The sequence below is a fragment of the Nostoc sp. DSM 114167 genome (assembly GCF_052692655.1).
In genome coordinates this window covers 2,459,043-2,920,415 of the sequence record NZ_CP195116.1, presented here as the reverse complement: position 1 = coordinate 2,920,415, position 461,373 = coordinate 2,459,043, and the positions used below count along the sequence as shown (strand labels likewise).

383 protein-coding genes and 6 pseudogenes (2 of these 389 running past the window's edge) are annotated in these 461,373 nt (G+C 41.4%); 170 read left to right on the top strand and 219 right to left on the bottom strand.

The window, feature by feature from the left end; translation table 11 throughout:
- Positions 1-567, top strand: the 3' portion of a protein-coding gene (gene ureG, locus NSTC731_RS12485) for an urease accessory protein UreG (RefSeq protein WP_322713846.1). It extends 30 nt beyond the left edge of the window; the window shows 567 of its 597 coding nt (coding positions 31-597); its start codon lies beyond the left edge, outside the window; it ends in the stop codon at positions 565-567.
- A gap of 59 nt (positions 568-626) precedes the next feature.
- On the opposite strand, the gene NSTC731_RS12480 is transcribed toward ureG, so the two are convergent.
- The 3 genes from NSTC731_RS12480 to NSTC731_RS12470 all read right to left on the bottom strand — a co-directional run bounded on the left by NSTC731_RS12480 (position 627) and on the right by NSTC731_RS12470 (position 3,276).
- Entirely contained in the window at positions 627-2,513 is a 1,887-nt protein-coding gene (locus tag NSTC731_RS12480; protein ID WP_445631078.1) for an ABC transporter ATP-binding protein, read from the bottom strand.
- A 178-nt stretch (positions 2,514-2,691) separates the two neighbouring features.
- Positions 2,692-2,898, bottom strand: coding sequence for a hypothetical protein (locus NSTC731_RS12475; RefSeq protein WP_445631077.1), 207 nt, complete (start codon positions 2,896-2,898; stop codon positions 2,692-2,694).
- A 150-nt stretch (positions 2,899-3,048) separates the two neighbouring features.
- Positions 3,049-3,276 carry a hypothetical protein gene (locus NSTC731_RS12470; RefSeq protein WP_445631076.1) on the bottom strand — a complete coding sequence of 76 codons (228 nt, stop codon included), beginning with the start codon at positions 3,274-3,276 and terminating at the stop codon, positions 3,049-3,051.
- A 190-nt stretch (positions 3,277-3,466) separates the two neighbouring features.
- Between NSTC731_RS12470 and NSTC731_RS12465 the strand changes: the two genes are divergently transcribed.
- The 3 genes from NSTC731_RS12465 to NSTC731_RS12455 all read left to right on the top strand — a co-directional run bounded on the left by NSTC731_RS12465 (position 3,467) and on the right by NSTC731_RS12455 (position 7,200).
- Complete coding sequence (locus NSTC731_RS12465; protein WP_445631075.1) at positions 3,467-6,364, top strand: NACHT C-terminal helical domain 2-containing protein; 2,898 nt, start codon at positions 3,467-3,469, stop codon at positions 6,362-6,364.
- Between the two features lie 391 nt (positions 6,365-6,755).
- Positions 6,756-6,986, top strand: a complete 231-nt coding sequence (locus tag NSTC731_RS12460) for a hypothetical protein (RefSeq protein WP_445631074.1) — start codon at positions 6,756-6,758, stop codon at positions 6,984-6,986.
- Complete coding sequence (locus NSTC731_RS12455) at positions 6,961-7,200, top strand: type II toxin-antitoxin system RelE/ParE family toxin (protein ID WP_445631073.1); 240 nt, start codon at positions 6,961-6,963, stop codon at positions 7,198-7,200. The genes NSTC731_RS12460 and NSTC731_RS12455 overlap by 26 nt, the downstream gene beginning before the upstream one ends.
- 442 nt (positions 7,201-7,642) lie before the next feature.
- Here the strand turns inward: NSTC731_RS12455 and NSTC731_RS12450 are convergent, their stop codons facing one another.
- Positions 7,643-8,215 carry a single-stranded DNA-binding protein gene (locus NSTC731_RS12450; protein ID WP_445631072.1) on the bottom strand — a complete coding sequence of 191 codons (573 nt, stop codon included), beginning with the start codon at positions 8,213-8,215 and terminating at the stop codon, positions 7,643-7,645.
- 297 nt (positions 8,216-8,512) lie between these two features.
- Entirely contained in the window at positions 8,513-9,769 is a 1,257-nt protein-coding gene (locus NSTC731_RS12445; RefSeq protein ID WP_445631071.1) for an FAD-dependent oxidoreductase, read from the bottom strand.
- Between the two features lie 225 nt (positions 9,770-9,994).
- On the opposite strand from NSTC731_RS12445, the gene NSTC731_RS12440 reads away from it, so the two are divergent.
- Positions 9,995-11,332 carry an ABC transporter ATP-binding protein gene (locus NSTC731_RS12440; protein WP_445631070.1) on the top strand — a complete coding sequence of 446 codons (1,338 nt, stop codon included), beginning with the start codon at positions 9,995-9,997 and terminating at the stop codon, positions 11,330-11,332.
- Positions 11,333-11,334: 2 nt separating this feature from the next.
- Here the strand turns inward: NSTC731_RS12440 and NSTC731_RS12435 are convergent, their stop codons facing one another.
- From NSTC731_RS12435 to NSTC731_RS12425, 3 genes are all read right to left on the bottom strand, one after another.
- A complete protein-coding gene (locus NSTC731_RS12435; protein ID WP_445632075.1) occupies positions 11,335-11,559 on the bottom strand; it encodes a DUF5615 family PIN-like protein in 225 nt (74 codons plus the stop codon).
- 133 nt (positions 11,560-11,692) lie between these two features.
- Positions 11,693-11,827, bottom strand: coding sequence for a DUF5615 family PIN-like protein (locus tag NSTC731_RS12430; protein ID WP_445631069.1), 135 nt, complete (start codon positions 11,825-11,827; stop codon positions 11,693-11,695).
- Positions 11,828-11,841: 14 nt separating this feature from the next.
- The gene (locus tag NSTC731_RS12425; protein ID WP_292741094.1) at positions 11,842-12,072 is read right to left on the bottom strand and encodes a DUF433 domain-containing protein; all 231 of its coding nucleotides are present in this window, start codon (positions 12,070-12,072) and stop codon (positions 11,842-11,844) included.
- A gap of 139 nt (positions 12,073-12,211) precedes the next feature.
- Between NSTC731_RS12425 and NSTC731_RS12420 the strand changes: the two genes are divergently transcribed.
- Positions 12,212-12,490 (top strand): DUF2442 domain-containing protein, encoded by a 279-nt coding sequence (locus NSTC731_RS12420; RefSeq protein ID WP_445631068.1) that lies wholly within the window; start codon positions 12,212-12,214, stop codon positions 12,488-12,490.
- 101 nt (positions 12,491-12,591) lie between these two features.
- On the opposite strand, the gene NSTC731_RS12415 is transcribed toward NSTC731_RS12420, so the two are convergent.
- The 5 genes from NSTC731_RS12415 to NSTC731_RS12395 form a co-directional block, all read right to left on the bottom strand.
- Entirely contained in the window at positions 12,592-13,341 is a 750-nt protein-coding gene (locus NSTC731_RS12415) for an alpha/beta fold hydrolase (protein WP_445631067.1), read from the bottom strand.
- A 72-nt stretch (positions 13,342-13,413) separates the two neighbouring features.
- A complete protein-coding gene (gene fldA, locus NSTC731_RS12410) occupies positions 13,414-13,926 on the bottom strand; it encodes a flavodoxin FldA (protein WP_445631066.1) in 513 nt (170 codons plus the stop codon).
- 728 nt (positions 13,927-14,654) lie between these two features.
- Positions 14,655-17,183, bottom strand: a complete 2,529-nt coding sequence (locus NSTC731_RS12405) for a sugar phosphate nucleotidyltransferase (protein WP_445631065.1) — start codon at positions 17,181-17,183, stop codon at positions 14,655-14,657.
- A gap of 424 nt (positions 17,184-17,607) precedes the next feature.
- A complete protein-coding gene (locus tag NSTC731_RS12400) occupies positions 17,608-19,593 on the bottom strand; it encodes a glycosyltransferase family 39 protein (protein ID WP_445631064.1) in 1,986 nt (661 codons plus the stop codon).
- Between the two features lie 106 nt (positions 19,594-19,699).
- Positions 19,700-20,938, bottom strand: coding sequence for a glycosyltransferase (locus tag NSTC731_RS12395; protein ID WP_445631063.1), 1,239 nt, complete (start codon positions 20,936-20,938; stop codon positions 19,700-19,702).
- Positions 20,939-21,867: 929 nt separating this feature from the next.
- Here NSTC731_RS12395 and NSTC731_RS12390 point away from each other — a divergent pair.
- The 9 genes from NSTC731_RS12390 (at position 21,868) to NSTC731_RS12350 (ending at position 32,075) form a co-directional block, all read left to right on the top strand.
- Positions 21,868-22,791 carry an energy-coupling factor ABC transporter permease gene (locus tag NSTC731_RS12390; RefSeq protein ID WP_445631062.1) on the top strand — a complete coding sequence of 308 codons (924 nt, stop codon included), beginning with the start codon at positions 21,868-21,870 and terminating at the stop codon, positions 22,789-22,791.
- Positions 22,784-23,437 (top strand): energy-coupling factor transporter transmembrane component T family protein, encoded by a 654-nt coding sequence (locus NSTC731_RS12385; RefSeq protein ID WP_445631061.1) that lies wholly within the window; start codon positions 22,784-22,786, stop codon positions 23,435-23,437. Before NSTC731_RS12390 ends, NSTC731_RS12385 begins: the two co-directional genes overlap by 8 nt.
- A 92-nt stretch (positions 23,438-23,529) precedes the next feature.
- Complete coding sequence (locus tag NSTC731_RS12380; RefSeq protein ID WP_445631060.1) at positions 23,530-24,294, top strand: energy-coupling factor ABC transporter ATP-binding protein; 765 nt, start codon at positions 23,530-23,532, stop codon at positions 24,292-24,294.
- Positions 24,295-24,577: 283 nt separating this feature from the next.
- Positions 24,578-25,054, top strand: coding sequence for a hypothetical protein (locus NSTC731_RS12375; RefSeq protein WP_445631059.1), 477 nt, complete (start codon positions 24,578-24,580; stop codon positions 25,052-25,054).
- 324 nt (positions 25,055-25,378) lie between these two features.
- Positions 25,379-27,310, top strand: a complete 1,932-nt coding sequence (locus NSTC731_RS12370; protein ID WP_445631058.1) for an iron uptake porin — start codon at positions 25,379-25,381, stop codon at positions 27,308-27,310.
- Positions 27,311-27,459: 149 nt separating this feature from the next.
- Positions 27,460-28,659: a hypothetical protein gene (locus tag NSTC731_RS12365; RefSeq protein ID WP_445631057.1), complete on the top strand. Its 1,200-nt coding sequence runs from the start codon at positions 27,460-27,462 to the stop codon at positions 28,657-28,659.
- A 487-nt stretch (positions 28,660-29,146) separates the two neighbouring features.
- Positions 29,147-29,803, top strand: coding sequence for a DUF1361 domain-containing protein (locus NSTC731_RS12360; protein ID WP_322670693.1), 657 nt, complete (start codon positions 29,147-29,149; stop codon positions 29,801-29,803).
- Between the two features lie 224 nt (positions 29,804-30,027).
- Positions 30,028-31,200: a baeRF3 domain-containing protein gene (locus NSTC731_RS12355; protein WP_445631056.1), complete on the top strand. Its 1,173-nt coding sequence runs from the start codon at positions 30,028-30,030 to the stop codon at positions 31,198-31,200.
- 50 nt (positions 31,201-31,250) lie between these two features.
- Positions 31,251-32,075, top strand: a complete 825-nt coding sequence (locus tag NSTC731_RS12350) for a hypothetical protein (protein WP_445631055.1) — start codon at positions 31,251-31,253, stop codon at positions 32,073-32,075.
- Positions 32,076-32,121: 46 nt separating this feature from the next.
- Here NSTC731_RS12350 and NSTC731_RS12345 read toward each other — a convergent pair whose 3' ends face one another.
- Entirely contained in the window at positions 32,122-34,470 is a 2,349-nt protein-coding gene (locus tag NSTC731_RS12345; protein WP_445631054.1) for a putative PEP-binding protein, read from the bottom strand.
- Positions 34,471-35,159: 689 nt separating this feature from the next.
- Here NSTC731_RS12345 and NSTC731_RS12340 point away from each other — a divergent pair.
- Positions 35,160-35,621 carry an MgtC/SapB family protein gene (locus NSTC731_RS12340; protein WP_445631053.1) on the top strand — a complete coding sequence of 154 codons (462 nt, stop codon included), beginning with the start codon at positions 35,160-35,162 and terminating at the stop codon, positions 35,619-35,621.
- Between the two features lie 271 nt (positions 35,622-35,892).
- Here the strand turns inward: NSTC731_RS12340 and recF are convergent, their stop codons facing one another.
- Positions 35,893-37,017: a DNA replication/repair protein RecF gene (gene recF, locus NSTC731_RS12335; protein WP_445631052.1), complete on the bottom strand. Its 1,125-nt coding sequence runs from the start codon at positions 37,015-37,017 to the stop codon at positions 35,893-35,895.
- 83 nt (positions 37,018-37,100) lie between these two features.
- Complete coding sequence (locus tag NSTC731_RS12330) at positions 37,101-39,959, bottom strand: cation-translocating P-type ATPase (RefSeq protein ID WP_445631051.1); 2,859 nt, start codon at positions 39,957-39,959, stop codon at positions 37,101-37,103.
- A gap of 633 nt (positions 39,960-40,592) precedes the next feature.
- Between NSTC731_RS12330 and NSTC731_RS12325 the strand changes: the two genes are divergently transcribed.
- Entirely contained in the window at positions 40,593-42,263 is a 1,671-nt protein-coding gene (locus NSTC731_RS12325; RefSeq protein WP_445631050.1) for a transglutaminase domain-containing protein, read from the top strand.
- Between the two features lie 111 nt (positions 42,264-42,374).
- On the opposite strand, the gene NSTC731_RS12320 is transcribed toward NSTC731_RS12325, so the two are convergent.
- The 3 genes from NSTC731_RS12320 to NSTC731_RS12310 form a co-directional block, all read right to left on the bottom strand.
- Positions 42,375-43,046: a hypothetical protein gene (locus tag NSTC731_RS12320; protein WP_445631049.1), complete on the bottom strand. Its 672-nt coding sequence runs from the start codon at positions 43,044-43,046 to the stop codon at positions 42,375-42,377.
- Between the two features lie 64 nt (positions 43,047-43,110).
- Positions 43,111-43,830 (bottom strand): hypothetical protein, encoded by a 720-nt coding sequence (locus NSTC731_RS12315; protein WP_445631048.1) that lies wholly within the window; start codon positions 43,828-43,830, stop codon positions 43,111-43,113.
- Positions 43,831-43,918: 88 nt separating this feature from the next.
- Positions 43,919-44,782, bottom strand: coding sequence for a PD-(D/E)XK nuclease family protein (locus NSTC731_RS12310; RefSeq protein WP_445631047.1), 864 nt, complete (start codon positions 44,780-44,782; stop codon positions 43,919-43,921).
- Between the two features lie 146 nt (positions 44,783-44,928).
- Between NSTC731_RS12310 and NSTC731_RS12305 the strand changes: the two genes are divergently transcribed.
- The 3 genes from NSTC731_RS12305 (at position 44,929) to NSTC731_RS12295 (ending at position 47,319) form a co-directional block, all read left to right on the top strand.
- Complete coding sequence (locus NSTC731_RS12305; RefSeq protein WP_445631046.1) at positions 44,929-46,353, top strand: phosphoglucomutase/phosphomannomutase family protein; 1,425 nt, start codon at positions 44,929-44,931, stop codon at positions 46,351-46,353.
- 159 nt (positions 46,354-46,512) lie between these two features.
- Positions 46,513-46,791: a LapA family protein gene (locus NSTC731_RS12300; RefSeq protein WP_445631045.1), complete on the top strand. Its 279-nt coding sequence runs from the start codon at positions 46,513-46,515 to the stop codon at positions 46,789-46,791.
- An 84-nt stretch (positions 46,792-46,875) separates the two neighbouring features.
- Positions 46,876-47,319, top strand: coding sequence for a DUF29 domain-containing protein (locus tag NSTC731_RS12295; protein ID WP_445631044.1), 444 nt, complete (start codon positions 46,876-46,878; stop codon positions 47,317-47,319).
- 53 nt (positions 47,320-47,372) lie between these two features.
- On the opposite strand, the gene NSTC731_RS12290 is transcribed toward NSTC731_RS12295, so the two are convergent.
- Together NSTC731_RS12290 and NSTC731_RS12285 are read right to left on the bottom strand one after the other, a co-directional pair.
- Positions 47,373-48,986 carry a WD40 repeat domain-containing protein gene (locus NSTC731_RS12290; protein WP_445631043.1) on the bottom strand — a complete coding sequence of 538 codons (1,614 nt, stop codon included), beginning with the start codon at positions 48,984-48,986 and terminating at the stop codon, positions 47,373-47,375.
- A gap of 195 nt (positions 48,987-49,181) precedes the next feature.
- Entirely contained in the window at positions 49,182-49,904 is a 723-nt protein-coding gene (locus NSTC731_RS12285) for a Uma2 family endonuclease (RefSeq protein ID WP_445631042.1), read from the bottom strand.
- A gap of 401 nt (positions 49,905-50,305) precedes the next feature.
- Between NSTC731_RS12285 and NSTC731_RS12280 the strand changes: the two genes are divergently transcribed.
- Positions 50,306-52,912 carry an ATP-binding protein gene (locus NSTC731_RS12280; RefSeq protein WP_445631041.1) on the top strand — a complete coding sequence of 869 codons (2,607 nt, stop codon included), beginning with the start codon at positions 50,306-50,308 and terminating at the stop codon, positions 52,910-52,912.
- A gap of 284 nt (positions 52,913-53,196) precedes the next feature.
- Here NSTC731_RS12280 and NSTC731_RS12275 read toward each other — a convergent pair whose 3' ends face one another.
- A complete protein-coding gene (locus NSTC731_RS12275) occupies positions 53,197-54,774 on the bottom strand; it encodes an NAD(P)H-quinone oxidoreductase subunit 4 (RefSeq protein ID WP_445631040.1) in 1,578 nt (525 codons plus the stop codon).
- A gap of 528 nt (positions 54,775-55,302) precedes the next feature.
- Positions 55,303-56,358 (bottom strand): PstS family phosphate ABC transporter substrate-binding protein, encoded by a 1,056-nt coding sequence (locus tag NSTC731_RS12270; protein ID WP_445631039.1) that lies wholly within the window; start codon positions 56,356-56,358, stop codon positions 55,303-55,305.
- Between the two features lie 96 nt (positions 56,359-56,454).
- Between NSTC731_RS12270 and NSTC731_RS12265 the strand changes: the two genes are divergently transcribed.
- A complete protein-coding gene (locus tag NSTC731_RS12265) occupies positions 56,455-58,599 on the top strand; it encodes a PDC sensor domain-containing protein (protein WP_445631038.1) in 2,145 nt (714 codons plus the stop codon).
- A 104-nt stretch (positions 58,600-58,703) separates the two neighbouring features.
- Here NSTC731_RS12265 and NSTC731_RS12260 read toward each other — a convergent pair whose 3' ends face one another.
- The 3 genes from NSTC731_RS12260 to NSTC731_RS12250 all read right to left on the bottom strand — a co-directional run bounded on the left by NSTC731_RS12260 (position 58,704) and on the right by NSTC731_RS12250 (position 62,778).
- Positions 58,704-60,806, bottom strand: coding sequence for an NAD(P)H-quinone oxidoreductase subunit 5 (locus NSTC731_RS12260; RefSeq protein WP_445632074.1), 2,103 nt, complete (start codon positions 60,804-60,806; stop codon positions 58,704-58,706).
- A gap of 257 nt (positions 60,807-61,063) precedes the next feature.
- On the bottom strand, positions 61,064-61,450 hold the full coding sequence (locus tag NSTC731_RS12255) for a thioredoxin family protein (RefSeq protein WP_322679819.1): 387 nt from the start codon (positions 61,448-61,450) through the stop codon (positions 61,064-61,066).
- Positions 61,451-62,061: 611 nt separating this feature from the next.
- Positions 62,062-62,778 (bottom strand): NnrU family protein, encoded by a 717-nt coding sequence (locus NSTC731_RS12250; protein WP_445631037.1) that lies wholly within the window; start codon positions 62,776-62,778, stop codon positions 62,062-62,064.
- A 212-nt stretch (positions 62,779-62,990) separates the two neighbouring features.
- Between NSTC731_RS12250 and NSTC731_RS12245 the strand changes: the two genes are divergently transcribed.
- A complete protein-coding gene (locus tag NSTC731_RS12245) occupies positions 62,991-64,004 on the top strand; it encodes a LysR family transcriptional regulator (protein WP_335007605.1) in 1,014 nt (337 codons plus the stop codon).
- A 305-nt stretch (positions 64,005-64,309) separates the two neighbouring features.
- Positions 64,310-65,713: a protein kinase domain-containing protein gene (locus NSTC731_RS12240; RefSeq protein WP_445631036.1), complete on the top strand. Its 1,404-nt coding sequence runs from the start codon at positions 64,310-64,312 to the stop codon at positions 65,711-65,713.
- A 110-nt stretch (positions 65,714-65,823) separates the two neighbouring features.
- Here NSTC731_RS12240 and NSTC731_RS12235 read toward each other — a convergent pair whose 3' ends face one another.
- Positions 65,824-65,976, bottom strand: coding sequence for a hypothetical protein (locus NSTC731_RS12235; RefSeq protein WP_445631035.1), 153 nt, complete (start codon positions 65,974-65,976; stop codon positions 65,824-65,826).
- A 64-nt stretch (positions 65,977-66,040) separates the two neighbouring features.
- Between NSTC731_RS12235 and NSTC731_RS12230 the strand changes: the two genes are divergently transcribed.
- A complete protein-coding gene (locus tag NSTC731_RS12230) occupies positions 66,041-67,438 on the top strand; it encodes an ABC transporter substrate-binding protein (RefSeq protein ID WP_445631034.1) in 1,398 nt (465 codons plus the stop codon).
- A 282-nt stretch (positions 67,439-67,720) separates the two neighbouring features.
- Positions 67,721-68,767 (top strand): PstS family phosphate ABC transporter substrate-binding protein, encoded by a 1,047-nt coding sequence (locus tag NSTC731_RS12225; RefSeq protein WP_445631033.1) that lies wholly within the window; start codon positions 67,721-67,723, stop codon positions 68,765-68,767.
- Positions 68,768-68,846: 79 nt separating this feature from the next.
- On the opposite strand, the gene NSTC731_RS12220 is transcribed toward NSTC731_RS12225, so the two are convergent.
- Complete coding sequence (locus NSTC731_RS12220; protein ID WP_012412419.1) at positions 68,847-69,566, bottom strand: Crp/Fnr family transcriptional regulator; 720 nt, start codon at positions 69,564-69,566, stop codon at positions 68,847-68,849.
- Between the two features lie 525 nt (positions 69,567-70,091).
- On the opposite strand from NSTC731_RS12220, the gene NSTC731_RS12215 reads away from it, so the two are divergent.
- A complete protein-coding gene (locus NSTC731_RS12215; RefSeq protein WP_445631032.1) occupies positions 70,092-70,826 on the top strand; it encodes a DALR anticodon-binding domain-containing protein in 735 nt (244 codons plus the stop codon).
- A 180-nt stretch (positions 70,827-71,006) separates the two neighbouring features.
- Here NSTC731_RS12215 and NSTC731_RS12210 read toward each other — a convergent pair whose 3' ends face one another.
- The 4 genes and pseudogenes from NSTC731_RS12210 to NSTC731_RS12195 form a co-directional block, all read right to left on the bottom strand.
- Positions 71,007-71,858 (bottom strand): Cof-type HAD-IIB family hydrolase, encoded by an 852-nt coding sequence (locus tag NSTC731_RS12210; protein WP_445631031.1) that lies wholly within the window; start codon positions 71,856-71,858, stop codon positions 71,007-71,009.
- A gap of 276 nt (positions 71,859-72,134) precedes the next feature.
- Positions 72,135-72,839 (bottom strand): choice-of-anchor E domain-containing protein, encoded by a 705-nt coding sequence (locus NSTC731_RS12205; protein WP_445631030.1) that lies wholly within the window; start codon positions 72,837-72,839, stop codon positions 72,135-72,137.
- A gap of 697 nt (positions 72,840-73,536) precedes the next feature.
- Complete coding sequence (locus NSTC731_RS12200; RefSeq protein WP_445631029.1) at positions 73,537-74,913, bottom strand: dihydrolipoyl dehydrogenase family protein; 1,377 nt, start codon at positions 74,911-74,913, stop codon at positions 73,537-73,539.
- A 54-nt stretch (positions 74,914-74,967) separates the two neighbouring features.
- Positions 74,968-75,165: pseudogene (locus NSTC731_RS12195) on the bottom strand (SDR family NAD(P)-dependent oxidoreductase); the annotation flags it as partial.
- 299 nt (positions 75,166-75,464) lie between these two features.
- On the opposite strand from NSTC731_RS12195, the gene polA reads away from it, so the two are divergent.
- The 3 genes from polA (at position 75,465) to NSTC731_RS12180 (ending at position 80,189) form a co-directional block, all read left to right on the top strand.
- The gene (gene polA, locus NSTC731_RS12190) at positions 75,465-78,407 is read left to right on the top strand and encodes a DNA polymerase I (protein WP_445631028.1); all 2,943 of its coding nucleotides are present in this window, start codon (positions 75,465-75,467) and stop codon (positions 78,405-78,407) included.
- Positions 78,408-78,524: 117 nt separating this feature from the next.
- A complete protein-coding gene (locus NSTC731_RS12185; RefSeq protein ID WP_445631027.1) occupies positions 78,525-79,460 on the top strand; it encodes an ABC transporter substrate-binding protein in 936 nt (311 codons plus the stop codon).
- A gap of 156 nt (positions 79,461-79,616) precedes the next feature.
- Positions 79,617-80,189: a hypothetical protein gene (locus NSTC731_RS12180; protein WP_445631026.1), complete on the top strand. Its 573-nt coding sequence runs from the start codon at positions 79,617-79,619 to the stop codon at positions 80,187-80,189.
- Positions 80,190-80,409: 220 nt separating this feature from the next.
- Here NSTC731_RS12180 and NSTC731_RS12175 read toward each other — a convergent pair whose 3' ends face one another.
- The 5 genes from NSTC731_RS12175 to NSTC731_RS12155 form a co-directional block, all read right to left on the bottom strand.
- Positions 80,410-80,847, bottom strand: a complete 438-nt coding sequence (locus NSTC731_RS12175) for a hypothetical protein (RefSeq protein WP_445631025.1) — start codon at positions 80,845-80,847, stop codon at positions 80,410-80,412.
- Between the two features lie 297 nt (positions 80,848-81,144).
- Positions 81,145-82,113: an FTR1 family iron permease gene (locus NSTC731_RS12170; RefSeq protein WP_445631024.1), complete on the bottom strand. Its 969-nt coding sequence runs from the start codon at positions 82,111-82,113 to the stop codon at positions 81,145-81,147.
- A gap of 127 nt (positions 82,114-82,240) precedes the next feature.
- Positions 82,241-82,675, bottom strand: a complete 435-nt coding sequence (locus NSTC731_RS12165) for a ferritin-like domain-containing protein (protein ID WP_445631023.1) — start codon at positions 82,673-82,675, stop codon at positions 82,241-82,243.
- A 273-nt stretch (positions 82,676-82,948) separates the two neighbouring features.
- Entirely contained in the window at positions 82,949-83,986 is a 1,038-nt protein-coding gene (locus NSTC731_RS12160) for a helix-hairpin-helix domain-containing protein (RefSeq protein ID WP_445631022.1), read from the bottom strand.
- Between the two features lie 183 nt (positions 83,987-84,169).
- The gene (locus NSTC731_RS12155) at positions 84,170-85,195 is read right to left on the bottom strand and encodes a multicopper oxidase domain-containing protein (protein ID WP_445631021.1); all 1,026 of its coding nucleotides are present in this window, start codon (positions 85,193-85,195) and stop codon (positions 84,170-84,172) included.
- A 694-nt stretch (positions 85,196-85,889) separates the two neighbouring features.
- Between NSTC731_RS12155 and NSTC731_RS12150 the strand changes: the two genes are divergently transcribed.
- The 4 genes from NSTC731_RS12150 to psb27 all read left to right on the top strand — a co-directional run bounded on the left by NSTC731_RS12150 (position 85,890) and on the right by psb27 (position 89,665).
- The gene (locus NSTC731_RS12150; RefSeq protein ID WP_322670735.1) at positions 85,890-86,081 is read left to right on the top strand and encodes a CbtB domain-containing protein; all 192 of its coding nucleotides are present in this window, start codon (positions 85,890-85,892) and stop codon (positions 86,079-86,081) included.
- Between the two features lie 303 nt (positions 86,082-86,384).
- Entirely contained in the window at positions 86,385-87,554 is a 1,170-nt protein-coding gene (locus NSTC731_RS12145; RefSeq protein WP_445631020.1) for a hypothetical protein, read from the top strand.
- Positions 87,555-87,825: 271 nt separating this feature from the next.
- Complete coding sequence (cofH, locus tag NSTC731_RS12140; RefSeq protein ID WP_445631019.1) at positions 87,826-88,971, top strand: 7,8-didemethyl-8-hydroxy-5-deazariboflavin synthase subunit CofH; 1,146 nt, start codon at positions 87,826-87,828, stop codon at positions 88,969-88,971.
- Between the two features lie 289 nt (positions 88,972-89,260).
- Positions 89,261-89,665, top strand: coding sequence for a photosystem II protein Psb27 (gene psb27 / locus NSTC731_RS12135; RefSeq protein ID WP_335007745.1), 405 nt, complete (start codon positions 89,261-89,263; stop codon positions 89,663-89,665).
- 176 nt (positions 89,666-89,841) lie between these two features.
- Here the strand turns inward: psb27 and NSTC731_RS12130 are convergent, their stop codons facing one another.
- Together NSTC731_RS12130 and NSTC731_RS12125 are read right to left on the bottom strand one after the other, a co-directional pair.
- On the bottom strand, positions 89,842-90,456 hold the full coding sequence (locus NSTC731_RS12130) for a hypothetical protein (RefSeq protein ID WP_445631018.1): 615 nt from the start codon (positions 90,454-90,456) through the stop codon (positions 89,842-89,844).
- 218 nt (positions 90,457-90,674) lie between these two features.
- A complete protein-coding gene (locus NSTC731_RS12125) occupies positions 90,675-92,390 on the bottom strand; it encodes a tyrosinase family protein (protein ID WP_445631017.1) in 1,716 nt (571 codons plus the stop codon).
- A gap of 891 nt (positions 92,391-93,281) precedes the next feature.
- Between NSTC731_RS12125 and NSTC731_RS12120 the strand changes: the two genes are divergently transcribed.
- A complete protein-coding gene (locus tag NSTC731_RS12120; RefSeq protein WP_445631016.1) occupies positions 93,282-94,778 on the top strand; it encodes a family 10 glycosylhydrolase in 1,497 nt (498 codons plus the stop codon).
- 114 nt (positions 94,779-94,892) lie between these two features.
- Here the strand turns inward: NSTC731_RS12120 and NSTC731_RS12115 are convergent, their stop codons facing one another.
- Positions 94,893-95,519 (bottom strand): chloramphenicol phosphotransferase CPT family protein, encoded by a 627-nt coding sequence (locus tag NSTC731_RS12115; RefSeq protein WP_445631015.1) that lies wholly within the window; start codon positions 95,517-95,519, stop codon positions 94,893-94,895.
- Between the two features lie 175 nt (positions 95,520-95,694).
- On the bottom strand, positions 95,695-96,297 hold the full coding sequence (locus NSTC731_RS12110) for a molybdenum cofactor guanylyltransferase (protein WP_445631014.1): 603 nt from the start codon (positions 96,295-96,297) through the stop codon (positions 95,695-95,697).
- A gap of 93 nt (positions 96,298-96,390) precedes the next feature.
- Here NSTC731_RS12110 and NSTC731_RS12105 point away from each other — a divergent pair, with 93 nt between their 5' ends.
- Positions 96,391-96,615, top strand: coding sequence for a hypothetical protein (locus NSTC731_RS12105; protein ID WP_445631013.1), 225 nt, complete (start codon positions 96,391-96,393; stop codon positions 96,613-96,615).
- Complete coding sequence (locus tag NSTC731_RS12100) at positions 96,612-96,881, top strand: hypothetical protein (protein WP_445631012.1); 270 nt, start codon at positions 96,612-96,614, stop codon at positions 96,879-96,881. The genes NSTC731_RS12105 and NSTC731_RS12100 overlap by 4 nt, the downstream gene beginning before the upstream one ends.
- A gap of 230 nt (positions 96,882-97,111) precedes the next feature.
- Here the strand turns inward: NSTC731_RS12100 and NSTC731_RS12095 are convergent, their stop codons facing one another.
- Entirely contained in the window at positions 97,112-99,193 is a 2,082-nt protein-coding gene (locus NSTC731_RS12095; RefSeq protein WP_445631011.1) for a thioredoxin domain-containing protein, read from the bottom strand.
- A gap of 345 nt (positions 99,194-99,538) precedes the next feature.
- Positions 99,539-99,721 (bottom strand): hypothetical protein, encoded by a 183-nt coding sequence (locus tag NSTC731_RS12090; protein WP_322692787.1) that lies wholly within the window; start codon positions 99,719-99,721, stop codon positions 99,539-99,541.
- Positions 99,722-100,171: 450 nt separating this feature from the next.
- On the opposite strand from NSTC731_RS12090, the gene clpP reads away from it, so the two are divergent.
- Positions 100,172-100,780 (top strand): ATP-dependent Clp endopeptidase proteolytic subunit ClpP, encoded by a 609-nt coding sequence (gene clpP, locus NSTC731_RS12085; protein ID WP_445631010.1) that lies wholly within the window; start codon positions 100,172-100,174, stop codon positions 100,778-100,780.
- A 53-nt stretch (positions 100,781-100,833) separates the two neighbouring features.
- Here clpP and NSTC731_RS12080 read toward each other — a convergent pair whose 3' ends face one another.
- Positions 100,834-101,697, bottom strand: a complete 864-nt coding sequence (locus NSTC731_RS12080; protein WP_445631009.1) for a hypothetical protein — start codon at positions 101,695-101,697, stop codon at positions 100,834-100,836.
- Between the two features lie 80 nt (positions 101,698-101,777).
- Positions 101,778-102,662: a hypothetical protein gene (locus NSTC731_RS12075; protein ID WP_445631008.1), complete on the bottom strand. Its 885-nt coding sequence runs from the start codon at positions 102,660-102,662 to the stop codon at positions 101,778-101,780.
- A 1,254-nt stretch (positions 102,663-103,916) separates the two neighbouring features.
- Here NSTC731_RS12075 and NSTC731_RS12070 point away from each other — a divergent pair.
- The 3 genes from NSTC731_RS12070 to NSTC731_RS12060 all read left to right on the top strand — a co-directional run bounded on the left by NSTC731_RS12070 (position 103,917) and on the right by NSTC731_RS12060 (position 108,189).
- The gene (locus NSTC731_RS12070; RefSeq protein WP_445631007.1) at positions 103,917-106,271 is read left to right on the top strand and encodes a ribonuclease R family protein; all 2,355 of its coding nucleotides are present in this window, start codon (positions 103,917-103,919) and stop codon (positions 106,269-106,271) included.
- Between the two features lie 178 nt (positions 106,272-106,449).
- Positions 106,450-107,070: a flavin prenyltransferase UbiX gene (locus NSTC731_RS12065; RefSeq protein WP_179065018.1), complete on the top strand. Its 621-nt coding sequence runs from the start codon at positions 106,450-106,452 to the stop codon at positions 107,068-107,070.
- A gap of 417 nt (positions 107,071-107,487) precedes the next feature.
- Complete coding sequence (locus tag NSTC731_RS12060) at positions 107,488-108,189, top strand: LapA family protein (protein WP_445632073.1); 702 nt, start codon at positions 107,488-107,490, stop codon at positions 108,187-108,189.
- A 19-nt stretch (positions 108,190-108,208) separates the two neighbouring features.
- Here the strand turns inward: NSTC731_RS12060 and NSTC731_RS12055 are convergent, their stop codons facing one another.
- On the bottom strand, positions 108,209-108,403 hold the full coding sequence (locus NSTC731_RS12055; RefSeq protein ID WP_289797223.1) for a hypothetical protein: 195 nt from the start codon (positions 108,401-108,403) through the stop codon (positions 108,209-108,211).
- 935 nt (positions 108,404-109,338) lie between these two features.
- Between NSTC731_RS12055 and NSTC731_RS12050 the strand changes: the two genes are divergently transcribed.
- Positions 109,339-109,884 carry a shikimate kinase gene (locus tag NSTC731_RS12050; RefSeq protein WP_445631006.1) on the top strand — a complete coding sequence of 182 codons (546 nt, stop codon included), beginning with the start codon at positions 109,339-109,341 and terminating at the stop codon, positions 109,882-109,884.
- Positions 109,885-109,895: 11 nt separating this feature from the next.
- Here NSTC731_RS12050 and NSTC731_RS12045 read toward each other — a convergent pair whose 3' ends face one another.
- The 6 genes from NSTC731_RS12045 to NSTC731_RS12020 all read right to left on the bottom strand — a co-directional run bounded on the left by NSTC731_RS12045 (position 109,896) and on the right by NSTC731_RS12020 (position 113,634).
- The gene (locus NSTC731_RS12045) at positions 109,896-110,471 is read right to left on the bottom strand and encodes a Uma2 family endonuclease (RefSeq protein WP_445632072.1); all 576 of its coding nucleotides are present in this window, start codon (positions 110,469-110,471) and stop codon (positions 109,896-109,898) included.
- Between the two features lie 3 nt (positions 110,472-110,474).
- Complete coding sequence (locus NSTC731_RS12040) at positions 110,475-110,912, bottom strand: pentapeptide repeat-containing protein (RefSeq protein WP_445631005.1); 438 nt, start codon at positions 110,910-110,912, stop codon at positions 110,475-110,477.
- Between the two features lie 129 nt (positions 110,913-111,041).
- Positions 111,042-111,530, bottom strand: coding sequence for an IS4 family transposase (locus tag NSTC731_RS12035; protein WP_445631004.1), 489 nt, complete (start codon positions 111,528-111,530; stop codon positions 111,042-111,044).
- Positions 111,484-112,440, bottom strand: coding sequence for an IS4/Tn5 family transposase DNA-binding protein (locus NSTC731_RS12030; RefSeq protein ID WP_445631003.1), 957 nt, complete (start codon positions 112,438-112,440; stop codon positions 111,484-111,486). The genes NSTC731_RS12035 and NSTC731_RS12030 overlap by 47 nt, the downstream gene beginning before the upstream one ends.
- 587 nt (positions 112,441-113,027) lie before the next feature.
- Positions 113,028-113,417, bottom strand: coding sequence for a type II toxin-antitoxin system VapC family toxin (locus tag NSTC731_RS12025; protein ID WP_445631002.1), 390 nt, complete (start codon positions 113,415-113,417; stop codon positions 113,028-113,030).
- Positions 113,407-113,634: a hypothetical protein gene (locus NSTC731_RS12020; protein ID WP_292736938.1), complete on the bottom strand. Its 228-nt coding sequence runs from the start codon at positions 113,632-113,634 to the stop codon at positions 113,407-113,409. Before NSTC731_RS12020 ends, NSTC731_RS12025 begins: the two co-directional genes overlap by 11 nt.
- 185 nt (positions 113,635-113,819) lie before the next feature.
- On the opposite strand from NSTC731_RS12020, the gene argB reads away from it, so the two are divergent.
- The gene (argB, locus tag NSTC731_RS12015; protein ID WP_322692735.1) at positions 113,820-114,716 is read left to right on the top strand and encodes an acetylglutamate kinase; all 897 of its coding nucleotides are present in this window, start codon (positions 113,820-113,822) and stop codon (positions 114,714-114,716) included.
- A 71-nt stretch (positions 114,717-114,787) separates the two neighbouring features.
- Here argB and NSTC731_RS12010 read toward each other — a convergent pair whose 3' ends face one another.
- Complete coding sequence (locus NSTC731_RS12010; protein ID WP_445631001.1) at positions 114,788-115,264, bottom strand: hypothetical protein; 477 nt, start codon at positions 115,262-115,264, stop codon at positions 114,788-114,790.
- Positions 115,265-115,434: 170 nt separating this feature from the next.
- Here NSTC731_RS12010 and NSTC731_RS12005 point away from each other — a divergent pair, with 170 nt between their 5' ends.
- The 4 genes from NSTC731_RS12005 to NSTC731_RS11990 all read left to right on the top strand — a co-directional run bounded on the left by NSTC731_RS12005 (position 115,435) and on the right by NSTC731_RS11990 (position 118,473).
- Complete coding sequence (locus NSTC731_RS12005) at positions 115,435-115,977, top strand: tetratricopeptide repeat protein (protein ID WP_445631000.1); 543 nt, start codon at positions 115,435-115,437, stop codon at positions 115,975-115,977.
- Between the two features lie 211 nt (positions 115,978-116,188).
- Complete coding sequence (locus NSTC731_RS12000; RefSeq protein ID WP_445630999.1) at positions 116,189-117,091, top strand: DUF3153 domain-containing protein; 903 nt, start codon at positions 116,189-116,191, stop codon at positions 117,089-117,091.
- 34 nt (positions 117,092-117,125) lie between these two features.
- Positions 117,126-117,707, top strand: coding sequence for an orotate phosphoribosyltransferase (gene pyrE, locus NSTC731_RS11995; RefSeq protein ID WP_445630998.1), 582 nt, complete (start codon positions 117,126-117,128; stop codon positions 117,705-117,707).
- A gap of 148 nt (positions 117,708-117,855) precedes the next feature.
- Positions 117,856-118,473 (top strand): FMN-dependent NADH-azoreductase, encoded by a 618-nt coding sequence (locus NSTC731_RS11990; protein ID WP_445630997.1) that lies wholly within the window; start codon positions 117,856-117,858, stop codon positions 118,471-118,473.
- Between the two features lie 481 nt (positions 118,474-118,954).
- On the opposite strand, the gene pdxH is transcribed toward NSTC731_RS11990, so the two are convergent.
- Positions 118,955-119,599: a pyridoxamine 5'-phosphate oxidase gene (pdxH, locus tag NSTC731_RS11985; protein WP_322692728.1), complete on the bottom strand. Its 645-nt coding sequence runs from the start codon at positions 119,597-119,599 to the stop codon at positions 118,955-118,957.
- Between the two features lie 129 nt (positions 119,600-119,728).
- Here pdxH and NSTC731_RS11980 point away from each other — a divergent pair, with 129 nt between their 5' ends.
- The 3 genes from NSTC731_RS11980 (at position 119,729) to NSTC731_RS11970 (ending at position 123,573) form a co-directional block, all read left to right on the top strand.
- Positions 119,729-120,814: an AI-2E family transporter gene (locus NSTC731_RS11980; RefSeq protein ID WP_445630996.1), complete on the top strand. Its 1,086-nt coding sequence runs from the start codon at positions 119,729-119,731 to the stop codon at positions 120,812-120,814.
- A 351-nt stretch (positions 120,815-121,165) separates the two neighbouring features.
- The gene (locus NSTC731_RS11975; protein ID WP_445630995.1) at positions 121,166-122,008 is read left to right on the top strand and encodes a segregation/condensation protein A; all 843 of its coding nucleotides are present in this window, start codon (positions 121,166-121,168) and stop codon (positions 122,006-122,008) included.
- A gap of 395 nt (positions 122,009-122,403) precedes the next feature.
- Positions 122,404-123,573: a sugar phosphate nucleotidyltransferase gene (locus tag NSTC731_RS11970; RefSeq protein ID WP_445630994.1), complete on the top strand. Its 1,170-nt coding sequence runs from the start codon at positions 122,404-122,406 to the stop codon at positions 123,571-123,573.
- A gap of 138 nt (positions 123,574-123,711) precedes the next feature.
- Here NSTC731_RS11970 and speA read toward each other — a convergent pair whose 3' ends face one another.
- The gene (gene speA / locus NSTC731_RS11965) at positions 123,712-125,727 is read right to left on the bottom strand and encodes a biosynthetic arginine decarboxylase (protein ID WP_445630993.1); all 2,016 of its coding nucleotides are present in this window, start codon (positions 125,725-125,727) and stop codon (positions 123,712-123,714) included.
- 286 nt (positions 125,728-126,013) lie between these two features.
- Between speA and ndk the strand changes: the two genes are divergently transcribed.
- Positions 126,014-126,463, top strand: coding sequence for a nucleoside-diphosphate kinase (ndk, locus tag NSTC731_RS11960; protein WP_322670768.1), 450 nt, complete (start codon positions 126,014-126,016; stop codon positions 126,461-126,463).
- Between the two features lie 252 nt (positions 126,464-126,715).
- Here ndk and NSTC731_RS11955 read toward each other — a convergent pair whose 3' ends face one another.
- Positions 126,716-127,438: a TerC family protein gene (locus NSTC731_RS11955; RefSeq protein ID WP_445630992.1), complete on the bottom strand. Its 723-nt coding sequence runs from the start codon at positions 127,436-127,438 to the stop codon at positions 126,716-126,718.
- Between the two features lie 272 nt (positions 127,439-127,710).
- Between NSTC731_RS11955 and NSTC731_RS11950 the strand changes: the two genes are divergently transcribed.
- Positions 127,711-127,947 (top strand): DUF433 domain-containing protein, encoded by a 237-nt coding sequence (locus tag NSTC731_RS11950; protein WP_445630991.1) that lies wholly within the window; start codon positions 127,711-127,713, stop codon positions 127,945-127,947.
- Positions 127,948-128,387: 440 nt separating this feature from the next.
- Here NSTC731_RS11950 and NSTC731_RS11945 read toward each other — a convergent pair whose 3' ends face one another.
- The 3 genes from NSTC731_RS11945 to NSTC731_RS11935 all read right to left on the bottom strand — a co-directional run bounded on the left by NSTC731_RS11945 (position 128,388) and on the right by NSTC731_RS11935 (position 129,814).
- Positions 128,388-128,828, bottom strand: coding sequence for a hypothetical protein (locus NSTC731_RS11945; RefSeq protein ID WP_445630990.1), 441 nt, complete (start codon positions 128,826-128,828; stop codon positions 128,388-128,390).
- Positions 128,829-128,898: 70 nt separating this feature from the next.
- On the bottom strand, positions 128,899-129,585 hold the full coding sequence (locus NSTC731_RS11940) for a hypothetical protein (RefSeq protein ID WP_445630989.1): 687 nt from the start codon (positions 129,583-129,585) through the stop codon (positions 128,899-128,901).
- A 91-nt stretch (positions 129,586-129,676) separates the two neighbouring features.
- The gene (locus tag NSTC731_RS11935; protein WP_445630988.1) at positions 129,677-129,814 is read right to left on the bottom strand and encodes a hypothetical protein; all 138 of its coding nucleotides are present in this window, start codon (positions 129,812-129,814) and stop codon (positions 129,677-129,679) included.
- A 221-nt stretch (positions 129,815-130,035) separates the two neighbouring features.
- On the opposite strand from NSTC731_RS11935, the gene NSTC731_RS11930 reads away from it, so the two are divergent.
- Positions 130,036-130,734: a DUF305 domain-containing protein gene (locus tag NSTC731_RS11930; RefSeq protein WP_445630987.1), complete on the top strand. Its 699-nt coding sequence runs from the start codon at positions 130,036-130,038 to the stop codon at positions 130,732-130,734.
- 30 nt (positions 130,735-130,764) lie between these two features.
- On the opposite strand, the gene NSTC731_RS11925 is transcribed toward NSTC731_RS11930, so the two are convergent.
- The gene (locus NSTC731_RS11925; protein ID WP_445630986.1) at positions 130,765-131,349 is read right to left on the bottom strand and encodes a Uma2 family endonuclease; all 585 of its coding nucleotides are present in this window, start codon (positions 131,347-131,349) and stop codon (positions 130,765-130,767) included.
- 115 nt (positions 131,350-131,464) lie between these two features.
- Positions 131,465-132,103, bottom strand: coding sequence for a peroxiredoxin (locus NSTC731_RS11920; RefSeq protein WP_094348143.1), 639 nt, complete (start codon positions 132,101-132,103; stop codon positions 131,465-131,467).
- A gap of 1,108 nt (positions 132,104-133,211) precedes the next feature.
- Here NSTC731_RS11920 and NSTC731_RS11915 point away from each other — a divergent pair.
- Positions 133,212-133,925 carry a hypothetical protein gene (locus NSTC731_RS11915; protein ID WP_445630985.1) on the top strand — a complete coding sequence of 238 codons (714 nt, stop codon included), beginning with the start codon at positions 133,212-133,214 and terminating at the stop codon, positions 133,923-133,925.
- 150 nt (positions 133,926-134,075) lie between these two features.
- Here NSTC731_RS11915 and hpsP read toward each other — a convergent pair whose 3' ends face one another.
- The 6 genes from hpsP to NSTC731_RS11885 form a co-directional block, all read right to left on the bottom strand.
- Positions 134,076-135,248 (bottom strand): hormogonium polysaccharide biosynthesis glycosyltransferase HpsP, encoded by a 1,173-nt coding sequence (hpsP, locus tag NSTC731_RS11910; RefSeq protein WP_445632071.1) that lies wholly within the window; start codon positions 135,246-135,248, stop codon positions 134,076-134,078.
- 106 nt (positions 135,249-135,354) lie between these two features.
- Entirely contained in the window at positions 135,355-136,530 is a 1,176-nt protein-coding gene (gene hpsO, locus NSTC731_RS11905) for a hormogonium polysaccharide biosynthesis glycosyltransferase HpsO (RefSeq protein WP_445630984.1), read from the bottom strand.
- 86 nt (positions 136,531-136,616) lie between these two features.
- On the bottom strand, positions 136,617-137,597 hold the full coding sequence (hpsN, locus tag NSTC731_RS11900) for a hormogonium polysaccharide biosynthesis glycosyltransferase HpsN (protein WP_445630983.1): 981 nt from the start codon (positions 137,595-137,597) through the stop codon (positions 136,617-136,619).
- Between the two features lie 271 nt (positions 137,598-137,868).
- On the bottom strand, positions 137,869-139,527 hold the full coding sequence (gene hpsL / locus NSTC731_RS11895; RefSeq protein WP_445630982.1) for a hormogonium polysaccharide biosynthesis protein HpsL: 1,659 nt from the start codon (positions 139,525-139,527) through the stop codon (positions 137,869-137,871).
- Positions 139,528-140,130: 603 nt separating this feature from the next.
- Positions 140,131-140,907 carry a glycosyltransferase family 2 protein gene (locus tag NSTC731_RS11890; protein ID WP_445630981.1) on the bottom strand — a complete coding sequence of 259 codons (777 nt, stop codon included), beginning with the start codon at positions 140,905-140,907 and terminating at the stop codon, positions 140,131-140,133.
- 422 nt (positions 140,908-141,329) lie between these two features.
- A complete protein-coding gene (locus tag NSTC731_RS11885; protein ID WP_445630980.1) occupies positions 141,330-142,121 on the bottom strand; it encodes an SAM hydrolase/SAM-dependent halogenase family protein in 792 nt (263 codons plus the stop codon).
- Between the two features lie 153 nt (positions 142,122-142,274).
- Between NSTC731_RS11885 and NSTC731_RS11880 the strand changes: the two genes are divergently transcribed.
- The 3 genes from NSTC731_RS11880 to NSTC731_RS11870 all read left to right on the top strand — a co-directional run bounded on the left by NSTC731_RS11880 (position 142,275) and on the right by NSTC731_RS11870 (position 146,203).
- Positions 142,275-143,174, top strand: a complete 900-nt coding sequence (locus tag NSTC731_RS11880; protein ID WP_445630979.1) for a hypothetical protein — start codon at positions 142,275-142,277, stop codon at positions 143,172-143,174.
- Between the two features lie 14 nt (positions 143,175-143,188).
- Positions 143,189-145,111, top strand: a complete 1,923-nt coding sequence (locus NSTC731_RS11875) for an Hsp70 family protein (RefSeq protein ID WP_445630978.1) — start codon at positions 143,189-143,191, stop codon at positions 145,109-145,111.
- 267 nt (positions 145,112-145,378) lie between these two features.
- On the top strand, positions 145,379-146,203 hold the full coding sequence (locus NSTC731_RS11870) for a M90 family metallopeptidase (protein WP_445630977.1): 825 nt from the start codon (positions 145,379-145,381) through the stop codon (positions 146,201-146,203).
- A gap of 577 nt (positions 146,204-146,780) precedes the next feature.
- Here NSTC731_RS11870 and NSTC731_RS11865 read toward each other — a convergent pair.
- The 3 genes from NSTC731_RS11865 to NSTC731_RS11855 all read right to left on the bottom strand — a co-directional run bounded on the left by NSTC731_RS11865 (position 146,781) and on the right by NSTC731_RS11855 (position 149,088).
- A complete protein-coding gene (locus NSTC731_RS11865) occupies positions 146,781-147,203 on the bottom strand; it encodes a mannose-binding lectin (RefSeq protein WP_445630976.1) in 423 nt (140 codons plus the stop codon).
- A gap of 650 nt (positions 147,204-147,853) precedes the next feature.
- Positions 147,854-148,309 carry an EVE domain-containing protein gene (locus NSTC731_RS11860; protein WP_445630975.1) on the bottom strand — a complete coding sequence of 152 codons (456 nt, stop codon included), beginning with the start codon at positions 148,307-148,309 and terminating at the stop codon, positions 147,854-147,856.
- Positions 148,310-148,443: 134 nt separating this feature from the next.
- Positions 148,444-149,088 (bottom strand): class I SAM-dependent methyltransferase, encoded by a 645-nt coding sequence (locus NSTC731_RS11855; protein ID WP_445630974.1) that lies wholly within the window; start codon positions 149,086-149,088, stop codon positions 148,444-148,446.
- A 128-nt stretch (positions 149,089-149,216) separates the two neighbouring features.
- Between NSTC731_RS11855 and NSTC731_RS11850 the strand changes: the two genes are divergently transcribed.
- Positions 149,217-150,875, top strand: coding sequence for an ArnT family glycosyltransferase (locus tag NSTC731_RS11850; protein ID WP_445630973.1), 1,659 nt, complete (start codon positions 149,217-149,219; stop codon positions 150,873-150,875).
- Positions 150,876-150,885: 10 nt separating this feature from the next.
- Here NSTC731_RS11850 and NSTC731_RS11845 read toward each other — a convergent pair whose 3' ends face one another.
- Entirely contained in the window at positions 150,886-152,544 is a 1,659-nt protein-coding gene (locus NSTC731_RS11845; protein ID WP_445630972.1) for a hypothetical protein, read from the bottom strand.
- Positions 152,545-153,051: 507 nt separating this feature from the next.
- Between NSTC731_RS11845 and NSTC731_RS11840 the strand changes: the two genes are divergently transcribed.
- The 5 genes from NSTC731_RS11840 to NSTC731_RS11820 all read left to right on the top strand — a co-directional run bounded on the left by NSTC731_RS11840 (position 153,052) and on the right by NSTC731_RS11820 (position 159,086).
- Positions 153,052-153,519, top strand: coding sequence for a MarR family winged helix-turn-helix transcriptional regulator (locus NSTC731_RS11840; protein WP_445630971.1), 468 nt, complete (start codon positions 153,052-153,054; stop codon positions 153,517-153,519).
- 159 nt (positions 153,520-153,678) lie between these two features.
- Positions 153,679-155,145, top strand: coding sequence for an HlyD family efflux transporter periplasmic adaptor subunit (locus NSTC731_RS11835; protein WP_445630970.1), 1,467 nt, complete (start codon positions 153,679-153,681; stop codon positions 155,143-155,145).
- A gap of 270 nt (positions 155,146-155,415) precedes the next feature.
- A complete protein-coding gene (locus NSTC731_RS11830) occupies positions 155,416-156,675 on the top strand; it encodes an MFS transporter (RefSeq protein WP_445630969.1) in 1,260 nt (419 codons plus the stop codon).
- A gap of 185 nt (positions 156,676-156,860) precedes the next feature.
- A complete protein-coding gene (locus NSTC731_RS11825; protein ID WP_445630968.1) occupies positions 156,861-158,456 on the top strand; it encodes a DHA2 family efflux MFS transporter permease subunit in 1,596 nt (531 codons plus the stop codon).
- Between the two features lie 48 nt (positions 158,457-158,504).
- Entirely contained in the window at positions 158,505-159,086 is a 582-nt protein-coding gene (locus NSTC731_RS11820; protein WP_445630967.1) for a Uma2 family endonuclease, read from the top strand.
- Here the strand turns inward: NSTC731_RS11820 and NSTC731_RS11815 are convergent.
- The gene (locus tag NSTC731_RS11815; RefSeq protein WP_445630966.1) at positions 159,083-159,862 is read right to left on the bottom strand and encodes a Uma2 family endonuclease; all 780 of its coding nucleotides are present in this window, start codon (positions 159,860-159,862) and stop codon (positions 159,083-159,085) included. The genes NSTC731_RS11820 and NSTC731_RS11815 overlap by 4 nt on opposite strands.
- Before the next feature lie 390 nt (positions 159,863-160,252).
- Here NSTC731_RS11815 and NSTC731_RS11810 point away from each other — a divergent pair, with 390 nt between their 5' ends.
- Positions 160,253-162,049: a GmrSD restriction endonuclease domain-containing protein gene (locus NSTC731_RS11810; RefSeq protein WP_445630965.1), complete on the top strand. Its 1,797-nt coding sequence runs from the start codon at positions 160,253-160,255 to the stop codon at positions 162,047-162,049.
- 296 nt (positions 162,050-162,345) lie between these two features.
- Here the strand turns inward: NSTC731_RS11810 and NSTC731_RS11805 are convergent, their stop codons facing one another.
- Together NSTC731_RS11805 and acs are read right to left on the bottom strand one after the other, a co-directional pair.
- A complete protein-coding gene (locus NSTC731_RS11805) occupies positions 162,346-163,026 on the bottom strand; it encodes a tetratricopeptide repeat protein (protein WP_445630964.1) in 681 nt (226 codons plus the stop codon).
- Between the two features lie 265 nt (positions 163,027-163,291).
- Entirely contained in the window at positions 163,292-165,265 is a 1,974-nt protein-coding gene (acs, locus tag NSTC731_RS11800) for an acetate--CoA ligase (protein WP_445630963.1), read from the bottom strand.
- A gap of 581 nt (positions 165,266-165,846) precedes the next feature.
- Between acs and NSTC731_RS11795 the strand changes: the two genes are divergently transcribed.
- The 3 genes from NSTC731_RS11795 to NSTC731_RS11785 all read left to right on the top strand — a co-directional run bounded on the left by NSTC731_RS11795 (position 165,847) and on the right by NSTC731_RS11785 (position 168,571).
- Positions 165,847-167,379 carry an adenosine deaminase gene (locus NSTC731_RS11795; RefSeq protein ID WP_445630962.1) on the top strand — a complete coding sequence of 511 codons (1,533 nt, stop codon included), beginning with the start codon at positions 165,847-165,849 and terminating at the stop codon, positions 167,377-167,379.
- A gap of 40 nt (positions 167,380-167,419) precedes the next feature.
- Positions 167,420-167,620: a GNAT family N-acetyltransferase gene (locus NSTC731_RS11790; protein WP_445630961.1), complete on the top strand. Its 201-nt coding sequence runs from the start codon at positions 167,420-167,422 to the stop codon at positions 167,618-167,620.
- 93 nt (positions 167,621-167,713) lie between these two features.
- Positions 167,714-168,571 carry a sulfurtransferase gene (locus NSTC731_RS11785; protein ID WP_445630960.1) on the top strand — a complete coding sequence of 286 codons (858 nt, stop codon included), beginning with the start codon at positions 167,714-167,716 and terminating at the stop codon, positions 168,569-168,571.
- A gap of 39 nt (positions 168,572-168,610) precedes the next feature.
- On the opposite strand, the gene NSTC731_RS11780 is transcribed toward NSTC731_RS11785, so the two are convergent.
- Positions 168,611-168,802, bottom strand: a complete 192-nt coding sequence (locus NSTC731_RS11780; RefSeq protein WP_292860261.1) for a hypothetical protein — start codon at positions 168,800-168,802, stop codon at positions 168,611-168,613.
- A 645-nt stretch (positions 168,803-169,447) separates the two neighbouring features.
- The gene (gene hpf, locus NSTC731_RS11775; RefSeq protein ID WP_445630959.1) at positions 169,448-170,095 is read right to left on the bottom strand and encodes a ribosome hibernation-promoting factor, HPF/YfiA family; all 648 of its coding nucleotides are present in this window, start codon (positions 170,093-170,095) and stop codon (positions 169,448-169,450) included.
- 620 nt (positions 170,096-170,715) lie between these two features.
- Here hpf and lipB point away from each other — a divergent pair.
- Both lipB and NSTC731_RS11765 read left to right on the top strand, forming a co-directional pair.
- Positions 170,716-171,399 carry a lipoyl(octanoyl) transferase LipB gene (gene lipB, locus NSTC731_RS11770; RefSeq protein WP_445630958.1) on the top strand — a complete coding sequence of 228 codons (684 nt, stop codon included), beginning with the start codon at positions 170,716-170,718 and terminating at the stop codon, positions 171,397-171,399.
- Between the two features lie 274 nt (positions 171,400-171,673).
- Positions 171,674-171,874 (top strand): hypothetical protein, encoded by a 201-nt coding sequence (locus NSTC731_RS11765; RefSeq protein WP_445630957.1) that lies wholly within the window; start codon positions 171,674-171,676, stop codon positions 171,872-171,874.
- A 155-nt stretch (positions 171,875-172,029) separates the two neighbouring features.
- On the opposite strand, the gene NSTC731_RS11760 is transcribed toward NSTC731_RS11765, so the two are convergent.
- Complete coding sequence (locus NSTC731_RS11760) at positions 172,030-172,785, bottom strand: amino acid ABC transporter ATP-binding protein (protein ID WP_445630956.1); 756 nt, start codon at positions 172,783-172,785, stop codon at positions 172,030-172,032.
- A gap of 76 nt (positions 172,786-172,861) precedes the next feature.
- Here NSTC731_RS11760 and NSTC731_RS11755 point away from each other — a divergent pair, with 76 nt between their 5' ends.
- The 4 genes from NSTC731_RS11755 to NSTC731_RS11740 all read left to right on the top strand — a co-directional run bounded on the left by NSTC731_RS11755 (position 172,862) and on the right by NSTC731_RS11740 (position 178,146).
- Positions 172,862-174,361 carry an ABC transporter permease subunit gene (locus NSTC731_RS11755; RefSeq protein WP_445630955.1) on the top strand — a complete coding sequence of 500 codons (1,500 nt, stop codon included), beginning with the start codon at positions 172,862-172,864 and terminating at the stop codon, positions 174,359-174,361.
- Positions 174,362-174,835: 474 nt separating this feature from the next.
- Positions 174,836-176,359 (top strand): SulP family inorganic anion transporter, encoded by a 1,524-nt coding sequence (locus tag NSTC731_RS11750; protein ID WP_445630954.1) that lies wholly within the window; start codon positions 174,836-174,838, stop codon positions 176,357-176,359.
- Positions 176,360-176,508: 149 nt separating this feature from the next.
- Complete coding sequence (locus NSTC731_RS11745; RefSeq protein WP_445630953.1) at positions 176,509-177,144, top strand: restriction endonuclease subunit R; 636 nt, start codon at positions 176,509-176,511, stop codon at positions 177,142-177,144.
- A 396-nt stretch (positions 177,145-177,540) separates the two neighbouring features.
- Positions 177,541-178,146 (top strand): SMI1/KNR4 family protein, encoded by a 606-nt coding sequence (locus NSTC731_RS11740; RefSeq protein WP_445630952.1) that lies wholly within the window; start codon positions 177,541-177,543, stop codon positions 178,144-178,146.
- 109 nt (positions 178,147-178,255) lie between these two features.
- Here the strand turns inward: NSTC731_RS11740 and NSTC731_RS11735 are convergent, their stop codons facing one another.
- Together NSTC731_RS11735 and NSTC731_RS11730 are read right to left on the bottom strand one after the other, a co-directional pair.
- Entirely contained in the window at positions 178,256-179,299 is a 1,044-nt protein-coding gene (locus tag NSTC731_RS11735) for a glycerate kinase (RefSeq protein WP_445630951.1), read from the bottom strand.
- A gap of 15 nt (positions 179,300-179,314) precedes the next feature.
- On the bottom strand, positions 179,315-179,647 hold the full coding sequence (locus tag NSTC731_RS11730; protein ID WP_445630950.1) for a DUF565 domain-containing protein: 333 nt from the start codon (positions 179,645-179,647) through the stop codon (positions 179,315-179,317).
- Between the two features lie 725 nt (positions 179,648-180,372).
- Between NSTC731_RS11730 and NSTC731_RS11725 the strand changes: the two genes are divergently transcribed.
- Positions 180,373-181,011: a hypothetical protein gene (locus NSTC731_RS11725; RefSeq protein WP_445630949.1), complete on the top strand. Its 639-nt coding sequence runs from the start codon at positions 180,373-180,375 to the stop codon at positions 181,009-181,011.
- Positions 181,012-181,292: 281 nt separating this feature from the next.
- Positions 181,293-183,239, top strand: coding sequence for an ArnT family glycosyltransferase (locus tag NSTC731_RS11720; RefSeq protein WP_445630948.1), 1,947 nt, complete (start codon positions 181,293-181,295; stop codon positions 183,237-183,239).
- Between the two features lie 86 nt (positions 183,240-183,325).
- Here the strand turns inward: NSTC731_RS11720 and NSTC731_RS11715 are convergent, their stop codons facing one another.
- Complete coding sequence (locus tag NSTC731_RS11715; protein ID WP_445632070.1) at positions 183,326-186,556, bottom strand: ATP-binding response regulator; 3,231 nt, start codon at positions 186,554-186,556, stop codon at positions 183,326-183,328.
- A 663-nt stretch (positions 186,557-187,219) separates the two neighbouring features.
- Here NSTC731_RS11715 and NSTC731_RS11710 point away from each other — a divergent pair.
- The 4 genes from NSTC731_RS11710 to NSTC731_RS11695 all read left to right on the top strand — a co-directional run bounded on the left by NSTC731_RS11710 (position 187,220) and on the right by NSTC731_RS11695 (position 192,243).
- Positions 187,220-187,810: a KaiA family protein gene (locus tag NSTC731_RS11710; RefSeq protein WP_445630947.1), complete on the top strand. Its 591-nt coding sequence runs from the start codon at positions 187,220-187,222 to the stop codon at positions 187,808-187,810.
- Positions 187,811-187,919: 109 nt separating this feature from the next.
- Positions 187,920-188,234 carry a circadian clock protein KaiB gene (kaiB, locus tag NSTC731_RS11705; protein WP_099099291.1) on the top strand — a complete coding sequence of 105 codons (315 nt, stop codon included), beginning with the start codon at positions 187,920-187,922 and terminating at the stop codon, positions 188,232-188,234.
- 75 nt (positions 188,235-188,309) lie between these two features.
- Positions 188,310-189,872, top strand: coding sequence for a circadian clock protein KaiC (gene kaiC / locus NSTC731_RS11700; protein ID WP_445630946.1), 1,563 nt, complete (start codon positions 188,310-188,312; stop codon positions 189,870-189,872).
- Between the two features lie 103 nt (positions 189,873-189,975).
- On the top strand, positions 189,976-192,243 hold the full coding sequence (locus tag NSTC731_RS11695; protein ID WP_445630945.1) for a TolC family protein: 2,268 nt from the start codon (positions 189,976-189,978) through the stop codon (positions 192,241-192,243).
- 246 nt (positions 192,244-192,489) lie between these two features.
- Here NSTC731_RS11695 and NSTC731_RS11690 read toward each other — a convergent pair whose 3' ends face one another.
- Complete coding sequence (locus tag NSTC731_RS11690) at positions 192,490-193,269, bottom strand: FkbM family methyltransferase (RefSeq protein WP_445630944.1); 780 nt, start codon at positions 193,267-193,269, stop codon at positions 192,490-192,492.
- Between the two features lie 646 nt (positions 193,270-193,915).
- Here NSTC731_RS11690 and NSTC731_RS11685 point away from each other — a divergent pair.
- The 3 genes from NSTC731_RS11685 (at position 193,916) to NSTC731_RS11675 (ending at position 196,224) form a co-directional block, all read left to right on the top strand.
- Entirely contained in the window at positions 193,916-194,293 is a 378-nt protein-coding gene (locus tag NSTC731_RS11685; RefSeq protein ID WP_445630943.1) for a hypothetical protein, read from the top strand.
- Positions 194,294-194,728: 435 nt separating this feature from the next.
- A complete protein-coding gene (locus NSTC731_RS11680) occupies positions 194,729-195,238 on the top strand; it encodes a hypothetical protein (protein ID WP_445630942.1) in 510 nt (169 codons plus the stop codon).
- 206 nt (positions 195,239-195,444) lie between these two features.
- The gene (locus NSTC731_RS11675) at positions 195,445-196,224 is read left to right on the top strand and encodes a photosystem II S4 domain protein (protein WP_445630941.1); all 780 of its coding nucleotides are present in this window, start codon (positions 195,445-195,447) and stop codon (positions 196,222-196,224) included.
- 158 nt (positions 196,225-196,382) lie between these two features.
- Here the strand turns inward: NSTC731_RS11675 and NSTC731_RS11670 are convergent, their stop codons facing one another.
- From NSTC731_RS11670 to NSTC731_RS11630, 9 genes are all read right to left on the bottom strand, one after another.
- Positions 196,383-197,159, bottom strand: a complete 777-nt coding sequence (locus NSTC731_RS11670; protein ID WP_445630940.1) for an SDR family NAD(P)-dependent oxidoreductase — start codon at positions 197,157-197,159, stop codon at positions 196,383-196,385.
- Positions 197,160-197,278: 119 nt separating this feature from the next.
- Positions 197,279-197,491 carry a hypothetical protein gene (locus tag NSTC731_RS11665; RefSeq protein ID WP_445630939.1) on the bottom strand — a complete coding sequence of 71 codons (213 nt, stop codon included), beginning with the start codon at positions 197,489-197,491 and terminating at the stop codon, positions 197,279-197,281.
- 23 nt (positions 197,492-197,514) lie between these two features.
- On the bottom strand, positions 197,515-198,072 hold the full coding sequence (locus tag NSTC731_RS11660; RefSeq protein ID WP_445630938.1) for a hypothetical protein: 558 nt from the start codon (positions 198,070-198,072) through the stop codon (positions 197,515-197,517).
- A 630-nt stretch (positions 198,073-198,702) separates the two neighbouring features.
- Complete coding sequence (locus NSTC731_RS11655; protein WP_445630937.1) at positions 198,703-199,308, bottom strand: exopolysaccharide biosynthesis protein; 606 nt, start codon at positions 199,306-199,308, stop codon at positions 198,703-198,705.
- Between the two features lie 124 nt (positions 199,309-199,432).
- Positions 199,433-200,317 carry a lipid kinase gene (locus NSTC731_RS11650; RefSeq protein WP_445630936.1) on the bottom strand — a complete coding sequence of 295 codons (885 nt, stop codon included), beginning with the start codon at positions 200,315-200,317 and terminating at the stop codon, positions 199,433-199,435.
- Between the two features lie 619 nt (positions 200,318-200,936).
- Positions 200,937-201,113, bottom strand: a complete 177-nt coding sequence (locus tag NSTC731_RS11645; RefSeq protein ID WP_335007267.1) for a hypothetical protein — start codon at positions 201,111-201,113, stop codon at positions 200,937-200,939.
- Between the two features lie 178 nt (positions 201,114-201,291).
- Positions 201,292-201,708 carry an alternative ribosome rescue aminoacyl-tRNA hydrolase ArfB gene (gene arfB, locus NSTC731_RS11640; RefSeq protein WP_445630935.1) on the bottom strand — a complete coding sequence of 139 codons (417 nt, stop codon included), beginning with the start codon at positions 201,706-201,708 and terminating at the stop codon, positions 201,292-201,294.
- 47 nt (positions 201,709-201,755) lie between these two features.
- Positions 201,756-202,010, bottom strand: a complete 255-nt coding sequence (locus NSTC731_RS11635; protein WP_322638696.1) for an RNA-binding S4 domain-containing protein — start codon at positions 202,008-202,010, stop codon at positions 201,756-201,758.
- Positions 202,011-202,089: 79 nt separating this feature from the next.
- Positions 202,090-202,329 (bottom strand): hypothetical protein, encoded by a 240-nt coding sequence (locus NSTC731_RS11630; RefSeq protein WP_445630934.1) that lies wholly within the window; start codon positions 202,327-202,329, stop codon positions 202,090-202,092.
- A gap of 300 nt (positions 202,330-202,629) precedes the next feature.
- On the opposite strand from NSTC731_RS11630, the gene dpdE reads away from it, so the two are divergent.
- The gene (gene dpdE / locus NSTC731_RS11625) at positions 202,630-205,938 is read left to right on the top strand and encodes a protein DpdE (RefSeq protein WP_445630933.1); all 3,309 of its coding nucleotides are present in this window, start codon (positions 202,630-202,632) and stop codon (positions 205,936-205,938) included.
- Positions 205,939-206,269: 331 nt separating this feature from the next.
- On the opposite strand, the gene NSTC731_RS11620 is transcribed toward dpdE, so the two are convergent.
- The 3 genes from NSTC731_RS11620 to NSTC731_RS11610 form a co-directional block, all read right to left on the bottom strand.
- The gene (locus tag NSTC731_RS11620; protein WP_445630932.1) at positions 206,270-207,289 is read right to left on the bottom strand and encodes a tRNA-dihydrouridine synthase family protein; all 1,020 of its coding nucleotides are present in this window, start codon (positions 207,287-207,289) and stop codon (positions 206,270-206,272) included.
- Positions 207,290-207,455: 166 nt separating this feature from the next.
- Complete coding sequence (locus NSTC731_RS11615; RefSeq protein WP_445630931.1) at positions 207,456-208,817, bottom strand: protein kinase domain-containing protein; 1,362 nt, start codon at positions 208,815-208,817, stop codon at positions 207,456-207,458.
- A gap of 227 nt (positions 208,818-209,044) precedes the next feature.
- The gene (locus tag NSTC731_RS11610; protein ID WP_445630930.1) at positions 209,045-209,635 is read right to left on the bottom strand and encodes a flavodoxin family protein; all 591 of its coding nucleotides are present in this window, start codon (positions 209,633-209,635) and stop codon (positions 209,045-209,047) included.
- Between the two features lie 158 nt (positions 209,636-209,793).
- On the opposite strand from NSTC731_RS11610, the gene NSTC731_RS11605 reads away from it, so the two are divergent.
- Positions 209,794-210,291 (top strand): GNAT family N-acetyltransferase, encoded by a 498-nt coding sequence (locus NSTC731_RS11605; RefSeq protein WP_445630929.1) that lies wholly within the window; start codon positions 209,794-209,796, stop codon positions 210,289-210,291.
- 251 nt (positions 210,292-210,542) lie between these two features.
- Here the strand turns inward: NSTC731_RS11605 and NSTC731_RS11600 are convergent, their stop codons facing one another.
- The 3 genes from NSTC731_RS11600 to NSTC731_RS11590 form a co-directional block, all read right to left on the bottom strand.
- Complete coding sequence (locus NSTC731_RS11600) at positions 210,543-211,103, bottom strand: hypothetical protein (protein WP_445630928.1); 561 nt, start codon at positions 211,101-211,103, stop codon at positions 210,543-210,545.
- Positions 211,104-211,328: 225 nt separating this feature from the next.
- The gene (locus NSTC731_RS11595; RefSeq protein WP_445630927.1) at positions 211,329-212,678 is read right to left on the bottom strand and encodes a cytochrome P450; all 1,350 of its coding nucleotides are present in this window, start codon (positions 212,676-212,678) and stop codon (positions 211,329-211,331) included.
- Positions 212,679-212,722: 44 nt separating this feature from the next.
- Positions 212,723-214,615, bottom strand: a complete 1,893-nt coding sequence (locus tag NSTC731_RS11590; protein ID WP_445630926.1) for a lipoxygenase family protein — start codon at positions 214,613-214,615, stop codon at positions 212,723-212,725.
- A 730-nt stretch (positions 214,616-215,345) separates the two neighbouring features.
- On the opposite strand from NSTC731_RS11590, the gene NSTC731_RS11585 reads away from it, so the two are divergent.
- Both NSTC731_RS11585 and recR read left to right on the top strand, forming a co-directional pair.
- Complete coding sequence (locus tag NSTC731_RS11585; RefSeq protein ID WP_445630925.1) at positions 215,346-216,383, top strand: aldo/keto reductase; 1,038 nt, start codon at positions 215,346-215,348, stop codon at positions 216,381-216,383.
- A 226-nt stretch (positions 216,384-216,609) separates the two neighbouring features.
- The gene (gene recR / locus NSTC731_RS11580) at positions 216,610-217,167 is read left to right on the top strand and encodes a recombination mediator RecR (protein ID WP_322638705.1); all 558 of its coding nucleotides are present in this window, start codon (positions 216,610-216,612) and stop codon (positions 217,165-217,167) included.
- Between the two features lie 35 nt (positions 217,168-217,202).
- Here recR and NSTC731_RS11575 read toward each other — a convergent pair whose 3' ends face one another.
- The 3 genes from NSTC731_RS11575 to NSTC731_RS11565 all read right to left on the bottom strand — a co-directional run bounded on the left by NSTC731_RS11575 (position 217,203) and on the right by NSTC731_RS11565 (position 223,312).
- On the bottom strand, positions 217,203-217,775 hold the full coding sequence (locus tag NSTC731_RS11575) for a prolyl hydroxylase family protein (RefSeq protein ID WP_445630924.1): 573 nt from the start codon (positions 217,773-217,775) through the stop codon (positions 217,203-217,205).
- Positions 217,776-217,872: 97 nt separating this feature from the next.
- A complete protein-coding gene (locus NSTC731_RS11570) occupies positions 217,873-221,115 on the bottom strand; it encodes a PAS domain-containing protein (RefSeq protein WP_445630923.1) in 3,243 nt (1,080 codons plus the stop codon).
- Between the two features lie 250 nt (positions 221,116-221,365).
- Positions 221,366-223,312 (bottom strand): amino acid transporter, encoded by a 1,947-nt coding sequence (locus tag NSTC731_RS11565; RefSeq protein WP_445630922.1) that lies wholly within the window; start codon positions 223,310-223,312, stop codon positions 221,366-221,368.
- 772 nt (positions 223,313-224,084) lie between these two features.
- Between NSTC731_RS11565 and NSTC731_RS11560 the strand changes: the two genes are divergently transcribed.
- Positions 224,085-224,903: an Rpn family recombination-promoting nuclease/putative transposase gene (locus tag NSTC731_RS11560; RefSeq protein WP_445630921.1), complete on the top strand. Its 819-nt coding sequence runs from the start codon at positions 224,085-224,087 to the stop codon at positions 224,901-224,903.
- A gap of 60 nt (positions 224,904-224,963) precedes the next feature.
- On the opposite strand, the gene NSTC731_RS11555 is transcribed toward NSTC731_RS11560, so the two are convergent.
- A complete protein-coding gene (locus tag NSTC731_RS11555) occupies positions 224,964-226,040 on the bottom strand; it encodes a PIN/TRAM domain-containing protein (protein ID WP_322714619.1) in 1,077 nt (358 codons plus the stop codon).
- Positions 226,041-226,514: 474 nt separating this feature from the next.
- Here NSTC731_RS11555 and hemW point away from each other — a divergent pair, with 474 nt between their 5' ends.
- Complete coding sequence (gene hemW / locus NSTC731_RS11550) at positions 226,515-227,696, top strand: radical SAM family heme chaperone HemW (RefSeq protein WP_445630920.1); 1,182 nt, start codon at positions 226,515-226,517, stop codon at positions 227,694-227,696.
- A 10-nt stretch (positions 227,697-227,706) separates the two neighbouring features.
- Positions 227,707-228,594, top strand: coding sequence for a sugar phosphate nucleotidyltransferase (locus NSTC731_RS11545; RefSeq protein WP_445630919.1), 888 nt, complete (start codon positions 227,707-227,709; stop codon positions 228,592-228,594).
- 201 nt (positions 228,595-228,795) lie between these two features.
- Here NSTC731_RS11545 and NSTC731_RS11540 read toward each other — a convergent pair whose 3' ends face one another.
- Positions 228,796-230,190, bottom strand: a complete 1,395-nt coding sequence (locus NSTC731_RS11540) for a hypothetical protein (RefSeq protein ID WP_445630918.1) — start codon at positions 230,188-230,190, stop codon at positions 228,796-228,798.
- Positions 230,191-230,692: 502 nt separating this feature from the next.
- On the opposite strand from NSTC731_RS11540, the gene NSTC731_RS11535 reads away from it, so the two are divergent.
- Positions 230,693-231,817: a THUMP domain-containing class I SAM-dependent RNA methyltransferase gene (locus NSTC731_RS11535; RefSeq protein WP_445630917.1), complete on the top strand. Its 1,125-nt coding sequence runs from the start codon at positions 230,693-230,695 to the stop codon at positions 231,815-231,817.
- Here NSTC731_RS11535 and NSTC731_RS11530 read toward each other — a convergent pair.
- Positions 231,794-232,036, bottom strand: a complete 243-nt coding sequence (locus tag NSTC731_RS11530; protein ID WP_445630916.1) for a hypothetical protein — start codon at positions 232,034-232,036, stop codon at positions 231,794-231,796. The two genes, NSTC731_RS11535 and NSTC731_RS11530, sit on opposite strands and share 24 nt — an antisense overlap.
- 389 nt (positions 232,037-232,425) lie before the next feature.
- Here NSTC731_RS11530 and NSTC731_RS11525 point away from each other — a divergent pair, with 389 nt between their 5' ends.
- The gene (locus tag NSTC731_RS11525) at positions 232,426-232,692 is read left to right on the top strand and encodes a hypothetical protein (protein ID WP_445630915.1); all 267 of its coding nucleotides are present in this window, start codon (positions 232,426-232,428) and stop codon (positions 232,690-232,692) included.
- 403 nt (positions 232,693-233,095) lie between these two features.
- Positions 233,096-233,362, top strand: coding sequence for a hypothetical protein (locus NSTC731_RS11520; protein WP_179067371.1), 267 nt, complete (start codon positions 233,096-233,098; stop codon positions 233,360-233,362).
- A 214-nt stretch (positions 233,363-233,576) separates the two neighbouring features.
- On the opposite strand, the gene NSTC731_RS11515 is transcribed toward NSTC731_RS11520, so the two are convergent.
- From NSTC731_RS11515 to NSTC731_RS11480, 8 genes and pseudogenes are all read right to left on the bottom strand, one after another.
- Positions 233,577-234,458, bottom strand: coding sequence for a hypothetical protein (locus NSTC731_RS11515; protein ID WP_445630914.1), 882 nt, complete (start codon positions 234,456-234,458; stop codon positions 233,577-233,579).
- Between the two features lie 559 nt (positions 234,459-235,017).
- Positions 235,018-236,628 (bottom strand): NAD(P)/FAD-dependent oxidoreductase, encoded by a 1,611-nt coding sequence (locus NSTC731_RS11510; RefSeq protein ID WP_445630913.1) that lies wholly within the window; start codon positions 236,626-236,628, stop codon positions 235,018-235,020.
- Between the two features lie 637 nt (positions 236,629-237,265).
- On the bottom strand, positions 237,266-238,291 hold the full coding sequence (locus NSTC731_RS11505) for a S66 peptidase family protein (protein ID WP_445630912.1): 1,026 nt from the start codon (positions 238,289-238,291) through the stop codon (positions 237,266-237,268).
- A 116-nt stretch (positions 238,292-238,407) separates the two neighbouring features.
- Complete coding sequence (locus tag NSTC731_RS11500) at positions 238,408-240,849, bottom strand: dynamin family protein (RefSeq protein WP_445630911.1); 2,442 nt, start codon at positions 240,847-240,849, stop codon at positions 238,408-238,410.
- Between the two features lie 443 nt (positions 240,850-241,292).
- Entirely contained in the window at positions 241,293-242,276 is a 984-nt protein-coding gene (locus NSTC731_RS11495; RefSeq protein WP_445630910.1) for a polysaccharide deacetylase family protein, read from the bottom strand.
- Positions 242,277-242,741: 465 nt separating this feature from the next.
- On the bottom strand, positions 242,742-243,626 hold the full coding sequence (locus NSTC731_RS11490; RefSeq protein WP_445630909.1) for an aspartoacylase: 885 nt from the start codon (positions 243,624-243,626) through the stop codon (positions 242,742-242,744).
- A complete protein-coding gene (locus NSTC731_RS11485) occupies positions 243,623-244,678 on the bottom strand; it encodes a glutathione S-transferase family protein (RefSeq protein ID WP_445630908.1) in 1,056 nt (351 codons plus the stop codon). Before NSTC731_RS11485 ends, NSTC731_RS11490 begins: the two co-directional genes overlap by 4 nt.
- A 155-nt stretch (positions 244,679-244,833) precedes the next feature.
- Positions 244,834-245,041 (bottom strand): annotated as a pseudogene (locus NSTC731_RS11480) (IS66 family transposase); the annotation flags it as partial.
- Positions 245,042-245,399: 358 nt separating this feature from the next.
- Between NSTC731_RS11480 and katG the strand changes: the two are divergent.
- Positions 245,400-247,682, top strand: a complete 2,283-nt coding sequence (gene katG, locus NSTC731_RS11475) for a catalase/peroxidase HPI (RefSeq protein ID WP_445630907.1) — start codon at positions 245,400-245,402, stop codon at positions 247,680-247,682.
- A gap of 401 nt (positions 247,683-248,083) precedes the next feature.
- Here the strand turns inward: katG and NSTC731_RS11470 are convergent, their stop codons facing one another.
- Positions 248,084-248,671, bottom strand: a complete 588-nt coding sequence (locus NSTC731_RS11470) for a BsuBI/PstI family type II restriction endonuclease (protein WP_445630906.1) — start codon at positions 248,669-248,671, stop codon at positions 248,084-248,086.
- Positions 248,626-250,539, bottom strand: a complete 1,914-nt coding sequence (locus NSTC731_RS11465; RefSeq protein ID WP_445630905.1) for an Eco57I restriction-modification methylase domain-containing protein — start codon at positions 250,537-250,539, stop codon at positions 248,626-248,628. Before NSTC731_RS11465 ends, NSTC731_RS11470 begins: the two co-directional genes overlap by 46 nt.
- Before the next feature lie 244 nt (positions 250,540-250,783).
- Here NSTC731_RS11465 and NSTC731_RS11460 point away from each other — a divergent pair, with 244 nt between their 5' ends.
- A complete protein-coding gene (locus tag NSTC731_RS11460) occupies positions 250,784-251,761 on the top strand; it encodes a 2-hydroxyacid dehydrogenase (protein ID WP_445630904.1) in 978 nt (325 codons plus the stop codon).
- A 102-nt stretch (positions 251,762-251,863) separates the two neighbouring features.
- On the opposite strand, the gene NSTC731_RS11455 is transcribed toward NSTC731_RS11460, so the two are convergent.
- From NSTC731_RS11455 to kdpB, 8 genes are all read right to left on the bottom strand, one after another.
- Positions 251,864-253,648 (bottom strand): iron uptake porin, encoded by a 1,785-nt coding sequence (locus tag NSTC731_RS11455; RefSeq protein WP_445630903.1) that lies wholly within the window; start codon positions 253,646-253,648, stop codon positions 251,864-251,866.
- Between the two features lie 523 nt (positions 253,649-254,171).
- Positions 254,172-256,370 carry an aminodeoxychorismate synthase component I gene (gene pabB / locus NSTC731_RS11450; RefSeq protein ID WP_445630902.1) on the bottom strand — a complete coding sequence of 733 codons (2,199 nt, stop codon included), beginning with the start codon at positions 256,368-256,370 and terminating at the stop codon, positions 254,172-254,174.
- 175 nt (positions 256,371-256,545) lie between these two features.
- Entirely contained in the window at positions 256,546-258,006 is a 1,461-nt protein-coding gene (locus NSTC731_RS11445) for a hypothetical protein (protein WP_445630901.1), read from the bottom strand.
- A gap of 135 nt (positions 258,007-258,141) precedes the next feature.
- On the bottom strand, positions 258,142-258,540 hold the full coding sequence (locus NSTC731_RS11440; protein ID WP_445630900.1) for a hypothetical protein: 399 nt from the start codon (positions 258,538-258,540) through the stop codon (positions 258,142-258,144).
- Positions 258,541-258,669: 129 nt separating this feature from the next.
- Positions 258,670-259,035 carry a TrkA C-terminal domain-containing protein gene (locus NSTC731_RS11435; protein WP_445630899.1) on the bottom strand — a complete coding sequence of 122 codons (366 nt, stop codon included), beginning with the start codon at positions 259,033-259,035 and terminating at the stop codon, positions 258,670-258,672.
- A 303-nt stretch (positions 259,036-259,338) separates the two neighbouring features.
- The gene (gene kdpC, locus NSTC731_RS11430) at positions 259,339-259,977 is read right to left on the bottom strand and encodes a K(+)-transporting ATPase subunit C (RefSeq protein ID WP_445630898.1); all 639 of its coding nucleotides are present in this window, start codon (positions 259,975-259,977) and stop codon (positions 259,339-259,341) included.
- Positions 259,977-260,246, bottom strand: a complete 270-nt coding sequence (locus NSTC731_RS11425; RefSeq protein ID WP_445630897.1) for a potassium-transporting ATPase subunit F — start codon at positions 260,244-260,246, stop codon at positions 259,977-259,979. The genes kdpC and NSTC731_RS11425 overlap by 1 nt, the downstream gene beginning before the upstream one ends.
- A gap of 6 nt (positions 260,247-260,252) precedes the next feature.
- Complete coding sequence (gene kdpB, locus NSTC731_RS11420) at positions 260,253-262,394, bottom strand: potassium-transporting ATPase subunit KdpB (protein ID WP_445630896.1); 2,142 nt, start codon at positions 262,392-262,394, stop codon at positions 260,253-260,255.
- A 29-nt stretch (positions 262,395-262,423) separates the two neighbouring features.
- Between kdpB and NSTC731_RS11415 the strand changes: the two genes are divergently transcribed.
- Positions 262,424-262,810, top strand: coding sequence for a hypothetical protein (locus tag NSTC731_RS11415; RefSeq protein WP_445630895.1), 387 nt, complete (start codon positions 262,424-262,426; stop codon positions 262,808-262,810).
- 180 nt (positions 262,811-262,990) lie between these two features.
- Here NSTC731_RS11415 and kdpA read toward each other — a convergent pair whose 3' ends face one another.
- The 5 genes from kdpA to folK form a co-directional block, all read right to left on the bottom strand.
- Positions 262,991-264,736 (bottom strand): potassium-transporting ATPase subunit KdpA, encoded by a 1,746-nt coding sequence (gene kdpA, locus NSTC731_RS11410; RefSeq protein WP_445630894.1) that lies wholly within the window; start codon positions 264,734-264,736, stop codon positions 262,991-262,993.
- 533 nt (positions 264,737-265,269) lie between these two features.
- Positions 265,270-265,821: a hypothetical protein gene (locus NSTC731_RS11405; protein WP_445630893.1), complete on the bottom strand. Its 552-nt coding sequence runs from the start codon at positions 265,819-265,821 to the stop codon at positions 265,270-265,272.
- Positions 265,822-265,966: 145 nt separating this feature from the next.
- The gene (locus NSTC731_RS11400; protein WP_445630892.1) at positions 265,967-266,812 is read right to left on the bottom strand and encodes an ADP-ribosylglycohydrolase family protein; all 846 of its coding nucleotides are present in this window, start codon (positions 266,810-266,812) and stop codon (positions 265,967-265,969) included.
- Positions 266,813-266,824: 12 nt separating this feature from the next.
- Positions 266,825-267,373, bottom strand: coding sequence for an NUDIX hydrolase (locus tag NSTC731_RS11395; RefSeq protein WP_445630891.1), 549 nt, complete (start codon positions 267,371-267,373; stop codon positions 266,825-266,827).
- 68 nt (positions 267,374-267,441) lie between these two features.
- Complete coding sequence (folK, locus tag NSTC731_RS11390) at positions 267,442-267,957, bottom strand: 2-amino-4-hydroxy-6-hydroxymethyldihydropteridine diphosphokinase (protein ID WP_445630890.1); 516 nt, start codon at positions 267,955-267,957, stop codon at positions 267,442-267,444.
- Positions 267,958-268,207: 250 nt separating this feature from the next.
- Between folK and NSTC731_RS11385 the strand changes: the two genes are divergently transcribed.
- Positions 268,208-270,598 (top strand): transglycosylase domain-containing protein, encoded by a 2,391-nt coding sequence (locus NSTC731_RS11385; protein WP_445632069.1) that lies wholly within the window; start codon positions 268,208-268,210, stop codon positions 270,596-270,598.
- Between the two features lie 272 nt (positions 270,599-270,870).
- Here the strand turns inward: NSTC731_RS11385 and NSTC731_RS11380 are convergent, their stop codons facing one another.
- The 5 genes from NSTC731_RS11380 to NSTC731_RS11360 form a co-directional block, all read right to left on the bottom strand.
- Entirely contained in the window at positions 270,871-272,247 is a 1,377-nt protein-coding gene (locus NSTC731_RS11380; protein ID WP_445630889.1) for an MATE family efflux transporter, read from the bottom strand.
- Between the two features lie 495 nt (positions 272,248-272,742).
- Entirely contained in the window at positions 272,743-274,935 is a 2,193-nt protein-coding gene (locus NSTC731_RS11375; RefSeq protein ID WP_445630888.1) for a transglycosylase SLT domain-containing protein, read from the bottom strand.
- A gap of 586 nt (positions 274,936-275,521) precedes the next feature.
- Positions 275,522-276,580 (bottom strand): 3-deoxy-7-phosphoheptulonate synthase, encoded by a 1,059-nt coding sequence (locus NSTC731_RS11370; protein ID WP_445630887.1) that lies wholly within the window; start codon positions 276,578-276,580, stop codon positions 275,522-275,524.
- Between the two features lie 199 nt (positions 276,581-276,779).
- A complete protein-coding gene (locus tag NSTC731_RS11365) occupies positions 276,780-278,438 on the bottom strand; it encodes an alpha-amylase family glycosyl hydrolase (protein ID WP_445630886.1) in 1,659 nt (552 codons plus the stop codon).
- A 486-nt stretch (positions 278,439-278,924) separates the two neighbouring features.
- Complete coding sequence (locus NSTC731_RS11360; RefSeq protein ID WP_445630885.1) at positions 278,925-279,299, bottom strand: DUF1823 family protein; 375 nt, start codon at positions 279,297-279,299, stop codon at positions 278,925-278,927.
- 240 nt (positions 279,300-279,539) lie between these two features.
- Here NSTC731_RS11360 and NSTC731_RS11355 point away from each other — a divergent pair, with 240 nt between their 5' ends.
- The 3 genes from NSTC731_RS11355 (at position 279,540) to NSTC731_RS11345 (ending at position 281,437) form a co-directional block, all read left to right on the top strand.
- Positions 279,540-279,842 (top strand): acylphosphatase, encoded by a 303-nt coding sequence (locus NSTC731_RS11355; protein ID WP_445630884.1) that lies wholly within the window; start codon positions 279,540-279,542, stop codon positions 279,840-279,842.
- Between the two features lie 362 nt (positions 279,843-280,204).
- Entirely contained in the window at positions 280,205-281,248 is a 1,044-nt protein-coding gene (gene speB / locus NSTC731_RS11350) for an agmatinase SpeB (RefSeq protein WP_445630883.1), read from the top strand.
- Between the two features lie 45 nt (positions 281,249-281,293).
- The gene (locus NSTC731_RS11345; RefSeq protein WP_445630882.1) at positions 281,294-281,437 is read left to right on the top strand and encodes a hypothetical protein; all 144 of its coding nucleotides are present in this window, start codon (positions 281,294-281,296) and stop codon (positions 281,435-281,437) included.
- Between the two features lie 176 nt (positions 281,438-281,613).
- Here NSTC731_RS11345 and NSTC731_RS11340 read toward each other — a convergent pair whose 3' ends face one another.
- Complete coding sequence (locus NSTC731_RS11340; protein WP_445630881.1) at positions 281,614-281,802, bottom strand: hypothetical protein; 189 nt, start codon at positions 281,800-281,802, stop codon at positions 281,614-281,616.
- A gap of 145 nt (positions 281,803-281,947) precedes the next feature.
- Here NSTC731_RS11340 and NSTC731_RS11335 point away from each other — a divergent pair, with 145 nt between their 5' ends.
- On the top strand, positions 281,948-282,691 hold the full coding sequence (locus NSTC731_RS11335; RefSeq protein WP_445630880.1) for a toll/interleukin-1 receptor domain-containing protein: 744 nt from the start codon (positions 281,948-281,950) through the stop codon (positions 282,689-282,691).
- Between the two features lie 29 nt (positions 282,692-282,720).
- Positions 282,721-284,124, top strand: coding sequence for a tetratricopeptide repeat protein (locus NSTC731_RS11330; protein ID WP_445630879.1), 1,404 nt, complete (start codon positions 282,721-282,723; stop codon positions 284,122-284,124).
- 151 nt (positions 284,125-284,275) lie between these two features.
- Here NSTC731_RS11330 and NSTC731_RS11325 read toward each other — a convergent pair whose 3' ends face one another.
- On the bottom strand, positions 284,276-284,503 hold the full coding sequence (locus tag NSTC731_RS11325) for a hypothetical protein (protein WP_445630878.1): 228 nt from the start codon (positions 284,501-284,503) through the stop codon (positions 284,276-284,278).
- 435 nt (positions 284,504-284,938) lie between these two features.
- Between NSTC731_RS11325 and NSTC731_RS11320 the strand changes: the two genes are divergently transcribed.
- Positions 284,939-286,084: a hypothetical protein gene (locus NSTC731_RS11320; protein WP_445630877.1), complete on the top strand. Its 1,146-nt coding sequence runs from the start codon at positions 284,939-284,941 to the stop codon at positions 286,082-286,084.
- A gap of 399 nt (positions 286,085-286,483) precedes the next feature.
- The gene (locus tag NSTC731_RS11315; protein WP_445630876.1) at positions 286,484-288,388 is read left to right on the top strand and encodes an adenylate/guanylate cyclase domain-containing protein; all 1,905 of its coding nucleotides are present in this window, start codon (positions 286,484-286,486) and stop codon (positions 288,386-288,388) included.
- Between the two features lie 114 nt (positions 288,389-288,502).
- Here the strand turns inward: NSTC731_RS11315 and NSTC731_RS11310 are convergent, their stop codons facing one another.
- Both NSTC731_RS11310 and NSTC731_RS11305 read right to left on the bottom strand, forming a co-directional pair.
- Positions 288,503-289,678, bottom strand: a complete 1,176-nt coding sequence (locus NSTC731_RS11310; protein ID WP_322682330.1) for a homospermidine biosynthesis protein — start codon at positions 289,676-289,678, stop codon at positions 288,503-288,505.
- A gap of 560 nt (positions 289,679-290,238) precedes the next feature.
- Positions 290,239-290,406 (bottom strand): hypothetical protein, encoded by a 168-nt coding sequence (locus tag NSTC731_RS11305; RefSeq protein WP_445630875.1) that lies wholly within the window; start codon positions 290,404-290,406, stop codon positions 290,239-290,241.
- A 106-nt stretch (positions 290,407-290,512) separates the two neighbouring features.
- On the opposite strand from NSTC731_RS11305, the gene NSTC731_RS11300 reads away from it, so the two are divergent.
- The 5 genes from NSTC731_RS11300 to NSTC731_RS11280 all read left to right on the top strand — a co-directional run bounded on the left by NSTC731_RS11300 (position 290,513) and on the right by NSTC731_RS11280 (position 298,401).
- Positions 290,513-292,837, top strand: coding sequence for a family 2 encapsulin nanocompartment cargo protein terpene cyclase (locus NSTC731_RS11300; protein ID WP_445630874.1), 2,325 nt, complete (start codon positions 290,513-290,515; stop codon positions 292,835-292,837).
- A 215-nt stretch (positions 292,838-293,052) separates the two neighbouring features.
- Positions 293,053-294,462 carry a family 2B encapsulin nanocompartment shell protein gene (locus tag NSTC731_RS11295; RefSeq protein WP_445630873.1) on the top strand — a complete coding sequence of 470 codons (1,410 nt, stop codon included), beginning with the start codon at positions 293,053-293,055 and terminating at the stop codon, positions 294,460-294,462.
- Between the two features lie 290 nt (positions 294,463-294,752).
- Complete coding sequence (locus NSTC731_RS11290; protein ID WP_445630872.1) at positions 294,753-296,159, top strand: family 2B encapsulin nanocompartment shell protein; 1,407 nt, start codon at positions 294,753-294,755, stop codon at positions 296,157-296,159.
- An 83-nt stretch (positions 296,160-296,242) separates the two neighbouring features.
- Positions 296,243-297,796, top strand: coding sequence for an NAD(P)H-hydrate dehydratase (locus tag NSTC731_RS11285; RefSeq protein ID WP_445630871.1), 1,554 nt, complete (start codon positions 296,243-296,245; stop codon positions 297,794-297,796).
- 101 nt (positions 297,797-297,897) lie between these two features.
- Positions 297,898-298,401, top strand: a complete 504-nt coding sequence (locus NSTC731_RS11280) for a DUF1877 family protein (RefSeq protein WP_445630870.1) — start codon at positions 297,898-297,900, stop codon at positions 298,399-298,401.
- 257 nt (positions 298,402-298,658) lie between these two features.
- On the opposite strand, the gene larC is transcribed toward NSTC731_RS11280, so the two are convergent.
- Positions 298,659-299,945 (bottom strand): nickel pincer cofactor biosynthesis protein LarC, encoded by a 1,287-nt coding sequence (gene larC / locus NSTC731_RS11275; RefSeq protein WP_445632068.1) that lies wholly within the window; start codon positions 299,943-299,945, stop codon positions 298,659-298,661.
- 186 nt (positions 299,946-300,131) lie between these two features.
- Between larC and NSTC731_RS11270 the strand changes: the two genes are divergently transcribed.
- The 3 genes from NSTC731_RS11270 to NSTC731_RS11260 all read left to right on the top strand — a co-directional run bounded on the left by NSTC731_RS11270 (position 300,132) and on the right by NSTC731_RS11260 (position 303,301).
- Entirely contained in the window at positions 300,132-300,791 is a 660-nt protein-coding gene (locus tag NSTC731_RS11270) for an L-threonylcarbamoyladenylate synthase (RefSeq protein WP_322694998.1), read from the top strand.
- Positions 300,792-301,196: 405 nt separating this feature from the next.
- Complete coding sequence (locus NSTC731_RS11265; RefSeq protein WP_445630869.1) at positions 301,197-302,414, top strand: HetZ-related protein; 1,218 nt, start codon at positions 301,197-301,199, stop codon at positions 302,412-302,414.
- A gap of 410 nt (positions 302,415-302,824) precedes the next feature.
- On the top strand, positions 302,825-303,301 hold the full coding sequence (locus tag NSTC731_RS11260; RefSeq protein WP_445630868.1) for a PD-(D/E)XK nuclease superfamily protein: 477 nt from the start codon (positions 302,825-302,827) through the stop codon (positions 303,299-303,301).
- Here NSTC731_RS11260 and NSTC731_RS11255 read toward each other — a convergent pair.
- The gene (locus NSTC731_RS11255; RefSeq protein ID WP_445630867.1) at positions 303,273-304,130 is read right to left on the bottom strand and encodes a DNA adenine methylase; all 858 of its coding nucleotides are present in this window, start codon (positions 304,128-304,130) and stop codon (positions 303,273-303,275) included. The two genes, NSTC731_RS11260 and NSTC731_RS11255, sit on opposite strands and share 29 nt — an antisense overlap.
- A 165-nt stretch (positions 304,131-304,295) precedes the next feature.
- Between NSTC731_RS11255 and NSTC731_RS11250 the strand changes: the two genes are divergently transcribed.
- The 3 genes from NSTC731_RS11250 to NSTC731_RS11240 all read left to right on the top strand — a co-directional run bounded on the left by NSTC731_RS11250 (position 304,296) and on the right by NSTC731_RS11240 (position 306,200).
- Complete coding sequence (locus tag NSTC731_RS11250) at positions 304,296-304,502, top strand: DUF751 family protein (protein ID WP_335001152.1); 207 nt, start codon at positions 304,296-304,298, stop codon at positions 304,500-304,502.
- Between the two features lie 112 nt (positions 304,503-304,614).
- Positions 304,615-305,034: a 30S ribosome-binding factor RbfA gene (gene rbfA / locus NSTC731_RS11245; RefSeq protein WP_445630866.1), complete on the top strand. Its 420-nt coding sequence runs from the start codon at positions 304,615-304,617 to the stop codon at positions 305,032-305,034.
- Positions 305,035-305,963: 929 nt separating this feature from the next.
- Entirely contained in the window at positions 305,964-306,200 is a 237-nt protein-coding gene (locus tag NSTC731_RS11240; RefSeq protein ID WP_094347157.1) for a DUF4327 family protein, read from the top strand.
- Between the two features lie 672 nt (positions 306,201-306,872).
- Here NSTC731_RS11240 and NSTC731_RS11235 read toward each other — a convergent pair.
- Both NSTC731_RS11235 and NSTC731_RS11230 read right to left on the bottom strand, forming a co-directional pair.
- Positions 306,873-307,226 (bottom strand): hypothetical protein, encoded by a 354-nt coding sequence (locus tag NSTC731_RS11235; RefSeq protein ID WP_322682320.1) that lies wholly within the window; start codon positions 307,224-307,226, stop codon positions 306,873-306,875.
- 268 nt (positions 307,227-307,494) lie between these two features.
- Entirely contained in the window at positions 307,495-308,262 is a 768-nt protein-coding gene (locus NSTC731_RS11230; protein ID WP_445630865.1) for a 3-oxoacyl-ACP reductase family protein, read from the bottom strand.
- 84 nt (positions 308,263-308,346) lie between these two features.
- On the opposite strand from NSTC731_RS11230, the pseudogene NSTC731_RS11225 reads away from it, so the two are divergent.
- The 3 genes and pseudogenes from NSTC731_RS11225 to NSTC731_RS11215 form a co-directional block, all read left to right on the top strand.
- Positions 308,347-308,538: pseudogene (locus tag NSTC731_RS11225) on the top strand (TetR/AcrR family transcriptional regulator); the annotation flags it as partial.
- Between the two features lie 99 nt (positions 308,539-308,637).
- Positions 308,638-308,961, top strand: coding sequence for a TetR family transcriptional regulator C-terminal domain-containing protein (locus NSTC731_RS11220; RefSeq protein WP_445632067.1), 324 nt, complete (start codon positions 308,638-308,640; stop codon positions 308,959-308,961).
- Between the two features lie 481 nt (positions 308,962-309,442).
- A complete protein-coding gene (locus NSTC731_RS11215; RefSeq protein ID WP_445630864.1) occupies positions 309,443-310,348 on the top strand; it encodes a cation diffusion facilitator family transporter in 906 nt (301 codons plus the stop codon).
- Positions 310,349-310,729: 381 nt separating this feature from the next.
- On the opposite strand, the gene NSTC731_RS11210 is transcribed toward NSTC731_RS11215, so the two are convergent.
- From NSTC731_RS11210 to NSTC731_RS11160, 11 genes are all read right to left on the bottom strand, one after another.
- Positions 310,730-311,134 (bottom strand): response regulator, encoded by a 405-nt coding sequence (locus tag NSTC731_RS11210; protein WP_445630863.1) that lies wholly within the window; start codon positions 311,132-311,134, stop codon positions 310,730-310,732.
- A 782-nt stretch (positions 311,135-311,916) separates the two neighbouring features.
- Entirely contained in the window at positions 311,917-313,536 is a 1,620-nt protein-coding gene (gene guaA / locus NSTC731_RS11205; RefSeq protein ID WP_445630862.1) for a glutamine-hydrolyzing GMP synthase, read from the bottom strand.
- 223 nt (positions 313,537-313,759) lie between these two features.
- Positions 313,760-314,875, bottom strand: coding sequence for a cobalt-precorrin-5B (C(1))-methyltransferase CbiD (gene cbiD / locus NSTC731_RS11200; protein WP_445630861.1), 1,116 nt, complete (start codon positions 314,873-314,875; stop codon positions 313,760-313,762).
- Between the two features lie 351 nt (positions 314,876-315,226).
- The gene (locus tag NSTC731_RS11195; RefSeq protein ID WP_445630860.1) at positions 315,227-315,535 is read right to left on the bottom strand and encodes a DUF5615 family PIN-like protein; all 309 of its coding nucleotides are present in this window, start codon (positions 315,533-315,535) and stop codon (positions 315,227-315,229) included.
- Positions 315,529-315,867, bottom strand: a complete 339-nt coding sequence (locus NSTC731_RS11190) for a DUF433 domain-containing protein (protein ID WP_445630859.1) — start codon at positions 315,865-315,867, stop codon at positions 315,529-315,531. The genes NSTC731_RS11195 and NSTC731_RS11190 overlap by 7 nt, the downstream gene beginning before the upstream one ends.
- A 22-nt stretch (positions 315,868-315,889) precedes the next feature.
- Positions 315,890-316,348 (bottom strand): hypothetical protein, encoded by a 459-nt coding sequence (locus NSTC731_RS11185; RefSeq protein ID WP_445630858.1) that lies wholly within the window; start codon positions 316,346-316,348, stop codon positions 315,890-315,892.
- 19 nt (positions 316,349-316,367) lie between these two features.
- Positions 316,368-316,565, bottom strand: a complete 198-nt coding sequence (locus tag NSTC731_RS11180; protein ID WP_445630857.1) for a DUF433 domain-containing protein — start codon at positions 316,563-316,565, stop codon at positions 316,368-316,370.
- An 88-nt stretch (positions 316,566-316,653) separates the two neighbouring features.
- Positions 316,654-317,598, bottom strand: coding sequence for a hypothetical protein (locus NSTC731_RS11175; RefSeq protein ID WP_445630856.1), 945 nt, complete (start codon positions 317,596-317,598; stop codon positions 316,654-316,656).
- A gap of 182 nt (positions 317,599-317,780) precedes the next feature.
- Positions 317,781-318,077, bottom strand: coding sequence for a DUF7734 family protein (locus NSTC731_RS11170; RefSeq protein WP_445630855.1), 297 nt, complete (start codon positions 318,075-318,077; stop codon positions 317,781-317,783).
- A gap of 36 nt (positions 318,078-318,113) precedes the next feature.
- Positions 318,114-318,710: a DUF3177 family protein gene (locus tag NSTC731_RS11165; RefSeq protein ID WP_322673383.1), complete on the bottom strand. Its 597-nt coding sequence runs from the start codon at positions 318,708-318,710 to the stop codon at positions 318,114-318,116.
- Positions 318,711-319,187: 477 nt separating this feature from the next.
- On the bottom strand, positions 319,188-319,433 hold the full coding sequence (locus NSTC731_RS11160) for a Calvin cycle protein CP12 (protein WP_445630854.1): 246 nt from the start codon (positions 319,431-319,433) through the stop codon (positions 319,188-319,190).
- A gap of 363 nt (positions 319,434-319,796) precedes the next feature.
- Here NSTC731_RS11160 and NSTC731_RS11155 point away from each other — a divergent pair, with 363 nt between their 5' ends.
- Positions 319,797-321,029, top strand: a complete 1,233-nt coding sequence (locus NSTC731_RS11155; protein WP_445630853.1) for an FIST signal transduction protein — start codon at positions 319,797-319,799, stop codon at positions 321,027-321,029.
- A gap of 194 nt (positions 321,030-321,223) precedes the next feature.
- Here the strand turns inward: NSTC731_RS11155 and NSTC731_RS11150 are convergent, their stop codons facing one another.
- Entirely contained in the window at positions 321,224-322,351 is a 1,128-nt protein-coding gene (locus tag NSTC731_RS11150) for a metallophosphoesterase family protein (protein WP_445630852.1), read from the bottom strand.
- A gap of 423 nt (positions 322,352-322,774) precedes the next feature.
- On the opposite strand from NSTC731_RS11150, the gene NSTC731_RS11145 reads away from it, so the two are divergent.
- Positions 322,775-323,647, top strand: coding sequence for an S-methyl-5'-thioadenosine phosphorylase (locus NSTC731_RS11145; RefSeq protein WP_445630851.1), 873 nt, complete (start codon positions 322,775-322,777; stop codon positions 323,645-323,647).
- A gap of 385 nt (positions 323,648-324,032) precedes the next feature.
- Here the strand turns inward: NSTC731_RS11145 and NSTC731_RS11140 are convergent, their stop codons facing one another.
- Positions 324,033-324,623, bottom strand: coding sequence for a hypothetical protein (locus NSTC731_RS11140; protein WP_445630850.1), 591 nt, complete (start codon positions 324,621-324,623; stop codon positions 324,033-324,035).
- Positions 324,624-324,722: 99 nt separating this feature from the next.
- On the bottom strand, positions 324,723-325,289 hold the full coding sequence (locus tag NSTC731_RS11135; protein WP_445630849.1) for a DUF6658 family protein: 567 nt from the start codon (positions 325,287-325,289) through the stop codon (positions 324,723-324,725).
- Positions 325,290-325,631: 342 nt separating this feature from the next.
- Between NSTC731_RS11135 and NSTC731_RS11130 the strand changes: the two genes are divergently transcribed.
- A complete protein-coding gene (locus tag NSTC731_RS11130; RefSeq protein WP_445630848.1) occupies positions 325,632-326,552 on the top strand; it encodes a lysylphosphatidylglycerol synthase domain-containing protein in 921 nt (306 codons plus the stop codon).
- Between the two features lie 18 nt (positions 326,553-326,570).
- Here NSTC731_RS11130 and NSTC731_RS11125 read toward each other — a convergent pair whose 3' ends face one another.
- Positions 326,571-327,884 carry a hypothetical protein gene (locus tag NSTC731_RS11125; RefSeq protein ID WP_445630847.1) on the bottom strand — a complete coding sequence of 438 codons (1,314 nt, stop codon included), beginning with the start codon at positions 327,882-327,884 and terminating at the stop codon, positions 326,571-326,573.
- 1,057 nt (positions 327,885-328,941) lie between these two features.
- Between NSTC731_RS11125 and ndhL the strand changes: the two genes are divergently transcribed.
- From ndhL to NSTC731_RS11100, 5 genes are all read left to right on the top strand, one after another.
- Positions 328,942-329,154 (top strand): NAD(P)H-quinone oxidoreductase subunit L, encoded by a 213-nt coding sequence (gene ndhL / locus NSTC731_RS11120; protein ID WP_445630846.1) that lies wholly within the window; start codon positions 328,942-328,944, stop codon positions 329,152-329,154.
- A 24-nt stretch (positions 329,155-329,178) separates the two neighbouring features.
- Positions 329,179-329,490, top strand: a complete 312-nt coding sequence (locus NSTC731_RS11115) for a DUF3007 family protein (protein WP_322695024.1) — start codon at positions 329,179-329,181, stop codon at positions 329,488-329,490.
- A gap of 287 nt (positions 329,491-329,777) precedes the next feature.
- Positions 329,778-330,605: a tryptophan synthase subunit alpha gene (gene trpA / locus NSTC731_RS11110; RefSeq protein WP_445630845.1), complete on the top strand. Its 828-nt coding sequence runs from the start codon at positions 329,778-329,780 to the stop codon at positions 330,603-330,605.
- Between the two features lie 236 nt (positions 330,606-330,841).
- On the top strand, positions 330,842-331,507 hold the full coding sequence (locus NSTC731_RS11105; RefSeq protein ID WP_445630844.1) for a heterocyst differentiation related protein: 666 nt from the start codon (positions 330,842-330,844) through the stop codon (positions 331,505-331,507).
- A 114-nt stretch (positions 331,508-331,621) separates the two neighbouring features.
- Positions 331,622-333,163 carry a tetratricopeptide repeat protein gene (locus NSTC731_RS11100; RefSeq protein ID WP_445630843.1) on the top strand — a complete coding sequence of 514 codons (1,542 nt, stop codon included), beginning with the start codon at positions 331,622-331,624 and terminating at the stop codon, positions 333,161-333,163.
- A 98-nt stretch (positions 333,164-333,261) separates the two neighbouring features.
- Here the strand turns inward: NSTC731_RS11100 and NSTC731_RS11095 are convergent, their stop codons facing one another.
- On the bottom strand, positions 333,262-335,190 hold the full coding sequence (locus NSTC731_RS11095) for a protein kinase domain-containing protein (RefSeq protein ID WP_445630842.1): 1,929 nt from the start codon (positions 335,188-335,190) through the stop codon (positions 333,262-333,264).
- A gap of 163 nt (positions 335,191-335,353) precedes the next feature.
- Here NSTC731_RS11095 and NSTC731_RS11090 point away from each other — a divergent pair, with 163 nt between their 5' ends.
- The gene (locus tag NSTC731_RS11090) at positions 335,354-335,842 is read left to right on the top strand and encodes a hypothetical protein (RefSeq protein ID WP_445630841.1); all 489 of its coding nucleotides are present in this window, start codon (positions 335,354-335,356) and stop codon (positions 335,840-335,842) included.
- Between the two features lie 102 nt (positions 335,843-335,944).
- Here NSTC731_RS11090 and NSTC731_RS11085 read toward each other — a convergent pair whose 3' ends face one another.
- Both NSTC731_RS11085 and NSTC731_RS11080 read right to left on the bottom strand, forming a co-directional pair.
- Positions 335,945-336,262 carry a hypothetical protein gene (locus tag NSTC731_RS11085; RefSeq protein WP_445630840.1) on the bottom strand — a complete coding sequence of 106 codons (318 nt, stop codon included), beginning with the start codon at positions 336,260-336,262 and terminating at the stop codon, positions 335,945-335,947.
- A 421-nt stretch (positions 336,263-336,683) separates the two neighbouring features.
- Positions 336,684-337,172: a pentapeptide repeat-containing protein gene (locus tag NSTC731_RS11080; protein ID WP_104907206.1), complete on the bottom strand. Its 489-nt coding sequence runs from the start codon at positions 337,170-337,172 to the stop codon at positions 336,684-336,686.
- Positions 337,173-337,652: 480 nt separating this feature from the next.
- Here NSTC731_RS11080 and NSTC731_RS11075 point away from each other — a divergent pair, with 480 nt between their 5' ends.
- A complete protein-coding gene (locus NSTC731_RS11075) occupies positions 337,653-337,940 on the top strand; it encodes a type II toxin-antitoxin system Phd/YefM family antitoxin (RefSeq protein ID WP_445630839.1) in 288 nt (95 codons plus the stop codon).
- A gap of 9 nt (positions 337,941-337,949) precedes the next feature.
- The gene (locus NSTC731_RS11070; RefSeq protein WP_445630838.1) at positions 337,950-338,279 is read left to right on the top strand and encodes a Txe/YoeB family addiction module toxin; all 330 of its coding nucleotides are present in this window, start codon (positions 337,950-337,952) and stop codon (positions 338,277-338,279) included.
- A 67-nt stretch (positions 338,280-338,346) separates the two neighbouring features.
- Here the strand turns inward: NSTC731_RS11070 and NSTC731_RS11065 are convergent, their stop codons facing one another.
- Positions 338,347-338,568 (bottom strand): type II toxin-antitoxin system HicA family toxin, encoded by a 222-nt coding sequence (locus tag NSTC731_RS11065; protein ID WP_445630837.1) that lies wholly within the window; start codon positions 338,566-338,568, stop codon positions 338,347-338,349.
- On the bottom strand, positions 338,558-338,764 hold the full coding sequence (locus NSTC731_RS11060) for a type II toxin-antitoxin system HicB family antitoxin (RefSeq protein ID WP_445630836.1): 207 nt from the start codon (positions 338,762-338,764) through the stop codon (positions 338,558-338,560). Before NSTC731_RS11060 ends, NSTC731_RS11065 begins: the two co-directional genes overlap by 11 nt.
- Positions 338,765-338,900: 136 nt before the next feature.
- On the opposite strand from NSTC731_RS11060, the gene ygfZ reads away from it, so the two are divergent.
- Positions 338,901-339,896 (top strand): CAF17-like 4Fe-4S cluster assembly/insertion protein YgfZ, encoded by a 996-nt coding sequence (gene ygfZ / locus NSTC731_RS11055; RefSeq protein WP_445630835.1) that lies wholly within the window; start codon positions 338,901-338,903, stop codon positions 339,894-339,896.
- A 5-nt stretch (positions 339,897-339,901) separates the two neighbouring features.
- On the opposite strand, the gene NSTC731_RS11050 is transcribed toward ygfZ, so the two are convergent.
- The 4 genes from NSTC731_RS11050 to NSTC731_RS11035 form a co-directional block, all read right to left on the bottom strand.
- Positions 339,902-340,825 (bottom strand): DUF5331 domain-containing protein, encoded by a 924-nt coding sequence (locus NSTC731_RS11050; protein ID WP_445630834.1) that lies wholly within the window; start codon positions 340,823-340,825, stop codon positions 339,902-339,904.
- 152 nt (positions 340,826-340,977) lie between these two features.
- Entirely contained in the window at positions 340,978-341,301 is a 324-nt protein-coding gene (locus NSTC731_RS11045; protein ID WP_445632066.1) for a (2Fe-2S) ferredoxin domain-containing protein, read from the bottom strand.
- A gap of 163 nt (positions 341,302-341,464) precedes the next feature.
- The gene (locus tag NSTC731_RS11040) at positions 341,465-342,439 is read right to left on the bottom strand and encodes a cysteine synthase A (RefSeq protein ID WP_445632065.1); all 975 of its coding nucleotides are present in this window, start codon (positions 342,437-342,439) and stop codon (positions 341,465-341,467) included.
- A 145-nt stretch (positions 342,440-342,584) separates the two neighbouring features.
- Entirely contained in the window at positions 342,585-343,535 is a 951-nt protein-coding gene (locus NSTC731_RS11035) for a hypothetical protein (protein WP_445630833.1), read from the bottom strand.
- A gap of 297 nt (positions 343,536-343,832) precedes the next feature.
- On the opposite strand from NSTC731_RS11035, the gene mnmA reads away from it, so the two are divergent.
- Both mnmA and NSTC731_RS11025 read left to right on the top strand, forming a co-directional pair.
- The gene (mnmA, locus tag NSTC731_RS11030) at positions 343,833-344,888 is read left to right on the top strand and encodes a tRNA 2-thiouridine(34) synthase MnmA (RefSeq protein WP_445630832.1); all 1,056 of its coding nucleotides are present in this window, start codon (positions 343,833-343,835) and stop codon (positions 344,886-344,888) included.
- 352 nt (positions 344,889-345,240) lie between these two features.
- A complete protein-coding gene (locus NSTC731_RS11025; RefSeq protein WP_445630831.1) occupies positions 345,241-345,981 on the top strand; it encodes a dienelactone hydrolase family protein in 741 nt (246 codons plus the stop codon).
- A gap of 26 nt (positions 345,982-346,007) precedes the next feature.
- Here NSTC731_RS11025 and NSTC731_RS11020 read toward each other — a convergent pair whose 3' ends face one another.
- The 4 genes from NSTC731_RS11020 to NSTC731_RS11005 are packed head-to-tail and all read right to left on the bottom strand — an operon-like array spanning position 346,008 to position 349,861.
- Positions 346,008-346,964, bottom strand: a complete 957-nt coding sequence (locus NSTC731_RS11020) for an N-acetylglucosamine kinase (RefSeq protein WP_445630830.1) — start codon at positions 346,962-346,964, stop codon at positions 346,008-346,010.
- Between the two features lie 14 nt (positions 346,965-346,978).
- Entirely contained in the window at positions 346,979-348,250 is a 1,272-nt protein-coding gene (locus tag NSTC731_RS11015) for an AmpG family muropeptide MFS transporter (RefSeq protein WP_445630829.1), read from the bottom strand.
- Positions 348,251-348,279: 29 nt separating this feature from the next.
- Positions 348,280-349,542 (bottom strand): glutathionylspermidine synthase family protein, encoded by a 1,263-nt coding sequence (locus NSTC731_RS11010; protein ID WP_445630828.1) that lies wholly within the window; start codon positions 349,540-349,542, stop codon positions 348,280-348,282.
- A gap of 7 nt (positions 349,543-349,549) precedes the next feature.
- Positions 349,550-349,861, bottom strand: coding sequence for a hypothetical protein (locus tag NSTC731_RS11005; RefSeq protein WP_445630827.1), 312 nt, complete (start codon positions 349,859-349,861; stop codon positions 349,550-349,552).
- A 193-nt stretch (positions 349,862-350,054) separates the two neighbouring features.
- On the opposite strand from NSTC731_RS11005, the gene NSTC731_RS11000 reads away from it, so the two are divergent.
- Both NSTC731_RS11000 and NSTC731_RS10995 read left to right on the top strand, forming a co-directional pair.
- Positions 350,055-353,039 carry a valine--tRNA ligase gene (locus NSTC731_RS11000; RefSeq protein ID WP_445630826.1) on the top strand — a complete coding sequence of 995 codons (2,985 nt, stop codon included), beginning with the start codon at positions 350,055-350,057 and terminating at the stop codon, positions 353,037-353,039.
- A gap of 185 nt (positions 353,040-353,224) precedes the next feature.
- Positions 353,225-353,659: a hypothetical protein gene (locus tag NSTC731_RS10995; RefSeq protein ID WP_094348415.1), complete on the top strand. Its 435-nt coding sequence runs from the start codon at positions 353,225-353,227 to the stop codon at positions 353,657-353,659.
- Between the two features lie 106 nt (positions 353,660-353,765).
- Here the strand turns inward: NSTC731_RS10995 and NSTC731_RS10990 are convergent, their stop codons facing one another.
- Together NSTC731_RS10990 and NSTC731_RS10985 are read right to left on the bottom strand one after the other, a co-directional pair.
- Positions 353,766-358,496, bottom strand: a complete 4,731-nt coding sequence (locus NSTC731_RS10990) for a beta strand repeat-containing protein (RefSeq protein ID WP_445630825.1) — start codon at positions 358,494-358,496, stop codon at positions 353,766-353,768.
- Positions 358,497-358,560: 64 nt separating this feature from the next.
- The gene (locus NSTC731_RS10985) at positions 358,561-359,664 is read right to left on the bottom strand and encodes a TIGR03032 family protein (protein WP_445630824.1); all 1,104 of its coding nucleotides are present in this window, start codon (positions 359,662-359,664) and stop codon (positions 358,561-358,563) included.
- Between the two features lie 989 nt (positions 359,665-360,653).
- On the opposite strand from NSTC731_RS10985, the gene cysC reads away from it, so the two are divergent.
- Positions 360,654-361,226: an adenylyl-sulfate kinase gene (gene cysC / locus NSTC731_RS10980; protein ID WP_445632064.1), complete on the top strand. Its 573-nt coding sequence runs from the start codon at positions 360,654-360,656 to the stop codon at positions 361,224-361,226.
- A gap of 31 nt (positions 361,227-361,257) precedes the next feature.
- Here cysC and NSTC731_RS10975 read toward each other — a convergent pair whose 3' ends face one another.
- Entirely contained in the window at positions 361,258-363,249 is a 1,992-nt protein-coding gene (locus tag NSTC731_RS10975; protein WP_445630823.1) for an ABC1 kinase family protein, read from the bottom strand.
- A 302-nt stretch (positions 363,250-363,551) separates the two neighbouring features.
- Here NSTC731_RS10975 and recN point away from each other — a divergent pair, with 302 nt between their 5' ends.
- The gene (gene recN / locus NSTC731_RS10970) at positions 363,552-365,300 is read left to right on the top strand and encodes a DNA repair protein RecN (RefSeq protein ID WP_445630822.1); all 1,749 of its coding nucleotides are present in this window, start codon (positions 363,552-363,554) and stop codon (positions 365,298-365,300) included.
- A 75-nt stretch (positions 365,301-365,375) separates the two neighbouring features.
- Here recN and NSTC731_RS10965 read toward each other — a convergent pair whose 3' ends face one another.
- A complete protein-coding gene (locus NSTC731_RS10965; RefSeq protein WP_445630821.1) occupies positions 365,376-366,050 on the bottom strand; it encodes a VOC family protein in 675 nt (224 codons plus the stop codon).
- Between the two features lie 692 nt (positions 366,051-366,742).
- Here NSTC731_RS10965 and NSTC731_RS10960 point away from each other — a divergent pair.
- Positions 366,743-367,204 carry a hypothetical protein gene (locus tag NSTC731_RS10960; RefSeq protein ID WP_445630820.1) on the top strand — a complete coding sequence of 154 codons (462 nt, stop codon included), beginning with the start codon at positions 366,743-366,745 and terminating at the stop codon, positions 367,202-367,204.
- 216 nt (positions 367,205-367,420) lie between these two features.
- Here NSTC731_RS10960 and NSTC731_RS10955 read toward each other — a convergent pair whose 3' ends face one another.
- The 5 genes from NSTC731_RS10955 to NSTC731_RS10935 all read right to left on the bottom strand — a co-directional run bounded on the left by NSTC731_RS10955 (position 367,421) and on the right by NSTC731_RS10935 (position 371,138).
- Positions 367,421-368,689, bottom strand: a complete 1,269-nt coding sequence (locus tag NSTC731_RS10955) for an MFS transporter (RefSeq protein ID WP_445630819.1) — start codon at positions 368,687-368,689, stop codon at positions 367,421-367,423.
- Positions 368,655-369,128, bottom strand: a complete 474-nt coding sequence (locus NSTC731_RS10950) for a MarR family winged helix-turn-helix transcriptional regulator (RefSeq protein WP_012410989.1) — start codon at positions 369,126-369,128, stop codon at positions 368,655-368,657. Before NSTC731_RS10950 ends, NSTC731_RS10955 begins: the two co-directional genes overlap by 35 nt.
- A gap of 19 nt (positions 369,129-369,147) precedes the next feature.
- Positions 369,148-370,002 carry an ABC transporter permease gene (locus NSTC731_RS10945; RefSeq protein WP_445630818.1) on the bottom strand — a complete coding sequence of 285 codons (855 nt, stop codon included), beginning with the start codon at positions 370,000-370,002 and terminating at the stop codon, positions 369,148-369,150.
- On the bottom strand, positions 369,959-370,810 hold the full coding sequence (locus NSTC731_RS10940) for an ABC transporter ATP-binding protein (protein WP_445630817.1): 852 nt from the start codon (positions 370,808-370,810) through the stop codon (positions 369,959-369,961). The genes NSTC731_RS10945 and NSTC731_RS10940 overlap by 44 nt, the downstream gene beginning before the upstream one ends.
- A gap of 178 nt (positions 370,811-370,988) precedes the next feature.
- A complete protein-coding gene (locus NSTC731_RS10935) occupies positions 370,989-371,138 on the bottom strand; it encodes a UPF0175 family protein (RefSeq protein ID WP_445632063.1) in 150 nt (49 codons plus the stop codon).
- Between the two features lie 197 nt (positions 371,139-371,335).
- Here NSTC731_RS10935 and NSTC731_RS10930 point away from each other — a divergent pair, with 197 nt between their 5' ends.
- Positions 371,336-371,977, top strand: coding sequence for a ribonuclease H1 domain-containing protein (locus NSTC731_RS10930; protein ID WP_445630816.1), 642 nt, complete (start codon positions 371,336-371,338; stop codon positions 371,975-371,977).
- Between the two features lie 396 nt (positions 371,978-372,373).
- Here the strand turns inward: NSTC731_RS10930 and NSTC731_RS10925 are convergent, their stop codons facing one another.
- A complete protein-coding gene (locus NSTC731_RS10925) occupies positions 372,374-373,063 on the bottom strand; it encodes an SAM-dependent methyltransferase (RefSeq protein ID WP_445630815.1) in 690 nt (229 codons plus the stop codon).
- Between the two features lie 45 nt (positions 373,064-373,108).
- Positions 373,109-373,654 carry a protein-tyrosine phosphatase family protein gene (locus tag NSTC731_RS10920; protein ID WP_445630814.1) on the bottom strand — a complete coding sequence of 182 codons (546 nt, stop codon included), beginning with the start codon at positions 373,652-373,654 and terminating at the stop codon, positions 373,109-373,111.
- 556 nt (positions 373,655-374,210) lie between these two features.
- Between NSTC731_RS10920 and NSTC731_RS10915 the strand changes: the two genes are divergently transcribed.
- The 3 genes from NSTC731_RS10915 to NSTC731_RS10905 are packed head-to-tail and all read left to right on the top strand — an operon-like array spanning position 374,211 to position 375,307.
- A complete protein-coding gene (locus tag NSTC731_RS10915) occupies positions 374,211-374,420 on the top strand; it encodes a DUF2997 domain-containing protein (protein ID WP_322673334.1) in 210 nt (69 codons plus the stop codon).
- 39 nt (positions 374,421-374,459) lie between these two features.
- The gene (locus tag NSTC731_RS10910) at positions 374,460-374,846 is read left to right on the top strand and encodes a DUF1257 domain-containing protein (RefSeq protein ID WP_445630813.1); all 387 of its coding nucleotides are present in this window, start codon (positions 374,460-374,462) and stop codon (positions 374,844-374,846) included.
- On the top strand, positions 374,846-375,307 hold the full coding sequence (locus NSTC731_RS10905) for a ferredoxin (protein WP_322695179.1): 462 nt from the start codon (positions 374,846-374,848) through the stop codon (positions 375,305-375,307). Before NSTC731_RS10910 ends, NSTC731_RS10905 begins: the two co-directional genes overlap by 1 nt.
- Before the next feature lie 226 nt (positions 375,308-375,533).
- On the opposite strand, the pseudogene NSTC731_RS10900 reads toward NSTC731_RS10905, so the two are convergent.
- From NSTC731_RS10900 to NSTC731_RS10890, 3 genes and pseudogenes are all read right to left on the bottom strand, one after another.
- Positions 375,534-375,837, bottom strand: a pseudogene (locus NSTC731_RS10900) (IS1634 family transposase); the annotation flags it as partial.
- A 69-nt stretch (positions 375,838-375,906) separates the two neighbouring features.
- Positions 375,907-377,519 (bottom strand): annotated as a pseudogene (locus tag NSTC731_RS10895) (DUF4335 domain-containing protein).
- 249 nt (positions 377,520-377,768) lie between these two features.
- Positions 377,769-378,374, bottom strand: coding sequence for a DUF3038 domain-containing protein (locus NSTC731_RS10890; protein WP_445630812.1), 606 nt, complete (start codon positions 378,372-378,374; stop codon positions 377,769-377,771).
- A 727-nt stretch (positions 378,375-379,101) separates the two neighbouring features.
- On the opposite strand from NSTC731_RS10890, the gene NSTC731_RS10885 reads away from it, so the two are divergent.
- Positions 379,102-379,413 (top strand): hypothetical protein, encoded by a 312-nt coding sequence (locus NSTC731_RS10885; protein WP_445630811.1) that lies wholly within the window; start codon positions 379,102-379,104, stop codon positions 379,411-379,413.
- Between the two features lie 38 nt (positions 379,414-379,451).
- On the top strand, positions 379,452-380,516 hold the full coding sequence (locus NSTC731_RS10880) for a calcium-binding protein (protein WP_445630810.1): 1,065 nt from the start codon (positions 379,452-379,454) through the stop codon (positions 380,514-380,516).
- Between the two features lie 156 nt (positions 380,517-380,672).
- Here the strand turns inward: NSTC731_RS10880 and NSTC731_RS10875 are convergent, their stop codons facing one another.
- The 4 genes from NSTC731_RS10875 to NSTC731_RS10860 form a co-directional block, all read right to left on the bottom strand.
- Positions 380,673-383,174, bottom strand: a complete 2,502-nt coding sequence (locus tag NSTC731_RS10875; RefSeq protein ID WP_445630809.1) for an endonuclease MutS2 — start codon at positions 383,172-383,174, stop codon at positions 380,673-380,675.
- 196 nt (positions 383,175-383,370) lie between these two features.
- On the bottom strand, positions 383,371-383,667 hold the full coding sequence (locus tag NSTC731_RS10870) for a DUF2288 domain-containing protein (protein WP_445630808.1): 297 nt from the start codon (positions 383,665-383,667) through the stop codon (positions 383,371-383,373).
- 91 nt (positions 383,668-383,758) lie between these two features.
- Entirely contained in the window at positions 383,759-384,796 is a 1,038-nt protein-coding gene (locus NSTC731_RS10865; RefSeq protein ID WP_445630807.1) for an AI-2E family transporter, read from the bottom strand.
- 201 nt (positions 384,797-384,997) lie between these two features.
- A complete protein-coding gene (locus NSTC731_RS10860) occupies positions 384,998-385,636 on the bottom strand; it encodes a lysophospholipid acyltransferase family protein (RefSeq protein ID WP_445630806.1) in 639 nt (212 codons plus the stop codon).
- A gap of 472 nt (positions 385,637-386,108) precedes the next feature.
- Here NSTC731_RS10860 and NSTC731_RS10855 point away from each other — a divergent pair, with 472 nt between their 5' ends.
- The 3 genes from NSTC731_RS10855 to NSTC731_RS10845 are packed head-to-tail and all read left to right on the top strand — an operon-like array spanning position 386,109 to position 387,168.
- The gene (locus NSTC731_RS10855) at positions 386,109-386,603 is read left to right on the top strand and encodes a helix-turn-helix domain-containing protein (RefSeq protein WP_445627955.1); all 495 of its coding nucleotides are present in this window, start codon (positions 386,109-386,111) and stop codon (positions 386,601-386,603) included.
- An 11-nt stretch (positions 386,604-386,614) separates the two neighbouring features.
- On the top strand, positions 386,615-386,854 hold the full coding sequence (locus NSTC731_RS10850) for a hypothetical protein (protein WP_445627956.1): 240 nt from the start codon (positions 386,615-386,617) through the stop codon (positions 386,852-386,854).
- A gap of 5 nt (positions 386,855-386,859) precedes the next feature.
- On the top strand, positions 386,860-387,168 hold the full coding sequence (locus tag NSTC731_RS10845; RefSeq protein WP_445627957.1) for a transposase: 309 nt from the start codon (positions 386,860-386,862) through the stop codon (positions 387,166-387,168).
- A 92-nt stretch (positions 387,169-387,260) separates the two neighbouring features.
- Here NSTC731_RS10845 and fabD read toward each other — a convergent pair whose 3' ends face one another.
- The 8 genes from fabD to NSTC731_RS10805 form a co-directional block, all read right to left on the bottom strand.
- Entirely contained in the window at positions 387,261-388,142 is an 882-nt protein-coding gene (gene fabD / locus NSTC731_RS10840; protein ID WP_445630805.1) for an ACP S-malonyltransferase, read from the bottom strand.
- 113 nt (positions 388,143-388,255) lie between these two features.
- A complete protein-coding gene (locus tag NSTC731_RS10835; RefSeq protein ID WP_445630804.1) occupies positions 388,256-389,248 on the bottom strand; it encodes a beta-ketoacyl-ACP synthase 3 in 993 nt (330 codons plus the stop codon).
- A 179-nt stretch (positions 389,249-389,427) separates the two neighbouring features.
- Entirely contained in the window at positions 389,428-390,450 is a 1,023-nt protein-coding gene (gene plsX, locus NSTC731_RS10830) for a phosphate acyltransferase PlsX (protein ID WP_445630803.1), read from the bottom strand.
- 281 nt (positions 390,451-390,731) lie between these two features.
- Positions 390,732-392,213: a leucyl aminopeptidase gene (locus NSTC731_RS10825; protein ID WP_445630802.1), complete on the bottom strand. Its 1,482-nt coding sequence runs from the start codon at positions 392,211-392,213 to the stop codon at positions 390,732-390,734.
- A 485-nt stretch (positions 392,214-392,698) separates the two neighbouring features.
- Positions 392,699-393,865: an EcsC family protein gene (locus NSTC731_RS10820; RefSeq protein ID WP_445632062.1), complete on the bottom strand. Its 1,167-nt coding sequence runs from the start codon at positions 393,863-393,865 to the stop codon at positions 392,699-392,701.
- Between the two features lie 152 nt (positions 393,866-394,017).
- Positions 394,018-394,197 carry a type II toxin-antitoxin system PemK/MazF family toxin gene (locus NSTC731_RS10815; protein WP_445630801.1) on the bottom strand — a complete coding sequence of 60 codons (180 nt, stop codon included), beginning with the start codon at positions 394,195-394,197 and terminating at the stop codon, positions 394,018-394,020.
- Positions 394,198-394,375: 178 nt separating this feature from the next.
- Positions 394,376-395,194, bottom strand: coding sequence for an alpha/beta fold hydrolase (locus NSTC731_RS10810; RefSeq protein ID WP_445630800.1), 819 nt, complete (start codon positions 395,192-395,194; stop codon positions 394,376-394,378).
- A gap of 338 nt (positions 395,195-395,532) precedes the next feature.
- Positions 395,533-396,258: a lysophospholipid acyltransferase family protein gene (locus tag NSTC731_RS10805; RefSeq protein WP_445630799.1), complete on the bottom strand. Its 726-nt coding sequence runs from the start codon at positions 396,256-396,258 to the stop codon at positions 395,533-395,535.
- A gap of 375 nt (positions 396,259-396,633) precedes the next feature.
- Between NSTC731_RS10805 and metG the strand changes: the two genes are divergently transcribed.
- The 6 genes from metG (at position 396,634) to menH (ending at position 403,353) form a co-directional block, all read left to right on the top strand.
- Positions 396,634-398,253, top strand: coding sequence for a methionine--tRNA ligase (gene metG, locus NSTC731_RS10800; protein WP_445630798.1), 1,620 nt, complete (start codon positions 396,634-396,636; stop codon positions 398,251-398,253).
- A 167-nt stretch (positions 398,254-398,420) separates the two neighbouring features.
- Entirely contained in the window at positions 398,421-399,050 is a 630-nt protein-coding gene (locus NSTC731_RS10795; protein WP_094348455.1) for a LabA-like NYN domain-containing protein, read from the top strand.
- Positions 399,050-400,261, top strand: coding sequence for an LPS export ABC transporter periplasmic protein LptC (gene lptC / locus NSTC731_RS10790; RefSeq protein ID WP_445630797.1), 1,212 nt, complete (start codon positions 399,050-399,052; stop codon positions 400,259-400,261). Before NSTC731_RS10795 ends, lptC begins: the two co-directional genes overlap by 1 nt.
- Positions 400,262-400,353: 92 nt before the next feature.
- Positions 400,354-400,755: a metal-sensing transcriptional repressor gene (locus tag NSTC731_RS10785; RefSeq protein ID WP_445630796.1), complete on the top strand. Its 402-nt coding sequence runs from the start codon at positions 400,354-400,356 to the stop codon at positions 400,753-400,755.
- 477 nt (positions 400,756-401,232) lie between these two features.
- A complete protein-coding gene (locus NSTC731_RS10780) occupies positions 401,233-402,453 on the top strand; it encodes a lysostaphin resistance A-like protein (protein ID WP_445630795.1) in 1,221 nt (406 codons plus the stop codon).
- Positions 402,454-402,534: 81 nt separating this feature from the next.
- Entirely contained in the window at positions 402,535-403,353 is an 819-nt protein-coding gene (gene menH, locus NSTC731_RS10775; protein WP_445630794.1) for a 2-succinyl-6-hydroxy-2,4-cyclohexadiene-1-carboxylate synthase, read from the top strand.
- Between the two features lie 17 nt (positions 403,354-403,370).
- On the opposite strand, the gene NSTC731_RS10770 is transcribed toward menH, so the two are convergent.
- Positions 403,371-404,018, bottom strand: coding sequence for a glycoside hydrolase family 24 protein (locus NSTC731_RS10770; RefSeq protein WP_445630793.1), 648 nt, complete (start codon positions 404,016-404,018; stop codon positions 403,371-403,373).
- Positions 404,019-404,805: 787 nt separating this feature from the next.
- Here NSTC731_RS10770 and hpsJ-B point away from each other — a divergent pair.
- The 6 genes from hpsJ-B (at position 404,806) to NSTC731_RS10740 (ending at position 413,666) form a co-directional block, all read left to right on the top strand.
- Positions 404,806-405,648: a hormogonium polysaccharide biosynthesis protein HpsJ gene (gene hpsJ-B, locus NSTC731_RS10765; RefSeq protein WP_445630792.1), complete on the top strand. Its 843-nt coding sequence runs from the start codon at positions 404,806-404,808 to the stop codon at positions 405,646-405,648.
- Positions 405,649-405,775: 127 nt separating this feature from the next.
- Positions 405,776-406,684 (top strand): glycosyltransferase family 2 protein, encoded by a 909-nt coding sequence (locus NSTC731_RS10760; protein ID WP_445630791.1) that lies wholly within the window; start codon positions 405,776-405,778, stop codon positions 406,682-406,684.
- 639 nt (positions 406,685-407,323) lie between these two features.
- Positions 407,324-408,088, top strand: coding sequence for a DUF502 domain-containing protein (locus NSTC731_RS10755; protein ID WP_335004592.1), 765 nt, complete (start codon positions 407,324-407,326; stop codon positions 408,086-408,088).
- Between the two features lie 271 nt (positions 408,089-408,359).
- Positions 408,360-409,001, top strand: a complete 642-nt coding sequence (gene nusB, locus NSTC731_RS10750) for a transcription antitermination factor NusB (RefSeq protein WP_445630790.1) — start codon at positions 408,360-408,362, stop codon at positions 408,999-409,001.
- Positions 409,002-409,255: 254 nt separating this feature from the next.
- A complete protein-coding gene (ftsY, locus tag NSTC731_RS10745; protein ID WP_445630789.1) occupies positions 409,256-410,917 on the top strand; it encodes a signal recognition particle-docking protein FtsY in 1,662 nt (553 codons plus the stop codon).
- Positions 410,918-412,274: 1,357 nt separating this feature from the next.
- Complete coding sequence (locus tag NSTC731_RS10740) at positions 412,275-413,666, top strand: PP2C family protein-serine/threonine phosphatase (RefSeq protein WP_445630788.1); 1,392 nt, start codon at positions 412,275-412,277, stop codon at positions 413,664-413,666.
- A gap of 550 nt (positions 413,667-414,216) precedes the next feature.
- Here NSTC731_RS10740 and NSTC731_RS10735 read toward each other — a convergent pair.
- Entirely contained in the window at positions 414,217-415,500 is a 1,284-nt protein-coding gene (locus NSTC731_RS10735; protein WP_445630787.1) for an ankyrin repeat domain-containing protein, read from the bottom strand.
- Positions 415,501-415,687: 187 nt separating this feature from the next.
- Here NSTC731_RS10735 and NSTC731_RS10730 point away from each other — a divergent pair, with 187 nt between their 5' ends.
- Positions 415,688-416,158, top strand: a complete 471-nt coding sequence (locus NSTC731_RS10730) for a DUF4079 domain-containing protein (RefSeq protein ID WP_099099590.1) — start codon at positions 415,688-415,690, stop codon at positions 416,156-416,158.
- A gap of 81 nt (positions 416,159-416,239) precedes the next feature.
- Here the strand turns inward: NSTC731_RS10730 and NSTC731_RS10725 are convergent, their stop codons facing one another.
- Positions 416,240-416,911 carry a DUF1997 domain-containing protein gene (locus tag NSTC731_RS10725; RefSeq protein WP_445630786.1) on the bottom strand — a complete coding sequence of 224 codons (672 nt, stop codon included), beginning with the start codon at positions 416,909-416,911 and terminating at the stop codon, positions 416,240-416,242.
- A gap of 178 nt (positions 416,912-417,089) precedes the next feature.
- On the opposite strand from NSTC731_RS10725, the gene NSTC731_RS10720 reads away from it, so the two are divergent.
- The gene (locus tag NSTC731_RS10720; protein WP_445630785.1) at positions 417,090-417,746 is read left to right on the top strand and encodes an NAD(P)H-binding protein; all 657 of its coding nucleotides are present in this window, start codon (positions 417,090-417,092) and stop codon (positions 417,744-417,746) included.
- Positions 417,747-418,033: 287 nt separating this feature from the next.
- Here NSTC731_RS10720 and NSTC731_RS10715 read toward each other — a convergent pair whose 3' ends face one another.
- The 10 genes from NSTC731_RS10715 to clpB form a co-directional block, all read right to left on the bottom strand.
- Positions 418,034-418,687 (bottom strand): TIGR04282 family arsenosugar biosynthesis glycosyltransferase, encoded by a 654-nt coding sequence (locus NSTC731_RS10715; RefSeq protein ID WP_445630784.1) that lies wholly within the window; start codon positions 418,685-418,687, stop codon positions 418,034-418,036.
- Between the two features lie 30 nt (positions 418,688-418,717).
- Positions 418,718-419,368: a pilus assembly FimT family protein gene (locus tag NSTC731_RS10710; RefSeq protein ID WP_445630783.1), complete on the bottom strand. Its 651-nt coding sequence runs from the start codon at positions 419,366-419,368 to the stop codon at positions 418,718-418,720.
- A 44-nt stretch (positions 419,369-419,412) separates the two neighbouring features.
- A complete protein-coding gene (locus NSTC731_RS10705) occupies positions 419,413-420,387 on the bottom strand; it encodes a glycosyltransferase (protein ID WP_445630782.1) in 975 nt (324 codons plus the stop codon).
- Entirely contained in the window at positions 420,380-421,381 is a 1,002-nt protein-coding gene (hpsE, locus tag NSTC731_RS10700) for a hormogonium polysaccharide biosynthesis glycosyltransferase HpsE (protein ID WP_445630781.1), read from the bottom strand. The genes NSTC731_RS10705 and hpsE (NSTC731_RS10700) overlap by 8 nt, the downstream gene beginning before the upstream one ends.
- 21 nt (positions 421,382-421,402) lie before the next feature.
- Positions 421,403-422,362, bottom strand: coding sequence for a hormogonium polysaccharide biosynthesis glycosyltransferase HpsE (hpsE, locus tag NSTC731_RS10695; RefSeq protein ID WP_445630780.1), 960 nt, complete (start codon positions 422,360-422,362; stop codon positions 421,403-421,405).
- A gap of 173 nt (positions 422,363-422,535) precedes the next feature.
- Entirely contained in the window at positions 422,536-423,213 is a 678-nt protein-coding gene (locus NSTC731_RS10690) for a prepilin-type N-terminal cleavage/methylation domain-containing protein (RefSeq protein WP_445630779.1), read from the bottom strand.
- 38 nt (positions 423,214-423,251) lie between these two features.
- Entirely contained in the window at positions 423,252-424,268 is a 1,017-nt protein-coding gene (gene hpsC, locus NSTC731_RS10685; protein ID WP_445630778.1) for a hormogonium polysaccharide secretion pseudopilin HpsC, read from the bottom strand.
- Positions 424,269-424,335: 67 nt separating this feature from the next.
- Positions 424,336-425,058, bottom strand: a complete 723-nt coding sequence (hpsB, locus tag NSTC731_RS10680) for a hormogonium polysaccharide secretion pseudopilin HpsB (RefSeq protein WP_445630777.1) — start codon at positions 425,056-425,058, stop codon at positions 424,336-424,338.
- A 205-nt stretch (positions 425,059-425,263) separates the two neighbouring features.
- Positions 425,264-430,213: a hormogonium polysaccharide biosynthesis protein HpsA gene (gene hpsA, locus NSTC731_RS10675; RefSeq protein WP_445630776.1), complete on the bottom strand. Its 4,950-nt coding sequence runs from the start codon at positions 430,211-430,213 to the stop codon at positions 425,264-425,266.
- An 899-nt stretch (positions 430,214-431,112) separates the two neighbouring features.
- Entirely contained in the window at positions 431,113-433,755 is a 2,643-nt protein-coding gene (gene clpB, locus NSTC731_RS10670) for an ATP-dependent chaperone ClpB (RefSeq protein WP_445630775.1), read from the bottom strand.
- Between the two features lie 158 nt (positions 433,756-433,913).
- Here clpB and NSTC731_RS10665 point away from each other — a divergent pair, with 158 nt between their 5' ends.
- Positions 433,914-434,213, top strand: coding sequence for a hypothetical protein (locus NSTC731_RS10665; protein ID WP_445630774.1), 300 nt, complete (start codon positions 433,914-433,916; stop codon positions 434,211-434,213).
- Between the two features lie 246 nt (positions 434,214-434,459).
- Here NSTC731_RS10665 and gloA read toward each other — a convergent pair whose 3' ends face one another.
- Positions 434,460-434,894, bottom strand: coding sequence for a lactoylglutathione lyase (gene gloA, locus NSTC731_RS10660; RefSeq protein WP_445630773.1), 435 nt, complete (start codon positions 434,892-434,894; stop codon positions 434,460-434,462).
- Between the two features lie 269 nt (positions 434,895-435,163).
- On the opposite strand from gloA, the gene eno reads away from it, so the two are divergent.
- The gene (gene eno, locus NSTC731_RS10655) at positions 435,164-436,453 is read left to right on the top strand and encodes a phosphopyruvate hydratase (protein ID WP_445630772.1); all 1,290 of its coding nucleotides are present in this window, start codon (positions 435,164-435,166) and stop codon (positions 436,451-436,453) included.
- An 87-nt stretch (positions 436,454-436,540) separates the two neighbouring features.
- On the opposite strand, the gene argC is transcribed toward eno, so the two are convergent.
- The gene (gene argC, locus NSTC731_RS10650; RefSeq protein ID WP_445630771.1) at positions 436,541-437,599 is read right to left on the bottom strand and encodes an N-acetyl-gamma-glutamyl-phosphate reductase; all 1,059 of its coding nucleotides are present in this window, start codon (positions 437,597-437,599) and stop codon (positions 436,541-436,543) included.
- A 317-nt stretch (positions 437,600-437,916) separates the two neighbouring features.
- Between argC and ribBA the strand changes: the two genes are divergently transcribed.
- The 3 genes from ribBA (at position 437,917) to NSTC731_RS10635 (ending at position 440,147) form a co-directional block, all read left to right on the top strand.
- Positions 437,917-439,590, top strand: a complete 1,674-nt coding sequence (gene ribBA, locus NSTC731_RS10645; RefSeq protein WP_445630770.1) for a bifunctional 3,4-dihydroxy-2-butanone-4-phosphate synthase/GTP cyclohydrolase II — start codon at positions 437,917-437,919, stop codon at positions 439,588-439,590.
- Between the two features lie 87 nt (positions 439,591-439,677).
- Entirely contained in the window at positions 439,678-439,908 is a 231-nt protein-coding gene (locus NSTC731_RS10640) for a type II toxin-antitoxin system HicB family antitoxin (protein ID WP_445630769.1), read from the top strand.
- Positions 439,908-440,147: a type II toxin-antitoxin system HicA family toxin gene (locus NSTC731_RS10635; RefSeq protein WP_445630768.1), complete on the top strand. Its 240-nt coding sequence runs from the start codon at positions 439,908-439,910 to the stop codon at positions 440,145-440,147. Before NSTC731_RS10640 ends, NSTC731_RS10635 begins: the two co-directional genes overlap by 1 nt.
- Before the next feature lie 91 nt (positions 440,148-440,238).
- Here the strand turns inward: NSTC731_RS10635 and NSTC731_RS10630 are convergent, their stop codons facing one another.
- Both NSTC731_RS10630 and NSTC731_RS10625 read right to left on the bottom strand, forming a co-directional pair.
- Positions 440,239-440,466, bottom strand: coding sequence for a hypothetical protein (locus tag NSTC731_RS10630; protein WP_445630767.1), 228 nt, complete (start codon positions 440,464-440,466; stop codon positions 440,239-440,241).
- Between the two features lie 384 nt (positions 440,467-440,850).
- The gene (locus NSTC731_RS10625; protein ID WP_445630766.1) at positions 440,851-441,180 is read right to left on the bottom strand and encodes a TRADD-N-associated membrane domain-containing protein; all 330 of its coding nucleotides are present in this window, start codon (positions 441,178-441,180) and stop codon (positions 440,851-440,853) included.
- Positions 441,181-441,488: 308 nt separating this feature from the next.
- Between NSTC731_RS10625 and NSTC731_RS10620 the strand changes: the two genes are divergently transcribed.
- The 3 genes from NSTC731_RS10620 (at position 441,489) to NSTC731_RS10610 (ending at position 445,844) form a co-directional block, all read left to right on the top strand.
- On the top strand, positions 441,489-443,063 hold the full coding sequence (locus NSTC731_RS10620) for an NB-ARC domain-containing protein (protein WP_445630765.1): 1,575 nt from the start codon (positions 441,489-441,491) through the stop codon (positions 443,061-443,063).
- Between the two features lie 123 nt (positions 443,064-443,186).
- Positions 443,187-444,086, top strand: coding sequence for a serine/threonine protein kinase (locus NSTC731_RS10615; protein WP_445630764.1), 900 nt, complete (start codon positions 443,187-443,189; stop codon positions 444,084-444,086).
- Positions 444,087-444,110: 24 nt separating this feature from the next.
- The gene (locus NSTC731_RS10610; RefSeq protein WP_445630763.1) at positions 444,111-445,844 is read left to right on the top strand and encodes a serine/threonine-protein kinase; all 1,734 of its coding nucleotides are present in this window, start codon (positions 444,111-444,113) and stop codon (positions 445,842-445,844) included.
- A gap of 219 nt (positions 445,845-446,063) precedes the next feature.
- On the opposite strand, the gene NSTC731_RS10605 is transcribed toward NSTC731_RS10610, so the two are convergent.
- Both NSTC731_RS10605 and NSTC731_RS10600 read right to left on the bottom strand, forming a co-directional pair.
- Positions 446,064-447,776: a diflavin flavoprotein gene (locus NSTC731_RS10605; protein WP_445630762.1), complete on the bottom strand. Its 1,713-nt coding sequence runs from the start codon at positions 447,774-447,776 to the stop codon at positions 446,064-446,066.
- Positions 447,777-447,936: 160 nt separating this feature from the next.
- The gene (locus NSTC731_RS10600; RefSeq protein WP_445630761.1) at positions 447,937-449,661 is read right to left on the bottom strand and encodes a diflavin flavoprotein; all 1,725 of its coding nucleotides are present in this window, start codon (positions 449,659-449,661) and stop codon (positions 447,937-447,939) included.
- Between the two features lie 109 nt (positions 449,662-449,770).
- Between NSTC731_RS10600 and NSTC731_RS10595 the strand changes: the two genes are divergently transcribed.
- Entirely contained in the window at positions 449,771-450,622 is an 852-nt protein-coding gene (locus NSTC731_RS10595) for a pantothenate kinase (protein WP_445630760.1), read from the top strand.
- 1 nt (position 450,623) lies between these two features.
- On the opposite strand, the gene NSTC731_RS10590 is transcribed toward NSTC731_RS10595, so the two are convergent.
- The 8 genes and pseudogenes from NSTC731_RS10590 to trmD all read right to left on the bottom strand — a co-directional run bounded on the left by NSTC731_RS10590 (position 450,624) and on the right by trmD (position 459,606).
- The gene (locus tag NSTC731_RS10590) at positions 450,624-451,466 is read right to left on the bottom strand and encodes an alpha/beta fold hydrolase (protein WP_445630759.1); all 843 of its coding nucleotides are present in this window, start codon (positions 451,464-451,466) and stop codon (positions 450,624-450,626) included.
- 231 nt (positions 451,467-451,697) lie between these two features.
- Complete coding sequence (locus NSTC731_RS10585) at positions 451,698-452,192, bottom strand: NUDIX hydrolase (RefSeq protein ID WP_335004540.1); 495 nt, start codon at positions 452,190-452,192, stop codon at positions 451,698-451,700.
- Between the two features lie 1,251 nt (positions 452,193-453,443).
- On the bottom strand, positions 453,444-454,829 hold the full coding sequence (gene argH / locus NSTC731_RS10580; protein ID WP_445632061.1) for an argininosuccinate lyase: 1,386 nt from the start codon (positions 454,827-454,829) through the stop codon (positions 453,444-453,446).
- Between the two features lie 82 nt (positions 454,830-454,911).
- Positions 454,912-455,118 carry a hypothetical protein gene (locus NSTC731_RS10575; RefSeq protein WP_094348493.1) on the bottom strand — a complete coding sequence of 69 codons (207 nt, stop codon included), beginning with the start codon at positions 455,116-455,118 and terminating at the stop codon, positions 454,912-454,914.
- Between the two features lie 344 nt (positions 455,119-455,462).
- Entirely contained in the window at positions 455,463-456,251 is a 789-nt protein-coding gene (gene larB / locus NSTC731_RS10570; protein ID WP_445630758.1) for a nickel pincer cofactor biosynthesis protein LarB, read from the bottom strand.
- Between the two features lie 108 nt (positions 456,252-456,359).
- A complete protein-coding gene (locus tag NSTC731_RS10565) occupies positions 456,360-458,141 on the bottom strand; it encodes an ABC transporter substrate-binding protein (RefSeq protein WP_445630757.1) in 1,782 nt (593 codons plus the stop codon).
- A 62-nt stretch (positions 458,142-458,203) separates the two neighbouring features.
- The gene (gene ispF, locus NSTC731_RS10560) at positions 458,204-458,689 is read right to left on the bottom strand and encodes a 2-C-methyl-D-erythritol 2,4-cyclodiphosphate synthase (RefSeq protein WP_445632060.1); all 486 of its coding nucleotides are present in this window, start codon (positions 458,687-458,689) and stop codon (positions 458,204-458,206) included.
- A gap of 201 nt (positions 458,690-458,890) precedes the next feature.
- A pseudogene (gene trmD, locus NSTC731_RS10555) lies at positions 458,891-459,606 on the bottom strand (tRNA (guanosine(37)-N1)-methyltransferase TrmD).
- A 654-nt stretch (positions 459,607-460,260) separates the two neighbouring features.
- Between trmD and NSTC731_RS10550 the strand changes: the two are divergent.
- Both NSTC731_RS10550 and cphA read left to right on the top strand, forming a co-directional pair.
- Complete coding sequence (locus NSTC731_RS10550; RefSeq protein ID WP_322739152.1) at positions 460,261-461,124, top strand: cyanophycinase; 864 nt, start codon at positions 460,261-460,263, stop codon at positions 461,122-461,124.
- 174 nt (positions 461,125-461,298) lie between these two features.
- Positions 461,299-461,373: the start of a cyanophycin synthetase gene (cphA, locus tag NSTC731_RS10545; RefSeq protein WP_445632059.1), read on the top strand. Its footprint extends 2,631 nt past the window's final position; the window shows 75 of its 2,706 coding nt (coding positions 1-75); it begins with the start codon at positions 461,299-461,301; the stop codon falls past the right edge of the window.

Sequence of the window (461,373 nt, the reverse complement as noted above, 5' to 3'; positions counted from 1 at the left end):
CCAGTGGGTTCGGGGAAGACGGCTTTAGTTGATGCTTTATGTAAGGGATTGCGCGAGCAGTATCAAGTTGCGGTGGTGACGAATGATATTTATACTCAAGAGGATGCTCAGTTTTTAGTGCGTTCTCAGGCGTTGGCTAGCGATCGCATTTTGGGTGTAGAGACTGGTGGTTGTCCTCACACTGCTATTCGCGAAGATGCTTCGATGAATTTGGCGGCAATTGAACAATTAGAAGAACGTTTTCTCGATTTGGATTTGGTATTTTTGGAAAGTGGCGGCGATAATTTGGCTGCTACTTTTAGTCCAGAATTGGTGGATTTAACAATTTACGTCATCGATGTTGCAGCTGGTGATAAAATTCCCCGCAAGGGTGGCCCTGGTATTACCAAGTCTGATTTATTGGTGATTAACAAAACCGATCTAGCACCTTATGTTGGTGCAGATTTAAGTGTGATGGAACGAGATGCTAAAAAAATGCGCGGCGATAAACCTTTTATTTTTACTAATTTAAAAACTCACTCTGGACTTGCAGATGTAATTAACTTTGTTTGCACCAATATCTGTTGAAAATGAATTCAGATTCAGGAGTCAAGCCCATTTTGACTCCTGACTTTTGAATTCTGTTTCTATAAAGCCTTCTGATGACGACTTCGCACCCGTTCAGCACTACCGGTAGGAATCGCAGCAATTAATTTTTGCGTGTATTCCTCTTTAGGTTCTTGGTAAATGCTTTCGGCTGTCCCTTCTTCAACAATTTTTCCGCGATTCATGACTAAAATGCGATCGCTCATAAATTTCACTACACTTAAATCGTGAGAAATAAAGATATAAGTAAGCTGAAAGTCTGACTGTAATTCTTTGAGAAGATTTAATACCTGCGCCTGTACTGAAACATCTAGCGCTGAAACTGACTCATCGCAGATGATAAACTTAGGATTTAACGCCAAAGAACGAGCTATGCAAATCCGTTGGCGTTGACCGCCAGAAAACTGATGAGGATAGCGGTTAATCGCATCTGCACTCAACCCCACCCGTTCTAAAAGTTCGACTACTCGCACTCGTCGTTGTTGTTTTGTCTTCCCAACAGCGTGAATTAACAAAGGTTCCATTATCGCGTCCCCAACCTTCATCCGGGGATCGAGGGAACTAAAAGGATTTTGGAAGACTATTTGCATTTCCCGTCGCAGTTTTTGCAACCGTTCTCCTTTGAGGCTAGTAATATCTTGTTTCTCAAAGATAATCTGACCACTCATCGGTTCAATTAAGCGCAGCAAGGTTCTGCCAAGGGTCGTTTTACCGCAACCAGATTCTCCCACCAAACCTAGTGTTTCTCCTGGTTTAACATCAAAAGAAACGCCATTAACTGCCATATTATAACTTTTTATACTACCGAACACCCCACGCACTGGAAAACTAACTTTCAGGTTGCGGATTTGCAGCAGGGGTTCTTTCTCATTAAAGTTTGCCAATCTTGCAGCAATCTCTTCTTTGGTAACTTCTGTGGGTTGTGCGGGTTCTTTCGGCTGAATTACTACTTGTCCCGTTGGCGTCTCTTCTGCACTCATGTAGTCGGAAACAGTGAGTAATTTTTGGGGACGGCGGTTGAGTGTGGGGCGACAAGCTATCAAACCTTTAGTATATGGATGCTTGGGACTACTGAAAATTTGCCCAGAAGTACCAGATTCGACAACTTTACCTCTATACATCACCGCTACTTGGTCAGCAATTTCTGAAATTAGCCCCAAATCGTGGGTAATGAAAATCATTGCCATGTCACGGCTTTGCTGCAATTCTCGCATTAACTCCAAAATAGTCGCTTGCACCGTCACATCCAAAGCTGTGGTTGGTTCATCGGCGATTAAGATTAATGGGTTGCAAGAAATTGCCATTGCAATCATCACCCGTTGCAACTGACCTCCAGAAAGTTCATGAGGATAGCGTTCCAGCATGGCTTCTTTGTGTTCTTTAACCAACTGTGCCAACTTTGGCCCATCTGGTTTAGATAATTTGGCGTTGGTTTGATGCCAAGTTTCGATATACTGCTGTTGGATCTCCTCATCGCTAGGTAGAAGTTTAACCTCTTGCAGACCTGCGATCGCAATTTGTCGTGCTTGGGCTGCTGACACATTTTGATGCCGCATAATCGCTTCTGTTAGCTGAAACCCGATGTTATAAACCGGATTAAGCGAACTCATCGGTTCTTGAAAAATCATGGCGATGTCGCCACCTCGGTGTAACTGCATTTGCTCAGGAGGCAATGTTACCAAATCGATGGGGTTGCCATTTTCCTGCGGACGAAACCAGATTTCACCGCCACTCACTATGCCAGGAGTTTGCAACAAACCCATCACAGCTAAGGCTGTCACTGATTTACCACTTCCCGATTCTCCTACTATTCCTAGAGTCTCACCTCGATGCAGCGCAAAGGAAATACCATCCAAAGCTTTGACAGTGTTGCCATCACCGGGAAATTCAACTTGGAGATTGTGAACCTCTAGGACAGTTTCTCTCATAGGAGTTGGGTATGAATCTTAACTTAAAATTATTTGGATTTTAACAAGAGTTTTGATGTATGTGTCGATAAATTTGGTTTTTACACTCTTTGGCAGTTTTTCTGAGATTGCGTACTTCCACAATATACATGCATTTGCGATATAGAACTGCTTGTGATTTCTGCAAATTGCGATCGGCTTATGGCTTATGGTATCCTCTCTTTTCAGAGTTCCAGTCTTTACATAACACCATTAACCACAGAAAGTTGCCACCACGAACAAAACAGCCAAAAGAGCAAATCCGTAAATTGGTTAAGGAGCGATCGCCAGTTTGCAATACTGAGTTATGCTTTTGCAGTGCTTGTTCTCGTTTTTCGGATTTGACATCTCCAGTGAGCATTGCCATAGAACAGCAGTATTATATAAATAGTCATTACTTTTATCTTGCACCACCATCTTAGTGCCAAAATCAAAGTCTAAAAACATGATTATTGTATAGGGTGGGCAATGCCCACTCTACCTGATCAAGAATAGTGCAAGATGTCAGTTATTCTAACTAATTCTCGGAGTCGGACTTGTTGGGCTTAGTGGAGTCGGAACGCCCACCTAACAAACCGAAAATAGCTCCAGTTCCCATCAGCCAAGTGTTTTGTGTGGTTTCGAGCATTCCTTTTTGGGGTTTAGTAGGCGTGGGTTGGCTGGCAAGCCAGAGAGATGTACCACCTGACAGGAGAGTAATACCAACAACTGTTAGAAAGATAAGCTTGAAGCTAGTAGGTTTCATAATTACAATTACTTCGTTAAACTTTGACTATCTTCAGTTTCCTACTCAGATGTCCGTTACTCTGACTGAGGTTGTCTGCGTATCTGTCCGACTTTGCAACTGAGTTTGTATTTCGTGTCTGACTTGTGAAAGATATTTTAGAATGAGCAATGATGACAACAAGAAGCATATAAATATACGGATAAGTCTAATGAATCGAGGAACACTCAGGGCTTCTGAAGTAGGAATCGACAGGGCAAAAGCAGCATTGATCCGGGAGTGTTTAACCCAGAAGGCACTGGCTGAAGATATTGGTATTGCTAGATCAACTGTTAGCAAATTCTTTAAGGGAGAAACTATTGATCGCTCCAAATTTATTGATGATATTTGCCGCAGACTAGACTTGGACTGGAATGAGATCGTTCAGCGACCAGAAAATATCGATCCCGATCAGACTAAACTACAGCCTTCTTACAACAATCGTGATAAAAATTCTGACATTGATGATTTAGTTACAAAAGTCAGAAGGAAGAGACGAAGTAGCGTCCAAAAGTTGTACGGCACTATGCGCGTGCTGGACATGGATCAACCCATTGGGTTAGAAGAGGTATATACAAATGTTAATATTCTTGAAAGAATTATTAGCCGTCGCCGTCTAGGTCTTTCGGACTTGCAACAGAATTGTAATCAAGTTAATTTTGATCGATTTGGTCTTGGAAGGATATCTGAAAAACGGGTAATTGGCACTAAAGCTGTAGAAAAATATTCAAAATTAGTAGTTTTAGGTAAGCCAGGAGCAGGTAAAACAACTTTTTTGAAATATTTAATAATTCGATGCAATTTAGGTGATTTTCAAGCTGATAAAGTTCCTATTTTTATTACTTTAAAAGATTTTGCTGAAACGGATCAACTATCAGTAAAAATTGGTGCTAAAAATTCTAAAGAATACCCAAGTTTATTGGATTATATTTTTTTACAATTTGCTAAACATAATGTTACCCCCGTTCAAGTAGAAAACATATTAACCCAAGGTAGAGGATTGATATTACTTGATGGATTAGATGAAGTTAGAGAGGAAGATTCTAGTAGAATTATCAAACAGATTAAAGATTTTTCTGAGCAATTCAATACTAATTGGTTTGTTATAACTTGTCGTATTGGAGCAAAAGAGTATGTATTTGAACATTTTACAGAAGTAGAAGTTGCAGATTTTGACATCAATCAAATATGTACTTTTGCAAAAAAATGGTTCCAAATTAAAGATGTAATTAAAGTTGATAAGTTTATTCAAAAAGTGAAAGGAAATGAACCAATACAGGAATTAGCAACTAGTCCTCTATTGCTGACATTACTATGTTTAGTTTTTGGGGAAAAAGCAGATTTCCCTTCTAATCGTTCAGAACTTTATAAAGAGGGTTTAGATATTCTTTTGAAAAAATGGGATGCAAAACGTAATATTGAACGGGATAAAATATATGAGCAATTATCCTTGCAGCGTAAAGAAGACCTACTCAGCCAAATTGCAAGGCTCACTTTTGAGAGAGGTGACTATTTCTTTAAACAAAAAGAACTAGAACAATATATTGCTGATTATATTCAGAATTTGCCCGAAGCAAAACTTGATCCAGAAGCTCTTAGACTAGATAGCGAAGCAATACTAAAATCCATTGAAGCTCAACATGGATTGTTAACTGAACGCGCACGCGGAATTTACTCGTTTTCCCATTTAACATTTCATGAGTATTTCACCGCACGAGAGATAGTTTTTGGGTTAGAACCTTTAGAAAAAGCTTTAAAGGATTTAAGTAGCCATTTCATCGAACCTCGTTGGCGTGAAGTTTTTTTGTTAACTGTAGGGATGCTTCGTAATGCAGATTATTTGTTGAGTTTAATGAAACGAAATATTGATAGTCTTATAGAGAATGATAAAGATTTACAAAACTTTTTAAACTGGATAAGCCAAAAGTCTCATAAAGTAGGTTCTTTCTATAAACCATCCGCTGTTCGAGCCTTTTATCTCGCATTTGATCTTGCGCGTGCATTGTCTCTTGAACGAGTAACTAATCAAATTATAAATTTTGCTAAACAGCTTGCTACAGACTTAATTTTTGAAGAAACAATAACAATTAGCCTTGAGAATCTTCGAGAACTTATTGTAGAACTAGATTTTGATTTTGGTTCTACTATTAATCCAGATCGAACACTTGCCTTTGCAATCGATAATGATCTCACTATTAACAGAAATGGGGAACTTGTCCTTCAAGAATCTAATGAAATTAATGATTTGGATACTTTGACTTCTATTGAGGCAGTTGAAGATGAATTGAGTTTACTTCAAGAGATTAATTTAAGTATTTCAGAAATCGAGGCTGAAACTACTGAATATATGGCTGATATAGAAGAACTTGAAGCAAAACGTGCAATTATAAAAAAACAAGTTAAAGATATTGAAAAAGAACAATTAAAAGCCGAAGAAAATGAAATTGATGAAATTAAAGATGCATTAGAAGAAATTAATGATGAACTTGAAGCAATAAATGAGGAGATAGATTCTTACAAAGAAGGGATTGAGGAATTAATGGGGCAGTTACAATTTTCACTAGATGAAGCCAATATTGATATAGAACAAATTGAAGATGAAATAATTTTTGAAAAGATACACTCAGAACTTGGATTGAAGATCCAAACTCTTGATCAGCGGCTTAGTGAACTCAGAAAACAAGAATCTCAACAGGAGTTCGGTTCTAACTTATCTCTTAATAGTTTACTGTCTAACTTATTATTAGAGGTTAAAGTACAATTGCCCGATCCAGGTATTTTTGGAATATCGTTTGAAAGCTGGTGGTTGGAGAACGGAGCAGATTGGGCTGAAAAATTAAGAAATCGGATATGTAAATTAATAATTGATTTCCGTAACTTGGGGTATGATTGGCAATTTAATAATCAACAAATGAAACTATTAAATCAATATTATGATGGTAATAAGTTATTAGTCGATTGTCTTAATAGCGATTGTTATATGAGTCGCCAAATTCGTGAGGAAATAGAGGGAACCTTATTACTGCCTATTGCTGAAATTGAGCAAAGTCGCTCTTATAAAAAAGTTTAGTTTATAAATGATAAATGTAAACATAGGAAATTTTAAATGATTTATAATATACTTATGTCTGATTTTAGACTTAAATAAAATATACAATCCAAAATCAAAAATTCTCAGTTTAAGTTAACTTAAATAACCTGTTAATACTAAGAATTCTTGGCAGTAAATCCTTAACCCCAGCCCCTCTCTTGATAGACATCTCCAAATCCAGCATCATAGTCAATGCCTTATCTAATAGCGATCGCTAATCGCTGTTTCTGGCCTCTAAAAATATTTGCCGCCGCTCGCTGTGCCACATTATATTTTTGCCAAAATTGACCAAATGTAAGAAGCTGAGGTTTTGGATTTAGAGATTAAAATAGAGTTAGCAAAGGTCGAATTTACTTGATTAGAAAGTTTTATGATGAATTTACAAGAAATTATTAATTCTATTGAAAGTTTGCCCACAGAAGATCGAGAGTATTTATTTGAGTTTCTTCGCCAGCAACGAATTGAGAATCGGCGGGTTGAAATTTTGGCTAATGCTCAGGAAGTAATGCAGGCTTTTAAGGATGGGACAGCTCATAGGGGAAGCGTTGATGATTTGATCGCTGATTTACTCGGAGATGATGATGGAAGTTGTCTGGAGTAGTGGGTTTAAGCGCTCTTTTAGGAAGATTACAAAGAAAAACCCGCAATTAAAGAATCAAATTGTTAATGTATTAAGACTTTTGGCAGATGATCCATTTACACCGTCTTTAAAGTCTCATAAGTTAACAGGAAATTTAGCGGGGTTGTGGTCTTGTTCTGTTGCTTATGATTGTAGAATTATCTTTAATTTCTCTGAGGATGAAAAGTTGTTATAAATGGTTATTCTATTGATTGATATTGGCAGCCATGATGAAGTTTATTAAATTGTAAAATAAAGGCTGAAGCTTGGGATTTAGAAATTAAAATTCTCTATTCCTAACTGCTCGATAGCTAAACTAAATCGCGGATTAAACAGTGCCAAAAATCTTAAACTGTGTAGGTTGGGTTGAGGAACGTAGCTTGCTTCTTGCAGGGTAACCCAACATTTCCGGCGCTTTGTTGGGTTGCGCTTTGCTTCACCCAACCTACAATTTTTCTTAACTGAACTGTATTGGCTTATATGGGAAGATACAGGGTTGGTAAAACCAGAGTAAGTAAGCGATGTCTGACGCAAAGCTTCATCGCAAACAAAAAATAGCACATCCTCAAGGATGGCTATTTGTGAAGATTGTCTAATCGTAATGTTAGTTAATTGAATACACGTTCAACTACCAACTTTTAGAACGGAATATCATCTGGATCTGGTTCTTCCTCTTTCACTGCTGGATAAGTGGTTCGCTCATAATTTGTGGGTTGGGGTACGGGTTCGTAAGTTTTCGCTTGGGGAGCAACGCCAACAGGATTTGTCGCTGGAGTAGGTGCTGGACGTGGTGAATCGTAAGTGGGAACCTCTTTCTGTGGAGGACGAGATGCTGATGGTTGTCGGGGAGCAGTTTCAGTAAATGATGGAGTTGGGGTTGCTGAGGGTAATGGATCGGTATTAAAACTACCTCCAACAGATTGAATTTGTTGTACTGTCAATTCAGCGCGTTTTTCTTTAAACCCTTCTTGACGATCGACAGTATTCATAGTTAAACGTCCTACCAAGATGACGCGATCGCCTTGGTGGTAGTTTTGCTGAATTTCTGTCGCTAAATTCCCCCAGCCGACAACTTTCAGCGTGGCTGGCGGATCTTCTGGTTTCTGGGAATTGGGAAACTGCACCAACATTTCCGTGACTCCCAAATTATCCGCTGTATAGCGGAGTTGCGGTTCGTTAATAATTTCCGCCATCAAAACGCAGCTGTTCATTAAAATTACTCCTGACTGCAAAAAGTACTGATTCAAAAAGAGAAGGTTTTTCTATGTAGTGCCAATTAATATCTAGATAGGTTTAATCTTTTGCATTTTTTAATAATGTTTGAACAAATTTTCTACATCCATTTTGAGTTTTTAGTCCTTTCTAGCATAAAAGCCAAGCGATCGCTTTGAACAGCATTGAGTATACCGTTCGCCACCCTCGCTTGACTAAATTGAGCATTCAATTCTGCATAGAGTAGTATAATTGTACCACTAAGTTAATTAAATAGAAAAAATTTTTGGCAAAAATTAAGCCTTGACGTGAACTGGAAAAACACCCAAGGCGATCAACCTGGCTGGAAGGTCGCGCAAGATGGGTAAGCGCAAAAATGCAGGTGGTACAAAGGTGCGATTTGAGGTGATAACCGGGGCCAATACCCGCTTTTGGATAAAAGTTTGAAACGCTTGAATAATGCGTGTAGGCAACTCGCGTTGACGTTGTACTTTTGCTAGGTCACTCAGTTGTACTTCTCGGTTTTTGAGCGGTTTGCTAAGTACATTCGCCGCGACTACAGCATCCTGAATCGCGTAGTTAATGCCAACTCCACCAACGGGGGACATTATATGAGCTGCATCACCAATGACTAACAGTCCCGGACGATACCAACGTTTGACAAGGCTGGACTCGACCGAGAGAAAAGCTACTTGTGACCAATCATGTAAATTTTGAATACGTTGCTGGAATTCTGGCACTACTTCGACAACAGATTTTTTTAATTCCTCCAAACCCGCAGCCCTTAGTTGTTGATAGCCTCCTTTAGGAATAACATAGGCAACTTGCCACTCATCGCCACGGTCAAGCATGGCGATTAGCTTACCTTGACCAAAGCGCCCCATTCCTCCTTCAGGGTCTTCTGGCTGACGCGGTAGGCGAAACCAGAGGACATCCATTGGCGGCGAAGTTTCGATGGATTCAAACTCACCCAAGTGTCGCAAACGTGAGTGGCGACCGTCTGCACCAACTGTCAGTATTGCCCGAATTTCGTGCCAACCACCGCCTCCCCGATAGCGGACACCTTGAATCACGTCATTTTCACTAATTAATTCCTGCACATTCGCACCCATTACTAGATGGAAACTAGGATATTTTTGTGCTTCTTGGGTGATGAACTCCAAGAATTTTACCTGGGGAAGCATTGTAATGTAGGGATAATGGGTTTTCAGATGGCTAAAATCTGCGAATGTGACATTATCTTGAGGAGTTTGAATACTAATTTGGCGCATTTTAGTATGGGGAAGTTCTAACAAGCGATCGCTTAATCCCAATTCCTCCATAATTTCCATCACCGATGGATGAATTGTATCGCCGCGAAAATCGCGATCGAAGTCTTTGTGTGCTTCCAGCAGCATCACAGAAATGCCTTGACGCGCTAACAACAGCCCTAATATTGCTCCTGCTGGTCCCCCACCCACAATGCAACAATCTGTAGTTTGTACGTCTACAATGTCATGGACAGGATTAATATTTGGGTCTTGAGAAAGATTTTTAGGTACATCGGTAGTCATCACAACACCTCTTGATAGCCCTAAAATTTAGAATAGTTTGCTTTTGATAGTGCAAGCTGTTTTTTTAACTTTTCGTATTTACCCTGAAGGTGTATTATGATGGGCGCTAAACTGTCATTGGTCATTAGTCATTAGTCATTAGTCCAATGCCCAATGTCCCATGCCCAATGCCCCATGCCCAATCCCCAATCCCCAATCCCCAATCCCCAATCACAATAATTAGTTGTGTCCCAAGTTATTTTAGAAAACGTTTATAAAAGTTTTTCCCCGCGTAAAGGGGAAAGTGTTACCTCACAAACCCAATCTCCCCTCACGCCTGGGGAAAAAATCGATGTAGCCCAAGAGCGGGCGGAAAGTGTCAATGTCTTGCGGCGGATTAATCTAACGATCGCAGACGGTGAATTTATGGTGCTGGTAGGCCCTTCTGGTTGTGGTAAAAGTACCTTGCTGCGGTTAATCGCCGGGTTAGAAACGATGACTGGCGGTAATATCTGGATAGGCGATCGCTTGATCAATGACTTACCACCCAAGGAACGCGACATCGCAATGGTGTTTCAAAATTACGCCCTCTATCCGCACATGACGGTGTATGACAACATCGCTTTTGGGTTGCGCCGCAGGGAATTAGGGAATAGGGAATGGGGAATAGGGAATAGGGAAAATCAGCATTCCCCACTCCCCACTGCCCACTCTCAACTTTCCACCTGGGCGGAAAATCTTTTTGTCGGAGCGACCAGAAAGTTACCTAAAGGATTGCGCTACACTTCTAACAAAGAACGGGCGGTGGATGAACAGGTGCGTAGTGTTGCTCAACTGTTGCAAATCGAAACATTGCTGAATCGCTTACCCAAACAACTATCTGGAGGACAAAGACAACGGGTTGCATTGGGAAGAGCGATCGCCCGTGACCCGCAAGTATTCTTAATGGATGAACCGCTTTCTAACTTAGATGCCAAACTACGGGCGGAAACCCGCGCCCAAATTGTCAAATTGCAGCGCCAACTGGGGACAACGACGATTTACGTTACCCATGACCAAACAGAAGCGATGACAATGGGCGATCGCATTGCGATTATGTCTGAGGGTAAAATTCAGCAAGTTGCTTCTCCCCTAGAACTTTACAACCGCCCTGCAAATCTTTTTGTAGCAGAATTCATTGGTTCACCACCGATGAATTTTATTTCTGTAGAATTTCATGCCCCGCAGTTGATTACTCGTTCCCAGTTTCGTTTCACCCTCCCAGAAGTCTGGGGAAAAGCTTTACAAAAATATGATGGAAAAACTCTAATTTTAGGCATTCGCCCAGAACACTTGAACTTGAGTATGCCTGCCACCAAAAATCTACCCGTGCAAGTAGATTTGGTAGAGAATCTCGGCAACGATTCCTTTCTTGCTGTTAAGATTGCCGAACCAGGATCTCAAAGAGCCACTACAGCCAATTCCTTGCAAGTGCGAATCCCACCAGACCGATTTGTAAAAGCTGGTGAACAACTATGGTTATCGCTAACTCCAGAGAAAATTCACTTTTTTGACCCGGAAACTGAGTTAGCTATATTTCCCTAAAACTATCCGCGTCTAATTGGTAGAATACGCACCCTAGATTGAGCTTGGTCAACAGTGACCAATGCGCCTGTCTCTAGTAAAGACTCAAACTGATTCAGGGCTGAAATAACTAGATTTTCAATACTGTTTGGCAAAACATCCTGGGTACGAACTTGAATGACACTGGGAGTATCGGCACCTGTAGCAGCTAGTAGGGAGCCGAAGTCTAAATCGTGAGTAAAGACAATAAGTAGAGAGGTGTAAATAATTCAAGGTTTGTAGGTAAGGATTCAGACCTCATAAGAGGACTTTAGTCCTCACTACGAAATAATCCCAATATTTTTTACGTTACTTAATCTAGTTTGATTTATTCTCACCGACTTACTTATATCCATTAGTTCTTGCCCACTCCATAATTATTGAATCTTTCTCGCGGGGATCGCCAACCGTAGACCAGTGGACAGCAGAGATATTGTACCTCTCAAAAACCGCAACCCAGTCAGGAGAAAGGTTCATATCAATCAAAATTTTCATGCACTTCTGAGAGGAACTTCAATCTCTTCAGCCCGCCATGCAGCGTAGGCAAGTGCTTCATATATGTCAGCTTCTTCAAGATAAGGATATGCCTTGAGGATGTCGCTATTACTATGTCCAGATGCCATTAAGCCAACGACAGTACCAACGGTGACACGCATTCCGCGAATACAGGGTTTGCCACCCATAACTTCAGGATTGCGAGTAATTCTGGTGAGATTTTGCATAGCTGTTGCAAAGTGGGAGTGGGGTTACGAGATTGAGAAGCCAACAATGGCTGTGTCAATCTTTTTTATTATCAAACTTTTACCACCTTACAGGCTAACTGATTTCCTCAATAGCGTCTTACCATTGGAGTAGTAAAATATGTTAAAAGACATTATTGCAGTAGAGCCAAGGGAAAATTATCAACTATATATCCGTTTTGAAAACGAAGTGGAAGGAATAATTGATGTTAGTAAACTGATTAAATTTACAGGTGTTTTTGCACCTTTACAAGATAAACAATACTTTGCTCAGGTTGAATTAAAGCACGAATTAGGCACAATCCAATGGCGATCGGGAGCCGACCTCGATCCAGATGTTCTCTATGCAGTGATTAGCGATCGCCCTATTCCTAACTATGAGTTAAGTCGTAGTGTGTGACAGGAAAAAAGATTTAATTAGCGATGCCTACGGCGGCAAGCTACGCACCCAGTACACCCCAAATTTCACAAGTGCGTAGCCGTAAGGCTTGTCACCAGACATCAATTTGTAGAAGTGCTAAAAGATAGTGCAGATGCTTCCAGTAGATGCGGATGGTGGCATTGCCAAAAACCCAAAATCTCTTCGCCAACCTGTTGAGGATAAAAATAGTGAAAAAAATGATACCCTTGAGGACATTCCCAGAGTTTATCTTCTGGCTTGAACCAATTTAACCAATCATGCAATGCAGGAGGGTTGACTACCGGATCGCTTTTGCTACCACATACCATCATTGGCATAGAAACTCCACCCTTGGGTAAATAAACCAACTTAAATAAAGAGTGTGACGTGGGAGATTGTTCTAAATCTTTATCTAAAGCAGCTACTAACTTTTTAGTGGTATGAGGTGGTTGATTGCCAAACAGACTGCGAACGCTACTTGCTAAAACTAACTCACGGCTGATGCTAAAAAGTTGTCGTTGAAAGTAATAGTGAGCTTGCCAATTATTTGCAGGTTGAGCTGCTACAGCTAGCAGAGTGAGCGATCGCACTTTTTGCGGAAATCGCCGTGCAAAGGTTAAGGCGATCGCACCACCCATAGCATGACCTGCTAAATGCACGGGGCCGCGCCATTCTAAAAATTCATACAGTAAATCTACAGCTTGATCTATGGAACTAGCTTCATCTTTAGTTTGCTGATATTCCCACTGGGCGACATTTATATACCTAGATAAATGTTCAAGTAATGGTTTATCAAAACGCTGCAAAGCAGGACTGGCACTTAACCATAAAACATCAAATGAATCAGACATAAATACCTATAACTTCTAAATTAAATTATCAGTTTCAACAAAGGCGTACAGTTAGCTGTACGCCCTAAATCTCTACAAACCAAATTCTTTCTTTAACTGAGCAACCCAAGTTTTAATTCGCTCATCTGTTAAATCAGATTGACTACCTTCATCAAGTGCCAATCCGACAAACTTACCATTTCTCAAAGCTTTAGAATTCTCAAAGTCATATCCATCAGTTGGCCAGTAACCAACAGTTTTACCGCCTCGTTGGGAAATTTTTTCTTCTAGAATTCCTATTGCATCTTGGAAGTTATCGGCATAGCCATATTGGTCTCCATCACCAAAATAGGCAACTAGCTTTCCACTAAAATCTATTTCATCTAGATCGGAGAAAAAGCCTTCCCAATCGCTCTGAAGTTGACCAATATCCCAAGTAGGAGAACCAATAATCAGCAAGTCATATTCATCAAAAGTGCTACTATCCGCCTCGTAAATGGGATGTAATGTCACAACATCATCACCAAACTCATCCCGAATTTTTTCAGCATCAGATTCAGTGTTGCCAGTTTGAGTACCGTAAAACAAACCAATTTTTTTTGACATATTGACACCTGATAAATAAATAGTTGTGTGCCCTGCTGGAAAGTCGCCCTGAGAGGTTGGTTAATCTGCCCATCAAGGCATCGACTCCAGTGTTTGAACAGCCACGCAAGTCAAAAGCGTTATCTTTTCAGAAAGTTTGCAAATAGCTGAAATACATGACTCACTTAATGAGTATTAGTCTCAATTAGTCTGAAGATATCCTATCAGACTAATTGAGAGTCTTTTTCATTTAACTAAGTAAAGTTTTGTTAAGTATTTCAGGAAACAAACCGAAAACTAGACGAGGCAGCAAGAATTCTCATACCTTAATTGGTCAAAAACTTCGCACTGACTCGAATAGGAGTATTGAGATGAACGCCTGAACAAAAGAGTTTAGACTAAAAGCGATACAAGACTTGATCTTGCAGGAGTTATGTGATATATTCCTTTGGCTGCTCTAAATACGGTAACTTAATCGAGTTACCGTATTTTTATATTAAGAGTGAATAACGCACTCTGCAAGAAGATTGATTGATAAATAGGGCGATCGCTGCTAAAAATATCGATAACGCTTGTAGAAACGCGATTTATCGCGTCTATTGAATTTTTATAAATAGATGTCAAGTTTTAATACTTTGAGTAAACTACAAGAGCAAAAGCGAAAGCCTACTTTCCTTTCGATAATTGGGTGGTCAATATAATTCGTAGTTCGTAATTAAAGAATTCAATTACGAATTACGAATTACAAATTACACTTCAGCAGGTTGATATTCTTGTTGTCTTTCCACAAAAGTCTGAACACGGGTGCGGTAGTTTCTCACAGTCTCATCTACCCATTCGCGATCGTTGCTATTTGCATACAAATGCACCAGTGGTTCGCTGGCATCTGGTAAAACTAACAGCCAACTGTCATCGTAGGGTTGACAAATTTTTACTCCATCGATGAGTTCTAGGTTTTGCGCTGGGTGAGTTTCCACTAAGTAACGCATCAAAGCACCCTTGGCTGTCCACGGGCAACGGACTGTATAACTTTTGTGAATTACACGGGGCAATTCTGACCGCGCAGCAGCAAGCGATCGCTCCTGTATAGTCAACATCTCAATTATCTTGGCAATACAAAACATGGAATCAAATCCCGGATGCAGTTGCGGGAAAATAAAACCAGTCTCTCCACTACCTCCTATTACCACATTCGGGTTTTTCTGGCAAGCCTCCATTAAAGCTGTAGGGTTGGCTTTAGTGCGAATCACTCTACCATCATGGCGACGGGCGACTTGTTCAATAGCACTAGAAGCATGAACTGGTACAACTACTGTTCCTCTGGGGTTAGCAGTTAATATCATGTCTACCATCAGTGCTGTTAACATTTCCCCACGAATTGGGTAGCCGGATTCATCAACTAAAATTAGCTGTTCTCCATTAGCGGATACTTGCACCCCAAAGTTAGCTTTTAATGCCTCCACTACATGACCTAACTGAGTCAGCAATCCTTCGCGATCGGTGATTGACATTGCCGTTTTATTGACACTGGCATTCAATACCACTGCATCAGCGCCAAATTTATCCAACATTTGGGGTAAAACTGCCCCTGATACGGCATAAACATAGTCAATCACCACTTTTGCCCGACTGTTGCGGAGTGTATGAACATGCAATAATTTCTCAAAAGCAGTGCAGTAGCGCTCCATGACTTGGCTAGGATAAGATACATCGCCAATTTCATGAATTAGCGCCCGCCGCATATCTTCCTTAAAGTAAGCACCTTCAATTTTCTTTTCCAGGGCTTTGGTGATATTAATGCCCTTGGCATCCATGAATTCAATCAGAATGTAGTCAGGGCGGTCTGGGTGTACCCGGACGTGGATACCACCAGCTACCGACATTGTGGGTATAACTGTACGGGCGATGGGGATAGCTGTAGCATCAAGGTTTTGAATGTCAACACCTACTGACATTAAACCAGCAATCAGCGATCGCGTCACCATCCGAGAAATATTACGCTGGTCGCGGGAAACCGTTACTTTAGAACCAGGTTTCAAAGTAGAACCGTAAGCAGCTCCCAATTTCACGGCAAATTCTGGAGTAATGTCGATATTAGCTAATCCTTGAACGCCACGTTGACCGAATAAATTTCGTTGGGCAGTGTTCCCCCAAATTAAGTTAATGTTTAAAACTGCCCCTGACTCAATCTTTTTACTGGGCCAAACACGTACACCAGGGCTAATTTGGGCTTCTTCTCCCACCGTAGAAAGCGAACCTACAACAGCAGCTTCTAATACATGGGCGCGGCGGTCTACACGAGTGCCACGGGAAATTACACAGGCAGAAAGATGTGCTTCTTCGCCAATAAATGCCCCATTCCACACGATGGGACGTTTGAGATTAGCATCAGCGCCAATAGTGACATTATCCCCAATTACGGTTCCTGCCTCAATCTGTACTCTTGCCCCAATACGGCAATTGTCACCAATCACTGCCGGGGTTTCAATCACAGCCGTGCGATCGATGTAAGTATTTTGGCCTACCCATAATTCATGAGAAACTTCTTTATAGGCAAAATCCAACTGGACTTTCCGATCTAACGCGTCATACTGAGCCTCACGATAAGCATCTAAGTGACCGACATCACACCAGTAACCTTGAGCAATGTAACCATACATTGGCTCATCTTTTGTTAGCAGTAAGGGGAATAAGTCTTTAGAAAAGTCACATTCAACGTTTGCTGGCAGATATTCCAAAACTTCTGGTTCGAGAATGTAAGTACCAGTGTTGACGGTATCAGAAAAAATTTCACTACTAGAGGGTTTTTCTAAAAATCGCCGAATCCGTGTTTCCTCATCAGTAATCACCACTCCAAATTCAATCGGATTAGGAACCCTGGTTAAAATCAAAGTAGCTTTTGACTTCTTTTGTTTGTGAAATGCGATCGCTGCCGTCAGGTCAAAATCTGTTATGCTATCCCCGCTAATAACTAAAAAGGTTTCATCAAGAAGTTCGGCAATATTTTTTACACAGCCTGCTGTACCCAAAGGCTGATCTTCTTCGACAGCATAAGTCATCTGGACGCCAAAATCGCTGCCATCTTGAAAATAGTCTCGCAAGACATCAGGTAAATAATGCAATGTTGCAATAACTTCTGTAATTTGATGTCGTTTGAGGAGATTGATAATATGTTCGGCAATTGGTCGATTTAGAATCGGCACCATCGGTTTCGGCAGATCGCAAGTTAACGGGCGAAGCCGCGTTCCCGAACCCCCTGCCATCAGTACTGCACGCATAAATCCTCCTTAACTAGTTACAGCTTTCGCTATTTGAAAAACGTGTCACATATATTTTGTTTTTCTTTCTCTAGTCTCCTATGGATATTCATATTTGAGGAACTTCCACAAGATGCATATAGATTGGGCATTGGGGATTGGGCGTTAGGAGTGCTGAGTTAGGAGTTAAGAGTAGAGACGCGATTAATCGCGTCTGTACAAGAGTTAGGAGTTTTGTTTATCTCCTTGTCCCCCTGCCCCCTGCCTTTCTGGGGCAGGTTTTTTTGATTAGACAAATTTTTGGGATTTTAAAACCAAAACCATTGTCTGAGAACTTAAAACTACGTTCAATAATTGAGAACATTCTCAACTATTTATCGAAAGCCTAAAAACCTGCCCTTGAAAGCTGCTCCCTGCCCCCTGCTCCCTGCCCCCTGCCCCCTATTCATTGGCAATGATAAAGTTCATATTCGTAGCCGTCTACGGGTGGCAAAGATTGAGTATCAGATGTCACACATGTTTTGACGGTTTCTGCTACGGGTGCGTGAAAGTTTACTAGCCACAAGTCAAAAGGTCGTGGTAATTTTTTTAAAGTATTTTCCAGAGCAATGGTGGAAGCATTCGGATCTCGATCTTGATGAGCAAGGAGAAACAGGGGATTTTGGAGTGAATTTGCAAGTTTAATCTCCCTGGCAACTCCCATCATTTCCCCAGTGTGTACATAAGTTTTGTGGGTGGTGGCAATCAGTACTGGTGTTGAGGATGTTTGTTGAATTAGTTGCACAAACAGGTCAGGGCGATAATATTTTTGATAGCCGAGATTGCAAATTACTGTAACTGCGCTGAAAAATCCCATTAACCAAATTACCATTACGGCTTTTTTCCCGTTTATTCCCCATTTACCTATGCTTGTTATCTCATTTTTCCCTGGCTCTGTTTCCATCTGGGGAGGATGCCAACAAACTGCGAGACTTGCGCCTAGTAAAACCACGATCGCGGGAAAGTAAACAAAGTTATATCTAGCACCTCTAGTAAGGTCAATACCCAAAAAGTACGTAAAGATAAAGAAGATGGCGATCGCACTGATAACTACTCCAGCAAGTACCTGAATCATCATCCGGTTTTCTGGGTGCTGTAGTTGAATTTTTATCCCACGCAGCAAAATGGGTACTGCCCAAATAAAGAAAGTCAGCATCACTATTCCAGAAGGAATCACAACCAAAGCTTGTGAAGATTCAACTGGTAATAAGGAAATCATTGCAATCAATGTTCCTAAAGCTTGAAAAATTGGGCTTAACCACTCTAGTCCAACGCGCGAACCTCGAATCCACTCGGTCAAAGCACCACGATTTTCATTCTCTAACAAGGTTGGTATCCAAATTAAACCCGCTACACAAGTACCTATAGCAACGGCATAGATACGCCGCCAGGGAGGAGAGAAGAAAAGAGATTTGCTGCTAGTAGTCTGGCAAGTCAACAATGCTTGGTGAGGGCTGGGGAAAGGGGAAAGGGCACTGGGTTTGGGATTTAAACCCTTTCCCCCTTCCCCCTTCCCCTTTACCCCGTCAAGTTCACTTGCCGGACTGCTAGTTTGCAATTGAAGCCAAGCCAGAAAAATCAAAACTACGACTTCTGTGCAAAGGGTGAGGCTGAAAAAATAATGAGTAGCAATACCTAAAGCATTAATTACTATCCAGAAAAGTGCTACCCATATAGGTAAAGGTGTGCGGTTTTGAATATGACGTGCGGCAATTACTAAGCAGGTGAGAGAACCAATTACCCATAAGATTGCCAAAGTATAATGACGCGCTTCTTGTGCTAAAAATACGCCATAAGGTGATACTGCCATCATGGCAGCAGTCAAGTGTCCCACTAATGACGAACGAAATGCTACTCTACCTAATACGTAAACACACGGAATAGAGGCAGCACCGAATATAGCTGGTAGCAATCGCGCACCAAACAGCGATATTAATCCTCCATCGCTCTTAAATAACTTCATCCACTGGTAAGCCAGCACAAAATACAGTGGTGGATGATTATCTTGTGTCGCTAAGTTATGAATGACATCACCAATAGTTGCAGCTGGGTTTAGTTGCAGTGGTTGTAATAGGATATCAGGTGCGATCGCTCGATCGAGGGGAACTGATATAAAAGTATTCCCCAAGCTAAACACCAAGGTGGCAAACTCATCAGTCCAAGGTGGCTTTGCAGTCAAGTTGATTAAGCGCAAGCTAATGCCGACAATCAACCAGATTAAAATCAGCAAGGGATTAACCCAGGAAGGAGGAAGGCGATACCAATTATGCCAATGCTTGCGTTGTGAGCCAGAGTTTTTATCTGCCAGAGGCAAGAAATGTATAGCAGATGCAGATAGCAACGAGATAATTTGTTTGTAAAAATAAAATGCACCTTGGAAAAGAACTCTCATTGCTGGGCCTCACAGTCATGGATTTGTAGATTTGACGTTTGAGATTTAAGTTCGTTCGTTCTAAAATCTAAAAACAAAAATCTAAAGCTCAAATCCCTCGTTGTGATTATTTCACGTCTGTGACGCGCCAGCTAAGTTTCAAATTAACCCAGAAATTCCAGATGGTAGCAACTGCGATCGCTATCAACTTAGCTAAATACTGATTTATTTCCAAGATATTATAGAGAAAGTTAATTATTAGAGCTTGTAATATAACCCCTGCCAAACAGACCGCACTGAACTTCAAGAATCGCTTGAAACGTTGATGCGAAGCACGTTGCCTCTGAGAAATATCACTAAAAGTCCATATATCATTCCATAGGAAATTATTGACGATTGCCACTCCGGCCGAAAGAATCGTACTGCGAGTTAAACCTAAATGAATTACAGTACGCAGCAAGTGAAACACCGTTAAATCCACAAACACACCACTAAAGCCAACAAACCCAAAACGGACAAATCGACCAACTGGAAAATTGACTTTTCTTTGCAATCGTCCTACTTTCCCCGTGGAAAGCCGCAATCTTACTAAGTGGTGGATGTAATCTATATATTGCTTCCATGTCACCTTACTCTCGCCCTCTTTGCGTTCGCAAAATACATACCCAACTTCGGCAACTTGGTCTACTTTTCCCCGGCCAATTACTTCTAGGAGAATTTTATATCCAACTGGATTGAGTGTTACACCTGCGATCGCACTCCGACGCACCATAAAATAACCACTCATCGGGTCAGAAACTCTGCCCAATACCCCCGGTAAGATTACCAAGCCTAACAACTGAGCGCCACGAGACAAGAAACGCCTAACAACACTCCAGCTACTAACACCGCCTCCTTCTACATGACGGCTAGCTACTGCCAAATCTGCTCCCTGCTCAATATTACCCAACAGTTGTATTAATACCTCTGGTGGATGCTGCAAATCTCCATCAATCACCCCCAACACACTGCCTGTCGCTGCTTGCCATCCACGAATCACTGCTGAAGATAGCCCCCGTTCCTGTTGGCGTCGCATCACTCGCAACTGGGGGTATTCTGTCGTCAAAGATTGCGCTATCTCCCAGGTTCGGTCTGGGCTATCATCATCTACCACTATTAGTTCATACTTTCCTGCAATAGATTCATCCAGTAATTTACTCAATATGCTGACTACATTCTTGATATTGTCACGCTCTTTATAAGTAGGAATTACTAGAGAAAGATGAATAGAATTATCATCTGTATCCACGGGGTTGGGGGGCAACTCTGAAATCTTTAGCGGGCCAGTTGATACTGTTAACAACGAGTTCGATGAGTTTGTTTTCATATTCCAAATTGCAAAACGAGGGTGTGTAAAGTCCGTGGAAAATAGAATCAAACATCTGGTGCCTTTATTGACTGAACCTAGTTACTCAAAAGTTGAGGAATCCTTTTGTTACAGTTAGTTGCCCTGAAAGTTTAGTAATTTCCGCACTTCGATTCCCAATATTTTCCTAAATTAATCTAAATTTTACATCTTACCCCTTGTTTTTATGATACTATACGAAAAATTACGTATTTTCTAGCAAAACATCCTGTATTTTTAAGTAAACTAAGTCAGCAAATATACAGTTTATTCAGCATATCTTTATAATTTTTTAATGATACTACAAAGAATATTAATTTAATATGGAGTATCGGAAATTTTATTAATGTGCTTATACATTATTGTTTTTACAGCAAAGTTAAGAATAAAGTGCAAATGCTGATTACATAAGCTTGTTACACGCGTAAAAACTTATTTATTGATGCAACAAATATTGAATTAATTAAACACTACAAAACAAATAAAAATCAAAATAACATTTTGATAAATACTTGTAGCTATTTCTTAACTGTAGGAGCAGCTAGAAATTCCTATTTGATTTTTGAAAAAACGAACTACTCCATAAGAGTAAGAGGCAGTGAATGTTTCTTTATTACCTGTTTTAGGAGTAATTTGATGAACCAAATGAGACTAGATATGTACAGTCTCGTTTTGGAATATTTGTCAAGGTTTAGCAATATAAAAAATCCAGCCTAACAAAAACTAATATATTACTAAATAAGTATACTATTTAGTAAACAGTAGATTGTAAATATGTCAAAAGTAGCACTAGAAAATCCCCCGGTAGGGCATTGCAAAAAAGAGAAAAATTTTGTTTGTTATTAAATTAGATGGCGTAGTTTTATTGCTTGTTTTGAGTTAAATGAACCTCTAAAAATACAGGGTAGATCATGCATATTCCTGATGGATTTGTTTCTATTCCGGTGGCCGGGGCTACTGGTTTAGCGAGTGTGGCAGCGTTGTTTGTTGCCTTCGGGCGATCGCAAGAGGCTTTTGGTATTCGTCGTGCCCCGATATTGGGATTAACCACCGCCTTCATTTTTGCTGCCCAGATGATCAATTTTCCAGTAGCAGGAGGTACTAGTGGTCACTTGTTAGGGGGAACCTTAGCTGCGATCGTTTTGGGCAGTCCTTGGGCAGGAACGTTGTGTCTCGCCACAGTTTTAATTATTCAAGCCGTGTTATTTGCTGATGGTGGCATTACAGCCTTGGGAGCAAATATTTTTAACATGGCAGTAGTTGGGGTTTGGGTTGGCTGGGTTTTAACCGAAACCCTACAACGTTTGTTTGGTGGCTCTAAAGGGCGTTTACCCTTGGCTGCTGGAATCGCAGCTGGTGTAAGTGTAGTGGTAGCTGCGATCGCTTGTGCCATTGAATTAGCCCTCTCTGGAACTGCACCGATAGCGATAGTTTTACCAGCCATGACTGGCGTGCATATTTTGATTGGCATTGGCGAAGGGCTGATTACCGGGGGTGTGCTGACTTATCTGGCTACCGCTCGACCAGATTTGTTACCAGGCGAACAGCACGAGTTTCGTGGCTGGTCAGTGCCTATTGTCACCATTTTTTTGATTGCGGGAGTGCTGTCACTCTTTGCCTCAGCATGGCCCGATGGGTTGGAGAAAGTTGCCGAGAATACAGGTTTTCTTAAATTAGCCGAGAAAGTACGGATAATTGTGCCGACTCCCTTAGCTAACTATGGAATTGAGGGTTTAGGGCCAATTGGCACTAGTATCGCTGGGCTGGTGGGAGCTGCGGTTTGCTTTGCTGTTGCCTTTGGAATTGCCAAGGTAGTGAAACCGAATAATGCTTAAACTTTCCTTACCGCTACGCTTACAACTGTCTCTAGCGATCGTGGTGGGAGCAGCTTTATTAAAGCATCATGCCTGGTATGGACTAAGTGTATATGGCGCGATCGCACTTTTATGGGCTTGCTTCTTGCGCGTACCAATTCGCCAATTGGGAGGATTACTCGGCACAGAATTGATTTTTTTGTCATTGCTAGCATTGCCTTTGGGATGGGAACGAGCCAGTTTTTTGCTAGTTCGTTCGCTGGTTTGTCTGGTGACGATGAATAGTTTTTTGTTAACCTTACCGCCCCACAGTTTCGGCATTGCCCTCAAAAGCTTACCAGTACCAGCACCTTTAAAGGAAAACTTATTGTTAGCTGGGCAATATATGGAAATTTTGCTCTCAGAAGTAACGCGGATGCGGCGCAGCGCCCAACTACGCGGTTTGAATGGAACTACGGGATGGTTGCGCTATGCCAGTGCAGCCATGATTGGAGCTTTGTATCTCCGTAGTTTAGATCGAGCAGAGCGAGTCTATGCGGCAATGGTAGCTCGTGGTTACAACGGACAATTACCCATAGATTCTACCCTTAGACCAAAAGAACGTTTTGCCTTATTAATAGCTTGGGCGATCGCTGCTAGCGTAACCCTAACTTCTTACAAAATTTAACCCACTCCCCAATAGAGACGCGACTAATCGCGTCTCTCACTAAAACGCGATTAATCGCGTCTCTACTCCCTTACATATTGAGTTTGTAAATTTTGAAATCATTAACTTCTAATCCCCAATTATCAACCCATAACCCCCATGCAGCTGTAGTCGAGGTTAAGAACCTGGTGTATGCATATTCTCACCAGGAGCCAGTATTACAGGAAATATCTTTTACCTTGAACAAAGGCGATCGCGTTGCATTGATGGGAGCAACAGGTTCTGGAAAAAGTACCTTGTTGGAGAACTTAATCGGCTTAAAACAACCGCAAACAGGAAAAATTACCATTAATGGTATTCCCGTAGAACCGCAAACTTTACCCCAAGTGCGTCGTCAAATTGGCTTTAGCTTCCAAGATGCCAACGACCAACTATTTATGCCGACTATCTTGGAAGATGTTACCTTTGGGCCGCGTAACTATGGAATATCACCAGCAGAGGCTAGCGATCGCGCTAGGCAGTTATTAGCTGATTTTGGTCTAGAAGCCTACGCTAATCGTTCCGCCCACGAACTTTCTGGTGGACAAAGACGCCTAGCCGCCCTAGCCTCAATTTTAGCCCTAGAACCAGCAATTCTAATTTTGGATGAGCCAACTAACGGTCTCGATCCAGCATGGCGTCGTCATTTGGGGCAAGTATTATTAAAGTTACCTGTACAAGCGATTTTAATTGCTTCCCACGATCTAAATTGGTTAAGCAGAGTCACTCAACGCGCTTTGGTACTTTCTGGTGGTCGTATTCAAATAGACAGCGATATTCAACCACTGTTACAAGATGGTACTACTTTAGACCAGTTGGGTTTGCCGATAGATTGGTGATTTGGGCATTGGGCATTGGGCATTGGGCATTGGGCATTGGGCATTGGGCATTGGGTATTGGGTATTGGGTATTGGGCATTGGGCATTGGGTATGGAGAAGAGACAAGGTAGACAAGGAAGATGGGGGAGATTTGGGAGAGATTTGTTCAATAATTTCCCCTTGTCCCCCTGCTCCCTGCCCCCTGCTCCCTGCCCCCTGCCCCCCTGCCTCTTGTGCCCAATCCTCTCATTTCCCCGTAATATTGGATACTATATTGTGGGTTGCATTGCTGTTGGGGTGTTAATGTCTGTTTTACATAAATATACTGTTCTTGTTCCTGTGAGCCTAAGTATTGCTTTGTTAGTTGCTAGTTGCAGTGACAATAAAGTTTCCCAGTGCCAGCGACTGATTCGAGTTGTGAATGCTGGAACTTCTCTAATTGATAAAAATAAAGGAACACAAGTGATAACTAGCATACAGTTATCTAAAGATTTAGACTTTGTGACTAAATCCATTGCAGAACTGAAGTTAAAAGATCCGAAGCTGAAAGAATTTCAAAGCGGTTTTGTGAAGATTTTTCAAAATCTTAGTCAAGCGATCGCCAAAGCAGGTAAAGCCCTTGGTGCAACCAAGACAGCACAAGCCTCAGAAGCTGGAAGAGAAAAAATCCAAAAGGCGAGAACCGAAATTGATTCAGCACTGACGACAGCTACAACTCTTGGTAAACAGTCAGATACATTAGTGAATCAGATGAATAAGTATTGTAGCGAGCCAGAATAATCTATCTGGGGTATGGGGATTAGGGAAAAGGTGACAGGCGATCGGGAATAATAGACTTCTTGGCATTTGTCGGGAAAAGGTTCTGTATTATCCCCTTCCCCTTTAACCAAAACCTTTTCCCCAAGAGTGCAAAAAGCACAAATGCCAAGAGGTTTAATCTGTACCCTATAACCTGTAACCTATTCCCTTCTTCACTGACACGGTGATGCCTCTCGGATAGTCAGTAACTTTTATCACTTTTTTTTCAAAATTTTTCCTGATATACACCAACTTTATCTGTCAAAAGAAGTATTGTTGCAAGTCAAATGAAATACCAGGAGTGATATGAGTCTACTGATGGCGAGTGTGCTGGCAACAGCGCCAATATCTGCGCTCAATTTACCAGAAAAGTCCGTAATTCTGCCAGAAAACCCGGTGCAGCAGTCAACACAGGATAATTTATCTCAAGTTGTCTCACCTGCTGAAATTACACCACCTGAATTTGTGCAACCAGATATAACTACCTCGTCAGCGATAAAAAATAAGTACGAGAATATACTTAGAAAAAGTAGAGACAAAATTCAATTTATCAGTTCATCTAACTTACCTGAATTAAAAAATACTCAACCTGTAACAGAAGTTGTACAGAACCAGGAAAGTACAGAAGAATTTTCCCAATCTCCTCATCCTCTAGACTCAGACAACCCAATGTCTCAAGTCACCTCAGTATCGCAACTCCAGGATGTGCAACCCTCCGACTGGGCTTTTGCTGCTTTGCAGTCTTTAGTAGAACGCTATGGCTGCATTGCGGGATACACTGATGGGACTTATCTGGGGAATCGCAGTATCAGCCGTTATGAATTTGCGGCTGGTTTAAATGCTTGTTTGGAGAAGATTAACGATGCGATCCCTGCGGTGGCCACTGAGCCTGTCCTGAGCGTAGCCGAAGGGCGCAGCCGAAGTGCGGGCTACGCCTACCCTAACAATAAAATTAATACTGTTAATCATGAAGATTTAATCCTGCTGCAAAGATTGCAAGGCGAATTCAAAGCAGAGTTGCAGCAATTACAGCAGCGTATCGAAGCTGTGGAAAAGCAGACTAGTGAATTACAAGGAAATCGGTTTTCCACAACTACCAGATTATTTGGTCAAGCCATTTTTAGCGTTCAGGGAACCAATAGTCCCGATGTCGATTTGTTTCCGAGAGATGGAGTACCTGAACGTCAGGGAAAAACCAATCTGACTTTCGCAAGTAGCGCCCAAATAACCTTAGCAACTTCATTTACAGGGCGAGATTTGCTGTTAACAGGGTTGTCTGCGGGTAATTTGGGTTCTAATGCATCGTTGTTATCTACCAATATGGGGCGGTTGGGATTCGAGTCAAATACAGACAACAATCTAGTTATTAGTGACTTATCTTATCGATTTCTGGCCTCGAATAACTTGGGAATTGTCGTAGGTACGGCGGGAGTCAACCCGATTAACACCTTTCGCGGTATTAGCCCTTTAGAAGGTTCTAGCGATGGTGCGATTTCTCTATTTGGTCAGCGCAACCCGATTTTAAGTATTGGTAACGGCAGTGGTGGTATAGGCTTTGACTGGCAAATTAGCGATCGCATCAGTTTGCAAGGCGTTTATAGTGCCGAAATACCCAATTTTTCTGGCGACACTAAGCAGGGCGGACTCTTTGGTGGTAGATATACTGCTGGCGCTCAGTTAAGTTTAGCACCCACAAATAATATCGATGTCGGCGTACATTATCTCTATTCCCACTCCCCAGATGGCTTACTGGGAGGTGGTATTGGCGATTCTCAACTGATTTCACCTTTTGCAAATCCTACAGCTTTCGATACCCAAGCCATTGGTGCTACCGTTGCTTGGCGAATTAACCCTAACTTGCAATTGGGTGGTTGGGGTGGCTTTACTTCCTCCAAGCCATTTAAACTTTCAGGAAGTGTAGAAACTACCAACTGGATGGTATTCGCGGCTTTTCCTAATTTGTTGCATCCTGGGAATTTAGGAGGCGTTCTCGTTGGACAACCGCCCAAAATTACTTCCAGTACTTTACCCGACGGCTTCAATTTTCCCAACTTTTCTGATGGGGGGACAGCAGGTGGACGTAGTGACACATCAATTCACGTAGAAGTTTTTTACCGCGCCCAACTCAGCGATAATATCGCCTTGACTCCAGGCTTATTCGTTATTTTCAATCCCGATCACAATGCTGCTAACGATGCATTAATCGTTGGGACATTAAGAGCAAGTTTCCGGTTTTAATTTTGTACTGATGTAAATGTAATAAAATACGCTATTTTATACTCCTTAATTCAGTATTGGATGCTTTCACGATCCATTAGGAGCAAGGAAAAGTCATGCGTAAACATACGCGTATTTTTTTTGTATGTGATTAAAGGAGCAAAGTTTTAATGAAATTAAATTCATCAGTTCAGTTGGGTTGTGTTCTTGTTAGCAGCAGTTTAGCCGCAGTCTTCATCGGTTTAAGTGGAACAAATGCTTCTGCTCAAATCACAATTCAAAGCACTGGTACATTATCGGGTACTATCCAACTCCCCAGAAACAATCCCAATTTCAATCAAAGTACTACTCGCGTTGATACGGACGACACGGGAACTTACTCGCGGAACTTAGGTACTAAAAACAATCCTAATTATGTTCCTATATACAAGTCAGACTATGTGCAGGTACAAACACGCTCTGATGGTAGTCTGCATTATTTTGTTGACTTTAAAGGCATTCCGATTGTCTCCTTTAATGGCGTTCTTACTTCGCCGATTCTCTCTGGCGGTGAGTTGACACCCTATAAATACCAGGGACAATTGGCAGGAACCACATTTCAAGGAGTAGTTCAGGATGAATTTAATCTCACCAAAGCCTTATACACTGGTATTGTCACCGATCCAAACACTGGAAACCAGTATCAGGGCACTTTTGAAGTGAGTGGATATGGAGTCCGATATAGCGATCGCAATGGTGGTGCAACCCCCACAGTTTTTGATTTCAAATCCGATCTCCCAGGTTCGCCAAAGGTAACTTCTTTGGAAATGACTAACGCACCTCTAACAAGAATACAAATCAAAGTACCTGCAACTGCAACTCTCATAACTCCGACACCAACTACTGGTAACGGTAGTACACCCACTTCCCCACCAGTAAGTAGCGGTGGTAGTACACCCACTCCCCCGCCAGTAATTAGTGGTGGTAGTACAGCCATTCCTCCATCAGTAATTGATGGTAGTGCGATCGCCCCCACACCTGTAGTTAGTGATGGTAGTGCGATCGCCCCTACACCTGTAGTTAGTGATGGAAACACATTCACTGTTACGCCAATGGTTGATGGCGGTAACACATTCACTGTTACACCAATAGTTGATAGTGGCGCTTCCTCGACACCTACAACGTACACATCTAGGTCTAATTCACCATCAATTTCTACTACACCTAATATGGAATTGAGCAATGGTAATTCCCTAGAGGTGAATCAAGTAGTTGTCAACCCTGCAACCCTTGCTCAAGCCGCTTGTTCGCAAGATTCTACCAAAAGTTGTACAATGCCCACTTTAGCAAAACAAGCGATCGGCCCTCGTAGTCGAGTGCTACTGCGTTAGTTAGGGACTTTTCAATAAAAAATATCCAACTACTTGTTGTGGGGTGGGCGTCTCGCCCGCCCCCAAGCAAAGGCTAACTTGACCAAAATTCTGAATGCTTTTGGAACTCTAGCAGGGCAAAATGAAATCAATATAATAGTTAGCACAGAGGCATACATTGCAATTAAAAAAGTCTACCATCACTTATTCGCAGCGTTTTTGTTGCTCAGACTACCTTTCGGTGGTATCTTTTACTCTGATGATTTTCTGGCTATACTAGTAAACTTAAGCGATTGATTGATAAATTTCATCCTCCAGCATAAAATACACAAAAACTCTAAATTTTGGACATATATCAGTATGCATTTACTTCTAACTGACATAAAAATATTGTCTGATGTTGGAGAAAATTAATTTTCTTAGAAGCGACAAAAACTTAATCGCTAAGGTTAACACTAACACTACAGAGTGAATCTACATCAATCAAACATCTTCCGAGTAAGCACCTATGAAAGAAGAATTGATAGCCAGAGTCGTGCAGGTCTTGCGAATTAATATGAGTTGGATGACTTGGAATTTGTTTCTGGCTTTTATACCTTTGGCTTTAAGTGTCTGGCTATTTCGTATGAGGCGAGGTGGCACTTGGCTTTGGTGGCTAGGATTCTTAGTTTTCTATGCTTTCTTACCAAATGCACCATATTTATTGACCGATGTAATTCACTTGATAGATGATATCCGCACGATTCAATCGGTGTGGATGATTACTTTAGTACTTATTCCTCTGTATTTACTAGTAATTTTAAGTGGATTTGAAGCTTATGTAATATCGTTAATTAATTGGGGTCACTATTTACATCGTATCGGTAAGAGCCAATGGATTTGGCGCGTTGAGACAATTACACATTTTCTCTGTGCTGTTGGTGTTTATTGGGGGCGATTTTTGCGTTTCAACAGTTGGGATTTTATTACTCAACCTGATGCCGTACTTACCAAAGGAGTAGAAGAAATTCTGGGAAAACAACCCCTGGTGATTATTGCTATCACCTTTGTGGTACTTGCAGGTTTGTACTGGATTATGAAACGAGTAACTTTAGGTCTTAGCCAATCAAATAGCAGAATAGGGATAAACTCAGGACGCACAAACTCTAATACGCCAAACATTTGATCGACGTGGTAATTTTGGTTTTTAATTTTGGGATTTTTATTAGTAATTTCCTTGATGGATATTGCCTATCAAAAGAAAGATGCAACTAAACCCTCCTTGAGGTGAAATAAACTCAGAAGCAAACGGTTGAACTTCAACCGCTATCACCTGAGAATAACGTCCTATCAGATCGTTAAATATTGATGGTCTGATGTATCTGGTCACGTTGATAGGAGGGATATAATATGCAAGTAATCTCGAAAGAGGAAATCAAGACATTAATAGAACAGCCAAAAGGAAATTGTGTTTCCATTTATATGCCAACGCACCCAGCCGGGCCAGAAGTGCGACAAGACCCAATTCGTTTTAAAAATTTGGTCAGAGAAGCAGAGACTCGTTTAATTGATGCGGGTTTGACACAGGAAGATGCGATCGCATTGTTGGAAAAATCCCAGGAAATTGATACCCAAGAGTTTTGGGAGCAAATGGGAGAGCAAGGGCTGGCAATTTTTATTTCTGAAGACATTTTTCGTTATTATCCCCTACCAATTGATTTTCAAGAGTTGGTCGTAGTTACAGACCGATTTCACATCAAGCCGTTGCTGCCAATTTTAAATGGCAATGGTTGCTTCTATATCCTGGCTTTGAGCCAACAAGATGTCAGGTTCTTTGAAGGAACACGCTACAGCGTCAAAGAGATAGAAGTAGAAAATCTCCCTAAAAGTCTAGATGAAGCTCTGCAAAGAGACGATACTGCTAAAGAAGGTCAGTTTCGCATCGCCACATCAAAAGGGGGAACTTCTAATCCTTTTTCGCAACCAGGTACGTTTCACGGACAAGGAAGCCCTGATAGGGATAGACGACAAGAAGACATCCTCCAATTCTTTCAAATTGTCGATCGCGCATTATACGAAAAACTGAAATTACAAAAAGCGCCTTTGGTGCTGGCTGGGGTAGAGTATCTCTTGCCTGTGTATAGACAGGCGAATACTTACCAGCATTTAATGGATGAAGCTATTATCGGTAATCCAGAAATTCTCAGCGCCCAAGAGTTACACGATCGAGCTTGGCCGATTGTCGAGGCTGATTTCCAAAAGTCACAGCAAGCAGTTTTGGATCAATTTCACGAACTGTTTGGTGGTGATACTGGTAAAGCATCTAACAACCTCCAAGAAGTTATCTCAGCAGCTTATTACCAACGCGTGGATTCATTACTAGTTGCAGTTGGTCAGCAACAGTGGGGTTTATTCGATCCAACCTCAGAAACGGTTTATTTGCACCCAGAAAAAGAAGCTGGTGATGAGGATTTGTTGGATTTCGTTGCTGCTCATACCTTATTAAACGGTGGCACGGTTTACGCTGTTCCCTTTGAAGAGATTCCGTATAGCACAGCCGTTGCAGCAATTTACCGATATTGACATTTTGATGGTGTTGTATAAAGTTGAATGTGCTATATACAACACCAAAGATGATTACTATTCGCTCCTCGATCGGTCAATCTCTAATCGGTTTAGCTCTTTTGAGTGCAACGGCTATATTTACTCAGACGGCAATAGCAGAAACAATAACTGGAGAATTGGGCAATGTGCGGGCAGAAATATCTTACGAAAAACCAGAGGAATATCAGTATAAAAATATCCGGTTGAAAATTATCCGGGCAGGTAAAACTGTTTTGGATCAGAAACTACCGCAAGAAGATGAATATGACAGACCTGTAGGGAATATATCTGGACAAGAAAAAGAAAATAACTTACCTGTGCAAGACTTGGACGGTAACAAAGAACCAGAAATAATTGCCGATTTCTTTACAGGTGGAGCGCACTGTTGTACTTATTCATTGATTTACCGCTATGACAGCAAATCTCAAAAGTATATTAAGATTCGTCATGAATGGGGCAATGGTGGCTATCAACTAAAAGATTTAGACAAAGATGGACTGCCAGAGTTTAATAGTCGAGACGATCGCTTTGCCTATGCTTTTACAGCTTATGCTGCTTCTGGCTACCCCCTGCAAATTTGGCGTTATCGCCAAGGTAAAATGGTCGATGTGACTCGTAGCTATCCCAAATTAATCTCCAATCATGCCTCAGAGCTATGGCAAACTTATACCCAGGCACGCCAACAAGGCGATGATGGCAAGGGCTTTTTAGCAGCTTATCTGGCAGATAAATATCTGTTGAATCAAGGACAGGATGGATGGGGGCGAGTGCAACAAGCTTATAAAAAAAGCGACCGCACCAAATTCTTTGCCGATTTACGAAAGTTTTTGCGCGAAACTGGCTACATTAAATAATTGGCAGCGAGCAATTAATTCCTAACTCCTAACTCCTAACTCCTAACTAATAAAGCTTTCGGCGTGCTGCTGCCAAAATTAAGCGTTGTTCAGCACGAGCGATCGCTTGATATGTTCGTTCGACTGCTTCCGGTTCAACAGAAATGGAAGTTATACCCCATTCCACTAACTTATCAATAATTTCTGGATACAGAGCTGGTGCTTGACCGCAGATTGAACAAGGTATATCGGCACTTTTAGCCATTTGGATCAGTTGAGCGATCGCACCCATAACTGCTGGATGACGTTCATTAAATACTTTTGCTAACTGTCCTTGTTCTCGATCCACTCCTAGCAATAATTGGGTCAGGTCATTTGTACCAATAGAAATTCCGGCCACACCTGCTTTCACATATTCTGGTAATAAAAACAGTACACTTGGCACTTCTGCCATCATCCACAATTGAAACTGCGCTACCTCGGTTAAAAAAGCTTGCTCAACTTTGCGACGGCAAAAAGTAAATTCTTCTACAGTCCGCACAAAAGGCAACAGCAGGTTTACATTGGTGTAACCACCTTGCTGTACACTTGCCAAAGCTTTCAGTTCTAGGTCAAAGACTGCGGGATTTTGTAAATAACTAAAGGTGCCACGTTCGCCTAACATTGACTGGGGCGAAGATTGTAAACTATCACTCAATGATGGTAAATCCTGCGATCGCCAATCTAAAGAACGATAAAAAACTGGTCTTGGGGCAAAGGCACGAGCAAATTGCATAATCTGCTCAGACCATAGCTCTAACAATTCTGCCTGACGCCCGCTTAAAATCCAACTATTGGGATGTTGCCCGTTCAATATATTTAGTACCATCAATTCGGAACGTAACAATCCCACTCCATCCACAGGCAGGTTTTGCACTTGTTCTATTAAAGTGGACTGACTCAAGTTAACCAGCAATTGGGTAGCAATCATAGGTAGATGAGACGTAACAGCAGAATGAGGCGCTTTCGAGTTGGGGCGATCGGAGGTAAGAAGATTTTCTTCTCTTCCTTTGTCCATCTCTTCCTTTGAGTCTCCTTTGATGCGATAAACTTCTCCTCTGTCGCCATCAAGCAGCAATCGTTCGCCAGTTTGGATTAAAGTTGTGGCAGATGTGGCGTTTACTACTGCTGTGATACCTAATTCTCTAGCTAGAATTGCCGCGTGACTGGTTAATCCTCCTTGTTCAGTGATAATACCACCAACTTGTTGCAATAATGGCAACCAATCAGGGGTAATCGTTGGTACTACTAAAATTACTCCTTTCGGTAGTTGTTCGGGTTTCTGTTGCGGATTAATAATTACATGGGCAGTGGCTACAACCCGTCCTCCGGCTGCTGCTAGTCCCCGAATCAAGTGTGAGTGGGGAATTATAGATTGCGAAGGATTAACTTGTGTGATGTAGAGCTTACCAGATGTAGTTTGCCCAGCGAGAGTCCATTTAATGGTAAAAGTTTTACCTAGTTCACTTACCAGTTGAGTTCCCAGAGTAATTATTTGCTGTAAGTATTCTTGTTGTAAAGAGTACTGTTTTTGTTGGGCTTCTGGAATTAAATAAGTAATCAGACAGGTGCGATCTGGTATTAACTCTGAGTTTGGCAAGAGTCGCAAAAAAATTTTAGATGCTGCATCATCGACACCATAAGCCAGCATTTTATTGCCCAATTGTTGCTCAAGTACAGCCCCAGTTTCTGGCTGAATGTAGTAAATATCTGGCTGTATTTCGCCAAGAGCGATCGCAATTCCTAATCCCAAAGTAGCTTCAATTTCCCATCCAGAGGCATTGGTTGTAAGCGAGCCAGAGGCGATCGCATTTTCAACAGGTTGCACCAAAACTGCGAGATTAATTTGTTGCAGATTAATTCCTGAGTGCTGCCAATATAATAGACTCCGGGCCCGAAATATTTGACTCCAGGTACGTTTTAGAGCCAAAGCGATCGCTTCTGGTTCGCACTGGCAAAATACCGACTCTAGTAAACCCGATATATTGTTTATTCCTGGAGTAGCAGTTGATACTCCCAAGGAAGGTCGAAGAATTAAACAGCTAGTTTTCCATTCTCTAGCTGCTTGAAAAATTGTACTCACCCACTCCTGGGTTATAGTCGCAGTCAGAATTTCTTGGCGCAAGCGACTAGCCACCTGCTGAAGTTGGCGCCAATTAGTAACATCCAGGTGTAGCGAAGAATGGGGTAAGTCAGCTATTAATGATTCTGAACTATTGAGATTTTCGAGAAATTGCCGCAAAATTTCTGCCGAAACTACAAAACCAGGCATCACCGGATAGCCACGCTGAATAATTTTGCTCAAGTAAAAGGCTTTGTCACCTACTTTGGCACGGTCTTGTAGTTTAATTTGATCTAGCCAGTAGAGTTTATTCACTCAATTTGTTAGTTGTTTATTTGTAGCCACAGCCATTTCTTTTTGGTATGTTATCAGGTTAATCTACTGACTTCTGAATAAAAAGTACTCAGGACTTACAGCAGTTTTCTTTTGGATGAATTACAAAGTTATGGTGGAAGCAGGATAGAGGAGAATTCAGAATGGGCTGCACCCCGCTGTGCTAACAGAATTCAGAAGTAAAACAGGCTTTATACCTGGCTTTGAGACGAATCGTTGTGTACTTCAGCAACTTTAAATACGCTGTATAGCTTATTTGCTCGACTTGTACATGTCATTATCATATTTAATTGTTCAGTGTATGGGTTAAATCTAACAATTTAAGGTATAATTCTCTGGCTAAGTCATTTGAAATAGCCAAAAAACTATTTCATAAATTTAAAATTCATGTAGTTTGCCCAAATCCGATCGCGATCGCAATTTAATAATGCAAATCTCCATTCATTGACCAAAATAATATCTTATTGAAAAATAATCCTATTAAGGGAAAATATTGATTCTCAGTTTCAAAATCATTCCTGAATTGATAGAATCCAAATACGAGATAGGCTATTGCACTACACCCATTGGATTAAACTCCATTAATAAAACATTAGAATAGTTTTGTACTATTTTTATAAAAATATTACGATTGAACCTAGTATATAGAATTCTCCATATCAGACTAAACATTGGCAAACACTTACTACCTTGCAACTAATGATTGGCTGAATATCAGCTTCCGGCTATGTATTGCATTGCTTATTGGAGCAATCATCGGCTTAGAACGTCAAATTAGGCGCAAACCAGCGGGTTTAAGAACTCATATGCTAGTGAGTTTAGGTTCAGCCTTATTTACCTTAATAATCATGCAAACAAAAGGACTGCAATCTAGTCCTGATGCACTTAGCCGTGTGATTCAAGGGATTGCAGCTGGTGTAGGATTTCTCGGTGCTGGAGAAATTGTGCGTCAATCTTCCCAAGAGTCACAGCAACTTGAAATTCACGGACTCACTTCAGCAGCGGCTATTTGGGTTTCTTCTGCATTGGGAATTGCTGCTGGCTGTGGTTTATGGCAGTTAGGATTAATCGGTGCAATGCTGACTTTTTTAGTTCTCAGCGTTTTTAAAAGGTTTGAAAAACGAAATCAATAATTAGCTAGCTATTATTTTTAATAAAAAATATGCCTAAGAAACATAGAGTTATTGAGCTTTCTAATTTACCTTTATCTGAAAATATGAATAAGGGAATACCAGATAATCAATTATCTGAATTAGAGAGCTATTAAAACATACATTTATCAAATTGCCAGCTTGAGGGAACCAAAGGAGTAGATTTTCAGTATACCTACTTTAATGTTTTTTAATTAGGAATTACGAATTGGTATAAACTATGCTTCAATTACTATAAATATGATTTTTAAAATTATTGATATTGCCTTATTTCTCCTGCCTTCACAAACAGAATTTGTGAAGATTTCAACCATTGAGAATCAAAAGAACCCAAATGAGTAGTAGTAATCAAGGTTTGAAAACGGTCTTGAATGGCATCAAGCAATTGATTTTGGCGGGATAAATCTAATTCGGCAAGAACATCATCTAGTAATAGTAATGGTGGCTCTTTGACGACTTCTTCAATTAATTGTAATTCGGCTAATTTTAAAGCTAAAACCAGCGTTCGTTGCTGACCTTGAGAACCGTATTGACGAGCGGGTGTCTGGTTAATCGTTAATTCTATTTCATCTCGATGGGGGCCGACAAGAGTCGTGCCTTGGTGCATTTCAGCTACGGCTCGCTGCTGAATTTTTGCTAAAAAAGCTTGCTGCACTTCTTCTGGCTGGTTATCTTCTAAAGGAATATTCGGCACGTACTTGATTTGTAGAACTTCTGTACTGCCGCTGATACTGCCGTGCCAGGTGGTAGCAATAGGGGCTAATCTTTGGATAGCGCGATCGCGTCGTCTAATTACCCTAGTTCCTGTAGTAGCTAACTGTGCATCCCACAGCGCTAGTTCTGATTGTAAAGATGTTGCATCCAAAGTCTCTACATGGCGTTTTAAAAAGGCATTGCGCTGGCGTAACACATGGTTATACTGCTGCAAAATGTGAGCATAAACTGGTTCGAGTTGAATTAATAGTGTATCTAACCAGTTGCGGCGACCTTCGGGGCCGCCGCGTACTAAATCTAAATCCAAGCTGGAAAATTGGACTGCATTGAGAACGCCAAGAAAATCCATTTGACGGCGGATAGATTCGCCATTGAGAGCAACGCTACGGCGACCATTGCGGCGCAAGGTCAAGGTCAAGTCGCTAACACCTGTTTGTCGCTCAAGGGTGGCATCAATTTGAGCTATAGCTTCCCCTTCTTGAACTAAATCGCGATCGCGGGTGATGCGGTGCGATCGCAATGTCGCCAGCAACTCCACCGCCTCCAACAAATTAGACTTTCCTTGAGCGTTATTACCTACCAAAATTGTTTTGGCGGCAGTAAACTCAACCTTTTGGTCTTGATAATTGCGAAATTGTCGGAGGTTTAGAGTTTTTAGGTACATAAGTTCAATTTTGGATTTTAAATTTTAGATTTTGGATTGAAGATAAATCTAAAATCTAAAATCTAAAATCTAAAATTTCTTTTTCAAACAGCCTTCTTGCCCATAATCCGCAAGAATATCTTCTCCGCTTCAATCCACACGAACATTAAGGCGCTGAAACCAATACAAACCCCCAACTCTTGCATATTCAGGTAATGAGTACCAAAGAAATCTCGCAGGGGTGGGACGTAAACTAGCATCAACTGCAAAATCGTGGTGACGACAACAGCCGCTAATACAAAGATATTCGAGAAGGGATTCATCTCAATGGTCAGTCGGTTGTTGGAGCGAATAGCGATCGCATGACCCATTTGAGCAATACACAAGCTGGTAAATACCATTGTTTTCCAACTATCGCGATCGCCTTGATAGCCTGGGGCATGACTATGTTGATAAGCCCACCACATTAAGGCAATGGTAATAATGGCAAAGATGATGCCAATGCGAATCATATAAGAACCCAATCCCCTAGCGAAAATACTTTCACGGGGGCTAAAAGGCGGACGTTGCATCACATCTGGTTCTGGAGGTTCCACAGCTAATGCTAAGGCTGGTAAACCGTCTGTCACCAAGTTCATCCACAAAATTTGTAAGGGAGTCAGGGGAACGCCTCCCAAGCCGATTAAAGGGGCGGCTGCAATTGTGAGAACTTCACCAATGTTACTGCCCAAGATGTATTTAATAAAGCGGCGGATGTTGGTATAAACAACTCTGCCTTCCTTGGTGGCGCTGACAATGGTAGCGAAGTTGTCATCAAGTAATACCATGTCACTCGCTTCTTTACTGACATCAGTGCCAGTAATGCCCATTGCAATACCGATGTCGGCTTGTTTGAGGGCTGGGGCATCGTTGACACCATCACCTGTCATCGCGACAAATCGACCCCGGCGTTGCAGTGCTTGGACAATTCGCAGTTTGTGTTCAGGGGAAACTCTGGCATAGATGCTTACCAAGTCAACGTTTTGCTCTAATTCCTGGTCAGTCATCCGTTGCAATTCTTGACCTGTAAGTAGCCTATCGCCTTCTTGGGCAATTCCCAAATCGGTGGCGATCGCTCGTGCTGTTAATTGGTGGTCGCCAGTAATCATTACTGGGCGAATACCTGCTTCTCGACACTCTTGCACGGCTGCTCTGACTTCTGGGCGTGGCGCATCTAGCATTCCCACCAATCCCAGCCAGACTAAATCTTGCTCGGATGTCTCGTCTGAACCTTCTGGTGGGATTTCCGTAAGGGGTTTGTAAGCAAAACCTAGCACCCGTAAACCTTTACTCGCCATCAGGTCATTTTCTGCCAAAATTTTCTGGCGTTGTTCTTCCCTCACGGGGGCTGTATCATTACCCAAATGAATCTGAGTGCAACGTGCCAAGATTAATTCTGGAGAACCTTTGGTAAACATTAAGTAAGGTTCCGATTGGAGAAAACCAGCGATCGCAGGATCGATACCCCTCGAAGATGCTTCACCTGTGGCTACTTGCTCCACCTGAGCGATCGCGCTCATCCGCTTCCGTTCTGAGGAAAAGGGAAACTCCGCAACGCGAGGTAACTTACTGTTCCACTGGTCTTTTTCAATTCCGGCTTTTCCCGCTAGGGTGAGTAATGCCCCCTCTGTCGGATCTCCCAAAATTGCCCATTCACCTTGTTCTTTTTGCAACACGGAGTCATTACAAATAGCACAGGCGACTGATAACGCGGAAATTTCTGGAGACTCCTCTAAAGAAATTTTTTGACCGTTTAACTGAAAGTCCCCTATGGGGGCATAACCTTCGCCAGTGACGCGAAAAGTTTTATTATTGGTGGAAATCGATTGCACCACCATTTTATTTTGAGTCAGGGTGCCGGTTTTATCAGAACAGATGGTCGTTACAGAACCCAATGTTTCCACTGCTGGCAATTTGCGAATCAAGGCATTTTGGCGCACCATTCGCTGGGTTCCCAGTGCCAAGGTGACAGTAATTACAGCTGGTAAACCTTCCGGTACTACAGCAACCGCCATACTCAAGGAAACTTCCAAGAGTTCTTGAATATTTTTAAAACCTCCGTCCTTGATGACACCGCCAACGACAACGATCGCCACCAGAATTAAAGAACCTGTAACTAGGACATTACCCAGTTGAGTCATCCGTTGCTGTAAAGGTGTGGGTTCACTTTCCACCGCCTGCAACATGGTGGCAATTTTGCCTAGTTCTGTAGTCATGCCGGTGTTAGTCACCAGAACCTTGGCACGTCCTTGGACTACTTCAGTTCCTTGAAAGACGACATTTAAGCGATCGCCTAATGATGTTTCCTCCGGCAATTTTAGTGATGCCTGTTTATTCACGGCCTCGGCTTCACCAGTTAATGCCGACTCACGCACTTGTAAATTAGACTGTTCGATCAAGCGTCCATCTGCGGCTATCTGCATCCCAGCTTCCAGCAGCATGACATCCCCTGGAACTAGTTCCTTGGCTGCTATCTCCACCAGTCTGGTGTCACGGATGACGCGCACTAAGGGAGAGGTCATTTTTTTCAAGGCTGCCAAGGCTTTTTCAGCGCGGCTTTCTTGGACGTAGCCAAGTATGCCATTGAGGATAACAATTGCTAAAATAGCGATCGTATCTTTAAATGGCACTTCACCAGGCTTCAAACTGCCCGCCCGTAAAGCCATCAGGTCTAAAAACCCAGAAATCAGAGCCACGCCAATCAGCATCAACAACATAATGTTCTTGAACTGATCCAGCAGAATTTCCCAAGCACTACGGCCAGCAGTTTCTTCAAGTTCGTTGGGGCCGTATTTTTGCAATCTCTGTTGAGTTTCTTGGGGTGTTAAGCCGCTGTCTGCATTACTATCAAGCAGGTCTAGCGCTTTATCAACTTCTAAACTATGCCAAACGGCGGCACCTTCAGGCAGAGAATTAGCAGACATCGTGTAGGTCACAGCAAATGGTTACAAAATTCGATCATAATTTAGTGATGGCAGGAATTCCATCTTTTAAAGTTACATTAAGCCGATCGCTCAGTTGTATGAGTGTATATGTAATTCTTAATATTTGTAAATTCCTCCTGTTTTGACATAGTATTATTTCTCACGAAAGAGTTTTTCGGAACACATTGTACCGATAATTATTAGTACTCCGCTGTAAACGTGGCGATCAAAAACCACTAATTGATGTACTTGGTAAGAGCAACGCCCATTATGGGCAGTCTTTTAACTCAGCACTCTTCATCTACCCCAATTGGGGGAGCCATTGCTCGACTAGGATTTCCTATATCAAGCAATTGGTGTGACGGCGGTAAAACCGCTTGAGTCAATGCCCTTTGGGCAGGGAAAAGGTTAAAGGGGAAAGGGGAAAGAGAACCCCATAACTAAAGTTAGGGGCTTGAAGTAAGGATGCCTCAATTCTCGCGCAATAGTCTGGAATTGAATCTTTTTCCCCTCGATAAATAAAGTTTAGGGGCTTGCACCCTTTCCCCCTTCCCCCTTCCCCCTTTCCCCTCTTCGGTCATGTTTCCTCTCCTACCTAAAGGTGAGGGTTTTTTACACTTACCACAAGGTTTTATGAGTTTTGCACTCCCCACTTTGACCGTTAGCCAGATGTTTGGGCAAAAAACAATTCGACCGCTTACCGCTGCTGCCCTGTGTGGCATTACTTTTATTAAAGATAGACTGATTGCTATTGACAGTATTAAAGGGCATCTACTGGAGATCGATCCTACCTCTGACAACAGCAGAATTCTCAATTTCCATCAAGTTGAAGAATTTACCGATGTCACTGGTCTAGCGGTGTGGGATGATACCCTGTGGGTAAGCCGAGAAAATAGTGTTTACTCGTGCAAGCTCAACACTTTGGATCTAGAACATTTTGTAACATTGCCTTATGCCGCTGATGGCGTTGCTGTTTGGGAAACAACAGTTTATGTAAGTTGCCAAAGGCTAGGCTACATTCTAGTTTTTGACCGCGAAACCCGAAAAGAAATTACCAGATTTTATGCCCCTGGAGTTGGGATAGAGAATTTGGCAGTTAACCAAGAAATGCTATGGATTTGCGATCGCACCGAACAATCAGTTTACGCGATGGACAGAGCCACAGGAGAACTGCAATTTAGCGTCCTGACACCCTTTGAATGTCCTACCGGCATAGCAATCCATAAAAATGCCGAAACAGGCAAAGAAAGTATTTACGTCGCCTACGCCTCAGAAGAGCCTTATATCCGGGATAACCCCAATGCCGATCCGAGTCATGAGCTAACATTCCGCGATCGCACTTTTATTCATCCTCTGTATTATCATTACCAGCCAGATAAGCGCTACGCCCTCTCTAATGGCTATCTGATTGAAATGTCTTATGCTGAAGAAATTGCACCCCTAGACGAGGTTTATTTACCCGATGTGGAATGGCGCATCGCCCTACCATCGGAAACTGAGCGTCAAAAGGTGAAACACGTTGAACCTATTGGTATACCCTTCACCGAAGAAGTGATAGAAGGACAACGCGTAGCAGTCTTTAAATTTGATTCTCTTGCCCCAGGCGAACGGCATATATTTGGCTGGAAAGCACTTTTGGAAGTTCGAGGGATTAAATATCGGATTACACCCAGAGATGTAGAAAATATACCTGAACTTTCCCCAGAATTACAAACACGCTACCTAGTGGACGACGACGATTTAGCAATGGATACTACAATTGTTCGCCGTGCCGCCAGAGAAGCGATTGGTTCTGAAACCAATGTGTTGCGGAAAATGCACAGCATCCGCAACTACGTTTATGATGAGTTATCCTACGGTATTAAACCTTACATTGATACACCAGATACGGTTTTAGAGCGGGGTGTTGGTTCTTGTGGTGAATATGTCGGCGTTTTACTTGCTTTATCCCGTTTAAATGGCATCCCCTGCCGTACCGTAGGCAGGTACAAATGTCCTCCCCATAGTGACTTCGTAGGAGTACCGTTACAACCCGACTTTAATCATGTTTGGCTAGAATTCTACGTCCCCAATTTTGGTTGGTTGCCAATGGAATCAAATCCTGACGATATAGGTGAAGGTGGCCCTTATCCAACGCGCTTTTTTATGGGCTTATGCTGGTATCACATTGAAATTGGCAAAGGCATCACCTTTGAAACGGTGACAAGCAAAGGTGAACGGCTAACTAAAGAAGATATTCCCATCGGTGATTTGGCGATAAATCATATTCGGTTCACAATTATTAAAGAATTACCAGACTTTTGAATTAGGGTATTGGGCATTCTGCAAAGGCGCTGAGAAAGCGAGTAGGGTGTGTTATGCCGTAGGCTAACGCACCTTAATACTCTCTAGCTAACTACAATTTTCATCAACTTCTCAACTCTTGTTCCTATTCAAGTATTCTTCAAACAATTCAAAAAACTTCTGTAGTGCCTCATGCTCGTCTACAGAATAGAAAAGAATTATTTTAGACCATGACTCACCTGAGCTAATTCCATATTTTTCTTCAATCCATGATTGAAAACCTTGAAATTCCCTTTCTGGCTCAGTTGGAGGTACGCCAACTTCTCTTCGAGCCAGACTATATCCTCGCAAAAGCATATCTAGTCTAGTAATTGAATTAGCTCCTAAATACATTCCTGGTCTTTTCTTTATATTAGTTAGAATCTCGCTGTAAATATCAAACTGAGGAAAACTCATATCCTCACTAAGCCTTGAAATATCTTCATTTTTTTGAATTTTTGAATTATTTTTCTGCTTTAAGAACTGCTCAAATTCTTCAAAAAACCTATTAAAAGCTGCTCGTTCGCTTCCAGAGTAAGAGAGAATTATCCCAGCCCAAGATTGACTCACATTAGTTTTTGCTCTTTCTTGTATCCACTCTTGAAACCCTTCCATTCCACAAGAGTCTATTGTAGTAAATCCTAGTGTGATTAGACCATCTATATACCCACCTAAAAATGAACGAAGAGAAGTAATTGATGGCTTATCTATGTACATAACTGGATTTTCTTTAATCTTTTGGAGAAGCGTAGAAAAATCATTCATGCCAGCAACCTCTAATTTGGTGAATATTTAGTAATTGAACAACTACATCGTGCTTTTATTAAGGTCAATCTTTCCTATGACGAGGGAATAAATTATCTGGCGGTATATCAGCACGAACTACATCGCTAATCCATTCTCCCTCAATATTATTGTTAGAATAATTTGCATAATCATCCCATGTCATGGTGTCGCCAGTTGAGTATTCATAAACAACTCCACGAGTTTGATTGTTACCATCTCCATCATTTAAACGAATCCAGGTTACATAATCACCAGATGGAGGATAACCACCACCAAATTCAATACCTGGAGGTTGAGCTAAACTTCTAATTGCCCCTGGCGCAGGTCGCCAACTTCGATAATGATGAGTTACAAATTTGTCAGGAGAACCAGACTTCCTGTAATGTACTGTTTGATGAAATTTGTAATTATAAAGAACTGAAGATTGACCTTGTGGGCCACAAACTAAATTAAGTGGATAAAAAGAACAATATCTCTCTTGAGCTTTATTTGGAACCTGCTCATTTTGAGCTTTAGTTGCACTGCTAATTGCAGTCTTCGCAGTAGGAGCTAATTCCGAGCCAGCAGCAGCACATCTAGCTTGAACAGCACAAGCATCTGGAGACAACAGCAATGCATAAACAGGTTGAGGTAAAATCCCTTTAAAAATGAGAAGTAAAAGAAATGTCGAAATTCCTACTAATCTAAATACGGATTTATTTGTGGTTAATCGCACTAGTCTTAACTCCTTACAACCAAAGATAAAAATCGATGTATCTGACATCTAGGTTGTCTGATAGGAGAAGAAAATCAGTCCAGTAAAAATACGAGTATTTATTATTTTGGAAAAATGAACCAAGTAAATAAACTAATTAGCTATTAACTCTTAAACTTCTTAAACTAGGCAATGGATATGATTGATGCTGCTTAAAATCGGCAAACTCACAGATGGAGTTAAATGGGCAAAAGCGGCAGTGAGAGCCAGGATTAGGAGGGAATATTTTACTGAAATTACTAGTTTCTTCCTGATATTTATGCAAATCGTGCTGGTGCTTATGAGCAATATTCGCTAACTCAAATTTTAAGGATTCTAATTCACTATTGTTAATACTAATTAAGTCTGATTTTTTACATATTTCTAAATTATAAAATGATGCTACAGCTTTTCGTCCAGGGTAAAGATAACGAGCAGCTAATAAGTAAACTAATGCCTGTCGTTTGTCAAAAGCCGACTTGCCAGTTTTGAAATCCAAAATATGTAAAGTGCTATCAGACTCAATAAAAACGCAGTCCATAGCCGCGTATAAGCGAAAGCAATAATCTTCTTGTTCAACTACTATCGGTTTAGGAAAGCCTTCATCACCTGGAGTTAATTGGATAATATCTTTATCCAAAAGCAACGGCGAATCGTGATATTTTTGCAAAATTTGCAGCACGCGTTGCTGAACTTGAACGCTTGAGTTGCCTAATTTAAGTAGCTGGGCAACTCTTTCTACGCCATCTGCTTGCTTCAACAGATGCCTGTGATGATGAAACTCATAAACGCCTTTCTGAGCTAGTATGCCAATACGCTGGGGCGCGGTGGCTTGCATTAAAAGCGCTTTGACTTGTGGTTCGTGTTGCCGTGCTTTGATAAACCCCCGTCTCATCTGGCAGTGCCAGCGTTCTTGCCCAGTCGCAGGGGCAACTAGAGACCAAAGGTGATAACTGGCAAAAGGTCGATCGGGGGTTGACATTGCTCAGAAACAGTGAGAGAAAATACGGTGGGGAGAAGTTTAAGCTAAGGCTTGCTTAGAAAAGAACTTCGGAGGATACTTGCTGCTACACACGCTTTGCGGGAAGCTTTTATAGTACTGATAATGTACCGGAGCAAGTGGCAAAAATGTCTAGCAAGATAAAATTTGGTACCGATGGATGGCGAGGGATTATTGCCGATGACTTTACTTTTCCTAATGTGAGAAAAGTAACAAGGGCAATCGCCACTTACTTAGAAACAGCCTACACAAAAGATAGACCAGTACTTATTGCCTACGATACTCGCTTTTTAGCTGACCAGTTTGCCCAAACAGCGGCCCAAGTATTAGCAGACTTGGGTTGGACTGTAAAAATTACCGATCGGGATTGTCCCACACCAGTAATTGCCTACAATGCCCGTCACCTAAATTCCGCTGGGGCGTTAATGTTTACTGCTAGCCATAATCCAGCACCTTACTGTGGAATTAAATATATACCCGATTATGCTGGGCCTGCCACTCCAGAGATTACTGATACTATTGTGGCAAATATAGAAGGTGCATCGGATGAGTTGCCTGGGAACAACCCATCAGGTTCAATTTCCATTTTCGATCCGAAACCAGATTACCTACAATTTATCTACACTCTACTTGATGTAGAAAAGATCAAAAGCGCTAATTTAAAGGTAAAGTACGATGCTTTGTATTCTACCTCTCGCGGCTATTTAGATGAAGTTTTGCAACATAGTGGCGTTCAACTAGAAAGTTTCCACGATTGGAGAGATGTTTTATTTGGGGGTGGAATGCCAGAACCCAAAGGAGAACAATTAGTTGAGTTAGTGGAAGCAGTAGTTCGCGATCGCGCTGATTTGGGCTTGGCAACGGATGGAGATAGCGATCGCTTTGGTATCGTTGATGAACAAGGAAACGTCCTCACTCCGAATACTGTGCTGCTACTCCTAGCACGTCATTTAATCAAAAATAAAGGTAAAACTGGCGCTATAGTCCGTACTGTCGCTACAACTCACCTGCTGGATAATTTCGCTGCTAAAAATGGGCTGCAAATTTACGAAACAGCAGTTGGTTTTAAATACATCGGCGAAAAAATGCGCGAAACTGCCGTGTTAATCGGTGGAGAGGAATCAGGTGGTTTGAGTATTATTGGGCATATTCCCGAAAAAGACGGGGTTTTAGCCGATATGCTGGTGGCAGAAGCGATCGCCTATGAAGGCAAACCGCTAAGTCAACTTGTCAAAGAAGCGATCGCTGAAGCCGATGGCCCACTTTACAACAACCGCCTAGACTTGCACCTCACAGAGGCACACAAAACCGCCGTCATCGACTCCTTTACTAAAAATCCACCTACAGAGGTAGCAGGAATTAAAGTCAAGGAAGTGGGGCGTAAAGACGGTATTAAGCTGTATTTAGAAGAAGGTAGCTGGGTTCTACTGCGTCCTTCCGGTACAGAACCACTGGTACGCGTCTACCTAGAAACCAACACTCCCGAAAAACTCACCCAAATCGCCCAAGAGTTAGAAAGTGCCATTGCTAAACTAGAGGCAGTAGCAGTTTAATTTGCCAGAGTTAGGAATTAAGAGTTAAGAGTTATGAATTAGGAGTTAAGAGTTGTAAAGTAACAATTCTTAACTCCTTATTTCTAATTTCGAGCAAAATATAACTCCTAACTTCTAACTCCTAACTCCTAACTCCTAACTCCTCATTTCGATCAAAGTATGAAAACTCTTGCTCCTTTTTTTACATCTTTAGTTGTAGCAGTTTGGGTAATAGCGATCGCAATTATTTCAGTCCAAAATGCTACACCCGTATCGTTAAAATTTTTAACATTCCAATCGATTCAGATACCAATGGGTTTAGTGCTAGCTTTTAGTGCCGGTGTCGGGTTAATTGGTATGGCACTGCTGCAACCTCTGTGGGGACTTGCTGGTATTGGGCAGAGTAATTCTAGATTGGAAGACGATGCCGAATTTTTTGTTGATGATGAAGATTTTTGAGGCTTGAAAAAAACTGATGAGATTGATTTCTGCCCGAAAAGCTACGTGCTATGGCTTAAACTATGCAACCGATCGAGAACGGCTATGAGCGCAACTTATAAAGCAGATTTTAACTTGTGGATTCAACAGACAGCCCAACTATTGCGATCGCATCACTGGCATGAAGTTGATGTAGAACATCTGATTGAAGAGGTTGAAAGCTTAGGGAAAAGTGAACGACGGGCTATTGCCAGTCAACTAACTCGCTTACTCTTGCATCTGCTCAAGTGGCAATATCAACCCCAGCGTCGCTCAGATAGTTGGTTGGATTCAATTACTGATTCTCGTACCCAAATTGAGTTAGCCATCCTCGATAGTCCTAGTCTCAAGAGCTATCCTACAGAGCAACTTGAGGAAAGTTATCAAAGGGCGCGTCGCAAAGCAGCCAAGCAAACGGGGATGCTTGTATCCGTGTTTCTAGAAGAGTACCCATATTCTGTAGAGTTAGTGTTGGATGAAGACTGGCTACCGGAAGTAAACGATATTTGATAACTGTAATTGTGGCTGTGTCATAGGAAGCACATTATAAAGAAATGTCTATATTAGTTAACCCGTTGCCAAACTCTGATGATATGCTTTGCTACTGCAACTAAAAGTTTTCCGTCTAGACTGAATGCTATTGCATGAGTTCTGCTATAACTATATGGAAGTTGTTCAGGATGCTTGCAAATCAGTTGTCCTGTTTCAATCTCATATAAATATACAGTTCCATTTCCATCTATACTCGCAAGTAGCTTGCAGTCAGGGCTAATTGTAATTGCATTAATATAGCTTTCGTGTAACCTTATAAATTTTAAATGTGGTTTTAATCCATTTATTAAATTTTTATGAGAGGTATTCCAAATTTTTATTGTTTTATCCTTACTACAACTTGCCAAAATAAATCCGTCGCTAGAAAAACAGATATCCATAATTTGTTCTTCGTGTGCTGATAATTTACATAGTAAATGCTGATTTGATACCCTCCAAAAACTAATATTTTTATCTTTCCCAGCAGTAGCTAAAATTTCACCATTAGGATGAATTTTAATTGAATTTAGATTATCTTTGACATCTATGGTGAACTCTATTTCAAAGTCAGGTACTTTCCAAGCCTTGACCGTTTGATCTAGACTCCCACTAAAAATTCGCTTACCATCAAAGCTATAAACTAGAGAATACACAGATTGTGAGTGCCCTTTTAAGGTCTTAAGTAGGCTTTTTGTATTACAATCCCAGATTTTAATAGTTTTATCATCACTTCCCGAAGCAAAAAAATTATTGTCAGGACTTAAAGCAAGAGCAGTAACATCTCCGCTATGCCCATCGCCAGTTTGTCTTCTAGTACTTGCAACAAAGTATTGCAAGGTTTGATTTTCCAAATCCCAAAAATTGATGTAATGGCAACTATCGCCTGTTACGAGTGTTTTGTTAGTTCGGCTAATTATAAGACTGCATATATCTCCACCTTCTGCCTGAATTTGATACTCTCTCCACTGCAAATTGTTTATAAATTCTAAATGTTTCAGGCAACTCTTTAAACCACTACCATGAAGTAAGTTCTCTATTTTTAGACTAATAGAATATCCGTATTTATCGGACTGTAAATAAATTTCATTGGCATTAATTTTATCTTTAATAATTTCTGTAGTAATAAATCCTGCCATCACAAGTCTATATTCTGATTCAAACTCATTAAAAATTTGACTTTCCCAATGTTTTTCATGAATCAATACACATGCCAAAACCTTGTTTTTTTCTATTTCATCTTTAGAAAACTTCCATTGAGTATTAATGTTGCCATATCGAGTTTTAACTTGCATTCCAATATTTTTATTTGAGTTAATCTTAAAATCAACTTTCCCATCGTCGCTAGGGAGAATTTCATAACTTACGGAAGTTATATAGTTTCCAAGAGAGTGTTTTACAGCAATTTCTCCCAACTTTCCTTTTAGATGATTAGAGAAATTCACACGAGCATTATTACTCTGATGTTTAAATTTATCAACCATTTTCCAAGCAAACTCTCTAGCATCTCTTAATTCATCCAATAAAATAATTTTTAATTCACTATAATTTCCTTCATATCTAGAACATAACAATTCTTCATCCTGATTTGTATTGAGTCTTTGAATGAACTCAATTTGTATTTCTCTCAGAAGATTAGTAGTATTCATAAAGTTTAAAGGATTCTTTATGTGTTACAAAATTATGCCAAAGATTTGACTTTAACAGAGTTAACTAAACTGCCAGAAATAAAATCTGCAATGAGTATATTAATCAACCAATACTCCCGACACTTTTTTCAGCACAAATAATTGCCAATTTTGGGCAAAAAAGGACTGATTTTTTAAAGTTTACTGGATAAAATTTCAACCCAAACTTTCTGGATCGACACCTAGCGCATTTAGCCTTTCAATTAACATTTTCACTTTTTGTTCTGCTTCTACCCGTCGCTGTTCTTCAAAAGCTGTGCGTTCTTCGGCTTCCCTAATGCGTTCTTCTGGTATCAGCAATCTTTGCCCTTCTTCGTCATACCAGTACAGCCATTCCCGCACTATACCTTGATAAATTCCTCGTTCTCGCCCAATTCCTAAACCAATTTCTGGTAGCCAAACGGGATTTCCTGACATTAAGATATATTCCCCATCAACTAAATGATACACTTCCAAAGGTGTCTTTTTCCGCCGCAGGGGACTATATACAACGTAGTACAAAATTCCTAATTCTTTGGCATAAAATTCTTTCTTGGTGTTATATTCTTCGCGATAAATTTGAGAAACAACTTCTAGTGCTAAAATTGGCAGTTGCTTTTCTTCCCATAGCACATAACTTAGGCGTAAGTCCTCATCAATGACACGTTTAACTCCTAAGCTGAGAAACCCATCAGGGACAATAGCTGGTTTATCTGGGTGATAATAAATACCCATGTCAACACCAAAGAACCAATTCCAGCGATCGCACCAAACCAAAGCCAGTATCGTTTTCAGCAAGCCGGGAATTAAATTTTGAAGTTCATTATCCACAGCAGTATCATCTGAGTCGGGTAGTTCTTCGGAAGATGGCAAACAATGCAGTGGATTGTAGTTTAACATGAGCGGTTTTGCCAAATCTGATTTTAGATAGATTGTACGTAATCTATTGATGTGCGATCGCATGGCAAGAATGAAAAGCCATGTTTAGCGATTGCTTTGTATCTTTCTTCTCAGTAATTAAATCTTTATAAGTGTAAAATCTTTACATTAAATTCGTGGATTTTCGGTACTGACTACCAGAGTGTGTAACTGACAATAGCAAAAAAGGGCGGAACATTGTTCAACTCGAACATTCCAGAAGTCGCAGAGTATTCAATTTCATGGTGAATTTGGTAGCTGGGCTGATTACCTATACCTACCAGGAGAAAAAGTCTTCTCTCAACCTTGACTCAGAAAACATGGCGTAGCTGGAAATTAGCTAATTTTCAGCCCGATTTTTGAGTTGTACCTAAGTATCAGAGATGTCACCACAGATCCATTCACGAGTTTTAATCAAAAACTTCCTAATAGTTTTTTTGCCATTGTCAGCTTTAGTTGGAGTTGTTATTGCCACTATCTACTACCAACAAGTACAAACCGAGCAAGTTCTGCTCAAAACAAATGAACTCCGTAAGGTAGATTTACAAACTAAAGTAATTAGCGGAGACTTTCACTCGGTTGTCTCAGATTTGATGGTTATCTCTAAACAAAACGAGCTACAAAGAATTTTAGAGGGAGTGGGTAGACAACAGGCACTTTCTCAAGAATTTTTATTATTTTCTGGATATAAAAAACTTTACGACCAAATTCGCTTTTTGGATCGATCGGGTAAGGAAATTGTCAGAGTCAACTTTAACAAGGGTGAACCAGGGATTGTCCCCGAAGAAAAACTGCAAGTTCAAGCCAAGCGTTACTGGTTTAATGACACTTTCCGCCTGAACCAAGGACAAGTATTTGTCTCTCCTCTTGACCTAAACATCGAACGTGGTCAGGTTGAACAACCCTTGAAGCCAATGATCCGCTTTGGCACTCCCGTTTTTGATAACCGTGGGCAGAAACGAGGCATTGTGGTGTTAAATTATTTCGGTGCAAAACTGCTAGACAATTTTAATCAAGCTTTTGCTAACGCCCCTAGCCAGGGAATGTTACTGAATGCCGATGGCTACTGGTTAAAAGGGGCGAAGCCTGAAGATGAATGGGGATTTATGTTTCCCGACCGCAAAAACCGCACTTTTGGCAAAACTTTTCCCCAAGCATGGCAGCGGATTTCTCAACAAGAATCGGGACAATTCCAAACTACTGAAGGAATGTTCACTTTTACCACAGTCTATCCACTTCTCGAAGGGCAAAAATCTAGTACGGGAGCAGGACAAGCTTTTGCACCAAGTCAAAATCAAATTGATACTAAATCCTATCACTGGAAGATTGTCTCGTGGGTGTCACCAGAGACGTTGACAACCAAATCAAACCGATTTTTGAGTCAATTGCTACCGCTATATGCTGGGTTAGTAGGACTAATTGGCATTGGTTCTTGGCTACTAGCAAGAGCTAGTGTTAATCGTAATATTGCCCAGATAGAGTTAAGGCAGTCTGAAGTCGAATTGCGAAAGCTAGTTGAACGGGAAAAAATTCTGAAAACTCGTCTATCTAGTCAAATTCGTAACTCGCTGGATCTAAATACGATTTTGAGTACAGTAGTGGGTGAAGTTCGGCAACTGCTACAGATCGATCGATGCCAGTTTTTTTGGTGTTATCAAGAAGATGAATCTACTAGCTTGGAACTGAGTCAGCAAGCTTGCGCTCCCGACTTAACAGAACCTTTAGGCTGTTCTCCGATCCAAAATGTGGAAGCTTTAAGTGAGGCTGTTATGCAAGGGAATTTGCTTTGCTTTGATGACATTGCGGCAGATTCCTGGCTTGATTTCAAGAGTCGGAATTTACTGGTGACATTGGGCTTTAAGTCTCTACTAATAGTTTCAGTTCAAACTCAGTCGGGTCGATCGGGTGTGATTGTCTGCGAACATAGTAGAGAGCTTCGCCCCTGGAGTGATGATGAGGTGGAAATCATTCGAGGCGTGGCTGACCAGTTAGCGATCGCCATTGACCAAGCCCAATTGTATAATCAAAGTCGCGCTGCTACTGCTGCTGCTACTGCCCAAGCAGAACAACTCAACAAAGTTCTGCACAATCTCAAACAGACTCAAGCTCAACTAATTCAGACCGAAAAAATGTCGAGTTTAGGTCAACTAGTGGCTGGTGTAGCTCATGAAATCAATAACCCAGTTAACTTTATCTACGGCAACCTGACCCATGTAAGTGAATATACGCTGGGCTTGTTGGAACTGATAGAACTTTATCAAAAATCTAATGCTCATTCAACACCTGAAGTACAAGCTCATATAGAAGCGATCGACTTTGAGTTTATGGCTGAGGATCTACCTAAAATATTAGTTTCCATGAAAATGGGAGCTAATCGCATTCGGGAAATAGTTCTCTCCTTACGAAATTTTTCTCGACTTGACGAAGCGGATATGAAACCTGTCAACATTCATGAAGGTATTGATAGCACACTACTGATTTTACAAAATCGCTTCAAACAAACGCCGGGAAATAACGGAATTGAAATAGTCAAGGAATATGGTGATATTCCCTTAGTAGAATGCTATGCCGGACAACTCAATCAAGTGTTTATGAATCTTATTAGTAATGCCATTGATGCCCTTGATAGTTATAACAGTAAGCGAACTCTTGAAGATATAGAAGCTAAACCCAGCCAGATTGTAATTCGTACTGAGTTACGCAACTCGGATTACATAACTGTACAAATTGCAGATAATGGCCCTGGCATGACCGAAGTAGTTAAGCAAAAATTATTTGACCCTTTCTTTACTACAAAAGCCGCAGGTAAAGGCACTGGATTAGGACTAGCAATTAGCGCTCAGATTGTCACAGAAAAACACAACGGAGCTATTTGGTGTATTTCTGAACCAGGACAAGGAGCAGAATTTTGGGTTGAGATTCCGATTTGCCAAAGTCGTGAACTAGCTACTACATCTGCTGCTAGTCTAGCAGTCGTAAATAATTCATAAAATGTGCTTGCTATTTGCCTTATTTTATGTAATAAAGCCACTTGTCTACGAGATGCTGTTAGATTTTAATGCTATGGAAGATTTACTGCACTGGTTGCAAACAAATCTATCAGCTTAATAATCTATTTTTAGAATAATTGTAAAAAATCTATTTACTCACTTACGCCATACAGGTTTATTACTTTACTCAATTAAAAGTTTCAAGTGAGTAACAAAAAGGGCAGGTACAAAACCCGCCCTCAAAGCAATAAATATTTAAACAAAACTAAAGTAGCGATCGCAACTTAATTACCAATTTCTGGCGCACTCAAAGAAACCTTTAGTGTTTCGTCTTTTTGCTGTGCTAATGTCGGTACAGAATCACGCAATCTTGCTGTCAATTGTACAGTTGTCGCGTCATACATTTGAGTCAGCAATTTTGGATAAAAACCAATACCAATAATTGGAATTAACAAACAGGCAATGATAAATACTTCACGGGGTTCGGCATCTATCAAAGCTTGGTGAGAAACTAATTCTTCGTTCTCTTTACCGTAGAAAATTTCTCGCAACATCGACAGCAGATAAATCGGAGTTAAAATCACTCCTACTGCCATCAAGAACACCACGATAACTTTAAAGGTAGAGCTATAAGCATCGCTAGTAGCAAAGCCAACAAATACCATCAATTCTGCCACGAAACCGCTCATCCCTGGCAATGCCAAAGAAGCCATTGAACAGGTGGTGAACATGGCGAAAATCTTCGGCATTCTCTTCGCAACACCGCCCATTTCATCCAACATTAGGGTGTGGGTGCGATCGTAAGTTGCGCCAACCAGGAAGAACAAACTCGCCCCAATTAACCCGTGGGAAACCATTTGCAATACTGCCCCACTCAACCCCAAATCGGTGAAGGAGGCAATACCAATCATCACAAAGCCCATGTGAGAAATTGAGGAATAGGCAATTTTTCGCTTCAGGTTGCGCTGGGCAAAGGATGTTAAGGCAGCGTAGATGATATTGACTACCCCCAAAACCACGAACACTGGTGCAAAATAAGCGTGGGCATCGGGGAGCATTTGGGCATTCATCCGAATTAAGGCGTAACCGCCCATTTTCAGGAGAATACCTGCTAATAACATGTGTACAGGGGCTGTAGCTTCACCGTGGGCATCAGGTAGCCAAGTGTGCAAGGGAATAATCGGTAACTTGACAGCGTAAGCAATCAGGAAGCCAGCATAGACGGCAAGTTGGAAATTGAGGGCGAAGTCTTTTAAGGCGAGCGATCGCATGTCAAATGTCACCGTATCGCCGTAAAATCCCATTGTCAGTGCAGACAGCAAAATAAACAGCGAACCGCCGGCGGTGTATAAAATAAATTTTGTCGCTGCATATTGCCGTCTTTTGCCTCCCCAAATCGACAGCAGAAAGTATATCGGTACTAGTTCCAGTTCCCACACCAGGAAAAATAACAGCATATCCTGGACAGCGAACACGGCAATCTGACCGCCATACATCGCCAACATCAAGAAGTAAAATAGCTTCGGCTTGAAGGTGACAGGCCAAGCTGCTAAAATCGCCAGCGTGGTAATGAATCCAGTCAAAATAATTAGGGGCATGGATAAGCCATCTGCCCCTACTGACCAATTCAAATCTAGTTGGGGTACCCAGGCGTAACTCTCGACCAACTGCAAATCTGGATTGGAAAAATCATATCCAGTATAAAAAGCATAAACAATTAGTGCAAAATCTATCAGCCCTACAACGAGGGAGTACCAGCGCACTGTTTTGCCTTCTTTATCCGGGATGATGGGAATCAGTAGTGAAGCGGCTATCGGCAACAGAATAATCGTCGTCAGCCACGGAAAATTAGCTGTATTCATCACAATTCGTCTGCTATCAAAATCATGTTTGGCAAAAAGTCACTAGTTATTAAGTAACAGCTTTTTGGGGATTTCGTCTTCCTCGTTAGGTTGATTTAATTAAATTGGCAGTCCCCTATTTTTCCTCTTGGGAGTCTTTTTTGACAGTTGCGGGTGCGGAATGTGCGTTGTGATACTCCCAGTCAAGTCAAAAATTTACCCTAAAAACTGTACGTTCGCTTATTTTGAGATGGCAAAAAAATTAATACCTTGAGAGGAAAGGAATAAAACAATTTTCCAACCCAATCGCATAATGCCTCTTATTTCTCAGTAGTGTGGAGAAAAACGATGGCGCAATTCTTGGGTAAAAGCGATCGGTTCACTCCCAAACTTTGAGTGACTTCGCTCTATGTAGAGGATTCACTCAGTTTTAATTTATCACTATGCTTCCTGGGTCGGTCCTTGCCAGTTTATCAACTCACTATGAGTCATTCGTCGGTTTAAATAAACCCAGTACCATATTAGACTTGTCACGCTAGTATCTGTTTTCTACCTCTGTTTGGAACTTGCTAATCGATCTGCAAATTTGACATTGGCTGGCGACCCTTCCTCAAAAACCGAGCCAGCGATCGCACGATCTAGACGCAATCGCACTTTTGTTAGCAAGTTATCTGGCAAAGGAACGTAGCCACTTTCTGAGATTAAGGAACGGTTAGCAGCATTTAGGTGGTAATCTGCAAAAACTTTGACGGCAGGATTTTCTTTAAGAGCTGTCTTGCTGACGTATATAAATAGAGGACGGGAAAGGGGATTATAGCTGCTGTTGGCGATCGTTTCTGGGCTTGGCTCTACACATTTACCTTCCTTGTTCTCAATAGCAAGAGCCTTGAGAATGTTCTGATTTTTTAGGTAGCGGGAAAAGGCTGTAAAGCCAAGACCTCCCGGCTCAGATGCGACTGTCTGAACAGTTACGCTTTCCTCTTCACTGGTTTTGTAGTCATTGCGGATTTTCCCACTTTTGCCAATTATCACCTCACTAAAATAGTCTACAGTACCAGTGCCTACAGCCGGGCCAGCCAGTATTAGGGGATATTGATCGGGGTAGTTATTACGAACTTGGTTCCAGTTAACGATTTTGCCTGATGCCGCAGACTCCCATATTTTGCTCAGTTCTTGAGGTTTGAGGCAAGTAGCCCAAGTGTTGGTGCGATTGACTACAAGGGAGATGCCATCAATGGCAAGCGGCAATTCAACGAATTCAATGTTGTTTTTTTGACAGGCTTCAATCTCTGACTTTTTTATCGGACGGGCTGCCATTGAGATATCAGTTACGCCAAGGCAAAACCTTGTAAAGCCGTCTCCAGTACCGTTCTTCCCAATAGCGATTCTTACATTGGGGTTTACTTTTCTAAATTGTTCTTTCATTGCTTCACTAATGACAGAAACCGTACCCGAACCGTCAATCAGTACAGTTTTACTTGCATCTAAGCCAGTATTGCCATTTACTCTGCTGTCTAGTGGAGTATAAACTTGCCTTTGCTCGCTAGTACAAGCACTCAAACTCACCAATAAGATAGTTGCTAAAAAACACTTAATATGTAACATCCTTTTAACTATAAATAGATACAGCCAATTTATATGTAGATTATATGGAAAAGTGTCAGAATACTTTACGAGAAAATTTATTTACGCTTTTGATAAATGGCATTCATAGAAAAGAATAAAAAGCAAAAAATACTATTCTTTGCATTACTAACCCTTTGTGGTATCACTCTTGCATTAGCTCTATTTGGGTTTTACATCTATTGGCACAGTGCACAGCAGAGACTTCAAAAAGCTAAAAACCAAGCCCAGCGAGAAGCTGTGCTAACGACTCTGGAGATCGAGAACGAACTGCGTACCACTCAAGATAATTCTCTTGCTCTTGCTAACTCCCTCACAACAGATGAAATCAACGATGAGCAACTATCAGCGCAACTCCAACAAAAAATTGAAAAAAACCCTTATCTTGCTACCTTCGGTGCAGCCTATGAACTTGGTGTTAGTAGAAGCAAATCCCAAAAGCTAGATGCACCTGTCTATTTCAGGGTAAACAACAGTGTGCAATTAGGGCAACAAGAGAAAAATGATGACAACACAAAATATCCCTGGTATCGCAAGACGTTGCAGGATGGAGCATCTTGGGGAGAACCCTACCGCAGGTCACAGCAGTCTCTCTTGACTGAACCCATAGTGGGATTTTATGCTCCGTTCTATCGTTTGCAGGGTAAACGAAAATTGCCGCAAGGAGTGCTTTTTAGTGAATATTCCTTAAGTCAAATACAACAGTTAATTGATTCCTTAAAACTGGAACTGGGAAAAACGGGCTACGCCTTTGTTCTTTCTAAAAATGGAACTTTTGTCTATCATACGATTACTGATAATGTAAAACAGCAAAACAACTTGGTTGAAATTGCTGCCAAGCAGAACAACAAACAACTCCTAGCATTAGTTAAACAGGCGCTTCAAGGTAAGGAAGGCGAAGCGGAGTTGTTCGATGAAACCACAGGTCAAAATTCTTGGTTTTTCCTGCAACCAACTAAGCTGAATAATTGGGTGGTGGGAGTAGTCTTTCTCAAACAAGAAGTTTTGCTAGATGACCAAACTAAGCGACAAACGCTAATTTTAAGCTGTTTAGCCTTGCTCTGGTTTTTCATTTGTTTGTCAGTTCTAATGTTGCGGGCTTATGAGTTTCGTGTTAGCCGAGTGTGGATAGTGTCGTCAATCTCTAGTATCTTGTTTGCCACAGAAATCGGAATGATTTGGAAATTAGCTTTGGGCGATCGCAACTATATAACCAATCACAACATCCTGCTTAATCAAGCACAAGTTGATAAATTATTGGCTCCGCAAGTCAAGTTAAATAAAAACTTAAACCGAAAGCCGCCGTTATATGTGCCTACTGGAATTTTCATTCAGTCCTTAGAATTTGAAAGTGCTAAAAAAGTTTTTATGACGGGTTATATCTGGCAGAAGTATACCAAAGGCATTCACGATGGGTTGACTCGCGGTTTTATTATGCCGGATGCTGTCAGTGTCAACGATGTACAAATGAAGGAAGCTTACCATTATACCCAAGGGAATGTTGAGGTTATTGGTTGGTATGTGGAAGCTACAGTGCTGCAAAATTTGGATTACTCTCACTATCCCTTTGACTACAAAGATATTCAAATTCGGCTATGGCACAGCGATTTTAATACTCAAAATAATTTAAACCGCCAAGTGTTTCTCACGCCCGATTTTGAGAGTTATAAAATTATTAACCCCAGCGCCCATCCTGGTTTAGATAAGAGACTAGTCTTGGATGGCTGGCAGATTGAAGATAGTTTTTTTGAATATCTTTATGCAACATACGATAGCAATTTTGGGATACCAAATACTATTTTCAAAACAAATGTTCCTGAACTTAATTTCAATATTACTACCAAACGCCAAGTTATCAGTATTTTTATCTCCAGAATCGGGCCGCTGTTTGTAGTCGTTGTCATGCTGTTTGCAATGTTAGTAATTGCCGATAGAGATAAAACTATGGAGGTTTTGGCAGCTTGTGCTGGTTTTATTTTTATTGTGATTCTTGACCAAATTTCGCTTAGGGAACAAGTCCTTGCCAAAGGACTTGTTTATTTCGAGTTTTTCTACTTAGTTATTTATTTATACATTTTTGTGATCACTATTAACGCTGTTTTAATGCTCGTAAAACCGGATTTAAAGCTGCTACAGTATAAAGATAACTTGATAGCTAAAATTTTGTACTGGCCTTCTCTTCTGAAGCTGTTGCTGTTAATTACTATTTTTATATTTTTCTAAAGCATAAGCTATCATTTACTGACGTGAAAATGCTTTAATCATAAAATTCAAAAAATAATGTAGAGGCAAAGGGGCAGACAGCCGCCCCTTTGCTCCTATGAAAATCAGGTAACACCAAAGACAATCACTAAACCCAAAACCGCCCCAAACACAATCAAGGCATAGAATTGAGCGCGACCGTTTTCTAGGTACTTCAGACCTTCACCGCTAACAAGGGTGAAAAAGCCTGTGAGGTTAACAGCACCATCTACAACGCGGAAGTCAACTTCCATAACTTGTCTAGCTACGCGACGCAAGCCGAGGACAAAAACCCGATGGTAAATGTCATCAAAGTACCACTTGTTGAGGGATAACTCGTAAAGTGGTTGGATTTTAGCAGCGATCGCAGCCGGATCAATTTTACGGCGCAAATACATCAGCGAAGCCAGGGTAATCGCAATCAAGGATATTCCGACTGAAGCACCCGCCATGATGTAGAATTCCGTCGGATTGAACTCGGAAGCCTTTTCTATAACTTCGGTCAGAGTTTCACTAGGAGGAAAGATAAACTCTTCAAAATAATTGGCGTAGGGAGTTCCCACCAAACCAATCAAAATCGAAGGCACAGCCAACAGTGCCAACGGCAGCGTCATTGTCCACGGCGATTCGTGGGGGGAGTCGCTGTGATGCCCGTGGGAGTCATGGGATTCATGATGCTGACTAGTTGCCGCCAATTCTCCTTTCTTCATCGCCCCAGGCCCAAAATTCGGGACTGGTTCTTCTGACTCTAATTCCAGGACAATTGTCGCCGCAGCTTTCTTAAGTTTTTCCTTGATTTTCTCGTCAGTACCCCGGAATTTGCCTTCAAATGTCGAGAAATACATTCTAAACATATAGAAAGCTGTAATCCCGGCAGTTAGCCAGCCGATAAACCAGAGGAGTGGGTTTGCCTCAAAAGCCTTCCCTAAAATTTCATCTTTTGACCAGAAACCAGCAAAGGGTGGAATACCAGAAATTGCCAAGCAACCAATCAAAAAGGTAGTTGCCGTGATCGGCATATACTTTCGCAGTCCACCCATCAAGCGCATATCTTGCGCTAAGGCGGGGTCGTGACCGACGACACCTTCCATACCATGAATAACTGAACCTGAACCCAAGAACAGCATCGCCTTAAAATAGGCATGGGTCATCAGGTGGAATAGTCCAGCACTATAGGAGCCTATTCCCATTGCCATCACCATGTAACCAAGTTGGGAAATGGTGGAGTAAGCCAAGCCCTTTTTGATGTCGTTTTGGGTAATGGCAATAGTTGCCCCCAAAAACGCCGTAAACGCCCCAGTAAAGGCAATGACATTCATTGCGGCTGGAACGTCTTCAAATACTGGGTACATCCGGGCAATCAGGAAAACACCCGCCGCCACCATTGTTGCCGCGTGAATCAAGGCAGAAATGGGGGTGGGGCCTTCCATTGCATCTGGTAGCCAGACGTGGAGGGGAAATTGGGCTGATTTTGCAACTGGGCCTAAGAAAACTAAAATCGCAAACAGGACAGCGAGAAAATTGCTGATCGAACCTGATTCGACGAGTTGGGCAAGGCGATCGCCCATGATATTAAAATCAAAGCTTCCTGTTGCCCAGAACAGCCCCAAAATGCCGAGTAACAAACCAAAGTCACCCACACGGTTGGTCACAAACGCTTTTTGAGCGGCATCGGCTGCTGACTTGCGATCGAACCAAAAACCGACCAGCAAGTAGGAACACATCCCGACCAGTTCCCAGAATATGTAAACTTGTACTAGGTTGGGGCTGACCACCAGACCTAACATTGAGGAGCCAAACAAACTGAGATAGGCGTAAAACCTCACGTAACTGGGATCGTGAGCCATGTAGCCATCGGTGTAAACCATAACTAAACAGGCTACCGTTGTGACAATCACCAGCATTAGGGCTGTCAGGTGGTCAATAGTGTAGCCCATGCTCAGGTGAAAATTACCTGCTGCTGCCCACTCCAAGGTGCGGGTATAAGACGGATGTCCTTGGATTTGACTCCAGAGCAAGGCAAACGACAGCACCATAGCTGCTGCCATCATGGAGATAATCACCACAGCATTAAGCTGGCGGAGGCGGTTTGTCACCTGATTCAACGAGATTAACCCTAGACCGACCAGCATTGCCCCAAGAAGAGGGAACACCGGAATCAGCCAGGCATACTGATAGATTACTTCCATCACTGACGCCTACTTTTAGAATTCTTGATTAGCGTGTCGAAACTGTTAATAATTGTGACTACACCCTTTAGGATAAAATAACCCACCCAAGACTGATTGGGTGGGGTATTAAGCATGGTTTTAGATTTGGTCATTAGTCATTAGTTATTGGTCATTGGTCATTAGTTATTTGTCCAATGACGGCAGTTGCTCCGCTTGGGGAGACCCCAAGACCGCACTGCCTCCCCAATGCCGCCATGCCCCACACCCAATATCCATCAGGCCGATCGGCATTCTAAGTCCACTGTTTTTGAACTTTTGTAGATTTTGGGGTAATTGCTGTAGCTGGCTTTAATCTCTTCTAAAGCTAGACGTAAATCTTCCCTGCCGCGAAAGCATTCCAAGCGATGGCGAATAGTGCCATTTTCAATCAATAGTAAAGTGGGTAGTGATTTTAGCCTATAGGTAGTAGACAATTTAAAATTTTGATCGGCGTTAACCCCGACTAATTTAATTTCATCGCCGCACTGGGCTTGAAATTGCAACAAAAGTGGATGGATAATCCGGCACAAGCCACACCAAGGTGCTTCAAAGTTAACTAAAACAGGAATAGGAGATTCTAAAACTTCTTGAGTAAATGTCCGCTCACTAACCGACAACACCATGACGCCTCTTGGATTATAAGGTTTTTATATCAAACTAGCTATTAGTACTGAATTAAGTAGTGCTGAGTTCCGAGTTCTGGTTGCTGAGTAGAAGTCCATAACAAAAAGTTAGGGGATTGAATGAGGAACTCGTTTCTTTTTCTTTTAGAGTAAAGCGGGGATTGGGACTACTTTCCAAGCAATGAATACTAAGTTGCTTGCTTTTACTCAGGACTCAGGACTCAGCACTGCTTCAGTGGAGGATTGGCAAGTCACTAACTGCCGATAGATGCTTTCAGGACAGAAATTTCAGGACACAGAATTATTGGCAAAAATTGAGCGCGTTAATGTGTCTCTGATAGAAAAGCGACCCTAGAAGTCGCGTTGGCTTTTTTGGATGTTAAACTCCTGATTGCCGTGACTGCCTGGGGATTTGATGAATCTGCCACTTTCTTTCAAAGAAAGGCAACTGACCAACGACTACCAATAATAAAATCTCAAGCTGACTGAACGCACCCCCACTGTTAGATGTTTGAATTTATCCTACATTGATTTGGAGCAATTGATAAGCTTGATAAGCTGAAATTTCCATCTGTTTCGGATTTTCTGCTGACACTGGGGATCGTCTAAAGTTACCATCCTATCCTACTAGTTGCTTCCAATAACAGAGGGTGTGACCACCAAAGTAAAGCTATAAAAATGGCAACTCCCAAATAGGCAGGGCGGAGAAATTCCTGCCATTTGAGAGATTGACGCCCGTCAATAATTGCTTTAAAGGGAATAATTGAAGTCCGCTGTTTGGCAATTTCAAAAGCTTCCCCATAGCGATCGCTCAGGCGGCGATCCCCGTGCCAAACCCCAAACAAATGATGCAACACCAATCCAATGGAAGTCACAAGAGTAAAGGTAGTACCCAGCCAGAGAGTATGGGCAACACACCAAATTATTTGTCCCACCATCTGGGGATGACGGGTAATCCGAATAATTCCTGTTTCGTAGAGATGAACTTGGGGCTTTTGAATAGCAGCAATTTCTAGTAGATTGAAGGTAGCAGGATATAAAAACAAAAACGAGATTGCTGACAGCAGCCAAACAAATTCTCGCACTCCTGGCACCCCTTGTACCTGCCAAATTTGCAAACCATCATAACGGTGCCCAAAAAAGTAAATAATTAATATCACAGCCAACGGTAGGCTGACTAATGCAAAGAGAATGCGATAAAACCTTGGGCCAATGTATTTTTCGGCCCTTGGGCGTAAAGCAGCGCCTCCACTGTGAGCGATCGCAAAAACTATTTGTAACCCCAGTATGACAAAATGACTGGGTGTCAACCAAGAAATCAGCAGCATATACACAGGTGAAGTAATTTAAAGAAAACTGAATTCAGTACAACCAATACCACAAAGTATTCAAAAGGGGACTTTAGTCAAGATGTTGTGCTACTGTCTTTTTCGAGTCAAGCCTTCAAGTTTAATATGCAACAAATCATGTCCGGCTGATTGCTGCCAAACCGGATTTGTTACGTGCATCTGCTCCTTTAAAAGTTTGTGGGTTGAGCCTTATGTCTGACCTTCCTTTCACTTTAGATCAGTTACGTATCCTGAAAGCGATCGCTCAAGAAGGAAGCTTCAAGCGTGCCGCTGATAGTCTTTACGTTTCCCAGCCCGCCGTCAGTTTGCAAGTCCAAAATCTCGAACGGCAACTCGATGTCCCCTTATTCGACCGTGGAGGACGACGTGCCCAGTTAACCGAAGCTGGGCATTTACTCTTAAACTACGGTGAAAAAATCCTTAGTCTGTGTCAGGAAACCTGCCGGGCGATCGAGGATTTACAAAATCTCCAAGGTGGTACTTTAATTGTCGGTGCTTCTCAAACCACCGGCACTTATCTTTTGCCCAGAATGATCGGTATGTTCCGACAAAAATATCCAGATGTGGCAGTGCAATTACACGTCCACTCTACCCGACGGACTGCTTGGAGTGTCGCTAACGGACAAGTCGATCTGGCAATTATCGGTGGTGAAATTCCCGGCGAACTGTCAGAATCTTTAGAAGTGATTCCTTACGCTGAGGACGAGCTAGCGCTGATTTTACCTGTCTTTCATCCTTTTACCAAACTTGAAAAAATTCAGAAAGAAGACCTATATAAATTACAATTTATTGCTTTAGATTCCCAATCTACTATCCGCAAAGTAATTGACCAAGTGCTAGCACGCTGTGAAATCGATACCAGACGTTTTAAAGTTGAAATGGAATTAAATTCCATTGAAGCGATTAAAAATGCTGTGCAATCTGGTCTAGGGGCTGCCTTTGTTTCAACTAGTGCGATCGCTAAAGAGTTACAAATGGGCGTTTTGCACCGTACTCCTATTGAAGGCGTTGTCGTCAAACGGACGCTGTGGCTGATTTGTAATCCCAATCGCTATAGATCCAAGGCCGCCGAAGCCTTTAGTCAAGAAATTTTGCCCCAGTTTGCTAACCCAGGATGGAATCAAGATGTGTTAAAATTAACACAAAAAAGTCTAGTGTTAACTACATTGGAGGTAGCAACACCCACCTTATCTGGTGAAGACTAAAATCAGGTTATTAGTCCTTTGTCATTTTTCCTTTGTTTTTTGTAAATGACCAAATAATTCGTAATGACGCTCCTCTGTCGCTAACTTAATTCGTAATTATGAACCCATTGTGTTCGTGCAGGGTGCTGTAGGCAAACCAAAGGTTTGACATCAGGAAAAAAGTTTCGTGTTCCCCATTAATAAATTTAGTTTCTCTATAACCTGAACTAATTACGAATTACGTAGCTTGCTTCTTGCCATTCACGTAGCATCTCGTAGAGAAGGCGAGTATTATCTATTACGAATTATTTTGACTAATCACGAAAATGGAAGTTTACTGCACTCGTCCGCGTTGTCCACGCCCACAAAACTATTTTGCCGATTTAGATGATGTTACGACACTGAAAACAACCCAGCAAAAGTATTGCACTACCTGTGGTATGCCATTGATGCTAGATGGTCGATACGTGCCAACTAAATTGCTGGGAAGGGGCGGGTTTGGAGCAGCATTTTTGGCACGCGATCGCCGAATACCAGGAATGCGTCAATGCGTGGTTAAGCAGTTTCAACCAGCGGGAAATTTAACTTTAAATCAACTGCAACAAGCACAGTTGATGTTTGAAAGAGAAGCAGAAGTTTTAGCACAACTTGGTAACGATCACGAGCAAATACCTGACTTATTTGCCTTCTTTCCAGTGATAGTTAATAGTTTGCAACCAGGACAGCAAGACCAATTTTTTTACTTAGTACAAGAATATATTGATGGACAAAACTTGGAAGAAGAATTAGTTCAACAAGGCAAATTTTCTGAACAGCAAGTGTTGGAGGTGCTGCAAGAAATTCTGAAGGTACTAAAGTTTGTCCATCACAGAGGCATTATCCATAGAGATATTAAACCCTCTAACATCATGCGCCGTCGTGATGGGAGACTTTTTTTACTAGATTTTGGCGCAGTTAAGCAAGTAACAAATGTTGCACTGGGTTCTGCTGCTTCTTCCACAGGAATTTATTCGATGGGATTTGCACCGCCTGAGCAAATGGCTGGGGGTCAAGTATTCCCATCTACAGATTTATACGCCTTAGCTGTAACTCTTATTACCTTGTTGACAAATCAGGAAGCAGTTAAACTATTTGATGCCTATAGCAACCAGTGGAAATGGCGAACCCAAGTAAGTGTCAACCCTCACCTTGCTGACATTTTAGACAAGATGCTGTTACCTGCTGCTAATCAACGCTTCCAGTCAGCCCAGGAGGTTATAGATGCACTTAACTCACAGGCGGTTCAATCTCCCACACAACCTAATTCGCCCTCTGTAACCCTCCCGCCACAACCACCCCAAGGTTCTAATCCCGTCGTTCCCCGTCGTCCACCAACTCAGCCAGCGTTTTCGACATTGGAATTATTGGGTGGGGCGGCATTTAGTGGATTTGAGGGTGCATTGATCGCGATCGCCCTCTTCAGTCTAGTAAAATCACCAATAGTTACTTTGACTACTTCTGCCCTGATTTTAGGTATACTAATTTTTGCCCAAACCAGGCGGTGGATTGAAAAGTTCGATTTATTAATTATTCCCACAATTACTTTTGCAATTATTTTTTTTATCCCCTTTTTACGGGGAGGTCTTGACCTTCCGTCAGTGGTGATTTTAGCAGTTGGAGCAGGCTTAGTAGCTATTTCATTGACAGCCGTATTTCGACTTATTTATAAATTATTATCTCTCTTTCTTTAAAAAACTTCTGGTGCTAACAGCTACAATAAATGTCTCATAAAAAGGAAACACTTAGTCTTTTTTAGCCGTTGTCATCACTATTGGTTTAATCTTTAATGGTCTATAGTTTCTTATGGAACGGTGGGCGCAATTAAACGGAATGTATATTTAATAATAGTTTTGCCCACTAAGGGCGAAAGCGTGTAGCGAGACATTCGCGGTAGCGTCTCGTAGAGAAGTACGGTTTGAAACCAATATTCACTACCCAGTTGTACAGAATTCATACTGACTCCTGAGTTCTAAATTCTTCATAATAAATAAATATTTTTATTTTATTGAAACTTATTTATGTCACAAAAGAATGAAACCACAATTTTAGCTTTGGCTCTGCTACTGACAGCTGGCATAGTTGGCGGTGGGTTTTGGTGGTTTAGTAACAATGGGGCCAAAATTGGTAATAACATCATTCCAAATCAACAACCAGGCAACAATCCATCCTTACAAGACCGTATTAGTTTTGGGGAAAAATCTTTTACTCCAGGTGATATTTCTCCAGTGAAAAAAGAAGGAGTACAGGCGATCGCAGCTAAAAGTTATGATAAAGCGATCGCCAATTTCACAGCTGCTTTAAAACTCAATCGAAACGATCCAGAAACGTTAATTTTTCTTAACAATGCCCGAATCGGTTCTTCCAGGAGCTATACCATCGTGGCCTCTGTACCATTCGGCACTGACCCCAATGCTGCTTTAGAAATTTTACGTGGCATAGCCCAAGCTCAAAATCAAGTCAATAGTTCAGGAGGAATCAAGGGAGTACCGTTGAGGGTAGGGATAGCTAATGACGACGACAATCCAGAAATAGCCAAGCAAATCGCTTCTACCCTAGTCAGCAATTCTGAAGTATTAGGTGTAGTTGGGCCGAATACTAGCGATTCCACCTTAGCCGCAGGTACTATTTATACTTCTGGACAACTTGTAGCTATATCTCCTACTAGTACATCTGTCAAAATTTCTAACTTTAGCCACTACGTTTTTCGCACAGTTCCCAGTGATTTTATGGCTGCGAGAACTTTAGCTAACTATATGGTGAGAACCTTGCAGAAAAAAAATGCAGTGGTTTTCTTTAATTCTCAGAGCAACTATAGCCAGTCTTTAAAGTCGGAGTTTGTTTCATCTGTTTCCCTAGAGGGTGGACAGGTAGCTAGCGAATTTGACTTATCCAGGGCGGATTTTAGTGCAGCTAAAAGTGTAGAGCAAGCAACTAAACAAGGTGCAGAAGTTTTGATGTTAGCTGCTAACACTGAAACTCTCGATAAAGCGCTGCAAGTAATTCAGATTAATCAGAAAAAGTTAACTTTGTTGGCGGGAGACGATGTTTACACCGCTAAAACTTTGGAAATTGGCAGAGAACAAGCTGTGGGGATGGTACTAGCAGTTCCCTGGCATATTGATGGCGATCCGAAGTCAGATTTTCCCCAGAAATCGCGGCAGTTATGGGGCGGTGATGTGAGTTGGCGAAGTGCCCTTAGTTATGATGCCACTGTAGCTCTAATTGCAGCATTAGAACGCAATCCTACGCGAGCAGGAGTCCAACAAGCATTAGCTTCCTCTGACTTTTCTGCCACTGGCGCTTCTGGTACAATTCGGTTTTTAGCATCAGGCGATCGCAATGCCTCAGTGCAACTTGTAAAAATTGTTCCTGGTTCTCGCTCTCGCACTGGTTATGACTTTGAACCAGTGCGTTAATCACCAATAAAAAATTAAAAATTAACCAATACTTAACCTGGAAAAACCCTCAAGATGGGAAATTGAGCTTTATGGGGAAAAATCTTACTGTCAATTTATTTTTACCACGACTCAAACCTTGAGATCGCAGACGAATAACTTAAATGTTATATATTATACTTTAAATTTTCAAGCAGTTAAAAGTCAGAATTTGCTAACAAAATCCCCGTCCTCCAAATACAATCTCAAGTAGCAAGCACCTATAAAGCACTTATATTGAATGGACGCGCGGGTAATTATACTATGTCTCAAAAAAATGAAACAACTATTCTTGTCTTATCCATCCTAATCACCGTCGGGCTAATAGCTGGCGGTTTTTGGTGGTTTACTAGAAAATCTGGTGTCGATCTAAATACAATTAATTCTGGTAGCACCAAAACGCCCCAAACCGGATCGGAACAACCTAGTGGCAATACTTTCACTTCAGTAAAGGATGTTCCTACAGGATTATTCAATTACGGAGGCAGTACATCTTGGGCACCGATTCGACTAGTAGTCGATCCGGTAATTCAAGCCGCGCGGCCAGAGTTACGGCTGCGCTATGTAGAACCCAGCAATGCATCGCCTGGTTCTGGCACTGGCATTCAGTCCTTGATAGACGGTCAACTAGCTTTTGCCCAGTCCTCCCGACCTGTTCTAGATCCGGAATTAAGCCGTGCCCAGCAGCGTGGGTTCAGTTTGAAACAAATTCCTGTGGCAATTGATGGTTTAGCGGTTGCAGTCAACCCAAACCTGAATATCCCAGGACTAACGGTAGAACAATTAAAGTCAATTTACACAGGCAAAATCAATAATTGGAGCCAGGTGGGCGGCCCCAATATCCCGATTAAGCCCTATTCCCGCCGTATTGCTGATGGCGGTACTGTCGAACTTTTTGTCCAAGACATCTTGGGTGGTCAAGCTTTCAGCTCCAATGTAGAATTTATCTCCACAACCACCCAAGCCTTGCAAAAATTGGCTGATAGTCCTGGTAGCATCTACTACGCTTCTGCCCCAGAGGTGATTCCTCAATGCTCAATCAAGGCCTTGCCGTTGGGGCGCACGCAAGGGCAATACATTGCACCATACCAAGAACCTTCTGTCCTCCCGTCTGAATGTCCTGGTAAACGGAACAAGTTGAATATTGAGGCATTTCAATCAGGAAAATACCCGATTACCCGCAATCTGTTTGTGGTGGTCAAACAGAATGGTCAGACTGAGCAGCAAGCAGGTGTCGCTTACGCCAACTTACTGCTGACTGAGCAGGGACAGCAACTGATTACCCAAGCGGGATTTGTCAAAATTCGCTGACATCTGCGATCGCCTGTGGCGGGGTTTAGCCCATCGCACTCAAGACAGAGTGGCGGAAATCGCCGCTCTGAACTTTACCTTAACCAGCTCTATTAATCGACTCTGCTGGCAAGCAAATGAGATTATCCCCTTGAGTCAAGATTAAACCACGTTGACGCAACTTACCCATCAAGCGGGTGACGGTGACACGAGTCGAACCAATCGCGCTACCAATTTGGGCATGAGTGAGGGGAAAGGGCAGACAATAACCGCGAATCACATCAGGATCGGTGTCGCTCATTGCTGGCTCTCCATATTCCTCAATTAACAATGTGAGAAATCCTAAGAGTCGGTCAATTGTGCGGCGTTGTCCCAAGGCACTCAGCCACAGCAGCTTACGCTGGTGCTGATACCTAAAGGCATCCATAACTTCGCGACGGAAGTGAGGCCAATTGTCTAAATCATGCCAGTACATCCACAGCACCGCAGTTTGATCGACATGGGCGTAAGCCTGCAGTGTGAATGGTGACTGAGCAACAATTTCAAATGGCTGTCCCGCTCCCACAAAACCCAAGAACGCTTCTTCTGGAGTTCTGTTGATTCGTCGAGACGTTAGCTGACTGGCAGTCGCACTAACTTGGGCGGTTCCTACCATGCGGATCGCACCCCTTTGCACCAAATACAGCAATCCAGGCCGGGCTGGAATGCGCTCATCTTTGCTAAAGGTGCGGCAACGATAGTGTTCTTGAGCCCAGTCAAGAATGCGTTGCCAAGTCAAAAAAGGCCGTGATGCCTCAGAAAAGGAGGATGGAGATTGCATAGGTAACAAAGAGCGTTCGGCTGAAGACAAAGACGTAAATAAAAGGGTGCAAGGAGTGTCTTTGTGTTGACGAGGCAGGCTTAACGCCTAACAGCGCCAGCCAATCCAAAGAATAGAAAGCAAATTACTCTCTACTCTTTTGTTATACTTCCTACTGTACAATGATGGTAGTAAAGTTTACTTACTATTCATCGATTATTCATCAAATTTTATCCTCTTCTCATTTTTCTTTATCTAAATTAAATTTATTCCGCAAGATAGATGACATAAATGTAACAAATATATCTTACATCACTATTTCCATAATATTACGTGCATTATAAATCACTAGTTAGCAAATATACGTCAATCAAACAGCTATTATATAGTTATCTAATAAAATCGATAAGCATTGATACTTACAGAATAGAAAATAAGTGCATAAAAAACGAAAAAATTCCTCTACATAAAGGTAGAAATGACAATAGAGTTATCTATACCTCAAGTGTGTCTTTGCGACTATCAAAATCTCAGAATCGAAAAGCGATGGAGCTTGCTAGGGCGATCGCTTCAGATTTATCAGGGATTTGTGAGGACGTTTTTAGCATCCAAATAGTTCCCCCTGGTTGGATAAATTTTGAATTAACTCACTCAGCCTTAGCGACTTGGTTACAAAGTCTCGTAGTCGGGAGTTTAGGGGAAGAGGGGGAGATGGGGGGCAGGGAGCAGGGAGCAGGGGGAGAAATCAATTCAAAATTCAAAATTCAAAATTCAAAATTAAAGAACTTCTGCCTCCTGCCCCCTCTTTCCCAATCCCCAATGCCCAATTCATTGTTTACTGTTGAATATGCTCATGCACGCTGCTATTCGCTAGTGCTGCTGGCTCATCGAGAGGGATTGATTAAACTTAGAGAACCAGTTCCAAATACTAGTCCAGCTTTTTGGGATGTTATTTTTCCTAACCCACTACCTTGGCTTAATTGCGACGGAACACTACAACTGAATCACCCAGATGAGCGTCGTCTCATTGGCGAATTAATACAAGTGGTAGACAACATAGAGTGCCCTGATGTTAGCGATTCTGTGAAATGGGAAAAAGTAGCACTGAATTTGAGTCAAGCTTTTGAAAAGTTTTGGTCTAATTGCCGGATTTGGGGTGAGGTGAAAATTACTTCACCAGAGCTAGCCCAAGCTAGACTGGGATTGCTCATGGCTACTCAGTCAGTATTAAAATTTGTCCTAGAGGAAAATCTGGGGGTTTTTGCGCCTTTGGAGCTATAAATCGGTAATGTTCCTTAGGTAAAAATAAAAACTTTTTATATAGCTATTGACTCAATGCACCACCTCGGATACATTAGCAGGTGTGTGAGGAGCGAACCAGCAGGGGCACCGAGACGAAACACGGCCAGTCGTCGGTGTCCTTTCTGATTTGTATGGGTTAGATTTGAAAAAATTCTTTCACTACAGCAAAAACTTTTCAATTGCTATTGCTGCCCCATCTTCCTCTACGCTAGGAGCTACCCAATTAGCGATCGCTTGCACTCCTGCTGGTGCGTTGCCCATAGCTACACCAAGTCCGGCATACTCCAGCATTTCCACATCATTGAAGTTATCGCCAATCGCCATAACGTTGGCTAATTGTAATCCCAGCAACTCTTCGGCTAGGTAACGTACAGCAGTCCCCTTATTTACAGAGGCGTTAGTTGCTTCAAAAAAGGTAGCAACAGATGTCGTCATATAAAGTTCAGCAGGTGTGTATTGACGGCGCAAATTTCCTAATAGTTTATCGATTAAGTCAGTGTCATCAGACAAAGCAAGAATTTTTGTCGGTTCATTCGTTAAGGCTTGACGCAAATCACCCACAGGAATCGCAATAATACCAGAACGTTCTGCATAAATTTTGGTTTCTCTGGTTAACTCACGAACGTATAGCTGATCGTTGATGTAAAAGTGAACGGATAGAAGCGATCGCAATTCCGGCTGTTCAAAATAGTCGAGTAACTGGTGGGCGATTTCTCTAGAAACAACCCAATGGCGATGAATTTTTTGGGTGTTCGGGTCTTGAATCCAGGCTCCTTGATAGGCCATTAATGGTAGGGTAGAGCCGATATCTTGGTGGAAGCGCAAGGCTGAACGATACATTCTACCTGTAGCGATCGCCACTTGAATTCCTCGTGCTTGCGCTGCAAAAATTGCTTGCTTTACAGGTTCGCTGATAGTGTTAGAGTGTCCGGCGATCGTGCCATCTATATCCAAAACTAGTAGTTTAATGTCTTTTGCAGCAGCCTGACGATCGGTAGATGCTTTCGGCATAATTTCCTAAATTTTAAGTTCCAGTAAGAGGTTAACAGGCTCTGGCGACCAGTAGAGAGTCATATAAAAAATTGGCTTCTCTAATCAACCACTTCATATCAATAATTATTTATAGCGATCGCCAATAATAGGATGGTTTAAATCTTATTAAAAGTTCAGCCTAATAAGCACAATAAAAAACCCGATTTTTTCAAGAATAATCGGGTTTTTTAATTTAAATTAGAGAGTCTGCTTGATAGATAGGATAAAAGAAATCTACCTATTCAAGAAAGTCTATTAATTAAACATCTTGATCCAGCTTTTTTTGCGTTGTGACAACAAACAAAGCCCAGCAATTAAACCAATTCCCAGTGTGGCAGAAGACTCAGGTACTGCTTTCACCTCATCGTAGTCATAAGTTACTTTGATACCTGCTTTGGCATAAGTATCAATATAGGATCTCATGTTGCCCGAACCCGTAACTACTGAGTTGGCTAAAGCTGAGAACAAAAAGTCTATGTCGCCATTACCAGTGAAAGACTGCAAAAATTGGGTATTGGTGAAAGACTGAGTTGCAGATTGTGTGGCAGTTAAATTAGAAATAGTCTTTCCAGAGGTGCCACTATAATCAGTGATGCCGTCATATTTAGCAGCTTGATAACTCGATATATCTTGTGGATTGAGCGCAAACAAAGATTGATTATTTAGTTTTAAGTTGAGTTGACTAGCAAGATTTACTGTCACTTGAGTCGGGGTTGGACTCCTGTTTTCAAAACCTGCATTTCCAAGTATGTCGCCAGTAAAACTTATTGTTACACCCTTGAGTGTGCCCAAAGATGAGTCAAATTTTTGGACGCTCAGAGGTGCATCAATAATGTTTGTGAAATCGTAATTAGTGGAACTACTGTAAGAGAGAGAAGCTGCATTAGCTGCTCCAGATGTTGCAACAATTCCTGCCAAGGTTGTAGCAGCAGCTAGAGTGTTGAATAGTTTTGTTGTCATGGATAAAAGATGCCTTTCTGAAACGAATCATTACGGGATTACTAACCTATTTCTAACTCTGAAACTTTGCTTGTAGTCTTGATAAATACACGTAACTTTCTGTAAAGTTATTATGTTTAAATTCCTTCGATAAATAGACTTTTTTAACGGTATATATAAAGTTTTGTTAAGGTAAAGTAGTTTTGATAGTGGTAATCTGATGTCGAAATATTAAGCTAGTTTTTGTTGGTTCCTGAGATGTAAGCTAAGTCAACCTAATTAAACATAAAAGGCTCAGAAGATAGATTCCTGACTTCTGGTGATAACTTAGGGATCTAGTTACTATCTAGTTACTATGCTTATACTCACGTACTTAATTGAGTTGGTTTATCTGCCAAGAGTTGGTTCTACTTGGCTTCCGTACTAAAGCTGCAAATACGTAGAAACTGGCTATATAAAAAGCACAAAAAAGCTCATTAGTACCAGGGGTAAATGAGCAATCGAAACAGAGAATAGTTTTGTAGCTGAGTCAGGAGGATGTATTCCTGGCTTAGGCATTTAGATTATTAATGCCAACTGACGTTGTACATCAATAAAACCTCTTCATATCATGTCCGCCTAATTAGTTATAATTCCCGCATCTGTGCAAAAACCAGGAAACCCTCTTTGCCCCTGCTCCCCTGCCGTCTTAATGATAAGTCTTGAACCGGACACGATATCACATATTCGGACACCCTGGCATATTATCTCCAAGCAGCAATCGTGCCAGACTGGGTAAAGCTTCACCATAGGTGGGATGGATGTGAACCGATCGCTCTAACAACTGCCAGGTTGCTCCTGCTTCTATCAGGGATAAAAAAACATGCACCAGTTCAGCAGTTTCGTAGCCCACCAGGGTTGCTCCCAGAATTTTGTCTGTGTCGCTGTCGATCGCCATACGATAAAATCCGAGGTCATGCCCCCACTCGATCGCACGCGCAATTTGGCTCATGGATAACGTGACAGCACGCGCGTTGATGCCTTGTTTCTGAGCCTGTTCTAAGGTCATACCCACTCGCCCAACCTGGGGTTCTGTGTAGACCGCATAGCCAAGAACGCGATCGCTCCGTGTCCGGTTTTCTCCACACAAAATTGCTTTTAAGCGGCGATAGTCTTCCCACGACACATGGGTAAAGGCAGGCTGTTTGGCAGCATCCCCGATCGCATAGACTCCAGAACAGGTGGTATGGAACTGGTCGTCAATTTTAATAAATCCTCGATCGTCTAGCTCAATTCCACTGGCGGCTGTATTTAATGCACTTGTATTGGGTTTCCGTCCAATCGCAACCAGCAACGCTTCTCCTTGAAGTTGTTCGCCACTGCTTAGAGTCAGCCTAAACAGATTATTTTCATGAGCAACGTGATTGACATTAACTCCAAAATGAAGCCCAATCCCATCCTGCTTTAATGCTTCTGCTAAGACCTCGCTGACATCAGCCTCTTCTTGCCCAAGCACGCGATCGCCTTGGACAATTAAGTGGGTCTGACTGCCCAAACGCGCTAGTCCTTGTCCCAATTCCAAGCCAATATAGCCGCCTCCAATCACCAATAAACGGGCTGGTAAGGTTTTCAAGTCAAAGAAGTTGCGGTTGGTCAGGTAAGGAGTTCCTGCAAGTCCGGGAATGTCAGGAATCAGCGATGACGTACCCGTGTTAATAATTACCAGAGGAGCCTGAAAGGTAACATCTCCACCTTTGACCGTCCGTTCACCCACAAAAGCAGCTTCGCCACAAATGACTTTCACACCCGCAGTCTCCAATCGCTGGCGAATCCCCTGATTAAAGCTGCTGCGGATTCCCCGAACTCGCTCCATGACAGCAGGAAAATCCACCTCTACTTCCGTGTGGATGCCTAACTTCTGAGCCTGGCGCGATCGCCCTGCTGCATGAGCCGCTGCTAAGAACGCTTTAGACGGAGTGCAGCCATAGTTGATGCAACTGCCACCTAAAGCATCCCGCTCAAACAAGACAACCTTACGTCCCTCATTGGCAAAATCAGCCGCCAGTGGAATGCCTCCTTGACCACTGCCGATGACAATGACATCTGCTGTTTCCATCAGTGCAAAACTCCTTGGAGATAGTTTGCTTTCATCAGACTCTCACACTCAATTGGCAACATTTGCCTGAACTGCGATCGCCTTGCCGCCCTTGCTGGCAATCTCGTCAACCACGGGATTGGCTCTTTCAAGGCTTTTTGCGTAGTTGACGACAACGCTTGCACCTTCAGCTGCCAGATGTTTGGCGATCGCGGCACCGATACCTTTAGACGCACCCGTGACGACTGCGATTTTTCCCTCTAGTTTTGTCATGCCTGTGATTCCTGTAGTTGTTCGTAAAAATAACTGTATTGGCGATCGGCAACTTATCGATAAATTGCTATTCGAGCAATTGATACATAACTGATTTCAGCACTTTTATTTTGATGATCTGATTGCTTGCGAAGGTGGCTTATCTACCTTTAAATCAGTTGTCTGACTCAAGTTCTTTAATTTAAGATACCAGTTAACTGAGGGCTTACCCGCTTCTTGACATCAAGGAGTAACAATAAAGGTAGCCAAAGCTTTGAAATTGCTAACTATGTGACAAAGCTTCTAGCTAAAATAGGGCTATGTCTGAAACTTTTACTTCTGCAACTACAACACGCCCCACGTTCATCCTCGTAGATGGGCACTCCTTGGCTTATCGTTCATACTTTGCTTTCGCCAAAGGGCGAGATGGAGGACTGCGTACCAAAACAGGGATTCCCACCAGTATATGTTTTGGTTTTGTGAAGTGCCTGCTAGAGGTAATGGCAACACAACAGCCTCAAGCAATGGCGATCGCTTTTGATTTGGCTGAGGCAACTTTTCGCCACGAAGCGGACGATACTTATAAAGCCGATCGCCCGGAAACACCAGAAGACTTCATTCCCGACTTAGAAAACCTGCATGAGTTGCTGAATGGCTTCAATCTACCCTTTTTCACTGCCCCTGGTTTTGAGGCTGATGATATTTTGGGAACCCTAGCACAACGAGTCACTGCGGCTGGTTATAGGGTGAAGATTCTCACTGGCGATCGCGATTTATTTCAACTAATCGACTCTGACAAAGAAATCACTGTTCTGAATTTTAGTCCAGATGCCCTAAAGCGCTCTACAAATAGCATCACGGAATTTAAAGCAGAACAAGTCAAAGAGAAGATGGGCGTTTTACCTTCACAAATTGTTGATTTTAAAGCTCTTTGTGGTGATAAATCAGATAATATTCCTGGTGTCAAGGGAATTGGCGAAAAAACAGCAGTGCAGCTGCTAAATACCTATGGTTCACTTGAGAATGTTTATGCTGCGTTAGATGAAATTAAAGGCGCAACTCAGAAAAAACTGGCAGCAGGTAAAGAGGATGCCGAGAAGTCTCGCTATTTGGCAACCATAGTATTAGATGTCCCGATAGAATTTGATTTAGAAGATTGCAAATTAAAAGGCTTTGATACAAACGTCTTATCACCAATTTTAGAAAAATTAGAATTTAAGTCTTTTTTAGGTAGAATCAACGACCTTCAGCAACGTTTTGGTGGCCAAGTTGAAGATAATCAAGAAGCCAAAACAAATGCAATTAATCCCAATACTAACTCAGAATTCAGCGCTGATGAAGATAATGATTTGTGGTTTTTCAGTGCTAGTGATACAGCAGCAGTTCCACAACAATCTACTTCTCCAATTACACCACGCATCATAAACACTGAAGCAAAATTAACTGAGTTAGTGAGGGTTTTGCAAAAATTCACTAATCCAGAAACACCCGTTGCTTGGGATACTGAAACTACCGATTTAGAACCAAGAGATGCTGAATTAGTAGGAATTGGTTGTTGTTGGGGAACGCAACCAGATGAGGTAGCCTATATTCCTGTAGGGCACAAAACTGGAGAAAATTTGCATAAAGATTTTGTGCTGGAAACACTACGTCCAATTCTCGAAAGTGCCGATTATCCCAAAGCTTTACAAAATGCTAAATTTGACCGCTTAGTTCTTAGAAGTCAAGGAATTAATTTGGCAGGAGTGGTGTTTGATCCCATGCTAGCGAGTTATATTCTAAATCCAGATTCAAGTCATAATTTGATGGATTTGTCGCTGCGATATTTGGGATTGATAGCTAAAAGTTACTTAGATTTAGTTCCTAAAGGCAAAAATATCGCTGATATAGATATTCCCGCCGTCGCAGATTACTGTGGGATGGATGCTTATTCTACCTTTGGTTTAGTGTCAAAATTGCGCGAGGATCTGGATAAAATTCCAGCTTTATCTAAGCTATTTTTGGAAGTAGAACAGCCACTAGAAGCAGTTTTAGCCGAAATGGAATACACAGGTGTTCGGATTAATTCAGCTTATTTACAAGAACTTTCGCAGCATTTAGAAACTGAGTTAGCCAGGTTAAAAGAGGAAGCAACTGGAATAGCTGGAGAAAATTTTAACTTGGGTTCTCCTAAGCAATTGAGCCAAATTATATTTGAAAAATTGGGGTTAAGCACCAGACATTCTCGTAAAATTCAAACGGGCTACTCTACAGATGCAGCAACACTAGAAAGACTTCAAGAAGATGATAACACTGGATTTGTTAAAGCGATCGTTGAATATCGCACCCTATCTAAATTAAAGTCTACTTATGTTGATGCATTACCTGCATTAGTGCGTCCAGATACCCAGCGAGTACATACTGATTTTAACCAAGCAGCAACATCAACTGGTAGGTTATCTTCTTCTAATCCGAATTTGCAAAATATTCCCATTCGTACAGCTTTTAGTCGCCAGATTCGGAAGGCGTTTTTGCCAGAACCTGGTTGGTTAATGGTGGCTGCTGATTACTCACAAATTGAATTACGGATTTTGGCTCATTTGAGTCAAGAGCCGATATTGGTGCAAGCATATCAGCAAAATGAAGATGTTCATACTGTTACGGCGCGGTTAGTTTTTGAAAAAGAAAATATATCCTCAGAAGAACGAGGGATAGCAAAAACTATCAATTTTGGCGTGATTTATGGAATGGGTTCTCTAAGGTTTTCGCGCTCAACTGGGATAGATAAGACCATTGCCAACGAGTTCATTAAGCGGTTTAATGAACGATATCCGAAAGTATTTGCATATTTGGAGCGAGTGAAAAAAGAAGCGATCGCTCGTGGTTATGTAGAAACTATTTTCGGTCGCCGTCGCTATTTTGACTTTACTAATAACAGTTTACGCAAATTAAAAGGCAGCAACCCAGAAGATATCGATCTGAGTAAATTGAAGAATTTGGGTGCTTTTGATGCAGGTTTATTACGCTCTGCTGCTAATGCACCAATTCAAGGTTCTAACGCTGATATTATCAAAATTGCAATGGTGAGATTGCATGAGGTTTTGAAAAACTATCAGGCGCGTTTGTTGTTGCAAGTTCACGATGAATTAGTATTTGAAATTCCCCCTAATGAGTGGGAAGAATTACAACTACAAATTAAATCGGTGATGGAAAATGCAGTGCAGTTGAGTGTTCCTTTGCTTGTGGAGGCGCGTGTTGGTGAAAATTGGATGGAGACGAAGTAAGTTTAACTAGGGATTGGAACAATTACATTGGGATAGTCGTATATCTGTGTTAGCAGTATATTACATCCTGGCTCGATATCAATCTTATACCATTCTTACCTTAGAAAGAATTTTAATATGCATCGTCGTTGGCTCTTATCTGCTTTTGCAATTTTGTTGAGTATAGTTTTAGTTGCTTGCACCACTGTAACTACTCAGCAACCACAAACCAAAGTGGAAAATACCACTGAGGCGACTAACACAAACTCTCAGCAATTACTAAAAGGTTCAGCAAAAAGAGTTGTTGCTCTTTCTTCACTTTCTGCTGACATTCTCTCCCGACTCGATCGAACAAAAGTTGTCGGAATTACTGGGAGTAAACTATTTAAGAATGACTCAAAATTTAAAGATGTTCCGCGTGTTAGTGAAGGCCAAAATCCGCCAAATTTAGAGAAAGTAGTAGCACTCAAACCAGATTTAGTTATTGGTGCTGAAGGTTTTTCTAACATTCCAATTCAAAAACTTCAGCAGCTAGGAATTCAAACTTTGCTCACTAAGGTGAATAGCTGGGAATCTCTAGAAGAACTTACTAAAAAGCTCGCTCAGTTAATTAATGCCGATCCTCAGCCTTTGTTAAACCGTTATAAAACTTTCTTACCAGATAAGCCAACTCAGAGTATTTCAACACTAGCACTGGTTAGTCGTCAACCAATTTTAGCACCAAATAAAAATAGTTGGGCAGGAGATTTGCTGGCGAAATTTCAAGCGAAAAATATAGCAGCAGATTTACAAGGAAAAAGCCCAATTGGTGGTTATGTGACGCTTTCGGCTGAGAAAGTTTTAGAAGCAAATCCAGAGGTGATAATTTTAGTTAATCCTCCACAAGGGAATTCAGAAGCGACGCTTTTAGATTCGTTGAAAAAGGAAGCTTTTTGGCAGCAACTACAAGCAACTAAAAATAACCGAGTCTATGTGTTTGATTATTTTGGCCTAGTGAATCCGGGTAGTATAAATGCAATAGAAAAGGCTTGTCAGCAGCTTAAGCAAGCGTTGTTTACACCACAGGGTACTTAGCTCAATACTGCGATAACAGTCAATAAAGGATGCATTTATCGGAGGTAATTTAGATAAAACCCCGATCAAACAGGCTTTTCAGTGTCAGTATGTTTTCACAAATAAAATCTGAGTGCTATATTAAGCATTATTATTTATAGATACCAGTATTTCAAAATGCAGATTGCGAAACTTCTCAAAAACTTTTGGCGATGGATTCGTTTGTTCTTGATAAGTAGACTTGATAGACCTTCAGACAACTTAGAGGTTATTATAATTAGTCTAATACCGCTCATTTTTAACTGGGATTTAAATTGGTCAAGCAAAATTATTTTTGAGTTTGACCTATTCAATAAAATTACCGCATTATATTTTTATATCACACCTTTATTACTATTTATCAATAGCTTTTTGTTCAAAGAAGACTTGCTAAAATTTTTTAGTATTGTAGTAACAGGATTTTTTGGCTGTTTCATTCTTTTTGTGTTTATCGTACAATTAGCTCTAGGTAATCATATTAATCTTGTTGAGCGAGTAAAATGTCCAAATGGTAAAATTTTTAGTGTTTATGAGAACTTTGAACCGAGTTTTATCACTTCTGATGACGCTATTTGCCGATTTGAGTTACAACAAGAGAGAATTTTTATAGGAGTTATCAAAAACAACAGGGAAGTTGGAAAAAAGGAGTGTCAAGTTAATACTAGAGAACCTAGTTTTCCAAACCGTCTTATAAATGCGTGTACTCGATAGATAGTAAGACAACATGAATTTGACAATTACTATGATTACTTCAACATTCAAATTAGTTTGAAACTCCTGCAAAGCATCTGTATTGTTATTTTGTACTAAAAAATAATTAATAAATTCGTGTTTTAAAGCATTATTTGCACTCAATATTAGTACTCAATAACACTTTGTATTAGAAAGCAGTTAAATAAAGGCGCTTTAGCTTTTGCATTTACTAAACTAGCTATTTACAGTGTTGTTGAAGAAGAGATATAGCTAATTCAAAACTATTAGGTTGAGTTTGTACTGCATAGGCTTCTCTTTCTAAATCTTGTCGTTTGACATCGGTATAGCGCCTAAAAAATGGTCGAGCATAATTGCTTGGTTGAATGTCTAAACCTAAAGTTTTTATTTTTCCTTTTCCGGCACATACCTGCGCTGCATGAACAGTTTCATGGATTAGTGTTTGAGTTCCAATATGTAATTCAAACACTACGGGATTAATCCAAATTTTTTTGTCAGCTTCTCTTAATAACCCATAAGCTCCTCGTTTTGGTGGTAGTGCAATGATTACCTGAAACCCTTTCTTTTCTAGTTTATTTTTTAAATCTAAAAATTTGGCTTCTGGATTGAGTATTTGAGAAAGCAATAGTAAGGAATTTAATATAAAAATTTTGCTCATTTACTTTTTGAGTATACCAATTCAATTAATGATTGCAACACATCCTTGGTTAAAGACGCGATGAATGGTTAAAGACGCGATGAATCGCGTCTCTACAAGTGGTTGATTTGTCGGATTATTTTTTCAAATTGGTATTACTTGAACACATTTGTATTCAATTACAATGGCAAAAATATTAACTGTGACTTTAACTAAGGCAGCTACTTTTGAATCGACATTAGCGTAGCTATCCAAAGGCAATTCCCAGTCATAAACTGGGAATAAGGGAGACTGAAAACGAGGTAACCGACTGTGCTTTTAATCTTTTGCAGAACTAATTGGTTTTTGACCAAAAGGGATATTCTTTTTACCTTCAGAAGAAGTACCCCCAAGGCTGCGGAAATACAGTCCTCCAATGGTGAGTAAAAATGTCACATATCCTACTGCTTGCACAAGATAGAGGTTGTCTCTATAGCCAAATAAAGATTTGAGAATAATCCCAGGAAACTGTTCGTCAGGCAAGATTGTGGAAGTATTGGAAACCATTGGCCCCAAAATACAGGAGTGGACTTTTGTAAAACGTTCGTAATAGAAACAAAGGCTTTCTGTGGCACGACTGCTAAGGGCAAGGTTAGCTACTGCTTCGTCAAAATGTTTCAAGGCTGAAACTACTAACCCAGCGACAATTAACACTAATAAAACGCCCATTACCTGGAAAAACTGGCGGATGTTAATTTTGACACCCCATTTAAATAGCAGCACCCCAATGGCAGATGCGGCTACCAAACCAGCGATAGCACCCAACGCTGGCATTAATCCCTGTTGAAAATTTGCTGCAACGAAGAGAACAGTTTCAAAGCCTTCGCGGACAACGGCAATTAAAATTAAAGTAAAAACACCCCAGCCAGCATTTGAGTTTTGTGTCAGTGCTTCTGTTACTGCTCCCTCAACTGTAGCTTTCATGAATCTGGCTTGTTTAGTCATCCAGATTAACATCCAACTAAGCATTGCGATCGCTAATACACTAAATACACCTTCTAGCGCTGGTTCAACAACGGTGGTGTATTGAGGATTCGCAGCTCCCAGTACTTGAATTATCCAACTGAATAACACGCCTATTAAGGCACTGACGACAATGCCAACGCCGACACCAGCATATACCCATGAATTGAGTCGGGATTGTTTAGCTTTTTTTAGCAAAGCTAGCACAATACCAACAACAAGGGCAGCTTCCACTCCTTCTCGAAGTGTGATTACAAAAGTAGGTAGAGCAGTACTAAAATTCATCTTTTGTCCTTTGTCTTTTGTCCTTTGTCATTAGTCCTTTGTTCTTTGTCATCTGTCCTTTGTCCTTTGAATTTCTTTTTGACTAATGACCAATGACTAATGACTAAGGACTAATGACTAATGACTATTAACCAAAATCGCGTAGCATCTTTTTCAGTTCGAGATTATGCATCTCTTCTTGTCCAATCATACCGCGAGCGAATTCTTCAAGGTAAATGCTGGCATTGGTGACAGTATCAAGCAATTTTTTATACAGATCCAATGCCTTTTTTTCATGGGATAAACTTTCTTCCAAGATATCCTTGACTTTATGCTGGTAGGTTTCTTCCATTGGGGCAATTTTCAGGGAGGGATGCCCATCTAAACCGGTAAGAATTTCTCCCACTTGTTCGGCATGAAGTAAAGATTCACTAGCCTGTGCTTTGAAAAAAGCTACAATTGGAATCCGGTTAGGGCCAGTTACCATCAAAGAATAATGTGTGTAGCGCACTACTCCTGCTAGTTCAAATTCCATGATGGCGTTCAGCAGGTCAATAGTCTTTTTCTGGTCAAGTTCTTGCATCAGTTGTTAGTTAAAGTAACGAAGGGAGTGTAATTAGTTAAGAGTTAGAAGTGAGGAGTTAGGAGTTAGGAGTTTGGGATTTGGGATTCATAACTCATAATTCATAACTCTTAACTCCTAACTATTTTAAACTCGTTGTAATTAGTTAGGAGTTAGAAGTTAGGAGTTAGTAGTTTGGGATTCATAACTCATAACTCATAACTCATAACTCTTAACTCTTAACTCCTAACTATTTTAAACTCCTTAACCTATAGTTTCCATTAAATTAAAGTGTTATCGTTGTGCTTGGGTATTGGATTTGTCAACTACTTTTTGAGAGTTTTCCTCAATGGTTTTCACTAGCTTGGTAACATCATTAGGAATTTTTACTGCTTTTGCTGGTGGGATGGCGGCGGGCCAAACTTTTATTAGTTCAGCAAAACTAGTATCGATCGCTTTGTGTGCTTCGGGATCTGCTTGAGCTACTTGACTAGAGATTCCTTTGTATAATTCATTGGCGTAAAAGACAAAACCACGGGAGTCTTGATACTCAATTGGCGCGGTTACTTTACCATTTGCGATCGCTGCGCCATATTCGGAGTTGGCTGAATCTAGTAGTTCGTTAATTACCTGTAGTGTAAATCCTGGTTTTGAGCGTTGAGCTTCTGGCAAAGCTGCGATCGCTCCATCAACTGCTTGCATTGAAGAGGTAAAATTAGTTTTGACTTTGCTATCCTTCGGACTAGATTTCACTAAATCTTGCAAACTCACCAAAGTTGTCTTAAATTCTTTGACTTTGCGTTCATTAAGTTGATCTTCCACGTCAACGTAAATCTCTTCTACTGGATGCCCAATATGAGGTTCTGCCTGTTTCGGCTGATTCTGATCTAGCAGTTCTTTGGCTACCAAAAGATGCCCTTTCATTAAGCCTAATTTAGACATATAATCAACATCTTTTGCTTCACCTGTAAGTACCACTTCTTGAACGCCAACTTGGTCTTTAATTTGGTCAAACTGTTCTTGAGTAATTACTTTTTTAGTAACTAAATCTTCTGGGCTACCGTAGGGACGAGCTGCCTGGATTTTGTTGGATAAAGCCGGAACACCTAGTTTAGCTTCAAATTTATCCAATTCTGACAATATAGCGCTGTTAATATTAATTTTTTCTTTGTTACTGTGACCGCTATGACTGTTATTACTTACTGCCTCTGTAGCTGGAGTGCTAGCAACTGGTGCTGATGGATTTTCTGCGGTTGGCGTATTACTACAAGAACTCAAGGTAACTATTACCGCTGTTGCTGCTGCTAAACAGATATAACGAAGTTTTATCATCTTTGCTCCTCACACGAATTAAAAGGTATTAATTGAAACATTTCAAACTATTACTCAAACTATTACTAGAAAGTAGTTTGTTTGACAGATTGTCATAGATTTTACTGTTGCATATAATGAGATTTTTTATCAACTAGTTTGCTAACATTTTAATGAATTGATTACAAATTACTAAGAATATTGTCAAGAATGTTTAACATTATTTTGAGAGTTACTATCAGCAAGTACTTCAAATTGACCCATGCAACCGTTTTCTGCGATCGCATCTTGATGGGGATGGAACATATACTTACCTGGATAACGAAAAGCAAATTCTAAAATGTGCCTTTCTGCGACACCCATCGTAATCACATCTGCTTTTTCGCTAGGAGTCATAGTCATGCCGTAGCGATAGACATCAAAGAAGTTGGCATGGAGATGAAACGTTACTGCTGGATCGTATTCAATGATGTTGAGGACATACAACCGAATCAACTGATCTTTGTAAATGCCAATAGGATTATGCATGTAATAGTGGGGCAGACCGTTGAAGGCGTAATAATCGTTATGGCTATCATCATTCACGTCATATCCACCCATCACTAGTACGATTTCATCAGCTGGGGGACGGGGAGTCGGTGGATCGATGATAAACATTCCGTACAGTCCCTTGGCGATGTGACGGGTGACTGGTTCAATATGGCAGTGGTATAAATGAACGCCATAAGGTTCAGCATCAAATTCGTAGATTGTGGCGCTACCATTGCTGATTGGGCGAACACCATCCATTTCTGCTGGATGAACGCCATGAAAATGTAAAGAATGAGAATGTCCAGCGTTGTTGAGAAATAGTACCCGAATGCGATCGCCCTGTTTTGCCCGTAGCGTTGGCCCTGGTATGCGACCGTTTAAATCCCAGATGTTGTAAGAGACAGCACTATTGAGCTTTATGATGGAAGAACCAGCAGTTAACTGAAATTCTCGGATAGTCCGCCCATTTTCTTGCTTCACTGTCCCATAATCAAAATCTCTCAACACCTTCATTGGGTTAGTAACATCGTCTGGTGCTGACCTATCGAATGGTGGCACTTTCACGATTGACTTACTTGGTATATTTAGCATCTGCCAAAGTCCAGCTGCACCAGTTATTCCAGCACCTGCTAGTCCCAGCTGCAATAATTGACGGCGGCTCCAAGGTTTTCCGTTACTTAGAGCGAAGTTGTTGGGCATGACATTTAGTTACAGTTAGCAATAAAAAAGAATTGCAAAAGATTTGCAATTGCTTTTAGATATTAGAGGAATTAATAATTATTGTCAATAATTTTTAAGTCCTTCTAAATTGCCAGTTAAGTTGTTAAATCTAGATGAACTCTAAAAACTTTCGCAATATTTACGTGATTTTCACTGTATTTATACGATTATTTATGTATAAATAATATTTAGATAAAACTAACTGGTTCATACATATTCCTGATATGCTGATTGCTTCAGCAATACTTCCAGTATAAACAATGAGTATAATAGCACCTTGAATATGGACACAAGCAAGAAACTATTGCTAATCTGTAGTCTATTGAATTGGTTTAGAGATAACATAAGTTACCTTTATTCAAGGAATTTTGAATGCTTGGTAATATGAGAATTTTTAATTTTTATCTGTTACCTTCGTGTTAGCAGCGCTGAAAATGCCATCACTCAAAATCATGTGTCATTCTTTTGTTATTTGTATGGACTTTATGTGTAGATTTCTGCATCGCGATCGCAGGATGTCAAAGGATAGTATAGTATTCACTAAAGTTGAATTACATAAGACATTTGATACACACTTGTCAAATACAAAGTTGATGGTATATCTTTTTGCAATCAAGCGGCGTTATGCCTTTTGATTGATGAATTACCCAAATTTATTATTAGGAGGTCAAAAATGACTAGTTTTTCTCATATTTCACTGTTGCAGAAGACCGCAGGTATTACCTTATCTAAACCTGTGCAGGTAACACTTTATATGCTGCTATCTTCTTTAGTTATCTGGACTGTTTTGTTCTCTACCTATCCTGCGGTTCATAATACAGCACACTCAGCACGTCACCACACATTAGGCGTTGCATGTCACTAAATTATCATAATCCCAAGATTTTGAGGTGCATGAAGCTTTGCTACATCACATAACAAAGTTACGACGCTAAAATAGTGCAAATTTCGCGCCAGTTTTTTGCTGGGAAATAACTTTTAGGTTTTGTAGAGATGCTTGGTTTATCATCTCTACATCACCTTAACTTGATTTAAGATGATGTCTGATTTCTGACTAATTCTTTGACTGGGATTTTTTACTTAGTAATAATCTGGAGTAGCTTTCATCCATTGCTATGAAAGTTTAACTTCAGAAAATACATAAGCTTCACATTTACCGTAAGTTTTTATGAAAAAATATCGGCTTTTTGGAGTTATCAGCGCTGTTTGCATTGTTTTGTCAGTTCTTTATTCCTTTGTGGGAAGTTCCCAAATTCCTACGTCCAGAGTCCTACTTTCTACCAACCCACCTTTAGAACGTATTCTTCCCTTTGAAGCAGAAGCAGAAAAACCGCAATCTCCTGTGACTTTGACTTTACAAGCTGTTGATGCTGCGGGTAAATCTTTAACAAATGCCAAAATTAATTTACAAATTCTGACACCACCGCGTAATCCTTGGTTAACAACAGATTTTCCCATTGTCGAGGGAACAAAATTGTTGGAAATGGATGCCACTGCACCTGATGGAAAACTAGAAATTCAGCAGATGTTACCCATCCGTGGAAATTACCAACTGTTAGTTAAAGTTTCACCTTTGATAGCAAATAGTTTTGCTGCTTATGAACAAACTTTAAATCTGAATGTCCGTGAAAATCCAATCAAATATAAATATTTTATTGTAATCGCAGCTATTTTACTATCACTTGGATTGTTGGGTGGTTGGGTTATTGGCGGACAAGGAGAACTACAACAAGGAGAAATTGCACCACAGTCAGTCCGCCTTTTATTAAGTGCATTGACTGTAGTGGCTATAATAACCTTATTAGTTATCAACATTAGTGCAGAAGTTGCAGAAGCTCATGGCAGCGAACATCACTCAAATAGTACTGAAACGATCGCACCATCATCTCAAAAATCTCAGGGATTAGAAATCAATCTAGAGGGAGATAAAAACGCAACTGTCGGAAAACTTGCGAATTTAGCGTTACAACTAAAAGATGCTACAACCGGACAACCGATAACAGATGTAGCTTTGCAGATAAAAGCGATCGCCACAGAACACAATTTAACAGTCTTTGATTACAAAGGTATTCCTGACGAACAAGGTAAGTTAACATGGCTTGAACAATTTTTTGATGGTTCACCCCACAAAATCGAGGTAGAAGCAACTCCTTTACCAGGATCTAGCCGTCAATTTACACCAGTGAAGGTAGCGCAGGAAGTTGAAGTTGAAGCGATCGCACCACCAATTTACATCCGATTGATTGGTTTATTCTACTTTACAGCCTTTGTCGGTATTGGTATGGCGATTGGATTGTTAATACAACATCGACGAAAACCACAAGTAAGAACAAATTAGTAATATCATTTTACTAAAGATTCCTGCTAATACAAAGATATAGATTAATCAATTAAAATAGTTGTGGTTGAACCACAATTATTTTTTTATTAATGGGTTTTATAAACTATAAAAAGGTAGTGTTATGGGATAAGATAAGCTCTTTTAACAGCTTTCAAGGTAAAACTTATGTTCAAATTTGGGATTTTCAATAAATTAGTATATTTATTAAGTAGAATTTTATTATTTCCAAGCTCATAAAATTAAGATTTACCGAGAAATTAAGAAAGTAATGCTGACAAAAATTGCGTTTGAAACAATTCTGGAACGTGCTTTGATGGGATACGACTTATCCCCCGAAGAGGGAGTAGTATTGTTACAACAAACAGAGCCAGAGGCGATCGCAGCAATACGTACTACATCCGATACACTTCGCCACACTCAAGCAGGCGATACTGTCACCTACATAATTAACCGTAATATTAACTTTACTAATATTTGTGAGCAGCACTGTAGTTTTTGTGCATTCCGTCGAGATGATGGTGATACCGATGCATACTGGTTAGATTCGGCGCAAATTTTGGAAAAAGCCACAGATGCAGTACAACGAGGTGCGACAGAAATCTGTATGCAGGGGGGATTAAATCCACAAGCACTGATAAATGGTAAATCTTTACCCTACTACCTGAAAGTCGTAGAAACCATTAAACAGGAATTTCCCCAGATACATTTACACGCTTTTTCTCCCCAGGAAGTGCAATTTATTGCCAGACTTGACGGACTGGAATATGCTGAGGTGATTACTGCTTTGCATGATGCTGGTGTTGGCTCAATGCCGGGAACAGCAGCGGAAGTATTAGATGATGAAGTCAGGCGGATATTGTGTCCAGAGAAGATTGACACAGCCACTTGGCTAGAAATTGTCAGCACCGCTCACAAATTAGGCTTGCATACCACCAGCACCATGTTATCTGGGCATATTGAAACCCACGAACAGCAAATCGGGCATTTAGAAAAATTGCGATCGCTCCAAAAAACCGCCATCAATCGGGGATATCCAGCCAGGATTACAGAGTTTATTTTATTACCCTTCGTAGGTCAAGAAGCGCCTAAATCCTTACGTCGCCGTGTCGGACGCGATCAACCAGTTTTAAGTGATGCTCTGCTATTAGGAGCTGTAGCGCGGATTTACTTAGGTAATTGGATTCCCAACCATCAGCAGAGTTGGGTAAAACTGGGGCTTGCAGGTGCGACAGAAGCCTTAGCTTGGGGTTGCAACGATATCGGCGGCACATTGATGGAGGAACACATTACCACAATGGCAGGTGCTTTAGGTGGTACGTGTATGGAAGTGGAAACCTTACAAACTGCGATCGCTTCTTTAGGAAGACCTTACCAACAACGAGATACTCTTTATCAAAAAGTTATTAGTCGTTAGGCATTGGGCATTGGGCATTGGGCGTTAGGAGTGCTGTTAGCGATAGCGGGGCGTTTAGCCCGTGCTGAGTGCTGAGTTAGGAGTTAGGAGTTTTGTTTATCTCCTTGCCCCCTCACTCTCTTACTCCCTCACTCCCTCACTCCCTCATCTCCCTGCTCCCCTGCCTCCCCTGCCTCCCTTGCTCCCCCTGCTCCCCCTGCTTCCCCTCCACCCCCCATTCCCCACTCAATTGATCCCCAAGTTACCAATCCAAGATAGGATGGACGTTGATTTACGTATTGTTTTACTTATGCAGATGAAGCGCTATTGGTCGCGTTTGCTTGCGCTGGTTTTGGTTGTAGCTATCGGCTTAATGGGTTGTTCTGGCAGTCCAGATAGTTTGACTGGGGATTATCGTCAAGACACCTTAGCTGTGGTCAATATTATGAGACAAGCTCTGGATCTTTCACAAGATTCACCAGACAAGGCAGCAATTCAAGCAGAAGCGCGGCAAAAAATTAATGACTTTTCAGCTCGCTACCAGCGGGTTAACTCTGTTTCTGGTCTTGGCTCGTTTACAACCATACGAACAGCCCTCAATTCTCTGGCTGGACATTACAGTTCTTACCCAAATCGTCCTGTACCTGAAAAACTCAAAAATCGTCTAGAAAAAGAGTTGCAGCAGGTAGAGACAGCGCTAAAGCGTGGCGGTTAACTATTTAATTACTAATTCGTAATTTCTAATTCGTAATTAAAATGGCTACAGAGCCAACACTGATTATAAATATGAATTACGAATTAGTTTTACCACTTTCTTGAGTTGATCTGAGTCAAAGTTGAAAATTTTCAATTTTGTTTATGTAGCCAGAGCTGCACACAGAGTCAAGCAGCTCATAATTTTGATAGTGCAACCCGATCGATAACAAGCTCTGTGCTTGAATGACCTTGGTCGCGAATGAAAGTCAATGTTAAATTTTGAATTTTTGATGGTTTTACGCGCTTTTGCACCTGCTTAATCAACTCAGGTGTAATATAAAAATTAAACTTTTTTATACCTTGGTTTGGACTTGGTAGATCAAAGAAATTAGCCGAACCAATATAGTAAGTATCGATATCAGCGATCGCTTTGAGGTTTGGTAAATTAAGATAAACGCTGTAGTTTCCTTTTGGCTCACCCTGATAAGCAACTTGAATTTCCAGCAGATAAACTTCCTCAGACCTAGCTGTATCAATTTCCAGAGGGGTAGATAAGGGAAAAGTTACTTGCGTTGGTGTCAATGGATCATCTGTCAACTTTGTTTTAACCTGTTGAGAGGAAATAAACTTTGCTTGCTGCTGCTCTTGAGTTGCAAGATTAAAAGATGATTGGGTATTCACTAAAACCTGATTTTTCCAATTAATTTGGCGAATGTTATTTTGAGATACCTGTGCGTATGTATTATTTAAGTTCTGTATATTCCCAATAGTAAATATGATTAAAACCAGAGCAAAAATCAGCTTGGTCATAATTTACCTATACATAATGTAAACTTATTGTCAATATTTACTTGCTATTTATTAAATTTTACTGCAAAGATAACAGAATAGTGTTGTTGGCAAATTCAGTAGCTTAGTGACAAATAGGTGAAAGCGATCGCATACCTCATATAATTGAAGCGAGATAAACGCGATCGCCTTAAATTCACTCAAAGTCTTTCAAACTACTTATATAAGTCAGATTTTAGTTACGCTAATTTGCGTAGCGTAATATTTTCAATGTAAATTTCCTGCGAACGAGCAGTACTATCTGAGACAAACTTTACCTCTATATTTTCTGTCTGAGGCTCTTTCAATTCAGATAACTGTGCATTAACTTCTTTAGTGACATCAAAAACAAAGGTTTTACTGTTTGCATCTTCGCCATGCACATCAAAGAAGTTAACAGAACCAACATAGTAGCGATCTATATCGCTGATTATGCTAGAGATCGACTTGGTACGGGGCAAATTGACATAGACGTTATAGTTGCCGATTGGTTTTTCTGTGAAAGACAATTTAACTTCCAACAAATATAATTCCTGTCCCACAGATTCGGTTACAGTCCGAGCATCTAATAATACAGGAATCTTTTGCAGAGGAGTAGATAATGGCACAGTCACATCTGTTAATTTATTTAAGCTCTGATGAAGTTGTTGCCCATCAGCCAGAACAGAAACGGGTGAGGCTAGTCTAGCCCTCAATTCTGTTGGTTTTATGACAACGCTTTTAACAAGTGCTACTTTTGCATCTGGATCTAGCCGATCGTATTTATAGTCCACACTATAAATTGCATCAATAACTGATTGGGGAGTGTTATGACTTACTAGATTACCATCTTCATCAGCAAAGGTATAGATTGGGGCTAAATTCGATGGTAGTGGCAAATCCTCCGGTTTCGCTTGTCTAGCTTCTTTTTGTTCTGGGTTTATTGGTGCTTTTTGCCAAGACTCCCAGTAACGATCGATGCTAGAATGATGTATCCAAAAGATAGTATCAAATCCAGCAGTACCAACATCTCCCATTAACCCGATTTGAGCGGGAGCAGGCTGATTATTCCAGATAGGATTGGCTGCATTACCAACATCACCACCTATGTAACCATGCATTTCACCATGAGGTGAGTTCTCAATTTGATTACTAAAATTGAGAGGCGATTGATTAAAAATATTAGTTTTGTATGCTTTGTTTTTATCCTTCTTAATCTGTTGTTGTTCGATTTGTTCAACCGCTCCACCAACAAAATTGAGGACACTATTTCTCAAGTTTGTATATAGAGAGCTAGATGTGATAAATTCCGGTGGCATGGTTCTTTTATCTGCCCTAGTGTAGTCCCAGTATGGAATTGCAAATTGAGGATCTTTAGAGAGTTTACGAACAATTTTCTCAAAGTAAACTAGGTAAAGTCGATGCCAAGGTAAAAAATTCTTGCCAGCAATTTGAGCGATGGGTAAGTTTAAATTTTGATCGGATCTTCCATGAGTACAATGTTGCCAAGCCTCTAACAGTTTTTGTACCTCTTGTTGCTGCTGTGGATCGTTGAATGCAGCTTCAGTATATTTGTTACAGAGTGAGTTACTCTGGGGAAAATTACTCAAACCTGGAGTCCAATGGATTGCACCTTGGTAATACCAACTTTTAGAATCTTGACAAGCCAAAGCTCGCATTTGTGCCAACGCATTTGCCAATGAGTTTAAATCCTTTTTACCTTTTTCAGAAAAAACACTACTGCGAGTATATTTTATCTGGCTCTGCACACCTTGGACATTTGGCTGGAAAGATTGGGCATACGCTTTACTTGGCCCTAACAGGATGCTGACAGTAGTAAATATTACTAAAATCAAAGCGATCGGTAATTTCTTCATAATTTTATGAGCGATTGAGTAGCACAGCAATATACGGATATAATCTAAGATATTCCGCATTTTTAAATATTTTCGAGTTGATTCAGCTAGAAAAAATAAGTATTTTATTCCTGCTGTTCCTTAGGCAGAATGCTAATATTCCTCTCACAACAAAGAGCTACTAATTGATCGATCCTAGAGATAGGTTTAGTCGAAAAAATGCTGCACTTTGTTGTAAGTTTTGAAATGGGGAATATATATCGATATTGAGTATGACAGCATGTCATATTTAATTAAATCAGAAAAAAATAATTATGTATTTATTGTGTTCAGAGTTTATTTTATTTAACAAAATACTTAAGACTTCTAAACATAGCGGGTCAATACTGCGTAGGTTTTGAGAAAAAGTGAAAGGGGAAATAAAAAGCTTTAACCTAAACCCAATTCCAAGTTAAAAATGCTTTACCCTAAGCAGTATTGATAGTACAATATGCTTGGTTTAAGGGTTATTGGTGTAGATAATTGGTCTTTCAAGACGCAATAAATCGCGTCTCTACATCTGGGTTTTCTTGCTCATTCTGAACTGTATTGATTGATAGTGGGTGGAGATTGAATGGTTAACTTTCGGCTGCATCCTATTTTTGAGAAATAACTGCTCCAAGGCACAGAGAACTCTGAGTGGCAGCTTCCCTCACCCAGAACTTTGGTGGAGTCAGGGGAATATAGAGTTTGAGAGCTATTTTGCGTAAGCCTTCCAAAAGACAAGGAAGAAGTAGCGTTGATTGCACAATTTGGAGTTCCCCAAGCGGCGAAACCTACCCTTCTAGAGCCAATGGCAACACAAATACCTGTTTAGGAGTCTTGAAAAAGTAGGTTTCAAAATCCTTGTTACTGAACTATAAATTTTGATACACATTGCCCACAATTATCTAAGTTGGGGTCGATGATTATTGTGTCCATCTACTGCTAGATATGTCTAACCGTCCCTTGAACTTTGCAAGATCGATATTATTTTGGCGGCGCTTATTCGCTGTTGTTTTTACTAGTAGTTTGTTGCTCCCCAACTTGAGAAGCGAACCAGCAAGAGCGCAAGTAACTGAGTATTGTCAGTTATCATCAACTGCGGCGCAACAAAAAGAAAACTTACGTTTGTCAGCGCTCAAAGGCAAACAAGATGCTCAAACGCGCTACCAAAGCATAATACAAGAACAGGCGCAGAAATTAAAGCAATGTCGCTCTCGAACTTGGCCGCAAACCCAAGCCATTTGGTTACGCTTGTATCCTTGTGATATTCAGCCAGGAATAATCGATCAAATTATGGATCGGATTGTTAATGGCGGCTATAACCAAGTTTATATAGAAGTATTTTACGATGGGCAGGTACTATTACCAGCAAGAGCTAACCCGACGGTTTGGCCTGCTGTGATTCGCACTCCAGGGGCAGAAAACATTGATATACTCGCCACGGCAATAAAAAAAGGTCGGCAACGTGGTTTAAAGGTATATGCTTGGATGTTTACCACAAATTTCGGCTATACTTACGCCCAGCGTCCAGATAGAGAAAGTGCGATCGCTCGTAATGGCAAAGGTCAAACAAGTTTATATGTGGTAGATAATGGCTCTCAACTATTTATCGACCCCTACAACCTGCAAGCAAAACGCGACTACTACCAATTGGTACAAGAAGTTTTGCGCCGTCGTCCAGATGGCTTGCTATTGGATTACGTGCGTTATCCTCGCCAAGCTGGAAGTGATTCTATCGCCACTAAAGTTTCAGATCTATGGCTATTTAGTCCCGCAACCCAAGAAGCTTTATTTAAACGGGCACAGAATTACAAAGCGCTGGACTTGATTCGTCGCTTTTTAAGCAAGGGATTTGTCACTGGGGGAGATGTAGCTGAAGTTGATAAACTTTATCCTCAAGAAGGTGAACCTCTTTGGCAAGGACGCATCCCACTAGCGCAAAAGTCAATCTTGCCTGCAATCGATAGACAAAGAATTTTACAATGGGACTTGTGGCAGCTTGCCGTTGCCCACGCTATGCAAGGAATTCTAGATTTTGTCACCATCGCTAGTTACCCAGCAAAGCAGCAAGGTGTTTCTACAGGAGTGGTGTTTTTTCCTGATGGCAACCAAACTGTTGGACAAGGGTATGATTCTCGTTTGCAACCTTGGGATCGGTTTCCCAATACATTAGAGTGGCATCCTATGGCTTATGGAAATTGCGGTAATGTCAGTTGTATCGTGTCGCAAGTGCAACGGGTTTTGAGTATGGCAAAACCGGGTACGCAGATAATCCCAGCTTTAGCCGGTCAGTGGGGAAAATCTGTTAGTAATCGTCCATCCCTAGAGGTGCAAATGCAGGCACTCCGCCAATTTGCCCCCCAACTGAAGGGAGTTAGCCACTTTGCCTATTCTTGGCAATATCCTCAGAGTGATAGCGATCGCAAATTCTGTCGAGTTAAGTAGACTTCTTGCAAAATTAGTAAAAAGGGATTGAATTTCCCTTTTAACTTTTAACTGATAGAATCACACACTTTACAAATTCATACCAAATATAGTTAACACAGTTATAACTACAGGTTAAGTATAGTGTGTAGCGAGTCGTTGGAATGCCGACGGTGTTGGACTATCTGCGAGGTACTGGCGTATTATCTCAGCACACGCACCTGGGCTTAACAAAGAGGTATCCACTTCCAGGTCATAAATGCCAGGGATGTGGACTTCACGTTGCCATAACTGAACCGGATGTGGTATGGGGGAGTCAGCTGTACTTCCCACATTCCACCCCGTGTTTTGTCGTCGTTCCATAACGATCTCAATGGGGCAGTGAACGCCTACGAACAAAACCGGCAATCCCTTCAAACGTCGGGCACTATCAGCCAGAATACCCCGCTTTATTGCGTAGGCGTCATGGTGTCCGACATCAACCACGACATTCAGACCCAAGCGGCTGTGGGCAGCGATAGACTCATACATGGCGCTGTAAAGAATGGGAACAAAGGGTTCGATGTCCTGGCGTTCTCCTCCTGGCCGCAAACCAATCCCAGGCAGGTATCGTGCGGGAGTCATTTGCATAAATCTATCAACACCCAAATTCATCCACAGACCATCAAATGTCTCCTGAATCACTGCGACAATGCTCGACTTTCCCGATCGCGGGACACCATTCAGGATGATAATTTGTCCTAGCTCCTGTGTCTGCCCCATGATTCCTCCTCGCATCCTTAATTAATACATATAGTTAGCAGTTCCACGTTAGGGCTAAAACGTTGAATAGGCAAGAATTCAGGAGTCAGAATTCCTAATTCAGAATCAAGACGCTGCGCGTAGATTACCAAAGTTTCGGCAGGTTCAGTTCACGATTAAGTCCCCACTCTCCAACTCAATTTAAAGCTAAGTCCTCTGGTGTATTACAGTTAAGTAGCATTTCGGGTTCTGCTAAGGGCAGAACTTCTACTGGATATTGCCGAAGCCACTGCTGAAACGATCGCCCCCCTTGGTTGATAAACTCTAGGAGTTGTGGCAAACAGCGACGGCGATAAAAACCACACAGAGGTTCCCAGCCTTTGGGATGACAAGCTAAAGCTGCGATCGCATTATCCCTCACGCGATCGAGTCTAGTTACCCAATCTTGCAACACCTCAACTCGCAACCTCGGCAAATCGCAAGCTAGCAGCAGTACCCATTCTGTCTCGACTTCGGCTAGTCCTTGAGCAAATCCAACTAAAGGCCCGTGGGCTAGAGATTCTCCAGATAAAGGTACTTCTCGGATAAATTGACAACCAGGCAAAAGCAAGTCTTGATAGCGTTCAGGCCAGGGAGTTACTACATAAACAACATCAGCACAGCTTTGAGCAATCCCACAAACTCGCTGCAACAATGGTATCCCTTGAATGGGAATCAAGGCTTTATCTTGACCCATCCGAGAACTCTTACCTCCAGATAACACAATCGCTGTTAATTTGCTACATGAGTTAATAGTCATTCGTCAAAAAAATAGCGGGTAAAAAACGAGTCAAACTAAATTAACCCCTGACGCTGAAAGTAGAATAAATTTATCTTCTACTTAAACCCCATCATGCCTATCCAAGAACTTGAACAACAACTCCTTCAGCTTTCCCCCAACGATAAACTGTACATCATCCAAATACTTGTCCAAAGCCTGACCACACACAACGACACCCACCCAGATCAACCAAGCAAACTCTCAGAGTTTTTCCGTCAATCCCCTTTAGCTGAACTTACCGAAGAACTTGACCTGAGTCGAGATCGCACCCTTCACCGCGATGCCTTCACCCTATGACCTACCTCCTTAATACCTGCGTAATTTCCGAACTTGTTGCCAAACAACCACATCAACAAGTTTTAGATTGGCTAGATGCCCAAGTGCCAGAAACACTTTACCTCAGCGTCATTACAATTGGCGAAATCGCTAAAGACATCAGCAAAATTACTGCATCTAAGTGCAAAGAATCTCTAACAACTTGGCTGAATCAAACTCTACCCAATCGCTTTCAACAAAGAATCTTAAGTATAGATATCTCAACAATGGTGTTGTGGGGAATTTAGTTGGGCAACTAGAACAGAATGGGCGACCTCTACCTCTCATGGATTCTCTGATTGCAGCAATCGCAATTCATAACTCTTTATCACTTGTCACCCGTAACGAAAAAGATTTTGCTGGGATAGGGCTTGTAATGGTTAATCCTTGGTCTGTTTAGGCATCATCATTATACGGGGTCAAATGAGCAACCGCGCAGAAAGTTACGATCGGGAGTGGATGACCTGCTGGCAACATTCTAGTTGGGAAAAATAAAACTATTTCCCGCCCTCACCTGACTTTTCTCCACTTGCTGCAATAAATGTTCTACACTTTCTGCTGGTGCTAGACACTTCAAGCCTTGGCAAACCAACCCAACGCTCCCCTCTGGTAAATCAGATGTTATGGCAAACACAGCCGTTGGTAGAAACTTGGGGATCAGCGAGTTTATTTGCTCAGTGGTGCTACGAATCAAGGTAGAGTTACGATACCAATCCAAAGCTGTAAACAAGCTAGGACAAGCTTGGGGAGCGCGATGCATTACACTTCTAAAAGCTTTCAAACCAAGTTCTGCTAAATCCAAATAATCTAGATTATCGGTAAGTAAGGCGAGACGGACAAGGTTAGCGATCGCAATTCCATTAGCTGATGGTGTCGCATTATCTGCGTAACTGCGCTCTCTAACAATTAAATCTTGACTAGAATCGCTTGATGTGTTATAGTAACCACCTAATTCTACACTCCAGAGAAATTCGTTAAATTCATCTTGGATAGCGATCGCTTTTTCTAACCATTGCTTATGCTCAGGGTTGCAAGCTTGTAAATCCAAGAGAGCTTTAACAAACAAAGCGTAATCTTCAGACTGGGCTAAAACGGTTGGTTCTCCTTGATAGTTGAGTCTCTGGAAACGCCCATCGACAAACTGATTTTCCAAAATAAAATTCGCCGCTCGTGCTGCTAATTCCAGGTACAAAGGTTGTTGAAAAACCCCAGCAGCCCTAGCTAGCCCAGAAATCATCAAGCTATTCCAGGCGACAATCATCTTTGTATCTGTCACAGAGGGAATGCGACCTGGCCAGTTAGTGGTTTTTGCTTCTTGGTTGTTTCGAGCCGGGGGAAAAGTTTCTAGAGATTCAGGACTAACGCCGTAACGAGCGGTAAACAGCTTACTCAGTGCCTTTTCCAGCGTTGCACTCAGTTGACCTGAATGGCGTCTTTGCAAAACATTACGTCCTTCAAAGTTGCCGTTAGGCGTCACCGTAAATTGCTGTTGTAATTGGGTTAATTCTTCAGGCGTTAACAGTTGTTGTAGTTCGCTGTAACTCCAGACATAAAAGGCTCCTTCTTCTGGTTCTACAGCCGTGGATTCTGTGAAGCTGTCGGCATCTTGAGCAGCATAGAAGTAACCTTCAGGCGCAGTCATTTCCCGCTTCAGCCATTGTACAGTACCAGCGATCGCCCTTTCAAAAGCTGGCTCTTGTATTCCTGCACTCCATAAATAAGCCAGATACTCGACAATCTGTCCATTGTCGTAGAGCATCTTTTCAAAGTGGGGTACTGTCCAAGTCGGGTCAACAGTATAGCGATGAAAACCACCGCCTACATGGTCATAAATGCCCCCCAGCGCTAAGTCTAGTCCCCGTTGGGTGCAAACTTGCTTGCCATCATAGCGAGATTCAAAATTAAATCGAGTTCCCCGCAGTGCTAATTCTGTGTAGGGAATCATCGGAAAACTATTGCCAGATTGACTAGGAGTAATTACACCTGTGCTAGTTTCCCAACCTTGGCGGAGTAATTCATGGTCTTCAAGCTCATCTGTTGTACCGTCTTGCAACACCGCAGACGTGAGCAGAGACTCAACAATTAAGGCTTTACGTTGTTGTAAGTCCGCTTTTTCTGTATCGTAATAACGACGAAGCGCTTGCAAAACTTGCAAAAATCCCGGACGACCATAGCGGGGGTCTACAGGGAAATAAGTACCAGCGTAAAACGGCACTAAATCTTCTGGGGAAAGAAAAATATTTAAAGGCCAACCTCCTTGACCGCTCATCATCTGCAAAGCTTGCATATAGATGCTATCGAGGTCTGGTCTTTCTTCCCTGTCTACTTTAATCGGAAGATAATTGCTGTTCATGTAGTCAGCGATCGCAATATCAGAAAAAGCCTCGCCTTCCATGACAGTACACCAGTGGCAACTAGAATAGCCAATGGAAAGAAAAATCGGTTTATTTTGCGCTCTTGCAGTTGCAAGTGCTTCATCACACCAAGGCCACCAATCAATCGGGTTTTCGGCGTGTTTGCGGAGATAGAGGCTCTTAGCTTCAGCAAGGCGATTAGTCATGATCAAATGCCAGTAGTTGCCTTCTTTGCTCAGTCTACCCCGTTCTCAAGAATGTTAGCTTAAGACAGCTATATACATTAAGTAAGAAACTCAACGAACAAATTATCCCTTTGTTGTTAATCTCGCCTAAGTAAGTTGGTGTAAAAAATGCAGTTTTGTAGTCAGCGCTAACTACAAAGCAATTAATTATTATTATGTAAGGGACTTTCAGCGAACGTAGGGGCACAAGGCCTTGTGCCTCTACAAATCTACAAATAATTTAGGATAATTTATTTTTTGTCAGTCCCTAATAATTAGGTTTATGTACGCCTTCTTACTTACACCACTGCAATTTATGAAACATTTTTATTGAAAAGATCGCAATAGCAAGCTAACAATATTTGGTGGCGTTTCTCGCACAGGTGATGCTGTCTTTGTTTGTATTAAAGTATTTGGGCTAAGTCCTGCTATCAGATGGAGCAAGAAGGTGATGATGGCGGCTTGTATAAGTTTTTCCAGCATGGCACGTCTCTTGTGAATGGATAGCATTTCAACTGCGACTGGTTATTCTAAATACACCTCGTACTCGCGATTTACCGAATCTAACAAAAATAACTTGATAAATGCCGAAGGAAATCCTAAAAAAATGTTTAAAATGTTACTGCTCATTAACATAATTCCCTAAGCAAATCGGATTTCGGTTATCGGTTTAGTCGATACATCGCCAAGGTTGTACAGTAAAGTCCGAGATATAAGATTGGCGACAATTGAAGTTTTTTGATTTATTCTTCCCTAAACCGGGATATTTTCTTAGACAGCTTTTGTCGCTAAAAAGTGCCCTTGGAGGTTGAATCTATTGCAAAAGCACATTTTGCTCCTTTGTTGAATCAGACAGAATAGCCAAGATTTACTTATATCTACCTGGGAATAGTAGAGATCAGCCCCAGTTTCGGGCTGTCACCGATAAAATGTATTTAAAGTAGCCACAAACACGCTTCCATGATTCCTATCGTTATTGAACAATCGGGTCGAGGTGAACGCGCCTTTGACATCTACTCACGGCTGTTACGTGAGCGCATCATCTTTTTGGGACAACAAGTTGATAACAATATTGCCAACTTGATTGTTGCCCAACTGCTGTATTTGGATGCTGAAGACCCGGAGAAAGACATTTATATGTACATCAATTCTCCCGGTGGTTCGGTGACGGCTGGTATGGGCATTTTTGACACTATGAAACATATTCGCCCTGATGTCTGTACAATTTGTACCGGATTGGCGGCGAGTATGGGCGCTTTTCTCCTCAGCGCAGGTACTAAGGGTAAGCGGATGAGTCTACCTCATTCTCGGATTATGATTCATCAACCTTTAGGCGGCGCTCAAGGACAGGCGACTGATATTGAAATTCAGGCGCGGGAAATTCTCTATCATAAGCGGCGGCTAAATGACTATTTAGCCGAACATACAGGTCAACCAATTGAGCGGATTGCTGAAGATACTGAACGTGACTTTTTCATGTCGCCAGAGGAAGCCAGGGACTACGGTTTGATTGACCAAGTGATTGACCGTCACTCTGCTGGTAGTCGCCCAGCAGTTGCTGTTGTTTAGTCATTAGTCATTAGTCATTAGTCATTAGTCATTAGCAAAAGACTAATGACTAATCAAAATCCTGCTCTTGGGTCTGGCTGAGATTGCAGGTATTTGAGAAATTCGTGTAATTCTTCTTCAGTTAGCAAAGTACGCCCCCGTTTACCGTAGGTTTTAATCAAATGCTCCCGTCCCTGTTCTGGTGTCCAGCCTAAGCGCTGGATTTCGACATCTGTTTTAGCAATTACATCCGACAAATCTGCTGGTGTTGGTTGAGATGCAAGGGATGCAAGGTATTTCCGGAAGTCTAGTAATTCTGCTTCTGTCAGCAAAGTACGCGATCGCTTCCCATAAGTTTTAATCAGATGCTCCCGTCCCTGTTCTGTTGTCCAGCCTAAACGCTGCATTTGGACATCGGTCTTAGCCAATATCTGAGATAAAACCTCAGAAGATATTCTAGTAATTACATTGTCTGATTCTTCTGAGTATGTAGAGAAATCTTGGAACTCTTCATATTCTGCATCAAGATCGCTGGGGTACTCTACTATAGGTTGAGCTTTTAAATATTTGGGTAATTCTAATAATTCTTCTTGGGTAGGCGAATTCTTACTTTCCTTGCTAGAACTTGTTATGACATACTCCTGTTCTTCCTCTTTCATCCAACATAACCGTTCGATTTCAGTATTAATTTGCCCCTGCTGTTGTGTCCAACATAACTGTTCGGTGTCAACATTAATTTTGGCAGTCACAACTCGATCTAATGGTTGAGATTCAAGGTATTGAAGGAAGTCTAGTAATTCTAATTGTGTCAGTAAAGTACGCGATCGCTTCCCATAATTTTTTATCAGATGTTCCCGTCCTTGGTCTGTTGTCCAGCCTAATCGCTGCATTTCAACGTCTGTTTGAGCAATTACTTCAGAAAAATTCACAGGTTCCATAGCTTCGTTACTGTTTCAAGAGCCGATGTTATTAGTCATTAGTCATTACAAATGACTAATGACTAATGACAAATGACTAATCAAAATCCTGCTATTGGGTCTGGCTGAGATTGTAAGTATTTGAGGAATCCGTGTAATTCTTCTTCAGTCAGCAAAGTCCGCCCCCGCTTACCGTAGGTTTTAATCAGATGCTCCCGTCCTTGTTCTGGTGTCCAGTTTAAACGCTGAAGTTCGACATCTGTTTTAGCAATTACATCTGATAAATCAACTGGTTCAGCTTTTTTCTTTCTCTTTCCTGTCACTGACGGGGTAGTGGCATTTTCTTGAGGGCTGTAACTCCGGGGTGTAAATGGTGTGACATTGTTGGCAGAAATTGCCGGAAAGGTTTGATTTTCTGGCTGGTTATCAAAGTTTATTTCCAAGTTCTCAACTGGAGGATCGAATTCTAGCTCCCGGTTGGCAGTCATCGGATTTTGACCTAAATCTTGGCTATAGGTATCGCTTGCTAGGGGCGCAGCATTGCTATACCCGTATTGTTCCTTACTACTTGTTACTACTTCTGGTTTGATGTTCCGTTCTTTGGAAGGCGGTATAGAGATTTCTTTGTCGCTGACTGCTGGCCACTGACTACTAACAAAATTCTCATTTTTTGCAGAGGAATAAGCAGCAGGCTCATTCAATCCACCTTTAATATTTAAGTCAGGATTTAGCTGTGCTGGCGAAACTGGATTTGAGGTCAACACGACTGATTCTGGTGGCGCGTTTGTAATACCCAAAACTATCAGCGCCCTGTTTCTAGCTTGGTCTTCTGCTGCTTCTACTGTTTCTGCTGCTGCCATACCCGTAGCACGGGTTACGCCTTCAATTTGCACGCTTGCCCGAACAATATATTTTCCTTGAAAAATTTGCACTAATTCAGAAATCAAACTGCCCTTGGGATACAAGCTCTGGAATTGAGCCAACATAATACTGCTACCAATCTAAATATTTTTAATAACGGGGTTGATACTGCCTGTATATTCAAGCGAGATCGGCTGCCCTTACTTTAATTTACATCCACTCGATACCCTTTCCTGCCTGCCAATATTGTATTTATTCATTTTTAATTGCCTACTATGTATCATCAGTTTCTTGGCAGGCAATGAGTAGGTATAATTCTCTGCTCTGAGCCGTCAAGGTAATATTCTTGCTTTGGGGACTTCCAGAGAATAAATTAATCAATTTGTTTAAATGATATTCTTCTTTCTTCCCCTGCTCCCTGCTCCCTGCTCCCTGCTCCCTGCTCCCCTGCTCCCCTGCTTACACAGTAATTGATTATTTTTTTAATTGGAAGTCCCTTGCCTGGATGTCCTAATTGTAGCAGTAGCTCTTTTTTGACGAAATTTTTGGTCAGTGCTAACTTATCTGGGTAGTCTTGCTTGCAATGCTATACTGATTAGCCAACTCGATATCTAGAACTATTTTCTGGAAGTGCGCTCTAAATCTACAATAATGGAGATAAGGTTCGCCCTCGCTGCTTATTAAGCTGCTTACCTAATTGTTACCGATTCTACATGTGGGAAAATTGGGTTCACCAGCAGTTCCTTTTAGTTAAAAATCAGAGTCTAATGGCGTAAAATTACCTTCTCTCTAGACAATCAAACACCTGTACTTTCCACGCCACTTGCTTTACTTGGGGAGACCTCAGATGCTCGCAGACTCGCTAAGGCTTTTAGCGTCTCTCCTTGGAAAAGACCCTCCGGGTTCGGCAGTCCCCAGACGCTCGATAACTCGCTAACGCTGCGCTATCGACGGGAACCGCCAAGACTGGGGCTACCTCACAGCAGTGGCTTCCTTGCATAGCGCTTTTGGGCAGTATGGATTCTCCAAACCCAGCTTCTTAAAAACCCGTCGCGTAATTAACTAGCGGGGCTAAATTTTAATCAGGCGTGCAATCTTAAGTTTGATTAGGTGAAGGGACTTGAACGCAGGCGAATTCTGAGAGCATCGTGCAGTGAGAAGTTCGTAAACGCCCAGAGTTGTCCGTGGGTCGGCTTCTTTGCAAAGGAACTGCTGGAGTAGTTTCCCGCTTTTACTGGGTCGGGCTTCCTTTCCTTAGAACTTAGGAAGCTTGCTTCAGAGCAATTAGTTTCCAGCTTGTTTCTGTAAGCCGTGAGAGTATACAGAAAAGAACCAGATTAAACAACAAATGATGTTTTGACCAAAGGTCGGTTCACTGCATGGAATTTTCAATCGCTACACTCCTTGCCAATTTCACCGATGATAAATTGGTAGCTCGGAAGGTTTTAGAAAAGAAACTTGGCTGTGAAGATGAAAAAAGTTTACAAAAACTTCACATTGCCTTAGATGTTCTGGAAAAAATCGGTATTTTAGTGAAGGAACGGGGCAAGTACCGCCGTGTCTCAGAAGAGGGAATAATCGAGGCAAAACTCCGTTGTTCTAGTAAAGGCTTTTGCTTTGCTATTCAAGATGTGGAAGGAGCCGAGGATATTTACATCCGCGAAAGTCATCTGAGTAATGCTTGGAATGGCGATCGCGTTTTGGTAAGAGTTCTGAAAGAAGGCAGTCGCCGTCGCTCTCCTGAAGGAGAGGTGAAGTTGATTATCGAACGCTCTAACCACACTTTACTGGCACGAATTAAGCAAGTAGAAACTGGTTTTCGGGCTGTGCCTTTAGACGATCGCTTACTGTTTGAACTCAAGATTCAACCTAACGGGGCAAAGTTAGAAGAAGCGATCGATCATTTGGTTCATGTGGAAGTTTTGCGTTACCCGTTGGCACAATATCCTCCCCTTGGTCGAGTGGTGCAAATCCTCGGTAGTGATGCCGAAGCTGCTGCTGATATAGATTTAGTTACGTGCAAACACGACCTTTCCCGGACTTTTCCAGATAATGTTCTAGAAGCAGCTGCGAGGTTGCCCAAAAAGCTCCTCAAAGCAGACCTGAAAAATCGGCTAGATTTACGTAATTTGTTTACTCTCACGATTGAAGGAGTAAATAGCGATACCAAAATTATAGAAAACGCTTTTAGTTTAGAAAAAAACTTAGCCGGAAATTGGCTTTTGGGCGTTCATATCACCGATGTTTCTCACTATGTCCAACCTGACGAAGCCTTAGATAGAGAAGCACTCAAACGAGGCAAATCAGTGTATTTGGGAGAATTGGTGTTGCCAATCTTGCCCCCAGCTGTAGCAGAACGTTGTTCTTTAGTACCTGGGAGCGATCGCTTAACTATCTCTTTTTTAATTACCATCGATCCCCAATCGGGAGAAGTGCTGGAATGGGAAATTCAACCCAGTGTCATCAATGTCGAGACTGCACTGAGTACAGAACTTGCCCAAGCAATTCTCACAGGTGAAGCTGAAGATAAATCATCACAGGTTTTCCAAATCCTGCAAGACCTCCAAGCCTTGCAAACAGCTGTGAAACAGGTACGATTAAATCGTGGTAGCCTCCAGTTGAATCTGCCGCCTAGCCAAAACGCCTATTATGATGAGGGGATTTTAGGCGCTGTGGTGGTGAATGATTTGCCAGTGCGATCGCTACTCACGGAGTTGGTGCTATTAGTTAATCAACTGTTTGCAACTCACTTAAATGCTCTTGGTGTTCCGGCTATCTGGCGAGTCCAAGGCACACCTGATGTTGAAGATGTCCAGGAAATGCTGAAATTGGCAGTCAATTTAGGCGTTGACCTCACATTAGATCCAGAAGTTGATATCCAACCCTTAGATTACCAACATTTGACCACAGCTTTTGCTGAATCTCCCTCCGAGCAAGTTCTTACTTACTTATTACAAGATACACTGAAACCGTCTGCATACAGTACCACCAAAGGATCTCACTTTGGTCTGGCACTACCGCAATATGTTCATTTTAGCGCTCCCTTGCGGCGGTTCCCAGATTTGCTGATGCAGAGAGTGTATTACACGCTACTGGAAAACGGACGCGATCGCCGCAATACCCGTGTCAGAGAGCGCGTTAACCTCCGCCACTCCTCCAGCCATGAGGAAATTAACTGGAACGTTTTACCCCCAGAATTGCAACAAGAACTGCAAAGCGATTTGACCAGGGTAATTGTCCAAATCAACGACCGAGAAAAAGAAGTCCAAGAAGCCGAAGCCGATTTAGCCGGACTGCAAAAAGCCCAACTGATGAAGCAGCGCATCGGTCAGGTATTTCAAGGCGTGATTACCGGGGTTCAATCCTACGGTTTCTTTGTGGAAATTGAAGTACCAGCAGCCGAGGTGGAATCCAGCAGTAATCCTGGTGTGCCTTTGCGAGTAGAAGGATTGGTACACGTCAGTTCTCTCAAAGACGATTGGTATGAATATCGCGCCAGACAACAAGCACTATTTGGGCGCAAAAATCGCGCTTCTTATCGATTAGGCGATCGCGTCGCCGTCCAAGTTAAGAGTGTCGATTACTACCGTCAGCAAATTGATTTGGTAACAGTCGGTAGCGATGGCATTGCCAAAGGTTTAACTGGCAATGATTCCCGTGAAGACCTTTCAGACCTCTACTTACCAAATGATCTGGAGCCTGATGACCTAGATCCTTACTCTGAGGATGAGTAAAGTGAAAAAGCAGAGGAGCAGGGAGCAGGGAGCAGGGGAGAAAAACCACGCCACTTACGCTTGTTGCTCTCAACCAAGGAAAGAATGAGAGCAACGGTGCTTTCGCCTACGGCGAGGTTTGTACCTTTCCCCCTGCCCCCTGCCCCCTGCCCCCTGCCTCTTATAAACTAAACTTTACGTGTCAAATAACACCAAACCTTTAATTTTAGGCGTATCGGGCGCATCTGGTCTGATTTACGCTGTTCGCGCGATCAAATTTTTGCTAGAAGCGGAGTATAGCATTGAATTGGTTGCCTCTAAATCAACTTACATGGTTTGGCAGTCAGAACAGGAAATTCGGATGCCACCAGAACCAACCGGGCAAGAACAATTCTGGCGAGAGCAAGCTGGTGTTGCACTTGCCGGTAAACTCCGGTGTCATCCTTGGAGCGATGTCGGAGCCGGAATTGCCAGCGGTTCCTTTGCCACTCTGGGGATGATGATTATTCCATGCAGCATGAGTACAGTAGCAAAGCTAGCAGTTGGCTTGAGTTCCGATTTACTAGAACGGGCAGCGGATGTCCAACTCAAAGAAGGGCGAAAGCTGGTTATTGTCCCGCGTGAAACGCCTTTTAGCCTCATCCACCTGCGTAACTTAACTTCTTTGGCAGAAGTTGGAGTGAGAGTTGTCCCCGCTATTCCCGCCTGGTATCACAATCCCCAAACCATCGAGGATTTAGTTGATTTTGTAGTTGCCCGTGCTTTAGATCAACTAGATATTGACTGTATTCCAATTCAGCGGTGGCAAGGTCGTCGCTAACACCCTGAGTGGATTTATTGGATCTCTTGCAAAAATATATTTTTCCAAGACAGGGAAAAGGGTAAAGGTTAAAGGGAAGGGTTTTGAGTTTCTTCACCCTTTTCCCCTTCACCTTTACCCCGACAAATGCCAAGAAGTCTATTGTAAATTTCACAATAGTCCTAAAAAGGTAATGATAGAGATGGCTGATAGTGTCAGTAGTCAGTGAAGAGTAATTAACGAATAATATTCAGACTGATAACTGACCACTGACCAAAGAGGCAGGGGAGTAGTGAGCAGGGGGCAGAGGGAGAAAGATTCTGGAATTCTCGGCTCTATTAGGGTCAATAAATTTATTTATGAGGTTTTCCCCCTGTCCCCTGCCTTCTGCCCCCTGCCCCCTTTCCTCTTCAGTAAATGACAACTGACAAAATTGCTATGGCTGTAATTCGCTTAATTCTATTGGTGGCAGTACTGGGAGGACTAACGCTGTTATTAGTCCAAAATTTCTCACCTGCCCTATCGCTAGTATTTTTGGGCGTGCGAACTCAACCATTACCACTAGCGATATGGATTTTGTTCAGTACTGCCACTGGTGCTTTCACATCGATATTGATTGCTACCTTATTTAATTTATCCAATTATTTTGTGGCAGGACAACGCCAAACTTCTAATAGAGCAACCGCCCCTTCAAGTCGTGCGAAGGCAACTCAAAGACAAGAACCGACATCTCGCCCTGCTAATCCTCCACCACCAGCTAGTAAAAGAGAAGAGCCTAGCAGTGAGGAATTTGATGATTGGGAGACAAATAGCAGTAGAGATGATGATTGGAACTTTGATGAAAAGTCAGAAGAAGCACCTATTCCTAATTCTCAGGCTCAACAACCTAGAGACTCAACAACTTACGAACGTCAATCAGAAGCCAAAAGCAGCTCTCGGTCTGGTTCAGTTTATTCCTACAGCTACCGCGAGCCAAAAAATACGGCAGCAGGAAAAACTGAATCAATTTACGATGCTGATTACCGAGTAATTATCCCCCCTTACCAGCCGCCAACTACCAATCAAGCCGATGATGATGATTGGGAATTTTTTGAGGATGATGATGATTTTGAAGATGATGGTAAACGCCCCCGTCGGTGAGATGTAGCAGGCGACATCTCTATTTAATGCCACACCGCTCTCTAGACTCCTGCTTGACCTTACCAGTCATGGCGGCTTCCTGCAAAGTCATGAAAGCATTAAAATCTTCCAAGTCATATCGAGTAGTCAACAGTTGTCGTAGTTGATCTTCAGCTTCAACTGTCAAATAACCAGTTGCTAAAGCTCTTTCTACAACGTCACGAATTCGAGTCATGGTTGACACCTCATTCATTCTATATTTATTCATTCAGGCTTATTGGGGTGGAATATGCAGTAGTCTTTGTGTCTAAACTTCAATTTCTTTGCAAGTTTTTTTTGGGCGATCGCGGTAAATCAGTCATTATTTACACCTTTATTAAAAACATTTAATTGAGCGAGTCTTGTTATAACTGAACTTTTAGAATAACGACCCTGTGCTGTTAGAAACACGGTATTGTGTATACTTAAAATTATCCATCAGAGTAAAAACCCTGATTATTCAGATAGACAGATATTGTTTGGATAAAGTTTCAAACAAGCTAAGTTAATTTTTTGGTTAAGCATAGGCATTATTATGCAGCAATTACCTAGTTACTTCCGAAAAATTACTACATTCCTAAGAAATTCATCAGTTATTACTGATGGTAATTTCAGAGAAGAATCGTTAATTTACTGCCTAAGTTACTTTAAATACATTAATAACGGTAATTATGTCATTTCGTTCCTCTTAAAATAGAAGATGAATTTGCAGATTTTAAAACTAATTGCAAGTTACAGCAGTTTTCGTTTACATGAAGTACAAAATCATTGGTTTTGAGGCAGGAGGCAGAGGGCAGTTCTTGCTGGAGGGAGAAGAATAATTTGATTTGTGAGTTTTTGGTTCTGTACCTCACTTACCTGCAATCTGCTGTATAAAAGTTATAAGTAAATTTGAGATATACAAAGTGAAAAACTTTGATATCTGTTGAAAATAAATTTATTGAGGTTTATTTTGTTTTTGTATGCCTGCGAAAATTACTAATATCGGCATCAAGTCGTAGTAGTAAACTATTAGAGTTTGCGCGATTATATATCAAACTCCGTATTTTTAAGTTCTAGATTGAATCGTTGAGTTTATAATTTAAAACTGTGACTCAGCACTCAAAACTTATAATTGGAGCGAAGCAACTGGTGAGCAGCTTATTAAAAGGAGTCAACCTGTACTTAATTGGTATTATGGGCGTTGGTAAGACGACAGTAGGGCGCTTACTAGCAAAAGAACTGGGTTATGGGTTTGTAGATACCGATGATGTAATTGCCCAAGCAACAGGTAAATCTATCAATCAGTTATTTGCGCAAGTTGGTGAAGCTGGATTTCGCCAGTTAGAAAGCGACGTACTTTCACAAGTTTGTGCTTTTACAAAGTTGACTATAGCAACTGGTGGGGGCATTGTATTGCGGCAAGAAAATTGGAGTTACTTGCACCACGGCTTGATAGTGTGGCTAGATACGCCAGTGGAGATAATTTACAGTCGTTTAGCTGAGGATACCACAAGACCACTGCTACAAGATGCCGATCCTAAAGCTAAGTTGCGATCGCTCCTCGAACAACGAACACCACTTTACTCTCAAGCCGATTTGCACATCATCGAGCGAGAGGGAGATACACCTGAAGATGTTGCCAAGCAAATACTTGAGGCAATTCCTAGTGTGCTGAAAAAACCTGTTTCTCATTAGGAAGACTCAAATTACCAAATTTTGCTCATCCGCAGGATAAACCCTGGTAATTCTGGATTGCCACTAACTGCTTCGGGATTATCCAAAATTTCAACTTCTCGATTCGGACGGTAAATGTAGACTTTTCGATTCTGCCGATCGATTAACCAGCCTAATGATGCACCGTTATCGATGTACTCCTGCATTTTCTCTTGTAATTTTATCAAGCGATGTCTACGACGGGCTACGCCTACGCTTAAGGAGCGTAACTCAATCACAAAGCTGGGACAAATTGGTGCAAACGAAGCTTTTTGTGAATCTGTTAAGGCATTCCAGCGCTCCAGTTCAATCCAAGAAGCATCAGGGGAACGCATCGCTCCATTGGGTAGTGTAAAACCTGTACTGGAGTCAAAGCCTATGCCAGTGCCATCTTGTTCAGTCCAATACCCAAGCTGTGCAGCAATGTTAAAGTTACGGTTGCCCGTATCTGAAAAAGCTGGTGGCATAATGATGACTTCCCCATTGGCAGTACGCTCAATTCGTAAATCTCCATTGGCTTGACAAAATTCGTAGAACTGCTCACAGAGATAATTGGGATAGCTTGAGATAAATCAACATTTGCAGGAAAAATTGTTTCTGAACAGTAAACTTGTGAGATTTGTATCCTCGAAACTTGTATCGACTATTTCTGCACCTTCTAGATTTGTACCTTCTAGATTTGCACCTTCTAAACTGCTTTCCAAGATTTTACAGTTTGTTAGTTTTGCCCTTTTTAAGCTGGCATATTGAAAATTGCACTCAGTTAAATCGGCATTACTCAAATCTGCTTCATCTAGCATTACATAACGTAGATTTGCTCCTTGTAAATCAACTCCTTTAAGAATAGTTCGTTGAAGATTAGCCCCATGTAACTCGGCATTTCTTAAATTAGAGTTGCTTAAATTAGCCTCGCTCAAGTTAATACCTAGTAAATTAGCATCCCTTAAACTAACGCCAATAAAATTTCTTTCCCCAGAGGCATACTGTTTGAGTAATTCTTTAATATCCATGACTCTAATAAAGCGCTTATTAACACCACTAAAATAGAACTTACGCACTGAAGCCTGAAGCCTAGATCCCCCCTAGCCCCCCGATAAATTGGGGGGAACTTCTAAAGCCCCCTTTTTAAGGCCTTGTGATTACCAACATTTTTCAAGAGACTGGGTTGAAAAATCGATAGCCCAGCACATATCCATTAATCGACACCATCCGCGCCATAGAGTTTGCCAACCAGGAAGCCCATCACTTTTACGACCAAGAAAACCACCCAAACGAGCAACGCACTTCCAAAACTCACCTAAAGTTAAATCATCACAGAGCAAACCAAGACGAGCAACCAGAATATTTAGCATCATCGGAGGTACAAAATTTTGAGCAGGCAATAACGGATTACTGCGACTAAGTTCACGTAACTGTAACAATCTCACTGCAACAACTGCAAAAAAACCAAGCAATGTGACTAAACCATTGGCTGACTCCAATTGACGCTTTTCTATTGCACAACCACTTTTCAGGCATTTATGATATTCTTCAATCAGCCAACGGCAACTGTACCAGTCGATTTGGATGAAAGCAGAGTTCTTATCTGTTACAGGTATACTCGTAAATAGAATCCACGTCCATTTCACCCGACTCTTCCCAAACACGTATACACCAGCCATCAATCGGCTGTTGTTTTCTTTCACTACCCGTTGTAGGTGGTTGAATTGTTAGGGCTGACCAAGCAACTTGTAAATCCACACAACGTTTAGGTTCACCATTGCGACCACGTAGCACGAGCGTCTTGGTTGACATTGGTGACAAGGCACGAGCGAAAGCTTTGAGGTATCCTTTTGTACCGTCTGGTTTAGTAATTACACGATTTTGAGTTACCCGCAGTAAGCAGTGCCAGCGTAGTCCAATCACACGTCGGATATATGAAAAAATATCACTGCCTCTGTCTCCAACACTTACCCACATTGAATCTAGCTGTGGAGCTTCTCCGATTGATTCGACCATCTGCGACCAAATTTCACCCTCACTTTCGCTTCTGAGTAATTCCTGTGAAATGTTCTCGATTTTTTGGTTCTGGCTATCACTGCCACGTACCCAAGGTATTTGTCCTGCCAGTCCCAATATCTCTGGGTTTCCTGGTACTGGTACTACTGCCAAGCAATTGTGCAGCATAATTCCTCGCCCTTTCCCATCGCCTATATGTCCTAACCCCTTGATATTTCGCGCTGATGTGTAGTCTAGTTCTGATGTGTCTTGGATAAATAGGACGACTGAGCCTGAGCTATTTTTAGCGATCGCTTTTGTTGCTGTTGTATGGGGCTTAATCAACTCACTGTGAGTCACCTCTTCTTCTGCAAATAGTCTGTAGGCTGCTCTGACTTCATTCCAACCTGACATAATATTTGGCAGACTTGCTTCGGGGTTGGCGGCAATTGCTGCTCCCACTGCGATCGCTCTATCTGTACGACGACTATCCCCTAATTCGGTATCTCCCCATTGCTCAACTGCCCAAGCATTGAGGTTTCTGAAATTTTTCAACTTCATACTCTGACTCTATTACACCTCTACCTCACTTTAAAATATGTTGGTAATGACAAGCTTTTTAAGGCAGGGCTGATTCATTCCCTAAAAGGCACTGATTTACAAGCTTTTCAAGCAAAAAAATCAGGTGACTTAAAAATCTGATTGGGCAGGAAAATGACGATTGCACTTAAATTTACTGGTTGAGGTGGTAGTTTTTGTTTTTCCCACTCAAGCAAATTTCTGACTCATACTCTTGACAAAATCCCTGAAATTTCGGATGAAACAGCCCTGCCTTTTTAAGGGGGTTGGGGGATCTGAGTGCGTAAGTCCTATAAAAGTATCTCCTTACAAAAGAGATACTGCCACTATTACTGTTATTGCTGTGTTATCTACACAACAAGCAACCATATTTTTACAAATCCAGCCAGATTGCTAGAGTCATTATAGTACAAATATACTTACTTAAATTGGGCATCAGAGATTGTGACGAGCTACAAAGTCTTCTATACTTACTGAAATAGGTTTTAACTCTTAACGGCGGCTCCTCATGACGGTCAACGATTCTGAATACATCAGGCAAGCTGAAGCTACTTGTGTACAAGACGTATTCACCAAGCTACTGTTTGTAGGTTTTCAACCTCTTGAAAATGAGCATCTCGCGTAACAAGAATTAAATGATACTGAATTGCAACAGATGCAATCCAAATATCATTTTCGGGTAATGGACGACCTTTGAGGTGCAATTTATTCTTAACTTCACCATATTTACGGGCAGTTTCTACATCACATCCAATGACCGTATTTCTGGCAATAAATTCCTCAATACGTTTTAAATTCCCTTGCGATCGCCCTGATTTTATTGCACCGTAAAACAATTCACCAATAGCAACACTAGGAATAAAAATTTCTTCTGCATTTACCAGCTGATTATTTACTTCGATATCATTTGCAAATAAAGCAATAATAATATTAGTGTCAAGCAGGTATCTACCACTCATCTATATCTACCTGTTCGCAACCTTCTTCAATCGCTTCGCGCATCAACTGAATATCGTTTGGTGATATTGTACCTGCAAAATTTAATAATTGTTTACCTGGAACACCATGAATTTGCGAACCTAGTAAAGTTCGGGCAAACTCCAGCACTCGATATTGCAAGTCTTCAGGCATCACTTTTAATTCTTCAATTAGCCGATCGAGAATCGGTGTATCCATATTTCTCCTGATAATTTTCGATTTTGGTTGCTAGTCCTTCTTTTATAGATTTTCACATTTCTGAGACGAACTAAACAGCTATGGCTTATCAGTACAGACATACTCAATGGCATCAGAGATTGTGACGAGTTACAAAGTCTTCTACACTTACTGAAATAGGTTTTAACTCTTAACGGCGGCTCCTCATGACGGTCAACGATTCTGAATACATCAGGCAAGCTGAAGCCACTCGTGTACGTGTACTCAGCGAAGCACTACCTTATATTCAACAATTCACCGGTCGCACTGTTGTTGTCAAATATGGTGGCGCAGCAATGAAAGATAGCGCACTCAAAGACAAAGTTATCCGCGACATTGTATTCTTATCCTGCGTGGGCTTGCGTCCGATTGTAGTCCACGGTGGTGGCCCAGAAATTAACAGTTGGTTAGATAAGCTGGGCATCGAACCACAGTTTAAAAATGGTCTGCGAGTCACTGATGCTGCCACAATGGATGTGGTGGAAATGGTTTTAGTTGGTCGAGTTAATAAAGAAATTGTCTCCTTGATTAACCAAGCTGGTGGATTGGCTGTAGGACTTTGCGGTAAAGACGGTAATCTATTTACAGCCCGTTCCCAAGGTGAAGAAGGCATCGGCTTTGTGGGGGAAGTCACCAATGTGAATATCAAGATTTTGGAAACCCTCGCTAGCAATGGCTATATTCCGGTAGTCTCTAGCGTCGCCGCAGACGAAACGGGACAAGCTTATAACATTAACGCCGATACTGTAGCTGGGGAAATCGCTGCTGCATTAGGGGCAGAAAAGTTAATTTTACTGACTGACACCAGTGGAATTTTAAAAGATTACAAAGACCAATCTACTTTGATTCCGAAAGTAGATATTCGTGAAGCCCGCGAGTTGATTGCTGATGGTATAGTTAGCGGTGGGATGATTCCCAAAGTGAATTGTTGTGTGCGATCGCTTGCTCAAGGAGTCCGTGCCGCACACATTATCGATGGTCGCATTCCCCACGCCCTGTTACTAGAAATCTTTACTGATGTTGGGATTGGGACGATGATTCTCGGTTCGCAGTTTACCTATTAGAGTGCCGAGTGCTGAGTGAGAAGTGAGGAGTGAGGAGTAAAGAGTTCTTATTATCCCCTCATCTCCCTACTCTACCGAGGATAGGTAATAATAACTCGCGATCGCCCACCGCTAAATGGTGTACGAGGCCATGAATTATTGATAATTACTGGATTAACTAGGGTTGAGTCTCGAATTGTTGGATCGATCGGCGTGAAATTTCTCACGTTTTGCCTGAACTGGGGATAGGAATAATCGCGGTAATGATTGCGTTGTGGTATCAGTCCTGTTGTTGGATCTACAGGCATCGGCGTAGGAATCGGACTACCATAAATAAAGGAACCCACAGAAGGCGATGTCTGACGACAAGCTGCTCCGCAGCTACGCCAGACTCCATAACCACCATCATTCACGAATGCGCGCTGGGCGGAATGCGATCGCCTGACTCCATAACCACTATCAATCACGAATGCGCGCTGGGCGGAAGCTGGAGCAATGCTTACACCCATCACTGCTAAAGTCATACCTGCTAAGAGCCAATTCAGTTGCGAATGCTTGATTTTCAACATAATTTTGCTCACCTGCATTTGATACCGGAATTTTTAATCAGAAAATAGTCGCAGCTACTTACTTAAAATTTTAGAAGTTTATCCACTTTCAGATTGCCAGCTTTTGAAAAGATTCTAAAAAGATTGCTGGCATTGGCAAAATGAAAATAGTGCTAATTTTTGTATAAGACGTGAATACAGAAAGTCTAGAAATTGCTAAAACCCGCTACCAGGCTGGGAAAGTTGCCTTTGAGAATGGGCAATACCGCAAAGCCGTAGAAAATTTAGAAAAGGCCAGCGCTCTATTAGCTCGTAATTCTCGTCTTGGGGGCGAAGTAGAAATTCATCTAGTGACAGCTTATGAAGCGGCTGGACGCACGGATGATGCGATCGCTCTTTGCGAAAGACTCAAACGCCATGCCCATTTTGAAATCAGCAAACAAGCGCGGCGGATGCTTTATATCTTAAAAGCACCAAAGCTGAAAAGACCCAGTGAATGGATGACCGAAATCCCCGATTTGGGCGCATTAGCCGATAATGAACTCAAAATTTCTGTACCTGCTAAGTCTACTAAATCTTCTGGGGAGCAAAAGCCAAAACCTGCCGAGCGAGAATTTGTTGACCTCAGTCAGGTCAATACCAGAGATAATCGCTTTATCTGGGTGGCGCTAATTGCCATTGGTTTAACCATCTCGTACTTGGTTTGGTTGAATTTTTCCGGAACTCCTAGCTGATAATAATTTTGGATTTTGGATTTTGGATTTTAGATTCTTGTGGTTTATGCTTCACCCAGAAGGGTTGAGGCATGAACCAAAATCCAAAATTTAAAATTTTTGAGCTTTATCCGTTTATCAGTGGGGTCAATCCAAAATCCAAAACTTGTACTGAGCGAAGTCGAAGTATTTAAAATCCAAAATCTGTTGACTTTTGGGGAGATTTATAGTTATGAATTCTTCAATTTTCGGAAAGATTTTCTTGTGGTTAGTCAGATCGTTTAATTTCGTGTTGGCAAATATGAAATTGCCCTCACGACTGAATGGTCGAAATCGAATGAACCGAGTCTTTCCCATCCGAAATCCTATTCTGTGGCTCGTGCTGTTAACATCTCTGCTACTGACTGGCTGTGTGAAGTACGATGTGGGGCTTAACTTTGCCAACTCAAATAGTGGCGAACTAGTACAGCATATTAAGTTGGGAGAACGGCTAACCAGTTTTAGCGGCGATTCGGTGTATGAGTGGTTAAAGAGCATAGAACGCCGCGCCCGTCAACTTGAGGGTAAAGCACAGCGAGTTTCCCCAGAAGAAATCATCGTCACAATTCCTTTTAGCAGTGGTAGAGAATTGCAAGAGAAGTTCAACGAATTCTTTAACTCTCGTGCGAATCAACCCTCTGAGTCTGTACAGAGCGAATCTGACTCAGAACTGCCGAAAATTGAATCAAACATCCTCTTGGAGGAGAATAATTTTTTACTTTTAGTCCGCAATCGGTTGATTTATGATTTGGATTTGCGATCGCTTTCTCTAATTGCCAGTAAAGGTAATGTACTAGCTAATGCTGGTTCAATTCTCGATTTGGAATTTAGCTTGAAGACTCCTTGGGGAGCCAAAAATATTCAACTAACTGAAACTGCAATTGAGCCAGAAAAAAATGGCAATCAATTAGTGTGGAAACTCCAGCCTGGTGCGCTAAACCACATAGAAACTGTTTTCTGGCTTCCTAGTCCCCTTGGTATCGGTGGGTTGTTAATTATCCTGTTTGTCTCAGGAGGATTGTACTTGAGATATAATTTCATGCCAGATCCCAGAATTCAGTTTCCTCCTAAAGCAGCAGCTATCCAGGAACAGTAGACTATTTATTTGTTAAATATTGTTAGCGAAGCCGATGGAAAATGCATCGGCTTTTTTACCTTTTCCCCAGCTTTTTGTAAAAATGAGTCATAGCGAATTAGCTAAAGAAATTGTTCGTGTTTCCTATTTAAAAGGCGAGTTTCGGTTACGTTCTGGTCAGATATCTTCTCATTACTTTGATAAATATCAGTTTGAATCTAATCCTTTGTTACTGAAGCAGTTAGCTAAAGAAATGGTAAAAAAGATTCCACCAGAAACGGAAATTCTAGCCGGACTGGAATTAGGGGGAGTTCCTTTAGCAACAGCAATTTCATTAGAAGTTGAATTACCAGTTGTCTTTGTTCGGAAGACAAAAAAAGAATACGGTACTGAGAAAATAGCAGAAGGAATTGATATCCAAGGAAAAAAATTGTGTATCATTGAAGACGTGATTACAACAGGTGGTCAGGTTGTAAAAAGTACCGAAGCGTTGCGTAATGAAGGAGCGATTGTAGACTTTGTACTCTGCGTAATCTGGCGCGGAAGAACGGAAGACAACAGCCTTGAAAAAGCTGGTATTCAAAAACTTCCTCTATTTGATATGAAAGAGCTTTCGGTGTGGATGGAACTGTCTTGAAGCCCACAATTAAAATATCTTAGACAATAGCCCTAAAAATACTTTACTTTACTTTAGTAACTAGTTACTTTTAGTATCTGATGTAATGCTTTGAAATAAAGATTCAAAAAAAGTAAAAACATAAATCCTTGTTAATCAGGAGATATTTGTGGTAAAGATTCTACATATTGATTCCAGCCCCCGTGGTGAACGATCGCACTCCAGAGAATTATCTAAGGAATTCGTCAGTGCTTGGAAAGTAGCGCATCCTGAAGATGCGATCGCCTATCGAGATTTAGGGCATCACCCAGTTCCTCACGTTGATGAAGCTTGGATTGCGGCGGCATTTTCACCACCAGAAACCCATACCCCAGAATTAACTGAGGCACTTAGGATTTCTAACGAACTGGTTGATGAGTTTTTGGCAGCCGATCGCTACGTTTTTGGAGTGCCAATGTATAACTTCAATATACCTTCCACCTTTAAGGCTTACATCGACCAAATCGTTCGTATTAACCGGACTGTTGCCTTAGATGCTCAAGGTTTTAAAGGGTTAGTCCAAGGCAAAAAAGCAGTTATCATCACAGCTCGCGGCGGTGACTTTAGCGCCACATCTCCTTTTCTTGCCTACGACTTCCAAGAACCCTACTTGCGGGCAATTTTCGGCTTTATTGGGCTTACAGACATTCAATTTATTAACGCCAACAGCCTGAATGAAGGTGATGCTCGTACCCAATCTCTATCAGAAGCAAGGGCAGCAATTCAAGATGCGATCGCCCAGTGGTAATGTGATGCGGGGCATTGGGAATTGGGCATGAAGAAGAGACAAGGTAGACAAGGAAGAGGGGGAAGACTTGGGAGAGACTTGTTTAAGAATTCCCCCTTGTCCCCTTGTCTCCTCTGCCCCCCTGCTCTTTCTGGGGCAGGTTTTTTTGATTAGACAAATTTTTGGGATTTTAAAACCAAAACCATTGTCTGAGAACTTAAAACTACGTTCAATAATTGAGAACATTCTCAACTATTTATCGAAAGCCTAAAAGCCTGCCCTTGAAAGGCCCCCCTGCTCCCCTGCTCCCCTGCCCCCTGCTCCCTGCCTTTCTGGGGCAGGTTTTTTTGATTAGACAAATTTTTGGGATTTTAAAACCAAAACCATTGTCTGAGAACTTAAAACTACGTTCAATAATTGAGAACATTCTCAACTATTTATCGAAAGCCTAAAAGCCTGCCCTTGAAAGCTGCTCCCTGCTCCCTGCTCTCTTGCTTCTTCTTCAGGGTGACAACCGCTCAATCTTCCAAGTGCTATTATCTAAACGGCTATAGAGCAAGCGATCGTGCAGACGGCTAGGGCGTCCTTGCCAAAACTCAATTTCTGTAGGGATAACTCGTAAGCCGCCCCAATGAGGTGGTCGAAGAATCTCCTGATTTTCATGTTTGCTTTGAAACTCCTGCAAGCGTCGCTCTAAGACTTCTCGACTTTCTATGACCTCGCTTTGATTAGATACCCATGCACCCAGGCGACTGTTAGCTGGGCGACTGTGAAAATATTGGTCAGACTCAGTTTCGGAAACTTTCTCCACATACCCTGAAATCCGGACTTGACGTTCCAGTTCTGCCCACCAAAAAACTAAAGCGGCCTGGGGGTTTTCTGCTAATTCTTGTCCTTTGTGACTATTGTAGTTAGTAAAGAAGGTAAAGCCTCGTCGATCAAAATCTTTAAGCAGCACCATTCTGGCTGAAGGCTTACCGTCTGGTGTGGCTGTGGCAATGGTCATGGCATTCGGTTCAGGGAGCTGTGCGGCAAGTGCCTGATCGAACCATTTTTTAAATTGGATAAAAGGATTGAGTTCTACTTCGAGTTCGCTCAAGCCTTCCAAGGTGTAGTCTTTGCGAAGGCCAGCTACAGTTTTGTCCATTGTGATTTGTTTCCTTGCTATCAGATACGCTTATATATATATCTTTGTTAAAAATATCTATGATGATAATCAGTGCCATCAAGAATTTTACAAATTCTCTCAAGAAATATTTAAAATAGGTTGCGTCAGATGCGCCGTTCAGCCTCCCTTCAACGCTTATTAATTTATGGTCTGAGCGGTCCGATTATCGCTCTCAATATCTGGTTGCTGTCTGTGCTTTTTCGCTATTTCCAGCATCCCATAACTGTCTTGAGCATTGCGACGATTCTGGCTTTTCTCCTAAATTACCCGGTTAAGTTCTTTGAACGTGCCCGGATCACCCGTACTCAGGCGGTGATCTTAGTTTTACTGGCAACATTAACTCTGCTGGGAATTTTAGGCGTTACCCTAGTACCCTTGATCGTTGACCAAACAATCCAACTGTTAAATAAGATCCCTGATTGGTTAGCAGCCAGTCAAACAAACCTAAGGCAATTTGAGATGCTGGCAGAGAAACGACATTTGCGAATTGATTTAAGTGTTGTGAGCAGTCAAATCAATGCCAACATTCAGAATTTATTACAACAGCTAGCTTCTGGTGCAGTAGGATTTGCTGGAACACTACTTTCTGGATTAGTTGACTTAGTGTTAGTCATTGTGCTTGCATTTTATATGCTTTTATATGGCGATCGCGTCTGGTATGGTCTGATCAATCTTTTGCCCTCTAACATTGGAGATCCCCTCACCACATCCTTGCGCTTAAACTTTCAGAACTTCTTCCTTGGCCAGTTGTTACTAGGACTGTTCATGGTGCTAACTCTGACACCAATATTCTTAGTGATGAAAGTGCCCTTTGCCCTGTTGTTTGCCATCTTAATCGGTATTTCAGAACTCATTCCCTTTATTGGGGCGTCTCTCGGTATTGGTCTGGTGACAATTTTAGTACTACTGCAAAATTGGTGGTTAGCAGTTCAAGTTGCGATCGCGGCAATTCTCATGCAACAGCTTAAAGATAACTTGTTAGCTCCCAGAATACTCGGCAATTTTATCGGACTCAATCCCATTTGGATTTTTGTAGCTATTTTGATGGGATTTGAGATTGCTGGCTTGTTAGGGACAATTGTTGCTGTTCCAATTGCTGGTACTATTAAGGGCACTTTCGATGCGATTAAGAGCGGCAAGCCGAGTGATTTTGTCTCAACTGTCACTATTGCCCATGATTCGCCTCCTGATTAAGGGAGCAGGGGGGCAGAGGGGACAAAGGGACAAGGGAGACAAGGGGACAAGGGGGACAAGGGGGAATTATTGAACAAGTCTCTTTCTTATCTCCCCCCTCTTCCTTGTCTACCTTGTCTCTTCTCAATGCCCAATGCCCCATGTCCAATGCCCAAGATCAAAAGTTGCACAATCTAATCTCACAATTCACAATGGTGATCGATTACAAATTTTAGAGGATATTGCCAGCAGGCAAGTTCTGAAAAAAGAAGCGCAAGCGAATGTATAGAGTATACGCTTTGCCAATAGTCAATTAGTTTAGTCTTGAATTTATAGTCTTTTGATTCTCATTAATTAACTTAGAACCTGTTGATGGAAGCTTCCGAGCTGTTAGAAACAATCACATTTTTGATTTACCAAGCCGAGCAAGGGGAAATTGATCCTTGGGATGTCCAAGTGATCGAGGTGATTGACCGCTATTTAGAACTGATGGCACCGGGGGTAATAACAAGAGGCTATGAAGCGGACTTGTCTCAATCTGGACAGGCATTTTTATCAGCATCAATGCTGGTATTATTCAAGGCAAATACCTTGATGCAATTGTCAACAGTAGAAGATGCACAAGATGGTGTAGAAGATGATGCTCTATTGTCAGATGAAGACGGTATATTACATCAGGGTCATCGTCTACCCTTAGAACGGCAATTACGTCGTCGTCCAGCAGCGATGCCACCACCAAAGCGCCGGGTGACTCTGCAAGAATTAATTGAGCAATTGCAGATTATGGCTAACCAACTGAAACTGGTAGAAAAAGTCAGCAAACCGATTCGTCCCAGGCGTCAACCTAGCGTTCAAAGTATGCGAGAGGCGCTGGAGTTAGCTCACCAAGAAAATCTGACAGAAGTCGCCACAGAACTGGAGCAGGTATTGAAATTGTCGACAAGAGAGCTAAGTTTAGAACAAAATTGGTTGAATTTAGAACAACTTGTAGAATTATGGACTAAGACAAAACTTCTTAACCAAAATGGCTCTGGACATGGGTCTGGACATGAGTCTAAACACAGTAACCTAGTTAGCGTTTTCTGGGCACTACTATTACTCTCGGCTCAATCGAAAGTAGAGCTATTTCAAGAGGATTTTTATCATGAAATTAAAATTCGCTTAACTAGAGATTCAGCTAATATCGGCAAACCTTTTGAGAATCCGATGAACTAAGTCCATGAAGAGTGCTGAGTTCCGTTAGCGGATAGCTAAGGTTCAGCCCGTGCTGATTTGAAAGGAGTCGAAGTGAAGCAGAAAGCAAAGTGAGTCTTTGGCATCAAGATTTCAGGCTTGCTTGTGAGAAAAATAGGAATTTATTTTATGGGATTTTCCTCCTGGCTCCAGTATAGCTGCTGCCTAGATTGTCATAGATTTTTGATTCAGCCCCAAAATCCGAGTAAATTGAAAAGATAAGCGATCGCTTGTCATCTAAGTATATCGATGGTTGTAATAAACGCTAAGTTCCTGTTATCCCTATTCTGGGGGATGACTTAGAGCAGAAATCAAAACTGATGATTAAGTATCACTCGATGAAAGTAAACTGGCTTGTGGTTGAGGAATAAATTTTTATGAAAGCGATGATTCTCGCGGCTGGCAAGGGTACTCGCGTGCGTCCGATTACGTACACTATGCCCAAGCCGATGATGCCCATCCTGCAAAAGCCAGTGATGGAGTTTTTGCTAGAACTGTTACGCCATCATGGATTTGACCAGATTCTAGTCAATGTTAGTCATTTGGCTGAGGAAATAGAAAACTATTTCCGTGATGGTCAGCGGTTTGGGGTGCAAATTGCCTATTCCTTTGAAGGGAAAATTGATGACGACGGAAAACTGGTGGGGGAAGCGATAGGTTCTGCTGGAGGAATGCGGCGCATCCAAGACTTCTCACCGTTTTTTGATGATACCTTTGTAGTTTTATGTGGTGATGCTTTAATTGACTTGGATTTAACTGCGGCAGTTAAATGGCATAGAGCTAAAGGGTCGATCGCTACTATTATCACTAAATCTGTTCCGAAGGAAGAAGTTTCTAGCTATGGTGTGGTTGTGACTGACGAAGAGGGACGTGTCAAAGCTTTCCAAGAAAAACCTTCAACTGAAGAAGCCCTCAGCACCAACATCAACACAGGTATTTACATTTTTGAGCCAGAGGTTTTTAACTATATTCCCTCTAATGTTGAATATGACATTGGTAGCCAATTGTTTCCCAAATTGGTAGAAATCAAAGCCCCCTTTTACGCCATTCCTATGGACTTTGAATGGGTAGATATTGGTAAAGTCCCAGACTATTGGCGGGCGATTCGCGGCGTGCTGCTGGGTGAAATCAAGAATGTGCAAATTCCTGGTCATGAAGTCGCCCCTGGTATTTACACTGGCTTAAATGTCGCCGTAAATTGGGACAAAGTGGATATTACAGGCCCAGTTTATATTGGTGGGATGACGAGAATCGAAGACGGAGCTAAAATTGTCGGCCCAGCCATGATTGGCCCCAATTGTTGGATATGTAGTGGTGCAACAGTGGAAAACAGCGTCATTTTTGAATGGTCGCGCCTGGGCCCTGGAATCCGGTTAGTCGATAAGCTGGTATTTGGACGTTATTGCGTAGATAAAACCGGCGCTGCGATCGATGTTCAAGCTGCTGCTTTAGACTGGCTGATTACCGATGCCCGTCAGACACCGCCATCACATACCCCTGTTGAGCGACAAGCGATAGAGGAATTGTTGGGGACAAATACAAATTAAAGTTAGGAGTTAGGAGTTAGGAGTTTGGAGTTTGGAGTTATTATTTCATGTTTCCCTCTTCACTTGTAACTTTTAACTTTATTCCTAACTCTTCACTTCTAACTCTTAACTTTATTCCTAACTCTTCACTCCTAACTCTTAACTATTTAAGTACGTATATCTTCTAAGACTCTGCTCGTAGGTTTGCAGTAGTCGCTGAGATTCCGCTAGGGTGATGCGCTTTTCTTCTAATGCTTTCTCGCAGCGCTGGCGAATGTTTTCCACCATATCTTCGGAGTCATACTGGACATAGCTTACTACTTCGCTCATGGTGTCACCTTTGACAACGTGTTCAATTTGGTAGCCTTTGGGCGTTAATTGGATGTGAACGGCGTTGGTGTCGCCAAACAGGTTGTGCAAATTGCCCATGATTTCTTGGTAAGCTCCATTTAAGAACATTCCCAAATAATAGGGTTCTCCGGGCTTGTAGGTGTGCAGTTCTAAAACCGACTTGACATCGCGCAGGTCAATAAAGCGATCGATTTTGCCATCACTGTCGCAGGTAAGGTCTGCTAAGATTCCCCGCCGTGTTGGTTCTTCATCTAAGCGGTGGATTGGCATGATCGGGAATAGTTGATCGATCGCCCAGCAATCTGGTGCCGATTGAAACACTGACATATTCACGTAGTAGATGGAAGCCATGATTTTCTCTAGGTCTTCTAGTTCATCGGGTACGTATTCTTGCTGTCTAGTGATGGTAAGAATTTTTTGACAACAAGCCCAGTAAAGGCGTTCGGCTTTGGCTCGTTCTCTAAGGCGTAAAATTCCTAAGTTGAAGCGGCTGATGGCTTCTTCTTTGAATTGTGTTGCGTCGTGGTAGAACTCCTGATAATTCTCTTTGTTAATGGATTGGTAAGTTTCCCAAAGATAATTAATAATTGGGGATTCTCCCTCTTGTGGAGGTTCTGGGTTGTCGAGAGGAACATCACTAGTACTAAGAACATCAAAAATCAGTACCGACTGATGGGAAGCGATCGCTCGTCCACTTTCACTAATCAGTGTTGGTACGGGAATCTGCCGCTCTGCACAGGTATCTTTTAACTCTGCCACGATGTCATTGGCATAGTTCTGCATGTTGTAATTTTTCGATGCATAAAAGTTGGTTTGGGAGCCATCATAATCTACGCCCAAGCCGCCACCAACATCAAGGTATTTCATATCCGCTCCCAGCATTGCCAATTCCACATAAATGCGGCTGGCTTCTTGGATAGCATCTTTAATCACATTAATGGCAGAGATTTGTGAGCCGATGTGAAAGTGCATCAACTGCAAAGAATCGAGCAGGTTAGCTTCGCGTAACTTGTCAACAGCCTCGATGACTTCAGGCATTGTCAAACCAAATTTAGCGCGATCGCCACTAGAGGTTCCCCAACGTCCCATACCTTGGGTACTGAGTTTAGCACGAACACCTAATATCGGTTTAATACCTAACTGGCGATTGGCATCAATTACCAAATCAACTTCTTCAATCTGTTCTAAGACGATGATTGGTGTTTGCCCTAGTCTTTGGGCTAACATTGCCGTTTCGATATATTCTCGGTCTTTGTAGCCGTTGCAAACTAACAATGCTCCTGGTGTATCCAACACAGCTAGAGCAATCATTAATTCTGGCTTGGAACCGGCTTCTAAACCAAATTGATGGGGTTTGCCAAATTTGACTAAATCCTCAATCAAATGCCGTTCTTGATTGCATTTGACGGGAAACACACCACGGTAGACACCAGGGTAATTGTAGCGAGCGATCGCTTTGGCAAAACAAGCATTCAACCGCTCAATCCGGTCTTCCAAAATATCAGAAAAGCGAATCAACATGGGAAGTCCCAAGTTGCGCTGCTTCATGGCATTGACCAATTCAAACAAGTCAAGAGATCCCCCGCGATCGCCCTTGGGTGCGACGGTAACGTTACCAGCAGCGTTAATGGAAAAATAAGGTTGTCCCCATCCTTCAATGCGGTACAAGGCTTCGCTATCCTCAATTTTCCAGGAGCGAGGTAAATCTCCTGTGGTAGAACTCGGTGGTAACAGTTTTTTTTGCTTGTGATTTTTCACTTCTTTTTGTCCATTGGACGGTACTTGTACCACCTCGTCAGATGTAGCAGTTGACTCAACACCCATTTTTTCCTAACCTCTGTTTTTCACCCACGAGTTAACAATTTAGCGCATTCATTTAGGAACGTATATGCACCCAAGGATAATTTCTGAGATAAACTCTGATTGGTCAAGAGTCGTATGTTATTAGTCATTAGTCATTAGTCATTAGTCACTTGTACTGAGCGTAGTCGAAGTATTGATTATTGGTCATTAGTGCAAAACCCTTAGACTCAAGACAGAGGACGACAAAGGACGAAGGACAAAGGACAATTGACTAGATAAAAACTTTATTAAGCTTTGGGAGATAGTAATGGAGCGCACATTCTTAGCAATTAAACCTGATGGAGTACAGCGGGGACTAGTGGGGGAAATTATCCGTCGCTTTGAAACTAAAGGTTTTACTCTAGTTGGTTTAAAGTTACTAAAAGTCAGTCGAGAATTGGCTGAACAACACTATGATGTTCACCGGGAACGTCCCTTTTTTGCTGGTCTAGTCGAATTTATCACTTCTAGCCCAGTGGTAGCAATGGTATGGGAAGGTGATGGTGTCGTGGCATCTGCTAGAAAGATTATTGGTGCGACGAACCCTTTAACAGCAGAGCCGGGAACGATTCGGGGCGATTTTGGTCTGAATATTGGTCGCAACTTAATCCACGGTTCTGATGCTCAAGAAACCGCGCAACGGGAAATAGCCCTATGGTTTAAGGATGAAGAATTAGTCAGTTGGCAACCACACTTAACGCCTTGGTTGCACGAGTAATGGGGGGTTAGAAGTTAGGAGTTAGGAGTTAAAAGTTAGGAGTTAGGAGTTAAAAGGGAACTCCAAATAAAAAAATACTCAACTACTTTTTGTGGGGTGGGTGACATGAGCGCCCCAAGCCTTGGGCGGACAAGATGTCCACCCCACAAGATTGGAGAATTTATTTGTTGGAAGTCCCAAAGTTAAAAACTCATAATAATTAATAACTCCTAACTCCTCACTCTTGGCTCCTAACTCTTCCTTCGTCCTCACTTATTTAGAGACTTCGCTCTTTTCCGGTTCTACTTGGGGTAATTCAGTACTAACGCGCTTAGAAAATCCCCAGCCTAAAATCAGGAAGATGGCAGCAATCATGATCCATTCTGGTGGAACTAAACTATCGTTAACTACTTTCAACAACAAACGTAAGCCCACCAAGGCGACAGTTACATAGCCTGCGTCTTCTAGGTTTTCGTATTCGTCTAGCCAACGGATAAACAATCCCGCCATGAATCGCAGCGTAATAATACCAATTGTTGCACCCGTTAGCACTAGCCATTTTTCTTGAGAAACTGCGATCGCAGTTGTCACGCTATCCAAAGAAAATGCCAAATCTGTAAATGCAATCACGGGTATGGCTTGCAACAACGAATTAAAACGCGGCCCGTGATGGTGTTCGTCATTGGATTCTTCCGAGGTAAAGTGTTGGAATACCAACCACAGCAGATAACCAGCGCCCAATAATTCAAATTGCCAGAATTGTTGTACCCAAGTAGCAGTGAGAATCAGGGTGATTCGCAGCACATAAGCAACGACTAAACCAAAGTTGAGTCCTTTACGCTCAAGTTCTTCGTCTTCCAGCCCCCTAGCGATCGCCGCGAGGGCGATGGCATTGTCGGCAGATAACAGCGCCTCTAAAAGCACCAAGATCAGCAGAACTATCGGGGCTTCAATGGTGAAATGAAAGTCGAGGTAATCAAAAATTCGGTCTAGCATTCCGGGTTTCTCAAGCAGAAAAAATTAAATTTTGACTCAAACAGAGATTTGCATGTTAAAAAGCGCAATAAATTGCCACTCTAATTCAGCTTAACGTGGTTATGGTGCATTTTGAAGAGGGTTAAATGTGTGCGATCGCAGCGAGAGTGGGGTAATTTGCGTATAAGTCAATACATCCAAAGTTTTAACATCTAGCTTAGTGCGATCGCAATGGACTGCTGTTAGTTCGCATCTAAAATTAAAAGATGAGAACAAAAATATGGTAAGAGTTTATGGATAACACACTTCTACAACGCATCACTCATAATCCAAATATCTGCCACGGTAAACCCTGCATTCGAGGACTTCGTTATCCAGTTGAGTTTATTTTGGAACTGCTCAGTTCTGGCATGACTACTGAGGAAATCTTGGCAGATTATGAAGATTTAGAATCTAAAGATATTTTGGCTGTCTTGTTATTTGCCGCTCGACTGTGCCAAGTCAAAAGCATTCATCGAATCGCCTCATGAAATTTATTGTCGATGCTCAGTTACCAGTTCGTCTTGCCCGTTTTATCAAAACTTCAGATATAGGACTCATATTTGATTTCTGAAAAAACTCAGTACACTTTTATTCCTTTTTACCTGTTCCCTGTCCCCTGTCTCTACGAGTGATTCAGGAATCAAATCGGATTCCTATATATGTTGGGTTGGGTTACGCAAAGCCTCCACCCAACCTACAATTTTTTTGCTCAAATGCTTTGGTAAAAGCGAGAGTTGCGATCGCACTTGCTGTGATTGGTTCCAAAATATCCTACCTTATCTAGCGACATCTTCATTGATGGATACAATAACAGATGTTTAGATTCCACAAAGGGGATGAGGGGGATATGAACCTGGTTATGACAAAGACGCGATAAATCGCCGTCTCTACAAACGGTTTATTGTGTCTGCTGCTGTGATTCTAAATTTCACAAAATCTCTGTCAACTTTACTAGTAGACTATTTGCTAAATCCACTAATCTGATATCATTTGTATCAACACTATTTCCTTCACCAGCTAACAAGCTTCTCACAGCAGATAGCCTGTCATCTATTTGGGAAATTTTCCAAACTTCATCTAAGTTTACTGCAAAATCAAACAGCGATCGCTCTCCTAAATGCTCTCTTACCCTCACAGCTACAGTATCATTACTTACCAGAAATTCTTTAATAGTATCTAATTGAAAATTACCTAATATTTCATCATGTCCCCACGTTTCTAGCCAGTCTCCCTCCACATTTTCAACGTAAATATTGACAAAATCAACACCGTAAGTTAACCAGTTCTGCTGCATTTGTCGCGCCGTCGCTAAAGCTTCAGCAAATGTATCTACTTGATTGTTGCAGTGAGTTTCTCTCTTATTAGGCATAAAAGCTGTAATTAGCACGTAAGTATATAGGCTAGACACAAATCTGAAATATGAAATTCCTGAAAAGTCACTAAAATTTTAAATATTTGCCACCAGAAAGGTAATCACTGTTATACAGGGCCACGTTGACTAACTGGTTGACAAAATTAGTATCTTTGGGATTGTAACTTAAAAACAGCCCCCTCTCGATTTCCCACGATCGCAGTGTATTTTGCCAAGCTTCGTACTTTTGATGATTGAGTTCTTCACTAACACTGGTAACTTGAATGCACAGTGGTTGATTGTTACGACTAACAATTAAATCTGTTGCCATAGAAAGGTCGGCTATATAACGCTGCCAAAAACTACCTTCTCGCTGAACAATATCTTGAGCTATCGATCTAATGATATCATTATCAACCTGATTAAACTCGCCTGCCATCAATTTTTGTTTCCAAATATAAAACTTGGAGTCACTTGCATTGAACCATCTGGGAAAGAGATAACCATACCAATATCTCTCAATCGGCGTCATCATCTCGAACTTTGCTTTTTGTTCTTCTTCTGAAGGTAAGGATTTAATCATCAGCCAAATTGTAGAATCTGTAATTACCTCTAGCAGAAAGGCAATTACAAAGGGTTTTGCAGTCAGAGAACCTGGCTTGATGTCTTTTACCCAACGATTGATTTCATCTAATCTTCTCGCTAGATTATGATCTATCGAGGAGGCTTGCTCGATAAGGGACTTTAACCGATCCTTAATTTCTGTTGCTTGCAAACGATGCCCTACTTTCAGAAGATTACGCTTTTTTACATACTGATTAGTAGATTTTAACTTGAAAATGCATCTAATTAATTTCCTAATGTCATCAAATATTCTCTAGGTCGATGCCCTGTATACGTAAAGCCTCCCGCAGTCGAGCGATTTCTTGCTCTGCTTGTTTAGCGCGTTCTTCTGCCTCTTCGGCACGTAAATGTTCTTGTTCAAAATAACTTAGTCTTCTCAAATACCGTTAACAATCGATTCTACAGTAGCAGGTTCAGACATTAGCGATCGCTCGGAAACCCGATAAATCTCTTATGTACCGAGTATAGGCATGAGCAATTAGTGCAATGAGAAACAAAATCCCCGGCTTTGTAAAAATAAGTTGTCGGTAATCTTTAGATTTTATCTTAATTTCATTGGATTATTAGATCGTTAAAATTAGAAATATGTTAAGTAAGATTTATGCAACTGCTATTTTTCAGGAATGGCTTTTTAGCGCTAACTTTTGTTGCGATCGCTTCAACTGGTGGGTTAATTACAGGCTGTAGCAATACTGCTTCCCAGAACCAAAGCCAAGCGCCAAAGGAAACCACTAGCAATGCTAATGACAAGCAGATGATGAATCATGGTGGTGGCATGATGAATCACAGTATGGGAATGGATTTAGGCCCAGCCGATGCTAATTTTGATTTACGATTTATCGACGCTATGATACCGCACCATCAAGGGGCTGTGGAAATGGCGAATGTTGCGCAGCAGAAATCAAAACGTCCTGAAATCAAAAAGCTAGCAGACAATATCATCAAATCGCAAAACCAAGAAATCACTCAGATGAAGCAGTGGCGACAAGCTTGGTATCCCAAGGCGGGAGATCAACCAATGGCTTACAACAATCAAATGGGCCACATGATGGAAATGTCATCTGACCAAATGAAAACTATGATGATGAGTCAAGATTTAGGTGCAGCTGATGCCAAATTCGATCTGCGCTTTATCAATGCGATGATTCCTCACCATGAAGGTGCTGTAACAATGGCGCAAGATGCCTCAACTAAGTCTAAGCGTCCTGAAATCAAGAAATTAGCCCAAGAAATTGTTAAAGCCCAAGATATAGAAATTAAACAAATGCAACAGTGGCGAAAAGCTTGGTACAACCAGTAATATTATGTATTCTGTTTCGATAAAATTTTCTCACCAAATTTTACTCATATTCAAAATAAACCCAGGCAATACCAACTCGCCGCTTACACTAGCAGGATTATCTAAACATTCCTCTGGCAATCCAGGACGATAAATATAAACTTTACGCTGCTTACGGTCAATTAACCAGCCTAACTGTATTCCTGGCTCATTCATATATTCCTCCATTTTTTCTTTCAAAGTCTGGAGGTTGTCGCTGGGAGATTTGAGTTCAACTACAAAATCTGGACAAATAGGAGCAAACTTTTGCTGTTGTTCTGGAGACAGAGAATTCCACCGTTCTAGTTTAATCCAAGAAGCATCTGGAGAGCGTTCTGCACCTGTTGATAACTTAAATCCGGTACTAGAGCTAAAAGTTATACCTGTACCATCTTGTTCCGACCACACCCATAGCTGTCCTGAGATATTACCTGCTCGGTTTCCTGTCTCTGAACCAGTCGGAGGCATAATTACCAATTCTCCGAATTGATTTCGCTCAATGCGTAAATCACGATTCACCTGACAGAATTCAAAAAATTGTTCATCTGTCATTTGCATTGATGACGGAATTTGCAAAACCAAAGGGGATGAAAACATCGGCATTTCCTCCAGGTTCGGATGCTAGCCCACTGACTATATTCTCACGCAAAAAAACAAAGACGCAAAGTTATATCTTGGCGTCTTTATTTTTCATCCGAAATCATTTTCAGATTTACTTGTTAGGTTGAGGAGTCATCCGCAGATAGGGTTTGATTTCCTCATAACCTTTGGGGAATTTCTGTTTTAGTACTTCTGGATCTTTGAGTGAAGGGACAATTACAACATCCTCTCCATCTTTCCAGTCAGCTGGTGTCGCCACGCTGTAATTATCAGTCAATTGCAGAGAATCAATCACCCGCAAAAGTTCGTCAAAGTTACGTCCTGTGCTGGGAGGATAGGTGAAACTCAGGCGGAGTTTCTTATTAGGGTCAATCACGAAAACCGATCGCACTGTCACAGCCGCATTAGCATTCGGGTGGATCATGTCGTACAGATCGGCTACCTTGCGATCTGCATCTGCCAAAATTGGGTAGTTCAGAGTGGTGCTTTGAGTTTCTTCAATGTCTCCCACCCAGCCTTTATGGGATTCTACGTCATCAACGCTGAGTGCGATCGCTTTAACATTGCGCTTGTCAAATTCTGGTTTGAGCTTGGCAACTGTGCCAAGTTCTGTTGTACAAACAGGTGTAAAATCAGCAGGGTGAGAGAACAGCACAACCCAGCTGTCACCTGCCCATTGGTAAAAATCGATGTCGCCGTGTGTTGAGGCTTGCGTAAAGTTGGGTACTGTGTCACCTAGACGGAGAGCCATGAGAGATTCCCTGTAGTTAGAAAGGCATATATATTCTAGTATGCTATGCCATCATGACATAAAACCCCTATTTCTCAGTCGGACTTTAGCAGTTTGAAACAAAATTTTAGGTTGTCAGCGCTCTCGGATAAGGGACGAAAGAGAGGTAAAAACTATTAGACCTCTTGCAAAAATATATTTTTGCAAGAGAGGGGAAAGGGTAAAGGTTAAAGGGAAAGGATTTTGAGTTTCTTTACCCTTTTCCCCCGCCCCTTATCCCTTTCTGGGGCAGGTTTTTTTGATTAGACAAATTTTTGGGATTTTAAAACCAAAACCATTGTCTGAGAACTTAAAACTACGTTCAATAATTGAGAACATTCTCAACTATTTATCGAAAGCCTAAAAGCCTGCCCTTGAAAGGCCCCTTATCCCCAGAGGGGGCCCCACCTTCCCCTTTTCCCGGACTTTTGCAAGAATTATATTGACTAAAGTACACATATATGCATTTAATTAATATGTTTTTTTAGAGGTTTTTCTTTACATAGAGAATTCCAAATATCAGGGCAATAGCTGAGTACAAGCCATTGCAGGTCTAGGCTTCTTGATTAATAATATTTCCAGATTATTGCAGAATTACGGGAACCTTTATTGGCATAGATACAATATCTTGATAAGTTTTGAAACTGTTAAAATTTTAATTTTTATAATGTAAGTATTGAGAAGAAAGGGTACAAATTATGTTTATGATTTTTGAATTATAAACTAATTATGATCGTAGTAATAATTTTAGTGATTGGTGTTCTCCTCAGCACAACTGCGAGATAAGTAGGTTGGGTGCAGCGATAGCGTAACCCAACATAAAATTTGGTGGTAATGTTGGGTTGCGTTTCACTCCACCCAACCTACATCAATATATCTTTTAAAAAACTCTAGGTTTCAACATAGATGAGGTTTATTACAAATTCAATTGTTATATAGCGGTTCCCGACCTAGTGAGGTACGTTTTTAAAGCTATTAACCTTGGTGAGCAAGACTTAGGTGTACCTCAGTTGCCTGGGAAACGCTATAAAGCAAATAGTCAGAATAAAAACTACAAATATATTTATTATTTTTGAATTTTGAATTACTTATGATGATAGTAATCTTTTTAGTGATTGGTGTTATCCTCAGCACAACAGCAAGTTTTGTTTTTGGAGTTCCCCAGTTGATGCCGATTTTAGGTGCTGCTGTCCCCTATCCCATTTTCTTTTTACAAGTGCGTCGTCAAGAATATAAAAGTGCTTTTTGGTGGATGTTACTGTGGGGAGTTTTGCAGAGTATTGCCGTGATTATAGTAACAACAATCGTACCAGAAACAGCAGCAAAAGTTATTCTTCGCGGACAGTCATACACTACAGAAATGTTCCACTGGATTCGCACGGGAGAAGGTATGGAAGGAACAATCCGTTTATTTTTACCAGACCATTTATTGCAATACGGAATTTTTTGTATTCTCTGCGTTGTCACCTTAAGTAGTGCGGCATTGATATTCGGCACTTGGATGCTGAACTACATGAATTTTTATGTTGCAGAATTAGTAAAAGTTAGTGCTAAACCCTGGCTAGCAGCTATTTTAGGGTGGTATCCGTGGTCAATTTTGCGGATAATCGGGTTTATCGCCACTGGGGTAGCTTTAGCTGCATTAGGATTAAATCTAATAACTCGCATCAGAGGGGAAGTTCCAAAGTCTCCCTTTCCGAAAACTTATATGTTGATTGGAATTAGTTTTGTGATTGCGGATATCGTTGTCAAAGCAATTCTCGCACCTATTTGGCAAAAACTGCTGTTATCTGCGTTGGATTAAAAGAGAAGTCAGAAGTCAGAATTCAGAATTCAGAATGCAATTTTAATTAGGGACTTTTGGTGTGGTGTTTAACCATTTATTCCTCTACCAGCCGCAGAGAATTCAATTCTGAGTTCTGACTCCTGACTCCTGAATTCTTTCTTGTTAAATTCATTTATTTGTGAGAATTTTTTGGTAGGCTTTGATTGTTTGCTTTGCGATCGCATCCCAGCTAAAATTTTGCAAGGCATACTTTTGAGCGTTTAATCCCCGTCGTTGGCGTTCTTGGGGATTTTGCAAAGCCTCTTGCAATAACTCTACTAGTGCTTGCACATCTGTTGCACCTACCCAACCCGACTCGCTATCACGTATCTGTTGACAAATATGCACTTGGTCAGAAATGACTACAGGTACACCTGCAACCATCGCTTCAGCTACAGCAATCCCAAAGTTTTCGTAGTAAGAAGGTAAGACAAATAAATCAGCAGCTTGTAGTAAACTAACTTTGAGTTCACCAGAGACAAAGCCTGTAATTGTAGCGTGCGATCGCAATGGTGAATTTTGAATTTGAGATATTATCTTTTGTTCGTAATCTGGTTCTTGGGGATTAGTCCCAGCTAAGACAAAATGAAACTTATAACCAATCGCTAATAGCTTCTCTAGCGCCGGAATCAACAAATTCAACCCTTTTTTCGGGTCAATTCGTGACATAAACAGCACCAATGGTACATCCTTTGGTATTTCTAACTGACTGTATACATTTTTAACAGAAGATTGACGGGGAATCACACCCAAGGGAATCACCAAATCTGGTGTAGATACTCCAAATCTTTCTGATATTTTAGCTTCTTGGTCGCTGGTAAAATGAATTGCTGCGGCACTAGCTAAATTTTGACGTTCTATAATTGCGGCATAAAGCTGTTTTAATTGCTTTTTCTTCTGTAAATCAGCCGGATCGAGAGTACCCAAAGGACGGAAAATATAAGGTAGCTTTTGCTGACGACACACAAGAGCAGCAGCACTAATTATTGGCGAGAATAAAGCATGAATATGTGCTATGTCAAACTCATGAGCATGACGTTTTAGCCAGTTTAATAAATCGAGGGAAAATTTGTAGCGACGAAACGGTGCGCAGCGAAAGTAAATTATTTCATAGCCATCTTGTTTAATTGGGAGATTTAAAGGGACATCCAGAGGTGTTTGACCATTATCGCCATTACTATCAGTTGTAAGAATTGTAACTTCTACTCCCTCTTTGACTAACGCCGGAGCTAATCCAAGTACCATTTGACTCGGCCCACCGTAAATTAGAGAAATTGAGGGGACAATTTGTAACACTTTCATTTTTTTGTCATTTGTCTTTTGTCCTTTGTCCTTTGTCATTTGTCCTTTGTCCTTTGTCATTTATTATTCACTAATGACCAATGTAGAGACGCGATTAATCGCGTCTCTACTGACTAATGACTAACTCTTGATAAAATTCTAATTGCTGTTTAGCCAAAGCTTTATTTGTATATTGAATCATTGCTTTTTGATAACCCATTTCACCGAGAGTATGAGCAAAATCTGGTTTATCCATTAATTGAACTAAGCAATTAGCAAGAGCTTGAACATCACCTTCAGGAAATACTAAGCCAGCATCGCCAATTACATAGGGAATTTCCCCAGAATCAGAACCAATTACAGGAACTTGGCAAGCCATTGCTTCAATTAGCACATGACCAAATTGCTCTTTCCAGCCAGCAGAAGTTAAGGTTTTAAACTTATAAGTTGTTTCTGAAGGTAATACTAAAGTACTCATTAAATTGATATAACTTGCAACCTCATCATGGGGAACACTTTCTATCAAAATTAATCTTTCTTTAATATTGTTTTCTGCCGCAATTTTGATTAATTCACTTTGCAACTCTCCTCGTCCCAATAATAGTACTTTCCAAGGTTTATTTTTCAAAATAGCTAAAGCTTGCAAAAGCGTTAATAAACCCTTTTCTTGCACAAATCGCCCTACAAAACCTACTACAAAATCTTCTTTTTCAATGCCCAACTTAGCTGCTAACTCTGGTTGAACTTTGGGAGTAAATAAACTTTCATCTACACCCAGTTGTGGCATGACTTTAATTGCACCTGTATATCCCCGCTGCCGCAAAATTTCTGCTCCATCTTGATTGCCAGAAATAATCCCGTGGCTGTGCTTAAGGTTATATTTTTCTAATAGATAAATTGGTAGTTTCAGTTCATAAGGAAGATTCCACCAGGTAAAAAATATATTTTTGGACTTGAGTCCTAATAGCTGATTTAAGGCAATCATTTGAGTATAAGCCAAGGCTCTAGAACCTTGTTCGACTTGGATGATTTGCGGGCGAAATTGTTTTAATAAAGATATCAAATCAGCGCCAAAGGTAAGAAGTCCCTGATGATTTTGACTAAAATTAGAAACTGGAACTATTTTAAATCTGCCTTCATCACGGTATTCAGTTTCAATAATTCTGTTTTGTACACCGCCTGGTTTCCAGCGCTTTGGGACTACAACTGTCACTTCAATGTCAGATTCTAGTTGAGATAAAGCGCGTAATTTTTCACAGTTAAGGTCTACGATATAAGTGTGACTTGCAACTAAAATTTTCATTGTCATTTGTCATTTGTCACTTGTACTGAGCGTAGTCGAAGTATTTGTTATTTGTCCTTCACTAACTCCTAATTCCTAACTCCTAGCTAAACTTGTTCATCCAATCGACTGTAAATTTGACCATCATTCCAAAGTGATTGAATGACAGTACCCAAGGCTTTGAAAAAACCCAAAGTGTAGAAAATAGAGCGACTGGCAATTTTTATCGGGGAACCGCTTTTGTGACAAGGTGGGCGTCCGAGAACGTGACAGTCAAATAAACGGGCGTATAGGCGTAAAGCTTGAGTAACAGTGAGGTTTTTCAGCCCTAGTAAAAAATGGTTGTGGTAAAAGGTGAGTTGATATTTTAGCGATCGCATACTAATATCGTGACAACCCCCTGTTTCTTCGCCTAAATGCACCAAATGGGCTTCTGGGTCGTACCAAATCTTATACCCCGTCTGTCTTACCCGCAAACAAAAATCTGACTCTTCGCGTACTGCACTACCGCGAAACCTTTCGTCAAACCTCAATCCATACTTAGTAAAGATTTCGCGGCGAAATGACATATTACAGCCCCTCGCTGTCAGTACTTGTTGGGGTTTGATGGTATGTACTAAATCAATATGATACCAAGCAATTCCTGGGTCCATAGCTTCGGGAGGCAGATATTCAATCTCTAAATCTCCTCTAGAATCACCTAATTTCATTCTGTCAAAGACCCGACCGGCTACAGCTCCCACCTCTGGATTTTGCACATAATTTTTTGCATGGGCTGCTAACAATCCTGGGGTTAACTGAACATCATCATCAATAAACAATATTATTTCACCAGATGACCGCCGGACAGCATAATTCCGCGCCCCTGGTAAACTTGCCCAATCTAAGCGCAACCATTTAATTTTACCTGCCTTTGCCATCTCTTCTAAGTAGGCTTGAATTTCTGGTTGGTGTTTTGGAGTTTGGTCTACAATTAAAACTTCAAAATTTGGATAATCCTGTTTTAAGACATCCACAATGCTATCCCGTAGCGCTTCTTCTCGTCCGTAGGTTGCAATAACTACAGTAACTAATGGCCAATTATTCATAAATTTTATTTAAGTAATTTTACTGTCTCTATAATAGCCTTGTAGAAATTAATTTTCATGAAATTCAGTAAGTGGTTATTGCTTTAATTTACATACTGTATTTTCACGGATTTTGAAAAACCTCACTTTCATTCCTCTCTTTGACTACGAAATTACTTACCTATCAATAAGTATCATCGAAAAATAAGTGTATGGCGAGAATTTCGAGGTAGGTTTGAAATACTGAGGGATTTTTGACCTCCAATCATATCTTTGGCCATTTTTATTTCGTTTAAATTGTTTTTAAACGTTTCTTCTTTTTTTGTTGGGGGTTGGCTTCTTCCTTATCTTGTTTCTCCAGTTCTGGTAACTTAAAAAGAACTCCCGCAAAAAACCAATAATAGGCAGCAACAGGATCGACATCCAGAGGATAGTAGTAAGTGTTGGTGCTAATAAATAATATAAACACCCACAAAGCGGCTCCGGAACTACGGAAATTACGGTTCTTTATCGAGCGATAGGTTTTAAAGCCCAGAATTGTTAAACTTGTTACCAAACCCAAAAATGATAGTAATCCAAAAATTCCCACTTCATAAAGTACTTTGGGATAGTAGGTTTCCACAAGTTTAGTTTGGCCCATCACACGGGCAGAGTTTGTTGCTCGTCCTAAGCCGCTTCCCAATGGCCCGTCTACGTTTTTCCAATTTTCTTCAAACTGCTGGATGATAAAATCTTGAGGTGGTGAAGCGTTCCAACGACTGACAAAACTCTCGGTTCTCTCTTGTACGACAGCAGGGTTAGTCACCATCGCAATTCCCAGAATGAAGGCAAGTCCCACGCCTATGGGGATAAATCGTTTCAGGTTGCCAAGTTGTCCGGTAAGCAATAGCAAAATCCCGAAGCAGATTGGTACTAAAGCTAAGGCGATTCTCTGCCCAGAGATTACAGCATCGATAAAGACTCCCGCTATCGAAGCTAAACCGATAATCCGCCATATTGGCGAGGGATCGGTGAAGCCGGTGGCAAAGGTAAAAAAGGTGCTAGAAATTAAAAACCAAGCCCACTGCCAAGGAGCTACAAATGTCCCTGGTAGGCGAATAACTCCTTCTTCGGGACTATATACTAGCGCTCCACCAAAATAACATCGGGCTTCGAGTGTTGCTCTAAATAAAGCATCTCCTTCAAGACCTCTAGTACCCTGACATACACCAGTTAGTAGTAAAAAATATTGAATAAATCCTAGCGCGCAGCAAATCAGTGTGAGGACAATCTGGAGGCGCAATAAAAATAGAAAATCCCGCTTATCGCGAATTAGATAGTAGGCACAACCAATCAGGGGGACATAGCCTAAAAATACTTTTAGTCCCAGAATTCCCATACCTAATGGTATTTCTGGGGGTGCTTTTTCTAATAGTCCTGCACTAGGCGGGTTAAATTGTTGTCCACCATTAACAAACAACAGTGTTAGCAGACTGCAAGCCAAAACAATATAAAGTGGGATTTTAATGCCTTTGGGAATAATTATCGGTAGCCCCTGTCTACGGCAAGTCTGCCAAAGTCCAATTAGCGCTGGAACGTAAAAGGCATCTTTAGCTAATTGGAGTATGGGACTATTGCCCAAGTAGTAGGTGACAGTACCTCCCACAGGTATGTAAATGATGAAGGCATATAGGGCTTGGCGCGGATATTTGTAGGAAAGGGACATGACTATTATCCCTAACACACCAGGGACTGCTGCTTTAATTCCAGCTACGAAAAAAAGTAGAATGCCAACGAAGACACCGCCAAAAACGGCGGTGGTGAGTAAACTAGTAAGTTCTTTACGTACTTGAGCAGATTTGCGCTTTTGGGCTAACTGTTCTTTGAGACTAAGGGTAGAAGTTTCCTTTTTAGCCTGCTTTTTCGATTTTGATTTTTTAGATTGCTGAGATTTTGATTTAAATTTTGGCATAGTGGCACTGTAGCCTATCAGCCTCGCAAAAGACTCCATTATATAGGACTAATATTTGATTTATAAAATACACGTAGTGGGCCAGTGCGTTGCGGAGGTTTCCGACGCTTGAGTACTTGCTCTAAGCGTTGGCGCAGCCTCTCGTAGAGAAGTCATGCTGTTGGTGTACCCTTACAGGGAAGCAACCTACGTATGGCGTATTGCAGATTATTGGTGTCAACTTAAGCTGAAACTCCTTTAAAACCTTGTTTCTAGCCTCTGGCTAGAAATGCACTTCAATTGGGCTGCTGCCACCAGCAAGAGAGGCGGAGCCTCAAAGACGAGCATTCCCAGTCGGAGACTGGGAACGAGGCAATCTAAAAGCTAGTTCTAGACTTGTTTTTACGTTAAGTTGACACCAATGATTGCAGACAAACCTCTCCTTACCACTTGGTGGAAGCAAGCTACGCGTAGCGTCTCACTTTGGGAAAAGAGAAGGCTTTACGTTGTAGTAACTGGCGTTGTGTTAGCGCAGAAACTACGGCACAATTTCAAGCTTTTGGTGCGTTACACTTTGCTAACAGATTGTATAAGACCATTTATGAGATTTTTTTCCCAAAAAATTTACAATTCTGATAGTTGATAAATCTCTTTGGATTGCTGTAGATTGTATAATCCAAATTCGTCTCTCAATGATTGATTTAATAATTTACGATTAAAAATGCTAAATCTTAATCTTTTTGAATTTTCAAAAAGATTTTCTCCTGTTGCCAAAATATAAACTGCACCTGGAAATGGTAATGATTTAATGGATTTTCCTTTGTTCTTTAAAATCTCTCTCACTTTAGCGTGGTCTATATAATATTTATAGTATCCGTAGCCACGATTATATTCTGCGGTTTCTGGTAGATCATTCAAATCATATCGAATAATATTACAAGTACCGCACATTTTATAAAAATTGCTTCTTTTGATATAGATGTAATTATTGCCTTCTTGATATTTATAACCTTTATTTATAAACCATCCATTAGAATCAGGATGTTGTTGAACAAATTTCGCTAACTTTTGACTCACACAATCGTCAGCATCAACTGTCATAGTGTGAGTGGGATAAAATTGACGCGCATACATCAATCCTTTTAAGATTTTACGCCCTTTATCTGTATCTCCTTTGGCTACAGGGGTAGGCTCGTTTGGAAGTGAAAAATCAACTGTAATGTATGTAATATGAGGATGAGTGAATTCTATTTTGGGCTTTTCGTTACAAACAACAATAACGTGAAAGTTAGGTGAGGTTTGATTGCAAACTGATTTAATACATCTTTCAAATAATTGTGTAACACGCTCCCAGGAATTGGAAACTTGTGCACTTTTGAGTGGGATAACAAAAACAAGCACTGTATTTTATCAGAACAAACAGCTAGGAATCTCGAAGCAAATAATAACACGTTATGACTGACGGTAAGACTAAATGTCAGTAGATCGAAAACTTTTATTGACGAAAGAATCAGGGTTTCAGACAGGTTTTGATGTTGACGATCGCGATGTCTACGATGGTCACTGAGCTTCTTGCCCTGAGTTTCGACTGCGCGGTAATCGAGCGAAGTCGAGATTCAACTACCGCGAAGCCGAAAGGTGTCGAAGTGCGAGCTGCGTTTATGCTTGTAATGCACCCTTAAACCACCAACAACCTCGTTTCTGGAAAAGCAGACTCTAACAAAATTCCGGCAAATTGTGTTTCTAAACTCTAATCAACGGCTGGTAAGGGTTCTGGAAAAATTTTCGGTCTACTGACAGTAACACAAGCCAATTACCCGATTTCAGACAATTCGAGTTACTTGCTGATTCACACGGGGACGACCAAAGCGTTCCCAAGCACTCCCTCCTCGCAAAAATAGCTCTAAAAAGCGCAATGGTTCTCCGGAATCACCTCTTGACCAACCAGAACTACCAGGAGCAAAGGCTAAAGTTCCTTCAGACACCTTGAAACTGCCATCAGAATACACTGCATCACTGACCACATCTCCAATTCGGATGACGATCTTGCTTTGAGGCTCCAAGTTAACTGTATGCGCCCCAATAGTTGTTTTAATGTTGCCGTAGCCATCAATCCAGGCAATGCGATCTGGTGGAACATCTGGGATTTGCTCGCTCTTGAGGCTATCTCCCAGAATGCTAAAATCTTCATTCATAACCGCAGCCGCAGCTGGAGGAAATACATCTCGTGAGCGAAACTGCGAACCACCACGGGAAACGTTGACGACTCGCAACTCCTTTGTATGGTCTTTGATAAAGGAGAGGGTGTAGCCTGCATTCACACCCACTACTTTTACACCATTAGATAGAAGGGCATAAGTTAACCCTTCACCTTCATTATCTCGACGAGCTTCAGGATCGTCCTGACGAGGCGCACAGTTGTGATAAATTAGGCGATCGCTAGGGCCAGGGTTGAGTCCGAGTTGGGCAATCCAGAATCCCGTTGCTAAGGTACTGAATGCTGGAACCGAAAGCAAATGAATTTGAGCATGGGGAAAAGTCATCAGCAGACGTTGTGTGACTTCAGTAAATGCCGGATCTCCTGTACCGTAGTCTGCAATGACGCAGATAAACATTCTGCTCCTCCTTTTGATGGGGTAATTTGCAATCAACCTAATTCATAATTAATAATTATGAATTATTTCGTCATTATCTGATTACCGAGTGAAATGAAAAAACGAGTGTTCATTTCACTTCTAATTAATAACGTTAAAGTCTTAATCAATGCAATGAAAACAATTACTTCACTTTTTAGCGAAGAACGCAACCAACTCCAGATAGATATTGATAACACAATCGGGATTGAGCAAATAGTTAAACTGGTGCAAAACCGACTCGATCATCTCGAAAGAATTTACATTGAAAAGCTGAATTTGGCTCAAGTTCGTCTGGCTTCCTTTTTCCTGGATACGCTGCGGCAGTCCATCGCCACTTTGGCTGCGGCTAACTATCTTCAAGTTGCTCCAACAGAACAAAGACAAATTACTAATACAGGGACAAAGTTGTTTAGCAGCAGATTAATCCTGAAACTGCTAAAGGGACTAATTTATATAGGCATCTTAGGTTCGTTGTTTTCTTTAACTAAAACTAACCCAGGTGCGTGGATGGCTATCTTATTAACTTCTCTACTGATCGGACTAGAAATTGTACTTAAACTCGAATCAAACAACCAGCAAAATAATTCTATATCTGAAGGAGTATTGGAATTACCTCAAGCGATTCTCCGGGTTGATAGCAAAGTATTTCTAGATCACCTTGGCGATGCTCTCAACACTATCGACCTAGCAGTGGCTAGAGTAGAAGAATCAAATAAACATGAAGGCGATTTAGCAATAGAAGAATTGCCAGAGTTATTGAATTTTCTCCAAAGACTAATGGGCGCATCCAAACTTGATAAACCCCAAATGGCTTATGAACTGGCGAAACTTCTGCCACAGATTTTAATGTCTCAGGGAATTAACGCTCAAATTTACCGATCGAATAGCGATCGCGAATATTTTGACTTTGAGCCAAGTATTGACCCCGATACCAAAGAACACGTGACTCTAACGCCAGCTTTGTTGAAAGGCGATCGCTTAATTAGGCGCGGTAGGGTAATTGAACCAGCATATTCCTCTGCTAGAGAATAATAGATAATAAAAGTATGGAAATTTTAGAAACAATTGGTTTTGATTTGGGACACGGTGAAACGGCTGTAGCGAAAGCGATCGTGGAAAGCATCGAACCTCCCCAGATGTTGGAAATTAATAACAAAAAAAACCAAATTACAGCTCTTGGCTGGCATCCCAAACTCGGTTATCTTGTTGGGGAACAAGCATTAATTCAAGCTGGCGTTACTCAACTGACAATCTCTTTCAAGCAAAAACCTAACAACGATCCCAAATATCGAGAAACAATTAGCACTTTTGTAGCAACCTACTACCGCCTTTTGAAAGAAACTAAACAACTTGCAGGTGGTGAAAGTAGTTATTTTTACATTGGTTGCCCTTCAGGATGGTCAGTTAGCGATCGCACCGAATACCAAAAGCTACTTCAAGAAGCTGGTATTCCCCAACTCAATGTTGTGCCTGAATCGCGGGCTGCTTTCATGCAAGCCAAGGAAGCCGGGAAGTTGGAGTATGACAAACTTGTTGGCTCGGTGCTAATTGTCGATATTGGTTCTTCAACCACAGATTTTACTCTGGTTAAAAGCTTAGAAGAAATCCCGATAGATTTCGGGAGTAATACTTTAGGTGCATCCCTAATTGACAAAGCTATTTTTGCTCGGACTCTCGCCAACCACGAACAAAAAGCATTACTCGAAAAAGTATTTCAGGAATATCCCCATCACCAAGCTCGTTGTGAACTTGCTTGCCGCAAAGCTAAAGAAGATTACTTTTCTAATGAACAGTTATACAGCGATCCTGAATCCTTTGCGCGTGGGTTCGAGTCGATCAACGAACAGATTTATTTTATTCCCCAAGTTAATAAATTGATGATGGAGGAAATTTTAAATCAACCCTTACCTGAACTGGAAAATCATAGTTGGATTAAATCATTTAGTGACTCTTTAAAGGAAGCAAAAGAAAAGCTAGAAAAACGTGGAATCGTGCCGAAACTTGTGCTGATGACTGGCGGTGCATCTCGCATGAAGTTTACGCACATTCTTTGTCAAGAAATGTTTCCCGAACCCGAAACGCTGCTTCGCCCCGATCCAGAACCGGAACGGTGCATTGCAATGGGTTTAGCAAGAGTAGGCAGATGGGATCTGCGTGCTGCTGCTTTTAAGCAAGAAGTGAACAAACTATTTACCTCGAACCAGCTTAAAGGTTTGATTGAAAGGCATATTCCAGAGTTAATCGCATCACTAACTAAGCCTTTGGCAGATGGTTTGATTGTCAACGCAGTTAAACCAGGTTTAAAAGATTGGCAAAAAAACAAAATACGGACTTTAGCCGATTTAGAAACAGCTTTGATCGGTCGGGCTGAACAGTGGCTCAAAAGCGAACGTGCCGTGCAGATAATTAATCATCAATGCACATCTTGGTTTAGCAATAAAATCCAATCTGATTTAGCCGCACAAACCGATCCAATCTGTCGAAAGTTTCAGATACCTAGAAGCAGCTTAAGGTTCCAGGATAGTATTGACCCAACTTTTGTTAACCCAGAATTACAAATTGGAGATGCTATTCTGGCTGAGACAGTAGCATTTATCGTCAATATAGTAATTGGTGGAGGCGCTGTGGCTAGCATTATCACTCTCATCCTAACTGGGCATTTAACCTGGCCGATTGCACTAGTATATGGGGCTTCGTTGATGGCAGCAGGAATGGAGCTAAATCGTAAGGGTGTTCAAGAAGTAATTAAGACAAATGTAGATGTACCTAGTTGGATTCGTTCTAATTTTTTGAGCGACAAAAAAATTGAGGATATATGCGAGCAAATAAAGCCTGAGTTAGAGAAAGTTCTTCAAGAACAACTAACAGCAAATCAAGAAGCTTTTGACAAACTGATTGTCAAAGTTGAGCAAGGACTTCAAAACAGCCTTTCTGCCAAGGTTCAATCTTGCATAATTCTGATTCAATAACGGTGATATGTGGGATTATGAAACTTTGTAAGGGACTGACAAATAAAAAAATATACAACTTTTATTGTGGGGTGGACATCTTGTCCGTCCCTGTCAACGGGCGCTCGTGTCGCCCACCCCACAAGAGTGGATAATTTATTTCTTGGAAGTCCCTAAAAGCAAGAAAAGTCCCATTTAATTTGAGTGATTGAGCCACAATAAGAACAATCATTTTATCTAAATTTTCTGCTCACCAGTGACTTAAATATGTAATCTATTCAGAAGTCAATGATTCAAACAATAGTTGTATTTATCATCATTGGGCTGATTCTGATTGGGATTTTAGTCAATCCCGTTAGAGTCAAAAGGCGAAGAAACCGTCTCAAACATCGTCCTTTTCCCCCACTTTGGAATGCCATTATTGAAAATAATCTTCCGATTTATCTGTGTCTTTCTCCCGATCAACTCAGACGACTTCAGGGACATATTCAAGTTTTCTTAGCAGAAAAGCAATTTATTGGCTGTAGAGGATTACAGGTGACAGAGGAAATGAAATTGAGTGTTGCTGCTGTCGCTTGTTTACTTCTATTAAATGAACGTGGGCAGTACTTCCCCAGACTTCGTTCAATTCTGGTGTATCCCAACGCTTATTTTGTTCAGGAAACGAATTCCGTTGGAAAATATGTTGTTGAGGAAAGGCGTGTGGCCAGACTAGGTGAATCGTGGACAAACGATCAAGTAGTAGTGTCTTGGGAACAAGTGAAACAAGACATTAATAACTGGAGAGATGGACGTAACGTTGTACTTCATGAATTCGCCCATCAGTTAGATCAAGAAGATGGTAAAGCTGAAGGAGTTCCGATACTGCAAAACAACTCAGACTATGCTATTTGGGCGAAGGTTATGACAGAAGCATATCAGCAACTTTGCAATGATGTTCTACAAGGTGCAAAGACGGTAATGGATAGCTATGGCGCAACAAATCCCGCAGAATTTTTTGCCGTAGCGACTGAGACATTCTTTGAGAAACCACACCAATTGTTATCCGAATATCCGGCACTTTATGAGCAATTACAACGTTACTATCAATTAGATCCTGTGCAATGGGCTTAAACTACGACCATGAGGTACTAAATATAACCTCAGCTTTAGATTGCATAAGTCAGAATAGCAGCCTTGTCATTAGACTTCTTGGCATTTGTCGGGAAAAGGGGAAGGTGGGGTCCCCTCTGGGGATAAGGGGCGAGGGGAAGGGGAAAAGGTACTGCAAAAGTCCCTTTTCCCTTTAACCTTTTCCCTTTTCTCCAAGAGTGCAAAAAGCACAAATGCCAAGAGGTCTATTGAGGTCGGCGCTATTGGCGGGGGATCGGCACTGGTTTTCTCCCGGCTCTACGAGCTAGTCAGCTAAATCCTGTTACAGCTTTGCGTAGCACGTAGTGTTTGCCGCACGTGAATTAAGCTATTACGCAAAAAGAAAAGCACATCAACTGGTGAAAGTTGTCCTAAGTCAATTGTCATTTGTCCTTAGTAAACACAAATGACTAATGACTAATGACGGTCTTAACGGAAAAGAGTGCAATATGTAGGCGCATTAGCTTACCCCACCTGATTTTAAAATTCAGGTGGGGTAGTTCATTTACTCAAAAGGTTCGGGCAGCAAAGCTGTCTCTAATTGCTTCCTACTTGCTACCTATGAATACTTCAAGATTCCATTAATATTCTCGATTCCCCGAATCCGAATTGATGTTGGGTTGTATGTGCCATTTATTCTACGACAGCTTGCTGATAGGGTGGCTCCAGCAACACCAATGCTCGGACAAGAATATTGATAAGTGCTAGGGGCTGTGGAGCTACCAGTATACCTCAATTTCCCATCAATATTCTCGATTCCCCGAATCCGAATTGATGTTAGGTTGTATGTGCCATTTATTCTACGACAGCTTGCTGTTAGAATATCTCCAGAAACACCAATGTTCCGACAAGAATTTTGATAAGTACTAGGAGAGGTTGGCCTTGCAAAAGCAGCATCAATGGGAATTGTAGCCAACATCGCACTACAAACAGCAAGAGTTATTAGACGTGGTGACTGACTTAGCTTTGTGAGATAAGACACGAGTATTCTCCTTTGATAAATTGAGTTTTATCGCTATCAATACCTTCGCAAAAAATAGAGGTCGTCTAACTTTTGGCGAAATAGTCCAACACAAGACCGTGGTTGACTGTTAAGCAAAACGTAAAACCCTAATCCAAACGGACACGATACTATAAATTCCTTCTACAAGAACCACACAAGATTTTACACGCTTGTTGTTGCTATAAGGCAAAAAACAAGCCTGTAAAATCTTAGGTTTGATCTAGACTAATACTCGTAAATTGGCGAAGGTATTGATTGCCATGAATTTCGTTTATTAGTAGAAATAAACTGTCAATGCTTAATCTACTTAATTCAAATTTTATAAGAATTAATCTACAAAATCAAGGTAATACAGCTTGTTTATAAAACGTTACAACAGGAATTATGTTTTGATTATATTAACTTTTGAAACGTCCAAGAATATTTGTAATGCTCAATAGTAATACTAATTGTTTTTAAGATTGCAATATATTCAGATTCACCCAGACTTATAAGGAAGAGAGACTGGGAGTATCATATTTGGGAAACAATTGGAGAATGGTTCGTATAAATTGGCGTTTTCGTATAGAAGATGCAAGAGTTAAGCTTTCAAAGATTTATCCAACCGAGTCAAATAATGGGACAGACTACTAGGAGGTTTTCATCGCCAGAATCTTCAAAGCCACTGCTTCAGGGACAGGCATCACTGATAATCTATTTCCTTGTTTCACCAACATTAATTCTTCGGCGCTAAACTTTTCTTTGAGTATTGATAGCAAGATTGGATTAGAAAAAGTCTCAACAAATTCCACTACAACTGTTTGCCACCGAGGGGATTTAATACTTGATTTCGGGTCGTAGTATTTACTTTCTGGTTCAAACTGAGTTGGGTCAGTAATATCTTTTTTCACTACACGCATTAATCCAGCAATACCAGGAGGATTAGTGCTGGAGTGATAAAAAAAAGCTAAGTCTCCTTCATCCATAAGGCGCAAAAAGTTGCGAGCTTGATAATTGCGAACACCGTCCCAGATAGTCTCTTTCTGCTGTTGAAGGTCAGCAATGCTATAGGCTTCTGGTTCTGATTTCATTAACCAATAATTCATTTACAGAAATTATGTATATACAAAAGTATTTTAATTTTGAGCAGGTAAATAAGTTCATAGTAAGGACTTTAGTCCTTATCTTTTAAGCACTAAAGTGCTTACTACAAACCCTCTTGTACTAGTGAATATTTGGTTTAACTACGGTAAGCTATAACGGCATAAAACGGATCTCCTCCAGCTGCACCCAACCACTGTAAGATATTCGGTAATGTTGATTTATGAGCTATCACTTCTGCGGTTGTAAATCCTGGAACTGAGGCGAAATACTCTTTGACTAATTCTACTCGCTGCGCCTCTGAAGCCTCCCGCCAAGCTTGAATCGCCTTTTCAAAAAACATCCGGTTAGAAAAGCTGATAATTGCAACACCACCGGGTTTCAAGATGCGGTAAATCTCGGAAAATACTGCTTCTGGATATTGCACATATTGCACAGATACACAATTGAGAACAGCATCAAAATCTCCATCTGGTAAAGGTAGCTGGGGATTTTCGTTAAGATTTTGCACAAAGTAATGATTTAAGCGGGGATTTCGTGCTAATTCCTCAGCGTTGAGTCCGTGTCCCTCCACATGGTCAAACTGCATCTCTTCTGGTAGATGAGACACCCAACTGCTCATCATATCAAAAATGCGAGTGTTGGGTTTGAGGCGATCGCGGTATAAATCCGTTAGCTGTTGAATAAATCCTTCATCAACATGGGTGACGAAGCGAGGATAGGCGTAGAACAGTTTATCGTCTGTGTCATCTAATTTCAGGCGCTGATTCGGTCTTAACTGCATAAATCTCTGTTTTGGAGTACTGTTTCCGAAATTTGCGGCAATTTCAGATATTTTTTCACAAACACTATGTAACATATTTTAATAACAGCAGCATACCTAAATAGCAGCATTCAATTTTTATCAATTTAATGTTATATAAACTACACTTCTTACAGCATATTTGGCGACAAATCCGCCTAATCGCATCATTACCCTATTTTAGTTTGTTAGTTTGGATACTGCCCTTATTACTATTTACTTCTGGACATAATAGCCTGATGGCACATGATGAAGGACTTTACGCATCACGTGCCCGTCTGATGTTTGATTCTGGTAATTGGATAACTCCTTGGGAAACAGCACATCATAAAACTCCTGGCCCTTATTGGTTAATTGCCAGTTTTTACAAGCTGTTTGGTATCAGTGATACTAGTGCGCGTCTTCCTAGTATGATTGCTGCCATTTTTAGTTTGTGGCTTGTGTATGAAATTGGCAAAATTATGCTAGGCAAAAAATTAGGTTGGCTAGCTGCTGCAATTTTAAGTGTGGAATTTCTCTGGTTGCAATACTCTCGCTTAAGTACACCTGATGTACCGATGGTTCTCTTGGTGCTTTTAGCTATTTTGTCTTTAATTAAAACGGAGTTACATCCCAAATATCGCTACTGGTGGAGTTTTCTAGCTGGTTTAAGTTTAAGTTTAGGCTTCTTAGTTAGAAGCTTTATGATTTTTTTGCCAATTATAGCTTTATTACCTTACTTAATTTGGGAACATCGCCGTCATCGTCATCTTACTAACCCAATTTTATATTTAGGTTTTTTCGTAGGTTTAATACCTACCTGTGTTTGGCTGTGGTTAAGCTGGCTGCACTACGGAAATAATAGTTTTGAGGAGTTACTTAAGTTTGTTGTACAACTAAGTTCTGAAGAACGGGACTCTAATGGGCTACTATTCTATGTCTGGAATATTCCTGTAAAAGCATTTCCTTGGGCTTTTTTTGGACTTTTAGGTTTGTTTTTAACTCTCCGTCGTCCCATTCCTCGTTACCAGTTAATATTAGTTGGCTTTCCACTTGTTTTCTTTATAGAAATTAGTATTTTTAGCACTCGTTTATCTCACTATAGTCTTTGCCTTTATCCGTTCATCGCTTTGTTTGCATCTGTGGGTTTAAGTTGGTTAGGCAATATTTACCAGACAGAAATTCCCGCACACTTCCCTCTTCAAAAAAGTAAAAAAAAGATATTGAACCTCTTTGCAAGAAATCATTTTCCCCGAAACCTCAGTTATGGCTTGGGTGGATTAGGTGTTTTACTTGTTATAGCGAGTATTGGCATTTTTAGCTGGGGTAGTTCTGATATCCGCAAGTATGCAAGTATTGGCTTGGCTATGGGCTTGGGTTGGTTAATTTTACCTGTGGTGTGGATTGCTCGTTACCACTTTGACAAAAAGCTTCTCACAGCGCGTTATTGGATTGCAGGTTGGCTAATTCCCTGTTGGTTGGCTTTGGCGGCGATGGGTAGTATAGGGCTTTTGAGCGATTATAATCCTGCTTTAAAAACTTTTTTACAACAAAGTGCGATCGCTCCAATTCTCCAATCTCATCCTACGTACTATGTGGAGATGGACGCTAAAACAAAAGTATTGCTTAATTTCTATCTTCCTACTCGCCCGCAACCAGTAGTGTCTATTTCCCAAGTACCAGCTTTGAGCTATGCTTGGATCTATGCTAACCAGTCTTCTCAATTATCTCGACCTCACCGCATTATCGGCGCTGTCAAAGAGTACCAGTTGATTCAAGTTCTTCCCTAAGACATTATATTCAAGTTTTCGCTACTGCTTTGATACATTCTGTTTTCAGAAGGACTAAATTATCAGTCTCAATAACTGCACAAGAGTTAATTAATGTTGCTAAAACAGGTAGAGCCTTCTGTAAATTTGCGTTCGCTTGTTGTGCTGCTGGCTGATATTGTTGTAGCCAAGTGTTTTTAGTTATAAATTCTGGAAGGAATGCAGAACGTTCTAATAACCAAAAGGTTACGTGGTATTTTTGAATAAAGTCTTTAATCTGATTAATATCATTAGTATATTGGGCATTAATCAGGTCAATCATCCGCTGGCGAAATTGAGCGTAATATTTTGTATGGATAGGTAATGCATATTCTTTACCCACCAAAATTGTTCTTTGAGCAAAGATGGGTATGTTATCTGCTTCTTGGGAAGTAGAGGCTATGACAATATTTTGCGGTTGCTTTTGCAAAAAATTATATAATGTTGGGGCTTGACCTTCTAAATAAGGGGTTTTGGGAAAAACTTTTAAGCTACTAGGGTACAAAATCAGTCCTGCACCAAGGAGAGTAATAGTCCCTAAGATGAAAATTTGTCTGCCATTTTGTCTTGACCATCGCAATGTAGCATCTAAAATTAAGATAATAGAAATTGCTGCTGCAAGAGCAAGTACTATCTTAAAAGTATGATGGGTGTAGCGGCTAGGCCAGTGCAGTTTAAAAGCTAAGGCATGGGCAGTAAAAAACATGATTAAACTAGCTATTACTACCTGTAGTAATATTTTGACTTCATCCTTTAGTTGTTTGGTTAGGAGAAAGTGAGACTGGAATTTCAGGATAATTGGTAATAATAAACCAAATAATAGTTGAGGGGGTGCAATTAAAGCAAAAAAACCGCTATCTCTACCATCAAACCAATAACTAATAATATTATGAGTAAAATACCTGAATCTTCCTCCATCCCAGTACTCTGGCATAGTTCTTGCAACAGCAGCAGTAATTGTCGGGCCAAATTGTGATGATTGAATAGTATAAGGTAAAATTAGGATGCCAGCAGTTATAGCGGCTGCTACAAATAAAATAAAATCTTTTCGGTGATGAGAAATAGTTATCTGCCCATTCTGCCAGCGAAACAATCTCAAAAGTAAAATTAATAAATTGATAAAAGCTACGATCGGGTAGATTAAACATTGAAGCGCAAATACAATTAATATACCAAATACGGAACCCCGGATTAAATAATATATAAAAGCTAAAAAAACGGGATAAATAAAATCTCTAGGTGTAGCAGAAAATAGGTCATCATGAAGGCAAAGGCTTTGATTTAAAAGTAAAGAGGCGATAAACCCTGCCATTGGTACTGGTAATATCTCCATACAAACTGCAAAGCAATAGCTAGTTGTAATTAATCCCAGTACTAATGGAAAAATTTTGCCAAATAAAATTGGATCTATATTTAAGGCTGCAATTATTTTATAAACAATACCATACCCAATTGGTGTCACCGATTGAAAATAATCGGCAATTAAATCCCCAGGAAATAAATCTGGGTTAAAGTAACGATAGACCCAAGAAATATATTCCCGTGCATCGTCGCTCACTATATATTTGCTGGTGAAAGCTTGTCGCAGTCCCAGAAAAATATAACCAACAGCAAAAGTTAGACTGAGACTGTACCAAAAAATAACAGTCAATCTAGATTGATGTCTGCTTTTTTGAGTAATAGGTGCTGTTAGAAATTTTTGTAATAGTGAAATTAGCATTGCACGCGTCTATGTCTGAATAAATTATGTTAATTAGGAAAATTAAAAGCTTTTTTCAATTTTTCTGATTGTACAATCTTCAAGTACTGAGCGATCGTTTATAAAGTTAATAATTCTAGCAACGCTACCGAGAGAACGATCGCTCCATTCTCAGCCTACCTAATATGTGCAAATTGACAAGAAAACCCAAGTAATACTTGATTTCTATCCTCCCATTCATACCCAACAAGTAGGCTCTATTTCGCAAATACCAGTTTTGAGCTATGCTTGGATCTATGCTGACCAGTCCCCTAAATTGCCTCGGTCTTACCGCATTATTGGTACAGTAAAAGAGTACCAGTTGATTCAAACTCTTCCCTAAGATAGATGTAAAGCAACTATTGCTAAAAAAGATTAATTTAGTTATGATAATAGTACGTGTACGAAGTATTTTGCTAAATGGTTTCTACATCTAATCACTCCCCAACCTTAGAGTCGTGGCAGCACAATCTGGCACCATACAATTTGGGCTACAGAATCAAATTAGTCTCACAACTGCTGAGTCGCAAGTTTACTGAGAAGCTAGAACCCTTTGGACTGACGCCATTTCACTGGTTGGTGTTGTGCTGTCTTTGGCAAGAAGATGGTTTACCTACTTCTAGTATTGGAGACAAACTCAAACAAGTGGGCGGTACTTTAACAGGCGTACTAGATCGGATGGAAGAACGCGGTTTGGTGCGTCGCGAACGCGACACTCAAGACCGGCGCATCTGGCGAATCTGGCTCACGGATGCAGGAAAGGAACTAGAGGCTGTTTTACCACCAATCGCCGCAGCCGTGCGTGATGAAGCGATGGACGGTATTTCCTTTGCCGATCGCGAACTGTTTTCCCAAATCTTGAATCGGGCGATCGCTAACCTATCTTAAAGATGATTTTATAATCACCCGACCGGGGGAGGCTATATAAAGATTTATTTTGAGATAATATTACGCATACTAAGGAAATAAAAATTTTTCGGGAAATACTACGCATTCTAAATAAACGATTGTCAATCAAATTATTGAACGAAGAAGAGAGCTAAGAATATGGGTGCTAATACTTTAAACGGACGCAACGGACACAAAACTTTAATTTTAGAAAAACAATTGATTCCTGATACTGAGACTTTAGAAACTGTCACCACAGAGACACCTGCAACAGCAGAAGCACCTGTTGTAACTCCTGAGATCGAGAAAGAAGTTCCACCGAAGCGGAAAAGACCGACTGGTTTAATTTTGGCAGGATTAGGCGTGGGTGCGATCGCCGCAGGTACTTTTGGTCTTCACTACTGGCAATACGCCTCTACCCACCAGGAAACAGACAACGCCACCGTCGCGGGAAATATTCACCAAGTTAGTAGTCGCATTCCCGGAACTGTAAGTGAAGTGCTGGTGAATGACAACCAACTAGTGCAACCGGGACAATTGTTGGTGAAGTTAGATCCACGGGACTATGAAAGTAAGGTGCAACAAGCACAAGCCGCCCTCGAAAATGCTCGTGGTCAAGCGCAAGCTGCTCAAGCAAATATTGCTTTAAGTTCACAAACCACCACTGGTAAGACAACTCAAGCACAAGGAGATGTCAGTGGTGCAGTAGCAGCAATTTCCACAGCCCAAGCAGCAGTACAAGAAGCTCAAGCTGGGATACCAGCAGCGCAAGCTGAAGTCAGACTAGCCGAAGCAGGGATTCCTGCCGCTCAAGCGCAGGTAGCGCAAACAAATGCGAATTTGGAAAATGCTCAAGCAGATTACAATCGTTACAACCAGTTGTATCAATCAGGTGCGATCGCTCGCCAGCAGCTAGACGCATCCAAGGCCGCTTTTAACGTGGCTACAGCACAAAGGAACGCTGCTCTTCAGGGAGTACAACAAGCTCAAGCCAGGTTAGCCTCTGCGAGAGTTGGTGTCGCCAAAGCCCAGTCTCAATTAGCACAAGCGCAAGAAAATGTCACCAACGCCCAAGCTAAATTGGCAGCATCTAAGGGAGGATTGCAACAAGCTACCGCCGGCGGACAAGATACCACAGTTAAGCGTAGTCAATACGAAGCGGCAAAAGCAGCGATCGCCCAATCAGAAGCATCGCTGAAAGACGCACAATTGCAACTATCTTATGTAAATGTTACCGCCCCCAGTGCTGGACGGGTAGGTAGGAAAAATGTGGAAGTTGGCAACCGCGTCGCAGCAGGAACACCATTAATGGCGATCGTCGATAACAGCTATTGGGTAGTTGCGAACTTCAAAGAAACTCAATTAGAAAAGATGCGCCCAGGAGAGCCAGTAGAGATCAAGCTAGATAGTTTCCCTCATCACACCTTTACGGGTCGTGTTGACAGTATTTCGCCAGCTTCCGGCGCTCAGTTTGCTTTATTGCCACCCGATAATGCTACAGGTAACTTTACTAAAGTCGTCCAACGCATTCCAGTAAAAGTAGTTTTCGACCAAAAGAGCATTCAAGGATATGAATCGCGGATTACTCCTGGGATGTCTGCGGAAGTTGCGGTGGAAGTCAAGTAATACCATGTTCCCCAAATTACCCATAATAAAAGAACCCCACCCCCAGCCCCTCCCCGCTTTTCGGGAGGGGGGACAAAGTGTAGCTTTGGCGGGGTGGGGTTCTTGGGGTTTAGTAAGTAATCAACCGGACATCATTAAATACGAAATTGCCTGTAAACAAGATGAAAAACTTCTTTCTGCTTATGACATTCTCCTACATCTAAAGAGAGGCGTATAGAGATGAGGTGAGATGATATCTATGAAAGCAGATTGGTATAAAGCAAGCCTAAGATGAAAAAACCGCTACTACCTGCATTAAGGTCAAGAAACTACCAACTGTTTTTTGCTGGGCAAGGTATCTCCCTGATTGGGACGTGGATGACGCAACTTGCCACAATTTGGCTAGTTTATGACTTGACAAAATCCCCATTTATGCTGGGAGTTGTGGGATTTTCTAGTCAAATTCCTAACTTTTTTTTAGCTCCCTTTGGTGGAGTATTTGTAGATCGCTTTTCTCGGTATCGTACCTTAATTGGTACGCAAGTCTTGGCGATGATTCAATCGTTAACATTAGCAGCGCTGGCGCTAACTGGAATGATTGATGTATGGCATATCATCGCCTTGAGTTTGTTTCAAGGATTTATTAACGCCTTAGATGCGCCAGCCCGTCAAGCTTTTGTGCCAGAATTGGTTGAACGCAGAGAAGATTTAGCCAATGCGATCGCGATTAATTCTACGATGGTTAACGGTGCTAGATTAATTGGCCCTGCGATCGGGGGTTTATTAGTTGCTGGGGTTGGAACTGGCTATTGTTTTTTAATTGATGGTTTAAGCTACGTTGCTGTAATTGCCGCTTTATTGGCAATGAAAGTTAAACCTTGGAAAAATTCGGTAACTGACGGTAATCCCTTACAAAAAGTCAAAGAGGGATTTGTATATGCCTTTAGCTTCCCACCCATTCGAGCTATCTTGTTGCTATCAGCTTTAGTCAGCCTGATGGGACTGCAAAACACTATTCTCGTCCCCGTTATTGCCGAACAAGTTCTCAAAGGTGGTGCAGAAAGTTTGGGTTTTTTGATGGCGGCATCTGGAGTTGGAGCCTTAACTGGTGGTATTTATCTAGCTACGCGCCAAACAATCTTAGGAATTGGTAAATTGATTGCCTTAGCTCCAGCAATTTTAGGAACTGGTTTAATTGCCTTTTCTTTGTCTCGATTTTTACCACTCTCTTTATTTACCATGTTATTTGTTGGCTTAGGAACAATTCTCCAAATTGCTGCTAGCAATACATTTTTGCAAACCATTGTTGAAGACGATAAACGCGGACGATTGATGAGCTTATACACAATGTCATTTTTGGGAATGATTCCGGTAGGTAATTTATTAGGAGGTTTTTTAGCAAGTCATATTGGCGCTCCCAACACTTTAATTATTGATGGAATAACTTGTATTTTAGGGTCAATTATTTTTAGCAGACAGTTACCTGCTTTAAGGAAAATAATGCGTCCAATTTATGAGCAAAAGGGGATTATTACGAATCCAGAAGTTTAAGATAAATAACCGTAGTTAAATTTATGAATTTATATATTATATTTATGTTAATTGGGCTTTCTATAGCAATGATTTTATAATTTTTAGCGTTGCTGATTCAAGCTCACGCAGAGGCAAAGAACATATTGGTATAAGATTTAATAATAAAATTTTTTGCTACTTAACCTCGAAACTGGAACAAAGTTATGGCTAATACAGGTGTAATTCGTCAGCAAGGGCAAAATCCTGCTTTACCACCAGAGCGTGTACCGCTAAAAACTTGGATTGGTGTATTAGCCAGTATGCTTGGTGCATTTATGGCGGTATTGGATATTCAAATAACTAATGCTTCGCTGCAAGATATTCAAGCAAGTTTAGGAGCAACTCTCGAAGAAGGTTCTTGGATTTCTACCGCGTATCTCGTAGCAGAAATTGTGGTAATTCCTCTAACAGGCTGGTTATCACGGGTGTTTTCATTGCAGCGTTATCTGTTAGTGAATACTGCACTATTTATTTTCTTTTCTATATGCTGTGCTTGGGCATGGGATCTTAATTCCATGATTTTCTTTCGCGCCTTGCAAGGTTTTAGCGGAGGAGTTTTAATTCCCACTGCTATGACAGTTGTCTTAACAACTTTACCTCAATCAAAACAATCAGTCGGACTGGCTGCATTTGGGTTTAGTGCAGTTTTTGCACCCTCAATTGGCCCGACATTAGGAGGTTGGTTAACCGAAAATTTTGGTTGGGAATACAATTTTTATATCAATGTAATTCCAGGCGCATTAATGCTGGCTGGTGTTTGGTATGGAATTAAGCAAGAAAAACCCCAAATTAATTTACTCAAACAAGGTGATTGGTGGGGAATTATTGCGATGGCTATTGGCTTAGGTTCATTACAAGTTGTTTTAGAAGAAGGTAGTCGTAAAGATTGGTTTGGTTCAGCATTAATTGTGCGTTTAAGTATAGTAGCAGTAATCTTTTTGGCGATATTTTTCTTTATAGAATTAACTCGTAAGCAACCATTTATTAATTTACGGCTTTTATCTAGACGTAACTTTGGTTTAGCCAGTATTGTTAATGTGTCGTTGGGAGTAGGATTGTATGGTTCAATTTATATTTTACCGTTGTATCTCGCTCAAATTCAACAATACAACGCTCTGCAAATTGGTGAAGTATTAATTTGGGCCGGTATTCCCCAACTGTTTATTATTCCCTTCATTCCAAAATTGATGCAACGCTTTGACGTGCGTTTCATGGTAGCTTTTGGTGTGACTTTGTTTTCCATCAGTGCATTTATGAACTCTGGAATGACTAATGAAACAGGGTTAGATCAATTACGCTGGTCGCAATTTGTGCGCGCAATGGGACAACCCCTAATTATGGTGCCGCTTAGTTCTATTGCTACTGCTGGTTTGAATCCGAAAGAAGCAGGATCGGCAAGTGGTTTATTTAATATGATGCGGAATCTAGGCGGTTCTATTGGAATTGCTTCTTTAGCAACTTTATTAGCAAATAGAGAGCAATTCCACTCGAATAGATTGGGTGATGGAGTATCTTTATATAACCCAGAAACTCAACAGCGAATTGACCAAATGACACAGTATTTTGTCAGTCGCGGAGCAGATTTAAGTACAGCACAAAATCAAGCGATCGCATCTATATCTAATATCGTCCGCCGGGAAGCATTTGTGATGGCTTTTAACGATTGTTTCTACTTTATTGGTATTGCTTTATTAGTTAGCGGGATTGCTATTTTATTCCTCAAAAAGGTGAAGCCAACTGGTGGCGCTGTTGCTCATTAGATTTGTTTTATAAGTTAAAATGTTTGATAAAACTACTAAGGTACTAAAATGGTCATTAGCCAAAGCGAGTACTATATCTCCCCAGAAGAATATTTAGAAGGCGAGAAATTTAGTGAAATCAAACACGAGTATATTGATGGGCAAGTCTACGCAATGGCAGGAGCAAGTGATGCTCATGTCACGGTTAGCATGAATGTATCAATGTTACTGCGAAACCATCTCCGGGGTAGTGGTTGCCGTGTCTATATGTTAGACATGAAAGCACAAATCGAGGTCATAAATCGCTATTTTTATCCTGATGTAATGGTGACTTGCGATCCACGAGATAAAGAATTTGAATATTTTAAGTCTCATCCTTGCTTAATTATCGAAGTGCTTTCTGAGTCAACCGAAGGCTATGACAGAGGGAAGAAATTTGCTAGTTACCGACACTTAGAATCGCTGCAAGAATATGTGCTAATTTCACCAGACAGAATGAGTGTAGAATGCTTCCGCCGCAACGAACAAGGACAGTGGGTACTTTACCCTTATGAACAAGAGAAAGAAGTGCATTTAGCTAGCGTTGATTTTCGGTGTGCGATCGCAGAAATATATGAAGATGTAATATTGACAGATGAAAATATTTTCTAATCTAACATTTCTGGGTCAATTCCTAAAGCGTTGAGTTGTTCAAGAGACAGAGTACGCAACTTCTCTGTAATTAAAAGCCGCTTCTGTCGTTCAGTTTCAGCTCTTTGTCGCTCAACTTCCGCCCGTTCCTCACCTGTTAGCAGTAAATTTCCTTGTGCATCCCACCACCGTAACCAAGGTAACTCTGCATTTTGATAAAATCCTTGCCAGATTCCTAGCTCTACACCCATAGGAGCAATTGGGTAATGTCCTCGTTCATTGGGTTGCATCAGTTGATAAGTATTATCGACTAGGTGATACACTTCAACCTGTGCTTTTGCTACTTCATAAATCCCATAATAAGGCACTCGAATTGCCTGCTCATAAACCCAAAACTTACCAACATTTCCACCTTCACCTTGAGATGGCGGTGTGTTATTTCGTTCTTCTGAACCATCTCCAGAGACAAATTCAATCACAATCAAGGGCGCAACATACTCCTTCCACAGCACATAAGAACGGCGCATTTTACCGTTAAGTGTCGGTGGTACATTGGGTACATAAAACCAGTCTGGTGCTTCAGCTCCTTTTTCAGGAGGTTCTGTCAATCGCCAGTAGATCCCAGAATCTTGTCCAATACAATATTGACCGTCAGTATGAAGTTTCTCTAAGACAAGTTTAATCGAGTCAGTCAGTAAAATACTTTGCGGATGCTCTTGCCAGTTCTTCACAAATGTACCATCTGAGTCTGGTAACTGCGTGTGGTCAGGTAAAGTTAATGCCGATAGGGAAGTCATAGTGATAGCCAAGATGTATCTAAATTTTATTGTAGATAGGCAATTTGGCTGTTTGGGATGATTGCATCAGTTACAATGATGAGTTTTTTAGGAATGTGATCAAAATAACTGGGTATTAACAGTTTACAAAATATTTATTGTGCTATATTATACAAAATATCTGGAAATTAAGAGTAAGCAATGAAATATAGCGCTTCCCATTTGTATGCAATACACTTTGACTTCTCTTTTAAAACGAAAGAGGCTTTGAATCTTACCCTCTAACGCTACAAGGGTTGGGGCTGCTCTTATTAAATCTGTATTGGACTCAATCGAGAAACGTTATAGCTATCGACTCTGTTTGAATTATGGTCAAAAATTTTTACTCTAAATCAAAGTAGAAAAGATATTATGAGCATTACTCCAAAAGGTACAAGTGTACTAGAGTTATACCGTCTTTATAGAACAGAAAAGTTAATTGTCAATCGTAGATATCAACGTAAGCTTGTTTGGACAAAAAGTGAAAAAACTCGTCTTATTGAAAGCTTATTACTTAATTATCCTATTCCATTAATATTACTGGGAGTATTTAATGATAGTGATGGAGAAGAAGTATATGAAATAATTGATGGTATGCAAAGACTTAATGCAATATTTAGTTTCATAGAAAATGAGTTTTCTGTCCAAGATAAATATTTTGATGTTACTAAACATCCTTTCGCATACGAGTTGAGTCAAGCAAAAGTGTTTAAGTCGGTAGATGCTAATAAATCCGCTTCCTGGGATTCTGATATTTGTGCAAAATTTTTAGAGTATTCCGTTGCAGTAACAATATACAGAGCCAATTTAATTGATGAAATTGAAGATATTTTCAATCGAATTAATTCAAATGGTAAACATCTATCACCTCAAGAAGTAAGACAAGCTGGAGTCACAACAAAGTTTTCAACTTTGGTTAGGTTTCTTGCAGCTGAAATTCGTGGGGATGTGTCACGAGAAGAACTTCCTCTCACTGAAATGCCTGAGATTAGTATTGATGCCAAATCTATTGCTCTTGGATATGGAGTCTATGCAGAAGATACATTTTGGTGCAATCAAGGAATACTACGTATTTCTGGCCTTCGAGATAGTGAGGATGAACAGTTACTAGCAGATATAATACTTTCTATAGCATTAGGAGAACCTTTTGCAGCTAGCAAAGAAAACTTTGATGCTTACTATGGAAAAGGCGATAATAATAAATTAGACAAAATAGAATTGGCTATTGCCAAATATGGAGAAGATAATCTTCAACAAGATATAAAAACAGTTTTATCTCATATATTAAATGCTATTAATGCTGTTAATATATCAAAACAAAATAACTTTTTAAGAAATATTTTAAGTCGTAAATCTGGAGGAAGTAATCCAGTCAAAGAGCCTTTTTATACATTATTTATGTCTTTTTATGAACTTATTATCAAAGAATCTAAGGAGCCTTTTGAGTACGAAAAAGTTTTTGCTGCTGTTCAAAATTTAATAACAAAAATTAAAATGAGTCCTACTGTTAAAACGGAAAATAGAATCGACAATATTAATCTTACTAAAGGATTAATTCAAAATTATTTTAAGCATTCTAATAGTCCAACTCGCAGCAGTGGATCATATGCTATTGATTTTGAAAATTACTTGAGACGCTCAAAAACTGAAGCACCTAATTATGATTTTAAACAGGGATTGTATACTTTAGAAGATAAAAATAGAAGATTTGATGATCAAAACTTAGAAAAAATTATACAAAATATTGCTGCAATAGCAAATTTAGGAAAAGGAAAAAAGGGATATATATTTATTGGTGTTACTGATAAAGAACAAGATACTCAACGCATTGAAAAGTTGGACAATATTACTGCTCCTCGTTTTTTTACATTTGGTATTGTAGGTTTAGAGCGAGAGGCACGTTTAAAAGATATTAGCCTTGATGACTACATTCTTTCTATCAGCAGAAAAATTCGCGATTCAAAATTACCAGAATGGTTAAAGACAGCAGTTAATACAAGTTTAACTCCGCTTACATATATGGAACATACAGTATTAATGATTGAGATTAAAGCTGGTAATGAGCCTGTATGGTATGGAGACAAGCTTTATATTCGTGATGGACATGAGAAAAAACCACAAGAAGTATCTGGTGGGCAAACTGCTGCGGTTTACAATCTCTTCAGATGAAAGCTTCAAACATAAGTGCAATCACACATCATTACTTACCTATTTTTATAATCCATTTTTGCATTTTCATTGCAGGACGCAAAGTTTCTAAGAAACTTTGCGTCTTTGCATGAAATTATCCTTATCCTCCTTCCCACAACTTATTCTAGACAAGCCTATCCTTTAATATTGAGTATCGTCACATGTTTCTTACTGCACGATCAAATTCCCCAGTAATACCGCATAATCTTACCCGATCGCATTTCTAGCAAAGCATCTTTAAAGCCGATCGCAGCAACTCTTCTTAACTATGATTTTCATGAAACACCAGAATCATCAGCAGTTTTGATCTCTTTTAAAATTCGTTCTACTTGGTTAACTTTTTCACCTCTATTCTGTGATTTGAAAATATTTAAAGCTTTTTCTAAAGAAGATAGCGCCTCATCTTTTTTATTTGTTTGCCACATTGCTAGCGCAAAATTAGTCAGTGCCTCGCCATAATTAGGATTAATTTCCAGAGCTTTTTTATATTCAGTAATGGCTTCTTGCCAGCGACTTTGACTTGCGTAAACCATACCGCTTGCATTGTAGGCTAGAGCATATTTTGGCTTCAGACGAATGGCTTCTCGATAGGCGCTAATTGCTTCTTCTGATTTTTTTTGCTGAAAAAGCACATTTCCTAATTGAAAGTGCCCAAAAGCATCTTCTGGGAATTTTTTAATAAATTGGCGTAAATTTTCTTCTGCACCTTTAAAGTCTCCTTGACTATACAGAGCATTAGCTTGTTGGATTAGCTGCGATCGCTCTGGTGTATCTGTACCTGAAGATTGGGCGATTTTTTGTGGTTGTCTCTGTGCAAGCTGTTCTGGCGAATGCAAAGAAACTTTTCCAGGAACCGCTAACACTAATGGTGATATCCCCATTACACTGAAAATACTCAGCATCATGCAGCCAACAGGTTGAACAAATGCTGATTTGGATTTGCACTTCACCTTCATCGCCCTGAATGCCTCAATAATGTTCTAATCTTTATGATAAATTGGCCTGCGTTAGCGCGTAATGCATCACAAGAGAGACGATAAGGGCGCACATATATATGCGCCCCAATACTTGTCGGGTTTTGGGGAAAAAGGGCAGGGGAAAGGGGAAAGAAAAAACCTTTAACCTTTACCCCTTAACCTTTTCCCAAATCCAATTCCGAGTTAGAAATCCACAAAGCGTCCAGTATTGATATGCGCCCTTATTAAGCTAATTTGGAATTATTTACACACCTTCTCGTAACTTATCCAACACACCCCGATCTTCCAATGTCGAAGTATCTCCAGATACCTCTTGTCCGGCGGCTAGATTCCGCAGCAAGCGCCGCATAATCTTACCCGATCGCGTTTTGGGCAAAGCGTCTGTAAAGCGAATTTCTCCCGGACGTGCGATCGCACCGATTTCTTTGACAACGTGCTGCTTGAGTTCTTTACTCAGTTCTTCACTTCCCTGATAAGTGCCTTCTAAAGTCACAAAAGCCACTACTTCTTCACCCTTAAGTTCATCTGGCTTACCCACTACCGCCGCTTCTGCAACTGCTGGATGCGAAACTAAGGCTGATTCTACTTCCATTGTACCGAGTCGGTGTCCTGATACATTCAACACGTCATCCACACGACCCATTACCCAAAAGTAACCGTCTTCATCAAGTCTTGCGCCATCACCAGCAAAGTAAGTATAGTTACCATTTTGGGGCGGAATGTGTTCCCAATAAGTGCGGCGGAAGCGTTCTGGATCGCCGTAAACTGTCCGCATCATTCCTGGCCAGGGATGGCGCACCGCCAAATAACCACCTTCCTTATTGGGTACGGTGTTTCCTTCTAAATCCACGATATCTGCAATAATTCCAGGGAAGGGAAGGGTTGCCGAACCGGGTTTAGTGGGAATTGCTCCTGGTAGCGGTGTAATCATGATACCGCCGGTTTCCGTTTGCCACCAAGTATCAACTATTGGACAACGTTCTCCACCTATAACTTTGTGATACCACATCCAAGCTTCGGGGTTAATCGGTTCGCCGACGGTTCCCAGCAAACGCAACGAAGACAAGTTTCGCGCATTCGGATGTTGTTCGCCCATCTTAATAAATGCCCGAATTGCTGTAGGTGCTGTATAAAAAATATTCACGCCGTATTTTTCAATTACATCCCAAAAGCAACCAGGATTAGAAGCACGGGGCGCACCTTCGTACATTATCGTGGTTGCACCGTTGGAAAGAGGGCCGTAGACAATGTAGCTGTGTCCAGTAATCCAACCGACATCTGCGGTACACCAATATACATCTGTATCTTGGATGTCGAATATCCACTTGGTGGTGATATGGGTATACAGATTATAACCAGCAGTTGTATGCACTACACCCTTCGGTTTGCCGGTGCTGCCAGAAGTGTAGAGGACAAACAGCATATCTTCACTGTCCATCGGTTCGGCGGGACAATCGGCTGATACACCTTTTTGCAAATCATGCCACCAATGGTCGCGTCCGCCCAACTGCATATAAGTTTCTTGTCCGGTGCGCTTGACAACGAGGACATTTTCAACGCTGGGAACAGCACCGTCAGCCAAGGCTTTATCTACTTGTGCCTTGAGAGGAACGATCGCATCTTTGCGCCAACCACCATCAGCCGTGATTACCAGTTTAGCTTGAGCATCGATTAAGCGATCGCGCAAAGCTTCGGCACTAAAACCACCAAATACTACACTATGGGGTGCGCCGATTCGGGCACAAGCTAACATGGCGATCGCAGCTTCGGGAATCATTGGCATATAAATACCAACGCGATCGCCTTTTTGTACGCCTAGTTGCTTCAATACATTGGCAAATTGGCAAACTTCCCGGTGCAGTTGGGCGTAGGTAAGGGTACGGGAATCACCTGGTTCTCCTTCCCAAATCAATGCGGCTTTATTTTTGCGCCAAGTGGTGAGATGTCTGTCAAGGCAGTTGTAAGAAATATTCATCTTAGCGCCAACGAACCACTTAGCAAAAGGTGGTTGCCAATCTAATACTGTGTCCCATTTTTGGAACCATTCTAATTCTTTTCCAGCTAAATCTGCCCAAAATTGCTGCGGATCGGCTTTGGCTTTGTCACAGAGACGCTGATAGTCATCCAGACTTTTGATATGGGCGTTCTGCGAAAATTCTGAACTAGGATGAAAGAGGCGGTTTTCTTGTAGGATTGATTCTATAGTTGGTTGAGACATGATTACATTTACGAACGGTATTGTTACTGAAAACTATTTTTAGCTTAGTTGTGCTAGACGCTGTTTAGATTTTCGTTAAGCTAGATAAAAATTGCCGAGTTATTTAGTTTACATTCATTTTCATCTAGAACTTATCAGTTGATACCATTATTAAGTCTGAATGAATCTCTAGATGCAATAGAGTTATTAAGGAATGCATCCCAGTTTTTATTTTGCACTGAAAGAATAACTATCATTGCGATCGCGCAGCGTCTTGTAGAGAGGAGGAACTACGAACGCAAGTGCGTGTTGCAGACAAGCAATCGTATGGACTAGTTCTTAGTTGGAGATTTTGCGATTGCTTCTCTACGAGATGCTACGCGAACGCTTCACTTTGGTTCGAGTGGGCGCGAAGTCAGCGGATCTGCTGGCAATACTAATGTTAAAAAATGATAAATTCTGATTGACCTAAATAAAATTAATTAATACGTATCTATCTTAGGTTATAGTTTATTTGGCTTATAAAGATTGATAGTTGATAGTTTTAAACAGCATGATAACTACACTCATACTGGCCATGTTTTACAAAAAAATAAATCTATATGCGTAGACGAGCGCCCTTATATTATTTGTTTTTAGGAGTATTAACGAGTTCTAGCTGTTTTATCTTCAGTGTAGCAGCCCAAGTCCCATCTAATTCGCAACAAACCTCGACTCGGAGTGAAGCTCAAGCTGCTAGTTGGTTTGAAGCCCATCGCGCACAGTCAGGCGCTTTACGAGCATTTGTACAGCGAATGCCGAAGGGAGGAGATATCCACAGTCATCTCAGCGGGGCTGTGTACGCAGAACACTATCTAGAGTGGGCTGCCACCGATGGGTATTGTGTGAATCCAAAGGTAGGGACTTTAGTTGAACCTAAAGCTTGCGGTCAGGACAGTAGCTATTTTCCAGCTTCAGAATTGTTAAACCGAACATCTGTTTATGATTCCTTAATAAATCGTTGGTCTACTCGCAACCTCCAATTTGCTGGTAAATCGGGACACGACCAATTTTTTGAAGCTTTTAGTGGTTTTGGGCCAATATCAGACTCTATGAGCCGTCGGGATGATATGGTCGCGGAAGTAGCAAATCGGGCAGCTTCGCAGCATATTAATTATCTAGAGTTAATGCTTACCGTTCAGGGCAGTGAGGTTCGACAGCTAGGGCGTGAAGTTGGTTGGAATAAAGATTTGCAAGAGATGCACCGTCAATTGCTCAAACGAGGATTAACCAAGCTAGTGACACTGGGCAGCCAGCAATTTGTACAGTTGGAGAGCGAAGTCTCGAAAACACTCGGTTGCGGCACTCCATCAGCACAGCCTGGATGTGCAGTGACGGTGCGCTATTTGCAGCAAACGACAAGAACAAAGTCGCCCGTTGAAGTGTTTGCTCAGTTAGCTTATGCCTTTGCACTAGCTTCATCGGATTCGCGGGTAGTTGGCATTAATCTCGTCGCCCCAGAAGACAACCCGATTGCACTGCGCGACTACACTCTGCAAATGCAAATGCTGCAATTTTTCAAACGCCAATATCCAGATGTCAAGGTCGCACTCCATGCAGGAGAGTTAACTCTGGGTTTGGTTCCGACCGAGGATTTACGTTTTCATATTCGGCAAGCTGTAGAAGTGGCACAGGCATCTCGCATCGGACATGGCGTGGATATTCTTTTTGAGGAGCGTCCCTTCGAGTTGATGGAGCAAATGCGGCGACTCGGCGTGTTGGTCGAAATCTGCCTGACCAGTAATGAAGTCATTTTGAATGTCCAGGGAGATGAGCATCCTTTTAGGGAGTATTGGAAGGCTGGAGTACCAATGACCCTTGCTTCAGATGATGAAGGCATTTCCCGCATTGATTTGAGTCATGAATATCTGTTAGCGGCAACGAGATATGGACTAGGATATAAAGACCTCAAGCGACTGGCTCGCAATAGCTTAGAATATAGTTTCGCTCCGGGAAATAGTCTCTGGAAGTCGCCTGAGTTTAAGGCAATGGTTGGAGCTTGTGCAAGCGATACCCCTGGTGAAACCTCTGTTTCTCAAGGGTGCAGTGCTTTTTTGCAAAAGAGCGATATCGCGCGCGGATTCAATGGCAGCTAGAGTCGGAGTTTGCTCGGTTTGAGCCATTGCAGAACTGGCTTTGATAGCCATTGCTAGCTTAAGTAAATTGCACGGTACAAATGAAGCTGAGTTTGCAATGTTAGTTAGCGATCGCTACCAATGTCAAGGTTTAGAAACTGAAGTACTTAGAAGGTTGCTGCAAGTAGGGCGCGATCAACATTTAACGCTAATTAGTGCCGAAATTCTGACTGAAAATTCTGCAATGCAAGTTCTCTCGTAACATTCAACATTTATTCTTCTGTAATTTGCACTCCAAAATGCAAATCTACCAAGGGCGATAATGCCTAATGGTACATAACAGAAGCATGAAAGCGTGAATAAAAAACTCCTCATTTCTCCTCAAGAAGTCACGTCACTGTTAGCAGAAAAATCATCACAAACTGTGATTATCGATACGCGAAGTCAAGAAGATTATGATATTTCTCATATTTATCAAGCCATAAATATTAGAGATTTTTTCACCTATCTTTTAGAAAATTCCTCCCCAGCAGGATTAAAGGAATTGCAAAAGTATTTTGCAGAAATCATGAGCCGGGTTGGAATATCTGGTGCAGAACATTTAATTGTATATGAAGATGCTTTAAATAAAGGTTATGGTCAATCTTGTCGAGCAGCCTTCTTACTGAAATATTTGGGTTGCGCTCAGGTATCTATTTTACATGGAGGATATAAAGCATGGCTCAAGGCAGGATTACCTACTACCGATGAAGTACCGAAGCGTGAAAGCAGCATATTTAGATTGCATCCTAATGCTGACATCATGGTGACTACCACAGAGATGTTGCAAGCAATTGAGAATCCAGCAATTATTAAATTAGATGTGCGCGATCGCAACGAATGGCTTGGGTTGAGTTCTTCTCCTTACCATCCTGATTTTTGTCCCCGCAAAGGTAGAATCCCTAACTCTGTATGGTTAGAATGGCATCATCTGATGAATTCTGAATCGGAAATCCCTACGTTCCGATCGCCAGATGAAATCCGAGAAATTTGTCAGTCAGTAGGTATTACTTCAAAGTCAATTGTGTACATTTACTGCTTTAAGGGTTCAAGGGCTGCAAATACATTAATAGCTCTTGAAGAGGCAGGAATTTCTGCTAAAAATTATTTTGGCTCTTGGAATGAATGGTCTCGCGATCTTTCGCTCCCAATTGATAGCAGAGTTATGCAATAAGGGTATAAACTTGACTCTGAATTTTGAATTATTCTTCAATCAGACATCAACATTTATCTGTTCTATCTGTCTAGCGGCTTTATCCCAAAGCTTTGCTGAAGTCTCATCTTGCCAATGAGTTCTCAGATTTTCCGCTTTTTTGTGACATATTCGTTCTAACATTTCTAATATTGCAGATAATGTCAGTTGATTAATTAATGATTCTAAAATCTCCATATATTCTTTTTGCATGATATTTACCTCCTTAATGTCATTCAATATATGCCAACAAAACCCACTTATTCTTAACCTATGTATTAAGATTTGTTGCACAATGGTACTAATATTCTGTCAGCTTATATATGCAGTTTAACCTATTCTGAATACTCAATTTTGAAAATTTATTTTTAATAGATGAAAAAACTGTTTAATTGAAATATTTGCTCACAACTTTCTCAAATTTTGTATCTAACTTAAAAATAGGGTTGGATAAATAAAAAGTATGAGTTGTCATGTGATGGGCTATATTCTATCGGAGGCGGAGCTTCTTTGGCTTTGCTCCTGACTCCTGAATTATGTTCGATAAAAAATTCCTTCGGTACTATGGATGCAAAGTGAAGCAGATGTGGCTATGTTTTGCGCAGTACAACACAAAAGTCTGATGTCTACTTCCAAACTAGAGAAACTGTCAATCTTTACTATCTAGCTTGTGCAGACATCATCTAGAAAGTTATGGATAAGTTTGCTATTTTAAAGTGAAAATCTTTTCTAAATATCTGAAAACTTAGCAAAAGTTTGCGAAATGAGGAAATGGACATTAGAAGAGGCAGAGGTGGAGAGAAGAAAGACTTACTGCAACTTCTCCCCTCCTCTCCTGATCTCCCTATTCTCCAGTGCCTATTTACCAGAATGCGACTTTTCCGGCATGACTATATTAGTATGGCTTGCCTTGCCATTTTTGCCGTTAGTATTTCCGTTACCATTGCGGGGATGGATGACACCATAACCGCCGTGGTTACGTTCGTAAATTACATTAATCTCTCCAGTTTCAGAATTATGGAACATATAAAAGTCGTGTCCTACGAGTTGCAGTTGTTCTAGAGCTTCTGCAACAGTCATCGGCGGCATAGAAAAATATTTGGTGCGGACGACTTCGTTGGGCAATTCGGCGGTGCGATCGCCAATTAAATCTGTTACTATCGACTCTGGAATAACTACTTCTGTTGGTTGAGCGTGAGTTTTGTGGTCTTGACGCCGTTCTTTATATTTCCGCAGTTGACGCGCAATTTTATCTGCAACTAAGTCAATGCTGGCATATAGGCTCTCGCTGCTTTCCTCGGCACGAATAACGCTACCATTAGCATAAATAGTTACTTCAGCCGCTTGTCTTGTATTAATTCGGGGATTCCGGGCGACGCTAAGATGCACATCCACTTCATTTGTAATGCTTTGAAAGTGACTAACTGCTTTTTCAATTTTTTGATGTACATACTCACGAATCGCATCGGTGATTTCAATATTTTTGCCGTGGATGACAAGCTTCATGTAATACTCTCCCGCTGAATATTTTAGATGTGTGAATTTGCTTTGTATGAAAAGAAATTGCGGTAAGGTTTATTACTCCCGCCAAAACAAATTGTGAACTATATTGTATCTACTGCTGTTAAGCTATCTCTCAGGTTGCTGCATCTGAGGAATTGTCAAGTATACCCTTGATTTACCTCCTCATCTCTGCGCTGATGTCTTATTGTATATCCAATTAGCACTCAAGAGTTGAGAAAATCTAATTGTAGCTCCTATGACTACCTTTTCCTTTAAAGGAATGCTTACAGAACTGTTGATATTTGCTCCTTCTGTGTTCGATTGAGGTTTGCTTGCTGTTGTTCAAGAATACAAGGTTCTGTGGAAGTTTGATTCTGTTTGAAATGCAAACAATGATATTAAAGTCATCAGCCAGTACATTCTTCCTTATTGTCTTGGCATAATGCTTATTGCAGAGAATTCCTCCTAAAACCTATTGAGGTTAATATTCAAGCTAGCACTTTGTTTTTTCTAATGCATCTTCCCTTGACTTTCCTTTAAAATCCTTTGCAAAGCTTGACAATTTTTGATTCTCATTATGTAACTTGAAATATATTTAGTTCTTTATACGGTTGAATTTTGGGATGATCCATAGTAAAAGCTCGCAAAAAAAAATTTGTTTGCTGTATAATCAAGGATTAATGCCTTACTTAGAAGCTCATGGATGGCAGCGATCGCTTCTAAGTGAGCGCATTCACGACCCAAGTCTAGATGACGTGTTAATTTTGCTAGAACATCCACCTATCTACACTTTGGGACAAGGAAGCAACTCAGACTTTATCAAATTTGAGATTGACAAAGGTGAATACGATGTGCATAGAGTTGAACGAGGCGGTGAGGTTACTTACCATTGTCCCGGTCAACTCGTGGGCTATCCAATTTTAAATCTGCAACGTTATCGCAAAGACCTGCATTGGTACTTACGGCAACTCGAAGAAGTAATAATTCGTGTATTGGCAATTTATGGATTGCAAGGAGAAAGAATTCCGGCTTTTACTGGCGTTTGGTTGCAAGGGCGAAAAGTTGCGGCTATTGGTATTAAAGTCAGCCGTTGGATTACTATGCACGGCTTTGCGTTAAATGTTTGTCCAGACATGACAGGCTTTGAGCGCATTGTCCCCTGTGGTATTTCTGACAAACCTGTAGGCAGTTTAGCCGAATGGATTCCAGGTATCACCTGCCAAGAAGTGCGTTTTTACATAGCACAATCTTTTGCGGAAGTCTTTGGCGTGGAATTAGTAGAATCTCAGCCTCAAGGGTTTTTCTAGCTTGAGTAAATTCCGCTTGTAATATGTAATAAATACTATAGCAGTCCTATTTAAATTGTGAGACACTTATAAGAGGAGTCCATATTTAATAGTATCAAAATAACTATTTAATACTCATTAAAAAAAAGAATGCGATCGATATAAACCTAAAAAGCCAGATTAAATCAGACTTTTTGTATTTTGAATTAGTATAACTGCGATTGTCAAAGCTAGAATCTGATTATTTCTAGACTTCTAGACTAACTTTTTACGGCTGTCAAGCACAACTTTGCGCGTGAATTACTCAAATAATCTCCAGCTAGATGCCCCATCGATAACATCTCTCAGAGAACGTGATTGGACAGCTTTGATAGAACTATTTGATAGAGACGACGGTGATGAAATTGAAGCCGACATCAGCGGTAGTTTATTTTGGCTAATACCTGAACCTTGTTGGGAAGACGATCCCTTTGATTTTTTGCGTGAGTACCTTTAAGTAGTGAGGAGTGAGGAGTGATGAGTGATGAGTAATGAGTAATGAGTAATGAGTAATGAGTTCAAAAGAAGCTTTAAATTTATAATTCCTAACTCCTAACTCCTAACTCCTAACTCCTAACTCCTAACTCCTAACTCCTAACTCCTAACTCCTAACTATCTAACGTTGAGGCGACTTAGGAAAATACGTAGGCGATCGCTTTGGGGATTGGTCAGCACTTCATAGGCTGGGCCTTGTTCTGTGACAATACCTTTGTCTAAAAATATCACTTGATGGGCTACTTCTTTTGCAAATTGCATTTCATGGGTAACAACCACCATTGTCATGCCTTCTGTGGCTAATTGTTGCATCACTTGCAGAACTTCACCGACGAGTTCGGGATCTAGGGCGCTGGTGGGTTCGTCAAATAGCATGATCTGAGGATTCATACATAAACTACGAGCGATCGCTACTCGTTGCTTTTCTCCGCCAGAAAGTTGTTCGGGATAAGCAGAGGCTTTGTCAGATAAACCAACTTTTTCTAAATATAATCTCGCTAGTTGGGCGCTTTCTTTTGCTGTTTTACCCAAGACTTTACGCGGTGCGAGTGTCATATTTTCTAAGACGCTGAGATGGGGAAACAGGTTGAACTGTTGAAACACCATGCCTACTTGTGTTCGTAGTTGCCGCAGTTGGCTATAGTTGACAGTGGGCCGGGATAAGTTAATTCCGTTGATGATTAAACGCCCTTTGTCAATGGTTTCTAAACGGTTGAAGCAACGTAGTAGGGTACTTTTACCACAGCCGGAGGAACCAATAACTGCAACAACTTCTCCTCGGTTGATTTCGCCAGTAATTCCTTTGAGGACTTTTAGGGAACCAAAGTTTTTTTCGATATTCTCAAAAATAATCGCAGGGATGGTATTATCCATTACTTATGTCAAGCTGCTCTACAGTTGATTGTAATATTTTAAGAAACCGCAAAGGCACAGAAGGAGAGAAAATAATATGGCTAAAGTTGGTTGTATGCGTTGGCTGTATTTATGTGTCTTCGTAGGTTTTAGTTGTTTATTACTGGCTGGCTGTGCTGGGAACTCTAGCGCGGGGAAAACTTTGCGGGTTGCTACAGAACCGGCGTTTCCACCTTTTGAGTTTCAAGGAAAAGGTGGCGAGTTGCAGGGATTTTCCATTGATTTGATGAATGCGATTGCTTCTTCTGCTAACTTTAAAGTGAATTTTCAAAGTCTGCCTTTTGATGGCATTATCCCAGCTTTGCAAGCCAAAACGGTAGATGCGGCTATTAGTTCGATTACGATTACTGAGGAGAGGGCGAAGACGGTTTCTTTTTCCCGTCCTTATTTTAAGGCTGGGTTAGCGATCGCAATTCGTGCAGACAATCAAGAAATTACTGGTTTTGACAGTCTCAAAAATAAAAAAATTGCAGTCCAAATTGGCACAACTGGGGCTGCAAAGGCTAAAAGTATTCCTGGGGTACAAATTCGCAGTTTTGATTCTGCACCCTTAGCCCTGCAAGAATTGCTCAACGGTAATGTAGACGCGGTAATTAATGATGCACCTGTGACTTTATATGCAATTAATACAGGTAATCTTCAGGGAATTAAAGTAGTACAGAAATTGCTGACGGAGGAGTTTTATGGAATTGCTACAGCTAAAAACTCGCAAAATTTGACATTGATAAATGATGGCTTGGATAGAGTGCTGAAAAATGGCACTTATTCCCAAATTTACCAGAAATGGTTTAAAGTTGAACCACCATCACTACCAGCTAAATCACCATTTGAGAATCAAACTAACGCTGGCGCATCTAAAATATTAACTTCAATTAGCGTGATATTGCAGGCTTTTCCAAGTCTATTGCAGGGTGCATCGATCACGTTGCAATTGACAATACTTTCTGTAGTATTTGGTTTAATTGGCGGTTGCTTAATTGGTATTGTTCGCCTTTCTCATATTGCACCTGTGCGTTGGTTGGCGAGGGCGTATGTAGATTTTTTTCGAGGAACGCCTTTGCTAGTGCAAATTTTTATGATTTACTTTGGTTTACCAGCAATTTTACAAGAATTTGGTTGGACATTTTCTTTCGATCGTCTCAGCGCTGGGGTAATTGCTTTAAGTTTGAATAGCGCTGCATACATTGCCGAGGTTGTTCGTGCTGGAATTCAATCAATTGAACCAGGACAAGCAGAAGCAGCAAAATCATTAGGTTTGAGTTCTGTGCAAACTATGAGTTATGTAATTTTTCCCCAAGCTTTCCGGCGGATGATTCCACCTTTGGGTAATGAGTTTATCAGTTTATTGAAAGATACTAGCTTAGTTTCTGTGATTGGGTTTGAAGAATTACTACGTAAAGGACAGCTAATTGTTGCTGATAACTATCGCGCTTTTGAAATTTACGCAGGTGTAGCAGTGGTTTATTTGTGTTTGACGCTACTTTCTTCCCAAGCATTTAGCCGATTAGAAGCTTGGATGAATCCCATCAAGCGCTAAGAGACTTTCAAAAATAATTTCTCAAAATCCAGAGAATAATAATCAATATGCTTGGAAAGCTAATTTTTTGGGATAGGTAGCAGTTGGGGGTTAAAATCCTTAAGAGAAAATCAAACTTAATAAAATGTGTTCTAATATACCTTTTTTTCAGATAATTCTAATCCATTGTTTAATTTAACTTAATACTTTGCTACAAATCCAATAAAAAAGTTATGTAACATCAATCAGATAACACTATTGTTATCATAGACTTGTAATCATTAAGAAATGTAAATAGTAACTATAACCGTAAGTCAATTTAACTTAATGATTTTGTGCTTGCTATTTCAGGGCTGAGTATGGCAGTACAATTCTGTTGCAATGAAAACTCAGTGAATAGGTTTGAACTATTCAATGCAAGTCTAGTTTCGGTTGCATTGTAACAGTTCACCTTGGCAGCCAAAAATTAAAAACTTTTCATAAGAGGAGAAGCAAATGAGAAATTTGAAAGCAATCATAGACAAATCCTCATTGACTAGTGAAGTACCGGCATCATTTGTGGTGTTTCTTGTCGCCCTTCCTCTTTGCATGGGTATTGCGATCGCTTCGGGACTTCCGCCATCTCGCGGCTTAGTTACAGGAATAGTAGGCGGAATTATTGTTGGTGCTGTTTCCGGTTCTCCACTGCTAGTCAGTGGCCCAGCAGCAGGGCTGGCTGTGATTGTCGCAGAAATAGTTCAACAATATGGCATTGAAATGGTTGGGCCAATTCTGCTGCTAGCGGGTTTAATCCAATTACTCGCAGGTATATTTAAAGTTGGTCAGTTGTTTCGCGCCATGTCACCGGCTGTCATCTATGGAATGCTTGCAGGTATTGGGATATTAATCTTCGCTTCCCAATTTCATGTCATGCTAGACGACCAACCGCGTATACACGGCATTGAGAATTTAATTTCTATTCCCAACACGATTTACAAAGCTTTCTTCCCTATTGATGGTAGCGTTCATCACGTTGCGGCACTCATAGGTGTAATAACTATTATCAGTCTTCTGCTGTGGGAAAAATTTAAACCCAATAGTTTAAAGTTGATACCTGGCGCGCTTGTCGCCGTTGTCATTGCCACCGTTATCGCTACAGTGTATCGATTACCGATTCAGTATGTTGATGTACCTGGAAATCTAGCACAAGCAATTCAATTACCAACATTTGCCAGCTTACCACGCTTAATTCAGGCACCAGTTTTGCTAGATGCGATCGCGATCGCATTCATTGCTAGTACAGAAAGTTTGCTTTCAGCCGTAGCAGTAGATCGACTGCATACCGGGACAAGAACCGATTTCGATCGCGAATTAACAGCCCAAGGAATTGGCAACATTATATGTGGGTTCTTGGGTGCTTTGCCGATGACAGGAGTGATAGCCCGCAGTTCTGTAAACGTAGAAGCTGGTGCAAAAACTAGATTATCGACGATACTTCACGGTTTTTGGCTGTTAATTTTAGTAATTGCAGCCCCAATCTTGCTAAAAATAATTCCCATTTCTAGTTTGGCAGCAATTCTAGTTGTTACTGGTTACAAACTAATCGAAGTAGAACATATTCGCCAGTTAAAAAAGTATGGACGTTTTCCTGTGGTAATATTTGCTGCCACTTTAATCGGGATTGTTGTTACTGACCTCATCACAGGTGTTTTAATTGGTATTTTGTTGACAGGAATATTACTAATTCACAAAATGTCTGTGTTGAATATCCAAGTTATTAAGCACGAAGATAATCAGCGAATAGACATTTATTTACAAGGTGCAGCAACATTTGTAAGGCTACCAAAATTGGCGAATATTTTAGAACTGGTGCCTCCAGGAAGTGAATTGCATGTTTATATGCAAGACTTGGCTTATATAGATCACTCTTGTCTAGACTTACTATCGGTGTGGGCAAAACAACAGGAAAAAATGGGAAGCACTTTAACTATGCAATGGGATCGTCTGATAGATCGTAATCGCAAACCATTTACTCTGTAGAATTTCAGCTAGATTGAATTTTGCTCGCGTAGGGTAGCATAGCCGTGCTACCCTACCAATTGTTTGTATTCTATGTAATCAACCAGGGTTTAAAATAGGTTTTATATAGGGAATTTGGATTGAGTTGCACCTGAATTAACCAAAAATATATGACAATTCTCAACGCTCGTAACTTATCCTTAGAAGAAGTTCATCGTCTGTTTAGTTTTCAAAGACAGTATAATGATTCATTTTCTAACTACTTATCTTTGGAACCTCTTACGGAAGCAGAACAGCAGGAACTAAAACAAATTCAGCATGACTTTGATAGATACCTAACAATAGGTAAAGTTTCTGAAGGTCAGGTTAAGTTTCTTGCAGTTGCACCTTTACTAAGATTAGCTGGTTTTTATCGCTATCCGATAGAGATTATTTTGGAGGAGAATATTGCTGATATTGAAGTTGAAGATGAAGATATAAAAATTAAAGGAAGATTTGATATTTTAGCTGTTAATAAAGCTAAAACTACAAAAGCTCAAACATATTTTTGGGTACTGTTGATTGAATCTAAAAACTGTCAAGTTGATATATCAACAGGTTTGTCTCAGCTACTTACTTATGCTTATAAAAATTTAGATAACCAAAAATCAGTTTGGGGATTAACGACTAATGGTAGAAGTTATCAGTTTGTCTATATAGAACAAGGAAATCCCCCTATTTATTATCTGTTGCCAGAATTAAATTTAATGGAAAGAGAGCGTTCAAGTCAGTTGCTACAAGTTTTAAAAGCAATTTGTCAACTTTAAAAGCATTGATGATTAAAACAACATACAAGCCAAGGTAAAAATTTATGACTCAAGCCATACCCAAACTAGTAAGCTTTGAAGATTTTGCAGCTTGGCGTCCTCAAGGCGGAAGATACGAATTACACGATCAGTAAACCAAAAAGTTTTTCCCAAAGAGCGATCGCTAATTTAGTTTGCGTATTATGAGGTGCTATATAATATCAGTCTCCTAAATAATGCTTATAGCATCCTGAAAGATTTCCAAAAATGAAATGATGAGAGTAGTGTGTAGCATATTGACTGAAAAAATTGAGCGTTTCATCAGAAGAACTGGCAATAACCGCCTCAGAAACCCCTCCCGTTTATATGATGACTTGCTCACAATTGCTGATAATTACAAAATAAAGGCATTAAATAATGAAAAAAAGAGAAAAAATTGAACGCGATTTTCAAAATATTCTTGAAATTATTGAAAACCAACGACCAAGATATATAGCTGCAATGGACGAAGGAGTATCTGATGAAATAATCAGAGATTGCATCAAAATTCATCCAATTCCTGAAGGTTTAATAGCTATATACTCTTGCGTCAAAGGTTTATCTGTATCTAAATTAATCGAAAAGTTTGATTATCCTACAGATTTCATTCCTGGTTGCGATTTAATAAATATTTATGAATTTGATAAAATAATTAATCTTTTAAAAGCAGTACATAGAAACCCTGAGCCTTGGGCATGGCAACCAGATATGATTCCTTTTCTAGTGTATTGCGATGTTGATTACTATTGCGTCAGAACATTGCCTTCAGACCAATCTGTTGTATTCTGTTCAAAAGAAAACCAATGGATTACCATCTGTCAAAATATTGAAGATTTTATTTTAATAATTACTGAATGTTATAAGCAGAATGCTTATTTATTAGATGATGTATACTTGGAAAAAAATTATGATTTGGAAGAAAAAATTATCTTAAACTTCAACCCTAATTATTATTCTCAAAATGACTTACAACCAGAAGCATGAGCAAATACGAATTAGTATGAGACTAGCTTGGGATGAATGGGAAGCAAGGATAAATCACGCTTTGAGCAAAGTATAGTGTTTTTAGCTGATTTGCTTGAGAACTAACGCCCTAAGTGCGATCGCAATATACTTGACCAATACTACGATCGGGATTAATCTCAATCACTAAATCAACCGCTGTCGCATCTGTTACCAACGGCGTGATGAATAATTCCGGGTGCAGGGATCGCCAAAAATAATTGACAAATTGCTCTATCTCTGCACTACTCATCCCGGATTTTCCCGCAGCAATCATCTGCTGTTCTGCCTGTTTGCGCCACTCCAAAGAACAGCGGTAATCAGTGGGATATAGCACAATTAAACTGTCTAATCGCTCCCACAGTGGTAAATAATCGTAGAGGCGAAGATTCATCTCACGGGCAAATGCTCTATCTTCATCTGTGACAATTGGCGGCGGTGCAGTATCAAATAAATCAGGGTCGATTGGTCGCACACCCACAAACCAACCTTCAAATAGTACAATATCTACATCCGTAACCATTTCTGGATTAGTGCGATCGCCAGCACCTCCATAAGCTGATTTATCAAACCGGGGAAGCATCACCGGGCTTTGTAACTCACGGATTTGATCTAGTACATTTAAGCCTAAGTCTAGATCGTGAGTTCCCGGTGGCCCGCGCCAAATCAAGCGGGGATCTTGCTGTGTTAAAGCCAAGCGATCGCTGTAAGTTTTATACAAATCATCCAAAGATAAACTCACAGTCCTGTATCCCAAATGATCGAGAATCAAAATGAGAATTTTGGACATTGTGGTTTTACCAGTACCTTGTCCTCCCAATATTCCTTGAATCAGGGGGCGTCTCAACTGTTGGCGCTGCGATGCTAGTTTGATTCCCAAAGGCAGCCACAAGTCCCACAATACCTGTAACATTTCCTGGGGTTGTATTTGGAGAGTTGCTTGACAGAATTCGCTAAAAGCTGGAAAGACAGATTTTAGTAAATGCGATCGCCTTTCGATCATTTCATCAACATTTTCCGGCGCGATCCCAAAAGCTTTAGCCCTTAACCGATCTGCCAGTGCTGCTTCTCTTGCTTCCTGCTTCCAAGTTTCCCCCGGCCCATTGGTTGCCAAAACACTCAGCCACAAATTCATAAATTCTCCATCTGACTACGATCCCAGCTTAAAAGCTTCGAGAAACAGGCTGTAGATGAAACCAACTTTGAGGAGATTTAGTGAGTCTATCAAGAGCGATCGCCGATCCAAAAAGCTGCGACTATAAAATACCCGGCTGGTAATTTCCGTTAACAGTACTAAAAAACCAGCTGCTACAATGTCCAACTCTGCCCGTTGTCCAGCTGTAGTGGAAACTGCGTTTCCCAGAAAAAAACCGAACAAAAAACTAATTATCAGCAACGATAATCGTCGCCAAGGATTTAAAAACCATTGCCCAAAGCGTGTAGCAATAGCATCGAACAAATTATTGAGACGAGTGTTTTGCATCAAAGGGACTTCTGGGAAAAGTCAAGATATCTTGAAATATATCTATATTAATGTAAGAAGGATATTGGTTTTAGCATCAGCTTGTTTGTTACTATTGTAGATATCTACTGGAATTGCAGTGTTTATTCAAATTTGACTATTCTATCATCTTCTTTAGAAGTACAGTTTCTTAGAAGATGTTTGGAAACAATAAATATTTAGTTTGATCCTCACGAGCAAGCCTGAAAAAATGGGAAAATGATTCAAAATTCTCCTTTTTTAAGGAAGCTAGTTCGTTAAGCGCGTTTGCTGACTTGTATTCATGTATGGAAGTAAGCTTTTCGTAGCGTCTCTCAACAGGAGAATAAACTTGCGTAGATTTAGAAAGGAGGATCTTTAAGCACTGACGTTTAGCAAAGGACGCCTTGTTGAGGCTGCTAACGGTTTCAGGAAACTTTTATTTTTTTTATAGAAATGAATTGGCTCAATAGGTATAAAATTATCTTGTTTTTATCCATACTTACGGTAAAAAACCAAAGTAATGGATGTCTGGATCTCTTGTTTTTCAAACATCAAAGAGATTATATCCTTCAAATATTTTCTAATCAAAATGATATTTATCATACATTCCTCTTCCTAATTTGAGGAAAGTCTATATTCGGCTATCTGTGTGATTGCCTTTTGGGATAATAGGCTACTATTTGGTCAAGCCTAGACAAAATATTTATTTCTAAATAACTATCAATATGAAATCTTCAGTGTATCGGAACGTCGGTATTACAGCTTTGTGCTTGGGACTGCTTGTTGCTCTGGTGGGATGCTTTGGACTGAGCGTATCCTTTGAGTCCACTAACCCAGATACAAACCCAGACACATCTTCACAACTGCCAACAAAAACTCAAGAGTGGCATACAACTTCGGTTGTACCTGAAAAAAGTATTTCCACTAGTCTATCTACTCCAGTACCTACCCCAACCAATCGAGTAGAACATAGCATTAAAGAGAATACTTATCCTGTCTTGGCAGAGCGTGATAAATCAACAAGCATTGCCAAGGATCGAGGTACTTTGCGAATGAGCAATCAAACAAATCAGCCTGTGCGGCTGGTTCTACTGGCAAGAGAGTCAGTAGCAAAAGGAGCTAGTAAAAAACAAACTCACTACGATGTACCGGCACATTGGGATTTTGCTCCCGAAGAAGGTAGTGAGAAGGGACTGGTTCTATCCCTACCTCAAAATAATTTAAAGCTGGAAAAGGGAGATGTTTTAGTTGCTTTTGCACAAGATGGTTCCCGTCGTTACTGGGGCCCTTATATTATTGGTGAAACTCAATTACCTAAGTGGAATTCCCAAAATAGAGAATGGCAACTTGTGCTGAGTCAATAGACTTATTGCAAAAGTGCTTTTGGCAAGAGGGGGAAAAGGGTAAAGGTTAAAGGGAAAGGGGAAAGGGACTTTTGCAGAACCTTTTCCCCTTCCCCCTTACCCTTTTCGCACAATGCCAAGAAGCCTAATAAATATGCTCAAACCTTTATTTTTACATTCTTACCCTACAGTTGGTAAAGTGTTAAGTAATGGATAGAGGAAAATTGTTGAATTAAAAACTCTGAAGAACAAAAGATAGATAACCAACGACTATTGATTAGTGATTGTTGACTATTGACTAAATGAGAATGAAATTGAGTGTTAAGCACACTGTCGATCGGTGGTTCAACAAAATAGCAAAAAATCCAGCCCTGAGTCTAACTGTGTCGATTTTGTGGTTGATAGTGGTTGGTTGGGTGGCTTTTGGGTGGAATTTGGGCAACATTGGCTTAATTGATGAGACAGAGCCGCTCTTTGCCGAAGCTTCCCGCCAAATGTTCGTTACAGGTGATTGGATTACCCCATTTTTCAATGGTGACACTCGTTTCGATAAACCTGCTTTAATTTACTGGTGTCAGGCGATCGCATATCATCTGATTGGTGTGAATGAATGGGCAGTACGCCTTCCTTCTGCGATCGCCGCATTCGGCTTAGTTTGTTTAGCTTTTTACACCATCCAGTGGTATTTGGCTAAACAAGACGAATTAGAGCAAGTTTCACGTCCTACTCGTCGCTACTTAACATCTTTTATAGCAGCCGCGTTGATGGCACTCAATCCCGAAACTATTATTTGGGCGAGAACGGGTGTCTCTGATATGCTGCTCACCGGATGCATGGCATCGGCTTTGTTATGTTTCTTTCTAGGGTATGCAGGGAAGGAAGGGAGCAGGGGAGCAGGGGAGCAGGGGAGCAGGGAAGTAGAATTAATCACCAATGCCCAATCCTCACTTGCCCTGAGCGAAGCCGAAGGGATGTCCCATGCCCTATTCCCTAATAAATGGTACTTAGCTTTTTATGTGCTGATTGCTGGCGCAATTTTGACCAAAGGACCAGTGGGAATTGTTTTGCCGGGACTAATTGTTGCTGCCTTTTTGCTTTACGTGGGTAAAATGCGAGAGGTTTTGCGAGAAATGCGCCTTCTCGTAGGTATACTGATAATTCTAATTTTGTCAGTACCCTGGTATGCTTTAGTAATTTGGCGCAATGGTTGGGACTACATTAACTCCTTTTTTGGTTATCACAACCTGGAACGCTTTACAGAAGTAGTTAATGGTCACTCAGCACCTTGGTATTTTTACTTTTTAGTCGTGCTGTTGGGTTTTGCGCCATACTCAGTGTATTTACCAGCTTCTATAATCAAACTAAAATTTTGGCAGCGATCGCATTGGCGATCTGTTGAACGTTTTCAGCAATTTGGTTTATTTGCCTGGTTCTGGTTTGCTAGCATCTTTGCCTTTTTTTGCATTGCCGTTACTAAACTCCCTAGCTACGTATTACCTTTAATGCCAGCAGCAGCAATCCTAGTAGCCCTGTTGTGGAGCGACGTTTTTGCAGATACAAAGACACGGCAAACAATTCCTGTTTCCCCCTCTCCCACTCTGCCTATCTCCGCGTCTTTGCTGCGCATGAGTGGTTGGGTGAATGTAGTATTTTTATCAGTTCTGGCAACAGCACTGCTCAACATCACCCACATATTAGGTACCGATCCAGCTATAAGTAACTTCCACGAATTAATTGAACAATCTGGTTTACCAGTAATCGCGGGTATAATTTGGCTAGTTTCTGCTGTTTTGGTTGCGGGTTTATTATTGAGTCGCCGCTGGAACTACATTATCGGTATTAATTTAATCGGGTTTGTGGCGTTTGTAATTTTTGTCTTAACACCTGCTTCGTTCTTTATCGATCGAGAACGTCAATTACCCTTAAGGGAATTGTCTGCGGTGATTTTAGAAACAAAACAACCAAACGAAGAATTGATTATGCTTGGCTTTAAAAAGCCGAGTGTGGTATTTTACAGCCACATCCACGTAAATTATTTAAAATTTCCCCAAGAGGCTGTAGAGCATATTAAAAACCAGGCTGCTAAAGGACTAAAACCTTCCTCAGTGCTACTGTTGGCCGAACAGAAAAAGTTTTTACAAATGGACTTACAGCCAGATGATTACAAGAATTTATCAACCAAGGGTGCTTATAACTTGGTTCGAGTTCCTTTTAAGAAAATGAAGAATCAAAAAATCGACATATCATAATTTGTCATTAGTCATTAGTTATTGGTTATTCACAAAGGACGAAGGACAAATGACTAATGACAAAAAACCAACGCTCAATGACCCCATTAACATTTGTTATTGTAACCATTGATAGCTAAAGCTTGATTGATCTGGCTTAAAAGGTCTTCCATTGATATCGATCGCGGTAAGATTTGGGTAGCGATCGCACTAACAACAGTTTCTATTGATTCCAAATCATTCTTCTTCTGCTTGCTAATTTCCCGATCGGCTACCCCATCCTGGAAACTGGTTCGTGAGCGATTTAATCGCTGATTTAGTACCAAAATTGGTGGCAACTTTAAAGGCGAATTTCCTAACGTTTTCAGTGCTTTGAGCACATCTTTGTGGATAGAGGTTTCTCCTAAACAAATTAGCAATAAGTCAACGCTTTCGTGGCGAATTTGTTGCAACACTTCTGCCCAACAAGGACTCATCGCCGCTTTGAAGCCTGCTGTTTGCAGGTATTGAATTAAAGCTTGGAACCATTCAGATCCCCGTTCAGCAGTTTCACTACTAATTGAGCAATTTTTTTCTGTCCGATAACCCTTAGCTGGTTTACGTCTTACCTGGGGAAAATCCCGTAGCATTGTTAAATCCACTACTAAGATGTTGGGAGGGCAGCAAATACCAGAAGCAATTTCTAATACTGATAGTAAAGCATCTGTTTTCTCGGTGCGACTGCTGTTATCTTTGGCAAATGGTGTTAAGTAAGGAAATACAGATAACCCTGGTATTTTAGAAGCGATTAGGGTAGTCGCAACATCGCAAGTAACCAGTGGTATAGCTGCTAAACGTGGATGTCCAATTAGTTGTTGCAAATAAATTTGGGCGGTGGTACTTTCGACATCTAGCAAAATCACATCAAACTGCCATACCCGCGCCAAAAGTTCTGCCTGATCCAGGTCATCTACTTCAATCACTCGGTGTTCTCGAAGTGAGGGGTGGGGATTGACCGATTCTAACTGGGGATTCACCAACCTGAGAATTCGCAGTGGGGTTTTTGTTGGGATAATCGCACTATTATTTGACCCTATCTGCAAAACTGCTTGTATAGTACATAATTTTTCGAGAACCGGTGCTAAGACCTGACGCTCTACTGGCAAACTTAAGAAACCATCGGCTCGGTTAGCAAATGCTTGCTCCTTTTCGGCTGCCGTCGCGGTGACAATTACAGATATATGACGGGTTGCGGTGTCAGATTTTAGTAAAGTCAGTACATCCCAGCCTGATAGCAGGGGTAGCAACGGATTCAAAAATATTGCTATTGGTTGCAAGCGCCGCGCTTTTTCAACTGCTTCTGTCCCCGATCGCGCAATCACTACCCGATATCCTAAACCTTTGAGTTGTTCGGTCAAGTCTTCAATATATCGAGCTACTGCCTCGACTACCAAGACCAACCGTTGCGAACTTGCAATATGATGCTGTATGGGCGTACTAACTTGCTGACGAGCGGCGGAGTTTTGCCGTGTTGGTTGATATCGTGTTTCCTCGGCTTCTCTGATTCCCATATCTGGTTCCGAAAAGCCTGTTTTCGGGGGACTGGGCGGCAGAAGTAGGGTAAACTGGCTACCTTTACCTTCACGCGATAAGAAGCTGACATCTCCTCCGTGGAGACGAGCCAAGGCGCGGGTTAATACTAGCCCCAAACCAGTGCCTTCAAATTGGCGGGTGAGGGGATTTTCTAGTTGTTGGAATTTTTGAAAGATTAAGTGTTGCTGGTGTTCGGGAATACCAATTCCTGTATCCCAAACTGTAAAGGCAATCCATCCTTCCCAACGACTTACCCGCAGCCCAATTTCGCCAGATATTTCGGTGAATTTAAAAGCGTTGGAAAGTAGGTGTACTAGCATCTGGCGTAAGCGCAATTCGTCTGCCACCATCTGATCTAAACCTAGTTCAATGGAAAGACAGAATTGAGGAGCAGATGAACGAGCATTTGCAGGTGGCGGGGCAGATGTCGCTTTGGTAGTTTGAGTGTGGATAGCTTTGGCTTCCGATAGGGCGCGATCGCACACAGCTCGAATTTTCACCGGAGTCAGCGTCAAATCCATTTGTCCCGTCTCCATCCGGGTCAAATCTAAAATGTCATTCACCACACTCATCAGGTGGCGTCCGCTTTGATGAATCAGTCCTGCATAACGGGCTTGACGCTCGTTGAGTTCTCCCAACTGCTGATCCACGAGCAAGCGCGATAATCCCAAAACGGCAGTTAGGGGAGTTTTGAGTTCATGACTAATACAAGCTAAAAACTCGTCTTTTAACCGATTTAGTTGAATTAAATCGGCATTCTTGGCTGCTAATTCTTTACAAAGTTGCTGCTGTTCAGTGACATCAGTAGCTAAAACCAACCACAAATCAGTGCTGAGTGCAATTTCCTCTTGGGCACTCATCACTTGAAACTCAGGACTATCTAAGGGAATTTTGGCAAACTGCCAGATTCGCTCTTGACCATTTTGCACTTCGACAACACAAGTACAAGTACCCACTTGACTATCTAAATAGCATCGGCTGTATGCAGCATCACTTGATGCTTCTTGCTGTAGTGCTTCTTCACCACTATGCTCATTCTCCCTACCATTGGGATGAACCTTGATTGCTGGTTGGGTGACATATTCTGCTATTTCGGAGCGTTTCGGGGCAAGTATTGCCTCCACCTGTTGCCTAACTCCTTCTGGATCTTTTAAGCTTCCTAATTGCTGCCACCAGGCGGGATTTTGCGCTATCACCTCGCCAGTACCCGTTTGCAACATCAAAGGCCAAGGCAGTCTTTCTAGCAAGTGTACCAGTGGCTGGTGTCCTAACGACTTGGGTTCATTTGGCGCACCATCATACTCATGACGATGCTGGCTAGACTTTTGTAAGCCAGCCATCCGTTCTTGAGCCAGCGATCGCAACAGGCGCGAACTATCTAGCAGCCCCAAGTATCGACCCTCCGAGTCAATCAGCGCCCAATCTAAATTTTGGGGTTTTTCGACTTGTGAATCGCACCAGCGCAAGCTTAATCGCTCTACACGCTCCGCAGCTGATATTGTCTGTATTGGCTCAATTAGACCTTGACCCCAGGTAGAGAGCGATTGCTGTAAATTTAAATTTTTATCGTCACTTTGGGCTAATAATTTTGGGATTAAACGGGCAGAATACAGCAATCCGATGGGGCATTGCTGTTGATTCACTACTACCAAGCGATCGCACTGCTCTTGCTCAAAAATCTCTAACACCACTGCCAGAGAACTTGTTTGGGGGCAGCTAGGTACGGTTGCCTGAAAGTCATAAAGCGGGTAATCTAGCATTAACATAGGGATTTGGGGATCATTCTTCCTGTGGAACCCTCGGGCATTTCCATCTGCCAGTTGATGGTCTTTTCGCCTGAAGTCATATCCTCTAAGAAGACTCATATAAGCAACTCTGGTTATTTCAACGCCATTAAAACAACGGGATTTCCTCTAACGGACACGGGAATTGCGAACGAGTGCATTTTTCCAAGAGGCGACGTTTCTAATTTTTAACAACTAGCCAGCCTCCCCAGTGTCTTACTGGTATTTAAACTCCTCATCGATAGCGCGACGGCTAAAACAATTATGGCCCCAAAGATTCGCTTTAGAACCTTGAGGAATTATAATGATTTGGAATGCGACAATCCTTTAAGTTCGTTTAAGTATCTTATCAAGGAGCAAAATAAAAAAATCTATCTATTTGTATACATAGATATGTAAATCATGAGTTAATTATTGTGTCTTGCTATGCCGACGGATACCTCATCATCAAAGACCTACTAAGTTTTACCAGTTAGTTGCTCCACTAGAATGTTGAGTGCCTAGCACTATCTGCTTGCATAGAGCGTTATTTTGGGGTTAAATCAGCAGTTTACTGCACACGCAGTATTCCCTACTAAGCGTTAACCAGACTTATCAGCCCATGTTTATTGGTCAGGGCGATCGAGGAGATATATTCAAGAATAGATGTTATTACCGATATTGATTCTGCAATCTCATGTTAACAAATGCTTAAATAATCCAGTTTACTTAGCCAACCTAAAAGGTTTGAGTACGTGGGTGGGGCAATTAATAGACGCAATTATTGCCCAATTTTGCTACTTACCTGTTGCTGTAACAAGCTCTGGAACAATCAACACAATCAACTATTTACCAAATTGGCTGCTACTAAATCCAAGTAAGGCATACACTCTTCAGTACGTTTATGTATTTGCCAGTCAGATGCAAAAAAGCCAGCAGTATTTTCAGGAGATGACTCCAGCAGAAAAAGAAGGATTATTAAGACAGCTTAAAATAGATTATAGCGTGATTCTTATAGATTATTTTACTACAGACAAAACACTCAAAGATAAAATTGATAAATTTATCAATACTATATTTTATGCTAATATTCCTGTGCCCCAAATAATCGAAATTCACATGGATATAATTGAAGAATTTTCTAACCAGCTAAAAATAGAAGGTAGGAGCAATGAAACTTTACTTGATTACCGTCTAACGTTAATAGATATCTTAGCTCACCTGTGCGAAGTCTATAGGAATTCGGTTTCTAGATAAAATAAATTAAATTTCTTGCTATGTGTTCAACTGGGAACAAGCTACAACTGTGAGTAACGATGCATGGAAAAATATTGTATTCCTCTAATTATGACTAGTTATTAAGTATATGAATAAAGCCAGAAAAACCTACGTTCTCAAGCTTTACGTAGCAGGTAACACTCCTAATTCAGTCCGGGCATTAAAAACACTCAAAGATATTTTAGAACAGGAGTTTGAAGGGGTTTATGCTTTAAAAGTGATCGATGTACTTAAAAGCCCACAACTAGCGGAAGAAGATAAAATATTGGCTACACCAACATTATCTAAAATTTTGCCTCCACCCGTTCGCAAAATTATTGGGGATCTTTCAGATAGAGAAAGAGTGTTGATTGGATTGGATTTGCTTTATGAAGAACTGAGTGAAGAAGACTTTGAAGAGTAAATTTTTAATCATCAAAAATTAATTCAAGACTTTAGTAATAAAAAACAGGTTTTAATCCCCTTTTGTTATCAAGCAATGAGTGAAAACGAGCAAGTAGAACCAAAACAACCACCAATAATTAGGGGTGTAGAAAAAATTCGGACGATGATCGAAGGGTTTGACGATATTAGTCATGGTGGTTTACCAATTGGTAGAACTACCTTGATTAGTGGTACATCCGGCACAGGCAAAACCTTATTCTCTCTTCAGTTTCTTTATAACGGTATCACCTACTTTGATGAAGCAGGAGTATTTGTAACTTTTGAGGAATCACCGAGCGATATTATTAAAAATGCTAATATTTTTGGTTGGAACTTGCCCCGCTTAATTGAAGAAGGCAAGTTGTTTATTCTTGATGCATCTCCCGATCCAGAAGGTCAAGATATCGTGGGAAATTTTGACCTTTCTGCACTGATTGAGCGCTTGCAATATGCCATCCGCAAATACAAAGCTAAACGAGTTTCAATCGACTCAATAACAGCAGTATTTCAGCAGTATGAAGCGATGGGAGTAGTGCGACGCGAAATTTTTCGTTTAGTAGCACGTCTTAAACTACTAAGTGTCACCACTCTAATTACCACTGAACGTAGTGAAGAATATGGACCTGTTGCCTCTTTTGGAGTGGAAGAATTTGTTTCCGATAATGTAGTAATTGTTCGCAACGCTTTAGAAGGAGAACGCCGCCGCCGCACAATTGAAATTCTCAAGTTGCGCGGTACAACTCACATGAAAGGCGAGTATCCCTTCACGATTACTAATGAAGGAGTTAACATCTTCCCACTCGGGGCAATGCGCTTGACTCAACGTTCTTCTAATGTCAGGGTATCTTCTGGTGTCAAAACCTTAGATGAAATGTGCGGTGGTGGTTTCTTTAAAGATTCAATTATTTTGGCAACAGGAGCCACAGGTACTGGTAAAACCCTGTTAGTAAGCAAATTTATTCAAGATGGCTGTCTCAATGGAGAACAGGCGATATTATTTGCTTATGAAGAATCACGCGCTCAACTATCTCGTAATGCTTCCTCTTGGGGAATTGATTTTGAAGAATTAGAAGATCAAGGTTTACTCAAAATAATTTGTACCTATCCGGAATCAACTGGTTTAGAAGACCATTTACAAATTATTAAATCAGAAATTGCTATTTTCAAACCCGGTCGGATTGCTATTGATTCTCTATCAGCACTAGCTAGAGGAGTTACGAATAATGCATTTCGGCAGTTTGTAATTGGTGTGACGGGTTATGCTAAACAAGAAGAAATTACTGGTTTCTTTACCAACACAACCGACCAATTTCTAGGAGCGCATTCGATTACTGACTCTCATATTTCCACGATTACCGATACAATTCTGATGTTACAGTACGTAGAAATTCGTGGAGAAATGTCGCGGGCAATTAACGTATTCAAAATGCGCGGGTCTTGGCATGATAAAGGCATTCGTGAGTATAATATTACTGCTGATGGGCCCGAAATTAAAGATTCTTTCCGAAACTACGAACGGATTATCAGCGGTGCTCCTACTCGCGTTAATATCGATGAAAAGGCGGAACTTTCTCGCATTGTTAGACGTTTTGAAGACAAACAGAGTTCCGAACCCTAAATTTAGTATCGTAGTATATTCTTTCCTAAGTTTAGTATCGTGCTATATTCTGTGGTGAAGAAAGGTTTTCTGCCGCTAGATTGATTTTCGTGTGAGGGATGCGGTGAAAGGACAGCAATTATTTTATAGCTTCTTACCTGGTGTAACAGCAGCAGTTTTAACAACTCAGCCTGCTTGGGCTGGTACTGCGAAACTAACTGGGATACAACTGGCATCTTCTCCTAGTGTTTTGACTTCTACTTATGGTCAAGGCTTGGTTGTGGATACCATAAAAAATAGGCAACTGCCTAACAGTGCAAATGTTAGTGTTCCAACTCTAATACCTGCTTTGGGTTTTACTAAACTTAGTGTAAAACCTTTAAGTAATAACAGTATTCCGGTATTTACGGCTGAAAATACTGTTGTGCCAATAAAACAACTACTTAAGAAAGATAAAGGTAGATTTTTGAGTTCGACACCTACCTCTAATTCTTCCCAAGCTCAAAAGAACCAAAAACACAGTAATTCGAGTGCTTCTGGGCAGAAATTAAAGAAGATACTAGTTCCCAACTACACTTCAAAACCCCTTTCTGTCCAAAAAGAAATTTTGTCCCTGTCTTCTGCACAGCAGCCAGTGGTTCAAAAGAAAAATACTGTTACTCAATTGCAAACATTTTTACAAACTTCAGCTACAGGTGCAGGAGCAGCAAAACTGTTGTCAGCGCAGAGGTGTCCACAGGAGTTGAGCAAAAGTAAAACTGACTCCTTGGCTGTGCTAATAACCTCAAGCACCTGCTTACAACAAAATGCTATTGGTAGCTTGGCTCAGAATAATACCACGATTCCGGCAGATTCGACGCCAATCACTGTGCCAGGAACCGTAACTCCTGCACCGTCAGGGTCGGTGCAACCTTCTACTGTGCCAGGAACTGTAACTCCTGCACCGTCAGGGTCGGTGCAACCTTCTACTGTGCCAGGAACTGTAACTCCTGTGCCGTCAGGGTCGGTGCAACCTTCTACTGTGCCAGGAACCGTAACTCCTGTGCCGTCAGGGTCGGTGCAAATTCCAGAGAACCTGATTCCTAACTCAAATCCCCTGCAATTTCCCACCAAACCGGAGGAGGTGCAACTTCAAGGAAATCAGCCGATTACTTTGGCACAGGCTCTGGAGTTGGCACGGCGTAACAATCGCGATCTACAGGTGTCTTTATTGGAGCTAGAACGCAATCGAGCGGCTCTACGCGAGGCACAAGCTGCTTTATTGCCCACTCTGGGACTTAGCACGGATCTGACTCGTGGTCAGTCTTCTAGCAGTCAGCTTCAGGACGAATTAAACGGGCGAAATGGCTTACTGTCTAACCAAGATCGACCCAGTACATCTTTTTCTGGTCAAGCACAACTTTCATATAACCTTTATACTTCTGGGAGAGTGCAAGCTACCATCAGAGCGGCTGAAGAACAGGTACGTTACTATGAGCTTGCTGTAGAAACTCAGTCTGAGACAATCCGTTTGAATGTTGCCACAGACTACTACAATTTGCAACAAGCGGATGAACAAGTACGCATTAGTCAGTCGGCTGTGGTGAACTCTGAAGCTAGTTTGCGTGATGCAGAAGCTTTAGAGCGAGCTGGGGTTGGTACACGGTTCGATGTGTTGCGATCGCAGGTGAATTTAGCAAATGCCCAACAAAATTTAACTAATGCGAGATCCCAGCAGTTAATTGCCCGTCGTCAATTAGCAACTCGGATAAGTTTGCCGCAAGGAATAAATATCAGTGCAGCTGACCCTGTACAGTTAGCTGGTCTTTGGAACCCAACCCTAGAACAAAGTATTGTGCTGGCTTATCAAAATCGTCCAGAACTGCAACAGCAGTTAGCACAACGCAATACTAGTGAGCAACAGCGTAGACAGGCTCTTGCAGAACTGGGTCCCCAAATTAGTTTGGTCGCCAGCTACGACCTACTCGATCAGTTCAATGATAATGTCAGCGTTACTGATGGTTATTCATTCGGAGTTAGGGCAACCCTAAATTTGTTTGATGGCGGAGCAGCAAGAGCAAGAGCAGCTCAACAGGAAGCTAACATTGCGATCGCAGAAACTCAATTTGCTGAACAGCGCAACCAAATTCGGTTTCAGGTAGAACAAGCCTATTCTACCCAGCAATCTAGTTTGGAGAATGTTCAAACCGCTAATACCGCTTTAGAACAAGCCAGGGAAGCTTTACGTTTAGCGCGTTTGCGATTCCAAGCTGGTGTAGGTACTCAAACTGATGTGATTAACTCTGAAAATGACCTCACACAAGCTGAAGGTAATCGAGTTACAGCAATTTTGGATTACAACCGCGCTTTAGCTCAGTTACAACGGTCTGTTACCCTCAGAGCATTCCGCTAATTAGCTGAAACTCAATTGAATCAGTATTTTTGACTGCTGTTGTGTTTTATAATCCACTTTGCACCTTCTATTAGAGGATCGCAGATTCCAGTAGCGTTTTTGATAAAAAGCTAGCTAAAAGCCTCATTTATTCAGTGTATTAACTGGGAAGATGAGGCTTTTTAGTCCAAAAAGCAGTATTGTAAATTATAATTTTTGAGAAATTATGAAAGCGATCGCTTTCATAATTATGCCAACAAAATTTGATTAGCAACTACGAACCCAAATTTCACCGTAGCCGTCTTTCCCAAAGTCTGCTACATCTTCAGGAAAGCGCTTTAGAAACTCATCTGGAGACAACCATTCTTGAAATACAAATGAATGCATTTCAGCAGGTACAACATTAATCAATATTTTTCCAAGATTGGATAGGTAATTTATACAAGCAGCAGTAGTATTAATTTCGCGTTCTGTTATATGATATTCAAACGACATCAAAGAAATGGGTTGTGTCAGCCCTTTTAAAACTTCAAATTCCCACCCCTCAACATCAATTTTGCAGTAATCTGGTTTTCCAAACTCATCAATTGCCTGGTCAAGAGTTGTGATAGAAACTTGAATACTGCTTTGTACAGTACCTATCCAATCCTCATAAAAACTTGCAATTCCACTTCGTTCGCGAGTGTATAACCTTGCTTCTCCAGGTTCTGCACCAACAGCCTTCTGAACAGGATGAAACTTACTGCGATAATGACTACATCTAGCTCTCAATTCTCTCATACATTTGGGCTGTGGTTCAAATGCCACAACTCTCGCACCTGCTATCAGAAATGCCTCTGATTTTGCACCTATGTTTGCACCAACATCGAAGCAAAGATGATTAGAATCTAAGAGTTTTGAGTAGAAATAAACTTCTTTTTGAAAAAAATTTAAACTATCTTTTAACTGCTTTTGATTTAAAAAACGATATAAATTCCTAATTGGTCTATATAGACCAGTTGATATGGAAAAGTCCTTAAGAATAGATTTTATTGCAGCAAATTGCATATTGTATTTACCTCAATCAGCAATTTTAACTCAAAATTATCAAACTTATGCTATGTTTTCCCAAATAATCAATATAACAATAATTTATTTTCAAAAAATCGGAAACATTTTGTAGTTTTACAAAAAACACAAAGTAAGGTTTTCAACCGATAGTTTTCAAGACAAATGCATCTAAAATTACTCTCGATCGCAACTAATGTTAAGAATCAACGAAAAAATAAGGGTTTATCGTTTGGTTTGTTTGCGCGACTCAAAGCGATGTCTAGGATAGGGTATTTAAAGACGTTTAAAACTTTAGCAATAAGCGGGAGTTAATAAGAGGTTTGAAACCCCCATTCTCTCGTGAGTGTTGGGGGGCTAAGGGGTTAGATTTCCGAGGCTTTGATGTGATGAAAAATATTTGTTCATTCATCCTCTAAGATTGCTTTTGAGTCTATCGAGAATATACTACTATTCTAGGATAAGAATTTTACTCTTCTTCTTCGAGTAACAAAAGTTTTTCCGCTCCTTTTAAAAGAGGGTTAGGGAGAGGTAGTAGAGAAGGAGTTATTTTTGTGAGATATGTACTGGACTTACCAGAGAAGCGCTATAGTCAAATTTGGACTAACATAACTGAGTGTTCGCTCGCTTGCCTTGTCAAAGACTCATGACTAAAGTAACATCTCAAGAAATTGCACAGTTTCGCTCTCAATTGGCAGACGATCCTAGCGACATGGAAGCGCTGGATTTAATTGAAGACTGTGATGGAGATTTGGAAGATGCAGCGATGACGCTAGCTATCCGAGCAGGACAACAACCAGAAAGAGCAAATTCTGAGTGGTTAGATGCCTTGGCTAGAAAATGGCGTGTGGTCATTTGCGAACAAGAATATCGAGAAGATTTGCTTAATACTTCTCTTGTGAAGATGATGGAACATCTAAAAACAACGCCAACATTTCCTAAGATTTTGGCAGCGCCAGTTTTGCTATATGTCCTCAAGCAAGGCGTAAACAATTTTTGTGAGCCACTAGATTTGCTAAAATGATCGTCCCATATTTTAATCGTGAGATTAAAATCGCGGCTACGCAAACATAGACGCAAAGCGGTTTCAAAGCCCTTAATCTGATCTTAGTCTGTGCAGATAGACTAGCCTGTGGGAATTTCACTGTGTTTATGTAGTCCTTCTAATAGTTCGCTTTCGTAACGCAAGCGGGGTAAAGGAAGAAGAGGGAAAAGGTTAAAGGTTAAAGGGGAAAGGGAAGAAAATCCCCTTTACCCCTTTCCCTTTCTCCAGCCCTCACCTAACAATTTTGAGTTGGCAGACTACTAGTGCTTTGGTGCAAGATGTGAGCCTCCTAACTTCTGATGTAAGTCTTAGAGTAATTCAGGTGTATGACTTTTAGTCATGCGAGGTTCAATCTACCAAGACTGATACGCTGTTAATTAAGGCAAAACTTTTATTAGACAAATTGTAAAATCAATGAATTACCTTGTTGCCGTATTACCAGACCGCATTCAAGCCGAAGCTGCTTACTTAGCTTTAGAAAAAGAAGGCATTAACAGCACTATTTTGGGAAGGGGGTATAAAACGGCTGACGAGTTTGGCTTAATTGACCCCAAAGACCAGGCTAAAAAGCAAGCAAAACAGATGGCAACCTGGCTGATACCATTTGGCTTTTTTGCAGGTTTTACATTCAGCCTGATTACTGGTTTAGATACTTTTGCCTGGGCAGGTGAAGTTGGCAATCACATTGTTGGCGGACTGCTGGGTGCTGCTAGTGGTGCAATGGGTGGTGTGTTTGTTGGTGGCGGAGTCGGTTTACTTGTAGGTGGTGGTGATGCTTTACCTTATCGCAATCGCTTAGATGCAGGTAAATATTTAGTCGTCGTTCAAGGTTCTGAAACTCTGACTCGCCAAGCAACCAAAATATTACGTCAATTCGATCCAGAAAATATCCAAGGTTATGCCGATACAAATACTGTGTATTGAATAAATCATAGTTTACAGATCGCGGCACAGCGGCTTGAGTTACTTTCCTGTTCTTTGGAGATAGCGTAAGCCGCTGCGATCGCCAACAAATCTCAAGTAGAAAGCCTAACCCAATCTGGACAGAAACTGTAGAAATGGGAATTAAAGCTAGAATCAAGATAGTTCTAGCAAATTAATTCTCAATTAATAACTGATAATTTTTAAGAATGTTGCCACGAGAAGAACTTTTAAAAGGTGTTGAAAATCGAGATAGTGTAGCTCGTGCAATCGATCAAGCAGAGCAAGCGATCAAAACTTGGGAAGTGGTTTTGACAGATTTTCTGTCTCCCCCAGAATTGGCAGAAATTCAACGGGTGTTTAACCGATTAACAGAAGTGCAATTGGTGGCGTGGGGTGGATATCCGCAAGCTGAACGCCAAAGAATAGCGATCGCTCGTTCGGAACTTCCCTTAGATCGATCTCAAGTCAGCCTTGTAGCCATAGAAATTGCTGGTAATTTCCTGTTTGATACCGCCTCTCACCGCGACTTTTTAGGCGCAATGTTAGGGACGGGAATTGTTCGTGAAAAGACGGGAGATGTGATTGTCTTAGGAGAACGAGGGGCACAGGCGATTGTTACACCAGAGTTGGTAGAATTTTTGTCAATGAACCTCAAACAGGTGCGATCAGTTCCTGTGAAAACTCAGCAGATTGAGCTAACAGAATTAAAGGTTCGGGAACCCAAGAAAAAAGAATTAACTACTGTGGAGGCTTCTTTAAGATTAGATGCGATCGCATCTGCTGGTTTTGGGATGTCCCGCAGCAAAATGGTTGATTTCATCGATGCTGGTGATGTTCGCGTCAATTGGAAAGAAGTTACCCAAGCTAGTTCTCAAGTCAAATCAGGCGACTTAATCGCCATTCGCTCTAAAGGGCGTTTAGAGGTTGGAGAAATAGCCGTTACCAAAAAAGAGCGTTACCGAGTTCAATTAACAAGATATATGTAATAAGTTAGGAGTGAAAAGTTAGGAGTGAGGAGTTTTAAATACATCAGTTTATTTAACTTCAAACTCTTGTACAGACGCGATTCATCGCGTCTCTTAACTCCAAACTCTTGTACAGACGCGATTCATCGCGTCTCTACCTTTAACTAAATACTTAATACTTAGGCTTTAAAGCGTTTCGCTAACATATTCAGTAGAAGTTTGCGCGGTACAAGCCGAGATAATTTGCTTCTAATTTGAGTAGTACTATCAGAGCTAATAACAGTTGGATAGCCTTTTTCTAAAGCCTCTAAAGACTCCCAAACCACTTTTTCGGAAGAATAAACTTTATCTGTACTGCCTGCCAGCGCTGGAGGAAAATTAGCTTCTGCAAAAAAGTTTGTTTCTATTGGCCCTGGACAAGTGACTAAAATACGGACGCCATATTGATAATTTTCTGCCCATAATGCTTCACTAAAGCTGAGAATAAAAGCTTTACTAGCAGCATAAACAGAAAGGTATGGTATTGGTTGAAATGCGGTAATCGAGGATACGTTAATAATACTTCCAGAACGGCGTTGCCGCATCAAGGGTAGAAATTTATGGGTTAAATCTACCAATGCTAAAATATTTAATTGTACGATTTTGACTTGTTTTTCTCCATCTCCTTCAGCAAAATCGCCATAGTAACCAAAACCAGCATTGTTGATTAATAAGTCAATGGTTAATCCCTTTGATTTTGTGACATCAAATACACTGGCTGCTGCATTAGGTTCTGTGAGGTCTTTTACTATAACATCTATTTGAATGTTGTGTTGTTCTTGTAGTTGTTTAGCTAATTGGTTTAGTTTCTCTTCAGAACGAGCAACGAGTACAAGATTTGTCTTGCGTGCAGCTAGTTCTTGAGCAAAGGCTTTACCAATACCACTAGAAGCACCAGTAATTAAAGCAGTTGACATTCTACATATTCAGATAATTTTTAAGCACTTATAAATCTTAGCTATGCTGACTATAAGTTTTAACTACCCAAAGTGATATATCCAAAAGGGTAAAAGTCACACTTAGTGACTTTTGGAAACTATATTAATTCTCCAGATATACCAATATGGGAGATTCTTAAATCTTCTTCATCTGTATATTGAATAGACGAGTCGATTTTTTCTAGTAATTCTGCGTCTTGGCGCGACCACTCAAATACAATTTTAGAGTCCAAGTGCTTAAGATGAGAAAATATCTGCTTCCATTGGCTTTGTCTAATTCGGTCACAACTAATGATTTTTCTGATAGCCATTCAAATTCATTTTGAATTGCCAATTACCATTTTTCAGACCAATAGATAATTTCTGAAGTGGAACTATTAATAGCAACGCCGTAGCTGTCTCCATGATTCCACTTAAAGCCAGGTCTACCTTTGTCATCTGTATTTAATACCAATATTTCATAAGTAGCTGGAAAAGATTCTGTAGGAGAATCACTAGTATAGAAGAAAGTTGTCGGCACACCATTAGGTTGGTTTATGTGGTCGTTTGTGTCACCACCTATATATTTGTGCTTGGCACTATTTCTATATTGTGAAAGTAATTTTTCTATCTTCTTTGGTGGCTCTTTTAACCTAATTTGAAAAAAACTACTTCCTTGTAAAACTTTGGGAGAGTAAGCAATACGAACGTCTTTAGCATCAAGGGGAATTTCATTAGGAAAATGTTTTATTTGGTCATTTTCAGACCATAGTTGATTACGAATTTCTTTGTAGCGTGATGTATCAGTTATAATTTTAGGCTCGCTAGTACTGCTAAAAGTTGTTCTCAGAAAAAAGCTTCCCCCGACAATACTAAGACTAGCAAGGGCTAATAGAAATTGCGATCGCTTCATCAAGTTGGGTGTATCTAACTTTCATAGTCATATACCCAACTAATAAACTAAATTCGTACTATTGCGGATATCGAATCAGAGATATTAACAGAAACTTTGTGTATTTAGAGGAAAATTGCGATAATTGTAAAATTAATGTGAAGTTAGTCAATGATTACCTAGTCAAATACCGTAGGTAATCCTCATTGATGCCAGTACTACCGTTTTAGCTAAGGAAATCAATTACACAGCTATCCATTTTTTTCAATTCTTCCTGATGCAGCAATAACTAAAGCGGATATATAAATAGTAGATGCACCTTAATTAAATCACAGCCTTCAGCTTTTAGTTGAAGGCTTTTTTTTATTGCTCATACTTTTTTATTCTTAAAAAAATAAATTTGCTCAAAAGTCTAATTTTCCCGGATATGGCAATAAATAAAGCGGATTAATAAATGGTAGATGCACCCTAAGAATTTACAGCCCTCAGTCAAAAGCTGGAGGCTTTTTTTATTGCTCATACTTTTTTGCGAAGAAAATAAATTTGATTAAAAGTCTAATTTTCCCGGATATGGCAATAAATAAAGCGGATTAATAAATGGTAGATGCACCCTAAGAATTACAGCCCTCAGTCAAAAGCTGGAGGCTTTTTTTATTTCAATATCGATGGCAGCAAACTGGGAGCTAACCACACTGCATAACCAATAAATCCAAACAGCAAGGTAATTAGAGCAGTAATGCCGTAACCGATGCAAATTAATAAACCATCAGATTCGATGGTGGCAACAGTCAAAAGTAAAATACCGATAGTAGGAATAGGATTTGTAAGTGGAATTGGTAATATTAGTAATACTGTTAATAAAGAGATACAAAACCCATTAATTCGCCAAACTAAAGGATTATGAGCTATTTTTCCTAATCGAGGACGAGCGATTTTCTGGAAAACTTTGGTAAGCCTTCCCAAATTTTGCAAAAGCAACTGAGCGAAAGAACGAGGAAATTTATAGTTAGCGATTCTTTTCGGTAGCCAAGGCGATCGCCTTCCTAAAACCATTTGCACTGACAACAGTAAACAAGCACCACCAAATGGGCCAGTTAATCCCGGTGGCATAGGAAGCAAAAAAGGCAAAACTAATAATGTAATTACCAGACTGAAACCCCGTTCTGAGGTTTCTGTCAGAATATCGCCTAGAGTCAGCGGTTGTTCAGCTAGGCGTTGCAACAGGGATTTTATATCTTGAGAAAATCTCAGATGCATTTGGCGTGAGTTGATGCGATTTCCCACTTTGTAGTAGAGGAAGATGAGAGAGAATAACTTCTAAACTCTGCCAATTTTAGATTTTGAATTTAAGGAAAATTTAAAATCTAAAATTGAATGAGTCCTAACTCTTGCTTTCTGGGGGTACAAAAACAGCTATAGCTTTAGGTATAACCCGAAAATGAGCAGGTGTGTAGGTAGTAATTTCACCATCTGTATTAATAGGGCGAGGTTTGCGAGTATGTATCTCTATTTCTTGACCTTGATGGGAGCGTACACTTTGCCAATGTATATGTCGCCCTTGTCGCATTGAAGGTAGTAACAATACAACCTGCCACCAGTGTTCAATCTCCAAGCTATAAAGGTCTAGCCTTTGATCGTCTATTGTGGCATCATCAGCCACTGCCATACCACCACCGTAATAGCGGCCGTTACCGACTGCAATTTGCACTGTTTTGACGCGAACCAATTCACCGTTAATTGCAATCTCTGCTGTAAAAGGTCTAGCTTCCAAAAGCACTTGCAATGCAGTGGCAGCATAAGCAAATACTCCCCAGCGGCGCTTAACTTCTTTGGTAAGTCGTTGGGTAATTTTTACACTCAATCCCATACTGGCAACGTTAAAAAAGTGCTTGCCATTCACACAACCCAAGTCGATACGCTGTAAATGTCCATCTGCAATAATTTTGCAAGCTTCGTTGAGGGAATTAGGGATTTCCAAAGTTCTCGCTAGATCGTTGGCAGTTCCCAGAGGCAAGATTCCCAAAGGTAATTGAGTCTCAATTAAAGCGTCTACGGCAGCATTTAGAGTACCATCTCCTCCGCCAATAATTACCAAGTCAACTCGATCCTTATGGCGAAGTATAACTTCAACAAGATGTTTGGGATCTTCTGTAGACTCCTCAATTAAATCAAAGCCAAATGTTTTCAGACTTTGAATCGCTTCCGATAGACCCTTTTGCCCTTGGCGAGCATGACGATTTACTAACAGCAGTGCGCGGGAACTCATGGGTGGTACCTTTTGTTGTTGATATGTCCAATTATCCGCATCTATGTATTCTGCTTGATGTTGACTAGAAAAAAGTGTTTATGCTGTGATGAAAGTTATCAAAAATTCATTTTCATAACACTTATTATATTGTGACTACTAATTTTTAATTTTTCTTTTTCTTTAGTTTAGCTCTACTAGCCCTCAGTGTGTTTATCTTCAATAAATATAATTATTACTCCTCAGATAAATGAATTTTAGGTGTTTTTATTTATAAAATAGCGAGTTGTTCAAATATTATTATGCCAAACATAAGAGATATTTTTCATTAAAATAAATACATTTACAGCAGATTGCAACTTTATGATGTACAGATTATTGTAAGGGCATCACAATATTCATAGGTGTCAACTTAAGCTAAAAGCTTTGTCAAACTCTCGTTTCCAACCTCTGGGCTGGAAATACACTTCAATTGGGCTGCTGCCGCCAGCAAGAGAGGCGGAGCCTCTAGAACAGCATTCCCAGCCTAAGACTGGGAACGAGACAAATGCTGTTTATAGGGCTTCTATGTTGAATCTAATACAGTGCTAGTTGCTTGCTTAACGGCAAGAAATCCCTATGTTCATTTGGAATTTTGCTTTTATGACTTTTTCGGGTCGGTGTCGCCACCAATAATTGCTTGAAACACGTCCCCTAGTAAAAAGAAAAATGCTGCAACTAACACTACAAGCATTAAACCTGCAAGGGCCGCAAAGGGAGAGATGATAAACAAGATTAAAAGCGCAAACATCAAAATCTTTAGTAATGTCTTATTCATCTTTTTTGATATTGAATAATATGTAAGTATTTAGGCATAAATAAATTTCAAGTTTGTAGTAAGGACTTTAGCCCCGATCATCCTTGCTCTGGGCGATAAATCGCTCACGAAAAACTAGGAGTTGATTTGATATTTAATTATGTCTATCTACTTATGTTCTCTATAAATAATCGATGAATTAACAATCTGTCACCTGTCTTCTGTTAGATTTAATCTGTGCGCGTTTACTTTTGTGGTCAAGGCGTTTTCTTTGAGAACTGCGGGTTGGTTTAGTGGGTTTGCGTTTGATTGTCACGACTACTGCGCTTTGAATGAGTTCTTGAAGTCGTTTCAAGGCTGACTCGCGATTGTTCTCTTGGCTTCGATGTTCCTGAGCTTTAATTACAACTACTCCTTCTTGGTTAATGCGTCGATCGCTGAGCTTTAAAAGCTGTTGTTTATAATAATCGGGTAATGATGAAGCTGCAATATCGAAGCGCAAGTGGATCGCGGTAGAAACTTTATTTACATTTTGTCCTCCTGCTCCTTGAGAGCGAATCGCAGTAATTTCAATCTCAGTCTGTGGGATAATAACATTATTGGAAATTTGCAGCATTACTCACAAGGTAAAAAAGAAACTTGTAACTTTGGAATCAACTTTCTTTACTCGGTTTGTTCGGTTAAATCTATCATTACATCTGGGTCTTCATTGTTGTTCAAATTCACTTCTAAAGTCTGTCCTTGGATTGTCACTTTATCGCCCGGTACTAGTCGCCGTCCTCGTCGAGTTTCCAGCATCCCGTTTACTTGGACATCGCCACCTTGAATCATCAGCTTGGCTTGACCTCCAGTTGGCACTATACCCATCAACTTTAAAAATTGATTTAACTTAATTGTGTTGTCTCTAATTTTCTTCATAGTAAATAAATGTACACAATCTTAATTGTATCGTGGCCTTCTCAAGCTAAATGGGAAATCTGTTACACCACATAATCAGCTAAGTACAGCATTTCATTAATTCGTAGCGAATTAAATTTGGCAATCCCTGCAATGCCATTGCGTCGGCTGACAATGCCATTGCATCGGCAAACAATGCCATTGCATCAGCAAACAATGCGATTGCATCAGCAAACAATGCCATTGCATCGGCAAACAATGCGATTGCATCGGCTGACAATGCCAATGCGTCGGCAAACAATGCGATTGCATCGGCTGACAATGCCAATGCGTCATGCATTTAACAACGTTACGCTTTACTGATAAATGTGAATTTACACCAGTTTTTATTTAATTGAACCGTATATCGTAGTAGAAGCACAGCAATGCTGTATCTCTACTACATGGTGTATTTAGCTAAAAATTGCTAATTTTGTTAATTGCCTATGGTGGTACAACGCCCAATAGCCAGTCGTAGATATCGCTTTAACAAAAACTGTAATACCAGTTTATTATTTATAATGTTGATCGATAAAACTGCCAGATATGGGCTAAAAACTAGTCTGGAAGGTTCTTTTAGTGTGTTCAGGGGACTGGATCTATGATTAAGCTTGGTTTATTGGTACAGTCCCAGAATAACTCTTTGGGTATCGGAAAAGTTACGGAAATATCTGATACCAATGCAAATGTGGAGTATTTCTGCTCTATAGGCCAACGTCTCCAAAAAACTTTACCTTTAAGTTCGCTCTCTCAAGTGAAGCTGGAACCCCAGGCTCGATGCTATATTAAGTCCCAAACTCAGGATAAGTGGATAGTTGGCAGAGTTTTTATCTGGGATGATGATACAGAAATGTATCAAATTGATTTACCAGATAAGAAAACTGCGATCGCATCTGTTGAAGATATTTACGTTCGGTGTAATCTACCAAATACAGACCCCATCCAAACTCTGGCGATGAAGGGTCACGAAACGCCCTATTTCCACGACAAAAGATTGGCTTTCGTGAAATCCTTGACTCAGCAACGCGCTGTGAGTCGCGGGATGACGGGACTGATTTCGGCAAATATTAATCTTTATCCTCACCAAGTTGAAGTAGTCAGGCGGGTACTAGAAGACCCAATTCAACGCTACTTGTTAGCAGATGAGGTGGGACTGGGAAAAACCATCGAAGCGGGTGCGATTCTGCGTCAATTTCTTCTCGACGAACCGAAAAAAGGTGCGGTGGTGATAGTTCCGCAATATTTGCTCAAACAATGGCGGACTGAGTTAGAAAACAAGTTTTACATCTCCCATTTTGGCAAACGGGTAGCGGTGCTGGCGGTTGAAGATATTCATAAAATCAACCTGAAAGCAAGGATAGGCTGCTTAATTTTAGATGAAGCTCATCACATCGCAGCAATGGCAACCTCTAAGGATGCAACAGTGCGCCAGCGTTTTCAGACTTGCAAAGAACTGGCTCATAAAAGCGATCGCTTACTTTTATTATCTGCCACTCCGGTTCTCAATCACGAGCAAGATTTTCTGGCGATGTTGCACTTACTCGACCCGACAACCTATAAATTGGGCGATTTAGCAGGTTTCCGCACCAAAGTTGAAAGCCGTCAGCAAATTGGTAAACTTCTGCTTTCTTTTAAAGAAGGTGCAGAACCAGAGGTTCTCAAAAGCAACTTGCAGCAACTACGAAAGCTCTTGGCTGAGGATAAGTATTTACTGAAGCTGGCGGATGATTTAGAAAATTTACCAGCAAATTCTACCGAGCAAGAGCAAATCGTCCAAGCAATTCGCGTCCATGTCAGCGATATCTATCGACTACATCGGCGAATGCTTCGCAACCGTCGCGCTGCGGTGGAAGATGTGATCTTTGACCGTAACTTTACGCCGAAAGAAGAGTATGATTTAGACGAGCGATCGCTTGATATCCACGAACTACTCAATCAATGGCAAAGTGTTGCTCCTGATGAAAAGCAATATCAGCGAATTTTTCTGTTGTTATTCTTAGCTGCTGGTACTTGGTTAGGCATTTTAGAGCAGGTAATTACAGCGCGTTTAACTGGTAAACCTCATACTAAACTCACCCAGGAGTTTAAAGAAGATGATATTCGCCTATTAACTACAACCCCCAAATTCTCAGGCGAAGAAGAGATTCTGCAATCCTTACTAAAAATTATTCGTCAACCTCAAGAGGACGGACAACGGACGGAAAATTTAAAAACAGTGCTGCTGAATCAGCTAGGTACTTATTTCAAAATTCCCGCAAACGTTCGGAAGAATCAAAAGGAGTTCATCACCAGAATACAGCAGAGAATCAAAAGACCAATTACTGGCGATATTCTGCCCAAATTTGTTGTATTTACCAGTTTTGTGCAAACCGGTGGCGAAATTGTCCGATATTTATCTAATACCTTTGGTGCAGAGACAATAGCTAGCCATCAATTCGGAGAATCGCCAGACAAAGTTGAGGAAGGCTTAAATCGGTTCAAGAATAACCCCAACTGCTTTATTTTAGTATGCGATCGCTCTGGAGAAGAAGGGCGTAACCTCCAGTTTGCCGATTGGTTAATTCATTTTGACCTGCCTTGGTCGCCTAATCAATTAGAGCAGAGAATTGGCAGACTGGACCGCATTGGCAGCAAAATTGGCATCCAATCTAGTGCCTTGATTGGCCCCTATTTGGAAGATAGCCCTCACAATGCTTGGTATAAAGTATTGAAAGATGGCTTTGGTATTTTTCAACAATCAATTGCCAGTCTCCAGTTTTATGTTGATGAGAAACTTGCAGAATTAGAAACAGTTTTGTTTAAATCAGGTGCGGCTGGATTGTTAGAGATGGTTTCACCAATTCAAGAGCAAATTGAAGCAGAAATCGCCAAAATTAGCGAACAAAATGCTCTAGATGAAATTGATGCAAACGATGAAATTGCTACCGAGTATTTTCAAGACCTAGATAATTACGATGCTCGTCATCTAGAAATTAAACGAGCAATTGAAGGCTGGATTTGTGACGCGCTGGGATTCAGAGGACTGAATAACCCCGATTCATCAGAGATGCGACGTTATCAACCGACAACGCGGACATTGGTGCCGATAAATGAGTTAAAAGACCGTTTTGCAGAGAGTTATCTAGACCAATTTGGTACTTATAATCGCAGAGTGGCAAACCAGAATGCTGGTGTTAAACTCTTTCGAGTTGGCGAAGGATTTATCGAAGCACTCTTGAACTATATTAACTGGGATGACCGAGGTGAAGCCTTTGCTCTATGGCGCACTGATGCATCTTGGGACGCGAAAGAAGGGAAAGAGTGGTTCGGTTTTCAATGCAATTATGTAGTCGAGGCAAATTTAAAAATTGCCAAACAAGTTTTACTAGATAACAAACTAGATAATTCTCAATTCAAAAACTTGCAGCGCCGCGTTGATGCTCTATTTCCACCAATCATAGAAACTATCTATGTTGATGGTCGCAAGCAGCCAATCCGGGTTGTTGAGGATAAAGCACTCTTAAGTATTCTGCAACGTCCATATAAAGATAAAAACAATAATCAAGGACGAGATTACAACTTAGCAAAAGAGCGCTTAGGAATTATTGACGATTTTGTTGACCCTAGTAAATGGCAAAATTTTTGCTATGAAATGCGTAACACTTCTTCAGAATTACTTGCCAATCGTCCCGATTTTATTGATTTATGTCAAAGTTGTGCTAAAGTCGCCGAAAAAAAATTAGCCAATAGAGTAGAACAATTACGACTACGTTTAAATCAGCAAAGTTGGGATAACGCATTAGCTGAAGAATTGAAGATAGAAACTGCTTTAAATGCAGCCATTCTCGAAGGAATTCGCCAGCCGCTTCTGAGACTTGATTCTGTGGGTTTTATTGTAGTATCGGGGCGATCGCTTGTGCAATTTGAGTGATATTGTGTGCGATTAAATAGCTTGGGTAATTCTATTTGATTTGCACAGATTGAGAGCTTGAGATCCCCGACTTCTTTAAAAAGTCGGGGATCTTTTTATTCTGGTGTTATTGATGATATTGCTGTAAAAACATATACACTATGTTTCAAATTGCAACACATGCTTAGGTAAAGACGCGATGAATCGCGTCTCTACAAATGGTCTATTTGTCGCATTCTTTTTTCCAATTACTGGTATCACTTATGATTACCGCATCTGTGCAAAAATCGCAAAAGCCTCTTTCCCCCTGCCCCTACGGTCTAAATGGATAAATTTTTAGCCGGACACGATATTACACGCTCAAGGAAGGTGCTAGGGCTAAAGTTTTTGTCAAATCACTAAGAAGAACGCGATCGCACAGGTTAAACAGTTCTGCCTCAGTAGAAGTATGTCGCATCAACCGTAAAAAATGACCTTCAGTGTCAACACTCAGGGCAATGTAGTTGAGGAACATTTTCAGATAGCCGAGGCGCGATCGCTCTGGCATAGTTGCTGCTGTGGGGGTTTGCCATAAACGATCGATATAGTTGCGTACCTCCGCCAAAGGAACGGGCGCGATCGTCTCGAAGCGCAAAGCCTGGCGAATTTGATTAAAAATCCAAGGATTCCCAATCGCCCAGCGTCCTACCATCACACCCGCCGCGCCTGTTTGAGAAAGCACTTCAACAGCAGTTGTCGCCGAGTTGATATTGCCATTAGCCAGCACTGGACAATGGACTTGTCTAACTGCTTCAGCGATTAAATCATATTTCACTGCCCCGTGGTACATATCTTTCACCGTGCGACCATGTAAAGAGAGCAAATCAATACTGTGGCGATTGATTATATCTAGAATTTTGTAAAAATTATCTGTATTTTCAAAGCCTACACGCATCTTGACGGTTAAAGGTCGATCGCAGACTGCTTGTCGCAATTCTCCCAAAATCCGATCCACTTTTTCCGGCAAGAGTAGCAATCCACCCCCAACATTTTTGCGATAGATTCTAGGTGCTGGACAGCCCATGTTCAAGTCAACTCCAGCGATATTATAGTTGCAAAGTTCCTTTGCTGTTCTTACTAAATCTGGAATACTTTCGCCAATCATTTGCGCAAAAACGGGACGACCTGTATCGTTTTCGGTGATTGCTGCCAGAATGCTACGATTGAGCCGTGAAGTATCATTGACGCGGAAATATTCGGTGAAAAAGTAGTCAGGGCTGCCATAGTGGGCAATCACCTTCATAAACCAGAGGTTTGTCACATCCTGCATGGGCGCAAGAGCGGTGAGGGGTAAGTGTGGATAGAACGATTGGGGGAGAGATACCTGGGGCATAAAGATGAAGAGCGATCGACAAAGCTCACTGTTAAATTATAAATAGCTAGACGTAAATCAATTAGAGTTTGTAGTAAGGACTTTAGTCCTAATTATCATTGCTTTGAGCAATGAATCGCTCACTATAAACTAGGAGTTTATTAGTAATCTTATTCAACAATTTTTTTTAGAGAAACTGATTAATACCACAAGCTGCTAATTTTACAGCTAAAGCATCGGGGTAGCGCCACAGTTGAGAACCACCAATCCAAAGACGTGAGGGTAAATGACCGATTGGTGCTTTGAGACTAAAATTGAATTCCGAATTTGCATAACTAGAATTGTATATATGCCAACCAACTTGATTACAAAAAACTCCATAGTCTCCATTCACGTTTTTGTAAATAAGTGTCTGTACGCTAAAACCAAAGCGTTTATGACTGTAATTTACCCATAAAAAGTCAATAGTCTGCAAATCTTCACAGGGAAGTTTCTCAAGATCGCTACTAAATATATAACTCCCACTAGGTTTTGCTAGCGCTTGACATATTAGTTCCCAAGTTTCTTTATCTGCTGATTCCCATTTTCCTTTTGCTAATAAATCACGTAAATGTGTATAATCAATAGTATTTACTGTACGATAATTAGAAATATTTAGCAATTTCTTTGGTTGTTGCTCCAGTGTCTGTAAAACTTCTGTTGCCGATTGGAAGCGTTGCGAAACAGCATTTTGTAAAAGTTTATCTAAGATTTCACAGAGGTGAACGCTAACAGTATTGTTTGCGGGTAAATGTTCTTGCCATACCCAGCGATCGCTAGCAATATCGAATAAATCAAAGGGAGAAACATTGGTAAGTAAGTAAATACATGTTACACCCAAGCTGTAAAGATCGCTGGCTGGCAATGCCTTTCCTCGCATTTGTTCGGGAGCGATATACTCTGGGCTACCTACTATGGTGCCTGTACGAAGCTGCTTCATGTTATTGGCGAATTTAGCAACTCCGAAATCGATTAATACCAGGTCTCCTCGACCCGAACGGCGCATAATATTTTCCGGTTTAATATCTCGGTGGATTACTTGTCGAGAATGGATAAATTGCAATGTGAGCAATAAACTTTTTAATATCTCCCAAATTTGCGGTTCTTGAAAAACGCCCTGTTTTTGTAATTCCTGAGCGAGTGTTTGTCCATCGACTAATTCTTCAACGATATAAAACTTTTGATTTTGTTCAAAGTGCGCTAGTAATTTGGGTATTTGAGAGTGTTCTAGTTCATTGAGACGAAGCGCTTCTTGATGAAATAAATTGACTGCCTTGTGCCAATTCTCAGTATTTTCCTTTTGAAAACATAGTTGTTTGATTGCACATTTGGGCCGGTCTGGAAGATGTTCATCAATAGCTAAAAACGTTCTCCCAAAGCCACCGCTTCCAATGACCGCGAGTGGACGATATCGCTGTTTAAGTAATAATTCCTGACCACAACTATTGCAAAAACGAGAACTGTCAGAATTATGTGGACGTAGGCAATCAATATTAGTACAGTAGCTCATACTACAGGAGTTCTATTTGTTGGAATTACTATATATAAAGTATTCCCATTAGAAAAGCACTCTTATTAGTAGAAAAAACAGCGATGCTAGGTTGGGCTACGCCTACGCACTTTAGAAGTTTTAGCATAGTAGCAGTGTAGTGCCTGTTGCAAGCGATCGCTGCATTGCTGCAACTTTGAATTTGTGTCAGATACAAGAGTGCTACAAACTAATAAAAGTATCAAAAGCTACTTAACCCAACGTTTGGTTGCCTCTGCAATCCGTTCCCCAAAGCGTAGTGAAGTCAGATAATCGCCCGAATCTAGCACTGGTTCTTTGCCACTCATATCGAGTTGACTTTGACCCATGACACCTAGAAATCCTCCGAGTCGATTTACCCCATCATCTTTACCAGATAAAAAGCTTTGCAAGTCTCCAACATTTACCCAAATCATCCCATGTTGGGCTGCGTTGGTAGCTAAATAGAGGAGTGTACTTTGTTTATCGCCACTAGGAGAGCTGGAATGGGTAAAACCCCCAGCGATTTTGTCTTTCCATCCGTGTCGGAACCAAATTTCGCTAGCAGCATCAATAAATGCCTTGAACTGAGCCGCAACACCACCCATATAAGTAGGAGAACCAAAAACAATTGCATCAGCTTGATTGAGAGTTGCTATTACCTCATCATTCTTCCAACGACCATTGACTATCTGCTCTCCAGTAACCCGTAGCAGTTCAACAGTGGTGTCTTTAACTTTATTTGCACCTTCAGCAATAGCTTGGGCCATAAGATGAGTATGACCTGCACCAGAAAAATAGATAATTGCAACAGTGGGCATAGGAGGTTTAGTTAAAATTTTGACTGAAACTGAACGAGAAATATCATAAAGACTACTGGCTGATAAAGTAAAGCAGTCAATCTTAAAGTCATTTCTGTTATTCTTCTAAAAGAAAATTCTTTTGCTCCAAGTCTTTCTCCTATTTATATTAACCAGGTATGTGTCTCAATGATGTAGCGATCGACCGTGCCAGCCCCAGTGATGTTACTGGAATCGTCAAGTTGGCCCAAGCCAATGACGCAGAACATGGTGGTATGTTATTAGGTCATCTTGAGCCAGAGGCTGTGATGATGACTATCTCTCAAATGCCAAGCGTTGTAGCCCGAAAAAATGGTCAAGTTGTGGGATTTTTACTCAGTTGGTCAAAGACAACTGCTAATCTACCAATTATAAAGGTGATGTTACAAACCTATCCTGGTACAAAAGATGCTTACTTGTATGGCCCTATTTGTGTTGATGAAACGATGCGTGGGCAAGGTATTGCTGCGGGAATGTTTGCTAAGTTGAAAGATTTGCTACCAAAGCAGGAAGGAATACTGTTCATCAAGGCAAATAACAAAGCATCACTTCAAGCACATCAAAAGATGGGTATGTGCAAGATGGCAGAGTTCATCTATGAAGGCACTGAATTTTTCATATTCGCGTATAATAGCTAATACCATTTTAGATTTTGGATTTGAGATTTTGGATTGGGAATTGCCTTGGTGCGTCTGGCTTGGTGTGAATCCATGTGTCGCAATCATTTTTCCAAATGGTATAACTAATTGATAGGTTCTTTTTAAAATTAAATTGAGTAGCTAATCTGGATCGTTTAGTTATTTACTACTTGCTTAATCTGGAATGTGACAAGAGTTAGTGATGGGAGGGCGATAAGGCTCTAAGCTTTAGCTGACTAACCTAAGCCGAATCAATTTGAGTGGCGTTCAATTACTAAACATTCATTTTGTACTCTGGTAAGCATATCGTTAAAAGCAGGAGTATAAGAACCATCTTTATCAACAACCCTACGGAGAGTATACTCACCAGCCCGAGAAAGTCCGCCAAACCAAACGTTCTTTCTGTGCCAGATATCTCCATTGAGAGAATTTTTGTCTTGGGACATTGTGAAACTGACAATCGATTTTGGAACTGATATTCCTAGAAAAACAGGTGTGACTTGAGCTTGTTGCAAAGTTTCATCTTCAAACTGAATTTTGTAACTTACTTTAAACCATTGAATTGAACGTAGTAATATCCAGCCAGCAATCGAGTCATGAAAAGTCCACTGTAACGGGGCAAATATCGGTAAAAGCAAAGTTCTATTTTCTATATCCCATTCTAAATTGTACATAGTAATGCAAGTATCTGGCAGTGGATTGCCATCCATAAAAAACACACCCTTAAGGACAGATGGTAAGTTTGTTTCTTTGATTGGAATCATCCAGATTGCAATATTATTAAGTTGCTTTTTTTCAATTAATTCAGTCATATAATTTGTAATTACTTCCTTTGTGCTAAAATAATACCTAAATTTTTAACGAACCGAGTCAGAGAAAAGATGAGTAATCTGGCGTTAGAAAAAGAGTAAAATCAACTCAAAAATCCAGAACAATTACCAAATTATAATTCAGGAATGCCACTTGCTTTAAGCTTACATAATCGAGCACGAGAAGTAAGGGCACACATCTGTGCGCCCCTACTGTAAGTCTCTTACTCACAGTCGTTGAGCAAAACCTTGTAGTACTAAATTATTAGGAGTAACGGCAGTCACTTTTTCAAAATCCCATTTGACTTCTGTAATTGAGTCCCATTGATAGTTGTGGAGCAGATGTAAACAGAAAATTTTGATAAAGCCAATTGATAAGGATTTCCCAGGACAAGCTCGTTCATGCTCTTCGCCATTCCAAGATAAGATATCTGAAAAATTCCGTGTTAGGTCAAAATCATCTGGATTTTGGTATCTATTGGCATCCCGATTAGCTGTAAGAATAGAGCCAAGCAAGCGAGTACCTTTTTGGAATGGACATTTTTGTTTTCCAATCTCAACTTCACCTGCTTCAGTAGTGAGTTGGCTAACAAATCGCACAGGTGGATAGAGACGAGCCGTTTCTAAAATCACTTGATTGAGAAGTGTTAACTGTTCTAGAGCGTCTGAGTCTAAAGTTTTCTTGCCATTCCAGACTGCATTCACTTCTGACACTACATCATTTCTGAGAGTATTATCTAAGCAAAGAACACCAATCACAGATCCTAAAAGCGCACTCGTGCCGGCAGTTCCGGCGATATGAATCATATCGAAAAGGGTATTAGCAATTTGGTGTTCGTTCAACTGATACTGAGCGCCTGTTTCAAAGTAAGATGCCCATTTAGGTGATTGTTTATATCGGTTAATTAAATATTGACGATGCCGAATTCTTGGCGCTGTTAATATTGCCAGCAGATACTTGCTGATAAAATTAGGCAAGGATGCAAGAGCTAAACCTTTAATGTAACTATCGGATGCTGTGATTTCTTCCTCAGATAAAGATATCTGAAAAACTAGTTGATGCAAACTCGACAGCATAATCTTTGGCAAATCGTTGCCGATGTGTAATTTGTTTTGTTTAGCAGCTTCTAACAGGCTTTGCTCAACTAGATTCCCTAAAAAGTCTATCTGTCCTGACGGTTCCGGTAAGGCTTGTAAGATTACAGTACGTAATCCTGTGTGTTCGTTACCGTTTGTTCCCAGGCTCAGAGGATTATCCAGCAGGTAGCTTGGAGCTAATATTCTGATGATGCCTAAATCATTTCCCCGCAGTTGTGGTTGGGTTTGCATTAATTCTCTTACCTGGGAGTGAGAGGAATGCATAATTGCTTGGTCTACTGCAAAATACTTGTCTCCAATATTGTCTTTACGGATGTAAAGAAAGTCCCGCCATGCATTGAGCATGATTGACGCATCCATGTAATAAAAAATCAAGCGGAGAAACTTGCCGATCGCAGTATCGTAACCTACTTTGGCTAGTATAGGTGCAAGCCAAAGCTGGCGATCGTGATTTTTGAGAACTTTATCTTTAAGTGTCATTGTATTTATTTTGGGTCATTGGGCATTGGGCATTTGTTTCCAATTCAGATATTGATGCTCTGAGGAATTTTAGAAGGAAGTAAATATTCATAAGGTGGACGGTGTAAATTACGTTGCTTGATGGTATCTTCTACCTGCTGAAGATGACTCTGGAATGCTTGTAGCAAAGGTTTTACTTTTTGGTCTGTAAAGTATCCTTGCTGATAATCGCCCAGCTTGTTGTAATACACAGACCCCAACAAGCTGAGTAGGTTGTATTGCCGTTGTGCCTGATCTAAGGGAGGGAGCAAATTAAGGTAGTCTTGCTCAGTAACTTCTCTTTTGAGAGTTGAGGCTGGTAAATAACCTGCCAATGGTATGGCTGCGGCGTAGCCCATAAAATCTTTTTGCGGAAAGTTAACCGCAGCGTGTTGGGCGCTGGCAGTGAAAATAATCAGCGTAGTGGCATCAATCAGGTAATTGAGCGTTTTGATACCTCCATCTTCGCCAAAATCGGGGATGCGACCACCATCGTAAGCTGGGATTTCGGCTGCCCACGCTTGCAATTCTCTATCTTTTTGAATGTCTTCATCCGTGGTGTAGTAAAGATTCAGGTAGTCTGCAACCCATTGATGAATGGCATTCCAGACTAGTAGGGCATCATCTCGGTAAGGATAAATAGGCAAGAGGTTGGGATCGTCTACACCGCGCTGTTGGAATTGCTTAGGTAAGATGGCGCTATTAAAACCATAGCTTTGCAACCCTAGCACTGCTAAAACGCGAGAGTTATCGATTGATGATGAGAGTAATCTATCGACACCACCGCCTGGAGCTATGAGAATCCGTTGGGCGGCATCGTTGATTGCTAAGGTGCTGTCAAAATGCGGGCGCAACAAAATTCTTAGGGGATGGGTAAGTGGTAGTTGTCTTGCGGTGGCGATCGCAAAAGCACCAACTAACAAGTGAGTTCTTGCTAGATGAGTGACAGCTTCGTGGTAGTTGGCATCTGCTATTTGGACAATTGTTTTGGCAAAAAGCCAAGAGTATTTACCGGAGTTAGGGGTAACAATTGGATAATCTGGGCCTGGGGTTTGACCGCATTGAATGGCTATCGGCCGCAATAAACGGTTGGGGTCTGAGCCTTTGGGTAAGGCAAACAGTGCTAAAGGAGCATAGAGATATTTTTGCTCGTGTGGGAATGTTCCGTTGACTGCACCATCTAAAATTTTATAGTCAGCTAAGTAGAGTCTGCCTTCAAGTCCGGCTGCTGCTAATGAGTCGTCAGTTCCCATCACGCCTTGGTAATGTTCCTCTGTGACTGGGAAGCGATCGCCTGGAGTCGTTACTCGCGCGATCGTGACGGGATTGTAGCCAGCCACTCGCATATAGGCAAATACTTCATCTTCTTGGTAAGTTTTAGCGATCGCTGGCACACTGATCGCTTGAAACAAATTTTCGTAGTCCTTGAGACTGGTTGCATGTCCTGTCCGCTGTCCTTCGTATAGAAGGTTAATTATCCTATTTAGAGCATCTCTGAGGATCACAAGTCCGTTTTCTTTCAGAATAGAATAAAAAAGATCGTCGAGTTCTCTAACATCCTTAGATATACCTTTGAGTAAAAACTGAGGGATAATTTGCAGGATTCTTGCCAGAATATTGATTTTTATTGGTACTGCTCCCTTGAGCAAGGCTTCTAAAATAAACCTTGCGACATCATCACGAATCGATTTAGAACCTTGATTGCCTCTATTGACAATCAAGGTATTGATAAACACAACTCGTAACTGCTGGGCTAATAAAAAATACCAGTTAGTGGTGAACTCTTCGGCAAGAGAAAGCCGATCTAGCATTGCAATTGATGGAATATGGATGTAGTTATATTGATACTCTTGTCTAGCTATATCTAAAGTATGAGTACTTGATGAACTGATTAAATTTTCTGGTGATGAAGCAGTCATTGACTCTACTCATGTTTAGTACGGGGAACTTTAATAGTTTAAGATAAACAGGTTTGATTTACCTAAACGTATTATCGCAATCAAGTTTAAAATTACGATTTTTCTACATAAATTTTCTCGAATTTATCAACTCTTAAACCACGCACTAAATGTTTTAGGGCTTACGCAAACTCTACGAACTATCGGCGTTATTGGCGTCTTGATGGTAGCCTTCGGCAAGCCGCAAAGCGTCTACGATCAATTAAGCTTTTTGGCTATTTTTGCGTAAGTCCTGGTTTAAAAATCTTGCAAAAAATATTTAGCAATACAAATAATATTTGCCAAGATTTAGAAACAATTCTCAAAGAAAACTTTCGGACTAAAGTATTGTGTTGGAGTTGACATTTTAACTACTGAAACGAGAGCGAGAATACAACGATCGGATTCTTCCTCTGCTGCCGATGTCTCCAATGCTTCCTCTACTTACACAACGATAAAATCTTATAGCGTTTCCTAGTCTGTTGAGATACAAATCTCTGCGTACCTCTGCGCTTTACTTTGCGTCCCTTTGCGTTTCAAAATATTATCTGTACCTCACGTAACAGGTAATCGCTATATTCTATTACCTTCCCTCTATCAAAAATCTATCTCTACCTCAGTGCCTTTATCCTTCAAGAGTTAGAAGCAACGAATTTTGCTCCATGCAAAGCTATGAAAGAAAGTTCTCATACTGTGGCAAAAGGATAAATTTGTGGATATTAGCAGACGAAATTTACTGAAGGTAGTTTCTGCTTCTGGTTTAGGTGGAGCTGGGGTATTTGCTTTACAAGGTTTAACCAAACAGGTTTTAGCGCAAAATCAGTCTACCCCACTCCAGACAAAAAAAGGGGAAATGCTCTACAGGCAACTAGGACGCACCAAAGAACAAATATCTGTAATTGGTCTAGGTGGTCATCATATTGGTAGACCAAAAGATGAGCAAGAGGGTATTAATCTGATCCGTACTGCTCTCGATCGCGGGATCAATTTTATGGACAATAGCTGGGACTACCATAATGGAGGTAGCGAAATTCGCATGGGTAAAGCTCTGCAAAATGGCTATCGTCAAAAAGCTTTTCTGATGACTAAAATCGACGGGCGCACAAAAAAGGCGGCGGCTCAACAAATTGATGAATCTTTAAAACGTTTGCAAACAGACCACATTGATTTGTTGCAGCATCATGAAGTCATTCGTATGGAAGACCCAGACCGGATTTTTGCCCCTGGTGGTGCGATGGAAGCAGTGGTGGAAGCACAAAAAGCTGGCAAGATTCGCTACATAGGCTTTACTGGACACAAAGATCCTTTAGTACACCTGAGAATGTTGGAAGTTGCCAATCAAAATAACTTCCGTTTTGATGCAGTGCAGATGCCATTAAATGTGATGGATGCCCATTTCCGCAGTTTTGAGAGGCAAGTTTTACCCAGACTGGTTCAAGACGGAATTGCTGTACTGGGGATGAAATCAATGGGCGACCAAAACATTCTCAAAAGCAATGTGGTCAAACCGATCGAATGTCTGCATTACGCAATGAATCTGCCAACTTCAACGGTGATTACAGGCATTGAAAGTATGCCCATCTTAAACCAGGCTTTCGAGGCAGTACGTACTTTTACACCCATGAGTCAGGAACAAGTTAAAGCATTACTGAATCGGACTCGCCAAGCTGCTCTCAAAGGTCAATATGAACTGTTTAAAACTACTAACCAATTTGATAGTACAGCCAAAAATCCTGAGTGGTTGGGATAAGTTTTTGCTAGGGCGTGTTTGAAAACTAAGGTTCACAGCAAACAAGCGTATATCCTGCTGTGGACACAAAACTGGCATAGCTGCAAAGCCCAGAACTGAGCGATCGCGAGTTGGAAGTGTCGCGCCTGATGGAAGTACTCAAAAAATGTCATCATAGTTAAAGTGAAAACATTCTGGAGACAAGACAACGGTTTACGCACGCCCTTTAGCACGGTTAATTGAACAATTGCAACGCCTACCGGGAGTTGGCCCCAAAAGTGCCCAACGACTGGCTTTGCATATTTTGAAACGACCAGAAGCAGAAGTAGAAGCTTTGGCACAAGCTTTAGTTGAGGCAAAAAAACAGATAGGCTTGTGTTCTGTTTGCTTTCACTTATCTGCTGAACCTGTTTGTGAAATTTGCCGCAATGCCAACCGTGACAATAACACTATCTGTGTTGTTGCAGATCCTCGTGATGTGATTGCATTAGAAAAAACCCGCGAATACAAAGGTAAGTATCACGTTTTGGGCGGGGTGATTTCGCCAATTGATGGAATTGGCCCAGATCAGCTGAATATACTAGCTTTGCAGCGTCGGGTGAGTCAGCAAAAACCTCAAGAAGTAATTCTGGCAATTAGTCCGAGTGTAGAAGGGGAGACCACAACCCTGTATATCGGTCAGCTATTGAAACCATTTACTAAGGTGACACGGATTGCTTTTGGTTTACCTGTAGGTGGCGATTTGGAGTACGCAGATGAAGTTACTTTGGCGAGGGCGTTAGAAGGACGCCGGGAGTTAGATTAAATTTTGTTAATTTTGCTGGTTAATCACTTTCTCGACTATTGACTGTACATAACATCCGATCGCAAGACGTACTTTCGCCCCTGAATAATAATAGCGCCCTCATGTACTAGTTCGTGGACAAAACACAAAGCCATACCTGTGACTGGAAGCACAGCTAGATTAGATAAATCTCCGTAGTACTCAGGAAGATAAAAGCGGGTTTCACCGCCTTCAAAGCCTTCATTCAGATAAATCATGAAAGTCAATAAACTTTCCTCACCATTCGTTCGTCGATAAGCACCATCATGGTGAGGTGCAAACCTCTGACCTGGATCGTAGCGATAAAAACGAAAACGCTCATTCAGCCCAACTGGATGCCATCTACCAATGGTCTTGGGGATATAATTTGACACACGCTGCCATAAATCAAAAGCACGCTCCCGGTCATCCAGAATAACGCGCTGATTATTGCGGATGTCGGGACGCATTTTAAAACCCCGGTGGGTAGTAATAGGAGCATCTGTATAACCGATGTTTTCTGTTAAAGTAATATACTCAGCGCATTCTGCTGGCGAAAGAATATTTTCCAACGTGAAAATTTGGTTGCGAAGCAAATCTTTCTTGGTCATGGTTAAGTTGATTGAGATTTAAGCTTGATGATAGTGTATTCCTTATAACTCAATACGGTTCAGTTGAGCCTAAAATCTAATAAACAGAAATAGAGTTTTAGCGATGATTTTGCCCTAGCAATTCTGTAATTGAGGTGAGTAATTCAGTTGGTTGTACTGGTTTGGCAATGTGTTTCTGAAAACCAGCTGCTAAAACTCGATCGCGATCGCTTTCTCCAGCATAGGCGGTAAGAGCGATCGCCGGAATTTCCCCGCCCTCCTCTTTCGGCATGGCTCTAAGCATCTTAATCAAGCTGTAGCCATCCATTTCTGGCATTCCTAAATCACTGATTAATAAATTAGGTACAGCCTGTGCTATAATCATCAGCGCCTCTTTTACTGATGCTGCGGCAGTTATCAACGCCCCATTCTGTTGTAGCAAGAAGTGCAAAAACTCTCGTGTGTCAACATCATCATCAACAATTAATACCCGTAGTCCACGCAGAACTGACGAGTTAAATTTCTCGCCCGCTCCTCCTGCTTTCTCTGCACCGTCAGTTTCCTTCATCACGGGCAGTCTGACAGTAAAAACTGCTCCCTGTCCAATTCCTGGACTAGCTGCTCTGACAGTACCACCATGCAACTCTACTAAGTGACGAACTATTGCCAATCCCAGTCCCAGTCCGCCGAATGTCCTGGTTGTGCTGCTATCGGCTTGACGAAAATATTCAAATACGTGGGGTAGAAACTCTGGGGAAATACCTTGACCTGTATCTTTAACTTGAATTAGTGCTGAGGGGAAAGTTAATTCACGACTCAATGATAAACTGATTTCCACTGAACCACGAGAGGGAGTAAACTTGACTGCGTTCGAGAGTAAATTCCCGACAACTTGCTGTAAGCGATTATAATCGCCTAACACTTTACCAACATTGGGGTCAACCTGTACTTTAATCTGGATAGATTTGGTTTCGGCAATTAACCGGACTGTTTCTAATGCAGCATCAATTACAGCTACTAAGTTAACGGTGGCAAAAGTCAGGTTTAACTTACCGCGAATAATTCGGGAGACATCCAACAACTCATCAATTAATTGAATCTGCAATTGAGCATTTCTTTCGATGGTTTCTAAAGCACGATTTGTAGTCACTTCATCAAATTTGCGGCTTTTGAGTAGCGATGACCACCCTAAAATTGGGTTGAGAGGCGATCGCAATTCGTGAGAGAGAATTGCGAGAAACTCATCTTTATTCCGGTTTGCCTGTTTGAGTTCCTCTGCTTGTTGCCTAAGTGCTTTTTCTAATTGTTTCCTGGGGGTTAAATCAAGAATAAAACAGATCCAAGATGCGGGATCTCGCTCCACCAAGGCACCACCAATTAGTATCGGAATACGGGAACCATCCTTACGAATGTATTCTTTTTCAAAGGGAGTAAATAGCCCAACCGTTAAAAGTTGTTCTAGCCCCTGCCGATCGAGAGCATGATATTCAGGTGGAGTGATGTGTTGTCTGCGTATCTTACCTGTCAATAGTTCCTCTCGCGTATAACCCACCATTTCTAAAAAAGCCTCGTTCGCCTCAGTAATGTAATCAGGAGTGGCGAACATAATGCCAATAATGTTGGAATCAACTAAGCGCCTTAATTGAGTTTCGCGGTGGCGCAAATCATTTTCTACCTGTTTGCGTCGGGTAATATCCTGGGTAGTACCCATCATTCGTACTGGCTTACCCTTGGCATCATAAAAGACGCGACCTTTAGCAGCAATCCAATGAATACTACCATCAGACCAAGGGATGCGGTATTCGATGTCACACTCAACATTTTCCTCCAGAGAGCGGGCGATCGCTTCATGAATGCATTGGCGGTCTTCTGGATGTACAGTGTTGAGGAAAATCTCAAAGCTAATTTCGGCTTCTAGGGACACTCCAAACAGTTGATAACATTTCTCTGTCCAAATTACCTCGTTGGTGGTGATATTCCAAAACCACATACCCAGTTCAGCAGCATTAGTCGCCAACCGAATCCGTTCTTCACTCTCGCGCAGATTTGTTTCAATTTTTTGACGTTCCCATAAAGCCGCTTGCTGTTCGGTAATATCAGTACTTGCACCAACTACTCTAACCACTTGAGCATTTTCATCCCGGACTGCAAACCCCTGATCTACCACCCACAAATAACGGCCATCCTGGTGACGCACTCGATATTCAATCCGATAACGGTTTCCATTGGCCATACTAGCGATGAACTGATCGTTAACTCTTTGTTGGTCATCGGGGTGGATGCGTTCTTGCCACCACTCGAAAGTCGGTTCTGTTTCTTCTTGGGTGTAGCCAAAAACCTGGGTTAGACCCTGAGTTCTTTCCACAGTATTTCTGCTAATCTCCCAGTCATAAATTAGGCAATTAACCGCCGCCGCAGCTAGCTCAAACCTTTCGTTACTTTGCCGCAAAGAAGTTTCTATGTGTCGTCGTTCTGTAATATCAAAAGCGATCCCCAAAAGATATTGCGGCAATCCATCAGCAGTTCTGCTGTGCACAGTATCATAGCTACAAAACCAGCGCCACTCTCCATTAGCGTGTCGAATTCGGTATTCAAAGCTGAGGACTTCACCCTGATAAGCAGAATTAAATTGTTCTAAATAGCTAGGGAGTCGAGCCAAATCTTCAGGGTGTAGAAGTTGAGTAAATAACTCCTTTCCCATCGCCTGGATTTCTACTGGTGTATAGCCCCAACTTTGAGCAATTTCGTAATTAACGTAAGAATTTCGCTGCTCAATTAAGTCATAAATGTAGATTATCCCCGGAAGAGTGCCAGCAATTTGTTGAAACAGACGATGACTATCCCACAGTCTTTGAAATTCATCTGCATCAAATCGTTGAGTATCTTGTTCGCAATTACAGTCTTCCTCTGACTGAGCGTGCTTAGATTCCGTAATATCCGAAAAAGTTGTCACAATCGCATACAGATTGCTTCCTTCAGTTTGAAACAGAGGTTGCGAGGAAAACAATAGCCAGACTAGCTCACCATTTGGCTTATAAAAGCCACACACCACATTTAAGCAAGGTTTACCTGTATTTTGAGTAACCCTCGTCGGGTGAGCTTTACTGAGTAAAGGAGAGCCATCTTGATGAATAAATTGCCACTTGGGATCGAGCAAATTTTGCCCTACAAGCTGTTGGGCGGTCAGTCCCAAAATGCGATCGCTAGCGGCATTGCAAGCCTGGATAGTGCCATCAGGCAACTGAAGCACCATTCCTTCTTCTTGACTGGCTACTAGCGAAGAATTTGCCTTTTTACTAACTTGCCGATGCAGCAGCTTGTGATTAGCCAGCTGGTTGTGCAACTTTTCCGCGTCTGGCATTCTAAAAAGTTAAATAATTTTAAAGTTAATCTCAGATTAAGCGACTCATCTTTACATAAATTTTAAGGCAATTCGTTCAAATTTGAGGTAAAAGCTGCGATCGCTACTTCTATCATTGGTTTATTTTTTGCCACATCTTTATAGGACAAGGGGAAAAAGAAAAGGACAAGGGGATGGGGGGATGGGGTGACAAAGGGAAACTTGTCCCCTTGTCCCCTTGTCCCCTTGTCCACTCGTCCTCTTCCGTGAATCAACCCCCAACATGAATACCAGGTCGCATATCGGGATTCTTTTCAGCCCGCCGCAGTACTTCACGGGTAACTACAGCAATGTCACCTTCGCCAAACAAGATAAAACGCAATAGGTATTGTATGGGATTTCCCTCAACCCAGCCAAAGTAAGCATGGGGAATCTTACCTGTTTGGTCGCGAATGTAAAGTAGTAAAGCTGCGATCGCATTCGGTACTGCTGCGCTTTCAGCCCGGAGGATGCGATAGTCACCAACTTGTACCCCTTTTACTACGATCGCATCCGCAAATTCCGAAGCATCGGATACATGAATTTCTAAAAACAGAACTGGATCGTTGGCTGGAATATGATTGTCTTCGCGTACCTCTTTCTCTTTCATAAAATACTCTAGGACATCGCCCGTATTCAACCGATTTGCAATCAGTCGTATTGTTCCCTGGCTATCTTCGGCAAAGAATTGTCTAGCAAGTTCGTCAATTTCAATTCGCTCTGCTCGCAGTTCCGTTGAACGCCAAACACGAGAAACCAGCGAGGTAAAAATGATCGCACCGATGAAAAACCCAGCAATCCTAATCCCTTCTGGTCTTTCGATGATATTAACAATGGTGGTATATAAAAATAACAGTGTAATGATGCCAAAAACGAGTCTGGCCCGCTTCTGTCGGTGACGATGGGCTGATAAGGTGACGGCAAAGGCGGCTGAGGTGATCAACACTAGTACACCAGTTGCATAAGCCCCACCTTGGGCTTCTACACTTGCTTTAAAGATAATTGTGACAACAAAAGCGATCGCTGTGTAGACTAACACCAAAGGTCGGGTTACTCGTGCCCAATTGGGCGCCATGCCATAGCGTGGTAGGTAGCGAGGCACGATATTTAATAGCCCTGCCATTGCAGATGCACCTGCAAACCACAAAATAGAAATAGTACTTAAATCGTAAATTGTGCCAAAGGCATTGCCTAGATATAGATGTGCTAAATAAGCAAGGGCCCGTCCGTTAGCTTTGCCCCCTGATGCAAATTCTGCGGCTGGAATCAATAGAGTGGTTATAAAACTGGTGGTAAGCAAAAAGAAGCTCATAATTAGAGCAGCAGTGGTGAGCAACTTGCGTGTATTCCGAATCCGCCCTTTGGGATGATGCGAAGTGCTGTTACTGCTACCTTTAACCAGGGGCATAACGGTAACACCTGTCTCAAAACCTGACAATCCCAGCGCGAGTTTTGGGAAGATGAGCAAAGAGATGCCGATTAGCATCAAAGGGTTAGAATGGCGTGCAAAAAGTGCAGTTTGCCAATTCGGGATCGTTTCTGTGTGATTTAATATCTGATACGCGCCAACGCCAACGACAATGAAGTTTAACAGCAGATAAGCTCCCACCAAAACTACTGCAATCCCAATGGCTTCTCGGAAACCTCTCAAGAAGACTGCACCTAGTAGTGCAACTAATATCAGGGTAACTGCGATCGGCTGATTGTGAAGCCAAATTGGTGTCAGCGGATTTTCGATGATATGGGCTGTGGCATCGGCTGCTGACAAGGTAATGGTAATAATAAAGTCAGTTGCCACAAACCCAAGTAAGCACAGTACAAGTAATTTGCCTTGCCACCAGGAAAGTAAACGCTCTAACATTGCGATCGACCCTTCACCATGAGGGCTTTCGGCAGCAATGCGCCGATAGATTGGCAACGCTCCAAACAGCGTCAGCAAAACCAGAACCAGGGTAGCTATAGGAGAAAGAGCGCCAGCCGCCAGTGCTGCAATCCCTGGTTGATAGCCAAGGGTCGAGAAATAATCTACACCAGTCAAGCACATCACCTGCCACCAAGAATGCTGGCGATGTGCTTCTTCCTTGCGGTAAGGCCCTTTTTTCTCTCGTCGGTCTTCTTCAAGCAACCAATGGATTAACTGGCTGCCGAGCCGTTTTGTTGAAACAATTGATTTAGCCATCAAATACGGTTGTGTTGCAAAAGTCGGCTTTGTGATTTTTTAAAGCCTTCGTGGTTTATTAAAATTTTTAACTACAAAGGCATAGCACTATTATTGTATGTTAAGCATCCTGTCCAATTTACAAAATATATAGTAGCTGCTCGTAGTCGTCTACTAGATCGAGATCGTTTGCGACTTTTGGTATAGGAATAATCAATACTACAACCGTATATTTTGGGATTAACACTTTTGCATCCTTAACACCTTGAAGCTGCATAAATTCTAAAAAAACGACGTTGCAAAACTTGGTGTGTACGCAATCAACAAATCAGCCCTAAAATAAAAGTTACTTTTAGTTATATAGGACTCATATTTGATTGGGTGAAAAAACTCAGTACACCCCTAAATCCCTTTTTCTCTGTTCCCTGTTCCCTCCCTACGCAAATATGTTCATTAATCAAATCGGATTCCTATAGGACTCATATTTGATTGGGTGAAAAAACTCAGTACACTTTTATTCCTTTTTACCTGTTCCCTGTTCCCTGTTCCCTGTCCCCTGTTCCCTGTTCCCTGTCTCTACGAGTGATTCAGGAATCAAATCGGATTCCTATATATGATGTTTCTGTAAATGACCATAAGATAATTAGCCTGCTAATCTATAACTCTGTTTGTGTAGCCGCAGACTTTAGTTTGATAGAATTATAGACATATAGTCGTACATAATATACAAACAATGTATTAGATAGGTTTCTAGCATCATGCGAACCCATCTGCACCAACTACACTAATTCAGATGTTTGACAATATCTGCAAGTTTTTAGTTGAGAACTTCTCCAGTGACTTCGCTACATGGTTATTAGGCGAATCTATTAATTTAACAGAACTAAGTCCAAAAGAATTATCTCTCGAACCCATTCGGGCTGATGCTCTAATTCTGTTGCAGTCGGAGCAAAGCATATTGCATTTAGAATTTCAAACCCAAGTCGATGCAGAAATTCCTTTTCGGATGATTGACTATCGATTACGAGCATATCGCCGCTTTCCAGACAAAGCAATGCATCAAGTCGTAATTTATCTCAAGCCAACAAATTCAAATTTGGTGCAACAAAATACATTTACAATTCCTGGGACACGACATGAATTTGCAGTTATCAGACTTTGGGAACAACCTACAGAAGTATTTTTGAGAACACCTGGACTCTTACCTTTAGCGGTCTTAAGCAATACAATTGATCCAGAAATTATACTTGCCGAAGTTGCACGAGAGATTAACGGGATTACAGAATTAAGAACTCAAAGTAATATTGCTGCCTCTACAGCGATTTTAGCTGGTTTAGTATTAGATAAAGAGGTTATTAAACGAGTTTTGAGGTCAGATATTATGCGCGAGTCAGTGATTTATCAAGATATTCTACAAGAAGGTAAAGCTGAAGGCAAGGTCGAAGGTAAGGCCGAAGGTAAGGCTGAAGGTAAGGCTGAAGCGTTACTCGAAGTGGCAAGAAATCTATTTAGTACTGGTATGCCATTAGAGGCGATCGCCAGGGTGACAGGGTTATCAATTGAGCAGTTACAGTATTTACAGGTAAGTGAGTCTCGTGAGTCCAATCAATAAATAATCGGTGCAGTCAACCTGCACCGATTAGTAAGTGTTACTCGAATTGAACATCCCATTTCACGCCAATGCTGAAGCTTGGGGTTTAGCAAAAATCATTCTTCCTGCTGTAGTTTGTAAAGCACTGGTAACTACTACTCGCAGTTCACCACCCACATAACTGCTACCTTCTTCAACAACTACCATTGTGCCGTCATCTAGATAGCCAATGCCTTGGCTGGGTTCTTTGCCTTCCTTGAGGATTTTTAAATCCAGGTTGTCGCCAGGTAAATAACTGGGACGGACGGCATTCACTAAATCATTCACATTCAAAACAGGTACTTTTTGAACACTGGCGACTTTAGACAAGTTGTAGTCGTTGGTTAGCAGTGTGCCGCTAATTTCTTGGGCGAAGCGCACTAACTTGGCATCCACTGTGGGAATATCTTCGTAGTCAACTGCATTAATCAGGATGCGATCGGGATAATCTTCCTTAATACGGTTGAGAATTTCTAGTCCTCTTCTTCCGCGTACCCGCTTTTGGTCTTTGCTAGCATCCGCTACTTGTTGGAGTTCTTGCAAGACAAACTGCGGTACGAGAATTTGCCCTTCTAAAAACCCTGTTTCTAGTAAGGCTTCAATACGACCATCAATAATACAGCTAGTATCTAGAACTTTGGTATTGGCTGGTTTTAATGTTCCTTCCACTACTAATGATTCGACAGTGTTGGGATTAATGAACCGCAATAAACCTCGCCCGTGGGTATCTGCCAAATTCATGCCAGTGACGGAGAGGATGATACTACCGACAACTGCCACCAATGGCTTAATAAATCCAAAATCCGCCGGGATCGGCAGCAAAAATAATGGGGCTAGCATCAGGTTGGCTAGTAATAGCCCAATCACTAACCCGATCGCACGAGTTAAGATCGCTTCTAAAGGCATTTCTTTGACTTGTGATTCTAGGCGACGATATGTCGTCTGGAAACTCAGCCCGATCGCACCACCAATAATAGCGGCAAAGACGGCAACGACTAAGCGTAAAGCTTCTAGATTCGTTACTTGATCTAGCGTCCCATTGGGTAGTAGTTCAATGCTGTAGAACCCTATTCCCGACGCTGCTAGGATAAATGAGAAAATAATAATGGCGTCAAGCATGGTTGTCTTGTTTTCCTGCAACTGTGTTAACCGATAAAGTTAAGTATTTTTTATCTCATCGGTAAGATAAAATGATTGATATTGACTTACACTAAGGGTTTAGGCTGACAATATCTGCAATTATTATAACCAAAGGCTTTTATCTTAATATTTTTCATTGTTTTGTTGTAAAACGACAAAAACTTGTAAATAAACTACTTATTTTGTAAGAATTCAGAATCCAGAATCCAGAAGTCAGAATTAAGAAGACTTTGATACCTAAACTTAATAAGTTTAATAAAATCAAGAAGTCATTACACGCTTGATTTGACAATTATTCTGGCTTTTGGCTCACTTCTCCTGTCGGAGACGCTGCGCGTAGCTTGCTTCCACGAAGTGGTACGACTACGCTCAGTGACCACCTGACTTCTGAATTCTTTCCTCATTTTTATTGTCTCTAATTAGCAGTTGGGTTAACTTAAAACTTTTCTCAAAATGAGTAAAAAATTTACTATTTCTGGAATTGCGAGTTCTGCTTATGTGCATATTCCCTTTTGCAGGCGACGATGTTTTTATTGTGATTTCCCGGTATCTGTTGTCGGCGATCGCTTGCGGGGAGAAACATCTGGTACTATCTCCCAATATGTTGATGTGTTATGTCAAGAAATTGCCATTACACCAGCATTTGGTCAACCTCTGAAGACAATTTTCTTCGGTGGTGGTACTCCTTCGTTGCTCTCAATAGAGCAGCTACAAAGGATACTGACAGAACTAGAGAAGCATTTTGGGATTGCGTCTGGGGCAGAGATTTCTATGGAAATTGACCCAGGTACCTTTGATTTAGCCCACATAGCAGGCTATCGCCGTGCAGGGGTGAACCGGGTAAGTTTGGGCGTACAAGCCTTCCAATCAGAATTATTGCAAAGGGCGGGGCGATCGCACTCAGTTGAAGATATTTTTGCAGCTGTGGAATTAATCCACCAAGTCGAGATTCCCGAATTTAGCTTAGACTTAATTTCTGGGTTGCCGCATCAGTCTTTGGATCAATGGCAGGATTCCTTAGAAAAAGCTGTAGTAATAGCACCCACTCACATTTCCATTTACGATCTTACCATCGAACCAGGTACAGCCTTTGGTCGTTACTACAAACCTGGCGATACTCCTTTACCCACGGATGAAGCCACAGTCAAAATGTACCAGATGGGGCAGCAGATTTTAACTAGTGCAGGTTATGAGCATTATGAAATTTCTAATTATGCTCAACCTGGCCATCAATGTCGGCATAATCGAGTGTATTGGGAAAACCGCCCTTATTATGGCTTTGGCATGGGTGCGGCGAGTTATGTTGAGGGGAAGCGGTTCACTCGTCCGCGTAAAACTAAAGAGTATTACCAGTGGGTACAAGCTGGCGCTGTAATTGATTGTGATGTTACCCCCCCAAAGGAAGTATTGTTAGAAACGTTAATGTTGGGGTTGCGTTTGGCAGAGGGTTTGAGTTTAGCGGCGTTGGTAGAGGCGTTTGGCGAACAGAAGGTGGAGGAGATTTGTCGGTGTTTGCAATTGTATTTTGAGAAAGGTTGGGTGGAAGTTGCAGAGGGAAGATTGCGTTTGATTGATCCCCAAGGGTTTTTATTTTCTAATGTAGTGTTGGCGGAATTGTTTGAGAAGTTGGGGTGACAAACTGTTTATGCAAAAAAATAAAGTTAGAAAAGCTGTAATTCCGGTAGCTGGTTTCGGTACTCGTTTGTTTCCAGCTACTAAAGTTGTCAAAAAAGAACTTTTCCCAATTATCGATCGAGATGGTAGGGCAAAACCTGTGATTCTTGCAATTATTGAAGAGGCAATTAGTGCTGGAATTACAGAAGTAGGGATTGTGGTGCAGCCGGATGACAAAGAAATATTTGCAGATTTCTTGAAAAACCCACCCAAAAAAGAACTTTTAGAAAAGCTTTCACCACAAAATCAAGAATATAGCCGATATCTCGAAGATTTAGGTAGCAGAATTACCATTTTGTTACAAGAAGAACAATTAGGCTATGGTCATGCAGTATTTTGTGCCAAGGATTGGGTACAAAATGAGCCGTTTTTGCTCATGTTGGGCGACCACATTTATGCATCTGACATTGAAAAATCTTGTGCGCGTCAAGTTTTAGATGTTTACGAACAAGTTAATCAAAACGTTATTGGCTTAACGACAATGCCAGCAGAAATTATTCATCAAGCTGGGTGTGTAACAGGAGTTTGGCAAGAGTTAAACTCGATTTTGTCAGTTACCCAACTGTATGAGAAACCGACTATTGAGTATGCACAACAGCATTTACGTGTAGAGGGAATATCAGAAAATAATTTTTTATGTATATTTGGCTTATATTTACTAACGCCGAAAATTTTTGATTTTCTCGCAGAACATATCAACCAAAATTTTCGAGAACGAGGTGAATTTCAGTTAACATCTTGTCTTGAACAATTGCGTCAGGAAGAGGGAATGACAGGATATGTTGTTAAAGGCAAGTGTTTTGATACAGGTTTGCCAGATGCTTATCGGCAGACAATGATTGATTTTAGAAAAATATAGATTAATCTCAGTTTAATTCCTTTATTTGAGAGGATCTCACTTTTTAAAATGGTTCAAATAGATAGTATTCTATTGAGTTAAGCAGAGGCATCTTGAAAATATACCGTTTAATTTGCTCCTGATGATAGCCTCCTTTTTTGGTTAAAGCAGTTTTTAGGTAAATGAGTTACAAAATGCAGGACTCGAAATCAGACACAAACCTTACAAAACTACCTCAAAACTAGCGGTAGTTAGAGTAGGAAAAGAAATAGCATCCAATTGTGCAAATTTCCCCCCGGAATTAATCTCAGCAAAATCATCCGCCGAACCATTAGGGTTATAAAATAGACTACCATTTGCGCTATTATAAACGATCGCTGCACTACTGCTTGCAGCTAAAGTATCGTTTGTTACTGTGGCAAAGTCTGCGGAATTTAATTGAGTCGGGAAGACCGAGTTACTTAGAGCTGTAAAGGTAGATTTAGATAATTGGATTTTGTCTTGCTTAGGATTAAAGTCAGTAATAACATCAACTCCGAGTTCCCTAATATTAAACTTCGATCCTGTTGCAAATCCAAACTTATCTGCACCAGCACCTCCTTCTAGTAAGTCGTCCCCACTATCTCCCTGTAGGTAATCGTTCCCTTGATTCCCGCTCAGAATATCTTTTCCACTACTGCCAAAAAGAATATCATCACCTTTGCCCCCCAGAAGGTTGTCGTCATCACTACCCCCATCTATGATATCTGCACCAGCTCCACCAAAAAGGATGTCAGAACCTGCTCCCCCATCAATGTAATGATTACCAATAACACCAGAAAGCGAAATACTGTCATCGCCATCCCCAGCAAAAATAACCTTATCGCCAGCTGAAAAATTCGCTGAACTAAAGGTGTCGTCTCCCTTGGTTGTAGCGACATCAGTACCGATCGCATTTCTAGATCGAGCAACTGCCTCTTTTATGACATCAGCAAGATTCTCGCTTGTAGAACCAACAGTCAGTACACCACCTCGACCAAGTTGGGTAACTAGTGTCTCGTAATTGGCTGCAACATTACTCGTAGTTAGAAAAATTGGAATAATGTTATTTGCTTCTAGCGCAGTTTTTACTTGTCCGACCTGTGGATAATCTTCAAAAGCATCAGCTATCCCATCTCCATTATTGGCAATAGTATCACTTGGAATAACTGCGGCGCGATCGCCGGCAACGTGATAAATACTATCGGTGGCTATTATCACAACACGAAATGAACCTACTCTGTAACCAAGATTGCCGTTATCTAAAGCAGCGAACAAGAGTGCAAATAATTGCGATTCTGGCCCATCATTCCCACCAAAAGCTTCAAAGCCAAAGATTTTGTCTTTAATTGTTGTGACATTATTTGTCAAAGCGACTTCTGGTTGATATACATAGTCAGCGTAACCCCCAAATGGCACAAGTGGCTTATCCTTGAAAGAGGCAATACCAAATTTTAGGTCATCACCAAATATATTTGCTAACTTCGGGTTGGTTAAGCGATTTACCGTCGCCGGAAGTACGGCTTTAAGCTGGACTACACCCTCATTAGATGAAGATGTTAAGTCTTGCAGCAGAACAATATCAGATACTAAACTCACAGTTTTTCCCTCTGATTATTTTTATTGATGGGTTGTATTGCAAAGTGTCTGAATGCTATTTCAGCTTGATATTAGCAAGGTTAATTGATTTAAGATAGTACTTAAACTGAAAAAAATATAATCTCTTTCAAAAAATATTTGTCAAAAAGGGGAAGGGGAAGGGGGAAAGGGAAAGGGGGAAAGGGAAAGGGGTAAAGGAAAAAAGAGTAAAACTTTTCCCCAGACGGTATAAAGCCCCTATTTTTAAATATGGAGAATATTAAAAGAAGATTTTTGAGACACGTAGTGCGATAACTTAGCAGCGTCGATGTTTGAAACCCCTATTTTTAAATATGGAGTTCCCCCTTGCCCTTTCCCCTTTCCCCCTTCACCTTTCCCCCTTCCCTTTCCCCTTTCCCCTTCTTCATAGTTGCAGACTTCACGAGAGAGAATGTTACAAGATATAAGTTAAGCTAAAGTGCGTCAATGGGTGAGCAGTGAAGATAATGCTTTGGATTAGAGGATGAATCAGTATTTTGCAACGGTTGCTCGCGGATTAGAAACCCTCGCGGCTCAAGAGTTAGAGCAACTGGGTGCCCATTCCGTAGAGCCGGGGTTTTGCGGTGTAGCCTTTGAGGGCGATCGCACTTTACTTTATCGCGTCAATCTCTGGGCTAGGCTGCCATTCCGAATCTTGGTGAACATCAATGAGTTTCCATGCCTTGATGCTAAGGATCTCTATCGCGGTATCCAAACTATCGATTGGCAAAACTATCTGACGCCAGATATGACGCTGGCGGTGAATGTCACGGGCAAAAACGATCGCCTCAACCACAGCCACTTTACATCTCTCCAGGTCAAAAATGCGATCGTTGACCAACAAAAAGAAAATCTGGGCGAGCGTTCAAATGTAGAGCTTCACGATCCAGATGTGCGGGTTAATGTTCATATTGAACGCGATTTTTGTACCGTTAAACTCGACAGTTCGGGAAATAGTTTGCATCGCCGAGGCTACCGTCCGGCGGTGGGAGCAGCCCCTCTCAAGGAATCTCTCGCTGCGGCTCTCATTCAGCTTTCAGGCTGGCAACCAGACCAGATGTTCTACGATCCTCTGTGTGGATCTGGCACTTTACCCCTGGAAGCTTGCTTAAAAGCACTGAATATCGCACCAGGACTGTTTCGCGAATCCTTTGGATTTGAAACTTGGCTCGATTTTGATTTATCCCTTTTAGAAAAACTGCTCCAAGAAGCTAAGGACAGCCAACTTGATAGCCTGACTGCACCTATTTGGGGAAGCGATCGCGATGAAAATATAATCGAGCAAGCGATTAACAATGCTCAAAATTGCGGTGTTGATAACTATGTATGGTTTTCTCAAATGGAACTTGCTGATGTTGTCGCCCCCGCAGATAGTGGGATTTTATTCTGCAATCCACCTTATGGCGAACGGCTGGGGCGAGATAGCGATTTAGGGGCATTTTACAAACTTTTGGGCGATGTGCTGAAACAACGCTTCAAAGGCTGGACTGCATTTGTCCTCAGTGGCAACAAAGAACTGTCTCAATCGATTGGACTAAAATCATCCCGGCGAATTGCGGTGTATAACGGAACGCTGCCTTGTCAGTTAATGAAGTATGAGTTGTATTAAGTACAGCATTTCATTAATTCGTAGCAAACTAAATTTGGCAATACGTTGCAATGCCAATGCATCCCGATGCAATGTCGATGCATCCCCCTGCAATACCAATGCATCCCGATGCAATGTCGATGCATTCCCCTGCAATGCCAATGCATCCCGATGCAATGCCGATGCATCCCCCTGCAATGCCAATGCATCCCGATGCAATGTCGATGCATCCCGATGCAATGTCGATGCATCCCCTTACATTAAAAATGCTACGCTTTTATGCAAAACTGTATTAAGACACAATCGATCGGATTTTGCGATTTTCGGTTTGTAGTATCTTTAAGGCGATCGCTCTCAACTACTTTTGCTCAGTAAAAAATACATTGTTTGAAAATTTGGTGACACTGGGGATGTGCTGTCTTGTCGGAGTTTGTGAGAACCGCGACTTAAATCTGCTGTTGCATGGCATTGGCTATCTCAATAAACTCAATCTGAATTGCTGATATTTTTAATACTCTTTTTGTAAGTCTATATTTTGGCAGTTAGTGTAACAACTTTTAAAACAAGTGGCAGTATAATCAATGACTGACAATCTGCAATTTATTTATCGTTAGAAGGCAAGGCTATTTATGTCAGACCAATTCACCTTTACCGTTACCAATAAAACTGAATTGGCAATTACAGAGTTGTGGGTATCTGCCGACGATCGAGAGTGGGCTTCATTTAACTTGGGTGAGTTAGGGATTCCATCACGTGAAACAGCAACAATTGCTTGGGCTGAATATACGAATGGTTCGCCCTGTGAATGGTACATTTTTGCTGTATTTGAAGATGAATCAAAAACTGAGTCGGCCTTATTTAACTTCTGTAAAGAACCAGATTTAACAATCAAATAAATTCTGCACTGCGATCGCACTTGATAGATGATTGCATATCGACTTTAGACATAAAAACAAAAGCCCTAGCTAGAAAGTATCTAAGTGGGGCTTGATATTAGAATTAACATGTCCCTTTTAGAGAAGTTGCTCGAAGAAGTTAGGGACAGCCTGTGAAACGCCCTGACTGCGCCTATTTGGAGAAGCGATCGCTCTCAACTATTTCTGTCAGATCGTAGAGACGGCGATTCACCGCGTCTTACCTGTGATATTTTTAATACTCTTTAACAAATTTAAATTTAGTTAAAAAAAACTTGAAACTACTTCTGGGATTATATTGTGGCAGTTTGCATGACAACGTTTTAAAAAAGTGACAGTATAATCGGTGACTGACAACCTGCAATTTATAGCTAAGGGGCTATTTATGTCAGATCAATTCACGTTTACCGTTACCAATGATACCGAACAAGCAATTACAGAGTTGTGGGTATCTGTCGATGATGAAGAGTGGGCCTCATTTACCTTGAGTGATTCAGGGATTCCATCGGGTGAAACAGTAACAATTGCTTGGGCTGAATATACGAATGATTCGCCCTGTGAATGGTACATATCTGCTGTCTTTGAAGATGAATCAGAAAGTGAGTCAGCCCTATTTAACTTCTGTGAAGAACCAGCTTTAACGTTCGGCTAAATTCCCCAGTGCGATCGCCACCGGAAAGGGCGTGTACGCCATCGCGCTTGATACATGATTGCATATCGACTCCAGACATAAAAATAAAAGCCCTACCTCGAAAGTATCTAAGTGGGGCTTGATATAAAAATTGACATGAGCCGCAAGCTTAGTTGGTGGTGCGTTCCAATCTAGCTACTTGAGTAAACAAATAAAGCTGGCTTTGTTATTTGGCCTAATTTGTCGGGCTGAAACAGGTTTCATCCTTGCCGATCAGACAAAGCTGTTTCTGACCTAGATCGGTTTTGAATTTCACCTGATAAGTTTCGTTTTCCGCAGGCAAAGTTTTCGTGTAGTTATTCGCTCTGTCGCACGAAAAGTCACGAGTGAAAGTTGCTGGAGACCAGTTAATTGTCATCGTACTACCGCTCAGACTGGCTTTTCCTTTTCGAGATTGGAAAATTTGCTGGTTGCAGCTGCCGTTCATTACGTTCATTATTCCTGTAAATTCGACCGTTCCGTTCGGCAGAAATTGATAAGTGAAACGCGAACCGTTCGAGCCGATATATGTACCATTCGTACTTATAGCACTGTTTCCGGTACGCGTCCAAACCCATTTTCCAACTAACGACGAAATCTCTCCAACGCTACTGGATGAATCATCAGTATTATTTGAAGCAGTTTCGCCCGCGTGGGCACTATCGTAAACAGACAGCAAAAGTTTAGCTTCCGCATCATTCGGTAAATTTCGTAATTGCCCGACAAATTCTTTGTTAAATGCTTGCCGAATCCGGCTTTGTTCCTCTTCGTTCTTAGCAAGAGCTTGTGTATAATTGGAAATTAGATTGTGAATGCTTTTTCTAGTTCCATCTGGGTCTTTGCGAAACTCATTTAATTTTATTGATTGATATTCATTACGCTGTTCGTTAGTGAATTTTCCTGAAAAGGCCCATTCGTAAAAAGCGATAATTTTGTCAATATCAGATTTGTTGAGAGATTCCTTTTGAGCCGTTACTAAAACTTTAGTTCCAGCAGCCTGAGCAAAAATATTTATAGTCGCTCCGTCCATCAAAACGATAGATAAAAATAAGATAGAAAAATATTTTAATTTGTTCATCCTTCCTATAATTCTGTTGCCATGAAATTAATGTTCCCAGTGAATTGTGAGTTTATATGCATCACACCTGTAAGTGTGTGAGGCATTAATTAGGTTGTCATGAAATTAATTGTAAATGTTCAGGGGGTACAAATAAGAATAAAAACACCCAAGGCTAAATAATTCGTATTACGTTCGCAAACTGCCAGAACTTATCAATAGTTAAATCAAGCTGTTATAAATGCACTTAATGTATTGACTAAAAAAAGACATTAGGGCTAGTACAATATAGAAGTCATTTGTGTACAAATCAGGAATATCTATACTCAGTAAGCCAATTAAACCTCATCTACGTTGAAACCTAGAGTTTTTTAAAACATATATTTTTGTAGGTTGGGTGGAGTGAAACGCAACCCAACATTACCACCAAATTTTATGTTGGGTTACGCTATCGCTGCACCCAACCTACAAAACTTCAGGTTAGATTAGAACTATTTTATGCTCCCTGTCAACTCCAAATCGGATGCTGAGACTGCGTAGTTTACCGCCTTCGGCATCGCATTCACTATTTTAGATTTTACTAATTACAATTTTTCAAAATACTTAAAGCTACCGCCTCCGCCACTTTAATACCATCGATACCAGCCGAGAGAATTCCCCCTGCATATCCCGCGCCTTCACCAGCTGGATAAAGACCGATTGTATTTAAACTTTGATAATCCTCTTGGCGTTTAATCCGAATCGGTGATGATGTGCGGGTTTCTACCCCAGTCAACACGGCATCGTCCATCGCAAATCCTCTAATTTGTTTGTCAAAAGCGGGAAGGGCTTCACGAATGGCGGCGATCGCATAATCTGGTAAACTCTGACTCAGATCGCCCAAGTGTACCCCAGGTGTATAAGACGGTGTAACAGTGCCCAATGCTGTCGAAGGACGATGGTTGAGAAAGTCTCCCACCAACTGTCCTGGAGCTTCATAAGTCCTGCCGCCCAATTCAAAAGCTCGTTCTTCCAAGCGTCGTTGGAAGTCAATTCCTGCTAACGCATTTCCTGGATAATCTTCGGGAGTGATGCCCACAACGATCGCACTATTGGCATTGCGTTCATTGCGAGAGTATTGGCTCATCCCATTGGTAACGACTCGCCCCGGTTCTGATGTAGCTGCAACTACCAAGCCCCCCGGACACATACAAAAACTATAGACAGAACGACCATTTTGGCAGTGATGAACCAGTTTGTAATCGGCAGCACCCAAAAGCTTATGACCCGCCTGAGCGCCGAAACGACATTGGTCGATGAGAGTCTGGGGGTGTTCGATCCGAAAGCCGATGGAAAAAGGTTTCGGCTCAATGTAAACCCCGCGTTCAAATAGCATTTGGAAGGTATCGCGGGCGCTGTGTCCCACCGCCAGAACTACATAATCGCTGGCGATATATTCCCCACTGGCGAGGGTGACTCCCCGCACCTGTCCATTTTCGATGTTAATATCTTCCACTAGGCTTTGAAAGCGAATTTCGCCGCCGAGGGATTCGATTTTAGCACGCATACTTTGGACGATTCCCACTAGTTTGAAGGTGCCGATATGCGGTTTGTTGATATAGAGAATTTCTGGTGAGGCTCCTGCATTGACGAGTTCGGTTAGTACCTTGCGTCCATAATGCTGAGGATCTTTGACTTGACTGTAGAGTTTGCCATCAGAAAATGTACCCGCCCCACCTTCACCAAACTGGGCATTGGATTCTGGGTTGAAATCTGATTTTTTCTTCCAAAAGTTAAAGGTATCAACGGTGCGATCGCGAACTTTTTTGCCACGTTCTAAAATGATGGGACAAAAGCCCATTTGTGCCAGCATCAAACCTGCAAACAAGCCACAAGGCCCAGTACCAATCACGATGGGGCGAATCGCCAAATTGCTCGGTGCTTTTGCCACTGGGCGATACCTCATGTCTGGCGTGACCATTACATGGGGATCTTTTTTCAGGCGCTTGAGTAGATAAGTTTCCTGAGTCGTTTCTACATCCAAAATATAAACAAGAGCGATCTCTCCTTTCTTACGGGCATCGTAGCTACGCTTGAAGATGGAATAACCGATCAATTCTTCATCTGTAATTTGCAGCTTTTTGAGGATGGCAGTCTTGATATCATCTTCAGGATGATCGAGCGGGAGCTTTACTTCTGTTAGGCGTAACATAGCGAGGAGAAATGCATACTGTCTATCAAAATCTTAATCAAAATTACTATGGCGCGGCTGATTTACTTTCGAGGCTTAAACGAAACTTGAGTTCAATACACCTCTTTCTGCTTTGAACTAAAGTTAAAGTCTGTCCCTCTTCGAGTCGGCTACGGTATACACACAAGTCTTTTGACCTGCACCTTTGATGCATCAACCTACACCTTTGATGCATTGACCTACACCTTTGATGCATTGACCTACACCTTTGATGCATTGACCTGCACTTTTGTTGCATTGACCTGCACCTTTGTTGCATTGACCTGCACCTTTGTTGCATCGACCTGCACCTTTGTTGCATTGACCTGCACGTTTGATATCAAGTCCGCTTGATTACTTATTAAACCCGAAGAACCCCACCCCCGCCAAAGCTATGCTTTGTCTCCCCTCCCCGCAAGCGGGGAGGGGCTGGGGGTGGGTGTATTAACTGTGGTTAGCATAACTAATTATGCGGACATGATATGATGCATCGACCTGCAAAAATTAACTTATCTTACGTTACGCAACAACTCTAAAAGATTTGTGTGTACGCGGTAGGAGTCGGAGAGGGACGGTTTTGCGTAGTAAAACCTTCTTAAAAGTCATAAGATATGTCGCGTTAAACAAGACTAACAGCCGCCTCTAACATTTGTATTGTCCCAAGTTCAGCATTTATTTCTACTTCTACACCGATTGGCAAGGTAAATTTATCCTTAATATGACCAATCATTGAACCGTACCAAGCAGGAATACCTAAAGGAAGGATGTGTTGTTGCAATACTTGCATTAATGTAAATGACGGTTGATCTCCAAGACTACATTTAGTACATTGCCCAAAGATAAAACCAGCAATTTGATTAAGTATCCCAGCAGTTTTTAATTGCGTCAGCATCCTATCTATACGATAAACATCCTCGCCAACTTCTTCCACAAACAGAATGCTTTTGTTCCAAGTAGGTAGGTAAGGTGAACCTACCATCGCTGATAGGACTGACAAGTTTCCACCCACCAGTTTACCCCTCGCTTTTCCCGGTGCGATTATCTCCAGCCGCACTTCGCTAGGGTTGAGATTTTGCATAGTCACCGCTTCACCATTAAATAGGATGCGCTTGAAGTAATCCACTGTAAATTGATTCCAGGTAGACGTAGCAACTGGGCCATGAAAAGTAACCATTTGACTACGGGCATTAATTGCTAACAACAGCGTTGTAATATCGCTGTAACCGATGATAATTTTCGGATAGGAGCGGATCAGCGAGTAATTGAGTAAAGGTAAAATGCGATTGCAGCCCCAACCACCACGCATCGGAATAATTGCTTTTATAGTGCGATCGCTAAACATCAAGTTTACATCCTGGGCGCGATTGCCGTCTTTACCCGCTAAATAGCCGTAACGATCTAAAATATGCTTCCCCAGCTTAACTTTTAACCCTAACTGTGAAATTGATTTCTGCGCTGCTTCAATGTCTTTAGCGTCAACGATACCCGCAGGCGAAATCAATCCTACGGTATCGCCAGGTTGTAGACGGGGCGGCTTACGGATGGTGTTTAGAGATGGCTTACCTTGGGCGGTAAGTGTTGGTATTTGAGTGGCTAAGGTAGCCAGCCCACAGGTTGCAAGAAATTTCCGACGCTTGATATTCATAACTATTTTGTTGGGGATGAGGATTCTAAAAAGTTAGATCCCCGACAACTTTTACGAAGCCGGGGATCTGGATACCGCGAATTTTCACAAATTAAATAGGATTGCGATATGTAAAATTAAACCTTTTGTACCATATCTGAAATCACAAATCCATTATTAGCGAATTTAGCATCAGTAGTAAATAAATCACCAATGACAGGCAAAAGACGATCGTATAATTGCATCGCCTGCAAACAACTATTAATACTAGAAACTGCCGAATTATATGCTGCAATATTTTCTTCAACGATATTTAACAAGCGGCGATTATTTGCAATTTTTTCTTCGGCTTCTTGTTCTAATATTTTCTCTAAATAAGCACGAGCTTGTGGGTATTGTTGCAAAATTTCATCTGCTTGCTGTTCTGCCATTGGCAATAACTGACTTTTCAGGGTTTGATTGATAGTTTGACGGAAAGATTTGCGAATAGTTTGGGAAACTTTTGGTTCAAAATCTAACTTCAATAACTGCCTAATGGCTGGTTCTGCTTCCACGATACTTTCAGCGTCATAACCTTGAGAAGTTTGTGATAAAGTTTGGCGAAATTGATATATAGAAAAAGTACCTTCATCGTAAAATCTAGGACTTTCTCGCACAAAGCGATCGCACTCTACACTCGCTGCACTAAATAATGCTTGAGCAACTCCTTTTTCTAAAATTCTGATTTCTTGTTCAATACCACCATCATTATCTAATAAACGATACAGTTGGCGATAATATTCTGACTTGCGAACTTTTTCAATCAACCGCTGAAAATAATTTGCAACTACTTGCTGAGAAGATTCAATCAAAATATCTTCTAATTGATTTGCTAAGTAATAAAATGCCTCTACTAAAATAGCAATTAAAGGTGCAGTAGCATTGCGAGGATGACTGATGGTTGCACGTTGATAAGCAGAAGCTACAGAAAAAGTATCTAGCAATTCATCTAAGCGGCGAATCATTCGTGATTGCAATTGCTTAAAATCTGCTTCAAAAGCATCACAAGAACTATTAATTACATGGTTAACTTCTTCGTTGATATGCTCGCTAAATTCTCTGCCAATTTGCTGTAGTTGCTGATTTAGGTGTTGCAACTCTTGCGCCTTCATCGTCTCAATTTCTTGGGGCTGACTATCTAAATCGCGTTGGACGTTCTGATAATGTTTTTTGAGCTTAATACAAACATCTTCCAAATCATCAGCAAGATTTTTAAATAATTGGGGACGCTTTTCTTCGGTAAGATAACGAGTAATAGCTGTGCGAAATTCTTCAGTTCCACTATCTTGAATTAGCTTTTCAATCAGTTCATTTCCCCACTCGCCTAGAATCCGCACATAATTTTGATTTGGAGTTTCATAGCCGTTCACTGAAACACGGAATTTACTGGAAGATAACTTTCCGGAATTTACACAGTAGTTATTAAACGCATAGACAAATTGTGGTGTTTCTTCTTTACCATCTAAACCTTTAATACTTTCTGCAAAAACAGAATCTAAACCAAATCTATCTTGTGAGCTTGCTTGTTTAATCTGACTGCCATAAAATCCTAATAATCCACTGGTTTTATAAACTTTCCTGGAATTGGCAAATTGCCCACTAATTAAATCGTCCAATCGTTGCCGAAGCTGAGTATTATACCAAGTTTCATCGATCCGGTTGAAGACATAGAAAACGCGATCGCGTACTCCCCCATTCTCCCGCATTAATTCCAAAAGTTCGGTTTCTTCTTTTGTCATCTCACCCGCCGAAGCAGGTTTTAGCACGCACACCACCGCCGAAGTATCAGGATGTTGAATTTTGGCATAAGTTAGTTGAGCATCTTTCTCTACTGGCGCATCTATACCAGGTGTGTCAATAATTACATTACCATCTTGTAACAGAGGATGGTTACAGTAATATTCTATTCGCTTCAATACCGCACTATTACTACCACGACGGGCATATCCAGCAGCTTCCTTGAGATTGGAAAAGTTAAATTGCTCCATTGAATATGTAGCATTAGTTACCGTGCTAATGCGATCGCGGTTTGCTATATATCCCTCTAGCAACAACATTAACGCCTTCGCCTGTTTTGCACGTTCTGATTGACTCTCACCACCTTCGTGCTGAATAATCGCTTCAGAACCTTGACGTAGCAAGTTAATTACCTCAGCTTGGTTAATATTAGCTACTGTTTTAAATCCTAGTTGCTGACACAAAGAAACTGCTTGTTCTCGAATCTCTGCTTCACTTAAAAATGTCAAAACAACACGTTCTTTATCTACTTCTGCATACTCAATTTTGCATTCTGTACCTGTAGCGTGTCCCTCTGCACTGTAGAGTAATTCTCTTTCTAATAGTGCATTGATTAGCATTGATTTTCCAGCACTAAACGCACCTGCAAATACAATTTCAAACTTCGGAGAAATCGCCTTACTTAAAGAAGTTCGTACAGGTGTAATATCTTGGGAACGTAGCGTTGGTTCTTGTTGTAATAGTTGTAATATAGATTCAACCTGCTCTTTCAAATTTCTGCACTGAAGCGGCATATCTGACATATTCAGCATCCTGACAATATTTATGTATATATTAGTAATATTTAGTGTGTTGATGGTTCAGTAAAATTCCTGACAATTTCATTGTGCTTTAGCTGCTGGATATTACTAGGACTGACGCACTGTACAAATTAATGAGCGGTTATTCTACAAACCTAAAGCCTACCAGGTTGTGGAAATAGCGATCGATTTAAAGTTTTTATGGGTTTATAGTCCGCCCAGTCTCACCACATTAGATTTTGTTGTGCAAATTTAGATGCTATTTTCACCTAAATATACTATGTGGTAGGGGCACAGCAATACTCATTGCAACTTAGGGTCAAAGCCAGCCTAAAACTAGCTTTTAGCTGAAGTTGACACCAATGAGCAATGCTGTACCCCTACGACAACTGAATTCTGACTTCTGAATTCTGAATTCTTTTAATATAATCGCATAGATGATATTTTTACCTTTTTTGAGGCACTAATATAGGTAGTTTCGGTGCATTGGCTGCAAATTTAGCGTGTTGTCCAACAGTTAAAACATTAAACTGACTGGATATAATTGCTAAACTTTTGTTCACTATTGCCAGCTTTTTGTAGGTAGGGACACTCATACCTGGGAAAAATGAGAGTTCTGGCACATCTTCTTGACTTACAAAATCTGTAGGATGGAGTAGCAAAGAAGGCTGGACGCGTGTAACTTTACACAGCCATAGGGCAATTCGCAGATAGAGTAACGCCACTTCCGAAGAAAATGTACTCAGAAACATTATGTAACTGAAGTGAATTGGCACTTTAAAAATTGGCATGGTGGTAACGGGAATCTCAGTTAGCTTATCCTTATCTAGTTTCCACTGGTAAGGTTTTAGAGGCTGCAAACCCTGTTTAAAACCGCCAAACAGCGCTTCCCGTTTTTTACGTTCTTCCTTGCTCAATTTACAAGTTATTAAATAATATGCTCGTGCTATGGGGCCCAAAAATGTAGGAAAAGTCGAAGCATCATATTCGTATCCCCGACGTGCTAAGACTTTCAAAACTGCTGGAGAAAAACTGTATCCTGGCCCCCGGAAGCCGATAGGATGTTGATGAGTGACGCGCTTGATATGTTCTTCGGCCAGTGCCACCTCTTCTTCAATCTCATTCTCTGAATACAGATGTAGCCAAGGATCGTGATAGAATGAGTGGTTGCCAATTTCGTGACCGGCGCTAGCGATCGCTTGTATTGCTTTGGTATTCTTTTCTAGCGCTGCATCCTGACCGACAATGAATACTGTGATTGTCAAATCCCATTGCTTGAGAATATCTAAGAAACGAGGTACTGCGATATCCAAGTAAGAAGGATAAGTCTGCCAACCCGGAGCGCCCTGATTTTTTAAATAAGACCAAATATTATCTAAATCTAAGGAAAGACTGGCTATTGGTTTGTTTCTTTTTTGCTTAATTTTCATTATGAGTTCAAGTATTTAGACAATTTTAAGCGTAAATTATATTGTTAAATTTGAATTTTATCAGTGAATTTCCATAGTTCGACTCAGGGCTGAGTTTAAAATAAAGCTCAAGCCTGAATGTTTGCATTTCCTCCTTTTTAAAACAAAGAGTTACTTTCAAAGCAGTATTTCATAGACATTGCCTAGATTAGTGGATTAGATTTATATTTACTTCTCTAAAAAATATTGCCAATCAATTAGATAATAGGTTTTCAACGCTCCTTTGATATCGATTTTATCAAACCTTTTGACGACTTTTTACCCTGATACTTAATTACCGAGCGGTAATATATTATAACTAAGATATATATAACATAAATAGTTTTTAGTGATTGCGCTAAATATATGAAGTTATTAATAATTTTCATCTTCAATTTTTATCATCACTTCGATTAAAAGCAATTATCCAAAAACTTTATCCACATCTTAGATGTTGATTTGCTGCTTTTGGGTTAAACACATGGCAATTCCCTTTTCGTAGTAAGCTGCCTCATTAATAAAAATTGGCCAAACAGTAGATGCACCTTCATAAACAATTGTTTTATCGTCAAAAGTTAGAAAAATTGGATCTCCTGGGTTCAAGGCTTGATAATCCTTATCCTGAAGCTCTGGATGAATCATTCCAAAGATTGTACCATCGGGTTTTTTTGGGTAGTCTACAACTGATAAATGGTCATAGAGAATCAACGTTTCATTATTTGATGGAATTTTACCCTGATTAAACTGTTCTAAGTAGTCTAGAAGGGCGCGAACAAGTTCCTCTGTTTCTTGGAACAGCGTTGCTTTTAAAAGTCCTTGGGCAATTGGGCCAACCTCGAATGCAAAACCTAATTCGCACAGAGAATTTACAAATGGGTTTTCTGCAATTGATTTAAAAGAACAGCGATAAACCTTAACTAAAGGATTAATCTGGCTCAGATAAGCAGCCAATTTTAAATTTAAAGGATGACTATTATCAAGAATAATTGTCAAACCCATATTAGCTGTACTGCTGTGCAAGTCTAAGATGAAATCTGCTTGTTTATCCTTATTTGATACTAGGGTATCCTGAATTAATTTAGCTTGCAAATCTTCGTAACTATTTAGAGTCGGATCTTCTAAATCTTGCTTGAGAAAACAGCGATTTAAATCTTTCTCAACATATCGTCTCCCAGCGGCAAAAGCATGAGGATTTGCTAACAGGGTGACTGTCTCAAAACTCGGTCTAGTAATTAAATCGGGAAACTGAGCAAATTTCTGGATTAGGTAGGCTCCTGTAAACTCATTGCCATGAGTTCCACCGACAATAGCAACTCGATTAATCTGGTTCATGAAGCATTTACCTTGCCAATGCGATCGCGCTCATGTGGTTGATTAAGATAGGACATATCAGGGCCATTGGGGATAATTCCGCCGGGATTGAGTGGGAATAGGTTTCCGTAGTAGTCCCGCTTCACGCTTTCTACGTCGCAAGTGTCAGCCACACCCGGAAGCTGATACAAGTCACGCAGATAAGCTCCGAGATTTTGATAGTCTCGAATTCGCTGCCGATTGCATTTAAACAGCCCATAGTAGGCACTATCAAACCGAAATAATGTTGTAAATAACCGCACATCTGCAAGTGTCAGATGTTCACCGCAGAGATAGCGATTAGTCTGCAATGCAAGTTCAATCTCATCAAGAGTTGCGAACAGTTCATTACAGGCTTGATTGTATGCTTCTTGACTTTGGGCGAAGCCACAGCGATACACACCGTTATTTACAGTGTGATAAATCTTCTCATTCCACCAGTCAATTTTCTCTTTAAGTTCTTCTGGGTAAAGGTTTAGCGTCGGATTGTTGGCAAATTCGTTAAATTCAGAGTTCAGCATGACGATAATCTCTGAACTCTCATTATTAACGATCGCTTTTGTTTGGTTATCCCATAGTACTGGTACTGTCGAGCGTCCACTGTAGCCGGGTTCTGCCTTCTGATAAAATTCAGCCAGTGTGCGACAACCTTCAACTTCATCGTTAAATATCCAACCGCCTTCAATGGGAGAAGGAGAGACGATACATACTGATATTACAGCTTCGAGTTTTTTAAGCGATCGCACAACCAAAGTTCGATGCGCCCAAGGACAGCCCAGCCCAACATAAAGTTTGTAGCGCCCCGTTGCTGGTGGGTGGGGATTCCCTGATTCTGTACCGATGAACTTGCGAAACTGGCTATTAGGACGAATATATGCTCCCGACTGATTACGAGGAGCCAGATTTGACATCATTATCTGCCACATAGTCGTCCAAACAAACTTTCCTAGCCAGATAATCAGCTTGGGAGGAAGCGACTTGCCTTTCTTCTTGGGGAGCTTTTTCTCGTCATCCATTGGAGTTGAGTTAGTCATGGCGACAATTTTGCTTTGGGAGCGATCGAGGTTACTGCTGTATATGCTGTTAAATTTATAATCCGTAGGTTCTCATACCTATACGCACCTTGAGATTTCTTACTTTACTTTACTACGCTTTGCCTGAACTGTCGGATCTATGTAAGGATTCAGGTCTAATATTGGGGAAGTAAAGAAGGGCAAGACAGACAATTATTAAAGTCAGCAATTAGAGCTTGTGCAAAAAAAATCAATAACAGACCTACCTTGACGGCGATAAGTCTGCACCACTGTCAACAAATTAGCAGTATGACAAAACCGCTCCATCGAACGGGAACCACCACTAATCTTACGTTTTGTCACAGCCAAACGAAGAGAGCGTTCAGTGTTTCATCTATATGAATATTAAAGCGATCGCCTGTTCAATGATGATATCCACCAACTCTTCTTTGGACAGCTGGTTAAGACTTTCCCGGTCGATTTGTTGAGGCGCGTTGAGGTTGATGATTGTGATACTCTACCCCAAGCGTCCCCTTTGTCAATACTCTGCCACCTGAATCCTTACGACGCATCGTTGTAGCGTTTATCTGCGGCAGCAGGCATTGTAACAATGATAAGATATCGGGCATGGGCGGCAAGTGGTTTTTGAGTTGTCGTTGTGAGAGACAATAACTCTACTACGAAACGCCCTACCTCTTCATCCTCTTATTTTGGCAACGGTATTGAGAAGAGATTGGACTTTATGAATAACAACCCTGTCACCCCTCCTGCACAATGTCCTTTCCGTGGAAGCCGCATTGGCGGTGCGCTCGGTTCCAAGCCGCAAACTGATGATTGGTGGCCGAACCGACTTCAGGTCGAACTGCTTCACCAAAATTTGCCCCAAGCTAACCCGCTGCGAGATTTCGATTACAAAGTAGCCTTCGCGAAGATTGACTTTAAACAGTTGAAGAGCGATATCAAAGCGCTGCTGACCGATTCGCAGAACTGGTGGCCAGCCGACTATGGTAATTATGGACCTCAAATGATTCGCATGGCGTGGCACTCAGCAGGCACCTACCGGATCGCAGACGGTCGGGGCGGAGCGAGTCAGGGTATGCAACGCTTTGCACCAATCAATTCGTGGTGGGATAATGGGAACACAGATAAATCACGACGGCTGCTCTGGCCCATCAAGCAGAAATATGGTGCGGCAATAAGCTGGGCTGATTTGATGAGTCTGACTGGCAACTGCGCGCTCGAAATCATGGGGTTTAAGACCTTCGGTTTTGGTGGCGGTCGCATTGATGCCTGGGAGGCAGATCGCGCGACATACTGGGGGCCGGAGTTCTGGAACGGCGATCCGGTTGACGATATCAAGGAACACCCTGGTCATCCTGACGAGATGGTCACTCGCACGATTCGGTGGGTTGGGAAGCCGAACGAGGAATACTACGACCTTGAGAACCCGCTAGCAGCTTCGCACCAGGCGCTAATTTACGTCAATCCAGAAGGTCCAAACGCCGAAGGCGACCCTCATGGCTCGGCGCGAGACATTCGCGAGACGTTTGCGCGTATGGGCATGAATGACGAAGAAACTGTCGCGCTGATTGCAGGTGGTCATGCCTTTGGCAAAAGTCACGGCATGGTCTCGCCGGACAAGATCGGTCCAGCACCGGAAGCCGCGCCGATTCAGGCGATGGGCTTAGGGTGGCAGAACCCTGAAGGCACTGGGTTTGCCGAATATACAATGACGAACGGGATCGAAGGATCGTGGACTCCAAATCCAACCCAGTGGGACAACAGTTACTTAACCAATCTTTTTAAGTACGATTGGGAACAGACAAAAAGTCCAGTAGGTGCCATTCAGTGGAAGCCGAGCAATCCTGATGCGCCGAAGACACCAGATGCCCATCAACCGGGCGTTGAACATCCGTTAATGATGATGACTTCGGACATTGCCTTGAAGGTCGATCCAGTCTATCACGAGATTTGTCAGCGCTTCTTGGATGACTTCGATTACTTCAGCGATGCGTTCGCGCGTGCTTGGTATAAGCTGATCCATCGAGACATGGGTCCGAAAACGCGCTATCTTGGTCCGGAAGTCCCAGAGGAAGATCTGATCTGGCAAGATCCAATTCCGGCACTGGATCATGATGTCGTTGATGCCGCCGATATCAAGTCTCTCAAGGATAAAATTTTAGCAAGTGGACTCTCTGTTTCGGCGCTCGTGTCAGCCGCTTGGGCAGCGGCATCGAGTCACCGCCATTCCGACAAGCGTGGCGGCGCAAATGGGGCGCGCGTTCGCCTCAATCCTCAGAAAGACTGGGAAATGAACCGCCCGCAGGAACTCGGCGAGGTGCTATCGACCCTTGAGCAAATTCAGGCGGACTTTAACGGCGCTCAGTCGGGCAACAAAAAAATCTCGATCGCAGACCTGATCGTCCTCGGTGGTTGTGCTGCGATCGAGAAGGCTGCACAAGAGGCTGGACTTTCTGTTGCCGTCCCGTTTACTCCGGGGCGGATGGATACGACTCAGGAGCTGACAGATGTTGAAATGTTTAATTGGCTGAAGCCAGTTTCGGATGGTTTCAGAAATTATCACAATGAGGCGGTTGGCTATAAGGTGAAGCCAGAGCGTATCTTCCTGGATCGAGCGCAGCTCCTCACGCTGACCGCGCCCGAATGGACGGTTCTAGTTGGCGGACTTCGGGCGCTCGATCAGAATTGGGATCATTCAAAGCACGGTAGCTTCACTGACCGACCGGGTGTCTTGACCAATGACTTTTTCCGTGTTCTGACCAGTATGGACTACGAGTGGAAGCCTGTTGACAATCGCGAGATGCTTTTTGACATCTGCGATCGCAAAACGGGCGAAACGAAGTTCACCGCGACACGTTGCGATCTCATCTTCGGCTCGAACGCGGAACTTCGTCAAATTGCTGAAGTCTATGGCGCTGATGACGGTCACGAGCGTATGGTCAAGGACTTCGTTGCGGTCTGGAACAAGGTAATGATGCTCGATCGCTTCGACGTTTGCGCTTAACAGACTAGTGGTCTGTCTCATTAATTCTGAAGGGTTATAAAAGTTCGTAGTAAAAACTTTAGTCCTTGATTTGAGCGATAAATCGCTCACTACAAACCTAGCAAAATTAATGCGATAGACCACTAGTAGTACGCCAAGGCAACTTGGCGGGGTAAAGGGCAAGGGGAAAAGGGAAAAGGTTTTTTATCCCTTACCCTTTTCGCTTTACCCTTTACCCAACCTCTACCCATCAAAGTTGGCTTGCCAGACTACTAGCTAAATATTGACGCGCACTGAAGATTGCCTCCAAAAATGGCGATATATCAACTCAGCCTCGGAAATTGGCGAAGGTATTGATATTGTGGATACTGATATCGCCTTAACGCTTCTTTTTACACAGATGATCAAAAATTAAAAATAGTTTATTCCGTTTCAAAATCTCTATCCATTTTGTAAGCCTGTAATAAATATTCTCCATTGAAGTGAATGAGATGAGTAGAATCTTCTGCAACCCAAACATCGGTTTCCCAAGCAATTTCAGCCAAATACTCTACTATCGCTTTTCGGCTTAAAAAGGTTGTCACCATGACAAGGGGGATTTTTATATCGGCAAAGATAACTTCAAGTTCTTTCTTCCGTTTAGGGTTAATTGGCCCATGAGAAGTTACAGCTTCAATTAAAACTAGCCAATCATTTTTTAGATAATGGATAATCACATCAGGCATTTTTCCGTGAGAATCGATAGTAACACCTAAATCTCTCAATGCCACTTCATTGAAATGTGCAAACTTTTCATCTGTATCACCAATATAAATCAGTTTTCCTCCTGGTGTAAAACGTTCTGCAAACTCCTTAATAATCTTTTCAATCAGAATATTCTGTCCACCTGGCGATAGAGTTTTTACCTCTCCCTCAATTAATATCGGAATACGTGATAGTTCGCGTTCCTGAGCATATCGTTTTTTCAAAGTTTCAACTGAGCCAGGTAAGTATGAATACTCTTTTTCCATTCATTAGTTCCATAAGTACGTAAGAGTTCAAGCGCACTTTCTTCAATCTGATATACTGTTTTCGGACTGTTAACGGGGCGTTCAGGTGCATCTGGATTTACAATTATCAAAGCCGCATCTAAGAATTGATGGACTGTTTGGCGGCGAACAGTTTCCCGCGTATTAGGTTTATATGTTTTGCCATAGTGCAGTGCTATAAATTCCATCATTGGCGTAATTCCCATTAGGGGAGATGCAGCAGTTTCCCAAGGATCTGTTGGTTTTAAGTTAAGTAGAGCCAGTAAAGTTAAGGCTGAACGCTCATTAAGTTGTGCCCGTGGAAGTCCAAGTTCAATTAGAATTTCTAGTGCTTCATCAATACGGGCTTTAATTATTAAGGGGTTATTTTCAGACTGATTGCTCATAGTCAGTAACTCTTTTTGCACAATTTCATCAATTTCTTTCTGTGATGGGAAATGCTCAGTAATATATAGCCCTACGGTCATTAGTTGTGTTATTGTCGGATATTTTAAATTTCGTAAATCGGTTGCATTAACCTGAGTATGTCCATTAAACAACCGAAAAAATGCGTCAATGAGGCTAGAGTTAAGATAAGCAGCAAGACCACGTGCTAAGGTAAGATTAAGTCCTCTTCCGTTCTTGTGAAAATAATTCAGGTGATTTTCAAAACCTACCCAAGAACAATTAATTTGGTTAGCATCATATACAACAGCAACAACTCGTTTTTTTTCCTCTTTTGAGGAGAATCTTTTAGTCAAAACATAATGTTCATTTGGTACTAAAATAGATACAGTTGCTTCTGCATATACCAGAGCTTGGTGTTTTTTAGTTACTTTGGGATACTCAACATATCCTTCTGAAAAATTCAATGGATAAATCAAAGGAACAGTGTCTTCATTTGGCATTAAACACAGATATTCTTTAGCACGAAAATCTACAACACGTCCCGTTGATACAGTTAATTCTAGGTCTTTTAATGTGCAAGTAAAGTTAGCCATTTTTTGAATGACCTGCTGACTTACTGGATCGGGGATAATGTGGATAAATTGTTGCGAGTCGTGGGAATGAACTATCTCTGTATAAGGAGAGGAATTTGACATAATCAAATCATCATCAACGCTTGAACTCGTACTAATGAGTACGTTGTCAAATTTGGGTTTTTGTTTGACAGCATGAATGATAATTGTTTCCTGCAAAACTTCATCATCACTAAAAGCTTCTTGTCTGGAATCAAAAAGATGTATCTGGTCTAAAGCCATCATTTCCAAAAACATTCTGCGGAAGTCTCTAAAATATGGGCCATTACAGAAACTACGCGGTGAAATAGCTACAAGCTCGCCTCTTGATTCAAGCAGCTGAACTGTAGCAGCGATAAAACCTGTATATAGATTGCTGGTTTCTAATCCTATAGAACGTAATAAATCACGAACTTTGGAATGAGCATTAATTTTTAAATATGGGGGATTGAGAATAGCGTGGGTAAATCTACAATTTTCAGGATTATCAAACAAATTAGGCTGAAGAAGTCTGACTGCATCCTCAATAAAATCCTTATTTCGGATCTCATAGTTTAAAGATATCCCAGCTATTTGACATTCTCTAGCAGATAATTTCAATGTTTGATGCAAATACCCAATCAGAAAAGGATCGATTTCATAGGCAACAATATCTACATTGGCTGGGCGTTGTTGGCTCTGACAAAGTTTAGCCACAAACGCTGCAAGTAATGAGCCAACTCCTGCTCCAGCATCAAGTAAAGATATTTGAGGACGATCGAATTTGCCAAACATCCCAACCATTAATTCTGCGACTGAAGCAGGAGTCAAAAATTGGCCCAGTTTTCCTTTTTGCTTTTGATCCTGTTTCAAGCTTGCAGCAATCCTCAGAAGGTCTACTTCACCGAGTAAGTTTCTGGCAGAACATTTTGACAAGCTTTTGAATTTCAACAGCTTGTGATGATTTTCTGTAGACTCTCTATTGCTTGATTGGAACATCACGGCTCATTTTCACAGAACAAAAACCAACTTTATCAGGTTTTGAATTTCCGCCATGATATTTTAAGGACAAACCGATGCAAGAAGCGTCTCTTTTTCCAAAAATTATTTTAAAACTATGCTTCAAGCTAAAGTCTTCGTCACTCGTCGCCTACCCATCAAATTAGAGCAACTGCGATCGCTCGCCATTGTCGAAGTTTGGCCAGAACGTCAACCCCCTCCCTACGAAATTTTACTAGAAAAAGTTAAGGAAATAGATGGATTGCTATGTCTGCTGACCGATCAAATCGATCGCCAACTCATCGAGTCTGGGAAACTCAAAGTCATCAGTCAAATGGCGGTAGGTTACGATAACATTGATATTGACGCAGCCACGGCACAAAAAATTCCCGTCGGTAATACTCCTGGGGTATTAACCGATGCTACCGCAGATTTTGCCTGGGCATTACTAATGGCAGCTGCACGGCGAGTAGTGGAGGCAGATCGATTTACTCGTGCAGGATTGTGGCAGACTTGGGAACCAGATTTGTTATTGGGGCCAAATGTTACGGGTGCAACCTTGGGGATTGTTGGTTTTGGGCGCATTGGACAAGCAGTTGCTCGTCGTGCCAAAGGCTTTGAAATGCAGATATTGTACACGAGTAGGCAACGATGCAGCCCAGAATTAGAACAATCTTTAGGTGTAGAGTTTGCTACGTTAGAACACTTGCTGCAAGAGTCTGATTTTGTGACACTGCATACACCATCGGCTGATGATACTTACCATCTAATTAGCGATCGCCAATTTGAATTGATGAAGCGATCGGCTATTTTGATTAACACGGCGCGGGGAACTATTGTAGATCCAAATTCTCTGTATCGCGCCCTTGCAAACGCTCAAATCGCGGCTGCGGCTGTAGATGTCACCGAACCAGAACCGATTCCCAGCGATAGCCTGTTGTTAACCTTAGATAATCTCATTATTGCACCGCATATTGGCAGTGCCAGCCGTCAAACGCGCTCAAAAATGGCTTCAATGGCGATCGCTAATTTAATCGCAGGATTAAGGGGCGATCGCTTGGCTAATTGTGTCAACCCTGAAATTTATGATTCATAATTCACGCCTGATGTGAATTATGAACGCCCTCAATCTAGTACCGCAAGGCGGAAGTTAAAAGGGACGCATAGTTATGCGTCCCTAAAGCAAATTGGTAAACCTTTAGAAGGTGAAAGTTGTTCTCAGCGTACCGATAATTGCATCATCGTTGTTGCTGTTTTGACCAGGAGAGGTCAACCAGATGACGCCAGGGGTGATTGAGATATTATCTGACACGCGATACTTGTAAAAGCCTTCAAAGTGATAAGGTATATCATTACCAGTACCAGCAAAAACTCCGCCTCGGTTACGGGCATAAGGTTCTGCACCAGCAAAAACCCCTAAAACGTTACCCTTTTTACCGAGATCGGGTAAGGCCACTCCCAGACCGTAGCTCCAAGCTTGATAATCATCACCAGCACCAAAGCCTGTGATATCGTGGTAAGAAACGAAGCCACTGACTGACAGTTTGTCGCTGGGTCTAAAAGCTGCTTCTATACCGTAAGAATTACTGGAAGATCCGTTTAAAGTACTTAGGGTGTTAGCTTGACCAGTACCTACGACGCGGTTAGTACTACCCAAACCACCACCTAGATCGAATAAATTACCACCTCCAGCGCCATGATAACCGTGAACGTAGGTAGCAGCTATAGATAAGCGATCGCCAACACTAAAGTTCAACTGTCCCAAGGCTGCATAGTTACCATCTATTAAACCTTGATTTGCCCCAGGATTATTAGCATTTGATGCCAAGTAACCAATAGTCAGCGAACTTGGTCTCAAAATACTGCCACCCTTACCAAAGGGTAAAGTCAGTGCTGCACCTGCACCACCACCAATGCGATAAATCGGACTTTCAGAAGCAAAGGTAGACAAAGCACCATTACCGCCATCAAAGTCCTCAAAGTAAGGGTTGTTAGTAGCAACATAATCGCTATGAATACCTCCGGTGCCTGCAAAGTAGACTTGGGCTGGGCCTATAGGTACGTAATACGCCAACCAGTCGATAATCACACTGTTGTTACTAGTGCTACCGATTTGAAATGTTTGCGTACCTTCAGCAGTATCGATCCCAACACCATTATTCCCTACTTGTGTAAAGGCTAGTGCATTCCCGGCTGCAAGACGGGTGTGTAAAACGTCTTTACCCGTGAAGCTGGTTTGCAAATCTAAACGTACCCTATCTTGGAAGACAGTATTATTTGCATCGCCAGTGTTATTGCCAAAAATATCAGTAGCGACAAAAATAGCTTCACCCACCAATTTTGTGGTAGTGGAAAACTGATTAGCTTCTAGTTCCGCAGTCCGTGCTTCTAAAGAATCTACTCGACCGCGTAGAGTTGCCAGTTCTGCCGAGAATTCCTCTTGCAAACGCTGGAGAGTCGCCAAATCCTGTTTTGTCACTAAGTCAGCAGTTGCGGTCGCAATCAGTTCATTAACTCGATCTAAACAAGCATTCAAACCTGCGGCAAACTCATAACGAGTCAGTGCCCGATTGCCTCGGTAAGTAGAATTTGGGTATCCAGCAATACAACCGTAGCGCTCAACCAAGGATTGCAAAGCTTGGAATGCCCAATCAGTCGGCTGTACATCAGAAAATTGAGAAACTGATGTAACTTGAGACAATGAATTCTGGTTCTTGCCTTCGTTGCTGTAGCGATTAACATCTTCTAAAACCTTATTTTCATCAGCCTTTTGGGCAAGCAATTGCTGATTAACTTTTGGTTGCTCTGTTTGAATGAATATTGAAGCATTAGAAGTTATTGGTGCTTCTGTCTGAGCAGCTTTTAACTTTATATCTTCAAAAGAGCTTGCTCCTTCAGCAGCTATAGCTCTTGCGGAAACCAACACCGTCACTCCCAAAACTACTGGACTTAGTACCAGAGTTTTCCACAATAAATCAGACATTTTTATTTTCCTTTCCCAAAAATAACCTAAATCAGTTGGTTTAAGAAAAAGAGAACAAGCAATTATTCTACTTGTTAGAAATCTTATCAGATTGCTGTTACCTAAGCCATATCTAAGAAGGTTTTATCGGATGAAGAATCGTAAAGTCTTGCAGATGTATGTTTACTAAAGGTCGTGATTATAAGGTATTTTTGCACGTTTTTGCGCGATTTATGAACTTTGGTTTCTTGTTTTTAACCTTGATTTGCTAGATAGTTTTTATCTTTGAATTTATTGCTAAATCAAGAAAGTGCATTTCTTTATTGGGTTTTTAATTAGTAATTAAAAATTATTAATTATGAATAACTTTGACCCTACAACCTGCGGAATATCGGTTTAAAGTCGAGGTAAACAGTACGTAAAGCACTACAATGAAGCGAGAAGGCAGTGATTTATTATCTATCTAAACTGTTCGATTTGATTCATCACTGATTACTTCTATATCCCACCCAAAACAAATTTTTATTTTTTTTAGTTCCCTAATTTAAGCAGTTAATTTTTCATAACTATCGGCGATTGTTTCTAATCCCAGAATGTCATAATTCTTTGACTCAGAGGTTCCATACATCGTCAGAAGCAGAGCGTCGATTAAGGCTTTGGCTTTAAGCAGCGTTTCCTGAAACTCCATCTCCGGTTGAGAAAGGGCTACAATTCCACCACCTATACCAATGGAAGTTTGATTGGGAGTCAAAACAGCAGTCCGAATCACAATATTCAAATCGGCTGAACCATTCAAACCCAAAAAGCCGATCGCACCTGAATAAATTCCTCGCGCCTCTTGTTCTAGGCGATCGATAATTTGCATGGTGCGGATTTTGGGCGCACCAGTCATCGATCCTCCGGGAAATGCAGTTCGCACGCAATCCACCGCTTGTAAATCTGAACGTAATCGCCCGCGTACTGTTGTTACCAACTGATGTACTGTTGAGTATGTTTCCACATCCATTAATTTTGGTACGTGGATGCTACCAATTTCACAGACTCGTCCCAAATCATTGCGTAACAGATCGACAATCATCAGATTTTCAGCTTGGTCTTTTTCGCTGTTGCGTAGCTTTTCACGGAGGACAAAATCGGCTTCGGGAGTTTCTCCTCGTGGTAGGGTTCCCTTGATCGGTTTAGTTTCTACCCAACCTTGGCGATCGATCCGTAGAAACCTTTCTGGAGATGAGCAGGCGATCGCAACGCTCGCCGCAGGCATCGCAATTTCACCAAAGCGTAAAAATGCAGAATAAGGAGCCGGATTGATTTTACGTAATGTACGATAGAACGTCAATGGGTCGGGGGTTGCATCGGTATGAAGCTGATTTGTCAAGCAAACTTGATAAGTTTCTCCTTCGTGAATTTCATCCAAGCATTGCTGAATATCTTGAATGTAATTTTGGTAAGTGCGACTCAAACGGAACTTAACAGGCTGACAACTTTCTTGGGGTACAAGAGAAAAAAGAGGATCTAGAGTTTCGAGTTGTTGTTGGATAGTATCAAACCAAGTTTCTACCTGTTCTGTTTGTCCTTTTTTGATTAATTGCAGCAAATAAAGGCGCTGTTCTTGATGATCGATCGCAATCATGCGATCGGCAAGTAAGAAAATTGCATCAGGTAATGGTGAAGAATGCACCAATGACGATCCACACTCTCTCTTGAGTTCATAGCCAAAATAGCCCACAAATCCACAGTTAAAATCAAACGGTAAATCATCAGCTTGGCAACTTCGGCAGTCTATTTCTCGCTTCAAATACTCAAAAATACTTTCGGTGCGACGAGTTACGGTATCTAACTGTGTAATGATGATTTCTTGCGTTTCGGTATTATATCGTACCAATAGACTGTTAACCCCGCTTCCATCACCCATAAATGAAAAGCGAGATAGACCAAATTCCACACGGCTGCTATCTAGCCAAAAAGCGTTTGTTGCATTCCCAAATAGCTGTACAAATATTTGTTCTGTATTTGGGCAGATATCTAACTTACGCGTATACAATTCAAACTTCTCTTCCTGTTCTTGGCAGGGTCGATCCACAACAGGAGTAACATCTCCATATCCAATCCAATATTGCTTTTGTGGACTTCTTGATGCCTCCTGCCTCATAAACGATTTCTCTGTAAATTGCTGCGTAATATCTCGAAAGTTTTCTAATAATCTTTGCCCATATTCTGTACAGATAGACTCTGGGTGAAACTGCACACCCCAAAAAGGTAGATGTAGATGACGCAATCCCATCACCAATCCTTCTTCTGTCCAAGCAATTTTTTCTAAACATTCAGGTAGTTCATCAGCAACTAACAACGAGTGATAACGCACCACAGAAAACTGATTAGGAATACCTTGAAATAATTCTGAATTATTATGATAAATTTTACTGAGTCTGCCATGTCGAACTTCCGGTGCATGAATTACTCTTCCACCATATAGATAGCCAAGTCCTTGATGTCCCAGACAAACTCCCAACAAAGGCACATCCACATTCTCAATTATTTGCCGACAGACTCCAAAATCTTCTGACCTTTCTGGACGACCGGGGCCAGGTGAAATCACAATGTTGTCAAAAGCAATTTCTTTTAATTCATCCCAGTTAAGGCGATCGTTATAAATTACTAGAGGTAGTTCCCTATTTACCTCGGCAATCATTTGGTAAAGATTAAATGTATAAGAGTCATAGTTATCAATAATTAGCGTTTGCATACATAGTCACTTAACTAGCACATATAGCAATCCTAAATCATTCGTGAAAAATTAGATCCCCAACTTCTTCAAGAAGTCAGGGATCTGGCTTAAGTTCTATAGGCACATCTTCAAAAATAAAGGGTTTTAAAAAACTTTACTGGATGAATGATGGCTTGTTTGCCAAAGGTCACATTTATACAAGAATTTCACTCGATTTTGTGCCATTTCTAGATTTTACCTTCTTGTTTTTAACCCTGATTTGTGGTAAGTCTTTTTTGTCTTTGTAAAAGTAACATATTTCTACTAGAGTTGGCCATATCTCTAGATAGCCGTGAAATTGGCTAATGACATCATCGATAATTCTGGAAACATTTTGCTGAAAAAAGTCTGGTTCAAATCCATAGAAGACTCTCGATAAATTCTCAGCAAATAATTGGAGTGACTGCTTGCGTTCTTCATTCTGGGTAGAGATTGAGGCTTTGACTACTTGCCTGTGGATAGCAGAGATTTTTTCCAGGATTTCCTCAGAATCTTGTAAAGTGACTTCACCTGAGTAATCAAACTTGATTCCCAAATCGTCAAGATGATAAACACTGTTTTTAATTTTCTTTTTCAGCAAGCTACATATTTCTTCATTAAATAGTTCGCTAGCGAGAGGATTACGCATATAGTTATTTCTAATATGGTTTTGTACAGCATCAACGTGTGCAGCTGCAATTCCTTCTTGCTGTATCCAAATCCTGTATATATAATCCTCAAATCTGAGCCGAGTTGGAAAGAAGGGTGGTAAACCTAGCTGATTATCATATCCAGCGACTCCACAATCCATTCTCCAGTTTTTGTTAGTAATAACGGGTCTAAAATTGGTAAGAACATAAAAATCATTTAGGTCATTGGGGCTAATTTGATTCTCATCATTGAGATACATGTGAATAAAATCAAGGGTATCAATATCATTAGTTCCTGTGCGAAAAGTTTGGGCAATCTTGACGATCGCATTATTCAAGACTCTCCCCTGTTGTAATAAAAGGCTGTTCTCTCGGAAGTAACCTTTAGTTGTGTTGGTTTCTAAATCCATTGCTGTATCAAGTACCAGTTCTCCAGACTCGAAGTTTTCTGGTACATGGCTGGCTTTTTGACCTAAAACATCACCAAAAGCCGTGAGTAAGTCAAAAGATTTATGGACGTAGCCACCTTGTTGGTTAGATTTAATTAATTTTCCTCGACATATTTCATCACCAGATAAAGATTCTGGGCTAGTTTCAATTAATGCATCTGGACGCATATCGTCATCTGCACTAACCATTAAATGTCCAAGGGTATACATGAGTGTGAAGTTACGATTTCCTCCATAACTAGGTCGGAATAAGTTTTTGACTAGTGATTCTAGCTTGCGATCGCGCAGTCTTTCGTTTAAAAATGTAATAAATTGCTCTTTCTGTTGTGGGCCAACATAAAACACGTCATTGACTGTCTTAGTCTGCTCTAAAAGTGGATAATATTTCTCGTGATTGGCAATGCTGGAATCGTCAAAAACGATTATTTTTAAAGCATGACCATTTGCCCAGAAATTCTCATCATACTTTTCGATAGTTTGTGCGACATCTCTCAATCGATGAGTTGGAATAACAAATACTGTTTCTTTTTGTTTCATAAAATTTGTTTGGGTTTTTCAAATGAACTTTCTAATCTTTAAACAAAGTTTGAAGGTTCTCAGGCTAACTGCTTCCAGAATATCTGCCACTGCAAATTTGCATACTGGAGGTTAGCACCATAAGCATAAATTCACCTATTTAGGGCTGTAGTCAGAACAATTGAGTGCTTGTTTCGTTAGAGCAGTGGTAGGATGTACTGCACACTTTAGAAAATAGTTATTGTTAAAAAATTGGCATTTTTTACAAGTATGTTGCTCTAAATGTTTGATGCTGACTATTTCATCTTTATCTTGCACCGCATTTTCTGGGGGATCTTCTAGTGCTTTGCAGACAGATGAAACTAGAAAAACAACAATTGCCCAAACAATCATGAAAGAAATGTGAGCCAAAAACACTGCTACAAAGGGAATGTCTCCGTCATGTGGTTTGGTGTCACTATGTGTTGCCTTAGACAGGTTAGCTTCAATCAGGGTGGACTGATGAATACTTTTTTGGGCGGATACATAAAGTCGGAAAAGTTCCGAAGTATGCATATTAAAAACCTTTAGCTAGTCGAACTCAGATCCAGTAAAGTTAAAGAGGCAGGAGGCAAAAATATATTTTCTTACTCTTGCTGCAAACTCGAACTGCCTTCTGCCTTTATTCGAGAAATGTTCATCTGTCTAATAATATGTGGAATTGAGAGTAGTTGATAGGTCTAGGTTATTTGAATTAACAGATTGACTTTCTCTTAGTCGAGCTTCCAATAAGCAACTGTTGAGGTAATAGTAAACAGAATGAATTTTTTTAAGAGTCACTTTCAGAGCGGGAACCATCATGGGATGGGTTGCTATTGCTAAAATGTAATCTCCAGCGAAAATACTAGGATTATCTGTTGCTGAAATAACTTGAGTTTCTCTTAAAACTCCTAGAAAAACGCATTTATTCGGTAATTTAATATCACTTAAATAAATGCCACAGTAAATGCTATTATCTTCGATAAAAACACCAAACAAGCTTGGTTCTAAAGGTTTTTTATTTTTCAGCACAAAATGTTTTTTAACTCTAATAGTATTGTCTAATACTTTCCGAGAAAAATCTGCTGTTGCAGAGATATATTTTGAAGATATATAAAATGTATTAATTAAATAGAGTAGGTATTTAGTAATTAGCTAAACAGGTATATGTTTAGAGATATAGGTTTTAGATATACCTACTAAAAATCAGATTCTCGACTTATTAAATTAAGCCGAGAATCCTACATTTAGATTTAAAGTAATCACTAAGGATTACTATAGATAATTATTTTGAATAGAAGGCATAGCAAGAATCAGCAGCACTCTCTCAAGCCTTTATCCCTTAATCTTATCTAAAGCTAAATTCAGCTTCAACACATTAACTCCAGGTTCGCCAAAGATGCCGAGAAAGCGGCCGTCGGTGTTTTGGGAAATTAAAGTTTCGAGTTGGTTTGGTTGAACGTTCCGCGCCTTGGCTACTCGTGCAACTTGTGCGATCGCAGCTTCCGGGGTAATATGCGGGTCAAGGCTGGAACCAGAGGTGTAGACTAAATCGCCAGTCGGCTGCACACCTGCTTTTTTCAAACGATTGAAGTCACCCTCAACTTTTTTGCTGGGGTCTGGGTCATCTTTACCTTTAATGCGTTCCATTAATGCGGGATTACTGGGAGCCAAGTTACTAGCGCCAGAAACTCCAGTTTGCAAAACTCCCGCATCATCTTTTTTCGGATCGGCTGTGCTGTAGCTGGTGGTACTGGGGCGGCTGTTAAAATAGCGATCGCTACTAAAAGGTTGACCAATCAAAGCAGAACCAACAACTTGACCTGTAGCATTTTTCAGGAGACTACCGTTTGCTTGAAAGGGAAACACAATCTGCCCAATGGCAATCATCGCAAAAGGATAAATAATCGCTCCAATAACCCAAAGTACTAAGGTAGACCGAACAGCTCTACCAGCTTCGCGTGCAAAACTCATTAGAATTTCTCCGGTACAAACATGACAAAAAATAAATAGATGGAAAGTCCCAGTGTCGTTAGTCCTAACAGTCCCAATCCCCAAGATTGACTGCGGGAAAGTTGTTCATTAGTAGCGGCATAAACCATAGGTGCAACCACTAGGTTGAAACACATCGCCAAGAACAAATACAGTGGTAGCTTTTGTCTTTGCCATTGACACCAGATTTCAGTTATTTCTTCTAATACTTGGGATGCAAGAATAGTGCGGCGGATCTGAATAGGTTTCATAGTAAATTAAGACAAAGGTAGGATTATATCTATCAGTTTGATGGCAATGAAGGGAGCAACGATACCGCCAAGACCAAAGATGAAGATGTTACGACGTAGCAGTTGATCTGCTGTTAAAGGTAAAAACTTCACCCCTCTGAGTGCTAGCGGAATTAGTGCCGGAATAATCAGAGCATTGTAAATCAGCGCCGAGACGATCGCAGATTGGGCACTTTTTAATCCCATAATATTAAGTGCGCCGATTCCTGCGGCGGCGAAGATAGTAGGGATGATTGCAAAATACTTGGCGATATCGTTAGCAATGGAGAATGTTGTCAACGCCCCACGAGTAATTAGCAACTGTTTACCTATGGTTACTAAGTCAATTAACTTCGTGGGATCTGAGTCTAAGTCCACCATGTTAGCAGCTTCTTTAGCAGCTTGCGTCCCCGAATTCATTGCCACACCCACATTTGCTTGAGCCAAGGCAGGGGCATCGTTAGTACCATCCCCGGTCATTGCCACCAGTTTACCCTGAGATTGTTCCGAGCGAATCACCTCAATTTTGTCTTCTGGAGTCGCTTCGGCAATGAAATCATCCACCCCAGCTTCTTCGGCAATCACCGAAGCGGTAATCCGGTTGTCACCTGTGAGCATGATCGTGCGAACACCCATGCGGCGGAGTTGGTCAAATCGCTCCCGCAAACCAGGTTTGACAATATCTTTCAGGTAGATGACACCATAAATTTTGTCATCTTGGCAAACAGCTAAGGGTGTACCGCCCAACCGGGAAACTCGCTCATAAGCTGCATCTATATCATCAGGAACGTTACCACCACGAGAACGGACAAATCCCTTAATCGCATCCACCGCACCTTTGCGAATTTGTTTGCCATCGGGTAGATTCGTGCCACTCATCCGGGTTTTGGCGGAAAATTCTACACCTTCGGCTTTATCAATGTTAAAGTCTACCCCAGCCTGGGCTTTTTCGGCTAAAATCACGATCGATTTTCCTTCTGGCGTTTCGTCAAACAAGCTAGCAGCTAAGGAAACTCGCGCCACATCTATTATTGAGTGGTTATCCAGGGGAATAAACTCGTCAGCCATCCGATTTCCCAAGGTGATCGTGCCCGTCTTATCCAGCACCAAGGTGTTGATGTCACCGCAAGCTTCTACTGCTCGACCAGAGGTAGCGATAACGTTAAACTGGGCAACTCGATCCATCCCGGCAATACCGATCGCACTGAGCAAACCACCGATAGTTGTGGGAATTAAAGCTACCAGTAGCGAGATGAGAATCGCAACGCTAGCACCCGCCCGTAAACTGTTCCCCGCCTCAACACCAAAGGCTGTGCTGATAAAACTGGCGATGTAGCCGACAAATGGGGGCATAGTTGCCACCACAATCAAGAATACTTGCGTTAACACAGCCAACAATACCGTCAAAGCAATCTCATTGGGAGTCTTGCTGCGTTCTGCCCCTTCTACCAAGGCAATCATGCGATCGATAAAGCCTTGTCCGGGATCGGCACTAATCCGAATTGTCAACTCATCGGAGAGTAAGCGTGTACCGCCTGTCACCGAACTAGCAATATCTGTACCTGGTTGCTTCAATACCGGGGCAGATTCCCCAGTGATTGCCGACTCATCCACCGAGCCAATGCCTTTAATCACATCCCCATCGGCGGGAATCATATTATTGGCACTGACTTTTACCAAATCGCCCCGTCGCAGTTCTGTAGAATTGACTTTTACTATCGAACCATCGGGGAGGATTTTGTTGGCGATCGTATCCGATCGCGTCGATCTTAATGAATCAGCTTGTGCTTTACCCCGTCCTTCAGCTACGGCTTCGGCAAAGTTGGCAAAAACGAGGGTGAAAAAGAGAATAAAGGTAATCAACCCGTTTAAGACACGTTGTTGGTTAACATCAGCTTGGATTGTGCCAAACAGATTTGGGTTAAGGGTAACAAGTAAGGTGATAATTGTCCCTACCCAAACAACAAACATCACTGGGTTTCTAACAGTAATTCGCGGATCGAGCTTGACAAATGACTCACTAATTGCTCTTTGATAAAGTCCCCGCATATCTGTTTTGGGGGTGTGTTTGCGCGAGTCACGAGTTCCAGATGGAATACGGGAGGAGGGAGAATCAGTAGTAATTGGCATACATTAAATTTTGAGCATGAGTCTTTGAGGTGGATGAATCCAGTTCAAAGGTGGATGAACGGAGTTCAGAGGTGGATGAATCCAGTTCAAAGGTGGATGAATCCAGTTCAGAGGTGGATGAACGGAGTTCAGAGGTGGATGAATCCAGTTCAAAGGTGGATGAACGGAGTTCAGAGGTGGATGAATCCAGTTCAAAGGTGGATGAACGGAGTTCAAAGGTGGATGAATCCAGTTCAGAGGTGGATGAATCCAGTTCAGAGGTGGATGAACGGAGTTCAGAGGTGGATGAATCCAGTTCAGAGGTGGATGAACGGAGTTCAGAGGTGGATGAATCCAGTTCAAAGGTGGATGAACGGAGTTCAAAGGTGGATGAATCCAGTTCAGAGGTGGATGAATCAGTCTTTACCCCACCCTAACCCTCCCCTTATAAAGGGGAGGGAACTAGATTTTCTTGTTTCCCCCCTTTATAAGCGATGCCCTGAGCTTGTCGAAGGGGGGATTAAGGGGGGTAAAATGCCTGTGGAATAAGTATTTGAGCTTAAGTTGACACTAATGCCCCTTATCCCCTTGTCTCCTCATCCCCTCATTCCCAATCCTTAGCCGATACCTTTGGCAATAAAGAAAGCTTCACCAATGGGCCCCAATGCCAGCACTGGGAAGAATGTAAGTGCGCCCAGGATTAAAATCACGCCTGCGGTAACGCCTGTAAATAGTCCGGTATCCGTTCGCAATGTACCAGTGGTATAAGGAACCGCTTGTTTGCGAGACATACTATCTGCTAAAAACAGTAAACCGATGATGGGAATATAGCGTCCTGCAATTAAACTGAAGCAGGTACTCAAGTTCCACCACAAAGCGGTTGCAGTTGGTGCTGTACCTGTAGCGATAGCCAAAGGTGAAGGTTGTGAATCTCCCAAGCCTTCAAAGCCAGAACCGTTGTTAGCAGCCGCAGAGGCATATTCATAGATAACTTGAGCAAAGCCGTGGAAACCGGGATTGCTAATTCCTGCTAATTGATCGGGAAACGCCAAGGCGATACCTGCGGGAATCATAATTGCGATCGGGTGAACTAGCAGAATTAAAAAACTAGCAAGGACAACCTCGCGCTTCTCAATCTTGCGTCCGAGAAATTCGGGTGTGCGTCCCACCATCAACCCTGTGGCAAACACAGCCAAAATTAGATAAGCGAACAAATAAGCGGTTCCCGTACCCTGTCCACCCCAAATAATTTGCAGGAACATATTGGAAAGGGTAATAAAACCGCCGTTGGGCATGAAGGAGTCGTGTAAACTATTGACTGCACCGCACATAGTACCAGTTGTAGTGGTTGCAAATAGTGCAGATTGTGCCCAACCAAACCGGACTTCTTTACCCTCCAAATTCGGTTGCTGACTACCAAGCAGTGCATTCACAGCCGGATTACCGTTGTATTCACCAATGGCAGTGACGATGATAAATACTAAATAGAGAACGCCTACCATACCGTAGACTAACCAAGCTTGCTTAGTGTTATTCGCAAACAACCCATAAGTGTAGATTAGGGAAGTTGGAATCGCAAGCATGGCGACAATCTGAATCAAGTTTGAGAATCCATTGGGATTTTCAAAAGGGTGTGCCGAGTTGATGGCAAAAAAGCCGCCACCGTTTTCTCCTAATTGTTTGATAATTTCAAAATGGGCAACAGGGCCACGAGCGATCGCTTGACTAATATTTGGATCTTCCAAGGTGGGGAATACAACTGCACCCCCCAGTGTTTCGGGAACGCCAGCTGCCATAAGAGCGATCGCGCCCACAATACAAATAGGCAGTAAAATTCGCGTAATCGAGCGAATTAAATCTACATAAAAATTGCCTAACGATCTACCAGTCAATCCGCGAATAAAGGCAATTCCCACCGCTAAACCAGTAGCAGCAGAGGTAAACATATGATAACCAAGTCCCCACATTTGGCTGCCATAGCTCATGTAGGTTTCACCAGAATAGTGCTGCTGGTTAGTGTTAGTAATAAAAGAAATAGTCGTATGCAGCACTGTATCCCAGGTTGGCGCATCTATCTTGCTTGGGTTTAATGGCAGCCATCCTTGATTCATAATAATCAAGAAAATCAGCAACCCCATTGCGACGTTGCTGTATAAGATTGCCCGCCCATACTGCCAGCCGGTCATATTTTCTTTGGTTTTAACGCCAACCAAAGCATAAAGCACTCGCTCAACCGGATTCAAAATCGGGTCGAGAAAAGTACTTTGCTCTAGATAAACCCGCGCCATATAGCGCCCAAAAACAGGAGTAATTGCTACTACAATTAGTAGCGTTAATATAATTTGAATCCATCCTTCTAGCATGAGTTAATCAAACTCCAACCTAAGTAAATTTGAGATAAATATCAAATACTTTCTTGTTATGAATCGGAAATATTTATGATTTATATCGGCATCATTATTAACTAACCAACCTATAAATATGGGCTTTCTAAATCAATCATGGAGCTTTTTTTGAAAGAACACAAGGTATAAATTGATATTTAAACTAGGTTATATAAGAAATATATGTTTCTATGTATAAGAGTGTTTATCTATATATATATCTGCAAATATACAAAGACGGCTAAACCTCGTCTGCCTTGAGAACTGTAGTTTTGTAGGTTGGGTGCAGCGATAGCGTAACCCAACATAAAATTTGGTGGTAATGTTGGGTTGCGTTTCACTCCACCCAACCTACATTCCTACTTAAGAATCTAAAAAGGGTGGTTATAAACTGCAACGATACAAACAAAACCACGATTTACGCGCAATTCGTCAAAAAGCTTAATTTATCAAACCACTTTCTCTACGAGATGTTACACGTTGCTTCTTTAAATATTTTACAAAACACAAAATTAACCTAAATATGGATATTTGGTAACATTACATTTCAATAATTGCATCCAATATTTGGTAGCGTTTTTTTGAGTTATTTCTATATCGCGCAAATTATGACCTTTGCCTACATTTAACATATAATATGTTAGTTGTAGAGCTATAAATAAATAATTTAAACCCAAAGGTTTGAAATGTTGCAAAAATAGGTGATATATAACTTGAGATTTCTGTCTATAGCGAAAATGTATCCACCATTTTGTTTGATGTTCGGCTATACTTTTTTGTAGACCTAATATAGCCTCAATCTTTATAAATTTATCTTTGACTTGATTATAAAATTTTATTTCTTTTTCAATTTCTCCAGCCTTGTATGCTAAATCAGCATCATCAGATAACTGATAGGCTTCACTAATTAAATGACCAACATTTTCTGCTTTTTGTTGAGCGTATCCAAGTTTAATATATATTTGAGTTGCTGCTTCTGCCAATTCAGCAAATTTTTCAGCATCATGTAGCCAATATATTTTTGTTTGTAGTTCTCCTAAAGTAGAAGCTAGAGTATGATTCATCAATTTGGCTTGGTTGGCTTGAAATATGCTTTCGATTATCTAACTTAAAATTAAACACTAAAATATAGCCTTTTGAGCATCTGAACTCAACTCGCTCCAAAATTAGAAAAATCAGATTACCTAGTGCTACTCTGATGTATTAGATTTAGTCGATCTCTTTACCCACCAAACTCATTAACTGCTTATCCAGTTCGATGAGGTAATCTCTACCGTAAGCTCCATTCTCTAACCCTGTGACAAGATGATTGGGAATGTCTTGAGTAATTTCCTCGCTACAAGAACCGGCAGCCAAGGCGATCGCGGCTACTGTATCGACATCCCCAGTAAAAGCTATACAATCTTGTAAAAGTTCGCTCATACTGTCATTTCGCATCACCGCAGTAATCGCTGCTCTGACACTCATCCAGCCTTTGGACTTGACTTTACCTTCCCACGGTTTATTCCACTCTCCAGATACATAACCTTCCAGAAACCGTCCTAATTTGCCTTTTGCTCCCAGTCGATAGATAAAATAATGCGACATTAAGGCAGCCGCAACGGCAGCATTGATCCCATCGGTTGTATTGTGGGTAATTGCTGCTTGAATTGTTGCTGCCTCAATCACTTTTTCTGGTGTGGGATAGATGCCAATGGGTGCTGCACGCATTGCTCCCCCGCTTTTGTCACTATCAGGGTTAATTTTCGTTAAAAACTCTTCCCCATCCTGAATTTCTAATAGAAAATGGTAGAATCTTCGAGCATAACCTTCTCTTCGATCGCGTTTAAAAGCTCTAACAAAACTATCGGCTAAAACTTCTGGCGTCCACGGTGCTTGAGCAACAATCACTTCCGCAATGGCAATACTCATCTGGGTATCGTCGGTGTAGCTGCCAGGATTGAGTCGAAAACGCGGATGTTCGACGTATCGACTCAAATCGTTGTTAGCGATCGCTTCGTCTGCATATTCAAAGCCTGCACCGTAGGCATCTGCAATCGCTAACTCTAGCAGCATAAGAAAAGAGTATTAAATTAAAAACGGACGCGCCAGAAAAAAGCTAGAAACCGATTTAGCATCTACCGCCTCTCCCTCCAGAATCGCTTTTTCTAATTCTTCAGGAGTCATGAACACAGTTTCGATATCCTCGTCTCCATCTTGTGGTGGTGGTGTCTCCAGCTTTTCTAAATCTCGCGCCAGAAAAGCATAGATAATTTCATCAGAATAGCCAGGAGCTAGAAAAAATTCGCCTAATTTGTCCCATTTTTGGGCACTATAGCCAGTTTCTTCGGCAATTTCACGTTGTATTGTTTCTAAAGGCTCTTCTTTTCCTTCCAATGTCCCCGCCGGAAATTCTAATATCCGTCCCTGAATTGCAAAACGATACTGGCGCACCAGTATAAGTTTACCTTCCGATGTCACTGGTACAGCTAGGGCACCGCCAGGGTGACGAATACATTCCCATTCTCCTTCCGATTTATTCGGCAAACGCAAGCGATTAACTTCAAAATCAAACTTGCGTCCTTTATGAAACAGGCGTTGTCTTAGCAGTTGTGGTAATTCTCTACCTAATGGCATAGTAAAATCTGATTATCTGTGAATACAGAGGCAAAATCAGTGTTCTTCTGCTTTTAAGGATGGTAATTTTAATTGTCCATCCATAAATGTACATCAGAACAGTCTACCTCTTTCAGCAGCTCTTTAATCACACACCCGGAAACTGGTTCTATCCAATCTGGGGCAATTTCTGCCAGCGGGACTAACACAAAGGCGCGATCCCGCATTCGTGGATGAGGAATCTGGAGATTTGGTGTATCCAAAGTAATGTCATCATATAATAACAAATCCAAATCTAGGGTTCGTGGTCCCCAGCGTTCCTGACGCACGCGCCCAAATTGTTGTTCAATTCCTAACAAAATTTCTAATAACTCCTGGGGGAGTATTTCTACCTGCAATGTGACGCAGCCGTTGAGGTAATCTGGCTGTGGTGGCCCGACAGCTTTGGTTTGATACCAATGGGATCTGGCTTCTAAAATAATACCTGGCGTTTGGGCTAAAGTCTCTATAGCTGCTGATAAAATTGTCTGAGAATCGCCAATATTACTACCAAGAGCAACGGCGCTTCGTCTTAGCTTTGCTTCGTCGTAGCCAGGTATAGACATTATACTTTCTGAAATCAGCCGTTTTCGGGCTGTCTTTGCGGATACTTGTCAATAGCTTTTAGATTCGCAGTAGTTATCAAAATTACCGCATTTTTTACAAAACTAAATTAACCAAATTTAAAAAACATTATTTTCTAGTGAATTCAGTTAATTATTTATAGGATATTATACTAACACAATGGTAGTGCTATAACCCCAAAGTTGATTGATGGTGGTTATAATTACTTACTACTTTGAGCGAGGAACTGACGTGGGGAAGCTTACCTCCTGGTTCAAGCGAAGACCAACTAATTTGAGTGACTCTGGACGAGGAGGAACGAATGAGAGCTTACCACCAGCACATCTGGCGCAGACGAGGCAGTTACTGAGCAAAATGAAAATTTTACCATCTAGAATGAGGGTCAATCGGGCAACTGGCGCTAGACCACTCTATCGCCGCTTCTGGTTTTGGGCAGGTTTGGGTATTGGTGGTGGGATAGCTGCCTCGATCTACGGCATCAGTTTAATAGATCGGACTTTGCCAGATCAGTCCGAGTTGAATGCTGTGTTGCGAGAGCAAACACTGACCATTAAAGCTGCTGATGGCACAATATTACAACAACAAGGTGAAACGGCCAGAGAACAGCTACAGCTAGAACAAATACCAGATAATTTAAAAAAAGCTTTTATCGCCTCAGAAGATAGAAGATTTAGGCAACACAATGGAGTCGATCCGCAAGGGATTGTCAGAGCGGGTTTGAATAATTTGCGATCGCAAGGTGTGGTAGAAGGTGGTAGCACCATCACCCAACAGCTAACGCGGATTCTCTTTTTGAAACAAGAGCAGACAATCTGGCGCAAACTCAAGGAAGTCCGCCTTGCCCAAAAAATGGAGCAAGAATTAACCAAAGATCAGATTTTAGAGCGTTACCTAAATCTGGTTTATTTGGGATCTGGAGCTTATGGTGTGGCAGATGCATCCTGGGTATATTTTAGTAAAACGCCAGACCAGCTTTCCCTTGCAGAAATGGCTACGATTGCTGGATTAGCTCCTGCTCCTAGCTTGTACGCCCCAGACAAAAATCCCGAAGCGGCGAAACGGCGGCGAAACTTAGTATTGCAACGGATGCAAGAAGATAAAGTAATTACACCAGAGCAAAGGCAAGCAGCAGCCCAAGAACCATTAACCCTCAAAACCAGTTTACCTAAGCGACTGGAAATAGAATCACCCTACTTTACCAGCTACATCCAAAAAGAATTGCCGAAGTACGTTTCTCCCAAGGTGCTAAAAAGTGAGGGATTAGTAGTAGAAACTACGCTGAACCCGACTTGGCAGAAAGTCGCAGAAGAGGCGGTTGCCAAAACCCTGCGAAATCAAGGACGCTGGGAAAACTTTAAGCAAGCGGCAATGGTGGCTATAGACCCCCGAAATGGTGAAATTAAGGCAATGGTGGGGGGAAAAGACTTTGGTAAAAACCAGTTTAATCGAGTTACCCAAGCACAACGGCAGCCAGGATCGACATTTAAAGGGTTTGTATATGCGACTGCGATCGCTACCGGTAAAAGCCCCTACGATAGCTACGAGGATGCACCCTTTGTTGTAGACGGCTATGAACCGAAAAACTATAGTGAAAACTTCCACGGTTCAATGAACATCCGAGATGCCCTTACCCGCTCTGTTAATATTATTGCGGTGAAGGTATTGATTGATGTGGGATTTACACCAACCATTAAACTTGCCCATGATATGGGGATAAAATCTGAACTCAAACCCACCTATTCCTTGGCTCTTGGTTCAAATGAAGTCAATCTGCTAGAGTTAACCAGCGCTTATGGTAGTTTTGCAACTCAGGGATTGCACGCAGAACCTCATGGTATTACCCGCATCCTCAACCGCCAAGGCAAAGTCATCTGGTCAGCTAATTTCAAGTCAAAACGCGCCCTTGACGCTGACAGTGCCGCCATCATGACTTGGATGCTACGCAATGTCGTCGAAGCAGGAACCGGTGGTGCTGCCCAATTAGATAATAGACCAGTTGCCGGCAAAACCGGCACCTCCGACGAAGCCCGCGATTTATGGTTTATTGGCTACATTCCTCAGATGGTGACAGGGGTATGGCTAGGTAACGATGACAACCGCCCCACTTATGGCAGTAGTAGTAGTGCCGCTTACACTTGGCACGAATTTATGGAAAAAGCGGTAGAGGGGATGCCTGTAGAAAAGTTTCCCAAACGACCCAAGTTAGAGGGTCGCAAAGGCACTATCAAAGCCCAGTCTATCAAGCCCAAACAAGTGCTGAATCGTTCTATTGCCTCTAAAGATGATGATGACTCAGAAGGGGAAAGTGCGAGAAATTCTAATTCTGAAGAGAGTGGTTCATCTAGGAGACGTAGAAGAAGGAGAAGCTATTCTCAAGAAGAACAGCAATCGAGCGATTATACCCCAAGACGGAGAAGGCGCGATCGCAGCGAATCAAGTTCTAGTAACTCCTCCTCAGAATCATCTACTCCACGGCGACGTTCTAGAAGAGTAGAATCTGATTCATCCCCGCCTCGAAGAAGTCGGCGAGAGTCGTCTCCTGCAAATAGTTCTGGTTCTTCAGGTTCTTCATCGTCAGAACAACCATCTTGGCGGGAAAGACTTAGACCTTCTCAACAGTAATGGGAAGTGGGCATTGTTGATACTATGCACAACTTGGTAGGGGGCAGGGAGCAGGGGAGCAAGGGGACAAGGGGACAAGGTGACAAAAGGTGAGAACTTACAACAAGTCTCAATACTGCTCGGTTAAGCATTTTTAAATCGGAATTGGGTTTGGGGAAAAGGTTAAAGGGTAAAGGTTAAAAGTTTTTTCTTTCCCTTTTCCCCTTCCCCTTTTCCCCTTAACCGACAAGTATTGCAACAAGTCTTTTCCCTTGTCCCCAAGTCCTCTTTAGTCAATCAGACTCAATCTCAGAAGTCAAAAGATAAAAACGCCCAGTTAAAAGCACTGCACCCATAAGTAGCCCTAGTACTAAACCCAACCATAAACCTATAGCACCCCAGCCGAAAGTGAATGCCATTAGATAGCCCCCGCCTAGACCTACTATCCAGTAAGCGAACATAGTAATTAACACTGGCACTTTGGTATCTTTCAAGCCGATTAAAGCACCAGCAGCAATAGTCTGAATAGAATAAAATATTTGGACTATTGCCCCCGCAGCCAGGAAAGAAGTTGCCGTTTTAACTATCTCGATATTATCTAAATTACTGGTATCCAAATACATTGCCACAATATAGTTGGGAAACAGCCAAAAAATTAGTGCCACAATACTTACAAAAGGAGTAACAAGCGCAATGCAGACTAGTCCCGCTGTGCTTGCACCCTTGAGATCGTTTTGTCCCCTTAACTGTCCTACTCTCATTGTGACGGCATAGGAAATACCTATAGATACTGTTTCGACAAAACTTTCTGTTTCGACGGTAATTTCATGTGCTGCTAAGGTCTCTGTTCCAAACCACCCCATCATTAAAGCAGTGGCAGTAAATACTCCAATTTCTGCTCCATACTGCAACCCCAAAAACCACCCAGTTTGGAAGATATCTATAAACATATCTTTATCAAACTGATGCAAAGCACAATCAAGCTGATAGTCTTTAAAGTAGTTATCAAAGCAAATCCAACTGGCGGCAGCGATAAAATTTAGCCAAAAGATGAGTGTGCTTCCCCAACCGATACCGGCTAAACCAAGGGCTGGTAAACCAAATTTACCGAACATTAGCAGGTAATTAGCAACCGTATTTAATAATAGTCCAGCTACCGTAATTACTGTTAAGAATTGGGGACGATTGAGGGCAGAGCTAACTTCTTTTAAGATACAAAAACCGAGTGCAGCCGGAAAACCCCAAACAATAGACCGCAAATATGTTTGAGCTAATAATACATTGCTTTCTTCTTGACCAGTTAACAGCAGGATATAGTCAAAGTGCCAAATGATAAACATCACAGGTAAGCACATTGTCACGGCTAACCAAATTCCTTGACCGGTAGCACGGCTCACTTGGTCTATCTTTCCTGCACCAAAAGCATTGGCGACACTCACACCTGCGGCTGAAAGAACAGAACGACAAACGGAAGCTAGGGTAGAAAAGGTAACAGCACCTAAAGCACCCGCAGCTAAAGCTTGGCTGTTAAGTAAGCCCATCATCACCCCATCCAATAAAGGAATGCCCGCTTCTAATATTTGAGTAATTACCAAAGGAACTGCTAATAGCAGGCAGGCTTGGACTTCTAATATCAGTTCTGACTTAAATTCTTTTGAGGTTAACTCCATTAGGGCGCTAAAAAAGCAATACTGAGTACATTAAGATATATTAACGCCACAGATGTAATCAACTCAAGCTATTAGCGATCGCCTCTCCAAAAATTGTGTTTCCTAACCCCATTTCCAGCAGATGACAAGTTATTGACTATCTTCAAGTGTCACTAATAGCACATCGTCAACCTGGGTAAAAGTGATGCTTTTGACCAGGCTTTGCTATTACCTATGTCCAGCTTTAATCTACCAGCATTTATGGTTGTAATAACAGTATTGTAGTTAGTATTGAAAGTAATACCTATTAGTAATTAGCTAAACAGATATCACTATAAGACTCATATTTGATTGGGTGAAAAAACTCAGTACATCTTAAAAAGCTTTCTTTCCTGTTCCCTATTCCCTGCCTACACAAGTAAATTCTCCGAATCAAACCGGATTCCCGTATGAGTTGTGAATTTTGAATTAAAAAATTGCTTGAACTCAACACTCACAACTCATAACTTTCTAAGATTATCGCGTTGGTAGTTGTGGGTGTGTGGTCGAGTACTTTGTCACTACGCCAGAAATTTCCGGGTTGTAAAGCCTTAGATAATTCCAGTAGTTACCAAATACTTGCCGCACATAGTTTTTAGTTTCATCAAAGGGAATTTCTTCAACAAACTCATCTGGATCTTTTGTAGTTAGAGTTTGCAACCATTTAGAGACATTGCCGGGGCCAGCATTGTAACTAGCGATCGCCAGCAAGGAGTTATTGTTATATTGATCGTGAGTATGACCCAAATACCATGTACCCAGCATGATGTTATCGTTGGGATTTTCTAAGTTGATTGTTTTGAAATCCACTTTGATTTGTGGGGCGATCCATTTAGCCGTACTCGGCAACAGTTGCATTAAACCAGTAGCATCAGCGACAGATTTGATTTTTGGTTCAAACCGTGACTCTTGACGCATCAAAGCAGTTACTAGCAAAGGATTAAGTTTACGGTCAATAGACCACTTTTCAATCTCTCGCTGATAGGGAAATGGATAACGCGCTTGCCAGTAGGTGATTTGTTTACTTAGAGTCTGATATTGGGCAAGTTCGGCTGGTATTTCTCGGTCTTCTAATTTAGAAATTTCATCAATTCCGATAAGATTTTCTCCCCTTGCCTGCCGCACCAACCCTTCAGTAAATTGCTCTGCTACCGTTGGCTGAATTTTGTTCTGAAATTCTGTTTGCCATTGTAACCAGGCATCGCGGTCTTGACCTAGCAGATACAATTCTTTGAAAGTTTCAGAACCAGCAGGCGGTAATGGACGCTGGGGTGCGATTACTTCCGGGTTCATGACGCGCACGTTGTCAAAGTTGCCGACATTTAGCCCCAACATTGTCGCGGCTCGCCACGCATAGTAAGAGTAGGGAAACTGGCTAACCACATATTCATAAGCAGTTTTAGATTCTTGCTGTTTCCCCAGTGCAGCCGCCCATTTACCTACCCAAAAGCCTGCTCTTGGAGCCAAAATGCTATTGGGGTTATTAGTGACAATTGGTTCTGCCCATTGCCAAGCACCGACGTAATCTTTGGCTTCGGCTTTATCTTGGGCGATTTTCCAACGGTATTCTGCTGCTTCGTCAGAGTTACCGTATTTACTTATGAGTAATTGCCACGCCGCGCTAGCTGACTTTTGATCCTTGAGAGTTTGGATTTTGGCTTTTTGTGCCAGTGCAGTAGCAGCTTGTTTGGGAAATTTATTAATTGCCTGGTCAAGATAGGGTAAGCCGTCTTTAGGTGTTTTTGCGGTTTCTGCTAATCTCAGTAGTGCCGTCCCAGTTTCCTCACTATTGGGAAATTGCTGCACTAATTGTTTATAGGTGGCGATCGCTTTTTCTTTATCTTTGCCTCCCACCTGTAAGCCGCGTGCAGTCCGGTAGAGGTTGCGCGATGTTTTGGGTGCTTTGGCGTAAGCATTAGCCGCTTTCAAAAATTGACTATTTTCCCAATAGCTAGTACCAATGAGTTCCCAATCTTCGGGTTTGAGGGTAGTCTGTTTTGCTAACTGATCCAAAACGCCCACTATTCCTGGTTGATCGTAGGCATATTTAGCCAAAATCAATTGTAATTGTGGCTGATTGGGATTTTCTTGCAAGCGTTTGCGGATAATTTCCCAAGTTAGCGGATTGGAAGGAAATTGAGCGATCGCAGTTTCTTGTTGCTTCGGTTGGGCAATTAGATATAGCGCTTTGACTGCGGCTGGTTCTTTGGGATACTCTTTTATCACCCTTTGCCTGAGATCCGAGGCTTTACCGTCCTCGCCCAGCATATCCTCTGCCTGGGCTTGTTTGAGCAAAATGTAGGGCGCCAGGAGCGGATAGTCTTTCTCTAGTCCTTGGAGTAAAACTAGAGCTTTTTGCCCTTGGGTTCTTTCAATATAATCACTCGCCAAAAGATAACGAGCGCGATTCCGATCTGGCGATCGCGATTCGGCAGCGATCGCTGCTAGTTTTGCCGCCCGTTCTGGCAGCGATTGCGATATCAGCCCAAAAACGGCTGATTGGGCAACACTACCGTCCGATCTTTGCTCTGCTTGATTCTGACTCAGTTTGAGCCATTTCCCCAGAGACTTGCCAATCTGAGGTGCTGATACCATTGCCCCAGCTAAAAAGGCAAACAGTGCCGCACCCGCAATTATCGAAATTTGCTTTTTCTGTAGTTTCTTCAGCATGAATACCCGCTGAAAAGTTTCGGTGAATTTCTTGAAACTCTAACACTCCTAACCATCAGTGTTACCAATTTTTAATTTTAGATTTTTTATTTTATGTAGAAAAATACTCATTTTCAATCTTTCAGTTGGTAGTATTGAGTAATTAGCACATATTAAATCCTATTACATCTATCTTGGGTATATCTTAAAGATGGTAGGAGGTAGCCCTTAGTTGGGGATTCGACTTCTACTAATTTGGTACGACTGAATTCCCTTACCCTACAAGAAGTTGACACGACAGTGCAAATCTGAAACTCTTCTCTCGATAGATAAATTACGTCGCCACCACTTGTGTATTTTCCAGTTTTGTCGGGTGTGTTATCGCCTCAGTCTAACGCACCGTCAGGAATTGTCGTGCGTTATGGACTTTAGTTTTAACGCACCCTAGCAAATTAAAGCTAATGTAGAGCAGGTTTTGAAATTTGCGCGTACACCGTTGCCGAAACAGTAAGATAAATGGAGCGAAGTTTATTAGTATACATTAATACTTAACAAATATTCTCTAAATTCCCCATCGATCGCATTCTGAATTTTGACTTCTGACTTCTCATTTAAGTTTTTCGTGAGCAGCCAAAATAATTTTTTCGGTTTCTTCCCAGCTAATACATTTGTCAGTTACAGAAACACCATATTTTAATTCTTCTTGTTTACCAGTAATCGGTTGACTACCTTCATACAAATGCGATTCCAGCATCATGCCAACAATTGATGTATTACCGTCCACTATTTGCTGAATAATATTTTCTAAGACAGCACCTTGTAATTTGTAATCTTTATTGGTATTACCGTGGCTACAGTCGATAACAATTCTCGGTGGTAAATTTGCCTGTTTTAATTTCTCTTCTACCAGTTTGACATTTGCTGGATCGAAGTTGGGTTGACTACCACCCCTTAAAATTACGTGACCGTAGCGATTACCTTTAGTTTGAAAGACGCTGACTTGACCGTTTTGATTAATTCCCAGAAAATTATGCGGGTTTCCAGCAGATTGTAGGGCATTCAAAGCTACTTGAATATTGCCGTCAGTACCGTTTTTAAAACCTACAGGCATCGAAAGTCCACTGGCCATTTCGCGGTGAGTTTGTGATTCAGTTGTGCGTGCGCCAATGGCAGACCATGTAATCAGTTCGCTGATATATTGAGGGATGATTGGATCTAGGGCTTCTGTACCAGCAGGTAATCCCAACTCTGTAATTTTTAATAGTAGCTCCCGTGCAATTAATAAACCTTTCTCTACATGGAAAGAATCATCCATATCTGGATCGTTAATTAACCCTTTCCAGCCTACGGTTGTTCTTGGTTTTTCAAAATACACTCGCATAATTAGTAGCAAGTTATCTTTGACTTGCTCGGCCAATATTTTCAATCTCTCAGAATATTCGAGCGCTGCTTTTGGGTCGTGGATTGAGCATGGCCCAACTACTATAAATTTCCGGCGATCCTTAAAATCGAGGATATCTTCTATTTCTTGTCTATATGCTAAAACTCTTTGTTCGGCTAATTGGGTTAAAGGTAATTTTGACTTGACTTCATTGGGAGTTAATAAAATGCGATCGTTCTCAATATTAGCGTTATCGATATTACTATTAAATAATTTGTTGTGCATGGGGGATGCTTTGGCAATTCTATAGACGCACTTCAACTCAAAAGTGTAACACAAACTGGTGAAATTTTAAAATAGCTTATTTTCTGCTTGACAAATTTCTAATTAAACTGTAAATGAGTAAAATTCTAAGTAAAAAAGGGGAAATATTTTCCCCCTTTTGTTTGCTATTAGACTACTGACTAAGCAGTAATGTAGATAGTTACTGCCATACAAACACTTTAGCTTCGTATGGTCCTAAGTCAGTTATGATACCATCATCACCAGCTTCGACATCATAATTGCCTGTCCACTCGTGCCATGTACCAGCACTAGGAAAGTTAGGAACGTGATAGTCAGCTAGGAAGTTTTCTGAAAAATTTGCAATTACGACTACACGAGAACCTTCATCATTCCAACGAGTATAAGCTAATACTTTTGCTTCAGGATTTTCGTGGATAAAATCAATATTTTCTGTGTAGAGAGCGTGATTGCTTTTCCGCAGGTTGGTTAAGCCTTTGTATGATTCAAATAAACTACGATTTAGATCGTTACCTAACAGTGTCCAATCAATTTTGGATGATTCAGGTTGTTTAGGTTTATACTCGCCAAATTCTTCTCCCATCCAAATCAAAGGCACACCAACAGCAGTCATTAGGATGGCTACTCCTAATTTGACCCGCCGAAATGCTTCTTCGTCAAAAATCTCACGGTTTCCCAGTTCAACCATGACATGATTATGGTCGTGGTTGGTGAGATAATTTACTACATTGGTAGCACCCAAAAAGCCTTGGCGCTTGCAGTCAATCACATCTTTGAGACGCTCTAAATCAAATGTATCACCGCAAATGTGTTCTAGAATGCAGTGATAAAAACTATCATGCCAGCAGCCATCCATTGGCCCATCTACATTGGTAATGCTGGTAGTTTCAGGAATGTGTTCGGCAACATTATAAAAAGGCTTCATGCTAGCAGTTTTTTTGGCTTCCTGAACAATCCAGTGCATGAAGTCGTAGTTAGCAATTTGCCGCGCCGCATCATAGCGAATACCATCAAGATGATATTCTCCAATCCAAAAACGAATTGTATCACCAATAAATTTCCAGGCTGGTTTAATATCTAATTTTTCATCATAATGTTCGTAATTAAACTCAGGCCCCCAATTATTGTCAGGGTCACGAGGTTCATGATGATACCAGTAATCGTGGTCAATTTGTGTTAAGGGAGCTGCTGCTTCTGAGTGATTGTAAATTCCGTCAATAATTACACGAATGCCTCTACCATGACACTCATCAATCAAATTTTTTAACTCAGCAGTAGAACCATAACTTGATTCTGTCGCAAAGAAGTGACGGGGATTATAACCCCAACTATAATCACCAGGATATTCTTTCAGTGGCATCAACTCAATAGCGTTGATTCCCAGTTCACATAAATAGTCTAACTTTTCAACTACGTGTTTGTACTTGCCTCGTGCATAAGGATCGTCTTCGCCACCAGAAAAGTCACCAACATGCAATTCATAAATTACTAATTCGTGGTCAGCAGGTAAAGGTTTATCATCATGTTGCCAAACATAAGTATCGGTAATCCTTTGCCCATCTTTTATCCGGACAATACCATCATCATTTCCACTTTGTTCATCTATATCAGTTGCATAAGGATCTGTAACATCAACCCATTGCTCTGGTTCAAAAAACCATGAATTTGATTGAACGCGGAATTTATATTTATAATTGCCGTCTTCTAGTTCAACACTTGTACGAAAATAACCATCATCACCTTTTTCCATTGGAATTTCTTGCCAATCAGAAAAAGAACCAATTAATGCTGCTCCTTTGTTATAAGGTGCAAATAAACTAAATTCAATTGGCTTTGCCATAGAAGTGTTTGTAATATCAAGGGGTGATAGAAGTATTTTCTGATACTAATTTAATTTACAAATCGTTCTAGAGAAATAATTAGCTCGGCAGTGCTTCTATCTTCAGGAATAATTTATGAATTTTTTATAAAAATTAACAATATGTTTTTCATTTTTGGCTGTTTACAGTATTTATTCCTTGGCTAAAATACAGATTTACTATGTAGTAAATCTCGTTTATAAACATAATATGTTTTTAACACTATTATATATACAGCAGTTTTCTTTTGGATGAATGTAGTGCAAGTTACGGATTGGAAGACAGAAGGTAGAGGTAGAAACTGTTTATATCTGATTTATCATTCTACGTTTTGTACCTTCTTGACTTACAAATTACTGTAACTATAAAAAAATCATTAAATAAAATCAATTGTTTTTTGAGATTGAAACATAGCAGATATATTTGGTAAAAATTAGGATGTTTTTTACCAAATATATCCTGTAAAACTACTCTTTTTTGTTGACTTGTTGTAGATAACTTAATAACCAATTTGCTGCCGTTGCCCTACGAGTTTGCCTAGGCCCAAATTCTCCAATTTTGTAACCTTTGAAACCCAGTTTGTCTTTTAGCATTTGTTTATTTTCAGCAGGAATGGAACGAGTCAACTTGACAGTTGCGGGGCGAGATGCAATGAAATCTGGTGGTTGTGGGTACTCATTATGCCATTCTGGTGCAACTTGGTTAGTATCCCATTGTGCAATTGAGGAGTCATAGCGATAACCTAAATAATGCCATAGCAACTGATTGACTGTGGCATCATCAAGTTTATCGTCAAGAATTGCCCAAATTATTTCTGTATTAAGTGGTGGCAGGTTAGACATAAACAATTCAAAATTCCAAGTGGAATAACTGACTACTGTTTAAATTACAGCAGTTTTCAGGTATTTAGACTAGGACTTAAATTAGGAGTAGAGTAGTTTAATTACTTGAAAAGCGCTGGAAATATACAAAAACTAGTAGGTATTAAGAAAGACTGGAATTAATTTCGCGAGTTGGAGTTAAAAACAGATTGTGTATACACAAAGTAGGTAGACTGGATATCGTAAAGATTAGACCAGTCTATGCAGAATTCTACAGCACTGCCAAAGATTATCCGCGCCCATGTATTCATTTCTGGGCGAGTCCAAGGAGTGGGTTATCGCTATTCCACTGTCGATACAGCTAGGCAATTGGGATTAACCGGTTGGGTGCGGAATCTCCCCGATAATCGAGTAGAGGCAGTTTTTGAAGGGGTGCGAGAGGTTGTAGAGAACATGGTTCGCTGGTGTCACTCCGGGCCACCTGCTGCTGTAGTTAAAGATGTTGTAGTTGAATATGAGGAACCGGAAGGGTTACAGGGATTTGAAGTGAAGCGGGTTGAGTAAATAGTTAGTCATTGGTCACTTGTACTGAGTTTCGACTGCACGGTAATCGAGCGACTTGTACTGAGTTTCGACTGCGCTCAACTACCGCGTAGTCGAAGTAAGTCGAGATTCAACTACCGCTTGTCGATCGCTCATTGGTTAAATACAAATAAATATCCTAGTGTAATGTCTAAGCTGTGTAAAAGGGTTTGTAGTAAGCACTGAAGTGCTTAAAAATAAGGACTAAAGTCCTTACTACGAGCTTGTTTACCCATCAATTTCAACTTGACAGACCGCTATACCGACTGTGAAAAATTTTGATTACAATGCAGATGTCAACTAGGCGGCGTGCTGTCTATCCACGTAAATCCAGAAGATACTCAATGAGTAATCAATTAAAAGACTACAATCCCAGCGGCGTAGGTGAAATAAATGGCAACCTCTTAGGTTTGCCCTGCGATTATGAGTCTGCAAACTTGATTGTTTTTGGTGTGCCGTGGGAAGTCACTGTTTCCTATGGTGCTGGCACTGCTAATGGCCCACAGCGAATTCTAGATGCTTCAACTCAATTAGATTTGTTCGATTTCGATCACCCTGATGGTTGGAAGCAGGGAATTTTTATGGAAGAAATTCCCCAAGATATTTTAGAGAAAAACACATACTACCGCGCTTTGGCAGCAAAAATTATCGGGCGATTAGCCGAAGGTAAACAACTTTCAGATACACCAGATTTAACATCTGTCCTCACAGAAATTAATCAGGCTGGTCAACAGGTTAATCAATGGCTGTTTGAAAATTGTCAGGCAGCAATTAATAATGGAAAGCGAGTTGCAGTCATAGGTGGAGATCACAGTTCGCCTTTAGGTTATTTCCAAGCATTAGCAGCTAAATATCCAAACTATGGCATTTTGCACATTGATGCCCACGCAGATTTACGCGATGCTTATGAGGGATTTGAGTTTTCCCATGCGTCGATTATGTTTAATGCGATGAAAATACCGCAAATTACTAAGTTAGTGCAGGTAGGTTTGCGTGATATTAGTCATGATGAAGTGCAAATGATTGACGAATCTGATAGTCGCATTATTGCTTATTACGACCCAGCTATTAAGCAAAAGCTTTACTCTGGAACAACTTGGCTTGATTTATGCCGAGAAATTATCAATCATTTACCGGAGCATGTTTACATTAGCTTTGATGCAGATGGTTTAGATCCAAAACTCTGTCCGAGTACAGGTACTCCTGTTCCAGGTGGGTTGGAATTAGAGCAAACATTTTGTCTGTTCCGGGAATTGGTTAATAGTGGGAGAAAAATTATTGGCTTTGATATCTGCGAAGTCGGGGATGGTGAGTGGGATGGTAATGTTGGGGCGCGGGTAGTTTACAAGCTGGCAAATTTGATGGATTTATCTCAGCAGAAAATATAAACGATAAAATTTTGGCAGAGTGGCAATGATACTGAACTCAAGGCGATGACAACAGCAAATCCCGTCTTTTATCCTCGAAGAATTCCTCAAACTGCCAGAAACCTACGCCTTGCTACATCAAAGTTTTTAACACTGGATTTGACAGTTGAGCAGGTTTTTGAGTGGCTAAGACCAATTCGTAATTCGTAGTTAGAACACGAATTGTCGAGTTCTAGCTATTTTCAGGTATTTGAACCATACCTGTCGAAGGGGCGCAAGGCCTTGCGCCCCTTCCGCGTGGTCTATTTACCTGAAAATAGCTGTAAAAGCCTGATGGTTGGAGTTCAGAAGTTGGAAGTTGCACCTTTTTGCTCGAACCGTTGAGTTCAGAAGCCGGAAGTTGCAGTTTGGAATTTAAGTTGTTGAGTAAAAAAGCGTAGGCGTAGCCTATCAAAGACATCGCTTTGTCTTTTTTGGGAATTGGCTAATAGCGATCGCAAAATTATTTCCTTTAATATCTGTAAAGTTAGTAATCCTAAATGGGATAACAATGTAGGTGCGCGGCTTGTTTGCAAGCTGGTGAATTTGATGGATTTATCTTAGTAACGAACCGCAGTGCGATCGCAGAGAATAAATAAATATTCTCCATTTGGGCTTTTATTTTAGGAAAATTAATTTATATACTCCCATACAGCTATTTAATTAAGTAGATTCAAGAATATGTCTAATCCAGTTAAAGTATTTTTTTCCTACTCCCACAAAGATGAAGCGTTACGTGACGAGTTGGCAACTCATCTGAGCATGATGAAACGTCAAGGAGTGATTGAAGCTTGGCACGATCGCGAAATCACTGCTGGGAGTGAATGGGCAAATGCCATTGATGACAATCTTGAAATTGCAGATATCATTCTGTTGCTGGTGAGTGCTAACTTTCTGGCTTCAGATTACTGCTATGACAAAGAAATGACACGGGCAATGGAGCGACACGAAACGCGCGAAGCTCGTGTAATTCCCATTATTCTTAAGCCGTCAGACTGGAATGGTGCGCCTTTTGGTAAACTGCAAGCACTCCCCAAAAATGCTAAACCTGTCACAAGCTGGCAAGACCAAGATGAGGCTTTTTTAAATGTCGCTCAAGGGATTCGCAGAGTAGTTGAGGAAATGGCGAAAACAAAACCCTCCTCCTCAGCCGCTTCTGGAACTACTACACCTGCTACTTCCAGCCTTCCTGCAACGAGTGGGGGTTTAACTGAGCGCCAGCGTCGTAGATTAGAGCAAGAACGGGATTCACTGCAACAACAGTATGACCTGGTTAGCACAAAATTAAGTCGGCTGCGCCAAGCTTACCCCATTGAAACCGATGTGTCTACAAAGCTGAAGCTAGAAGTGCAAATTCAGTCAGCCGAAACAGAACAAAATAGATTAGATCGGCAGCTTGAAGAAATCGAGCAAAAGCTTTTGTAGTTATATTTTAAAACAGTGACAGTATCGCCATGCCCCCAATAAAGTCTATTGAAGTTTTTATTTCTTACCACCAGGAAGATGAAGAACTGCGCCAAGAGTTAGAGAAGCATTTAGCGTCTTTGCGTCGGGAAAACATTATTACAAGTTGGAATGATCGTAAAATCGTTGCTGGGCAAGAAATCAAAGGCGAAATTGATCGGCATTTAAACCAGGCTGGACTGATCCTACTACTAATCAGCCCTGATTTTATGAATTCTGATTATCACTGGACAGTTGAAGTTACACGAGCCTTAGAACAGAATGCAACTGAAAAGGCTCGTGTTATCCCAGTGTTGCTACGCTATGCGGATTGGGAAACTCCTCCCATTAATGAACTGTCTCCACTGCCTAGTAATCGCAAACCGATAAAAAGCTGGAATGATCGAGACGAAGCATTCTTAGAAGTTGTTAAGGGGATTAGGGAGGCGGTGCGATTAGTTGCTAACTCGAATTCCTCACCCCCCAAGCAAACAACCCAAGAACTAGAAGAACGTCAATATCGAGTCACAAGCCTAATTAACGAAGCCGATCGTTTGCGCGAAGCTAAAAAGTTAGAGGAAGCAGCCCTCAAATACAAAGAAGCCCTAAGCCTTGACCCAAACTCTGTACTCGCTCACAAGAATCTGGGGAATGCGCTGTACGATCAAGGGAAGTTGTCAGAAGCGATCGCCGCCTATCAACAAGCTCTGCAAATCGACCCAAACTTTGCACCCGCTCACAATAACCTGGGGAGTGCGCTGTACAATCAAGGGAAGTTGTCAGAAGCGATCGCCGCCTACCAACAAGCTCTGCAAATCGACCCAAACGATGCAGCCGCTCACTATAACCTGGGGATTGCGCTGTCCGATCAAGGGAAGTTGTCAGAAGCGATCGCCGCCTACCAACAAGCTCTGCAAATCGACCCAAACGATGCAGCCGCTCACAATAACCTGGGGTTAGCGCTGTACGATCAAGGGAAGTTGTCAGAAGCGATCGCCGCCTACCAACAAGCTCTGCAAATCGACCCAAACGATGCAGCCGCTCACAATAACCTGGGGAATGCGCTGTACGCTCAAGGGAAGTTGTCAGAAGCGATCGCCGCCTACCAACAAGCTCTGCAAATTGACCCAAACTATGTAAACGCTCATAATGGACTGGGGGCTGCGCTGAAAAATCAAGGGAAGTTGTCAGAAGCGATCGCCGCCTACCAACAAGCTCTGCAAATCGACCCAAACGATGCATTCGCTCACAATAACCTGGGGAATGCGCTGTACAATCAAGGGAAGTTGTCAGAAGCGATCGCAGAATTAGAAATAGCTGTTCGCCTCGATCCTAGTAGCGCTCTGTTTCGTGACAACTTAGAGATTTATAGAAATGAGAAGAACGGTTTTTGGGGACGTTTATTTGGTGGGTAAAATATTCTCAGTCTTATTCATCTAAACGATGTGCGTTAGCGTAGCTCGTCGTAGACATCGCCTATTGTTGACGATGCGATCGCTGATAGTCTTGTGTGCTTGGAGACATGGCTTTGTTTGTTTTGAGAATTTGCCAATAGCGATCGCCAAATTATTTGCTGTAATCCTGAATGAGATAATAATTTAGGTGTGCGATCGTATTCAACAATTCCTCAAAGTCTGATTCGCTGTGAATATCAGGAGTCAGCGTGTTTATGTCTTTTAGCAGGTTTGTGAGTTGGACAATTTCCGTTGGCAGACTGCTGAGTTGATTATTGTACAGGTCGAGCGATCGTAAGTTGGTGAGTTGGACAATCCACCTACTTATAGCGGTTCCCATTCAGATGCGGTACAACATTACATCAACAGGTGTAGGGGCACGGCAGTACCGTGCCCTTACGGGTGTACTTCACGTAAACGAGAACCGCTATATATGATGTCTGCTTGATTACTTATAATAAAATCTATCCTTGTTCATGTTGGGTTTCGTTCCTCAACCCAACCTACAAATATCATAAGTGTTTAACTAAACCTGATATTAATGAAGCCTAAACTTTTGAGTTCTTAGTTGATTACCGTAAGAGTATAGGGCATTTTGATTGAGTGCATTTTCATCCAGAATTTGTATCAGGAACAAACAATCAGTATATCAGCGTCTGTCTCTATATCTGCTTCAGAACACAGCTACTAAAGTAATTCCAACTGGTGAAGTTCTGGAATTATATACTTTATTGTCCATTAGTAGCTAGATATTATTTTTTAGTTCTATTTTACTATGAAAATCATGTTGAAAAACTACTTTAACACCAATCAAGCACGAATTTTCACTGCTTTGATTTTGACTGGAATTTTGTCTGTTGCTAGCAGTTTAACACTTGTAAAAGGTGCGACGGGGGCTTCTCTTAATTTATCGCTAGAAACAAGCAATGAAGTTCTCAAAGACAATATTAAACCAAACCGTTTGCCACGTCCAGTAGCTAATGCGGTACTGCGCGATTTAGCCCGCAGGCAGGGAATTTCTACTAGACAACTGCAAATTATTAACTACAATCAACAGACCTGGCGTAATGGTTGCTTGGAACTGCCTCAAGCTGATGAATTCTGTACCCAAGCCTTAGTTCATGGTTGGCGGATTGTGGTATCTAATGGCAAACAAAACTGGGTTTATCATACCAATAATAATGGGCGATCGCTACGTTTAGCTTCGGCAAATACTCCCTCAGAAAATCTGCCAAATAAATTACCCACATCTGTAAAAAATGCTGTTTTACAAGCCGCATCCAGACGTTTGCAACAGCCAATTTCTCAGTTAACCATTATTGAGGCTCAACAGCAAACTTGGAGAGATAGCTGCTTAGAATTAGCTAATCCTGATGAATTCTGTACCCAAGCTTTGGTATCAGGCTGGCGGGTGGTTGTTGGCGGAGTCGGTCAAACATTGGTTTATCATACCAATCAAACAGGTTCCGCACTCAGGCTGAATCAAAAGGCTAACGAAACTACACTGGGGCCTGTGCAAATTCCAGCTAGTGAGTTACCACCACCGTTAGATCGAGATATAGTATTTCGCCAAATCTCCAGTGGGGGTTTTGCTGGCAGAACCTACGAGACTGTTTTACTCAAAGATGGGCGGCTGATTCGTGTGCGGATTGGTGATGCCAATGATTCTGAACGTAGTGTTCGCCGCGTTTCTGTGCAACAGGTACAACAATTTGTGCGATCGCTAGAACGTTCTCAGTTTAGTAAATTTCGGAATTTGAGTTACCCAGCCCCCAGTGGTGCTGCTGATTATATCACCTACACCCTCACCAGCCAAGAAGGTACGGTTCAGTACAACGATATTTCTCAAAATAACCTGCCAAAGAATTTACAGACAGCAGTCAAAGCCTGGAATCAAATTGTCGCCAGCGCACAATCATAAACTTCATTGATGGAATTGAAGAATAAGAAAGTAGCGGGAACCTAGCTACAGAATCGCCACTCTCTTATCAAGTGACGAGTTGCAAATTTCCTAAATGCTGGCGATGTCTACGACGGGCTACGCCTACGCGCTATCTTGAAAAATCAACTTTCAAGATAGCAAAACTAATGAAAGGTGTTTACAGCAATATTTGGTTGAAATACTTATCTAATTCGCCGTTTTGGAAAATACCACATAGGATTAAAATGAAACATGAAGGCAACTGTTAACAATAAGCTACTCACACAGCAATATTATATTAAATTGTCAATCATCCAAAAGAAGTATATTCAAAATATTAATCAAGCTTTCTATAATTTTTGGAAAAACAGGCTTGTATATTAATCAAACATTAATTACATGGAACAAGTCATTACTTCAATGGCAGATGCTTTGTTAGTAACCAGTAATTCAGGAAAAATAAAAAAAGTAAATCATGCTGCTCAAGAATTATTTGGTTTTCAGGAAGAAGAATTAATCAATCAACCAATATCATTAATCATTGATGAAGATCAATTTTTAATTAAAGCTATTTGTCAACATTCTTATTTAAAACGTAATGCCCAAAATCTAGAAGTGGTTTGTCGAACCAAAACTAGAGAGAAACTGTTGATTGCTTTTTCTTGTTCAGTGATTCCCAAAAAAACAGAAGGACTAGAAGATATTGTCTATATTGGTCGGGATATTACTGCTTGGCAACGCCGAGAACAGCGTACAAGTGCCCAGTATTCTATTACTCGCATATTATCAGAATCACAAAGCATAAAACAGGGGATTCCCCAAATTTTGCAGTCGATTTGTCAGAACTTGGGATGGGATTTAGGCGAACTTTGGACACCAAGCCAATATATTGGTACTTCCTTACAAGGAGATAGTCTTAATGCAGTATTAAGGTGTGTAGAAATTTGGTCAAGTCGATTAGTTTCTGTCCGAGAGTTTAAAGCAATCACTTGGCAAACTACTTATACACCTGGGGTTGGCTTACCTGGTCGAATTTGGATCGGGCGTTTGCCTTTATGGATTAAAGATATCACAGTAGATGGAGATCAAAGGCGATCGCTACTGGCTGCGGAGGCTGGATTGCACGCAGCTTTTGGCTTTCCCATTTTAGACGATAGTGAAATCTTAGGAGTGATGGTTTTCTTTAGTCGGGAGTTACTACCAAAAGATAAAGACCTACTGCAAATGATGGGTTCTATTGGTAGCCAAATTGCCCAATTTATCAAACGCAAACAAGCAGAAGACGCTCTTGTAGAAAGTGAAGAGCGATATCGAGATTTATTTGAAAATGCTAATGACTTGATTCAATGTGTCAATCCATCTGGTCGTTTTTTGTATGTCAATCGTGCATGGCGAGAAACTTTGGGATATAGCGAAGCGGAAATCGCGAATATGAGTATTTTCGATATTATACATCCAGAGTTTAAACAAAGCTGTTTGCAAAGATTTTATCGCGTACTATCAGGAGAAAACCTTGGGCAAGTAACAGCTATATTCGTTACTAAAGACGGTCAAACAATCTTTCTAGAAGGTAATATTAATTGTAAATTTGTTGAAGGTCATCCAGTTGCGATTCGCGGCATTTTTCGCAATGTCAGCCAGCGAGTAGCAGCAGAAGAAGCACTTCGCTATCAGCATAAAGAAACCGAACGTTTATTGCTGAATATTTTGCCAGTCGCAATTTCTAGAGAAGTGAAAGAACAACCAGCTAAAATTGCCGAAGATTTTGGTGATGTCACAGTTTTATTTGCAGATATCATTGGCTTCAGCGAAATTGCTACTTCTATGAGTGCAATTCAACTGCTGAACCTACTCAACCCAATTTTCTCAGTTTTCGATCGCCTCACCGAACGATATAGTTTAGAGAGAATCAGAACCATCAACGATGCTTATGTGGTGGTTGGTGGCTTACCTACACGTCGCCAAGATCGTGCTCAAGCGATCGCTCTGATGGCACTGGATATGCAAACTGCGATCGCTCTATTTAATACTGAGAATAACCACAATTTCAGTACCCGTATCGGCATCCATAGCGGTTCGGTAGTAGGGGAAGTCATCGATCTGAATAAGTTTACTTATGAATATAAAGACACGGTAAACATCGCTCGCTCTATGGAATCGCAAGGTATTGCTGGTAAAATCCAAGTTACAGAAAATACTTATAAGTGTTTGTGCGATCAATTTGCATTTGAAAAACGAGGCGAAATCGAAGTTAAAGGCAAAGGGAAGATGACAACTTATTTGTTGATTGGACGCAAGGGATGAGGGCATTAGGCATGAGAAGAGACAAGGTAGACAAGGGAGAAACTTGTTCTATAATTCCCCCTTGTCCCCTTGTCCCCTTGTCTCCCCTGCCCCCCTGCCCTTCTGCCTATTCCCTTAGTGAGTATTCGGAATCAGTCGTCCACAGGGATAAGTTGCTGTTGGCTGTGAAGCACTTTCAGCAACCGCTGCTGGAACCCGATCTGATGGTTGGGTTTTGGCTGCTAGATAATCTTTTTGCAGTTTATCTAAAATGGCTTCTCGCCTGTCGTATATACGCTTCAGGGGACGAGGCTGGCATTTGTTTAACACATACGCACTCACCAGTGGTAAAGCGATCGTGCTATCGGTATAACAAACGATTGTGTTAGGTAACTCATCCGGGTCAATTTTACCCCAGCTGACAGCTTCCGATGGGGTCGCCCCAGATAAACCGCCTGTATCTGGACGTGCATCGGTAAACTGCACAAAATAATCGTGTCCTCGTTCTTCCAACCCTAAAACTTCGTGAAGTTGCGGTTGAGTTTGTAGCAAAAAGTTTTTAGGACTACCGCCACCAAGAATTACAGCCGCACTTTTACCTCCTGATTCACGGGCATTATATGCGATCGCTGCTGTCTCATTCACGTCAATTGATGGATCTATTACCAACTGCGAACCTTCCAATGCTAAAGCCGCTACGTTCATCCCAATTGAGCTATCTCCTGGAGAAGACGTATAAATCGGTACGCCATATTCATAAGCTGTAGCTAGCAAGCAGGAATGCTGCACACCCAATTGTTTTTCTACTTCTCGGACATATTTACCTAGTAAATGGTGAAACTCAGCCGTTCCCATCCGCTTCTGAAACGCTTCTCCTTGGAGAATCTTGCGGATGAACGCATCAGTTTCTAGCAGCACATCATAACCAAAGATAATGTCATAAATGCGGATCGTGCCTTCTTGACGCAGTTTCACATCATCCAAAAACGGATTACCAGCAAAGAGTTCAAAACCCAAACCATAATGCATATCGTGGTAAAGATTTGCACCAGTGCTAATCATCCAGTCAATAAAGCCGTTGCGAATCAAAGGTGCAAGCGCTGAAACCCCAAATCCTGCTGGCGTCATCGCACCGGAAAGGCTAACTCCCACCGTGACACCTTCTGTTAGGACATCGCGACTCAGTAGTTGGCAGATTTCCCGCAACCGCGCTGAGTTGTAAGCGGTGAAGTATCGATCGATCAAATCCACCACACTGATATCATTTGATATAGGTGTTGGTGCAATTTTTTGACCCAGCTGTTTAGACATTTTGGCACTCCCGAACAGTAAACACGCCGAATCTAATGGTATCTAGCTTTCAGCCAAAGTGACAGCAATATTTTTTTACCACTAGCTTGAAAAAGTAAGTGAGGAGTAGGAGAAGACTTTTTCAGCCCTTTTGGGATTTTTCGATGATTACAGGCATATTAGTCACATTGCTGCGAAATCGCACCATAGTTTGACTAACACTGGGTTGTAATTCAGTGTGTGCGATCGCTTTTTCGGTTTTGGAATGGTAATGCCTTAATAAACATTAGTTGCAAAGAATTAACAATTAGTATTTTTTCTTTAATAACTATCTTAAATCTTTTAACTATCTGCTTAACTGTCTTAACTGTCTTTTAATTCTTTAATTTTTGATTTAACTATTTGTTTAACTGTCTTAACTGTCTTCTAATTATTCAATTTTTGATTGAACTATTTGCTTAACGGCTTGAATCTACGGATTGCTTTTTATTTACAACTATGAAAAATTATGAGAGCACCAAGATTCAGTATTAAAAATTGATTTGCCAAAAACTTCAAATAAAACGTACATAGCTCGTTATTTAGATTATGAGCATCTTAATACTATCGCCTTGAAACGAGCCACCACGAGCAAACCAAATGTGGGGATCTAGCTGGGTAGTGATGATACTTGTGAGAATGGCACTAACGAAAAGGCGAAAGGCTTGTGTCACCTCGTTCCCAGTCTGAAGACTGGGAATGTATTTCAAGAGGGCTGCTGCCTCTGGTCAAGCCACTGGAGGCGGAGCCTCCGAGAATGGATTAAGAGCCTCCAGGCTCTTAACCAGTTAGGGCAAAGCTTATAGCTTTACAAGCGTGCCATTCATACTTGTAAATTGCAACAATGCTCAGATCGGCCACGAAATAAAGATAGAAGAAGACTCCAGAGGAGGTTTAGCGCAGATCATGCAACCCTTTGAACTGCCAGAATTTTACACGCCTTGGCCCGCACGGCTGAACCCAAACCTGGAAGCGGCACGAGTCCATTCCAAAGCGTGGGCTTACGAGATGGGGATACTTGGCTCAGAAGAGGAAGCGGAAAGCTCGGTTATCTGGGACGAGCGCACATTCGATGCTCACGACTATGCCTTGCTTTGCTCGTATACCCATCCAGATGCACCAGGAACGGAGCTTGACTTAGTAACCGACTGGTATGTTTGGGTGTTCTTCTTCGACGATCACTTCCTGGAAATCTATAAGCGCACCCAAGACATGGCTGGGGCAAAGGAGTATCTCGATCGGCTGCCAGCGTTTATGCCAGTGCATCCCACTGATACCCCTTCCGTTCCGACCAACCCAGTAGAGCGCGGTTTGGCTGACCTGTGGTCTCGCACTGCTTTTACTAAATCTGTGGACTGGCGACTTCGATTCTTCGAGAGTACCAAGAACCTCTTAGAAGAGTCTCTGTGGGAACTCGCCAATATCAACCAAGATCGGGTCGCCAACCCCATCGAATACATTGAGATGCGCCGCAAAGTTGGTGGCGCTCCGTGGTCAGCGGATCTCGTCGAACACGCCGTGTTTATAGAAATTCCCCCCCAAATCGCCTCAACTCGGCCAATGCGTATCCTCAAAGACACATTTGCTGATGGAGTGCATCTTCGCAACGACTTATTTTCCTACCAGAGAGAAGTGGAGGATGAAGGTGAAAACGCCAACTGCGTGCTGGTCTTGGAGCGCTTTTTAAATGTCAGTACTCAGGAGGCGGCTAACCTTACCAACGAACTGTTAACTTCGCGGTTATACCAGTTTGATAACACTGCCGTTACTGAGTTACCTCCCCTGTTTGAGGAGTACGGACTAGATCCAGTGGCTCGTGTGAATGTTCTCCTTTACATCAAAGGACTCCAAGACTGGCAATCGGGCGGTCACGAGTGGCACATGCGATCGAGCCGTTACATGAATAAGGGAGGAAACAATTCTTCGACATCCACACTTCTGGGAGGCCCTACAGGGCTAGGCACATCGGCTGCGCGGATTGAATCGCTATATGCCGCCTTGGGTTTAGGAAGGTTCAAGAGCTTTACTCACGTTCCATACCAGGCTGTCGGGCCAGTAACACTGCCGAAGTTTTACATGCCCTTCACTACAAGCTTGAATCCCCATCTGGATGCTGCGCGGAAGCATTCCAAAGAATGGGCGCGTGAGATGGGGATGCTGGAATCACTACCTGGGATTCCTGATGCCGTCATCTGGGATGACCACAAGTTTGATGTTGCCGATGTAGCCCTATGTGGTGCGTTGATCCATCCGAATGGATCTGGTCACGAGCTGAATCTGACCGCCTGCTGGCTGGTTTGGGGAACCTATGCCGATGATTACTTCCCAGCACTCTACGGCAATAACCGCAACATGGCTGGTGCGAAAGTGTTCAATGCCCGACTATCAGCGTTTATGCCTCTGGATGACTCCACCCCCAGCGAGGTTCCGACCAATCCGGTAGAAGCCGGCTTGGCAGATATTTGGTCTCGCACAGCTGGCCCTATGTCCCTAAACGCGCGGACTCAGTTCCGCCGGGCGATTCAGGATATGACTGACAGCTGGGTGTGGGAACTCGCCAACCAAATCCAAAATCGGATTCCCGACCCGATAGATTATATTGAGATGCGCCGTAAGACCTTTGGCTCGGATCTAACCATGAGTCTGTCGCGACTAGCTCAGGGTAACGAGATCCCACAGGAGATTTACCGCACCCGAACGATGCGATCGCTGGATAATTCCGCCGCCGACTTCGCCTGTTTTACCAACGATATCTTCTCCTATCAGAAAGAAATCGAATTCGAGGGCGAAATCCATAACTGTGTGCTGGTCGTTCAGAATTTCCTCAATTGCGGTAAGGCACAGGCTGTTGAAGTTGTCAACAATCTAATGACCTCTAGAGCGCTCCAGTTTCAACTGATCGTCGCTACCGAACTGCCAGTTCTTTTCGATGATTTCAACCTAGATGCAAGTACCCGCGAAAAACTGCTCGGATACGTCAAGAAACTAGAGCAGTGGATGTGCGGCGTACTCAAGTGGCATATAGCGGTAGACCGCTATAAGGAATTTGAATTGCGTAATTCCTTAGCAGGGCGGCTACTTAGCGGGCCCAGAGGGCTGGGTACTTCAGCTAGGCGTATTGGTTCGGTGAGGGGAGTTTAAGGTCATTACGCGGTCAATGAAGTGTCGGTGAGTTAGTTCAACAATACACTTCAGAATGAGCAACAAAACACCTGTAGAGACGGCGATTTATCGCGTCTCCAAAACCCAAAATTCTTGCCAGTAGCACTTAATTGAACCGTATTGGTTAATTCAAGGTGAGTGTGCGATCGCGTGAGATCAATTTTTTTAGTAACTAAAAAGTGGAGGATTAAGTTGTGACGTATTCTAACGATCCCAATTTGAACGAAGAAGATCGGCTGCCCCAGTTAACTTTAAGTACAGCTGCGGCGCGTAATTTGGCGACAACAGCCAAATCTGCACCGCAGACCCAGGAAATTACATCGCGGTGGTTGTTGAAGTTGTTGCCGTGGGTGCAGACAAAAGGTGGCGCCTATCGAGTCAACCGTCGATTGAGTTATTCCGTGGGTGATGGGCGGGTGACTTTCACCAACACTGGAGCTGCGGTGCAGGTGATTCCCCTGGAACTGACTGAGTTGCCCTTGCTGCGGGGGTTTAACAACCTTGACGTATTGACCGCCTTGGCAACCCAGTTTGAGCAGCAGGAGTACGCCCCAGATGATGTAATTGTTGAACTTGGCCAACCTGCCGATCGCGTAATTCTAATTGCTCGTGGCAAGGTAAACAAGATTGGTGTTGGCAAGTATGGCGAACAGATTGTGTTTGATGTGCTAGCTGACGGCGACCATTTCGGTGATGAAACTGTGGTGCAATCCGAAGATACTTGGCAGTACACCCTCAAGGCGATTACCAGAACCATCGTTTTGTCGCTACCCCAAGCGGCGTTTGAAAGGGCGATCGCTCAGTCTGAGGCGTTAGGAACCCATGTTGAACAGTTCCGCCTTCGCCTGAACCAGCCACAGACTCCCCAAGGTGAAGCTGCCATTGAACTGGCAGCCGATCATCCCCAAGAGGCTGAGTTGCCGGGAACCTTCGCCGATTACGAACTCACACCCAGAGAATATGAGTTGAGCATTGCTCAAACGGTCTTGCGAGTAAGTACGCGGGTAGCCGATCTGTACAATGAACCATACAACCAGACTGAAGAACAACTGCGGCTGACGATTGAGGCATTGCGGGAACGTCAAGAATACGAGTTGCTCAACAACCGCGAATTCGGGTTGCTGCACAACGCCGACCTCAAACAACGGATCTACAGCAGTAGCGGCGCACCTACTCCCGATGACCTTGACGAACTGTTGGCGACAGTATGGAAGGAGCCGGGATTCTTCCTGGCTCACCCCCGCACGATCGCTGCCTTCGGTCGTGAGGCCAACCGCCTGGGTCTCTATCCACAAAGCGTAGATGTGAACGGCGTTCAGGTCACATCTTGGCGTGGCGTACCGATCTTTCCTTCCAACAAGATCCCCATCACCAATAACCGCACCAGTTCTATTCTTTTGCTCCGCACTGGTGTAGAAAAACAAGGGGTAATCGGCTTACATCAAACTGGTATCCCCGATGAATACCAACCCAGCTTGTCTGTTCGATTCATGGGCATCAGCGAAAAGGCAATCATCTCCTACCTCGTGACTGCTTATTACTCCGCAGCCGTCCTCACTCCTGACGCACTTGGCATCCTCGAAGATGTTGAGATCGGGCGCTAAATATCAGGAGTGAATGGCACGCTTGTAAAGCCCAAAAGCTTGTGTAGCCTCGTTCCTAGCCTCCGGGCTGGGAATGTATTCAAAAGAGGTTCTACCTCTTGTCAAGCTATGGAGGTGGAGCCTCCCAGAATGAGTTCCCAGCCTGGAAGCTGTAAACCAGTCAGGATAAGGGCTGTATCTTAACAAGCGTGCCATTCTATCAGGAGTGTTGAGTGCTGTTAGCTATCCGCTAATGGAACTCAGCACTCAGTACTGAATGGCACTTTTATTAGTAACTAGAGGATCGGTTGATGACGGATTTTATTGAATCAAATTCAAATATTGAGAGTGGACAACCTCAACTGAGTTTGAGTAAAGATGCTGCGCGTAATTTGTCTACGACCACCAAATCTGCACCACAGACACAGGAAATTACCTCGCGGTGGTTGTTGAAGATGTTGCCGTGGGTGCAAACGAAGGGTGGGACTTATCGGCTGAACCGTCGGTTGACCTATACGGTGGGTGATGGACGGTTAAGTTTCTCTAACACCGGAGCTGAGGTGCAGGTGATTCCTCAAGAACTTGGTGAGTTGCCCTTGCTGCGAGGATTTGACGATACCGAGGTGCTGAGGGCGTTGGCAAGTCAGTTTGTTCAGCAGGAGTTTGCACCTGGTGATATCATAGTCCAGTCAGGTCAGCCAGCCAATCAGCTTTTCTTGATCGCACATGGCAAAGCGAACAAGATTGGTATTGGTAAGTATGACGAGCAGCCTTTGTTGGATACGCTAGCTGACGGTGATTATTTTGGCGATCGCGTGTTGTTGGAATCAGAAAGCAATTGGAAGTTCACGGTCAAGGCTGTGACCCGATGCACAGTATTGGCGCTACCACAACAGGCATTTCAGGAACTGCTCAACCAGTCGCAGGCGTTGCAGGCTCAACTTGAGCAGTTTAGGACTCGCGCTGAACTTCCACAAAACAAGTATGGGGAAGCTGCGATCGCGTTGTCAACCAGTCATAGTCAAGAGACGACGTTACCGGGAACATTTGTTGACTACGAACTTTCACCCCGCGAATATCAGTTGAGCATTGCTCAGACTGTGTTGCGAGTGAATACTCGCGTTGCGGATCTGTACAATCAACCATACAACCAGACGGAAGAACAATTGCGGCTGACGATTGAGGCATTGCGGGAACGTCAAGAATACGAGTTGATCAACAACCGCGAATTTGGATTGCTGCACAACGCCGACCTCAAACAGCGCATCTACAGCCGCAGCGGCCCCCCCACTCCCGATGACCTGGATGAATTAGTCACCCGTCGGCGGAAGTCGAGGTTCTTCTTAGCTCATCCCCGCACTATTGCAGCCTTCGGTCGCCAGTGCAACCGTCGAGGTATCTATCCAGACACCATCGATATGGATGGGAGCAAAATAATTACGTGGCGTAATGTACCGATTCTGCCCTGTAACAAGATCCCGATTACTAAGAATCAGACCAGTTCTATCCTTATACTCCGCACTGGTGAGAAAGATCAGGGCGTGATTGGCTTACATCAAACTGGTATCCCGGACGAATACCAGCCTAGTTTGTCCGTCCGATTCATGGGCATCAGCGAAAAGGCCATTATCTCCTACCTCGTCACAGCCTACTACTCCGCAGCCGTCCTCATCCCCGATGCACTCGGCGTTCTTGAAGATGTGGAAATCGGTTTGTAACTTTTTTGAGTGGAATATGAGTCAATATTGGTAGTGTCAAAATAAGAGTTAATCCGAAACTCATAACTCACCACTCAAGACTGATGCAAGATAGGCAAGAACAAATTTCGCAAGTGGTAGTGACTGCTGGGCAGATGCGCGATATTGAAAAGCGGATCTTTGCAGCGGGAATGCCTGTAGTTGCTTTGATGGAAAAGGTGGCGGGATTAATTGCTCGTCGCATTCCAGAGATTTCTTTAAACACCCCTTTATTAAGGGGATCTCGTGTAGGAATTCTTGTCGGCCCCGGTCATAATGGTGGGGATGCTTTAGTCGTAGCCCGTGAATTATACTTTCGCGGGTGTGAAATTTGGATTTATTCTCCTTTCTCTAAGCTCAAAGAATTAACTTCGCAGCACTTGCAATATGCCCAGAGTTTGGGTATTCCAATTCATCAAACAATTGAGCAACTGCCAGATTCTGATTTGTTGATTGATGGATTGTTTGGGTTTGGTTTAGAAAGAAACCTGACCGATCCCATCGCCTCTGTAATTAATCAGCTAAATGAATTATCTATACCAATTTATAGTATCGATTTACCTTCAGGTTTACACACCGACACAGGCGAAGTTTTGGGAACTGCCATTCGCGCCACTCACACATTTTGCTTAGGTTTATGGAAACTAGCTTTCTTCCAAGATCGGGCGTTGGAATATCTTGGTAAAGCTGAGTTAATCGATTTCGATATTCCTTTAGCTGATGTAGAAGCTGTTCTCCAAGATGTACCTAAAATTAAACGGATTACACGAGCAAAGGCACTTGCTACTTTACCTTTACCCCGTCCAGTAGTTACTCACAAATATAAGGAAGGACATTTACTGCTGATTTGCGGTTCGCGGCGCTATGCAGGTGGAGCAATTTTAACTGGTTTGGGTGCAAGGGCTAGTGGTGTCGGGATGCTTTCGATTGCCGTACCCGAATCGCTGAAATCTCTTTTAGTGTCACACTTACCAGAAGCGCTAATTGTCGGTTGTCCAGAGACGGAAAGTGGAGCCATAGCCCAATTAAAATTACCAGAAAAAACCGATCTGAGTTCCTTTAATGCGATCGCTTGTGGCCCCGGTTTAACACGAGATGCTACGCCCATTGTGCAAGAGGTAATTAAGAGCGATCGCCCTCTGCTTCTCGATGCCGATGGTTTAAATATCTTGGCACAAATGGGAGCGATCGCCACATTAAAAAAACGCCAAGCAGTAACCGTACTCACACCCCACACTGGCGAATTTGAGCGATTGTTTCCTGATGTCGCTGATGCTAAACATGACAGAGTGAAAGCAGTACAAGAAGCTGCCGCCCAAAGTGAGGCAGTAGTATTGTTGAAAGGGGCAAGAACTGCGATCGCCAACCCTCAAGGTGCTGTTTGGATTGTTCCTGAAAGTACACCCGCCTTAGCCCGTGGCGGTAGCGGCGACGTGTTAACTGGGTTACTGGGTGGACTGTTAGCGCAAGCAGCAACTAAACAGATTCCCCTAGAAGATATTGTTGCAACTGCTGCATGGTGGCATTCCCAAGCAGGTATAATAGCCGCCCAAGAGCGTACCGAATTAGGTGTAGATGCGTTTACATTGACACAATATTTGATGAAGGCTCTAATTTAGTGATTTTGTGAATATCTCCTTTTTATTCAATAAACATATGGGACAAAAAAACTTATTTTGGGATGTAGATGATTTCTGTCAATAAAGGTAAAAACGCAGTGATGTTAGCTTACTATCGGCAGATGAATTTCACTGAATTCAAGAAAATTAAAGAAAGCCGTATAATTCAGAAGAATTTAATCTACAGTGATTTAACAGAATCACCGTATGGAGATTATCTATGTATTGATATATGGTGGGGAGTAATTGACTTTTTACTTGTTGGGCCAGGAACCAATAAAAGCAATCCACTCAAAAAATTGATTTTTGGTGGAGTCCCTTTAGATACTGATGAGATTTGGTTTGATTTTGGGCCAATACGCTATCTTGAACCAAATGAAGTTCAGGAAATCTCAGAGCTTCTTGTTAAAATCTCGCCAGAAGTGCTAATTGCCCGATACAATACAGCATCAATGATAGAACATCAAGTACCCCCAGATATTTGGTGGACAGAAAATCAGAGTGAGGTTGTCATATCAATTAAAAGTTGCTACTCAAAAATAGTGGATTTTTTTCAAACAGCTGCGAGTAGAAAAAACTATATCCTTGCTTATATCACAGCGTAGTTTCGTTTAATTTTCTCTAAAATCTGTTTATTTTCTCAGAGAATCTTAGCTATCTTCAGTTTCTCCTCGAAACTAAGAATTCACAACATCCAGCGAGGCGTGGTTATGTCGATAATCCCGCATATTGGAGGTATTCTAGTTGCCGCAATTATATGGGGGAACTAAGTTTATTACAGGTAGAGTTAATTGATGTGTGATAGAAGGCGGAGCCTTGAGGATGGCATTCCCAGTCGGAGACTGGGAAAGAGGAATTGGGATCAGGCATTGACTAAATACCAACGCTGTAACGCCAACCGCTGAATTTCGCGCCAGGGAATATTATGTTTTCGGGCTAAGTCTGCACAATCTTCATATTCTGGCTGCACATTTGCAATAACTTTTTCTGGCGATCGCCCTTTCCATGCTATCTTGACACGCACTTTGCCATATTCCGTTTCCACTTGTTGAATTTCCCGTTGTAAAATGGCGCGTTGTTGAGTTGTCCGCCGAATACCTAAAGTTGTAGTTTCGCGGAAGATAACAGCTTCACAACTGAGTAAATTTTCTGGATGACAAATCACAGTTAGCAAAATTCCCGGACGCGACTTTTTCATACCGATCGCTTGGGTAAAAACATCCAGCGCACCAGCCGCAAATAACGCCTCAAACACATAGCCGATCGCTTGTGGACTTAAATCATCAATTTGGGTTTCTAATACCGAGATGGTTTCCAAATTTGAGCTAGTTTCTTCAGAATCACTGAAATTTGACTGTAAACTTGCGCTTTCACCCAACCAGAGGCGTAAAATATTGGGAATGGGTAAATTGATGGTTCCTGCTCCCAGTCCTATCTGCTTGATAGCGATCGCAGGTGGTGAACCAAAATCTCTTGCCAAAGTAGTGGCGATCGCGGCTCCTGTTGGTGTTACTAATTCTCTGTCAATGCCATTGCTATAAACTGGACAACCCCGCATTTCCCACAGCTTTAATACCGCTGGGACTGGTACTGCCATCTGACCATGTGCAGCCCGAACAGTGCCGCCACCAGTCGGGAACGCCGAGCAGTAAAGTAGGGGCAATCCTTGATCATTGCTCGCAATCCCCAACCAATCCAACCCCAGGCAAGTACCCACAATATCTACGATCGCATCTATAGCACCAACTTCATGAAAATGAACTTTTTCAGGTGCAATGCCATGCACCGCCCCTTCTGCCACCGCTAGCTGTTGGAATACCGCTAAACTCCAAGCTTCTGCCCTTGATGGCAACTGAGCTTTGAAAATCATCTGCTCTATTTCTGGCAAGTGGCGTGTGTGATGGTGACTGTGTTCGCCATCGTGGTGATGGTGGTGATGGCGATCGCGTACTAAATCCACATGGACTTTAGTTGCCTGTTGACCATTCCGTTGGACAAGTTCCGCCCTTAACTGATATTCCTGTTCAATACCCAACCCATTAAGTTTTTCAATTAAATACTCCACAGGAACACCCAAACTTACCAAAGCACCCAGGCACATATCACCAGAAATTCCTGTCGGACATTGAAGATAAGCGATTTTATTCATAATAAATTTGTCATTAGTCATTAATTATTTGTCATTAGTCATAGGGCATTGGGCATGGAGAAGAGACAAGGTAGACAAGGAAGAGGGGGGAGAAAAGGAGAAACTTGTCCTCTTGTCCCCTTGTCCCCTTGTCTCCCCTGCCCCTCTGCCCCTCTGCTCCCCCTCCCCAATCCCACTCACCGAGTTATGGCAAAAATTTTCCCAGTTCATCCGGATAATCCTCAAATTCGCCGAATAGAGGAAATAAAGTCGGCGCTCTCTAGTGGCGCAGTCATGCTTTACCCTACTGATACAGTCTATGCGATCGGTTGTGATTTGAATGCCAAGTCGGCGGTAGAACGAGTGCGGCAAATTAAACAGCTAGCAAACGATAAACCATTGACATTTTTATGTCCCTCGCTTTCAAATGTGGCAACTTATGCCTTCGTAAGTGACACAGCCTATCGGATTATGAAACGCCTGATTCCAGGACCATACACGTTTTTACTCCCAGCTACGAAGTTAGTACCGCGATTGGTGCAAAGCCCCAAGCGGAAAACTACTGGAATTAGAGTACCAAACCATACTGTGTGTTTGGAGTTGCTGGCAGCCTTGGGCAATCCGATTATTTCAACTTCAGCACATCTGCCACCAGATGAAGCAGATAATGGCATGATTCGGATAGATCCTGAAACGATTCAGTCGCGGGTAGAGCTATTCGATCGTTTGGACAAGTTGGTAGACATAATTGTAGACACTGGCGAGGAACCTACATTTGAAGTATCTACCATCTTAGATATGACCGGAGACGAAGCAGCAATTATACGGAGGGGTTTAGGTTGGGAAACAGCAGCAGCATGGGTATAAGAATTCCACTTCACAGGCGCACCTCTCGGTTTCGGAAATTGCGATCGAAATAACTCCAGTTTTAAAATTGTCATATTTAAAAGTGATGTCTACGATCGGCTGTTGTGTGAGGCAGTGGATATAAGAGGATGGTGGCAAAACTTGGCACAGTAAGGTATTTGACAACTTTCAGAAAATGGCGGGTACTCGTGTGCCAGCGTTGAGATGGTGGCTTGTGAAGAAAAGCGACACATTGCCATAACTGTAACTCTTTCGTATTTCCTATAGTTTTGATATATGAGCTTTAGATGTGAGCATTATATACGGCAAGTCTTGATGGATGAATGCTTAAAAATTCACAAGCCTTGGACGGTCTTGATTGCTGTGTCTGCGTTGTAATTACGGTGCAATACTACTGGAAAAGTCATGAAAGCTAACGTCGTCAGTCTACCAAACTCTACACCCATTTTTGAGAACCACGTTTCAAATGAAGAATCTTCAGATAGCAGCAATCGCTTGATTCGATTGCTGTCTGAGGAAATGCAAGCACAAGTGAAAGCAACACCCAAGTGTGTAGAAGCTTTAGCAAAGCGCATAGCCGTAGAAGTAGAACGCATTTGCGATAAAAGCTCCCGCATTCAAACATCTGGGGAAATCAAGTCCTGGCAGATGACGTTGGGAAGGCATCGGATGCAAAAATGCTTACGTTACTACCAACTAGGTTCCAAACAAGGGCGGGTGGAATTACATAGCAATTTGGGTGCTATGGTTTACCGTCATGTCACTATATCCGGTTCGGAGTTGGGCTTTGATGCTCGTTACAGCCTGATTGAAGATTTTTTACAAGCATTTTATATCGAAGCCATCAAAGCTTTCCGTAGAGAAAACGAACTACCAGAGAATCACACGCCGCGTACTCAGTTGCAATTAGCTGAATATATGGCTTTTACAGAACAGTATGCTAAACGCCGGATCAATTTACCTGGTGGTGCAAATCAGCAATTGATTATCTTGCGCGCCCAAGGTTTTGCTCGTCGTCAGCCCCAAGAAACTACCGTGGATATTGAAATGGCGGTAGAGTCTGCTAAGGGTGAAGAAGCAGAATCTTACCAGCGTAACTCGGCGGTGCAACAACTGCGATCGCAAATGATTGCCCAAACTAATTTCGATCCATCTGAAGAATCAGAACGCGATCGCGTCATCACTGAATTGATGAAATATCTGGAGTCTCAAGGTCAATCTGATTGTATGAACTACCTCAGCTTGAAACTTCAAGACCTCTCAGCTCCAGAAATTGACCAAATTCTCGGTTTAACTAGCCGTCAGCGCGATTATCTCCAACAACGGTTTAAATACCACGTAGAAAAGTTTGCCAAACAACACCATTGGCAATTAGTACATCAATGGTTAGGCGCGGGTTTAGAGCAAAAGTTGGGTTTATCTTCCCAGCAGTGGGAAATCTTTGTAAATCAACTCACAGAACAGCAACAGCAAATATTAGAGTTAAAAACTGCACGAGAAAACGACGTTGCGATCGCCAAAGCTATCAAATGCACCCCCAAACAGCTACAAAAACGCTGGACTCAACTTTTAGAACTAGCATGGTCTATCCGCAACGGTCATACTGAAGCACAAACAGGTTGAAGCCAAAGTGAAATAACTAAAAATCATTATCAAAGCTTATGACTGGGACGAGGAGCGCGAATTTAGCTTATAGACAAAGGAGAAAATTTCATTAATTCGTAGCGAATTCTTTGCGTACCTCTGCGCTTCCCTCTGCGCCTCTCTGCGTTTAAATTTCACCCCTCAATTCGCCGGAATCTTCCACAAATAACTCTTATCTGAATTTATCTAAATTACTAACTCCTTCTTCATCCAAATTATTAATACATTTGTATTTATTTAGTACAAAAATACCAATATTTTCCGATTTTGCACCCATTAATCCAACCTTGTTTACGTCAAAATCAAAAATTCATATTAAGCAACTGCCCCTTTTTTCCTGCTTCTGTGAAATCCTATAATAAGCAGGACTTTTGGCAGAGGAATTTAGGATGGCTCTGACTCAAGGCGGACGGGCAAATAAGTCTGGGAATATTTTAGAAGCAAATGTAGAAGCAATCTTGCATGGGCATAATTATTTCCAAGTAGGGAACTATGTCCAAAAAGAATTTATACTAAATGCTACTTTATTGCCAAAACGTTATGGCAAAGAAGTTTATATTGGAACTGGAATTTATCATACCTATCTGAAGGTCGATTTTTATGTTATTGGCTCATCTGTAATGCCATCTGGTTTAATTTTTGAGTGCAAATGGCAAGAAAGCCCTGGTTCAGTTGATGAAAAATTTCCTTACTTGAACATGAATATTCAGCACTATTACCCAGCACCAACTATCGTAATTTTAGGCGGTGAAGGTATGCGAGAAGGCGCAAGTAAATGGCTAAAAGCAAGAGTTGATGATAACCATAATTTATTAGCAGTTTATAGCTTAGATAGATTCATTGCTTGGGCAAATAAAAATCTTTAAAAGATGTAATTAATAGTTCGTTAATCAGTCCTCTATTTTTGATGCTCGAGTTAATTGAACGCGCTGCTTTAATTTTATAGGTTTCAAAATTGATCTCAGTATAAATTTTTTTAATAAATTCGCTATCAGAATTGCATACCATAACTTTGACACCACGACTTGCTAACTCTGCACAAGTATCTCTTAAAAGTTCTTGGTCTTTTTGACTAAAACAATTTTGACTATAAGCAGTGAAATAGCTAGTATCACTAATAGGATGGTAGGGCGGATCGAAAAATACAAAGTCATCACTGCTAGTCGCATGATTTAGGACTTCTGTAAAATCTGCTTGTTTAATTTCTGCATGGGAAAGTGCTTCTGAGGCTGCTTTTAGTAAAACTTCAGCACAAATATTGGGATTTTCATATCTGCCTAATGGCACATTGAACTTACCTTGTGAGTTGACTCGATACAGACCATTAAAACAAGTCTTATTAAGATAAATTAGACGAGCAGCTTTTTCTATATCAGTACCACTAGAATTGTTTCTAATACTATAGTAATAATCTTTATTATGTCGGATTTTATGCTGTTTTAATAGAGAAATTAATTCCTCAACCCGATCTCTAACACAACAATAAGTGTTAATTAATTCGGCATTAATATCAGTTAAAATAGCTGCACTTGGTTGAAGATAGAAAAAAACAGCACCCCCACCTAAAAATGGCTCATAGTAATTTTTATAACTCTTAGGAAAATAAGGAATATATTGCTGTATCAACCGACTTTTACCCCCTGCCCACTTCAAAAATGGACGCGGGCTAGTTTCCTTTGAGACTTGAATAACCATTTACTTACAATTTAACGGAAAATAATCATGACTAAATAAAGCCAATATAACCGACAAGCCAAATTTTAGATTAACTGGCTAATTTTCTAGCCGCATATATTACAATTGAGTAGATAAAGCATATCAAAACAAACGTAAGTATATAACAAGGCAGTTTACATTCAGATGTTTGACGGATTTTGGGATAACGTTTTTCGCTACCCCCGATACTTAATTACGATCGTCTTAGGCTTGTTTCTGAACACCTTTGCGCCATTAGTGCCATTGTTGAAACGCCCAGTCACCTCGATCGCTATCTTGGGTTTATTTGTGAGCGGCCTAGTCTTCCTTACTTTTACCCTACGGGCAATGCTGGGCTTGAGTCCAATCTAGACTAGGGTTATATAGGGGCTGTGCCCCATAGACGGTTGCTCTCGCTAAGTACTGTCAACCCAACTTGCATTTATATTTTGTCGTACAACCTCTGTGATGAGGCGAAATTTTTATGGCTACAAATCGTCGGGTTTCCCGCGTTGCTGAACTGATCAAACGGGAAGTTAGCCAAATGCTGCTTAACGGAATTAAGGATGACCGTGTGGGTACTGGAATGGTCAGTGTTACTGATGTTGATGTTTCCGGCGATCTCCAACACGCCAAAATCTACGTCAGCATCTATGGTACGGATGAAGCTAAGGTAGAAACAATGGCCGGTTTAAAGTCGGCGACAGGTTATGTCCGCAGCGAACTAGGGGCGCGGATACGGCTACGTCGTACACCAGAGGTAATATTTCTCGAAGATCGCTCTATAGAACGCGGTAATAAAGTATTGGCACTACTAAACCAACTTAACCACGATCGCCCGTCAGAAAATCTGGTAGCAGTAGAAGACAGCGCTGTTCAAAATGATGAAGAATTCTCCGAATAAGTAACTAAAACAACAATGTAACTTCAGAACAATTAATCTCAGCAAATCCGCCAAACAGTTTACAGACGTGACTAGATCGCGTCTGTTTTAATGTGAACATAACCTAATTCAGCAAAACACTTCTTGGCATTTGTCGGGAAAAAGGGGAAGGGTTAAAGGGCAAAGGTATGGAATTTTCTCAAACCCAGTAACCTTTAACCTTTCTCCAACCGGAAAGCAAAAGCTACTTTGGCAAGATGTGTATTCTTCCTTGCTAAAACTCCATTCCTCGATCGGTGGAATATTCACTAATTCTGAAATTCTGACTCCTGTTTATGTGTGTCCTGATTATGAATTAGAGTATTACTCGACCCTTTTACAGATGTTTTTCAAAAGAAAATTGGATGGTGTTAGTGCTGAAATTAACTAATAAATTACAGGCTTACTTAAGAAATTGTTAGCAGATGCTATGATTCAAGCCTTCGTAGTATACTTTGTCCGTTATGTTTTGCAACAATTTATACCCTAATAACTGACAAATATTATTGTGTTGCTTACCTTAGATGAATACCCGCAGTTATAGATCCAACTTTTAAGGTGATTATTTGATATGTAAGCGATAACGATATAAACCCTTTCCACCCACCAAATCTTGCCTAAATACACTAATGGCAAGACTTTCAGACTTGTGGCATCAAAACCATACAGTTACATAAGCAGGTTAAGTTAACTACTTGGAATTTTTTTTGTAAAGCGGATTTTCGACAAATGTCAGGATTCGTTGACTTTCTTAACATTTCTTGAGATAATTTCAGGAGATGTAGCGTCAAAATAAAAATAGTTCCGTATAGCAAACTACAAAATGTTAGCCACAAGTCTAATTTCTGTAATGTTTGTTCCTAATTTTTAACGGGAACACTATCGTAAGTGTTAATTTGTGAGTAAAAACCATGAGTGTGAATACGGTGCCTTCTATCAATTACTACTCTCTAGATGTGATTCAAGACGAAGCACGCCGACTGGTGCAAAAGGGAATGGTTAGCCGACAACAGCCAATATATAGCCTCTGCCAATACATTCCAGCGAGAGAGTGGGTTTGCGTTGAATGTGAATTAGAGAAATGTGACTTTTTGTTACGCGATCGCATTGGCGACCTAATTGGTCGCGAACAGTGGGACAACGACTAATCAATGTTGGATTTCCGGTTTGGGATTGGGAGTTTGTTTTTGATGTGTGGATGTCACCATCAAAGATTCAACACTCAATCTGGCGGATAATCTCTAGTTTTGAATGAGCATTGCCCTATACAGAATCTTGCGTTTTTGATTAATACAGAAGCATTTGAGTCTGAACTTATACAACTTTTCAAGTTAAAGAAGGCATCAAAACCATTTGTTCTGTACATCTGGTGTCACAACTTGAGTTTAGTATATAGATTCTGCGAAGTTCCTACATCGATCCGATAGAAGTGTAGGAACTTCGCTTTTGACTCGCAATTTATTGCATCCCTGACTTAAAGGAAGCGATTGTCTGCTTGCTGTTAAAAGCCAAAATCAGCCTTGAAAAGTTTGCTAAGTAAAGGCTAACCTCAGCAGTTGCGATAATACAGGAAACCTCCGCAAGCAACTGGCTCAACTTTCGCAAAATTCAAAATTTTTATTTTTATAGTATTTTTTCAGGAAAAATCTTGCAAAGCATAAAAAATCATCTTGACATTTTTGGGGGAAGGGGAAAGGGGAAAGAAAAAACCTTTAACCTTTACCCTTTAACCTTTTCCCAAAACCCAATTCCGAATTAAAAATCCACAAAGCGTGCAGTATTGCCTCCCTCTCCTGCCTCCTGCCTCCTTCACTTGATTATTATCCTACTTGCTCTAAATATTGATTAATGTCTTCAATAATGCGAGTAAGTTCAGCCTCAGTAGTCAAGCGAATGTTGACATTGCGAACAGTCAGCAAAACTTTGGCTGCGAAGGGTGTTGGCCAGATATTAGGATTACAAAAAACTTCTAAAAATACTTCACCCGTATAACGATATTCCAGGGGAGGCTGGGGAGTGACTCTACCACCGCCAGGAGTGGGTTTAGCGGCGATCGCTTTTAGGCGTTCCATCAGTTGATCCGTTGCTGCCTTTAATTCTCGTGCTGCTTGGGCTGAAAAACTGAAAGAGACTGAACCCTCAATCAAGTTCAATGTTAGAGGAATTGAAGACATATTTTTTTTATTAAAACTTCTTGATAAGTAGTTATATTACCGGAAGAAGGGGTCTGAATCCCACTCTGATAGTTTGCGGTGTCTTCTTGAAAGACCACTAGTACAGCTTGGCGTAATTCGTTAGTCTGTCAAGACAAGTATTTTTTCCTGGGTAAATAAGTTTGTAGTAAGGACTTTAGTCCTTATGTTAAGCCCTGAAGTGCTTACTACGTAGCAGGTTCTCATCAGTTTGCAATCACAATTACCCGATCGTTTTGTTACCGCTGAATCAGGCTGCGAAGCCGCCATCAATTTTCAGACTTGCACCAGTAACGAAACCGGCTTCTGCACTGGCGAGATAGGAAACCATATCGGCTACTTCTTCACTTTGACCATAGCGCTGGAGGGCAGTAATACTTCTCATGGTGTCGGCAAATGTACCGTCTGCGGGGTTCATGTCGGTATCTACCGGGCCGGGTTGGATATTGTTTACCGTGATGCCACGAGGGCCGAGATCGCGGGCAAGACCGCGTGTAAAACTAGCGTTGGCGCAGCCCGCCGTAGGCATCGCACCCTTGGTCAAAGCATAGACGGAACCACCAGCAAATGGCATGATGTCACTGTTGACGCTGCCAATCATAATGATTCGTCCGCCCTCGCCGATATGGCGGATAGCCTCTTGAGTTGCCACAAACACGCCCTTAATGTTAACTGCGATAATTCGGTCAAAATCATCCAGTGAGAACTGGTCAATTGGGGCCAAGGTGGCGATCCCGGCATTGTTCACGAGGATATCGAGACGACCAAAAGCTCTTACAGTCTCGGTGACAGCATTTTTCACCGCTTCAGCGTTGGCACTGTCGGCGCGAAGAGCCTTGGCTTGTCCACCTGCTGTTTCGATCGCTTGCACCACCTCATCGGCTTTTTGCGGCGAGCTAGTGTAGGTGAGGGCGACAGCTGCCCCATCTTGTGCTAAACGTTTAGCGATCGCTGCCCGCAAACCGCGTGAGCCACCTGTTACCAATGCCACCTTCCCATTAAGTTTTTTGTTGCTCATAGGATTCTTTTGTGATTAAAATTTTGTATCGTCTGGTATAGATATAAAGCATGGGGGTAAGCCTATCAAGAAATTATTATACTGATGAGTATGAAACAGGAAAAAATCACTGCGGCCATAGGCCGACCCCGCGAGTTCGATATCGATGACGCGCTCAATCGTGCAATGTATGTGTTCTGGCGCAAGGGCTATCTAGGCACATCCCTCTCGGATCTGACCGAGGCTATGGGCATTAATCGTCCTAGCCTTTACGCTGCCTTTGGGAACAAAGAATCTCTATTTCGCAAAGTGCTGGCTCGTTATGCCGACGGGCCATCAGCCTATCTTCGTGAGGCTCTCAAAGAGCCAACTGCGCGCCAGGTCGCCGAGCGGATGATGCACGGGGTTGTTGACTTAGGAACCGATCCGCACAATCCACCCGGATGTCTCTGGGTTCATGGCACGCTTTCATGCGGAGATCCAGCCGATCCGATCCGGCAGGAATTGTCTGCACGCCGAGAATCGAGTGAAGCTTCTGTACGTAAGCGTTTCGAGCAGGCGATTTTGGAGGGGGACTTGTCGGCTGATTCCGATCCAGCGGCTCTCGCTCGCTTTGTCGTGACAGTCAATTGTGGAATATCAGTTCTGGCGGCAACCGGAGCTACCCGAACGGAACTCTTGCAGGTTGTGGAGACAGCGTTGCAAGCATGGCCTCAATAGGCTACATATAACACCTATTTGATATTGTATGGACATTTAAGGTGGAAACTGTCAGATTTCGCTCCTCAAATTTTGACCATTTTCTGAATAAACTATGAGCTTCCTTATCCTTATCAGCTAGTAAATAACACTCATTAAGCCGATCGGTTATTTAGAGTAAATACAGACTACTGATGGTCGTCATAATATCTTTGAATACAATTCGATATGATATCAGTTGATGTATTAATAACAAAGTTAATTAAAACATTACTTAAAAATTAATGCTAAAAATACGCGGTTATTTCTAAAGCCATTAACAATGACTATCCAGCTTGTAGCTGCCGTTAGTTAAAAAGAATCTCAATAAAACAATCTAAAATATAGAGACTATAGACAGATTTAACTCTTACTGTGTAAGACTTTGATACACTTTATTTGTGTTTATTTGTATTTTGAGGTCTACATTAGAAGTCATAGAACTTGATGTGATAAATTATCTATGACTTACGATAACCGCGCCGAAGTAAGAAAGGTTTTAATTATTACTCTATTACTCAACCTGTTTGTAATGGGATTGAAAGCAATTGTGGGCTACTGGACAGGTTCTTTGAGTTTACTAGCTGATGCCTTGCATAGTGTGACAGATAGCGCCAACAACGTTTTAGGATTAGTTGCGAGTAAATTTTCTTCTCCACAACCCGATCGCGAGCATCCCTACGGACACAGCAAGTTTGAAGCAGTAGGCGCTCTAGGAATTGCCTCATTTTTAGGAATAGCCTGTTTTGAAATTCTGCAAGGAGCAATCGAACGAATTCTCAAAGGTGGTGGTGAACCGATAAAAATATCGCCCCCGGAATTGTGGTTATTACTAATTGTGTTGGGTGTGAATATTTTTGTGGCGTTTTATGAACGTGCTGTGGGTAAGCGGGTAGGTAGCTCAATTCTGATTGCTGATGCGACACATACCATGAGCGATGTTTGGGTGACAATTTCTGTAATTGGTGGCTTGATAGGAGTTTGGCTAGGTTATCAATGGATGGATTTGGTATTAGCTTTTCCTGTCGCCTTGTTGGTATTTTGGAGTGGCTGGTCAGTTTTAAAAGAGAATTTGCCTTGGCTTGTAGATCGAATGGCGATCGCACCAGAAGCAATACACGCGATCGCAACTTCTGTTCCAGGTGTAATTAACTGTCACGCGATCGCTTCTCGCGGCCTTCTTGGTCGTCAAGTGTTCATTGAAATGCATTTAATAGTGGATGCATCAGACGTAGAAACTGCCCACCAGATCACTGAAGAAGTAGAAAGCCGATTAGAAGAACGATTTCGTCCAGTGAGAATTTTAATTCACGTCGAGCCACCAGCATATAAATCTGAGCAAATTAGTTTTGAAACTGGATTTAAATAGTTTAGGAAATTGAAAATTACGGCTTTTTATAATGCTCGCAAACCTTATAAGTAGCGATCGCTCATAAACAAAGAAAAAGAAAACTCATTTTTAGTCTAGAATCTTTGGCAAACATAACATCGCTTCAAATCGAGCAGATAAAAAAATGAGAGAGTATACAGATAAATAAACCAACAGACTTAAGTAGATAATTGTTTATTTATTTTTAATCAAAGGTGAATTTTAGTTGGTGTGTAGATGAGAAAACTTCCATCTAAGTACATCGGGTTTACACCCAAAAAAATCGGTAACTCTCAAATAACCAATTCACTTTTAGATGAGGAACATGGGGCAGATAAGGTAAATAACAAATAAAAACCGACAAATGACTGCATCTTTGTATTAACTCTTATAAGAAGCAACCAAATCTGCGACGATCGCAACTAGTTCTCCAGGATCGACAGGTTTAGCCACATGAGTCTGAAAACCCGCTTCCAAAGCACGGCTACGATATTCGCTATCACCATAAGCAGTTAAAGCGATCGCTGGAAGTTTTCCATAAATATCAGGCTTTAGTGCCCGGATCTTGCGGATAAGGGTGTAGCCATCTTCATCAGGCATTGCAATATCACAAATCAAGACATCTGGTTGCAACTCAGGTAATACTTTCAATGCTACCGCTGCCGATGCAACTGCCATAATGGTGGCTCCATCAGCTTCCAACACAGTAGTAATGTAAAAGCGGCTATCATCATCATCATCAACTACGAGGATGTTTAAGCCAGCAAGGGAAAGGGCAGGTTCCATAACATCTCCATTAATGTTGATCGAATGAAATGTATTTCTAATAAGCTATTTATTTTTTATCTCTATCACCATACCATTGGTAATTTTACTGCGATCGCGCCTATTTTCCTAAAATATAACTTAATTTGTCTAGTCACCATCCAATTGATGCTTAATTATTCACTGGTATTTATAATTATTGACTGGATAAAATTATGTTATTGTTTAAATTCCTTTACATTAAAAAATTAACTTTAACTATTCGTTAAATTTTAAAAATAATCTTGCTAACTACTGACTGCTTTATTACTAACAGGTTTGAATTCAATACTTTTCGGATAAACCCAATAATCTCTTTTTTGGTCTGGGGAAAGGTTAAAGGGCAAAGGGGGAAAGGTAAATTCAAACCCTTTCCCTTTCTCTTCCCCAAAACCCGAAAAGTATTGGGTTTGGATTTTGATGCAGCTTGAAAAAAGTCAAAAAAATAGACAATGCCGAATCTTAAAACTAGTCAGGTCGGCATTGTCATTTTTTAATCAATACAGTTTGTTCAGATCGGCTCAAAACCTAGATGTAGAGACGCAATTTCTCGCATCTTTAAAAACCAATTATCTAGACCAATAACCCTTAAGCTTATTGAAATGAAGCAGCAGACGCTCTAGATCCAGTCAGGAATTAGGAGTCAAAAGTAATACACCTAACTATTAACTTGCAAACTGCTGTATGTGAATTTCAACTCCTGCAAGTAATCTGAACCGTAGTAAAGAGTAATCAGCTTTTAGTTAAGTCAACTCAAAACTTGATTACTCCCATTCAATGGTTCCAGGTGGCTTAGAGGTGATGTCATAAACCACGCGATTCACCCCTTTTACCTCATTCACAATTCGAGTAGAAATCACTTCCAGGACATCATAAGGCACTCTTGCCCAATCAGCAGTCATGCCATCTTCACTGGTAACAATCCGCAAAACAATGGGGTAAGCGTAAGTACGTTGATCTCCCATAACGCCAACACTACGAATCGGTAGCAATACAGCAAATGCTTGCCAGAAATCATGATACATACCGCGTTGGTTAATTTCTTGCCGCACAATCAAATCAGCATCGCGCAAAATATTTAACCGCTCAGATGTAACTTCCCCCAGAATCCGAATTGCTAAACCAGGCCCAGGAAAAGGTTGCCGTTGAACAATTTCTTCTGGTAAACCAATAGAACGCCCAAGTTTACGGACTTCATCTTTAAATAGTTTCCGCAGTGGTTCGACCAATTTAAATCTTAGGTCTTTGGGCAAACCGCCAACATTGTGATGACTCTTAATTTTCACCGCTACCCGCTCACCAGTTTGGGGATCTACATTGGTGTCCGCAGATTCGATGACATCTGGATAAAGAGTTCCTTGAGCTAGATAGTCAAAGTGACCGAGGCGCTTGGATGTTTCCTCAAATACACTAATAAATTCGTGTCCGATGCGGCGGCGTTTTTCTTCAGGATCTGTGATTCCGGCAACTTTAGCCAAAAAGCGATCGCGGGCGTTAACATATTCAACAGGAATGTGAAACTGTTCTCGAAATAGCTTTACCAATCGCTCTGGCTCATATTTTCGCATAAAGCCTTGATCGATAAACACGCAAGTCAGTTGCTCGCCAATCGCTTTGTATAGCAAGAAAGCCAGAGTAGAAGAATCCACTCCACCAGACAGCGCTAATAGCACCCGCTTTTCACCAACTCTGGCGCGAATTTCTCGAATTGCTTCTTCAACAAAAGCCGCTGTTGTCCAAGTGGGTTCGCAATCGCAGATATGGTAGACAAAATTACGGATTAATGCTATACCACCAACTGAATGCACTACCTCTGGATGGAACTGAACGCCGTAAAGTTTCTTTTCGTGGTCAGCAATAGCAGCACAGGGAGTATTTTCTGTATGTGCTAACAATTCAAACCCTGATGGCATTTGGATAACTGAGTCTCCATGACTCATCCACATGGTAGTGCCATCTTCAACATTAGTAAGCAAATCTGTGGGATCGTCAATATATAATGAAGCTTTGCCGTATTCACCTCGATCGGCTTTTGCCACTTCCCCACCAAGCTGATTTACCATCAATTGCATCCCATAGCAAACACCCAAAATGGGTATTCCCAAATTCCAGATTTCTGGGTCACAATGGGGAGCGTTATCACCATAAACTGAACTTGGTCCACCTGAGAGAATTATTCCCTTGGGATTGAGTTGGCGCAAATGTTCAGAAGTAGTGCGATAGGATAAAACTTCCGAGTATACTTGAGTTTCGCGGATGCGACGGGCAATCAGTTCAGAATATTGAGAGCCAAAATCCAGAATTACAATCAATTGGCGATCGAGCCGCCCAAAAGTTTCCAATGTTTGGGGCGCTTGTTCTGTTGGTATCACCGCTGTATTCATGACGGGAGTGTTATGTCTGTAAAGGGTAGATGCATTGTGGTCTATGATGATGCTATTATTTAGCCTGGGTAGGCTAATAATGGTATAGAGAGCCTTTACAAACGCGAGTTTATGTGCGTTTGTCTATTCCCTGAGTCGGAGATGGTATTAAAACGATAACTTACCCTAGAGTGGTTACTTAAAGGATTATTTATTTGGATTGTTTACGATTATTCATAATAAATTAACATAATTTTCCCATCAACAGACGAGCAGTTTTACTCTTCACGATAATTTTGCGATCGCGATCGAAGAGAATAGAGCCACATACTGTTAATTTTTTGCCGCTTTCGCTATGGCTTTGAATGTATTCTTGGGCACGAACATCAATAGTTTCGGCGATCGCACTGTAAACTTTATTTACCCAATCACTACCAGTTGCAGTATCTAAGGATTTTAGGTGTGTTAGTGCTGCTTCAGCAGTTGCACTGTTAAATACAGCTTGGATATCTGGTGATTTTAAACCTGCGAGCGCACAGTGCGCTGCCAAAATTTCCCGTCGTCCATCAGCTAAGTAGTGATGGGTATGAAAAATCCCGCCAGCCAGCTTCATCAGCTTACCGTGATAGCCAAATAATAAAATTTCTTTTACACCCAGCAGATCAGCTTCTACTAACATTGGGCCCAGCCAGTTAGCAGTTTTTACCAGTTGTTCGGGATTAATCCCTAGTTTACGCGCCAAATCTAGGCCATTCTCGCCGATACAAAATACTAAAGTTTCAAAATGACTGGCTTTATTTTGTAATTCCGCCCGAAAAACTGCAAGCTGATCGGGTGTACTTAAGGGTTGAGAAATACCAGTTGTGCCTAAAAGGGAAAGTCCTTCAACCACACCAAAAGCAGAATTTGAAGTCCGAACAGCAAGCGATCGCCCTTCGGGTAGAATAATCGTCACCGTGATTTTTTCCCCTGGTGCTAGTATCCGTTGCAAATTCTCTTGCAACAGCTTTTGAGCATAAGCATAAATAGCTGGTTTGTCATCAGCATTCGCCTGTTTGCCAATTCCTTCCCCACCTTTAATAATGACAGCATCATCACCCTGTTCTCGCCATTCCACCAATGCCCAAATGGGTGTATCTTTAGTTAAATCGAGATTATCACCGGGATCGCTGCGAGCGATCGCTAAAGCTGTATTTTCAGATAATCCTGCTACCTGTTCAATGGGGATTTCGGCTATTTGAGCCGGTTCAATCAAATCTATAGAGGCAAAAGTTAGGGATTTGCGATCGTGTAACCAATGTAAAGCAGCGACAGCAGCAGCGCAGGCAAATACTGGTAGTGTGTATCCAGAACGGGACATTTTGTAAATTCAACAGTCAAAAGAATTGTTCAAAAATAAAGACAGTTTCAGATAGCTTGCTTTCTTCAGGATAACGGCTAAGACGATCGGCAGCAGATATTCTTTGCATCCACGCCAACGGCTTTTGGTGTCCGCTTCATCGCTTTGTTAGACCGCTTTACCAGGGTAGATACTGAACTTGACCTTCTAGTTCTCCCTCCTGGCTACACTCTACAAGTACAAGAATATCTTCAATGACGCGCCCGACGGGCTTTCTGGGGCAGGTTTTTTTGATTAGACAAATTTTTGGGATTTTAAAACCAAAACCATTGTCTGAGAACTTAAAACTACGTTCAATAATTGAGAACATTCTCAACTATTTATCGAAAGCCTAAAAGCCTGCCCTTGAAAGCGCCCGACGGGTGCATCTAGGCTGACTTCGATAACTCCTGGCATGGTCTGACCTTGCCTAACTCGATCGTATGCATAGCGAGTAATTGTAGAAACGTCATGGGTAAGCAGGATACATCCTTCTTGGGCTGCCCAATCCAGGATAGTTGGATCGTCTTTGCCTGATAGTCCAACATCTTGTACACGAACGATGTCAATTTTCGGGCTACGACGGGACAATCCTCTAACAACCGTATTATCGAAATTTTCATCCGCAAAGAATTTTAACATGCTTCCTGTGCTGCTTTGCGGGCAAGCAAGCGATCGCGTAAGCCTTGTGGGTCAAAATTCGCTTGATTTATTGCCCGAATCTCTTGTGATTGCTGGCGTCGCTGTTGCAAGTAGGCTTCTACTTCCAGTTGATGATTGAGGTAGAAGGCGATCGTAGCGTAAATGTCAGCCAAATTGAGCGACGGATAGCGATAAACAATTTCCTCAGCTGTCGCGCCTTGCTTAAAGACAGCAACCACAGTGTCTAATGTGACGCGGGTTTTACTGACTAGAACTACACCATCCTCATTCGATTTTAGAGGAGCAAGTTCGGCAATAATCGATAGTGTCATGAACGCCTTCCAATTTCATAAATTAGTCAAGATAATAATTTCGACCACCTTCAAACATAGATTCTAGCTCCTCAACTGCTGCAAGAATTGCCTTTATATCTCCATCTGAAGCCAACTCTTTAATCTCTTTGAGACGTTCCAACACTCCTGCTTTCCCATCTGGCAGCAATGCATTAAAGTGATACCAATTGTAGAGGTGATAGAGCAGGTGATACGTAACACCGATATCTAGTTGATGACTAGGTTCACGTAGAAATAACTCTAAATCAACTAACCAGTCTATTGCGGCTTCAATTCCATCAATGTAAGTGTGAAAAACAGCAGTTTTCAGCATCTCCTCTGGTGCATTGGGATAAGCTTGGCGAAATGCCTGTTTTGCCTCGCTGCTCAAGTTGCTACGTTGTAGCAAAGTTCGTACAATTTCCCAACGTTGTTCTCGACTGAATTGTTTTGGCGTGTTCGCATCCTGTGACTGTTGCATCTAAGCCCATCCAATAATGCTAACAGTGTAACCAGTCTGTTTTAACTGCGATGATATCTTCGGAAGTTAATTCAGAAAAATCCTCTAGGATTTCTGCTTCAGTCATTCCACCAGCAAGATATTCCAAAATATCATAAACAGTAATTCGCATTCCCCGAATACAAGGTTTACCACTGCGTTTTCCAGGATCAATCGTAATAATGTCGTGGTAATTCATAAAAAAGTAGATAACCTTTCTTTGGCTATCACAGATCAGTCTTGATCGGTCTGCTCCAATACAGTATTAGCCTGCTGAAAACACATTGTTAGACTGCCCATACAAATACCCGATACACTAATCCATTACTGAGAATATATAGAGAGCCTCCTCTACCTACAACACTTTCTGCAATAATTGTTTGTCCTGCCTCATCTGTAAACTTGAGTTGTTTGAGTAGTTTGACCTTGCCATTGTTGTTCAGAGAAAACAAATGATACGTATCTCGATCATCATATCCTCCACGAAATAAGGCTCGACTACCAGAAACAGCAAAACCATCACTGCCCGAAATAGGCATATTCCACACCGACTGAATTTTCTTATGATGTAAATGAACGAGTGGGAATTCTGTGTAATAGTACAACCAGACATCTGTATCAGATTCCACATTTAATGCATAACAATCACAAATGGAATCTAAGCCATCCGTTGGCTGAAAATCGTATATTTTATTTCCCGTTGAATCCCATGCAACAAGCCCAGACGATCCAATTGGCTCATCCCAACCAAAATTCCCGAAAACTCCTTCATCAAAAAAACTAGTCCAAATGGTTCCGTTTGAAGTTGTTTGAACGGATTGGATGCCATCGCCAAGCAGGATTTCTCGACTAAATTTTCCACCAAGGCTATAAATACGACCGTTTCTTTCAAAATCATTCGGACTTTTGTAATGACAACGGGCACATACAAGCAGTATCTCTTTTGCAGGAAGAGGTTGAATATCGTGAATGTTAAATTGTTCTTCTGCAATATCAATGTCGAGTGTTAGCCTATCTTCTTGAAAAGCGATTATGCGGTAACTCTGCGGAGTATCTGGAGTCGTTTTTGCAAAGCTTGCCCATCCTGGCTGTTCAGTCCGGTAATCGAGTGGTTGAACAGCAAGCACGACATAAACCATTTCATCGAAACCAACATTGAATGCAACAATGTTTCCGTCGGTTACAACGGAATTCAATTCAGCAATAGGTGATAGCGGAAGCATTTTTTGCAACTGGCGATCGTCACTGAACTAAAATAATGAGAGAATAGAGTAGGCCTTTTGGCAAAATTACGAATTACGAATTACGAACTTGTACTGAGCGTCTTGCCCTGAGCGAAGTCGTTGGCGTGGTCACTGAGCGTAGTCGAAGTGCAGCCTCTCCAAGAGTTGGGAGCCGAAGTATTACGAATTAGTTAAACACCTACTTCTGATAATAGAACTTCCATAGCTTCCCAAGAAATTCCTTGTTGAATATAACGGGGTGCTTCAGGATTATAAGGACTGGCTACTCGGTCAATGTTGAGGATGTTTCCCCCATCTGGTAGAACAGGTACATCTGCATCAAATGCCGTTGGACGCATCAAAGAACTGGAAAAGCCTTTGAAAACAGCAATCGTATCTTGCTCATCGGCAATTTCCACCGTTACAAGTAGGACTTCTTTGGTGCGTTTAGCGGTGTATTGTTCCAGTCGCTTACCAATGGAATTCATTTTTTTTAGAGTAGGGGTATGGTGGCGCAACGACGGTTACTGTGGTGTGGCTGAACGTCCTTGTTTGCCCAGCTTAATCAAAACAAAATAGCTCAAGTAAAGCACATAAATTACTAAACTAGTTATGCCAAGAAAACCTAAAAACTCAGCCTTGCTGTTAGCATGAAAATATTCTTTGAATAGCAACGGAGCCTCGAACCAGACACGACAATAGGGAGTCTTCAGCATATTGCCAGAAAAAGCACAACCCAAAAAAGGTATAAATGCTAGTGCGCCCAAAAAACAATAAACAGTTGTCGCCCAGCGCCAAGAAGTAAAAATCAATTTCAAAGAACCACTGGTTTGATACTCAATTTCGTCGTTGATATCCACCCAGAACCACAACGAAATCGGGATCAAAATCTGAGCTATCAACCCAGAGATAAAGCTAACTGGATACTGGGCAATCATTAAGTAAACCGTGATTGCCACCAAGCTTGATACTCGCCAGTATATAGCCAATAAGCGTTGTATGCCTTCCGCTTTTTGTACAAATGCCCAAATTAGAAGAATTAGCGGAATAATTACCAGGAATAATACTGCCAGTCGGTAATCAATCCAGACGAAAGGTCGAAACCAAATATCATAGTCCATATTTTTTCTCAAACAATAGATAAAGAAGAAGTCAGGAGTCTGAATAAATCAAGTTCGATTTTATACTAATACCTGATTGTAGACTACTAAATAAGGCAGGGGTATTAAACCCTTTTATTCAGGAGTCAGTCGGACTCCAATTCATCCTGAATTCTTCTTGATAATAGTTTATTGAACCTCGTATGACTAGAAGTCACGAGTATTACAAAAAATTTATAGGGGCGTACACATGTACGCCCCTAGTGCCAATTAATTGGTTGTTTAATTGATGAAAATCGCAACTTATCCCTTTGGAAGAAACCTATTGATTCAAATAAGAAATTTATTTTTTGTTTCCCCGACTCAAATCAGTAGCTCCAAAAACGCTTGCGAGTGGAGGACATTGGTGAGTTTCCACGTCCTCCACTCTAGGCGTCTTTTTTAGTCAATACTGGTTATTTGCTCACCAAACAACAGAAAATCCAGTTATCTCAATTTCTAGTCGTCGTAAACCCGGCATTCAATTGCTTCTGGGTTGTCATCACAATACTGTTCTAGAGAATTTTTGGGCTTGTTTTGGCGCTTGTGGGAAGCTTCGGCTTGCAATTCTTCTACTGCATCCCAAGCCGCAGCACACTCTGGTGAGTTACTACCGTTAAGATCGCAGACAGTACGCGCTTGTTCCACTTCTTGTTGGATTTGCTCTTGGATATTGCTTTTTGCTGTTTCTTGGATGTTGGTCATTGCTTTAATCTCGTTGTGTGTTGTTAATACTAGTATAGAAAATGGCAGTTTTTCGCTTGATTAATAACCATTCTAACCATTTAGCTGATGGGAAGTTAGTTTTTTAGCCATTGATTTATAACCAATACAGCAAGCTACTCTATCTATAATGCATTTACCTTTATTTTTTAAGATTTTGTGGAATTAGTAGCATAGATAAATAATCATACAATATATTTAGATGCCTATATTAGGGAATGACAACTCCAGCTTCTTGGGATGGAGGAGACAAAGGGTTGGCATCAATTATTGTCAGATGCAATTCTTCCCAAAATAAAAAGTCAAAATCTACTAGCCTAAAATAGAGAAAGAAGCTCAAAACTCATGGCAGACCAAATGCAGTGGGCCAATGCCCTATCAACCCGTCATTCTCTGGAAGCCGCTGTTACAGATGTGGTAGAACGAGCTGTTTCATCGTTAACAGCACCTGCGGATTTAGGACTGGTATTCATTTCGTCTGCTTTTACGAGTGAGTATTCCCGACTGTTACCCTTGTTAGCTGAGAAACTTTCTGTGCCTGTGCTAATTGGCTGTAGTGGTGGTGGTGTAATTGGGAGGACAGTTAGCGGAGAAACCCAAGAATTAGAAGCTGAACCAGCTATTAGCTTGACTTTAGCACACCTTCCAGGGGTGAAGATTCAAGTTTTTCATGTTGTTGCTGAAGAATTACCTGACTTAGACAGTTCGCCAGATGCTTGGCTTGATTTGATCGGTGTACCTGCATCACCGACACCGCAGTTCATATTGTTGTCTAGTTCTTTCGCCTCTGGAATCAACGATTTGTTACAGGGGCTAGATTTTGCTTATCCAGGATCGACGATCGTGGGAGGACAGGCTAGTGGTGGAGGTATGGGTGGTCGTGTTGCCCTTTTTTGTAACGATACTAACGGTGAGGAACAGCAAAACTTGTATCGCGAAGGCACTGTTGGTATAGCTTTGACTGGCAATATTGTTTTGGAAACGATTGTCGCTCAAGGATGCCGACCGATTGGCAAGCCATTGCAAGTTACAAAAGCCGATCGCAATATCATTCTAGAGTTAGACGAGCAAGTGCCTCTAGTGGTGTTGCGAGATTTGATTGCTAGTCTCAGCGAACAAGAACGGATTTTAGCACAGCATTCTCTGTTTGTTGGTGTGGCAATGGATGAATTTAAGCTGACTTTGCAGCAAGGAGACTTTTTAATACGTGGTATTCTTGGGGTCGATCCAAATGCTGGGGCGATCGCAATTGGCGATCGCGTCCGTCCTGGTCAAAGGCTGCAATTCCACCTCCGCGATGCCCAAGCCTCTGCTGAAGACCTCGAATTACTCCTCCAAAGTTATCAGCACCAACGAGAATCTGAACCCTCTGCTGTAGCTGCTTTGATGTTTTCTTGTCTGGGACGAGGTGAAGGACTCTATGGTAAACCTAACTTCGATTCTGAACTATTTCAGCGTTACCTTAACGATATTCCTATAGGTGGCTTTTTCTGTGGCGGTGAAATCGGCCCTGTTGGTGGCAGAACCTTTTTACATGCCTACACTTCAGCATTTGGAATTTGTCGCCAAAATCAGTAATCAGTGCTAAACCAATTTTAGATTTTGAATTTTGGATTTTGGTGAAGCAGCACGGTCTTGGGGAGCCAGTGCAGTCTTGGGGTTTCCCCAAGTGGAGCATCTGGCGTGGTTTCCCCCATGAGTGATTGCTGAACCCGAAGGGATTGAACTAAAAATCTAAAATCTAAAATCTAAAATCTAAAATTGAATCACTCCTAACTCTTATTCAGTACAAGTGTGCTGTTATTATCAATCATCGTCAAATTTCCAGCAGTGGCAATGCCTGGATGAGGTTGTAATGCACTATATGTCTGAATGTAGCGCCGCACTTCTGGAGGAAAATGAGGGTAATCTAACACCGCATCCCCATCGGCAATAGTTGCCCAGAAATCGCGCAAACCAGGAGCTAATTCTTTTGCCTGTGATAATGGTAAGTTTAATGGAGAGTGAGTTAGTAGCTTAATTAAAAAAGGGAAAGAGCGATCGCCCATCCACTGCCTTGATGACTGTTGCAAGTCGGGGAACTCAGGCAGTGACTCTACGCGATGGGATAAAATTTGCAACGATTCTTTACCTTGGTTATCTCGATGAAATTCTAGCACTCGATAAGGGTGAGGATAGCTAACTAAAGAACCAGTGGTAATATCATATACCCCATCTGAGTAAGCAATATCCTGAACGTGCAAATGCCCTGTAAATACTAACTTGACTCCGTAGCGCCTCAGCAGCTGCAATAGTTCTGCTGAATTGGACAACATATAGCGATTTGCCAGTGGATGGTTCGATTGATTGGGCAAATGTTCCACTACATTATGATGCACCATCACCAAAACTAAATCATCACCAGATGCCGCTAGCACCTCTTCTAACCACCGTAGCTGTTTGGCATCCAAATACCCCACTTGCTCTCCCCGATCGTTAAAGGAGTTAGAATTCAGTCCAATCAGCTTAACTCCAGGCAATAACTGACGAATGTAGTAAATCTGCTGCGGATCTTCGTAGCCAAACTTTGTGTAATAGTAGGGAAAATCGGCAAAAGCAATCGATTGCCGATCGCCTAACAACACAGGAACGTCATGATTACCAGGAACAACATAGACGGGAAAAGGTAGCTGGGCTAAACATTGTTGTAACCAAGTGTGGTTCTCTGGTTCGCCGTGCTGGGTTAAATCTCCTGGCAACAACAAGAAATCTAAATCTAGTTGTGTTAAATGTTCTAGTACACTTTTAAATGCTGAGATACTTACTTCTACCAGATGAAACCGGCTAGGGTGATCCCAGATTGTGTGAGGAAGTGCCAGATGTAAGTCGCTGACTACCGCAAAGCGAAAATTGAGAGTCATTGATTTATGAAAATGTTAAAAGCAGAGGTTAAAATAAGCCTTTTCCCAAAAGTATAACGCTTGCTTTGTTTCCCTGCGTAGGAGTGCGTATACTTAATATTTATATACATTAAGCATTGATTACATACTATGGTGACGATTAACTTTAGGGCTAATCATAACCATTTATTTCTAAAAATTATCGTAAATTTGATTGCTAAAAATTATTAATTAAGCCTTGAATAACTGGGCGATCGCTGCTATTTGTACCTGAATAAATAATGAAATGAATAGATAATAATTCAATAGTGTTAGTAGCACGAAATGCGATGTCTACGACGGGCTACGCCTACGCATATCTCATCGTAGACATCGCTTTGTTTTCTGCTACTTCCCTTTTCGATAAAATAACTGAGCAGATCGGTAAAAAACAGGTTCGGAATCATGGCTCAAGCTAGTATTGGGATTATAGGTGGTAGCGGTCTTTACAAAATGGATGCGCTTAAAGATGTCGAAGAAGTGCAAGTCGAGACTCCTTTTGGTTCACCATCTGATGCTTTGATTCTGGGGACTTTGGATGATACACGGGTAGCTTTTTTAGCGCGTCATGGCCGCAATCACACGCTTTTACCCTCTGAGTTACCGTTTCGCGCTAATATCTATGCGATGAAGCAATTGGGTGTGAAGTATTTAATTTCAGCTAGTGCTGTAGGTTCCTTGAAGTCAGAGGCGAAACCACTGGACATGGTAGTGCCAGATCAGTTTATCGACAGAACGAAAAATCGGATTTCAACGTTTTTCGGTGAGGGAATTGTGGCTCACATTGCCTTTGCCGATCCGATTTGTAAGAACTTGGCTGCTGTGTTGGCAGATGCGATCGCATCTCTCAATTTACCAGAAGTTACTCTCCATCGCGGCGGTACTTATGTGTGCATGGAAGGGCCAGCTTTTTCCACTAAGGCAGAATCGAATCTTTACCGCAGTTGGGGTGCAACAATCATTGGGATGACGAATTTACCAGAGGCAAAGTTGGCAAGAGAAGCGGAAATTGCTTATGCAACCTTAGCGCTGGTGACAGACTATGATTGTTGGCATCCAGACCATGACAGTGTGACGGTGGAGATGGTGATTGGAAATTTGCTGCGGAATGCTGTGAATGCTCAAAAAGTGATTCAAGAAACTGTGCGGCGCTTGAGTGAAAATCCGCCAACCAGTGAGGCGCATTCGGCGTTGCAGTATGCAATTTTGACTCAATTGGACAAAGCACCAGCAGCGACGAAGGAAAAGTTAGGGTTATTGTTGCAGAAGTATTTGTAGTGTTGCTGATGAATAAGCGATGTTTATAACGGGCTACGTTTACGCAGTTTCTTAATACAGTTTTGCTCCCCTCTCCTGGTAGGAGAGGGGCTGGGGGAGAGGTCAAAATAGCACTCGTCAAACTCACATGATATTAAATCCTGTCCACATAAAACTAAAATAAAGCCTGCATATGCAGGCTTTATTTTAGTAGCCCCAGACTTTAATCTGTGGGCGCTTTTATATTTTTACAAGAGATTCAATGACTAAGCTGTTACGCATTCAAGTTGTATATTAAAGGAACGATCCTTGTCATTAGTTATTTGTTTTTAAAGGACAGATGACCAATTGACTTAGGACAGTCTTAACGTCAAAATTTACAATCTAGAAGCGCATCAGCTTAATTTCAATCGATTGTGTTCTTAACTGCTTTGCCTGCATCCTCAGCTGTGCGCTTAACATTTTTACCAGCATCCTCAGCTCCACGCTGAACATTTTTTGTCACGTCTTCGGCAGCATTCTGGGTATTACCCTTGATATTTTCAATTCCTCGCTGAGTTCCCTTAACAAGACCTTTGCCAAGTTCTTCAGCTGAACTACCTATATCTTCACCCAGGTTCTTGACTCTTCCACCAAGGGATGTCCCTTGTTTGTAATTTTCACCATATTGCTCTGGGCTGTCAATTCCCTTCTGATCGATATTCTTTTGAGCATTTTTTACTAGGGCCTTAGCTCTGTCATTAGCTGCCTTTTCATCTTGCGCTCTGGGATCTACATCACTAAAGTTATTCATTCCGCCAGTAGGAGAATTCAGAGGATAATCTTTTGTGGCATCATATCGTTCAATATTAGGTGCTTGATCGCCAGGTTGTGGTGGCTGTGTTGCTATTCCTGGAGCACCACAAGCCTGTGCCATAAATAGAAAGATTCCTGCTAAAAAAACAGTTACAACTTTCAAGGGACGAATATTTTTCAGCCAATTCATTGCTTTTTTCATAGTTCTAAGTCCTTGCATTTTCGTGACTAAGTTAAACTTCAACCAAGATGGCATTTGGAATTAATCTTACATCCAAAGCATCCAGAAAAAACAAGATTTTTATCTGTTTACTGCTGGATTTGGCTGTAATTCAGGTCTTGCTTTAGCTTCATCTGCCTTGTTCTTCAAAAAACCGGAAGCTTCTTCAACAGCTTCTTTTACAGTCTCAAGCCGATCTTTAACCCGCTCTCCTACACTTGATTCATTCTGAATCAAACCACCGGGTTCAGGCTGGCGGAAGTCTTTATCTGTGATGAATGGCAGTTCTGCTTCTTTCTGGACTCGACCTGCTGGTGTCTCGCCACCAGGATAAAGGATCTCAGATTCTGTATTTGTAGCAATCAACAATTGCGAACTTGGTTGTAAGCTAGCTTGGTCACGTCCCTGATTGGCTTTTGGGTTTGCTATTTTCGGATCGGTAGACATTCTGTAGTTGCTATAGTTGTCTCCACCATTTTTATAAGGGTTGTTTGCTCCACCGGCTTGTACAGCAGGATTTTGTGGATTTGCACCTTGAGCATTTGCCCCACTACAAGCAGTGCTAACTATCAACAATAGTCCAGCTAAAAAGATAGTTAATATCTGGCGCAATCTTATTTGTTTCAAGAATACTCTTACAGCGTTCACGTAGTCCTCCTTACCAAAATATTAATAAACTAAGAATTTGCTGAATCATTGGATTGGTCAGCAAGTTATTGTGCTTGTTTTGGTTCGCTCACTTTTGATAACCTTTATTCAGGATATGAATAATAAAATGCTATTTACCTCTAGCGCAGGCTACATTTTAATGAGTACAAAAACAATATCTTTATCTAACTCTAGAGAGATATAAAATAAAGTAATATACTTTTCGTAAACAGAACTACATATTGTTGTTTGATACTTCAAAAGCTTTTGATATGTAGCTGATACATCATAAAATTTGAGGTATTCAGCCCTTGTTGCTCTCAACGTTAAATGACTAAATTTATGAAGCAATTTTTACGCTGGATAATTTTGGGGGGAACGCTGTTTTTTTTAGGAAAAGCTCTGAAGGATAATTGGATTGAGGTGACAGCTATCCGCATTGATGATGTAGGATGGGCAATTATGGCGATCGCTTGTGGGGTAACTTTACTAGCTCATACTTGGGCAGGCTGGATCTGGACTTGGATTCTGCAAGAGTTAAATCAACCTGTATCATCTATCCAATTCATCCAAGTTTACCTAAAAACGAACATCGCAAAGTATTTACCAGGTAATATCTGGCATCACTACGGGCGAATTGTCGCCGCTAAAAATGCCAATATTCCGACAGGTGCAGCCACCTTAAGCGTTTTGTTGGAACCGCTACTCATGCTAGCGGCTGCTTTAATCATCATTGTCTTATGTAGTAGCCAATTTGCAGCAGCGAATATTACCCTTGTTATCCAAATACTACAATTTCTGAGTTTAGCTGTAGTCCTTGGTGCGATTCATCCGTGGTTTTTGAACCCCGTAATTCGTTTTTTGTATGAATTAAAAGCAAAAAAGTCTGCTGCTACCACTCAATCAACTGTTCCCTTCAGTGTTAAAAGCTACCCTTTGCGCCCTTTGTTAGGAGAAGTGGGCTTTATGGGACTACGCGCCACTGGGTTTATACTAACTATGTTCGCCTTAGGTTCGTTGAATGGGAATCAAATTCCTTTGTTATTCGGGGCTTTTAGTTGCGCTTGGTTGTTGGGGTTTATTATACCTGGTGCGCCTGGTGGGTTAGGTGTGTTTGAAGCGACTGCGTATGAACTTTTACGACACCACTTTCCATCTGCCTTAGTATTTAGTGCGATCGCTCTATATCGCCTCATTAGTATTTTAGCTGAAACTGCGGGTGCTGCCTTAGCTTGGTTAGATGAACGCCTTGCGAAATCCTGAATCAAGCAAAACTCATTTTTATCTATCTACTTTCATTTGTGAAAACACACGATAGCTATCCAGATTTAATTGCTGATTACTGCTTTGTTCTTCTTCCATCTTAATTAAGTTATATTCTACATTTTCTGCATAAATGGCGAACGTAATATTAAAAATTTCGATAAAATTTATTACCCCTTTGCATTCATCTTCGGAATATTTTTCGTAAAAACGAATCAAATGAGCAATCCGGGTTTCTAAATGTCTTCGAGAATTTCTACAAATCAAAATAATCTTTAATAATATAATTACCAGGGTCAGAGCATGACCTTGACCAATTAATAAAATAAATAATTGCGAAGGTTCTTTAGAGTTTTCGGTTGTCAAGCAATCAATCACTCGATTACAGGTTCTCAAGAACAATTCTTTAGTGATAATTTCTTGATTATAATCTGTCTTCCATAACGATAAACTATGTGCAAACTGTCGCTGCCAATTTTCGACTGATTCTTGATTTTCTACAGGAAAAAATAAGTATTTTTCTAGGCTTTTTTTAAATTCTTTCAGAGTTTGATTTTTCGTTTGTTTGATAAATATATGGGCGATATTATCATGGCTAAATACGCCTTTCTTTAAGACAATTGCTTTTATTAAACGCAGAGCTTGATCTCCCAAAATACTGGGATTTTTATAGCGTGTTGTGCTTGAGACAGCAGATTGAGAACGAGCAATATACATTGCTAGTTCAAACTTAAATTTGTCTTTCATCTGTTTAGAAAGCCTTCTAGCAGCTTCTTGTTGCTCTTTAGGGTTCTTATTATTAACAGATTGATCGATCAATAAATAGGAAGTATAGCGATTAGCCCAATGACCTTTAGATGATTCTTCATATTTAGTAACAAATAATTTCAGATCCTTGTAATCTTTGCTGTTGGCAAACTTTTCTAGCCAGATTTTACAAGTTTTTACTACTGGAGGATTATTGTCTTTGATTTTCAGATTTTCATGAACAAATAAATTAACTAAGTCTTGGATATATTTGTCTTTTCGGTTAGTTTTCCAATTATTAATTATGATATAGCAACACCGCTTCAGTGTATTGTATAATTCTTCTTCATTATCATCTAAAAACACACTATATATTCCAGGTATATAATCGGAATATTCGCAATCAAGACCGTCTATAAATAAAGTTTTGAATTCTCGTAAAACATCTTCTGGTGGCAATTTATTGACAATTTCCACAAAGAAGCTATAAACCTCTTCTTGGGCAGTTTGCACATCTAATTGTCTAGTATTAGACGTAACATAATGGGAATTTTCCTGACTAATTGATAAACGATTAGCGGTCATTTCAGTTATCAGGACAAAAAGGGTTCCTGTTCATATTATTACTAGCTTAACCTTGGCGAACAGGAGCATCAATCTCTTCTTCAGAAATTCAGTCATCTTTTTACATAAATTTGATTAACTAGGGTTATAAATAAAGTATTAAAGATAAATTGTTTAGTTCTTCATCAAATAGTTCAGTAAAATTACTTATTTATAACCAGAAAATATCATACATAAATAGATATAAGCGAGTCGATCTATACATTTAGATACAACCCGCTCATACCTTCTACCGAAGCCTTTAGGTATTTTAAATTTTTAGTGGGGGTGGAGGGACTTGAACCCACACGACCTTTTACGGTCAACGGATTTTCATTCTCCCGCAGTTTTCACTGCTACCTGATAACAATAGCCTGCTCAGATTTTGAGAATTGGACTCTCCCTTTACCCTCGACTTAACGTTAGGGTAGCTCCCGTCGGGTCTCTGCACCTTCCCTCAATTTTGGATTTTAGATTTTGAATTTTGGATTGAAGATTAATCGGAAATCTAAAATCCCAAATCTAAAATTTTTGGGCTTGGCTCAGGATTGCCATGTCTGTCACCAGATTTAGGTTTCCCTGAGTTTGAGAGCTTCCACTTGAGGGATTTCTCCTTCAAGGCTCAATTATTTAAGTCCGTAGCGTCTACCATTCCGCCACACCCCCAAAGGTGTTTGGCAACTAGTGTAACTAGTTATTTTTTAGAGGTAGCAAATACCTCCTTATCTATTCCACCATCAATTGTGTCTTTTGTCCAACTAGATTGAAAATATTTTTTCCAGATTGGGCGATCGCTTCAGAGAGGTTTTCGATTTTGTCTGACTAGAGCATTTTTTTGCTAGTGGATTCACCATAATAGCATGATATTAGCTTTTGTAATGAAATCCGTTGAATCGTCCCAGTAAAAGTACTCCAGCCCGCCAAAGCTGCGGTTTCGAGGAATTTTGGCGCAGTTATGTTGAAAGCATTATGACTAAACTTCTCTCTTGTCTGTCTCTTCAGCCTATGATGGAAAACAGATGCTTAAGACTTGAAAGTTATGATTGTCGCCCTGCTATATCTGATTTTGGCTGGAGCTTACCTTCTAGTAATCCCCGTTGCTGTTTTGCTGTATCTGAAGCAGCGTTGGTATGTGGGTGGCTCCATTGAGCGTGTCTTTATGTACTTTTTGGTGTTTTTCTTCTTTCCGGGTCTATTGGTTCTATCGCCGTTTGCAAATTTTCGACCCCAACGGCGACAAATTCAAGTTTAACGAGATTGGTAGGTCATAACTCTCATGCGACGGATTGACGCGATTGGAATTGGCTTAGGTGTTTTTATTGCCGGCGGTTTGGCATACTTAGGATTACAGCTAGTTGGTTTGGATAATCAAAAAGCTGGTATATGGAGCCAAGTCTTGCTAGTCAGTGCCTTAGTTGGCTGGTTAGCCACCTATTTTTTCCGTGCGGTGGGACAAAAAATGACCTACCACCAACAGCGGGAACAGTATGAGCAAGACTTTCTGCAAAAGCGGCTAGACGAGCTTACTCCCGAAGAACTAGCACGAATTCAAGCCGAAATAGAACAAGAAAAGCAATCTCAGGTGTAAAGTTATCATTGGTCAGTTGTGATTTGTCCTTTGTCATTAGTCATTTGTCCTTTACTAATGACCAATGACCAATGACCAATGACCAATGACCAATAGACTTCTTGGCATTTGTTGGGAAAAGGGGAAAGTGGGGTTCCAAGAAGGGGATAAGGGGCGAGGGGAAGGGGAAAAAGGTTCTGCATAAGTCCCTTTTCCCTTTAACCTTTACCCTTTTCCCCAAGAGTGCAAAAAGCACAAATGCCAAGAGGTCTAATGACCAATGACCAATGACCAATGACCAATGACCAATGACTGCGATTTCTGATTGCTTTAAAACTCTTGAGCACAATCGTGAATGCGCTCTGATTCCGTTTGTGACTGCTGGCGATCCAGATTTAGAAACAACAGCAAAAGCCTTGGAGGTTCTAGATCGTAGTGGAGCCGACATTATAGAAGTGGGTATACCCTATTCCGATCCTCTGGCTGATGGGCCAGTCATTCAAGCTGCTGCTACTCGCGCCTTACAAAGGGGTACGAAATTGGAGCAGGTGCTAGAAATGCTGCAAGGGATTACTCCCAAATTGCGATCGCCGATTGTTCTGTTGCTCTATTACAACTCAATTTTGCACCGGGGAATTGAAAAATTTCTTGAGCAAATTGCTGCTGCTGGGGTAGCAGGATTAATAATACCTGATTTGCCCTTGGAGGAAGCAGCAGGATTGTTGCAAGCAGCGAGTGAGATGGGAATTGACGTAATCTTGTTGGTAGCTCCCACCAGTTCTGCCCAACGGATCGAAGCGATCGCTCGTTCTTCCCAAGGATTTATTTATTTAGTCAGCGTCACTGGAGTAACAGGGGTGCGATCGCAACTGGAAAACCGCGTGTCTGATTTACTCAAACAAATTCGTAGTGTTACTGATAAACCGATTGCAGTTGGCTTTGGCATATCTGAAGCCGAACAAGCCCGACAGGTAAGGGAATGGGGCGCAGATGGTGCGATCGTGGGTAGCGCTATTGTCAAACGGTTAGCCCAAGGCACGCCAGAGCAGGGACTTTCGGCGATCGCCGAATTTTGCCAAAGTCTCAAAGCAGCCATCAAACCGACCAACACCAGCACAAATACTCCTCTTGATTAGACCCAGAAAGTAGATTAAAAAAGTATAACAGTGTAGTTTTTCTCTCCTTATTTGATAGACAATTTGACCATTATGGTCTTGAATATTAACATCAGATATGATGATGTAAAAAAACTAGCTGATAGAGTTGCTTATAGTTTGAGTATTATGTGAAATTAACTAGGCATAATTTATGAGTGTGAGAGTGAGTCGGTCACAAATGATTATAGTTACGTCGCAATCGAGGAGCAAAGGCGATGAGTGAGAGTATGGCGTTTATCGGTGGGGTTGCCGTAGCTGGGCTGGCGGCTCTCGTATTGCTCAAAGGAACAAATACCCCTCTACAACCTAACTTTGCTGTTACTCCACAAATCCCAGGTGTAGTCGCGCCTCAAGGAATGCAACCACAAATGTATCCTTACGGGCCTTATGGGCAACCAATGTATCCCAATCAGGTTCAACCACCGACTGGTACTAATAATGACCAGCGCTTAGAGATGGAGAAGCTGAACACGCAGATGCAACTGGAGCGTTTAAAAAACGACAATGAACAGCTAAAGTTGCAAAATCAACAACTCCAAGGCCAAGTTCAAAATTTCAATACTCAGCAGCAGTGGCAATTAGCCCAGCAAAATAACCAACAAAAATCAGCAGCAACATTCCAGCCGCAAAATAATTGGTGGTCTTCACCTGTGCTTTGGGCTGTGGGAGGGGCAACTCTCACTATTGGTGGTGGTGTTGTTGTCGCTGGAGTATTGGCTTTGTTCTCACCACGGCAGCGTCCAGCCCGTACTGTACAAGTGATTCACCCTTACCAAGGAAATACGCCACCCTTGGTTCCAGTCCGTCGTGCTGAGTTTCTGCCTGCTTCGCGGATGGAAGCAAGACGAGTTGAAGCCCCAGAATACGACGAAATGCAGTAACAATAAAAAATATCGCACAAAGCATCTAGGTAAGAGATATACAGGGTAACACTGTTAAAATACTGCCTAGATGCTTTTTTTGTACATGAGTGATTAATCAAGCTCAAAAAGCGGATGAAACTCAAAAAACTGGCGATGTCTTCTCTGCGAAACGCTACGCGTAGCTTGCTTTTCCGTAGGAGTACGACCACCTGCGCTCATGCAGTATTATTAATCATATTTAGTGTAGCTTGTCAACCTGTGGATAAGGTTGCCATTTACGAGAAAAATAATGGTAAGCAACCACTCCAAGCAGAACTTTTAGCTAAAATTGCTGTCGGATATGCAAAATTAGGACAACAGGATAAAGCCTCAAGGTTATTAGCCCCAGCTATTCAAACTATCAAAATAAATGAGTCTATCAAAACAAGTGAGTCTTTTTACATTAGACTCAAATTATTGGAGCAATTGGGAATTATTTATGTAGAAATGGGACAATACGACAAAGCACTTCAAGTAGCAAAATCTCTTCAAGTATACGAGCCAAAATACAGTGATATTGGGTTGAAACATATTACTACTTGCCTAATACAAGTGGGGCAATACGAAAAAGCCCTTCAAGTTGCCAAATTAATATCAATAAATGTGACAAAGGGGTTTTTAAATGGAAAAGATTACATTATTTCTCAATCTATAGTAATGTCTGAAGTTGCACTTAAGTATGCACAAACTGGGCAAAAGGCTCAAGCAGAACAGATATTAGTACAAGCACTTCAAAAAGCTAAAACCAGTGATGAGATGGTTGAAATTGCACTCAAATATGCACAAGTTGGACAAAAAGCAAAGGCATTGCAACTGCTAGCGCAAGCCCCACAAAATGCACAATATCCAGATAATAACGCTGAAGTGGCCAAAGTGGCTAAAGTGGCTGTTAAGTATGCACAAGTAGGACAACAGGCTAAGGGAGAACAGCTGTTAGCCCAAGCCCTTCAAAGTATTAAAAAGGAAAAATATGATAGCATAAAAAATTTTTATTTAGCTGATATTGCTGTTGATTATGCAGAACTGGGGCAATGCAACCAATCTATTGTGATTGCCAAATCAATAAAGGATTACCCTGATTATGAAGCATTTAAAGACGCTTATATCACTCATGATGGTTTAATTCTTGGTGATTCTTCAGATGTGTTTGCTGAAATTGCTATGACGTGTGCAGTAGTAGAGCAATATGAGCAAGCCCTGCAAGCGATCGAGGAAACAAAGTACTCTAACAATAAAAGGGAAGCATTGAGTGTACTTGCTGTTGAGTACGCAAAAAAGAGTCAATACGAGCAGGCTTTTCAACTACTTAAAGAGGATGCTGAGTCTGACTATAAAAAAGCCTTGCTTTCGTCAGAGTCTGACTCTATCAAAGAGTTGCTTTTTTATGATTCTGAATATGTCAAAGTCTCAGCTTTGCCCAAAATTGTTGAGCAAGCTACTCAAGTAGAACCATCTGTTAAAGCAGAGCAGGTATTATCCCAAGCACTTGAAGTTGCTCAAACTACTAAAAGCCGCGATAAGAAAGTTAAGGTGATAACTGCGATCGCTATTGGGTACGCACAATTAAAACAAAAAGATAAAAGCGAACAATTGTTAGCACAAGCACTTCAAATTGCAGAAAATATACATCAATAAAAAATAAATTAGTTCAACATCAATAGGTAAAGGTAATAAGATTATCTATTACTTATTACCAATATATGCTGAAACATTATAATTAACAAACTTTGATTTCACAAACCGCCTTTAGGAGTTTCTGTAGCATTAGGACTCTCTTTAGTGGCAGGTTGCTTAGTATCGGGAAGTTGCTGTTGGGTATTTTTTTGATTACCTTGATTTTCTAGCTGAGTTAGTGCCTGTTTTGCCAAATTTTCGGCTGCTTGTTTAAATAATGGTTCGATTCTATTTCGCCAGTATTTAGTATTAGGCAACTTTTCTGGATGGTTTCTATAATCTAAAACTTTATCCCATTTACCATCATCTATTGCTTTATTAATCTCGTTAGATAATGCCTCCGCCTTTGCCCAATCTGACTGCCACTGGGCAATCATTTTGCTCGTCTCTTGGATACCAGAAGCAGCATTTGCCGGAACCGATCTTAAAAGTGCGATCGCTCCAATTATATCCCCTGAATCATACTTATTTTTTGCTTGTTCTACAATATTGGCACTGTTATCATTAGGCTGCGATCGTTGTGATTTCTTTGCATCGTCAGTTGACCTCTTCGGCTTTTCTGGTAATGGAGTTACCACATCCTTAGATTTTGGTTTTGGCTGGGGAATAGTTCGAGTCGCAATCAAGCTACTATCATCTACAATCTTAGTTGCAATGCCCTTTTCGCGTAGGCAAGAACCCCATTCCTGATTATTAGTTATCACATCCGAGTGTGCCCAAGCCAAACGACCAGATTTAAGCTTAACTTCTATCCAACCTCGTTTTGTCCGCTTGCCAGTCACCTCGAAATTGGTGTTATTAGCAATAGTTTGCACAATATTATTAGAATTTATCGAACTAGGTTCAGAACGGATATTAGAATTTCCGACAACAACAGCCGAGCATTTGTTTGCTAAAGCCGTATCCTTACCTGTAACATTTAAAGCAAAATTTTTCACATTTGGATATACATTTGCTACCAAGGCAGCCGCACCACCCGCCAGTAATATGCCAATTAATATCGGCCAGGGGTCGGATTTACTAGAGTCTTTACGCTCAGGTTTGGCAGGGATAGGATTTGCTGGTGCAACTGCAATAGTTTGCAGCCGAGATACTTGGGGCTGAGATTTGGTTGCTTGGTAACTGGAATTGTTGGCGGCTTCTTCAGGTGTGGAAAGTGCAGGTACTGGATTAATCGCGTCTTTACACGCTTGCAGTGCTTCCGTAGCGTTTTGATAGCGGTCTTTGAAGTGATAATGCACCATCTTGGACAATACTGCTGCCAATCGATGGTTCACGGTTACTGAATGCTGCCAGATAACTTCCCCCGTTTCCGGGTCTTCTTGCAATTCTGTTGGCTGTAATCCTGTTAATGCTTGAATGGCGATGATGCCAAGGGAATAGATATCGCTGTTGGGACGGGGTTTACCTTGCCCTTGTTCTGTAGGCATATAGCCAGGAGTACCGATAACTACTGTCGCAGATGCTTGTCCGCCCACTGTTACCAGTTGTGTACGCAGTTGCTTTACTGCTCCAAAATCAACTAAAACTAACTTATTATCTGAGGCACGGCGAATGATATTATCCGGTTTGATGTCGCGGTGAATCACGCCTTGGCGATGGACAAATTCCAGAATTTCTAGAACTTCTTGCAACAGTTGAATTACTTGGTTTTCACTCCAGCGCTTACCAGGTATAAGTTCCTCAGCTAGGGTATGTCCTTCAATATATTCTTGTACTAGATAGAATTCTTGGTTTTCGTCAAAGTACGCCAGTAACCTCGGTATTTGGTCATGGTTGCCCAGTTTTTCTAAAGTTTCAGCTTCACTGCTGAACAAGCGTTTAGCAGTATCAAAAACTCTGGGGTCAGTTCCGGGTTTGAGATGCTTGACAACGCAGATAGGATTGCCTGGTCGCCTAGTATCTTGGGCAATGTAGGTTTGACCAAATCCTCCCATCGCGAGGACTCGAATTACTTGGTAACGATGGTCTAGTAGCTTGCCGATCATATTCTCTCCCCAGAGTTATTACCTAATTTTCCAGCTGGTAATAAATATCTCCAAATTTTCTTCATTGAAATCCGCTATCTTGAGAAAAGATTTAGATTAAAAACGCAGCTTTTTAATAAACGCAGACTGTTTATTTTTCTTTTAGTGCCCCTGTTTATTACCAATGCCACCTAAAATAACAAATCCAGTTGCATGGCAGCAGGCTGAAATCCTCATGCAACCTGCTTTCATTCGCGTTATCGACAATATCCGCAAGCAGCTTGATGAATCTTCCTGGACGGGAACTTACCATGATGTCCTGATTTGGCCGCCTAGCACCACTGATGAAATCAAAGCATTGGTGAGTGAGCTATTGCAAGCAATCGAAACTGCAACGCCCCAAGAAGCAGATGAAATCAGAGGAACTCTGGCTCGTCTGCCGATGCCCCATCCAGGATATCATCTACGTTTGCAGCGTCAACAGCAAGAAGCAAGTATCGATTTGTGGGAACTGTGTTATCAGGTGTGTTTTCTTGAATACAGCCCAGAGTTGGAAGTTGCTGATATTGATACTAGTTTAATCGATGAATTCGGTGAAGTGGATTGGCTGCGTTTGGATGCCAAGTCAAAGGAGTTAGTTGAGCAGGCGTTTGCTAAATTGCCAGAGAGTTGAAGCCCTGAAAATAGAATACACGAACAAAGCCCATGCAAGTGGGCTTATGAGATAAGGCGATCGCTTTTTCAACCTATTTGGAATGTGGAAGTGGTTTATCGCCTATCTGATTCTCTGTAATGGCTTCCAATTATCCAAGGATGCTCGAATAGCAGTTACTTCATTCAAGTATTCATTCAGCTTGACTTTTTGAACATTAAGAGTTTCACAAATTTGTTCAGCTTCGGCTTCTCTGGTCTCCCGTTCTTTCAACAAGCGGTCAAACTCATCTTGAAAGCTTTTGATGTAGTTATTAATCTGTTGCTCTGCATTCTTAAAGTCGTCTAAGACTTGCTTGTGAATAATTCGTTGTAGAATTACTTGACTTCCTGATACCTGAGTGTCTATTTTCTGCTTGATTAGTTTGGTTGTTTCGTGCAAATCAACTTCGTAAAAGGAACGTTTATCTTCAAATTAGACCTCTTGTATAAATCAAAAATAAGAACCTCACCCCGCATTTGAGTAAAGCAAATGCTCCCCTCCCCGATGCTTTGGCTACCCATTACCCGGATCTTTCTTAACATTTGCGAGAGCGATCGCTCTGGTTTTTGTAACCCTGATTAGTTCGTCGTTAATTCTCAATAAAAACACAGTTTTTGCGAAAAGATTAAGAGCTAATTTGTCAAGTATGCCTAACCCCTCAGTCTCTAAGATGCTTAGAAAACATGGGTTTTAAGATTGTAAAGAAAGATGTGGGTAACGCATAGGATGCTTTGGGGAGGGGTTGGGGTTGGGGTATTAGGGACTTTTGCAAGAGGTCTATTGAATAGTAGCTTGATATGGAACTTGCTTTATGGAAGTTTTAACTGCTGCTATTCCTAATACTGCCGTCTGGCATGATGGTATTGTGGAAAATAACTCTGCTAAGGTTAGCTCCTTCAAGATTGGCTCCAGTCAAATTAGCCTGTCGCAAGCTAGTATCCCTAAAATCAACGCCTTCCAAGTTAGCTCTAGTCAGATTAGCCCTGTAGAACGTAGTGTTTCCAAATCTAGCTTCTCTCAAATCGGCTTCGGTCAAGTTAGCACAATTGAGACTAGCTCCACGCAAGTCAGTTCCCCTGAGATCAGCTCGGCTCAAATCAACACTATTAAGGCTGGAATCGGTCAAATAAGTATTCCACAAATTAACACCTATCAAGATGGCACGAGATATCTCGAATTGTTCCAGCCTAGTACCACTCAAGTCGGCACCACTAAGGTCAACAGCGTACAAGTCGTCCGCACTGATTTCAATCCCAGAGAAGTTCCGCTCTCCGGCTGCATAACGCCTGAGCAGTTCTTTTTTATCCATAGTTCAACTCCTACATCAATTAACCTGTATAGGACTTTCCTATAAAATATTTGCCTCAGTGATTACACTGTCATATTAAAGGCGATCGCACCCCATCCTAATCAATCAATCATCACACTACTCGCATTGAAAGAAAGCTATATGAACAAGCCTGAAGAAGAACTAGAATTACATTTAAGATCCCGTACTACAGTAACAGTATCAATTAAAGATACCAACAGATACATTGCGATCGCTCAAAAAAGTTGCAGATCATTGAGATATGACACTTGATGCATTACTCAAATTTTATATTGGGCAGAGTTTGCGGCAAGATTTAGCCAAGTTATGATCTGAGTAGGTACTGGAATAAACCGCTGAAGTTTTAGCAAGACACATTGAATCGAAAGAGGAAATTTTAACCATCATTCAAGAAATTCAATGAAGCAACTCTTTAGTTAACAGCCAGCAAAAATTAACAGATAAATTGAAGAACAAAAAATGTCTAATAAAACAAACTACACCGAAGCTTGCAATAATTTTGAAAAAATTTACGAAGAGGCAATTAGCACTCGTGAACCTGTAGTTGTTAATCGTGAAGGTGCAGAAAGCGTATCTGTCATACCTACTGCGGAACTTAACAGCATCATAGAGACAGCATATTTGTTCCAATCACCTGAGAATGCAGTACGTCTTTTAGATGCTTTACAACGTGTTAAAGCTAAGACTAATATGCCCCAAACTATAGACGAGTTGCGTAAGGAGTTCTCGCTCTACGAAGAAGAGTAAATAAATTCAATGTCGGATAACTTACAACCAGATGCACTTCCCCAATCTGAAGTTTCTCAAGAAGATAATTTAGAACGCAACCTCGTTTTTGACCGGAGATTTCTGGAAGACCTTACCTACTGGGTAGAGACAAATAGAAAAACTGCACTCCGCGTCTTATCTTTAGTTGAAGAAATTAGGCGGAATCCCTTTGAAGGTACAGGTAATCCTGAAAGATTGAGATACTCTGATGCAAATGTATGGTCGCGCCGAATTACTCAAACTGACCGGATTGTTTACGTAGTAAGTGATAACCGAATCGAGTTTATTCAGGCACGATACCATTATAGCGATCGCTAATTTCATAATTAAATAATGTAATTTTGAAAAAGAGCGATAACTTCGCCCTTTTCACCCCTACGTGCCCTTACAAAACCTCAAACTCTTCTACACTTATCCCAGCTTGTCGTAAAATACTGCCCAGCGTACCGATAGTAATTTCTCGATGACTAGGCACGATCGCAGTACGGATTCCTTCTTCGGTAGATTTGACAAACTTTACGTGACTACCCTTTTGGCTAACTTCCTCAAAGCCTGCTGCCTCTAATCTACGCTTAACCTCACGATAAGGTAATGGTTTAAGCGGCATCTATTTCTACCTGAAGTATTTTAATTTGAGGAATAATAGTAGCTACTGGTGGTTCAAAATGCAGTGACAAAGCTTCCTCAAGATTAGCCAATGTCTCAGTTTCAGTCTGACCCTGGCTTGCAATATCAATCTCCAAGCACTGTGCCACAAACCATTTACCTTCCTGCCATACACTTGCAGTAAAAGTTCGTTTCATAAGTTTTTATTGTTCGGCACTTTCTGTTGATTTGATTATACGCTAGAAAAAAACCAAAAGTGCATTGAAGCCGCAAACGCTTATTTGCTAAGATTTCCAGTGCGACAACATTCAAACAGGGCAACTTCTGATCGCTATGCCAACATCTACACTTGACGATAAAGACGCAGCAGCTATCCAAGCCGCCAGAGTTGGGGTTGCAATCTGCGATCGCACCGCTTGGGGACGGATTAAAGTAGCTGGCGACGATCGCCTCAATTTCTTACACAACCAAAGTACTAACAATTTCCAAATACTCAAGCCAGGACAAGGTTGTGATACAGTTTTTGTTACTTCCACAGCCAGAACAATTGATTTAGTAACCGCCTACGTTAGAGAAGATGCGGTAATCTTGCTGGTTTCACCTAACCGCCGCCAGTTTTTGATGGAATGGCTGGATAAATATATTTTCTATGCAGATAAGGTGGAATTATCTGATATTACCCAATATACCAACACCTTCAGCCTGATTGGCCCAGGAAGCGACGCTGTTTTAGAAAAGTTGGGTATTGGCGAACTCATCGGCCAACCTTACGGTAGTCACCAAGTATACACCATCGCTCCGGCTGAGGGCGTGCGAATTGCTGTAGGTAGCGGGTTAGCTGCGCCAGGATACACCTTCACTTTCCCCTATACTGACAAAGAAACAGTGTGGAACAAATTATTAGAAGCTGGGGCGGTAGAGATGAGCGATCGCGCTTGGGATGCTTTGCGAATTTTACAAGGCCGCCCCGCCCCAGATGCGGAACTCACAGATGATTACAATCCTCTGGAAGTTGGTTTGTGGCAAACAATTTCTTTTACTAAAGGTTGCTATATTGGGCAAGAAACTATTGCTCGGTTAAATACATATAAAGGTGTAAAACAACACCTTTTAGGTATCCGCCTCAGTGCCCCTGTGGAAGTTGGAAGTGCGATCGCAGTTGCAGATGAAAAGGTTGGCAAACTTACTAGTTACACCCAAACCGCTGATGGTTACTTTGGACTAGGTTACATTCGCACCAAAGCTGGTGGTGTAGGTTTAAAAGTCAAAGTGGGAGAAACTGAAGGTGAAGTCATAGAAATCCCGTTTGTTTCTCACGAATATCCGTAAGTAATTCAAATCAAGATATCTTTCTCTTTCTCCCTAGCACCGTAACAAAATTCATCTACCCAAGAAGCTATACTACGGGCATTTGTAGTTGGTATTATTTTGCTCTTACCCTCTTGTGGTTGAATATTCGGTTGTTTGCCGTTACTTTTAACCTCAGTAGTAATTGCTAGCGATCGCACTGCTTTGCCATTACTATTAATCTCAGTGGTAATTGCCAATGATGCGCCCACAGGGATTCGGACAGGTGGTGCGTTGCTTTTAACCTCAGTAGCTAATGCCACAGATGGCATAGTTTTGGCTTTGTTGTTAACCTCACTAGTCATTGTCGCCGCTCCTCGTGAAGGTAACTGACCAGAGTGCCAGCGTACTGGTTGATATTCCCTTGGCAAATCGGAGGATGGCGTTTTTGCCGGAGTGTCTGGAGCAATTTTAGTTGCAGCTACTACCAACTCCGGTTTGCGTATGCGAGCTACTTCAGTAGTAGCTGTAATCGATGGCACAAGTTCATCTGCGCGTGACAAGTTGGAATCTAGAGTATTGGCAAGAGAATGAGAGGCAATCTTGCTGGCAGTTACAACCGATGACAGATGTTTATCCTCAAAATACTTTTCATCTGGCAACTCGCTTTCAACTTGGTTTATAACTGAATGCTCTGATTTTATTAAACATAACTCTTGATCGGGATTGAAGTTAAGACCTAAAGCAGCGACTATTTTATCTGGATCGTTATTCAACTCCACCATAAAAGAAAGTATTTCATCAAACTGGGGTTCCAAAACAGACAGTGTTGCCAAAATAAAACCGGACAAAGGACGGCGCAGACCATCGTAAGTGGCCCAAATTCGCATTTTAACCAGCCAGGAAATATTTTGCTTGTAGTAAAAAAGCCACTTTTGTTTTAAGGATTGACGCAGCTGCTGGATATTCATTGGATGCCTCACTTCAGTCAACAAGATTGCAGACTTTGATATTGAAAATTTATAGCAGGAGGCAGGAGGTAGAGGGCAGGAGGTAAAACTATTGCTAACTCTAGCATTCACTCTTTCCAAATGTCCTAACCTGTGTGACTACGGCTATAGCTTTATTTCTGGGGATGAAACCGATAATAGAGCATCTGTTTGACTCTTTCACCACCTAGCAAATGATTTTCTATCAGTAGAGATACTTCATCAGGGTGAACGCCGCTATACCAGACCATATCGGGTAATATCAGCACCATTGGGCCATTGCCACATTGTCCTAAACAGCTGCTAGCAGTTACAGTTACACCAGGGATTGGCAAAGCTGTAAAAGCTGCTAAAACCTTGGCTGCACCTTGCTTTTTACAAGTACGATTTTGACAAACCCGCACACATTTAGGAGAATCTCGATCTATTATTGGCAAGTCTGATGGTTGAGTTGTCATTTGTTCTTTGTCATTTGTCATTTGTCATTTGTCCTTTGTCAAAAGTCGAAAGTTAATGACCAATAAACTCTTGGAGAGGTTGCGCCCTAAGCGTAGCTATGCAGCAGGCTTTACGACTACGCTAAGTACAAGTGACTAATGACCAATGACTAATGACTAATAACTAATCTATTGAAAGTCCCTTTGAGGCTAGCCATTCAGGGTTGAATATCCGCGACTGATACCGAGAACCACTATCACACAAGATGGTGACAATGGTATGTCCTGGCCCCAATTGCTTCGCTAAGGCAACAGCTGCTCCAACATTAATACCCGTTGAGCCGCCCATTAACAATCCATCTTTCCTCAGCAGTTGGTAAACTACTCGCAAAGCTTCTTGGTCATCAATTTGGATGGCATCATCAGCAGGTGCGCCTTCCATATTGGCTGTGACCCTACCGTTACCGATGCCTTCAGTGATGGAATTTCCTTCTATCTTGATTTCGCCAGTTTTGACATAGCTATAAAGTCCACTACCCAGCGGATCGGCTACAACACATTTAATTGCTGGATTTTTTTCTTTTAAATACAATGCTACACCAGCATAAGTACCACCAGTACCAGTTGCAGTTGTCCATGCATCTATTTTACCATCTGTCTGCGTCCAAATTTCCGGCCCTGTGGTTTCGTAGTGGGCGAGGCGGTTGGCTAAATTATCAAACTGATTTGCCCAGATGGCATTTTCCAACTCAGCAGCTACTCTGCCCGATAGCTTAACGTAGTTGTTGGGGTCTTTGTAAGGTACGGCAGGGACGGGACGAACTTCTGCTCCTAATGCTGTCAGCGCGTCTATCTTTTCTTGTGACTGGGTATCAGGAATAATAATTAGGCATTTGTAGCCTTTGGCGTTGCAAATATGTGCTAGTCCAATGCCAGTATTACCAGCGGTCCCTTCTACAACAGTACCACCAGGTTTAAGTAAACCTTTCTTTTCTGCATCTTCGATGATGTAAAGTGCGGCGCGGTCTTTGACGGAACCCCCAGGATTGAGAAATTCTGCTTTCGCAAGGATTTCACACCCTGTTTCTTCGCTAAAACTGTTTAAACGAATTAAAGGGGTATTGCCAACAGCGCCAAGGAAGCCATTCTTTATATCCATTTTGACTGTACTTGTGTGAGTATCTATAAAAATTTTGGCTGATAGCTGTAGCATGATTTACAACTGATTTGCCTAAAATTCTATGATACTTACATTGGAGGGCTTGCCGTTGGTGTACTTCCCTCACTCCTAACTCCCCACTAATTCACTTTCCGTAGTAAACTCTGGCATTACCGTATCCGATCCTTCGCATATACCTGTTCCATTCCTCAGCTTGAAATCGATTTTGAAAAGGCCCTACTGCTACGTGTGGACCCCGTGGTTGCGTCCTTTCGAGGACTCCGCCAGATCGTCCTAATTCTTGCGTAAATACGCCTAAATTCTGCCTAACTTGTGCTGCGATCGCTCTTAACTGTTCAGAAGTGGTGGGAATGGCGACATAATATCTAGAGACTCGCCTATTAGCATTTATATTATTGCGATCGTCTCTATAGTTATAGTTGCCATTATCTGCATTTATTTCCTGTCCGTTACCAAAGCTGATAATTCGGGCGTTATATATGCCTCGTGACTGTAGCTCATTTACCCGTTGTTGGGCGTTGCCGACTCTGTTAAAAACTCCTGACTGAATTACAGTTCGGCCTTGGAACTGGCGAATGTAAGCACTAGGTTCAATCTGACGTATTGCTTGTAATGTCTGAAAATCACTACCATCAACATAAACTAAATAGCGCTCAAAGTTCTGGTTATATTGACTAAACTGTGGGGGTTGAGAGGGCTGAAAATTTTGCTCAAATTGATTGTTCGGTAATGGTTGAGAGGGCTGAAAATTTTGCTCAAATTGAGTGTCTTGTACTGTTTGGGTAGGCTGAAAGTTAACTTCCGATTGATTGAAATCCTGTGCTTGACTTGGTTGTAACTGCGGTGATGGCTGTTGACCAAAGGGAATTGGCGGTGGCGGTAAAATCTCACCAGTTTCTTGAGCCAATAGCACGTTGCTGTTGGAGATTTGTGCTTGTGCTGGGGTAGAGTCGGGAATCAGTACTAACCATCCTCCCACTAACAAAAACAGAAGTCTAATAGTGGGCTTCCAACCCTCAAAACCTCGGCGCAACATCTGAAATGGGATAAATTTACTTGATATTCCTCTCGACATAATAATTAGAAAGTAGTCAAAGTATTTTTAGGTAATTTCCATCAAGAACTAATTAGTTCACCGTTGTAGCAACTATATAGCGTTAACGTAAAGTTACCTCATCTGCGTGGCAAAAAATACATCTGTAATTAATCTTAGATGAAAGCTGTTTACGGACACGCTTGCTTCCGTTATGGATGGAAGAGTCAAATCCTTTTCCCTCCTGTCTCCTGCCTTTAAAACTGAAGCGCTTTAGTAGCAAGGCAATGAAAGAGTGTATGCTACAATTGGACAACCACGCAGCTTGTCGTGCTTTGTATGAAAAAAGTCGTCGTTGGTCTTTCTGGTGGCGTTGACAGTTCCACCGCCGCAGCTATCCTGCACCATCAGGGCTATGAAGTGATTGGTTTGACTCTTTGGCTAATGAAAGGCAAAGGTCAATGTTGCTCTGAAGGTATGATCGACGCGGCTGAACTCTGCGAACAACTCGGCGTTCCCCATCAGATTGTCGATATTCGGGATGTCTTTCAGACGCATATTGTCGATTACCTGGTGACTGGTTACAGTGCTGGGATTACACCTTTGCCTTGCTCCCAGTGCAATAAAACGGTGAAGTTTGGGCCAATGGTGCAGTATGCTCGTGCAGAATTGAGGTGCGATCGCATTGCCACCGGTCATTATGCCCGAATTAGCTATGACGAAGCAACTGGACGTTACCAGTTATTAAGGGCTATTGACCGCAACAAAGACCAGTCATACTTCCTCTATGATTTGTCTCAAGATTTACTTGCAGCAACGATATTTCCTCTGGGCGAACTAGAAAAAACTGACACGCGCCGGATTGCAACTGAATACGGATTGAAAACTGCTGATAAACCAGAAAGTCAAGACTTATGCTTAGTGGAAAGTAACGGTTCCATGCGGGCATTTTTGGATAAATATTTAGCTCCCAAAACAGGCGATATTGTCGATGTGACAGGCAAAGTTTTGGGACAGCATGATGGTGTCCATCACTACACCATTGGTCAGCGCAAAGGTTTAGGGATTGCTGCTGCCGAACCGTTGTATGTGATTGAATTAGATGCAGCAAATAATAAAGTAGTAGTAGGCGATCGCACTAAGGTAACTCAGCCAGAATGCACTATAAATCGGGTAAATTGGGTTTCCATTGCCGAACCATCCACCCCAATTCATGCCGAAGTGCAAATTCGTTATCGTTCAACGGCTACACCAGTGACAGTAATTCCGTTGGAAAACTCCCGTGTGCGTTTGGTGTTTGATGAACCCCAAATCAGCATCACCCCCGGACAAGCGGCGGTGTGGTATGACGGCGAGAAAGTGTTAGGTGGCGGAATTATTGAACAGTTTAGTTAAGAATCACCCCTTTGTAGAGACGCCGATTTATCGCGTCTCTTCCCTTAACCGAACCATCATCGCGTCTCTCCCCTTAACTAAACCGTCTTGGATGATACACCCTTTTCATCAACAAAACCATAATTTTCGTAATAATCGCCTTTTATAGAATTGCCAAAGGCTCAACCTGACTTCTCACCGTATTTGGAAAATCTCTCTCCTAAAAGGCTAGGGTGTACATACAGGGTATTAAAGCGATCGCAACAAACTTTCACTGGAAAAAGAACGCCAAATTGTGGGTTGAAAGTAACCGGATGCTGCCGCGCTACAGTGTAGAAGCTAATGACAGCAAGCGTAACACGGAGACAAAAAAGTGCAAATCACTAAACGCAACGTTGAGTTAAGAGTAGATGGCAGCTTAATGCGTGTTTATGTAGCGGCTCCCAAAGCAGCAGGAAAATACCCTGGTATTGTCTTCTATAGTGATATTTATCAGTTAGGTGATGCAATGATTCGTCTAGCTAACTACTTAGCAGGATACGGCTATGTAGTAGCAGCACCAGAAATTTTTCACCGAATTGAGCCAGTTGGTTTAGTAATTGAGCCAGACGATCTGGGACGGATGCGCGGAAATGACGATGCTCGTCGAACCGCCGTAGCTGATTATGATGCCGATTGCCTTGCTGTGATTGAATTTCTAAAAACAGAGAGTGCGGTTTCTCCAAATCAAATAGGCACTCTCGGCTTTTGTATTGGTGGACATTTAGCATTCCGCGCAGCATTTCAAAGCGAAATTCGGGCTTGTGTCTGCTGTTACCCTACTGGCATTCCCAGTGGCAAACTGGGTAAAGAGGTAGCCGATACAATCCAGAGGGTAAATGAAATTCAAGGCGAGATGCTAATAGTATTTGGTACTCTTGATCCTCATATACCAGAGAGCGATCGCCAAACCATAATAAAAGCAATTGAGAATGCTAACATACCTCACCAAGTTTTCTTGTATGAAGCAGAACATACATTCATGCGCGACGACGGTTATCGTTATGATTCTAGTGCTACCACCGCAGCTTGGTCTGAAATAATAACTTTCTTAGGGCGCATATTTGCAGATTGAAACCTCTTATTATTGCTTTCTTCGCGTCAATTTTGAGTAGTCTGCAACGCTAATAATCCAGCACCATAAGCAGGTTCATACCTCGGAAAAATCACCTTTACATTAGGAAATTTTTTAACAAGAGATGTTGTAAATCTTTCATGTATCTTGCATCTACCGCGCCAGACACTTCCCGTTGTGACTACTTCTAAAACTGAGTCAGTACTAAAAATTGCATCCATTACTGTAGATGTGGATTTTACTAACTCTTTTACAGCATCATCAATTATCATATTCGCTACTATATCACCTGACGCTGCTGCAAAATCTACAACTGGTGCTAAAGCAGCTATCTGTTTAACTCCCCATTCTCGGCGATATACTACTTCTATTAAATCTTCTATACTTTCCAAATCAAGATGCTGTTTGAAACCCTCTATCAAACTGGTTGAAATCCCTCGTCCATCATAAGATTTTAATGCTGCATTCATGCCTGCGATCGCAATTTTATAAGCGCTACCTTCATCTCCTAAAATATACCCCCAGCCGCCGACTCGCTTAGTATGTCCTTCATGATTTCGTCCGAAAACTATCGAACCAGTACCGGCTGCAACCACAATTCCTACAGGTTGACCAATTCCACCAACTAAAGCAATCAAAGCATCGTTACAAATTACAATATTGGCTGGCTGTAATGCCCAAGTAATAGGCAATTTATTATTCTGTAACTCTTTGACTAAACCTTTCACTACTTCGATATCTGCTACACGACCTACACCAGCTAAACCCAAACATATCGCGTCAATATTCACAGAATTTGTAATTATTGCTGCCTGAACCGCATTGTGAATTGCTGTTTGAATAGATTGTAAAGTTGCTTCGATACCTATACTCTGATAATTAGATGGCCCTGCTTCACCACGACCTAGCACTAGATGCAAATCATCCATTAAGACACAAACAGTCTTACTACCGCCGCCATCTATTCCTAAAACATAACTCATGGATTGCAATAATCTTAATTATTTTGATGCTTCGGTTCTTCTTTTAAAGGAATAAAAAACAGAGCAATCATCCCAGGAATAGTCAGCAAACAGACCAAGACAAAAAATAATGGATAGCCAAGTACTTCCTGTAAATAACCACTAACTAAGCCTGGTAACATCATTCCTAAAGCCATAATGCCAGTAGATATAGCAAAATGAGAAGTTTTATATTCGCCTTGGCAAATATACATTAAATAAACACTAAAAGCTGTAAATCCAAAACCATAGCCAAATTGCTCCAAAGAAACCAAGGGATACACTAATGTTAGTGAAGGCTTAGTGTAAGCCATATATACATAAAAAATATCAGGTAAATTCAATGCTAAAGCCATAGGGAATAAACATTTTTTTAATCCATATTTAGAAATTAGCAACCCTCCTAAAATTCCTCCACATATTAGGGATATTACCCCAAATGTCCCGTAGACTAGCCCAACATCTGATGTTGATAACCCTAAGCCTCCTATTTCCGGTTTGTCCAATAAAAATAAAGAGGCTATCTTCACAAGCATTGCTTCGCCAAGTCTGTAAAGCAAGATAAATGCTAAAATATTTATAATTTTATCTTGAGCAAAATATGAGCTAATGATTGACCAAAAAGGTATATTTTCCCTAGCTTCTATTTGTCGTTGGTTATCTGATTCAGGTAAAGGTAAAATTAGGCGATGGAAAATAAACAGGATTGCTAAAATTAAAGCGGAGAAACCAATAGTTATAGTCCAGCTTAAAGGAATATTATTCAGATAAACTTCAAGCTGACCTGCTAAGACTACTAATATTCCAGAGCCAAAAATGACAGCCATTCGATAAAATAGTGAGCGAATGCCAACAAATAAGGCTTGTTGTTCTGGAGATAAAGCCAATAGATAAAAGCCATCGGTAGCAATGTCATAAGTTGCAGAAATAAATGCTCCTATTGTTAATGTTGCAAGGGAGATGAAAAAGAAATTTGGTAGTTGCAAGGAGAAGGCTATTAAACCCAAACAAGCGAACATAGCAAATTGGGTATATAGTATCCATTGACGTTTGGTAGAATAAATATCGACAATTGGGCCCCAAAACATTTTGATGACCCAAGGTAGATAGAGAAAACTTGTCCACAAGGTAATTTGAGTATTATCTATTCCGAGCTTTTTATAAAAGATTACGGAAACTGTGTTGATGATGATGTAAGGTATGCCAGAGGTAAAGTAGAGGGTGGGTATATATGTCCACGGAGAAGGGGTGGTGGTTTGAGGTTTCATGTTTGCCTCTAATTATCGTGTTATTAAAATTAGCATCCAATAGGACACCAATAGGATAAGTTATCTGTAATTTCCCCTTCAGAAAGGCGGATTCCTACACCTCCAGATATAAATTTATCATTACCATTGTTATATAGCCAAGCTCCCCAAACCTGAGTCATTGACTTGCCATCAATTTCTAATTTAGGAAATTCTAATAACTCTTGATAGACATAATTCTGTTGTGTATACCAAGGGTCATTGTTACTACTACGCACAGAGATATTTCCTGAATTAACTGCAAATCCTCCTTCGCCTTCTCTTCCTAAAATAGGTTTGGCAAAGTATGAATTACCTATTGCTGTTGCACTCAGTGATGTTTTAGGAAAATATTCCCAGACTGTTCCAGCATCTTTGCCAGAAAAAAAGTCATATCCTAAATCTGTAATTAGAGCAAATATACTTTTTGGTTGCAGTGCAAAGGCAGAACCAAAGTTGACAATCACAATTTTATTCTCAAAAATTAATTGCTCTAGAGCCGGCCATAATCTTTCACCTTTTTCATCAGTATCATGGATTAGCCATTCCACTGGATACCACATAAAGAGTATATCTATTGGTTTTTTTGTTCTCTGGTCAAATAGATACTCACCATCTTTGATGCCAAGATATTCTAAGGGTAAAATGGTACTTTTGGACTCCAAGTACTTGCTTAACCATCGCATAGTACCTAAATCTTCGGCATTATTCAAAGCTGTAAATGCTACGCAACAGTCTGTAACTGGTTTACCCAAATTTAATGCGGCTCTATTTACATGCTGATTAAGTGTTATTTTTAAGATTTTTTGAGCATCTAAATCTGGTTCTTGCAATCCAAAATGTCTAGCAACTTTATTATTGCCATCCGTACACTCAAACCAAAAACTAGGAGTTTGGGGATTAGTTTCTACTACTTTCTTTATCCCCGTTTCTGGATTCCAGCACCAGTCAAGACGCATACAAAATGGTGCGAGGAAGTCATATTTAACTAACTTGATGGTAGCTTCCGGAAATCCATAGTAAAGTAGTGTATCCTCATCAAGAGTGCGAATAATTTCCCACGCTTGGGTTAAAACACTACCGACTAATTCCGATGCTTGCTGGATTTCTTGGATCGTCTGCGGTAAAACTTGATGGCAATAATAAAGAGCGTAAGGTGTTTCTTGGTCAGTTAGAGGTATACCTGTTCCTTCTTCAATAGGAGCAAAGTTGTACCAACCCATTTTCATCGACTGAAATAGACGCTTTCGTTGAGGACTGTTGAAAATATTCATAACTCTTTTATCCACCCGCATGACCACCGCGACCAAAACTACCAAAACCACTACGACCCTTGGCAGAACCTCTGGAAGTCCCGGCCTCCGATGAATCACCAAAACCGGAGCTTCTAATGCTACTTCCACCAGAGTAACCACTCGATCTGCCGCTACCATTAGATGAGGGTGAACAGTTATTGGGTTGTTGTTTAGCGTTCGGCGACGTTGTGGAGCTGCAATCTGACTGTCTTGCTTCTGGGGTTGTCGCACAAGAAGCAAGTAGCGATACAGTCATAACGAACACTATGAGTTGAAATAAACCTGGTTTCAATTTCATAAGTCTTTCTGGATGAATACACAGATATCAGCTACGGAATTTATGCAAGATAACTACAAAGGTCAAAAATAGATTTCGCATTTCCAGATAGATTTTTTCAGGGTATATCCACGATTTAGAGAATTGCTAAACAAACCCTCTCCAACCCTGTGGCAAAATTTATTAGAGTCCTTCCATAGTTAGTTTGCCCCGCATGACCGCAACTATTCCCAATCTCCCCAGTCTCTACGACCCCTTTTCCACTGAAGCCAAGTGGCAAAAATTCTGGGAAGACAACCAAGTTTACAAAGCTGACCCCAACAAAGGCGGCGAACCCTACTGCATCGTCATTCCCCCCCCCAATGTCACTGGCAGCTTGCACATGGGTCACGCATTTGAAAGTTCCTTGATTGATACCCTCGTGCGCTACCACCGGATGCAGGGACGCAATACCCTATGGCTACCCGGAACTGACCACGCCAGCATTGCTGTGCATACTATGCTGGAAAAGCAACTCAAGACAGAGGGTAAGACTCGCTACGAATTGGGGCGCGAGAAATTCCTAGAACGCGCTTGGCAATGGAAGGCGGAGTCTGAGGGAACGATTCTGAATCAGCTACGACGCTTGGGTGTCTCGGTGGACTGGTCACGGGAAAGGTTTACCCTGGATGAGGGTTTATCTAAGGCTGTTGTGGAGGCATTTACTCGCCTTTACGAGGAAGGCTTAATTTATCGTGGTGAATATTTAGTTAACTGGTGTCCAGCTTCTCAGTCGGCTGTGTCTGACGTGGAAGTTGAAAATCAAGAGGTTAATGGAAATCTCTGGCACTTCCGCTATCCCCTCACCGATGGTTCCGGTTTTGTAGAGGTGGCGACAACTCGACCAGAAACGATGCTGGGTGATACGGCTGTAGCGGTTAATCCCAATGACGATCGCTACAAACATCTCATTGGTAAAACTGTAACTCTGCCAATTTTACAACGAGAAATTCCGATTATTGGGGATGAATATGTCGATCCCACTTTCGGCACAGGTTGCGTGAAGATAACTCCTGCCCATGACCCGAATGATTTCGACATGGGTAAGCGTCACAATTTGCCGTTAATCAACATTATGAACAAAGACGGCACTCTCAACGCCAACGCTGGGGAGTTTCAAGGACAAGACCGCTTTGTTGCGAGAAAAAATGTAGTTTCTCGCCTAGAAGCAGATGGCTTTTTGGTGAAGATCGAAGATTATAAGCATACCGTTCCCTACAGCGATCGCGGTAAAGTACCTATTGAACCCCTCCTCTCGACTCAATGGTTCGTCAAAATTCGTCCCCTAGCTGACAACACTCTCGAATTCCTCGACCAGCAAACTTCTCCAGAGTTTGTCCCCCAACGCTGGACAAAGGTCTATCGTGATTGGCTAGTAAAACTCACTGATTGGTGTATTTCTCGCCAATTATGGTGGGGACACCAAATTCCGGCTTGGTACGCTATCAGTGAAACGGATGGACAAATTACCGATAATACGCCCTTTGTCGTGGCAAAATCGGAAACTGAAGCTTGGGAAAAAGCTAAATCACAATTTGGCGAAAATGTCAAGTTAGAACAAGATCCAGATGTGCTGGATACTTGGTTTTCTTCTGGACTGTGGCCATTTTCGACTTTGGGCTGGCCGGAACAAACTCAGGATTTAGCAACTTATTACCCGACTACTACTTTGGTGACAGGCTTTGACATCATCTTTTTCTGGGTAGCCAGAATGACCATGATGGCTGGGCATTTTACACAGCAAATGCCTTTCCAAACGGTTTACATCCACGGCTTAGTGCTGGATGAAAAAGGTCAGAAGATGTCAAAGACCAAAGGTAATGGCATTGACCCATTGTTATTAATTGACAAATATGGTACTGATGCCCTGCGGTATACCTTAATTAGAGAAGTAGCTGGTGCTGGTCAAGATATCCGCTTAGAATACGATCGCAAAAAGGATGAATCAGCATCGGTTGAGGCATCGCGCAACTTTGCAAATAAGTTGTGGAATGCTGCCCGGTTTGTGATGATGAATTTGGATGGACAAACACCGCAACAATTGGGGAATCCGGTAGCGATAGAATTGAGCGATCGCTGGATTATCTCGCGGTATCATCAAGTTGTCAAAGAAACCACCAATTACATTGATAATTACGGTTTAGGGGAAGCTGCAAAAGGACTCTACGAGTTTATTTGGGGTGATTTCTGCGATCAATATATTGAACTAGTGAAATCCAGATTGCAAGCAGATGCCGATCCAGTATCGCGGCGGGTAGCACAACAAACCCTTGGCTACATATTAGAAGGGATTATGAAACTGCTTCATCCCTTCATGCCTCATATTACCGAAGAAATTTGGCAGACTCTCACTCAACAACCAGCAGATTCACCACAAACTTTACCCCTGCAAACCTATCCTCAGATAGATGCAAACTTGATTGATTCAGCTTTAGAAGAACAGTTTGAATTACTAATTGCTACTATCCGCACAATTCGGAATTTGCGGGCGGAAGCGGATATTAAACCAGGCATAAAAGTGACAGCGAATTTGCAAACTCAAAGCCAGAAAGAGCGGGAAATTCTCGCTGCTGGACAGTCTTATATTAAAGATTTGGCGAAGGTTGAGACTTTAACCATCACTGACAAGCAAAAAAACCAAACTGTTACTGCTAAAAAACCTCAGAGGGGTTTGAAGACAATTGGCTTAATTATTGTGGCCATTGTCTTTGGTAGATTAGGTTTAGCTGTGGGAAATGCCATTGATGACATTCCCATCGTCGGAACTTTCTTTGAACTAGTTGGTTTTGGTTACACAGCGTGGTTTGTTAGCCAAAATTTACTCACTGGTCAAGCTAGACAAAAGTTATGGAGACAGTTGTTTCCGCAGAAAGAATTAGAACAACCACAAGAACCAGAAAATGCGATCGCAGGTGTAATTGGTACAATACAGGTGCTAATTCCTCTAAGCGGTGTGGTAGATATTGAAGTTGTGCGTGCCAAGCTAGAAAAAAGCTTGAGTAAAGCTGAAGCCGAAGTTCAATCCCTGAGTACCAGATTAAACAATCCTAGTTTCGTAGATAGAGCTAGACCTGACGTGGTACAAGGGGCGCGGGATGCATTAGCAGAAGCACAAAAGCAAGCTGAAATTTTGCGCGATCGCCTCCAGGGGTTATCGTAGGCATAGTCTGCGTGGCTTAGGATAACTGTAATGGGTAATGGAAGTGTTAATAATTCCCAATTACCCATTACCAATTAACAAGATCCAAATATCCATTGTGGCACTTATTTTTTTATTAAATTTTTTTTGAATTTTGAATTTTGAATTTTGAATTTTGAATTTTGAATTGGAGCGAAGCGACCCTCATGCTATATCTAGCCCAGGTGCGTAAAAACGATTTTTTAGACCAGCACCAGTTACGCTTATTGGCGCGTCAAGAAGCTGATAACTTGTGGGCGATAATTCCCGAAGAAGCTTTCATTCTGCTGGGAAAGGGAAAGATCATGAGTGAGAACTTGCTTGTTCTAGTAGAACTTTCCCCTACAGGCGACATTGAAAGACTAGAAGACGCCACCAACTGGGTACTCCACCTGGTACAAAACTACCTCACCATCGGCATTACCCCGGAATTTTTGCAGCATGAAGCCGAAAGAGCAGAACATTGGCGACAATCCCTGACATTACAAAATCAAGACTTAGCGCGGCGTTCCTTAGAATTGGAAGCTCGTCGCGAACAAATTCAAGCCTTAGAAGAAAGCCTCAAACGCGAAAAAAACGGTTATTCTCAAGAGGAAAGTTAAAAGCTAATTGTGTTGCTTATAAAGCCACAGCACCCCAAAGGCGTATAGAGACGCGAAATTCCACGTCTCTACATAAGTTTATGCTAGGTTAATTGTCTTAGTAAAGTTAGGCAATCACAGTAATATTTGCACTACTAAGCTGTGCATGATTCGATAACTGGGCTATTTGAACTTGCGCTGTACCACCCAATCCATCTTTATCAAAGAATAGATTACCTGTACTTTGATTGTAGATGAAGCGATCGCTTGCAGCTGTAGCGATCGTACCAAGTCGGAATAAGCCCGAATCGAGTGTCGTATCCTGAGATTGGGTCAGCCCGAATTCCGCCTTAGAAATGAAGATAGTATCATCTCCAACAGTAAAATCAGTAATAGTATCATAGCCTCCAGTGCGGGTATCAGTCAGATATAAGCTATCTTGTCCAGCTCCACCAGTCAGCGTATCTTTACCAATTCCACCAAAGAGGCTATCGTTTCCGACACCGCCTAATAAGCTGTCATTACCTGAACCACCAAAGAGGTTATCATTACCATCTCCTCCTGATAACGTATTAGCACCAGTATTTCCAATCAGGATGTTATTAAGACTGTTACCAGTAGCAGTGATTGCCCCAGTTCCAATCAGGGTCAAATTCTCTAGGTTATCTCCCAAGACCCAATTTACTGAAGAGTTAACTAAATCTGTGCCTGCATTTAAGCCTTCAACAATAATATCGCTAACATTGTCTACGATATAAGTGTTATTGCCGATTCCACCATTGAGACTATCAATTCCTGTACCTCCATCTAAGGTGTCATCGCCTGTACCACCCAACAAGGTGTCATTGCCTGAGCTACCAAAAAGGCTATCGTTACCATCTCCTCCGGTCAAAGTGTTCGCAGCAGCATTTCCGACCAGGATGTTATCAAGGCTGTTACCAGTACCAATTATCGCGCTTCCAGTCAGGGTCAAGTTCTCAAAGTTCTCTCCTAATACCCAATTCACAGCAGACTTGACTAAATCTGTGCCTGAATTTAAGCCTTCGGTAATAATATCGCTAACATTGTCTACAGTGTAGATGTCATTACCGGCTCCACCATTGAGAGTATCAATCCCTGCACCTCCATCCAAAGTATCATCGCCTGCACCGCCTAACAAACTGTCATTACCTGAACTACCAAAGAGGCTATCGTTACCATCTCCTCCGCTCAACTTATTAGCACCAGTATTTCCAATCAGGATGTTATTAAGGCTGTTACCATTACCATCGATTGCTCCGGTTCCAGTCAGGGTCAAGTTTTCCACGTTATCTGTCAACACGAAACTCACGGAAGACTTAACTAAATCTATGCCTGCATTTAAGCCTTCAGTAACAGAATCGTTCAGGTTATCTACAGTATAAATGTCATTGCCGGCTCCACCATTAAGACTATCAGCTCCTAAACCTCCATCCAAGGTGTCATTACCTGCACCGCCCAATAATGTGTCATTGCCTGAGCTACCAAAGAGACTATCGTTACCATCTCCTCCGCTCAACTTATTAGCACCAGTATTTCCAATCAGGATGTTATTAAGGCTGTTACCAGTACCATCGATAGCGTCGGTTCCAGTCAGGGTCAAGTTCTCCACGTTATCTGCTAACACAAAACTCACGGAAGACTTAACTAAATCTGTGCCTGCATTTAAGCCTTCAGTAATCGTATCACCGATGCTGTCCACAATATAAGTATCATTGCCGACTCCACCATTAAGACTATCAGCTCCTGTACCTCCATCCAAGGTGTCATTACCTGCACCGCCTAATAATGTGTCATTGCCTGCACCACCCAACAAAGTGTCATTGCCAACTTCTCCGCTCAAGATGTTAGCACCAGTATTTCCGGTCAGAATATTATTAAGGCTGTTACCAGTACCATCAATAGCGTCGGTTCCAGTCAGAGTCAAGTTTTCCAGGTTAACTCCCAACACCCAACTCACCGAAGACTTGACTAAATCTGTGCCCGCATTTAAGCCTTCAGTAATGGTGTCGCCGATGCTGTCCACAATATAAGTATCATTGCCTTTACCACCGATGAGGCTATCAGTTCCTGTACCACCATCTAAAGAATCGTTGCCATCACCGCCATCAAGTGTGTCACTATCACCTAATCCTTGGAGCGTGTCATTGCCTAGCAATCCTGAGATGCTATCGGCGTTCACTGTACCAGTCAGGTTATCTGCACCTGAAGTGCCATTAATCGGAGGGGTGATTTCACTAATGGTCAAGTTGACAGTAGCAGTGCTACTGCCTCCATGTCCATCACCTATGGTGTAAGTAAAGCTGTCAGAGCCATAATAGTTTTGATCGGGCGTATAAGTGTAAGTACCGTTGTTGTTGTTAACTAAGCTTCCTTGGCTAGGTTGGGTGAAGCCAGTAATGCTCAATACGTCACTAATATCAACATCTGTATCATTGCTTAACAGACTAGTAGCGCTAATGATAACGGGTGTGTTTTTGTTTGTGGTGATTTTGTCGTTAACAGCAACAGGAGCATCATTCACCGCCGTAATATTAATATTGCGGGTAACTGTGGCACTATTAGCAGTCCCATCATTGACGACAAAGCTAACGGTACGAGGTGTAGTACTGGGGTTGTCGCTGCTGTTGGTATAAGTAATAGAACGTAGTGCGGCTTGATAGTTCGCAACGGTGGCACTGCCGATTAAGGTTAAAACACCTGTGCTGCTGTTGTAGCTGCCCGTAATCCCATTTTGGTTGGTGAAGGCGAGGATGTCTTGAGCAGAGGCGAAACCACTGGTAATGCTGACGGTGGCACTAGCTAGGTTGGTGGAGTCTAAGTCGCTAACGGTGATACCTGAGTCAATGACTGTAGTGGCGTTCTCAGTGTATGCCAGGGCAGAGTTGGTGGCAGTAGCAACAGGTGCATCATTCACTGCCGTAATATTAATATTGCGAGTAACAGCAGTACTATTAGCAGTCCCATCATTAACTATAAAGCTGATGGTACGAGGTGTAGTACTGGGGTTATCACTGCTGTTGGTATAAGTAATAGAACGTAGTGCAGCTTGATAGTTAGCAACGGTGGAACTACCAGTTAAGGTTAAAACACCTGTGCTGCTGTTGTAGCTGCCCGTAATCCCATTTTGGTTGGTGAAGGCGAGAGTATCTTGAGCAGAGACAAAACCACTGGTAATACTGATGGTGGCACTAGCTAGGTTGGTGGAGTCTAAGTCGCTAACGGTGATACCTGAGTCAATGACTGTAGTGGCGTTCTCAGTGTATGCCAGGGCAGAGTTGGTGGCAGTAGCAACAGGTGCATCATTCACTGCCGTAATATTAATATTGCGGGTAACGGCAGTACTATTAGCAGTCCCATCATTAACTATAAAGCTGATGGTACGAGGTGTAGTACTGGGGTTGTCGCTGCTGTTGGTATAAGTAATAGAACGTAGTGCAGCTTGATAGTTAGCAACGGTGGCACTGCCGATTAAGGTTAAAACACCTGTGCTGCTGTTGTAGCTGCCGGTAATTCCATTTTGGTTGGTGAAGGCGAGGATGTCTTCAGCAGAGACAAAACCACTGGTAATCCGGACGGTGGCACTAGCCAGGTTGGGGGAGTCTGTGTCGCTGACGGTGATGCCTGAGTCGATAGTTGTAGTGGCGTTTTCAGTGTATGTTAGGGCAGAAGCAGAGCTAGGGGTGATTGTTGGGGGAGCCCCACTGTTGTTGTTTAGTTGAGCATATATTCCATGGCCAGATCCGTCCTGACCATCGCTTTGCCAGGAAATTACAAAATCTCCAGTAGCATCCATTGCTACTGCGGGGTTAGCTTGATCGTTGTTGGTGTTGGTATTGACCAGAAATTCACCCCCAATAGCTACCCCAGCACTGTTGTAACGTTGGGCATATATGCCAGAGCCAGAGCCGTCCTGACTATTGCTAGTCCAGGAAATGATAAAGTCCCCATCTGCATCCATTGCTACTGTGGGGTTAAATTGATTGCCCTCGGTGTGGGTATTGACTTTGAATTCGGCGCCAATAGCTGCCCCAGCACTGGTGTAGCGTTGGGCATATATGCCATCCCCAGATCCGTCCTGACCATAGCTTTGCCAAGAAATTACAAAGTCCCCAGTGGCATCCATTGCTACTGTGGGGTTAAATTGATTGCCTTGAGTGTATGTATTAACCTGAAATTCGTTTCCAATAGCTGACCCGGCACTGTTATAGCGTTGGGCATATATGCCTAAGTAAGACCCGTCCTGATAATAGCTTTGCCAGGAAATAACAAAGTCACCATTGGCATCCATAGCTATTGTGGGGTTATATTGAGAGCTTTCGGTGTGGGTATTGACCTTAAATTCACCCCCAATGGCTAACCCAGCACTGCTGTAGCGTTGGGCATATACTCCATAGCTAGACCCGTCCTGACCACTGCTTTGCCAAGAAATGACAAAGTTCCCATTGGTATCTATCGCTATTGTAGGGTTAACTTGATTGTTGTTAGTGGAGGTATTGACCTGAAATTCGCCCCCAACAGCCACTCCAGAACTGTTGTAGCGTTGGGCATATATCCCAGAGCCAGACCCATCTTGGCTTTCCCAGGAAATAACAAAGTCACCATCGGCATCAATCGCTACTGTAGAGTTAAGTTGATTGCCGTTGGTGTTGGTATTGACTTGGAATTCGCCCCCAATAGCCACGCCAGTACTGTTGTAACGTTGAGCATACACCCCATAGCCAGACCCATCCTGACCATTGCTAGTCCAAGAAATGATGAAGTCTCCATCAGCATCCATTGCGACTGCGGGATTAATTTGATCATTGTTGGTGTAAGTATTGACTTTGAATTCATTCATGAAAAAACCTCTGAAAAAACTAAAAATTTGATTTCAACAATTACGGCCTGATTAAACAGATTTCTTAGTCATTAGGAATCACTGCACTCGGTCGCAGCCAGTAGTTCAACTCTGGTGCTGTAAATGCTTGGCGAATTTCTTTTCGTTCCTGATTCAAAACCATCGGACGCTGTACACCAGCAAGAAACTGTACATCATAAAGTTCTTGACAGCCTGCGGTGAACTTCAGCATTCCCACCTGTTGCCCATTTCGTAAATCCACAACTGCCACACCACAGAGCAACTTCTCAAACCGTTGGGTTATGGGCAACCCTCCGAAAATATGCCGTTCCCGAATCTGGCATAGTCCGACTAGGGCGTAATACCCGACGCAGCACAACCCCCGCAGAAATCCAGGGAGTACACAAACTACTTGTTGGTCTCCTGATTCTGGATGAATGCGCCAAATTTCCCCTGCGCCAGAGTTGAGTAACCACAAAAACCCGTCATGCCAAATTGGGGAATGGGGCATTGATAATTTATTTACAATAATTTCATTGCTCTCTACTTCCACTACAACTCCACCATTGGCTTTACCCGGACGCCATCCTCCAACGGTATCTGTCGCACCGAGGGCAGTCACATACTTGGGTTTGCCATCCACCATCGCTAATCCATTCAGGTGACATCGGTCTTCTGGCACTACTTCAGAAATAAATTTCGGATGCCAGCGCGGTACAAAGCTAAAGTCTGGACTCAAAGCAGAAAGACACGAAAAGCGGGTGTTGACAATCCACAGCCCTTCTCTGCCAAATTCCAGGTCGTGAATGTTCAGATCGCCTGTAAAATATGTCATCCGTGGCAGATAAAGGGCATCGTAGCGTCCGGGGTGATCTTCTAAAAACTCATAAGCTAAGGCGGGGGCATTTGCTAATAAACAGACTTCGTGATGGGTAGCCAGTGCCAGTCGTGAACCATTCACTGCCAATCCCATTGGTTTAGAAAATTGGCGTAACAGCATGGTTATCTGTTCCCCATTCCAGCCTACTAGTGCCAGTTTTCCAGCTTGGTAGGTGGTGATGGCAATTGAACCTCCGGCTTGACTTAGCCAGGAAATAAATCCCCCATCGGCATCACATTGAATTAAGTTATTCTCTTCTGGCGCAGTAGTAGGAAAAGTGGACAACATAAATCAGTTGAATTAAATTTCAAATTTTGTTGAAGAACTTTAGACTTAGTTAAATACAAAATATACTCAGTAACTCTAACCCTTAAAATTGAGCGGTTAATTACTAACTACGAACCTCGAAAATTACTGGCACAAAGCACTAGTACAGCATGGCGTAAATCCAGCTATCACCTCAATTAAGCAGACAAGTTGCTCAGAGCAACTGATTAAAGGTGAACAAATTTATGCCAAAGTGTACTAGTGATTGATGCCATTAGTTTTGATGAGTTGTGAAAGTTTGTAGTCAGGGCTAAAACCCTTGAAATTGACTGAGAAATCCTTCACTACGAAACTCTCAGAATTGATGACACAGACCACTAAGCGTGCCATCATTGTCAATAAACAAGCTTGTACCAGAAACAGTACCTAAAGGAATCGACCCCAGAAAATAGGTCGCGCCGCCATAAAGCTGCACTGGATCTAACTTTGCAGATATTTTGAACTTAGTTTTTTATAATGTCCTAGCGGTAAATATTGTTTGATAATCTACTGTTATAATAAAGACTTTTTTATTTAAAAATAAACTGTATATATACTGAATGTAAAAATTAGTTAAAACTTCAATAATTTAAAAACTCGCTCGGCAAGTTTTGTTACTTTAACGGCAAATTGCGTTGTTAGGGTAGAGAAAATGCGTAGATGTAGCCCTTCTCCTGTCGGAGACGCTGCGCGTAGCTTGCTTCCACGTTCGCGGAGCGTACCGTAGGCAAGTGGTACGACTGCGCTCAGGAACCACCCGTCGTATACATCGCCATCCTTCGTATTAAATATTTAGCCTAAATACGTATAATCATGCGATTTTTCACTCGAAACCAGTAGAGGTAAAAGTAGCAAGTTTGACATAGGGTGCCTTGCAATTGCTGAAATTCCTGCTAAAAAAGGATTATAAAAATAAAATTACTATTTGACTCACAATTACTTAAAAAAGTTCTTTTAGTGTGCCATTTAAAATTTACGACGAAAGTAGGATGAGACAACAAGAGTGTGGTGTGATAGTATGGTTTACTGGTTTGAGTGGTGCAGGTAAAACTACTATCTGTCAATTCGTGGAGAAGGAACTGCGGATACACGGATACAGAGTTGAAGTTCTAGACGGTGATGCGGTACGTCAAAACCTATGCAAAGGATTGGGTTTCAGTAAAGAGGATCGAGAGGAGAATATTCGGCGCATTGGCTTTGTAGCTCAACTTCTTGCCAGAAATAATGTCATTGTATTGGTTTCGGCAATTTCACCATACCGCGAAATTCGGGGAGAAGTGCGCAAAATGACTCCATTTTTCATTGAAGTTTACGTCAATGCATCATTGGCAGTTTGCGAACAGCGAGACGTAAAAGGGTTATATAAAAAAGCAAGAGCAGGAGAAATTAAGCACTTTACTGGTATTGACGATCCTTATGAAATACCACTCTGCCCTGAAGTCGAATGTAAAACTAACCAGGAAAGCGTTGCTCAAAGTGCAACTAAGGTCTTAGAAAAGCTAGACGAGTTGGGTTATATAGTTGCTAGAAGGAATAATTTATGAGTTAAATAAAGTTTTTAACTCATAACTTTGATTAAGATGCTAATAATTGCCGAATTAACCTGGCCACAGCTTTCTGCGTGAAGCGGTTGGCAATTTGTTGACCTAAACGTTGTACATCTGAATTTACCAATAACTGAGCAATTTGAGATGTCATTTGCACTGGGTCAAAGCCTCTTGTTTCTCGGAGAATACCTAATATACGTTTGATATGCTCCAAGGTTTGTTGTTGCTCAACTGTAGCTGCTGGAGTTTTATTAACTGCTGTCAATCCTACCCGTTCTCGTAACAAGGAGGTAAAGTTATGTAAAACATTTTTCCCGAAAGCATCGAGTCCGTTAACAGATTCATCTACTAACTTGTCACGAATAAAAGCACCACGTTCAGATGATAGAAATTCTATCCCCTGATTTAGCACTAAATTAAAGTCGTAGTCTTGACTATTACGCGCATTTTTTAACAAGTTTTCTAAGCGATTCCAGCGAAATCTGCCATCTTTAAATAGCAAATCTTGCAATGATGCTCTTAATTGCGGTGCTGGATCTGTTAACAGACGTTTAGAAACGTAGGGATAAGCTTCGCTGAGAACTTTAAAGTTTGGATCTATATATATTGCAATACCTTCAAGCGTCACCAGGGAGCGAATAATTAAGGCGTAGTAGGGCGGTACGCGGAAAGGATACTCATACATCAAGGCTGATAGTTCATCGGTGATGCTTTTAATGTTGAGTTCGGCAACACTGGCTCCTTGAGCATCAGCAAAAACTTTGGCAAAAGCTGGGATAATTGGTGTTAAATCGGTTTCTGGTGATAAGAAATCTAACTTCACATAGTCTTTTGCTAATCCTTCAAAGTCGCGGTTGACAACGTGGACGATCGCTTCTATCAAACCATAACGCTGTGGTGGCTTAATCTCGCTCATCATCCCAAAGTCGAGATAAGCTAATTTGCCATCGGTTGTCGCTAACAAATTACCAGGGTGGGGATCTGCATGGAAAAATCCATGTTCTAGCAGCTGGCGCAGGGAACACTGCACACCCACTTCAATGAGATAACGAGCATCTATCCCTTGGGCACTAATTTCTTCTGTCTGGGTTAATTTGGTACCGTTAATCCACTCCATCGTCAAGACGCGGCGATTGGTATATTCCCAGTAAATTTTCGGTACGTATACGTCTTTTATATGACCGTATAACTCGAAAAATCGCTCGGCATTTTCGCCTTCATGGATGTAATCCATCTCTTCAAAAATGCGATCGCCTAATTCATCAAGAATACCAACTAAGTCACTTCTTACCCGTTTGACTTTTTTCTGTACCCAAGCGGCGAGGTTACGCAAAATATACAAGTCAATGGTGATTCCCTCTCTTAAGTCGGGGCGTTGAACTTTAACAGCGACTTCTTCACCAGTTTTTAGCTTACCTTTATACACTTGCCCCAATGAAGCCGCAGCAATTGGCTGCGCCGAGAGTTCGGCGTAAACCTCTTCTGGAGGTGCGCCTAATTCTTCTTTAATAAACTGGTAAGCAATTTCGTTGGGAAAAGGTGGTAATTGGTCTTGTAATTTAGTTAATTCTTCTAGGTATACGGGAGGAACTAGATCCGGTCTGGTGGATAAAGCTTGTCCAATTTTGATGTAAGCAGGACCTAATTGGGTCAGCAATACTCGTAGCTGAGTGGCTCGGCGGCGGTCATTTTTGACGACAATTCCCCGTTTACTATCCGACCACAATCCAAACACAAAGGATAGAGTTGGCCGCAACACGGCAAAAATCCGCCGTAAAACTTGCACTTTCCTTTTTTGATAATGTGCCGCTATGCCCACGGGATCGTAAAGCGTCTCAGGTTGGGCTGCTATTCTCACCTTTTGGGCTGCTAATAGTCTTGGTGAGCGTACAACTAACGTCGATGTACCATCTTCTGGCACTACATCAATAACATTTAATTCGTCGCTTCGGCGATTTGTGCCGTTGCGACTGTCCTCCTGAATCGGTCGGGTACTAGGGGGAAGTGTCTTAACAATCATGAAGAAGGCCACCAGTCAGAACGATCGTATTAAGTATTGTAACAATATGTTTAGAAATTGGGAATTGGGAATGGGGCATTGGGCATGGGGAAAGGGAAAGGGGTAAGGGTAAAAGGGGAAAGATTAAATTTATTCCTTTTCCCTTTAACCTTTAACCTTTTCCCCTACTCCCCACTGTCTGCTACACTTAAACGGGCATACTAGTTCAATAGTATTAGGTATTGCTAGTTGCTCAAAGATGAGACTTATTATCCTGTAAATTAGAAGTATCCGGCATCTGCCCTCATGGAGAATTTGGCTTGATGTTGCTTTGCCTGCGAATTGAAAACTTTGCCCTAATTGACCAATTGGAATTAGAATTTGGCGCGGGACTAAATGTGTTAACAGGTGAAACCGGCGCTGGAAAATCGATTATCTTAGATGCCATTGATGCTGCTTTGGGCGGTAAAGTCTCTAGTAGAGTCATTCGCACGGGGACAAGTCGGGCGATGGTAGAAGCTACTTTCACCTCAAACGCTCCCCTAGCCGCTTGGTTGACCGAACAAGAAATAGATTTACTCGATGAAAATTCTGTAGTCATTAGCCGAGAAATCACAGCCACTACGAGTAATGTCCGCAGTCGATCGCGGGTGAATGGTGTGTTGGTAAATCGGCAGATCATGGCAGGAATGCGCGATCGCTTGGTGGAAATCACCGCCCAAGGTCAAACTGTACAAGTGGGACAATCTGCTCAAGTCCGCGATTGGTTGGATTTATATGGCGGCGACTCTCTAATGCAGCAACGTCATAAAGTCGGCACAAGCTTTAGTAGTTACCAACAGGCGCACTTAGCTCTAGAAAAACGCCGGACATCAGAACGGGAGCGATTGCAACAACTCGACTTGCTTACTTATCAAGTGCAGGAATTGGGAGCAGCCAATCTCAGCGAACCTAATGAATTGGAACAGTTGGGACAAGAACGGGAACGCCTGAATCATGTCGTCGATTTGCAACAAATGAGTTACAAGGTTTATCAGGCTTTGTATCAAAACGATCATGAAACTCCCGCCGCAGGTGATTTATTGGGAGACAGTGAGGCGATCTTAAATGACATGGTAGAATACGATACCCAACTACAACCCCTATTAGAATTAGTGAGGGACGCGCAAGCTGCGGTAATGGAAGTGGGAAGGCAGATTAATGCTTATGGGGATGGATTGGAAGCAGATCCGCACCGATTGGAAGAGGTGGAAGAACGGATTCAGGAATTAAAGCAAATTTGTCGGAAGTATGGACCGACACTTACAGAAGCGATCGCTTACTACCAAAGTATCCAAGCAGAATTAGCCCAACTTAACGATAGCGAACAATCTATCGAAAAGTTAGAACAACAAGAAAAGACGTGTTTTGAGAAACTTACCCAAGCAAGTAATCAGTTAACTCAATTGCGGAGTCAGGCGGCTGCTAATTTAGAATCGCGTTTGATAGCTGAACTCAAGCCCCTAGCGATGGAAAAGGTGAAATTTCTGGTTGAAATATTACCAGCTTTCCCAACTGCGATGGGAGCAGACAAAATTACCTTTATGTTTAGTTCTAATCCCGGAGAACCACTGCAACCTTTAACAGAAGTTGCCTCTGGTGGCGAAATGAGCCGCTTTTTACTAGCGCTGAAAGCTTGTTTTTCTCAGGTTGATGTAGCCGGGACATTGGTATTTGATGAAATTGATGTTGGGGTTTCGGGAAGAGTCGCCCAAGCGATCGCGGAAAAATTATACCAGCTAAGTCAACGCAATCAGGTCTTATGTGTTACCCATCAACCTTTAGTTGCGGCAATGGCCGATCGGCATTTTCGTGTAGATAAGCAAACTATCAATCAAGGCAAAGGTAAAAAAGCTAACAATGATAATGCCGAACAGCGTACCGTTGTCAGAGTTACTACTTTGGATAATTTAAACACCCGCCGGGAAGAATTAGCGCAGTTAGCTGGTGGTAAATCTGCAACTGATGCGATCGCTTTTGCAGAATCTCTATTATTACAAGCTGCTAACCACCGTCGCGCGAAGCATACTTGACCAAATAATTACGAATTACGAATTACGAACTTGCACTGAGCGTAGCCGAAGTATTACGAATTACGAATTATAAATTTAGGCTGCCAATTCTGAAAGCCGTAAACCAGCAATATTCTCGCAGGAAAAAGTCTCTTTGCCCATACATCGCCGACAAATTAGCTCTATAATTTGCCCTGCCCAATTGCGGAAAAACCATTGGCACAAGGAATCATCTTCTTGAGGAGTTAGAGACAGAGGAATAAAACCTTTCTTCTGCCATACTTCTGCTGCTGTATAGATATCATCAACAAGAATAGCAACGTGATGGACAGTATTAAAACCTTGCTGTTGGAATAAGCTGGCAATCTGTTCATCTGGTGCGTTAGGCGCAAGCAGTACCAAAATCATGCCTGACGGCATTAAGGCTGAGAGAAAGTACATACTAGCATCTTCAGGCAATAGATTTTGCTCAGGACAAAAATCATCAGGCCATTTTCCTGGCCCTTCAGTAATTTTGGCATCATAGTTAATCAGAGCTTTAGCATAGTCTGTAAGAGCTTCTGAATCAGGAAACAACAGTACATAGTGATCTACGATAACTCGTTCACCAAAGAGATGTATGCAAAAAGATGAATCTAGAAATTCTGGAGTCTTGCACCCATCTTTATACAATAGCAATCCATCATTTTCTACAAAAGGCGACTCCTGATTCATTGAAGTTTTGGCTAAGTTAAAACCTTTTCTAGGATCTAATGGAAGGTTATTGTTCATAATACTCACCTATCAAAACAATCTATAGTATTTATTCAAAATTAAAGCTGAGAAACAGGGTTTATATCTACTATTATACTCAAATACTTTGAGCTAATCTCAAACACCCGTAAGGTAATTATAGTAACTAATAATACTAACTGTCTCTAAACTTGCGCCGAATAATTCTTAACTTATCTCTTCCTTTTATTCCCGATGAAAGCTACGTAAGCTTGCCTCTTTGTATTCTTCTGAGCGAGACACTACACCTAGCAAGCAAGGAATAGCATTGTTGCCCTCCCACTCTAGGTAATTTTTCAAGTATACGAGCAATCTGTTCTTTGCAATTTTCAAATACAGCATTACAGCCTTTTTACTCATGAAGCCCATTTGTCAAGTCCGATCTATACAAATTTAAATGAGTTTATCCTGCAAATTGCAAGAGAAAAAGTATCTAAAGATTTGACATAAGCATCTAAAGATTTTTCATTGTATAGATCGGTGAGGTTTTATATATTTTTTAGATAAATAGCATTAACTACAAGTTTTTTTTAAAGTTATTAAATTTCATAAAAACACTCTGTAATTTAGTTTAAAAAGCTCAAGATTAGCAATTAAAAAAATAATAAAAAAGCTATATATGAAGCTTAATTGTGCTTTTTGATATTTATTAATGAAGCAAAATTTATGTCCTAATAGGAGAATTAACTCTAATGGCATCTGATTCAAATTCTGTTTTTGGTAATCCCGTTAATAGTGGTGGTCAGGCTAGCAACCCCAGCGATCCTTTCGCATCTGGAGGCGCTTTTGGCATCCCAACGGCTGACAGCTTCGATTTTGACAAGTATGGAATTCCCAAAGAAGGCAGTTTCGATCCTGCTAAATATGGCATCCCAACGGCTGACAGCTTTGATTTTGATAAGTATGGAATTCCCAAAGAAGGCAGCTTCGATCCTGCTAAGTATGGCATTCCAACGGCTGACAGCTTCGATCCTGCTAAGTATGGTATTCCAAAAGAAGGCAGCTTTAGTTTAGGTAGCTCTGGCATCCCAACGGCTGATAGCTTCGACCCTTCTAAGTATGGTATCCCAACGGCTGATAGCTTCGACCCTTCTAAGTATGGTATTCCAACCAGAGGCAGTATACCAAATATTGGTAGTAGCCCAACTGCTTAGTGTGGCAATTGGTAAATTTAAGTTAGACATAATCCTAAAACTTTGGGTTTGTCTACCTCTTAATTAAGCGATATGCAACTTCCATTAAACAAAAATCCCACCCTAGCAAGAGATAACAATTACAATTTTGTAGCTTTTGCGTAGGTGGGGTTTTTATTATCTATGGAAGACTTAGTAGTGGATATAACTCCATCATCTAATACTGCCATTTTAAATTTATTTATACTCTTGCAAAGCTCCTAACTTGCGAATTCCCGGCCAAATCATTGCCGTAGCAATAACCACTACAATTGTGCCAATTCCACCACCCACAACGGAAATCACCGGGCCAAATAAAGCAGCAGTCAAGCCTGATTCAAAGCCTCCTAATTCATTCGAGGCACTGATAAACACGCTATTAATAGCAGCAACTCGACCACGCAAATGATCCGGTGTTCTGATTTGAACTAATGTATGGCGGATCACAACGCTAATACTATCTAGTGCGCCACCAAGGATCAGCATCAACATAGACAGCCAAAAGGAACGAGAAAGTCCAAAGATAATTGTGACAACCCCAAAGCCAACCACTGACCATAATAAGGCTGGGCCTGCTTTGCGTAGTGGTGGTAAATATGCCAGGGCGATAGCCATAGTCAAAGCACCGATGGAATGGGCTGCTTGTAGGTATCCTAATTCCACTGGTCCCACATGTAAAATATCTTTGGCAAAGATGGGTAGCAAGGCGATCGCACCACCCAACAATACAGCAAACATATCCAATGTAATCGCTGCCAAAATCAACTGATTCTGCCAAACAAATTTAGCACCGGCTGCAAGTGCTTTAAATGAAATTGGCTCAGTTGCGCGGATGACTTTTTGCTGTTCGATCGCCAGCGTTAAAATAAAACACGCTAACGCGGCGATCGCAGCTACTACATAAACTCCTGTAGCGCTTCCAAACAACGCAATCCCAAATCCCCCCAAAGCTGGGCCAATAACAGCAGCCAATTGAAAGCTACTACTATTCCAGGTGGCTGCATTGGTAAAAGCACTGACAGGTATTAATTGCCACATCAGAGCATCACTGGCAGGTTTAAGGAATGCCCTAGCGACACCTGTTAATACTAAGCAGGCGTAAATTAGAAAAATTGCACCCTGAGTATAAGAAAGTACCCCTAAAGCTAGGGAGCAGAGGGCTAGCAACATTACCGAGAGTAACATGGTCACTTTGCGATCGCGGCGATCGGCTACATCTCCGGCAATTAAGGTGAGAATAATCATCGGTAGGACTTGCGCCAGTCCTACACCACCTAAAGCGATCGCTGAGTTAGTCCGCTCATAGAGTTCCCAGCCAATCGCTACAGTTTGCATTTGCGACCCCACGAACAGTACTAGCCGTCCGATGGTAAATAGCCGATAGTCTCGAAACTTAAAGGCTGCAAAGGGATCGTGTTGTGCAACCTCAAAGTTATGGGGCTTTGAGTTCTGTTTTCTCGAAGACATTTTTTAGTAGAGTTAAGCCTTCTTCAATGTTGGAAATTTGGTCTTCTGAAAGACCCTTCAGCAAGTCAGTAATATGAGCGCGAGTTTGATCTTGGGATTGCTTGAGATGATGTTTTCCATCTTCAGTTAAATTGAGCAGCACCCGCCGCCGCTCTTGAGGATGAGCAATCCGTTTCACAAAATCGCGTTGTACCAAGCGTTCTATGGTTGCTGATGCCGTGGCAGAGGTGACACCTAAATGCTCTGCTAAGTCAGATAATGAAGCACCAGGATTACGGTTGATAAATGCTAGCGATCGCAATTGAGGTATAGATAAAAAAGCGGCACTATGGGCACGCATATCCGCTCGGATAAACCGCATCACTAATGGAACTGTTTCCATTACTCTAGCGGCACATTCTTCGGAAGTTGCACCTTGATTAGGTTTATCCAAGGTCATGGGCTTGTTGTTCTCCTAGTTACATAGCCACCCGTGGATAAAGTTTTCCACCAAGAATGGCCAAAATTATTAATGTGAATAAGAGAATTGTACAATCCAGACCAAAGCCATAGATGCTAGTGCCATTCAACAGCATGGTGCTACGTAACCCGTCAACCAGATAGGTCAACGGATTTAAATGGGAAATGAACTTTAACCAACTGGGCATCAAAGAAATCGGATAGATGGCATTACTCGCAAAAAATAACGGCATGGTTAACAATTGTCCAATACCCGTCATCCTTTCTCGACTTTTCACCAAACAGCCAATAATTAATGAAAAAATACAAAATGTTCCCGCCCCCATTATGACTAGCAGCAGTACTTGGAGAATAGCTAGGGGATGAAGATTTAGTTTGACACCTAATAAAAATGACAATCCGTAAATGAATATTACCTGAGATAAGCACCGTACCCCACATGCTAAACCTTTGCCCAATACCATTGCCACACGAGGTGTAGGACTAGCTAAAAATTTATGTACAATCCCTAAATCTCGCTCCCAGATTAGGGTCATCCCACCGCTAAAAATTGCCACAAACAAAATACTTTGAGCCAAAATACCAGCAGAAATGAAGTCCAAATAGGGTAGGTTCCCTGTAGGAATCGCGCGAGTCCGGGCGAAAACTTGTCCAAAGATTAACAGCCATAAGGCTGGTTGCACAGCTCGAACTACTAAATCAGTGGGATCGTGGCGGAGTTTACGGATTTCCAATTCAGCGATCGCCAGGGTTTTCGTAACTAGCTCTTTAATTGCAGAGATCGAATTTCCTCGGACAGTGGGTGGTGATTTAACCCAACCGTTGAGCAGTACGTCTGGTTCTTGCTGTGTCACGGTAGTTCACTCCTGATGTTAACTGGTCGCCTGTATAGTGAATAAAGACATCATCCAAAGTTGCATTTGGGTTATCTAAAGAAGCTTTTAAGTCACTCGGTGAACCTGTGGTAACAACTTCACCTTGCTGCATAATCGCCACTCGGTTACATAAGCTGTCCGCTTCTTCTAAAAAGTGGGTTGTTAAAAATATGGTTGTGCCGTAATCAGCACAGAGTTGTAGTACAAGCTGCCATACTTGAGTTCGAGCGATGGGATCTAGTCCGACAGTCGGCTCATCAAGAAACAAAATTTGGGGTTGATGTAGAACTGATATGCCAATTTCCAGCTTGCGGATCATCCCACCAGAGTAGTTTCGTACCAAGCGCTTTGCTGCATCTTGCAAACCCATGTATTCTAGAATTTCATAGATGCGGCGATCGCGTCCTTTGGTAGGTATTCCATACAGCTTGGCAAAAATTAAGAGATTTTCGTAACCAGTGAGGCTACCATCAGCAGACAGCGCTTGAGGTACATAGCCGATAGCCCGTCTCACAGGATTAGATTGACGAGCCACGTCATAGCCAGCTAAGGTTGCTTTCCCTGCACTGATAGGCAGCAAGGTTGTCAACATTTTAATAACTGTACTTTTCCCTGCGCCATTGGGGCCAAGCAGCCCAAACACTTCGCCATGTTCTACAGATATGCTCAGGTTGTTAACTGCCGTGAATTTCCCAAAACGGCGTGTGAGTCCCTGAGTTTCCAAAATCAACGGTTTTGGTTCTTCTTGAGGTTGCGATCGATTTATTTTGTTTGTCAGTATTGTCACAAGTTTGATGCACTTCTATTAATTAGTAAATCTAACTATTAGCTTCTCAATAGATTTACCAGAAGTCAATAGACGAATGGCATAAATTTGAATCAGAGTAAAAAGACACTCAGTAGAGTGGCGGTGAGGTTATCGATGGGTGAAGTATTACTGAGTGCGATCGCAGCCTACCCATCATTTACAAGTTTTTTATATCTTTTTCAAAATCCTCGGCCCCGTAATGCGCTGAAATTTGACGACTTGCGGGTAGATGCTGAAATCCTATGCGATTCATTCTTGCAAATCGGCTAGCTTGAGCAGAAGTTAACTTTTCTTTTTGAAAAAGCATCACTGCAATTTCCTGCTTCATTCATTATCCTGAGTTCTTCTGTTGCCAGAGCTGTTTTTTCTACCATAAATTCTTGGTTAGTGATTTTTACTTCAGCAAAAGGGTATCCGTGGTAATACCGTGGCAAGTTTATTGATCGGGTAATTACAAAGGTGTTGAGAGGAAGTATGACATCATCCCATTTGAAATAAATAATTATGGCATCCAAGAAATACTACGCTGTTTTTAAAGGTCGAAAGACAGGTATATTCACAAGCTGGGAGGAATGTGAAGAACATATCACAGGTTTTAGTGGTGCGTTGTACAAATCTTTTAAGACTAGGGAAGAAGCAGAAGGAGCGTTGGAGCTTGCAGAACAGAGTTTTATTATTAAAACTGAGCATAAAGAAGTAAAGCAGCAGGAAACAAAAACAAAGATTTTTCCGGCAAAAGAGTTAATTCTAGACAGCGTTTGTGTTGACGCTTCATGTTTAGGTAATCCGGGGTACGTTGAATATAGAGGTATTTATACAGGAACACGGAAAATGATTTTCCATAAAAGTCCAATGCCAAACGGAACGAATAATCTTGGGGAGTTTTTGGCTATTGTTCATGCTCTTGCATACCTCAATAAACAAAGTATGAATATACCTATTTATTCTGATTCAGAGACAGCTATTATTTGGGTAACAAATAAGAAACCCAAAACCAAATTAACCCGAAGTATGCACAATGAAGAAATATTTAATTTAGTAGATAGAGCATTGACGTGGTTGGAAAATAATGAGTATACCAATCCTATCCTCAAATGGAATACTGTCTATTGGGGCGAGATTCCAGCAGATTTTGGTCGTAAATAAGCTTGGTCTAGCAGTGAGGCAAAAACATGAAATTATAATACATAAACTATAAAACGATCGCATTAAATCACTCTTGAAAATATGGAAGGCTCTAGTTTAGCCAATCTAATCCCAAATGCAGAAAATGCAGTCGTTGATATTCGTAAACTGCGTGACTAATGCGTATTCTTCATATCCGTCACGCTGCACAGCAGACCCTTGGTGAATCACTGGATGACTCTGAGACGATCTAAAGACTAGTAACCGCACGGAGGTACGTTTGAGCATATTAGACATATACTAGCAAAGCGATCGCATAACTGAAATGTTTGCATAATAATATGCCTAATAATTTTATACACCGGATGGTTATTAGATTCCAGCGTAATGGTTATACCAATTTTCTATGAATACGAATTATATAAAATCTCTGGTTATCTTCAACATTTTATTTCCACCAGGCTGTAGCTCGTATTCAACCTTTTCAATATCTATTTTGTAACCCTTTGAAGCGTAATATTTGACGATTTCATCTAAATGTTGTGAATGTTTCCACATTAAAGTTATGAGGGGGAATATTCGGACTTCTTTAGCAATACGCAACATCTCACCTACAGAATATAGGTGAAACTCATAATCGAGATGGTCTGAATATAAAAATAATAAATGCGAACAAAGAGCTATATCAAACTCTTGATTATCATAAGCTAATTTCGGCAATTCACCGACTGCATACCTGTTGCTATTTTTGCCAATTTCATAATCAGACAGAAATTCTTGAATAACTTTCACTCTATTATGTCGCAAATCATCCGGTGATTTATGATAGCTCCATACCCAATTATTTGATGTAGCCTTAACTTGATTAATAATATCATCTACTACTTCATTAAATCTTTGCAAGATTTCATTACTGGAGAATTGGTACAGTGGATCGACAGAAACTACACTTTTACCCTGACCTGTCATTTCTGCATTAAAGCTTGCTGGCCCATCCCCAACCCCAATGATTCTTTTATTTAAATCTACATTTGTTAAATTGAATATTTTTATATATTCATCCATTGACCTCCCAAAAGGAACTACTTTATCTAGAACCATTGCCATATAATTTTCCTCGCAAAGGACTGATTAAACAAGATAATAGTAAACTCAAAATGTTTTATTCATTATGAGACGGCAATCATTCAGAAGCACGTTAAGTTCTTTTACAACTGTCAAGGGATTTCTACCTCTAAATACAGCTGCGATCGCAGCTTCATAAGGATTTCTACCTGTTTTTTTGACAGCATTTATTGCAGCTTGATTTGATAATCCTCGGACACTAACTAGCCATGCCGCTAATACATGTCCAGTACGTCCAATTCCACCAGAACAGTGTACAATAACTTTCTCATTTTGTTTATCAGCTTCTATTAAAAAAGGAAGTATTTTCTGTGTGAGATTTTCTAAATCAGCTAAATGGAAATCTGCGATTGGTGCCCAACAAACTAGTTGATTCCCAAATTTTTGTTTGTATGTGTTTAGAAGATTAGAGTAAAAAGCTAGCTGTTGTTCATCAAGAAGACAGCAAACACGCTTGATATTTTGGCGCTTCATGAATTCTATCCAATCCTGAACGTTCTTATCAGAATATCCAGGTCGCGCAGCACCAAAGACTATTTGCTCCTTCTCCCAAGCTGGGGCAAATTTGTACATAATTTAAATGTCTAGAGTCGAGGTTGATAAATCTTACCAATGGCAGAAAATAGCAAACGCAGTTTAAAAATCTTTCTACAGCCGATGCCAGCTAAAGTAACTGATATTTAAAGGCCTAATACAATACCTACGTATACACACTATATTACTTTAGAGTTATACTGCACTGCATCTAAATCTACCTGGAGAATAATAAGGTAGAACGATTGCTAAGAATAAAGTTTTTCAATAAATTTTATATTTTTGTGAATTGCTTTGCTGGCTATACTACGTCTAATGCTTGTTTTTAGGACTTTTGCAGCTTACTTAGCAAGCTTCAGTTGTTACCTTGACTAATCAATGAGGTTAAGAGAAACTAACTAAATACTGACGTGTGTGCTTATAATATTAATAAGTTTTGTAAAGATTATGAGAAATATATGTTGAAAGATGGAACATTAGTTAACAAATGGCAAGTTTATATCTAGTAACTAGTAAAAATGTTCCTACGGCTATATTTGTAGCCTTCTGCTAAGGCAGTAGAATTTAAGCGTACTTATCCTGGTTGGCCAAAAGAATGGAGACATTAGAGTTCATAATTTATCCAGACGGTCGGGTACAAGAGAAAGTCACTGGCATTGTGGGTAATTCTTGCGCTGAAGTTACAGCAGCAATAGAGGCGCAGCTGGGGCAAGTACTTAATCATGAGCCAACCTCAGAATATTTCGCTGCTAAGGTGCAGCAACCTAATGTGGCGAATACACACACCACTTACAGCGATTGGTAAGTTTTCACAGTAGTTTAGTGTTATTAATTCACAACCACCATGTCACACTTTAGCCAAATTAAGACTCAAATCCGTAACCTTGATTCTTTGAAAGATGCTTTGACTGAATTGGGCGTAAACTGGAAACCCGGCCCGCGCGAAGTTCGTGGCTATCGCGGTCAAACCCATCCTGCGGAAGTTAGTATTGAGCAGGAAAATGGCTATGACATCGGCTTTAGATGGAATGGCAAGGAATATGAATTGGTGGCTGACTTACAATATTGGCAGCAAGATTTGTCTGTAGACGGATTTTTGCGCCAGGTAACACAGCGCTATGCTTATCAAACAGTTCTGAAAGAAACCGCTCGTGTTGGCTTTCAAGTTTCTGAACAACAAAAAAATGAAGATGGTTCAATTCGCCTGGTAGTACAGCGCTGGAGTGCGTAATGGCTGATTTTCTGCCGTCGCCGGAAGAACAAGAAGATAACCGTTCCGGTTTGGAACCAGAATTAGGGGGTTTTTTACGGGATGCCCCAGAACGTTCGGGTTTGGAACCGGAATTAGGTGGTGTACTGCGCCAAAATGGTGTTTACGTTGACGAAATCACCTGTATTGGTTGCAAGCATTGCGCTCATGTTGCGCGTAACACCTTTTATATTGAACCAGATTATGGGCGATCGCGCGTGGTTCGGCAAGATGGGGACGCTGAGGAAATTATCCAAGAAGCAATTGACACTTGTCCGGTTGATTGCATTCACTGGGTTGATTACACTGAACTGAAAAAGTTAGAAGAAGAACGCAAATATCAGGTAATTCCTTTAATAGGTTATCCTGTAGAAGAGGCAGTTGCTGCTAGCCAACGTCGGCGTAAAAAGCAAAAGTCAAAAACCAAAAAATCCCGTTATTAAGATAAAAACGTTAAATCAATATAATAAAGGACTGGAATATCCAGTCCTTTTGTTTTTCGTTATGTAGTTAATTTTTGATGTAAGGATAATTTTGAATTCCCTGTAATACCAATTCACGAAATTACTGATACAAATCACTTCCTCTGCTTGCCCATCTGTATCATTTTTAAAGTGAAACGGTATAAGAGCTAACTCTCTTCATTTGAACCCACATTCCGCAGGTTAATTAGCAAAGGAGATAATATTTACGACAAGGAGCATCAAAGAAATTTAGAATCCAACATCTCTCCTCGGTGAGGTTGGAAATCTGTTTTAAGTCAGCGGTCGCTAATAAATGAATTGACATGAAACATTGAAACACAAGGGCGCAAAGTAGGAGTGGCAGTTGGCTTACCTAACTGATTTTGGATGGTTTGGGATGCTTGCTTTAAGGATTGACGCAATGTTCTCTGACCCAAGCTATAAACCAGTAAGCACAAGCCCATAACCATTGCCAAAGCTGCAACTCTTTTCCTGGAATTTAGAAACACAGGTAGTCAGTAAAAACTGGCACAAAATTTGTACCAGTTTTACAAGTGGCATTAAAAGGATGAGTTTAGTTATTCATCTGGAAAAGTCTGTACCTTGCCATCAGGACTGAGAACAACTCGAATTCTGACATTTTGTCCATTTTTATTAGGGGAAACAAAAGGTTTGCCAACTTCAGGCATCCCAGCGTTATCAACGAATTCTCTTGCTGCCTTATTAAGGGGAAAAATTCGTTCAATTGTGCCGTCAACACCAACTATCAAACTGTACTCTAATGTTTGTCCCAATCCAGTAGGTGGTTGCCAACGCTTCGTTAGGTATTGTCTAGCTTCTGCTACTTGCGGTGTGTCAAATAATGTGCCAGTAGCTACTTCTCTGGATGTGGGGTTTTTACCTGCGTCCCCTAATTGATCGATAAATGGATTATTAGCAGCAGTTCTAGAGGAGGGAAGTTGTGAAGTAGGTTTCACTCCAGCAGAAGATTGCTGTAAAGAACTGATTGTTTCGTCTAGCTGTTGTGAAGTTAGTGGGGAGGGTTGGGCTGGCGTATTGACACGATTTTTATTGGGTATGGTGTCAAGAGATGGAGGGAGGACTGGTGAGATATTAGTTGGTAAGCTATTGGCGTTAGAAGATAGTCTGGGTGGCAAATTCCGCAGTTGAGGGATAGCACCAGAACCAGCTTGGGGACTTGACCCAGTTGGATTCTGTGCCAGATTTGGTAATATGGCAATTTCCTGGCCTGGGATTTTGCTGGATGGTGAAGGCTTCGCTTGATTACTAGGAAGGGTTGCAGTCGTCCCTTGAGGTATTGTCAATGTATTTGGTGGCGGTGCAGAGAAACTACTAGAACTAGGGGCTGTTAAAGGTGCTTGGGGTAAAGTGGATGTGGAAAGTGGAGGGGTAGAACCTAGCAAATTATTTGATGGAGGGGTTAGCCCAGGTTCAGGTGTGGGAAAGTTTAGTGGGGATGAAGGTTCTAGAGCAGTCTTTACTGCTTCTGAATTTGATGTTTTGGCTGTCTGCTGTTGCTTTTCTCTAATATTGTTAGCATATTGCCAAGTAACTGGTAAAAAACCTACACCTAATACTAATACTGCGGCAACAGGCGCCCAAGCAGGAAACCTCAGAGTCGAACCTGTGCTGTTGAAAGTTGGAAGTGCCATGACATCAGTTGAGTATTCATCTAAAGCACTTGCCAAATCGAATAGTTGCAGCAAACTAAGTTGAATTACGGGGCCAGATGAATGGTTGGCCAGAGAACCAAGAAATAGGTTGTGAGTTAAATAGCTGCTTGGTTCTAAGTGGATATTTGCCCCTGGAATCTGGTTTCTAAAAGCATTTAATGTTGTTGTTGAAGACTTTAATTCCGGATCATCCAGTGCTGTGCTTGACTGTTGAGTACTGGAGAAACTGACCCAAAAGCTTTCTGGAGACTGTTGGAGGAATTGCTGTACATAGTTGGTGACAGCATCACATAAAGCTTCGAGTTGCTCGCGATCGCGCCCCGAATTGGAACTCTTTGTTCTTCTGGGAGTCGAGGATCGTCAAAACGTAGCTCAAAACTCAGATGTTTGAGGACAGTTTTCCCCATCCAACGAGACAGAGGTGAGCTTTGCGCGAATACTTCTAGCGTGCAAGTCGGTGGTGTGTAGCAACGAATAACTGAATTTGATAGAGGCATGACAGGAACTACGAAGAAGACTATATTGGGATTTTGCAAAAATTGAGCCAGTTGCTTGCAAAGAAAAGTTGGAACGGTGGATTCTTCCACTCAGAAATTTGTCAGGTTCCTTCTGTTATGCAAACTGGCGTGCAAGGAGGAAGCATTGTTGATAGTGCATCGCTCAAGAACTAATGACCATCAAAAAGGAATCCTTACCTAGCAAACTTTTGAAAACGAATTTTGGTTGAGGAATTTCAAATCTAAAATTTAAAATTTTGATGAACGGTCTATAAGTGCTAGCCAGAGACGGCGATGCCCACCAGGAGCGCTGTAAAAAAGTAAATCTACAAGCAGTTTTAAGGCCAGGTTAGTTAGTAAATCCGTTGAGATTTGCTCATCCTCTTCCATCCGCTCTTGGTAGGTGTTGCAGAAAGCATCAATATAGTCTCCAAGTAAAGCAGCCTGGTGAGGTTCCCGGTTATTTTCTGCCATTTGTTCTAACAGACCGACAGCACGGCGAATCAATTCCTGGTGCTGTTTGGCTAGGTAGCAGACGATCAAAACAAGCGATCGCGCTTCTTCGACATCTAGCTTTTTTCGCCCTCCTTGACCTTTGCGTAGAGGATTTGATTGGCGCAATCGCCATAAAGCTACGCGGTCTGGCACTCTTGACTCTAAATTCAGATCGGTTGCCGCCGAAAGCATTGCCTCTGAACCAATCCCAGTTAAGGTTTCTAGCGCTAACAGCACCAAGTCTAATTGGGTTTTGATATTGTCCCATTGAACTGTGTTTGGGGCTGGAAGCTTGATTAAATCCTCCCACTGGGAATTTGGAGTGGCTGAGTTGGCGGCCGAGTGCATAACTTTTAGCATAGGTGATCGAGCTGATAGGGGATGTTGCTGTTACCCATTTTGAAACCAGACTCTTAAGAATCAAGCTTGGTTTCCCATAGATAGCTATGAGCCGGAGGCTTCAGCTAGCTTTTCTATGTGGTAAACAGCATGTATCTTTGTCCTACTCTAGATGAAAATCTAGAGTAGGACAAAGTAGAAAAGTATCAATTATAATTAAGGTTTACTCGGCTTTCACTGCTAATTCCGTACAAGAGTATAAATAAACTATATTACGACTTACCCAAATAATAGCGAAAACCCTGATTATTAGGTAGGGGCAATTCATCAATTACGCCCAAAGCGTGTCGTGCCTAATACCAATAATCTGTGAGCTTGTATAGAACAAGAAGCTTAAGCCTCTTGTCTTACCAAGGTCTATTTTGTGCAGCTTCACAAAAAATTGTCATAAGTAATAAATGTTAAGAATGCTAACCGCTAATTATCGCTAAGTAAGTTATTTAGAATACCTCCTAATTTATTTGCGGTTTTAAGTTTTGAAATTTAAAGGGTATAAAAATAATTGCGCCCAACAATTAATTATTTTATCTTCTACGTATCTCGAAATAAATCTTGTTTCTTGTCCCTAAAATAATTTAGGAGCTTGTATCCTTTTTTATTTTAGTCATTTCTTATTTGTCATAGCCCTTCTCTGGATGAATCTTCTAGAAATAGTTACTGAAAAGTTAGATTGAGATACTTAAAAGTTATGACAAACATCATTGGAACCAACGGTAACGATTCCCTATTCGGTACTGACGACCCATTCAGCATTGGTGGCAACTCTGACACGATTAATGGTAAAGCAGGAAACGATACAATTACAGGTTATTCGGGCAACGATACCCTGACTGGTGGCGGTGGTAAAGATCAATTTGTTGTTCAAGGTTACTACTACAACGACTACAGTATCATCACCGATTTTACTGGCGTAGGTAAAGGAACGGCAATGATTTTCTTGACATTTCTGGCGAATACAGCTATATATCAGCCAACGATTTCTTCGACTCTCGCTCCATAAGTAATAACACCCTTAATGGAGGCTCAGGTAACGACACATTGGGTGCTAGCGGTTCAACAGGCGATAACCTACTTGATGGGGGTACTGGTGATGATTTGTTGTTCGCCGATTACAAGATTGCTACAGGAGCCATCGCTACAACTTTTAACGCTACTACTAATATTGGCTCAATTACAGCAGGCACGAGTCGGGTTAACTACAAAAATATCGAACGATTAAATATCTTAGGTACAGCCTTCGATGACAATATTGTGGGAAACTCTGGCAATGATACCCTCTCAGGGGGCAATGGTGGTAAAGATACCATAGATGGGGGTAAGGGTAACGATTTGTTGTCTGTAGATTATACCAGTACTACAGAGGGGATTACTTCAACTTTTAATGCCGCCACTAATATTGGCTCAATTACAGAAGGCACGAATCGGGTTAGTTACAAAAATATTGAACAATTAAATATCTCAGGTACAGCCTTGGATGATAATATTGTCGGGACATCCGGCAATGATACCCTCTCCACGGGATCTGGTAGCAAAGATACTATAGATGGGGGTAGGGGTGATGATTTGTTGAGAGTCGATTACAGTAATGCTACAGGAGGTATTACTTCAACTTTCAACGCTACTACTAACAGTGGCTCAATTACAGCAGGTACGAGTCGGGTTAACTACAGCAATATCGAACAATTAAATATCTCAGGTACAACCTACAATGACAATATTGTGGGGAGTTCTGGCAATGATACGCTCTTTGGTGGCGGTGGCAGTGATACCCTTTATGGAGGGGATGGTACTGATACCTTTGTTTTCTTTAGTTACAATCAAGGCGTTAATAGCCTTTATGACTTCAACGCCACTAATGAAGTGATTCAGGTATCGGCCGATTATTATGGTTTTGGCGGTGGGTTATCAAAAGGTTCGCTCTTGGCTTCTGAGTTTACCATCGGAACATCTGCAACTACTAGCGAACAGCGATTTATTTACAACAGCGCTACAGGTAAATTGTTCTTTGACCAAGATGGTAGTGGATCTGGCTTTACTCAGGTACAATTTGCACAATTATCTGCCGGATTGTCACTAACTAACAACAATTTTGTGGTTTTTTAATCTTTATCAGGGGTTTGCGAGGTGTTATTTTCGGCATCTCGCAATTATTCTATGAGAAAGGGGAAAATCGTGGCGAGTTGATGGTTAAATTTTAAACGCAAAGGGAAGGCAGCGCGGGGACAGGGGTTTCCCCCATGAGTGACTGCCGCCGCAGCTTTATTTGATGTGAGCAACGGTAACACCACTACCGCCATCTGCTTGTTCTGCTGGTTCGTAGTTGTTCACTCTGGAATGCTGTTGCAAAAAGGCGTGAACTCCTTGTCGTAACTTACCAGTGCCATAGCCGTGAATAATCCAGATTGGGCCTGTAGCTTCGGAAATCGCTTTATCTAAAATGTATTCGGCATCAGCTACTCGTTTACCACGCAAATCGATGGTATTTTTGGAAGTCCGAATTTCTGGGACAACTGGTGGTGGCGGGGTTACTGCTGCTGGGGCTGGTTTGGCTTTAACAACTGGTTCGGGTTTTTGACCATCTAGAGATTCTATGTCTTGCAACTTCACAGTCATCTTCATTAGCCCAAAGCGAACACTTAACTCGCCATCTTCATCGGGGGCGGTAATCACATCCGCGATCTGTCCCAATTTTGGAATGCGGACGCGATCGCCGACTTTGGGCATAAACCCAACTTTTGGCTTTGCTGGTGTTACTGGCTGATATTGCTGGCCAATTTGATTCAAAGCATTGGTGGCTTGCTGGGCTTCTTGGGCTGTGGGCGTACCTTTCTGCAAACGGCGGATTACTTGGGCAATTTCACCTTTTGCTTGAGCGATCGCTTGTTGGACTGCTACTTCCTGTGAAGCCCGCAAACTGCTTTCCCTTTCCTCCAAACTTGCGGCTTTTGCAGATACTTCTTTGTATAAACGTTCCGCTTGCTGCAACAAAACTTGGGCTTCCGCAGCTTTGGTTTCTTGGCGGCGGCGTTGCGCTTCTAAGCCAGCAATCACCTGGTTAACTTCATCTGTGGCTTCTCCAACTTGAGTTTTCGCCTGTTGTACAACTTCTGGTTTTAATCCCAAGCGCAGGGCAATTGTCAGGGCATTAGAACGTCCGGGGATGCCCCACAGCAGACGATAAGTAGGTGACAGAGTACTTTCGTCAAATTCTACAGAGGCATTTTCAAACCGATCGTCTTCGTATTTCAGGGCTTTTAGTTCGCCGAAGTGAGTAGTGGCGATCGTTAACTGGGCATGGTTGGCAAGATATTGCAACAAAGCGATCGCTAAGGCACTACCTTCTACTGGATCGGTTCCTGCGCCAACTTCATCAAGTAAAACGAGTGCTGTTAGCGGAAGCGGGGCGTTTAGCCCGTGCTGAGTGCTGAGTGATGGAGAAATAACTCCAGTCTCCTGCTCCCCTGCTCCTCGGTCACTGAGCGTAGTCGAAGTGCTGCTCCCCTGCTCCTCTGCTTCCCTATTTCCCAATGCTTCCAAAATCCTACTAATTCGGCGGATGTGTCCAGAGAATGTGGATAAACTCTGCTGTAAGGATTGTTCATCGCCAATATCTGCCAGTACTTTATCAAACCAAGGTATTTCTACTGGTTCGCGGGCGGGGACAAATAAACCCACTTTGGCCATTAATGCTGCTAACCCCAAAGTTTTTAAAGTTACAGTTTTACCACCAGTATTAGGCCCAGTAATTGTCACCACCCGAATTTGCGGACCGATCAGCAAATCTACAGGAACTACTGGTTGCCCTTGTTCGTGCTGTTGCTGCCACACTAACAGAGGATGCCGCAAGTTCCGCAAGGTAATCATTTCCCTCTCTTCCCGCTGGATAAATCGCGGGGGATTAGCTCCTAGCCAGAAACTATATCGCGATCTAGCGGTTGCCAAATCCAAAGTGGTGGCGATCGCTAACAATCTCTCTAAATCTGGTTTAACTGCGGCTACTTGTTCAGTCAAAATGCGGCGAATCGTTTCTTCTTCGGCTTGCTCTCTTCTGATAATTTGCCGCAGTTGGTTGCCTAGAGGTACTACTGAATTCGGTTCCACATACAGGGTGGCCCCGCTGGTAGAGGTATCGTGGACTATACCGGGAATAGCATCTTTTTGGGGTGCTTTTACGGGGATAACAAAGCGATCGCCCCGTTGCGTAATCAGCTGTTCTTGAACTGCGCCAGATTTTGCCTGTAAGATATTTTGCAGCTTTTGGGTAATTTGGCTGCGTACTCGCCGCAAGTCTGTGCGAATTTCTCCCAGTTTTTGACTCGCGCGGTCAGTTACCTGGGCCCGTTCATCAATACAGCGGTGAATTTCCTGTTCTAGTTCTGGATAAGTCCGCAAATCGGCAACCAAATCAGTCAATATCGGCAAATCTTCTTGATTGTCGATGACACGGCGCAAATTTCTGGCACCAGCTAAGGTGGTGGCGATCGCTAACAGTTCTTCCCCTGCCAAAACTCCACTGCGTTCTGCTCGTTCTAGAGAATCGCCAATATCTTGAATTCCTTCAAATGATAGTCCCGTGGTCAGGCGACTTTCCAGTTGGTAGATTTCTTTGGTTTGCTCTAATAACTGTTCGCTTTGGGTCTGAGAATCAGGTATTTTCAGATGACGCGCAGCTGTCGCCCCCAGCTTAGTTGCGGCAAAGGTGGCAAGGTGCTGGCACAGGCGATGCCATTCTAATAATTCTAAGGTTTCAGATTGGATCAAGGTTTCAACATCTAATCTGAAATTATGGTAACAATTCTAGCTCCTAGATGGATAAATCTTAAAGGAGAAAATTTTGCTTTAATTCAATCAGCCAGATAGTCCGTGGCAATAGCTAAGTAATAACTGACACATTAGACTAGCTTTTTTGAGAAAATACCGCAATATTAACTGCCATCGAAAACAACATCGAAACAAATTAGGCAGCAACTATTTCTTGGACTAGAACGTAAGGTTGAACGATGAGAGTATTAAATCGTTTAGTGCGATCGCCATTCCATTCTCCCACTTGTACTGTTGTGGGTTTGGTTATTAATTGTTTATCAATCCACTGTTCCACTGATGGAATGTTATCACTGGCGATCGCTACTCCAACATCCACCAAGTCTAGCTCAAGCGCTACCAAAATTACTGCATCTCTTTGTACATGAGGAATTAACCATTCCCACTCTGCCTCATCCAAAATTTCTGTTAATTCCGCTCTTAAATCCGACATTACTTACCAATGTTTATTTGTAAATGGCTATTTTTACATTATTCACTAGTTCCGAGTTCCTGACAAATGATAAATGACAAATGACCAATAACTAAACTTCAGATTTCATTTCATCTATTTCAAATAAAGACACAATTACTCCAGCTATGGGAATAGATATAAAAACACCTAATAATCCTGCTACTCTAGCACCTACTAGTAAAGCAAAAAACACCACTACCGGATTAAGATTCAGCGCGCCTTGCATAATTCTGGGCGCAATCAAGTTGTCTTGTATCTGCTGGAGCACAATACAAGCTATTAACACTTTGACTGCTAACCAAATACCTTGAGACAACACAAATAGAGTCACTGTGCTTACTCCTAATGTCGCACCTATGCCAGGAATTATATCAACAATTCCGATTATTATTGACAATATCAAAGCAAAAGGCACTTTTAATATTACAAAAATTAGGAACGTCGAAATTGTTAAAAATCCACTTAATAGCAACTGACCTCTAAAAAATCCTAAAAAAGACTTTCTGATTATATTTGTAAATCGATTACGACGTTGTTTTGGTACTACTTTTAAAATAAAATTCCACAGTTTATCTCCATCTAATAGCATGAAAAAAGCCACAACTGCAATCAGTATAAAAGTTACAAAGTTGGTCATAAACCCTTGGAGAATAGCTAAACTAGTCACAAGAGTTGATACAGCTTGATTCCGCAATTGTTCTTCAATAAAACTTAAATCTATCTGTAAATTACGGTTTTGCAAAAATCCTTCTAGTCCCTCTAATAAAGGTACTAAAGAATTTAAAAATGCAGTGATACTATTAATTAATTGTTGTCCTTGAGATAAAACTGTTAAGCTCACAGTAATTATCAGACCGCCTATAATCACAATACTGAGTAAGAAAACGACACCAACAGCTATACCGTGGGGCAAAAAACGCCACAGACCTTGTACAGGATAACTGAGTAAAAAAGCTAAAATTGCTGCAAATGTAAAAATAACAATGACCGATTCAAAATAAGCTAAAAGTTGTACAATTGCCCAGCCAGAAGCAACTAAAAGCAAAAAGCGAACTAATGCCAGATTATTTAATCGCTCCCAAAAACTCTTGGCTTCAAAGCCGCTCATAATAATTCATAATTCGTAATTCGTCGTAATTAAGCCATAAAAACGCTAGTTGTTTAGCGCAATTAAGTTAGCCGCCCTGTAAGATTGAGAGTTATTTGTTGGAAGCCCTTTACTTTATTGCTAGAGGAATAGAGTTTAAGATTAGAGTAATTTAATCGCGATCGCTACCTCCCTAAAGCATACATCTCTTGCGTGTCTAACTTATCTTCCTAAATCATGCATTTCATTTATGACTGTGGCACACTTTTGTGTCAACGCTTCTAATTCCTCTTTGTTACTGGAACTGGGAGCATCAATCAAGTTACCAATTCTGACTGTGATAGGAACTGCGCGAGGTAGGGACGCTCCTTTTTGTAAAATCCCTTCAGTACCCCAGACACTCACCGGCAATATTGGGGCTTTTGCTTTCGCCGCTAACAGCAATGCGCCTCTTTTGGGGTCTGTAATTCGACCATCTGGGGTGCGAGTACCTTGCAAGAAAACACCGACAGCCCAACCTTTATTGAGATATTCTAGGGCGGAACGGATGGCATTGCGATCGGCATTTCCCCGGCTGACTGGGTAAGCACCATACAATTTAATCGCTTGCGCCAAAACGGGGATATTAAATAACTCTTCTTTCGCCATATACGCCACTGGACGACGTACACAATTAGAGACAATGGGCGGGTCGAAGTAACTAGCGTGATTACTTGCTACTAATAGAGGCCCTGATTGGGGGACATTTTCCGCACCATAAATATGGCCCCGAAAATAAGCGTGAAGCATGGGGCTGACGACTGACCATTTAAAGGCGTGGTAAAGTGCCAGACTGATCAACGGTTCGCGGTTTTTGTCCACAGAAGATAATGCAAATCAAACTGAATTTAGCATAAGCGATCGCAACACCCAGATCAAACGCAAAAAAGCTATAGATATGAATTGCTTCACTCTTCTGTGAACACTAAATCTAGAAATCTTTGGAATTTAGCAGTATGTTTCTCACTACAGTCAGTATTCTTGGATACAAGATTAACGAATTACTCTAACAAGGTTATTTGACTTTTTTCACAACTAAAGATGTAGGTAAAGGATCTGGATTAGATTTATCTATCAGCTACAAAATTGTGACTGAACTACATCAAGAGACCTCTTGGCAAAAGTGCTTTTTGCACTCTTGGGGAAAAGGTTTTGGTTAAAGGGGAAAGGGACTTTTGCAGAACCTTTTCCCCTTCCCCTTTACCCTTTTCCCTACAAATACCAAGAAGTCTAATACCAATTCTGTATGAAGCTGCGCTAAATTGTGGAAAAGGGTGTATTTGGTAAAAGTGTAATGGGTCGGAGATTGATAGTTGAAATTAAAGAGAGCCAAGAAGAATTACAAAAAGCAGTGAAATATGCGCTAGAAGCTAGTAGCAAAGAGAGATTACAAATGCTCAACTGGCTAAAAACAGGACAGGTTACAAGTAGGCGATCGCTGGCAGCGTTGTTAGGGAGAGATGAGGCAACAGTAACTCGTTGGCTAAAAAAATACAAGGAATTAGGATACAAAGGCTTACTAGAGGTGAAACAGGCACCAGGAAAACAGCCAATTGTCAGTGGCGAGAATTTAGAACGTTTAAAAAAAAGATTATCCGAACCACAAGGATTTCAAAGTTACAGTCAGATTCAACAATGGTTAATGGCGGAATTAGGACTAAATGTTGCTTATAAAACGGTATACCAATTAGTGAGATATCAACTTGGTGCCAAGCTGAAAGTTCCGCGTCCTCAAAGCACCAAACAACATCCAGACAGTCTATCTCACTTTAAAAAAAACTGCCTCTAGCACTCAAATTCTTGCAGGAGGAATTTGGCGAAGGGAAAAGATTGAGGTATTTATGTCAGGATGAAACACGTTTAGGATTAAAGACAATTACCGGACGTTTAATTACAGCTAAGGGAGTTAAACCTGTAGGTTTAAGTCAATGGCAACGCGAAAATTTTTATTTATATGGAGTTGTAGAACCTCTAAGCGGATACAGCTTTTTCTACGAATTCCCTTACCTTAATGGGGAAGCAGTTTTCAAAACTTCTTAGAGTTGTTGTCTGCTGATCTTGGTGATGATAGTGCCGTAATTCAGTTCGACCGAGGTTCTTTTCACAAAGCGAAAACTCTCGATTTTCCAGATAACATTATCCCGCTCTTTCAGCCTCCTCACTCTCCTGAACTCAACCCGATTGAGCGGTTTTGGGAATTTCTCAAATCTCAACTCCAATGGGAAAACTGTAAAACACTCTCACAACTACAGCAAAAGTTAACTGATGCCCTCAAAGAAATTACACCTTCCATGATTGCCTCTCTTACTTCTTACAATTTTATCCTTGAAGCCTTATTTAGCGCAGCTTCATAAAGAATTGGTATAAGGTAAACTTGATGATTATAATTTCACATTAGGAAAGAGCGCAGAATTTGTCGTCACCCTACCTTTAAAAGCTAAAAAAATTAAACAGGTAAATCACTAACTTTCTGGATATTTTGTAAAATCAAATCAGGGCTATTACGTTTAATCAAGCCAGTTAATACTTTACCAGGGCCAATTTCCATTACTCGCTCGATACCGTTGGCTGGTAATTGCAGACAAATTTCTCGCCATCTTACAGAACCAGTCATTTGTTCGTTCAGGCGTTGCTTTAAAATCTCAGCATCAATAGACGGAATTGGTTCGACATTAGACAGCACTGGCACAAATGCGGGTTGAAATTCCACAGATTCTAAAATGTCTTGGAATTCCGCCGCTGCTGGTGCTATTAAATGTGAATGAAATGCTCCAGAAACTTTTAGGGGAACCGCACGCTTTGCTTTAACTTGAGTCATCACGGCTTGTACAGCCTCAGTCGTGCCTGAAATTACCACCTGAGCCGAACTATTATCATTTGCTATCACCACATCAGGCGTTTGAGCAATAATTTTTTCTAACTGTTCGCGGTCAAAGTTCATCAAAGCTGCCATCATCCCATCGATGGAACTATCCATAAGTTCTGCACGACGCTTCACCAGATATAAACCAGCCGACCACTCAAAAACACCTGCTATATAAAGAGCAGTATATTCTCCCAAACTGTGACCAGCCACTAAATCTGGCTGGTGTCCTCGTTCTCGAAGCAGGTCAGCAAGAATGCTTTCGACCACATACAAACTTGGTTGAGTATATAGCGTCTGTGATAACTTCTCTTCTTGAGTTTGACAAATTTCAGTTACAGACCAGCCCAAAATATCCTCAGCTTTGGCAAGCTTGTCTTTAGCGGACGGTATATCTAGTAAATCCATTCCCATTCCTAGCGTTTGGGAACCTTGTCCGGGAAACACCCATGCAGTTTTTGTCATTTGTCAATAGTCAGAAAAGTGAAAAGTTAGGAGTGAGGAGTTAGGAGCGAGGAGTTAGGAGTGAGGAGTTAAAACTCATAACTCTTAACTCATAACTCTTAACTCCTAATTCTTCACCTTCCCCATTGAAAGATTGCCGCGCCCCAGGTAAGACCGGCACCAAAGCCCGATGTAGCAACGATGTCATTGGTTTGAATTTTACCTTGTTGTACTGCTTCATCTAAAGCTAAGGGGATGGAAGCAGCTGAGGTATTGCCGTAATGGGCGAGATTACTAATAACTTTATGTTCTGGGATATTCAGGCGTTGGGCAACGGCATCGATAATCCGCTGATTGGCTTGATGCAATATCAGCCAATCTATTTGGTCAACGCTAAGGTTGGCTTGAAACAAAGCTTTATCAATTATTTCTGGCACTTTTTGGACAGCAAAGCGGTAGACTTCTTTGCCGTTCATCGTAATCGGTTGGTAAGTACCTTTGGTGATATTTACATCAGTCACCAGTTCTTGGGAAGTACCTGCATAAGCAAGGTTGAGGTAATGGTTTTGAGTACCATCACTTTTAAGTGCAAATCCTAATAAGCGATCGCTTTTGGCAGCTTGTAACACCACTGCTCCGGCACCATCACCAAACAATACACAAGTCCGCCGATCTTCCCAATCTACCCAGCGAGAGAGGATATCTGCCCCGATCAAAAGTACGTTTCTATATACACCAGTTCTGATGTATTGGGCTGCTGTAACCAAACCAAACACAAAGCCAGAGCAGGCAGCGGTCAAGTCAAAGGCGACTGCGTTAGTAGCTCCCAATTGCGCCTGTACTTGACAAGCACTACCAAACAAATCATCAGCGGTGGAAGTCGCTAGCAGAATCAGGTCTATGTCTTCTGCTTTAATTCCTGAAGCGGCGATCGCCTGACTGCTGGCGGCAGTAGCGAGTACACTCAAGGACTCAGATGGCAGAGCTAATCGACGTTGACGAATTCCCGTTCTTGTAGCGATCCACTCATCTGATGTTTCAACTAGTTCGCTCAATGTCTCGTTGTGTAGGGAAGTCGCTGGTACTGCCGAGCCGCTTCCGGTAATTGCTACGCCTAAGTTTTGCACTCCTAATCTCCCAAGCTATCAGCTTTTTGTCTTTTGTCTTTTGTCAGTTGTCTTTTGTCAGTTGTCCTTTGTCACTTGTACTGAGCGTAGTCGAAGTATTTGTCCTTTGTCCTTTACAAATGACGAATGACGAATGACTAATGACCAATGACTAATGACCAATGACTAATGACCAATGACTAACCACTTTCGCGCTCTAGGATATATTGGGACTGAATTCGTTGTATCACCTCGTTGTCAACGGCTTCTTTTGCCATGCGAATTGCATTAAAAATTGAAGGTGCTTGGGAGCTACCGTGACCGATAAAACAGACTCCTGCCACGCCTAGCAGTAAAGCACCACCATGTTCTGCGTGATCCATTCGCTGCTTAATCCGCTTCAAGTTGGGTTTTAAGAGTGCTGAACCAATTTGACCGTGTAATCCTTGGGGTAATTCTTCCCGCAGAATTTGCAGAATCACTTCTCCAACGGCTTCGGCAAATTTTAACAGTACATTGCCGACAAAGCCATCGCAGACAATTACATCAAAGCGACCGGAAAGCACATCACGCCCTTCAGCATTGCCAATAAAATTAATTTGGGAATTTTCGCGTAGCAGTTGGTGAGCGCGGACGGCTGCATCATTGCCTTTAGAGTCTTCTTCACCGATGTTCAGCAAACCCACTTTCGGTTCATCTGTACCCAAGACATACTTACTGTAAGCCGATCCCATAACGCCAAACTGCTCTAAAAACTTGGGACGGCAATCTACATTTGCGCCGACATCAAGTACTAGCACTGGCTTCCCAGCAATAATCGTGGGGAAAACTGTCCCGATCGCTGGGCGATCGATTCCTGGCAATCGTCCTAAGCGGAGCAAAGCTGATGCCATCGCTGCCCCAGAGTGACCAGCCGAAAATACGGCATCTGCCTTTTGTTGCTTGACTAAATCCATCGCTACATTAATAGAAGCCTTGCGTTTGCGTCTAACTGCATTTAAAGGCTCCTCATCCATAGCGATCGCTTCTTCAGCAGTCACGATCTCTACCTGCCCTAAACTTGTTTTTGATGGCAAGGCAGCTTCTATTTGTTGGGGATCGCCAACTAACAATACATCTACACCCAATTCTTCTCTTGCTCGCAATGCGCCAGCAACGATTTCACCGGGTGCATGATCCCCTCCCATTGCGTCAATTGCGATCCGTACACGAGTCGATCCCATTGCTCACAGCTTCTAGAAACCTTACAAATTTTACCAGATGGCAATGCCCGAAAAAGCTTAATTTTCTGAGCGCCAAATTAATTCTGTTACTATTGCAACAATTTTTACTGGCAAGCTCAAGATAGCACGAATTGTTAAGTATTGGGCATTGGCCAAACAGGGCATGGGGCATGGAGAAGAGACAAGGTAGACAAGGAAGAGGGGGGAGACAAGGGAGAGATTTATTTAATAATCCCCCTTGTCCCCCTTGTCCCCCTTGTCCCCCTTGTCTCCTCTACTCCCTATTCCCCGCTTCCTAGTACCCAATCAACTAGCGTCCGAACGCCGTAGCCAGTTGCCCCTGAGCTGTTGTAGCCATTTTCTTTATCTGTCCATACTGGGCCAGCAATATCTAGGTGCGCCCAAGGGGTTTGTTTGACGAATTGCTTGAGGAAAAGGGCGGCGGTGATTGCACCACCTGGACGCGGCCCTGTATTTTTCATGTCCGCAATACCAGACTTTAACCCTTCAAAATATTTTTCTTCCATTGGCATCCGCCAAATCTTTTCTCCTGAAGTTTGGGCAGCTTTTTCAAGCTGGGAGGCTACAGCATCATCAGGAGTGTACAAACCAGCAATATCGTCACCCAAGGCAATGACGTTAGCACCAGTCAGGGTGGCTAAATCAACGATCGCATCTAAGCCTAATTTGTCGGCATACACTAAGGCATCTGCTAAGGTTAAACGTCCTTCAGCGTCGGTGTTGTTCACTTCAATTGTTTTGCCATTTGATGCTGTGAGAATGTCTCCAGGGTGCATGGCGTGACCGCTAATCATGTTTTCGGTTGCTGCTGAGATGAAGTGAACTTCCGAATCTGGCTTAATTTGAGCAATTGCTTTGGCTGCACCCAAGGTGGCAGCTGCACCGCCCATGTCAATTTTCATGGTTTCGATGCCGCTACCAGCACCTTTAATGTTGAGTCCGCCGGAGTCGAAGGTTAAACCTTTGCCAATAATTGCTAATTTCTTTTTGGGTGTACCTTCTGGCTTGTAAGTTAGGTGAATAAATTTCGGTGGCAAATCGGAAGCTTGGGCTACTCCCAAAAATGCACCCATGCCTAACTTTTCACAGTCTTCTCGTTCTAAAATTTCTAGTTGTAAACCATAATCTTTGGCGATCGCTTGAGCAGTTTCGGCTAAAGTAATTGGTGTGACTGCGTTGGCTGGTGCTGCGACTAATTGCCGTGCCAAATTTACCCCAGAAACAATTTGATTAGCGCGGGTAATGGCGGCTTCTTGTCCACCGAAACCCAGTAAATCTATACTTTCTATTTGTGAACCTTTATCTTCTGGTTCGGATTTAAAGCGAATATCTTGGTAAAGTGCTAACTCCACACCTTCTGCGAGCGCTTGGGCACTCGCTGCTGGATCGTTATTCCACAATGGAAAACTAAATCCCAAAATTTTGCTTTTTTGCTTTTTTGCCACCCTAGCTACAGCCGCAGCAGCACGACGCAGAGTATCTAGTTTTAACGCTTCTGGTTTGCCTAAACCTACTAAAATCAATTTCCGCACTGAGCTACCAGCATTTACACGGGTGAAGATTGTACTGTTGGCTTTACCTTTAAATTCTTCTTCAGTAATCAGTTCTTTTAATACCCCAGAAAACTTTTGATCTAAAGTAGCTAGTTCTCCGGTTAACTCTACTGCATCTTCAAATAATCCAATTGCCAAACTATCGCCTGCCCACTCTAGTAAAGGCTTATCACTAGGTTGAATTGTCATTTTGGGATTTTCTGTAAATATTCCTTCTTGTACCAGTATTGCTCAAAATTCTTGTTTCATGCTAAGGGGAGTGGGTATTGGGCATGGGGAATTGGGCATTGGGCATGGGGGAGCAGGGATCAGTAAGTATAAATTAACGAATTAGTATAAATAGCACTCATTAACGAGTCTTTGATCCTCGTTAATCCACCTCGGAACTCCGTTAACGAGTCTTTGATCCTCGTTAATCCACCTCGGAACTCCGTTAACGAGTCTTCGATCCTCGTTAATCCACCTCGGAACTCCGTTAACGAGTCTTTGATCCTCGTTAATCCACCTCAGAACTCCATTAACGAGTCTTTGATCCTCGTTAATCCACCTCGGAACTCCGTTAACGAGTCTTTGATCCTCGTTAATCCACCTCAGAACTCCGTTAACGAGTCTTTGATCCTCGTTAATGAAGCTATGAACTTTACTGTTTTACCTCTTCCCCCATGCCCTATGCCCTATGCCCCAATTTTATTTGTGTCAATATCAAATTTGCTGGCGATCGCTTCTATTATTATTTGTTCAACTGCTGTAATCTGATTGTCAAGCTGGGCAATTTTTTTACACTGAACGAGCAAAGGTATAGCAAAATCACGATCCAGCTGATTGAGCAGTATATCCAAAGGCTTGGGTGATTTGATATTTTGGGCAATGGCATCCAACGAGGTAGGACTGAGTTTTACAGCTTGTAATTCTGGCAAAATTTCTTCCAAAGTCTTATCTGGATGACTAGCTAGGATCATGTGAACTAAGATTTGATCCATGACGGCTTCTTGAGCGATCGCACTTTCTAGATACTTTTCACTTTCGGCTTTTAATATTGCTAATGTCTGTGGCGATGCTAAGGAAGTGGATTCATCCAGCTTGGCTTCGTAAAATCGACAAGCAGCATAGCCCAATGAATAGATCATCGTCGCATTTGAACTAGCTCCAATCACTGCACCCGCCAAGGGCACATTTCGCAGCAAGCCTAATCCCGCAGCTTTCAACAAACGCTCTCCACCCAAAGCCAACCCAAAAATTGCTAAAATTTCACCTTTCCGAGCAGGATCTTTTAAATCTAGCCCGTAGACAGATGCAATTTGATAAAGCATTTCTGACTGTAATTTTGTTGTGGCTGTTAAATTAATTGCCAACAATGCCACTGCTATTCCTGGCAAAATACTAGTGGTTAGTCCAACTGTGGCTGCTTTAGTTGATTTTTCCACCATGATTCGGTGAGCAAGCTGGCTGGGTGATTCATTTGGATACTGTTTCTTCAGCTTGTTTACCGCTGCTTCTGCTTGTTCTAAATTAATAAGGTTAGTATCGTTAATGAGCCAATTGAGATTTAAGACTCCAGATAGTTTTCTAATCAGCCAATTTTCGCTGAGGCGATTTACAAGCTGACCGCTGTTTTGAGTTGTTTGCTCAATAAACTTGTGTGTTTCTTTTGCCGTCGCTTCTCCTACCCCTATTGCTGTATCTAAAACTGCTTGACTAGTCTCAGCAATAGTTTTAACAAAAGACTCTAATACAGAAGGTTCATTGTCTATTGATGATTTAGGCTGAATTGCTACTTCTGAAGTTTCTCTAGATGAATTAACTAATTTATTCACCTCTATGTCTTGGAGTTTGTCTGCCATTGCTCGACACCATCTTGTAAAGCCACTTTCTTTTGGTTGTAGCGAAGTCTGAGTGGCTTTGACATCTCTCGATAAGTACAATTCGTCAGAGTAAATAGGAATTATTCTGAGCTTTAACTATAGACATAAGATGGATGACAAAGGTTATAATTTTACCACTGATAACCTAATGTCAACAACACTTTGGCTTCTAAAATAGTGAGTATTTCTGGAGTCAAAATGCCCAGTTTTATTTGCAATCTTGTTTTATCAATTACCCGCAATTGGTGGCAAAGAGCAACTGAATCCCGTTCTAATCCACCTTCACCACTTTGAATTAATATAGGACTCATATTTGATTTCTGAAAAAACTCAGTACACTCCTAAATCAATTTTTTCCTGTTCCCCGTTCCCTGTTACCTCCCTACGCAAATATGTTCATTAATCAAATCGGATTCCTAACTTTTCCTTCTTACCAAAAAAAGCAAAATCAAGGTTGTGAACTCTCTGAATTTAGGTGTATCAAACTTTTTACTTATTAACTCTACCTTTATCAGCTTGATTTTCTAAAAAGTCGTTATCCTTAAGAATTTCATAGAGATTAGTATCTTGCTCTAGCAAGCAAGCGTGTCCACAATGGGGCAACACTACAATCTTGTTATTTGGTAAGATTTTCCCTATTCGGTTGACTTCGCTTACAGAAGGCAAAAGGCGATCGCTAGCACCAGCAATCAACAAAACTGGTTGAGTTAAACGCTTTAACTTTTCCTCATCAACATCAAACTCTCGCAGTAAAGACAACCGCCAAAGAACGGTTTCTGCCGGTACAGAACGCATCGTTTTTAGCAAATCGTGGCGATCGCTGCGAGAAATGCGTGACAAAGATGCTAAAAATGGCAACAAGCCTAGTGCGCCAATATCATACAATCCTGATGGCACTAGGTAAGTTAATTGGGATGCCCAACTTAGCCAAGGGCGAAGATGAAAAGACGAAGCTGGGTTAATTAGGATAATTCGCTTAAATAAATCGGGTGCTTGGATTGCCACTTTCATTGCCAAGCAACCACCAAAGGACTCACCGCACAGGTAAACTGGTCTTTGAGAACTTTTTTCTAATTCGGCATCGATCAAGTCCAATACACTCTTAGTTAGGACATCCCAAGTGTTAAGGTCTTTCCGGGGTAGCGCCAAACAACGGACATCGAAACCAGCTTCTAATCCAGCGGTTTGCGATCGCAATAGTTGACCGGTTCCATCCATTCCTGGCAAATATACCAAAAGTGGATACTCTGGCTGTACTCGTTTGGGAGTTAGGAAACAAGGGTTTAGCTCAACTTCTGTGATAGTCATTGGTCATTAGTCATTGGTCATTGGTCACTTGTACTGAGTTTCGACTGCGCGGTAATCGAGCGACTTGTACTGAGTTTCGACTGCGCTCAACTACCGCGTAGTCGAAGTAAGTCGAGATTCAACTACCGCGTAGTCGAAGTATTGGTCAATGGTATAAAATTTTTGTGCTGTTGATTGTTGCTTTCAAGTAAAGTTCGGTGGTTCTTACCTAAAACATTACCTAAAACAAATGTCCTTTTAGAGCAAGACATTGAAAGTCATAAGAACAATCCAAAATTGTTTGACTGAGCAAAGCCGTTCGCGTAGCGTTCCGCAGGAAAGTCCAAAATCAAATGGCTCTAATAGCAACCTTGACGTAGTAAATTGCTAATTTCGCCCTGACAGTGTTCTGTCAGTTCAGTCACAACAGTTCTGGCGTGTTTACCATGATATTTTTTATGATGTTGGGGCGTAATCCAATAAGGACGACCGATTAACACCGCAACTCGACGATAAATTACCAAGGGATGCCAACCATTTTGCTTAAATAAAGGTTCTGAAGGGTCGAATACACTCAAAAGTCTTAATGGGAAGCCATTGGTGTTTACTTCTTCTAAGGAAGCGATCGCGATCGGCAAAATAGCTAAATCCTGCACATTAGCTCGCAATGCCAAATGGGCAAATCCCCGTTGAAACTCACCCACCTGGCTTGGCTGAGTAAATTTCACCATTGGTGCAGTCCCTTCTGGAAATACTCCTACCATCTGCTTGGACTGTAATAGCACCTGTGACTGCGAAAAAAAGCTTTGCTGGCGGTTTTGAGTTTCTTCCAAGGGAAAACACCCCAATTGACCGGTGACAATCTCCCGCATGACTGGAACTTGTCCCATATAGTGATGGCAAGCAAAGCGAATCGGACTCGATAACGCCGCCATTAAAATCAGTGCATCCATAAAGCTGCGGTGATTGCTGACTACCAAAACGCTCGCATCCTGGGGAATGCGGTCTTCGTAATAGCGGAACATTTGCGTTGAGAATGCCGCCACCAAAGCGCGAGAAATCTCTAGGGGGCTATTTCCACTCATACTTAATCAATATATTTTCCGGTAAATATGGCAATTTGTCTGAATTTGATTTTTACATTTCTTTACTATTGCCATGACCGTCTTAAGATAGAAATATCTAATCTACAAGAGTAATTAGATTTTCTGTATTCTCGATTATGTATTCTCGATCACAATAATATCTAATATAAACTATTCAAAAAAATTATGATTAGTTAGTTTCCATTTTTTAGGTAAAAATGAGTTTAATTGATGCGTATTAAAAAACAATTCTGGACTCGATCGACTCGCTAGTATGAAGATGTGATTGGAAAAAATGGTAATAATGTTGTATAATTGCCTGGTTTTACCGATCAAAGGTAAGATGTAAAACGTTTTAATAAGTTAATTTTTATTTTGTATGAATCTAGTGAAAAAAAGATGAATAAAAAAGAATTTACATTTGCACTGACTACACCCCTATATTATGTAAACGATATCCCTCATATAGGCAGTGCTTACACGACGATCGCAGCGGATGTAGTGGCGCGATTTCAGAGATTACTGGGACATCAAGTATTACTAATTACAGGTACAGATGAACATGGGCAAAAAATTCAGCGATCGGCAGAAAGTTTAGGGAAAGCGCCACAAGAATTTTGTGATGAAATTGTCCCTAGTTTCGTGAGTTTATGGCAATTATTAGATATTCAATACGATCGCTTTAGTCGGACTACTGCGCCTCATCATCAAGCGATCGTTAAAGAATTCTTTGAACGAGTCTGGGAATCTGGTGATATTTACCAAGGACAGCAACAAGGCTGGTACTGTGTATCCTGCGAAGAATTCAAAGAAGAACGGGATCTGCTAGAAGGACACCGTTGCCCAATTCATACTAACAAAGAAGTGGAGTGGCGAGACGAACAAAACTATTTTTTCCGCTTATCAAAATATCAAACTAAGCTGACAGAATTTTATCAATCTAAACCGGATTTTATTCAACCAGAAAGTCGGCGCAACGAAGTCCTCAGCTTTGTCAATCAAGGACTGCAAGACTTTTCCATTTCACGAGTGAATTTAGATTGGGGCTTTCCCGTGCCAGTCGATCCCAAGCACACTCTCTATGTCTGGTTTGATGCGCTGCTAGGTTATGTCACAGCATTACTAGAACCAGATGCAGAACCAAGTTTAGCAAATGCGTTACAAACATGGTGGCCAATCAACTTGCATCTAATTGGTAAAGATATTCTGCGCTTTCATGCAGTTTACTGGCCAGCAATGCTGTTGTCGGCTGGCTTACCCTTGCCAGAGAAAGTATTTGGGCATGGCTTTTTGACTAAAGACGGGCAAAAGATGGGCAAAAGTCTGGGTAACACCCTCGATCCTGTGGCATTAGTTAAAAGCTATGGTAGTGATGCCGTTCGTTATTACTTCCTTAAGGAAATCGAATTTGGCAAGGATGGAGATTTTAATGAAGTTAGGTTCATTAATGTTCTGAATGCAGATTTGGCAAATGATTTAGGTAATTTGCTCAATCGCACCTTGAGCATGGTGAAAAAGTACTGTGCTGAGAATAATGTCCCATCAATCGGCAATGAAGGGATTCCTGACGAAAATCCTTTGAAAGCAATTGGTTTACGTCTAGGGGAACAGGTGAAACAAGCATACCAAGAGCTAGCTTTCAGTCAAGCTTGTGAGGCTATCCTTTCACTGGCGCAAGCCAGTAATAAATTTATTGATGAACAAGCTCCTTGGTCATTATATAAACAGGGACAGCAGGAGTCGGTGGAAAAGGTTCTCTACGCAGTTCTAGAATCAGTTAGACTAGCAGCTTATCTGCTATCCCCAATTATTCCGAACATTAGTAGCGATATTTATCAGCAGCTAGGCTTCAGAATAAATTTTAACGATCAAAAACAAAGTTCAGTTACGGCTCCTTTTGCCATCCATGCTAAATGGGGGCTACTATCGAGCAAACAACAGTTGGGTAAACACCAACCTGTTTTTCAGCGAATAGAACCTCCGAAAAACGATTAGTCCTTATCAAACTCTGATTTTGTTCAATTTTTTTATTTTCTCACAAAATTTATCGTGGCTCAATTTAAATTAGCCGCGGAACATTATCATAAGCCGCTGTGACTAGCATCTAAAAGTTGGTAATTTGTATCAAAAATAACAGGGATAAAAATTGAGGTATCACAACGATGTTGAATAATTTGGAAAACGATTCAATATTTACGCCAGAACAAGTTTTGGAGAATCGGGGTAGGGTCGCCATATTTATTGATGGCTCAAATTTATTTTACGCTGCATTACAATTAGGGATTGAAATCGATTACACGAAGCTATTATGTCGATTAACAGGAGGTTCTAGATTACTGCGTTCTTTTTTCTACACAGGTGTAGATCGGACAAACGAGAAGCAACAGGGGTTTTTGCTGTGGATGCGTCGCAATGGCTATCGAGTCATTGCTAAAGATTTAGTCCAGCTACCAGATGGCTCTAAAAAAGCTAACCTGGATGTAGAAATAGCAGTAGACATGATGGCACTTGTAGATTCTTATGATACCGCAGTTTTAGTTAGCGGTGATGGAGATTTAGCTTATGCGGTTAATTCAGTCAGCTATCGTGGTGTGCGGGTAGAAGTTGTGAGCTTGCGTTCCATGACCAGTGACAGCTTAATTAATGTAAGCGATCGCTACATTGATTTAGAAGCCATCAAAGAAGATATTCAAAAAACTCCTCGCCAAAGCTATCCATACCGACCGTTATCTGGGATCGGTTTTTTGGAAGACCCCAGAACTAGTGATGGACACCTAGAAATTCAAGAATAATGGCGTATCAATTTCATAAAAGAGGGAGATGGGGAAAGAGAAAAATTCAAAATTTCTCCCCCACTCCCTCCTTTCTTATTTTACCTTTGACCTTTTTATTAGTATTTGGTTTAGCCGCTTGCGGGGGCAAATCCCCTACAACTTCGCAACAAAATACTGCGGATTCATCTAATAAAGATAGCAATTTGACTTTCTTTGATGTCACCCTAGAACAAGCAGATGAAGTGGGAAGACCAATTTGGACAGTCAGGGCTAAAACCGCAAAATACACCAAAGAAAAACAAATTGGTCAGGCTGAAAGTCCTTATGGTGAATTATATCAAGATGGGAAAATTGTTTACCAAATCAAGGCAGATGTAGCAGACATTGAACAAGATGGGAAGCAATTGTTTCTAAAAGGTAAGATATTTGCCACAGATCCTAGTAATGGGATTGTGTTGCAAGGTAATGAATTAGAATGGCGTCCCAAAGAAGATTTGTTGATTGTTCGTAACCAGATTAACGGCACTCATAAACAACTACAAGCAGTAGCGCAGGAAGTGCGAGTTAAAACTCGCGAACAACGGATGGAATTTTCTGGAGGAGTAGTAGCAAATTCTATCGATCCCCAGATGCAACTGAGAACTGAACATTTAATCTGGAATATTAAAGAAGAAAAACTGATTGGCGATCGCCCTCTAGAAATTGACCGCTACAAAGATAATAAAATTAGCGATCGCGGTAAGGGGAATTCTGCCGAAGTCAACTTAAAAACAAAAATTGCCACTGTCCAAAAGAATGCTCAACTAGAATTACTAGACCCACCAATGCAAATAGCTAGTAACTCTATGACCTGGAACATGAACGCAGAAACTGTAACTACAAACTCACCTACGCGAATGTTCCAGCGTGCTGAAAATGTCACAGTGACAGCCAATCAAGGTGAAATGAAAATACCGCAAAAAACCGTTTACTTAAAAGGTAACGTCAACGCCGTTGGTCAGCGTCGCCAGTCTCTCAGATCCAATACATTAACTTGGTATTTAGACAATAAGTTAGTTGAAGCTCAGGGAAATGTTGTTTACCGACAAATTGACCCACCATTAAATTTTGTGGGTGAAACAGCAGTTGGTAATCTGCAAACAGAAAATATTGTTGTCAAAGGTGGTAGTTCTAGCGGTAGGGTAGTAACGGAGATTATTCCCCAAGAAAGAGCCAATCGTCAGCAGTAAAGTTAGCTGAATGGGGCCCATCTTCACCCAGAAATTTTGGGTTGGTCGAGTACTAGACTAGGATCTTAGTAATACAAGCCTTTTCATCGCCCATGAATGGATCAAACCGATTAAGTAAGGAATCCTTGCCAACATCCCAGCAAGTAGAACATTCCCACTATCACGATACAGACCACGAGCATACAGATGGTACTCATGGGACTGGAGAGTTGGCTCATCCCCATATCCATAGCGAAGAGTCTTTACGGCGAATTGTCAATCGATTATCGCGTATAGAAGGACATGTTCGTGGTATTAAGGCAATGGTCGAGCAAAATAGCCCTTGTCCTGATGTTCTACTGCAAATTGCCGCAGTGCGGGGCGCATTGGATCGGGTAGCGCGAATTGTTTTGGATGAACATTTAACTGAGTGTATTGCTAGAGCCGCACAAGAGGGTAATATTGACGTTGAAATTAAACAGTTAAAAGCTGCTTTAGATCGATTTTTACCTTAAAAATTAAGGTTCTTCAGTACCTGTTATGCCAAATTATTAGTTAAACATCAAAACTGGACTTTAAAATCAAGTTTAGAACGCTTAAGTTCCAAGAATTGCCTAAAATATTAAAAATAATGCCTGTTTTTCTTGTGCAGCAATGTTTTCAGCTTTTTAGTAGATTAATTTAGCATAATAAGTACTGAAGAGCCAAAATTAAAAAAATCAAAAGTTAACTAGCACGACAAGACATTTTGTAGAGAAGCAATATTTGGTGTATTAATTTAGGCAAAGGGTTATTTATGCCAAAATTAATACAAGTGTTTTATCCTTATAGCTAATGGCCTGTGAAGTTCCAAAATACTTATAAAGTATATTTTTATACTCTTGAAAGCGTATGAGGTAGTTAAATTTTGGCATTATCTATCTTGCCAAGTAGCTAGCTACACCTAGTTATTAAACTTTTATTTGAGTGAAGTTATTGCTTGAGAATAATGTATGGAAAATAAGAACAAAGAAAAAGCTATAAATCAAATTTTGCTGGGACTTGCTTTAAAATTTGTTCCGTTGATTATCGTTGGATTATTTAAAGGATATTTAAATAGTTTCTTTCCTAATTTGAGTATATTGATAGCTATTTTAATCGTAGGCTTTTTCCTAGTAGGATATGTATTTTTTATTAAAGGATGTTATCTCTACAGTAAAAGTAAAGGGTATTCGTATAAATGGGGATGGCTAGGGTTATTAAGTTTGCTTGGCTTATCAATTTTATTACTTATTCCTTCAAGGGAAAATATAGCCTCTTTTCAAGATGAAATATTGACAGATGAACCCTGGGATAAAATTAATATTCCAGAGTTATTCCTATCTTGGCTAATTGCCCTACCCGTTTTATTTTGGTCTATATTAGGACTATTTTATTCATTCAATAATTTGAATTTTACCGACATAATAAAAAATTTAACCATTCTTAATTTATTAACTATAGCCTATAGCCTTTTTTGGATATTTATATTATTAAAAACTTTGCAGAAAGCAGGGTTAAAGTTTAATAAAATTATTGGTTATAAAAATTATGTTAATTTAAAATTGGTTACAGTTATTATTGCTATAGAGTTTGCTTTTGCAAAAGGATTTAATACCTTAATATTATACAACTTATCATTTGTCTTTCCAAAATATGTAGAAAGTTATATTAATGAAAAAGACTTTACTAATATTTTAGAAATGATCCTCTGGAGCTTTTCAGTTATGCTCTTAGCCCCTATCATAGAAGAATTCTTTTTTAGGGGAATAATTTTGCAAAAATGGGCAGTTAAATGGGGGGTAAGAGCAGGAATTTTAACTTCATCTTTGTTATTCGCAATTTTACATTTTAGATTTGATATTATTCCGTTATTCATCATGGGTACTCTATCCTCAATTTTATATTTTAAAACCCGATGTTTAATAACATCAATGCTCTTTCATTTTTTCCATAACACTCTTGTTACAATTTTAAATGTCGTAGATTATTTCAACACACCAGCAATTGAAAGAAGTGCATTTATTTCGGTGAAAGAGTATCAAGCTTACATACAACCGTTATTAAATCAACGAGTTTTTCTGCTAACTATTTCTATTCCCTTTCTTTTATACTTTATTTATAAAAATTTCCCTAAAAATGATGCAATTATTCCTTATTACGCTAACGAGGCAAAAACATCTGAAATAAATTAGTTTAATCTTATCTTATAAAAAAATTATGCTTGGCTCCACTTGTAAATATCAAATAGACCATTTTGTAATTTATACATCTCAATGACTTTAAAAAAGTATAATTTTAACTATTGTCTAAATATAAATGAAAACAAACCTATAATTATTTTTTTGCACGGCTTTATAGGAAACATTCATGAATTTGATGAAGCCATAAAATTGCTGTCTGAAAATTTTTCTTATCTCACCCTTGACTTACCAGGACATGGTAAAACTGAAGTTTTAGGAGGTGATGAATACTATCAAATAGAATCTACTGCTCAAGCAATAATCAATTTATTAGATGAACTAAAAATAGATAAATGCCACTTAATTGGTTATTCGATGGGCGGAAGATTAGCTTTATACCTAACTTTACATTTCCCAGAACGTTTTATTAAAGTTGTATTAGAATCAGCTTCCCCAGGTTTAGCAACAAAAGCAGAACGATTAGAAAGAGTTAGACGTGATGATCAAATAGCTAGAAAATTAACCAGGAGTATTATTCAAGCTGATTTTGCTGCTTTTTTGTCCAATTGGTACAATCAACCGATTTTTGGTTATATAAAAAACCATCCAGAATACGATCGCATGATAGAAAGTCGCTTGCAGAACAACCCGCAGGAATTAGATAAATCATTGCGCTTCATGGGAACTGGATGCCAACCTTCTTTGTGGGAAAAGCTACAATTAAATACAATTCCCATGCTTTTACTAGTGGGTGAATACGATAAAAAATTTATATCTATTAATACAGAAATAGCTAAAATATGTGAATTTGCTCAGATAAAAATAATTAGCAATTCCGCACACAATATACACTTTGAAAATACCTTGGCATTTGTGGAAAATATCAGAAGCTTTTTATCCGCAGCAAGTTAAAAATTAGGATAATTTCATTACTTCTTTACTGCCTTGCTAGAAGGAGTTGGGGATGGTGACAAATTCGGGGCTGTTAGTTGTTTAGCTGCGGTTAATTCTTCTTGCAACATTTTCTGATAAACTTTAGGCAAAGAGTTACTAACAGAATTAGTTTCTATACCATATCCCAGACTTGTCCAAGTGGGAGAGAGCCGTCGCAAAACATCATTTAACTTTCCCTGACGCAACAGTTGAGAAATATTAGTTCCCCAAACTTTAGAATCATTTAACCAACGGTAAACTACTACATCTTGATATTCTGCTTCAAAACTATAAGTAGTCCAAAACATCATTCGCATCGGCTTTGGGTGATAAAGAGGGGCTAAACGATACCAAGTAATGTTGATAATTTGATATCTGCCAGCAGCAGTAGAACAATTACCTGTATTGGGGCCTGTGACAATTGTGACGCATATCTCAGGATGTCGACTAAGGTCGTTGACTTGCTGTCCACCGTATAACAGCGAATAGGGACGGTTTCCACTCGCCTCACTTGCCGAGATGGTTCGCATTAAAGCGCGGATATAAGGGTCGCCCTCTTTCATTACCAAAGGCGGCTGTTTATTTTCAAAGATGGGATCGGAAGGCGATCGCAAGTCTCCAATATACCATTGCAACAAATACACAAAGCCGAGAAGCGCGGCTATTGGACCGATAAGTTTTTCAACACCTTTGAATTCAAAGCCTTTCAGAGTCTAACTCCTTCAAATTCACTCTTTTTGCTAACAAAAATCACCGACGAACTGATTCTAGTAAAGTTCACACCTGATTGTTAGTTATTATTTCCGATTTGCTGATTTTTTGAGGAATTAGCAAAAAAGAGTATAAATACAGGAGTTTGCAAGTAACTGAGATACAAAATGCAGGAACGCATCAGATATAAAGAGTTTCTACTTCCTGCCTCAAAACCCGTAGCTTTCTACTTTATGCAAAAGAAAACTACTGTAAGTATAGCAAGCGAGATACTCCCAAAAATCCCGACCCTGTATAAGCTCAATCACTTTTAGTAGCATCTACTCTCGGTAATAATTGCTTCCTTGCTCAAATTGGGCGATAAGTCGATACAACCTGATGACAAAGGTTTAGATTTAAATTGACACCGATTCACATCTGTGAACCCTTATAAAAGGTCTGTATTAAGACCGATTGAGAACTGCAATCAGGGAGATTGGGTAATTAATCAGTCTGTTTCTCTAGCCCGCATCAACTTCGTATCTTAAAATACCAGGATTTTCCTGAAGACACTGTAGATAACAAATGTTACTGTGGGCTAGTTGAAAACCAAGAGGCAGATAGCCTTTAACAATATTGAATCTGCTTTGTGTTTTTACACAATAGTCATAGTCATGGGCACAATATTCAAGTAGCTTGAAATATGAAAATCACTCGTATTCTCCACCAGTTTGAAAAACTATGGTTAACCGTTTTACTTCCGTGACTACTGCTCTTACACTTAAGGTAGTTGGAATAATCTGCATTTTGTCCTTTTTTGTTGACTTTTTGATTCTGTTGTTACCCTTTCAACCCACCGATCGGGTATGGCAAATCAATTTGGGAACAGCGCTCGTCGATCGCGGAATTGTCCCTCTAGTAGGTTTAGGGCTTCTGTTTGCTGCCTATTGGATTGAGAATGCCGATGCTGCAAGCGATCGCCCCCAAGGTATCGATTTAAGATTTCCCGCCGCGATTATCTCCAGTATTTTAGGGTTAATGTTCTTGCTGATTTTTCCCCTGCACCTAAATAACGTCAATCAAGCCAAGACTCAAACACTCAACCGAATTACCCAAGAAGCAGACCAAGCAGAAACTCAACTAAACACTCGGTTATCGCAATTGCAAGCACAACTGAATACTGACCAAGGAAAAGCGCAATTAGAACAGCTGCGAAACCAAACCAAAGCTCAGTTTAGTGAAATCCTCAAAGATGACCAAAAATATAAGCAAGCAATTGAAAGCCCTCAAATTCCCGCAAATATCAAAGAGTTACTGAAGAAGGCTAAAACAAATCCCCAAGTACTTGACAAAGCCATCGAACAACAAACAGATGTTCAAACGCTGCAAACTCAACAACTAAGCCAAGTTCGCCAGCGCCGAGATGAAGCACTGCAACAAGCTAAAGATACTGCTTGGAAATCTGGGCTGCGGATTGGTATTAGCAGTTTGCTATTGTCCATTGGTTACATTATCATCGGCTGGACAAGCCTAAGAGGTAGTGGTGGTGTACAAGGTGGTAAACCTAGAACTGCTGCACGCTAATCCACTATTGGCATGGCAGTAAGAAGTATCCAAAAATTATTGACGGCTGATACTGCCATGCGCCTAATAGCTAATAACTAATAACAAGACAATTATCACTGAGTAAAATCGCTATAAAACTTGAGTAATGTTCTCAATTTACATACTGACATATAACGAAGAACTAGATATTGCTGCTTGTATCGAATCGGCGATGTTATCAGATGACATCATTGTTGTGGATTCATGCAGTAGCGATCGCACTGTGGAAATCGCCAGTCGCTATCCCATCCGCGTTGTCCAACACGCTTTTGAAAGCCACGGACGCCAACGTACCTGGATGTTAGAGTCTATCCCCCCAAAGCATCAATGGGTTTATATCCTTGAAGCTGACGAGCGTATGACACCAGAACTGTTTGCGGAATGCGAAAAGGCAAGTCAGAATCCAGACTACATCGGTTACTACGTGGCTGAACGCGTCATGTTCATGAATCGTTGGATTCGCTACAGCACACAGTATCCCCGTTACCAAATGCGACTTTTCCGCCACGGAAAAGTGTGGTTTACAGATTACGGCCATACTGAGCGGGAAGTTTGTGAGGGTGAAACTAGTTTTTTAAAAGAAACATACCCACACTACACTTGCAGCAAAGGTTTGAGCCGCTGGATTGACAAGCACAACCGTTATTCTACGGATGAAGCTCAAGAAACCTTGTATCAGCTAGAACAGGGAAAGGTTAACTGGCAAGATTTATTCTTTGGCAAATCGGAAGTCGAAAGACGGCGTGCCCTGAAGGATTTATCTTTACGTTTGCCCGCCAGACCGTTGCTACGGTTTATATATATGTATTTTATCTTAGGCGGATGTTTAGATGGACGCGCCGGAGTGGCTTGGTGTACATTACAGGCATTCTACGAATACCTGATTTTGCTCAAAGTCTGGGAAATGAAGTATCTGCCAAAACCTAATTTAGATACAACAGCAATTTTGGTACAAGAGAGTAGGCAACAGTTGCAGGGCGCGGATTCTGAAACTACACAGGTTGATGTGGCGTGAAGAGGGCTGGAGATTAAAAGGATTTCTTGTATGGCGATGCCTACGGCGGTAAACTACGCAAAATCATAGGGCACACAGATATACTACACAGATCCCTGACTTTGTAAAAGTTGTCGGGGATTTTGTTTTTCATAATTCAAGGCTAGACAAAAGAGACTTCCAAATAAAAAACATCCCAAATTCTTTTGTGAGACGGGTGTCACCATCTCTTTTATATTCAGGGTGGGGAGAATACTCACCCTACAAGATGGATAATTTATTTCTTGAGAATCCCTAATAAATTAATATTTGTAACAGAATATTTTCATAAAAGCCACCCTTACTCAAATGTGAGTGACTGACCAGATAAAATAATTTATTAGTTTATCCTGTAGTACTTTCACAATCATGAGCAGTTTTTGATTAAGCCCGATAGATTAATAATACCTAAGAATTTGCAACAAATTTTTATAAATATTATAAATAAAAGTAACATCCTCTAAGAATAACCAGTCGCCATCGGATTGGTTAATGTCTATGTGTATGCTTATAGGAAAATAGCTGATTTCCAGCAGCAGGCAACTTGCTAGCGTTGTAGACAGTTACTTGTGGCAGAATCTGCCAAAGTTAAAGCCTTCGGAATTTGACGAATCTGCTGGTATGGATACGAATAACAAAAGTTCCTCTAGCTTAAAACAGGAGAATCGGGGCTTGGTAATCGATCGCCTAAAACAGGACTTAAAAAACGACCTAATTGCTGGTTTGTTGGTAATAATTCCCCTAGCAACCACTATCTGGCTGACAATTACCATTGCAAGTTGGGTAATCAACTTTCTCACCCAAATTCCCAAACAATTAAATCCCTTTGATGGGTTAAACCCATTTTTGGTAAATATACTTAATTTATTAGTAGGTTTAGCCGTACCACTACTAAGTATATTGCTGATGGGCTTGATGGCTCGAAATATAGCTGGGCGGTGGTTGTTAGATTTTGGTGAGCGATTATTACAAGCAATTCCTTTAGCAGGACAAGTATACAAAACTCTCAAACAGCTTTTAGAAACAATACTGAAAGATTCTAATGGCAAGTTTCGCCGGGTAATTTTGGTGGAGTATCCTCGCCGAGGAATTTGGGCGATCGCTTTTGTTACTGGTGCAATCAGCAGTGATATCCAAGCCCAGATGTCTCGCCCTGTACTAAGTGTTTTTATCCCCACCACTCCAAATCCGACTACCGGATGGTACGCAGTCGTTCCTGAAGACGAGGTGGTGAATCTCTCCATGTCGATTGAAGACGCCTTTAAAATAGTTGTATCAGGTGGCATTGTCGCCTCCAATACGCCTTTGGTTTTCCCCAAAGAGTCCACATTGGAAGTGAAACACGAAGAGATTAAGCAGCAGGTTATTCCTGTTGAAGAAACGTGAAGAAGGCAGGAGGTTCAATATTAGTCATTAGTCATTAGTCATTTGTGTTTACCAAGGACAAATGACTAATGACAACCTCACCAGTTGATGTGCAACTTAAATTACGTAACAGCTTATTTCTCCTGCCTCCTGCCTTCTGCCTCTCTGGAATCAATCTGGCATAGTAGTCACAAGCAAATGCGTAATGTTGTTTAACTGTGCCAAAATTGATAGGCTTATAAGTTTGTCTTGCCTAGTTAATTCAGTTCTTGCACAATCACCCCTCAGTTTTATGCAACCTCGTAAACCCCAGCAAATTGCTCGTGAATTGGCGCTTTTAAGCCTTAGCCAATTGCCAGTCAACCCAAAGAAATTAGAGAAATTGGAAGACGACCAACTAGTATCCAAGTTGGTGCTAGGAGCAGTACGCACTCTGACCTCAGAAGTACAAGATACCCTCGATAATGCCGCAGGTGAGCTGCAACGCAGTAACGATCGCCTCTTAAGCAGCCAAACTCGGGCCTCCGACCTCAATACTGCCAGAACAATGCTTCAAGAAGCGATCGCCTGCACCCAGACAGCAATCAATCAGTTGGGTACAGCAGTTGATTTCCCAGTATTGATTCAATTAGCGAATCAGGACAAGGGAGTTCGGAATTACGCTAAAGAGCTTGTAATCACCGTCAACGAAAATCGACACATTATAGATGAACTCATTTCTGCTGCCTTAGTAGATTGGCAAGTAACTCGCCTCGCCCAAATTGACCGCGATATCTTGCAAATCGCCGTGGCAGAAATGAAGTTCTTAGGAGTTCCAGACAGTATCGCCATCAACGAAGCTGTGGAGCTAGCCAAACGCTACAGTGGAGACGATGGTCATCGGTTTATTAATGGTGTTTTGCGCCGAGTCACTGAGCAGAAAAAAACTGCGTAGTACTGCCGCGGAATTCATAATTTCTTTACTGCCGTAGAAAAAAGTCTGTAGCCCTTGTGCGGCTTCCTCCAAGCGGAACCTCTTCCAAAGGGAGATGCTGCGCAAACAGAAGAAACCTCTTATTATAACGATTTTGTTTCAACTGGCGTTGAAAGGTGAGGATAACCCGGAAGTTTTCACCCCAAGAAAAAGTACAAAGTTAAATTAAACTCATAATTTATAACTTAATAACTCATATAACTAATACTGCTGCAATGGTTTTTAATTGGTTCCGTCGTCAACATAACGATTCCTCTAACACTCCCTCTGATAAGAAACAGGAAGAAACTCCTCCTGCAAAAGAACCCCAACCAGAGCCAGCCGAAACCTCAACACCAACTGCTGAAACTACACCAGACACAACGGCAGACTTATTGGCATTTGCAAAAGCTGCCTACAAAAATATTCAGCAAAAACAGCAAGTCGAGGTAGTAGAAACCCCACCCGATTCAGCAGATACCTTAGCACCATCAATACAATCTGAAACCGCAGAAACGGTAACTGCGGAAATAACCGAACCAGAAGCTACTAATACAACCCTAGAAACAGCACAGCCAGAAGTTATCCAAGCTGCTAGTGAGGAAGAAATTAAAGAAGATTCTTCAGTGGCAGCAATTGCTGAACAGCCAGATGTTTCCAGCCCAGAACTCACGGCAAGCGAAGTTGAACCAACACCCACCGAACCACTGGCTACGCCAGAGGCAACACAGCCAACAGCACCAGCTAACTTATCCTTTCTAGAACGGGCGGCGGCAGAACGGCAAGCCAAGCTAGAACAACTAATAGCCACCGCCATTGAAGTTCCAGAACCGGAGGTAGTACAGTCAGTAGCGACAACCTCAGAAACAAAAGAGGAAATTCCTGGATTGGTATTTGATGATGGATTTGTCTGGTCAGCGAAAGTTCTAGCAGCTCAAGGTAGAAGTGCAGAAGACGTTTCTATTGAAGAAATTACCTGGCTGAAAAAGCTCCGGCAAGGGTTAGACAAAACTCGCCGTAGTATTCTTAACCAACTGAAGGCGATCGTTGGTCAAGGGCCGTTAAACTCTGCTGCTGTGACAGAAATTGAGGCATTGCTTTTACAAGCTGATGTTGGTGTAGAGGCGACAGACTTTATTATCAATGCCCTACAGACAAAACTGCGAGAAGAAGTTACCGCACCCGAAGAAGCGATCGCTTTCCTGAAAAAAATCCTCCGGGATATGCTGGATGCACCAAGCAAAACATCACAAAAAACTACCTTTACCCCAGAAAAAGAAACCTTAAATATTTGGTTAATTACTGGGGTGAATGGTGCTGGTAAAACTACAACTATTGGCAAAATCGCCCATCTGGGACAAAAATCTGGCTATAAATGCTTGATTGGCGCAGCAGACACCTTCCGCGCCGCCGCTGTGGAACAAGTAAAGGTTTGGGGTAGTAGAAGTGGCGTGGATGTAATTGCCAATCCGGGAAAAAATACAGATCCGGCAGCAGTTGTATTTGATGCGATCGCAGCCGCCCAAGCGCGTCAAACCGAATTACTTCTGGTAGATACAGCTGGGCGACTGCAAAACAAAAAAAATTTAATGGACGAACTCGGTAAAATCCGGCGAATTATCGACAAAAAAGCCCCAGATGCCAAAGTAGAATCTCTTTTGGTTCTAGATGCAACTTTAGGTCAAAATGGACTGCGGCAAGCTGAAGTTTTTTCCCAAGCTGCCCAACTCAGTGGTGTTGTCTTAACCAAGCTAGATGGCACTGCTAAAGGCGGCGTTGCCCTTGCCGTTGTACAGCAGCTAGGTTTACCCATTCGCTTTATTGGTGCTGGCGAAGGAATTGAAGACCTACGCCCCTTTTCGAGCTATGAGTTTGTCGAAGCTCTTTTGAGTGGTTAATTGAAAAATTTCGAGTTAAAAATTTTTCTTACCAAACTTAGGACTTACGCAATATTGTATTATTCTCTGGGAGACACTGCGCGTTGGCGTCAGTCTCTGACAGAGAAGGAGGTTCAATAAATTAAGCTTTTTAGTTATTTTTGCGTAAGTCTTAAAACTGATAAATTTAGGGATGACCGATCTGGTATTATCACTTGAACTAACTAGAAACAGTTCAAGTCCTAAAATTATGAATTTGTCACAATAAATAGGTGACTTTTGCTAAAATTTCTAGCTAATGCCCTTTTTGAGGTCTGAAATGGGCTTTTTAAATGTAGCAGCACGGTATTTAGTTGCGACATACAAAATCCCCTAGATTTTCATCTTGCAGCAATTGAAAAGGCAATCGAGACGCTCATCCCCACAAATACAGCTCTATTGTGGGATACAGCAGTCCCAATGGTGAGCAGTACGTTGGGGAACTAGCGCGAGTGATTTCAGCGCTGCGGGAGGTTTATTCCTCCGTAGGTGTTTGCTGTTGGCTATGGCGACTTACTCGTGCAACGTCTATCGAAAGGTTGAAACTCTGATGGTTAACTGAAAAGACTCTTTCTGACTTTTGACTTAAAGTTCTTAGAAGATATTTCTTCTATTTTTAGTGTCATCTCTTCTATTCATATCTTACACTTACCAAATGACTCACCCCTAGAATAAATTACAGGCTAATGGTTTAACTCTGTTACCTCTGACTAAGAAGGTAGAGTTACTTCACTTTTATCCAGTTTTGATGGATTTAAATTTTGCGTATTCAGCAACTCAAAATTCACAAAACGAGAAATTAAAAATGGAAAAGCTCAATCTTGGCGATTATCCAAGCATTTATGGTATACAAATTAAGTATTTGAAAACTTATTAACATATTCTCAGGTTTGGGAACGAGTGTAGTTCTGTTTTTGAGCAAATCAAGCTCGATTTGAGCGCTTATAGAGGTTTTTACTCAAAAAACTACTAGTGTTCTAGTTGCTTCTGCCCAAACAGTACCTCTGAGAGCGTTAGAAATTATTCTTTGAATAAAGTATTTTTCTAACTTTAGAGATATGCTTTGGTAATTAAGTTATGAAAAAATGAAAAACTTTCTAATATATCAGCAAAACTAGTAATTTTTACGGGTAGAATTTGGACTAAAAATACATGATTTGAAATTCCTAATAGTTCATCAAAAATACAATAAGCAAATAAAATACTTATAAATTTTGCCTGTTACGTCTTTATACTCTTGCTAAAATGGCAAGTCTTGTCTAAATATGGTTTAGCAATGCCAAAGCCAAAAGATTTATAAATAATCTAAAATCTGCCAATATAAAGTGCAATAATACCCGTGCCTGTGTCTCAACTGCCCTCTCAACCCACTGATAATAGTAGTAGTGCCGCGACGGATGTCACACCAGTCGTGGCACTCAAAGAACTCGTGGCAAGGTTGCACCGGGAACAGAACAAAATTCAAGATTTGCTAAGTTCTTTAGGATTTGCCCTGAGAAGTTTCAATAATTTGAATCAGTTTTTAGAACTGATTCCGCTGATGGCAACAAGAGTGACAGATGCAGACGGTAGCGCCCTGTTTCTCTACAAACCTAATGGTCAAGTCAGGTTAGAACAGTTACATTGGCAAGATAGTGGCCAGCGCAAGAATATCCGCAAAGCGCTAGAAATAGCCAGTAGTCAAATCACGCTTTTACCCAATACTGCCCCCCTAGCGAATGCCACGGGGATTTTAGATGACCAGATGCATCGTTATTTGGGGCCAGATGTGCAAATCTTTGGTACGGCGATTCTGGTAAAGCATACAGAACGGGGATGGCTCTATGTCTTGAGCCGCGATCCAGAATATAGTTGGACAGAAACCAGGCAAAAGTTAGTTAGGTTAGTGGCAGACCAAACAGCAGTAGCGATCGAAAATGATGAACTAGCTGTAGAACTAAGAAAAAAAGAACGCCTAGACCAAGAACTAGAAATTGGCGCAGAAATTCAACGGCGACTTCTACCACGTCAATGCCCTACAATTCCAGGTGCAGTTCTGGCTGCACGCTGTAAACCTGCCAATCGCGTCGGCGGAGACTACTACGACTTTATTGCTACCAATCATAATAAGATTCAGCCCAAGATCAAAGGTGGCAGCGAAACTAGTCGCTGGGGTTTGGTTATTGGAGATGTCATGGGCAAAGGTGTCCCCGCTGGGCTGATTATGACGATGATGCGGGGAATGCTACGGGGAGAAGTGCTACATGGTAATTCCCCAGCCGGAATTCTACAAAACTTAAATAGAGTTATGTATGCGGATTTGGAAAATTCCCATCGCTTTGTAACGCTATTTTACTCAGAATATAACCCTCACAGCCGAATTCTGTCTTACAGCAATGCGGCACATAATCCTCCCTTGTGGTGGCACGCAGCGACAAAAACTGTCACCCGTTTAGATACTTTGGGAATGTTAATCGGTTTGGATGCTAACAGCCAATATGAAGATGCCCAGGCACAGTTAGAGCCTGGAGATACAATTATTTACTATACAGATGGCTTAACTGATGCCGCTGCTGCTGGTGGCGATCGCTTCGATGAAGATAATTTTGTTACTGGCTTCAATACTGCTTGTAAATACTGCAATGGGCCAGAGGAGATTGTAGATTACCTATTTGACCAAGTTCAGCAATTCATCGGTGCTGATAAACAAAACACTGATGATATGACACTAGTTGTTCTGCAAATCTTATAATCATTGGCTATTTATACTCGATCGAGTCCATTGATCAATGCTTGCGTTTATGGTGAGAGAGGATTTACCACAGTGATTACACTAAATTTAATTTTTTATTTATTTTTCTTTTAATTTTCGTAGCGATCGCCCAAATGGTTGCACATCAACCTTTTTTGATAACTTGTTTGTATTTAGCCTTTAGGATAATACATAAAAAATGATCCTTAGAATACTTTTCTGTTCAATTAAAAACTATATATTTTGCACATCTAGCACAGTAGGAAACGCCAAGGGGGAGAGCAGGTAAAAGGTAAAATGTACAAGGTAAAAAGTAAAAGGTAAATTTACTTCTTCATTTTTGCTTTCTTTATATCCTTGTGACGCAAGCATTTGGTCTGCTCCCTTTTGGCGTTTTAATTTTTCCTTTCTCCGCCGTAGCAAGTTCACAACAGCTACGACGGAGTTTTGCTTTCTTAGTTTCTTCGTCCCAGATTTGGTTTTTTTAAACTTCCTTTAATGATTTGTCAAGATATTTCTGAAAATATTTTTAGATGAAGAATTGAGATTGCTATTCTTGCGCCCCAGCTTTTTGTAGACTCCGCACCACATTTTTATAACCATTAAATTCTGCAATCATCAAAGCAGTATAACCGCCCCGGTTTTTCAAATTCACATCTGCCCCAGCTTGGAGTAATAACTGCACAATTTCACCATAACCTGCTGAAGCAGCCCACATCAATGATGTGGCCCTTGCTGAGTCTTGAAAATTCACATCTGCCCCCTTTGCTAGCAGCAAATGTACGATCTCTTTGTGTTGGCGTTCGGTTGCCTTGATCAAAGCAGTTTTGCCATCATCCCCTGGAATATTCACATCAGCACCATAATCTAACAACACTTGCACCGTTTGGGTGTGTCCTTGTGATGCAGCCAACGTCAAAGGTACTTCACCAAGACTTTTCCCATTTATATCTCCGCCAGAACGTACCAGTGCCTCGACAATTTGGCTATGTCCCTGCAATGATGCTACAAGCAGTGGTGTATCGCCCAGGTGGTTGCTAATTTGGACATCTGCACCCTTGTTAAGTAAGATTTGCACGACATCAATGTAGCCTTCCACAACGGCAAGGTGTAAGGCAGTTTCACCATCTCGATCTTGAAGATTAATCTCGGCACCTCCATCTAGTAAAGCTGCTACGATCGCACTCTGTCCAGCCGCTGCTGCTGCCGATAGGGCGGTTCCACCATCAGCGTTTTTCACATTCACATCAGCCCCTGCTGCTAGCAGTGCTTCCACAATCTCCAGATGTCTCAAATCTGCCGCTAGCATTAAAAGTGTCTCACCCTCCTCATCTGGGATATTGACATCGACACCAGTTTGGAGAATTGCTTGTAAAACTTCTATTTTTCCCTGCTTAACGGCAAGTTTCAACGCCGTATCATTATCTTTATCAGCAATATTAACTTGGGCACCAGCAGCCAATAAAACTCGCACTACATCAATATAACCTTTGAGGACTGCTGCCATTAATGCTGTACTGCCATCTTCATTAGTGGCATTGACATCTGCACCTTTAGATAATAAAAGTTGCAAAATGTCAAGCTGTTTGGCACTAGCCGCCAACATCAAAGCCGTCAAACCATAGAGTTTTCTGGGCAAGTTGATATTTGCCCCGGCATCAAGCAGCGATCGCACAATTTCGGTGTAACCTAAATTGGCGGCAAACATTAACGCCGTGGTACCTTGGCGATCGCACGCGTCCACCCTTGCACCAGCAGCCAATAGCGTACACAGACCCTTAATATCACCACTTTTAGCAGCTTTGAGCAGCAAAGTATCGTTGTTTTCAGTCATGGATGAGATCCCACACAGGGGGTTTTGTTCGTCTACCCTCAAAATTTAGTCTGAGATTGTTTATCCACTTTGGCAAGAGGGTAAAGGAAAATAGTCGGGGGAGTCTCTTTTAATTTGTGCAAATTTAAGCACAGAAAATAGAGTTATGCTAATTTTTATGAAGATTTAATTATTAGGCGAGAACACGATGAGTCTGGAACTTTCTACGTCGGTGAAATATTGGCTAAACTTCTTCCATCCGGTGCTCATGTGGGCGCTATTAGTACTCTCAATTTATGCTGCCTATTTAGGACTGCAATTGCAGCGTACTAGAAATGCTCAGGGGGAAGAAAAAAAAGAATTGATTAAAGGTAGATATAACGTCAGACATTACCAAATCGGGTCTATACTCCTAGCTTTGATGGTAGCAGGTGCGATCGGAGGGATGGCTGTCACTTACATTAATAACCAAAAGTTATTTGTCGGGCCTCACCTACTAGCAGGACTGGGTATGACAGGTTTGATTGCATTTTCTGCTGCCTTGTCCCCTTATATGCAAAAAGGGGCAAATTGGGCGCGTGCAACTCATATTTTAATAAATTTCACCCTTTTGGGACTTTTTGCTTGGCAGGCTGTTACTGGCGTGCAAATTGTCCAAAAAATTCTCACTCAAGCATAGTTAGCCTTGTAGGGTAGCACAGCTGTGCTACCCTACAAACGTACAAATAATTTAGAATTATTGATTTTTTAAAAATCCCTATCAACACTTTTGCTTAAAATTAGCAGGAAACGGTATTCCCAAAGATTTATGAAAATCTTCCTGAACTTTGCGAGTTAAGCGGCGGGAGACTTGGCGGACAATTTGATTAAGTAAGCGATCGCCTGTAGATTGAATTATAGACTTGGGTAATCGCTGAATAAACCGGGGAAAGTGAAGATAAACGATCAAATCCAATTCCCATTCAACTCTTGTAACCTTATCAATGCTAGTGGAAACATCGGTTTCTTTTAACTCTAGAGATGCCCGATAATCTACGTCATAACCAGGCGGTTGGTAGTCAGGAATGGGAATTGTACGGATGCGGTAAATACCCTCCTCTGGAGGCAACAATTCCAAACCTATTTTTGGTTCTACTTCATAACCAAAAGAACCAAAACGACCAATTGTTAAAGCATAGCCATTTTCCCCAAGTGATTGTACCTTCATGGGTTCAGCGCAGCGCGAAAACCATGAGGCGTGAGCATTGAGATACTCAGCAACCTTCTCTACTGGGGCAGCCATTTCCATAAAATCTTGATAACGACCGTAAAATTTTGTCAGCGTCGCTACATTTGGTTCTGTTAATGTGTCCTCGGCTTCTTGAGTAGACACTACAGGTAAAACAGCTTCTGTTATTTCCCAGGATTTATATTCGCCTTTTCTTGACAGCATAAATGCATTACTCTATATTTTGGCGTTGGTCTATATTAATGATTCCCCACACACCTGGGTCATTTCGCATTCAGATCCCATTTTGACCGAAACCTCATTAATCTGCGAGTAACTCCATAGAATTACTAAAATAAAGAACTGAACAAGCACACAATAGTTTCCCAGGATAGCATTTATCATGAAAGCATTTGTAGCAGGGGCAACAGGTGAAACAGGTCGCCGGATTGTGCAAGAATTGATCGCACGGAATATTCCCGTCCGAGCCTTGGTGCGGGATATAGAGAAAGCTAGGGGTATTCTGTCTCCTGAAGCCGAATTAGTCGTAGGCGATGTGTTACAACCAGAAACTTTAACTGCTGCGTTGGGAGATAGCACAGTTCTATTGATTGCGACTGGGGCAAAACCTAGCTTTGACCCCACTGGCCCCTATAAAGTAGATTTTGAAGGGACTAAAAATTTAGTAGATGTTGCTAAGGCAAAGGGAATTGAGCATCTCATCTTAGTTTCTTCTTTATGTACTTCCCGGCTTTTCCATCCGCTGAACTTGTTTTGGTTAATTTTGTTGTGGAAAAAACAAGCTGAAGAGTATATTCAGAAAAGTGGTCTTACTTATACGATTGTCCGGCCTGGTGGATTGAAGAATGAAGACAACTCCGATCGCATCGTGATGCAGAGTGCAGATACGCTGTTTGATGGTAGTATCCCCAGACAGAAAGTTGCCCAAGTTGCTGTTGAGGCGCTGTTTGAAGCAGATGCACGCAATAAAATTGTCGAAATTATTGCCAAACCTGAAGCAGCCTCAAAAAGCTTTAAGGAGTTATTTCAGCAGTGCTGATATTTCACAGGATTTTATTGCTTCTGTCTCTTAATTTTCATCCCAAGATCGTCGGTTCACATCTTTATGGAAAAGTAGACCTCTTGCAAAAGTGTTTTTTGCAAGAGTTGGGAAAAAGAAAAAGGTTAAAGCGGAAGGGGACGGTACAAAACCTTTACCCTTTCTCCCCGCCCCTTATCCCCTTCTTGGGACCCCGCCTTCCCCTTTTCCCGACAAATGCCAAGAAGTCTAGTGATTCCTATGGCTCTACCTACACACTTTTTCAATTCGCCCCTTGATTTTGCTCCTTAAAGCGATCGCTCCATCTCCTCTGCAAGGGCTTGTTCCCAAATTGGCAGATCCTCCGGTCGGTCAACATCAGCTAAGGGCAACAAGTCCACGTATGATAAATTAAGTTTCTGGGCAATATCCACGGTTTTCTGGAATACTTGAGCAGTTCCCCACTCAATGTTAACGAATAGCTCCGGGATGAATTGGCGCAAACCAATTAAGTAATATCCACCATCGATCGCAGGGCCAAGTACGAGGTCAAAGGCGTGTAACTTGTCAAAGGCTGTTGCTAAAATCTGGGCATTCACTCCAGGACAATCTGTACCAATGATAATTACTTTTTCTGCACCAGATTGAAAAGCATCAAAAAGCGATCGCGCCATCCGCAAACCTAGATCCCCTTCACCTTGAGACTGGTAAATCAAATCCAACCCCAGCCAATCTTGCATAAGTTGCGAATCGCCACCTGCAAAACGCACTTCTACAGATATGTCAATGGCTTTTTGCAATTCTTGAACCTGAAATATTGTATGTTCTGTCATCTTGCGTTGAAGATTGGCAGCACCAACATTTCCCAAAGCAGGTATCAATCGGGTTTTTGTTTTACCTGGTTCTGGATAGCGAGTGAAAATAATCAGGTGCTGTTTTGGGCTTGCTGGTAAGTTCAGCACACAATACCTTGTTTAACAACTAAAAATATCTTAATAGCAATACTTGTCGTTTTCGTTGGCTCTAGCATGATCTTTTCCCGTCCGCATAGCCCCCAAAATGGTAGAAACATAGACACAACGTCTAGCTTTACCACCATTCAAGCTGTAGAAGGTTATCTGTCCTAATCCGCCTACAGTACACTGATTTCCAACTTCAGAGATAGGACAACCGTGATAGTTAAATAAAACTCGCCACATTTGCTGTGAAGGGTGTTTTAGTAAAGTTGTCTCTTTTTTTCCTTTATTGTTTTCCTCTTCATCAATGCGAATGTTTGGCTCAAGATTATGCCATAGGTTGCCATTGTTTTTAACAGTATCAGGAATGAATTGTCCTGCCTCTGCTTGATGAACTGCCCATTGCACGACACCATTTTGTATGCGAAAACTGGTTTGCCTGGTTAATTTATCTTTAGTGGCTTGGCTTTGCGCTTGGCGCATAGCATAATAAACCTCATTTTGAGTAGTGTTGAGACGACGAGTCTCCACAAAAGCCAGCCAATTGGATATTCCGATCGTAGCTAAGATACCAATTAATACAATAACTACTAAAATCTCTGGTAAGGTAAAACCACTGTTAGAATGATTATTCTTCAAGAGACTTTTTGCATAAACTAAAGACGCTAGATGCACCAGGCTATCCATTTTTATTCTGAGAGTTTTTCAGCTACCTAGCTGTTAAACGATTTTCAGTTTGTTTCGCTTTTTACTTCCCGCTGGTTAGTAATATTGTCAAGCAACGTAGGCATTAAAATGATTATGAAAATTTTTAATAACAATTTTAAAGTAAAATTTATCCGTTGAAGTCTTGAAGAATTATTCAGAATATAATTCCATAAAAATTTAGCCGCAGTTAAAGCTTTTTGTCGATTAAACGGTTTTTGTAGGGCTTTGCATGTCAGGTATTTATATAAATTTGTCAGACTTAGATTCCAAGTACTCTTAAGTGCTAAAGGTCTTTCCTTATATGCTTTCTCAAGCACTTGTAAGCAAGCTTTTTCTTGTCTTATAAGATTAGAAGAAACGGAATTAGCACTTATTCTGTACAATATTTGTACAGATGGTACGCATACAAAATCAAACTGACAAGCTAATCGCAACCACATATCCCAATCTTGAGCAGCACTTAGAGATTCATCAAATCCACCTAATTTGATTAAAGCTTCTCTACGAATCAAAGGATTAGAGCCATTCTCTAAAAAGTTTGTCAACAATAACTTTTCATAAACGTCTCCATTGGCTGTAACGTGTGTACCAGAGAGTACTATTTCCCCATTTTCATCGATATAATCAGTCCAACTGTAAGCAACTGTGGCAGTAGCGTTTTCTTGCAGTGCCTTTAACTGAGACTGAAGCTTATCAGGTGTCCAAAGATCGTCCGCATCTAAGAAACTAACAAATTCTCCAACTGCAAGCTGTAGACCTCGGTTACGACTAACGTTTCCACCAGCATTGGTATAAGAAAATATTTTTATTCGAGGATCTTTAATTTGTGTAACAACATCTAAAGTTGAGTCTTCTGAACCATCATTAATTACAATTAATTCTAGATCGCTCCAAGTTTGATTTAAAACAGATTTAATTGTGTAATGAATAGTATCCTCACTATTATAAGCGGGGATAATTACAGAAGTTTTCGGCAAATGTTGACTATAGTTAATCATTTTCTATGGCTAATTTATTCTTTAATCCTTTGCGTAAATTAGATTTTAAGTAATAAAAAGGACTTATCATGCTAGCCAAGTAAAATTCCATTTCAAAAAGTGCAATTAAATTACTTTTCAATTCCCCTCTATAGTGAATACGGTGCTTTAATACTCGGCGTAAATTCCCTAAAATAGTTCTTATAAATACTATTGGTTTTTGCCAATTTTTAGTATTTATCAAGCTTAACTGGAAAATACACAAGCCACAACCGCGTGCCAGAGTTAAGAGATAATCTTTCTCAAGTCGCCAGCGTGGTATTTGATGATAAGTATGCATGGCAGGATTATACCAAATCTGCCAGCCTGCATAATGTATATAAAGCAATGGTTCATAGTCATCACCCTGTACCAAAATACCAGGCAGCTTCCCACTTAAATTAGGTCGCTGTGGTACATTTTCACACCATACCTGTTTCCGAACAACAAGTGCCGCACCAGGAGGAAGTCTTAAATTATCTGCGTCAAATAAATATGGATTTGAACCATGTTCTCTGATAGCTAAAAAAGCTTGAATTCTTTCAAAATTTTCTGGTGGATTTACTTCAAAATCACCATGAATCTGTCCACTCCAAGCACCTGCTTGAGGATGCTCTAATCCAAAGGTATATGCTTCTGATAACCAATCAGGTGCAGGTAGATTATCATCATCTAAAAATGCGATTAACTGCCCTTTAGCTTCACGTACTGCTCGCAATCTCGCAAAAGCTGCTCCCTGTTCGGTTTCTAAAAAATATCTTAAATGACAGTTTCCATTATATATTTTTTGGTAATTCTGAATAATTTCAAATGTATTATCAGAACTATTATTATCCACAATAATAATTTCCCAGTTAAGTTGCTCTACTCCTGTCTGGGTTAATAGCTTATCCAAAATTTTAGGTAAACGGGTTGCCCCATTGTATGCAGGAATGGCTACGCTAATATCTAAATTTTCATCTGTTAATTCAGTCATAATGTCTAATGTTTTAATAATTTATTTTTTAAAGTATCCATTTTTCCAAAGATAAAAAGGACTAATGAAACTACTTAAAAAAAGTTCCATTTCGCAAGCAGCTACCAAATCATCTTTTAGATGAGTTCGATATTTTAGTAAGTGCAACGTAATTTTACGTAAGTCATTTAGCATATAAGATAAAAGAGCAAATGGTCTATATATTTGTTTAATATTTACCATTCTCGTTACACAACGGCTAAGTCCAATTCCTCGAAAAAATGGAATCAAATAATCTTTTTGCAAACGCAATTTTGGTATTTTGTGTGATATTTCCATTTCTGGGTTGTACCAGATTTCCCATCCTGATTTTTGGATGTAAGACAACATTTCTAAATCTTCACTGGTAAGCATATTGCCTTTAACTCTACCAGTTAAAATCGACTTATCTGGTACACTTTCTAACCATGCTTGTTTACGGACAACAAGTCCGGCAGAAGGAGGTAGTAATTTTTTAGATGCTTCATATAATAGCGGTAGATTTCCCCGCTCTGTAATTGCTAAGAATGGAGCAATTCGCTTAAAGTTTTCCGGTGGTTCTACTTCCCAGTCTGGATGAATTTGGCTGCCATAAGCTCCAGCTTTAGGATATTTTTCACCAAAAGCATAAGCTGCGACTACCCAATTTGATACCGGGTAGTTGTCATCATCTAGAAAACCTATGAATTTCCCTTTAGCTTCTGCAACTGCCTTTTTTCGAGCATAAGCTGCGCCTTGTTTTGCTTCAAAGCAATACTTTAAAGGATAAGGACATCGCCAATCTTTTTGATAGGTTTGAACAACTTTAGCTGTATTATCAGTGCTGTTATTGTCTACAACTATAATTTCCCAAGATAAATTTTCGGTGTGAAGTTGGTTTTTTAGTCGTTCTAGTAGTTCAGGCAAACGACTTTCACCGTTATAAGTTGGGATAGCTACAGTAAAGTCAAGGTTCTCAGTCATTTTCCGAAAAGTATATTTTGATGATGACGCTTTTTATTATGTTCAGGCAATGGCTCTTAAATAACTCTATCAAATATTAAAACTGCACATGATGTTTCAATTTTGCTATCAACGTGCAGTTTTATGTTCAGCAATATTACGTATTTTTAAACAAATCTTGGTATTTAAATTACTTAACTGCAATTATTATCTTTTGCTGTCACCATTGAGCCTAAGAGAGTTTTCACAATGACACATCGCTTTACGCTACTAGGCGATGTAGGATTTGCAGAGCTTGGTACAGCTACCACTATTTGTAACCCAGATGTTCCAAGGCTTGCATTGGGTAAAGTTCCCATATAGTCAAAAGTAATTTTTGCTGATGCATTTAAAGAATAGGATACAGTAGAATCGGCAGTGTTTTCAGTAGTGCTATTTAGATTTGTACCTAGCAAAAATTTATCAGAGCTAACCCCTACATCCGTTCCTAAAGGCTTCCATGTGCTGATTCCAATATCGGTACGATAAATAGCAACCTCTTGGGTTGTGCTATTTTTCCGAAAACTGACACTGTAGCTAAGTTTTTTGTTTTTAGCTTCGCGCTGTGCTTCTTGAAGTGCGGCGAAAACGGCGTCGTTAAACTTATTTATCCGTTGCCGATTTACAAAGGCAGCCCAACCAGGAGCTGCGATCGCTGCTAAAATTCCTACTAGCAGCAGTACTACTATTAACTCTATAAGACTAAATCCAGCATCTTGTTGCTTGTAGCCATTAGTAGAGGGTCTATTTGCTAAATATTGCTGCTTTAGCTTTGTTTTTCGACTGTGCGACTGGAAATAATTTAATAGTCTGAAACTAAGAATATTTGCCATACTATCCTGCTTTTAGTAATCTTTGTCAAAGATAGAAGCTATTTGGTAAAGATAAAGCTACTTCCTTGAACCTTAATGTTTGCACTCGGAAAATAACTAGATTTACTCTGTGCGTAACGTGCTTTAGTTTCATCTTGTATTAAACGAGCTTGTGCATTACCTCTTAAATAAACTTCCGCAGCACTCCTATTATCTGCGCTAACTGAATCTACACAAGCATAAAAGCCTCTTCTAGCAAGGTTTGCGACTGCTGGAACTTGACTAAAGCCAGTAGAACAAGTCACTGTTGCTGTAGCTGTTGGGGTTTCCTGTGCTGTTGTTGTTTGATCTATAAAATCAACCAACACCACAGGAACTTGATCGTAACTCCCTCCTCCTGCCCAACTATTCATTTTTGCTTGTAATGTTATGCCTTTTTGTGACAAGTCAAATGGTTTAAAACCTTTATCTGGACATGGGAGATATTTGTCGGTTGCAGCAAATCCAGCGCAAGTCTCTGTAGCAGCAGTATTTGGAACGCCATCTTTAATTTCCCATCTAGCGATGCGTGCAGCGTTAGACCAAGTAGTATTAGTATCTTTAATTAAATAGTAGGCAACTAATGAGTAAACAAAAGTATCATCTTTTTGAGTACTTGTAATTGTAATTTTTTGACTAAGTAACTCTCGTTTCCAAAAGACAAGCACAGGAACTTTATCTGTTCCGTTAGGTAGTTGATTCCCAGTTGTACCTGCATTTGGGCAAGTGTTATCGGTACTAGCATCAACAGTACCGCTTAGACAAGCAATTCCAGTAGCATCATATATATATATTGCTTGTTGGAGATCGCGAGTAATATAATCTAGTGCAGCTTTAATTTCTTGCTCAGAGTTTGCTTTGGCTTGTTCCTGACCATCAGTGTTTAAAATACTAATCATAAAACTTAGTAACGGCGTAATTACTAAAAATGCAATCAGCATAGCCACCAATAATTCAATCAGGGTAAAACCACTATTTTTATTTTGCTTGTGAGAGGGTTTTAGCTGAGTACTTAACAGCCACCTCAATATATTCATTTTGCTACAGATTCTCCTTTGTGACTAATACTGAGTCATGAAATTATTTATGTTTATCGGGTTAATTTTATGGTGGAGGTTGACAACCACCAAGGCGATCGCATAAAGCGTTATAGGAGCTTTGACCCCTAACAATTTCAGTTGTCATTTCTACTAGGGGTGCTTTGCGATCGCCTAGTCCCCCGGTGAATGTTGCTGCTGTTTTTCCATTGCTATCACTACTTTTTTTCAAGCTACCAGTACCGATGAAGGCATCTGAACGGTATACCCGAACTCCCAAACGATAGCTTTGACCGCTATCAATTTGAGCGCTACTTGTGCTGATAGTTCCAACTGCATTGCCAAAAGCCTGGATGTAAAACTGAACTGGACTGGTTGTTTTGTAGGTTGTACAGTCGCTTGGTAGATTTATTTTGCCATCATTGTGAAAGCAATACAAACTAGTTGCGTCTGCGGGAACAGCCGCACTACTAATTAAATAGTCGCCACTGGTAGTTGAGCTAGATACTGTTCTAGGTGCAGCAGCAGTTGCAGCACTAAGTGAAGTAGTATTTGATACTTGATCTTCTGAGATTGTTTTAGACTTAATAGCATCAATGAAGGCTTTAGCCGCTCCTGTTGCCAATTCGACTCGTTTAGCTTGCACGCGAGTTGCTGTTGACATTACTAAGACAGGTGCGATCGCTACTAGCAAAATGGCAACTACGAGGATTGCCACAAGCGACTCAATGATCGTAAAACCAGAATCGTTGGACTGAGCAGATAATTCTTGTAGTTGGCGTGGGTTCATACTCGATTTCTTAATAAGGCTATGTTTTAAAGTAATTTGCGATCGGGTGTAATATATTCGTAACCTCACTTCCATTCCTCTCCCCTTGTAGAGGAGAGGCTTTGAATTTTCCCCTTTCCCTATTAGGGAAGGGGGCTAGGGGGTTAGGTCTGTTAACGTGGTTTATTCACCCAAAAAGTGCTGTCAAAACTCTCATTCAAACACTTTAGGATGGTTGGAGTTGGCAGTTAGTAGGACGTTCAGTTGCTGGTAGTGCAAATTTAAAACCACTGCCAAAGTAAGTAGTGTCCGCAGTATCAAACCCATCCGATGTTTGAGTTTGTACACCACACAACAAAGTTTTCACCCAAAGGTCATCGCGACCTACTTCTCTGAAGTATTCATTCGGGGGATCTGCTGCTGGAGTTACAAAGCGCTGGGCAAACAAGTCGGGGTTTTGCGCCAATAACGCCACATCAAAACCCCAGTTACGATTAGGAGGCATATAATAAGGCGCTTCACCACTAGGATTAGTAATGTAAGTACTATCTGATGTGTAACCAGGTCTATCAGAATACAGAACTCTGAAAAAGATACTGTTATTCTTGGCAAGGCTAGCAGCATCAGTATTATTAGGGTCAGAAGTGGTTGCAGCAGGAGTTGTTGGTCCTGGTCTAACAAGAGCTTGGAATGGTGCAGTAGCATAGATACTGCGTTTAAATTGGATGAATGAACCGTTGATATTGGCATCAATGCCATCCCAGTTTTCTAAGAAGCGCACAAAGTTATGCAAACCCCCATTGATTTCGTAGGTACTTGAACTCACACGAGCCGGAGTATCACCACCCGCAACTACTAGATTAAAATTGGTTGCACTTGCCTGAGACAACCATCTAGTGTTTTTAACGACACTAGATGATCCTGCTAAAGAGGCGTAATTTTGAGTATCAGATGGTGCTGCGGTTGTTACCTGTAATTGCAATACAGGTTCAAATAGCGGCTGGTATGACGCATCTCTGGCGGGTGAAGCAGGGTTGAATAGTGACGCGTCTGTGGCTCCAGGAAAATCCCTAAGCGAACCAGAAGCCGGTAGTTTGGGGTATCTGTAGAATACACGATTAGTATTGTTGTATTTGATCTCGTTTATGGGGGACGGTGGTGGGCTAGTAGAAGTATTTATTGTGGTTGCAAACCATAGAGCATTAGAATTTAAGTCAGGTATACTAAGTGGGCTGACTACTGCACTTGCTCCACTGCCTGTGATAATTAGCGGCAATTCTGCTACTATACCTAATTTAATACCTAGTGGAATGGGAGTAGCACTAGTATAATTTATGGCATTATTACTAATATCAACAAGCTTCGCAAAATCAGCATTAGTCGTTGCTACATTATATTTGCGTTTGAACGCAACCCTACGAGCAAATCCTTCAAAACCAGCCCTTGGCGATCGCGCAGTTGTACCAGCTAAGAGTCTGGTAAGATCGGTTACACCTACTACTTCACTAGACCTTTTGAGGATTTCTGTGTCTTTATCTAAAGCATTGCCTGTATTACTATCACTATCTAAACCCACATACCAGTCACCCGGTTGACACTCTGAAACTGGTATCTTGAAGCACATCTCCATTACATACTCTGGGAAACTTCCTCGACGCTGAATGGGCGTGACGAAGTTGTTCACGTAAGAACTGTTATTGTTTGCTGAGTCAGTAGAAGTGGGAGTACCTGTGTAGTAGGCATCACCACCAGAGTCAGTCAAGAATTTAGATGAAGTGAGAAAGTTGTTATTCCAGAAACCTACCTTCAGTCGGCTGAGTACGACGTTAGGATCGCTGCCTTGGTTATTTCGCAAGTCGTAATCACCCTCATTGCGGAAACCTTCACGGAAGTTACCAGATAGCAAGGTAACAGCATCGGCAATTACTGATGCTGGTCGCCAAGTTTCGCCTGTTGTGCAATTGGGTAGTCTAGGGTCACTAGGCCGACAAGCAAAGTCAGGATCGCGATTTGCCGCAGCACGAGTGTAAAATTTAGTATCGTAGGTAGCAACGCTGGGAGCAGGTAAAAGATCCGGGGTTTTGAATTCTTGTTTAGTGTGCAGATTAAAATCGCCTTTAACATACACTGGTAGCTCAGTTGCTAAAATTAAGCCTTTTTCTTCTGCTCTGTAATTAGTTTGGCGACTCAAGTTACTGCCATTAATCAACATAATGGCGTTAGGTCGCCGTTCTGGATCGAGATTGTAGTCACTAGCGCTGATATTTTCACTAGTTGGGTTACTGCGATCTTTTTGAGCATCATCACGAGAGGCATAGATAATGCCGCTATTGGGCAATAGATATTCATTATCCGATGCAGCGCCGATTGCTTGTGTGCGAAGCTGACCTAAATTTATGGTAGTGGCACGAATTTCGAGAGGCTGACGCTGTTCAACTTCTAAATTGTAGTTTCCAGTTAATGTACCGCCTTTATCTATAGCTTTAATTTGTCGGGCATCAAGAAATGCAGTTTCTTTGATTGCGCCATCAGGAATGTAGGTAGTACTCCGACTCAGAGTGCCATCAGCAATCTGTATTGCACAGATAGTAGAGTCAATTGCTGATTGCTCAGAGAGAGTGAGTTTACTGGTAGTTGCTTTTGCCAGTGCTTGCCGTAGTAGAGGATTCACAAGGCGACCATTGGGAAATACCAAGTTAGCTTGATATTTCAAGCGATTTAGCAAAGTTACACCAGTGTTAGTCACATCATCAGCATTAGCCGCAGGTGTAAAAAAACCATTGGCATCTACTGTTTGTCCTCTAGTTATACCATCAGATGCAGTAGCGGGAGCAGCATAAACAAGCCCATTGTTAGATGCTGCTGCTGTTGTCGAATCAAGGGGATTATAGGTGTTTGTAGTTGCTGTTGTCTGATTAGTAGGGTTGTAGTAGCTACTTACACAGGCCATGGGTGTTTGATAATCGTCTGGTGTACTCGCCTGAGGACTATAGGAATCAAACTTGTAGTGATACACTACCGTGGCACGCATTACCAAATCACCACGTTTTTGTTTACTCGCATTCAGTGGATCGGTCGGATCGGATACAACCATAGGCATAGTATCAGGCCAGACTACAGTGCCATAACTTTCGTTGATTCCCGACGTGCTTGGATCGTCAACCAGTTCGGGCTTTCCTCCTCGTGTTGGAAGAGTAGGTTGGACGAGTGCTCTTAGTCCAGAACCTGTAGGTGTATATACTCCTGCACCTGTAATCACCCTCAATCCACCGACCACATCAAGGGGATTAGATCGGGGTGAAGCGGCTGAAATTTCCCAAAAACCATCACGTCCTGTTACCCCTAAATCTGATAACTGTCTGACGCGAGTGGTACGAGTTCGATCTTTGGTAGTGCTACTTGTCCACTTCACAGCAGGAGTGATGGCTTGAGGTTCATCATCTCCTACAAAGTCTCCTTTTGTGTTGTCCCATATAAGTTCAGGCAAATTGTTGCCTACTACGATGCGATCGCCTAATTCTGTTTCTATTACAGGAGTATTATCTACAACGTCTGGATCTCTGGTAGGTAGTTGCGCTGTATTTAGTGTTAGTGTTGTATTGGTATCTGTTGGATAAATCCAGGCATCCATTGGACGTAGCGTATTAACAGAACCTTTCATAAAGGTTGCTGCATCTGTTATATAGTCGTAATCAGTAGTGCCAGTTTTTATAATAGCAGAAGTACCATAAGGAACTTCTTTAAATGGTACACGCCTAGTACGCTTACGGAACCAGTTTTCTAATTCTTCCTTACGTACTTTAGTGGAATCTAAGCTTGGATCGTTTAGAATCCGGTTAGTTATATTAGTTCTGATGTCTTGAGGATCTGTAGTAGCAGCATTGTTAAGTTGTGCCTTTACTAATAAGTCTATGCGTTGAGCATAAGCCTGAGTGTTATAGGCAATGTCATTTGAGTTATTTGAGGTAGTTTTATTAGTAGGCGCTAAAGTTTTATTTGTAGTAGGCGCACCATTTTCTACAAATAAATCTACGTATGTTCCACCTGTATTACTTGTACTGATTGGACTACTAGTTGCAATATTGCCGCCAACAACTATCTTGCTATTTTCTCGTTCGTAGTAACATGAATACCTACTACTGACCTGAAATAGAGTTATATTTTCACTAGTTTTAGCAGTAAATAAGTTACTGTTGGTAAAGATACGTCCATTGAGACGGAATCGAGGCCCTGGTGTAATATCTAAGTCATCTTCATAAACAACGGCATTATTAGTAATAGAAACTTGACTACGATCTTGTTGCATTTCTAATGCCGAGAAGCCCTTATTACCTCGATACTTCTCATATTTGGTTGTATCAAGAGAAGTAGCTTGAGCAATATCACTAATGGGAACCGTGACTGCATATACGAAAAAGCTTTTTTTCAATTCGCCAGTTGGTAGTTTATACCAACCCGAACTTCCTACTAAGCTGGCACTAGTATCACCAGCTACGTCACAAGCTCCACCTGCCTTAGCTGGTAGCATCGGAGGGGTTCTAGCATCTAGTGGACTTCTACTTCGGAGTGTACCAGTTTGGGGGGGAGTACGGAAGTAGATACCATAGAGAATAAAGCTATCAAATTTACCGTTATTATCTGTATCGGCAGGAAATTTCCAGGCTGTTTGTATGCTTTCTTGATTTTCTAAAGCCATACTACTACTTGCTTCAATTGTAGTATTTTTATTAAGGTTATAAGCCAGAGTTATAGGAGTTTCATCACCAAATGTATAGATAGAAAGTTTATTAACTAAGGTATTGTATAGGGTTAGATTTGATGGGACAGAACGTGGTAGAGTCGGGTCAGCAAACAGTGCACTTATTTTGGCTTTAGCCCTGTCTAAAGCAGGGGTAGCGGCTTGCATTGTCGCTTCATTCACGCGGACATTACTAGCATTTTTGGAACGCTCAAAAGACCGAAATAAAATTGCAGTTGTTAACAGTACGACTACCAAAACTACCATCGCTACTGTTGGCAATACAAAGCCAGAATTAACCGAACCGCGTCTTCTTTGAGTACCAGAGATAGTTCGTAAAAGCCAAATAATTTGCTTATTAATTGCAGATAAAAGCTGCTTGCTAATTTTTCTGAAGGTTTTTTGAATTACCTTGAATAGCCGACGTTTTATAGACATATCTGCTTCCCAATCGAGTGGATTATGCGAATTTTCTATTTTTTCAAAGTTCTCACTCATGCCTATCAAGTATTTTTACAGGCATTACATGACACGAGATTTATCTAACGATTACATTTTGCTTTACTAACTTCCAAACTAAAGTAGCTATAAAAAGCCAGATAATTTATTAAAGTTATATCATTTATGAATGGTTCATTTTATCCGGTAAATACTGATTTTTTCAGAATTATTTAGTTAAAGTCTGATAAATAATAAGAGCATTAGTTCACAGTAGATTTGCGTAAATGTGTTTTATTTGAAGACAAATTTATGAAGATGTTGTCAGCAGAGTAGGCTTATAATACCCATCTGTTAAAGGAAAGATATCAATTAGGGGCAAAATGATCGGATGTGCAGCTTAGATTCCCGACTTCTTTAATTAAAAAGTCGGGAATCTTGTTGTTCAGATTGCTTTGATTAATTACTAATTACTCATTAGTACACCTTGGCGTAAATCCTACTACCACCTTTAAAGACAAGCAAGTTTCTGCCACAAGGTAGGCAAAATTAACGTGAGTTCAATGAACCTCTCGCGGACAACCTCCCTCTCCCACGGATCAAGGGAGGAGCAACGAGAAATTAGGGTTTTGGCTCCCCTCTCCGTGTCGGAGAGGGCTTGTCGAACTCACATAAAATTAGTACCTTGTGGCAGAAGCTACTAGGCATCATAGATGCAACACGCAGTTACATTAATCTTAAAAAGATGGTTAGAAACCGCAACTATACGGGGTTTACTCACATCCCTGGGTTTCAAACCCTCAATTATTCTTAGATTTTGTTTGTGTATCCAAGCCAGTTTGGTCTTCTCCCTACAGCTTTTGGGTACGTCCCGTTGAGTGAAGGGGAGACACTAGGTGCTATGTAGCAATTTGTGGTACTGATACCTTCACCAGCATTTTTTTGCTAAAAGACAGACCGTTTTCATTTTTGTCGATGATAATCGTGTCTCCAGAGATAAAAGTATTTTCCAATAATTTGGTGGCGAGGGGGTTTTCTACTTCTCGCTGAATTGCTCGTTTGAGTGGACGGGCACCGTAAACTGGGTCATAACCTGATTCGACAAGGTGATCGCAAGCTGATTGGGATATCTCAAAGAAGATTTTTTGCTCGCGCAAGAGATTTTCTACCCGTTTGAGTTGAATGCGGATGATCTGCCTCATTTCAGTGCGACTGAGGGCATGGAAGAGAATGATATCATCAAGGCGGGTGAGAAATTCTGGGCGGAAATGCGATCGCAAAGCATCCATTACCCGCTTTTGCATCGTTTCATACTTGGAATCATCACCAGATATATCCAAAATATGTTCGCTACCAATGTTACTGGTCATCACAATGACGGTGTTACGAAAATCTACCGTCCTTCCTTGAGAGTCAGTAACTCTCCCATCATCCAACACCTGCAATAAAATGTTGAACACATCGGGGTGCGCCTTTTCCACTTCATCCAACAGCACCACTGAATAAGGACGGCGGCGAATCGCCTCGGAAAGTTGACCGCCTTCTTCATATCCTATATATCCTGGAGGCGCACCCACTAAGCGAGAAACTGAGTGTTTTTCCATATACTCAGACATATCCAAGCGCACCAAGGCATCATCAGAATCAAAGAGAAACTGAGCTAAAGCACGGGCGAGTTCGGTTTTACCCACACCTGTGGGGCCCATGAATAAAAATGAACCAATGGGACGAGAGGGATCTTTCATCCCCGCACGGGCGCGGCGAATTGCGGCTGCTACTGCTTCTACAGCCTCTTCTTGCCCAATGACTCGTTGATGCAAATGACTTTCTAATTGCAGTAATTTTTGTCGTTCCGATTCCAACAGGCGATTGACGGGAATTCCTGTCCACTTAGCGACGATTTCGGCAATATCGGCTTCGGTAACTTGTTCTCTGAGTAACGTGGAACCTTGGTTTTGAATTTCTAAAAGACTCGTTTCTTTAGCTTCACGCTCGTGCTGCACTCCCTCCAATTTGCCATACTTTAGTTGGGCAGCTTTATTTAGATCGTAGGCGCGTTCCGCCTGTTCAATTTGCACTCGCAGTGCATCTTCTTCTTTCTTTAAGGCGCTTATCGCCTCCAATAGCTGCTTTTCGCCTTGCCATTGCTCATTAAATATTTGCTGTTTTTCCGTTAAATTGGCGATTTCTTGTTCAATGCGCTGCAAACGTTCTTTCGTTTGGGGAGTACCCTTTTCTTCGCCAGCTAATGACAGCTTTTCCATTTCTAACTGCATGAGGCGGCGATCGATGGTTTCCAATTCAGCTGGTTTGGAGGTAATCTCCATTTTCAACTGTGCTGCTGCTTCATCTACTAAGTCAATAGCTTTATCTGGTAAAAAGCGATCGCTAATATAACGTGCTGACAAGGTTGCTGCTGCTACCAACGCCGAATCAGAAATTTTGACGTTGTGATGCACTTCATAGCGTTCTTTCAACCCCCGCAGAATGGAAATAGTATTTTCCACACTTGGCTGATCGACAAATACTTGTTGAAAGCGGCGTTCTAGGGCAGCATCTTTCTCAATGTGTTTGCGGAACTCATCGAGGGTAGTTGCGCCAATACAACGCAATTCTCCCCGCGCCAGCATTGGTTTGAGCAAATTTCCGGCATCCATTGCCCCTTGTTGGCTAGAACCTGTACCGACTACGGTATGTAGTTCGTCAATAAACAAGACAATTTGACCGTTAGATTCCGTAACTTCTTTGAGGACAGCTTTTAGGCGTTCTTCAAATTCTCCTCGCAATTTTGCCCCAGCAATTAAACTACCGATATCTAAAGAAATGAGTTGGCGGTTTTTCAGAGATTCTGGAACATCACCGTTTACCATCCGTTGTGCTAATGCTTCGGCGATCGCTGTTTTACCTACCCCAGGTTCGCCAATGAGTACGGGGTTATTTTTGCTACGACGAGACAATACTTGAATTACCCGTCGAATTTCGTCATCTCGCCCAATTACTGGGTCGAGTTTTCCCGCTTTTGCCTGTTCTGTCAAATCTCTGCCAAATTTTTGTAAGGCGTCATAGCGGGATTCTGGGGTTTGATCTGTGACTTTTTGGCTACCGCGAATAGTTTTGATCGTAGCTTCGAGTTTAGGTGCATCCGCATTAAAGCCTTTGAGTATTTTTCGTCCAATGCGATCGTCTTCAGCAAAGGCCAAAAGTATGTGTTCCACAGAAATGTAGGAATCTTTCATCCTAGCTCTAGCTTCCTCGGCTCGGTCTAGTAAAATATCTAAACTGCGGCTAAGGTAAAGCTGATCGCTTTTACCAACTTTCGGCTGGCGTTGGGTAAAGGCTTCTAGCTGCTGTTGCAAGCGGATTGGATCGACCTCAGATCGAGCTAGGATACGTATTGCTAGACTAGTGGGTTCTTCTAATAGGGCAATAATTAAATGTTCAACATCTAGTTGCTGTTGTTGATAAGCACGGACTATATCCTGAGATTTAACAATTGCTTCCCAGGCTTTATCAGTAAATTTATTTGGATCTGTAGGTTGCATCTTTAGAATTTTAGAATTTGGATTTTTAGTTTAAGGATTGGGGATTATTAAAGGGAGTAGGGAGTGGGGAGTGGTTGTAACCCTACTCCTTAATACCCAGATAATTATCCAAACATTCTGGGCGGATATCCGCGTGTATCTCCGGTGGCAATTTGGGATTGGCAATTGATGATAGTTTAATCCATTGCCTATTTCCTAATTTAAAACGAAAATACTGTTATGAGCAGACTTTCCCCGATGGTGTTATTGGAGCGATGTCTACTACGGGCTATGACGCTCTCTACGAGACGCTCTTGCTAGCTTGCAACTCTTACAGAGTACGCGGACTCGCTCTAAGCGAAGCCATGCCGTTGGCGCAGCCTCTCGTAGAGAAGGCTTTACGCTTCGCTATTAGTGTTGCTCATCAAGGGCAGTATTGGGGTAATACTAATAGGATTTACGTAGAGGAGATCCCCTAACCCGCCTAAAAAGGGAAAAGTCTCGTGCATCTGGGTTTACTGACACGAGACGACAGTGTGCAGGAAAAATCAATCTCTCTCTAGCTCAACTTTTTAAGGCATCACTGTGGATTTTCCTATGGCTCTTAAGCACAAATTACTGCCCAGATTCCCGACTCCTTAAAGAAGTCGGGAATCTGAATCCAGCTTAGATAAATGACATTCCACCCTACTGGATAATTAATTTTTTGGAAATCCCCGATCGAATTATTGACTCACAAGTTGCTCTTGTGATTCCTGTTTGACTGCCGAACCTTGAGGTCCCAATTGAATCAGTTCAATTTTATACCCATCAGGATCTTCCACAAAAGCAATTACCGTCGAACCATGTTTCATTGCTCCTGGTTCGCGCACGACTTTACCGCCCTGAGTGCAAATTTCTTCACACGTAGCGTAAATATCATCAACGCCAAGGGCAATGTGACCGTAAGCATTACCTAATTCGTACTTTTCCACACCCCAGTTGTAGGTTAGTTCGATTACCGAGTTGTCGCTTTCGTCACCATAGCCAACAAAAGCCAAGGTAAATTCTCCACCTGGATAATCTTTTCGGCGCAGCAGTTTCATTTTGAGAATTTCACAGTAGAACTTTAAAGATTCTTCAAGGTTGCCCACCCGCAGCATTGTGTGTAGTAATCGCATATTGACCTTTTCTCTGTAATTGATTTAGTGTTATTCTCTGCAAACATTTTACCTAGCTCAAAGTCTTAAGGTAAAAATGCTGTCACAGAAAGAATTAAAAGCCGAGAGGACAGAATAAACAATTACCCATTCTGGGCATTGCTCCCTATCCCTATAATGGAAATCTTCTTTAATCTCAGCCGAGAAAGTCTCTTAACCACCTATGCTAGCGATTGGGTTAGGCAACTGGACTGGATGCGTAACACACTCGAATAAAGGATAAAGTACAGATGAGTAAATTTCTAGATACTGCCATTGAGGCGATCGCAGCTCGTGAAATTCTTGATTCACGCGGTAGACCGACAATTGAAGCCGAAGTGCATTTAGCTAACGGTGTTGTCGGATTGGCGCAAGTTCCTAGTGGTGCTTCTACTGGCAGTTTTGAGGCTCACGAACTGCGTGATGGCGATAAAAGCCGTTATGGGGGCAAAGGCGTACTCAAGGCAGTACAAAACGTCAAAGAAGCATTTGCACCACAATTGTTAGGCTTGGATGTCCTAAATCAAGAACTGCTAGACCGCACAATGATTGCGATCGATGGTTCTACTAACAAATCCAATTTGGGGGCTAATGCAATTTTGGGGGTTTCCTTAGCAGCTGCTAAAGCTGGTGCTGAGTCTCTAGAAATTCCTCTATATCGCTATTTGGGTGGCCCTTTAGCGAATTTGCTCCCAGTACCGTTGATGAACGTGATTAACGGTGGCGCACACGCATCAAACAACGTGGATTTTCAAGAGTTTATGATTGTCCCAATTGGTGCAACTTCCTTCCGAGAAGCATTGCGCTGGGGTGCAGAGGTGTTTGCTACTCTCAGTCAAGTATTAGATGAAAAAGGTTTGCTTACTGGTGTGGGTGATGAAGGTGGCTTTGCTCCTAACCTAGAATCTAATCAGGTGGCTTTGGAATTGCTGGTTGCTGCCATTCAGAAAGCTGGTTACAAGCCAGGCGAACAAGTAGCTTTGGCGCTGGATGTGGCGGCTAGCGAGTTTTACAAGAATGGTCAGTATGTTTACGATGGTAAACCTCACGCCCCAGCTGAATTTATTGATTATTTAGGACAACTAGTTGACCAATACCCAATTGTGTCAATTGAGGATGGCTTACACGAAGAAGATTGGCAAAGTTGGCAATTACTGACCCAGAAGTTAGGTTCGCGGGTGCAGTTGGTAGGGGATGACTTGTTTGTAACGAATGCTACGCGCTTGCAAAGAGGCATCCAAGAAAAAGCCGCTAATGCCATTTTGATTAAACTCAATCAAATTGGTTCTCTCACCGAAACCTTGGAAACAATTGATTTGGCAACTCGCAACAGTATCCGTTCAGTAATTAGCCATCGTTCCGGTGAAACAGAAGATACAACGATCGCTGATTTAGCTGTAGCCACCCGTGCCGGTCAAATTAAAACAGGTTCCCTGTGTCGCAGCGAACGCGTAGCAAAATATAATCGCTTGCTGCGAATTGAAGATGAACTAGGCGATCGCGCCGTTTATGCTGGTGCTGTGGGGTTAGGGCCGAAGTAGGGAATAGGGAATAGGTTACAGGTTACAGGGAATAGGTATTTTCTGTCCCCTGTCCTCTGTCCCCTTTTCCCTTTCCCTTTCCCCTAATCAAGGATAAAACCCCAACTTGGGCAACCCCAAGGTTTCATCCCAGCCCATCATCAGGTTCAGACACTGAATAGCTTGGCCCGCCTGTCCTTTAATTAGATTGTCAATTGCTGACATGACAATTACGCGACCCGTGCGTGGGTCAACTTCTACACCGATGTAACAAAGATTGCTGCCGTTAGCCCACTTGGTTTGAGGGTAAACGCCGCTACCGCAGACTTTTACCCAAGGAGAGTTGCGGTAGAAGGCTGAGAAAATTGTGATTAAATCATCTCGTACTAGACCAGGGTCGCTCATTGTGGCATATACTGTTGCCAAAATACCGCGTACCATTGGGATAAGGTGCGGTGTAAATTGAATCATAAGTTCGTGACCAGCTAAGTCACTGCAAATTTGCTCAATTTCTGGGGTATGACGGTGACGAGCAACATTAAAAGCTGTTATGGAGTTGTCGGCTTCAGCTAGTAATAAGTTGGTTTGAGCCTGCCGTCCGCTGCTAGATGTGCCAGACTTGGCATCGATAATAGCTGTTTCTGGTCTGATTAAGCCTTGCTTTAAAAGTGGCGAAAGTGCAAGAAGACTAGCAGTGGCATAGGAACCGGGACAGCCAATAAGTTGAGCTTCGGCAATGCGATCGCGATAAAGTTCTGGTAATCCATAAACTGCTGTGGCTGCGATTGTGCGATCGCTTCTCTCTGTACCATACCAATTGGTATAAGTTGTCAAATCACTAAACCGATAGTCTGCACTCAAATCTAGTACTTTACATCCTTTTTCCAAAAGTTTGGGTGCGATTTGGCAAGCCAGACCATTTGGTAAAGACAGGAAAACTACTTCACAGCGGTGAGCAATTATTTCTGGTTCTACTGCCTCTATTAGCAGGTTAGTTGCATGAGCCAGATGCGGGTAGAGATCCCCAAAGGATTTCCCAATACTAGTCTCACCTCCTAAATAAACCATTTCGACTTCTGGGTGATCCATCAGTAGTCGTACTAACTGCACTCCACCATAGCCCGACGCGCCAACAATCCCAACGGGTACGCGTCTAAATTTGCCCATGATCCCAAATCCTTATCCCATGAATGGTTAATTCGTTCTCAGCTATCAACAATATCAGCGACCAGACGCGCAGCGCACAAAAGGTCTTAAACCCCTCTACTTTGTTCTTTAGAAGATGGGGGAGCAAACAAATGATTATTATGCTTCCTCATCTCCTTCGTCCTTTACTGTCGCTGCACTTTATCGCCATTTTTAATGGCAAAAATTTTTGCCCCGTTATCAAATCATTGCTAGTCTACTTCTCTGCCTTATAAAGGAGCTACAATCTAAAAGAAGAAATTGTTAAAAAAATTTACGTTTATAGCTGGAAATCTTCTGTGTCACAGCCTAATCCTACCCAAGCTTTTAAATTTGATTCGATTGATGCCGCTTTAGCAGACCTAAAAGCTGGTCGCGTCATTGTAGTGGTAGATGATGAAAATAGAGAAAATGAAGGCGACTTAATTTGTGCTGCCCAATTTGCTACACCCGACATGATTAATTTTATGGCGGTGGAAGCAAGAGGACTCATTTGTTTGGCAATGACAGGCGATCGCTTAGACGAGCTAGACTTACCCTTGATGGTAAGCAACATTACAGATACTAACCAAACTGCTTTTACTGTCAGTATTGATGCCGGGCCAGAATTAGGTGTCACTACAGGCATTTCAGCAGAAGACCGCGCCCGCACTATCCAGGTTACTCTCAATCCAGCCACAAAACCTACCGATTTGCGTCGTCCTGGTCATATTTTTCCGATTCGGGCTAAAGCTGGAGGCGTACTCAAACGCGCAGGACATACGGAAGCGGCTGTTGACTTAGCGAGATTAGCAGGGCTATACCCGGCGGGTGTAATTTGTGAAATTCAAAACTCCGATGGTTCAATGGCGCGGTTGCAGCAGTTAGTTGAATACGCAAAACGTCACAATTTAAAAATTATTAGCATTGCGGATTTAATCAGCTATCGCCTACAGCACGATCGCCTAGTGTATCGTGAGGTAATTACCAAACTGCCTAGTCAATTCGGTCAGTTTGAAATTTACGCCTATCGCCATACTCTGGATAATACAGAACACGTTGCAATTGTCAAGGGCGATCCAGCTAATTTCAAAGATGAGCCAGTGATGGTGCGGATGCACTCAGAATGTTTAACTGGTGACGCTTTGGGTTCTTTACGCTGCGACTGTCGGATGCAGCTTGTAGCTGCACTGAAAATGATTGAGTCTGCTGGTCAAGGTGTAGTTGTATACCTGCGTCAAGAAGGGCGGGGAATCGGCTTGATTAACAAACTCAAAGCCTACTCTTTGCAGGATATGGGACTAGATACAGTAGAAGCAAATGAGCGTTTGGGATTTCCTGCTGACTTGCGAGACTACGGTATGGGGGCACAAATGCTCATGGATTTGGGCATTAAAAAGATTCGTCTGATCACCAATAATCCCCGCAAAATTGCAGGTGTCAAGGGTTATGGGCTGGAAGTAGTCGATCGCGTGCCATTGTTAATTGAGGCAAACGACTACAATTCCTATTATCTGGCGACAAAGGCGAAAAAGCTGGGTCACATGCTGTTACAAACTTATCTGGTGACAGTGGCAATCCACTGGCAAGATGACCCGGAAGCTGTGACGGAACGTTATGAACGCTTAGAAAAACTGCGACACTTAGCCAGAAGTAACGATCTATTGTTACAGGAAGAAGCGCGTCCCTTGGCGATCGCTATATTTGACGAGCCATCTTTAACAGTACACTTGGGTTTCGATCAGGCAAAAGTTGCTAGCTGTGATTGGTATCAGCAGAGTGGTCATCCTTACATACAGGCAATCTTCCAAATTCTGGATAACCTAGCAACCGTGCCTTACATCCAGAAACTAGAATTTCTAATTTCTTCTGGTTGCGATCCTTTGAGTAATTTACAAGTCCAACTAGATCGGCAGACATTCGCGGATGGTACACTGCCTTCATCGATTAGCGATCGCTTGGAGACGCAACAAATTTACAGCTTTAGTAAATAGCCACAACCCTAAAAGCCAACTTTTTAAGGGGTTGGAGGATGTATATAACTCCTATATTCCCCCCAAACTTTTCTGCCGTTCTTTTATATGACAATGAGAGCAATCAAAATTATTGTTGAAAAACATAATGACGGTTACGTAGCATATCCCTTGGGTATCAAAGGGGTTGTAGTTGGCGAAGGTGACAGCTATGAAGAAGCACTAGCTGATGTTAAATCTGCTATCCACTGCCATATAGATATATTTGGTCAAAAGGTTTTAGAAGAGGAATCACCAGTCCTAGAAGCTTTTGTGGCGGAAGCTGAGGTTCCTATTTAATGGTTAAATTCCCAGTAAACGTACCTAAAGCTAAAGTAATTAAGACATTGGAATTTCTGGGATTCACTGTTATTAGGGAGCGGGAACATATTGTTATGGAGCGAGAAAATGAAGATGGAACAAAAACTCCACTGACTATGCCTAACTATTCTCAAATTAAAGGTTCGACGTTGAGATCCATCTGTACTCAAGCGGGTATCTCAAGAGAGGATTTTTTATCTGCTTATGAGCAAATCTGAAAGCAATACTGCTAGGTTAAGACTAAAAAATAGAAATGTGTAGCGAATTAGGCGATCGCTTTGAAACTGAAGTTCAATTATAAAACTCGCATTACAGATACTTTTGCACCAACCGCTCATCTAGCATGGCTTTTACTTCTTCATCTGTAGGTGGCAGGCTGTCAGTCTTGGTAATACCGATTAAACTTGCAGCTAAACCCTTTGGCTTTGACGTTGGCTGAAGTTTTGGTTGGAGCGATCGCATCAATGTATTGATTAACTGCCAACGATCCTCGGCAGATAATCTCAGTGCTTGATCTTCAAGTTCACGTAAAATCATAGTGATAATTTTCAACAGAGAGCATTGAGTTCTTAAAATAAGACGGCTTCCGATGCAACAAAGTGTTAGACTGTCTCGCCCTTTGCTGCTTGTGGCATTGACTCAATCAACGCCCTTAACACTTTGTTGACCGATTCTGATGTGGTGAAAACCTGAGCGCTGCTTTTAATTTATCCCACTCAACTCCATGACCAAATCATATCTTATTGGTTAGGTTTCTATTGGACTTAACTCAGAAGCGCTATATTCGTCTTTTATTTTGAGGAAATTAATCAACCTATAAAAATCCAACAAAGGGCTTTCGATTTGGTCGATTCTACATAGTAAGCGGTGAGTCAAAAGCCCTTTATTGCATAGATTTCAAAGAGGAACTTCAAGTTAAGGTTATTTTTCCTCAGCATTCAGCCGATCCAATCGGTCATTTGCATCCTTTGCTAATCGCAACCAAGGAACGCTTGACAAAAGTCCCTCTATAGCTGTGATAGACCCATCTGGGAAATTTCCTGAAACTGACAATGCGATACCAAATAAACTGAAGAGACCACACATCGCACTCATCACCAAAGCGACGTTAAAGCTCAACTGTGCCTGTCTTAAACGTTCTTTCATGACATCGAGCTTGCTTGTTGCTTCATAGCTTGATGTTGGATCGGTTGTTGAAACCTCAATATCAGTGTTATTTGACGCCTGTTTTCTTATCTTGTTTGATATCATGATGTTGATTCCCGGTACTTCATTTCACACTGTGATTCACAATGTGTATATTATGGCTTATTTTATTCTGTTTATGTGAAGGTATCTAGAAAATATTTTTACTCTAGTTTTAAGTAATGTGAAGCTTGCTATACCTGAACTTGCCAAGTCTAAGCCATTAAAATCATGATGAAAACCCTGTAAATAATACATTTGAAGGTAAATTGTATAATATACAACAATTTATTTTTCATTATTAATGTGTTTTTTGTGTAAAACGTGTACTATGGGTAATGAATTATAAAAACACATGGTTAAGTAAAAAATAAATGGACGAAAATGAATTCACAAAAAAAGTTCAGGAACTAACCCCCAAACCAAGGGAGGTGTTAATGCTGGTACTACAGAGTTATACAGATAAACAAATCTCAGAAAAAATCGATGCTTCAATAGCTACGGTTCGCAAACATATCCAAAATCTCTGCGATCGCTTTGAAATTCAGCGTGAAGTAAATGGTATAAAAAGGAATAGACGAGGGGATTTGATTGCTTTAGTAGCTCGATACAAACCAGAGTGGGTCAGTGATAGCTTTTCTGCGCTCACAAATAACTTTATAAGAGCAGACACAGATTTCACTCAGGCAAACACCATACCCTATATGTCCCAAAATGGGGCTGAAGAAAGACCAGATGTTTCCGTTTTTTATGGTAGACAAGAAGAACTGAATAAGCTCAAGCAATGGATTATTGAGAATAAATCCCAAGTGGTAGCTATTTGGGGAATGGCAGGAATTGGTAAAAGCCTTCTAGCAGCCAAGTTAGTCCATGAGATTGAAGGTAAATTTGATTATATTATCTGGCGATCGCTTTGGGATGCTCCAACGTTCGACAAGTTTAACGAAGATTTAAGGTTCTTTAAAGATTATCGTTGTCTTCTCGTACTAGACAATTGGGATACCATTTTAAAAAAAGGTGATTTTGCTGGGCAGTATGAAGAAAAATATAAGGAATATGGTGAACTTCTAAAACAGTTAGGAAAAGAACATCAACAAAGCTGTTTAGTAATAACTAGCCGAGAAAAACCTAGAGAAATCGCTTTACTTGAAGAAGAAACCCTATCCGTTCGTTCATTATTACTTGAGGGTTTGAAATATGCCGATGCAAAAGCAATCTTGGAAGCAAAAGAATTGTCTGGAGAGCAAAGATGGAAAACACTCATTCATCTGTATCGCGGTAATCCATTAGCCTTAAAAATTATTTCAACCATGATTAAAGAATTATTTGGAGGTGATGTTTCTGCATTTATTGAACAAAGCTTATCAGCAGTTATTTTGGATATAAGTGATTTAATACAAAAACAATTTGAACGCTTAACGGATTTAGAAAAGGATATTATGTATTGGCTAGCAATTGAACAAGATTCAATTTTCAAAGACAATATTCCTTATTTACAAGCAATTGCTGAAAAATCTGAATCAGTTTCACTAACAAAATTGCAAAATGCTTCTTTGTTAGTATCGCCGTCAGACTTTTTAAATGCTCTTAATTCTTTAGCCAAAAGAGATTTAATTGAAAAAGGTAAAGCAACTTACACCCTTCAACCAGCAGTATGGGAGTACGTTAAAAATAGGTTTATTGAAGAAGTTTGTCAAGAAATTCAGACATTTAATAAAACTCATAAGCTTAAACTACTTAAGAGCCACGCTTTGAAGAAATCTTTAGATAAAAATCTCAAAGAGGCTCATACAAACCATATTCTGAATTTAATTCAGAATAGGTTATATCTAAAAGGAAATTTTCAAGAATCGCTAGATGCTATCAAAGAAATGGTACAAGGGAGATCACAGCTAGAGGTTGGTTATGTAGCAGAAAACATAGAAAATATACTAACAGTATTTCAATAATTGTAAGAATTAAGGTTACACCACCTTACCTTGCAACTAACAATAAAGCTACCTCTTTTCCTACTAAAAAATATAGAACTATCTATAGATACTCACGATTTAGTACTGATTTAGATTAAGGAAATGGCTAAATATAGTGTGGGAGATTTTATGAGTCTCGAAAGAGGACAAAAAATAAGAGGACGCTACAGAATTATTCAAGAGTTAAGAATAGGTGGTCAAGCTCAAACCTATTTAGCAGAGGATTGTAATCAAGAAGCTCCGAGTCAAAATCAGTGTATAATTAAACAACTCAACCAACGCAAATTAACTGATAAATCAACTTTATTAACAGCAAGAAAGCGCTTTGAGATAGAAGCAGAAACTTTAAAAAAGTTATGTATCCATCCTCAAATACCTGCACTTATTGATTATTTTGAAGAGGAACAAGAATTATATTTGGTTCAAGAGTACATTGACGGTTCTGATCTGAAGCAGAAGCTAGAAGAGAGTGGCCCTTGGAAAGAACAAGATGTTATCAGTATGTTAAAGGAGATTTTACCAACCCTAACATATATTCATCAACAAAAAATTATACATAGAGATATCAAACCCTCAAATTTAGTTATGCGAGAGCATGATAATAAAATATTTGTGATTGATTTTGGGATTGTTAAAGAACTCAACAATTTATTAACAAGCTTCACAGCAACAGGTCAGTCTCCTGGTACGTTAATATATATGGCACCAGAACACAGGAAAAACAAACCGTGTTTTAGCAGTGATCTCTATTCATTGGGATTAGTCGCAATTGAAGCTTTAATTGGAGAATACTCACCCCCAGTTTTGGAAACAGGTGAAGTCATTTGGTCTCAGGAAGGGATTAGCAGAGATTTAGCAGATATTTTAAACAAAATGGTGCATCACTCAGTACAACACCGCTATGAATCTGCACAAGAGGTTTTCGAGCATCTTATGAATATCCCTCTACAGCCTTCTACTATTATTCATGGAAGATATAAAATTCAGCGCAGAATTGGCTAGTTAAACAAACTTAAAGGAGAATTTATGAATAAAATTAAGTTTCGTCAGACTTACATTGTCACAGATGAGCAGTTAAAAAAACAACCAGAACGTGTTATCAAACATTTAAAGACAAGAAATTATAATCAACCAGTAATGAGGCAAGCAATAAATTGCTTTAATACAGAAATCGAAAAGTTAAAAAAGCTAAATTATAGCCAGTGTAAAGTGGCACAAATTATCGAATCATTTGAGGATCGGCAAGAATTTTATATAGTTTATGAATACATTAATGGAGATAATTTAAGTAATCAAATTACAAATAATAGTCTTTGGAATGAAGAACAAGTTATAGATTTATTACAACAGGTTTTAGAGATATTAAAGTATATTCATCAAGAAGGTGTCAAACACTTTAATATTAAACCTTCCAATTTAGTAAAACGGAGTGATGGCAAAATATTTTTAATTGATTTTGGCGGAGTTAATGAAATATCTACTTTAACTTTTAATGATGAAACGCAAATAGTCTCAAAACAACCAGTAGGTACTAAAGGCTATATGCCACCTGAACAAGAAAATGGCCTTCTGTTGTACTCAAATTGTGATTTATATGCTTTGGGCATAACGGCAATTCAAGCTTTAACTGGAGAAACTCCAGATACGATTGAGAAGCATCCACAAACAAATAAAATTGTTTGGTCAAATCAGATAAAAGTGAATAAACAGCTTACACAAATTTTAGATAAGATGGTACATACTGACTTTAGAGAACGTTATCAGTCAGCGGATGAAGTCTTAAAAGATTTGTCTCAAATAACAGCTAAATTACGCTCCAATAATATAACAAATCTGTGGCTTATATTGCCGATTTTATTAATAGGAATTATTCCTTTTCAAAACTGGGGTCAAATACTTGGAAACCATTTTTCAAGTAGTCCAAAAAATATAACCCCACCGAATATTACCTTACAGCTATCTCCTACACCAACTATTGAACTAACTCAAACTCCATCATCTAATGATCCTCTGAATAGCGTAGATATTAGGATTGCTGGTTCCTCTGCCATGTCAATAATTAAGAAAACTATCGAAAATAAATTTACAAACAAGTATAAGAATTCTAGAATAATATCAGATAGCGAAACTGCTGGTGACGGAATTGATGCTGTTAAAAATGGCAACGAAGAGATTGCAGCTTCTTCTCGTCCTTTGACTCTTGAAGAAAAAAATAAGAAATTGCTAGAGGTGATGATAGCACACGATAGACTGGTATTTGTGACAGGAATTAAAAAAAGGTATACAAATGGATTTAGTTCAGATCAACTCAGGCAAATTTTCGGATGTGAGAATAAGATCACTAATTGGTCTGCTTTGGGAAAAGCAGAAAAATCTATTAGAGTACTGATGAAACCGTTAAATAGTGGTGCTACTGTAACTGTTAAAGATAGTGTGCTAAAGGGGAAAGATTTTTGCACGAATTCTAACTTTGAAACTTTAAGTAACAATGGTGAAGTTAAAGAACTGATTTCAAAGTTAGGAACTGATGCGATTGCTTATGGCAGTTCACTAAATCTAGGAAATCAGAAAACTGTTACGGTTCAGCGAATTGACGGACATCTGTGGTATGAGAAAGATTATCCCTACAAACGCAACCTATTCTTGGTTTACAAAAATCCGCCTAGTCCAAAAGTTAAAGCATTTATAGAATTTGTAAAATCTCCACAAGTACAACAAGCTATTAAGGATATACCAGAGACAAAGATGATAGAACCTTGATTTTCAGGTGGCTTCACAGGATTTGTTTGAAGTTGCAGCAGTTTCCTAGCCAATTTTAATAGGCGATTGAAAACAAGATGATAGCGATCGCTCTCCAAACTTCTACTTTTTAGCTGAAACAAAAAGAAGACTCTCACTCACACGAAGGGGAATGATGAGATTAACTTTTGGGCGATGGGGAGTTGACCCCATACCCCATTCCCCATGCCCCATTCCCAATTAATAATGAGTTGCTGACTTGCGATGATGCACGGCTGTAACGCCATCAGTATCTAGCAATTTGCCATTCTCGACAGTCGCATAAACTAGCCAGTGGTCGCCAGATTCCATTCGGTTTTGTACGGAACATTCGAGATATGCTAGAGCATCCGTAAGTATGGGAGAACCGCTTTCAGCTTCTTCGGCGGCGACATCAGTAAATCGGTCTTGTCCTGGGCCAAAAGGTTTGAGGAAGTGCTTCATCAATCCCAAGTGATTCCCTTCTTTAAGAATATTCAGGACAAATTTGTTTCCTGTATGGGTCAGTGTTTCTACTGCGCGGTCTTTGGCGACGGCGATGGTTAAACCAGGTGGACTAAAGCTAGCTTGAGACACCCAAGAAGCTAACATGGCACTGGAGCGATCGCCTTCTTTGGCTGTGAGAACGCAAAGAGAACCGACAATCCGACCAACTGCTTGTTCTACATTTGTTGCAGGTTGACTTGGCGATCGCACTTTTCTAGCTTTTTTGAGTGCTTGGGCAAAGTCGGTTCCAGCTTCTTCACACAATTGTAAGGTAGCATCGTCGGGTTTGAATTTGACGCGGATTGTATCAAAACCAAATCGATAGCCAGCATCTTTTAATTTACTTTCAATTAAATCAACCGCTTCTCCACTCCAGCCAAAGGAACCAAAAGCACCAGCGAGTTTATTGTTAGTGGCGGTGGATAGGACAATTCCTAAAGCTGTTTGTACAGGTGTCGGTGCATGACCACCGAGAGTAGGAGAACCGATGATGAAACCACCGGCTTTTTCCACAGCCGCCCGGATTTCTTCTGGTTCAGTAAACTCGCAGTTAATCGATTCTACGGCAACGCCAGCTTTTGTAATGCCACGAGCGATCGCTTGGGCTAATGTGGCTGTATTTCCATAAGCTGATGCATAAATCAACGCTACTGTCAAGTCAGCAGAAGTTTGCTGTTGACTCCATTCTCGATAAGCTTTGGTCAGGTCGATTAAGCCATAGCGTACCAGAGGCCCGTGTCCAGTGGCATACATTCGCACGGGGAAATCAGCTAATTTCTCCAGCGCTGTTTCAACTTGACGAGCGTGGGGAGCCATCAGGCAATCAAAATAATAGCGCCGATCCTCGTTATATACTTCCCAACCTTCATCAAATACCTGATCTCCACAAACGTGCGCCCCAAATAACTTATCTGTGTAGAGAATTTCTGTTTGCGGGTCGTAGGTACAAAGTTGATCTGCATAGCGGGGATTAGGAGTGGGAATAAATTGTAAATTATGCCCATTACCCAAATCTAGAGTTTCTTCGCCGCGCATCACAAGAATTTGCAAATCTGAATTTTCCAGCGCCGCACGTAAATTTCTCGCTCCTGGATTAGAACACACAAAGGTGATTTGCGGGGCAATTTCTAACAAAGCTTTTAAAGTTGCAACACGGTTAGGATTTACGTGTCCCAAAATTACATAATCTAAATCTTCAAGATGGAAACGTTGCTGCAAAGCTTCTAAATAAATTTGCGTAAAGGTTTCCCCTGGAGGATCGATTATCGCGGTTTTCTCACTTTCGATTAAATAAGAATTAGCAGTTGTACCCTTAGCAAGAGCATATTCAATTTCAAATCTCAGCCTTGACCAACTGCGCGATCGCAGTACTCTTGTATCTGTAGCAATGGGAAAAACTTGAACGTCACGGGGTTTATTTTTTGACATAGGTAAAACAATTTTAGATTTTAGATTTTAGATTTTGGATTGTTAATTAAAGATCCAAATTCTGGATATTAAGTAGGCATGGGTATACTAAACAAATGCTTTATTGAGTGGTTATGGATTTTGGATTATTAATCTAAATTCCAAAATCCAAAATCCAAAATTAATAGTGGTTGCCAACTTTACGGTGATGCACAGCAGTCAAAGCATCTGGCTTAGAAACCCCTCCGGCGTAGACTGTGCTGTATACTGCCCAATGGTCGCCGCAATCCATTCTGCTGATGACTTCGCACTCCATGTAGGCGAGCGCATCGTTGAGGATGGGCGCACCATTTTCGGCCGGCTGAGTTCTCACACCTTCAAAACGATCTGCGCCAGGGGCGAACCGTTTCAAAAAGTGTTTCATTAATGGTTGGAAATTGCCTTCTTCTAAAACGTTGAGAACAAAGCGATCGCCTACTTGCATGAGTGATTCAATTGCCCGATCTTTGGCTACTGCAATGGAGAATCCCAATGGTTTGAAGCTAGCTTGAGCAACCCAAGAGGCTAGCATGGCACTGGATACATCGCCTTTTTTCGCAGTAATAATATATAACCCACCGCTAAGTCTACCTAGTGCTTTATCTAAGTCAGCACCAAGGGATTTCATCGCTTTGATGTTGCGATCGCGTGTTACCCATTGAGCTAAGTCTGTACCTGCTTCTTCACACAACTTGTAAGTATTTTCTGTGGGCGTTTGTTTAATCCGAATTGGTGGAAAAACTGTTGTCAAACCCAAATTGCGGAATTTACTCACCAAAGGATCTATCGGCTCATCATCGCCACCACCTGTTTCAAATACGCCGATAGCTTGCTTTTCTTTGACAGATCCTAAAACTGTGCTGAGTGCAGCTTGGATATTTGCAGCACCGGAAGCCGGAGGTAATCCAACGATTAGTCCAGCACAACGGCTAACTAGTTCTCGCAGTTCTTGTAAATCGACTTCAGATCCCAAATCGACAATTTCCACGGCGACACCAGTTTTACTGATACCGTTGGCAATTGCTTGCGCGAGGCGATCGCTATATCCGTATTCAGAAACGTAAAATATCCCAATTGTTGTTTCCGCCTTGGTTTGGCTTTGGCTCCAAGTGCGGTAACGTCCAACTAGTTCTTCAACATTGTGAGATAATAATGGCCCGTGCCCTGTAGCAATCGTGTTGATGGTTTTCAGTTCCGCCATCCGCTTCAGAGCAGATAGAACCGATCGGGCATTCGGCCCCATCAAGCAATCGTAGTAGTAATGAAAGTCTTCTTCGATCGCTGCTAAGTTTTCATCAAAGGTGCTATCTGAGCAATAGTGCAGCCCAAAAGCATCGCAAGTGTAGAGAGTTTTGGTTTTGTGGTCGAAGCTGAAAATGGTATCGGGCCAGTGTAAATTTGGAGCAATCACGAATTCAAATTCATGCCCATTGCCCAAATCTAAGCGATCGCCATTTTTCACTATCCGCCGTTTAAATGGCTGATGTACCAAATCCTCAAGAAACTGAATCGCCACTTTAGAACCGACAACGGTTATTTCTGGAGCCATTTGCAGCAAATCTTTAACTAAACCGCTATGGTCTGGCTCGGTGTGGCTGATAATTAAATAATCAATCTCTGTTGGATTAATTAGTCCAGTAAGCGTATCAAAGTATAGTTGACGAAACTTTTCATGGGAGGTATCAACTAAGGCAGTCTGCTCCCCGCGAATGAGAAACGAGTTATAAGTAGTACCGTTTTGCAGACCAAACTCAATATCGAAGCGATCGCGATCCCAATCCAAAGAGCGAATAGCCGTAGTCTCTTGAGCAATCTCTACAGTCTGTATGGTGAGCCGTTTTTCAGTTTTTTCGGTGAGTGCTACCATAACTCCCTCCTTGACACAATGAGTATTTCTTCCTCTTCTTTTATTGTTACACGGCTTTAATGTTAATTTTTATTAAAAAATCTATAGTTGACTTAAAAAAGTTAAAAGTGTGAAACCACAGAGCCACAGAGAGGAAATTTGGCTAGCCTTAGAAATTGGTAATTCGCGGCTGCATTGGGCATTGTTTATTGGCGAGACACTTTACTCAGCTTGGGATACCGACTATTTTTCTGAGTCTGTCATCCGACATCTAGCTGAATGTCAAACCCTAAATGATTTATTATCGGCAATTTCTCCAAGCCATCAACAAAGTAATTTTCTCACAAATACTCCACCCCTTTGCGCTTTTGTCTCTCTGCCTCCGTGCCCTCTTCTCCTTGCCTCGGTAGTTCCCAGCCAAACTGCTATTTGGCAAACTTACCCAAACGTTCGCGTTATTACCTTAGAGCAAATACCACTCAAAGGCGTGTATCCCACATTGGGAATTGACCGCGCTTTAGCTTTATGGGGTGCGGCGAAAACTTGGGGTTTTCCGATGTTGGTAATTGATGCTGGGACAGCGTTAACTTTCACGGCTGTGGATACTAATGAGTATCTAGTTGGAGGTGCAATTTTGCCGGGATTAGGCTTGCAATTTGCAACTCTCGGTCAACAAACAGGACAATTACCATTAGTAGAAATGCAAAACTTTTCATCTCTACCAGCACGTTTTGCTCTCAATACTCAAGAAGCGATCCAAAGCGGAGTAATTTACACATTCTTAGCTGGAATCAAAGATTTTATGGAGGCGTGGTGGGATTTATTTGCTGATGGGAAGATTGCGATTAAAGGGGGCGATCGCACTTTATTAATTAACTATTTGCAAGCTTTATGTCCTGAAATTGTAGAACGTTTAGTTGTGGAAGCAAATTTGATTTTTTGGGGAATGCGCGAAATAGTAATGGGTGATAGCACAGAATGAGCTAGTTTAATTCATTGAAATTATGACTTTTTAAAATACCTTGAATAAACTCCCGAATTTCGCTTGCCACAACCTCAGCACAAGCTTCTGGCAAGTCATTTCCGGCATGAGCAATCATTTTCAACTCGACTTTCGGTATCAGTTGAGCATAAACACGGCTTCTGGCTAAAGCATCTGGTGTATCTTGCCCACCTTGTAAAATCAAAGCTGGGACATCGATCATATAAAGCTGCTTTTGCAGTAATTCCGCCTCAATTTCTACTTGTCGCCGTTTGAAAAGTAACTGGCAACCTATAGGATACGGCAATAGCGATTGACGCAACTGCAAGTCTTGTGCAATTTTTTCATGCCAACCCAGGATTTTAGTCAAGGGAGTTAGCGATCGCAAAAATTTAACTATTAGTGGTGGATAATTCAATAATCGCCGCATCTTCTGGCAATACTCTTCTTGCCCTGCTATCTCTACGCCCTCTGGTGCTAGCAGTACCACACCATCAACTTTCTCTGGATACTTTAAAGCATAGCTAGCAGCAATCCAACCCCCAAGAGAATGCCCCACTAAATATACTTTTTCTAGCTTCACAGCTTGCAAAAATTCAGCTAAACACTCAACTTGTAAATCTATCGAATGATGGATATTAGGATTTTCTGATTCACCAAATCCTAATAAATCGAGTGCAAAACAATGAAAATCTTGTGCAAGAGATTCCATCACAGATAACCATTGACTGCTCTCATTCCAAGCACCATGTAAAAAAATTATAGGAGTTTTTTCACCGACTTCACGCCAGAATAATAGCCCTTGAGAGAGCTTTCTCCGGGAGTTACGGAATAGTGTATCCATTTTATTTAGTAGTTAACTTTTAGCATCATAATAAATAGTGATTAGTCATTAGTCATTAGTCATTAGTTAAATTACAAACACAAAGGTGTGGTGCGATTCGTTTAGCGTCTCCTTGGGGAAGCCTCTCGTAGAGAAGAAAGGATTCCTTAAATATAACTTTGGTGGCAAATAACCAATGACAAATGACAAATGACAAATGACTAATGACTAATGACTAATGACAAAATATTATTAAGCCAGTGTTGTCAAGCCATTCAAGTAGTCTTGCAACTGCCGAGTATGGTCGTGAGACATCTTTCCTGAAGGTAGTAAACTGGGAGAGAAAGCTTGGATTTCCATAACTTCTAAAGTGTCTTGAATCTCCATTGTCCCATGCACCTCGGCTTCAACCACAATACAAATTGAATGAATTCTGGGATCGCGGTCTGGTGCAGAGTAAACTCCTACTAAACGGTTAATTTTCACCAATTCTAGCCCGGTTTCCTCCATTAATTCCCGGCGCACTGTATTGGGAATATCTTCTCCCCAATCTACAATCCCTCCAGGCAATGACCAAAGACCATTGTCGCGCCGTCGGATCAGTACAATCCGACCATCGGGTAAAATTGGGATGATACTAGTGCCAGTAATGGGATGACGAAATATTATACCCAATACTGTTTGTCCAAGACGCCATAAGCTACGTGTGGACTCTACAGCTGCCGGAAAAAAAGCAATAACGTTCAATCTTCAAAGTTTTGTGTTGTATTCTATAGTTCCCTACCACTTACATAAGCTCAACTAATAAAAATTTTATTGAGTTTTGTTTTATACAAAAATGTTTGTGGATTGAGATTTTATTCTCACGATTTACGTAGAATATTATCAATTCTAACATCAAGTTTAATGAGAAGCACTGTATTTATATATACATGATATTTCTTGAAGCAGGTAAATTTGCAGTTTATAGCTATAGCAATCCTATTTGAGTTGTGAAAATTAACGAACCGCTTTCTCTACGATAGGCTTTTGCCAACTCAAAGCGTCTCGTAGAGAAGACGCCAAGAGCGCCAAGAAAAGAAAGAGAAGTTTTCACAATTGATTTAGGACTGCTATAGCATTAGTATTGCTGAAACAAAAAAATAATATAAATAATAAGTCAAAATTCCAAATTCGGAATTCTGAATTTATAATAGGCACTTAAGTAGGATTTAAAACCTACAATTAATTAAAGACCACTAAATCAAAAATTATACTCTATGCTTAAATTTACCTATGCTTCTTGAGTTTTTATAACCCACTCCTGAATTATTTTTTGATAATATTGGTTAGTTTCAAAAACAACAACTAATGAGCTAATTTACAATCAGTTGACAGATTGAAATCTCAGAAAAGATATTTTTCATCTTACTGGCGAGGATAATTCAGAATTTTATTGACAAACTTAGATATAATGCGATAGACTAGTACACTGTTTAAAGCGTATTCATTGCTGCACTAGGCTAAAATTATATCAATAACATTGGTAGCTAATATTGCCTACGTGATGCCTAGTTGCTACTTTTTTGTTGTTTATTAATAGAGGTGAACATGGCCAAGCGCCGTAACCCGAAAAAAGAAAAGGCGCTACGTAACCAGGCGTATGCCAGAAAGTTTCGTAAACGGACTACGACAGGAAGAATGCAGAGAAGGTTCCAACAAAGACCACCAAAGAGTGAGGAAGAAGAAGGCGCAGCAGCAGCTGACACTGAATAAGTTGCCTGCCTAAATCCTTATTGTTTGGGTTATTTACCTTTTAGGGCGCACATTTATTTGTACGCCCTTATTTATTTTTGTGCATTGGGCATTGGGCATGGGGCACTGGGCATTGGGCATTGGGCATGGAAAAGAGACAAGGGAGAGACTTGTTCAATAATTCTCCCTTGCTCCCCTGCTCCCCTGCTTTCCAGTCCCCATTACCCCTTATCCCCAGAGGAGACCTCACCTTCCCCAATGCCTCTATTGAGCAATTTGAGCACGGGCGGCTGTGAGTGCTTTGTTTACCTGTGCAAAACCAGTGCCACCGTAACTGTTACGCGCAGCAACAACTTGACGGGGGGAAATAGCCTCATAAATATCTGCTGCAAATGCTGGGTGTAGTTGTTGCCACTCTTCCAATTTCAAATCTTTTAGGAGTTTGCCTGCGGCAATACTAGTTTTTACCACCTTACCCACAAGGTTATAAGCTTCCCGAAAAGGAACGCCCCGTGCTGCCAAATAATCTGCTACATCGGTGGCATTAGAAAAATCCTCCGCCACAGCTGATGCTAACCGCTGGGTACGAAATTCTAAGCCTTCCCTGAGCAAAATCGTCATTGCTTCTAGAGAGGCTTTGACTGTGTTAACGCTATCAAATAAACCTTCTTTATCTTCTTGTAAGTCTTTGTTATATGCCAGGGGTAGCCCCTTCATAATCACTAACATCGCCTGGAGATGACCGAATACACGTCCTGTTTTCCCCCGCACCAATTCTGGGACATCGGGGTTTTTCTTTTGGGGCATGATGCTGGAACCCGTAGCACAGCTATCTTTGAGGGTGACAAAGCGAAATTCTTCAGATGACCAAAGAATGACTTCTTCTGCAAGGCGGCTGAGGTGAACCATAATCAAGCTAGCAGCACACAAAAATTCGATCGCAAAATCGCGATCGCTCACTCCATCGAGGCTATTAGCATAAATATCGTCAAAATTCAAGAGTTTGGCTGTGTAGTGGCGGTCAATGGGGAAAGTTGTTCCCGCTAAAGCACCACATCCCAAAGGTGAAATATTCACGCGGCGAGAAACATCTCCTAAACGTTCCCAGTCACGTTGGGCCATTTGAAAGTATGCCAAGAGGTGATGAGCTAAACTCACGGGTTGGGCACGTTGGAGGTGGGTATAACCAGGAATCAGGGTTTCAACGTGCTTTTCGGCTATATCCAGCAAAACACCTTGAAATTCTCGCAATTCGCTTTTGATTTGTTGGATTTGGTCGCGGAGGTAGAGTCTGGTATCAGTACCAACTTGGTCATTACGCGATCGCGCTGTATGCACCTTCTTACCTACATCGCCAACAATTTCTGTCAGTCGGCGTTCAACTGCAAAATGTACATCTTCAGCATCGATACCAGGCTGAAATTTTCCCTGGCGGTACTCTTGGCGAATTTGTTCTAAACCGGCAACCAGTTGCTCTCCTTCTTCTGGGGAGATAATGCCCGTGTGAGCAAGCATTTGGGCATGAGCTTGAGAACCAGTGAGGTCATATTCGATTAATTCAATATCAAAACTTATACTGGCATTAAAACGAGCGATCGCTGGATGCAACGCTGATTCAAACCGCTGGCTCCAAGTTTCTTCTTTGGTCATAAATATGAGGGAAGTGGGCATCAATTTTGGATTTTAGATTAATCATCAATCTAAAATCCAAAATCTAAAATCTAAAATTACTTTAACCGTAGCTAGTTAGATTCCGAATCATATAGCCAATGACTAAACCAATCAACAATGCCCAGACTTGACCTGTTTGTATAAAGTGGCTCCAAGCTTTTTGCATCTGACCCATAACGTTTGGATCGGTGATTGTTTGTGCTAATGCTGTCAAATTTACAGGCAAATGCCAAAGTAACTGAGATGTCAAATCGCTGTAATTGCTCATCTTTGGTGATTAAGAAGTTAGGGGTGGCAAATTTCAGCATCAGTTTATTATTTACCAAGAAGGGGAAAAGGGGAAAGGGAAAGGGGGAAAGGGCAGGAATAAAGAACTTTTCCCCACAAGGTACAAAGCCCCTATTTTTAAATAGGTTGAACAAAAAAAGAAGATTTTGAGACACGTAGTGCGTTGCCCTTGGCTTCTCTTAGAGAGAAAAATCAGCGTCTTTATTTAAAACCCCTGCTTTGAAGTATGGGGTTCCCTTTCCCCTTTCACCTTTCCCCTTTCCCCTTCTTCATATTAATTACTGATATTTACTGAAATATTGGATGTAACTTCAATGTCTTAACTCAAGATGCAGCCGATGCCAACCGCAATTTCTCGGCAGTCCGCAAAATCTGTCCCGCCAACACTGCTGCACCAAAACCATTATCGATATTTACTACGCCTACTCCCGCCGCACAAGAGTTAAGCATTGTCAATAAAGGTGCTAAACCGCCAAAACTTGCGCCATAACCAATGCTGGTGGGTACGGCAATCACCGGACAACTCGCTAAACCAGCAACAACGCTGGGTAAAGCGCCTTCCATCCCCGCCACGACAATCAACACCGATGCTGATTCAATCAAGTGGCGGTTACTTAATAAGCGGTGAATCCCAGCAACGCCGACATCCCAGAGGCGCTGGACGCGAAAACCAGAAAGTTCAGCGGTGACAGCCGCTTCTTCAGCAACGGGTAAATCGGCAGTACCAGCAGAAAGAATGCCAATTTCACCCTGAAATTGTGGTTCGATGGTAGGAGGAGCGATCGCACAAATTCGCGCCGATTCATAATATCGCAAACCGCTAACTTTTGATTGCAGTGTGGTATAAACTGCTGGTTCAATGCGGGTTGCCATCACCACCGAGTTGCGGAGGCGCATCACTTCTATAATTTGAGCAATTTGATCGGGAGTTTTACCAGGGCCCCAAATCACCTCTGGGAAACCAGTTCTGAGTTGGCGATGATGGTCAATTTTGGCAAACTCACCTACAGATTCATAAGTTAAGTCTTTGAGTGAGTCTAATGCCGTATCTGGCGTAACTTTACCATTGGCAACCGCAACGAGTAGCGATCGCAAAGTTTTGTCATTTGTCATTGGTCATTTGTCCTTTGTTACTTATCAGTTGTCAGTTGTCAGTTGTCAGTTGTCAGTTGTTAGATGCCACTAATTACGAACTAATGACTATTGACTAATGACTAATGACTAATCTGTTACTTTAATTTGTTCAATATTCCAGAATGCGCCACCAAGAGCAGAGAATTTAATTCCTTCAAAACGATTACGCACCGCTGACATTGAATAAGGATTAACCAGGTAAATAAAAGGTAAATTTTCCTGAGTAATCCGCTGTGTTTCGGCATAAATCGCTTTAACTTTAGCTTCGTCCAATTCTCGTGCAGCTTGAATGTAAAGATTCCCTATTTCTGCTTCCCAAGGAGCAATCTCCCAACCCTGAATCGGCTTTTGTCCTGCTTGAGGTTTCTGATTAAACATGTGCAATCCGCCTTCAGGTGCCCAGACATTAGCACCGTCATTCGGTTCTAATCCACCAGTCAAACCCATCAAAGAAGCTTCCCAATCTAAAGAGTTAGAAGTTTTATCAGTAAAAGTATTCCATGCCAATGGAGTGAAATCAACTTGAATACCGATTTTGCTCAAGTCTTGTTTAATCTGCGATCCCATTGCCTCACGGATTTTATTTCCAGCATTGGTAAGCAAAGAGAAACGGACACGATTTCCTTCAGAATCGACTAATTGATTGTTGTTGTACTTAAATCCTGCTTTTAGCAGTAATTCCTTCGCTTTTTGCTGATTGTAATCGTAAACTTTTAACCCCTCTTTCGGGGAAAGATAATAGGGGCTTTGTACAGAAATCGGTGAATCTTGTGGCACGCCTAAGCCGCGAAAAGTGTTATTAATCATCGTTTGGCGGTCAATTGCATAAGCTATAGCTTGCCGGAATTCTACATTATTGAACCACCGAGATTTAACTGGATCTACTAGTGGTTTTCCGTCCCTTTTACCTTTGTTAAGATTGAACCAAACAAACGATGTACTCGATGTTGGTCCACCATTATAAATTGTGAAATTACCCTGCTTTTCTTGCACTTTTAGCAAAGAAAAATAATCTGGCGACACTCCTACAGTATCTAACCCACCAGAACGAAATTGCAACAAGGAAGTATCTGTTGATTCCACAATTTGCCAAATTACCCGTTCAATATAAGGCTGGGAATTACCTTGAGCATCCTTGCGCCAGTAGTAGGGATTGCGCCGGAAGACCACACGCTGGCTCGTGTCATAGCGCTCTATTTTGTAAGGGCCGTTGACAATAATTTCGTTCGGAGGAGTATCAACACCCCATTTTGTCAGAAAAATCGGCCTCCCATTTTGGTCTTTGGTTTTTACCGATTGTTGCAATATGTGTGCGGGCAAAATTGGCGAACCTGTACTTAGTAGAAAAGGTCTAAAGGGTTCCGGTACGATAAACTCAACCCGACGTTCATCCACTTTTCGCACAGTAGGTAGCTTCCTACTCTCACCAATTCTCAAACCATCTCTCACATCAGTAGGAATTGCTTCGTTTAAGTAAATATCATTGTAGGTAAACACTACATCATCTACTGTTAGTGGCTGACCATCAGACCATTTCAAGCTTTCGCGTAGAGTAAAAACAATCTTTAATTTATCATCAGAAATTTGCCAGGATTCAGCTAATGCTGGTTCGATTTTTGCAGTGATTGGATTTTGGGTGATTAACCCCTCGTAAATTAGAGGAAAAACATTGGGAAACTCTTGACTCAAAGGGTAGTTAAAAGTTTTAGGATCGCTGAGAATACTACTGACCAATTGTGGTACTTGAGCCGCAGGGCTTTTGAAATTAGCTGGGTTGCAGGCAGTAACTGTAAGTGTTATGGCTGAAGTAAAAATTATTGGCAACCATAAATGTTTAATTGCCAAAAATATTTTTCTAAAAAAGTTCATAATTACTAATCTATTTCCATCCTAATCAGTCTTGAATATCTTTATTAAAGGCTAAAAGAAAGTTATTCTGAAGCACCTAGCAAGACGACAGCATAAGCACATATACCTTCTTCACGTCCAACAGGGCCTAATTTTTCGTTAGTAGTAGCTTTAATGCCAATTTGATTTGGTTCTAATTCTAAAACTGCCGCTAGTTTGTCGCGCATGTTGTGAATATGTGGTTTTAATTTTGGACGTTCTGCTACTACCACCGAGTCAATATTTCCGATTTGCCAACCTCGATCGCGAATCAATTGATGTACTTGAGTTAATAGTACTAAACTATTTGCTCCCGCCCATTGGGGATCGCTAGGCGGAAAATAATAACCAATATCCCCCAAGGATAATGCCCCAAGCATGGCATCCATAATCGCGTGCGTTAACACATCAGCATCACTGTGTCCCAATAAACCCAGTTCATGAGGAATTTGAATTCCACCTAAAATCAAAGGGCGATCGCTCACTAGTTGATGAATATCGTAGCCATTACCAATACGAATTTTAGTCATTTGTTCAGTTGTGATTTGTGATTTGTCATTTGTCATTTGTCATTGGGCATTGGGAGTGCTGAGTGCTGTTAGCGGAAGCGGGGCGTTTAGCCCGTGCTGAGTTAGGAGTTAGGAGTTTTGTTTATCTGCTTGTCCCCTTGTCCCCTTGTCTCCTCACTCCCTCACTCTCTCACTCCCCTGCTCCTCTGCTTCCCTACTCCTCTACTCCCTTGCTTCCCTGCCCCCCTGCTCCCCTTCCTGCAATTTCTCTAGGAGATCGGGGCGACGATCGCGGGTTCTTTTAATTTGTTGTTCGTAACGCCATCGAGCGATATCGCGGCGTGATTTCCACTGAGCAAGACATCTGGCACTTTCAAACCGCGAAAATTCGCAGGACGAGTATATTGGGGATAATCCAATAACCCCTCTTCAAAACTTTCTGCTGTCAGGGACTCCGTTTTGGCCACAGTCCCTGGTATTAGCCGCACTACACCATTAATTAAGGCCATAGCTGGAATTTCTCCACCGGTCAGAATAAAATCGCCTAAAGATACTTCACGAGTTACCAAATGCAGCACTCTCTCATCCACTCCTTCGTAATGCCCGCAAATAACTACTAACTGGTCATAATTTGTCGCCAATTCTTTCAAAAGAGGTTGATTAATTGTTTGACCCTGTGGACTCATCAAAATTACTTCTCTTCGGGGTAGAATCGGCAGCGACTCCACAGCGGTAAAAATAGGTTCTGGCTTCATTAGCATCCCAACGCCGCCGCCGTAGGGTTCATCGTCTACCTTTCGGTGTTTATCAGTGGTAAAGTCCCGTGGATTAATCAGATGCACTTCGGCAATCTGTTTGGCTAAGGCTTTACCTAGCAGCCCAGAATTGAGAACAGAGTTAAAACAGTCAGGAAAAAGCGTAACTATATCAAAGCGCACAGTTATTCGTATTCGAGGACACTAATCTAAAGAGTGAATGTCTAGCAAACACCAGCAAGCCAAGGTCGGGTTCAACTCCAGTTAAACTTTATCAATAGTATCTAAAACTACCAGACCTCCTGGATTTTAGATGGGATCAAAAGTTTTTCTAATTACTTAATTTATGTTTAAATGTTGTCACAACTACATTTAAATTAATAATCATATCAAGTTAACAACTTCCAGGATGCATCGAGCCAGCCTCAGAAAAAAGCGTAGTCTTAACTGCTTTTCCCCAACTCTAAAGGGGAAATCTAGCTACTCAAAGACTATTTTGCCCTGCTGCAAGTGGACAGGTGAAAAACAAGGCGCTTGCCAGAGAGGAATGGGAACAAACACGTTTAGACTGAGGCAATGCGAGCGTGAAGCGAGAATTTGGAGAGTGGCTTTCCCCAGTTCCAAACTTCCAAAAAGTGTCCTCTCAAAAGTTGCAAAGCGCAAAAATTATCAGCAACTGAACCTTGTTGAATTCACACGCCATTCGCCACAAGCCGGGGAACCATGCACGGCAGTCGTTCATGGGGGAAACCCCCTCTGAGCGACTGCCTCTCCTGACGGAGACGCTATGCGAACACCAAGGCGATGGCTCCTGAAGTTGTTGACAGGAGAACCAAAATGCCGCAATTACAAGCTAAATCGCTAGAAATGAGGACACCCCAAGCAACTAAAACCGCCGTTCTGGTTATCGGAGGTGCAGAAGATAAAGTTCATGGGCGCGAAATCCTACGAACTTTTTTTGGACGCGCCGGTGCTAGTAAGGCTTATATTACAATTATTCCATCTGCCTCTCGCGAACCTGCCATCATCGGTGGTCGGTATATTCGCATTTTTGAAGAAATGGGTGCCCAGAAGGTAGAGATTTTAGACATCCGCGAACGAGAACAGTGTGAAGCCTCCCAGATCAAAGCATCCTTAGAAGCCTGTAGTGGGGTATTTTTGACAGGAGGAGACCAACTACGTCTTTGTGGTGTATTGGCAGATACGCCAGCGATGGAAATTATTCGTCAGCGGGTGAGGGCGGGGCAACTGACGTTAGCAGGCACCAGTGCAGGAGCGGCGGTGATGGGGCATCACATGATTGCTGGCGGCGGGAGTGGAGAGACGCCCAATCGTTCCCTAGTGGATATGGCAACGGGTTTGGGATTTATTCCCGAAGTAATCGTTGACCAACACTTTCACAACCGGAATCGGATGGGGCGACTGATTAGTGCGATCTCAGCTCATCCCGATCGCTTAGGTATTGGCATTGACGAAGATACTTGTGCAGTGTTTGAACGTGATGGTTGGCTACAAGTTATGGGCAAAGGCAGTGTCACCATTGTCGATCCCACCGAACTGACCCATACTAACGAACCCCATGTCGGTGCTAATGAACCTTTAACCGTACATAATTTACGTCTCCATATCCTCAGCTTAGGCGATCGCTTCCACTTGTACCAGCGGACTGTATTGCCTGCTGTACACCGAATCTCCAGCTGACGGGATAGAGTATCTGAGGTTACACTGAGTTGACCGCACATTTATTATTTCTTACCGTAGAAAAATGATAAGAATACCATGTAAAAAGAAAAAACTGTTTTTAGTGAACAGTTTAGCGGTCAATTCCAGTAAGAAACTAGAATTTTGGTTCCGAATCTCCATCTACCTATTCCCATGAGAATCCTCAAGATCCAGACATTACGCGGCCCAAACTATTGGAGCATTCGACGCCACAAACTGATCGTCATG

Coding starts and splice junctions, on each gene's coding strand:
- NSTC731_RS12480 (WP_445631078.1), bottom strand. CDS start 2,513: ATGAGAGAAACTGTCCTAGAGGTTCACAATCTCCAAGTTGAATTTCCC.
- NSTC731_RS12475 (WP_445631077.1), bottom strand. CDS start 2,898: ATGGCAATGCTCACTGGAGATGTCAAATCCGAAAAACGAGAACAAGCA.
- NSTC731_RS12470 (WP_445631076.1), bottom strand. CDS start 3,276: ATGAAACCTACTAGCTTCAAGCTTATCTTTCTAACAGTTGTTGGTATT.
- NSTC731_RS12465 (WP_445631075.1), top strand. CDS start 3,467: ATGAATCGAGGAACACTCAGGGCTTCTGAAGTAGGAATCGACAGGGCA.
- NSTC731_RS12460 (WP_445631074.1), top strand. CDS start 6,756: ATGATGAATTTACAAGAAATTATTAATTCTATTGAAAGTTTGCCCACA.
- NSTC731_RS12455 (WP_445631073.1), top strand. CDS start 6,961: ATGATGATGGAAGTTGTCTGGAGTAGTGGGTTTAAGCGCTCTTTTAGG.
- NSTC731_RS12450 (WP_445631072.1), bottom strand. CDS start 8,215: ATGAACAGCTGCGTTTTGATGGCGGAAATTATTAACGAACCGCAACTC.
- NSTC731_RS12445 (WP_445631071.1), bottom strand. CDS start 9,769: ATGACTACCGATGTACCTAAAAATCTTTCTCAAGACCCAAATATTAAT.
- NSTC731_RS12430 (WP_445631069.1), bottom strand. CDS start 11,827: ATGAACCTTTCTCCTGACTGGGTTGCGGTTTTTGAGAGGTACAATATC.
- NSTC731_RS12425 (WP_292741094.1), bottom strand. CDS start 12,072: ATGCAAAATCTCACCAGAATTACTCGCAATCCTGAAGTTATGGGTGGC.
- NSTC731_RS12420 (WP_445631068.1), top strand. CDS start 12,212: ATGTTAAAAGACATTATTGCAGTAGAGCCAAGGGAAAATTATCAACTA.
- NSTC731_RS12415 (WP_445631067.1), bottom strand. CDS start 13,341: ATGTCTGATTCATTTGATGTTTTATGGTTAAGTGCCAGTCCTGCTTTG.
- fldA (WP_445631066.1), bottom strand. CDS start 13,926: ATGTCAAAAAAAATTGGTTTGTTTTACGGTACTCAAACTGGCAACACT.
- NSTC731_RS12405 (WP_445631065.1), bottom strand. CDS start 17,183: ATGCGTGCAGTACTGATGGCAGGGGGTTCGGGAACGCGGCTTCGCCCG.
- NSTC731_RS12400 (WP_445631064.1), bottom strand. CDS start 19,593: ATGAGAGTTCTTTTCCAAGGTGCATTTTATTTTTACAAACAAATTATC.
- NSTC731_RS12395 (WP_445631063.1), bottom strand. CDS start 20,938: ATGAAAACAAACTCATCGAACTCGTTGTTAACAGTATCAACTGGCCCG.
- NSTC731_RS12390 (WP_445631062.1), top strand. CDS start 21,868: ATGCATATTCCTGATGGATTTGTTTCTATTCCGGTGGCCGGGGCTACT.
- NSTC731_RS12385 (WP_445631061.1), top strand. CDS start 22,784: ATGCTTAAACTTTCCTTACCGCTACGCTTACAACTGTCTCTAGCGATC.
- NSTC731_RS12375 (WP_445631059.1), top strand. CDS start 24,578: ATGTCTGTTTTACATAAATATACTGTTCTTGTTCCTGTGAGCCTAAGT.
- NSTC731_RS12370 (WP_445631058.1), top strand. CDS start 25,379: ATGAGTCTACTGATGGCGAGTGTGCTGGCAACAGCGCCAATATCTGCG.
- NSTC731_RS12365 (WP_445631057.1), top strand. CDS start 27,460: ATGAAATTAAATTCATCAGTTCAGTTGGGTTGTGTTCTTGTTAGCAGC.
- NSTC731_RS12360 (WP_322670693.1), top strand. CDS start 29,147: ATGAAAGAAGAATTGATAGCCAGAGTCGTGCAGGTCTTGCGAATTAAT.
- NSTC731_RS12355 (WP_445631056.1), top strand. CDS start 30,028: ATGCAAGTAATCTCGAAAGAGGAAATCAAGACATTAATAGAACAGCCA.
- NSTC731_RS12350 (WP_445631055.1), top strand. CDS start 31,251: ATGATTACTATTCGCTCCTCGATCGGTCAATCTCTAATCGGTTTAGCT.
- recF (WP_445631052.1), bottom strand. CDS start 37,017: ATGTACCTAAAAACTCTAAACCTCCGACAATTTCGCAATTATCAAGAC.
- NSTC731_RS12330 (WP_445631051.1), bottom strand. CDS start 39,959: ATGTCTGCTAATTCTCTGCCTGAAGGTGCCGCCGTTTGGCATAGTTTA.
- NSTC731_RS12325 (WP_445631050.1), top strand. CDS start 40,593: ATGAGTTTTGCACTCCCCACTTTGACCGTTAGCCAGATGTTTGGGCAA.
- NSTC731_RS12320 (WP_445631049.1), bottom strand. CDS start 43,046: ATGAATGATTTTTCTACGCTTCTCCAAAAGATTAAAGAAAATCCAGTT.
- NSTC731_RS12315 (WP_445631048.1), bottom strand. CDS start 43,830: ATGTCAGATACATCGATTTTTATCTTTGGTTGTAAGGAGTTAAGACTA.
- NSTC731_RS12310 (WP_445631047.1), bottom strand. CDS start 44,782: ATGTCAACCCCCGATCGACCTTTTGCCAGTTATCACCTTTGGTCTCTA.
- NSTC731_RS12305 (WP_445631046.1), top strand. CDS start 44,929: ATGTCTAGCAAGATAAAATTTGGTACCGATGGATGGCGAGGGATTATT.
- NSTC731_RS12300 (WP_445631045.1), top strand. CDS start 46,513: ATGAAAACTCTTGCTCCTTTTTTTACATCTTTAGTTGTAGCAGTTTGG.
- NSTC731_RS12295 (WP_445631044.1), top strand. CDS start 46,876: ATGAGCGCAACTTATAAAGCAGATTTTAACTTGTGGATTCAACAGACA.
- NSTC731_RS12290 (WP_445631043.1), bottom strand. CDS start 48,986: ATGAATACTACTAATCTTCTGAGAGAAATACAAATTGAGTTCATTCAA.
- NSTC731_RS12285 (WP_445631042.1), bottom strand. CDS start 49,904: ATGTTAAACTACAATCCACTGCATTGTTTGCCATCTTCCGAAGAACTA.
- NSTC731_RS12280 (WP_445631041.1), top strand. CDS start 50,306: ATGTCACCACAGATCCATTCACGAGTTTTAATCAAAAACTTCCTAATA.
- NSTC731_RS12275 (WP_445631040.1), bottom strand. CDS start 54,774: ATGAATACAGCTAATTTTCCGTGGCTGACGACGATTATTCTGTTGCCG.
- NSTC731_RS12270 (WP_445631039.1), bottom strand. CDS start 56,358: ATGTTACATATTAAGTGTTTTTTAGCAACTATCTTATTGGTGAGTTTG.
- NSTC731_RS12265 (WP_445631038.1), top strand. CDS start 56,455: ATGGCATTCATAGAAAAGAATAAAAAGCAAAAAATACTATTCTTTGCA.
- NSTC731_RS12260 (WP_445632074.1), bottom strand. CDS start 60,806: ATGGAAGTAATCTATCAGTATGCCTGGCTGATTCCGGTGTTCCCTCTT.
- NSTC731_RS12255 (WP_322679819.1), bottom strand. CDS start 61,450: ATGGTGTTGTCGGTTAGTGAGCGGACATTTACTCAAGAAGTTTTAGAA.
- NSTC731_RS12250 (WP_445631037.1), bottom strand. CDS start 62,778: ATGCTGCTGATTTCTTGGTTGACACCCAGTCATTTTGTCATACTGGGG.
- NSTC731_RS12245 (WP_335007605.1), top strand. CDS start 62,991: ATGTCTGACCTTCCTTTCACTTTAGATCAGTTACGTATCCTGAAAGCG.
- NSTC731_RS12240 (WP_445631036.1), top strand. CDS start 64,310: ATGGAAGTTTACTGCACTCGTCCGCGTTGTCCACGCCCACAAAACTAT.
- NSTC731_RS12235 (WP_445631035.1), bottom strand. CDS start 65,976: ATGAATTCTGTACAACTGGGTAGTGAATATTGGTTTCAAACCGTACTT.
- NSTC731_RS12230 (WP_445631034.1), top strand. CDS start 66,041: ATGTCACAAAAGAATGAAACCACAATTTTAGCTTTGGCTCTGCTACTG.
- NSTC731_RS12225 (WP_445631033.1), top strand. CDS start 67,721: ATGTCTCAAAAAAATGAAACAACTATTCTTGTCTTATCCATCCTAATC.
- NSTC731_RS12220 (WP_012412419.1), bottom strand. CDS start 69,566: ATGCAATCTCCATCCTCCTTTTCTGAGGCATCACGGCCTTTTTTGACT.
- NSTC731_RS12215 (WP_445631032.1), top strand. CDS start 70,092: ATGGAGCTTGCTAGGGCGATCGCTTCAGATTTATCAGGGATTTGTGAG.
- NSTC731_RS12210 (WP_445631031.1), bottom strand. CDS start 71,858: ATGCCGAAAGCATCTACCGATCGTCAGGCTGCTGCAAAAGACATTAAA.
- NSTC731_RS12205 (WP_445631030.1), bottom strand. CDS start 72,839: ATGACAACAAAACTATTCAACACTCTAGCTGCTGCTACAACCTTGGCA.
- NSTC731_RS12200 (WP_445631029.1), bottom strand. CDS start 74,913: ATGGAAACAGCAGATGTCATTGTCATCGGCAGTGGTCAAGGAGGCATT.
- polA (WP_445631028.1), top strand. CDS start 75,465: ATGTCTGAAACTTTTACTTCTGCAACTACAACACGCCCCACGTTCATC.
- NSTC731_RS12185 (WP_445631027.1), top strand. CDS start 78,525: ATGCATCGTCGTTGGCTCTTATCTGCTTTTGCAATTTTGTTGAGTATA.
- NSTC731_RS12180 (WP_445631026.1), top strand. CDS start 79,617: ATGCAGATTGCGAAACTTCTCAAAAACTTTTGGCGATGGATTCGTTTG.
- NSTC731_RS12175 (WP_445631025.1), bottom strand. CDS start 80,847: ATGAGCAAAATTTTTATATTAAATTCCTTACTATTGCTTTCTCAAATA.
- NSTC731_RS12170 (WP_445631024.1), bottom strand. CDS start 82,113: ATGAATTTTAGTACTGCTCTACCTACTTTTGTAATCACACTTCGAGAA.
- NSTC731_RS12165 (WP_445631023.1), bottom strand. CDS start 82,675: ATGCAAGAACTTGACCAGAAAAAGACTATTGACCTGCTGAACGCCATC.
- NSTC731_RS12160 (WP_445631022.1), bottom strand. CDS start 83,986: ATGATAAAACTTCGTTATATCTGTTTAGCAGCAGCAACAGCGGTAATA.
- NSTC731_RS12155 (WP_445631021.1), bottom strand. CDS start 85,195: ATGCCCAACAACTTCGCTCTAAGTAACGGAAAACCTTGGAGCCGCCGT.
- NSTC731_RS12150 (WP_322670735.1), top strand. CDS start 85,890: ATGACTAGTTTTTCTCATATTTCACTGTTGCAGAAGACCGCAGGTATT.
- NSTC731_RS12145 (WP_445631020.1), top strand. CDS start 86,385: ATGAAAAAATATCGGCTTTTTGGAGTTATCAGCGCTGTTTGCATTGTT.
- cofH (WP_445631019.1), top strand. CDS start 87,826: ATGCTGACAAAAATTGCGTTTGAAACAATTCTGGAACGTGCTTTGATG.
- psb27 (WP_335007745.1), top strand. CDS start 89,261: ATGCAGATGAAGCGCTATTGGTCGCGTTTGCTTGCGCTGGTTTTGGTT.
- NSTC731_RS12130 (WP_445631018.1), bottom strand. CDS start 90,456: ATGACCAAGCTGATTTTTGCTCTGGTTTTAATCATATTTACTATTGGG.
- NSTC731_RS12125 (WP_445631017.1), bottom strand. CDS start 92,390: ATGCGGAATATCTTAGATTATATCCGTATATTGCTGTGCTACTCAATC.
- NSTC731_RS12120 (WP_445631016.1), top strand. CDS start 93,282: ATGTCTAACCGTCCCTTGAACTTTGCAAGATCGATATTATTTTGGCGG.
- NSTC731_RS12115 (WP_445631015.1), bottom strand. CDS start 95,519: ATGGGGCAGACACAGGAGCTAGGACAAATTATCATCCTGAATGGTGTC.
- NSTC731_RS12110 (WP_445631014.1), bottom strand. CDS start 96,297: ATGACTATTAACTCATGTAGCAAATTAACAGCGATTGTGTTATCTGGA.
- NSTC731_RS12105 (WP_445631013.1), top strand. CDS start 96,391: ATGCCTATCCAAGAACTTGAACAACAACTCCTTCAGCTTTCCCCCAAC.
- NSTC731_RS12100 (WP_445631012.1), top strand. CDS start 96,612: ATGACCTACCTCCTTAATACCTGCGTAATTTCCGAACTTGTTGCCAAA.
- NSTC731_RS12095 (WP_445631011.1), bottom strand. CDS start 99,193: ATGACTAATCGCCTTGCTGAAGCTAAGAGCCTCTATCTCCGCAAACAC.
- NSTC731_RS12090 (WP_322692787.1), bottom strand. CDS start 99,721: ATGCTATCCATTCACAAGAGACGTGCCATGCTGGAAAAACTTATACAA.
- clpP (WP_445631010.1), top strand. CDS start 100,172: ATGATTCCTATCGTTATTGAACAATCGGGTCGAGGTGAACGCGCCTTT.
- NSTC731_RS12080 (WP_445631009.1), bottom strand. CDS start 101,697: ATGGAACCTGTGAATTTTTCTGAAGTAATTGCTCAAACAGACGTTGAA.
- NSTC731_RS12075 (WP_445631008.1), bottom strand. CDS start 102,662: ATGTTGGCTCAATTCCAGAGCTTGTATCCCAAGGGCAGTTTGATTTCT.
- NSTC731_RS12070 (WP_445631007.1), top strand. CDS start 103,917: ATGGAATTTTCAATCGCTACACTCCTTGCCAATTTCACCGATGATAAA.
- NSTC731_RS12060 (WP_445632073.1), top strand. CDS start 107,488: ATGGCTGTAATTCGCTTAATTCTATTGGTGGCAGTACTGGGAGGACTA.
- NSTC731_RS12055 (WP_289797223.1), bottom strand. CDS start 108,403: ATGACTCGAATTCGTGACGTTGTAGAAAGAGCTTTAGCAACTGGTTAT.
- NSTC731_RS12040 (WP_445631005.1), bottom strand. CDS start 110,912: ATGGATATTAAAGAATTACTCAAACAGTATGCCTCTGGGGAAAGAAAT.
- NSTC731_RS12030 (WP_445631003.1), bottom strand. CDS start 112,440: ATGAAGTTGAAAAATTTCAGAAACCTCAATGCTTGGGCAGTTGAGCAA.
- NSTC731_RS12025 (WP_445631002.1), bottom strand. CDS start 113,417: ATGAGTGGTAGATACCTGCTTGACACTAATATTATTATTGCTTTATTT.
- NSTC731_RS12020 (WP_292736938.1), bottom strand. CDS start 113,634: ATGGATACACCGATTCTCGATCGGCTAATTGAAGAATTAAAAGTGATG.
- argB (WP_322692735.1), top strand. CDS start 113,820: ATGACGGTCAACGATTCTGAATACATCAGGCAAGCTGAAGCCACTCGT.
- NSTC731_RS12010 (WP_445631001.1), bottom strand. CDS start 115,264: ATGTTGAAAATCAAGCATTCGCAACTGAATTGGCTCTTAGCAGGTATG.
- NSTC731_RS12000 (WP_445630999.1), top strand. CDS start 116,189: ATGAATTCTTCAATTTTCGGAAAGATTTTCTTGTGGTTAGTCAGATCG.
- pyrE (WP_445630998.1), top strand. CDS start 117,126: ATGGAAAATGCATCGGCTTTTTTACCTTTTCCCCAGCTTTTTGTAAAA.
- pdxH (WP_322692728.1), bottom strand. CDS start 119,599: ATGGACAAAACTGTAGCTGGCCTTCGCAAAGACTACACCTTGGAAGGC.
- NSTC731_RS11980 (WP_445630996.1), top strand. CDS start 119,729: ATGCGCCGTTCAGCCTCCCTTCAACGCTTATTAATTTATGGTCTGAGC.
- NSTC731_RS11975 (WP_445630995.1), top strand. CDS start 121,166: ATGGAAGCTTCCGAGCTGTTAGAAACAATCACATTTTTGATTTACCAA.
- NSTC731_RS11970 (WP_445630994.1), top strand. CDS start 122,404: ATGAAAGCGATGATTCTCGCGGCTGGCAAGGGTACTCGCGTGCGTCCG.
- speA (WP_445630993.1), bottom strand. CDS start 125,727: ATGGGTGTTGAGTCAACTGCTACATCTGACGAGGTGGTACAAGTACCG.
- ndk (WP_322670768.1), top strand. CDS start 126,014: ATGGAGCGCACATTCTTAGCAATTAAACCTGATGGAGTACAGCGGGGA.
- NSTC731_RS11955 (WP_445630992.1), bottom strand. CDS start 127,438: ATGCTAGACCGAATTTTTGATTACCTCGACTTTCATTTCACCATTGAA.
- NSTC731_RS11950 (WP_445630991.1), top strand. CDS start 127,711: ATGGATAACACACTTCTACAACGCATCACTCATAATCCAAATATCTGC.
- NSTC731_RS11945 (WP_445630990.1), bottom strand. CDS start 128,828: ATGCCTAATAAGAGAGAAACTCACTGCAACAATCAAGTAGATACATTT.
- NSTC731_RS11930 (WP_445630987.1), top strand. CDS start 130,036: ATGCAACTGCTATTTTTCAGGAATGGCTTTTTAGCGCTAACTTTTGTT.
- NSTC731_RS11925 (WP_445630986.1), bottom strand. CDS start 131,349: ATGTTTTCATCCCCTTTGGTTTTGCAAATTCCGTCATCAATGCAAATG.
- NSTC731_RS11920 (WP_094348143.1), bottom strand. CDS start 132,103: ATGGCTCTCCGTCTAGGTGACACAGTACCCAACTTTACGCAAGCCTCA.
- NSTC731_RS11915 (WP_445630985.1), top strand. CDS start 133,212: ATGATGATAGTAATCTTTTTAGTGATTGGTGTTATCCTCAGCACAACA.
- hpsP (WP_445632071.1), bottom strand. CDS start 135,248: ATGAAAGTGTTACAAATTGTCCCCTCAATTTCTCTAATTTACGGTGGG.
- hpsO (WP_445630984.1), bottom strand. CDS start 136,530: ATGAAAATTTTAGTTGCAAGTCACACTTATATCGTAGACCTTAACTGT.
- hpsN (WP_445630983.1), bottom strand. CDS start 137,597: ATGAATAATTGGCCATTAGTTACTGTAGTTATTGCAACCTACGGACGA.
- hpsL (WP_445630982.1), bottom strand. CDS start 139,527: ATGCCAAAATTTAAATCAAAATCTCAGCAATCTAAAAAATCAAAATCG.
- NSTC731_RS11885 (WP_445630980.1), bottom strand. CDS start 142,121: ATGTTTATCTGCGTCATTGCAGACTACGGTACAGGAGATCCGGCATTT.
- NSTC731_RS11880 (WP_445630979.1), top strand. CDS start 142,275: ATGAAAACAATTACTTCACTTTTTAGCGAAGAACGCAACCAACTCCAG.
- NSTC731_RS11875 (WP_445630978.1), top strand. CDS start 143,189: ATGGAAATTTTAGAAACAATTGGTTTTGATTTGGGACACGGTGAAACG.
- NSTC731_RS11870 (WP_445630977.1), top strand. CDS start 145,379: ATGATTCAAACAATAGTTGTATTTATCATCATTGGGCTGATTCTGATT.
- NSTC731_RS11860 (WP_445630975.1), bottom strand. CDS start 148,309: ATGAATTATTGGTTAATGAAATCAGAACCAGAAGCCTATAGCATTGCT.
- NSTC731_RS11855 (WP_445630974.1), bottom strand. CDS start 149,088: ATGCAGTTAAGACCGAATCAGCGCCTGAAATTAGATGACACAGACGAT.
- NSTC731_RS11850 (WP_445630973.1), top strand. CDS start 149,217: ATGTTATATAAACTACACTTCTTACAGCATATTTGGCGACAAATCCGC.
- NSTC731_RS11840 (WP_445630971.1), top strand. CDS start 153,052: ATGGTTTCTACATCTAATCACTCCCCAACCTTAGAGTCGTGGCAGCAC.
- NSTC731_RS11835 (WP_445630970.1), top strand. CDS start 153,679: ATGGGTGCTAATACTTTAAACGGACGCAACGGACACAAAACTTTAATT.
- NSTC731_RS11830 (WP_445630969.1), top strand. CDS start 155,416: ATGAAAAAACCGCTACTACCTGCATTAAGGTCAAGAAACTACCAACTG.
- NSTC731_RS11825 (WP_445630968.1), top strand. CDS start 156,861: ATGGCTAATACAGGTGTAATTCGTCAGCAAGGGCAAAATCCTGCTTTA.
- NSTC731_RS11820 (WP_445630967.1), top strand. CDS start 158,505: ATGGTCATTAGCCAAAGCGAGTACTATATCTCCCCAGAAGAATATTTA.
- NSTC731_RS11815 (WP_445630966.1), bottom strand. CDS start 159,862: ATGACTTCCCTATCGGCATTAACTTTACCTGACCACACGCAGTTACCA.
- NSTC731_RS11810 (WP_445630965.1), top strand. CDS start 160,253: ATGAGCATTACTCCAAAAGGTACAAGTGTACTAGAGTTATACCGTCTT.
- NSTC731_RS11805 (WP_445630964.1), bottom strand. CDS start 163,026: ATGAAGGTGAAGTGCAAATCCAAATCAGCATTTGTTCAACCTGTTGGC.
- acs (WP_445630963.1), bottom strand. CDS start 165,265: ATGTCTCAACCAACTATAGAATCAATCCTACAAGAAAACCGCCTCTTT.
- NSTC731_RS11795 (WP_445630962.1), top strand. CDS start 165,847: ATGCGTAGACGAGCGCCCTTATATTATTTGTTTTTAGGAGTATTAACG.
- NSTC731_RS11780 (WP_292860261.1), bottom strand. CDS start 168,802: ATGCAAAAAGAATATATGGAGATTTTAGAATCATTAATTAATCAACTG.
- hpf (WP_445630959.1), bottom strand. CDS start 170,095: ATGAAGCTTGTCATCCACGGCAAAAATATTGAAATCACCGATGCGATT.
- lipB (WP_445630958.1), top strand. CDS start 170,716: ATGATCCATAGTAAAAGCTCGCAAAAAAAAATTTGTTTGCTGTATAAT.
- NSTC731_RS11760 (WP_445630956.1), bottom strand. CDS start 172,785: ATGGATAATACCATCCCTGCGATTATTTTTGAGAATATCGAAAAAAAC.
- NSTC731_RS11755 (WP_445630955.1), top strand. CDS start 172,862: ATGGCTAAAGTTGGTTGTATGCGTTGGCTGTATTTATGTGTCTTCGTA.
- NSTC731_RS11750 (WP_445630954.1), top strand. CDS start 174,836: ATGAGAAATTTGAAAGCAATCATAGACAAATCCTCATTGACTAGTGAA.
- NSTC731_RS11745 (WP_445630953.1), top strand. CDS start 176,509: ATGACAATTCTCAACGCTCGTAACTTATCCTTAGAAGAAGTTCATCGT.
- NSTC731_RS11740 (WP_445630952.1), top strand. CDS start 177,541: ATGAAAAAAAGAGAAAAAATTGAACGCGATTTTCAAAATATTCTTGAA.
- NSTC731_RS11735 (WP_445630951.1), bottom strand. CDS start 179,299: ATGAATTTGTGGCTGAGTGTTTTGGCAACCAATGGGCCGGGGGAAACT.
- NSTC731_RS11730 (WP_445630950.1), bottom strand. CDS start 179,647: ATGCAAAACACTCGTCTCAATAATTTGTTCGATGCTATTGCTACACGC.
- NSTC731_RS11725 (WP_445630949.1), top strand. CDS start 180,373: ATGAAATCTTCAGTGTATCGGAACGTCGGTATTACAGCTTTGTGCTTG.
- NSTC731_RS11720 (WP_445630948.1), top strand. CDS start 181,293: ATGAGAATGAAATTGAGTGTTAAGCACACTGTCGATCGGTGGTTCAAC.
- NSTC731_RS11715 (WP_445632070.1), bottom strand. CDS start 186,556: ATGTTAATGCTAGATTACCCGCTTTATGACTTTCAGGCAACCGTACCT.
- NSTC731_RS11710 (WP_445630947.1), top strand. CDS start 187,220: ATGTTATTACCGATATTGATTCTGCAATCTCATGTTAACAAATGCTTA.
- kaiB (WP_099099291.1), top strand. CDS start 187,920: ATGAATAAAGCCAGAAAAACCTACGTTCTCAAGCTTTACGTAGCAGGT.
- kaiC (WP_445630946.1), top strand. CDS start 188,310: ATGAGTGAAAACGAGCAAGTAGAACCAAAACAACCACCAATAATTAGG.
- NSTC731_RS11690 (WP_445630944.1), bottom strand. CDS start 193,269: ATGCAATTTGCTGCAATAAAATCTATTCTTAAGGACTTTTCCATATCA.
- NSTC731_RS11685 (WP_445630943.1), top strand. CDS start 193,916: ATGACTAAAGTAACATCTCAAGAAATTGCACAGTTTCGCTCTCAATTG.
- NSTC731_RS11680 (WP_445630942.1), top strand. CDS start 194,729: ATGAATTACCTTGTTGCCGTATTACCAGACCGCATTCAAGCCGAAGCT.
- NSTC731_RS11675 (WP_445630941.1), top strand. CDS start 195,445: ATGTTGCCACGAGAAGAACTTTTAAAAGGTGTTGAAAATCGAGATAGT.
- NSTC731_RS11670 (WP_445630940.1), bottom strand. CDS start 197,159: ATGTCAACTGCTTTAATTACTGGTGCTTCTAGTGGTATTGGTAAAGCC.
- NSTC731_RS11665 (WP_445630939.1), bottom strand. CDS start 197,491: ATGGCTATCAGAAAAATCATTAGTTGTGACCGAATTAGACAAAGCCAA.
- NSTC731_RS11660 (WP_445630938.1), bottom strand. CDS start 198,072: ATGAAGCGATCGCAATTTCTATTAGCCCTTGCTAGTCTTAGTATTGTC.
- NSTC731_RS11655 (WP_445630937.1), bottom strand. CDS start 199,308: ATGCATCTGAGATTTTCTCAAGATATAAAATCCCTGTTGCAACGCCTA.
- NSTC731_RS11650 (WP_445630936.1), bottom strand. CDS start 200,317: ATGAGTTCCCGCGCACTGCTGTTAGTAAATCGTCATGCTCGCCAAGGG.
- NSTC731_RS11645 (WP_335007267.1), bottom strand. CDS start 201,113: ATGAATAAGACATTACTAAAGATTTTGATGTTTGCGCTTTTAATCTTG.
- arfB (WP_445630935.1), bottom strand. CDS start 201,708: ATGCTGCAAATTTCCAATAATGTTATTATCCCACAGACTGAGATTGAA.
- NSTC731_RS11635 (WP_322638696.1), bottom strand. CDS start 202,010: ATGAAGAAAATTAGAGACAACACAATTAAGTTAAATCAATTTTTAAAG.
- NSTC731_RS11630 (WP_445630934.1), bottom strand. CDS start 202,329: ATGCATGACGCATTGGCATTGTCAGCCGATGCAATCGCATTGTTTGCC.
- dpdE (WP_445630933.1), top strand. CDS start 202,630: ATGATTAAGCTTGGTTTATTGGTACAGTCCCAGAATAACTCTTTGGGT.
- NSTC731_RS11620 (WP_445630932.1), bottom strand. CDS start 207,289: ATGCCCCAGGTATCTCTCCCCCAATCGTTCTATCCACACTTACCCCTC.
- NSTC731_RS11615 (WP_445630931.1), bottom strand. CDS start 208,817: ATGAGCTACTGTACTAATATTGATTGCCTACGTCCACATAATTCTGAC.
- NSTC731_RS11610 (WP_445630930.1), bottom strand. CDS start 209,635: ATGCCCACTGTTGCAATTATCTATTTTTCTGGTGCAGGTCATACTCAT.
- NSTC731_RS11605 (WP_445630929.1), top strand. CDS start 209,794: ATGTGTCTCAATGATGTAGCGATCGACCGTGCCAGCCCCAGTGATGTT.
- NSTC731_RS11600 (WP_445630928.1), bottom strand. CDS start 211,103: ATGACTGAATTAATTGAAAAAAAGCAACTTAATAATATTGCAATCTGG.
- NSTC731_RS11595 (WP_445630927.1), bottom strand. CDS start 212,678: ATGACACTTAAAGATAAAGTTCTCAAAAATCACGATCGCCAGCTTTGG.
- NSTC731_RS11590 (WP_445630926.1), bottom strand. CDS start 214,615: ATGACTGCTTCATCACCAGAAAATTTAATCAGTTCATCAAGTACTCAT.
- NSTC731_RS11575 (WP_445630924.1), bottom strand. CDS start 217,775: ATGACCAAGAAAGATTTGCTTCGCAACCAAATTTTCACGTTGGAAAAT.
- NSTC731_RS11570 (WP_445630923.1), bottom strand. CDS start 221,115: ATGCCAGACGCGGAAAAGTTGCACAACCAGCTGGCTAATCACAAGCTG.
- NSTC731_RS11565 (WP_445630922.1), bottom strand. CDS start 223,312: ATGGCTAAATCAATTGTTTCAACAAAACGGCTCGGCAGCCAGTTAATC.
- NSTC731_RS11560 (WP_445630921.1), top strand. CDS start 224,085: ATGTTTGACAATATCTGCAAGTTTTTAGTTGAGAACTTCTCCAGTGAC.
- NSTC731_RS11555 (WP_322714619.1), bottom strand. CDS start 226,040: ATGCTTGACGCCATTATTATTTTCTCATTTATCCTAGCAGCGTCGGGA.
- hemW (WP_445630920.1), top strand. CDS start 226,515: ATGAGTAAAAAATTTACTATTTCTGGAATTGCGAGTTCTGCTTATGTG.
- NSTC731_RS11545 (WP_445630919.1), top strand. CDS start 227,707: ATGCAAAAAAATAAAGTTAGAAAAGCTGTAATTCCGGTAGCTGGTTTC.
- NSTC731_RS11535 (WP_445630917.1), top strand. CDS start 230,693: ATGAATCAGTATTTTGCAACGGTTGCTCGCGGATTAGAAACCCTCGCG.
- NSTC731_RS11525 (WP_445630915.1), top strand. CDS start 232,426: ATGTCAGACCAATTCACCTTTACCGTTACCAATAAAACTGAATTGGCA.
- NSTC731_RS11520 (WP_179067371.1), top strand. CDS start 233,096: ATGTCAGATCAATTCACGTTTACCGTTACCAATGATACCGAACAAGCA.
- NSTC731_RS11515 (WP_445630914.1), bottom strand. CDS start 234,458: ATGAACAAATTAAAATATTTTTCTATCTTATTTTTATCTATCGTTTTG.
- NSTC731_RS11510 (WP_445630913.1), bottom strand. CDS start 236,628: ATGTTACGCCTAACAGAAGTAAAGCTCCCGCTCGATCATCCTGAAGAT.
- NSTC731_RS11505 (WP_445630912.1), bottom strand. CDS start 238,291: ATGAATATCAAGCGTCGGAAATTTCTTGCAACCTGTGGGCTGGCTACC.
- NSTC731_RS11500 (WP_445630911.1), bottom strand. CDS start 240,849: ATGTCAGATATGCCGCTTCAGTGCAGAAATTTGAAAGAGCAGGTTGAA.
- NSTC731_RS11495 (WP_445630910.1), bottom strand. CDS start 242,276: ATGAAAATTAAGCAAAAAAGAAACAAACCAATAGCCAGTCTTTCCTTA.
- NSTC731_RS11490 (WP_445630909.1), bottom strand. CDS start 243,626: ATGAACCAGATTAATCGAGTTGCTATTGTCGGTGGAACTCATGGCAAT.
- NSTC731_RS11485 (WP_445630908.1), bottom strand. CDS start 244,678: ATGACTAACTCAACTCCAATGGATGACGAGAAAAAGCTCCCCAAGAAG.
- katG (WP_445630907.1), top strand. CDS start 245,400: ATGAATAACAACCCTGTCACCCCTCCTGCACAATGTCCTTTCCGTGGA.
- NSTC731_RS11470 (WP_445630906.1), bottom strand. CDS start 248,671: ATGGAAAAAGAGTATTCATACTTACCTGGCTCAGTTGAAACTTTGAAA.
- NSTC731_RS11460 (WP_445630904.1), top strand. CDS start 250,784: ATGCTTCAAGCTAAAGTCTTCGTCACTCGTCGCCTACCCATCAAATTA.
- NSTC731_RS11455 (WP_445630903.1), bottom strand. CDS start 253,648: ATGTCTGATTTATTGTGGAAAACTCTGGTACTAAGTCCAGTAGTTTTG.
- pabB (WP_445630902.1), bottom strand. CDS start 256,370: ATGCAAACGCTAATTATTGATAACTATGACTCTTATACATTTAATCTT.
- NSTC731_RS11445 (WP_445630901.1), bottom strand. CDS start 258,006: ATGAAACAAAAAGAAACAGTATTTGTTATTCCAACTCATCGATTGAGA.
- NSTC731_RS11440 (WP_445630900.1), bottom strand. CDS start 258,540: ATGCATACTTCGGAACTTTTCCGACTTTATGTATCCGCCCAAAAAAGT.
- kdpC (WP_445630898.1), bottom strand. CDS start 259,977: ATGAGTTTTGCACGCGAAGCTGGTAGAGCTGTTCGGTCTACCTTAGTA.
- NSTC731_RS11425 (WP_445630897.1), bottom strand. CDS start 260,246: ATGAAACCTATTCAGATCCGCCGCACTATTCTTGCATCCCAAGTATTA.
- kdpB (WP_445630896.1), bottom strand. CDS start 262,394: ATGCCAATTACTACTGATTCTCCCTCCTCCCGTATTCCATCTGGAACT.
- kdpA (WP_445630894.1), bottom strand. CDS start 264,736: ATGCTAGAAGGATGGATTCAAATTATATTAACGCTACTAATTGTAGTA.
- NSTC731_RS11405 (WP_445630893.1), bottom strand. CDS start 265,821: ATGAATCATACTCTAGCTTCTACTTTAGGAGAACTACAAACAAAAATA.
- NSTC731_RS11400 (WP_445630892.1), bottom strand. CDS start 266,812: ATGCTGCTAGAGTTAGCGATTGCAGATGCCTACGGTGCAGGCTTTGAA.
- NSTC731_RS11395 (WP_445630891.1), bottom strand. CDS start 267,373: ATGCCATTAGGTAGAGAATTACCACAACTGCTAAGACAACGCCTGTTT.
- folK (WP_445630890.1), bottom strand. CDS start 267,957: ATGTCTATACCTGGCTACGACGAAGCAAAGCTAAGACGAAGCGCCGTT.
- NSTC731_RS11380 (WP_445630889.1), bottom strand. CDS start 272,247: ATGGAGTTAACCTCAAAAGAATTTAAGTCAGAACTGATATTAGAAGTC.
- NSTC731_RS11375 (WP_445630888.1), bottom strand. CDS start 274,935: ATGCTGAAGAAACTACAGAAAAAGCAAATTTCGATAATTGCGGGTGCG.
- NSTC731_RS11370 (WP_445630887.1), bottom strand. CDS start 276,580: ATGCACAACAAATTATTTAATAGTAATATCGATAACGCTAATATTGAG.
- NSTC731_RS11365 (WP_445630886.1), bottom strand. CDS start 278,438: ATGGCAAAGCCAATTGAATTTAGTTTATTTGCACCTTATAACAAAGGA.
- NSTC731_RS11360 (WP_445630885.1), bottom strand. CDS start 279,299: ATGTCTAACCTGCCACCACTTAATACAGAAATAATTTGGGCAATTCTT.
- NSTC731_RS11355 (WP_445630884.1), top strand. CDS start 279,540: ATGCAGAATTCTACAGCACTGCCAAAGATTATCCGCGCCCATGTATTC.
- speB (WP_445630883.1), top strand. CDS start 280,205: ATGAGTAATCAATTAAAAGACTACAATCCCAGCGGCGTAGGTGAAATA.
- NSTC731_RS11345 (WP_445630882.1), top strand. CDS start 281,294: ATGACAACAGCAAATCCCGTCTTTTATCCTCGAAGAATTCCTCAAACT.
- NSTC731_RS11335 (WP_445630880.1), top strand. CDS start 281,948: ATGTCTAATCCAGTTAAAGTATTTTTTTCCTACTCCCACAAAGATGAA.
- NSTC731_RS11330 (WP_445630879.1), top strand. CDS start 282,721: ATGCCCCCAATAAAGTCTATTGAAGTTTTTATTTCTTACCACCAGGAA.
- NSTC731_RS11325 (WP_445630878.1), bottom strand. CDS start 284,503: ATGGGAACCGCTATAAGTAGGTGGATTGTCCAACTCACCAACTTACGA.
- NSTC731_RS11320 (WP_445630877.1), top strand. CDS start 284,939: ATGAAAATCATGTTGAAAAACTACTTTAACACCAATCAAGCACGAATT.
- NSTC731_RS11315 (WP_445630876.1), top strand. CDS start 286,484: ATGGAACAAGTCATTACTTCAATGGCAGATGCTTTGTTAGTAACCAGT.
- NSTC731_RS11310 (WP_322682330.1), bottom strand. CDS start 289,678: ATGTCTAAACAGCTGGGTCAAAAAATTGCACCAACACCTATATCAAAT.
- NSTC731_RS11290 (WP_445630872.1), top strand. CDS start 294,753: ATGACGGATTTTATTGAATCAAATTCAAATATTGAGAGTGGACAACCT.
- NSTC731_RS11285 (WP_445630871.1), top strand. CDS start 296,243: ATGCAAGATAGGCAAGAACAAATTTCGCAAGTGGTAGTGACTGCTGGG.
- NSTC731_RS11280 (WP_445630870.1), top strand. CDS start 297,898: ATGTTAGCTTACTATCGGCAGATGAATTTCACTGAATTCAAGAAAATT.
- larC (WP_445632068.1), bottom strand. CDS start 299,945: ATGAATAAAATCGCTTATCTTCAATGTCCGACAGGAATTTCTGGTGAT.
- NSTC731_RS11270 (WP_322694998.1), top strand. CDS start 300,132: ATGGCAAAAATTTTCCCAGTTCATCCGGATAATCCTCAAATTCGCCGA.
- NSTC731_RS11265 (WP_445630869.1), top strand. CDS start 301,197: ATGAAAGCTAACGTCGTCAGTCTACCAAACTCTACACCCATTTTTGAG.
- NSTC731_RS11260 (WP_445630868.1), top strand. CDS start 302,825: ATGGCTCTGACTCAAGGCGGACGGGCAAATAAGTCTGGGAATATTTTA.
- NSTC731_RS11255 (WP_445630867.1), bottom strand. CDS start 304,130: ATGGTTATTCAAGTCTCAAAGGAAACTAGCCCGCGTCCATTTTTGAAG.
- NSTC731_RS11250 (WP_335001152.1), top strand. CDS start 304,296: ATGTTTGACGGATTTTGGGATAACGTTTTTCGCTACCCCCGATACTTA.
- rbfA (WP_445630866.1), top strand. CDS start 304,615: ATGGCTACAAATCGTCGGGTTTCCCGCGTTGCTGAACTGATCAAACGG.
- NSTC731_RS11240 (WP_094347157.1), top strand. CDS start 305,964: ATGAGTGTGAATACGGTGCCTTCTATCAATTACTACTCTCTAGATGTG.
- NSTC731_RS11235 (WP_322682320.1), bottom strand. CDS start 307,226: ATGTCTTCAATTCCTCTAACATTGAACTTGATTGAGGGTTCAGTCTCT.
- NSTC731_RS11230 (WP_445630865.1), bottom strand. CDS start 308,262: ATGAGCAACAAAAAACTTAATGGGAAGGTGGCATTGGTAACAGGTGGC.
- NSTC731_RS11220 (WP_445632067.1), top strand. CDS start 308,638: ATGCACGGGGTTGTTGACTTAGGAACCGATCCGCACAATCCACCCGGA.
- NSTC731_RS11215 (WP_445630864.1), top strand. CDS start 309,443: ATGACTTACGATAACCGCGCCGAAGTAAGAAAGGTTTTAATTATTACT.
- NSTC731_RS11210 (WP_445630863.1), bottom strand. CDS start 311,134: ATGGAACCTGCCCTTTCCCTTGCTGGCTTAAACATCCTCGTAGTTGAT.
- guaA (WP_445630862.1), bottom strand. CDS start 313,536: ATGAATACAGCGGTGATACCAACAGAACAAGCGCCCCAAACATTGGAA.
- cbiD (WP_445630861.1), bottom strand. CDS start 314,875: ATGTCCCGTTCTGGATACACACTACCAGTATTTGCCTGCGCTGCTGCT.
- NSTC731_RS11195 (WP_445630860.1), bottom strand. CDS start 315,535: ATGTTAAAATTCTTTGCGGATGAAAATTTCGATAATACGGTTGTTAGA.
- NSTC731_RS11190 (WP_445630859.1), bottom strand. CDS start 315,867: ATGACACTATCGATTATTGCCGAACTTGCTCCTCTAAAATCGAATGAG.
- NSTC731_RS11185 (WP_445630858.1), bottom strand. CDS start 316,348: ATGCAACAGTCACAGGATGCGAACACGCCAAAACAATTCAGTCGAGAA.
- NSTC731_RS11180 (WP_445630857.1), bottom strand. CDS start 316,565: ATGAATTACCACGACATTATTACGATTGATCCTGGAAAACGCAGTGGT.
- NSTC731_RS11170 (WP_445630855.1), bottom strand. CDS start 318,077: ATGAATTCCATTGGTAAGCGACTGGAACAATACACCGCTAAACGCACC.
- NSTC731_RS11165 (WP_322673383.1), bottom strand. CDS start 318,710: ATGGACTATGATATTTGGTTTCGACCTTTCGTCTGGATTGATTACCGA.
- NSTC731_RS11160 (WP_445630854.1), bottom strand. CDS start 319,433: ATGACCAACATCCAAGAAACAGCAAAAAGCAATATCCAAGAGCAAATC.
- NSTC731_RS11155 (WP_445630853.1), top strand. CDS start 319,797: ATGGCAGACCAAATGCAGTGGGCCAATGCCCTATCAACCCGTCATTCT.
- NSTC731_RS11150 (WP_445630852.1), bottom strand. CDS start 322,351: ATGACTCTCAATTTTCGCTTTGCGGTAGTCAGCGACTTACATCTGGCA.
- NSTC731_RS11145 (WP_445630851.1), top strand. CDS start 322,775: ATGGCTCAAGCTAGTATTGGGATTATAGGTGGTAGCGGTCTTTACAAA.
- NSTC731_RS11140 (WP_445630850.1), bottom strand. CDS start 324,623: ATGAAAAAAGCAATGAATTGGCTGAAAAATATTCGTCCCTTGAAAGTT.
- NSTC731_RS11130 (WP_445630848.1), top strand. CDS start 325,632: ATGAAGCAATTTTTACGCTGGATAATTTTGGGGGGAACGCTGTTTTTT.
- NSTC731_RS11125 (WP_445630847.1), bottom strand. CDS start 327,884: ATGACCGCTAATCGTTTATCAATTAGTCAGGAAAATTCCCATTATGTT.
- ndhL (WP_445630846.1), top strand. CDS start 328,942: ATGATTGTCGCCCTGCTATATCTGATTTTGGCTGGAGCTTACCTTCTA.
- NSTC731_RS11115 (WP_322695024.1), top strand. CDS start 329,179: ATGCGACGGATTGACGCGATTGGAATTGGCTTAGGTGTTTTTATTGCC.
- trpA (WP_445630845.1), top strand. CDS start 329,778: ATGACTGCGATTTCTGATTGCTTTAAAACTCTTGAGCACAATCGTGAA.
- NSTC731_RS11105 (WP_445630844.1), top strand. CDS start 330,842: ATGAGTGAGAGTATGGCGTTTATCGGTGGGGTTGCCGTAGCTGGGCTG.
- NSTC731_RS11100 (WP_445630843.1), top strand. CDS start 331,622: ATGAAACTCAAAAAACTGGCGATGTCTTCTCTGCGAAACGCTACGCGT.
- NSTC731_RS11095 (WP_445630842.1), bottom strand. CDS start 335,190: ATGATCGGCAAGCTACTAGACCATCGTTACCAAGTAATTCGAGTCCTC.
- NSTC731_RS11090 (WP_445630841.1), top strand. CDS start 335,354: ATGCCACCTAAAATAACAAATCCAGTTGCATGGCAGCAGGCTGAAATC.
- NSTC731_RS11080 (WP_104907206.1), bottom strand. CDS start 337,172: ATGGATAAAAAAGAACTGCTCAGGCGTTATGCAGCCGGAGAGCGGAAC.
- NSTC731_RS11075 (WP_445630839.1), top strand. CDS start 337,653: ATGTCTAATAAAACAAACTACACCGAAGCTTGCAATAATTTTGAAAAA.
- NSTC731_RS11070 (WP_445630838.1), top strand. CDS start 337,950: ATGTCGGATAACTTACAACCAGATGCACTTCCCCAATCTGAAGTTTCT.
- NSTC731_RS11065 (WP_445630837.1), bottom strand. CDS start 338,568: ATGCCGCTTAAACCATTACCTTATCGTGAGGTTAAGCGTAGATTAGAG.
- NSTC731_RS11060 (WP_445630836.1), bottom strand. CDS start 338,764: ATGAAACGAACTTTTACTGCAAGTGTATGGCAGGAAGGTAAATGGTTT.
- ygfZ (WP_445630835.1), top strand. CDS start 338,901: ATGCCAACATCTACACTTGACGATAAAGACGCAGCAGCTATCCAAGCC.
- NSTC731_RS11050 (WP_445630834.1), bottom strand. CDS start 340,825: ATGAATATCCAGCAGCTGCGTCAATCCTTAAAACAAAAGTGGCTTTTT.
- NSTC731_RS11045 (WP_445632066.1), bottom strand. CDS start 341,301: ATGACAACTCAACCATCAGACTTGCCAATAATAGATCGAGATTCTCCT.
- NSTC731_RS11040 (WP_445632065.1), bottom strand. CDS start 342,439: ATGGATATAAAGAATGGCTTCCTTGGCGCTGTTGGCAATACCCCTTTA.
- NSTC731_RS11035 (WP_445630833.1), bottom strand. CDS start 343,535: ATGTCGAGAGGAATATCAAGTAAATTTATCCCATTTCAGATGTTGCGC.
- mnmA (WP_445630832.1), top strand. CDS start 343,833: ATGAAAAAAGTCGTCGTTGGTCTTTCTGGTGGCGTTGACAGTTCCACC.
- NSTC731_RS11020 (WP_445630830.1), bottom strand. CDS start 346,964: ATGAGTTATGTTTTAGGAATAGATGGCGGCGGTAGTAAGACTGTTTGT.
- NSTC731_RS11015 (WP_445630829.1), bottom strand. CDS start 348,250: ATGAAACCTCAAACCACCACCCCTTCTCCGTGGACATATATACCCACC.
- NSTC731_RS11010 (WP_445630828.1), bottom strand. CDS start 349,542: ATGAATATTTTCAACAGTCCTCAACGAAAGCGTCTATTTCAGTCGATG.
- NSTC731_RS11005 (WP_445630827.1), bottom strand. CDS start 349,861: ATGAAATTGAAACCAGGTTTATTTCAACTCATAGTGTTCGTTATGACT.
- NSTC731_RS11000 (WP_445630826.1), top strand. CDS start 350,055: ATGACCGCAACTATTCCCAATCTCCCCAGTCTCTACGACCCCTTTTCC.
- NSTC731_RS10995 (WP_094348415.1), top strand. CDS start 353,225: ATGCTATATCTAGCCCAGGTGCGTAAAAACGATTTTTTAGACCAGCAC.
- NSTC731_RS10990 (WP_445630825.1), bottom strand. CDS start 358,496: ATGAATGAATTCAAAGTCAATACTTACACCAACAATGATCAAATTAAT.
- NSTC731_RS10985 (WP_445630824.1), bottom strand. CDS start 359,664: ATGTTGTCCACTTTTCCTACTACTGCGCCAGAAGAGAATAACTTAATT.
- NSTC731_RS10975 (WP_445630823.1), bottom strand. CDS start 363,249: ATGATTGTTAAGACACTTCCCCCTAGTACCCGACCGATTCAGGAGGAC.
- recN (WP_445630822.1), top strand. CDS start 363,552: ATGTTGCTTTGCCTGCGAATTGAAAACTTTGCCCTAATTGACCAATTG.
- NSTC731_RS10965 (WP_445630821.1), bottom strand. CDS start 366,050: ATGAACAATAACCTTCCATTAGATCCTAGAAAAGGTTTTAACTTAGCC.
- NSTC731_RS10960 (WP_445630820.1), top strand. CDS start 366,743: ATGGCATCTGATTCAAATTCTGTTTTTGGTAATCCCGTTAATAGTGGT.
- NSTC731_RS10955 (WP_445630819.1), bottom strand. CDS start 368,689: ATGTCTTCGAGAAAACAGAACTCAAAGCCCCATAACTTTGAGGTTGCA.
- NSTC731_RS10950 (WP_012410989.1), bottom strand. CDS start 369,128: ATGACCTTGGATAAACCTAATCAAGGTGCAACTTCCGAAGAATGTGCC.
- NSTC731_RS10935 (WP_445632063.1), bottom strand. CDS start 371,138: ATGCTTTTTCAAAAAGAAAAGTTAACTTCTGCTCAAGCTAGCCGATTT.
- NSTC731_RS10930 (WP_445630816.1), top strand. CDS start 371,336: ATGGCATCCAAGAAATACTACGCTGTTTTTAAAGGTCGAAAGACAGGT.
- NSTC731_RS10925 (WP_445630815.1), bottom strand. CDS start 373,063: ATGGCAATGGTTCTAGATAAAGTAGTTCCTTTTGGGAGGTCAATGGAT.
- NSTC731_RS10920 (WP_445630814.1), bottom strand. CDS start 373,654: ATGTACAAATTTGCCCCAGCTTGGGAGAAGGAGCAAATAGTCTTTGGT.
- NSTC731_RS10915 (WP_322673334.1), top strand. CDS start 374,211: ATGGAGACATTAGAGTTCATAATTTATCCAGACGGTCGGGTACAAGAG.
- NSTC731_RS10910 (WP_445630813.1), top strand. CDS start 374,460: ATGTCACACTTTAGCCAAATTAAGACTCAAATCCGTAACCTTGATTCT.
- NSTC731_RS10905 (WP_322695179.1), top strand. CDS start 374,846: ATGGCTGATTTTCTGCCGTCGCCGGAAGAACAAGAAGATAACCGTTCC.
- NSTC731_RS10890 (WP_445630812.1), bottom strand. CDS start 378,374: ATGCTAAAAGTTATGCACTCGGCCGCCAACTCAGCCACTCCAAATTCC.
- NSTC731_RS10885 (WP_445630811.1), top strand. CDS start 379,102: ATGACAAACATCATTGGAACCAACGGTAACGATTCCCTATTCGGTACT.
- NSTC731_RS10870 (WP_445630808.1), bottom strand. CDS start 383,667: ATGTCGGATTTAAGAGCGGAATTAACAGAAATTTTGGATGAGGCAGAG.
- NSTC731_RS10865 (WP_445630807.1), bottom strand. CDS start 384,796: ATGAGCGGCTTTGAAGCCAAGAGTTTTTGGGAGCGATTAAATAATCTG.
- NSTC731_RS10855 (WP_445627955.1), top strand. CDS start 386,109: ATGGGTCGGAGATTGATAGTTGAAATTAAAGAGAGCCAAGAAGAATTA.
- fabD (WP_445630805.1), bottom strand. CDS start 388,142: ATGACAAAAACTGCATGGGTGTTTCCCGGACAAGGTTCCCAAACGCTA.
- plsX (WP_445630803.1), bottom strand. CDS start 390,450: ATGGGATCGACTCGTGTACGGATCGCAATTGACGCAATGGGAGGGGAT.
- NSTC731_RS10825 (WP_445630802.1), bottom strand. CDS start 392,213: ATGACAATTCAACCTAGTGATAAGCCTTTACTAGAGTGGGCAGGCGAT.
- NSTC731_RS10820 (WP_445632062.1), bottom strand. CDS start 393,865: ATGGCAGACAAACTCCAAGACATAGAGGTGAATAAATTAGTTAATTCA.
- NSTC731_RS10815 (WP_445630801.1), bottom strand. CDS start 394,197: ATGAGTCCTATATTAATTCAAAGTGGTGAAGGTGGATTAGAACGGGAT.
- NSTC731_RS10810 (WP_445630800.1), bottom strand. CDS start 395,194: ATGACTATCACAGAAGTTGAGCTAAACCCTTGTTTCCTAACTCCCAAA.
- NSTC731_RS10805 (WP_445630799.1), bottom strand. CDS start 396,258: ATGAGTGGAAATAGCCCCCTAGAGATTTCTCGCGCTTTGGTGGCGGCA.
- NSTC731_RS10795 (WP_094348455.1), top strand. CDS start 398,421: ATGTTGAATAATTTGGAAAACGATTCAATATTTACGCCAGAACAAGTT.
- lptC (WP_445630797.1), top strand. CDS start 399,050: ATGGCGTATCAATTTCATAAAAGAGGGAGATGGGGAAAGAGAAAAATT.
- NSTC731_RS10785 (WP_445630796.1), top strand. CDS start 400,354: ATGAATGGATCAAACCGATTAAGTAAGGAATCCTTGCCAACATCCCAG.
- NSTC731_RS10780 (WP_445630795.1), top strand. CDS start 401,233: ATGGAAAATAAGAACAAAGAAAAAGCTATAAATCAAATTTTGCTGGGA.
- menH (WP_445630794.1), top strand. CDS start 402,535: ATGACTTTAAAAAAGTATAATTTTAACTATTGTCTAAATATAAATGAA.
- hpsJ-B (WP_445630792.1), top strand. CDS start 404,806: ATGGTTAACCGTTTTACTTCCGTGACTACTGCTCTTACACTTAAGGTA.
- NSTC731_RS10760 (WP_445630791.1), top strand. CDS start 405,776: ATGTTCTCAATTTACATACTGACATATAACGAAGAACTAGATATTGCT.
- NSTC731_RS10755 (WP_335004592.1), top strand. CDS start 407,324: ATGGATACGAATAACAAAAGTTCCTCTAGCTTAAAACAGGAGAATCGG.
- nusB (WP_445630790.1), top strand. CDS start 408,360: ATGCAACCTCGTAAACCCCAGCAAATTGCTCGTGAATTGGCGCTTTTA.
- ftsY (WP_445630789.1), top strand. CDS start 409,256: ATGGTTTTTAATTGGTTCCGTCGTCAACATAACGATTCCTCTAACACT.
- NSTC731_RS10735 (WP_445630787.1), bottom strand. CDS start 415,500: ATGACTGAAAACAACGATACTTTGCTGCTCAAAGCTGCTAAAAGTGGT.
- NSTC731_RS10730 (WP_099099590.1), top strand. CDS start 415,688: ATGAGTCTGGAACTTTCTACGTCGGTGAAATATTGGCTAAACTTCTTC.
- NSTC731_RS10725 (WP_445630786.1), bottom strand. CDS start 416,911: ATGCTGTCAAGAAAAGGCGAATATAAATCCTGGGAAATAACAGAAGCT.
- NSTC731_RS10720 (WP_445630785.1), top strand. CDS start 417,090: ATGAAAGCATTTGTAGCAGGGGCAACAGGTGAAACAGGTCGCCGGATT.
- NSTC731_RS10710 (WP_445630783.1), bottom strand. CDS start 419,368: ATGGATAGCCTGGTGCATCTAGCGTCTTTAGTTTATGCAAAAAGTCTC.
- NSTC731_RS10705 (WP_445630782.1), bottom strand. CDS start 420,387: ATGATTAACTATAGTCAACATTTGCCGAAAACTTCTGTAATTATCCCC.
- hpsE (WP_445630781.1), bottom strand. CDS start 421,381: ATGACTGAATTAACAGATGAAAATTTAGATATTAGCGTAGCCATTCCT.
- hpsE (WP_445630780.1), bottom strand. CDS start 422,362: ATGACTGAGAACCTTGACTTTACTGTAGCTATCCCAACTTATAACGGT.
- NSTC731_RS10690 (WP_445630779.1), bottom strand. CDS start 423,213: ATGGCAAATATTCTTAGTTTCAGACTATTAAATTATTTCCAGTCGCAC.
- hpsC (WP_445630778.1), bottom strand. CDS start 424,268: ATGAATATATTGAGGTGGCTGTTAAGTACTCAGCTAAAACCCTCTCAC.
- hpsB (WP_445630777.1), bottom strand. CDS start 425,058: ATGAACCCACGCCAACTACAAGAATTATCTGCTCAGTCCAACGATTCT.
- hpsA (WP_445630776.1), bottom strand. CDS start 430,213: ATGTCTATAAAACGTCGGCTATTCAAGGTAATTCAAAAAACCTTCAGA.
- clpB (WP_445630775.1), bottom strand. CDS start 433,755: ATGCAACCTACAGATCCAAATAAATTTACTGATAAAGCCTGGGAAGCA.
- gloA (WP_445630773.1), bottom strand. CDS start 434,894: ATGCGATTACTACACACAATGCTGCGGGTGGGCAACCTTGAAGAATCT.
- eno (WP_445630772.1), top strand. CDS start 435,164: ATGAGTAAATTTCTAGATACTGCCATTGAGGCGATCGCAGCTCGTGAA.
- argC (WP_445630771.1), bottom strand. CDS start 437,599: ATGGGCAAATTTAGACGCGTACCCGTTGGGATTGTTGGCGCGTCGGGC.
- NSTC731_RS10640 (WP_445630769.1), top strand. CDS start 439,678: ATGACAATGAGAGCAATCAAAATTATTGTTGAAAAACATAATGACGGT.
- NSTC731_RS10635 (WP_445630768.1), top strand. CDS start 439,908: ATGGTTAAATTCCCAGTAAACGTACCTAAAGCTAAAGTAATTAAGACA.
- NSTC731_RS10630 (WP_445630767.1), bottom strand. CDS start 440,466: ATGATTTTACGTGAACTTGAAGATCAAGCACTGAGATTATCTGCCGAG.
- NSTC731_RS10625 (WP_445630766.1), bottom strand. CDS start 441,180: ATGATATCAAACAAGATAAGAAAACAGGCGTCAAATAACACTGATATT.
- NSTC731_RS10620 (WP_445630765.1), top strand. CDS start 441,489: ATGGACGAAAATGAATTCACAAAAAAAGTTCAGGAACTAACCCCCAAA.
- NSTC731_RS10615 (WP_445630764.1), top strand. CDS start 443,187: ATGGCTAAATATAGTGTGGGAGATTTTATGAGTCTCGAAAGAGGACAA.
- NSTC731_RS10610 (WP_445630763.1), top strand. CDS start 444,111: ATGAATAAAATTAAGTTTCGTCAGACTTACATTGTCACAGATGAGCAG.
- NSTC731_RS10605 (WP_445630762.1), bottom strand. CDS start 447,776: ATGTCAAAAAATAAACCCCGTGACGTTCAAGTTTTTCCCATTGCTACA.
- NSTC731_RS10600 (WP_445630761.1), bottom strand. CDS start 449,661: ATGGTAGCACTCACCGAAAAAACTGAAAAACGGCTCACCATACAGACT.
- NSTC731_RS10590 (WP_445630759.1), bottom strand. CDS start 451,466: ATGGATACACTATTCCGTAACTCCCGGAGAAAGCTCTCTCAAGGGCTA.
- argH (WP_445632061.1), bottom strand. CDS start 454,829: ATGACCAAAGAAGAAACTTGGAGCCAGCGGTTTGAATCAGCGTTGCAT.
- NSTC731_RS10575 (WP_094348493.1), bottom strand. CDS start 455,118: ATGAGCAATTACAGCGATTTGACATCTCAGTTACTTTGGCATTTGCCT.
- larB (WP_445630758.1), bottom strand. CDS start 456,251: ATGACAAATGACAAAACTTTGCGATCGCTACTCGTTGCGGTTGCCAAT.
- NSTC731_RS10565 (WP_445630757.1), bottom strand. CDS start 458,141: ATGAACTTTTTTAGAAAAATATTTTTGGCAATTAAACATTTATGGTTG.
- ispF (WP_445632060.1), bottom strand. CDS start 458,689: ATGACTAAAATTCGTATTGGTAATGGCTACGATATTCATCAACTAGTG.
- NSTC731_RS10550 (WP_322739152.1), top strand. CDS start 460,261: ATGCCGCAATTACAAGCTAAATCGCTAGAAATGAGGACACCCCAAGCA.